The following is a 449594-nucleotide window of genomic DNA, read 5'->3' on the forward strand; positions in this document are numbered from 1 at the left end:
TGAGGCTCGATAATTCATAGTTTCGCTATGATTTCCCTCGAATATCCATGCATCCCGATCTGCCGCTTCGATGGTGAGGCGACCGATCTCGTCACGCGGCCGCATCACCCAGCCGGGCTGCCAATAGAGGGTGTCGATATGAACGACCGGTAAGCCGGTAATGTCGCCGAGCGCACGCGCAAGGCTTGATTTTCCGGAACCGGCACCGCCAATGATCATGATCCGCTTCATCACCTGTCTCGTTCCCGGATTTTAACTCTGTTCGAATAAAAATCGGACATGAGGAGCGAAGTACTATAATTTTACTTCATGGCACCCGAATGACCATAACGAGCAAAGAAAGTCCGTTAGAAAATTTGTATTGGAGTTGAGGGTAATATTGCCCAGATGATTGACAGTCAACTTTGCGAGGCGCAATGTTGACGTATAAACGGAACGGGTCAGAGCAACGATGACGTCTGCCGTTTTTCTATATTAGCAAGATCGCAAGGCATGAAACATGCCGGGTGATTGCAAGAGCTGCATTCGACAGGAGTGACACGATGTCTATTCGATCCATCACAGCTATGGCCGGCACAGCCATTATCATGAGTGCCGCCGCATTCGCTTTTTCTTCGCCTGCCAATGCGCTGACGATGAAGGAATGTAGCGCAAAGTATCAATCGGCCAAGGATGCCGGTACGCTTGGCAACATGAAGTGGAACGATTTCCGCAAGGCTCAGTGCGGTGACGCCGCGGATGCCGCCGCAGCTCCGGCTGCGCCCGCAGCTGCTGCTCCAGCCAAAAAGGCCGCCGCTGCACCTGCAGCAGACGATAGCGCCAAGGGCCTGACGATGAAGCAGTGCAGTGCCAAGTATCAGGCGGCGAAGGATGCCGGCACGGACAATGGCGCGAAGTGGAACGATTTCCGCAAGGCCGAGTGCGGCCCGGGCGCCGATCCGGTTGCGCTCAGCACGGACGGTAATTCCGAACCTGCGGCGCCGACGGTTGCTGCGCCGAAGGGCGTGAAGTTCCCGACCGCCGTATCGGCGAAGTTTTCCAGTGAATCCGCTGGCAAGGCTCGTATGCACACCTGCCTCGAACAGTACCACGCTTTGAAGGACGCCAATGCGCTGGGTGGCCTGAAGTGGGTGCAGAAGGGCGGCGGTTATTACAGCCTCTGCAATGCACGCCTGAAGGGTAATTCCTGATTTTCGGCGCATGAGAACGAGAAGGGGCCTTTCGGCCCCTTTTTATTTGGTTCTTGAGAACCAACTGGCGACTGCGACGACCAGCCAACCAAGAATCATCAATGATCCACCGGTCGGTGCGGCCATCGGAAAAAGCCGGTCACCCGTCATGTCGCGCATGAAGAGGTCACCGCAGAACAAGGCGAGGCCGAGAGCGAGCAATGCCCCGCCCAGATAAGCGACGCGGCTTGCCGGTACAATCAGCGACAGCGCGAGGAAGGCAGGCGCATGGCCGAGAAGCAGCGGAGCAATAGTGCCCAGGTGGTTCTCTCCTCCGTGTGCAGCACCTGCATAAGCGGCAATCGCAAATGCGCCGCACAAGCCGGCAAGCGTGCTGAAAAGAATACTCTGAGGCCAGCTATCGGATCGTTTCTGCAATTTGGACCTCCACCGTTCGGGCAGTTTCGCGAATGTCTGCGTGCTTGCGGGCATCTTCCAAAGCTGCAGGAAGGGCAGCCTCGAAGAGATCGAGCTGCTCTTCAACGCCGACACTCACGCGAATGCAGCGTTCCAGAATCGGAGCTCCGGGTTTGCGGACAAAAATGTCCCGCGCAATGAGCCCGTTGAGAACTGCCGTGGCAAACGCTCCATCCCTGCCGCAATCGACGGCGACAAAATTGGTGGCGGATGGAATGGCTGAAAGGCCATTGGCCTCGGCGATTTGAGCGATACGGTCCCGCCCGGCCTGTATTCTCGCAACCACGACGTTCAGGTAGGCCTGATCCTTGAGGGCAGCTATAGCTGCCGTCTGTGCAAGCCGGTTCACCGCGAAATGATCGCGAATCTTATCGAAGGATTTGATGGCTTCGGCACTGCCCACAACATAGCCGCACCGAATCCCGGCAAGGCCATAGGCTTTGGAGAAGGTGCGCATACGAAGGACGTTCTGGCGGTCGGTTTCGAAGGGCGGGAAAGCGGATGCAGGCCCTGTTTCACAATAGGCCTCATCGAGAATGAGCAGCGTGCTTTCCGGCACACGCTCGATGAAGGACTGGATATCCGAACCCTCATGCCAGGTCCCCATCGGGTTATCAGGGTTGGCGAGATACAAAATCGCTGCATCTTGCTTGCGCGCCGCATCAAGCAGGCCGTCAAGGTCGGACTTGTCATCGATATAGGGAACAGTGACCAATTTGCCGCCATAACCGGCAACGTGGTAGTTGAAAGTCGGGTAGCCACCAAGCGAGTTGATGACCCTGTCGCCTTCCCGAACATATTGCCTGACCACAAGGCCAAGCAGAGCATCCACGCCGGCTCCCGGCATGATATTTTCGGGCTTTACACCGTGATGTGCCGCAATTGCGTGACGCAGCTCATAATTTTCAGGATCGCCGTACTTCCATATCTCGCCTGCTTCAGCTTGAATGGCTTCGAGAACGGAAGGCGCAGGCCCAAAACTGCTCTCATTCGCGCCGATTCGCGCTTTGAATGGCTTTCCACGCTGCAACTCAAGCGTCTCGGGACCTGTAAATGGAACGGTAGACGGCAGGTTTGCAACGAGCGGTGTAAGGAGAGGCGATCCCATGACGATTTCCAGTCGATTCTCAGTCCTGTAAATGCGGACAAGTCGAGCGACCGATAATGCTGTCAGTCACCGCGCCTGTTCCGGTGAGAAAGGCATAGCAACTTGTATTGGCCGGTGCCATCACAATGATTCTGCGTCGACTGAATTATCAAGCAACGATCAGGCTGGCAGTCGTTCGAACGGAGTGAACTCGAGATCCACCCAAACTGAATGATCCGGACGTGAGTCCGAATATGGGCATCGCCATTATCACTGCCGCACCAACCCAGTTGGCCGTCAAATCCCCCACAGTGTTGAAGTCGCACCGGACGCATTTTGATCAGTTCGACGGAATGAATTCCAGCCGATAGCCGTCTCACATCTTCCGAAAACCGTTTCGCAGCTTTCCAAGGTGTTTCAATGGACTTCGAGCACTTTCACGCATGAATCGAGATCGTGTGTCGCCAAATGCGCATAACGCATGGTCATCTGCAGGGTCTGATGGCCCAGCCACATCTGAACGCGACGGATATCGATCCCGCCCCGGACCAGACGGGAGGCACAGGTATGACGCAGAATATGCGGAACGACCTGATCGTCGGTGCCCAGCCCAACCTCCATCTTTGCTTCATTCCAGATCTGGCGGAACCGGACCTGATTGAGCATCGAGAAGGGACCTTTGAGCTTCTCATGCGGGATATGTGCTGCTTTTCGTGCACGCCGGGTGAGGGGGACAGTGCGACTACGATTCGACTTGGTGAGCCAGAAGGTAACCCGCTGATCCTGAACATCGTTCCAGGTAACGCCGATTGCTTCACCGAGACGGCAACCCGTGTCGACAAGGAATAGGGAAAGCCGGTAGCTATCTTCGCATCGCGATTTGATCGCGGCGAACAGGCGCTTCTCTTCCTCATATTCAAGGAATCGGATGCGTCCGACCCGTTCTTTCTGCCGGACGAACTCCGGTAAATTGAAGATATCTCCCATCTTATGCGCCTTTCGCAGCAGCTTGCTCAGCGCAGCCATCTTTCTATTGATGGTTGCATTGCTGTTGCCGCGCTCACGGAGCGAACCGATGACGGAGTCAAGCATTTCCTGATCGAAACCTGAAAAACGCTCGCCTTTCAGAATCTCGTCAATTTCGCCGAGAAACGACTTCACATTATACTTGTGTGATCCATCATCCCACAGGATGTTGATGTATTTCCCCGTCAGTTCCGCCACCGAAAATTGTTCGACAAGCCGGTGGTTCGGACTTTTGCTGGATGTGTACTTTAAGTGGTAGTCGACTATCGGCGTAAACTTGTCGCCCATGTCGATCTTCGTTTCCCCAACGACGATCATTGCACGCCCCCCATAGCTTTATGAGACGCACAATTAATGAAATAATTCTCAGAGCACAAGATAAGTGAGCTAACTTTATGCGGAGACATGCTCGGACCTTTCTAAAAGACCGTATTTGCCCCCAACTTTTTGTCGTCCCCCGTCACTCCCCTCGGTTTTCGATCCTTTTCGAAATCTCCATTTCTGAAGGATCAAAATTCACGCGTTCGTGAGCATCGTTTCAAATGAATGTGCGCCAACGGTTTCCCGTTGGCGCTTTTCGCCTAAGCGTCGACCTGATTAGAACGAGCGCTGGAAGCGAAGCATGCCCTGGAACGCATCTTTGGTGACACGCAGCGGATGGTCATCATCCCAACGGGTGTAGGAAACTTCAGGCGTAATGGTGAAGCCTGGAACCAGCTGATAGGCAACGTTTGCTGTAACTGCGGTCTTGCCCCAGTCTTCATATGCAGCCTGAACGTTGATGACAGCCTTTTCAGTGGCCTTGTACTTCAAGCCACCCCAGACGGCCCAGTCACCGCCCCACTGACCATACATCTGATCGTTAGACTCTTCCGAGGAATATCCAGCCTGCACCCAGACAGAGAACTGGTCGGTGAGGTTTACGTCACCGCGAACCTTGGCTGCCCATTCTTCAATTACGGAGTCATAAGCTACCACAGCTGCGATCGCGCCCCAGCCACCGGCGTACTTCACGCCACCAACGACATGCGGAACATAATCATTGACGACATAGCCTTCGCCGCCTTCTTCCAGAGCAACAGTCGCTGAGAAACCGTTGCCGCCGGTGAAGGTGTAAGAAATCTTGCCCGTACGATAAGCACCCGCAGCTACAACGTCGTCGTTGATGACATCGCCAAGATAGCCGGTGAAGGTATGGAACGACGATTCGTCGAGACCTACGCGCAGGCCGCCCAGTTCGATATAAGCGAATTGCAACGTCGTCGACTGACGGTCAGCGCCATAGCCTTCAAAGCCGGTGTCACCGAGATTGCCGGGAACAGCGTCCCACTGAAAGCGGTTCTCGGTAAACGTACGAAGAGTACCCAGTTCCGTTTCAGTCGCAGTATGGGTGCGCAGCGCGAAACGTGCACGCTTTACCCAACCACCCAGTTCAACGCCGGAGTAGGCATCATCGCCACCCTTTACGTCGTAACGAACGTAACCGGAAATACGCAGGCAGGTTTCGGTGCCTGGGATGTAGAAGTAGCCGGCGCCGTAAGCATCGCAGACGCGGACATATTCAACGGCTTCTGGCTCTGGTGCGACGATTGCGTCGGCAGCCTGAGCGCCGGAAGCTGCAACCAGAGCTGCAGCGGAGCCAAGGAGAAGGCTCTTGATGTTCATTTCTGACCTCCAGTCAAAGTTAAAAATGGGTCTGGGCATTCTGATTTGGCTGAAGGACAACCTGTCCCCATCCCCTTTTGAAAAAGTCACCCCGAAGCGCTCCTTCTTCTGGATGTGAAGATACTCGCCCGCTTTCTCGTTTCAACATCGAATGCACTCTCCCAACCTTTCTGGTGCTTCTATGAGGGAGCTCTGTTGCAGAAAAGACACGAAATTGCCCGTTTCCGGGCAGGGAGTTTAGGGTTTATTAACATGAGTAAATGGGAATTAACGGGTCTTAACGCTTGAAAACACGCGTTTTTTGGCATCGCCCCCACTTCAGGGAAGCGAATCCACGACTTCTGGCGTTCCAGGCGGAGAATATGTCAGACTATCGTCATGGGCCGCCACATTGGTCGAAACCAGGGCGAATCTTTCCTTCTTATGCGAGGCAAAACGACAGCGCCGGGCCGGACGAAAGCCGATGATTCCACGCACATTCCTGATCGCGTATATATAAAGTGCGATAATTCGCAGGAAATTTTGCCAGTTGGCGCGCAATTCGCTTGAAATGACAAAGCGTACCGGCTATCTCGCCCTTACCGGAGAGGTGGCCGAGTGGTCGAAGGCGCTCCCCTGCTAAGGGAGTAGACCTCATAAGGGTCTCGTGGGTTCGAATCCCATCCTCTCCGCCAGTTGCTCCACGCACATTCCCTCACAAGATCAGATCCAGATTCGCTTCCTCGCGTGCGATTATGCGCCTTTTCGCACCGTATCAGCCGCGCGATCGACTGGCAGCCGATTTCCTGACTTTTTGCGCCTTGGTTTCCGAAATCCGACAACCGTTTGAAATATATAGTTTATTTCCAAAACCTCCGATTCTTGACTGGAGGTCAGAAATGAACATCAAGAGCCTTCTCCTTGGCTCCGCTGCAGCTCTGGTTGCAGCTTCCGGCGCTCAGGCTGCCGACGCAATCGTCGCGCCAGAGCCAGAAGCCGTTGAATATGTCCGCGTCTGCGATGCTTACGGCGCCGGCTACTTCTACATCCCAGGCACCGAAACCTGCCTGCGTATTCATGGCTATGTTCGTTACGACGCTACGGGCGGCGATCGCGTTTACGCTCGTTCGCTGGGCGACGTCGAGCGCGACACCTGGGGCAAGAACGCCCGTGCAACGCTTCGCTTCTCGACCGCTTCGGAAACCGAACTCGGCACCCTGAAGACCTTCACCGAACTGCGTTACAACTGGAACGGCGGCGGTGACGGCGAAGAATACGCTTACGGTTCGAACGAAAACAGCTCGCTGCGTTACGCTTACATCCAGCTCGGCGGCCTGCGCGTTGGTCTCGATGAATCGGCCTTCGTGACCTTCCCTGGTTACCTCGGCAACGTCATCAACGACGACGTGATCCTCGCTGGCGGCTACCGCACCAACCTCATCAGCTACACCTTCACCGGCGGCAACGGCTTCTCGGCCATCCTGTCGCTCGAAGAAGGCGGCAACGGCGACTCCGACGTTGACGTAACGCTCAAGGACTACACGCCGCACGTCGTTGGTGGCCTGAAGTACGCTGGCGGCTGGGGTTCGATCGCAGGTGTTGTCGCTTATGACGCCCGCAACGAAGAGTGGGCTGGTAAGGTCCGCGCTGACGTGAACATCACCGACCGTTTCTCGGTCTGGGTAATGGGTGGTTACAAGTCCAACGACGACAACTACTACGTCACGCAGGAATTTGCTGACGGCAGCTGGCGCGGTATTCGCCGCATCGACTCGTTCTACGGCACCTGGGGCGGCGATTGGGCCGTTTGGGGCGGCGCAGCGTTCAAGGCAACCGAAAAGGCTACCTTCAACGTTCAGGTCGCTTACGAAGATGCAGAAACCTTCGCTGCAACCGCAAACGTTGCTTACGAACTGGTTCCTGGCTTCACCATCACCCCGGAAGTTTCCTACACCAAGTGGAACGACAAGCACTCCGAACTCAAGGGTGAAGACGCCTGGCAGGGCATGGTTCGCTTCCAGCGCTCGTTCTAATCCTTCGGGATTGTTCAAAAAGAACCCGGCAGCATCGCTGCCGGGTTTTTTGTTTATTGATTTTCACGGTTGTGATCTTGCTTTCACCGAAAACTCGGTCTTTGTACGGAGAAGGAGACGATACGTGTTTCGTCGCTACACCTCCCATCATTCCCAGCGTGGAGATGCCCCGATATGTTCAAATGGTTTTGGCCCGGCATGACATGGACCGCAGCGCTGACAGCGCTTGCGCTCTGGTTCGGGGCCGACCGGGTCGAGACGGATATTGCGACGCGGACCGGCGCAGCACTTGCTCCATTCGTGTGGACGGGCTTGGATGTGGACGGCCGCGATGTGACGCTGAAGGGCATTGCTCCCGATCCAGAGGCTCAATCTGCGGCGCAGGATGCGCTGGCAAATGTATGGGGGATTCGCGAGATCACCGATCTGACGAGTGTTTTGCCGCTCGTGTCGCCCTATGCGTTGCAGATAAGGAAGAGTGCTGACGGAATAATCCTGTCCGGTTCAGTTCCAGATAATGATGTCAGAGACCGAATCATGACTGCCGCCGAAAGTGCGGCTCCGGGCATTCCGCTTGATGACCAAATGGCAATGGGTCGCGGCAGCCCACCGGACTTCGCTGATTCGGTGGAGTTTGCCTTGCAACTTCTGTCGGGATTGCGGGAAGGGGAGATCGGGATTTCTGATCGCAATATTTCGATCAAGGGCAGGGCAGCAGACACGGCGAGCTATCAAAAGCTCGAGTCCCGATTGAATTCGCCGCTCCCTTTCGGCCTGACGGCCGGACAGGTTGAGATTGGCGAAGCCGAGCTTCAGCAGTGAGGCAGGCTGATCTGATTTGGAGTTCATCTCCGCCAGTTTTCTGTTCGGAATTGACAGCTCGCCTGTTCGGGCCTTTCCTTTCGCACTATGAATAGACATAGCGGAGCATATGTTCCGTTTCCGGAATAGAAAGCGGACCTGACAATGCTTTATCTAGCTGTATCGTTTTGGCCGGTTCTCGTCGTGTCGGTTCTGATCGGCGCGGTCGTGGGCTGGCTGACCGGTTCGAAGTAATGGTTGCAAATTTGGGGCAGGGAAAATTGACGGCGACTATGTTCGTCGGGCTTGAGTAATTTGGAGTACGAGGAAACCATATGCCGTTGCTGATTGTTCAACTGGCTGTTCTTGTTGCCGTCGCTTTTATTATCGGGTGCCTTCTGGGCCGCTTTCTGAGGCGGAGAAACGCTGCTGTCCCGGATAGCGAACGCACAATCATTGCCGCAGCACGTGCTACATTGCCTGTCGACGAGAAGCCGGAAACGCCCAAGGAAGCTGCAGCACCGGCTGAAGCTGAAGAGCCCAAGGCTTCAACACAGCCGAGCGAGCCGGAGACGATTCCGGTCAAAGCTGTACCTGAGGCAGAAGTGGTTGGAAGTTGGCCCTTGGAGGCCGAAAGCCCTGACGCAGATGCGGAACCGGTTCTCGATCCGGGCCGTCCGGAGCTTCTTGAAGCTGCGCGTCGTGGAAAAGCCGACGATCTCACCGTCATAAAAGGTATCGGCAGGGCTGTTCAGGGTTTGCTCAACGGTATCGGCGTATTTCACTATGACCAGATTGCCAGCTGGAACGATGAAGAGTCGCGCTGGATTGAGCGAAATATTGGCTTCCCGCGCCGCGTGGAGCGCGAGGATTGGGTCGCGCAAGCTGCAAAACTGGCAAATGCAGCGAACAAAGCGAGCGCCAAGCAGGCGGACAAGCCCCGAAAGGCGCCGGCCAAACCCAGGCCGCGACGGACAAAAAAAGCAGGCGAATAGCCTGCTTTTTCTTTGTCTTGTATTTTCGCTTGGAGCATTTCCAGCAAAAGTGTGAAACGGTTTTGCGTTGGATAATGCGATACTTCCGGCGCTTCTGTTAAACAGGACCAACTCTAACGCCGACCGTGGATCAGGTCAGCCTGGATATCGGCGCTCCCGGTCAGGCGAGCCTTATATACCTCGTAGTTTTCCATCACGCGCTGAACATAGTTCCGCGTTTCCGAATAGGGAATGCGTTCAATCCAGTCCACGACCTGATCGATAGGCTTCCCACGCGGATCGCCATATTTCTCGACCCATTCCGATGCGCGGCGAGGGCCGGCATTGTAACCGGCGAAGGTGAGCACATAGGAACCGTTGAAGCGGTCGAGCTGTTCTCCGAGGAAGTGGGCGCCAAGCGTCGCGTTGTAGCCTGCATCCGTGGTTAGACGCGGCGCGGAGAAGCTCATACCGTTACGGGTCGCCACGCTTTTCGCTGTTGCGGGCATCAATTGCAGGAGGCCGCGTGCACCGGCCTTTGAAACGGCACCGACGTTGAATTCGCTTTCCTGTCGCGCGATTGCATAGGCGAGGGCCTTGCCGGACCCGCTTATATTGGCGGTAGCAGGAATTGCACCGAGCGGATGTGACAGAGCGCCGACATCGAGACCGCGCAATGCAGCGGTTTTGCCGACGCGCAGCGCCAGATAATGATTTTCGTTGCGTTCGGCCATGACCGCCAGCAGGGCCAGTTCGCCCACGCTGTCGAGTTCCTGCGAAAGCTGGTTAAAGAGCGCAGTTGCACGATTGCTGTAACCGACCTGTTCCAGCCGCTTGATTGCCTGCACAGCAGGGCGACCGGCAAAGCGCGTACGATCCGCGTCGGTCGGTTTCGGATAAATGAGTTCCGGTGCCCTTTCGTTCAGCTTGGCTGCTGAAAGTTGTCCGTAGAATGTCGTGCCGAAATGAGCGGAGCGACGATAAAAGTCGCGCGCATCGCCGCCGCTGCCCGCCTCAGCCGACCTTCCGAGCCAGTAGAAAGCCCGCGATGCGGAAATGGGACGCGAGGAAATTTCCGCGATCCTTGCGAAATGCGGTGCAGCAGTCTTTGGCTGGTTCAGGGCGCGGAGCGCATACCACCCGGCATGAAATTCAGCTTCTGCCGCCATTGTCGGGGATTCGGCTGCGTGGGTCGAAACCACCTTGTAGGCGAGTTGCGGCTTGCCCTGATCAAGCAGTTCCCGCGACAGGATACGCCGCTCCACCCACCAGGCATCCGGATCGACCAGTGCCGAGGCCTGACGCGGCGCTTTCAGCATGAGGTCCGTGGCTTCGTTGAAGCGTTCGGCGCGACGCAGATAGCGAATCTTCAGGAACTGGTAGGCGGCATTGCCCTGCCAGCTGCGGTCGACATCCGCTATCGCCTTGGCTGCGTTCGGAGATTTTTGTGCAACTGCCGCAAAGGCGTTGTAGAGCGATTGAGCCTGCGCCGGACCTGCAAGTAATTTTGCCGATTGCATACGGTCATTATAGAGCGAGCGCAGAATACGGCGCTGATGGTCCTCACGCGTCAGGACGCCCGAGAACTCTTTCAGGATCTTTTGCTCGTCATCGGCAGAAAGGCGCTGCGTAGCCCACCATGGTGAAAGTAGTTCACGCGCTTTGCCAGCATTGCCGGAGCCGACATAGGCGCGGGCGAGAACGATCATGCCTTCGGTCGTTTGTGGACGCCTGTTGCCAAACGTGGCGATGACCGTGGCGGGCGCCGGATTTTCCTTGAAGAGGGCCCGTTCCGAATTGCTGCGCAGAGCCGACATTCCGGGCCAGCCGCGAAGATCCGTCGCTGCTGCAGCGATTTCCGCACTCGGCACACCGTCGAGGCCCGAAGTGGCAATCGCCCAGGTCAGGATTTGACGGTCAAGCGACCCATGCGGCATGGCGTTGCGAAACGCGATCGCACTTGCTGCATCACGAGAAGAAAGAGCATCGAGCCCGCTTTTCAGCGTTCCGCCGATGGTGGCCGGATTTTCCATGCGTCCGACCGCCGATGTCACAACCGGGTCGGGCGTAGCCGGACGGGGTTTCGGCGTCACCAGATTCATCGGCGACTGATGTGTCGCGGTCGGTGCAAATGGGCGCGCGAGCGGGGTTGGAATATCCGACGGCAGCGACGATTGTGCAAGCGAAATCACCGGCTGCAAGGCAACCGCAATAAAGCAACTCGCGAGGAGTGCCTTTTTCGTCAGGGATATCGCTGCGGCTTGTTTTAACATTGGCTAACTAGAACAAAGACTTGGTTGATGCGCAATATGTTGTTGAAATCAGGCTTTTCTTAGCCGGGCTTTAGGCCGTCGATTTCTCCGTCGAGGTTAGGCTCAAGGAATGAATCTCTCCTTAACAAAGCGTTATCTACAACCTCTGCGGGGCGCGGCCACTGCGTGACGCTTGATGTTCCTTTAATCAATCCCGGCGTATCATTGGCAGCGCACGGAACCGGCAACAAATTTTGCCGCAAAACTGCCGCATTGCGCCTGTTTTGCCAGCATACCCCGCTTGCTCCACTCGTGCTGCAAGACTATTGTGCAACGCCTCGACCCGGTCACATGCCCAAGATGACTGCGGAATGAGGTCCCGTCTTTCTTTTTTCAGGAGTTCACTAATGCTGAAGGGCTCAATTACCGCGCTTGTCACGCCATTCGATTCCGAAGGAGCGTTCGACGAGAAAGCCTTTCGCGCATTTGTAAACTGGCAGATCGAAGAGGGTACCAAAGGACTGGTTCCGGTTGGCACGACCGGCGAAACGCCGACCCTTTCGCATGACGAGCACAAGCGCGTCATCGAGGTTTGCATCGAAGTTGCGGCTGGCCGCGTTCCGGTCATTGCCGGTGCCGGCTCCAACAATACGGTGGAAGCGATCGAACTGGCGCAGCATGCCGAAAAGGCCGGTGCCGATGCCGTTCTCGTCGTCACGCCTTATTACAACAAGCCGAACCAGCGGGGTCTTTACGAACATTTCTCGCGCGTGGCCCGCTCAATCTCTATTCCGCTCATCATCTACAACATTCCGGGGCGTTCGGTCATCGACATGACGCCGGAAACGATGGGCGCCCTTGTTCGCGACCACAAGAACATCGTGGGCGTCAAGGATGCTACCGGCAAGATTGAGCGCGTTTCGGAACAGCGCGCAGCCTGCGGCAAGGACTTCATCCAGCTTTCCGGCGAAGACGCCACTGCGCTCGGCTTCAACGCCCATGGTGGGGTAGGGTGCATTTCGGTGACGTCCAATATCGCGCCGCGTCTTTGCGCCGAATTTCAGGATGCATGTCAGGCGGGCGATTTCGCGAGGGCGCTTGAATTGCAGGATCGCCTCATGCCGTTGCACAAGGCGCTCTTCATCGAGCCGAATCCCTCGGGTCCGAAATATGCCCTGTCGCGACTTGGCCGCGTGGAAAATGCACTGCGCTCGCCGATGGTGACGGTGGAAGCCGCGACGGCAGAGAAGATCGATCAGGCCATGAAACATGCGGGTCTGGTCAACTGACCTGCAAACTTTGCCGCTTTCGCTGATTTTTACGCTCCCGTAGCTTCGGGAGCGTTTTCATTTCAGGCATTGCACATTATATGGTGCCATCATGAACAAGCCTAAGAATTCTCCCGTGCGCAAGATCATCGCGGAAAACCGCAAGGCGCGCTTCAATTTTGAAATCCTCGATACGCTCGAAGCCGGTCTCGTTTTGACAGGCACCGAGGTCAAGTCGTTGCGCGCCAATCAGTCCAACATAGCGGAAAGCTATGCGAGCTTTGAAAATGGCGAGTTCTGGCTCATCAATTCCTATATTCCGGAATATACGCAGGGCAATCGCTTCAATCATGAGCCGCGGCGCCTGCGCAAGCTGCTCATCAGCAAGCGTGAAATGTCCCGCCTCTTCAATTCCGTGTCCCGGGAGGGGATGACCGTGGTGCCGTTGAAGCTCTACTTCAATGATCGTGGCCGCGCGAAGCTGGAACTGGCGCTGGCGCGAGGCAAGAAGACTCACGACAAGCGCGAGACGGAAAAGAAGCGCGACTGGAATCGCGAAAAGGCTCGCTTGCTGCGGGACCGCGGTTGAGCACCGGAATGTAGAAAGAGCGCCTCAGGCGCTCTTTTGATTCAGATAATCCCGCACATTCCGGAACACGGTGCGGAACATGGCATCCGTCAGTCGCCCGGTATTCGTATTATAGCGTGAGCAGTGATAGCTGGAAAAAATACGCAAGGTGCCAATGTCGCTTGCCCTGTCGTGGCCGAAGGGGTGCCGCGCAACCGGCGCGCCGAGTGCACGAACGGTTGATTGATGCGCGATCGTTCCAAGCGTAACAACGGCTTGCAGATTGGGAAACCGGGTCAGCATTGGCGACAGGAACTGGCGGCAATTATTGATCTCGGAGCCGATTGGCTTGTTTTCCGGTGGGACGCAGCGTACCGCGTTGACGATGCTGGCATCCAGCAGCCGCAGGCTGTCGTCCGGACGCGCCTCGAACTTGCCGGTCGCAAATCCGAATTCGGACAGAGTGCTGTAGAGAAGATCGCCGGCATAATCGCCGGTAAAGGGACGCCCGGTCCGGTTGGCGCCGCGCAGGCCCGGTGCCAGTCCCACAATCAGGAGCCGGACATCGGTGTCATCTGCCGGAAGAAACGGAGGAACCGGGGCGTTGTGCCATGACGGCTCCTTGCGCCGCCATTCTTGCAGAAAGGCGTGCAGCCGCGGGCAGATGTGACAGTTGGGAGATGGTTCGGAAATCATGCCCTTGCATGAACCGGCTCGACGATGGCGTCAATAGCTCTCGTCGAGATCATCATCCTGGCGGCGCGGGGGACGTTCTGATGGATCGCGGCCGATCTCGGCCTTGAGCGAGACCAGATCGATGAAATGATCGGCCTGGCGGCGCAGCTCATCCGAAATCATGGCTGGCTGGGTGGTGAGGGTTGAGACGACCGAAACCTTGCGGCCCTTGCGCTGGAGAGCTTCAGCGAGCGACCGGAAATCGCCATCGCCGGAGAAAATAACGAAATGGTCGACTGTATCGGTGAGCTGCATGGCATCAACCGTCAGTTCGATATCCATGTTGCCCTTCACTTTGCGGCGTCCGGTGGAATCGGTGAATTCCTTGGCAGCCTTGGTGACGACCTTGTAGCCATTGTAATCCAGCCAGTCGATCAGCGGGCGGATCGAGGAATATTCCTGATCTTCAACAAGGGCAGTGTAATAATAAGCGCGGAGCAGATAGCCACGCTTTTGAAACGCCTTCAAAAGCTTCCGATAATCAATATCGAACCCCAAGGTCTTGGAGGCGGCGTATAAATTGGCGCCATCAATAAAAAGCGCAATCTTTTCACGAGAATCGAACATCGTGCAATATATCCACTCTACGGCCGGACGGGAGTGGACCGGCGACCGCTTATTCAGTTTGTTTTCTAAACGGCGGGTGGTATCGAAATTTACCAGTGCGTTTATTGCCTTCTAAGGACATATCACAGAAAAACAAGCAACCATTGGTTGTTATTTGCCCCCGCTAAATTACCAGTAAGGGAGTCTTGTCTCAGTAATCGCGTTCGAGATTATAAAATATTGTGCCGTTTTGACGCGCCGCCGTGTTTTATGAGGCGAATCCATGAAATTGACGTTGTTTTGGCAGATTTCATGCGGCGATGCACGAGCAATTCCGCTTTTGCTTGTAATTTGGCTCCACACGCGTTATGTGGGGAAAAATCCATTAAAGTTCGAGAAATGAAAGGGACCGCGCATGGCCCGCGTCACTGTTGAGGACTGCGTAGATAAGGTCGAGAACCGTTTTGAGCTGGTTCTGCTGGCTGGTCACCGTGCTCGCCAGATTTCCCAGGGTGCACAGATCACCATCGACCGCGACAACGACAAGAATCCCGTCGTTGCCCTGCGCGAAATCGCCGACGAAACCCTGTCGCCGGACGATCTGAAGGAAGACCTCATCCACTCGCTGCAGAAGCATGTGGAAGTCGATGAGCCGGAAGCGGCTGCACCTGCACAGATCGCCTCTTCGTCGGAAGACGTCGCGGAAGGCATTGCCGAAGCCGCTGAGGAAGATGTGGTTACTTTCGACCGCATGTCGGAAGAAGAGCTGCTCGCCGGTATCGAAGGCCTCGTTGCGCCAGAGAAGAACGACGATTTCTGATCGTCTTCTGGATTAATTCTTTTTGCATGCGCTGCGACTTTCCGGTCGTGGCGCATGTTTTTATGCGCCGGTGACAGCTTGAACTATCGGTTGCGATTTTCGGAAAGGCAGGCGCGCAGTTTCGGTGGGTGGAGGCATCCTTTGTGGGTCGAGTGGATGCGCACCCCTTTAATGACGGGCCATTTCCGCCGGAAATTAATATTGTCGGCAGAAAATCAAACCTGAATGTCGAGAATTGTTCGATTTTCGGCGATTTTGGGTCAGAATGCCCGATACGTTTGCCGCGTATGCATGCAAGTATCGGTTTCCAAAGGGAGTTTTCGTAGATGATGCGCCAATATGAGCTTGTGGAGCGTGTACAGCGATACAAGCCTGACGTGAATGAGGCGCTTCTTAATAAGGCATATGTCTATGCCATGCAAAAGCATGGCAGTCAGAAACGTGCTTCCGGCGATCCCTATTTTTCCCATCCTCTCGAAGTCGCCGCGATCCTCACCGATATGCATCTCGACGAAGCGACGATTGCGATCGCCCTTCTGCACGATACGATTGAAGACACGACAGCAACCCGACAGGAAATCGATCAGCTTTTCGGCCCCGAAATTGGCAAGCTCGTTGAAGGGCTGACCAAGCTCAAGAAGCTCGACCTCGTTTCAAAGAAGGCTGTGCAGGCGGAAAACCTCCGCAAGCTGCTTCTGGCGATTTCCGAAGATGTCCGCGTGCTTCTCGTCAAGCTGGCGGACCGTCTGCACAATATGCGCACGCTGGGCGTGATGCGGGAAGACAAGCGCCTGCGCATCGCCGAGGAAACGATGGATATCTATGCGCCGCTTGCTGGCCGCATGGGTATGCAGGACATGCGCGAAGAGCTTGAAGAACTTGCTTTCCGCTATATCAACCCGGATGCATGGCGCGCCGTTACGGATCGTCTGGCAGAACTTCTGGAAAAGAATCGCGGCCTGCTGCAGAAGATCGAGAAGGACCTGTCCGAGATTTTTGAAAAGCACGGCATCAAGGCCAGTGTGAAGAGCCGCCAGAAAAAGCCCTGGTCCGTCTTCCGCAAGATGGAAACAAAGGGGCTGTCGTTCGAGCAGCTTTCCGACATTTTCGGCTTCCGTGTCATGGTGGATACGGTGCAGGATTGCTATCGGACGCTTGGTCTTATCCATACGACCTGGTCGATGGTCCCGGGCCGGTTCAAGGATTATATCTCCACGCCAAAGCAGAACGATTACCGGTCGATCCACACCACTATCATCGGTCCGTCGCGCCAACGTGTCGAGTTGCAGATTCGCACGCGCGAAATGGATGAGATCGCCGAATTCGGTGTCGCCGCCCACTCGATCTACAAGGATCGCGGCAGCGCGAACAATCCGCACAAGATCTCCACCGAGACCAATGCTTATGCATGGTTGCGTCAGACGATCGAACAGCTTTCCGAAGGCGACAATCCGGAAGAATTTCTCGAACACACCAAGCTTGAGCTTTTTCAGGATCAGGTCTTCTGCTTCACGCCGAAAGGCCGTCTCATCGCCTTGCCGCGCGGCGCGACCCCGATCGATTTCGCCTATGCCGTTCATACCGACATTGGCGACAGTTGCGTCGGGGCGAAGGTCAATGGCCGCATCATGCCGCTGATGACCGAGCTGAAGAACGGTGACGAAGTGGATATCATCCGTTCCAAGGCACAGGTTCCTCCTGCCGCCTGGGAATCGCTTGTCGCGACCGGCAAGGCGCGCGCCGCCATCCGCCGCGCAACGCGCTCGGCAGTCCGCAAGCAATATTCGGGACTGGGCATGCGCATTCTCGAACGCGCCTTCGAGCGCGCCGGAAAGCCATTCAGCAAGGATATCCTGAAGCCGGGGCTGCCCCGTCTGGCCCGCAAGGATGTCGAGGACGTGCTGGCCGCAGTCGGCCGCGGTGAACTGCCGTCGACCGATGTCGTCAAGGCTGTTTATCCCGACTACCAGGATACACGCGTGACCTCCCAGAACAACCCGGCCAAGACCGGCGAGAAGGGTTGGTTCAACATTCAGAATGCAGCCGGCATGATATTCAAGGTGCCGGAGGGCAGTGAGGACGCGACAAAGTCCGATGCCGACACCGCGCCGAAACCGGGGAAAAAGGCATTGCCGATTCGCGGTACCAATTCGGACCTGCCGGTGCGCTTCGCCCCGGAAGGTGCTGTGCCCGGCGACCGTATCGTCGGTATTCTTCAGCCGGGCGCCGGCATCACGATCTATCCGATCCAGTCGCCCGCGCTGACAGCCTATGACGATCAGCCGGAGCGCTGGATCGATGTGCGCTGGGACATTGACGAGCAGATGAGCGAGCGTTTCCCTGCGCGCGTCAGCGTGTCGGCCATCAACTCGCCGGGCTCGCTGGCCGAGATCGCGCAGATTGTGGCGGCCAACGACGCGAATATTCACAATCTTTCCATGGTGCGCACCGCACCGGATTTCACCGAGATGATTATCGATGTCGAGGTTTGGGACCTCAAGCATCTCAACCGTATCATTTCCCAATTGAAAGAAAGCGCGAGCGTCAGCGGCGCGAAACGCGTGAACGGATAGGACTAAGATGAACACCGAAGATGTGCTTGCCGTCTTCCGCGAAGCGGGAGCGATCCTTGAAGGCCACTTTATTCTCACATCAGGCCTGCGCAGCCCCGTTTTTCTTCAAAAGGCGCGCGTTTTCATGCACGCCGACAAGACGGAAAAGCTCTGCAAGGCACTGGCGGCAAAAATCGAGGCGGCCAATCTCGGGGCCATCGATTACGTGGTCGGCCCGGCGATTGGCGGCCTGATTCCTTCCTATGAGACCTCGCGTCATCTGCGCGTCCCGTCGGTCTGGGTGGAGCGCGAGAACGGGGTGTTCCGCCTGCGGCGTTTCGATGTGCCGAAAGGCGCGCGCGTCGTCATCGTGGAAGATATCGTCACGACAGGGCTTTCCATTCGCGAAACCATCGACTGCATGAAGAACCTCGGTATCGAAGTCGTGGCTGCGGCCTGCATCGTCGACCGCTCGGCGGGAAAGGCCGATGTCGGCACGAGGTTGATTTCGCTCGCCGAATATGAAGTTCCAGCCTATCCCGCGGATAAATTGCCGCCGGAGCTTGCTGCAATACCGGCTGTGAAGCCCGGTAGCCGCAACATTTAAGCAGGCCAGCCGACGGCTTTCCACACGCTGCAGGGGAGGATACACCCCTGCGGCGAAATTCCGCTTTGCGGGACGCGTTCTAGTTACCTATTTAGGGGGTGTCGCGAAGACACCCTTCCGGCCCCGTAAACAGGATTCCATCGTGAGTGTAGCGCCTATCATATTCGATCCCAGGTCGCCTTATCGTGCGCCATGTGGGGTATGCGTGGATTGCGATGTTCGGCGGATGGCGGTTTGTGCTGCGCTGGACGATGGGGATCTCGGCGCTCTGGAAGCAATCATGACCTCCAAGCGGCTTGATGCCAATGAGCAGCTGGTGGAGGAGGGCGAGCCGAAGCGTCGTGTCTTCAGCCTGACTTCCGGTATGCTGCGCATCTATACGTCGCTTCCCGATGGGCGTCGGCAGATTGCGGGTTTCCTGTTCCCCGGCGATTATCTCGGTCTGGCTGACGACGAGACTTACTCCCAGTCGGTCGAGGCTGTGGTGCCATCGGTCCTGTGCGCCTTTTCCACCAGGGAAATGGACGACCTGATGGAGCGTTTTCCCAGGCTGAAGGAGCGCCTGCATCAGATGACGCGGGCCGCACTTCGCACGGCGCGCGACAACCAACTGGTTCTCGGTCGCCTTGCGCCGGTGGAAAAGCTCGCGAGCTTCCTACTGGTTCTTTCCGCCCGTGCGGAAAAGCGCGGTGAGAAGCCCAACCCCGTTCATCTTTCGATGAACCGTACCGACATTGCCGACTATCTAGGCTTGACGATCGAAACCGTCAGCCGCAGCTTCACAAAGCTGAAAACCCAGGGCCTGATTCAGTTGATAGACGCCAATACGGTGGAAATCCTGTCCCGCCGGTCGCTGGCGGCTGTTGCGGGAATGGACCCGGAGAGCCTTTAGGGCTTTCCAGCAAAATTTCTGAGAAAATACTCTGATTTCGAGCCATCGCCGGGCCTATTTGCGTTGATTCAAATCAATGCGGAGTCCGGCGGAACAGCCTATTCCTGACCATGGAAGTTGACGCGGCCTTGAGGGTCGCGCCGTTCAGAATGGGGAAAACAGGTGCTGTTGTGGCTGGGAATTGCAATATCGGCTGTCATGCATGCGGGCTTCCTTGCCGCATCATGCCGTCTTGCCCCGCAGAATGTCGCCCCGGTTCGGGTGTGCGTATCCCCGGACGGGCTTCGCCGGAGCGCCCAACGCTTAAGGTGGACGCGCTATGCATGAAGAAGCGATAAGACGCTACGCGGCGTTGGCGGTTCCCAGATATACATCCTTTCCAACGGCTGCGGATTTCATACCGGTAGGTGTCGAGACGACGCATCGCTGGCTGCGCCAGATCGGGCCGGAGGAAAGTGTCTCCCTTTACATCCATGTGCCTTATTGTCGGCAGTTGTGCCATTACTGCGGTTGCCACGCAAAAATGGCTGTCCGCAACGATGTGGTCGAGAATTTCTGTACCGCTCTGCTGAGCGAAATCGAGACCGTCAGCAAGAGCTTGACCGCGCGGCCGAACGTCGTCCATCTTCATTGGGGCGGGGGGACGCCCTCGATCTTGAACCCGCGCCAGTTTACCAGCATTCTGGCTGCACTGCGCGTGGCGTTCGACTTTTCGCCCGAGATGGAACATGCCATCGAGCTTGATCCGCGCACCGTCACGCCACAGCTCGCCCGTACGCTTTCGCTCATGGGCGTCAATCGCGCCAGCCTCGGCGTGCAGGATATCGACGCCGAGGTTCAGAAAGCCATCGGTCGCATCCAGCCGATAGAGACGGTTGCCAAGGCCGCGAGCCTTCTGCGCGAAGTCGGTATCGATCGGCTCAACTTCGATCTCATCTATGGCCTGCCGTTGCAGACGGTGGAGACATTGCGCGAGACCTGCGAAAAGGTTGCCGCGCTCAAGCCTGATCGCGTTGCCTGCTACGGCTATGCGCATCTTCCGCAGCGCCGCGCCAATCAGCGCCTCATCGATGCGAGCCTCCTGCCGGATGCCGATGAACGCTTCGCGCAGGCGCGCGTCGTCGCGGAAAGCTTCATCGGTTTCGGTTATGAACCTGTGGGGATCGACCATTATGCATTGCCGGACGACAGTTTGGCCGTTGCCGCGCGCAACGGCACGCTGCACCGCAATTTCCAGGGCTATACGGATGATCGCTGCCAGACTTTGATCGGCCTGGGTCCGTCATCGATTTCGCAGTTCCCCGGCGGCTATGCCCAGAATATCTCGGACGTGACGCAATATTCAAAACGCGTCCAAGCGGGTGAACTTGCAACGGTTCGCGGCTATGCCATGCGCGAAAGCGACCGTATCCGCGCCGGTATCATCACAGCGTTGATGTGCAATTTCCGGGTCGATCTGAACATGACGGCGCCGGGCGTGGAGTTTTCCGACGAAATGGCCCTGTTGCGCCCTCTGGTCGCGGACGGATTGGTGGAAATCCGTGGCGGGGTCATCAGCGCGACAAGCGACGGCAAGCCGCTGATCCGTCTGGTTGCTGCTGCTTTTGATGAATTTCGCAGGGAGACGATGCACGGCTTCAGTTTTGCCGTCTGAACTTGCGCTGGAACAAAGAGGTAGAGCGAAAGAAGCTCTATCAAAAGAATGCTGCTGCACCGGGCCGTCAAAAGGTCAGTGGCATGGGAGCACCGCCGTTGGGGGACGTGCGGTGCTCCACTATTTTAGAGCACAGCCCGGAAGCCGGAGGGCTTTCGGGCTGTGCGTTTAAGGGTCAGGCTTTGCGGTTCTTTTCGAGCTTTGGCAGGAAAATCGTCAGCAACCCAAGCAGGGGCAGATACGAGCAGATGTTGTAAACATACTCGATGCCCTTCTGGTCAGCCACGACGCCGAGGACGGCGGCTGCAATACCGGCCATGCCGAATGCGAAGCCGAAGAACAGGCCCGACACCATGCCGACGCGTCCCGGCAGCAATTCCTGTGCGAATACCACGATGGCCGGGAAGGCCGAGGCGAGGATCAGGCCGATGATGACCGTCAGGACAGCCGTCATTTCGAGGTTGGCATAGGGCAGGGCAAGCGTGAACGGCAGGACGCCGAGGATCGATGCCCAGATCACCTTGCGCGCACCGATCTTGTCACCGATGGGGCCGCCGATGATCGTTCCTGCGGCAACCGCGCCGAGGAATAGGAACAGAAGCAACTGCGATGACTGCACCGACACGCCGAAGTGGCTGATGGTGTAGAAGGTGTAATAGCTCGTCAGGCTGGCCATGTAGATGTACTTGGTGAAGACCAGCATCGCCAGAACGCCAATCGAGACGAGAACCTTGTTGCGCGGCAGCGGAAGGGTCTTGTCCGGCTTTGCCTTGCTGGCATTGGCAATCCGGTAGCGATTGTACCAGTTGCTCACATACCAGAGCAGCATCATGCCGATCAGCGCGGCAACGGAGAACCAGGACACGCTGATCTGGCCGAACGGCAGAACGATGAACGCTGCCAGAAGAGGGCCGATCGACGAGCCGAAATTACCGCCCACCTGGAACAGGGACTGCGCAAAGCCATGTCGTCCACCCGAGGCGAGACGTGCGACACGGGCCGCTTCGGGATGGAAAACAGATGAGCCGAAGCCGACGAAGGCCGCACCCAGAAGCAGGATCGAATAATGATGCGCGGTCGCCAGAAAGACGAGGCCGACAAGCGTGCAACCCATGCCGAAGGGCAGGGAATAAGGCATCGGCTTGCGGTCTGTGTAGATACCCACCAGTGGCTGCAGGATCGATGCCGTCATCTGGAAGGTGAACGTCAGAAGTCCGATCTGCCAGAATGACAGGCTGTAATTGTCCTTCAGCATCGGATAGATGGCCGGAAGGAGCGACTGCATCATGTCGTTCAGGAAGTGGCCCATGCTAGTGGCCAGAATAATGGCGAGGACAGTATTGTCCGCGCCGCTGTTTGATGGCTGCTGTGCAGCACTCATGCTCATACTGCTACTCCGAAGATGGAAGTCAGTCTTCTGGTGTATTTCCTGCCGATACTATCTGACAGCTGGAAACGAGACCTCAAGGAAATTGCGGGGCTTTGATGAGAAACCAGCGAAAATTTGCGAATTTGATGTCTGAACAGGCACGTGTCCTGCTCAAACGTCAAATTCATTCCGCCAGCGAATGTCGCGACCCATTCTCAGCACGCTATTAATAGGACTATTGCCTCTCGCCCGCTTTCGTGATTTGGTCCAATAGTTTCGAGAGTGGGCCAAACAAGGGGCAGAGCTGCAATGAAACCGAAGTCGCCGCCGGGCCTGCTGCTTCCGGGAAGCGAGGAACTGCAGAAGTTCCACGAGCAGCGCATTGCCATGCTGGAAGGCATGAGCGGGCCAGTGATTGCCCTGCCGACGCGCTATCCCGATGGCTATTTCGTGCCGCGCCACCGTCACAGCCGGGCGCAGCTTCTTTGCGCTTCCCAGGGGGTGGTGCTGGTGACGACCGACGCTGGACGCTGGATGATCCCGAGCGATCACGCCATGTGGATACCGGCGGGTGTGGAGCATTCGGTCGAAATCCTCGGCGAAGTCTTCATGCGGTCGATCTATATCTGCGTCGATGCCGTGTCCGGCGTGCCGGATTATCTTCATGTGGTCGGGCTGACCGACCTGATGCGGTGCCTCATAACCGATGCAACGGCGCAGGACAGCACGCCGGAACCGGACAGTCGCGATGCTCTAGTGATCGAGCTTATATTGCGGGACCTTCACACATTGCCGCAGCGCTCGTTGGGGCTGCCTTTTCCATCCGATCCGCGCTTGCAGAAACTATGCCGGGAATTCGTGAAAAAGCCTTCTTCACGCGCCACAATTGACGACTGGGCGGACAGAATGGCGATGAGCCGACGCTCGTTCACCCGGCATTTCCAGCGGGAAACCGGCGTAAGCCTTTCGGTCTGGCGCCAGCAGGCATGCCTCTTCGCTGCGGTCCCACGCCTCACGGAAGGGGAAGCGGTGACGAGCGTGGCGCTGGATCTGGGATATGACAGCGTTTCCGCTTTCACGACGATGTTCCGCAGGATGCTCGGAGTTTCGCCGCGGTTCTATCTGCCGCGGCTGGATACTGTTCCGTTTGAACGCAGCGATAGCGTCGCGGCGGAATAATAACAATTGTCTCTGCGATTGGAGCGCATTAATAGGGCCACATGCTTTTTCAACGCCGTAATCCCCCGACCAGAAAAGAGCGCCTGAGGCTTCTGGTCTGGCCGCGCCGCTCCTTCTCCCGTTCCCTCCGGTACGGTGGCAAGCGGATTCTGCGCATCACTGCCTCGCCCCATGCCGTGGCCGCCGGCCTGGCAGTCGGCGTGTTCTCGGCCTTTACGCCCTTCTTCGGCTTCCATCTCATCATCACAATCGTGCTGGCTTATGTCCTTGCCGGAAATATCGCGGCTGCGGCCCTTGGCACGACACTTGCCAACCCCCTGACGCTGCCGTTCATCTGGGGGAGCACGTTCGAGCTTGGCCGCTTCATCATGAATGGAAGCATCGATGATGCGCCGCCGATCCATCTGGGGCGGGCCCTGGAAACCATGCGTTTCGATGAAATCTGGACCCCGCTCCTGAAGCCCATGCTGTTCGGTTCCACCATTCTGGGTGCTGCATTCGCCGTCGTGGTCTATTTTGTCACCCGGTTTGCGGTTTCGGCTTTCCGTCGCCGCCGTATCGAACGTCTTGCGGAAAAGCACCGCCTGCACCGCGCACAGGAGCCCCAGAAAGTATGATTGTCGGGATTGGCAGCGACCTCATCGATATTCGCCGTGTCGAAAGTGCGCTTGAACGGCATGGCGACCGTTTCCGCAACCGGGTCTTTACAGAGGTCGAGCAGAAGAAATCGGATGGACGCAAGCAGCGCGCCGCATCTTATGCGAAGCGTTTCGCGGCGAAGGAAGCCTGCGCCAAGGCGCTGGGAACCGGAATAGCCCAGGGCGTGTTCTGGCGCGACATGGGCGTGGTCAACGCTCCTTCCGGAAAGCCCACGATGCATCTAACCGGCGGTGCGGCGAAACAGTTGCAAAAACTCTTGCCCGCTGGAACGCGCGCCGCCATACATCTGACAATTACCGATGATTTTCCTCTCGCTCAGGCCTTCGTTATCATCGAAGCCCTGCCTGAGACGGAATAATTGTGATTGTGGCAGATAACTCCTGCTCATAATCGTGCGATAAACCCGCGTTCTGCGGGCGGCGTGATTGCGTCATCCATTCATAGTCGTTATTAGATCGCGTTATCGGAAGCGGAGATACAATGAGCGTGTCCAGCAAGAGTGAGACAAAAAAATCCGGCGGCCTTGGCGAAACCATCAGCGTTATCGTGCAGGCGCTGCTGCTGGCACTGGTCATCCGCACCCTTCTTTTCCAGCCTTTCAGCATACCGTCCGGCTCGATGCGCCCAACGCTTCTGGAAGGCGATTATCTGTTCGTGTCGAAATATGCCTATGGCTATTCGCGCTATTCGCTTCCGTTCGGACTGGACCTGTTTTCGGGCCGTATCTGGAGCGCGGAGCCGAAGCGCGGCGACGTGGTGGTGTTCAAGCTGCCAAGCGACCCATCGGTCGATTATATCAAGCGCGTGATCGGCCTGCCGGGCGACCGCGTGCAGATGCGCGGCGGCGTGCTCTATATCAACGATCAGGCGGTCAAGCGCGAGCGGATCGGCGCGATCGATAATCCCGATGTGACCGAGCAGAACCGTCCGGTCGATGTCTATCGGGAAACCCTGCCGGAAGGCGTGACCTATGATACGCTTGATCTCGCACCGAATTCCATCGGTGACGATACGCGCGTCTTTGAAGTTCCCGCCGGTCATTTCTTCATGATGGGCGACAACCGCGACAACTCGCTCGACAGCCGCTTCAGCGTTGGCTACGTGCCGTTTGAAAATCTTGTCGGACGCGCGAACATCATCTTCTTCTCCATCGCCGACAAGGCGAGCCCGCTTGAAATCTGGAAATGGCCGACTGAAGTACGCTTTGGCCGACTGTTCAGTTCAGTTGCAGGCACACCGCATACAGCCGTAACCGGAAATTGAAATGGCTTCGGCAAATCAGGCAGCAGCAATTCTGGAAGAGCGCACTGGACACCGTTTTCTCAACGTGAAGCGGCTGGATCGTGCGCTCACCCACTCAAGTGTGCAAGCGCCCTCGCGGGCAAATTATGAACGTCTCGAATTTCTCGGCGACCGCGTTCTGGGACTGACGGTCGCGGAAATGCTGTACGACGAGTTTCCGGAAGCGTCCGAAGGCGAATTGTCGGTTCGTCTCAATGCGCTGGTGAACGCGGAAACCTGTGCGGCGATTGCCGACGAGATCGGGCTTGCCGATCTCATCCATACGGGTTCCGATATAAAATCATTGAATGACAAACGCCTTTTGAACGTGCGCGCCGATGTCGTGGAGGCGCTGATCGCCACGATCTATCTGGATGGCGGACTGGACGCCGTGCGTCCCTTCGTCAAGCGCTTCTGGAAGAAACGGTCTTTGCAAACCGGGGCCGCCCGCCGCGACGCCAAGACGGAATTGCAGGAATGGGCGCATCAGCAGGGCAATGTCCACCCTGCCTATTCGATCATCAGCCGCACCGGCCCGGACCATGATCCGCTGTTCATGGTAGAGGTGACGGTCAAGGGCTTTGCTGCGGAAACGGGCGAGGGCCGTTCAAAACGGATAGCCGAGCAGCACGCGGCGGAAGCGATGCTTTATCGTGAAGGCGTCTGGAAGCGTGACAATCCGGCTTGATGCAAGAATTGGCAAATTTTAAATCGTGATCGGTTATAATGGTCTGATACGGATAATGCCGCTTTCACGAGCAGTTTTGTCGTATCTGGGACGTCGTGCGCTGGAGGACGGCGGCGTTCCGCAAGGAAATATCGTCTGGAAGGATAAACAATGAATAATCGGACGACGCCGGCTGACGGCGAAAACGAAGCAGGACAAACCCGTTCCGGCTTCGTGGCGTTGATAGGGGCGCCGAATGCGGGGAAATCCACACTGGTCAATCAGCTTGTGGGAACAAAGGTTTCTATCGTCACGCATAAGGTGCAGACCACACGCGCGCTCGTGCGCGGCATATTCATCGAAGGTCCGGCGCAGATCGTTCTGGTGGACACGCCGGGGATTTTCCGCCCGAAGCGCAGGCTCGACCGCGCCATGGTCACCACGGCCTGGGGCGGCGCCAAGGATGCCGACATCATTCTGGTCCTTCTCGATTCGCAAGGCGGCTTGAACGAGAATGCCGAAGCGCTGCTTTCGAGCATGAAGGATGTGCGCCAGAAGAAGGTTCTGGTGCTCAACAAGGTAGATCGCGTCGATCCGCCGGTTCTGCTGGATCTCGCCCGCAAGGCCAACGAGCTTGTCGCATTCGACCAGACTTTCATGGTCTCGGCCTTGAACGGCTCCGGCTGCAAGGATCTGGCGAAATATCTGGCCGACAATGTTCCGAATGGTCCATGGTACTATCCGGAAGACCAGATCTCCGACATGCCGATGCGCCAGCTCGCAGCCGAGATCACCCGCGAAAAGCTTTACCTGCGCCTGCACGAGGAACTTCCCTATGCGTCGACCGTGGAAACGGAGCGCTGGGAAGAACGCAAGGACGGTTCCGTTCGCATCGAGCAGGTCATCTATGTCGAGCGCGAGAGCCAGAAGAAGATCGTGCTCGGTCACAAGGGCGAGACGATCAAGGCGATCGGACAATCCGCACGCAAGGAAATCTCCGAAATACTGGAACAGACGGTTCATCTCTTCCTTTTCGTAAAAGTGCGTGAGAACTGGGGTAACGACCCGGAACGCTATCGCGAGATGGGTCTTGATTTCCCAACCTAGATTATAACACTGGTGACCATGGAATGGCGCGATGAAGGCATAATTCTCGGGACACGACGCCATGGCGAGACAAGCGCCATCGTGGAAGTGATGACCCGTGAGCATGGCCGCCATATGGGAATGGTGCGCGGCGGGCGTTCCCGCCGCATGCAGCCTCTGCTGCAACCGGGCAATCATGTGGATGTGACATGGTGGGCGCGGCTGGATGAGCATATGGGCAGCTTTACCATCGAACCGCTGGAGTTTGCTGCCGCCCGCCTCATCGAAACGCCAGTGGCGCTTTACGGCATCCAGCTTGCGGCTTCACACCTGCGTCTTTTGCCCGAGCGCGACCCGCATCGCGGTCTTTATGAGACGCTTCGGCTCATCATCGAACATTTCGACGATCCGCTTGCGTCAGGCGAACTGGTATTGCGCTTTGAAGTTATGATGCTGGAAGAGCTGGGCTTCGGCCTAGATCTGAAGGAATGCGCCGCGACCGGCGTCAAGGAAGACCTGATCTATGTCTCGCCAAAATCGGGGCGTGCGGTCTGCCGCGAAGTGGGTGCGCCTTGGGCCGACAAGCTCCTGCTTTTGCCGGGTTTCGTCAACAATACTGCCGTTCGCGCAGCATCCTATGACGACATAGACCATGCCTTTACGATGACAGGCTATTTTCTGATGCGGCACGTCTGGGAACCACGGGCGATAACGCCACCCGATGCGCGGGGCGGGTTCCTGAACGCCCTCGGTCGGGCGATCAATGCCTAGAGCATTTCCAGCAAAAGTGTGAAACGGCTTTGCGTTGGATAATGCGATAAAACAAATAGTTAGAGCGGTTCCGGCGATTCTGTTAGAACAGGAACCGCTCTAGTCGCCTGATTCCGACATTTGCATCCCTCGAATATGAGCGCTGAGCAAATGCCGGAATCAAAAAGACCACTAGTAACTTTATGAATCTGGTGGATTTACAGGCAGGCTGAAAACCTCGCCTTCAAAGGCATCTGCTCCGCGCCCGATCGCGCGTATGGCTGCAACCATCCGCCCCTGACGCCCCAAAATTTCGTCTGCGAGCGCCACCAGCCGGATATTTGGCGTCGCGGAAGGAGAGAGGCTGCGAATAATCGCGGCAAGCTCGTTTTCACCCAGTTCCGGGTTCAAAGCGGAAGCTGCGATGTAAGCCGCCGCCGTGGAACGGGAAATACCAGCATAACAGTGGATGAGCAACGGCGCATCCATGGGCCAGACCTTTGCGAAGTCGAGAAGCGCACGCACATGGCTTTCATCGGGGGCAACCAGTCCCTCGCGCGGTTCAACAATATCGTTGAATGTCAGCGTGAGACGGTTGGCATCATGGCCATCAGGCAAGGCTGCCGGGGCCTCGCTTCCCAGCGTCACGACATGGCTTGGCCGGTGCAATGCGAGTTGCGCCGCCAGTTGCGACAAGGGCGTCACGACGATCAGACTCATCGGTTCTGCCGTGCTTCTTCCAGTGCCGCAAACCGTGCGAGGAAATCCGTCTGCACCTCCTGTGTGGGGCGGGGTGTTATGTCCAGCCCTGCCGGATCGAAACCGCGCGGACGGCCGAAATATTTGACGGCTTCCGCCTCGGTGAAACCTGCGAGCCGCGTGGCCTCAAAGAAGGCTGCGACCTGATCGGCGCGCTTGATGAGCGTCTTGAGTTGGGCGGGAACGGTTATGGGTAGAGAAAAACGCAGGTGAATGGCGTTTTCCAGCCGCGTTTCGATCATCTTGTAGTTGCCGCCCATCACCGCCTTGAAGGGTGAAATCATGTCGCCGATCACATATTCCGGCGCGTCGTGCAGAAGCGAGAGTAGCTGCCACTCGATGCTGGCGTCAGGCACCAGTCGGGTGAATATCTGGTTCACCAGCAGCGAATGCTGGGCAACGGAAAATGCGTGTTCACCGACAGTCTGCCCGTTCCACCGCGCCACGCGGGCGAGACCATGGGCTATATCCTCTATCTCGACATCGAGCGGCGACGGGTCTAGCAGGTCAAGGCGCCGCCCCGACAACATGCGTTGCCAGGCGCGCGTCTTGCCGGAAGATCGGTCGGCGCTTGCCATCAGGCGTTACCTGCTTCGGCTTCCGGAAACCCGAACCGCACATGCGGCGGCAAGGTGAGCGTTACGGGCGTCTCGCCCGCCAGAACGGTGCTGCCGGCATCCATTGCATCCTTGACGCGATCAATGCGCACAAGTGCGATGCCGACCATATCGGCCGAACTTCCCATCGTGCCGATCTCGCGCCCGTCCACAGTAATCGGTGTGCCCATTGGCGGAAGAGGGACTTCGGAACGTGCCACCAGAACGCGCCGTCTGGCCGTGCCGCGATGCTGCATCCGGGAAACGACTTCCTGTCCGATGAAACAGCCTTTCGGAAAGGAGACGCCGCCCGTCTGGTCGAAATTGACGTCATGCGGGAAGACGTCATTGTAAGCGAAATCCGTTTCACCTTCCGCTATGCCATGTTCCGCCCGCAGCTTTGTCCACGCGCTCTGGTCGGTCGTGCCATCTGCGCGGCCATAAATCCGGCGGACATTCAGTTCAGCCGGAAAGCGGCTGTCGCGCTTGATTGAATCATCTTGTGAAGGCGGTGAATCACCTTGCCAGGAAACGCTGACAAGTGATTCTGGCTGCTGGGTTATCTCGGCTTTCGCGCGCAGCCTGTAGAGGGTGATCCGCTTGATGAAATCGGCGGCAACGCTTGCCGGAAGATCGAAGCGCAAGCCGCCATCGATGCGTGAAACGAGAAAATCGAACAGGATTTTCCCTTGTGGAATGAGCAATGCTCCGGGTTTCAGGTCGTCCGGTCCGAGTTTGTCGAGATCGGTGGTGATCACCGCCTGCAGGAATTTTTCCGCTTCCTCGCCCGTGATATGAACCAACGCCCTGTTGGAAAGATTTACCGTTTCAGCTGCCGTCGTCATCGCTTCGTCCTTGCCTTTCGCGCCCTCGTTACGTAAGCCCCAATGGACAGGCTCGCAAGTCCCATCAATCTGGCAGGAGACAACCATGGCCGAAACATTCGATACGATTTTGAAGGGTGCAACCATCGTCAACCACGACGGTATAGGCCAGCGAGACATCGGGATTCGGAATGGTCGCATTGCTGCCATAGGCTCCCTTTCCACCCATGCGGCGGGTGAGGTGATCGATTGCACCGGCCTGCATATCCTGCCCGGTGTGGTCGACAGTCAGGTGCATTTCCGCGAGCCGGGCCTTGAGCATAAGGAAGATCTCGAAACCGGTTCCCTTGCCGCCGTGCTGGGTGGCGTGACCTCTGTCTTCGAGATGCCGAACACCAAGCCCCTCACCACTTCCGCCGAGACGCTGGAAGACAAGGTGAGACGTGGCCGCCATCGCATGCACTGCGATTTTGCCTTCTGGGTTGGTGGCACGCGCGATAATGCGAAGGACGTTGCCGAACTGGAACGCCTGCCGGGTGCTGCCGGCATCAAGGTTTTCATGGGGTCGTCCACCGGCGATCTGCTGGTCGAGGATGACGACGGCGTTCGCTCTATCCTCAAGAACACGCGCCGTCGTGCGGCTTTTCACTCCGAGGACGAGTTCCGGTTGGAGGAGCGCAAGGGTCTGCGCGTAGAGGGCGATCCGTCGAGCCATCCGGTCTGGCGTGATGAAATTGCAGCGCTTCAGTGCACGGAACGCCTTGTGCGCATCGCACGCGACACTGGCGCACGCATCCATGTGCTGCATATCTCGACTGCCGAGGAAATCGACTTCCTGAAAGATCATAAGGATGTCGCGACGTGCGAAGCAACACCGCATCATCTCACCTTGTCGGCCGATGACTACAAGACGCTCGGCAATCTCATTCAGATGAACCCGCCCGTTCGCGACAAGCGCCACCGCGATGGCGTGTGGAAAGGGATCGATCAGGGTATTGTCGATGTGCTCGGTTCAGACCATGCTCCGCATACGCTGGAAGAAAAGCAGAAGCCCTATCCGGCTTCCCCGTCCGGCATGACGGGCGTGCAGACGCTGGTGCCGATCATGCTCGATCACATCAATGCGGGCAGGCTGACACTGGAGCGCTTCGTCGAGCTTTCCAGCCATGGCCCGAACCGTATTTTCGGCATGGCCCGCAAGGGGCGCATCGCGATCGGCTACGATGCAGACCTGACCATCGTGGACATGAAGCGCCGCGAAACGATCACGCATGAACAGGCCGGTTCGAAAGCTGGCTGGACGCCCTATCACGGCAAGACCGTCACCGGATGGCCGGTAGGCACTTTCGTGCGCGGGATCAAGGTGATGTGGGAAGCGGAAATCGTGAACGCCAGCAAGGGCGAGCCGGTGGAGTTCCTCGAAGCGCTGCCGCATCGCTGAAGGTCGTCTCGTGTTCGTTGTCAACCTGACTTACAGCAAGCCTCTCGAAGAGATCGAGAGGCATCTCGAGGCGCATCGGGATTTTCTGAACCGGCAGTATGCGGAGGGTATTTTTCTCGCTTCCGGACCGAAAAATCCACGCGACGGCGGCGTGATCCTCGCAAGCGGCAAGATCAGCAGAAACGAGCTGGAAGCGATACTGAACCTGGATCCTTTCAGGCAGTACGGGCTGGCGACTTATGATGTTACCGAGTTCACCCCCGTGAAATATGCTCCGGCTCTGGCCGAGGGCTGCGGGCCCCGCGCGTTGGCGTGATCTGTCCGCTCTTTGTCCGCAAGGTGGCTTTCGGTCCGGGTTGCAAGGCGTATTTTCTCCCTATAGTCTTTTCATAGGGAGAACGAAAATGTCCGCTCACGATACAGCCCTGCTGGTTATCGACGCTCAGGAGTCATTCCGCCATCGGCCTTATTACCGGGACGAAGAGGTGGGTGCCTATATTGAACGCCAGCAGGCGCTTATAGACGGCGCGAAGCGTGCCGGCATTCCGGTGGTCCAGATTTTTCATGTCGAGAATGAAGGCCCGTTCTCAGAAGCCTCGGGTCTGGTGAAGCCGATTTCGCCGCTATCCATTGAACCCGATGCGGTTTTCCGCAAGCGTCGCCACAGCGCGCTGGTCGGAAGCGGGCTCGACGTCTGGCTGGTTGCCAATGGCATCCGCCGCGTGCTGGTTTCCGGCATTCGTACAGAACAGTGCTGCGAGACAACCACGCGGCAGGCATCGGATTTTGGATATCAGGTCGATTTCGTGAGCGAAGCGACGTTGACCTTCCCGATGACGGACGCAACTGGCCGGGAATGGAGCGCTGCGGAAATCAAGGCTCGTACCGAACTTGTGTTGGCCAATCGCTTTGCCCGTATCGTAACCGTGGAACAGGCGCTGGCCGCGCCCGGAGAACGGAAGGCGGCATGAGTGACCACGCGGACATTGCCCGGCTGATCCCGGTTTATGTCGTCATCCCGCCACGCGTGCTTCTGCTCGACGTGGCGGGACCGCTTGAGGTTCTGCGCAAGGCAAATCTTGAACAGAACAAGGTGCGGTTCGACGTTCATTATGTCGGGCCCGCACCGACTGCGATCAGTTCCATCGGCCTGTCGGTCGCGGGCGTGGAACCGTTGCCGCAGGCGCTGCCGGATGGCGCGCTGGTCATTGTTTCGGGTGCAGCCGATGTGCCGCTCGGAAATGCGGAGACTGACCGGTCTACCGATGCCGCGCTGGAAAAAGACATTGTTGTATGGCTTCGGCGGACGGTTCGTCCCGGCGTGCGGCTGGTGACGATCTGTTCCGGCGCGCTGCTTGCAGCGCGTGCGGGACTTCTCGACGGCTACTCATGCACCACCCACCACCTGACGATCGGCGAGCTTGAGAGGCTGGCGCCCGCCGCGCGGGTGCAGGAAAACAGGCTCTTCGTGGAAGACGGCGAGCGGCTGACGAGCGCCGGCATCACCGCCGGGATCGATCTGATGCTGCACATCGTTGCGGGGCTTGCCGATCACGCCACGGCGCTGGCGGTCGCGCGTTATCTGGTCGTCTATCTGCGCCGCAGCGGCAGTGATCCGCAGCTATCGCCCTGGCTTGAGGGGCGAAATCACATGAACCCCGTCGTGCACCGCGCACAGGATGCCATCGCCGATGATCCGGTGGCGGACTGGTCTGTGGAGCGGCTGGCGCATATCGGCGGGGCAAGCCCGCGCAACTTCTCGCGCCTGTTCAATGAATATGCCGGAATGACGGTGACGGATTACGTCAACAGGCTCAAGATCAGCCTCGCACGCGAGATGCTTCTGAATTCCGAACTCGATATCGAGAATGTGGCGACAAGGGCTGGCTTTGCCTCCGCGCGGCAATTTCGCCGGGTCTGGCAGCGCATCTACAACGAGCCGCCGAGCCGGGTCCGCCTTGCGGTCTGATTATTCGCCAGCGGTGAAAAAGCGCCAGCTCCCGTCCGGTCCGATGCCGATACTGTAGAAGATGTAGCCGCCCGCCTTCTTCATGTCCTCGAAATCGCCTGCGGTGACGATTTCGAACAGCTCGACGATCTGCGGCGGCGTCAGCCTGTCGAGCGGCATGGCGTAGAAATAGGGCCAGACATAGACCTCGTCGTCCTTGCCTGCATTCAGGTGCACATAGCCCGTATCCAGCAGATCGACAATGATCGCCAGCACCTCGCGGCCTGCCTCGTCGCCCGAAAGCGATTTGAGGAAATCGATGACATCTTCCTCGTGGTCTTCCAGCGACAGTTGTGTAGCCTTGTCCTCGATACCGAGAAGCGGACGCAATTGCTCTATGTCGCCGGAACGGGCGGCTTGCAACATGCGCTTGCGCATCAGCCTGACAGGCTCAGGTAGCTTGTCGAAGTCGCGGTGGATTTCCGGCATGGGCTTCGCGGATGCTGCCGGGGCAGGTGCGTTGTCCGGTGAAATTCTCGGCACAGCGCGGGGAAGCGCGCCGGGCAAGGGAATGGGGGAAGGGTTGTCGTCTTCATCCGCCGCAACGCGGGCGCCGGGACGTTGCAGGAAATCCGACTGATCCGCCAGCGCGACGTCGAATGCGTTTGCCGCCGCCGCGGGCAAGGCAATGCCGCAGGCAAGGAATATCCCTGCCAGTAGATTTCGGGGCGAGGCGGAGTTCCTGATCGAGAATGACATTTGGCGCTGGAATGGGGGACGCCGGAGGGAACCGCTGCGCCGGTCTGGTCCCGCGACCGGCGTTATATGGAATGTTTACTGAAGAACGCGCTGCGGCAGGAAGGTTCCCGCCACGATCTGTTCACGCATTTTCTCGATCAACTCCAGTGCACAGTCGTCACCGGCTTCGCGGATCAATTCGGTAAGCGCGGTCGTAAAGGCCGCTTCAGCAAGGATTTCCGGTTCGATACCTTCAGAGATACCGTCTGCCCAGGCCTCGTTATGATATTCGATTGCGACGAGCTTTTTCTCGCGCGCAATCATTTCGTCCAGATCGGCCGGTGCATGTTCCATAGACTTCATCCTGGCTTTCGCCTTTCTGTTGCGCTGTCGGTGTCTCACCGTTTTGCGGGAGCTCAACCACCTGGCAACGTGACTGCCTTCTTAAGACAGTGTTAACAGATTATCACGGATTTGAATGAACTAATCCTGTCAATCCGCACAAGAGTGAATGATTGGTTAATTTCCATAGCGTGAGATGATCTCGTTCGACAAGTCCCCGCCTTCCTTCATGTAGCGATCTATCGCCGCAAGCGCCGAGGGTGTGCAGCGGGTATAATTGTCGCTGAACACGCGATAGCCGTGGTTGAAGCTTGAAACGAGCCGCACCCGTTCGGCTTCGGAAGGCTTTTCCGCCGTCACTATCGCATCCATCCGATCGCGCCATTCACTGCCGGCTTCGCCGCACAGATTGCGCAGGTAATGAAGCGAACCGAGAATTTCGGCGAGCCGCAACATCTTCCCTTCATAGGGCGCGTCCTGAGCGAAGGCCGGAAATGCCGCCCCGACCCACAAAGCAATCGAGAAGCAGGCAGCCGGTCGAAAAAACGGAATGCTCTTCAATCGAAACCTCTCACCTGAAATGAGCTATTGCCACAAATAGGGGCCGCTTCAAGGCAGATCGCTAAACAGGATTAATATCCGGACATTTGTCTTCTGTCTCCGCCACCGACCGGGCGACATCGAGCGTGCTGTCCGTCACCTTCGCGACGGCCATTTCTTCTATCGTCAGCCAGTGGATGGAAGCGGCGTCGTCCCCCGCTATCTCCCGGCCCGACACGTGCAGGGCGCGGAAGACGGACAGGTAATAGCTCCTGGCATAGGCCTTGCCCTCAAGCGCCAGATCCACGGTTATGACATGCGACAGGGCCTTTGCATCGAGCGCGGTTTCTTCCTTCAGTTCACGAATTGCCGCTTGTTCCGGCGTTTCGCCTGCTTCGATACTGCCACCCGGAAAGGCGAGCCAGCCTTTCCACGGTTCTTTCCCGCGCTCGACCAGCAGGAAGCGCCCTTCGCGCCGGCAGATCAGCGACACACCATGAACCTTGGCGGGAATCGGAAATACGGGAACTGTTTTCATCATGCCCTAGCTATGATCGTGCAGACACTGGTTGGCAATGGCAAAGCGCCCCTTGACCGCTTACCAAAAAGCTTGAACATGCCCACTATGTGTGGACGTTTTTCATTGACTGCAAGCCGGGAAGAGCTGGAAGCCTTCGCGGCCGCATTGATCGCAGAGGATTTTCCTCCACGATATAATATCGCGCCAACGCAGCCCATATTGACAATTCTGGGCGGGGAAACGCCGCCCCCGGGCAGCAACAGGCCGGATCGCGTCGGGTTGCTGGTGCGTTGGGGATTTGTTCCGTCCTGGGTCAAGGACCCGAACGACTGGCCGCTCATGTTCAATATCCGCTCCGAGACCGCTGCGGAGAAGAATTCGTTTCGCGCAGCCCTGAACCACCGGCGCGTTTTGATCCCGGCATCGGGTTTCTACGAATGGCGTCGCGAGGGAAAGAACAAGGCGCAAGCCTATTGGGTGCGCCCGCGCGGGGGCGGTATGGTGGCTTTTGGGGGCCTGGTCGAGACGTGGAGCAGTGCGGACGGATCGCAGATCGATACCGGAGGCATATTGACCACGAGCGCAAACGGCCTGCTGCGACCGATCCATGAGAGGATGCCCGTTGTCGTGCAGCCCGAGGATTTTGCCCGCTGGCTGGACTGCAAGCGGTTCCTGCCGCGTGAAGTGGCGGATATAATGCGCCCGACTCAGGATGATTTCTTTGAAGCCATTCCCGTGTCGGACAGGGTCAACAAGGTGGCCAACACGACGCCCGATTTGCAGGATCGCGTAGAGGAACAGCTAGCTTTGGAGCGTGCAGTGCCAAAGCGAAAGAGCAAGCCCGATTCCGATAACGGCAATGACGGGCAGCTTTCGATGTTCTGACAGCATTCGCCAGTCTTTCCGGACTGGCGCCGTTTATTACGCATCCACCAACTCCGGGCGCCTCACTTAAGGGCGCTCCGGGCGCTGAACCGGACCAGCTTTCTCAGCCTGTCTTCTTGACGGCGAGAATAGAACGCCGGCGATTGTCGTTGCGACCGTCGCTGCTGCGCCGCGTTGCGTTCAGCAATGCTGCAACAAGCACGGCAGGCCCGATCTCGCGGTATTTGTCAACCAGTCGGTCTTGGCGGGGTTGCAGTTCACTCTTAGACATTTGTCCTTCCTTTCGATAATGCCTGATCACCATTTTGTGATGGATTGAGACCGAATGAAGGCTGTTTGGAGCCGGTTTTGGGGTTTTCCGGTTAACGCCGGAAAGGACAGTCGCGGGTTGCAAAAATACAACATTTCCGGCGCTGTGATTGGGACCTGCGAGGACCTGGCTCCAAAACTGCTTCTCGGCAGACGCTAAACTATCAGTCATCTCGTGAAAGTTCTTGACGACGGCACCTCCACTGAGGATAAGTGCTGGCATGAAAACGCCGACCACGATCATTTGTATTTGTGCGATTATTATTGGCTAGCAGCTTGCTGGTCCGGCCGTTTTCGTCTCCCTTCATAAAAATTGGATGATAACGCCCCGGCCAGTCGGCTGCAGTCAGTCGCGCACTGATTTCACAGGTCTTTTTGGGGAATATTTACAATGGCTTATGCGCCGCAACTGCGTCTGTACAACACGCTGACCCGCACGAAGGAGGATTTCTCCCCCATCGATGCCGACAATGTGCGCATGTATGTCTGCGGCCCCACGGTTTATGATTTCGCGCATATAGGCAACGCCCGTCCGGTGATCGTTTTCGACGTGCTGTTCCGTCTGCTGCGCCATGTCTATGGCGCAGATCATGTCACCTATGCGCGCAACATCACGGACGTCGATGACAAGATCAACGCCCGCGCGGCCCGCGATTACCCTGACCTGCCGTTCAATGAAGCAATTCGCCGGGTGACGGAAAGCACCAATGCGCAGTTTCAGGCCGATGTGACGGCGCTGGGCAATCTGGCGCCAAGCGTGCAGCCGCGGGCGACCGAGCATATGGACGAGATGCGCGCCATGATTGACCGTCTGGTGAAGCTTGGCGTAGCCTATGTCGCCGAGGATCACGTCCTCTTCTCGCCATCCGCCATGAACGAGCGGAAGGGGCCGCGCTATGGCGCGCTTGCCCGCCGCTCGCTGGATGAGATGCTGGCCGGTGCTCGCGTCGACGTGGCATCCTACAAGCGGGACGAAATGGATTTCGTCTTATGGAAACCGTCGAAGGAAGGGGAGCCAGGCTGGCCGTCTCCTGCTGGTATCGCGGTATTGGGCCGCCCGGGCTGGCATATCGAGTGCTCGGCCATGTCGATGGCCAAACTGCTTGAGCCGTTTGGCGGTGGCCTCAAATGCGATGATCCGCTGAAGAACCAGTTCGACATTCATGGCGGCGGTATCGATCTCGTCTTCCCGCATCATGAGAACGAAATTGCGCAATCATGCTGCGCATTTGGCACGGAGCGTATGGCGAGCATCTGGATGCATAACGGCTTCTTGCAGGTCGAAGGGCAGAAGATGTCGAAATCGCTTGGCAATTTCATCACCATTCGCGATGTGCTGAATGATGGCTTGCCGGAACTGGGTGTCTGGGACGATGTTGATGTGCGTGACCGCTGGGTCGGCCTGGCGGCGCGCCTGTCGATGTTGCAGACGCATTATCGCGAGCCGATCAACTGGACGGCGCAGCGGCTGGCGGAATCCGCCGAGGAGCTGCATCGCTGGTACGGCCTGCTGCGCGACAGGAATTTCACGGTGCCGGAAAAGCTGACGGCGGTCGGCGAAGTGGTCGAGGCTCTGTCTGACGACCTGAACAGCTGGACGGCTATCACGGCCTTGCGCAAGGCTTTCAAGGCGCGGGATGTCACCGGGTTGGGCGAGGGCATGGCGCTGCTGGGCTTTTTCGATCCGCATTTCGTGACGGCGGATGACGTTCCGGTCTTTGCAAAGGCAGAGGTGGATAGCGAAGCCGTCGAAGCACGTATCGCGGAGCGTTTGCGCTTCATAAATGAGAAGAACTGGGCCGAAGCTGACCGCATTCGCGATGAACTGCTCGGCGAAGGTATCCAGCTCAAGGATGGCAAGGACCCGGCAACGGGCGAACGCATAACCAGCTGGGATGTGGTAGGCTAATGCCTGGAGCGGTTCCCGCCATTCCGTCTTAACCGGAACCGCTCTGGCAGGCTTGTGGAACAGGGAGAATAATATGACGCTTGATAATAAACCGGTCTATACTGGCGGATGCCAGTGCGGTGCGGTTCGCTTTAGGGTCGACGGAGCGATGGGCTCCCCATCGATCTGTCACTGTCGCATGTGCCAGAAAGCGTTTGGCAATTTTTATGCGCCGCTGGTCTCCGTCAGCAAGGCGAAGCTCGAATGGACCCGCAACGAGCCGAAGCGCTTCCGTTCGTCCAATCACGTGCAGCGGGGTTTCTGCCCTGAATGCGGCACGCCGCTTACCTATGAAGCGCCCGACGGAATCGCGCTTGCCATCGGCGCTTTCGATGCCCCGGAGGAAATCGAGCCGACCATTCAATGGGGGATCGAGAAGCAACTGCCCTATGTGCCGAAGCTTGCGAGTCTTCCCGGCTATGTAACGGAACGCGATCCGGAGAGCATCGAGTTTGTGAGAACGATGGTTTCCTACCAGCATCCCGATCACGACACTGAAAGCTGGCCGCAACAGCAAGGTTGACCGGACCGCAGCATACCCACCGACAGGCAGGCACAATGGCACGCGAACGCATCTACATCTATGACACCACCCTGCGGGATGGGCAGCAAACACCCGGCGTTGATTTTTCCGTGGAGGACAAGAAGTCGATTGTCGTGCTGCTGGAAGAGCTGGGCGTCGACTATGTGGAAGGCGGCTATCCGGGTGCCAACCCGACCGATACGGCGTTTTTCAAGCGCCGCCAGACTGCTCGCGCCAAATTCGCCGCTTTTGGCATGACGAAGCGTGCAGGCGTTTCGGCGTCCAACGATCCCGGCCTGTCCAGCCTGCTACAGGCTTCCGCCGATGCCGTCTGCTTTGTTGCCAAGAGCTGGGACTATCATGTCCGGCTCGCGCTTGGCTGCACCAATGAGGAAAATCTCGATTCAATCACTGCCTCGGTCACTGCTGCGCGCATGGCGGGGCGGGAGGCGCTGGTCGATTGCGAGCATTTCTTCGATGGATACAAGGCCAATCCCGAATATGCGCTTGCCTGCGCAAAGGCCGCCTATTCGGCAGGCGCGCGCTGGGTCGTTCTTTGCGATACGAATGGCGGCACGCAGCCATCGGAGGTGGCCGAAATCATCGCTGCCGTGACGGCTGTGGTTCCCGGCGAGAGCCTTGGCATCCACGCTCATAACGATACGGAACAGGCGGTTGCCGTTTCGCTTGCTGCCATCGATGCGGGCGTGCGCCACGTGCAGGGGACGCTCAACGGCATCGGCGAGCGCTGCGGCAATGCCAATCTTGTTTCGCTGATCCCGACCCTTGCGCTGAAGTCCTATTGGGCGAAACGTTTTGAACTCGGTATCAAGCCCGCTGCACTGAAGAGCATCACGCGCATTTCGCGTGCCTTCGATGACATCCTGAATCGTCCCCCAACGGAGCAGGCGCCCTATACCGGCACTTCCGCTTTCGCGACCAAGGCCGGAATTCATGCCTCCGCGCTGCTCAAGGAGCCGCAGACTTATGAGCATGTGCCGCCGGAATCGGTTGGCAACAGCCGCCGCGTCATGGTGTCGGATCAGGGTGGAAAATCCAATTTCATCGCCGAACTCGAGCGCCGGGGCATTCGCGTCGCGAAGGACGATGTGCGCCTTGATACGCTGATCGCGCTGGTCAAGGAGCGCGAGGCGGAAGGCTATGCCTATGAAGGTGCTGATGCGAGTTTCGAGCTTCTGGCTCGCAACATGCTGACGCCGCAGCCGGAATTCTTCAAGGTCGACTCCTTCCGTTGCCTCGTCGAGCGGCGCTTCGATGCCAACGGCATGTTGAAGACCGTTTCGGAAGCGGTGGTCAAGGTGGAGGTCGATGGCGAGGTTCGCATGTCGGTGGCCGAAGGACACGGCCCCGTCAACGCGCTCGATATTGCATTGCGCAAGGATTTGGGGCGCTTTCAGGCCGAGATCGAGGATCTCGAGCTGGTGGACTTCAAGGTGCGCATCCTCAATGGCGGCACGGCGGCTATCACCCGCGTTCTGATAGAGTCCGGGGATGCCACAGGCGCGCGCTGGCGTACAGTGGGCGTGTCCGACAACATCATCGATGCGTCCTTCCAGGCGCTGATGGATTCGGTCAATTACAAGCTGATGAAGAACCGCTCGATGGCGGGGCTGGCCGCTGCCGAGTGAAGTCATCCGTTCACAACAATTGATGCTTCGATCAGTTTAATTGAATGGATTTTATGAATTGTTGGGCGCATAGCAGGTGAAGTTCGATGCTTCGCCTGCCTCATCCGGCGCGCGAACAATTGTGATTTCGCCGAGGAGAGAGGCATGTCCGACCAGACCATCACCGATATGCGCCTTTCTGACGGCGCGCGCGGATTCCTGATGGCGCTGGGAGCATACGGGCTCTGGGGCGCGCTGCCGTTCTATCTCAAGGCGCTCGGTCATATTCCGGCGATGGAAGTGGTTTCGCATCGCGTGATCTGGTCGGTTCCGGTCGCGCTTCTTCTTCTTCTGGCCCTTGGACAGTTCAGGGATATACTCAACGCCGTGCGCCAGCCGCGCATGCTGGCAATGGCTGCCCTGACAGCCGGGCTCATCACCATCAACTGGTCGATCTATGTCTGGGCCGTTGCCCATGATCAGGTGATGGGCGCCGCGCTTGGCTATTACATCAATCCGCTGTTCAACGTGGTTCTCGGTGGTCTTTTCCTCGGGGAAAGACTGACCAGGGTTCAATATGTCGCCGTCGGGTTTGCTTTCGCAGCGGTGCTGCTTCTGACCGTCAACGCTGGCGGTTTGCCCTGGGTATCGCTGGTGCTGCCGCTGACTTTCGGTCTCTATGGCTTCTTCCGCAAGTCACTGCCGATGCCGCCATTGCAGGGCTTCACGCTTGAAGTACTCATTCTGTGCATCCCGGCGCTGGGCTATGTGCTGTGGCTGGCGGCGACCGGTCAGGATCATTTCTTCACCGGCCCTGCATTCAACGTCTCAATGCTGCTTCTGGCGGGGCCTTTCACGGCCATCCCGCTGATCCTCTATGCTGGCGGCGCGAAGCTGCTGCGCTATACGACCCTGGGCCTCATGCAGTACATGACGCCGACGATGTTGTTTTTCTTTGCGATTTTCATCTTCAACGAACCGTTCTCGGCAGCACAGCTTGGTGCGTTCGCGCTGATCTGGGCAGGGCTTGCGCTCTATACCTGGTCGATGCTGGTCGAACATCGCCGGGGCCGGGCGAAGGCCTGATCTTCACAATTCGCTGAATGTGGTTCTCTTCCGGTGGATATCGCAACAGCGAGCCTTATTTTAGCCGCTCTCTCTCCCGCTTATCCGTCAATAATCCAGCGGTAGAGAAATATAAGAATGGTCTTCGGGTCAGCCCAACCAAGCGCCCCGGCAAGCGAAACGCAGTCTGCTGAAACGGCGGAGCGAGAACTTGCGGCCTTCGGCGTTGCCCTGAAGGGCGAACCGCTTTCCTCCAAAAGCCTCAAGCCATTCCGGCAGGTCCGTTTTTCCCTGCACACTCATCTGCGGTTTTGTCTGGCGCTGATGGCCGCTACCGCCATTGCCGGTGGGGGATTGCTGTTTGCGACAGGGCTTCTGGTACGTCACGGCCATGCCGCACAACCCGTCATGGTCAATCCGGCAACCCTGGTTCACACTCACGCCGCACCGAAAGAGGCGCGGCTGACGCCCGCAATGGGCGGTGATCCGGCGAGCAACGTATCGCGGCGTATCGATATCGCGGAAGGTGTCGAGGACGGCGACGCTCGCCTTTACACCTACCAGCATGTGGTTCTTGACCTGAAAGGCCAGAGCCGGGCCCAGATCGACGACACGCTTCGCGGTGCTGTTTCCACACAGAAATCTCTTCCAAAACGGCCCGAGGAAGAACTGGAGCGCGGCGTCCCAATCAATGTCAGCCTCGCCAAACCGGCTTCCGCTACCGGTGCAAAGGTTCACGAGATCATCGTCGCGCCGCAGTCACGTGAGCGGTTGGGCGCGTTGCTGCAAGCGGCCGGTATCGCAGTTGAAGACAGCAAGCGTCTGGAAGAAGCGCTGGCGCGGACGGAACTCGTGCCCGGCGACAATCTTGAACTGCTGGTCGATAAGTCCAGACAGCACACCAATGGAGAACAGCACATCGCTCTCGCCCGTTTCGAGCACGGTGATATCGGCAAGGCAATCTATGGACGGGCCGACGATGGCGTTTTTCGCGCCACGGGCGATGAACGTCTGTTTGCACGCCTCTCACGTGACGCCATGCTTACGGCCTATAGCCCGCAAGGTGCGCCGGACAGCAGCGGCTCCATTGCCTCGCGTCTGGGGCAAGCAGGAGCGCCGAAGGCGATCGTCGACGAAGTTGGGAAGCTGGCCGCGCAGAACGGCGTTTCGCTGGATGGCGCCGGAAAGCCGGATTTGATCGACCTGCTGTTCCGCAGGAGCGCCGAGACGGAACCGGAACTGGTTTTTGTCGAGTTCACGACCGGCGATAATAGTCGCCGCCTTTACCGTCATGAAAGCGAAAATGGCACCGGCTATTTCAATGAAGACGGTTCTTCCATGGCGAAATATCTCATGCCCAAGCCCCTGCCGAATGGCCGTCTCAACGATGGTTTCGGCTGGCGCGTTCATCCCGTTCTGCATGTGCGCAAGCACCACAATGGCGTCGACTACGACGCGCCAATCGGCTCGCCCATCGTGGCGGCGGGTGACGGTGTCGTGGAGCTGATTTCCTATCAAAAGGGATATGGAAAATATGTCCGCATACGCCATCAGGGCGGCTACAGCACGACCTATGCGCATCTTTCATCGGCACGAAAGGGCTTGAAGCCCGGCGAACATGTCAAGCAGGGGGATGTGATCGCCTATGTGGGATCGACGGGCTACTCGACCGGCCCGCATCTTTATTACGAACTCAAGGTCGGCGATCAGTATGTCAATCCGCTGACAGCGCGCCTCAATGCTGGCGAAAAACTGACGGGCTCGTCCCTGAACAGTTTCCGAGAGGAAATCGACCATGTTGGGCAGATCGTCAACGAAATGAAGCTGCCCGTCATTCCGAATGCGCCCGAATCCACGAAGCCAGCTCCAGGGAAGGGCAGCCGTCACCGCTGATTATCTTGGCGGGCGATAGGCATTTGCCAGGGCGACAAATTCTTCCACACTCAGCGTTTCAGCGCGGCGTGTCCCGTCGATGCCGGTCTTGGCCAGAAGCTCGGCACCGCCAACCGGTTTCAGGCTCTGGCGCAACATCTTGCGGCGCTGCCCGAAAGCGGCTTGCGTGATCTGACCAAGCGCATTTGCATCGCAGGGCAGCGGGTCTTCACGCGGGATGATATGGACGACCGACGACATGACTTTCGGCGGCGGCGTAAATGCCTGAGGCGGCACATCGAAGCTGATCTTTGAAACGGTTCTCCACCCGGCAAGCACGCCCAGGCGCCCGTAATGATCGGTGTCGGGCGTCGCGACGATACGTTCGGCGACCTCGCGCTGGAACATCAACGTCATGGACGAATAGAAGGGCGGCCAAGGCTCGACCAGAAGCCAGTTGAGCAGCAACTGCGTGCCGACATTGTAAGGCAGGTTGGCAACGATGCGCGGCTTCGGCCCGTCTGGAAACAAGGCCGAAAAATCCTGCTCAAGCGCGTCGCCGGAGATGATGCGCAGGCGACCCGGATAATGCGCCTCGATTTCCGCAAGCGCATCCAGGCATCGTTCGTCGCGTTCGATTGCGGTGACATAAGCGCCTTGTGCGAGGAGCGCGCGGGTCAGGCCACCGGGCCCCGGACCCACTTCGATCACGGGCTGCTCCTGCAAACTGCCGGCCTGTCGGGCAATCTTCGATGTCAGGTTGAGGTCGAAAAGGAAGTTCTGGCCGAGCGACTTCTTCGGCATCAGATCATGCCGCTCGATCACTTCGCGCAGTGGAGGAAGGTTGTCTATGCTCATGCGTTTCCGTTCGCTGCGTTTTCCGCCAGTCGCCGCGCCAGGCGAATCGCGGCCACGAGACTGTCTGGACGGGCAATGCCCTTGCCCGCAATATCGAAAGCCGTGCCGTGATCGGGCGATGTGCGAATGAAGGGCAGTCCGAGCGTCACATTCACCGTTTCGTCAAAAGCCAGCGCTTTGGCAGGAATAAGGGCCTGATCGTGATACATGCAGACCGCCGCGTCATAGGTTGCGCGGGCGGATGCATGAAACATCGTATCGGCGGGCAGGGGACCGCGAGCGTCAATCCCTGCGCGGCGCAGCACTTCGATTGCAGGCAGGATGATGGCGTCATCCTCCTGGCCCATTGCCCCGCCTTCACCCGCATGCGGGTTGAGGCCGGATATGGCTAGACGCGGTGCAGGAATGCCGAAGCGTTGCTTCAGTTCGGCGGCGGTGATCCGCGAAACTTCGATGATATCGGCAGTGCTCAGACGGACCGGCACTTCGGCTAGCGGGATATGGATAGTGACCGGAACGGCGCGGAGCTGCGGACCGGCCAGCATCATGACCGGCGTTACCGGTTTGCCCGTATGCTGGCTCGCGAGTTCCGCCAGAAATTCCGTATGGCCGGGATGCCGAAACCCGGCTTCATAAAGCGGCTTCTTCGAAATCGGGCAGGTAATGACCGCCGAAGCCTCACCTTTCAGCGTCAGTTCGACCGCTCGTTCTATAGCTTCGATGATGCCCGCAGCGTTTTCCGGCAAGGGCTTGCCGACGCTGTCCGTCAGTGTGTTATTGAGCGGAAGCACCGGCAAAGCATGCGCAAAGACGTCGTTTGCGGCAGAAATGGTTGGGATGACTTCGATCTGGACTTCAAGCCCCAGATGCCGCGCACGCGCGGCAAGCTGCTGTGGGTCCGCCAGCAGGGCGAAAGGCGGCAGTGAAAGCTCGTCCCGCCGCAGCCAGGCCGCAAGCGCAACATCGGGGCCGATACCGGACGGGTCGCCAATGCTGATGGCAAGAGGAGCAAGCGGTGCTGCGGACATCACTTCAATATTCCACTGAATACGGATGAGGGCGTCCAGAGCGCATCCCCAAAGCGGTAGCCCATTTTCGGGAAAAGATGCGCCCAAAACAAACAGTCAAAGCGGCAGTCAATCAGATCGAAAGATGCGCTGACTGTCAGCGATTGATGATTTTCGCCTTCTCGCGCAGTTCGCCCAGATATTTTTCGCTGAGCTGTTCGGCCTTCTTTTCCTGTCCGGCAGGGGAATCCGCCCCCTCCATGGAGAAAACCAGCTGCGCAACGCGATCGTCAGATACCTGTCGGGTCGAGCAGACAGCCAGGAATTCGACGCCCTTTTCGGTTTCCTGCGGGGGGGTGGTGCCGCCGACCGAAGTGGACTTGATCGCTTTCGACCATTCGTTCGGCAATTGCTGCTCGATGATGCGGCCGAGATCGCGAACGGTCACGTCAAGAATGCCCTTGGCCTGCTGGCGGGTAGCGTCGCAATTCTGGAAGCGCGAACGGAGCGCGTTGGCCTCCTGCTTGCGCTTGGCAAGCAAGGCAGGGGAGCGCTTCGAGGCAGGCACCACGAAAATGACCTGCTGCAGGCGATATTCGGTTGCGACAGGCTTCTTGCCGCCGTCCTTCAACATGCGCTGGACGGCTTCCTGCTCGCTGACCATGCCGGTTGCGCGGAAGCGTGCGCTGACGAGACGGCCCCAGCCCATCTGCACCATGATGTATTTCTTGAAATGATCCGGCGTCACGCCCGACTGATTCATCAACTGGTTCAGTTGCGCCAGGCTCATCTTGTTGCGGGTGGCAAATCCTGCATAGGCCTCGTCAACCTGCCGGTCGGAAATGTCGATGCCGCGCGACTTCATTTCGATGCGCTTAAGCATCTCGTCGGTCAGCTCTTGCTTGGCGACCTGAGCGAGATTGCCGCCCTTGCGCTGCAACTTCAAGAAGGCCACGCGGTGCTGGATATCGCTGTTGGTGATGGCATTGCCGGAAACGATGACCTTGACCTCAGAACCTGCGCCAGCCGCAAATGCGGGAGCTGCAACCGTCCCAAGCGTCGTCAGGCAGACTGCGGCGCTCAGCATGGAGGCGAAGAGAGGTCTTGCAATCATCATCTTTCTTTCCCGATTCCTTCCGGTCGACGAACGACAATCCTTACCGGACATATCCCATCATGGTCATTGCCGCTATCCAGCCGAGCAAAAATCATATCAGCGGCTGATCATAAGCTGCCTGTATAGATGAGCTAGTGCGGCGAAACAATGACCCAAAAGCTATTTTGCGAAGCTTGCATCCTCTGAATACTGCAAAAAGGACGCCGGATTAAGCTGTGAAGTGTAAAATTTCTTTGTCGAATGAAATGGAAAGACCGGAAGCATTTCCAACGCTTCCGGTCCCTCAAGTTTAGAATGTCTGGTTACCGCTGCCTATATCACCCAATGTGCGCAGCGAAATATTGAACCCGACGCCATGGGACGCCTTGTCATCGCCCGGGTTACGGGTCTGGACGTAATTCATCGAGTAAGTGAAGCACTCGTCATCATAGGCAAGGCCAGACGATGCGCGCACCAGCGTTTCGGAAACCAGATCATAGGTGCCCGAACCGAAAACGCGCCAGTTCGTGTTGATGCGCGCTGTGGCCGCACCCGTGACTTCCTGACGGAGATCGTTATATCCGTAAGCAGGCTGAGGCGCGATATAGGCATATTGCGCGGAGATCGTCAGCTTTTGCCAGCTCTGCTGGGCTTCAAGTTCGCCGCGACGAACCGAGAAGCTGTCCTTGTCGAAGCGTCCGCGGGCAGCGAGGGCGAGACCCGTCGAGTTGGACGTGCCGATCATGGCAACATAGTCGGAGCGTGCATCCTGCAAGCCGGAATCTGCGCCGACATTCAGGAAGTCGCTTGTGCCAAACGAATTGACGCCACCCAGCTGGAACGACTGGCCGCCGAGGGCGTAAAGAGCCCAGTCGCTATTGTTGAAATTGCCCGAATAGCGCAGACCGAGATTGGCGCGCGTGCCACCTTCAACACGGTCATAACCGGAGAACTTGTCGCGCGAGAACAGGTTGGTCGCGTCGAAGACGAAGCTCTGGGCGTCTTCATTCGGCAACTCACCCGCATAGCGTTCGTTGTTGCGAACATAAAGCTGCGCGATCGGCTCGATAATGTGGGTCGAGCTGGTGGACGAGAACAGGATCGGCCAGCGCAGTTCAAGCCCGGCTGTCGCCATGGCGCGAAGCGCTTCCGAACGCACGACCGCATCCGTATAGCCGGCATCCGTCAGGTTGAAGTTCGTGTTCGCGCCAATCGCATCACCGCGCAGTGCCAGCAGGGGCGTGATGACCAGACCGGCAGGCGTGATGAAAGTGCGCTTCCATTCCGCTTCAGTGGTCAGGCGCGCATTGGTACCGTCAAAGCCGGGAACGCGGGGATACGGATTGGGTCGCTGAACCCAACGGCCATCTTCCAGAACGTTAATAAACCTTCCGGCGTAATTCGCATTCTGCCGATAGAGAACCTGCAGATTGGTATTGAAGTTCAACTCGCCGCCATAGACCGGTTCCGGCAATGTGTAGGAGTAATCGAGGCTCGGGAATACCCACGGCTGCTTCGAGTGCATCTCATTAGGATTGTTCGACAGCAGCGATTCCTGCACATTGAAGCGATAGAAGTTCAGGTCGAAATAATTGCGATTGCTGATCCCCTGCAGATAAATCTTGGAGACCTGCGTGCCTGCATTATAACCGTCAATGCTGTAGGTACGGCTGAAGTTGCGGTCGGTCTGCGCCATCACATCCCAACCGAAGCGCCAGCGCGAATTCAGCTCGAAATCACCCTTCGAGGCGACCATGCCACGATTGTCTTCTTCGCGGTCAACGGTGTTGACATCAAACTCACCCGGCTTGTTCTGATGAATGCCCGCGATGCGAAGATTGTAGGTGCCGTTTTCCAGGCGGTGACGCCATTCGGCTTCCGTCAGGAAGCCCTGCTTGGTGTAGCCAGTCGTGGAAAGCGTCAGGTCGTAATTCGGGGCGAGCGCCCAGAAATATGAATTCTTGATGCCGACGCCCAGATCGTCCTTGTAGGAGAAGCCCGGAAACAGGAAGCCGCTCTTGCGCTTCACCGTTGGGTCGGCCATTTCGAATGCCGGGAAATAGGCAAGTGGCATGCCGAAGAATTCAAAGCGGCCATGTTCGAAGCGGACCGTCTTGGTCGTGCTGTTCCAGATGATCTTGCGCGCCTTGATCTGCCAGAGAACAGGCTTGTCAGGATTTTTCGCGCAGGGTTCGCAGGCCGTATAGACGCCGTTGTTGAACGTCGTGATTTCGCCATTGCTGCGTTCGGCACTTTCGGCGGCGAAACGGGTGTTATCCGTCGTCTCGACGCGCAGGCCGTTCACGAAGCCGTCGCGGAAACTGTCGGTGACGTCCATATGGTCGGAGTAGATCTTGTTGCCGTCGCGTTCGACGATCTCGACATTGCCCGTCGCGGTCATGCGCCGCGTCTGCTGGTTGTAGGTCACCTTGTCGGCGACAAGATGATTGCCGTCATATTCGATGCGCACCTTGCCCTGAGCCGTGACGGTATTAACGTCACGATCATAGACGAGTTCGTCGGCCTGCAGGAGCATGCGCGCATTCGGATCGCTCTGGTAATTGGCGCCGAGAGCGTCCTGTGCCAATGCGGGTGAGGGCAGGGCTGCGACAGAAATGAAAGGTAAAGCAAGGACGCACGCCAAGGCCGTCCCGCGCGTCAGGCGTGAGAGCGAATGGGGCAATACCATGCGGGCGTTACTCGAACCCACTAACCATCCTCCTTATGCAACAAAAAGGAGACACCAAAAAATGTCGCGATAATAACCGGTACCCAGGCAGCCACGAATGGCGGAACGAATCCCGCATTCCCGAATGCCTTCACCAGCACCGAAACGACATAAAGCATGAAGCCTGCGATAACGCCACCCAGAATCATAGCTCCTGACTGACCAAATCGCACAAATTTCAACGACACTGTTGCAGCAATGAGAGTCATCGCCATCAGCAATGCCGGCAAAGCCAGAAGTGACTGGTATTGCATGTCAAATGCGTTTGCGGAGTACCCGAAGGAACGCGCGACCTCGATCTTGTGGCGCAACTGCGTGAACGGGATCGTGTCGGGCGTCGCGAGCTTCTCTTCCACATATTCGGGACGCAGCTGCGTCTCGATCTGGAAACTCGCCATTTTCTGTGGCTCTTCGCCGCGCGCGAATCGCGTCACGTCGGTAAGTTCCCAGTGACCGTCCCTGAGCTGCGCCCTGCGCGCGTCGAAACGTTCCCTGATGTTCTTTTTCTCATCGAACTGGATGAAAGTCGCGTCGGCCAGCGTCGCGCCCTGATCCAGAATGCTTTTCGCGCCGATGATGGTCTCGCCTTCATCGGTCTTCTGGCGCAGCCACGGATCGCGCAGCGCGGAAACGTCGGTAGTCTTACCGGTCTTCCATGTCGATGCGATTTCATCGGCCTTGGCGAAGCCATAGGCGGCGAAGGGATTGAGAATGAAGATCGTGGCGAGGCCGAACAGGAACGCGCCGAAACAGGCGGGCAGAAGGAACTGCCAGGCCGACACGCCGACGGAGCGTGCGACGACCAGCTCATATTTTCTGTTGAGCGAAATGAGCGTCGCCATTGCCGAGAACAGGGCGACGAAGGGGATCATCTGCTGCATGATGAAGGGCACGCGCATGGCGGAAAGGCCAAGCGCCGCCCACACGGAATAGTCCGGCAGGTTTGAAAGCTTGCTCGCATTCTCGGTGAAATCGAGCAGCAGCGACAAGGCGAAAATGCCGAGCAGAAAATAGAAGGTGATCTGCACATAGCGGATGAAGAAATAGCGCCCAAGCGTCCAGCCGATCATGCCTTTCCTCCGGCATTATTGCGCGAACGTCCGGTGAGGCGGGCATAGAGCGCCGAGCCCCGGCGCCTCAAACTGTCGAAACCGTCGAGAATGCGGTCGTTCCATTTGTCCGGCAGGCCGATCCGCCGCCCGGTGGCGAGCGCGAAGCCCGTCACGAGAATGACGGCGGCCGGAACCAGATACATGAGGACGATATAGCCTGCATCCTTGTCGGCGCGGTCAGAGGCGAAATAGCCTGCCCAATAGACGAGAAGAGCGGTGCTGATCGCCGAGAAGGACGCCGACACGCGGGCTTCGCGATGCGAGCGGGAATCGCCTGCGAACGCCAGCGCAATCATCGCAAACACAACCGGATAGAGCCATTGCGTCAGCCGCCGGTGCAATTCGGCCTTGTAGCGCAGCGGCCGCGTCTGAAGAATCGGGTCGTTCGGGTCCGGGTTCAGCAGATAGGAAAGCGGACGGTCCTTGGCATAGATGACGAAATCATCCCCGGCCGAGGCAAACTGGCTGAGGTCGAACGCATAGGAATTGAACTTGATAATCGAAACCGTGCCATCCGACACGTCACGGCGCTGCACCTCGCCGTTTTGCATCAGCAGCATGTCGCCGGTCGGCGTCGAAGCAATCGCGCCATCGGCGGCATAATAGATGAGATCGAGCGCCGGATCGCGGGAATCGGCGATGAAAAGCCCGCCAATGCTGCCATCGGCGCGTCGTTCCGCCACCTGGATATAGAGATTGTCGGCAAGTTTGCGGAAATTGCCTTCCTGAACGATGACATTCATGAGGTCGGCGCTGGCATTGGCGATCATGGCGCGCATGTTCATGCGCGCATAGGGATCGACATAGTTGGCGACCAGAAACGACACGACGGAAATGACGGCGGCAAGAATCAGGATCGGGCGCATGACCGCGCTGCGCGGTGCGCCGGACGCATTGATGACGACCAGCTCGGAATCCTGGTTCATGGTAGACAGCGTTTGCGTGATCGCAATGATCAGCGCAAACGGCATCACGAGCGGAATAGCCGATGGAATCAACAGCGAACTGAACTGAACGATCGTCTGGAATGTCTGGCCGCTTGTGGTCAGGAAGTCGATGCGCTGGAGCACCTGCACGGTCCAGGTGATCCCGACCGCAGCGCCAAGCACTGCGAGGAACATGATCGCCACCCGGCGCAGGATGTACAACTCGATCAATCGCATAGGTGGAGTCTACATCCCGGTTCCGTTGAAGGAGCGCGCATCCGAAAAAGGCTGCGGCACTCGTGACAATGACTAAACTTAATGACGCTTGGCTAAGATTGACCCAATAAACGCGGTTAACAGACTACTAAAACCATCACGAAGATGCCAGCTCTCGTGTTCCTGTTGACGGTCCCGTTAATGAGCGATGAGTCGGCTCAAGGCAACCAGTTTTTGCATGGAGCGGGTAAGACAGGCTCGCAATTGTGTCTTGCACGGTTTTCCTCGGCCTAAAACTGGAACAATCTTGGTTCCACTCTTGCTGTTTCGCCATATTCGTCTCACATGAGTGGGGAAAAGTCGCGACACAATCGTGTCATTCTTAAATCGACATCAGGTTTGGAGTTGTCATGTCTAAACGTCCTTCGATCTCTTTCAGCGAATTTGCAGTGCCGGAAAGAGGCGTGTCCATCGTCCTCGTCGCCAAGGGCGGCGGCTTTGCGGACGAGGCGGCCGCGGCTGCTGGCGGTGCGGAAAAGATCAAGCGTATTGCTGAAATTTCCGGGTTCACCGGTGCTTTGGGCAAGACGGCGGAAGCGATCGAGACGACTTCCAGCGGTGTCGACAAGATCGTTCTGGTCGGCGTCGGCGAGCCGGGCAAGCTTGGCAATGACGACTGGCTGAAGATCGGCGGCGCGGCATTTTCACGAATCGGCAAGGCGGAGCGCGCAACCGTGACGCTGGCACTGCCTGAAACCACCATCGCCGGTGATGAAGCTGCCGATCTGGCGCTGGGCATGATGCTGCGCTCCTACAAGTTCGAACGCTACAAGACGCGCAAGAACGATGAGGAAAACGGCGATCCGAAACACGCCGCGAAGATCAACATCTGCGTTGCGGATGCCCACACTGCGAAGCGGGCCCTCGAAGTCGCCGAAGCGGTGGCGGACGGCGTTATCCAGGCGCGCAATCTCGTCAACGAGCCTGCCAATATTCTGGGGCCTGTGGAGTTCGCGCAGGAAGCCGAAAAGCTCGAAAAGCTTGGCGTCAAGGTCGAAGTCCTCGGCGAAAAGGAAATGAAGAAGCTCGGCATGGGCGCGCTTCTCGGCGTGGCGCAGGGCTCTGTCCGCCCGCCGCGTCTTGTCGTCATGGAATGGCAGGGCGCGAAGAGCAAGGAAAAGCCGGTCGCGTTCGTCGGCAAGGGCGTGGTGTTCGATACGGGCGGCATTTCCATCAAGCCTGCCGCTGGCATGGAGGACATGAAGGGCGACATGGGAGGCGCGGCAGCCGTCACCGGATTGATGCGCGCCCTGGCTGGCCGCAAGGCGAAGGTCAATGCAATCGGCGTTATCGGTCTTGTGGAAAACATGCCTGACGGCAACGCCCAGCGTCCGGGCGACATCGTTACCTCGATGTCCGGACAGACGATTGAAGTCATCAATACTGATGCGGAGGGCCGTCTCGTCCTCGCCGACGCACTGCACTATACGAACGACCGTTTCAAGCCGCGCTTCATCATCAATCTGGCCACCCTCACGGGTGCGGTCATGGTCGCGCTCGGCCAGTATCATGCCGGTCTCTTCTCCAACGACGACGAGCTTGCGGACCAGCTTTACGATGCGGGTCAGTCGACGGGTGAAAAGCTGTGGCGCCTGCCGCTCGGCACCGAATACGACAAGATGATCGATTCGAAGTTCGCCGATATGAAGAACAGCGCTGGACGTTACGGCGGATCGATCACGGCGGCACAGTTCCTCAAGCGCTTTGTCGGTGAGACCCCTTGGGCGCATCTCGACGTTGCCGGAACGGCCATGGGTTCGCCTGCAAACGAATACAGCCAGACATGGGCTTCCGGCTATGGCGTCCGCCTGCTGGACCGCCTTGTCCGGGATCATTTCGAAAGCTAAAATCTTTTCTGAACAAAGGGATGGGTGGAGAAGCGGAATCAGTTTCTCCACCCGTTCGCGAAACGGATAGTGCATGGCGGAAATCCTCTTCTATCACCTGACGGAATCGACACTTGATGAAGCCTTGCCCGGCCTGGTCGAGCGGTCGCTCGGACGCGGCTGGCGCGTCACGATCCAGACCGTCAGCGAGGAAAGACGCGATGCGCTTGACGGCTTGCTCTGGACCTTTTCCGACACGTCCTTCGTGGCGCATGGCACCGACAAGGAGCCTCATCCCGAACACCAGCCGGTATTGCTGACCACCAGTGAAGCCAATCCGAATGGCGCGACTGTGCGCTTTCTCGTCGAAGGCGCCGGGCTGGAACAGGCGGACGCCTATGAACGCCTTGTGGTCATGTTCGACGGGCACGATCAGGAGCAACTCGATATTGCCCGGGGGCAATGGAAAAGTTTCAAGGCGGAGAACCACGATTTGACTTACTGGCAGCAGACGCCGGACCGCCGCTGGGAGCGCAAGGCATAATGAGGACGCTATTCATCTTGATGGCCGTCGCCGGCTTTGGTCTTGCCATTGGCTATCCGTGGTATGTGCGCCATTTCACCGGCAGCGAAATTGGCCGCTGGACCATGCTGGAAAACCGGCAGAGCGGTTTTAAGATTCAGGAAGTCAGGCTGTCGGCGGCTGATGGGCCGGTGCGCGTGTTCATCGATGCCACGCCTCTGCCGGGTTATGTGCCTGCGGAACGGCGCTCGGCGGTGACGCTTGCCGTCAGCCGTGACGGACAGCCGGTTCTCTCGCAGGGGCTCGACTTTGCCTCGACCACCGGTTCCATCAACACGGACCGCCCGCAGGATGGCAGTGTTCTGCGCCAGAGTGCCGGGGACATCGATCCCATCATTCCGGGGCTTTATGCATTTCGTCTGGTGCAGGGAAATACAGACGGGCTTCAGATTTCAAAGGCCGATCTGGTGTTGCGGCGAGGGGCGGAAACGCCCAACGAGGTCTATACGACCATCGGCCTGATCCTCGGTGCCTTCGGGCTTTATGCATTGATGCGCACGCGCCTGCGTCCTCAAGGCTGAGGAAGCGCAGATGGGCGCTGCGATTTTCGACCGCATTCTGCTGTTGCTGCTGTCCGCACTTGCCGCCTTTGTCGCGCTCGTTCCGATGGCGGAATTGGGCTGGTTCGGTTCGTCCTTTGAGGGATCGAGCGGCTATCTGGCCATGTTCGTGGCTTTTCCGATTCTGACCGCCATTCTCGCAGTTCTTGCGGTGCGGTACGCACCGCGCCCGTTGCCGAAGGCACTGCGGATCGCTGGCGCGTCGATCATCGGTTTGGTCTATATAGTTTTCTTCGTGCTGTGATTGCCACTGCAGCGCAATGACTTGCCAGCGGTGGCGGATCAGTCCGCCATCGCTTCTTCATATTCGGTGGAGAGTTCCAGCCATTTGTCCTCTGCATCCGCAAGGGCGGAGCGTGCATCGCTCATCTTCTTGTTGATCCGGATCGCCTTTTGAGGCTCTTTCTCGTAAAGAGCCGGGTCTTCGAGCTGTGACGAGAAGACTTGAATCTGTTTCTGCAGCTTCTGGATCAAGGCTTCGGTTTCCTTGATCTTTTTTTGCAGCGGCGCCATGGCTTCGCGTTTCTGGGCGGCGAGTTTTCGCTGCTCGGCCTTGTTGACCCTGGCGTTGTCGTCGCGGTCGGAAACCGGTTCTCCCTTCGCGTCGGCCAGAACGATCTGCCGGTACTCGTCGAGATCGCCTTCAAACGTCTTCACGCCGCCCTCGCGGACCAGCCACAGCCGTTCCATTGTGGCTTCGATCAGATGGCGGTCGTGGGCGATCAGGATCACCGCGCCGTTGAAAGCGTTGAGCGCATGCACAAGCTCTTCGCGGCTGTCGATGTCGAGATGGTTGGTCGGTTCGTCGAGGATGAGCAGGTTCGGGCCGTGAAAGGTCGCAAGTCCCATCAGGAGGCGCGCTTTTTCACCACCGGAAAGATCCTTGGCTGGTGTCAGCATCTTTTCGGTCGAAAGGCCCATCTGCGCAACGCGCGCGCGGACCTTGGCCTCGGGTTCCGTCGGCATCAGCTTGCGCACATGCTCGATGGCGTTGTCCTCCGGAACCAGATCATCAAGCTGGTGCTGGGCGAAGAAGGCAACCTTCAGATTGGGCGAAACCGTGAGCGTGCCCTTTTCGGGCATCAGGCGACCGGCAATCAGCTTGGCCAGCGTCGACTTGCCGTTGCCGTTGGAACCGAGGAGCGCGATGCGGTCGTCATTGTCGATGCGCAGCGTCACATTGCGCAACACCGGCTTGCCCGGCACGTAGCCCACATCGGCATTGTCCAGCGCGATGATCGGGGAGGCGGCCTTCTTTTCCGCATCCGGGAAGCGGAACGGCTGCACATTGCTTTCGACATAAAGCTCGATTGGCTTGAGCTTTTCCAGCGCCTTCATGCGCGATTGCGCCTGACGGGCCTTGCTGGCCTTGGCGCGGAAACGCTCAACAAAGGATTCCATGTGCTTGCGGTGGGCTTCCTGCTTGGCATGGGCCTTCTGCTGCAATTCCAGCATCTCATGCCGCTGCCGCTCGAACTGGTCGTAATTGCCGCGCCAGAAGCTGATCTTCTTCTGGTCAAGATGCATGATCGACGACGTGGCCGAGTTCAGGAGATCGCGGTCATGGCTGATGATAATGACTGTGTACGGATAGCGCTTCACATAATCGACCAGCCAAAGCACGCCTTCAAGGTCGAGATAGTTGGTCGGTTCGTCGAGCAGCAACAGGTCCGGCTCGGCGAAGAGAACCGCAGCCAGTGCGACGCGCATGCGCCATCCGCCGGAAAAGGCCGATGCCGGCTGGCGTTGCGCTTCCGCGCTGAAACCGAGGCCGGACAGAATGGCGCCGGCGCGCGCTTCCGCGGAATGGGCATTGATATCGGCAAGGCGCGTATGAATTTCGGCGATGCGATGCGGATCGGTCGCGGTGGCCGCTTCCTCCAGAAGCGCCGCGCGCTCCTTGTCCGCCTTCATGACGATTTCGATCAGCGCTTCGTCGGTGCCGGGCGCTTCCTGCGCGACCTGGCCGATACGAGTGTTCTTCGGCAGGGAGATGCTGCCGGTTTCGGGTGCGAGATCGCCCGTGATGACGCGAAACAGCGTGGATTTGCCGGTGCCGTTACGGCCGACGAAACCCGTCTTCGATCCCGCCGGCAGCGTTACGCTGGCGTGGTCGATAAGGAGGCGTCCGGCAATTCTTACGGAGATGTCGTCAAGGATAAGCATGATGAAAGCGCTTTTGCACGGCTTGAAGCGTTTCCGCAAGTATCAACATCAGTCAGGCGAAACGCCGCCCGCCTTCCGTCCGCAGGAAATGCATGAGATCGAGCGACGGCGCTTCCGTTCCCAGTCTGGTAAACGCGGTATGGATCTGTCCGCGATGGTGTGTCTGGTGGTTGAACATATGGGCAAGTGACGGCATGAGCCGCTGGCTTATCGTGCGCATTTCATTGAGTTTAGTATAGCTGAAGCGACCGCCGAGCTTCTGTGTGTCGAGGCCGTCCGCATAGCGGCATATGCGCGCGTCTTCCGCCTGCCGCAGATCGCGCAGCATGATGAAATTGTCGGAAACGATCGCATCAAGCGTCTTCGGATGATCGCCTTCCGTGGTGAAGCGTTTCATCCAGATGCGGTCGGCGACGAGCAGATGATTGAGTGTGCGATGGATGGAGCCGAAGAAGAGACCGAGATCGAGCCTGTATTCCTCGTCGCTCAACTGGGCAGCGGCGGCATAGACCAGTTCATTTGCCCATCGGTTGTAATAGGCGAACATTTGAAAATGCTGTTCCACGAGAACCCCCTGACCACCCGTCGGCGCCGCTTCTGCGAGGCTGAATCGGCGCGGCATCATCTATGCAATCAATTTTCTGTCGTCTCAAGGTGCTAATCGGTTCGCCTCTTGGCAATCGGGCCTATCGACGGTATAGAGCCTCACTTTTCTGAAAATTCCAGCACAAGGTGTCATAATGGCAATCGAACGTACCTTCTCCATGATCAAGCCCGATGCGACCCGCCGCAACCTGACCGGCGCAATCACCGCCAAGCTCGAAGCAGCTGGCCTGCGCGTCGTCGCTTCGAAGCGCGTCTGGATGAGCCTGCGTGAAGCTGAAGGCTTCTATGCTGTTCACAAGGATCGCCCTTTCTTCGGCGAACTGACCGAATTCATGTCTTCCGGCCCGACGGTCGTTCAGGTTCTGGAAGGCGAAAACGCCATCGCCAAGAACCGCGAAGTCATGGGTGCGACCAACCCGGCAAACGCTGACGAAGGCACCATCCGCAAGGAATTCGCCCTGTCGATCGGCGAAAACTCCGTACACGGTTCGGACGCTCCGGAAACCGCTGCGGAAGAAATCGCATACTGGTTCTCGGGCACCGAAATCGTCGGCTGATCCCAACGAGAATATAAAGAAAAAGCCCGCCTTCCCGGCGGGCTTTTTTGTTGTCTGGGCGATGCGTGGAAACAGGTTTCAAAGGCTCTGCGCGAGCCTTGCCACTTCCTTCCCTTCGTCGTCGAAGAGAACGAGCTTGCCCATATCGATCTTGTAGGACCGGGTCTTGCCGAGCACGTCGAGGAACTTGCGTTCCTGGTTCATGAGGGCAGGCGGGCACTGGACATAGGTCGATCCGATCTCGGCGAAGGAAATATTTTCCCCGGTCACGGTCGCCTTGCTGAAATAGCGGTTGCAGCCGCCCGACCCGCTGACCGCGCCATCGGTCGAAACCGTCAGGGTTGTCTGGGCATTGTCGATCACGCCGCCGCCTTGAATGTCCTCCGCGAGCCAGTCCTTGCCCTCGATGCCGATGGCAGCGCCTTCGTCACCGCTCTTGCGCACCATCACAACCTTTATTTCCGCAGGTTCGCCGGGGTTTTCCGGATCGATCGCATAGCGTTCGTCATTGACGAACCACAGCGTGTCGCCCGCCGAAATGCGCGCCTGCAAGGCATAGCTATGGCCGGGCTGGATCTGGTCCATATCGAAATTGATGGCAAACGGGATCGGCGATCCCTGAACGGATTCGATCCGCGTTTCGCCGATGACCTTCGAGGGGGCGTCGGCCAGCGAGACGTCGGAAAGCTGGACCGTCAGGCTTGCTTCCGGCGGCAGCGCGATCCGCTCGCGATACACGACCTTGCCGCTGACGGTCTTTTCCGCCGCCAGGCTGCTTGTCGGCATCGAGGTGGTCAGGAACAAGGCAGCGCCGCCAAGCGCGCCAATGCCGACCACAAGTGCCGCCGCAATTGAAAGGGTTTTCGCCAATCCATTTCGCATCGTTAAAGCCCGAAACTTCCGTTCCCGCATGCGTTGTTTGTTGCAAGACAGATGGCGCTGATGCGGATTCCAGTCTGTCTGTCATCATCGCCTGTCGGCATCTGATTCATGATATCGACAATAGCGAAATCTTCGTGTGAAAATTGTGGCGGCGCAAGAACACGCCAGCTAAATTACCCACTATTCTAGGGGGTTAAATAGTTAATTCGCGATTAAAATGAAAAATTGAGATCAATAGCGAACCCCCTGATCGGAAGATCATGACTGTTTCCAGCGTTCGCGTATCTTCTCGTCTTCCTCTTTGGACGATACCCATCCGCCGACAGAACCGTCGGCGAGATGCTCCCTTTTCCAGAACGGAGCATCGGTTTTCATGTAATCCATCAGGAACGACGCGGCCTCGAAAGCCGCGTGGCGATGCGACGAGGCCGCAGCCACCAGAACGATGTTCTCGCCGGGCCTGATAAGCCCGTAACGGTGAATGATCGTAAGCGCGGTTATCGGCCAGCGCGCGATGGCCTGTCGGGCGATGCGGGTGATTTCCGCTTCGGCCATGCCGGGATAGTACTCCAGTTCCAGCGCGGAAAGCGTGCCGCTTTCATCGCGGCAAAGACCGGTAAAGGTGACAATGGCGCCTATATCCGTGCGCCCCTGTTCGAGCTTGCGCAGTTCCGCCGCCGTGTCGAAATCTTCGCTTCTTATGCCGACGAACAGTGGGCATGGAGCTTGCCCGCTCATCTCATCCTCCCGTCATGGGCGGAAAGAGCGCGACTTCGTCGCCGTCATTCACCAGTTCATCATGCTCGGCATGTTCCTGATTGATCGCGGCGCGAATGACATGCTCATGCTCGAAAGCGGCATCATATTCCGGCCCAAGCGATTTCAGATGGCCGATGAGATCACCGACGGTCGTTTTGGGTGAGGGGAGTTCGATAGTCTCCTCGCCCTTGCCAATTTTCTCGCGCACCCATGCGAAATAGACGAGTTTTACCGCCACTGGATCAATCCATCACGTGTTTCAGGCCCGCCTTGAAGTAATCCCAGCCCGTGTAAAGCGTCAAAAGGGCCGATACCCAAAGCAGGACAATGCCTGTTTCCGTTACATAGGGCATGATCTTGTCACCGGCAGGGCCTGCCAGCAGGAATGCAAGCGCGATCATCTGTGCGGTCGTCTTCCATTTGGCGAGGCGCGAAACGGGCACGCTGACCTTCAGCTCGGCAAGATATTCGCGCAGGCCCGAAACCAGGATTTCGCGGCAAAGGATGATGATGGCGGCCCAGAGCGTCCAGCCGGCAATCGTGCCGTCAGCGGCGAGCAGCAGCAGGATGGCCGATACGAGAAGCTTGTCGGCGATCGGGTCGAGCATGCGGCCGATGGTCGATGTCTGTTTCCATATGCGGGCGAGATAGCCGTCGAAAAAGTCGGTGATGCTGGCGACGGCGAACAATCCGAGAGCTGTCCAGCGGGCGAAATCGCTCGACTCCAGCCGTCCCTCGATAAAGAAACACAACACCACAAGAGGCACGGCGATGATCCGGCCATAAGTGAGGATATTGGGTAGGGAGAGGGTATGATTCTTCTGCATTCGTTCCGCCGCATGTTTGTCAGTCGCACATCAACAGGGATATGACATAAAATCAACTCCCGCTAACATGTTCGCCCGCGACTTAGAGCGCGTTTCGATCTGATTGGATCAGATCGGCGCTCTAATCCTTTGTTTTGACGCGCATCTTATCGGAAACCGTTCCACACTTTTCAGGATGCGCTCTAATGACGCTTGTAGATGATTCCCGGACAAGTTTGTGTCATCGATCCCGGAAATGGTCGTGGATCGTCCGCGCCATGGCTTCCGAAATGCCGTCGATCTGCATGAGGTCCTCGACCGCAGCACGCGAAACCGCCTTTGCGGTCCCGAAATGATGCAGGAGCGCACGCTTGCGCGACGGGCCGATTCCCGCGATTTCATCGAGCGGATTCTTGACCATTTCCTTCTTGCGCCGGGCGCGGTGCGTGCCGATGGCGAACCGGTGGGCCTCGTCGCGCAGACGCTGGATGAAATAGAGCACCGGATCGCGCGGCGGCAGCGTGAACGCCTGCTTGCCTTCCACGAAGAAGCGTTCACGTCCCGCTTCGCGGTCGACGCCCTTCGCGATGCCGATGGCATTGACAAGATGGCTGATGCCAAGCTCGCCAAGAATTTGCCGCACGGCGCCCACCTGGCCTTGCCCGCCGTCGATCAGGATGACATCGGGCCAGGCTGGAAACGTATCCGTTACTTCGGTGTCGGCGGGTTCTTCCGGCGTGCCGTGTTCCTTGACCAGCCGCGAGAAGCGACGCTCGATCACTTCTCGCATCATGCCGAAATCGTCGCCCGGCGTAATGTCGGTCGAGCGGATGTTGAACTTGCGGTACTGATTTTTGACGAAACCTTCCGGCCCGGCGACGATCATGCCGCCGACAGCGTTCGTGCCCATGATGTGGGAGTTATCATAGACCTCGATCCGGCGCGGCGGTTGCGACAGGCCGAAGGTCTCGGCCATACCCTGCAAAAGACGGGCCTGCGACGATGTTTCGGCAAGCCGCCGCCCAAGCGCCTCGCGCGCATTGGTGAGCGCGTGATCGACAAGGTCCTTCTTCTCGCCGCGTTGCGGCACGTTGACCTGTACCTTATGGCCCGCGCGCGTCGAGAGTGCTTCGGCAATAAGCGATTGCTCCTCAACCGTCTCGGACAAGAGAACCAGCCGCGGACTTGGCTTGTCGTCATAGAACTGGGACAGGAATGCCCCCAGAACCTCCGCCGGGCCGAGCGAACTGTCCGCCTTGGGGAAATAAGCGCGATTGCCCCAGTTCTGGCCGGTACGGAAGAAGAAGACCTGAATGCAGGTCATGCCGCCTTCCTGATGGATGGCGAAGACGTCAGCCTCTTCAACCGTCTGCGGATTGATGCCCTGATGGGATTGCACATGAGAAAGCGCCGCCAGACGATCCCGGTAAACGGCTGCATGCTCAAAATCGAGGTCCGCCGACGCGGCCTGCATTGCCGTTGCGAGGTGGTCCTTTACCGACTGGCTCTTGCCGGACAGAAACGCCTTGGCCTCATTGACGAGTTCGGCATAGTCCTCATCGCTGATCTCGCGCGTGCAGGGGCCGGAACAACGCTTGATCTGAAAGAGAAGGCAGGGACGGGTGCGCGTTTCAAAAACCGAATCCGTGCAGGTCCGCAGCAGGAAGGCACGCTGAAGCGCGTTGATCGTGCGACCGACAGCACCGGCAGAGGCGAAGGGACCGAAATAGTCTCCCTTGCGGGACCGCGCACCGCGATGCTTGAAAATGCCGGGTGCCCGATGGTCGCCGGTCAGCAGAATATAGGGAAATGACTTGTCGTCGCGCATCAGCACGTTGAAGCGCGGACGCAACCTCTTGATGAGATTGGCTTCCAGCAACAAGGCTTCGGTTTCCGTCCGGGTGACGACGAATTCCATCGTCACCGTTTCGCGGATCATCCGCGTGATGCGATTCGAATGGCCGATCCCGCGCGCATAGTTGGACACCCGCTTCTTGAGATTGCGCGCCTTGCCGACATAGAGCACGTCACCATCGCCGTTGAACATGCGATAGACGCCCGGATTGTTCGGCAGGCGCTTCACGAAAGCATTGATGATGTCCTGACCGCTCAGGCCTTCAATATCCGGCAGGCCATCCGAGGAATCCCATTGAATGGAATCGGCAGCGGACGGAGAGGCCGGAACATCGGCTATATCGTCGGTCTCGTCATCCTCTTCGGTCTCCGCGTCGCCAATGATGATACCGGCCACATCCTGCTCGTCATCGGACGGCAGGTTTGCAACGGCATCCTCATTGTTCTTGCGGTTTCCAGTCATTCCGTAATTCCTGCAATATCCGGGGTTTCCCATGCCAGGTGCTGTCCGCCGTCAAGGGCGATCATCTGGCCGGTGACGGAGCGGCTTTCCCAGAAATAGCGAACAGTACGCCCAAATTCCGACAATTCCGGCGCGCGCTGCAAAAGAAGTTGTTCGACCTGCTGTTCAAAATCGCCCGGCTTCTGCCGTTCGCTCGGCAATGTGGGGCCCGGCGCGATTGCATTGACCCGGATACGCGGCGCGAGCGCCTGCGCCATGGTTCGGGTGGCATTCCACAGCGCCGTCTTCGAAAGCGTATAGGAAAAGAAGTTCGGATTGAGCTTCCATACGCGCTGGTCGATTACATTGACGACAAGCGCGTCCTCGCCGTCGGGCAGGGCATTCGCCATTTCCTCGGCCAGCAGGACCGGCGCCTTAAGGTGGATCGCAAAGTGCTTGTCCCACAGTGCCATGTCCAGTTGCCCGATACGGTCGTCTTCAAACAGCGATGCATTGTTGACCAGAAGCCGGATCGGCCCGAGCTGCTTCGCTGCATCCCGGACAAGGTTGCGGACATCGGTTTCCGAGGCAAGGTCGGCGCGCACGACACAGGCTTTTCCGCCTTGTTCGTTTATGGCTGCGGCAAGGGCCGCGCCGTCATCGACGGAGTGATTGCAGTGTATGGCGACCGGGAAGCCATGGGCGGCAAGGTCTTCGACGATTGCCTTTCCAATGCGCCGTGCGCCGCCGGTTACCAGAACCGGACATTTGGCAAGCAGGCGAGGCTCGTGATCATTCAACACGGTAAACACTTTCTTATCGAGATTCTTCAATCGATTTCATGCCACTTCGGTCGGAAAATTGCAGCTAAAAATAGCATCCGCAACATTCATAGCTGACAAAATTGTAGGGATTTCAGCGACTTCGTTTCGTCTGGCCGGGCGGCGTGCGGCGCCACCGACACCATCCTCCCACTATATAGGTGCCAGCAACGGGCGTTGCGATAATGCAACATCGCAATTTTGCCACGTTCTCGTCAGGTTCTCTCCACAGAAGCGGGCATTTCGTGCCGCAATTACCGTCGATATGTCGGTCCTGTCAGCGCGGCATGGACGATTACTCCCAATGTCGCCCGCCCGATAAGGGACCGCGCAAAAGGTAATTTGTGTAAGGAGAATGCTATGCGCACTCTTAAGTCTCTCGTAATCGCCTCGGCTGCGCTGCTGCCGTTCTCTGCGACTGCTTTCGCTGCTGACGCCATCCAGGAACAGCCTCCTGTTCCGGCTCCGGTCGAAATGGCTCCGCAGTACAGCTGGGCTGGCGGCTACACCGGTCTGTACCTCGGCTACGGCTGGAACAAGGTCAAGACCAACACCGACGGCAGCATCAAGCCGGACGACATGAAGGCTGGCGCTTACGCTGGCTGGAACTTCCAGCAGGACCAGTTCGTATACGGTGTTGAAGGCGACGCCGGCTACTCCTGGGCCAAGAAGTCCAAGAACGGCCTGGAAGTCAAGGAAGGCTTCGAAGGCTCGCTGCGTGGCCGTCTCGGCTACGACCTGAACCCGGTCATGCCATACATCACCGCCGGTGTTGCTGGTAAGCAGGTCAAGCTCGACAATGGCTTTGACGACGAAAGCAAGTTCCGCGTTGGTTGGACTGCTGGTGCAGGTCTGGAAGCCAAGCTCACGGACAACATCCTGGGCCGCGTTGAATACCGTTACACCCAGTTCGGCAACAAGACCTATGATCTTGGCACCGAGTCGGTCCGTAACAAGCTCGACACCCACGACATCCGCGTCGGCGTTGGCTACAAGTTCTAATTATCTGATAATTGAACACGGAAAACCGGGCAGGCAACTGCCCGGTTTTTTGTTGCGCCGTTTTTGGGCTCAGTTGGTCGCGGCATCTGTCAGCCAGCCGCGAAAAGCCGACATCGCTTCGGTTCCCGCCCGCGATTGCAGCCGCGTCAGCCAGTAACTGCCCATCGTCACCGTCGTTTCGAATGGCTGGACGATGGTTTCCGACAGCAATTGCCGGGAAAACATCAGCGGCGGCGCAAGCGCAATACCCGCTCCCTGCATGGCGGCTTCCATCATCGCAAGCGACGAATCGAACATGATGCTTCGGGGCAGGGGCATGTCGCCCGTGACGCCTGCCGCCAGAAACCACTGCGTCCATTCATCGGCACGGTAGGAGCGCAGCAACGTGTGGCGCGCAAGATCGGCCGGTGTTCGCAATTCGCGCGCAAGTTCGGGAATGCAAAGCGGCGACAAGGGTGCTTCCAGCAATCGCGTTGCATCGATGCCGTGCCAGGCGCCGCTGCCGAACCGGATGGCGTAATCCAGCCCCTCCGCCGCAATATCCACCCGGTTGTTGTTGGTCGAAAGCCGCAGGTCGATGAACGGATAGCTTTTCTGGAAATCTGGCAGGCGTGGCAGCAGCCAGCCCACCGCAAGCGTCCCCACCGCGCCAACCCGCAATATTTCCCGGTAATGCCCCGCCTCGAAACGTTCGAGCGTTCCGGCAATCCTGTCGAATGCGTCCTTCAATGTGGGGAGCAGCGTTTCCCCTTCGCTGGTCAGCATCAACCCGCGCGGCAGGCGCTCGAACAGCGTCACATTCAGCCGGGTCTCAAGGCTTTTGACCTGATGGCTCACAGCGGCCTGCGTGACGCAAAGCTCGATCGCGGCCTTGGTGAAGCTGAGGTGGCGCGCCGACGCTTCGAAGGCGCGTAGCGAATTGAGCGGGAGATGCGGACGAACCATGGAGACCCAAATTTTTCTAACGTCAAATGCTAGATAACGTCGTTTGTCGCCGCAGCGCAAGCATCGTATATCAGCAGGGCCTGAAAGGCTTATATCCCGTGGGAAACGGGTTTCAGTATAATGGATCGCGCAGCGACGGCTATGTCTCGGTTGAGAGGCAGCCGAATGCATAATCATGAGGTTTATTCATCTGTCATGAGAAAATATACGACGCTTTTGATTGGTTTCCTTGCTGGTTCAGCCATCATCCCCGCCGGCGGCGCGCTGGCGGCAGGCACTATAAATGATGAGGAACTTCGCCGCATTGTCGATGAAACCGTGCGCCCGCTCATGGCCGGGCAGAAAATCCCCGGCATGGGCGTTGCCATAAGCATCGATGGCAAAAGCCACTTCTTCGGTTACGGGGTGGCGTCGAAGGAAAGCGGGCAGAAAGTCGATGAGGATACGATTTTCGAAATTGGCTCGATCAGCAAGACCTTCACCGCGACGCTTGGCGGCTATGGATTGGCGACCGGCGCATTTTCCCCGTCCGATCCCGCGACCAGATGGGCTCCCGAACTTGCGGGCAGCAGTTTCGACAAGATCACCATGCTGGATCTTGGAACCTATACGCCGGGAGGATTGCCCTTGCAGTTCCCCGATGCTGTCACCGACGACAGTTCCATGCTGGCCTATTTCAGAAAGTGGAAACCGGATTACCCGGCGGGCACCCAGCGCCGTTATTCGAACCCCAGCATCGGGCTGTTCGGTTATCTCGCAGCGCGCAGCATGGGCCAGCCGTTCGATGTGTTGATGGAGCAGAAGCTTCTGCCCGCATTGGGTCTGAAGAACACTTTCGTCCATGTGCCGGAAAGCCGGATGAAGGACTATGCCTATGGGTACGCCAAGGCCGACAAGCCGACCCGGGTGGCAAGCGGCACGCGGGATGCGGAGGCTTATGGCATCAAGACCACGGCGCCCGATCTCCTTCGCTTCGTGGAGCTGAATATCGACAGCGCCTCGCTTGCGCCCGACTTCCAGAAAGCCGTCGCCGCCACGCATACGGGTTATTACCGTGTCGGGGCGAACAATCAGGGCCTCGGCTGGGAAATCTATACCTATCCGGTCACGCTCAAGACGCTTCTCGCTGGCAATTCGTCGGATATGGCGTTGAAATCGCACAAGATCGAGAAATTCGATCCCCCACACGCGCCCTCGGCGGATATGTTCATCAACAAGACCGGCTCGACCAAGGGTTTTGGCGCCTATGCGGCCTTTGTCCCCGCGAAGAAGACCGGCATTGTTTTGCTCGCCAACCGGAATTATCCAAACGATGAGCGCATAAAGGCCGCTTACCGCATTTTGCAGGCGATCGATAAAAGCGAGTGATCCGCAAAAGAAAACCCCGGAAAATCCGGGGTTTTCTTCTTTTAAAACCAATCAGCCGCGCGGCAGAAGTTCGGTCAGTTCCGGGTGCAGTTCCTGAAAACGCTTCATCCAGCGCTTGAGCTTGGAGCGGTTGCGCTCCCACTTGCCTTCAAAGCGCAACGACAGATAGCCAAGCGCTGCGGCAACGGCGATATGTCCCACATGCAGCTTGCCCGCAAGGCGGGGCGGCGCTTCGTTCAGAAGGTCGAGCGCCCGCTCGGCCTTGCGCCATTGCAGGTCGAGCCAGGGCTGGTGGACCTTCTCTTCGGGGCGCATCCGCCGTTCATAGACATGGGCCAGCAGCACGTCGCAAAGACCATCGGCGATGGCTTCATAGCGCTCGGCATCGGTACGCTTTTCCGCATTGCGCGGGAAAAGCTTGTTGCCCGAAACCCGGTTCAGGTACTGGGTGATCGCGCGGCTGTCGAAGACGGCCTTGCCGTCATCCGTCAAAAGCGTCGGAATCTTTCCGAGCGGATTGGCCTGAATCAGATCCGCCGGTTCCGCCGAAGTGTTGACGATGACGCTTTCAAACGAAATGCCGGCGTGATGGGCGGCCATGCGAACCTTCGCGCTATAGGGCGAGGCGGGTGAATAGAGAATCTGTGTCATCGTAATTTCCTGAACAGGCTATGTAGGGTCTATTGCGTGGCGGGCATCATCACGGACCGGCTTGGGCAGGCATTGGCGTCCACCTCATCGCAGGAACGGAATTGCAGGTCCTTTGTCATGCAGATGCGGACTTCCTGCAGATAATTCCGCTTGCAGCTGATCGAAATACCGTCCGGCTTCATGCCGGGATTGGCTGCGATGAAGGCTTTTTCGACAAGGATAGGGTCCACGCGTCGCCCGCCCGCCGTCCCGCTGGCCAGACTGCGCAGGCTGGGCGGAATGTTGACCTGATCGAAAGCGTTGCGCAGCGTGGCGAAGTAATCATTCTGTGAAAGGCCCGAGCAACTGCCGTGCTTGCGCCATTGATAGGCGACGAGGCCCGCAGCAGGCATGATGTCCGACAGGCTGGAAATAATCCGCCGCGGCACATAACTGCCGCCGCTTCGGTTATTGTCCACCTGACAGTTCGCCGGATAACCCCATTCGTTCTGCGGCCAGAGGCCATGCACCACGAAACCGAATGGCCGGCTGGTGCCGCATTGCTGCTTGTTGGCGCGCGGACCTTCCGATGCGCAATAGCTTGGCGACCAGGAAAGGGCGAGGACGTAGAAATCGAACTCGCCCGGAATATCATCAGCGCGTGCAGGCAGAGCTGCCAGAACATTCGCCGTTGCCGCTGCAAGCAACGTAATCGCAGCAGCGCCAAACTTCCGCAGCATGTGCCCTCCACTCAATCGTTGCTCAAGGCGTCAGTGTCTGAATCAAAAAAGCGGGAGACCGGCATGGCGATTCCAAGAGCAGATACCAGTGGTCTTTTGGTTCCGACATTTGCTCAGCGCTCATATCCGAGGGATGCAAATGTCGGGATCAGACCACTAGCGAAGAACGCGGCACCGGGCGTCGTATACATACCAGCGGTCGAAACCGTCGACGCAGAACTCGACGTTGCGGCCCATGGAGGCAAAGCCCTGGCCTTCCTCGACCATATACCAGACCGAGCGATACTGACCGTCGCTCAGAACGGCGGTCGCCTTGCAATAGGTGCGCTCAATCTGGGCAGGGTTGGTCTTCGGCTCATACCGCGTCAGCTGAACGTCGCTCATGGCCGAAATGCCGACCTGCGGCAGGTTCGGGACGTGGCGCACCTGATAGCCGAAATCGGAAACCACGGAGCGCAGCACGCTCTGCTGGCTGCACGCACCCGCATCTGCAACACCTGCGGGTGCCGGGGCAAGATAGTCTGCGGCGCTCGCTGGCAGGGAAGCCAGCGTCAGGGGAAGGACGGCTGCGGCGAAAGCGGCTGCGCGTGAAAACTGTCCGATGCGATCCAGGGTTCGTTGCATATCTCTATCCTGTCCGAAATTGCGAGCCAGCTCGCTGAATTCTGTGATGACCGAAGCCTCGTCGAGGCGCAGTTTCTGCTAGCAATTTCTCCGGGTCAAGTGCGATCCGTCTCGCTGCGCACCCACTTGAGGCTGAAATTGCTCCCCTTTTCCTCGGCCAGAAGCTTGGTAAGGCAGGGAAGCAGGGTTTGCATCTCACTTTCGAGTGTAAAAGGCGGATTGACTACAATCATGCCCGTGCCATCGAGGCGCGGTTCTGCAGAAGGCGCGCGAATCGCAAGCTCGATCTGCATGATCTTGGGAATGCCGGTTTCACGCAGGCGTTTGGTGAACCGTTCGGTTTCCCTGCGGTCCTTCACCGGATACCACAGCGCATAGATGCCGCCGCCGAAACGCTTGTGCGCCTTGGCCAGCCCGTCGACCAGACGGTCGAATTCGCCTTCCTTTTCAAAAGGCGGATCAACCAGCACCATGCCGCGCTTTTCCTTCGGCGGAAGGTGCGCGCCAAGCGCCAGCCATCCGTCGAGTTCGGTCACGCGCACCTGATAGTCGCCATCGAAGAGTTTTGCCAGCCTGGCCGAATCCTGCGGATGCAGTTCCAGCGCGGACAAACGGTCCTGCTTGCGCAGAAGATGCCGCACGACAAGCGGCGAACCCGGATAATGACGAAGCTTTTCGCCTTCGTTGACGGCGCGGACGGCGGCGAGATAGGGCTCCAGCAATTCCAGCGCTGGCTGCTCGATCTGCCCTTTCTTCACCGCATCCACGATGCGGTCGATGCCACCTGTCCATTCGCCGGTCTTCCCAGCCTCGATACCTTTCAGGTCATAGAGGCCGATGCCCGCATGGGTGTCGATGACGCGAAAGGCCTGATCCTTGCGCTTCAGATATTCGACAAGACGGGTCAGGATGACGTGCTTGACGACATCCGCGAAATTTCCGGCGTGATAGGCGTGACGATAATTCATGGCTGCGCTTGTTTCATGTCGGCCTGTTTTCGGCAAGAGGCAGGGAATGGCAAAACGCCCCGGTGTCTCAATCAAAAAGCGGCAGGCCGGTTTGAAAATCGCGACTTCTGGAGCGGGTACTGCGTCGTTGCTGCAATATCTCTCCTGTCACAAATGTGACATACAACCTTCAACATCTGCTCCTTATCCTCTGAGTCGAGTCCCGAAATGTCTGGTGGCGTCCTTCTGATCGTCCTCTTTGGCGCGTTCCTCCACGCGAGCTGGAACGCAATCGTAAAGGGGAGCGGAGACAAGTTCTTCAGCGCCGCCAGCGTTACCGGCGCTGCCGGGCTGATCGCTCTTTTCATCGTGCCTTTTCTGCCGCTGCCGAACCCGGCAAGCTGGATTTACATGCTTCTGTCGACGGTAACGCAGACCTTTTATATGTCGCTGGTGGCAGCGGCCTATAAATCCGGCGACATGAGCGAAGCCTATCCGATCATGCGCGGCACGCCGCCCTTGCTGGTGGCGCTGGTGAGCGCGCCTCTGGTGGGCGAGATCATTGGCTGGCAAAGCTGGCTTGGCATCATCCTTATCTGTTCCGGCGTGCTGGCGATGGCGCTTGATGCCCGGCGCAGAAATCGCGGTGCTTCAAGCCGCACGGCCTTGCTGGCTCTCACCAATGCCGGTTTCATTGCCAGCTATACGATCATCGACGGCCTTGGCGTCCGCGTTTCGGGAGAGCCGATTTCCTATACGCTGTGGCTGTTCCTGATGAACGCCATACCGCTTGCCGGCTGGGCATTCTATCGCGAGCCGGACCGCTTCATCCATTACCTGCGCAATCACTGGCGACCGGCCATGATCGGCGGGGTGGGCACATTGGGGTCGTATGGCCTGGCGCTCTGGGCGATGACCATGGCCCCGATTGCCGTCGTGGCGGCACTGCGGGAGACGGCGATCCTCTTCGGCGTGCTCATTTCCTTCGTGGTACTGAAAGAAAAAGTCGGCCTGCCGCGCTTTGTAGCTGCCGGGCTTATTGTCTTCGGCGCGATTTCATTGCGCCTGTCGTGAAAATTTATTTCGTCACAGTTACAATCTTCCGGCAGAAATTCGTTTCTGCGGCAAGTGGCTTGAGCTAATAAAGTAGTATGAACCAGCACGCTCCCATTTCGAATATCAAGATCGGTCATTCGGCCTGTCCGCATGATTGCCCGTCAACCTGCGCACTCGACGTGGAAATTCTCGACGAGCGCACCATCGGGCGCGTGCGCGGCGCAAAGGACAACAGCTACACCGCTGGCGTCATCTGCGCCAAGGTGGCGCGCTATGCGGAGCGTGTGCATCACCCCGACCGCCTGAAGCACCCGCTGGTTCGCGCCGGTGCAAAAGGTGAGGGGCAGTGGAAGCAGGCTTCGTGGGAAGCAGCCCTTGATCTCATCGCAGAGCGTTTTTTGAAAGCCGAACAGGATTATGGCAGCGAAAGCGTCTGGCCCTATTATTATGCAGGCACGATGGGGCTGGTGCAGCGCGACTCGATCAATCGTCTGCGCTTTGCCAAGCGTTATTCCAACCAGTTCGACAGTTTCTGCACCAATATGGCTTGGACCGGCTATTTCGCCGGAACCGGCAGCCTGACCGGTCCCGATCCGCGTGAAATGGCCAAGGCCGATGTCGTGGTCATCTGGGGCACCAATGCCGCCGCAACGCAGGTCAATGTCATGACCCATGCGGTCCGCGCGCGCAAGGAACGCGGTGCCAAGATCGTCGTCATCGACGTTTATGCCAATGCGACAGTCCGGCAGGCGGATATGGGCATCGTGCTGAAGCCGGGAACCGATGGCGCCTTTGCCTGCGCGGTCATGCATGTGCTGTTCCGCGACGGTCTGGCTGACTGGGATTATCTGGAGCGTTATACCGACGATCCGAAGGGGCTTGAAAAGCATCTTCAGACCCGCACGCCGGAATGGGCGGCTGCGATCACCGGCCTGTCCGTTGAAGAGATTGAGGCATTTGCTCATCTCGTCGGCAAGACCAAACGAACCTATTTCCGCCTCGGCTATGGTTTCACCCGCCAGCGCAATGGCGCGGTCAACATGCATGCTGCCGCTTCGATCGCCTGCGTGACGGGCGCTTTCCTTCATGAAGGCGGCGGGGCGTTTCATTCCAATTCCGGCATCTTCAAGATGGACAAGCGCGAGATCGAAGGTCGCGCCATGCAGGATGTGAGCCTCCGCTTTCTCGACCAGTCGAAGATCGGACGCATCCTGACCGGTGACCCGGAAGCGCTTTATGGCGGGCCGCCCGTCATGGCCATGCTGATCCAGAACACCAATCCGATGAATGTGACGCCGGAACAGCGGCTGGTCCGCAAGGGCTTCGCGCGCGAGGATTTGTTCGTTGCCGTGCATGAGCAGTTCATGACGGATACGGCGAAGATGGCCGATGTCGTCCTGCCTGCGACCACATTCCTCGAACACGACGATATCTATCGCGGCGGCGGGCAGCAGCATGTCGTGCTCGGGCCGAAGCTGATCGAGCCGCTTGCCGATGCGCGTCCGAACATCTTCGTCATCAACGAACTGGCGAAACGGCTTGGCGTAGGGCATCTGCCGGGCTTCGACCTGGACGAGCGCACGCTGATCGACAACATGAATGCCAATAGCGATCTGCCGCATTTCGACGAATTGAAGGAAAAGCGGTTTGTCGATCTGCAACCGCCCTTCGAGGAAGCGCATTATATCAACGGTTTCAAATGGCCGGACGGCAAGTTCCGCTTCCGCCCGGACTGGACGGGAAGCCCTTCGCCCAACAAGCCGCCGGAAGTCATGGGACTTCAGGGGCCTCATCATTCCATTCCGGAATTTCCGGACCATTGGGAAGTGATTGAAACGGCGGATTCCGAACATCCATTCCGCATGACGACCTCACCGGCCCATAATTTCCTGAACTCGACCTTTGCCGAGACGCCGACATCGCTTGCCAAGGAAATCCGGCCCGAACTACTGATCCATCCCGACGATGCGGCAGAGCTTGGCATAGAGGACGGCGAGCGCATCGAGATCGGCAATCATCGCGGCGAGCTGGTGCTTTATGCCGTGCTGCGCGCGGGGCAAAAACGCGGTGTCGTTGTTTCCGAGGGCATTTTCCCCAATTCCACCTTCGAGCGCGGCGAGGGGATCAACATCCTGATCGGCGCCGAACCGGCAGCTCCCTATGGCGGGCTTGCGGTGCACGATACCAAGATCTGGATACGCAAAATAAATGCATAAATATTAATCCAACAACGCCGGGGCGCATATATAAACTATATATGCGCCCCGGCGTTGTTGTTTATTCGCGCTGCCCGTTAGCCGGCGTAACGCAGTTTCAGCTTGGAAACACCCACGGCGGCATTCAGGCCGCGCTGGCCCTGAAGCGAAATCGGCTGAAGCGAAATCGTCTTCCACGAACCGCCCGTCAGGATATTGGTGCCGAAGCCGACGCCGATGGCTGCATTGGCGGAAGCACCGACATAACGGCCCTGAAGCGCGCCTTCCGGACGAACGCTCGGAGCCCATACGGCCCAGGCGACACGGCCACCATTGATGAAGCCGACATCGACGCCGAGCTTGGTGATGGTGCCGGTGTAATGCTCAATCGGGCCGCGACCGCGGGCAGGCCGGAATACGCAATCCACATCCTGCTGGCTGCCGATGATTACGCCGATAGCCGGGGAGATGTCGCAGGACAGCATACCGACTTCCGAGCGTGGCTGGGTACGACCCGAAGCGGGAGGAGCTACGAAGTCGGCTGCGAGAGCTGGAGCCGTAACCGCAAGGCCGGAAACCACGGCCATTGCCGAAAGGAAGGAAGTCGAGAAACGGAGAGACATGTCTTTGTCCTCTTCTGAAAACATATTGAAAGAATCGCTTTCCACGACTCTTAACGGGGTTTGCCGAAGCAAGTTCCGTTACGAGGGGGAATTAGAGCTTTTTGCGGGAAATTAAAGTTTTGTTAACAAAAAACTTCGTGTGTGATGATTTTGCCGCGGATCAGACGCTGACAATTACGCTATCTGCCTGAATCTCTGCCCGATCCCCTGCCTCTCCGGCGGCGAATTTGCGAAGGGCGGCGGCATAAAGCTGGTGCTCGGCCTTGAGGACGCGCGCTGCAAGTGTTTCAGCATCATCTCCGGCGCGCACCGGCACTGCGGCCTGCGCCAGGATTGGACCCTCATCCATCCCCTCGGTCACCAGATGAACGGTGCAGCCTGCGACTTTCATGCCCGCATCCAGCGCCCGCTGATGGGTGTGCAGTCCGGGGAAGAGCGGCAGCAGGGAAGGGTGAATGTTGAGAATGCGGCCTTCATAGGGAGCGATGAAGCGGCCCGACAGAAGGCGCATGTAACCGGCAAGGCAGATGATGTCCGGCTGCAACGCGGCAAGGGCTTCCAGAATGGCATCTTCATGCTCATCCTTCGAGGCGTAATCCTTGCGCTTGAAGACCTGCGTCGCAACGCCTGCGCCTTGCGCCCTGGCAAGACCGCCAGCTTCTGCCTTGTCGGAGAATACGGCCACTATTTCGGCTGGAAAATCCGCAGGTTGCGCGGCGCGGATCAGCGCTTCCATGTTGGAGCCGCCGCCCGAAATGAAGATGACGACCCGCTTGCGGCTCATAGCGCAAGCTGGCCCTTGTAGACGACGCCATCCTTTTCGCGCTTGACCATCTGGCCCAGCGTGACGACCTTTTCGCCTTCGGTGGCAAGCGCTGCCACGACTTCATCGACCTTTTCAGGCTTCACGACAGCGATCATGCCGACGCCGCAATTGAAGGTGCGCAGCATTTCGTTCGGCGCGACGCCGCCGGTTTTGGCAAGCCATGAGAAGACTGGCGGAACGGAAATGGAGGCAAGGTCGATTTCGGCGGCAAGACCTTCCGGCAGGACGCGCGGAATATTGTCGGGAAAACCACCGCCAGTGATGTGCGCCAGCGCCTTGATGCCGTCCGAAGCGCGGATCGCGGCGAGAAGCGGCTTCACATAGATACGCGTCGGGGTGAGCAGCGCTTCACCGAGCGTCGCGCCCGGCTGGAACGGCGCATCGGACTTCCAGCCGAGGCCGGAAAGCTCGACGATGCGGCGCACCAGCGAAAATCCGTTGGAATGAACGCCGGACGAAGCCAGACCGAGAATGACGTCACCTTCGGCAATGTCGCCGCGCGGCAGCAGGCGGTCGCGCTCAGCCGCGCCAACCGCGAAACCGGCAAGATCGTAATCGCCGTCGCGGTACATGCCCGGCATTTCAGCGGTTTCACCGCCGATCAGCGCAGAACCGGCCTGACGGCATCCTTCGGCAATGCCCGCAACGATGTCCACGCCCTGGTCCGGCGAAAGCTTGCCGGTCGCAAAATAATCGAGGAAGAAAAGTGGCTCGGCACCCTGAACAACGAGATCGTTGACGCACATGGCAACCAGATCGATGCCCACCGTGTCGTGCTTGTCGGCGTCGATGGCGATCTTCAGCTTGGTGCCGACGCCGTCATTGGCGGCAACGAGCACCGGGTCCTTGAAGCCTGCGGCCTTGAGGTCGAACAGGCCGCCAAAGCCGCCGATCTCTCCGTCCGCACCGGGGCGCCGCGTGGAACGCACGAGCGGCTTGATCTTCTCGACCATCAGGTTGCCGGCATCGATGTCGACGCCAGCCTGCGCATAGGTCAGGCCATTATGGGCGGCAGACTTGTCGGCGGGCTTATTGGCGGGCTTGTTTTCCATGGTCATGGCCTGCTCCTGAAATGGGCGCTTATCCACGCAGTTGTCTAATGCATTTTCGGCAAAAGCGTATAACGGTTTTGCTCAGGAAAAATGCGATAAACAGAGAATGTGCGCGCAATGCCATGAGACGGCGCTGCCTGCAAGGCCACAAGGCCCGAAAAGAGTGAAACAGCGCAGAATTCCGACTAAAATTGTAAAGCGCTGCCCATCATCCGACAGAAAGGTTGTGTTTCGTCAGGCCTTTCGCACAGACATTGCAATCCTCGGCAACCGTTCTAACTTGTCCGCGACTGCAATAAGACATCCGTAACGCCGTTCTGCTATCAGGACTGGTTCTATCCAACAGTTTTCCTTTAAAATGGACGCACATGGTCAAGAAACCGACACCCACGCGCACCACCGCCAGCCGAACGATCCGTCAATCGGAAGCGAAGGTTCGCGACGGCGACATTCACGTCAATGTGGAAGTCGGTGCGCTGACCGGCTCTTCGGTGCGCCGTCAGGCGATGTTCTGGGTGGGCGCAGTCGCGGTCTTCGTCCTGTTTCTCGTCGTGTTCAGTTCCGTCCTGCTGCCTTTCGTGGCCGGGATGGCGCTGGCCTACTTCCTCGATCCCGTTGCGGACCGGCTGGAGCGCCTCGGCCTTTCGCGGCTTGCCGCCACGGTCGTCATCCTGCTCATCTTCTTGATGGCGCTGGTCCTCGGCCTGATGATCGTCGTGCCGATCCTCGCAACGCAGCTTGCGGATTTCATTTCCAAAATCCCCGAATACATCACCCAGCTGCAATCGCTTCTGGCGAATGAGGATTCGCAGTGGCTGAAGAAATATATCGGCATTGACAGTTCCGTCATTCAGCAGAATCTGAGCTCGCTGCTCCAGCAAGGCGCCGGTTTCCTCTCGACCTTGCTTCAGTCCCTGTGGAATTCGGGGAAATCGCTGATCGATATTGCGGGCCTTTTCGTCGTCACACCGGTGGTCGCATTCTACATGCTTCTGGACTGGGACCGCATGGTCTCGAGCATCGATTCATGGGTACCGCGCCGCCAGCTTCACACCGTGCGCCGCATCGCACGCGAGATGAACGCCGCCGTTGCCGGTTTCATTCGCGGGCAGGGAACGCTCTGCCTCATTCTTGGAACCTATTACGCCATCGGCCTTACGCTGACGGGGCTCAATTTCGGCCTGCTGATCGGCTTTTTCGCCGGTCTCATCAGCTTTATTCCCTATATCGGCTCCTTTGTCGGGCTGGCGCTCGCCATCGGCGTGGCGCTGGTCCAGTTCTGGCCCGACTGGATCATGATCTGCGCCGTCGCGGGCGTGTTTTTCCTTGGCCAGTTCGTGGAAGGCAACATCCTCCAGCCGAAGCTCGTCGGCTCGTCCGTGGGCCTGCATCCGGTCTGGCTCATGTTTGCGCTTTTCGCCTTCGGCTCGCTGTTCGGCTTCACCGGAATGCTGGTGGCGGTGCCTGCCGCGGCGGCGGTCGGGGTGCTTGTGCGGTTCGCATTGAATAGCTATCTCCACTCACCGATGTATGATCCTGCCTACCATCAGCCGGACCCGGATGCGGGGCCGCTGATCGAGGCGGGCGAGAGTGCGGGCAGAGAGAAATGAAATTGGGTCGTGACGGGCCGGGCGTTACAACAGGATGTGCAGGAGGCTGCGATGCGTGAGGCACCGCGCCAGATTCCGTTGAACCTTGAGCATCAGCCCGGTTACCACCGGGAGGACCTGATCGTCACGGGCTCCAACCGGGCCGCCGTCGACCTCATCGACCGCTGGCCGAACTGGCTGTCGCCCGTCACCATCCTTGCCGGACCGACCGGCTCGGGCAAGACGCATCTGGCGGAAATCTGGCGGGCCGGAACGGGCGCGCTTCTGGTCGACCCTTCCAGCATCACCGAAGAAGCCGTGAATGGCGCTGCCGAATATCCCGTGCTGATCGACGATATTGGCGCCACGCCTTTCGATGAAACGGGGCTTTTCCACCTCATCAACAGCGTCCGGCAGAATGCGGCGCAGGGAATTGGACCTTCCTTGCTCATGACCTCACGGCTGTGGCCCGCGAACTGGAACGTCAAGCTTCCCGATCTTGCGTCGCGCCTCAAGGCTGCGACCGTCGTGGAAATCGCCGAACCGGACGACTTGCTGCTTTCAGGCGTCATTCACAAGCTCTTTGCTGACCGGCAGGTGAGCGTGGAGCCCCATGTCGTCGCCTACCTGGTCAGCCGGATAGAGCGCTCGCTTCTGTCTGCAATCCGCATCGTCGACAAGCTCGACCGCGCGGCGTTGGAGCAGAAAAGCCGCATCACGCGCACGCTCGCCGCACAGGTTCTGGCCGACAGCGAACAGCCGGAACGCTGAGGATGAGGATAGCGGTCACAGGGGCAGGCGGTTTCATCGGAAGCGCACTGACGCAAATGTTGGCCGGTGAGGGGCACGAAGTGCTGCCTCTGTCCCGAAACGCGCTGTCCGGTCCGGACCTTTCAGGCGTGGAAACAGTCGTCCATTGTGCGGCACTCGCGCATCGGACGGGCGCGGAACGTCCCGATGCCGCAACATTCGATGCGGTCAATCATCGGCTGGCGGTGGAACTTGCCGCCAGGGCAAAGGCGGCCGGTGTAAAGCGCTTCGTTTTCGTATCCACGATCTATACGGTCGCGGGAAACCCGTCGCCCTTGACGCCGGACATGCCGCTGAAGCCGCGTGACGATTATGGGCGCGCCAAGGCCAGGGCCGAAACCGATCTGCGGGAACTAAGCGGGATAGAGATCGTCATCGCACGTCCGGTTCTGGTCTATGGCCCGAGAGCGCGGGCGAACCTGAAAGCGCTGATAAGGCTCTGCGACAGCGGATTGCCGCTGCCTTTCGGTCTGGCAAACAACCGGCGCAGCTTTGTGTCGCTGGAGAATGTCGCGCGCGCGCTGACATTTCTAAGCGTTGCGCCTGCGCAAAAGGTTGCCGGGCGCGTGTTTCACCTTGCTGAACCACAACCACGTTCCACGAAGGAACTGGTGACGAAGCTGCGGGCTGCCTTGGGAAAGCCTTCGCGGCTTGTGCCGGTTCCGCCGGTCGTCATGCGGCTCCTGCTTTCGGCAGCGGGCAAAAGCGGGCTTTACGACCAGCTTTATGGCGATCTGGTCGCGGACACTTCATCGCTGATTGAAGCAGGATTCGATTATCTGCCGGGTGACCGACAGCTTGAAGCAATGGCGCAGGCGGTCTGATCCAACATTCTGGATCAATTCTTCTGGCCGACAGCTTTTGGCGGCTCCATGCGGGAATGCGCTGGACGCGGAGCCTGTCTGGACGGCGCTACGGTCGCGGTTTGCTGCTTCTTGGCAATCGAGCCGGTTATCAGGCTGGCGCTGTCCGGCTTGTTGCGTCCGCCGATAAGCTGGTCCTCATGCACCCAGCCGATCATGTTCGTCTTCGGGACGATCACGCGATGCCAGCGTCCGGTCTTTCCATAAGAGCGCATCTCGCGGCCTTTTTCCACGACGCCGATGGATGGCGACTTGTCCCAGGCATTCTTGTGGATGGTGAGGCGCGCCTTGGCGTAGATCACCGAAGGCGAGCTTGCCGGTGTGTTGACGCCGCGCGGCGGCATTGAGCGCAACGCAGCCGCGGGCGGCTGGGGCGCAACGACCTGATTTGCGGGGCGCGGTGGGGTGGCGGTCTGGATTGCAGCCTGCTGCACCGGCTTTTGCGGAGCGGGCGCCGCAACGGGCGCGGACGGGCGTGGCACCGGGCCGACCGCAGCGCCATAATCCTTCGACGGTGACTTGCTTTCAGGGGCCTTGCTGGTGACGGTCGCCTTCGGTTCCGTTTTCGCGGCGGGCTGCGCAACCGGCCTGGACACAGGGCGCTGGAAGAGCGCTGTTATCGCAGCCTGTGGGCTCTTGTGCTGGGACGTCGCCCAGAGGCTGAAGGCACCGAGACCCAGAATGGCGGCCAGCGCGAGCAGGGGAGTGGACGAGCCCGAAGATTTGGCTGAACGCTTGGTGGAGCGCTTGGGCGAGCGGGTGGTGCGTTTGCGTGCAGCCATCGTCTGTCTCCTGTTCGAATCGCGATGGGGAGACGCTACCAATTGTTCCTTCGCATTTGGTTACCGGGGCTTGCCGCCGGTGCTGCCCGAGCGCTGCCCCAGCGCTGCCCGAGCGCTGAGACGGCAACAAAAAACGCCGCTTTCGCGGCGTTTCGAGGCAGGGTGGCAAGACTTACTGGTGGCCAGACGTCTTATGATCGCAGGAGGTCTGGCCGGAAGCCTTCTCCTGCTGCCGTTGGTTGGCTTCGCTTGCTTCAACCGCGTTGCGCAACTCCGCCCATTCGCGTTCATGACGACGATAAAGCTCATCGGAAACAGTCTGGATACCCATTTGGTCCTCCGTTTTATCTGGTGCCCCAAATAACATGGCGAGGGCGAAAACGTTGCATCACAAAGCGTAAGCGCTTGAAATCTTAATCGGTTTATATGTTTATAACTTGAATTCGATTTCAATTTTCCTGAATGGAAATGCCGCCTTCTCCGATTTTCATCTCGATCCCGGCGGGTTTGGTCTCTTCGCGATAGACATAGATCGCCAGACCTGCGGCCACGACGATCAGCGCGCCAATAATCAGATAAAGCCCGTTTCTGTTCACATTCAGTCTCCAGCTGGTTGGTAGTGAATTGAGAACGCCAGCGCGTGGGGTTTGGTTCCGGAAGGAACTTTCTCAAAACAAAACCCACGCAAGCGGGGCTCGCGTGGGTCTGCCTTCCGGTCGATCACGTCAATGCGTGATGGCCGGCAGTGTTTCTGTCGGGACCATGGAGGTAAATGGCGGCAGGTAGGCCTGTGCCATCACCAGAAGGCCGACGAGGGCGGCAAGCGCCACGGAATGGAAGAACACATAGCGCAGGATCTTCGCTTCATGCCCGTACCACTGCGTTGCGGTGGAGGCGACGACGATGGACTGCGCGTCGATCATCTTGCCCATCACGCCGCCGGACGAGTTTGCCGCAGCCATCAGGACGGGTGACAGGCCGAGCTGTTCCGCCGTGATCTTCTGCAAGCCGCCGAACAGCACATTCGATGCCGTGTCGGAGCCCGTCAGCGCCACGCCGAGCCAGCCGAGCATCGCACCGAAGAACGGATAGACCCAGCCGGTCTGCGCGAAGGCGAGCCCGAGCGTCGCGTCGGTTCCCGAAAAGCGCGTGACATAGCCGAGCGCGAGCATGGCCGAGATCGTGATCAGCGAGAAGCGGACCACATAGGCCGTCCTGCCATATTCCTTCAGCAGCCGGAGCGGGTTGAAGCCCAGCACCAGCCCGCCCACCACTGCCGAGAGAAGGATGCCGGTGCCGGTGGCCGAAAGCAGGTTGAGCGTATAGATCGCGGCCTCCGAATGCGCTTCGGCCACCACCGGCGGAACCTTGAACACCATGTTATGCAGATAGGGGATCGGCATTTTCCACACCCACAGCGAATCGAGCCATGTCCGGAACTGCGGCGTGCCCCAGAGGAACACGAACACCGAAAGGATAAGCCACGGGGTCCATGCCCGGAAAACGGTTCCGGTGGAATGTTTCGGCGGTGCGGGCATGGGGCCTGCATCCACTTCGCCTTCCTGTCCCGTCGACGTCCATATCCGCTTCGGCTGCCAGACCCGCAGGAACCCCGCCAGCGCTGCCATCGAACAGATCGCAGCCACCACATCCACCAGCCATGGCCCGTGGAAATTGGAGACCAGATATTGCGGAATGGCGAAGGCCACGCCCGCCACCAGCAGCGCAGGCCAGACTTCCAGCATGCCCTTGCGCCCGGCAAAGGCCCAGATCAGCCAGAAAGGCACGAGGACGGAGAAGAACGGGAGCTGACGCCCGATCATCCCCGACAGCTGCATCAAGTCTATCCCCGTCACCGCCGAAAGCGCGATGACCGGCGTTCCAAGCGCGCCATAGGCGACCGGCGCGGTGTTGGCGATGAGCGAAAGCCCTGCTGCGGGCAGGGGCGCAAAACCCAGTCCCATCAGCATCGCGGCAGTCACAGCGACAGGCGTGCCGAAACCCGCGGCACCTTCAAAAAAGGCGCCGAACGAAAAGGCGATAAAGAGAAGCTGGAGACGGCGGTCCGGCGTGATGCCCGCAATGGAATCGCGCAGGATGTTGAACTGGCCGGTCTGTTCTGTCAGCCGATAAAGAAAGATGACGTTGAGAATGATCCAGCCAATGGGCAGAAGTCCGTAGGCGGCACCGTAAACGGCAGTGGCGCCTGCCATGTCGGCGGGCATCCCGAAGCCGACAACTGCAATCACAAGCGCTGTAAGAAGACCAAGTATGGCTGCGGTATGCGCCTTGATGTGAAAGAAGCCGATACCGCCCAGCAGGACGACAATCGGCAAGGCGGCAAGCAATGTCGACAAGAACATGCTTCCCAAAGGGTCATAAACTTGATTCCAGGGCATCGGTCCTCCCTTCCTGGATATGCGTTCCTTTCCTTGACATGAAATACGCCGCCGCAATTTCGCCGACGGTTATGCAATGAACGGCCATTCTCTCCCCGAACGGCAGTCATGTGGTGCGTTGCTAATTTATGTAGGCAGATAATTGGTAAGCTTACTTTACCAGCGCTGTCAATTCGGTGATTCTGCTACTTTCGGACGGAGAATGGCTTTATCCGTTGCAAGCGACCCGGTTTCTGCTGCCGGAGGTTGCGCTCATGCTGGCGGGACGTCGAGGGCGGCGAGCGAAATACTGCGAAAACCCGCTCTTCCCGCCATCCTGTTCGGATTGAAGGGAAAAAGCGCAATCTGACAATTTTGCCTCTTGCTTTATCTCGTTTGATTATCTAGTGAAGCCGCACCCGCTTGAAAGCGACGGAGCGTAGCGCAGTCTGGTAGCGCACCTGATTTGGGATCAGGGGGTCGCAGGTTCGAATCCTGCCGCTCCGACCATCTTCCCCAAGGTTTAAATGGTCGACACTTTGGATGCCCCGGCAGAGGCTGTGGCGTGCGTCTTTATCGCGTTGACATGCATTCACGTGTAAACTATTGCCTTGGTGGATTTTCAGCTCCCCGGCGGAGCAAAGCAGTTCAGGGTTCTTCAAATGGTTGCACGTATTTACCGTCCAGCTAAGACTGCCATGCAGTCCGGTCAGGCCAAGACAGACCAGTGGCTTCTGGAATATGAGCCGGAAAGCCCGCGCATGGTCGAGCCTTTGATGGGCTACACGTCTTCCGGCGATATGAAGAGCCAGATTCGTCTTTTCTTCGCCACCCGGGAGGAAGCCGTCGATTATGCGAAGCGCAATGGCATCGCCTATCGCGTTTTCGAGCCGAACGAGCCGAAGCGCCGCAAGGTTTCCTATTCTGACAATTTCCGGTTCGACCGGACGATGCCCTGGACGCACTGATTGCCTGTATGGCCTGACAATTGCATCAGGCCCGGCAATAGGTTAGTTCGGCAGGGCTTTGCCATCAAAGCCTTGCATTCATTGAATATCTTCGATCTTAATCGAAAGATCAGGTCCCGTAGCTCAGCTGGATAGAGCACCGGCCTTCTAAGCCGTAGGTCGCAGGTTCGAATCCTGCCGGGATCGCCATCTTCGCCTCATCAATTATTTGCTTGATCGCTTCCCTGCGGCACCTGTCGAGGGCGACGCTTTCCGTAATCCGATAATGCAGGTTTTAGCGCGAAACTCGACAAAACTGCGCGCAGACGCCGCGAAGTGGTTCGCTTCGCGGCGTTTGCCGTCTCTACGTGAATTGTCAGTCACTGACCGTGCGGGCCGTCCGGTCCGCGCTGCCTCAGGTAGACGCGCGGCCCGTGATTGCCATGCCAGCGCGGGCGGTCACGCCAGTCGCGACGATCCCAATGTCTGTTCCGGTAATAGCGACGGTCGCGATACCAGTAATCGTCACGATCATTGAGGGCCGAGCCTATGGCAAGGCCGGCGATCAGCGGAATGCCGATCAACGCAGCGGTTCGACCGAAATCATCGGAATATCCGCCGGAAGTTCCTTCCCTGAACGCGAGATAGCGTGACGAGGCCCAGCCAAAGGTCGGGCCATAGCTCACCTGACACCAGCCGTAGCCGGCTGTGCAGCCGCGCACCGTCACGGGCGCTCCGCTCGGGATGGAGCCCAGCGTCGCATAGCGCGTGCCGGGGCCGGTGCGGATATTGAGATTGGTGGTGGAAATGGCGTTCGCCGCCTGCGCTGCGCCCGCCGCAAACACGCCCAGGGCAACAAGGGCGGCTTTGAGAGCAAGCTTCATCGGAGTTCTCCCTGTCGTTATTTCCAGTAAAACGCCATCGGCGCGGGAAGGTTCCAGCGAGGGCAGGCGGGCCGCAATCCCCGAAAGCAAAAGCGCCGGAGAACCGGCGCTTTCGACAACCTTGCACGGTTTGGGGATTATCGCCGGCAGCGCGCCACATAGATGCGGCCATGACGGTCGCGATACTGGCAATTGCCGTTGCGCAGTTCACGCACCAGCAGGCCGCCCAGCGCACCCGCACCGGCGCCGATCAAGGCGCCGCGTCCGCCACCGGCAATGCCGCCGATGATGGCCCCGGCGCCCGTGCCGATGGAAAGATCCTTTTCCGTAGTGGTGCAGCCCGTTATGGCCAGAAGGGCAACCAGCCCAAGTGCTACTTTCCGCATCCCCATCTCCTCCAGAAAAAATACCAGACCATGTATGAACGATCGATCTCAAATTCGGTTGCGTCGGACCGGCAAGGTCCAGGCAAAAATATAGCGGTGCGAACCGGCGTCAGTGGCGGCGATGGCGCAGGATGACCGCGATGGCCAATGCGGCCAGTCCGAACGCGATAACGCCTTGCAGAATGAAAACCCAGTTCATCATGATCCAGTCCTCTGAGCCTTGCCCTTGCGGGTGCGCATGTATTCGGGCTTTACCTAGCGCATTTTGCACGGATGGGAAATGCGGGGCTGCTGCTTTGTGCCAGGCCGATGAAATCATTAAATTAATTTAATGGGCGCATTCACTTGGCATTCACATTGGCGGGCGCATTGTCCTCCCATCGAATGTAACAAAGGAAAGCCGATATGAAGCGGATCGTTATTGCTCTCACTGCCCTTTCATTTCTCGCCGCGCCTGCTGCGATGGCACAGTCTTATCCGTCGCATCACGGCAAGCCGTCTCACGGCCAGATGCACAAGGGCGGCCCGAAATATGATGCGCGCAGATATGACGACCGCCGTCATCAGAGCTGGAGGAAGGGCAACCGCCTGCCGCCGAACTATCGCGGTCACGTCGTGAACAACTATTCGCGCTACAAGCTGCGCCAGCCGCCGCGTGGTTATCACTGGGTCAAGGTCAACAACGATTACCTGCTGATCGGCATCGCAACCGGCATCATTTCGTCGATCGTCGCGGGTCGGTAAATCACTGGCGGAAATGAAAAAGGCGGCCACTGGCCGCCTTTTTTGCGTCTGCGCATCAGTTCTCGGGGCCGAAATATTTGGCTTTCAGCTTGGGGATTTCCTCATTCTCATGGGCACTGATGATCGCCACGCTCGCCGGTTTGACAAGTTCGCTCTGGCGCGGGAAGGCGAAGCCATATTTGTCCGGACTGAACACATTGCCGACGAGATCGATAGGCTGGTCGGCATGCTGATGGGCATAATAGTCGAGGACCGGACCGTCGCCGACGATTGCCGCAATCTCGTCGTTCACGAGCGCGCCGACGGCTTCAGGCAGGTGATCGAAAGGCACGGTCGCGATGGAGCGTGATTTCAGGAACTGCTCCGCGACACTGCCCGCGCGCACGCCCACGGATTTCCCTTGCAGGTCCGACAGGCTGGAAATGCTGTTGTCGATATGGGCGACCGTCATGACGCTGGTAACCGATGAAGTCACATAGGCGATGATCGCAATGCCGAACACCATCCAGAATGTCTGCCAGACGCGTCCCACCCAGCCGAACAGGTTTTTGCGCGAGGTTTTGCCCGAAGTGGCAATGGAAACGACGTGGTAGAAGCTCTCCGCAAGCCCCTCGCGCCACCGCTTTGGAAAACCTTCATCAAAACGCCGGTCGAAAATCGTCAGCACCACCGTAGCGGCGAGGAGGATGAACAATATCCACGCATAGGTCGCCAGATGCCCGGCATCATCCAGGCGATTGATCAGATCGTCCCAGCCGCTGCCCGCCTGGGTGTGGATCATGATGCGCAGGCCCGCATCGAACCATGGATGCGTGAAATCGATGATTTCAGCCCGGCTCTCCGTGATTGTGAGATTGGTGACGGCTGCTTCAACCTTGCCTTCGGAAACAGCTTTCACCAGCTCCCCATAGTTGGGATATTCCACATATTGCGAAGCAAGATTCATCCGCGTGGCGATATCGTGCCAGATGTCGATGGCCATGCCGGAGTAGGAATCGCCTTCCTTGTTGACGAAAGGCTCGCTTACATACACACCCACCTGAACAGGCCTCGGCGTTTGCTGGGCGTGTGCGAATGAAGAAGCCGCTACCAATAGTAGAGTAAGCAGAGCTTTCCATAAGTTGCGACTGATTAAGCTCGTTGCTGCCTTTAACGACACGGTATCCCCCATAACTTCCTGCAGATGCTTCAATCTGGCCGATTTCTGTATTTGAATTATATTAATATTGACTTCCATTGCAGGCAATTTATTCCGCGTAATATTATTATTAGTACCCGCTAATTAAATTTATTATATGTTCCCTCGTTCTATGGAACCGAACGCGCCTTTTGCAGTTACCCGGCTGACAAGCCGAAAGTCATAAAGCGGCAAAAGAGGGGTTCATGGAAAATATCGACAATCCGGATTCTGCCGTGCGGCCGATCACGTCGGCGCCGCCGCGTCTGCCCACCCTGGCAGCAATGGCGGTCACCGTCGCCATCCTTTACTTTGCAAAGGATGTGTTTCTGCCGCTTGCCATCGCGGTGTTGCTGACATTCGCGCTGGCGCCGATCGTCGCCTTTCTGCGCCGGGCGGGCCTTCCGCGCCTGTTCGCGGTGATTACCAGCGTGGCGGGCGGCTTCCTGATCGTGGCCGTTTTCAGCGCCGTGGTTGCCTTCCAGGTTTCCGAAGTCGCGCAGAATGTTACATACTATCAGTACAACATCATCGAGAAGATCAGGACACTCAAGGAAGCGGGTTCCGACAACAGTTTCTTCGACAGGCTGAACAGCTTCGCCGAGCGCATAGGCACGGAAATCAACCGGCCGGAACAGAAAACGCAGGCGCTCCCTTCCGATGAGCCCGAGGAAAAGCCGCTCCTTGTCCAGATATTCGCACCACGCCATCCGGTGGAAACGCTTAGGAGCATCATCGAACCGCTTATCGGACCGCTGGCGACGACGGGTCTCGTCGTTGTCGTGGTGATTTTCATGCTGCTCGAAAGGGAGGAACTGCGCGACCGCTTCATAAGGCTGGTGGGTTACGGCGATCTTCATCGAACGACCGAAGCCTTGCAGGATGCGGGAAAGCGGGTCGGCCAATATCTGCTGACGCAGCTCGTGGTGAATATAACCTATGGTGTGCCTCTCGCCTTCGGTCTCTGGATTCTCGGCATCCCCAACGCGGCCCTGTGGGGAATGCTGGCAATCGTCTTGCGGTTCGTGCCCTATATCGGCCCGGTCATCGCGGCCATCTTGCCGCTGTTCCTTGCCTTTGCCGTGGCGCCCGGCTGGAACCTGCTTCTCTGGACGATCGGGCTGTTCGTCGTCATCGAGCTTCTTATAAACAACGTGATCGAGCCGTGGCTTTATGGTTCACGCACCGGCCTGTCGCCGCTTGCCATCATCGTGTCGGCCATTTTCTGGGCGTGGCTGTGGGGGCCGGTCGGGCTCGTTCTGTCGACGCCTCTGACGGTCTGCCTCGTGGTGCTGGGCCGCCATGTACCGAAATTCGAGTTCCTGGAAATCCTCTTCGGCAACGAGCCTGTGCTTGACCCGAAGGAACGCCTCTATCAACGCCTCCTTGCAGGCGACCCGGATGAAGCCACTGACAATGCCGAGGAAATGCTGGAACAGAAATATCTGGTCGAGTTCTACGGCTCGGTTGCTGTTCCCGCACTTCTGATGGCGGAGCGCGACCGGCTTCGCAGCGTGCTGACAGAGCAGCAGTTGCAGATCGTCACTGAAAGCACGAAGACGCTGGTGGCCAATCTGGAGCAGATTGCAACCGAGGAGGAGGGCGACGATGAAGAGATCGCGATTGAAAATCCTGATGGCGATGGCAGCAAAACCGATCTGGAGCTTCCTTCCGGCGAAGGTCGGTCGCTCCTGACCTTCGGCGGGCGAAGGGGGCTCGATGACACGGCGGCGGTCATGCTGGCGCAGGTGCTTGCCGTGCAGGGCGCCTCGGCAGAGGCGGTCGCGCATGATGCGCTCACTCCCGCCAGATTGAAGGCGCTGGATATTTCCGGCAGGGATACGCTGATGATCTGTTTTCTGGACCGGCAGGCGGCGCGTCACGCCCGGTTTGCGGTGCGCCGTCTGCGGCGGCTGCAACCCGCTGTGAGGGTAGGCGTGGTGCTGTGGCATGAGCCGAACGAAGCACGATCTGTCGACCGGGAGGCATTGCGGGAGGAGATGCAGGCGGATTTCGTCGCCTGCACCATGATTGAGGCCGTCGTTGAAGGGCTGTCGGAAACAAAGCCGAAGCCGCTGAAGGCAGCGGGCAAGACGGCGCGCGCACAGTCGCGCAAGGCAACCGCTGCAAAGCCCGCATAGACAAAACGCGATGAGCCTGACTCATCGCGCTTTTGTTAAGCCCCTGCGGCGATTGAGTATCTCAGTGCCTCGGTATCAAATTGCCGCGAAACCTTTTTCGAGATCGGCAATGAGATCCGGCACGTCTTCCAGACCGATCTGCAGGCGGATCACCGGTCCCGGATAGTCGCCCCTGGCGATGGTCCGGTCATTGAGGCGGACATGAACCGCGAGGCTTTCATAGCCGCCCCAGGAATAGCCAAGGCCGAAAATCTCCAGCGCATCGAGGAAGGCATGGGCTTCCTTCTGCCCGCCGCCGGCAAGCACGATGGAGAAAATGCCGGAGGAGCCGGAAAAGTCCCGTTTCCAGATTTCATGGCCGGGATGGCTTTCCAGCGCTGGATGCAGCACGCGGTCAACCGCCGGATGGCCTTCAAGCCAGCGCGCGATTTCCAGCGCGTTCTTGCGGTGCTGTTCCAGCCGCACGCCCATGGTGCGCATGCCGCGCAATATCTGGTAGGTGTCGTCAGCCGAAGTGCAAAGACCGAGCGTTCCGTGCGTTTCCAGAAGCTGCGGCCAGCATTTTTCGTTGGCCGATACCGTGCCGAACAGAATATCGGAATGGCCGGACGGATACTTGGTCGAGGCGTGGATGGAAATATCCACGCCGAAATCGAGCGCCTTGAAGTAGAGCGCGGTGGCCCATGTATTGTCCATCATGACGATGGCGCCGCCCTTGTGCGCCTCTTCGACGATAGCGGGGATATCCTGCATCTCGAACGTGTTCGAGGCGGGCGATTCCGTGAACACGACCTTGGTGTTCGCACGCATCAACTTCGCGATGCCGGACCCGATCTCCGGATCGTAATATTCGACATCCACGCCCAAGCGCTTGAGGATCGTATCGGCGAAATGGCGGGTCGGATTGTAGATCGAATCGACGAACAGCGCATGGTCGCCGGGCGACAGGAAAGCGAGAAGCGGAACCGTGACGGCGGCAAGGCCGGACGGGACGCAGATCGTGCCCGCCGAACCTTCCAGCGCGTTGATCGCGGCGCAAAGGGCATCGCTGGTCGGCGTGCCGCGCGTGCCGTAGGTGTATTTCTGGCCGCCGGTCGCCATTGTTTCCGCATCGGGGAAAAGCACGGTTGAGGCACGGACAACGGGTGGGTTCACGAAGCCATGATAGTCGCGCGGCTGATAACCGTCGTGGGCGAGACGCGTGTTTATACCCAGCTTCTCTGTCTTGACCTGCTGCTTAGTCACGAAAATGCCTCCAGACCATGTTGCATGCTATCCCGCTGATTCTCGCCTGCTGATTCTCGAAAGAGAGGATTCTGCCGGGTCGCATCAAGGTCGGCTGCGGCAAAAAGATCTGCGATTCCGTCTGCGGCGGAAATTTTGAATACTTGGATAGGATGCGCGCGTTCCGGATGCAACCTCGCGTGCCATTTGTTGCGTAATAAGCTTGTGAAAGGACATTTCAGTATGGCGGCGTCAGGCACGGGAAGCACTTTTCTTTATCCCTTTCGCGCAGCGCTGGAACTCCTTCAAGCTCTTCTGCGTCCGGCCTATAAGGGCGCGCCGTCCTCGTGGACGCTGGAAATGACAGCAATCGTCGTGCTTCTGCCCTTCATCATTCTCGTGCTGCATCTGTGGGATGCGGACATCATTCGCGTGACCGCGCAAAGCACCAATTTCATCATGCAGCTCCTGCGGACGGTAACGGATGCGATTCGCACCGTCGTATGGCTTGCAATCGGCATCGTCGTATGGCTCGCCACGGCGATACTGCTCTCACCGAAATTGCGTTCCGGCGCCAGAGCGTGGCTGGTGAAGCTCCACGGCTGGGCAACGCTCATCCTGACCTCGATCATCGTCGCAAGTGTGCCGGTCGAAATCGGCAAGCTCGCGATTGGCCGGGCACGCCCGTTCCTGCTCGATGACGTCGGCGCAGCCTATTTCTCGCCTTTCAAGGGCCAGTTCCTCTATGAAAGCTTCCCTTCCGGCCATTCCATGATGGCTGGCGTCATGATGGTTTCGCTCTGGATATTCCTGCCGCGCTGGCGCATCCTTACCGTTATGATCTGCATTCTCTTCGGAATAAGCAGGCTCGCAGCCGGGGCGCACTACCCCACGGATGTGGTCGCCGGTCTGACAATCGGATTCGTCACGACCTGGTGGGTGGCTCGCTATATGGCCACGCGAAATATTATTTTTTCTCTGGACGACGAAAGCACGATGCCGCGCGTCTGATTTCTACCGGAAATTGCCGGAATCGCGGCCCATCTGGTATGGTAGTACTGCCTAACAATCTGTGTTTATTTGAAAAAACCTGTGCTCCGTCCTCGCGTGCAATGTGGGCTGCACCCGACGACCTTCCTACCCAGAAATCGGGAAATCGTGTAAATTTTCGAATATTTCTCCCTCATCTTTTTTGAAAGCCTTTTCGCTCGCCTGCGTTAAAGCCTTGACCAAAGACAAAATTTCGCCTTCGATAAGACCCGTGAAGGCGACAGGTTTGTCACTGCGCTCAAAAGAAAAATTGAAGACCGGATAGCGGTCTCGGGCGAGGGCAAGCTGTTGTAGGGCATGGGCTTGGGAGGTCACGCGACTTATCCAACGGGTTTATGCAAAAAATAAAGCAACAAGAGACGCCATGGGCCATAGGTCCGGCGCTCTCCAGGGAACGAAAAAGGTTGCAGGCCAGATGAAAAAAACTCTTATGACGGGTGTATTGGGTGCGGCGGCGCTGTTTTGCGTAGCTTCGGGAGCATCCGCTGACACGCTTTCCGATGTGAAGGCGAAAGGTTTTCTACAGTGCGGCGTTAATACGGGTCTGCTTGGATTCTCTTCCCCCAACGACAAGGGTGAGTGGTCCGGCTTCGACGTAGATTATTGCCGTGCCGTGGCTTCTGCGATTTTCGGTGATCCGGCGAAGGTGAAGTTTACGCCGCTCAACGCCAAGGAGCGCTTCACGGCCCTGCAGTCAGGCGAAATCGACGTCCTGATCCGTAACACGACCTGGACCATCAGCCGCGACACTGCGCTCGGCCTCGATTTTGCCGGCATCAATTACTTCGATGGTCAGGGCTTCATGATCAATTCGAAGAAGCTGTCGGGCATCAATTCCGCATTGCAGCTTTCCGGCGCTTCCATCTGCGTTCAGGCCGGTACGACGACCGAAATGAACATGGCCGACTATTTCCGCGCCAACAAGATGGAATATAATCCGGTGGTCTTCGAAAAGATCGAAGAAGCGAACGCCGCTTACGATTCCGGCCGTTGCGACGCCTATACGACCGACCAGTCCAGCCTTTACGGCGTTCGTCTGGCGCTCGCCAATCCCGACGATCATGTCATCCTGCCGGAAATCATCTCCAAGGAGCCGTTCGGCCTGACCGTTCGTCAGGGCGATTCCAAGTGGACGGACGTCGTTCGCTGGGTGCACAACGCGCTGCTCAACGCCGAGGAATATGGCATCACGCAGGCCAATGTCGAAGAGATGAAGAAGTCTGACAACCCGGACATCAAGCGTCTTCTCGGCGTGGAAGCGGACACCAAGATCGGCACCGATCTCGGTCTCGAGAACGATTGGGTGGTGAAGATCATCAAGGGCGTCGGCAATTACGGCGAAATTTTCGAGCGTAACATCGGCTCCGGCAGCCCGCTCAAGATTGCACGCGGCATCAATGCCCAGTGGAATAAGGGCGGCCTGCAATATGGCATCCCCGTCCGCTGACGGGCATTACTCTCCGGACTGATCATCGGCGGGTGCAGCAGCGCCCGCCGGATTTGTCGGCTTTGCAGTTTGTCCGTTTGCTGTCGATCCCGCATCTGCCGGGCATAGGATGCTGACAAGCTGCTTTTTGGAATTCAACCGCGTCTTGCAGTCCTCGAAGGCTCGAACCGAGCCCGGACAGGAACGGCAGGACCGAACGGTTCGGCATTCGATATTCCGATTTCAGGCGTTGCCCGCAAAGGCGGCCAAGTCAATTTTTCGGGTTTGATGCTGTCAGCCGAGAGGCACAGGAAACATATGGCTTCCTATTCTGCAACTGAACGCCGCCAAGATAGCGGCGGAACCTCGCTCCTGTATGATCCGCGGGTTCGCGGCATCTTCTATCAGGTGATCGTCTTCGGGGTGGTCATCGGGGCAATCTACTGGATCGTGGGCAACACGGTCACCAATTTGCAGCGTGCGAACATCGCGTCCGGTTTCGGTTTCCTCAGTGGCCGCGCCGGTTTTGATATCAGTCAGACGCTCATTCAATACAGCAGCGACTCGAACTATGGCCGGGCCTTTCTGGTCGGCCTGATGAATACGCTTTACGTCGCCGCGCTCGGTGTCGTGACGGCTTCAATCATCGGATTTCTGGTCGGTATCGGGCGGCTTTCGCGCAACTGGCTGATCCGCAAGATCTGCACGGTCTATGTCGAAGTCTTCCGCAACATTCCTCCGCTGCTCGTCATCTTCTTCTGGTATTTCGGCGTGCTTTCGGTGCTGCCGCAGGCTCGCGACAGCATCGCCCTGCCGCTCGGCACATACATGAACAATCGCGGCTTCTTCATGCCCGCGCCGGTATGGGGCGAGGGGGCATGGCTTCTGCCCGTGGCGCTGCTCATCGGCATCGTGGCTTCGATCGTCATTGCGCGCTGGGCAAAGCGCCGCCAGATGGCGACGGGCCAGCCTTTCCACACGATACGCGTGGCGGCGGCGCTCATCATCGGCCTGCCCGTCCTGGCGCTGATCGCGACCGGCTTTCCGATCTCGTTCGATTTGCCGAAACTGGGGACCTTCAATCTGACCGGCGGTGCGCAGGTCAAGCCGGAGTTCCTCGCCCTGTTCCTGGCGCTGTCCTTCTACACCGCGTCCTTCATCGCTGAGACGGTCCGCGCCGGTGTTCTGGGCGTCAACAAGGGGCAGACGGAAGCGGCCTATGCCGTTGGCCTGCGTCCCGGCCAGACGATGCGCCTCATCATTGTGCCGCAGGCGCTGCGCATCATCATCCCGCCGCTGTCGAGCCAGTATCTGAACCTTATCAAGAACTCGTCGCTCGCAATCGCCATCGGCTATCCCGATCTTGTCGCCGTCGGCGGAACGATCCTCAACCAGACGGGTCAATCGGTCGAGGTCGTGGCGATCTGGATGGTGATCTATCTCGGCATCAGCCTGATTACCTCGGGCCTCATGAACTGGTTCAATGCCAAGATGGCGCTGGTGGAGAGATGACAATGGAAAACGCAGATCTCCAATATGTACGCACGCAGATGGTGGATGGCGAAGCGCCACCGCGCTCGGTGCAGGGGCTTTCCCACTGGCTGCGCGTCAACCTGTTCGCAACGCCCGTCGATGCGGCGCTGACCATTCTCGGCCTGCTGGTCGTGGCCTGGTTTCTTCCGCCGATCATCGAATGGCTGTTCGTCAAGGCCGTGTGGACCGGTGCGGATCGCACCGCCTGCCTCACCGTCGCGCAGGGCGGCGCACAGCCGGAAGGCTGGTCGGGCGCATGCTGGGCTTTCGTGAATGCGAAATACGAGCAGTTTCTCTATGGCCGCTATCCGATTTCGGAGCGCTGGCGCGTCAACCTGACGGCGCTGATCTTCGCCGTTCTTCTGGTGCCGCTCCTGATTCCGAAGGCGCCGAAGAAGGGGCTCAACGCGATCCTGTTCTTCTTCGTCTTTCCGATTGTCGCCTTCTTCCTGCTGGTCGGCGGCTGGTTCGGCCTTCCCTATGTGGAAACGCCGCTGTGGGGCGGGCTGCTGGTCACGCTTGTCCTGTCCTTTGTCGGCATCGCCGTGTCGCTGCCGCTGGGGATCGTGCTGGCGCTCGGACGGCGTTCAAAGCTGCCGGTCATCAGGGCGTTCTCGATCATCTTCATCGAAATGGTGCGCGGCGTTCCGCTGGTGACGGTGCTATTCATGGCCAGCGTCATGCTGCCCCTGTTCCTGCCGCCGGGCGTGACTTTCGACAAGTTGCTGCGTGCCTTGATCGGCGTGGCGCTTTTCGCTTCGGCCTATATGGCGGAAGTGGTGCGCGGCGGCCTCCAGGCCATTCCGCGCGGGCAGTATGAAGGCGCGGATGCGCTTGGCCTCAGCTACTGGCAGAAAACGGGACTGATCATCCTGCCGCAGGCGCTGAAGCTGGTCATTCCGGGAATCGTCAACACCTTCATCGGTCTCTTCAAGGATACGAGCCTTGTCTACATCATCGGCATGTTCGACCTGTTGGGCATCGTCCGTCAGAACTTCGCCGACGCTAACTGGGCTTCTCCACAGACGCCTGCTACTGGTCTGATCTTTGCGGGCTTCGTTTTCTGGATTTTCTGTTTCGCAATGTCGCGATACTCTATATTCATGGAACGACGCCTCGATACGGGTCATAAACGATAAGAATAAAGGGAATAATGGAAATGAGTGCACAAAGCGCCCTCCCGCAATCCGAGCTCGGAGTGGAAGTTGACCGTTCAAAGATGCAGGTTTCCAAAACCGATGTCGCCATCGAAATCACCAACATGCACAAGTGGTACGGGGAGTTCCACGTTCTGCGCGACATCAATCTGAAGGTCATGCGCGGCGAGCGCATCGTTGTGGCCGGCCCGTCGGGCTCGGGCAAGTCGACCATGATCCGCTGCATCAACCGTCTGGAAGAACACCAGAAGGGCAAGATCGTCGTCGACAACATCGAGCTGACCAATGACCTGAAGAAGATCGACGAAGTGCGCCGCGAAGTAGGCATGGTGTTCCAGCACTTCAACCTCTTCCCGCACCTGACGATTCTGGAAAACTGCACGCTGGCGCCGATCTGGGTGCGCAAGATGCCGAAGAAGCAGGCGGAAGAAATCGCCATGCATTATCTGGCGCGTGTAAAGATTCCCGAACAGGCCAACAAATATCCGGGCCAGCTTTCGGGCGGCCAGCAGCAGCGCGTCGCCATTGCGCGCGCACTGTGCATGAACCCGAAAGTCATGCTGTTCGACGAGCCGACATCGGCTCTCGACCCGGAAATGGTCAAGGAAGTGCTGGACACGATGGTGAGCCTTGCCGCCGAAGGCATGACGATGATCTGCGTGACGCACGAAATGGGCTTTGCCCGTCAGGTTGCCAACCGCGTGATCTTCATGGATCAGGGCCAGATCGTCGAGCAGAACTCACCGGACGAGTTCTTTGACAATCCGCAGCACGAACGCACCAAGCTGTTCCTCAGCCAGATACTGCACTGATCAGGCTTATCGCTCGAAATTAAAACACCCGCCGGTCCGACGGCGGGTTTTTTTACGAGAACGGTAAGGGGCATTGTGACGAATATTCAATGGATCGAAGAGCTTCCAGCCGAGCGCTATCAGGAGTTCCACAGATTCTATTGCAACGAATGGTGGACCAGGGAGCGCAGCCTGGAAGACGTCACCCATATGCTGGCCCATTGCCACCTGCTGTTGTTCTGTCTTGATGGCAATGACCGTATTGCCGGTTTTGCGCGGGTGCTGAGCGATTTCACCTTCAAGGCGATGATCTTCGATGTCATTGTGGCCGAAGAGCATCGCGGGCAGGGCCTCGGACAGGCTCTTGTGGAGCGTATACTCCACCATGAAAAGCTGAAGCGCGTGAAAAGCTTCGAGCTTTATTGCCCGGATCGGCTTGTGCCCTTCTACGAGAAGCTCGGCTTTGTGAAGGGCACTTCGTCGCTTCTGTTCAGGCAACCCTAATCTTCGGCAAACTGGCGCAGGCGCTGGAGTGCATCGTCCCACTGGCTGGAAACGCTTGCGAGATAGGCGCGGGCGTCGACAAGCGGGGCGGGATGCAGCCGAAACCGGCTCTCCCGGCCGACCTTTTCGCGTTCGACCAGATTTGCCTGCTCCAGCACGGACAGGTGCTTGGTGACGGCCTGCCGGGTGATGCTGCCATTCTGCGACAGCACCACGATCGAGCGGCTTTCGCCGTCGCTCAGGGTCTCGATGAGCGCCAGCCGGGTTGGATCGGCAAGCGCTGCGAAAACCATGGACATGTCCGTGCCGGTCATTTCTGGCCTATCGTCCATTTTCGGCGTGTCTCTTGATGTTGCCGACCTGTTCCTCCCAGCCGCCTTCGTTCATCCGCAGCGCCAGCGGGCGGCGTTCTGCGGGCAGGGCATCGAAACCGCTTTCGATCACCGTCAGCCGCGTTCCCGCCTCGATCGGTTCCAGCTTGAACTCCACCAGCGTCGGCGGCTCCTTGGAATAGTCGATGCTGTGGTCCACCGCGTAAGGATGCCATGTGAAGGCAAAATAGGACGGAGCCTTCATTTCTTTGATGAAGGATTCCCACGGTTCATGCTCGAAACCCGGATAGGTGATGTGTCCGGTCGACTTGGTGCCGACGATGAACGGGCCGTCGAGCTTGACCTGGAACCAGCTCCCGAATTCTTCATGGTCGGTGAGGGCGCGCCATACGCGGTCAATCCCCGCGCGGATGTCCACAGTCTTCACAATGCGGTCGGTATTGCTTTCAACGGTCATGATTGCATCCTCCGTAATTGGCAACTTGATGGTTGCCAATATAGGGGCGGGGGCAAAATAAGCAACCAAAAAGTTGCTTATCCTATTCAGGCAATGGGGCCTTGTCGGGAAGCGGGAACAGCGTCACGAATTTTTCTGCAAGCGCGCGGTCGCCCATGACCTTGAGAACACTGGCGCTTTCCAGCGCCGAAAGAGGTTGCCCGCCATAGATGGCAGCGGCGAGCATACGCGGTGAACTTTCGAAATGCAGGTCATATTCCTGCGCCGCGCCGCGTTCGATCCGAACCCCGGAATCGTCAAGATGAGCCGTGAAGTCTTCCCCCTCCAGACAAAGGCCGATCACCGCCCGCAGGCCCGCAGCCCTGTCATGATCGATCATGGTCCGCAGCGAAAGCAGGAAGGAAACGGTCGAAATCGGCAGGTTGGGATCATGTTTCGGCGAGCGCGCCGCCCATCGGCCCAGTGTCTGGAGAATAGGTTCGCTCTCATAACCCCACTCGGTCAACTCATAGACCTGGACCGAGGCGGGAGGGGGCAGTTTTTTCTTGCAAAGAATGCCTGCTTCTTCCAGCCCTTCAAGGCGTTGCGTGAGGACATTGGCGCTCACGCCCGGCAGGTCAGCCCGCAAATCACTGAAGCGTTTGGGGCCGAACATCAATTCGCGCATCACCAGAAGCGACCAGCGTTCCCCAATCAAATCAAGGGCATGGGCCGCCGCACAAGCATCGTCATAGCTGCGCTTCGCCGATGGTTTTTGCGAGTTGGTTATTTTTTCTAACTTCATGGTTGCTAATTATAACTTATATGCCATTATGTACAAGCGAACTTTGAGTTCTTCCGATGCCAATTGCGTGAGTTCTGCGCCGGAAGGCTCGACCTTGTTATCGCCGGGGAACCGGGCAGGCGATAGATAATCGAAAAAACAGGAGCGGGCCGCCGGCCCACCAACGGAGGAAATCCCATGCCGAAAATGATTTTCGTGAACCTGCCTGTGAAGAATGTCGCGAAGTCGACAAGCTTCTACGAAGCCATCGGCGCCACCCGGAACCCAATGTTCTCGGACGAAACGGCTTCCGGCATGGTCTTTTCGGATACGATCCACGTGATGATCCTCGATCACGACAAGTTCAGCCAGTTCACGCCGAAGAAGATCGCCGATGCCAACACGGTCAGCGAGGTGCTGGTCTGTCTGTCGGCGGAAAGCAAGGCCGAAGTGGATGCGACTGTGGAGAAGGCGGTCAACGCTGGCGGAAAGGCCGACCCCGGCCCGAAGCAGGATTACGGCTTCATGTATGGACGCAGCTTCGAGGATCTCGACGGCCATATCTGGGAGATCATGTGGATGGACATGGAAGAAGCCAAAAAGGTCATGGGCTAGCATTCGGGAGAATGACTACCCCGGACAATGGAGGAGAAAATGTCAGGTTTGACGATTTGTCTCTGGTTCGACGGAAATGCTGAAGAAGCCGCCAACCACTATGTTTCGGTCTTCCGCGCGTGCGGAAGACCGGCTTCGATCGACGGGGCCATCCGTTTCAGGCATGGCCATCAGCAAAACGAGAACCAGCCGGTTGTGGTGAACTTTACGCTCGACGGGCAAAAAATATGCGGCCTGAACGGCGGACCCCAGTTCAAGTTTTCACCGGCAAGTTCGCTGATCGTGCGATGCAGGGACCAGGCGGAAGTGGATGCGTTCTGGGAAAAGCTGCTGGAAGGCGGCTCGCCGATGGAATGCAGCTGGCTGACCGACAAATACGGGTTTTCGTGGCAGATCGTGCCGGACATGCTGCTGGATATCCTGCAGGACGGTCCGCCGGACGTGCGCCAGCGCGTCGCCGATGCCATGATGAAGATGGTCAAGATCGATGTTGCAGCGCTGGAAGCCGCACGCGACGCGGCCTAGGGTCAGGACCTGCCTTGGTCCCGCATGGCCGCAATAGCGTCATAGCCATAAAGCCAGTCCAGATCCTTGAGGAAGCTGTCCGGGCTGCGCAGGGCGAAGAGCGTGTTGCGGCCAAGCGCAAAAATACCGGTGGCGTGATAGGCAAACCTGTTGAGCTGGCCCCGTTTGGCGACCGCAGCGATCCGCTCCTTGCGGACCGCATCGAAGCGCCTCAGCCCGGCTTCGCGGTCGCTGCCGTCCAGCGCCTGCGCCAGCGCCGCCGCATCCTCGATCGCCATGGCAGCGCCCTGCGCCGCAAAAGGCGTGACCGCGTGCGATGCGTCGCCGAGAAAAATCGTCCGGTCCGGCCCGACGAATTGAGCATCCGGCATTTCAAAAAGCGGCCAGTAGGTCCACTCATCGGCAGCCGCCAGCACGTCGCGAACGGGCGCGCCCCAATCGGCGTAGATGGAGCGCAGACGCGCGAGGTCGCCGGTTCTGGACCAGACTTCACCGGGATTCTCGCCGGTCGTGATGGCAACGAAATTGAAGAAACTGCCGCCCTTGACCGGATAGGCGATGAAATGCGCCTTGTTGCCGAGCCAGGCTGAGACGGCTTTGCGTTCCGGCATGGCGTTGAGGAAGGAAGCGGGCAGGGCGCTGGCGGCAAGCGTCGTGCGCCACGCAATATGCCCGCTGAACCGCGCCTTGCTGAAACCTGCCTTGGATCGTTCAGCCGACCAGACCCCGTCGCAGGCGATCAGATAGGCAGCGTCGGCAGGCTCTTCGGAATTGCCAAGGCGGACGGTGGCCACAACGGTCCCGTTCTCGACGTGATGATCTGTGATTTCTGCGCCGAGGCTGATCTCGATGCCCGGCTGTTCGCGGCAGGCGTCGAGCAGTGCCAATTGCAGGTCGGCGCGATGGCACACGGCGTAGGGATGGTGCCAGCGCTGGCGGGCCTTGTCGCCGAGCTTCATTTCCATCAGTGCGCGCGCCTTGCGCCCGTCCATGAGGTAGAGCGCTTCCGGCGTGACAGCCTGGGTGGAAAGACGGTCGGCCACGCCGAGCCGTTGCAGGTGGCGCATTGCATTGGGGGCAAGTTGCAGGCCAGCGCCGACTTCCGAAAGGGTTTCTGCCTTTTCGACGAGCCGGACGTTCCAGCCGCGTGCTGCCAGTTCCAGCGCTGCCGACAGGCCGGCAACTCCGGCCCCGGCAATCAATATGCGCCCTCTGCTCATGTCGGTGAGACCATCCGGAGTTCGGCCCGGATCAACAGCCGTGATCAGGCTGCCTTATCGGCAGGTGCTTCGTAGGCGCAGCCAGCCGGAACGGTTTCGTCGGCATGGAGCTCTGCATTGTAGCGATAGAGCGTCGAGCAATACGGGCAAACGGCTTCGCTTTCATCGCCCATGTCGAGAAACACGTGCGGATGATCGAAAGGCGGGTTGGCACCGACGCACATGAATTCCTTCACGCCGATTTCGATGGCAGCATGGCCGGCGTCGTTCTGAAAGTGAGGAATGATGTGATCGGACATAACATGCTCCGGTTCTGGTCGATGGGCGGTATGGGCATGGTCTTGCGCCGGGTGCCGGACAGGATCATGCTGGACATTGGCATGCGTGTACCGCGAAAGTCTTGTTTCCGGAAGCGTTTTCATCAATTCTGAGGACATTTCAAGCTATTTGCTATCAAACTGTCATATGACAGCCATAGGCTTATCGAGCGTCCGGAAAAGTGCGAAGCAATTTTCGATCAGGATGCGCGGAGAAACAGACAGACGGAGCCGGAATGTTCCGGTGGCGGTCGGGACAGGAAACATGAGCGAAAACAGCGTTATGGCGAGCGAAACCCCCAGCGTAACCGAAGGCGGGAACCACGAGATGACAGCCGGACTGGCCCCCAACCCAACCGTCGTTCCCGATATGGAAGCGGACCCCGAGGTTCACAAAGCTTTGAACGGCGAACTGATGCAGAGCGCCGACCGCTTCGTGAACCGCGAGTTTTCCTGGTTGCAGTTCAACCGCCGCGTTCTCGAAGAAGCCGCAAACATGCGCCAGCCTCTGCTCGAACGCCTGCGCTTCCTGTCCATCTCCGCCGCCAATCTCGATGAGTTCTTCATGGTTCGCATCGCCGGACTTGCCGCACAGGTGCGTGCTGGCGTGGCGCTGCGCAGTGCCGATGGGCGCACGCCGCAGGAACAGCTCGATTTCGTTCTGGACGAAGTGGGGCGGCTGCAGGAAGAACAGCAGGGGCGTCTGCGCGCGCTACGCGAGGAACTGGAACAGGAAAGCATCGAGATCGTCCGCCCCTCCGCGCTTTCCCGGCCCGAAAAGGAATGGCTTGAAAACCACTTCCTCGAAACGATTTTCCCGGTCCTGACGCCGCTCTCCATCGATCCTGCGCACCCGTTCCCGTTCATTCCGAATCTTGGCTTCTCCATCGCGTTGCAGCTTGCGCGCCGCGCCGACAATCATCCGATGACCGCGCTCCTGCGCATTCCGGTCGCGCTGAAGCGCTTTATCCAACTGCCGACCGAGCAGACCAACGACTATCGTTTCATCACCATCGAGGATGCGGTGAGCCTGTTCATCGGGCGGCTTTTCCCCGGTTATGAAGTGCGTGGCGCCGGTACGTTCCGCATCATCCGCGACAGCGATATCGAAGTGGAAGAAGAGGCCGAGGATCTGGTTCGTCTCTTTGAAACGGCGTTGAAGCGCCGCCGCCGCGGTCAGGTGATCCGCATCGAGTTCGACGGCGAAATGCCCGAAGCGTTGCGCATATTCGTGGCGACGGAACTGGGCGTTTCGGAAAACCGGATCAGCGTGCACGAAGGCCTGCTGGCGTTGAACATGATTTCGGAGATCGTTTCGATCCCGCGTGAAGACCTGAAATTCGTGTCCTACAATCCGCGCTTCCCCGAGCGCATTCGCGAACATGGCGGCGATTGCTTCGCTGCGATTCGCGAAAAGGACATCGTGGTCCATCATCCCTATGAATCCTTCGACGTTGTGGTGCAGTTCCTGCGGCAGGCCGCAGCCGACCCGGACGTGCTGGCCATCAAGCAGACGCTTTACCGCACTTCCAACGACAGCCCGATCGTGCGCGCGCTGGTCGATGCAGCCGAGGCAGGCAAGTCGGTGACGGCGCTGGTGGAGCTGAAAGCCCGTTTCGATGAGGAAGCCAACATTCGCTGGGCGCGCGATCTGGAACGCGCGGGCGTTCAGGTGGTGTTCGGCTTCATCGAGTTGAAAACACACGCCAAAATGTCGCTCGTGGTGCGCCGTGAAGACCAGAAGCTGCGCTCCTATGTGCATCTGGGCACCGGCAATTATCATCCGATCACGGCGCGCATCTATACCGACCTGTCGTTCTTCACCTCGGATGCGGATATTGCGCGCGATGTGGCGCATATCTTCAATTTCATTACCGGCTATGCCCAGCCTGCCGAGGAAATGAAGATCGCGATTTCACCCTTCACGCTGCGCGCCCGAATCCTCAAGCACATCGAGGATGAGGTGGCGCATGCGAAGGCTGGACGTCCGGCTGCGATCTGGATGAAGATGAACGCGCTGGTCGATCCACAGATAATTGACGCGCTCTACATGGCGAGCCAGGCTGGCGTGCAGATCGATCTCGTCGTGCGCGGCATCTGCTGCCTGCGTCCCGGCGTTCCGGGGCTCTCGGACAATATCCGCGCCAAGTCGATTGTCGGGCGTTTTCTGGAGCATAGCCGCGTTTTCTGCTTCGGAAACGGCAACGACCTGCCCTCCGACAAGGCAATCGTCTATATCGGTTCCGCCGACATGATGCCGCGCAACCTTGATCGCCGCGTGGAGACCCTCGTTCCGATCACAAATGCCACAGTGCATCAGCAAATCCTGTCGCAAATCATGTTTGCCAACATAATTGATAACCAACAGAGCTATCAGCTACTTGCGGACGGCACCTCTCGCCGGATAGAAAAAGAGGCAGGAGAGGAAGCTTTCAACGCGCAGGAATATTTCATGACCAATCCTAGCCTGTCGGGTCGCGGAAAGTCGCTGAAGTCTTCGGCCCCCCGCCTTATCGCGCATCGCAAGCGTGCGCAGGCGGAAAGAAAAACGACTGCATGAGTCCAGCTGTAGCACAAGGCCGCCTCAAGGGGCTGAAACCCGTTGCGGTCATCGACATTGGCTCGAACTCGATCCGTGTCGTCATTTATGAAGGCATCGTCCGTTCGCCGACGGTGCTTTTCAACGAAAAGATTCTCTGCGGCCTTGGCAAAGGCCTCGCAAAGACCGGCAAGCTCAACGAGAAATCCGTTGAGGCGGCGCTTCGCGCGCTGAAACGTTTTCGCGCCCTGGCCGAACAGGCGGGCGCGGTTTCCATTCATGCGCTGGCGACTGCCGCCGCGCGTGAAGCGAAGAACGGCCCCGACTTCATCGCTCAGGCGGAAGCCATTCTTGGCCGGCACATCGAGGTATTGTCCGGCAAGGAAGAAGCCTATTATTCGGCGCTCGGCATCATTTCCGGCTTCTACAAGCCGAAGGGCGTGACGGGCGACCTTGGCGGCGGCAGCCTAGAACTGGTCGCCGTGGATGACCACGAGGTGGGCGAGGGGATCACCTTGCCGCTCGGCGGCCTGCGCTTGCAGGATATGTCCAACGAGAAACTGCCCGAGGCGACGAAGATTGCGCGCGCGGAACTGGCGAAGGCGACGCTTCTGAAAGCTCATCAGGGACAGGTTTTCTATGCCGTAGGCGGCACGTGGCGTAACCTTGCCAAGCTGCATATGACGGCGAAGAATTATCCGTTGCACGTCATGCACGGCTACGAGATGAACCCGGTGGAGGCACAAAGCTTCCTGAAGCGCGTCGCCAAGGGCAATCTCGACACGATGCGCGGCATCGAGGCAGTTTCGAAGAACCGCCGCCAGCTCTTGTCCTACGGCGCGACGGTGCTGCTTGAGACGATCCGCCTGATGAAGCCTTCCAAGATCGTTTTCTCGGCGCTCGGCGTGCGCGAAGGCTATCTTTATTCGCTATTGCCCAAGAACGAGCAGCTTCTCGATCCGCTCCTGGCCTCGGCGGAAGAGTTTTCCATTCTGCGCTCGCGCTCTCCGCGCCATGCCCGTGAGCTGGCGACGTGGACGACATTGTCCCTGCCGGTACTCGGTTTTGACGAAACCGATGACGAGGCGCGCTACAGGCAGGCCGCCTGTCTCGTGGCCGACATAAGCTGGCGCGCGCATCCCGATTATCGCGGCTCGCAGGCGCTGAACATCATCGCCCATGGCTCGTTCGGCGGCATCGACCATAAAGGACGTTCCTTCATGGCGCTTGCCAATTACTATCGTCACGAAGGGCTGATCGAGGACGAAATCGCACCGGAGATCATGCAGCTCGCCACACCGCGTCTGCGCGAACGGGCCAAACTGCTCGGGGCGCTTCTGCGCGTGGTCTACCTTCTGTCGGCTTCGATGCCGGGCGTCATCCCGCGTCTTTTCTGGCGCGAGGAAGAAAACGGGATTGCGCTGGTCGTCCCCGGCGATCTCGCCGATCTGATTTCAGACCGCCCCGAAGGCCGGTTGCAGCAACTGGCGAAACTGACGGGCAAGAACATCTATTTCGCGGTCGGCGACGGCGCGATTGAGGGGACAAGGGAATAAGGCAGTAAGCGAGTAGGGCAGGAAGGCAGTATGTTCAGCGCGAGCATTCACATACTGCCTTACTGCCTTACTGCCTTATTGCCCTAACTCCACCGCCCTTATCCGCCGGTTCTCGAACTTGATGCCGATCTTGCCGTCGATGAGATCGAGAGCTTTCTGACCGAAAACCTCGCGGCGCCAGCCATGCAGGGCAGGCACGTTTGCATTGTCGCCTTCCGCGGCGATCTTGTCGATGTCGTCGGAACTCGCCACGATCTTTGCCGCGACGCCGTGTTCCTCTGTCACAAGCTTGAGCAGGACCTTGAGGATATCGGCTGCCGCCGCGCTGCCTTCCGGCGAGTGCGACTGCTTTGGCAATTTCGGCAGGTCTTCCTTGGGGATTTCAAGCGCCGACTGGATCGCAGCGACCAGACCGGCAGCCTGCGCGGAACGCTCCCAGCCCTTGGGGATGGAACGAAGACGTCCAAGCGCTTCCGCGTCGCGCGGCTGCTGTTGGGCGATTTCGGCAATCGTGTCGTCCTTGATGATGCGTCCGCGCGGCACATTGCGTTCGCGGGCTTCGCGCTCGCGCCAGGCGGCAACGGCCTGCACGATTGCCTGCTCGATGGGCTTGCGAACGCGCGCCTTCACCCGCCGCCATGCGTCGTCGGGATGAAGGTCGTAGGTTTCGCGGGAAGTGAGCACCGCCATTTCCTCGTTCACCCACTCGCTGCGTCCCTCTTTCTCAAGTTCCTGCTTCAGATAGAGATAGATGTCGCGCAGATAGGTCACGTCCGCCAGCGCATAGTCGAGCTGCTTTTCGGAAAGGGGGCGGCGTCGCCAGTCGGTAAACCGCGATGACTTGTCGATGTGCTTGCCCGTAACCTTCTGGACGAGCTGGTCGTAGGAAATGGCGTCGCCAAACCCGCAGACCATTGCTGCCACCTGACTGTCGAAGACGGGAGAGGGGATCAGGTCGCCGAGGTGGAAGACGATTTCGATGTCCTGCCGCGCGGCATGGAAAACCTTGACCACCTTTTCGTCGGCCATCAGGCGGAAGAAGGGTGCGAGGTCCAGTCCGGGCGCGAGAGCGTCCACAAGCGCTGTGTGGTCGGGCGAGGCCATCTGGATAAGGCACAATTCCGGCCAGAACGTCGTTTCGCGGATGAACTCCGTATCGACTGTGACGAAATCGGATTTGGCAAGGGCGGATACGGCCTCTTCGAGGGCCTCTGTCGTCGTAATAAGATGCATGGTTACCTTTTAGAGAAAGCGCGGCCGCTTGTCGCGAAAGAATGCGCAAAACGCGCCGTATAACAAGTGCAAATAGTGTTTTTTGTCGATACTTTGCGTCAAGGCGCCCGAACCTCGACGCTTGCAGAGAGTGCAGACTTGACAAAACCTGGTCAAAATGCGCTTTTCCGCCAGAATTTGCAGCGCTTTGCCTGCACTGATTTATCTTACCAAAAGGCAGAAATCATGCACCGTTACCGCAGCCATACCTGCGCAGCCCTTCGCAAGACGGACGTTGGTTCCAACGTTCGCCTTTCCGGCTGGGTTCACCGCGTCCGTGACCATGGCGGCATTCTCTTCATCGATCTTCGCGACCATTACGGCATTACCCAGATCGTGGCGGATCCCGATTCGCCCGCCTTCAAGGTTGCCGAAACCGTTCGCGGCGAATGGGTTATCCGTGTCGATGGTGAAGTGAAGGCCCGCGCAGACGATGCGGTCAACGCCAACCTGCCGACCGGCGAAGTCGAAATCTTCGCAACGGAAATCGAAGTGCTGGCGGCTGCCAAGGAACTGCCGCTGCCGGTCTTCGGCGAACCGGACTATCCGGAAGACATTCGCCTGAAGTACCGCTTCCTCGACCTGCGCCGCGAAACGCTGCACAAGAACATCATGAGCCGCACGAAGATCATTGCCGCGATGCGCCGCCGCATGACCGAGATCGGTTTCAACGAGTTCACCACGCCGATCCTGACGGCTTCCTCGCCGGAAGGAGCGCGCGACTTCCTCGTGCCGAGCCGTATTCATCCGGGCAAGTTCTACGCGCTGCCGCAGGCGCCGCAGCAGTACAAGCAGCTTCTGATGGTTGCCGGTTTCGACCGCTACTTCCAGATTGCGCCCTGCTTCCGCGACGAAGACCCGCGTGCCGACCGCCTGCCGGGCGAGTTCTACCAGCTCGACCTCGAAATGAGCTTCGTGACCCAGGAAGAAGTCTGGGAAACGATGGAACCCGTCATGCGCGGCATCTTCGAAGAATTTGCCGAAGGCAAGCCGGTAACGCAGAAATTCCGCCGCATTGCCTATGACGATGCGATCCGCACCTATGGTTCGGACAAGCCGGACCTGCGCAACCCGATTGAAATGCAGGCCGTGACCGAACATTTTGCAGGTTCGGGCTTCAAGGTCTTCGCCAACATGATCGCCAACGACCCGAAGGTCGAAGTCTGGGCAATCCCGGCCAAGACCGGCGGAAGCCGCGCATTCTGCGACCGCATGAACTCATGGGCGCAGGGTGAGGGCCAGCCGGGTCTCGGCTATATCTTCTGGCGCAAGGAAGGCGACAAGCTTGAAGGCGCTGGCCCGATTGCCAAGAACATTGGCGAGGAACGCACTGAAGCGCTGCGCAACCAGCTCGGTCTGGGCGATGGCGACGCCTGCTTCTTCGTGGCTGGCCTGCCGTCCAAGTTCTACAAGTTCGCGGGCGACGCCCGCACGCGCGCCGGTGAAGAACTGAACCTCGTCGATCGTGACCGTTTCGAACTGGCATGGATCATCGACTTCCCGTTCTACGAATGGGACGAGGACAACAAGAAGCTCGACTTCGCGCACAACCCGTTCTCCATGCCGCAGGGCGGTATGGACGCGCTGGAAAATCAGGACCCGCTGGCGATCAAGGCCTACCAGTACGATCTCGTCTGCAACGGCTTTGAAATTGCTTCCGGCTCGATCCGTAACCAGCTGCCGGACGTCATGGTCAAGGCATTCGAGAAGGTCGGCCTCAGCCAGCAGGACGTGGAAGAGCGCTTCGGCGGTCTCTATCGCGCATTCCAGTACGGCGCGCCTCCGCATGGCGGCATGGCCGCCGGCATCGACCGTGTCATCATGCTTCTGGTCGGCGCGAAGAACCTGCGCGAAATCTCGCTGTTCCCGATGAACCAGCAGGCGCTCGACCTCCTGATGAACGCGCCTTCGGATGTGACGCCCGCGCAGCTGCGCGACCTGCATATCCGTCTGGCTCCGGTACAGAAGAGCTAAGCGGTTTTACAGAAAGAAAAAACCCGGCCTTGAGCCGGGTTTTTTATTAGGTGAGAGAAAAGCCCGGTGGAAATGCACCGGGCTTTTTTCATTCTGGGGCGCTTCCGACTGAAACGGAATCGTCGGAACCGCTCCAAGTATTTGTTTTGCCACATTATCCAGCGCAAAACCGCTTCGCGCTTTTTGCTGGAAATGCTCTAGTTGTTGGCGTCGACGCTGATTTTCAGAAGCTGGATGATCTTGGTCGGATCCAGCGATGCGGTCGCAACGATGGACGCGAAGGTCACCGGCTGATCCGGCGATGCGCTGATGGTCAGCGACTTCGGATCGGTGAAATACTTGTCGGCCGCGACCTTGAGCTGCTGGGCGAATTCCGGGTTCTTGAGCTGTGTCGCCATCAGCGGAACCATCATCTTCATCTGCTCGCCGAGCTGCTTGCCGTCCGCGCCCTGCTGCTTCGCATAATAATCCAGGACCTTCTGGGTCAGGGTATCGTTATCGAAGCGGATCGACAGGTTCTTGAGGTTGAGCTGTTCCGCCAGACCAAGAATGGCGAGACCGGCGGCGTCCTTGTCCGCATCGGCCTTGCTCATGTTTTCCTGCGTCTTCTGGACGGCTTCGAGGAATGCCAGATCGTACCCGCCGAGGCTGCCGGTGATGTTGATCTTGCCGAGTTCCTTCGCCTCAAGCTCCAGCTGGTCCAGCGACGTGTCGCCGGAAGTCGGCGACCAGCTGCCCTTCGAGGTTAGCGAGCCGTTGAACGTGTTCATGTCGAGCGGCGCCAGCGGGTTCTTGCCGCCCTTTTCAAAGGTCGCGTCTATATTGGCGATGGTCCAGACATAGCCGATCTTCTCGGCCTTGTTGGTGGTGTCGAGCGACAGGTCGAAGCCCTTCACCGTGGCGCCGTCCTTGCCCGGCGTGCCGAACTGGATTTCATCGATCTTCAGCTTGTCATACATGACGACGCTGTCGAGCGGGCCCTTGGCCTTTTCCGACGGAATGTGCACGTTCTGCAGGGCAAGGCCCTTCATTTCGGCCTTGTCGTTCTTGTCGGTCTCACCGGCAAGCGCCAGGTCGGGCACGGTGACCTGCTCGATGCTGTAGCCGCCGTCCGGTGCATCCTGAACGTTCTGCAGCGTCACGTCACCGATGGCGGTTTCCTTTTCGCCGATGGTCGGCAGCTTGATCTTGGTGCCCTGAAGCACGATGTCGGAGCCGCTCGCCTGGACATTGGCGAAGCTCAGTTCGCCACCCTGTTTGGCATAGAGCGCCTTGATGCGCTCGGCGACTGCATTGGCGTCTGCGGCCATGGCAGCACTGCCGAATACCAGCGAAAGCGCTGTTCCGGCAGCCAGAACACGTGCCGCTGGCCTGATATTGACGAAAACCTGCATTCGAAGCTCCTGCCTGATCTTTAGAGCGCATCCCGAAAAGCGTGAAACGGCTTTCGGATGAGATGCGCATCAAAACAAAGGATCAGAGCGCCGATCTGATCCAATCGGATCGGCGCTCTGATGTAGCGCGGCATTCATAGGCGGAAATCACTCGCAATAACAACATGATTTCCTCAGCCTGCGATTGCAGCGGGGGAAATTCACCCTGATAGCTCTATAGGACGCAAATGGCGGCAGGATTGCGACTATTGCACACTAATGTACTGGATTGGTTCTCCTGAACTCTTGCTGGCGAATCGCGCAGTTGGTACGAAGAGACATGGGAAAAAGTCTGATTCCGCCGGACGACGGCGAAGAACACATCGAGCGGGTCGATCTCAAATCGGCTCTCGAGGAACGTTACCTCGCTTATGCGCTGTCGACGATCATGCATCGCGCGCTGCCGGACGTGCGCGACGGCCTGAAGCCCGTGCATCGCCGCATCATGCATGCCATGCGCCTGCTGCGCCTCAATCCCGATCAGGCCTATGCGAAATGCGCCCGTATCGTCGGCGACGTGATGGGTAAGTTCCATCCGCATGGCGACGCATCGATTTATGATGCGCTGGTGCGTCTGGCGCAGGATTTCGCGGTGCGTTATCCGCTGGTGGACGGGCAGGGCAATTTCGGCAATATCGACGGCGATAATGCTGCCGCCATGCGTTACACAGAAGCGCGTATGACGGAAGTCGCGACGCTGCTGCTCGAAGGCATCAACGAAAACGCCATCGATTTCCGTCCGACCTATAATGAGGAAGACGAGGAACCCATCGTCCTTCCCGGCGCTTTCCCGAACCTGCTCGCCAACGGCTCCGCCGGTATCGCGGTCGGCATGGCGACCAACATTCCGCCGCACAATGTGGCGGAGCTTTGCTCATCGGCGCTCTATCTGATCAATCATCCCGAAGCGCCGGTGGAGGAACTTGTTACCTCGCCCGAACAATGGGAAGAACTGAAGCGCGAAGCCGAGACCGATCCGGCAGCTCTGCTGAAATGCAAGGTGCGAGGCCCGGATTTCCCGACCGGCGGCATTCTTGTCGAAGAGCACGGCAATATCCTCGATGCCTATCGCACGGGCCGCGGCGCGTTTCGTGTCCGCGCGCGTTGGGAAAAGGAAGAGGGCAATCGCGGCACCTGGGTGATCGTCATCACCGAAATTCCCTATCAGGTGCAGAAGTCGCGCCTCATCGAAAAGATCGCCGAACTGCTTCTGGCAAAGAAGCTTCCATTGCTTGACGATGTTCGCGACGAGTCGGCGGAAGACATTCGCATCGTTCTGGAGCCGAAGAACCGGACGGTCGATCCCGAACTGTTGATGGAATCGCTGTTCAAGCTGACCGAGCTGGAAAGCCGCGTTTCGCTCAACATGAACGTGCTGTCGCACGGCAAGGTGCCGAATGTCCTGTCGCTGGGAGCCGTCCTGCGCGAGTGGCTCGACCATCGCAAGGAAGTGCTCGTCCGCCGTTCGCAATTCCGGCTGGCGGAAATAGAACGGCGCCTGGAAATTCTCGGCGGCCTGCTGATCGCCTATCTCAACCTTGATGAGGTGATCCGCATCATCCGTGAGGAGGATGAGCCGAAACAGGACCTGATGCGCACCTTTGAACTGACCGACGTTCAGGCCGAGTCGATCCTCAACATGCGCCTGCGTTCGTTGCGCAAGCTTGAGGAATTCGAAATCCGCAAGGAGTTCGATGACCTCACGGTGGAGAAGACGGACCTTGAAGGGCTGCTCGCTTCCGGCACGCGCCAATGGAAGAAGATCAGCGCCGAAATCAAGTCGGTACGCGAAAAGTTCGGCCCGAAGACCGAACTTGGTGCGCGCCGCACGACCTTCGCCGACGCGCCAACCCACGATCTGGAAGATATCCATCAGGCAATGATCGAGCGCGAGCCGGTCACGATCGTTGTATCCGAAAAGGGCTGGCTGCGGGCGATGAAGGGGCATCTGGCCGATTTCTCGACGCTCGCCTTCAAGGAGGGCGACAAGCTCAAGCTCGCTTTCCATGCCGAGACGACCGACAAGCTCCTGTTCTTCACGACAGGCGGCAAGTTCTTCACCATCGGCGCGAATACGCTTCCGGGCGGTCGCGGACATGGAGAGCCGATCCGCATCCTTGTCGATATGGAAAACGATCAGGACATTCTGACAGCCTTCGTGCACGATCCGGCGGCGAAACTGCTTCTCGTCAGCCACGAGGGTAACGGTTTTATCGTTCCCGAAAGCGAGGCTGTGGCCAATACCCGCAAGGGCAAGCAGGTGATGAACGTGAAGGCGCCGGACGAGGCGAAGCTTTGCCAGCGTGTTTCCGGCGATCATATCGCAGTGGTCGGCGAGAACCGCAAGATGGTGGTCTTCCCGCTTTCCGACATTCCGGAAATGACCCGCGGCAAGGGCGTGCGCCTGCAAAAATACAAGGATGGCGGTGTGTCCGACGTCCGCACCTTTGCAATTGCCGAAGGACTTTCCTGGCAGGATTCGGCAGAGCGCACGTTCAATCGCAGCAAGGAAGAGCTTGTGGAATGGATCGGCGCGCGCGCCTCTGCGGGCCGTCTGGTGCCAAAGGGCTTCCCGCGTTCAGGCAAGTTTTAAACTTGCAGTTGGAGGCTGCTCGAGAGCCTACAAGTTGTGATCGATTTTCGAGCTGATTGCGGCTTTACTTACAACACGACCCAGCGGGTCGTGTTGTAAGGAGAAAATCATGCAGGTTCGTCCGGCCTTACTCAATGACGCTGTACTCATTGCGAGATTTTAAGGCGTTCGATCAGTGAACTGTGCGAGGCAGATCACCATAATCGCGATGATATCCTCGCGCCGTGGCTAGCCAACAAGACGCCTGAAAACGTGTTCAAGTGGATTGAAGCTCCATCTCAACTGATGCTCGTTGCTGAAATAGGGAATGCCATAGCCGGTGTGGGGCTGGCGACGGATGAGGGAGAGATCCTGCTGAATTATGTTGCGCCGGAATTTCGCTTTCATGGTGTCAGCAAGGCGCTCATTTCAAAACTCGAGGAATATCTTTTATTTCGAAAGGTGGCTGTTGCGCGTCTTGTCAGTACCGAAACAGCGCGCCGTTTTTATGCCGGACGAGGGTATGTAGCGGTAGGCGAAGCGGAGATAAGGCGCGGCGGAGAGCTCTCATATCCCATGGAAAAACCGCTGGTAGGCTAGCCCTCGAACCGCTGCCAGCCGCGGGGGCCAAGGTGCTCCTGCGGTGTGAAGCGGATTTTATACTGCATCTTGCGTGATCCCTCGACCCAATAGCCGAGATAGACATGCGGCAGACCGGCGGCATGCGCGCGCTGGATATGATCGAGGATCATATAGGTGCCAAGCGACCGATCATGCATATGCGGTGAGAAGAACGAATAGACCATCGACAGACCATCGGCCATCACGTCGGTAAGTGCTACCGCGACCAGCTCTCCATCGCCCTTGGCGCTGATGAAGCTTTCCGGGCCGCGCTTGCGATATTCGATGATCTGCGTGTTCACATGCGTATCCTCGATCATCATCGCATAATCGAGAACCGTCATGTCCGACATGCCGCCCGAGCGATGGCGCGCATCGAGATAATCGCGGAAAAGCGCATATTGCTCGGTGCTGGGCTGGGCCTTGTGCACGCGTCCGATCAGATCGTTATTCTGCGTCCAGACGCGCCGCATGTTGCGCGTCATCTTGAACTCTCCGGCAAGGATGCGAACGGATATGCAGGCCCGGCACAATTCGCAGGCCGGACGATAGGCTATGTTCTGGGATCGGCGGAAACCGCCCTGCGTCAGGAGATCGTTGATTTCGTTCGCCTTGTCGCCGACCAGATGCGTAAAGACTTTTCGCTCCATCTGGCCTTCGAGATACGGGCAGGGAGACGGAGCTGTCAGAAAGAACTGCGGAGACTGTTGCGGTTGATGGGTCATTCAATATCCACGAAATGGCAATACCGAAACCATCACGATACTTTTTGTAAGGATTGAGCCGACCGCACAAAACGTCAATAGGCATTTTGCGCAGCCGGCTCTGAATTTTTTTGATCTGAAGCGCACCCCGAAAAGTGGGAGCCGGTTTTCGCGCCAGGATGGCCGATAAAAAAGCAGAGCATTTCCGGTGTTTCATGAAGAAACAGGAAATGCTCTGTCGTTTATCGATCAGAACGAATGACAGCCGTGCCGAGCAGAAGATCGTGCACGGTGCGCTTGCGGTCGAGAACCAGCGTTGCAAGCAGGATCAGCGGCGTCAGGACGACATTCAGACCCCAAAACAGGACCGTATGGACGATTGCGAGCATGGGATCGACCGTGCCGCCTTCAAGCCGGACGAGCTTGATATTCATCATCTGCATGCCCTTGGTGGCCTGCTGCGGCCCGCCCAGGGTCCGCGCGACATAAAACAGCGCCACCATCGGGAACATGATGCCGTAGAGCATCCAGCCGAGGCTGAGCGTGATTATGCCCAGGATTGCGATGACGATTGCTGCCGGGATGCAGAGCAGGAAAACAATCAGGTAATCGATGAGAAAAGCCATAATGCGGCGCGTGCGCACGCCTTCAAAAAATGCGCGGCTTTCATAACGCGGGCCCATGACTTCGCCGTGCAGGATATGGTCGGACATTTTTCCTTCCAGTCGTTTCAAAAGAAGCGCCCGGGGGGATTTGACAACCGGCGCTGCCCCGCCACCTCGGCGGAACAGTCATCAACATGGGAACCAAAACCGGCGGATTCAAGGAAATGTGATGATTTCCCGAAAGGGTGCCTTGCCGGTCAGCCTTGCTGTTTAAGCTTTTGAGCTGCTTCGATTGCGAAATAGGTGAGAATTCCATCACAGCCGGCGCGCTTGAAGGCGAGCAGGCTTTCCATCATCACCTTTTCTTCGTCGATCCAGCCGTTGATCCCGGCGGCCTTGATCATCGCATACTCGCCCGACACCTGATAGGCATAGGTGGGAAGGCGGAATTCGCTCTTCAGGCGATGGATGATGTCGAGATAGGGCAGGCCCGGCTTGACCATCAGCATGTCCGCGCCTTCGGCAATGTCCTGCTCGGCTTCGCGCACGGCTTCTTCCGGATTGGCCGGATCGAGATAATAGGTCTTCTTATCGCCTTTCAGCAGGCCCTGCGTGCCGATGGCGTCGCGATATGGACCGTAAAAGGCGGAAGCGAACTTGGTTGCATAGGACATGATGGGAATGTGGCAGAAGCCATGTTCGTCCAGCGCTTGGCGCACGGCGCCGACGCGACCGTCCATCATGTCGGAAGGTGCGATGATGTCGGCACCGGCTTCGGCTTGCGAAAGCGCGCCCCGAACCACCATGGCGACCGATTCGTCGTTGATGATTTCGCCGTTGCGCAGGATGCCGTCATGGCCATGCGTGGTGAACGGGTCGAGCGCCGCATCGGTGATAATGCCGATTTCCGGCACTTCCTTCTTGATTGCGCGCACGGCGCGATTGATCAGATTGTCCGGGCTTGCGACGAAAGCGCCGTCCTCGGTCTTCACTTCCAGCTTCTCGCGCGGGAAGGGCGCGATGGCGGGGATGCCGAGCTTGGCGGCTTTCTCCGCCATGCGCACTGCCATGTCGACCGAATAGCGCTCGACGCCGGGCATGGCTTCCACGGGCTCGGCAACGCCGGTGCCATAGGTCAGGAAGAACGGCAGGATAAGATCATCGACCGTCAGCCGGGTTTCCTGCACGAGCCTGCGCGACCAGTCGGCCTTGCGCATGCGGCGCAGGCGTCTGCTGCCGGTGACGTCATCGACATGCTGGCTGATATTGGCGGGCAGATATTTGGACTGGCGATCGGTCATGAGGCTATTCCCGAGAATGGAGGCCCTGGAACATGAAATCGCAGGGCTGGTCAAAAAGACCACCGGTAACTTTATGGATCTAGTGGATTTTCGAATTTGACGTTTGAAACGGGATTAATATCGGACGGATATCAAACGTCAAATTCAATCCACTAGTATCGGATGCGCTTCGTTTATCATGGGAAAAGTGCCGAAACCAAGAACATTGACCTGTGCAGGATTGACGCGGGGCGTCTCACTTTCTACCCATTTACAGGAACGGGAGACACGATATGCAGATTGACTTCGGCGGTGGCAGCGAAATCAGCTTTGAACGCAAGGGAAAAGCGGGGCTTGTGAAGCTTACGCGGACCGAAGCCCTCAATGCGCTCACGCATAAGATGATTCTGGCGCTCGACCGCGCATTGCAGTCCTGGGAAGACGACCCTGAAGTGGCATGCGTCATTCTCGAAGGCGAGGGGCGGGCCTTCTGTGCCGGCGGCGATGTGGTCGCTGCCTACAAGTCCGGTCAGGCCGGAACACCAGCTTACGAATTCTTCCGCGACGAATATCGGCTCAATGCGCGCATTGGCCGTTTTCCAAAACCTTATATCTCCCTGATCAACGGCATCGTCATGGGCGGCGGCGCGGGCATCTCCGTTCATGGTTCGCATCGCATCGTGACGGAAAACACCATGTTTGCCATGCCGGAAACCGGCATTGGCTTCTTCCCCGATGTAGGGGGTAGCGCATTTCTCCCGCATCTGCATGATAATTTCGGGTATTATCTGGCGCTCACCGGCAACCGCATCCGCTGGGGCGACTGCCTGCAGAGCGGGATCGCAACCCATGCGGTCGCCGCAAGCGATCTGCATGACCTGCGCGAAGACATCATCGCTACCGCCGACATCGACGCGGCGCTGACGCGCAGCCAGTACCCCGATTTTGAAACCTCCGTCGAAACCCGCCAGATCATTGCGGAGTGTTTTTCGGGCGCAACGCTTGCCGACTGCATGGCCGCGCTGGAAAAAGAAGCGGAAGCCGGCAACAAGGCCGCAATGGACATTGTGAAGGTGATCGCCACGCGCTCCCCGACCAGTGTCGCTGTCACTTTCCGCCAGATTGCCGATGGGCGCGCGCTCGATCTCGACGATTGCATGCGCATGGAATACCGCATCGCCAACCGCATGCTGGAAGGGCATGATTTCTATGAGGGCGTTCGCGCATTGCTTATCGACAAGGACGGCGCGCCGACATGGAAGCCTGCAACGCTCGATGACGTGAAGCCCGAACAGGTCAACGCCTATTTTGCAAATCTCGGCGACGGGGAACTGACCTTGTGAGGATCTCCTGATGCATATGAACGAGCTGCGCCAGCATATCCAGCCCAGCGGAACCGAATGGGCCTTCACATGGTTCATCCGGATACTCGCGCTCGTGGCGCTGGCCAGCGGTGTGTTCTACTGGGTCAGGCTGATCGGTATTCATCCCGGGCTTCTGTGGCGGTTCGACCTGATGCCATGGACCTGGCAGACGGCGGTCGTCGCTCTGGCTGTTCTGATGCCGGTCGCGGCAACGGGACTATGGATGCGGGCGCCCTGGGGGCCTGTGCTATGGTTCGTGGCAGCACTCGGCGAAATCGCCATCTATTCCGTTTTTTCGCGACATTTCGAGTACAAGCCGCTCACGGTCGGGTTCAACGCGGCCTGCATCGTCATATTTATCGCATTTCGCATTCTGCTCTTCTTTGAGAAGAAACGGCAGGCCCGCGCGAGCCTGCCGATATAGATTCTATAGCGGCTGCGTTCCTTCATAGCGGGCGAAGGGCTTCGTCATCTGGCCTTTGAAAAGCAGCACATCATAGGTTTGGGCCTTGCTGCCCGGCATATCCATGCCGGGCGAGCCCATGGGCATTCCGGGGGCGGTCAGCCCCGTTGCCTGCGGACGTTCCGCCAGAAGCCGCTTGACCGCGCCAGCCGGAACATGCCCCTCAATGACATATCCATCGACGACCGCCGTGTGGCACGAGGCAAGATTGGCGGCGACACCATGTTTTGCCTTTACGCTGTCCATCGCTTCCTCGACCTTCACGGTCACATTGAACCCGGCGGCTTTCATATGTTCGGCCCAGCCGTCGCAGCAGCCGCAATAAGGGTCCTTGTACATGGTCATTTGCGGAGCGGCGGAAACGGGTTCGGCATGAGCGAAATTCGTGAAGCCGGTAAAGCTTAACAGTCCGCCGACCACAAAATACTGTGCGAAACGAAGCGTCATGGTCCCTCCAATGGAATGTTGATAGCCGGTAACTAGCTCCTGTCCACATACTTCTCAAATGACGAAAGTTTAATGTGACGCGCTTTCCAAGGCCCGGAAAACCGGCATTTTACGCCAAAACAGCGCATTGCGGAGCAGGCTCAAGGTCGCCGCGGAGTAAGCAAACATTAAGCCTGAATGGCCAATTTTGCCGGTAAGTTACTGTTAAGGCTGACTTTTAAGTCGAATTTTATGCATCTCCCCTAAATTGCTCTCAAGACGGTGAGAAACAATACACCGCGTAAAACAGGACAGAGAGCTGCATCATGGTTTCATGGAATGCGGCTCCGGCAGAGAGGCAAAAGAAATGATCAACGCACAGCGCAAGACGGAGTTGTCCGTTCCGCTCACGACACCGGAAACCGCACTTCGCTCGCTCTATCTGGAAGCCCTCCAGCTGGTCGAGCGCCTGCATCGCCGCCTGCTCGACGTCGTCAAGGACGAGTTCGACCGCAACGGCCAGAGCGACATCAATGCGACGCAGGCGCTTCTGCTTTTCAACATCGGCAATTCGGAACTGACGGCAGGCGAACTGCGCTCGCGCGGTTACTATCTCGGCTCCAACGTTTCGTACAATCTGAAGAAGCTGGTCGAGATGGGCTTCATCCATCATCAGCGCTCGCGTGTCGACCGCCGTTCGGTGCGCGTCAGCCTGACGGACAAGGGCAATGCCATCGCCGATCAGGTGGCCGCGCTCTACGAACGCCATATCTCTTCCATCGAGCAGATTGGCGGTATTCAGGTCGATGAATTCATGGCGATGAACAAGTCGCTGCAGCGTCTCGACCGCTTCTGGAACGACAGCATCGCATACCGCCTCTGATCTCGGCTCGCCGCCTCTGGCTGACTGATGGTTTGTTGCAGAACTGTCACAACAGGCTGCCATTGAGAAGAATAAGGCGCTGTGAAGCTCTCAATCGTAAGGCGCGTGGCTTGAAATTCCGGCCATGCGACATGATTAAGCCATAAAAAACGACATAAGCGTTTTACAATGGCACGGGCAATATTGTGCCTCCTTCATTCAGGAATGGGCTCGAAAGTCGAATTTCGGATAAGCGGGCATCGTCGCATCGCTTTCTGTCCGGATATCGCCTTGCTGAACTATTGCTGATATTCTCTGGGAAGATCCCGCGCGAGCGGTTAGCCTTTTGGGACTACGCAAGATGACCAAGACCGACAGACCAGCCGATGCTTTCAAAGTAGATCGCCGCAGTTTCCTGCGCGGCGCGGCAACCGCCGGCCTTTCCGTGGCAGCCTCCGCCATGGTTTCCTCGGCCTATGCCCAGCAGGTTCTGACTGATGTTATCGCAGCGCCGCGGCGCGGCAACTGGGACGACCAGTTCGATGCCCGTGCAACGGGCGGACAACGCGTCGCGACCAACCAGCCGGTTCTGAGCCCCCAGACGGTCGGCAATCTCCAGACTGCCATCGCGCAGTATACCGACATTGCCGGTCGCGGCGGCTGGCCGAGCGTGCCGGGCAATGCAAAGCTCCAGATCGGCGTGACCGATCCCGCCGTGCAGGCGCTGCGCAAGCGTCTCATGATTTCCGGCGACCTGCCGCAGGAAGCCGGTCTTTCCAGCTCGTTCGACACCTATGTCGATGCTGCCGTCAAGCGCTTCCAGTCCCGTCACGGCCTGCCTGCCGATGGCGTCATGGGGCAGTTCACCTATGCCGCGATGAACGTGGACGCGAATACGCGCCTCGGACAGCTCCAGACCAATCTCCAGCGGCTTTCGCCACTGGCCGATCAGGGCATGCAGGAACAGCGTTTCGTGATGGTCAACATTCCGGCCGCGCGCATCGAAGCCGTTGAAGGCGGCAGCGTCGTGCAGCGTCATACGGCGGTTGTCGGCAAGATCGATCGCCAGACGCCGATCCTGAACTCAAAGATTCACGAAGTCATTCTCAATCCTTACTGGACCGCGCCCAAGTCGATCATCCAGAAGGACATCATTCCGCTGATGCGGAAGGATCCGCAATATCTGGCGAAGAACAAAATCCGTCTCTACGACCAGTCCGGTCAGGAAGTTGCGCCTGAAACCGTGGACTGGAACACGGATGATGCAGTGAAGCTGATGTTCCGTCAGGACCCGGGCAAGATCAACGCCATGTCCTCGACCAAGATCAACTTCCACAATCAGCATCAGGTCTATATGCACGACACGCCGCAGAAGAGCTATTTCAACAAGCTCATGCGCTTCGACTCTTCCGGCTGCGTCCGCGTCCAGAATGTCCGCGATCTCGACGTATGGCTGTTGAAGAACACGGCCGGTTGGGATCGCCAGACCATCGAAAATACGATCAAGTCGGGTACGAACACGCCGATCCAGGTTGCCGATCCGGTTCCGCTGCACTTCGTCTACATTTCCGCATGGTCCACCGGCGACGGCGTGGTGCAGTTCCGCGACGACATTTACAAGATGGACGGTGCAACGGCCCTCGCGCTTGGCACCGACACCTGATTCTCATCTCGACTGCGCGTTTCAAGCCGTCCGGACCCGTTCCGGGCGGCTTTTTCGTCTTGGCTCAATTATCAAATCGGTTTGCCGCATTTTGGAATAAGCTTTTCGCTTTGCGGCCATTGGCCTTGTGCGCTCAAGTGTGATAATGCGCCTCATCCATATAGCTTTTACCGGCTAACCCGGAGGGTGTGAAACATGTCTCAAGCCAACGCCGCCGCCAAGAACGCGTCTTCCGACGTTTTCTTCAATGCAAGCCTCGAGGACATCGATTCCGAGATTTTCGGTGCAATTCGCAACGAACTCGGTCGTCAGCGTCATGAAATCGAGCTGATCGCCTCGGAAAACATCGTTTCGCGCGCTGTTCTGGAAGCACAGGGTTCCATCCTTACCAACAAATATGCCGAAGGCTATCCGGGCAAGCGCTATTACGGCGGCTGCCAGTATGTCGACGTTGTGGAAGAACTGGCCATCGAACGCGCCAAAAAGCTCTTCGGCGCAGAATTTGCCAACGTTCAGCCGAATTCCGGCAGCCAGATGAACCAGGCCGTGTTCCTCGCGCTGCTCCAGCCGGGCGACACGTTCATGGGCCTCGACCTGAATTCCGGTGGCCACCTGACGCATGGTTCGCCGGTCAACATGTCCGGCAAGTGGTTCAATGTCGTTTCCTACGGCGTCCGCAAGGACGACCACCTGCTCGACATGGACGAAGTTGCCCGCCTTGCACGCGAAAACAAGCCGAAGCTCATCCTTGCCGGTGGCACCGCCTATTCGCGTATCTGGGACTGGAAGCGCTTCCGCGAGATTGCCGACGAAGTCGGCGCCTATCTCATGGTCGACATGGCGCATATCGCCGGGCTGGTTGCCGGTGGCGTTCATCCTTCGCCGGTCCCGCATGCGCATGTCTGCACCACGACGACGCACAAGTCGCTTCGCGGTCCGCGTGGCGGCATGATCCTCACCAACGATGCCGACATCGCCAAGAAGATCAATTCGGCTGTCTTCCCCGGCCTTCAGGGTGGCCCGCTGATGCACGTCATCGCTGGCAAGGCTGTCGCCTTCGCGGAAGCACTGAAGCCGGAGTTCAAGCTCTATGCGAAGAACGTCGTCGACAATGCGCGCGCACTGGCCGAAGAGCTGAAGTCCCACGGCCTCGACATTGTTTCGGGCGGCACCGACAACCACCTGATGCTGGTTGACCTGCGCCCGAAGAACGCGACGGGCAAGCGTGCAGAAGCTGCTCTTGGCCGCGCCAACATCACCTGCAACAAGAACGGCATTCCGTTCGACCCTGAAAAGCCGTTCGTCACGTCCGGCGTTCGTCTTGGCACGCCTGCCGGCACGACGCGTGGTTTCGGCGTTGCTGAATTCAAGGAAATCGGTTCGCTGATCGCCGAAGTTCTCGACGGCCTGAAGGTTGCCAATTCCGACGAAGGCAATGCCGCTGTCGAACAGGCCGTGAAGGAAAAGGTCATCGCGCTTACCGACCGTTTCCCGATGTACGGTTATCAGGGATAAGCCGGTTTCCATGATCGAGAGAAAACCCCGTTCAACCCTGTTGAGCGGGGTTTTTTTCATTCTCCCATCCGGTAGGTGGATTGCCACTAATCGGCTATGATCGGCAGGAATCGGCTACGGAGAGCGCGCTCTTGAGTTTTCAAGGGGAGTGACCCCACATATGAGCGGTCCATTGCCAGTGTTAAGGTTGCCAGTTTTGAAGCTGCCGATATTGAAATTGAAAGAGTTCCATGCGTTGTCCCTATTGCCAGTCTGAAGATACGCAAGTGAAGGATTCCCGCCCGGCGGAAGACGGTGCTGTCATCCGCCGGCGTCGTGTCTGCTCGGTTTGCGGCGGGCGTTTCACGACCTTCGAGCGCGTGCAGTTGCGCGACCTGATGGTCGTGAAGAAAAGCGGGCGTCGCGTTCCTTTCGATCGCGACAAGCTCACGCGGTCCATCGAGGTGGCGTTGCGCAAGCGCGATGTCGATAATGACCGGGTTGAACGGGCTATTTCAGGCATTGTCCGCCAGCTTGAAAGTTCAGGCGAAGCGGAAGTCACCTCCGACGAGATCGGGCGGCTGGCCATGGATGCGCTGAAAGGCATCGACGATATCGCCTATATCCGCTTTGCGTCAGTCTATCGCAATTTCAGCAAGGCCGTCGATTTCCACAATGTCATCGACGAGCTGACGGTTCCTGAAACCGAGGACGATCTGGACGCTTGAGCATGAGTGGCAGCAAGTTTCCGCATTCGGACGTGACTTCGGATGATGTTCGCTTCATGGAGGCGACGATCCGTTATGCGCGCCGTCACAAGGGGCTGACCGGCACCAATCCGTCCGTCGGCACGATCATTGTCAAGGATGGCGTCATCGTCGGGCGCGGCGTGACCGCGCTGGGCGGCAGGCCCCATGCGGAACCGCAGGCGCTGGCGGAGGCGGGAGACGCCGCGCGTGGCGCGACGGCTTATGTGACGCTGGAGCCATGCGCCCATCACGGGCGCACGCCGCCCTGCGCCGAAACGCTGGTGCGGGCAGGGGTGGCGCGTGTCGTGGCGGCGGCGACCGATCCGGACGAGCGGGTCAGCGGAAAGGGCTTCGCCATCCTGCGTGAAGCAGGGATAGAGGTCGTACCCGGCATTCTCGCCGATCAGGCTGCCGACGATCTGGCGGGCTATCTGAATCGATCTGCGAAGAAGCGCCCGGAAGTGATTCTGAAACTTGCGCTTTCCGCTGATGGCATGATCGGCAGGCGCGGCGAGGGACAGGTCGCGATAACGGGACCGATTGCGCGTGCGCAGTCCCATATCCTCCGCGCGCAGACAGATGTTATCCTGATCGGTATTGAAACAGCGCTTGCGGATGATCCCGTTCTGAACTGCCGCCTTCGGGGGCTGGGACAGCGTTCGCCGGTCCGCGTGGTGCTCGATGGCGGATTGCGCCTGCCGCTTTCGTCAAGACTCGTACAGACCACCGATGCCCAGCCCTTGTGGATCGCCTGCGGCGAGGAGGCGTCGCCCGAACGGCGTTATGAGTTGACGGCTGCCGGTTGCCGCATCCTCGCGACCGAAGCCGACGATTGCCGCATCGCATTGCCCGAGTTGATGGACGATCTTGCCGCGCAGGGCATTTCCTCGGTTCTCGTTGAAGGCGGCGCGGGCGTTGCAAAGAGCTTTCTCGACGAGGGGCTGGTGGACCGGCTTGCCATCTTCCGTTCGCCGGTTGAAATCGGCTCGGAACATGGGGTTGCCGTGGACGGCCTTGAAACCCATATCGCAGACGAATTCAAAATTCTGAGGCAGGCGCGCTATGGCGACGATGCCTATGCAGAATATGTAAGGAAGATTTGATGTTTACAGGCATTATCACCGATATAGGCAAGGTTGACCGGATCAAGCCGCTGAATGAAGGCGTCCTTCTGCGTATCGAGACCGCCTATGACCCGGAAACGATTGAACTGGGCGCGTCGATTGCCTGTTCCGGGGTCTGCCTGACGGTGGTGGCGCTGCCGGAAAAAGGCACCAATGCCCGCTGGTTCGAGGTGGAGGCATGGGAAGAGGCGCTGCGCCTCACCACGATCTCCGCTTGGCAGAACGGACGCAACATCAATCTGGAGCGTTCGCTGAAGCTTGGCGACGAAATGGGCGGTCATCTGGTTTCCGGCCATGTGGACGGACAGGCTGAAATCATCGACCGCAAGGAAGAGGGCGACGCCGTGCGTTTCACCTTGCGCGCGCCGGAAGAACTGGCACCGTTCATCGCCCAGAAGGGTTCGGTTGCCCTTGATGGTACGTCGCTGACGGTCAATGGTGTCGATGGAAACGAGTTCGATGTGCTCCTGATCCGCCACTCGCTGGAAGTCACAACATGGGGCGAGCGGAAAGCGGGCGATAAGGTAAATATCGAGATCGACCAGCTGGCACGATACGCAGCAAGGCTTGCGCAATATCAGAAATAGGCTTAGAGCCTAAAACTCTAAAGCTGTAACAGCATTTCCCGATTTTAAGCGTTGACCGCAATCGTTGCGGTCCGCAAGATTTGTCATGGAGTCTCTCATGTCCAAGCACGAGGCGCATGCGCCGCATTTGCTTATTGTTGAAGCGCGTTTCTACGATGATCTCGCCGACGCGCTTCTGGATGGCGCAAAGGCAGCCTTGGATGAGGCAGGGGCGACCTATGATGTCGTGACGGTTCCCGGCGCTCTCGAAATTCCGGCGACGATTTCCTTTGCGCTCGACGGTGAAGAAAATGGCGGCACGGAATATGATGGCTATGTCGCGCTGGGCACGGTCATCCGTGGTGAAACCTATCACTTCGATATCGTTGCCAATGAATCCTGTCGCGCGCTCACCGACCTTTCGGTCGAGGAGAGCATCGCCATCGGCAACGGCATCCTGACCGTCGAGAACGAAGAGCAGGCATGGGTTCGCGCCCGCCGCGCTGACAAGGACAAGGGCGGTTTTGCTGCCCGGGCCGCACTGACCATGATCGACCTGCGCAAGAAGTTCGGAGTCTGATCGTTATGAGTTCTTCTACCGGAGGCCGCCCGACTCCCAATGCCCCGCGCATGGCCAACAAGCGCGGCGTCGCCCGTCTTGCTGCCGTGCAAGCGCTCTATCAGATGGATGTGGCCGGGACGGGCGTCCTGGAAGTGGTGGCCGAATACGAAGCTTTCCGCCTCGGCAAGGAAGTGGACGGCACGCAGTATCTCGATGCCGATCCGCAATGGTTCCGCGCAATCGTAGCCGGCGTCGTGGATGAGCAGCTGAAGCTCGACCCGATGATCCATCAGGCGCTGACGGAGGACTGGCCGCTGTCGCGTCTCGATTCGACGCTGCGCGCCATTCTCCGCGCCGGTGCATGGGAATTGCAGACGCGCAAGGACGTGCCGACGGCAGTCATCGTGTCGGAATATGTCGATATCGCCAAGGCCTTCTATACGGAGGAAGAGCCGAAGCTGGTCAATGCCGTGCTCGATCGTCTGGCGTTTGTCATTCGTGGCGAGAGCCGTGGCGTGAAGCCGCGCTGATCCGGCTTCGCCGACGATAATCCTGAAAGAAGGGCTGTGAGAAATCGCAGCCCTTCTTTCATTGTACGCTGGCAAAGAACGACTTGACGTTTGTTAAACCGTTTCGCATGTTGGTCGCGCGGCATTGAGAATGCTGAAATGCAGGGAATCGCGCCAATTCATTGAATCCAAGGCGTAAGTTTCCTGGCGAATATACCGAAGAAGCCCGGTATCTTGCATTGGCTTCAGGCACTTCCATGCCGCTCAGTCGGGTCCGGGGAGGGGTTTTCGGGCCTATCCTGCGCACGTGTCTGCCGACATCGCGGCTCGCGGTCAGACGGCAGCCAGCGCGAGCTATGGAGCGCGTTCCGATCTGTTGCGGCAGGCCGGCGCTCCAATTGTCTGGGTGGCCGCGCATATTTTCCGAAAATCGTTTCACATTTTTCGGGATGCGCTCAATGGGAGTTGGCCTTTATGCAAATGGGAGTGGCAGTCTTAGTTCTCGTCATTGCCTGCGGCGTGCTTTCCGTTCTTTTCGCCATATGGGCGATCCGTTCGGTTCTCGCAGCCGATCAGGGGACGCAGCGCATGCAGGAAATTGCTGAAGCCATCCGCGAGGGTGCCTCAGCCTATCTCACAAGACAATATTCAACGATTGCCATCGTTGGCGTCGTGGTTTTTCTCGCCGCCTGGTATCTGCTGTCGATCAGTGCGGCAATCGGCTTTTTGATCGGTGCAGTTCTGTCGGGCGTCACCGGCTTCATCGGAATGCACGTTTCGGTTCGCGCCAATGTGCGCACTGCGCAGGCGGCATCGCTCAGCCTTGCCGGGGGGCTGGAATTGGCCTTCAAGTCCGGGGCCATTACCGGTCTTCTGGTGGCCGGGCTCGCGCTGCTCGGCGTCTCCGTCTACTATTTCATTCTCACCGTCTGGCTTGGTTACGCGCCCTCTGATCGCACCGTTATCGATGCGCTGGTGTCGCTCGGCTTCGGCGCTTCGCTTATTTCCATCTTTGCGCGTCTTGGCGGCGGCATCTTCACCAAGGGCGCAGACGTTGGCGGAGATCTCGTCGGCAAGGTGGAAGCCGGTATCCCGGAGGATGACCCGCGCAACCCCGCGACCATTGCGGACAATGTCGGCGATAATGTCGGCGATTGCGCAGGCATGGCCGCCGACCTGTTTGAAACCTATGCGGTGACAGTTGTTGCCACCATGGTTCTCGGCGCGATCTTCTTCAACGGATCGGATGTTCTTTCAAGCGTCATGCTCTATCCGCTGATGATCTGCGGCGCCTGCGTGATTACGTCGATCGTGGGCACTTTCTTCGTCAAGCTCAGCGTCGATGGCTCCATCATGGGCGCGCTCTACAAGGGGCTGATCGCAACGGGCCTGCTTTCCATTGTCGGGCTTGCCGTCGCCAACACGCTGACGATCGGCTGGGGCGAGATCGGAACGGTCGCCGGAAAAAGCATCACTGGCACCAATCTCTTCATCTGCGGGCTGATCGGCCTCATCGTTACCGGTCTGATCGTGGTGATTACGGAATATTATACCGGCACCAACAAGCGCCCGGTCAATTCCATCGCGCAGGCCTCTGTGACGGGGCACGGCACCAACGTCATCCAGGGGCTGGCGGTTTCGCTGGAATCGACCGCGCTTCCGGCAATCGTGATCGTTGGCGGCATTATCTCGACCTACCAGCTTGCGGGCCTGTTCGGGACCGCTATCGCCGTTACCGCCATGCTCGGCATTGCGGGCATGATCGTAGCGCTCGATGCTTTCGGCCCGGTTACCGACAATGCCGGCGGCATCGCGGAAATGGCCGGTCTCGACCCGGAAGTCCGCAAGGCCACCGATGCACTGGATGCCGTGGGCAACACAACCAAGGCTGTCACCAAGGGCTACGCCATCGGTTCGGCGGGGCTTGGTGCGCTGGTGCTGTTTGCGGCTTATTCCAACGATCTGGCCTATTTTGCCGCCAACGGGCAGACCTATCCCTATTTCGCGGATATGGGGCCTGTCTCCTTCGATCTCTCCAACCCCTATGTAGTTGCGGGACTGATCTTTGGCGGCCTTATCCCTTATCTGTTCGGTGGCATGGCGATGACCGCCGTGGGCCGGGCCGGGGGCGCGGTGGTTCAGGAGGTGCGCCGCCAGTTCCGCGAGAAGCCGGGCATCATGACCGGCAAGGAACGCCCGGATTATGCCCGTGCGGTCGATCTTCTGACGAAGGCGGCAATCCGCGAAATGATCATCCCGTCGCTCCTGCCTGTGCTGGCGCCGATTGTCGTCTATTTCGGCGTTTTGCTTATTTCAGGCTCCAAGGCTGCGGCCTTTGCAGCCCTTGGTGCATCGCTTCTGGGCGTCATCATCAATGGCCTGTTCGTCGCAATTTCCATGACATCTGGTGGCGGTGCATGGGACAACGCCAAGAAGAGCTTCGAGGACGGGTTTACCGATGCCGATGGCGTGAAGCACCTGAAAGGTTCGGAAGCGCACAAGGCATCGGTGACGGGCGATACGGTCGGCGATCCCTACAAGGATACTGCCGGTCCAGCCGTCAATCCGGCGATCAAGATCACCAACATCGTGGCCCTGCTGCTGCTGGCTGTGCTGGCGCATATGTCCTGACGGACTGAGCTTCAAACAAAGAAAACCCGCCGTGAAGGCGGGTTTTTCGTTTTGGAGGTATCGGCAGGATCAGTTGCTGGGGCCGCCTGCGGCGCCCGGCAAGGATGTCGGGGCCTTGGACACGCCCTGAATGATCTGGCCGAGGAAGCTCTGGTCCTTGCCGCCGGTCGGCGTCGTGCGCGACACGAAATCGAACAGCTTGCCGTCCTTCAGGCCGTAATTGGCGATGTGCTCGACCTTGCCGTCCTTGTCGAAATAGATGGCGAGGATCTGTCGCTCGATGATCTTCGGCTTCATGAACTGCGCGGCGCGGTAACGCTTCTGCGAAATGTAATAGAACACTTCATTGTCGAAGGTCGCGGTGGTGGACGGCGTGCCGAGCGCCAGAAGCACCTGCTCGCGGCTGGAGCCGACAGGGACCGAATCAAGCGCGTTCTGATCGAGTACGTAACCCTCTGTCAGAGTTTCGGACGGATTAAGCGTGGATGCAGTATTGCACCCCGCAAGCGCCACTGAGACGAGAATTGCCGTGCCTGCGAGAAGAGCACGCTGCGTGCGCATGCTTGGAAAAATTCGCTGCAACAAAGACCTCTCCATACATTCTAAATCAGCGCGGCACTTTCGCCGTCGGGAGAACTTCGGTAAACCACCTTGCTTATTTATGCAACTGGAACGGTCGTACGGACATGATTCTCCAACTTTTCCGCCGCAAATCCAAAGCAAACGAGGCAATTATGCTTCGCGTTTACGAGGTGATCGTGGCGGCGGCGCGGCAAAAACGGTTCTATGCACAATTTCAGGTGCCTGACACGCCGCTGGGCCGTTATGAAATGCTTTCCCTTCATATTTTCCTCGCGCTTCACCGCATGAGGGGAGAAAACAGGGCGCTTGCCGATCTCGCGCAGGAAATCGCCGACGAGTTTTTCAAGGATGTCGACCATTCGCTTCGCGAACTGGGCATCGGCGACCAGGGCGTGCCGAAGCGCATGAAAAAGCTTGCGCGCATGTTCTATGGCCGCGTCGCGGCTTATGGCGAGGCGCTCGACGCGAATGATGGCGATGCGCTGGCGGCGGCCCTGACGCGAAACATCCGCCCGGATCTCGAATTCTGGCCGCATGCCCACCATTTGGCTGAATATGTGCTGGCGTGCCGCGACCGGCTGCAAAAAATTGCAGACGACGCTTTGGTGGCAGGCGACATTTCCTATATGGATGCAGACTAAAGCATGTCTCCGAAAAGTGGGAACCGGTTTTGGGAGACATGCATGGGAACAAAACTTAAGAGCGCATCCTGAAAAGTGTAAAACAGTTTTCGGATAAGATGCGCGCCAAAGGCGACTTTGCGCCAACGAACAATGCTGAAAAAGGCCAATGAGAATGACTGATAAACCGGCGCTCACCTATCCTGTTCCGGTTCTTCACCTGCCGCAAAAGGGCGTAACGGTGAAAATAGGCACGGATGAGAAAGAGCGCGCAGCGCTCGCGGCAGACCATGGGCTTGAGGCCGTGAATGCCTTTGCCGCAGAGTTTCTGATTACGCCTTGGAAAAAGGATGGTATCCGGGTGCGTGGCCGTATCGACGCGGAAATCGTTCAATCCTGCGTCGTGACGCTGGAACCGCTGACCAACAGCATTGCCGAGGAAGTCGATACGATTTTCGTGCCGAAAAATTCACGGCTGGCGCGAATTCAGCTTGATGATAGCGGCGAAATGCTGCTCGATGCGGAAGGCGCGGACAGTCCGGAAGTTTTTGTCGGCGACAAGATCGATGTCGGTGCGATTGCGGAGGAATTCTTCGATCTCGCCATCGATCCCTATCCCCGCAAGCCAGGCTTGCCGGACGATAGCGAGCCGAAGGTTTTCGGGGACGATGATGGGGAAGAGAAGCCCGTTTCGCCATTTGCGAAACTTTCGGAATGGCAAAAGAAGCCGTAATTCACAGTGAGTTTGTCAGAATTTGGTTGTGTGGAAACGCAAAAGCACTATTTTCGCCGAAAACCTGTCTGCTGCAAAAGGCAGAGCAGGAGCAGGGTCGCACAGGAATAATCAAGAGTGATCAAAATTTCGATTGACGCGATGGGCGGTGATTTTGGCCCTGAAGTGGTCATCCCCGGCGCAGCGAAGGCGCTTGAGCGTCATCCTGACATCCGCTTCATATTCTTCGGTCTCCCCGCGCAGGTGGAGCCGGTGCTGGCACGCTATCCGAAGCTGAAGGCCGCATCGGAGTTCCGCGCGAGCGAGGTTGCCATCAGCATGGACGACAAGCCAAGCCAGGCCCTGCGCGCCGGTCGTGGCAAATCGTCCATGTGGCAGGCCATTGAGGCCGTAAAGACCGGCGACGCCCAGGCATGTATCTCCGCCGGCAATACCGGCGCGCTTATGGCCATGTCCAAGTTTTGCCTGCGTATGATGTCGGATGTCGAGCGTCCGGCGATTGCGGGCATCTGGCCAACGCTGCGCGGTGAAAGCATCGTCCTCGATATAGGCGCCACCATTGGCGCCGATGCGCGCCAGCTCGTCGACTATGCCGTCATGGGCGCGGGTATGGCGCGTGCCCTGTTCGAGGTGCGCAAGCCGACCGTCGGGCTTCTCAATGTCGGCACGGAAGAGGTCAAGGGCCTCGACGAGATCAAGGAAGCAGGCCAGATTCTGCGCGATACGCCGCTTGAAGGACTTGCCTATTCCGGTTTTGTTGAAGGCAACGACATCGGCAAGGGTACGGTGGATGTGGTCGTGACCGAAGGTTTCACCGGCAATATCGCGCTCAAGGCCGCGGAAGGTACGGCCCGGCAGATGGCGGAGCTGCTGCGTCAGGCCATGAGCCGCACGCTGCTTGCCAAGATCGGCTATGTTTTCGCCAAGGGTGCGTTCGACCGCCTGCGTGAGAAAATGGACCCGAACAAGGTCAATGGCGGGGTTTTCCTTGGCTTGAGCGGAATTGTCATCAAAAGTCATGGCAGCGCGAATGCCGAAGGCTTCTGTTCGGCGGTGGAAGTCGGCTATGACATGGTGAGAAATCGCCTTCTGGAAAAGATCGAGGCCGATCTGGCGCATTTCCACCACAGTCATCCGCATGTTTCGAGTGAAGGTGACGAGGCTGCGAAGGCTTGAATTCCGCAACGCCATCCAGGAAGTGCATTTGAAAGACTTGCGGATTGCCGGATATCCTTCGGCGCCGAAGCGGTGAAGTAACTTTTGCCGGTTATGTGTAGGGCCAGAATTCTCGACTGCGCGCACGATGTTCGCCGCGCCGGTCGCATGTAAGGACAGGAAATAAGAGATGATAAGATCTGTCGTGCGGGGTATCGGTTCGGCATTGCCGAAGCGGGTCATGAAGAATACCGATTTCGAAGGTATCATCGAAACCTCGGACGAATGGATCGTGCAGCGCACGGGTATCCGTGAACGTCACATTGCAGGCGACGATGAAACTACGGTTTCGCTTGGCACCGCAGCAGCGCGCGCGGCGATCGAGAATGCAGGCTTGCAGCCGACCGATATCGATCTCGTCTTGCTGGCCACCTCTACACCCAACCATACGTTTCCGGCCAGTGCCGTGGAAATCCAGCGCGAGCTGGGAATCACCAGTGGTTTTGCATTCGACATGCAGGCCGTGTGCAGCGGCTTCATCTATGCCATCACCACGGCGGACCTCTATATCCGCGGCGGCATGGCGAAGCGGGTGCTGGTCATCGGCGCGGAAACCTTCTCGCGTATTCTCGACTGGAGTGACCGCACGACCTGCGTTCTTTTCGGCGATGGCGCTGGTGCGCTCGTGCTGGAAGCCGCCGAGGGCAATGGCCTGACCTCGGATCGCGGCGTTCTCGCCGCCAACCTGCGTTCGGACGGCAATCACAAGGAGAAGCTCTTTGTCGATGGCGGCCCGTCCACGACCCAGACCGTCGGCCACCTGCGCATGGAAGGCCGCGAAGTCTTCAAGCACGCAGTCGGCATGATCACCGATGTTATCGAGGCCTCTTTCGACGAAACCGGCCTTACTGCCGAGGATATCGACTGGTTCGTCCCGCACCAGGCCAACAAGCGCATTATCGACGCTTCCGCCAAGAAGCTGAATATTGCGGAAAACAAGGTGGTCATCACCGTTGACCGTCATGGCAACACCTCTGCCGCCTCGGTTCCGCTGGCGCTCGCAACCGCTGTTGCGGACGGTCGCATCAAGAAGGGCGACCTCGTTCTTCTGGAGGCAATGGGCGGCGGATTCACCTGGGGCGCGGTTCTGTTGCGTTGGTAAGCGATAAATTTGATCTGCCGTGAGGAAACTCGCTGCTTGACCGTTGCGCTTTTATTTGTGTAACGTCCTGTCACGTAAGGATATTATCTGTTCAAACGCTAACCAGGCAGGTTCGGTCATGGGAGGTAAAACGGTCACGCGAGCTGATCTGGCAGAGGCTGTTTACCGGAAGGTAGGCCTTTCCAGAACGGAGTCGGCGGCTCTTGTCGAGATGATCCTCGACGAAGTCTGTGACGCTATCGTCAACGGCGAAACGGTGAAATTGTCGTCCTTCGCGACATTTCAGGTTCGTGACAAGAACGAGCGCATTGGCCGTAATCCGAAAACAGGCGAGGAAGTTCCAATTCTTCCCCGCCGTGTGATGACTTTCAAAGCTTCCAACGTTCTCAAGCAGCGTATCCTGCAGGAACATCAGAAGCGCGAAGCCAAAAGCCAGAAATAATTCCTGAAATGCTGCCCAACGGGCGGCATTTTTGTTTTTGCGCCGTCATCTCAAACTGACATGGTTTCCTTCTGCGCCTGACCCCGGGCCAAGCGTAAGGACTGGCTTTTGTCTGATGCAGGTTGCCATTGCATGGCTAGCGCATTTCCAGCAAAAGTGTGAAACGTCTACGCGGTGAAATCAGTTCACTGGACTGATTTCTTAACCCGCTTCGATGCGTTGGATCATGCGATAAAACAAGTAGTCAGAGCGGTTCCGGCGATTCTGTTAGAATAGGAACCGCTCTAACTGTGCGCCGGTGCCAGCCGCGCTGCCTTCCGTTCTGCGTGAAGGGATGCTTATAAAGCTCTGATATTATATAATGGATTTTGCAGGGCGAATCGCTTTGCTAATATTGCACTCTGAAAAACGGCAGGTTTTTCAGAACGAGTTTGCGTTGAGCGCCGTCCGGTTTTGAATGACGTTGAGCCGTGCCTTTTTGCATGCTGGAGATTGTTAACTCCCGTCCTTTAAAATCCGATGCTGAAACGCCTTTTGTGTAGCAAGCGCGTTCGCGTTGGCGAGTTGAGCTATCTGGATCGGCGAGGTTGCGCCGCGACGGCGAAACCCGAACCTCTGGAAAGGGCAAGTGGAATGGACAAGAGCCCTGATGCATTCAGGACGATCAGCGAAGTAGCGGAGGACCTTGATCTTCCGCAGCATGTGCTGCGTTTCTGGGAAACACGCTTTACCCAGATCAAGCCAATGAAGCGTGGCGGTGGCCGCCGATATTATCGCCCGCTCGACGTGGAATTGCTGAAGGGCATTCGCCATCTGCTCTATGATCAGGGCTACACCATCAAGGGTGTGCAGCGTCTGCTCCGTGAAAACAATGCGCAGTTCATCATCGCGCTTGGCAATGGCGACGTGCAGGCCGTAGAGGCGATCACGCGCCAGAAGCAGGCCGCCGCCGACAAGCGTGCTGCCGAAGAGGCGGCGGATAATGAAATGGCCTTGCCAAGCGGCATCAAGGCGCCGCAACCGGCCCGCAAGCTTTTCGGTCTCCTGAAGGGCGAGGAAGATGGTCCCATCGGCGCCGATGGACGGCGTCCGTCGAAGGATAATCGCTCGCTGTTGCAGGAGGCATTATTCGACCTGCTCGAATGCAAGCGTCTTCTCGATCAGGTTCGCTGATCGACTCTAACCCATGAAAAAGGGAGGCTTTTGCCTCCCTTTTCTTTTGTAGGCGAACTATATCAACTGGATGAGAGTTTCAATCCGATGATACCGGCGAGGATCAGCGTCACGCTTGCGACGCGGAAGAAGGTGGCCGCTTCGCCGAGGATGACGATCCCCACCACGAAAGCGCCCACCGCGCCGATACCTGTCCATATTGCATAAGCCGTGCCGAGCGGCAGGCTGCGCATGGCTATCGACAACAGAGCGAAGCTGCCGATCATGGTCACGATGGTGATGATGCTCGGTGTGAGAAGGGAAAACCCTTCCGATTTTTTCATGAAGAAGGCCCAGACAACTTCGAGAATCCCGGCCACGGCCAGATAAATCCATGCCATTTTAATGCTCCCTGATGAGGGTTCTGAACGGGCCGTCCCGTTCGTTGATGAGGGCAGGAAGGCCGTCCCTCCCGCGAAGTCCTTGATCAGTGCGACGGATGCAGTGCATCGTTGAGATACATACAGGTCAGCATGGTGAAGACATAAGCCTGAATGATCGCCATCAGCAATTCGAGCGCCGTCAGCGCGACGGTCATGGCAAGCGGCAGTACGGCGGTCAATATACCGAGTGTTCCAAGACTGCCGAGCCCGATGACGAAGCCGGCAAAGACCTTCAGCGTGATGTGCCCCGCCAGCATGACGGCGAAGAGACGGACTGAATGACTGACCGGGCGCGAGATATAGGACATGATCTCTATCGGCACGATGATAGGTGCGAGCACGACCGGTACGCCCTCAGGCATGAACAGCCGGAAGAACCTGAAACCGTGACGCACAAGCCCGTAGATCGTCACTGTCAGAAAGACGAGCATGGCCAGCGCGAAGGTCACGATGATATGGCTGGTCACCGTGAATGCGTAGGGAAACATGCCGATCAGATTGGCGAACAGGATGAACAGAAACAGCGAGAAGACGAGGGGGAAGAAGGTCATGCCTTTCTCACCGGCATTCTCGCGCAATGTCTTCGACACGAATTCGTAGAGAATCTCGGCGGAGGACTGCCAGCGTCCCGGGACCACGCTGCCCCTTTTGGACGAGAGGAACATGAATGCAGCCGCGCCCAGCGCTGTCAGCACCATGAAAAGCGCGGAATTGGTGAAAGCAACCGGCTGTCCGCCGATTTCGCCAAGTTTAACGATGGGCTTGATTGCAAATTGTTCGATCGGTCCTGCCATAGGACTTCCTCCTATGGGGCCGTCCCCGATGCGAACACTGGCGCAGGTCGTCCCACGCGGCATTTTAAATAGTGATTCTTGCCGGGAGAGGCAAGAGAATTGACGCTTCTGGAAAGCCCAACAGAAACTTGATCACGCATCCCATGTATCAGGGAGCTTTTTCGCGTATTCTACCGTTCTTAACCACAGATTATGCCGGGAGATCGATCCATGACCATCTCAAGACGTAATTTCATTGTTACAGCATCTGCTGCCGGGGCCGGACTGGCCTTGTCGCCGCTGGAGCTTGCCAGGGCAGCAGCCGAAACAGGCGGTTCCAAAGTGCAAAATCCTTCACAGGTAGAAAATCCGGGCTTCCATCGTTTCCAGTTCGGTGATTTCGAAATCACCACGCTTTCCGATGGGCGCAGGGCAGGCGAGGCGCCCGAAAAGACTTATGCGGTGGGGCAGGACCCGAAGGCGGTCGCCGCACTTCTCGAGGAAAACCTTCTGCCCGCTGACCGTTTCGTCAACAGTTTCACACCGGTGCTCGTCAATACGGGCAAGGAGCTTGTGCTGTTCGACACAGGCATGGGGGCTGGCGCTCGCGAGGCGGGGCTGGGCAGGCTGGCCAGCGCGCTGGAAGCCTCTGGTTACAAGACGGATGATGTCTCGCTGGTTGTGCTGAGCCATTTCCACCCCGATCATATCGGTGGGTTGATGGAAGACGGCAAGCCAGCCTTCGCCAATGCCCGATACGCGGCCGGACAGAAGGAGTTCGATTTCTGGACAGACCCCGCGCGGCTCGACAGTCCCGCGAAGACAGTTGCCGAAATGGTGGCAAAAAACGTCAAGCCTCTGGCCGACAAGATGACGTTTCTGAGCGAGGACAGCGAGGTCGTATCCGGCATTCATTCCGTGGCGGCCTACGGCCACACGCCGGGTCACCTCGCTTTCCGGATCGAAACGGGCGGCAAATCACTCATGCTCATCTCGGACACGGCAAACCATTTCGTCATCACCTTGCAGCGGCCCGAATGGCACGTTTCCTTCGATATCGACAAGGAAGCCGCCGTCCAGACCCGCAAGCGCATGTTCGACATGATCGCGACGGACAGGCTGCCCTTCATCGGCTATCATATGCCGTTTCCCGCCTTGGCCTATCTCAAGCGGGAAGGTGAGGGCTATCGCTACGTCGCGGAAACCTATCAGCTGCGTGAGAAATAGTTTCGAGCGATGACCGCTCGTCCAGAGCATTTCCAGCAAAAGTGCGAAGCGGTTTTGCGTTGGAAAATGCGGCAAACAAATACTTGGAGCGCTTCCGGCGATTCCGTTTTAGTCGGAAGCGCTCTAGCGTCCGCCGGCAACGTCGATGAATGTGCCGGTGACATAAGCGGGAGCGTCGTTCAACAGCCAGAAAATGGCTTCGGCGACCTCCTCCGCCTTTCCGGCTCGCCCCACCGGCGTACCGGCGCCTAGTCGCGCCGCGCGGTCCGGATTACCTCCGCTTGCATGAATATCGGTATCGATCAGGCCCGGTCGCACCGCATTGACCCGGATGCCCTTTGGCGCCAGTTCCTTCGACAGGCCGATGGTCAGCGTATCGAGCGCGCCTTTCGCTCCGGCATAATCCACGTATTCAAAGGGCGATCCAAGACGTGACGCCATGGACGAAACGATGACGATGGCGCTGTCGGGCTGCAAGCGTCGCGCTGCCTCGCGGGCGCATAGATAGGTGCCGTAAACATTCACGTCGAACATGGTTTTCAGGCGCTCGGCGCTCATGTCCGCAAGCGGCATCGTCTGGGCCACGATGCCGGCGTTCAGGACCACGCCTTTCAGCGGACCAAGCTCCGCTTCGGCCTTGTCGAACATGGCGATCACGTCCTCTTCGCTGGATATGTCGCCCTGGACGGCCAGCGCTTTCGCACCAAGCCTCGCTGCCTCGGCCGCTGTTTGGTGCGCAGCCCGTTCGTTCCCGGCATAATTCAAGGCCACGGACCAACCCTGCGCCGCACTGCGCAGGATAGCAGCGCGACCGATGCCGCGACTTCCACCAGTGATCAGAACGTTCCTCATGCTCTCCTCCATGCCAACCATGGCAGAGGTAATCCGATTTGCACTTTATGTGCAAAGGAAAGATCGTACGAAAATATAGGTTTGGGGGAGGAAGGGGTTGAAGCGGCGGGATACGAACCCACGGAGTTCCACCCGGGACCGCCTCAGGGATGCGCAATCATTTCAATCACTTCATTTTGTTAGGCATCCGAAATCAAAAATGCAATCGTTGCAAGGCGTGCTATTGGCCTCCCGCTTGACTGGAACACGGGGGCACTCACAAGTTTTCCCCTTGGTTTTCTATCGTTCCGAATCTTTGTCTTAATTTACAATAGCCTGGCAGAGATTCTTCTGCGCTGTTTCGGATATCGGCATTCCGTTATTTCTAAGAAACTCCTCAATGGCGAATTCCGGCGTGTGACCAAGGCCGATTTGGGTATTAGCCATAACCTTGCCATTGGAGCGAACAGCTCCAGCAATATAAATGGTCTTGCCTTCGGATTTCTTGATCGGGTCAAGTTTATAACCGACCCACGCGCCAAATCTTTCTGACGCAAATTCGCTATACGTCCAATTGCGACGATTATTGTCACGCCTGGCGATCATTGGCCCCCTCCCAATAGTTCCCCAACGCGCTGCAAGTAACCGCAATTTTATAGTGTAGTCAAACTCCTCTTCACTCGTTCTGGACGAATTTCCGTGTTCGGGGATTGGCTCCCCACATTCCCCTTGCCGGGCTAATTACTGGTAGTGGATTTTTCTTTTGAAACAGCGGGGAGTAAGTCGGGAAACAGTACGGGATTTTTCGGTATTGTTCCGGACTTCTGGCGCTCTTTACGGGATCTGGATTCCGTTTCGTTCCCTTCAATGCCATTGCAGTCCCGATTGAAAGGAATTGCAAGGCATTAAATTTTAAGGGGAAAAATGGTCGGAGCGGCGGGATTCGAACCCACGACCCCTTGACCCCCAGTCAAGTGCGCTACCGGGCTGCGCTACGCTCCGAGCCGGGGAAAGCCGTAGAATATAACGACTTGGTGCGCAAGGGATAATTTCTCGAAACTGTTAAATTGCACACGGACTTTGCGTCATGCGCGAAATCGCAAACGTTGCTCCAATCCGGCAGGGGCGCATTGTGTCGGAATTGTGAAGAAATTGTGACAATCTGTCACCTTCGATAGCAGCTATGCCTCTCCTAATAAATTGGGGGAAGGAGGGTATCGTCGGATGAGAATCAGTCACCTTTTCAACACGCTTGATTTCTGGCGGGCGCATCTGGCGGTCAATCGCGAGCCGGTCTGGGAGAATATATTGCCATTGTTCTTCTTTCATCGCGACGGGGTGCTGGCGATCCAGAGATTGGCGCGCGAGTGGACCCGGCTTTACGGCCTTCGGCGGGTCGACGTGTTTCGGGGAAATGTCGTCCGTGAGAAATGGTCGAACCGCCGTATTGGTGAGCTTCTCGATCAGATGCAGAAAGTCAGCGATGCCCGATCAGCACAAAAGCAAGTGCGGACAGAGGAAGCGCCCCGTTATGTCGACGGGTGTCTCGTTGTGGTCCGCACGCAGGACACGGACATCCTGATTGACGGTCGTCGCCGGGCGAATGTCTGGTGTAACATGCCGGGCCAATATGCGGTCTGGGTAATCGAAGTGGAACCGCGTCCATCGCGTCTTTCGAAGCTGATAGGCGGCGGCGAGTTCGAGCCATCTCGCTTATAGGCGCAGCAGGCTAGGTTGGGGCTACGAAATCAGGAGCGCGGCGCGAACAGGATGATGCATGTACCGGCGAAGGCCGTGCATGCGCCGACCACATCCCAGCGATCGGGGCGGGCGCCCTCGGCGAACCAGATCCAAAGGATCGACGCGATGATATAGATGCCGCCATAAGCCGCGTAGGCGCGACCGGCGACATTGCTTTCAATCAGTGTCAGCAGATAGGCGAACAATGCGAGGCACACCATGCCGGGCGCCAGCCAGAGCGGTGACTTGTCGAGTTTCAACCATGCCCAGAAGGCGAAGCATCCGGCAATTTCAAAGAGGGCTGCGGCGGCGTATATCGCGAATTGCAAGGTTCTGCTCTCCTGAGCCTTCTTTGAATTTGAGTGAAGGCTGATACTTGTATTCCAGCCCCGCACAACCCCAGATTATTCCGAAAAGCAGATAAAAATGACGCCAGTGATCGGTATCGATGACATTGCCGATCAGGACATGCCCGAGATAGGTTGCATAGGCCACCAATAGAAACGGCTGCCAGGGGCGATTGCGAAACAGCAGCTTGAAGCCGATCGCGAGTGTCAGAAATGTCAGTGTCAGAAAAGCCATGAAGCCGACCCAGCCATAGTCGAGCACGGCCTTGAGCCAGATATTGTGGGTGTCTTCGCCGAACATCGGCCCGAATTCCAGCGGCCCGATACCCAGAGGATGCTGCGTGGCCAGAACCATTCCAAGCCAATGTCGCGCGAAACGTCCAAGCCTTGCGCTGTCGTAGCTTTGTTCAAGGCGTGCGCGCTCGCGAAAGAACTCGCCGACGCCGGGGATCTGCAGGATAATCAGGATCGCGAGAATGATCGCCACAACGGCAAGGAGACCGATTGCGATCAGGCGAAGGCGGAAGCGATTGCTGTTGCTCTGTAGAAACAGCACCCCAAACAATACGACGAAGGAGAGGGGAACCATCGCCCATGCCGCGCGCGAAAAGGACACCAGTACGCCAAGCGTGAGCAGGCAGCAGAGCGGCAGATAGACCGCCACATCGCGCAGGCTCCAGCGCATGATGCGATAAAGCGTCCAGGTCAGCGGCAATATCAGGAAGGGCCCATAGACATTGGGGTCCTGAAAAGCGCCCTGCGCACGTCCGTAACGCGTGAAGTTTTCCGCTCCCGGGAAGAGGCCGAAATAACCGGCAATGCCGAGGAGGGACGACAGCATGCCGACGAGAAGATAGGCGTTGAAGATGGTTCGCAAGCGCCGGTAGTCAGCTTCGATCACCGCCGCGAAGAATACCGACGTAAAAGCCAGAAACAGCGAAACGGCAATATAGAGCGGGGCTTTCTTGACGTCAGCCATCTGCATGACCGAGATCATACCGCCGAAATTGAACACCGCGAGGATCGCCAGCAACACCAGGCTGGTTCGCGTCAACCGCAGGCCGAACAGCAATGCCAGCGCGATAAGGCCAACCATGTAGAGTTCATACGGCGCAGGCTCGCTCATCACGAAGCCAAGCAGAAAGACGCCGAGGCCGATTGCGCTGTTGGCGATGAGGCGGTTGAGCGCGCGTTTGCGCGCCGCATCCGCCGGCAGCGTCAAAGCTGGACGCGGATTTCCGTCAAGCCTTTGCGCAATGCCGGTCAATAGGCGTTTTCCGTGTTAAGGAGCCGTATCGGCGTCAGGAACAGAATCTTCAGATCAAGCCAGAGCGACCAGTTTTCGATGTAATAAAGATCGAATTCCGTCCGCATACGGATCTTGTTTTCATTGTCGATTTCGCCGCGCCAGCCGTTTATCTGTGCCCATCCGGTGACGCCGGGCTTCACGCGGTGCCGTGCGAAATAGCCGTCGACCACTTCGTTATAGAGTACATTATGCGAATGGGCGGCGACCGCATGCGGGCGGGGACCTACGAGTGACAGGGAGCCTGCCAGAACATTGAAGAACTGCGGCAGCTCGTCTATGGAAGCCTTGCGAATGAAGCGCCCGACACGCGTGACGCGAGGATCGTTTTTGGTAACGGCCTGCTTCGCAGAGGGGTCGCACATCTCGGTGTACATCGACCGGAACTTCCAGACATTGATGATTTCATTGTTGAAGCCGTGCCGCTTCTGCTTGAAGATCACAGGACCCTTGCTGTCCAGCTTGATGGCAATCGCCGTGCCGATCATGATGGGCGACAGCAGAACGATGCCCAGAATGCTGAACACGACATCGAAGACGCGTTTGGCGACTGAGTCCCAATCGTTGATCGGCTTGTCGAAAATATCGAGCATTGGCACCGCGCCCACATAGGAATAGGCACGCGGGCGGAAACGCAGGTGATTGTTGAGGGCCGAAAGGCGAATATCGACCGGCAGAACCCAGAGCTTTTTCAGCAGGGCCAGCACGCGGGCTTCGGCGCTGATCGGGAGCGACACGATCAGCATGTCGATACGGGCAATGCGGGCGAACTCGATCAATTCATTGATATTGCCGAGTTTGGGATAACCCGCGACGATGGGCGGCGAGCGCTTGTCATCGCGATCATCGAAAATTCCGCAAATGCGGATGTCGTTGTCGGGCTGCTGTTCCAGCGATCGGATGAGCAGTTCTGCATTGGGCCCCCCGCCAACGATGACGGCACGGCGTTCCATCGTGCCGTTTCGTGCCCAGCGCTTGATTTTCCAGGCGATGAAGAGACGCGAGAGCACGAGCAGAACACAGGCGCTGAGCGCCCAGTAAAGGAACCAGCCGCGCGAGAAATCGGAGGAGGACTTCATCAGGAAGCCGGCGATGGCCAGCGTTCCCAGTACGGCAGCCCAGCTGATGAACAGCCGCCGCAGATAACGGCCTGGACTGCGCAGCACGTTGATCTGATAGCCGTCGTTGATCTCCATCATCAGGACAAAAAGTGCGCCCCCCGCGATGATTGTGAGTGGGTAATAGAAGATGAGATGCGTACCGAGACCGACATAAAGCAGAAAGCTCGCAATGCCGGACAGGAAGACAAGCCCGAATTCCACCATGCGCATGACGCCGCTCAGCATCAGCGGCGAAAATGTTTCGCGCTGATACTGCTCTGCCATCTGGCGCGCAAGGGGGCCGAGTTTCACGGGACCGTGTGTCCCGGCATCCTGCTTGCCGCTGGCTTCCAAGGCTTTTCGGCCAAAAGGAGAAAGCGCATCATTATCTCGCACAACATTGCCCCTGATCATAAAATGACGCGTAGTGATTAGCCCCAAAGTCCTAAGCAGAATATAAACGTTGCCGGACAAGCTTATGGCTTAGGTAAACACTCGATTAAATACATGACTGAAAGCCGTTACTGTTAGCAACGGCTAAAATAAAAAGATTTCTGCCCGCACTGTTACAGCATTGGCAGCCGCTGCTGGTATGCGCCAGTTGTCGCAACGCGAGCAGCCGCAAGGCTTGCCTTGTCGGATTATATTGCCTAGGACGGTGATATGGAACCGTTGGAAGATAAAGCAGCAAGCGGCATTTTGCCGTCGAACTGTTCGGCACATATTGCCGTCAACAGGCAGGCTCTCTTCCCACTCCTGATCGGCACCAGATCGGACGATGTCATGGGGTTGCTGCGCGCCTGACCGCACAGCGACCCAAAATCCTGATGAGAGCAATTCACGCTGCGACCTTTTGAGGTCGTATTAACTGTTTGTTTTGATGCGGTTTTGTCCGAGCCGTTAGCGGCATTCGGCAAGGCGCGCTAGGGTTGATCATGACTATCTGGGCCGAACTGGCGAGAGCGGGCAATCATGCCGGCGATGAAATTCTGTTGCGAAAACGCGATCACATCTATGAAATCCGTTATAACGGCCTGGAATTGATGTCGAACGTCAACTTCCAGTCCGAGACAGTATTGGCAGAGAGGTCGCTTCGCCTGCACGGGCGGGCGGTGTCGCATATGCTGATCGGGGGGCTCGGCATGGGCTTCACGCTTCGGGCCGCGCTTGACTTGCTTGGACCCGGTGCCAGGGTGACGGTGTGCGAGCTTGTTCCAGAGATCGTGGATTGGAACCGGACCCATATCGGCCATCTTGCCGATCATCCGCTGAACGATCCGCGGGTCGATGTCCGGATTGCCGACGTGATGGATGTCCTTCGCGCTGAGCAGGACCGGTACGATGCCATACTGATGGACACGGATAATGGACCGGATTTCACCGTCCGCGCTGCCAACGGAGCCATCTATGAGGACGATGGGCTCAGGGTGGTGAAACGGGCACTGAAGCCGAACGGCATCGCCGCGTTCTGGTCCGCAACCATATCCGACCCGTTTGAAGACAAGTTGGACATGCTGCCCTGGCAATGGCAACGCGAGGATATATCGTTGATCGGCGGGCGCGCCGACGCCTTCCACTACATCTATTTTGCGGCGCGGGGCGGATTTCGGTCACAGGTGGACAGAGCTGTGTCCGCCTCCGAACCCTTCGCCGCGATGGTTGGGTGAGGGGTATCCCTCAATCTTCCGGCACTGTCCGGTCGGGATGTGCCTCGTAATAGATCGTCTCGATCGAGTGGGCCATGGTTTGCAGGCTGAAACGCTCATGCAGCCGCGCCGCGTCCGGCATCGCGGAGCGAAACGCTGCGGGATCATCCGCAACGCCCAGCATCTTATGCGCAAGCGCCTCCTCCTCCGGCTCCACCAGTGCGGGGGAGCGAGGCCCAAACACTTCGGGAATGCCGCCAACATTGCTGGCGATGACGGACTTTCCGGCAGCGAGCGCCTCCAGAACGATATAGGGAAACGCTTCGGCGCGTGACGGAACCACCATTATACGCCCCAGGGCAAAGGCCTCGCGCGCAGCCATGCCGGGCAGAAAGCGGATTTGCCCGGAAAGGCCTAGTTCTTCGGCAAGGGCGATGAAGCCGGGCTTTTCCGCGCCGTCTCCCACCATGGTCGCGGTGAGGGCGCGCTGGTTCCGGTCGCGCAGGCGGGCAAGGGCGCGGATCATGACGTCCGGTCCCTTCAGTTCGCGCATCGTGCCCACGAACAGAAAATCGCTGGCACCGGCTGCGTCGGCGATGGGTATGAATTCATCTTCGGCCAGGCCGTTATAGATGACGGCATGAAGGCCATAGGGCCTCCCTACCTTTTCTTCGTAAATACGCTTTTCGAAGTTCGAGACGAACATCACCGCATCGGTCAGAGGGGCCAGCAACCTCTCGATCAGAAAGACGGCGCCGCCGCGGCGCGTCTTTCTGTCAAAATGCAGGCTTCCGCCATGCGGTGAATAGATACGGGCTACGCGAGACCTTAATACCCGTAAGACTGAGCCGAACAAACGCGCATAGACGCCGCCCTTGGCGCCATGTCCGTGCAATATGTCCGGCTGCAATTTCTTGATGATGCGATATGTTTTGTAGGCTGCCGCTGCATCGCCCAGTCCGACACGGCGCTGCATGGCAATGCGGTGAAGGCCGAGCGCGAGCTTTGGCCGCAATTCCTCCATAAGCGCGTCTTCGCGCGGACCGCCGGTCGTTGCGTCGCAGACAATGCCGACCGCGTGGCCTTTTTCCGCCTGCAGGCCCACCAGATCGCGGACGTGGCGGAAGAGCCCGCCGGTCGGTTCGCGGAAGCAGTGGAGGATGCGCAGCGGGGAGGCATTGGTATCATCAGCCATCAATCGCCATCAGAATAGACGTTCGCGCACATAGATCGTGTCGCCCGGCAGGATGGGATCGGAAATCAGCACGCGGCCCGTCAGGACCTTGCCGTTGAACTGGCGCGTGATATCGACATTCTCCTGATTGGCGCGCGGGCTGAAACCGCCCGCTGCGGCGATCGCTTTTTGCGCGGTCATACCCGGAACATAGGAATACTGGCCGGCAGCACCCACTTCGCCCATCACGAAAATCGGACGATAGCGGTCGATTTCAGCGCTGACGTCAGGGTCGCGCAGATAACCGCCACGCAGCTTGGATGCGATGACGCCCTCCAGTTGCTTGGATGTCTTGCCGCGTGCCGGAACGCTGCCCACGAGTGGGAAAGCGATATAGCCAGCCTGATCGACGCTATAGGTATTGGTAAGGCTCGGCTGCTCGAAAACCGTGATACGCACACGGTCGCCGGCATCCAGCATATAGGGCTGGTTCAGCGCCTCGTGGAAAGCGGGCGGGGCGGGGCGATAGCTGGAGCAGGCAGAAAGCGTCATGGCGGCAAGGCCGAGTGCCACGAGCAGAGTGTGGCCTTTGCGCTTGTTCTGAATTGTCTTCGCCGTCATTTTCCGCCTCGGTTCTTCCGAAAAGCAATATTTCTCAACGCACGCAATCGACGCGGTACTGACAGCGCGATTACGAATATCGGTTGCAAGCGTTATCGATTGATTAGGGTTAATGGCTGGTAAAGAAGACAGGGTCCGGTGCAAAATCTTTATGCTTCGTCACGGTGGCGAACTTACCCTGCTTAACCCTCTGGTTACCTTGTTCCTTTACCTTCCGCCCAGATTCGGGGGTGTTTCATCCCACGCGGGCGAGAGCGATCACGCGCGCAAGCGCACTCGCGAAGTCCATGGAGAATGGGGAATGGCAGAAGTCGATCCGTTATCAAGGGACGCAGATATTGATATCGGTGCGCTGTTCTCCAGCCTGCGCCGTCACTGGCTGTTCATTGTGGGCGGCGCGCTTCTCATGGCGGCGCTTGCCTGGGCCATTTGCCTTCTCCTGACACCGGATTACCGCGCCGAAGCACGCCTCATGATCGAGGCCCGTGAATCCATCTATACCCGCCCCAACGGCGAGACTTCTGCCGAGCGTCCGCTTTTCGATGCCGAAGGGGTGAAGAGCCAGGTCGAGGTGTTCTCCTCCGGCGATCTTCTCAAGAAAGTTTCCGAGGAGCTCAAGTTGACCAGCAATGAAGCCTTCACGACAACGGAAGTGAAGCCCTGGACCCGCGTTCTCATCATGCTTGGCATGCGGACCGATCCGGAGCGCCTGACCCCGGAAGAGCGCGTCTTGCAGAAACTGCGCAAGAACATGCAGGTTTTTGCCGTTACTGCTTCGCGCGTCATCGTGGTGCAATATACGTCGGCGAACCCGGAAACGGCAAAGAATGTCGCCAACGCGCTGGCCGATCAGTACATCCTGTTTCAACAGGCCGCGAAGCTTGAATCGAACGACGATGCGACCGGTTGGCTTGCCCCTGAAATTGACGACCTGCGCAACCGTGTCCGCGACGCGGAAAGGAAGGTTGCGGATTACCGTGCTTCGCGCGGGCTTCTGACCGGGCAGAGCAACAGCACCATCGCGACACAGCAGCTTTCTGAAGTCTCGACCGAACTCACCCGGGTTCGCACCAACCGCGCTTCTGCGGAAGCCAAGGCGGAAAGCATTCGCAAGGCGCTCGCCTCCGGTGCGCCCATCGACACGCTGCCGGATGTGTTGGCTTCCGGAATGATGCAGCGTCTTGCCGAAAGGCGCATCCAGCTCAATGCCCAGATTGCCGATCTTTCGACGACACTTCTCGATGGCCATCCGCGTATCAAGGCGCTGCGTTCGCAGCTCGCCGATCTCGACCAGCAGATCAGGAACGAAGGCCGCAAGCTCGTTGCCAGCCTCGACAATGAAGTCTCCGCAGCAAAGCTTCGCGAGGACGAACTCAATCGCGAACTGAACCGGGTGAAGGCACAGGCGGCACAGGCTGGCGATCAGGAAGTCGAGTTGCGCGCATTGGAGCGCGAAGCGGCGGCACAGCGCCAGCTTCTTGAAACCTATCTGACGCGCTATCGCGAAGCCGCGTCCCGTACCGACCGCAACTATGTGCCGGTCGATGCCCGCGTCTTTTCTTCGGCGGAAACCCCGGCGGTTCCCTATTATCCGATGATATTGCCGATCGTCGGTTCGACTTTCGTGGCGGGCCTGCTGCTGCTGTCTATTTTCGTTCTGCTGCGTGAATTGTTCAGCGGTCGGGCCTTCGTGACGACCGGTGGCCAGAGGGCTGCCGCAGTGGAGGAAATCGAGATGCCGGTTATTGCCGCTGCCGCCGAAGCTGCTGCTGTGCCGCCATCGAGAGCCGAAGGCGGCGATGCAGTTTCGAATGAAACAATTGTGGCACCGCGCCGTTCATGGAATATGCCGTTTGCGGTGAGGCCACCGGTTTCGGATGCACGGAAAACCGTGGAGGAGTTTCCCATGATCAGGCGGGACAAGACCAGCCAGCGCGAAACGCGCCAGCATAATCCCAATGGTGTGGAAGCTGTCGCCGATCTGCTTGCCAGCGGTAAGGAGAAGCGCATCGTGGTCGTTTCTCCCGAAGGTGACAAGGCATCGGCGGGGACGGTGCGTCTGTTGCGTGAATTCGCGGATCGCGGCAAGCGGGCGATTCTCGTGGATATGACTGCTCAGGGAACCGTAGGTCTGGCCATGCTGGATGGTACGCATCTGCCCGGCATTACCGAGCTTTTGTCCGGCGAGCGGCGTTTCAACGAGGTCATCCACAGCGACCGGTTCTCACAGGCTCACGTTGTGCCGCTGGGGGAGGCGGATCCCGAAATCGCCATGCGCTCCGCCGATCGCCTGCCGCTCATTCTCGACGCGCTGGAAACGGTCTATGATTTTGTCGTCGTAGAGTGCGGTCCGTCGTCTTCGGAACAGATCGGGCGCATTGCCGATGGACCTGCTTCGGTGGTGATGAGCATTGTCGATCCGGACGATAAGGGCGTCGCGCTCGCCGCGCTCGACCTCGACCAAGGTGGTTATGAAGACGTCGTCATTTTGATGGACGAACCGGCCTGATTGCCGGAATCTGATTCTGGAACAATGTCTTGCAACGGGTTCCTGAATCGGATCGCCAGCACGCTCTACCTTTTCGCGAACCTGCTGCGCAGCGCCTTGGCCATGCCCCAGAGACGCGGATTGCGCTTGAGGCTTCCGGCGACCGCGTTGCGGGCTGATTGCAGCGCCGTGAAAAACCTGCCCTTGGCTGATAGCGGCACCAGCGTGTCATAGATCGCAAGATCGATGTCGCACCATTCGCGCTTGTAGGGCTCGTCGCCAATGCCGAAACTGTAGACCGAATGGCCTTCACCGCAACTACGGCTGATATCCTCGAAGAAGAGGAATTCACCCGGACTTGCCGTCATCAGTTCATCTTGTGCGATTGCGCCGAACTCAACGGTCGGTCCTGCAACGCCGAACACCTTTCCGATGATCGAACGTATGGTCCCGCCCACCTCAAGAAAGCGCAATTCGTTCAACTGATGATCTTTCGTCAGGCCCGCGCAGAAAAAGACTTTGAAGAAATTGCGCACATTCTCGTCGGAGAATGGGTCGCTGATACCCATTTGCCGAAAACGCTGCGCCTTCATCGCGAAAAAGAGATCGAGAACCTTTTCTGACTCCGCAGGGCTTCGGGGTGCGTCAATTCTCCAGCCTCCGCTTTCCTCATAGCGGCGGTCGTGCTGGCGATGCTTTTTCAGCTTTCGCTTGCGATTGGCGCGATCAAGCACGGCATCGAAGCCGCCATTAAGAGAGACGGCGAGAACCGGATTTGGATTGGGCGCTTTTCCGAGAGCAAGCAGTGGGTTGACTGCACCCTGCATTTCAGAAAACTGGCGTGTCAGCGACAGTGCATCGATGTCCGGTCGCACCTTGCGGATGATGCCGAGTAGCTGATTGACTGCCTCGCGACCGGCAACGCCATCAAATTCCTTGCTGAGCCAGGGAAAATTGCAATTGGCGTGGCTTCCGCCGGGATAGCGCGCAATTTTTACACCCCTGTGGCTGACAGCTTCCAGCGGCACGAGCAGGATCGGCGTGGTTCCGTGAAAAAGCCCGACGACAAAACTGTCGGCATTGACGATGGCGCGCCAGTTATCGATCCATTCGAGCGATTGGGGCGCGCCGTGAACGGCCTCGGCATCTTTCCAGAGCCGCGCGATCTCGCTGAAATCCGTCAGAACGTGCGCTGCGACTTCACCCGCCATTGTCTGCAGCTTCCTCGGAGGGGATTAATGTTGTTTCTTGCGTGGTGGCTGCGCCATCCACCAGATGATGCCCATGGCTGGCAGAACCCACAGAATGCCGGTCACGAAGAAATAAAGGAGATGCACCCACGCGCTTGACTGGGCCAGATGCGCCACGGCGATAATGGTCGCGAATACCGCGTAGATGATAACCAGTGCAACCAGCAAAAAAGTGCCGATCAGTTTCTTCAGCCGAACGGGCATGGCGCAGTTCTCCTTTTCCCGTTTCTTCACTAACCGGTGAACGGTGACAGTGAAAGGGTAAAAACGCGGCGGCATGTCGCGTGACACCAACTTGTAACGGCTTCACCTATGCGGCATGTATCCTTCTCTTGTTATCGAAGGGTGAATGGCATGACGGCAGCAACGGCGCAGCGTGTAGGACAGGGCAGGTCATCGAAAGAGGACCGCGACCGTCGCCTCGTGCGTTATTGGCTTTATGCAGTTTTCGTCGTGCTGATTGCCATCGTCATGGTCGGCGGTGCCACACGCATGACGGGTTCTGGCCTTTCCATAACCGAATGGAAGCCCATTCACGGCGTCATTCCGCCGCTGAACCATGCCGAATGGGTGGAAGAGTTCGACAAGTATCGCCAGATTCCCCAGTATCAGCAGATCAACAAGGGCATGTCGCTGGAGGAATTCCAGTACATTTTCTGGTGGGAATGGGCGCATCGCCTGCTTGCGCGTTTTGTCGGGTTTCTGGTCGCCGTTCCGCTGGCCTTCTTCTGGGTGACGGGACGCCTCCGGGGTGGCCTCAAATACCGCATGCTGGGTCTGCTGGCGCTCGGCGGCCTGCAGGGCGCTATCGGCTGGTGGATGGTGGCCTCCGGCCTGAGCGAGCTGACGAGCGTCAGCCAGTATCGCCTGGCGATCCATCTGACGACGGCCTGCGTCATCATAACGGCGGTATTCTACATTGCGCGGGGCCTTGTCACCTATAGCGAACGACCGGCGGAACGGTCGGTCCAGCGCTTTGCGGGTTGGATCGTGTTCGCCGTGCTTGTGCAGATTTACCTGGGTGGGCTCGTGGCCGGGCTGCATGCCGGTCTGACCTATAACACATGGCCGCTGATGGATGGTGCTGTGGTGCCGTCGGATCTGTTCATCCAGTCGCCATGGTGGCGCAACCTGTTCGAGAACCCGAAAACGGTCCAGTTCGTGCACCGCGTGTTTGCCTATACGGTTCTTGTTCTGGCTGTGCTGCATTCGCTGCAGGTTTGGAATCAGGCTCCGGGCAGCACCCATGCGCGCCGCACCATTGTTCTCCTCGGTCTGATACTTGTGCAGGCTGTTATCGGTATTGCAACGCTTCTGATGAGCGTTCCGCTGCACCTGGGCCTGACGCATCAGTTCTTCGCGCTGATCGTTCTGGCGTTCGCGGTTGCGCACTGGCGCGCAACCAAGGGCGCTTACGAGGGGTAGCTGGTCCGACGCAATTGCCTGAGCGCGGAGGCGATCTTCAGTTCCCGCGCTTCATCCGCGTCGTTACCGTCTTCACGATGCCACGCGGCTGAGAGACAGCCATAGGCGAAGGCATAATCCAGAATATAGGCCGCATCTCGCCCGATGATCGGCGCGAAATGTTCGGCCATGCCCCGCGCACGTTCGAGATCCAGACAGAGATCGTCGCGATCGAGCGGATTGTAGAAGATGTTGGCCGCATCGAAGGCGGCGTCCCCAGCCACCCCGTGCGGATCGATGGCGAGCCAGCCGCGGGGTCCCTTGATGATGTTTTCATGGTGGATGTCGCCATGCAGCGGGATAGTTTCGTGTGGCGTGGCCAGCAAGCGCCTGGCGACCGCCGTGCCTTCTGCATAGAGCGGGCTTTCATCCGCCACCGCGAAAAGACCGGAAAAGTGTTTGTCGAGCGGTTGCAAGTCAACCGGTATCGGGGCGGGAGAGGGCGTATGCAGCGCGCTCAGCACCTCGCCGAAGATGAGCAGGCATTCGGCGTCGTTACCGCGCTTCAGGTGTTCATCGAGGTGGTAGTCGCCCGCATATTCGAGCAGCATCGACGCACCATCCAGGGCGTATAATCGCGCCGCACCATGCCCATTCTGCCAGGCAAGATAATGGGCTCCGCGCAATTCTTCCATTCCGGCCGGCTTCAATTGCTTGACGACAAAAACCTCGCCCGGATGATCGATGCGTTCGACCTTCCAGACGAGGCTTGAATGCTTATCCGCCAGTGGCTCGAACGAGCCGATATTCCATTCGACAGGAAACACCGGCTGCTTCGGCATCATGCCTTGCCGAGCATGAGGTTCATGTTCTGGACGGCGGCACCCGACGCGCCTTTGCCCAGATTGTCGAGCAGCGCCACGAGATTGACTTCTCCGTCGCCTTCGGTGCCGAAGACGAAAAGCTTCATGCCATCCTTGCCCGCAAGCTCTTCCGCATCGACACGCGGAAGCTTCGCGCTTTCCTCAAGCGGCACGACTTCGACAATATCCTGACCGGCATAATGATCGGTCAGCGCAGCATGAATCTTTGCAAGCGACGGTGATCCTTCAAGTTCGCTCAGGAACAGGGGAACCTGTACGATCATGCCTTGCGGGAAGCGTCCCACGCTGGGTGAAAAGATCGGGCGGCGTTCCAGACGGCCATGCATTTGCAGTTCCGGCACGTGCTTATGCTTGAGCGGCAGGCCGTAAAGGAAATTGTTTGCCGCCAGATAGTCCAGATGGTCCTTGTCTTCCATCTGGGCGATCAGCTGCTTGCCGCCGCCGGTATAGCCGGAAACAGCATTGACGCTCACCGGGTAGTCGGCAGGCAGCAGGCCCGCATCGCGAAGCGGGCGAACAAGCGCAATCGCGCCGGTCGGGTAGCAACCCGGATTGGCGACGAGGCGCGCCTCGCTGATGCGTTCGCGCTGGCCTTTCGCCAGCTCGGCAAAACCATAGGCCCAGTCGGGGTGCACGCGATAAGCGGTCGACGTATCGATGATGCGGGTCGAGTTGTGACCTTCGAGCAGGGAAACCGCTTCCTTGGAGGCATCGTCCGGCAGGCAAAGGATCGCAATATCGGCAGCGCGCAGATAGTCGGCGCGCAAATCCTTGTTGCGCCGCTCGGCTTCCGGGATCGAGATCACTTCCAGATCGTCGCGCTCGGCCAGACGGGCGCGGATCTGCAGGCCGGTGGTGCCGTGTTCGCCATCGATGAAGATTTTCGGTTTCATGCGTTTTGCCTTTGAATTCAGAAAGTTACGACATTACGTGGAATCAGCGTTTGAGCTGTTTGAATCACTTTGTGAACAAGCGCCTCATCGTCGTTCTTTCCGTTCGGCCAGAAGGCCCAGATAGTACATTGCAATCGTCGCTCCCGCGATGGCTGTTATATCGGCATGATCATAGGCTGGTGCAACCTCGACCACATCAGCGCCCACGAAGTCAAGAGCTGCGAGCTTGCGCAGGACGGACAAAATCTTTGCCGATGACGGGCCACCAGCGACCGGCGTACCGGTTCCCGGCGCGAAGGCCGGATCAAGGCAGTCGATGTCGAAGGTGAGATAGGCCTTGGTGCCATTGGTGCGCTTCAGGATTTCATCGGCGATCGCCGCCGCCGACATGTCCTCCACCTCGTGGCCATAGATGATCTTGATGCCACAATCTTCCGGCGCGTGGGTGCGGATGCCGATCTGAATCGAGTGGTCGGGATCGATGATGCCATCGCGCACCGCACGGGCCACGAATGAACCGTGGTCGATCCGCTTGCCATCGTCGAACCATGTGTCCTGATGGGCATCGAACTGCACCAGCGCCAGCGGGCCATATTTTGCTGCATGGGCCTTGAGAAGTGGCCATGTGATGAAATGATCGCCGCCAAGTGTCAGCAGGAACGCATCGGATTTCAGAATTTTTGCCGCTTCGCGCTCGATAGTGGCGGGGGTCTTGTAGTGATTGCCGTAATCCAGCAGGCAGTCGCCATAGTCGATGACAGCGAGATTCTCGAAGAGGTCACGCTCGAACGGATATTGCGGGTCATTGTCGAAGATGGCCGAGGCCCGGCGGATCGCCTGTGGACCGAAGCGTGCGCCGGGCCGGTTGGAAACGGCGGCATCGAAGGGAATGCCCCAGACAACCGCTTCGGCTCCCTTGAGCGACTTCGTGTATATCCGCCGCATGAACGATAGCACGCCCGCATGGGTCGGGTCCGTGGCTGCGCTGGTCAGGCTGCGGGCAGTGATCGCGTGGTCGATGGTCTTTGCAGGCATGTCTGTCGTCCGGGATGATGGTCTGGCTTCTATAGCGTTTTCATTCGCTCTTGGCATCAAATCCATAGGCGCGCTCCACGCGTCCGATACGCACGCGATAGGCTTCATACCATTTCTGGCGCCCGAGTCTCTGCGCAACCAGATGGTCCACGTCGCGCTTCCACGCGCGGATGCTTTCTTCGTCGGCCCAGAAAGAATTGGTGATACCAAAGCCTTCCGCGTCGCGCGCGCTTTCAATACCGAGATAGCCGGGCTGTTTCGCCGCAAGTTCACCCATCTGAACTGCCATGTCGCCATAGCCATCGTCCTCGCCGCTGACACGCTGCGAAGCAAAGGTGACAATCAGGTAGGGCGGCTCCGGCGTGGCCGCGAAACGGTTTGATGCTACAGGCAGGGACATGGGGTTTATCCGCTAGTGAGTAGGGTCAGAGGTTCTTGGAATAGTCATGACTGCTATCGAACCGGCTTGCAACTGTGGCGAAGGCGCACTGCTACCTAACATCTTGAGGGCAAATAACAGCAATTGAGGTGCGGGAACCGTTAAGCGCTAATGGCTCTCATTTATGGAGGGACATCATGCGAAAAACGCTTCTTGCGATCTCGGCCATTCTTGTTTGTTCCGCTTCACTTGCGGGCTGTGCAACGAACCAACGCTCCGCCAGCTATCAATTGGAGCAGCAGAATGTAAGCGCAATCAACTGGATGCAACTGTCAGGCGAATATGACGCGCTGGCTTATCAGGCATTCAATGGCGCGCGTCGGGCCTTCGACGCAGCAAAACCGGCAAAGGGAAGAAAGAAGGCCGTAATCGTCGATCTCGACGAGACGATGATCGACAATACCGCCTATGCCGGATGGCGCGTCAGGCAGGGCGTACCCTTTACGGAGGAGGCATGGGCGCGCTGGATGGCCGCCGGGCAGGCACGTCCAATTGCGGGCGCTGTGGAGTTTGCAAGGCATGTGAACGCGAACGGCGGCACGATGTTCTACGTCACGAACCGCGATGCCCGGTCGTTTCAGTCTACCGCAGCCAACATTGAAAGGCTTGGCTTTCCGGGCGTGTCCGCAAAAACGCTTCTGCTGAACAGCGGTCAGTCCAACAAGCAGGAGCGTTTCGATAGTATCAAGGCTGAGGGATATGATGTCGTCATCTATATGGGGGACAATCTCAACGACTTCGGAGCTGCAACCTATCACAAGAACAACCAGCAGCGACGCGCATTCGTCGAAGCCAACCGGGAAGCATTCGGCACGAAGTTTTTCATGCTGCCCAATCCGAGCTACGGCGACTGGGTTTCAGGCATGGCGCAGGACTATTACAAACAGTCTCCGCAAAGGCAGCTTGAGATCAAACGCAAGTCCATCCGCAGTTGGGCAGGCTGAAATGCGGTGTGGAACGAAAACAAAAAAGCGGACCCGAAGGCCCGCTTTTCTGTAAATCCGAAGCGAAAAGATTATTAGCGCTTGGAGAACTGGAACGAACGGCGAGCCTTGGCCTTACCGTACTTCTTACGTTCGACAACGCGGCTGTCGCGGGTCAGGAAGCCACCCTTCTTGAGAACCGTGCGCAGGCCCGGCTCGTAGTAGGTGAGGGCCTTGGAGATGCCGTGACGAACGGCGCCGGCCTGACCGGAGAGACCGCCACCGGCAACGGTGGCAACGATGTCGAACTGACCAGCGCGATTCGAAGCGACGATCGGCTGCTGCAGGATCATCTGCAGAACCGGACGTGCGAAATACTTTTCGAATTCCTTGTCGTTGACGGTGATCTTGCCAGTGCCCGGCTTGACCCATACGCGTGCAACGGCGTCCTTGCGCTTGCCGGTGGCATAGGCGCGGCCCTGTGCGTCCAGCTTCTGGACATGAACCGGAGCGGCAGCTTCGGTCTTGGCAACGGTGCCGAGTTCTTCGAGCGAGTTGAGCTGCTCAGCCATGATTATGCATTCCCTTTGTTCTTGCGGTTCAGCGCTGCGACGTCGAGGACTTCCGGCTGCTGAGCTTCATGCTGATGGTTCGGGCCTGCATAAACGCGCAGGTTCTTCATCTGGCGACGGCCGAGTGGACCACGCGGGATCATGCGCTCGATTGCCTTCTCAAGAACGCGTTCCGGGAAACGGCCTTCGAGGATCTGGCGAGCAGTGCGCTCCTTGATGCCGCCCGGATGGCCGGTGTGCCAGTAATATTTCTTGTCGGCATACTTGTTGCCGGTCAGAACAACCTTGTCGGCATTGATGATGATGACATTGTCGCCATCGTCAACATGCGGGGTGAAGGTTGCTTTGTGCTTGCCACGCAGGCGATTGGCGACGAGCGATGCGAGACGGCCGACGACGAGACCTTCGGCGTCGATCAGCACCCACTTCTTCACCACTTCAGCCGGCTTCTGAGAGAAAGTTGCCATTGAAGTCTTCCTTGACTTGATCCCTGTCCTTGCGAACCGGGCTTTTTTTGTTGCTTGTGTTGGACTGATCCAACCCGAACGAGCGGGCAAAAGATCACTTCTGCTCGCTTCCGGCGGGTCGATATACAATGTTGACGCTTCCGTCAAGCCCTTTAATCCGAGCGCCCGTTTAAAAATTAAACAAAATCAATAAGTTATAGATTTGGTATTATAATACCATATAATTTTCCATCATTTTCAGCGCGGCGGGATCGAATAAGTGGCCGTCGCGTGGGCAACGAGTTCGCCGTTTGCAGCGTCGGTCAGGCTGATTTCGAGCACAGCGAGACGCTTCCCGAGTTTCAGGAGATGCGCCACGGCATCGATCGCTCCGGGAGATGGCTTGCGCAGGAAATTGATGTTCAGGCTGGTCGTCACCGCCAGGGCAACCGGACCAATATGGGCGAGTATGGCGGCATAGGCGGTTACGTCGGCTAGGGCAAAAAGCGAAGGGCCGGACACGGTGCCGCCCGGTCGCAGATGCTGCTCGTCGGCATGAAGGCGCATCGTTGCAGAACCATCGTCGATTGCCGTGATCTCGAATGTGTCGCCAAGCTGTGGGAACTCGCGTTTCATGAAAGCTTGCAGATCCCCGATTGTCATCACGGGGCCGACGCCTGTGCGATGCGTGGTATTGATATTCATGCGTTCCTCCCAACTTAAATACTCAATAAGGGGTGCATGTGCCTCTATGCAAGCACCGGCTCCAGCCATTCGAAGGGAACAGAGATGCAAAATCCTTCCGACGACCAGATTCGCGAAATTCTCCTTTCCGTCAGAACCATAGCGCTTCTCGGCGCTTCGCCGAAGCCGGAGCGCCCGAGCAATGGCGTCATGGAGTTCCTGCTTTCCAAGGGTTACCGCGTGATTCCGGTCAATCCGGGGCAGGCGGGCAAGGATATTCACGGCCAGCGCGTGGTGGCCCGGCTGGCGGATATCGATGAGCCGGTGGACATGATCGATGTCTTCCGCGAACCCTATTCGCTGCCGGGAATCGTCGATGAGGTGCTGGCCATGCAGCCGAGGCCGAAAATCCTGTGGACGCAGCTTGGTGTGGTGCACGAAGAAGCGGGAAACCGCGCCCGCGAAGCAGGTCTGACCGTGGTCATGGACCGTTGTCCAGCCATCGAATACCCCCGCCTGATCGCTGAATAGAAAGTTTTGGATTTAAATTCTGCGATTCCGCCATTTCGCGGAAAATCCGCCTTTGCTTTCCTGGCGGCAACGCCTAACGTCCTGTCATCATTGGGGCTTAGACGCTGGAGGAAATCATGTCGAAACGTTCGCCCGGAATTGAAACGCTGGCTGTCCACGCAGGCGCAAAGCCCGATCCAACGACGGGGGCGCGTGCAACGCCGATCTACCAGACCACATCTTTCGTGTTCGAGGACGCCGACCACGCGGCATCCCTGTTCGGCCTTCAGGCTTTCGGCAATATCTATACGCGCATCACCAACCCGACCACGGCGGTTCTGGAAGAACGCATTGCCGCGCTTGAAGGCGGTACGGCGGCGGTCGCGACCGCATCGGGCCATGCGGCACAGCTGCTCGTGTTCCACACGCTTCTGCGGCCGGGCGACAATTTCATCGCAGCACGGCAGCTCTATGGCGGCTCGATCAACCAGTTCGGCCAGTCGTTCAAGTCTTTCGACTGGCATGTGCGCTGGGCCGATGCTACCAATCCTACCGATTTCGCCAAGCAGATTGACGATCGGACCCGCGCCATCTTCATCGAAAGCTTCGCCAATCCGGGCGGTATTGTCGTGGATATCGAGGCGATTGCCGAAATCGCTCACAAGCACGGCCTGCCGCTGATCGTGGACAACACGCTCGCATCGCCCTATCTGGTGCGCCCGATCGAGCATGGCGCGGATATTGTGGTCCATTCGCTGACCAAGTTTATCGGCGGTCACGGCAATTCGATGGGCGGCATTCTGGTCGATGGCGGAACATTCGACTGGGCGAAGTCCGGCAATTACCCGCTGCTCACAGAACCGCGCCCAGACTATGCCGGCCTGGAACTGCACAAGACTTTCGGAAATATTTCCTTTGCTATCGCTGCCCGTGTTCTGGGCTTGCGGGATTTCGGGCCTGCCATTTCACCGTTCAATGCGTTCCAGATCCTGACGGGCGTGGAAACGCTGCCGCTGCGCATTCAGCGCCACAGCGACAACGCGTTGAAGGTTGCTTCCTGGCTGCACGGTCACGACAAGGTATCATGGGTCAATTATGCCGGATTGCCGCATGATAAATTCCACGCGCTCCAGCAGAAATACGCACCGAAGGGGGCCGGCTCGGTGTTCACTTTCGGCCTCAAGGGCGGATACGACGCTGGCGTGAAATTCGTCGACAGCCTCGACCTCTTCTCACTGCTTGCCAATATTGGTGACACGCGCTCGCTGGTCATCCACCCGGCATCCACCACCCACCGTCAGCTGACCGACGAGCAGAAGGTGGCTGCGGGTGCGGGACCGGATGTGGTGCGCCTTTCCATCGGCATCGAGGATGCTGATGATATCATCGCCGATTTGGAACAGGCGCTGGCGAAGGTCTGATCGATGAGCCGGTTTCTCGATTTCAACCTTTCCGGCATCGAGCCGGAAGAAGGCGCTCCCTTACCGGAGCGCATTCTTTCAGGTAGCCCCGAATTCCGCACATGGAATTTGGAGGAGAACGCCGAAGGAACGCTTTTTGCAGGCATATGGGAGAGTACGCCGGGAAAATGGCGTATCGAATATGACGAATGGGAGTTCTGCCACATTCTTTCCGGCCGCTCCATCGTCAGCGAAGAAGGCGGGGGGAGCCGGGAAGTCGGGGTCGGGGACAGTTTTGTCATCCGACCCGGCTTCAAAGGCAGTTGGGAAGTCATCGAGACCACCCGCAAGGAATATGTGATCAGGCTCTGACGCAAATGCTGTGTGAAACAAAACACCCGCCGGGAGATCGGCGGGTGTTTTGTCTGGTGGCATGTTGTCAGTTATGCGACTCGCGCCTGATCGGTCGGAAAACCGGAACCGTATTCGGTCCGGGCCGCTCTACGGCAGGGGTACCGGACGACGGACGTTCGGGCCGCGGCGGACGAGGGCGATCCGGCCTGTTGTAGCTTGGACGGTTCCGATCCCTGTCCCGGTCGCGGTAACGATAACCGTCGCGATAGCGATAACCAGAATCCCGATAGTAACGCGGGTAACGACGATAATCGCGGTAATAGCCGCCGCTATCATAAATGACGCCGGTGCCGATATAGCTGCCGCGCGAATAATAGGGATCGTAACCGTCGCCGTAATAGCCTTCGGACACGCAGCCGCTAAGCGTCAGGCTGGCAGCGCCGATGCCAAGCGCAAGTAAAATGGATTTCAATGACATGTTCGCTACTCCCGAAAGGCCGGGGTCAGCGCTGGGAACGCAATAACCACGCGGCGAACCACTATTTAGAGGGATTATGCGCATTTCTATCGCTAACCCATAATCAATAAAGATTACAGAACGTTAGCTTGGTTGGCTTACTTCGTATCTCTACGTCAACGGCATTCATTTTCGAACTGATGCTGCATGCCTGTTGAATAACGCAATAACGTTTCAAAAGTTGCTTGGACAGGTAAAAAGCATTCCAAAAGACAAAACCGCCCCGGAGGGCGGTTGAGGTGTTCGGAGTCATTATCAGAGATTACTGAGACTTCGCAGCACCGATCTTAGTAGCGATTTCGGTGAACTTTTCGCTGATGTTGGTTCCCAGCTGGGTTGTTGCCGTGATGATGACGACAGCGATCAGGGCTGCGATGAGGCCGTATTCGATAGCGGTTGCGCCGGATTCATTTTTACGAAAGCGTGCGATAAGCTTGGTCATGTGTTGCTCCTGAGATCATTTTTGTTTGTTTAGCGGTCGTTGTGACCTGCGAGCAAACTATCCGGCAATTATGTTCACCCTCTTAAGTTGCATGGTAAACGGAAGGTGAGTATTGCATATGCTTAATAAAGTGCTGAATACAAAATGAAATTCGAAACTTCGCCATGAAGGACATTGGAGAATTGCTGAATGCAGGGTTGCAGATAGCAATGAGCCCCGCTTGCGCGAGGCTCCATTCTGATGTGGTTGTCGTCCAGCTTACTGCGGCAGCTGAGCGCCAGCCTGCTTAACGGCGTCTGCCATGGTCTGGCAGAGCTTTTCCTCAGAGATGTTCTGCGCTTTTGCGCTCGTGGCAATATCCTGCTCCATACCCATCGCGGAAACCTTGCCTTGCTTGCCGGTTGCTTCGGCAGCTTCGGCCTTGGACGTGTCGGCTGGGGCTGGGATAAGCGCGATCATTTTCGACTGGATTTCGATGGCGCCGCCATCGGTATAACCCTTTTCCTGGCAATACTGGAGAACGCCAAGCTGATTGCGGGCGGCATTATAGGCCATTTCCATCTGCTCCGGCGTTGCCTGAGCGAAAGCCGTGGCAAGATTTGCGCCGAGGAAAAGACCGGTCAAAGAAACACGTACCAGATTGCGCATGATAATTCATCTCCATGAGTCAAATACACGTTGTGATAGAGCGAAATTTTTCGGCGAAGGAAACTCAAGAAAAATTAAATAGTGAAATGAAAAATAAAGAAAAATAATTCCTCGCTGAAGGCGTGAGCGTCATGAATATTTCATGGGGGCGTCATACGCCAGTCATTCCGCAGGTTGCATAAGATTTGCGATCAAACGGAAAGCACCGGGGACAAGTTGGTCGAGCTGGTGGTGCAATACAAGACTCGTATGCGTATGACGGCCTTTGCCAATTCGGGCCGAAACAAGTGAGCCATAAAGCGGTTGTTCTCCATCATCATGCATTGAAAGCAGCGGCTGATAAGCATCGTCCCATGCGGAAGCGAAATAAAGCCCGCGCTCCTTGTGCCAGCCATCCCAATCCGCTTCAGTGATGACATTGGGGCCGACGAGCAGTGGGTGTTCAGGCTTAAGAACTGTAACCGCCGCATCGGGATTTGTAACGCGCCAGCGCAACGAGGGGGAGCCAATCGTCAGTTTTCGCGGCGGCGTTTGGTCGGGATGCCAACCATCGGATGGCCGATGATAGAGCGTCACGAGATGCCCGCCATCTTCTACGAAGCGGTGCAGCCTGGCTGTCGCTGCTGCGAGGTCGTCGCGTATGCCGAAGGCAAATATTCCGACCACGATTGTGGTGAATTGTGAAAGATCGCCCGCAAGATGGTGCGCTTCGAGGTCGGTCATGTCGAAACCCATGCGTTTCAACCAAAGGTCGACATTGTCGGCACCGCCGCCAATGTAGCCAATGCGTGCATTGGGCAGTTTCACATCAAGAACCAGCACCGGCAGCACTGCAGGCTCGCGCCACACGGTTCTGCCAATATGCGGATAGTCGGTAAACTGCATCTGCCAGGCGGGGTTTTCGTTGATCGCAGCTTGGAGGTTTGTCAGGCCCGGTTTCGGAGCGGAAGGCCCATGCAGCACGGCGCTCTGACCGTTCAGGCTTATATTCCAGCCGTTTTGCGATGTGAAAGCAATCCGGTCAGCCTTTCCGTCGACAGCAAGCCTGACCCGCAAATGTTCTTCCCCTCCGGATACAATGACGGCAGGCGGATCGAACTTCAGTGAAGCGGGGGGAACAATAGCGAATGGCTCTTCGAGATCGAAGCCGCACTCCGCCAGATGGTCGTCAAACTGCGCCCTTAGCCGGACAAAAGCTTGCCCGTTACCGCCCAGCGACCGCCATGCAGGCTCGAAAAGCGGGGAAGGTGGCGCGTCTTCCATGAGCGAAACGGTGAAAATCTTTCGTTCCGAGGTTTGCTGCTTGCAGGCGATAGAACAGGTTTCAGGCAGGACAGGTTCAGCCATTATTGCGATTTCTGCCGCTCCGGGACCATGCTCGATGACGAGCCTTGTCTCATCCCCCGACGCCAATATCGGTTTTTCCAGATAAGCACGCTCGAATAGCGAAGCCGCTTCCATCAGGGCAGCATCTATTTCCTGCCGCTTGCGCTCCAGCCTGTGGCCATGCAGCAGGAGAAAACCGTCAGGTGCGCTGGTCAGGACTGTTTTCAGACTTTTCGCCGCATCGGCAAGGTTTTTGATGATGGCTTCACGATCCGGAAACGCTGCAATGGCCTGTTCGACGGATTCATGAACATGAACAAGCTGCTTCCGATTTTCAAATGCCAGCCCATCGGCGAGAACGGCGAGGGTCTCCTGTAGTCCCTCAAGAATTGTCTTTTCCGAACGGCTATCCGGCAGTCTCAGATGCAGTGGCCATTCGACCTTTGGCTTTTCCGGCCATTGACCCATGCCTTGAGTGGCGTGGCAGGCACGCGACCACTCCCCAATGCGGTCAAAATCCGCGCCCGTTGCCTCTTCCCGGCCACTGGCATAAAGCGTCAATGTTGCGTCCGGCGGCGGAAGTTCGTCATCATATGTATCGCCACCGCCTGACCATGCAGGAAGATAGAATTTCGCTACCTGCCACGGCGTCAGCCCCTCAGCAAAATGTTCAGGAAAGGCATCGGGATCGGCGGCGAGCCGTATAGCCCGTTCGGCGGCCCGGGTCATGGCGCGATGGTGACCGTGCTGGCCGGGAACATCGAGAAAGGTAGGCAGCACGATATCCGGGCGCTCGGCGCGATAGGCGCGAACCAGCCGCTCGATGGTCTGCTCCTCTCCCCAATGGGCAAAGGTACCGTCACCATCCTTGGAAAAGCCGAAATCGTGGACGCAATCGTCAGGCCCGTGGCCAAGCCAATGCACGTCGCAATCGAGAATGCGCGCCGCTTCCTCAATCTCGCGGCCGCGGATGACGCCGAGCGCACCGCCGCGTTCAGGGCCGAGCGCGTTCTGTCCGCCTTCGCCCCGCGTCGAACAGGCGATCACCACCCGCACACCAAGTCCGAACCGCAAATAGGCCATGAGGCCGCTTTGCTCGTCGTCCGGATGCGCGCCCGTATGCATCAGCGTCACGGTGGAGCGGAGCCTGCCGAGCGCCCGATGCAGGCGGACGAGGGCGGGGGACGATTTCTGGCGCTCAATGCGCTGGTGGGCGGTCAGCATGATCAGACTTCCGAATTGGTATCGAGCTTCGGCGTCATGGCCTCGAACATCGGAAGGGACGCGGCACCCAGAGCAGCGGTAAACTGTCCCGTCTGTCCGCGAATGACGCGCGGCAATGCGCGGGCGCGGCGGCTCGCGACCGAAATCGGCAGGCCGCCCATATGCCAGATCAGGTCGTCGATAATCGCATCGGGCAACATGCCGCCCAATATGATCGTCTCGGGATCGAGGATATTTTCGATCATGGCGATCATTGGCGCCAGATGGTCGGCAGCCTCCTGCACCCAGCCCATCAGAACCGGATTGCGGGCTTCGTGCAGTTTCTGGAGTGCGTCGAAATCGGTTTCCCCGATGCCCGACGCATGAAGCTTTTCACGCAGGGCATGAAGCGAGGCATAGGTTTCAAGACAGCCCTTCTGGCCGCAGGCGCAGCCACGCCCATTGGGCGTAATGACGATATGGCCGATTTCGCCGGCATTGCCGAAAGCACCGCGAAATGGTGCACCTTCCTGGATCATGCCGAGCCCGATACCGGCCCCGAAATAGATCATGGCGAAGTTGGAAATGGCATGCCCCGCACCGAACAGGCGTTCGCCAACGGCGGCGGCATTGGCATCGTTTTCGACCAGGACGGATTCTCCGCAGGCTTCACTCAAAACCGCCGCCGCGTCGATTCCGGACCAGCCGGGCAGGGTGGTCGGTCCAACCGAACTCATGCCTTCAATGTCGAAAGGCCCCGGCATCACCACGCCTATGCCGAGGAGGCGCGCCGGAAACGAAGTCTTTACTGCATCGACTTCCTTTCGCAACTGCGCGGAAAGCTTGTCGGGGCTGACATCATGGATCGGGCGTACATGCTGCGTTCTTGGCTTGCCGGAAAGATCGAGGGCAGTCGTTACCATATGCGTCGATCCCATTTCGACGCCGATGGTCATCGCGCCTTCAGGATTGACCGCGAACTGGATCGGCGGCTGGCCGCGCCCTGTTTTCAGCCGCCCGAGCTGCATCAACAGGTTCTCTGAAACCAGTTCGTCGACGATATTGGCGATGGCCTGTGCGGTGAGGTGGGTCAGGCGGGCGATGTGCATACGGCCAAGCGGCCCATGCCGGCGCACGACGTCAAGCACCACGCGCCGGTTATGATCGCGGATTCGTTCGGGATTCTTGCCGAGGGTAACCGCAAGCGCCCCGTTTGCAGCGGTCGCAGATGCGGTGACCGGTTCGCCGTCCGATTTCGATGTCATGGTCCCTCCTGTCTCCCGTCAGAGAGATATCGCGGGCTGTTTCTAACAGCAATATATTAATTCAACTAAATTATCTTATTGACAAAACGCTCGCAACATTGAACCGTAAGAGAGGGTGGTGAAGACTGCTCTTGTTCATGTGGGGAAGTGGGTCCCTGCGTGAGGAAAATGGGCGCTGCGCACGACCTGCGCGGCATGTGGTGGAATAAGCGGATGATGCCAGGCATCTCCGTGGCCGTGCCTGGGACCGCATTCGTACCGGTGGGCGGGGCAATAGGGAGGTTTAAATGCGCAAGCTGTTATTGGCAGGTCTGGTTGCGGGGCTCAGCACCGTTGCAATCAATGCCGCACAGGCTGTCGAAATCGAATATTGGCAGTATGTCTTTGAGACACGCGTCAAGGCGATGGACAAGCTGATCGAGAATTTCGAAAAGGCCAATCCGGATATCAAGGTCAAGCAGGTCACGTTCCCTTACGACGATTATCAGACGCGCGTTATCGCAGCCAAGATGGCCGGTAAGAGCCCGGACGTGATGCAGCTCTTCTATGGCTGGCTCGACAAGTTCGTGGCTGGCGGCATTCTGCAGCCGCTGCCGCAGGATGCGTTCCCGCATGACAAGATCGAAAGCGAATTCTTCCCGATCGTTTCGGCGATGAAGCGCGGCGACGAATATTACGGTCTGCCGACCGCCGTGCGTTCGCTGGCGCTTTTCTACAACAAGAAGCTCTTCACCGAAGCTGGTCTCGATCCGAACAATCCGCCCAAGACGCTGGATGAAATGGTCGAAGCCGCCAAGAAGACGACGAAGCGCGACGCTTCCGGCAATCTTCTGGCCGAAGGCATCACGCTCGACATGCCGGGACAGGACCAGCATTGGTGGCGTGAGGTTCTGGTGCGCCAGTTCGGCGGTCAGCCTTACACCGACAACGACCGTAAGGTCGCCTATAATGACGCTGCCGGTGAAAAGGCGCTTGCCTTCTATACCGGTCTCCAGACCGAACATAAGGTCGGCGAAGTCAAGTTCATGGACGAAGGGCAGGCGGCTTTCCGTGCCGGCATGGCAGCCATGACCATCGACGGCACCTTCCGTCTCGGTTCGTTCCGCACCATCAAGGACTTCGAATGGGGTGTGACCGAGCTTCCGGCCAATGCGGAAGGCGTGCGCTCCAACTATGCCAGCTACTTCGCCAACGGCATCAGCGCCAAGGCAAGCGGTGAGAAACTCGAAGCTGCCAAGAAGTTCCTGAATTACATCTCCTCGCCGGAAGCCATGGAAATCTGGCTGAAGGACGTGGGTGAACTGCCTGCGCGCCGTTCGGCGGCCCTGACGGAAACGAACCTTGCCGATCCGATCTACGGTCCGTTCCTGAAAGGTCTGGAATATGCGCACACGACCATGTTCGTGGACGAACTGAAGCAGCGCCAGACTGCGGTCGACATGGCCAACCGCGTCATTCTGGAAAAGCAGCCGGTCAAGGAATCTCTCGAACAGGCCGCCAAGACCGAGCAGGAAGTGCTCGACGCAGCCAAGTAACAGGCTTTGAAATTGCGGCGAGGTACGGCCTCGCCGCAACCGAAGGATCTTGAAACATGACAACGACTGTAGCCGGGACGACTGCAACAGGCGGCACGGCGAAGGAGCCTTCGGGCAACCGCCTGACGGATCGCCTTTCCATGCGCACAAGACGGTTGATCTGGGTCTGGAGCTTTCTGGCTCTCCCGATCCTGTTCTATTCGGTCATCCGCTTTTACCCGACGATAGAGGCTTTCTGGCTGTCGCTTACCGATTGGGATCTGATGAACCCGCCAAAGTTCATCGGCTTCGCCAATTACCAGAAGCTTTTTGCCGATCCCGAATTCTGGAAAGTGTTCCGGAACACCTTCACCTATCTTCTGGTCGGCACACCGATCAGCCTCGTGGTGGCGTTTACGATCGCTTATTTTCTGGATCGTGTGCGCATCATGCACGGCTTTATCCGTGCTCTCTATTTCCTGCCTTATCTCACAACGGCGGCTGCCATGGCATGGGTCTGGCGCTGGTTCTACCAGCCTGCGCCTATCGGTTTCATCAATAATATCCTGAATGCACTGGGCCTTCCGCAGCAGGGTTTCCTGCGCTCGGTCGATCAGGGTCTCTATGCGATCATGGCGACGTCCATCTGGGCCGGCCTCGGTTTCCAGATCATCATCTTCATGGCGGGCCTGCGCGCTGTTCCTAACACTTTCTATGAAGCCGCACGCATCGACGGCCTCGGCGAATGGGCGATCCTGCGCAAGATCACGATCCCGCTTTTGAAGCCCACTACGGTATTCCTCGTCGTCTTCTCGTCCATCGGCTTCCTGCGCATCTTCGATCAGGTCTACAACATGACCACGAATGATCCAGGCGGGCCGCTCGGCTCCACCAAGCCGCTGGTGCTGATGATCTATCAGACCGCCTTCTCCTCCTATGCGATGGGCTATGCGGCTGCGCAAACCGTCGTTCTCTTCACCATCCTGCTTTGCGTCTCGCTGTTGCAGCTCTGGATCCTGAGGGAAAAGAAATGACAGCGTCCGCTCAAAACAAACCGCTCCCGTTCCAGAACCTGCGGCCCGGTCGCATCGTGACATGGACATTGCTGCTTATCGGCGGCCTCATCATGATCACGCCGCTGGCCTTCATGTTCTCCACCTCGCTCAAGACGGCAGGGCAGGTCTACGACCTGCGCCTGATACCGGCAGAGCCGACATTGCAGAACTATGTCACCATTCTCGCCGATGGCCGCTTCCTCCGCTGGTTCCTGAATTCGATGATCGTTGCAGTCGTGGTCACGCTGTCGAACGTGTTCTTCGACAGTCTCGTCGGCTATACGCTGGCGAAATTCCAGTTCCGCGGACGCTATTTCATCTTCCTCGCCATTTTGTCCACGCTGATGATCCCCACCGAAATGCTGGTGATCCCCTGGTATCTCATGTCGAGCAAGCTCGGCTGGCTGGACAGCTACTGGGGCATCATGTTCCCCGGCATGATGACGGCCTTCGGCACCTTCCTTATGAAGCAGTTCTTTGAAGGCGTTCCCAACGACTTTCTGGAAGCTGCCCGCGTCGATGGTCTCAACGAATTCCAGATATGGTGGAAAGTGGCCATGCCGCTTGTGACGCCTGCGCTCTCGGCGCTCGCAATCTTCACCTTCCTCGGCAACTGGACCGCATTCTTCTGGCCGCTGATCGTTGCCACCAGTCCGGAGCTTTACACGCTGCCGGTCGGGCTTTCGAGCTTCGCCGTCGAGCAGTCCATCCAATGGGAAATGATCATGACCGGCGCAGCCATCGCCACGCTTCCCACGCTCGTCGTCTTTCTTCTTCTCCAGCGTTACATCGTGCGCGGTGTCATGCTTGCTGGCCTCAAGGGTTGAACATGTCCGATCTTGATCCACGGCTGTCCGATAAAAGCGTCTTTCCCGATCCGGTTTACAAGAAAACCGTGCTTCGCCCGCTTTTTGACGGCGCCAAGACCCACCATGTCGATGGCTTTCGCCGCATCGACCGCGCCCATCTCGTCATGCTGGTTGAAACCGGCATTCTCGACCGCGAACAGGCTGCAGCCATTGCCGGTGCGCTGGAAGCAATCGACAGGGAAATCGATCCTGCGAAACTGACTTATACCGGTGAGGTGGAGGACTTTTTCTTCCTCATCGAGAAGGAGCTGAAAGCGCGGATCGGCGCCGATATTGCAGGCCGCCTTCACACGGCGCGTTCGCGCAACGATATCGACCATACGCTGTTCAAGCTCGGCCTGAAAGCCCGTATCGATACGTTGATGGCGCAGGCGCGCAACCTGCTGGATGCAATGATTGAAGCCGCGGAACGCGAAAAGCAGACACTGATCGTCGCCTATACGCACGGCCAGCCTGCGCAGCCATCGACTTTCGGCCATTATCTTTCGGCGGCAATCGAGGTTCTCATTCGCGATATGGAACGAATGGAAGCTGCGCGCGCCATCGTCAACATGTCGCCCATGGGGGCGGCGGCCATCACCACCTCAGGCTTCCCGATCGATCGCGCACAGGTCGCTGGCCTGCTGGGCTTTGCCGCCCCCTTGTCCAATTCCTATAGCTGCATCGCAGCGGTGGATTACATCACCTCGACCTACTCGGCGCTGGAACTGATGTTCGTCCATCTCGGGCGTCTCATTCAGGACTTCCAGTTCTGGACCAGTTTCGAGGTCGGCCAGATTTATGTGCCGAATGCCTTCGTGCAGATTTCATCGATCATGCCGCAGAAACGCAATCCGGTTCCGGTGGAACATATGCGCCATCTGGCAAGCCAGACCATGGGCCGCGCCCGCACTGTTCTGGATGTGATGCACAACACGCCCTTCACAGACATGAACGACAGTGAAGGCGAAACGCAGCAGATGGGCTATGAGGCATTCGCTTCCGCAGGCCGCGTGCTCGAACTTCTGGCCGCTTTCATCGGTGCGATCCGCATCGATCCGGCCCGTGTCGCGGAAAACATCCGCCGTTCCTGCATCACGATCACCGAACTGGCGGACTCACTGGTCCGTATCGAAAACCTCTCTTTCCGCCAGGCGCATGAAATCGCGGCCAAGGTTGCTCGCTCTGTCGTGTCGATGGGCGGCGGGCTGGAAAAGGATGGTTTCGAACCTTTCCTTGAAGCATTCCGCGAATCCGCCGGACGCGAGCCATCCTTCGGGCGTGAGAAGTTTGAAGAACTGGTGTCGCCGCAGCATTTCGTGGCTGTGCGTGATCGTCTCGGCGGTCCGGCACCGGCCGCGATGAATGCAGCGCTTGCGCGGCATAAGGCGGAAGCAGATCGCTTCAAGGCGGTGGCTTACGATCATGCAGCCGCAGAGGCCAAGGCTGCTCGCGAACTCAATGAAAAATTCAGTGCACTTGTGGAGGCACGCTGATGGCAACCATCGAACTTGAAAAGCTGGTCAAGCGTTATGGCAAGGTCGAGGCGGTCCGGGCAATCGATCTCCAGATCAAGGACGGCGAATTCGTCGTTTTTGTCGGGCCTTCAGGCTGTGGCAAGTCCACCACCTTGCGCATGATTGCAGGGCTTGAGGATATTTCTGGCGGTCATCTCAAGATCGGCGGTGAAGTCGTCAATGAACGTGACCCCAAACAACGCAACATCGCCATGGTGTTCCAGAACTATGCGATCTATCCGCATATGACCGTGCGCCAGAACATCGGTTTCGGGCTCTACACGTCGAAGCTGTCTAAAGCCGAGAAGGACAAGCGCATTGAGGAAACCGGCAAGGCGCTGGGGCTGGAACCCTATCTCGACCGTCGCCCGGCAGCGTTGTCCGGTGGCCAGCGCCAGCGCGTCGCCATCGGCCGCGCCATGGTGCGCAATCCGTCGGCCTTCCTGTTCGATGAGCCGCTGTCGAATCTCGATGCCCAGCTTCGCGCCCAAATGCGCATTGAAATCAAGCGCTTGCATCAGCGCCTCAAGACGACGACCGTTTATGTGACCCACGATCAGGTCGAGGCCATGACCATGGCCGACCGCATCGTCGTCATGCGGGATGGCCGTATTCTTCAGACCGGCACACCGACAGAGCTTTATGAAAACCCGACCGATGTGTTTACGGCACGCTTCATCGGCAGCCCGTCGATGAACCTGATTGCCGGCCGCCGAAGCGGTGCGGGCGTCGAACTTGCACCCGATGGCGACATTCTGATCGGCGTTCGCCCGCACGACCTCAAAGTCGAGGAGGGAACGGCCAATGGCCTGTCGCTTACCGGTACGGTGACGGCGGTTGAGCCGCTTGGTGCGGAAACGCTCGTGCATCTCGATGTCAACGGCGTTTCGGTCATTGCAACGGCGCCGGGCAAGGTCATTCCCGCAACGGGCGGCACGCTTTCCGTGTCTGCGCCAGCCGGAAGCCTTTATCTCTTCGATGCCAGGACCGAGAAGAGCCTGGGCCGCCTATGATGCCGCAACAGTTCAGGCGTCCGGCTGTCCTCAGCATCGGACGGATTTATTGCGACCTCATCTTCACCGGGCTGCAATCGCTGCCGCAGCCGGGACGCGAGGTCTTTGCAGAAAACATGAAGATGGCGGCGGGAGGCGGTGCTTTCATTTCCGCGGCGCATCTCGCCCATGCGGGAAGGGCGGTTGCGCTGGTTGCGCGGCTTGGCTTCGACGGACTGTCACGCGGGCTTGAGCCGGATCTGAAGATCGACGGTGTCGATCTGCGCTTTCTGGAGCGGGCCGACGATGCCGGGCCGCAGGTGACGGTGGCAAGCGTGATCGGCAATGACCGCGCATTTCTGTCGCGCCGCGCCGGTTCGGCGCTTCCCACAACCCTTTCTGCTGCCTTGCAATGGAAGGATGCAGGGCATTTGCATATTGCTGAATTTGCAACGCTGCACGAAATCCCTGACCTCGTGCGGCAGGCAAAGGCGGCGGGTCTGTCCGTCTCGCTCGACCCAAGTTGGGACGATGCGCGGATCCATGATCCAAGCCTGCTTGCCGCCTGTGAAGGCGTCGATATCTTCCTGCCAAACCGCGAGGAAGCGCAGGCCATCACCGGCTACGATGACCCCGCAAAGGCGCTCGATGCGCTGGCGGTCCATTTCCCGGTCGTCGCTCTCAAGGGGGGCGGCGAGGGCGCGTGGCTGCGCACTGCTGATTCCAATATTCATATGGCGGCAAAGGATGTGCCGGTTGTCGATACGACCGGGGCCGGCGATGCCTTCAATGCCGGTTTCATCGATTCCTGGCTCGAAGGTCACGATGTTCATCGTGCACTCGCTGCCGGTATCGAATATGGAAGCCTTGCAGTGCAGGCGGCGGGCGGCGCTTCCATCCTGCGTTCGCCTGACCGTCTGGCGGGATAAAATTCGGGGCGGCGGCTGAATGCTTGCCGCCCCCGACAATTTGTTTTCCTGCTTCGTTCAGCAATCATCAACACCGGGTGCCGACTTAGCCGACGCTTGGCTTGATGCGGTGTTTTTCGGGTGGCTGTCCTGCGTCTGACTGGTCCCTTGGCGGGAGGACGGAGGTGCTTGTAGAAAAATACAAGAAAGAAGCCAGATGCTGATTTTTGCACTTGCGCTCGTCGCGCGAATTGCCTAAACGGCTCTCACAACGACTGGCCAGACACTTGGCGAAGCAGTCGGGCGATTAGCTCAGTTGGTAGAGCGCTTCGTTTACACCGAAGATGTCGGGAGTTCGAGTCTCTCATCGCCCACCACTTACCCCCTTGAAATTGCTTGTAAATTTTGACTGAATAGATTGCGCGGTTGTTCGCGTTTTTCGCCTCGCAACAGCCTAGCAACAGCATTGCTGTAGCTACGGCAAACCCCTTGCGTGACGGCATGAGCATTCTTCCTCAAAACTCCCTAAAGTTCCCGCGGCATCATTCAATGAAATTTGGAATGATATCGGATATGCGCTCGAATATTGACACATGACGTCCTGGAAAATCCCGGTTCGCCCTAGTTGCCACGAATCAATGGATGAAGCGTCTTGGAGAACCGACCCTACGTTCGGGTCAGCATTTCGGGGAGCAACCTAAGCTGGTTTTCGAGTGCTGAAGGACCCGAGACCTGTCGAATGACAGCACAATGAAGAGTTCGTGATTTTCACGCGAAGCGAAGCAGAGGTACGGAGAGGGGCGGGAATGTTTGATATCCCGTCGTGCCGCGTGCCTCATGCGCCTGCTGCCCTTAGTGCTACAACTCGTGACGGGCTCCAAGCGCAGATTTCAAATCTCAGCGCTGAAAAAAACTCGGACGAAGCCAGAACAGCGGCGCGTTACGCATTGGCAATCGCTGAGGAAGGATATTGGGGCGGTGAGTTGAGAAGTTTCGCCAACAGCTATCTTGCCTATGATAGCCTGCAGAAGGGTTTACCGCAGCAGGCGCTGTATTATCTCGACGGTGCCACTGACCGGTATAATTTATGCCGTCAGATAAGGGCTTTGCGCGGAGCGACCTTGGAAGCTCTCGGTGAAAAGGAGCGCGCTTTGCGAGAGTTCCAGGCTTCCAGGCGGACATATGGTTGCTCATCCACGGAAAGCGGCTTCTCATACGACGACGCCGATATCGATAATAGGATTGAAACGCTGGCAACAGAAACAGAAGCCCCAAGGCCCCTGTGAGTTCAACCCGTTGCGCTTCACCACGGCGACCGCCCTTGGTGAGCGAAGTGACCGGGCCCGCGAAGGGTGCCGGAACAATTGGTGCCGTTCATGAGTTGTCCTCCCTAGCAATCAGATGCCGTGACTGGCATCGCCAGCCGAGAGCGCAGGAGGGCAAATTGGGTGGATTCTTGTTTTGGATCGTCTTGATCGGACTGCCAGCACTTCTCGCAGGCGGGTTCGCCTATGCGCACTATCTCAAGCGTACCGGGGGAACGACCCGCCATGAAGATGGCGCCTGAGGGAAGCGAGACAATCGATGGCACCCCGTGCAAATTGGAAAGGCCAACTGAAGATCGAGCAGCTTTTGTGCCCTGTCGCACTCTACACGGCAGCATCGACTTCAGAGCGCGTTTCGTTTCATCTGATCAATCGCAAGACCGGAAACCGGCTCAGCCGGGAGTTCGTGGACAGCGACACGGGCAAGCCTGTGTCGCGCGATAACCAGGTCAAGGGTTACGAGGTTTCGTCCGGCTCCTATTTGAGTTTCGACGAAGAGGAAATCGCCTCGGCCATTCCCGAAAGCAACAAGACACTCAATGTCACCCGTTTCGTCAAATGCGACGAGATCGACGATGTCTATCTTGACCGGCCATATTATCTCGCACCTGCGGGAGATGACGAAAGTTTCACGCTCGTGCGTGAGGGCATGAAAGCTGAAAAGGTGGCGGCGATTGCAGAGGCTGTCCTTTTTCGCCGTGCGCGACAGGTTCTCATCCGTCCCGACAATCAGGGCTTGATCGCCACTACGCTCAATTTCCAGTACGAGGTGCGCGCCGCGGCGGAGGCATTCGCCGATCTTGGCTCCTTCAAGTTCGATCGGGAAATGCTCGATCTGGCGAAACACATCATCGATACCAAGATGGGCAGCTTTGACCCGGCCAGCTTCGACGACCGTTACGATGCCGCCCTGGCAGATTTGATCAAGGCAAAGATTGAAGGCAAGCCGCTCAGGAAACCGGCTGCGCCGAAGACCGCAGACGTTATCGATCTGAAGGAGGCCCTTCGCAGGAGCGCGGGCCTCGACGGGGGCGGGCGAACGTCAGCCAAAGCAAAAAAAGGCAAGCCGAAGTCGCGAACTGAATCTGGCGTGAAGTCTCGCAAGAGGGCAGGGTGATCATGGGACAGCCACTCGAAACCTACCGCAAGAAACGCGATTTCACCCTGACCAGCGAGCCGAGGGGCAAGTCTGCACGGGCGAAAGGTGATCTTTTCGTCGTGCAGAAACATGATGCGCGCAGGCTGCATTATGACTTTCGCCTCGAAATGGACGGCGTCCTGAAAAGCTGGGCCGTGACGCGGGGCCCAAGCCTCGTTCCCGGCGAAAAGCGCCTTGCGGTGCATGTCGAGGATCATCCTCTCGAATATGCGGGCTTCGAAGGCACGATACCCAAGGGCGAATATGGCGGCGGCACGGTAATCGTCTGGGATACGGGGCGTTGGAAATCCACCGGCGATGCACATAAGCAATACAAGAAAGGGCATCTGGAGTTTGAACTCACCGGAGAAAAACTCAAAGGGCGATGGCATCTGGTCCGTATGCACGGAAAGCCGGGCGAGAAGCGGGAGAATTGGCTTCTCATCAAGGGAGAGGATGATTTCGCCCGCGAACCCGATGAACCTGACATTCTCGAGGAAAAGCCTGAATCGGTGAAGACCGGTCGCGTGATCGCCGATGTTGAGGACGAAGAGCCGGGGTGGTCATCGAAAACCGGTCGCATCAAGAAGAAGAAGCCAGCCCCCGCAAAGAAACCTGCAGCCTCACGTCCCACGAACAGCCAGAAGCGAGCGATGCCGGATTTTATCGAGCCGGAACTCGCTACGCTCGTACCGGCTGCACCTGAAGGAGACCGCTGGCTCCACGAGATAAAGTTCGATGGCTATCGTATCCAGGCCCATGTTGCGCAGGGCGAGGTCAAGCTTTATTCGCGCAGCGGGCTGGATTGGACCGAAAAATTCGGTCAGCAGATCGTCGCCGATCTTGTAGGAACAGGCGTGGACGAAGCCATTTTCGATGGCGAGATAGTTGTCGAAAATCAGTCGGGACTGTCCGATTTTTCTGCCCTGCAGGAAGATTTGAGCGAGGGGCGGTCAGATCGTTTCACCTACTATCTCTTTGATCTTCTTCATGTGGACGGCAATGACCTTCGCCAGACACCGCTGGTTGAGCGCAAAAAGCTGCTCGAAAAACTGCTTTCCAAAGCGTCGTCCACTCTGCGTTTCAGCGAGGCTTTCGATGCCGATGGTGCGGCGGTATGGGAGAATGCGTGCGGACTTGGTCTCGAGGGGATTGTGTCGAAGCTCAAGAATGCAGCCTACAAAAGCGGACGCAGCAACGACTGGCGCAAGTCCAAATGCATTGGACGGCAGGAATTTGTAATTGCGGGCTATGTTCCTTCAACGGCAACAAGAGGGGCGATTGGCTCGCTGCTCCTGGGCGTACAGGATAAAAAGGGGCTGGTTCCGGTAGGGCGGGTTGGAACGGGCTTTTCGGTCAAGGTCGCCAAGGAACTCTACAAACGACTGTACGCCATGCGGTTGGACGAAAGCCCTTTCGCAGTGCCGTTGACAGCAGATGAAAGGCGCGGCGCGAAGTTCGTCAAGCCGCAGCTGGTGGCCGAGATCGAGTTTCGCGCCTGGACCGCCGACAAGCGATTGCGCCACGCTTCCTTCAGGGGGCTGCGTGAGGATAAGGCCGCCAGCGATGTCAGATGGGAGGAGCAAAACGTGCCAGCTCGTGTTTCCGACAAGGATACCCAGAAGATCGATGTGAAGCTTACTCATCCCGACCGGGTCTACTGGCCGGGCGAAGGTGTCACCAAGCAGGGGCTCGCCGATTATTATGCCGAGGTCTGGCCTCGCATCGAACCTTTCATCGTCAATCGCCCTTTGGCGTTGCTGCGCTGCCCGACCGGTATCGAGGGAGAATTCTTCTTTCAGAAACATGCATGGAAAGGGCTGAACGAGCATATTGTCGAAGTTCAGGACCCGAAGGACAAGGACGAGGAACCCTATATCAGCATCCGGGACTTCAATGGGCTGATCGGTCTGGTACAAGCCGGGACACTGGAAATTCACCCTTGGGGATCAACGCTCAAGAACTGGGAGCTGCCCGATACGCTGACGATGGATCTCGATCCGGGCGAAGGGGTATCCTGGCCGCGCGTGATTGAAGCTGCTACCGAGACCAGGGAACGTATGGAAAAACTGGGATTGACGACCTTTGTCAAAACGTCCGGCGGGAAGGGCCTGCATGTGGTGGTGCCGCTGAAGCCGAAAGCTGACTGGGACACGCTGAAAAGCTTTACCAAGGCTATCGCCGACCAGATGGCTGCGGACAGCCCGGATCGTTATGTATCCACGATTTCCAAGGCCAAGCGCAAAGGCAAGATTCTTATCGATTATCTGCGCAATCAGCGCGGCATGACGGCCGTAGCCCCTTATTCTCCCCGCGCACGTCCCGGTGCCGGAGTTTCCATGCCGCTCGCCTGGGAGGAAGTCACTCCGGCAATTGGCCCTGCGCATTTTACCATTCTCAACACGCCGACCCGGCTGGCTGCGCTGAAAAGCGATCCCTGGCAGGATTTTCGCAGCGCGGAAACGCCGCTGCCGAAAATGAAGAAGCAAGGCGGGTGACGTCTAAGGGATGAAACGCGGCGGCCTTAGGATTTTTTGCCTACGATTTCTTGCCTTCCTTGGCGAGACTCTTGCGCAACGCGTCCATGATATTGATCACATTCCCCCCGCTTGCCGGTTCCGTCTTCCGGGATTTCGGACTTGTTGCCGGTTTCTTCTTCTTTTTGGCAGTGATCATGGACTGAAGGTTTTTCTGTACAGGGTCCTGAAGGAAGTCCGGGTTCCAGTCTTCCGTCTTGTCCTTGATGAGCTTGCGGACCATCGAAAGCAGCTTCGTGTCCAGTTTGCCTTCCTCAATCGCTGAAAAATAGTCGTCGGCATTGCGCACTTCATCGCCGAAACGCAATGTCCACAGGACAATTCCCGGACCCCGCGGTTCGAGCAGCACGGCTCTCTCACGCCGGTACATGACGAGGCGGGCGAGACCGGAGACCGAGCTTTTTTCCATCGCCTCCCGAATGACCGAAAAGGCTTCCTGGCCCACCTTGTCGGAAGGAGCGAGATAATGCGGCTTGTCGTACCAGATCCAGCCGATGCTGTCGCGCGGCACGAACTTGTCGATGTCGATCGTTCTGGTGCTCTCTAGCGCCACGGCCTCAAGCTCATCCTCCTCAAGGACGATATAGCTGCCATCCTCCTTCTCGAACCCCCTGACCTCGTCGTCGTCGCGCACGGGCTTGTGCGTGACCGAATCCACATATCGGCTTATCACCCGGTTCCCGGTCTCGGCATTGAGGGTGTGAAAGCGCACTTTCTCGCTTTCGCTGGTCGCAGGCGTCAGTTCCACCGCACAGGTGACGAGCGAAAGTTTGAGATAACCTTTCCAGAAACTGTGGGGCACGATCTGATCCTCCGGAGAACAGGATAACCGGCTGGCGGCCAGATGGTTCCGGACCGGATTTGTACAAGCCGGGAACCAGTCGAGGCTCATCGTGGTTATCCGGCTGGAAGAATAAGATCGGGGTTTCCCATTGCTTGAAAAATCTCCCACCATGCCGCGAGTTGAAACGGAGGTCGCTCGGAACGGGTTGCTTCATATCAGCGACGCCGCGCCGGGTATCAAACGCCTGCGTTGCGGGACGGGGTTTCGATACGTCCGCTTTGACAGAAAGACGATCACCGATGCGGATCGGGACAGGATCGTCCGGCTTGCCATTCCGCCGGCATGGACCGATGTCTGGATATGCTGCGATGAACGTGGACATATTCAGGCCACGGGCCGCGATGCGCGCGGAAGAAAGCAGTATCGTTATCATCCGTCATGGATGGCGATGCAGGACGAAACGAAATTCTCGAGCCTGCCGGATTTCGCTCGCGCCCTCAGCCGGCTGCGCAAGGCTGTCGATGCCGATATGCGACGGCGCTCGCTCTGTCGTGAAAAAGTTGTCGCCACCGTCATCTGGCTGATGGACCGGCTGCTGCTGCGTGTCGGAAATCCCGACTATGCGCGCAGCAACAACAGTTTCGGCGCAACCACGCTGCGCAACCGGCATCTGCGCGATGATGGCACGGGCCTGCGGCTGGTCTTCACCGGGAAGTCGGGCAAAATGTGGAGCCTGAAACTTTCCGACAAGCGGATCGCCCGTATTGTTCGCTCCATACAGGAACTGCCGGGACAGCAGCTGTTTCAATATGTCGATGATGCAGGAAACCGCTGTGCGGTTACTTCGCAGGATATCAACGACTACCTGCGAACGATCATGCAGGCTGACTTTACGTCCAAGCATTTCCGGACATGGGCTGCAACGGCAGCAGCGCTGGAGGCGCTTTGCTGCATTGAGCTGCCTGACAGTGAGAGTGGAAAAAAGCGGACGCTGAACGGTGAAATCGACAAGGTTGCGCAACGGCTCGGCAATACGAGGGCGGTGTGCAGGCAGTCCTATATCCATCCCGCCGTTCCCGAACACTGGCTGGCCGGTGGGTTGGCATCAGAGGTAGAGGCGGCTTCGGCCATCCGGCTGATGGCTCCCGAACTGAACAGTGCGGAACGACGCACCTTGAAGTGGCTGCTTTCCCTTGAGAAGGCACATCCATGACGCGCTCGGCCTGCCGCGTCGGGCTGGCGTCAAACCAGAATGCCGGACGTTGAAGCTGCCCGTTGGAAAGCGAGCCTTGCATCTTCTGTACTGGTAATGTCGTGCGAGCACAGAAGGCAGGCTTTGATAGCGGCCCCGAGGCTGTTCAGTTCAAACCGGTTCCATTGGGATAACAATATGTTCTCCGCATCCGCTACCGTTCGTACTGACTGCGTGATGCCGTCGGCAATTTCGATGATGACGGCGTCATCCCAGTGCACCTGTTCCATGGCGGGCTCCTTCATGCAATGAACCCGGCAGAAGTATGAAAGTTCCGTAATTTGCCGCTTTTATCGATATTGGCAGGGTTTTTCTCAAGGCGAACGGTACTTGATATTTTAAATAAGAGACTTGTTTATTTCTGCGATAAAGCTAATTTTCATCAGAGTTTCTTGGTTGCGGAAGAAGAAATTCAATCATTGCTATAAGGAGGGAATATTCATGACCTCGATAAAGCAGCGTATGATTCAATTCGCGTTGATGTTGGGGCTTGTTTCCCTTGGCTCCATTGATGTTTCAAATGCCCAGTTCCTGGACTCTTTCAGGCCGCGAAATACAGTAACGGCAGACGTCATTACCCGGACGCCGGTCGGCACCCGTGTCGAGCTTACGGGGTCGATCAAAAGCAATGTCCGAAGAGCCGAGTATGTTTTTCAGGACCGCACCGGAAGAACGAGGGTCCGGATTGAGCGGGAAGTCTGGCGCGGACGAGAAATAAGCACAAGGAATGTAATCGAAATCCGGGGCCGCGTCGAAAACGACGTCAGGGGCAGGTTCATCGACGTATATTATTTCAAGGTCATCAAATAGCTGCCTTCAACGGTGCCTCATGCAGGAGCTGCCATGTTTAGAATGGGTGGGAAGTATCAGCATTTTGTTCACGGCAACGGCTGCGGTTGCTCCAACCCGATATTGCAGCAGGTTTCCCGGCGGCTGGATCGGCTGTCCCGAAGGCATTTCCTGACGGGCGTGGCAGCGGCAGTCGGCGCAACGATGGTTGCGGATCGCTCCGTCGCGCAATCAGCGAAGGTTTTGCTGACGCGGGCAAGGCTTTTCGACGGCAAGGCGGATACGCTGAAGTCTGGGGTACAGGTTCTGGTCGAAGGCAATCGCATTGCGGCTGTCGATATGTCGAACAGCGCTCCGCCCGATGGAGCGACGGTCATCGATTGCGGCGACCGTGTGCTGATGCCGGGGCTGATCGATGCGCACTGGCATGCCATATATGCGGCGGTGCCGCTTCCGGTTCTGCTGGAAGGTGATCTTGGTATTATTTTCGCCGCATCGACGGCGGAGGCGGAAAGAACGCTTCTGCGCGGCTTCACGACGGTGCGCGATATGGGCGGGCCGACTTTCTCGTTCAAGCGCGCGATCGATACCGGCATTATCAGCGGGCCGCGTATCTTTCCGGCAGGCGCGATGATAACGACGACCGGTGGCCACGGCGATCTCCGGTTGCCCACGGAAATACCGCGTGATGGCGGCAAGCTCAGCACCAGCGAGTTGATGGGCGCTTCGGCCATAGTCGATGATGCAGGCAGCTTGAAACTTCGTGTGCGCGAACAATTGTTGCAGGGCGCATCGCAGATCAAGATCGTTGCTGGCGGCGGCGTGTCCTCGCCGCGCAGTCCGCTGGATATGTCCACATTCAGCGAAGACGAGATACGCGCTGCGGTCGATGTGGCAAGGGACTGGAACACCTATGTCACGGTTCATGCCTATGCGCCGAATACAGTCCAGCGATCCATACGTGCGGGTGTTTCCTGTGTTGAACACGCGCATCTGATGGACGAGGAAACCGCGCGGATGATTGCGGAAAAAAATGTCTGGTTGAGCACCCAGCCTTTCCTGACGATGGACGATGCTGCATCGCAGACAGGCCCCGGTGCCGAACGAATTCAGCAGCTTTTCGCAGGTACGCCGCGAATTTATGAATTTATCCGTAAATACGGGATCAAGACCGCCTGGGGTTCCGACGTTCTGTTTTCCCCCGAATTGACCCCGCGCCAGAATTTCATGCTGACTCACTTGAGCCGTTGGTACTCGAATGCAGAGGTGCTTCGTGCGGCCACATCGGTCAATGCCGAACTTCTCGCGCTTTCCAATCTGCGCAATCCCTATCCCGGCAAGCTCGGTCTTATAGAGCACGGTGCTTTTGCCGATCTTCTGGTGCTGAACGAGAATCCGCTCGACGACATTCATGTGCTGGAAAAGCCGGAAGAAACGCTGGCGATCATCATGAAGGATGGGCAGATTCACAAGAATACCCTGAAATCATAAGCTCGTTTCGTCCTCGGGTCAGGGAGGTCCTATGCTGAAAGCTGGCAATGCAGCCCTGATCCTGATCGCGGGATGCGTGCTGATTGCAATGCTCCATTATGGCAGCGCGGTCTTTGCGCCGGTCGTTTTCGCGCTGTTCATCATCATGCTCGTCTGGCCGATCCAGCGGGCACTTTCGTTGATCATGCCGCGCTATGTTGCATTGGCGATCACTTTTCTTCTGGTCGTCTGTCTTCTGCTCGGTTTTGGATGGCTGATCGCCTGGACAGTCGGGCAGGTGGGACGCCGGATAGTGATCGACGCAGTGCGATACCAGTTGCTCTATGAACAGCTCAGAACCTGGCTCGACGGGCATGGGATTGCCGCATCGGTCCTGTTGTCGGAGAATTTCAGCGTCAGCTGGACTTTGCGAACGCTCCAGACGATAGGAAGCCGCCTCAACAATACGTTCAGCTTCTGGATCGTGGCGCTGGTCTATGTACTGTTGGGGCTGGCGGAAACCGAGGAGTTCGGGGCGCGGATCAGGCAGTTGAAAGATCAGGCGGCTGCGACCGCGTTTCTGCGCGCCAGCCGGTCGGCAGCAGCCAAAATCCGGTTCTACATGGTGCTCAGGGCGCTGATGAGCATTGCGACGGGTTCCTTCGTCTGGCTCCTGACCTGGCTGGTCGGTCTGCCATTTGCCGAAACGTGGGGATTTGTAGCGTTCATTCTCAATTTCATCCCGTTTCTCGGGCCGCTGGTCGCCACCCTCTTGATTACCGCCTTTGCGTTCACGCATTTTGCCAACTGGCAGATGGCGCTCATGGTCTTTATCGGTCTGAACATCGTGCAGTCCGTCATTGGAAGCGTGATCGAGCCCCGGCTGACGGGAAAGACGATTTCCCTGTCCCCCTTCGCAACGCTCTTTTCCGTTTTCGCATGGGGTTCCCTGTGGGGCGTCTTCGGAGCGTTCATCGGCGTACCGATCACTATCGTTGCCCTGACTTTCTGCGCGCAATACTCCGCCACGAGCTGGTTTGCGGAAATATTCGGCTTTTCTCGCGAGCAGCTTTGAAAGTTGTGGGATAGAAATTGCTATCCGGCACCCGTCCCATATCTTGACCTTTCAAGATGCGGCCTATGTATTCTGCGGTAAAGCGCATCATCCAAATGGGAAGGATATTTCGATGAGAATGATCCTGTACAGCGTCGTGACGATGGCCGTAATAGGAGCCACCGCCAGCGGGTGCACGACAGATGAACGAAGAACAGCCGGCTATGGTCTCGGCGGCGCCGCTATTGGCGGTCTTGCCGGAGCGGCCATCGGTGGCGATACACGCGGCGCGCTGACCGGCGCAGCTATCGGTGCAGCAGCAGGCACGCTGGTGGGCGTCGCCCAGACCCGCAACGGTGTGCAGTACTGCCGTTATCGCGATCGCCACGGCCGCGTTTTTGAAGCACGCTGCCGCTAGAGCATATCTCCCGAAAGCGGGAACCGGAAATACTCCAGAACGCTATGAAACACTGATTTCCGGATCCGCCCTTGAGGGGACAAGGATGCTGCGCGGTCGCTCCGGCACCGTGCATCCGTTATGGAGCGCCTCTTGATCCGATTGCATCAAAAGGCGCTCCAAAAGACTGTTTGAATGGCATTTTTTCCCGAACCGTGTCGCCTGATCTTGTGGTGTCCGCATGGACCGCCAGACAGACATTGGCGAAGCGGTTTGGCTTGTGAGTTTGTGGTTCTTTGTTACTTGGAGGGAAACATGAAACTGCATTCATTAACCGCTATTCTTGCATTCACCGCCTTCTTTTCCGTCGCAACCGTTGCCGAGACTGTTCCCGCATTCAGCCAGAGCCGCTCGGCTACCGTAGGCGTGCGGATCAACAACGGTCACAGAATACGTTGCTCCGATGGCGTCAGACTCCTCAGGATGCGCGGCTTCCGCAATGTTCGCGCCCTGGATTGCCGCGGCAGCCACTTTCTTTACCGGGGTGACAGGCAGCGCAGAACCTACGACGTCACGGTTCGGGCCAGAGACGGCAGAATAACCAATGTTCGCCCTGTGAGATGGCGTCGCTGATCCTTGCGGCGTCATCATTTTTGGTTATCAAGAAAGGAACACTGCTGTGTCGGAACTGGTCGTTATTGGGTTTGATACCGTCGGAGAGGCGGACGCCGTGCTTTTGAAGCTCAACCAGCTTCAAAAGGAATATCTCGTCGATCTCGAAGACGCTGTGATCGTCGTTCGTGACGAACAAGGCAAGGTTCATCTCAAACAGAAGTACAATATGCTCGCCATGGGCGCAGGGTCGGGATTGCTTTCCGGTGCGATATGGGGCGGACTGGTCGGGCTTATATTCCTCAACCCGCTTGCCGGCATGGCTCTTGGCGGGGCGGTGGGAGCCGGGGCAGGAGCCTTGTCGGGTTCGCTCGCCGACTACGGGATCGATGACAAGTTCATCGTGTCGCTTGGTGAGACAATTCCGGAAAACTCGTCGGCCCTGTTTGTCCTCCTACGCAAGATTCAGTGGGACAGGGTCATGGCGGATTTCCCTGACCTGCGGGGCAGGGTGTTGAAAACATCCTTGTCTGTTGAGCAGGAAAAACGCCTGAAGGAAGCGCTGGAAGGAGCGTTGCCGGCAACCTCGTAACATGGCGCTGCCGAGACCCGTCTTGACAGCATTTTGCAGTCAGGTGGAAACGCCCGACGCGGAAGAAATGCGAAAAGACAATCAGGTAGAGCGGAAGGGCGAACCCATGTGAGCGCATTCGGTTCTATCGAGCGAGGGCGTGAATTGAAGCAGGTTTTCATCCTCGCACTTGTTTTGCTTGCCACCGCGGGATGCGCCGGTAACAGGGCTGTCACCGGGCTGGGAAGGGATGTGGCGGGCGAGACCCATTCCGGCGCGGTGGTTCCCTTCGCTGTTGCGACGGTTCGGGAGCGTATAGACGATCCAGCTATTGCCTATTCCCGCGACAGATCCCAAACGCTGAAACTCTCGACCATAGACGTCCATATTCCTGAAATGCACCGTCCGGGAAATGTTGAAACATCATCGGTGAACCCCGATCCCCGCCGACATTTCATGGCGTCAAACTATGTGCCGTTGCCGGACCGGCGCGCAATGGTCGCCGAGCTGAACCGGCGTCTGGCGAACCGCCCCGCCGCGCAACGCGAAATATTCATTTTCGTCCACGGCTATAACAACAACTTTGCCGAAGGACTGTTTCGCAATGCGCAGATTGTTCACAACTATGGCGTCACATCGGTGCCGGTTCATTTTTCGTGGGCATCCGCCGCGTCGTTTACGCGATACCTGTATGACCGGGACAGCGCCATCATTGCGCGCAGGGGATTGGCGGAAACGTTAGCGCTGGCGGCGCAGACCAAAGCCAACGGCATCGTCATCGTCGGCCATTCCATGGGCGCGGTGGCCGTCATGGAAGCCTTGCGAACGCTATCTGGCGACAAGCGCCGCGACGTGCTGAAACGCATCAAGGGGGTGCTTCTTGCTGCCCCCGATCTCGATCCCGATCTTTTCCGCAGCCAGATTGACGATATCGATTATCTGCCCCAGCCCTTTACGATCATCGTATCCCGGCGCGACCGGGCGCTGGACCTCTCCCGCAGGTTGGCCGGTGGAGCGCCGCGGGTCGGCAGTGGATTCGACATCGCTTTCCTGCAGAACAAGAATATTCAGGTTCTTGATATTTCCGAAGTCGACAGCGGCGGCCACAGCCTGTTTGCAAGTTCAAATACGCTGATCAAGTTTCTGGGCTCGGGCCATCTGCTGCGCAGGCTTATCACGGACGAATATGCAGGCATGGACGATACATTCCTCGCAGCGGGCCAGGGTACTTTCGAGCAGGCCTCGCTGGCTCTTCACCTGCCTGCACGTGTGATTGACCGATTGGCTACCCGCTAGAGAAGATAATGCGGGGAAACAAATAGTTAGAGCGTTCTATTGTCCAGCGAAAATGCGGATTGCTCAAAAAATGAACACGCTCGCATCCGTCATGACCCTTTATCCATATGAACTCGACTATGGGTTATTTTACGGTGTTCTATTGAATCAAGTTGACGGACGTATCAATCAAGTCTCTAATTAAGCTTGTCTATGGTGATGTGCGGGGTTATCCTGCCTCAATATTGCATTCTGCCTTCGTTTTATTGCTCGACATCGATAACGCATCGAAATCTACGGGAACGCAGAGGTGGCAAGCATTCATGAGCAAGGGTTGGCATGCCGAGCTTGAACTGGGGTTCGAGCATAGTCATGAAGTGACGCGCCTGATGCGGCGCCGTCACGTTGGGCCGCTCGCGGTGCAGCAACCCTTCTATCCCGAAAAAGACGGAAGCGCACATGTCTATCTTCTTCATCCGCCCGGTGGTGTTGCGGGTGAGGATGTCCTTGATATTTCCTGTTTTCTGGGGCCGGGCTCCAAAGCCGTCCTGACGACGCCGGGCGCTACCAAGTTCTATCGCAGCGACCGGGGCCGCAGCATCCAGACCACGCGGATCAATGTGGGCGAGGGTGGCGTATGCGAATATCTCCCGCAGGAAACAATCGTTTTTGATGGCGCGAAGGCTTCCATAAGCACGCATGTCTCCCTGAGTGGAGACGCAGTTTATCTTGGGTGGGACATTGTCAGTCTCGGACGGCCCGCCTGTCGGGAGAATTTCGATGCGGGCGAGCTTCGCCAGAGGGTCGAAGTATTTCGGGACGGAAGGCCGATTTGGTTCGAGCAGTTTCGCCTTCAAGGTGCCGACCAGGCAATGAATGCGGCCTTTGCATTCTGCGCCAGGCCCATCGTCGCAACGATGGTTTATGCCGGTCCCGCGCATGAAAACACACTTCAGCGCATTCGCGAAGCACTCGGCGATGCAGGAAAAAATCTCTTTTCGGTATCGCAGCTCGAGCGGGTGATCGTCTGTCGCTATCTCGGTGGACGCATGTCGGAAGCCAAAGCACTGTTTCGCAAAGCCTGGGAAGTCATCCGCGAAACCGGATTGGGAAAACCGGCGGCTGCACCACGCATATGGGCAACATAATGACTTTGAGAGGGCCTACAAATGGAACTATTGCCACGTGAAAAGGACAAACTTCTGATTTTCACCGCAGCACTGGTTGCGGAACGACGAAGGGCCAGAGGGCTGAAACTCAATTATCCCGAAGTCGTGGCTTTCATCTCCGCCGAAATTCTGGAGGGAGCCCGCGACGGCAAGACGGTTGCGGAACTCATGTCCTACGGAGCCACCCTGCTCACCCGCGATGAGGTGATGGAGGGCGTGCCCGAAATGATCCATGACATTCAGGTGGAAGCCACCTTTCCGGACGGTACCAAGCTTGTGACCGTTCACAATCCAATTCCGTAGAACATCTCCCGCACTGCCGGGAACGTTTGGGCTTTTGCTTTAACGCGCATCTTGAAAATATCGGGATGCGCTTGAGGAGACGATCATGATACCGGGTGAATATTTCATCGAAGACGGGACGATCGAACTCAATGACGGTCGTGAAACCCGCGTCATCGCCGTGGCGAACACTGGCGACAGGCCGATACAGGTCGGGTCGCATTATCATTTCTACGAGACGAACGAGGCTCTTGACTTCGACCGGGAACGGGCGAGGGGCTTCCGCCTCAATATTCCGGCTGGGACCGCCGTGCGGTTCGAGCCCGGGCAGGACCGTGAAGTCGAACTGGTCGCGCTGGCTGGTGACCGCGAGGTCTACGGCTTCAATGCAAAAATCAACGGGAAGCTGTAGGAGGGGGAGATGGGGACCATCTCAAGACAAGCCTATGCAGAACTCTATGGCCCGACAAAGGGCGACCGTCTGCGGCTGGCCGATACGGAACTTATCATCGAGATCGAGGACGACCGCTGCATCTATGGCGAGGAAGTGACCTTCGGCGGCGGCAAGGTTATCCGCGATGGCATGGGGCAGGGACAGAGACCTGCTGCCGAAACAGCCGATCTCGTCATCACCAATGTCATCATCCTCGACTATTGGGGCATCATCAAAGCCGATGTCGGCATCAAGAACGGCCGTATTTCGGGGATCGGCAAGGCCGGAAATCCCGATATCCAGCCGGGCGTCGATATAGTCGTCGGTCCCGCCACAGATGTCATCGCGGGCGAGGGCAAGATCCTCACCGCCGGCGGGATAGACACGCATATTCACTTCATTGCGCCGCAGCAGGCCGAGGAAGCTCTGGCCAGCGGCACCACGACGCTCGTCGGCGGCGGAACGGGGCCGACGGTCGGCACGCTCGCAACCACGGTTACACCGGGGCCATGGGCCATCCACCGCATGTTGGAAGCCGTGGAGGCGCTCCCCATCAATGTGGGACTGCTGGGCAAAGGCAATGCCAGCAAGCCCGAACCCCTCCGCGAGCAGATAAGGGCCGGAGCTGTCGGCCTGAAGCTCCACGAGGACTGGGGAACGACGCCCGCCGCCATCGATAATTGCCTGAACGTGGCCGACGAGGAGGATATCCAGGTCGCCATCCATACGGATACGCTGAACGAAAGCGGGTTCGTCAAGGATACCTTTGCCGCGATGAAGGGCAGGACCATCCATAGTTTCCATACGGAAGGCGCCGGTGGCGGTCACGCGCCCGATATCATCACGGCGGCGGGCGAAGAAAACATCCTGCCGTCTTCAACAAATCCGACGCGTCCCTACACCATCAATACAGTCGACGAACATCTCGACATGCTGATGGTCTGTCACCACCTCAGCCCGAAAATTCCCGAGGACGTGGCTTTCGCTGAATCCCGTATCCGGCGTGAAACCATCGCGGCGGAAGACATTCTCCATGATCTGGGGGTCTTCTCGATGATGTCGTCGGATTCGCAGGCCATGGGCCGCATCGGGGAAACCACTCTGCGCTGCTGGCAGACGGCCCACAAGATGAAAGTGCAGCGCGGCCCGCTCGGCGAAGACAGCAGCCGGAATGATAATTTCCGCGCCAAGCGCTATGTCGCCAAATATACGATCAACCCGGCGATCACGCACGGTTTTGCGCATGAGATAGGCTCGATTGAAGTTGGAAAGCGGGCCGATCTCGTATTGTGGAGAACCGAATTCTTCGGCGTGAAGCCAAGCCTCGTCATGATCGGCGGCATGATTGCAACGGCCCCGATGGGCGATCCCAATGCATCGATCTCAACGCCGCAGCCGGTCCATTACCGGCCGATGTATGGGGTCCTGGGGCGCGCGCTCGGTTCCACCGGCGTGACTTTCGTGTCGAAATCGGCGCTGGATGACGGCATCGGCGAAAAGCTGAAGCTCAACAAGCAGCTCGTTGCCGTGAAGGGTATCCGGAATATCCGCAAGAAAGACATGATCCACAACGGGCTGACGCCCAAACTGGAGGTCGATCCGCAGAACTATCAGGTGCGGGTGGACGGTGAATTGATCACGTGTGAACCGGCTGACGTCCTGCCGATGGCACAACGCTATTTCCTGTTCTAGAGCGCCCTCGTGTCCCTCGGGACTACGCAAGGAAGCTCTACCTGTCGAAGCTGCGCATCGTGCTTCCGAAAATCGATTTCGATTTCGGGAGCCGATGCCGTAGCGGAGGAAATAGAGCATGTCTCCCGAAGGTGGAAACCGGTCTCGGGGTAAGGACATGCGTAGAAACAAACGGATGGAGCATTTCCGACGCTTCGATTGAACGGGGAAATGCTCTGGATCAATATAGAAGGGAATACGTCCATGCAGCTCAATGCAATGCGGGATCATCCTTCTCTGGGATTTATCGACTGGACGCTGCGCGGCATCGGGCAAGTGGTGTTCCAGAACAACCCGCTATCCGGATTGGTCATTCTGTTCGCCATTCTGGTGAACTCCTGGATTTACGCGCTTGTCTGCCTGCTCGGGGTTGTGTCCAGCACGCTGACGGCAATCATCCTCAAGGCTGACAAGGGCCTCATCCGCGACGGCCTGTTCGGGTTCAACGGCGTTCTGGTCGCCCTTGCGCTGGTCGCCTTCACCAGTGAGGATTTCCGCAGCGGCGCAGTGCCGTCGCCCGCCATGACGATTTATGTCATTTGTGCCGCTGCCTTGACCACCATGGCCTTCACCAGCATCGCCGCATTGTTGGGACCGCACAAGGTCGCGCCCCTGACAATGCCCTTCGTGCTGGTCGGCTGGCTGTTTCTGTTCGCCATTCTCAAGTTCGATGCCATAGATGCGGGGCCGATGGCGAAGCCGGTTTCACCGGAGCAGTTTTCCTACGCCATCCCCTATGACCTTCCGACCTGGTACATGGGGATCGGCACGGCCATCGGGCAGATATTCTTTCAGGATAACTGGATCACCGGCTACATCATGCTTGTCGGCATCGCCATCCACTCCCGGATAAGCGCCTTCATGGGCCTTCTGGGGGCGATAATAGGAGCGGTGATCGCCGCCACCTTCGGCGGTCCGGAAGGGGCCATTCGTGACGGGCTTTTCGGCTATAACGCGGCGTTGACGGCAATGGCGCTGGGCGGCTTCTTCCTTGTTTTCAACTGGAGCAGCTTCCTCTACGCCGTCTTCGGCGCCGTCGTGTCCACCTGGGTCTGGGCCTCGGTCGCGATATTCCTGAAACCGATTGGAATGCCGGTGCTGACCTCGACATTCGTGATCGTCACCTGGATCATGCTGATCGGCCAGTATGCTTTCAAGGCTCTGGTGCCGGTTGCTCCGGCGGATGCGACCACGGCGGAAGAAAATCTCAAACGATACAGGCAAACGCTCCGGTCACGACCGGAATAGGCGGCTGTATTGTGTTTCGTGCCAGGCGCTGGCCATGGCCAGCGCGGGTGCCGTGTTGCCGATTTCATCGTCATTCAGCGTGCGGGCCTTTTCGACGGCGCGCTCGATCTTCGCTGCGCCGGCGATAAGTATCCTCTGGCCTGCCGTATGACCGAGCGGCACGAGACGGATTGCGGTCATGATCTGGCTTTCAACCACGCTCCACATAAGGCCGCGCAGGGCATCGACGGGCGCGATATTCCAGTGACACGCTGCAATCGCAAAGGCCGCCGGATAGGTCGCGCGCTGGTCCGAAGCGAAGCTGCGGGCCCGCTCGACACCGAGTTCCGACAGCAATGTGAGCAGGGACTCGCCCATCCGGCGGTCCTCCAGTTCAAGTTCACTGCTTTCGCGGCTTGCTCCAAGCCAGTCGTTCAGACGATGGAATTCGGCCTCATTGTCCTGCATCAACGCCGAAACCATTCGCCAGAAAATAGCGCCGTCAAGCGCGGCGTAGCTATGTTCCAGAAGGCCGAATACCCATCCGGCACAGCTTTCCTCATTCGTGACCGTTCCCGAATGGACGGCCCATTCGAGGCCGCGTGAATAGGAAAAAGCACCAACGGGCTGGCTGGGACTGACCAGCCGCATGAGGTGCAGCATGGGCAGCGCCGGAGAATGCACGGGCATTTCCGGCACCGGCCCATCGTTTGGCATTTCAGGTTCAGTATTTCTCTTCGAATGATCCAGCAAGATGACGCTCACATCATCCTGCCATCAGGTAAAGTCCGCTGAGGGCCGCAAAGCCGCCAGCCACTCGCATTGCCATCTGCCCGCCGGATCCCTGCAGCGCGCGTCCGGCTGCAAGCCCTACGCCAATGCCCGCCGCGTGAAGCAATGCGGTCGCAAGCGCAAAACCGGCACCATAGGAAAGAAACGCAGCGCCGCCGATTTCTCCGCCATGCGCATAGCCATGGAAAAATGCGAAGAACCCGACGATAAGTGCAGCAGCCGGGGTCGATGCACGGAATGCCACGGCCACGAGAAGGCCGAGCACGATAACGGATGCGAGGATGACGGGTTCCACATAGGGGATCGGCACGCCGCTGAGAGCGGCTACGAAGCCCAGCAGCATGACGCCCACGAAACTCAACGGAACGGCGATGAGCGCGCGCCCGCCAAGCATGGAGGCCCAAAGACCGACGGCGACCATGGCAAGTATGTGATCGGCGCCGGACAGGGGATGAGTAAAGCCCGCCGCAAACGAACCGTGTTCGGCGGGGTTGAGATGCGCGAATGCGGGGCTTGCCATCACTGAAAACAGTGCGGCGGCAAGAAGAAATGTCCTTTTCATTTTCGCTTCCTTTCAACAACAATGATTATGCTTAGAAGGAACCAAACACAGACCCGAGCACGAAGACGACAGCGAGCGATATGATCACACCGACAATCACGGTCATGACCATGTCGAAATAGCTTGATGCGTGGGTCTGCTTGCTGATCTGCAGGAGCAGAAGCACCGTACCGTTATGAGGCAGAGCGTCCAGCGTGCCAGCGCTGAGCACGGTGAGGCGGTGCATGAGGTCGGGGCTTATCCCATACTGGATCGCAAGTCGCATATATTCATCGCCCAGCGCGTTGAGCGCTATGGCCATGCCGCCGGATGCGGTCCCGGTGAGAGCCGCGAGAGCATTCATGGCGACAATCAATGAGACGAGAGGACCGCCCGGCACCTCAAGCGCCGCATCCCGAACCACGGTAAAGGCGGGCATGGCGGCCACGACCGCACCAAAGCCGACGAGGCTTGCTATGGTGAGGATCGGCAGGACCGAGGAGTTGGCCCCGGCGTCGAGGCTTTCCCGGATTGCCCGCAGCCGGTTGAAATTGACCACCAACAACGTCACGATGGCCGCTGCCAGCGCAATAAGGACAGCCCACAAGCCGATCGAAGAACCGACGTCGATATTCCATGGCTCCTGCTCGAGATACGAGAAATCGACACGGGGCAGGATAATCAGCGCCATCAGGAAATTCACGACGATGACAACGAGCAAGGGCAGGAGAGCAAAGAAGAAGGGTGGCAGCGCGGCCGCGCGCGCTCCGTGTTCGAACTCGGCCGGGTCGAAGTCGCCCGAGAGGGTCGATTGTTCCCTGACTTTCTCTGTGATTTCGACATCGCCCGTGTCATCGACATAGTTTTCGCCCGCAGCCCGCGCCTTGGCTTCCGCGCGCTGCAGCCACCACATGCCGAAGACCAGCGTAATGATGGAGGCTATGATGCCCAGTCCCGGCGCCGCGAATGTCGTGGTTTCGAAATAGGGCATCGGAATGGCGTTGTTCGTGGAGGGCGTGCCCGGCATTGCCGACATGGTGAAGGTAAAGGCGCCAAGCCCGATGGCCGCAGGCATCAGGCGCGCCGGTATGTTGGCTGCCTTGAACATTTCCCGCGCCATGGGCACGAGAACGAAGAAGGCGACGAACACGCTGACGCCGCCATAGGTGACGACTGCCGATGCAAGCACGACGGAAAGCATCGTGCGCTTCACACCCAGTTTCTCCGTCAGATATCTTGCAATGGATGTAATGGAGCCGCTGTCATCCATCAGCTTTCCGAAAATGCCGCCAAGCAGGAAAAGCGGAAACCATCGGCTGACGAAGCTTGCCGTTCCGCCCATGAAATTCGATGTCCAGTTGGCCAGAAGGGGCTCGCCGGAGAGAAGCGCGACAAGCAGCGCCGCCACCGGCGAAAGCAGAATGACGCTCCAGCCGCGATAGGCAAACCACATGAGCAGGGCTAGTCCGAGTAGTATTCCAAGCAAACCCATGCAATCTGACCCCTCAGTCGATTTTGGAAAGAATGCGTCCGGAATTTTTCGATGAAACTACTTTAGATGAAATAATTCAAGCACTATAATAAAAATATGATATCGCACAGATGACAAGTCTTCCTAATCTGCACAAAGAATGCCTATACTGCCTCCTGTTCAGTTGAGCGGCCCTGCCTGCGCACAATCAGCTGTAATGCGGGTGTCTGGCGCAAGGGCGGACATCTCTGCTTCATGGGGCAATTGCCTGCCTGATCGCCCGAGACATAAAGGACCTGCATGACGGAAGTCGTCGCAATCCCGTCTATCATGATCAATCTCGGGCTGGCGCTTCTGCTCGGCTGCGTGATTGGTCTGGAGCGCCAGATCAAACAACGCCATTCCGGCCTTGTGACGCACGGCCTGGTGGCGCTGGGCGCTGCGGCCTATGCTTCGCTGCCCTATTCGCTCGGCCTTGGTAGCGACCTCCGAATGGGGTCGCAGGTTGTGACAGGCATCGGTTTTCTCGGCGCGGGGCTGATTATCAAGGACGGCGCGAGCATCAAGGGGCTGAGTACCGCAGCCACGGTCTGGAGCACTGGCGCGGTTGGCGTTCTGACCGGTTACGGGATGTGGCCGCTCGCCATCGAAACGGCCTTTTTCATCGTCTGCCTGAACATTTCGCTGCCAAGGATCGCGGTGCTCGTGAACCGCTATTCCTTCGTCGAACCCGAGAACGAGCAGTTTTATCTCGTGAAATTCCGGTGTCCTTCGGAAAGCGAAATTCCGGTGAGGGCGCTGCTGATCCAGACGCTCGATCTGAAGAAACTCCGCTTCCACGCGATCCGGAGCCATCACATCGAAGGAAGCAATGAGACCGAAATAGAGGCGACGCTGTTCGCGGGCAAGGAAGATGACCGGCTGGTCGAAGCGCTGGTAGCGCAGATGAGCCTGCGTTCCGGCATTACCTCAACGAGCTGGCTGAAACTGGAAGACGGCGATTGGTGATCCGCCCTCTGGTTTTATTGCAAGCGGACTATACTATTATATCGAAACATGCACATACTTTCACATTCGCAGTAACGTCCTCCTGTTGACATTGAGGGGTCCGCAATGGACATCCAGCAACTGCAATTAATGGAACGAAAGACAGTCGAACAGAGAAAATGGAAAGGTTTTCTCGGTATCGGCATTCTGCTTTTTGCGGGTGGAATACTCTGCCTGTTCTTGCCCGCAATCTCGGACTTTGCAGCCAGCACCATGTTCGGGCTGGTGCTGATGGCCATCGGCGTCGTCAAGATAATCCAGTCGCTCTGGATCAAGAGCTGGGCAGGTTTCGTCTGGCAGGAACTGTCCGGCGTGGTGGAGCTTATAGGCGGGATCATGATCTATCTGAACCCGCTCAAGGGCGCGCTCGCCATCACCCTGCTGATTGCAATCGTCGTGTTCGTCCATGGTTTCCTTCAACTGGCGCTGTCCTGGAAAATCAGGCCCGCAGGCGGCTGGTGGTGGTTTACCCTGTCCGGCCTCATTGCCTGGTCCGCCAGTGCGGCACTGGTGGCGAAATGGCCTTTGACGCGTGACCTGCCGTCCGGATCAATCGCTGGAATTGCGCTGATGATCGCGGGCGTTGCCTATATCGGAATAGCCCTGAGTACCCGAAATGCGTGAGTGATCGACCGATGCCGTCCCGGAGGGAGGACACGCAATTGAAGAAGTCTCTCGTTCGTCGTTCTGTTACCGCTGCCCTTGTAACGATGCTCTGGACCTTGCCGGTGCTGCCCGGTCTCGCCCAGCAGCCTCCGGTTGGGGGAGCGCCTCCCGTGGTCGTGCGCAAAGTGGAATTGGCGCCCGCAACCGCGCCGTTTCGTTTCAACGGGCAGGTGGAGGCGATTGAAGCGGTCGATATTCAGGCCCGGATCACGGGTTTCCTGAAGGAAAAGGCGTTTGAACAGGGATCGGCGGTCAAGGCAGGCGATCTCCTTTTCGAAATCGAGCCGGATCAGATGCAGGCGGCGGTCATGTCCGCGGAAGCACAGGTCGCGCGGGCGGAAGCCGCCCAGAATGCCGCCCGGCAAACACTCGCCCGAACGCGGACCCTCGCCAACCGGAATACCGTTTCGCAAGCCGCTCTCGATGATGCGCAGGCCGCGTTCGACATTGCCACGGCGGATGTGCGCAACGCCGAAGCCGCGCTCAACAATGCCCGGCTCAATCTCTCTTACACGCAGGTCAGATCGCCGATCGACGGGACGATAGGACGTTCGCTCTTCACAGTGGGCAATCTGGTCGGCCCGAGCATGGGGTCGCTTGCACGCATCGTGCAGCTTGATCCCGTGCGGGTTGTGTTTTCCATCCCGGACCGCGCGCTGATCGCCATTCGCCAGAAGGAAGCGGGAGGTGGCACGGTCAGCCCGGAAAGCTTCAAGGTGAGCCTGACGCTTGCCAATGGTACGCAATATGGCGAACGCGGGACCATCCAGTTCATCGACAATGAAGTGAGCGCGCAGACCGGCACAGTGGCGGTGCGGGCGCTGTTTGCCAATCCGAACCATATTCTGGTTCCGGGGCAGGTGGTTGCCGTCAATCTCATGGATGAAACGGCCGGTGAATTGCCGGTGGTCCCCATGGCGTCCGTGTTGCAGGACCGGCAGGGCAAATATGTCTACGTTCTCAACGAAGGAAACACGGTTTCCCGGCGACCCATCGTGACGGGCACACGCATCGACAATGGGTGGTCGGTCACGGATGGCCTCAAGGCCGGTGAAACGATTGTCGTCGAGGGCTTGCAGCGCATCGCAGACGGGCAGGCCGTATCTCCCCTTGACCCGATCCCCGGCAGTGCAGGGGTGGGGCAATGATTTCAGAGCTGTTCATCAGGCGAACCCGCCTCGCAATCGTCATCTCGATCATCATTTCCATCGCTGGTGCGATTGCGATCTTTTCATTGCCTATCCAGCAATATCCGCAGATCACGCCGCCGACGGTCAATGTATCGGCCTCCTATCCGGGCGCGAGCGCGGAAGTGATCGCCGATGTCGTCGGCGGACCGCTGGAAACGGCAATCAACGGTGTCGATGGCATGATGTATATGTCGTCCACCAGTTCCAATGCCGGGCAGTATTCGCTGTCCGTCACTTTTGAAGTGGGAACCGACCCTGAACTGGCGCAGATCAATGTCCAGAACCGCGCGCAGCTGGCGATCTCCCGTCTGCCCGCAGCGGTGGCACAGCAAGGCGTGTCGGTCCGGTCCCGCTCACCGGATTTCGTGTTGGGCATAGCGTTCTACTCACCGGACGACAGCCTGAACGCCCTTGAAATCACCAATTTCGCCACGACCACGATTGTCGATGCGCTGGCCCGCGTACCCGGCGTCGGCGAGGCGAATGTCGTGGGCGCGTCCGAATATTCGATGCGCGTCTGGCTCAATCCGCAGCGAATGGACGCGCTCGGCATAACGGTCGATGAGGTTTCGGCGGCGATCCAGCGCCAGAATATCCAGGCGACGCTCGGTCAGGCTGGCGCGCCGCCCATGCGCGTGGGGACCGAGCTTCAATATACGCTGGTAGCCGAGGGACGGCTTCGCGATACGGAGGAGTTTGGAAACATCGTCGTTCGTACCGGGGCCGACGGTGCGAAAGTGTTCCTGCGCGACATCGCGCGTCTGGAACTGGGCGCACGCAACTATGCTTCGAGAGCAAGTTTTGCCGGTCATGAATCGGCTATGCTGCAAATCAACCAGTCGCCCGGCGCCAATGCGATCCAGACCGCGACAGCCGTGGAGGCGGAGCTTGAACGCCTGTCATCGAGATTTCCGGCGGGGCTGCAATATCATGTCGTCTATGATGCGACACGGTTCGTCGAGGCGAGCCTGCAACTGACCACCCGAACATTGTTCGAGGCTTTCGTGATCGTGCTCGCGGTCACATTCATCTTCCTTCAGGACTGGCGGGCGACGCTGATCTCGGCGCTGGCCATACCGGTCTCCATGCTGGGTGCGGTGGCGGTGCTGTTTGCGGTCGGCTATTCGCTGAACATGATTTCGCTGCTGGCTCTCGTCCTTGCCATCGGGCTTGTGGTGGACGATGCAATCCTGGTCGTGGAAAACGTCAAGCATGTGCTGGAAGACGAGCCGGACATTCCGGTCATCGATGCGACGCGCAAGGCGATGCACCAGATCACCGGGCCGATTATTTCCACGACGCTCGTCCTGCTGGCGGTGGTCACGCCCACCGCTTTTCTGGAGGGCATCGGCGGACAGCTTTACAGGCAGTTCGCAGTCACGATCTCGTCGGCGCTGGTACTTTCCTCATTCGTGGCCCTGACGCTCAGTCCAGCGCTTGCGGCGTTTCTGCTCAGGCACGGCCAGCGCGGTTACCGCAGGGGTCCACTGGCGTGGTTCTCAAGCTCCATGGAAAAAACCCGCGAAGGCTACGGCAAGATCGTCGGCATTCTGGTGAAGCACTGGGTCATACCGGTTGCAGGCGTCGTCGCCTGTTTTGCACTGGCCTATTTCGTCTTTGTCAATCTTCCCGCAACCTTCCTGCCTGATGAAGATCAGGGCGCGCTCTTTGTCGACATACAGCTGCCGAGCGCGGCTTCGCTCGACCGCACGAACCTGATCGTCGAGAATGTGCGCAAGACGCTGAGCGAGACCGAAGGCGTTCAGGATGTCATAACGGTGGCGGGGTTCAGCATCCTGCAGTCAACGAGCACGCCCAATAGCGCCATGGCCGTTGCCGCGCTTACGCCATGGGCGGACCGCGAGACGAAGGCTTTGCAGCTCAACAGTATCGTCAACGGCCTGCGCGCTAAGTTCTCGCAGGTTCCGGGCGCAAATGTTGCCGTATTCGCGCCGCCCGCAATCGCGGGTATGGGAGCGGTTGGCGGTCTCGATTTCCGGCTGCAAGCCTTGCAGGGCCAGCCTCCGCAGGAGATCGCGCAGGTGGTTGCCTCCTTGCTGGGCTCCATCAATCAGCGTCCCGAAATCGCTGGTGCGGCAACCACTTTTAACGCGAATGTCCCGCAGATCTATGTCGATGTCGACCGTTCCCGCGCCGAAGCCCTTGGCCTCAGCGTATCGGATATATATGCGGCGATCGGTGCGAATTTCGGCTCGCGCTACGTCAATGATTTCACTCTGAACGGGCGCGTTTTCCAGGTCAACCTGCAGGCCGATTCCGACTTCCGCGCGCATAGCGAGGATATCCTCAAGCTTCACGTCCGCAACCGCAGCGGAGCCATGGTCCCGCTGCGAAGCGTTGTGTCGCTGACCACGGTTTTGGCGCCCTTCGTCATCACCCGATACAATCTTGCAGCTTCGGCGCAGGTCAACGCCGTAACCGCACCGGGTTCCAGCAGCGGGCAGGCCATGGCGGCGATGGAACAGGTCGCTTCGGAAGTCCTGCCGGAAGGCTATGGCTATGAATGGTCGGGACTATCCTTCCAGGAAAGAAGAAGCAGCGGTCAGGAGACGCTCATCTTCGCGCTTGCCTTCCTCTTTGCTTATCTCTTCCTTGTCGCCCAATACGAAAGCTGGGCCTTGCCGGCAGTCGTGATCCTGTCGCTGGGCGCCGCGCTTTTGGGGGCCGTCGCGGGTCTCACTTTCTTCGGGCTGCAGAACAGCCTCTATGTGCAGATCGCCATGGTGTTGCTGATCGGGCTTGCCGCAAAGAACGCCATCCTGATTGTGGAGTTCGCCAAGGAACAACGCGAGGCCGGTCTGACGGCGGGGGAGGCTGCCCGTGCCGGTGCCGAACAGCGTTTTCGTGCCGTCATGATGACAGCCGTTTCCTTTATCCTCGGCATTCTGCCCCTCATCCTGTCGTCGGGCGCAGGCGCTGGCGCGAGACAGGCTGTCGGCGTCACGATCTTTGGCGGGATGGTGGCCGCCACCAGTCTGGGATTGCTTCTCACCCCCGGTCTCTACTTCGTCATTCAGCGACTGGCCGAGCATCTGCCCGAGCGCCTGGGCGGGCGACCCGATGAGAAAAAGGATTCAGTTTCTGAAACCGTGCAAGAGTGAAATTTCCCACAGCTTCCGCTCCATTATTGCGATAGTGGGAACGCAACAGAAAACGAGAGCATGACCATGAAAGCCAGACAATTCTTGCAGATAGGGCTGATCGCAGCCAGTTTCGCCGTTCCCCAGGTCGCGAGCGCCGAGGGAAAGACCGAATCTGAAAGGAACCTGCAGGCTTTTCCGGCCGCGCCGTCCGGTTCCTACCGCTATGTCATCCATCTTCCGCCGCTTGAAAAGGAACAGGATGCGAAAGTGGAAATCATCGCGGGGCGCAACGCAACCGTGGACTGCAATATAAGCTGGTTCGGCGGAAGTCTGACCCCGAGTACCGTTGAAGGCTGGGGCTTCGACTATTTCACCCTCACGGCAAGCGACCGCATGTCCGGCACCCTGATGGCCTGCCCGGAAGACAGCAAGCGAACCGATTTCGTGCCGGTGCGCGGCGAGAACTTCATGCTCCGCTATAATAGCCGCCTCCCGATTGTCATCTATGCGAAGGACGGTTTCGAAATCCGCTATAGAATCTGGAAACCTTCGGAAGAAACCCACAATGCGGAGCGGGGATAGGCGTCGCGCTATCGAGTAAGTCGATCGACCCCGCTATCCCGTCATCACCCGGTAGATCGCGGGCAGAGCGAATGGCAGTTTCGACAGTCTGGCCACGAGCGCATAGTTTCTGCGGCCGAAAAGTGCGGGGAGATAGCTGCTGGCCTCGCGGTCGACCGTCACGGCAAAGACGTTGACGCCTCTGGCGCGCGCTTCTTGGACTGCCCTGCGGCTGTCCTCAAGGGCGAACCGGCCTTCATAATGATCGACATCGTTCGGCTTGCCGTCCGTCAGCACCAGCAGGAGCTTCTTGCGGTTGGGCTGTTCGGCAAGCTTTGCCGTAGAATGGCGGATGGCTGCTCCCATTCGCGTATAGAAGCCGGGTTTCAGCGCAGCAATCCGGTGTTCGACCGCCGGTCCGAAAGCTTCGTCAAAATCTTTCACTGTCTCGACCCGCACCCATGAACGGCGGCGCGAGGTGAAGGTCTGGATGGAACAGCGGTCGCCGCAGGCTGCAATGCCATTGGCCAGAACCAGAAGCGCCTCCTTTTCCACATCCAGCACGCGCCGATTGTCGATCCAGGCATCGGTGGATAGCGACACGTCCACCAGAATGGTGACCGCAAGGTCGTTGGCCTTGGGGCGGTTCATCAGGTGCACACGGTCGCTCCCCTGACCACCGGCGGCAAAGTCGCATCGCGAACGGACCACGGCATCAAGATCGAGATCATTGCCATCGAGCTGCGCCCGCATCAATTCGCGGCCCGGACGCAGGATTTCGAACTGGCGCCGCACGCGTCGTACAAGGCTCATTGCTTCATCATCGAGTTCCATTGGCACGTCACGAGCTTGCGCGGGGGTAGCCAGAACGTGGCAATGATCCTGAAGATAGCTTGCCTTGCGGTAGTCCCATTCCGGATAGGTCAGTCCGGCGGTGAGAGCCGTTCGGTCGATGGCTTCCGGCGGCAGGTCGAGGTCGAACCGGAAACGGGCAGCAGGTCTGCCCTTGCGCTCACCCAGTGTCAGATCGTCAAGCTCGTCGGCGGATTTGGCGTTCTGCTCGTCGCTATCGTCGGTTGGCCGGTCGACGCTCACCATTTCGGCCATGGCCAGGATTTTTTCGAAGCGGTTGAGAATGAACGGGCTTCTGTCGGCCAGTCTGGGGTCCTGCTTCTCGCGATTGGCGATCTGCCGTCCGGTTTCGACGCCTTCGACCTTGCTGCCGGGCACCGGCTGGTCGTCACTGTCGCGCGGGGCGGTTTCCTCGCGCCTTATCAATTCCGGCCATAGTGGGGCGGGCAGGGCAGGCAGATAGCTCGCGGGCGCGCAATGCGGAAAGATCGTGGGGAGGCTGTCGTCGGGCAGTCCCGCGCCCTGTTTCAGAAGTGCCAGAATCCGCTCTTCCACCTGTCGCTCCAGCCCATGGAGCGGGCGTTTGGGGCGTGCAGCCAGCACTGCTTCGCACAACCGCGCATAACGTTTCTGCAAGCCGGGAAATACCCGGCAAGTCTTCGCAACCGTTTCCGATGCGACAGCAAGTGATGCAAGATTGCGGCGCAGCGGATCGGTGGGAAGCTCGTTCACCTCAACCGGCATCACCGCCATGTAACCGGCAAGCCAGACGTAAAGATCGTAATTGAGCGTGCGGTCGGGAAAAAGCGCGATCTCTGGCGGCAGCATCAATGTCGCTTCATCCCGCAACGGCTGGCTGAGTTTTTCTTCACCCAGGGCCATTCGCTGCCGCAGGCCCAGCCTGTGCCCGGAGGTTCGCGCGCGGGCGGGGGCAATCTGCACGGCTACGTCGCCGCCAAAACCGCGAAAGCAGATAGCGAGCTTCTGGCGAATATCGCCAAGCTGCACGGCTTGCTCGGGATAATGCGGCCATGATCCCGTCTTGCCGATCAGGCGATGCCACGCCCGACCGACGGTTTCCTCCAGTTCCAGAAAATCCAGCATGGTGCGCCCGCCTATTTCAGCATTGCATCGGCAACTTCAATCAGCGCGGCCTTCACGTCCGGCTCGTCGGTTAGAGGCTCGATCATTGCGGCGCGCGCCGCTTCGCGTTGCGGCATGCCCGCCTCGATCAGCGTGGCGCAGTAGACCAGCAGGCGGGTCGAAACACCTTCTTCCAGATCGTGGCCTTTCAACCCGCGCAGCCGGTGAGCCAGCGCCACCAGCGGCGCGACCTTCTGTGCGGCAAGTCCGCTTTCTTCACTCACCACCGCGATTTCCTGCTCTTTCGGCAGAAAGTCGAACTCGATGGCAACGAAGCGCTGTCGCGTACTGGGCTTCAGGGATTTCAGCAGGTTCTGGTAACCCGGATTGTAGGATACGACGAGCATGAAGCGGTCGGGCGCTTCGAGCAGCTCCCCGGTGCGCTCCAATGGCAGAAGGCGGCGGTCATCGGTCAGCGGATGCAGGACCACGGCCACGTCCTTGCGCGCTTCGACGATCTCGTCGAGATAGCAGATGCCGCCTTCGCGCACGGCGCGGGTCAGCGGGCCGTCAACCCATATGGTGTCGCCGCCCTTCAGCAGATAACGCCCGGTCAGGTCGGCGGCTGCCAGATCGTCATGGCAGGAAACCGTCGAGAGCGGCAGGCCGAGCTTTGCGGCCATATGGCTTACAAACCGCGTCTTGCCGCAGCCGGTCGGACCTTTCAGAAGCAATGGCAGCTTGCGCGTCCATGCCATTTCAAAAAGCGCGCATTCATTGCCCGATGGGCTGTAGGCAGGGATTGAGACACCGGTATTGTCGATATTTCTGAGAATGGAGTTCATGGCCGTTTTCCTTTGCATCAGGCGGTGAAGCCCCGCCTGATGGCGGGGCCTGGCGTCGATCATTCGGCGGGCTGTACGAAGCCGGAGGTGTTTTCGCGACGTTCCTTGCCCGGAACCAGCACGGCCCAGATGAACATGAAGGCCGAGATCACCACCACGACGCCGGAGCCGAGGCGTATCCAGTAGAATACGGCCAGCTGATCCTGCACGGTCATGAATGCTTCTCCGAGCACGCGCTGAAGGTGGGTCTGGACGACGCCCGCAAAGGTCAGGGCGAACGTCATCACGGACATGGCCGTGCACATCGCCCAGAAGCTCACCATGGAGAGCATCTGGTTGTATGGCGCCCGTCCACGCAGTTCAGGGATCGCATAGGCCATCACCGCAAGGTTGAGCATGACGTAGGCGCCGAAGAAGGCGAGGTGTCCGTGGGCGGCGGTAAGCTGCGTGCCGTGGGTGTAATAGTTGACCGACGACAGCGTGTGCAGGAACCCCCACACACCCGCTCCGAAGAAGGCCATCACCGAACAGCCGATGGACCAGAGAAGAGCCGCACGGTTTGGATGTTTGCGACCGGCTTTCCATGTCATCACGAAGGTGAAGATGACCATGGTGAAGAACGGGGCGACTTCGAGCGTCGAGAACAGCGAACCGATCCACTGCCAGTAACCGGGCGCGCCGATCCAGTAATAATGGTGACCGGTGCCGAGAATGCCGGAAAACAGGGCCAGCCCGACAATGACATAGAGCCATTTTTCGACGACCTCGCGGTCGATGCCGTTGAGCTTGATCATCAGGAAGGCGAGGATCGACGCCATGATCAGTTCCCACACGCCTTCAACCCACAGATGGATGACGTACCACCAGTAGAGCTTGTCGAGCGCGAGATTGATCGGGTTGTAAAAGGCGAAGAGGAAGAAAAGGGCAAGGCCCCACAGGCCGAACAGAAGGATGTTTGTTACGGTCGTCTTGCGGCCCTTGAGCGCCGTCAGTGTGATGTTGAACAGGAAGATCAGGCAGACGACGACAATGCCGACCTTGATGATGAATGGCTGTTCGAGAAATTCCCGCCCCTCATGAATATGGAACAGGTAACCGACAACGGCGATGCCTGCGGCGACGAAGAAAAGCCAGAACTGGATGACGGCGAGCCTGGTGCTGTAAAGCTCGGTTTCGGTCTCTTCCGGCAGCAGATAATAAGTCGAACCCATGAAGCCCATCAGCAGCCAGACCACCAGCGCATTGGTGTGGATCATGCGGACGATGTTGAAGGGCAGCAGCTCGGAGAGCGTGTTGGGCAGGACATAGATCGTACCGGCGAGAACGCCGAATGCGACCTGCGCGATGAACAGTACGAGCGCTCCATAAAAATAGAGCATCGCAACCTTTTGGCTTTCATATTTCATAATGTGTAACTCCGTTCATCCCGCGCTCAGCCTGCCTCGTTGGGCGGCCAGTCCTGCGTCTTGATGCGGCTGGTCCATTCAAGGAAATCAGCCAGATCGTTGAGTTCCTGTTCGCTCAGGTTGAACTGGGGCATCTGGCGACGCCCTTCGATCCCGGTGGGTTGTGCCTGCATCCACGCTTTCATTGTCTCGCGTGCGCCTTCGGGGTCTTCTTCCCCGCCCCAGCGCTTCCAGACATTGCCGAGCTCGGGCGCGAAATAGGCGCCTTCACCCAGCAGCGTGTGGCAGTTGATGCAGGAGTTTTTCTCCCAGATGTGCTTGCCGCGGGCGACGGATGCCGTCAGCGTCGATTCATCCGTGGACGTCGTTTTCATGTAGTAGTGGCTGTGCGCCGTCAGCCCCACGAAGATCGCGAAAAAGAAAATAGACCCGCCGTAGAAGACGTTTCGAGCGCCGGTCTTGGTTAGGCGTTCTGCCATCCCTTCGTCCTTTCATTGGCCGGGGTCAAAGCCCGGCAAATTCCCCCGTCGATAATGTGGCTGGTCATTTCCCCTCGCCAGCATCACGGGACAGGACCGTTCTATCGGTCGGGCAAAAGCCTTCTTTGCGATTTGGCAAAGACTGGAGCGTTTCCAGAAAAGCGCAGAACGGGAGATGGAACAGTTGTTTACAAGAGGATGCGGACAAGAATGGAACGTCCGAGCGCAAGCGCCAGCAGGAGCGCAGGCCAGGCCAGCAAGGCAGGCCTCAAAAGGCCGTCCGTCCCGCGCATCTCCATGAAGTCGAGGATGACGAACCAGCCCTTCGCGAAGGCGAGGATCAGAACGATGACGACGGCTGCGAGCATTCCTGCGCTGGTGGCTGCGATGAATGCGCCGCTCAGGGCAAGGAGAACGAGGACAATGAATGTTCGGGTGAGCGAAGAAGCGCGATCGGACACTGTGGGCCTCAGGCAAGGTAAAGGACAGGAAACATCACCAGCCATACGAGGTCGATGGCGTGCCAGAGCGTCGTGATCAGCAGGACATTGGATCGTGTCGGCCGCCATGCGACCAGCGCCAGCACCACCGACCCGAACAGCACATGCATCAGGTGAAAGCCGGTCAGCAGAAAATAAAGCTCGAAGAAGGAGCCCGCGGCATCATCGCCCGCGAACTCGATTTCATGCGAATATTCCACGAGCTTGATCGCCACGAAAACGAGACCGAAAAATGCGGCATATAAAAGCGGACGGCGAGCCTTGCTCAAATCGTTGCGCCTGCGCACGGCAATTGCCGCCTGCCAGCCGCTCATCAAAAGCACGACGGTGTTGGTTGCGGCGAGGGCTGGGCTCAGATGCGAACGCAGCTGCGTCACGCCTTCCACGTCGATGATCGACATCACCATGAAAGCGGTCAGCAGGATTGCGAAGGCGGCAAGCTCGCTCCACACCAGGATCCAGAGCAGGAGATCGTCTTCGGGGCGATCCTCCGAACCCGTTGCAACTATGGTCAAATCTTCGGTTCCAGACATGGAACATGCCTAGCGCCCGCAATCGGGAGCTTCTTTGCGTTTTGGCAAAGAACAAACGCACTGACCGGGCCAGTGTATCGCCACCATAGCAAAGGAAACTTCAATGACGGACGCACAGATCGGGCTCATCGTCGCGACACCGGCGATCATCGGTTTTTCACTGGTTCTCTATCGTATGGGAGCCTTGCAGGGCGCGGGCACCCTGTCCGCCGTTGCGGCTTCCATCGTAATTGCCGCCGTCCTTTTCCTCGGTCAGTAGGCGAGGGAGACGGGAGCCACGAATGCGCTGCCCGTCGTCCCGAATCTCTTTGAAAAGAAATATCTTTAAATATTTGTTTTGATTGAATTTTGCTTGGATTTCGGCGGCTGTTTTCGCTCGATTTTCAGGCGTTTTCCGCCGCCTTATCGCTCGCCATCGGCCAGCCGCCTGATGCCCGACATATTGAGAACGGTCAGTTTCTGGCGTCCGCCGCGAACAAATCCCTGTCCTTCCCAGCCGGTGAGAATGCGCGACACCGTATGCAGCGTCGTCCCGGTCATTTCGGCGATATCCTGCTTCGTGATCGGGAAATCGATGCGGATACCGTCTTCCTCTTTCCGTCCGGCCTGACGCGCGAGGCGCAGAACCGTGTGCGCGACACGCCGCTCGACTTCTTCCGTCGACATTTCGCGGATGCGCGTATGGGCTTCTTCCAGTCGCTTGCCGATGGTCTGGATCGCATTCATCGCCAGACCGGGATTCTGCTCGACGAAATAGTCCCAAAGCTCGGTTGGCCAGGCGAGAACGATGCTCTCCGCCACGGCGACCGCCGTGCCGGGATAATCGCTTCTCTGCAAGGCGCGCGCAAAGCCGAAAAGGTCGCCCGGATGCACCATGCGGACGATGATCTGCTGTCCGTCCGGCGTCACCTGATTGACCTTCAATCGCCCGTGCAGGAGCAGATAGAACAGGACGGCATCGTCGCCCTGTTCAAAAATCGCCTCTCCGGGCAGAACGCGCTTTGTGGTTGCATATGAAACAAGCTTGTCGAGTTCGCCATCACTCATTTTGGCGAACAGGGACAGTTTCCTGACAAGTCCGCGATCTATCATGGACATTGCATTTTCTCACACTCCAAGACCCATGTTCACCTTAGCACAGCACAGCGGGCTTGGAATTGTTTTCGCAGCCGGGGACCGGGCATTCACAGCTCATGCACCTATGTTCTGGATACGCTTCCACACCACGGCATACCAGCGGTTGTCACGCACCAGCCTGAAACCGAGATTGTCGGGCGGGACGCCGACGCTGCATCCTCCGGTTTTCGGGTTGCGGATAAACGAGCTCATCGCCGCGCGGTGCTTGCCATTGACCACGTAAACCCCGCACGACGGCACTTCCGCAACCTGCTTGCCATAGGCATCGATATTGACGCGGCGGTGGCAGGTCTGCGTCCATTCCCACACATTGCCTGCAATGTCGGCTACTCCCAGTTCGTTGACGCCGAAGGCACCGGCGGGGCGTCGCGCGGGGCTTCTGTCCAGCTTGCGGGCGCTCTGTTTCTCATAATCCCTCAGCCAGCGGATTGCAGGATTGCTTGCGGCATCGTCCTCGATGCCAAGCGCATCGTCGGGAAAGCGCGACCCTGCGGCGAAAGCCCACTGCTCGTCCGTCGGCAGGTGCCAGTTTTCGCCGGTCTTGCGCGACAGCCAGTCGGCATAGGCCAGTGCATCATCGTAACTCACGCCGACGACCGGCGCCTCGGCAGCCGATGCATCGTGATTGTGCGGCAGGGCCTCGGCAGGCTGGCATGCGCCATCCTCCACACAAAGCTCGTAGTCGGCCGTGCCGACCTGATATTTCATGATCTCGAATGGCCGTGACAGCCTGCGCGTCGTCAACGGGGCATCGACGGGGTAATTGTTCTTCTGGAAGTCGCCATCGGCCCGATAGGTCATGGTGCGGGGCGTAATGACAACCGTTTCGGGACGCAGCGCGGATGCGCCCGGCAGCGATTGACCCGGACGTCCTACGGCGTCAACGACGAACAGCCCCGCCACAACTGCCAGCAGAACCGCCGGAACGGCCACCGCAAGCTCTCGCAGGCACTTCTTTCCTTTGCATTTGTTCATCGGATAACAGGGGACCGCATCCATCCGGGAGGCAGGCGGATGCAGCCCCGAGCCTTTCTTTGCAAAGCAACAGTTGGGGAAGATTTGCCAAAGGCGCTCCGGGAGGCGAAGCGCCTTCGTGCATTGGCCTTATGTGCCCGACGGGGCCAGAACCGATGTCATCAGGTCGTCGTTCCATTCACCCGTGACCTTGAAGTGGGCTGCTGCGCCAAGTTCAAAGGCCTCGATCAGGTTGTGGTTCACATAGGCATAGATGCCGGGCTGCTGGAACGTATAGAAAGCTGCTCCGGCTGCACCGCCCGGAATGAACCAGGTTTCCTGATCAACATCGGGCGGCGTGTTGAACTTGCCGGTCGACCAGACATAATCTCCGTGACCTCCGATGAGGTGCGGTCTGGTATCGCGATTGGCCTGCGAATGGACGATCAGGACCTTCTCGCCAACCGCCGCCGTCATCGCCTTGTCGCCCGTCAGTGCGCCGACCGCGCCGTTGAACACGACATGGGTCGGGGTGAGGGTGCGCATGACCTTGACGGTGTCTTCATATGCGTCGCCCGGCGCGTCATACTTCTTGAATTTCCCGTTCTCGTCACGCGGCACATAGAAATCCTGCTCCCCGACATAATAAATCTTGTCGTAGGTCAGGGCCTTGCCCTTGCCGTCATGCAATCCCTCGCGCGGCAGCACCATGATCGCGCCGTTCATGCCCGAGACGACATGCCAGGGAACCATTCCGGGAGGTGCGCAGTGATAGACGAAGACGCCGGGCTTGGTCGCCTTGAAGCGCAGGATGGTCTTTTCCCCCGGATTGATTTCCGTCAGCCCGCCGCCGCCAAGCGCACCCGTTGCGGCGTGGAAATCGATATTGTGCATCAGCGTGTTGGTTTCGGGGTTGATGAGCGTCAGCTCGACATAATCGTCCTGATGCACCACCATCAGCGGTCCCGGAACCGTGCCGTTGAATGCCATGGCGTGAACTTCGGTTCCCGCGTCATCGATGACGATCTTCTTTTCCTCGATCACCATGGTGAATTCAATCACCTTTGGGCCACCCTCGGCAACCTGGGTGTGGGCGTGCACGAAGGGAGGGTCCACCAACTCCACCTTCTGGCGCGGCAGCGCCGCAATCTCCGCAGCACTTGCCTTTCTCACCGCGCCCTGTCCCCAGGCCGATGTTGTTGCCAGCACCGGCGCAAGCGCCCCTGCGAGGGCGGCTCCCGCCAATATGCTGCGGCGGCTGATTTGCATCTGGTCGACCATCGATACTCTCCTTTACGATAGGACCGAGCATTTCCTGCTCTGTCATGCCGACTATAGAAAAGGCCGTGTGGATGGTCCTTGACTGCGATCAAGGTGATGCAGAAAATCGGGTAATATTAACCACACAATATCAATAGCTTATCTTCAGTTCTTGATTTATGTTCCGCCTTGTTTGCGCTGGCGCAAAGGCTTTTTGACAAAGGGTTCCGCCCAAAGAGAAACCAGCGAACAGTCTGGCGCCATTCGCTGGTTTCGATGAGGGGTTTGCGTGACCTTGGATTACTCGCCAAATCGGGCCTGTACTTCAGGCGCTGCCATCTCGGGCATCCACTCCGGTTCATAGGTCAGCTCGACATTCACCGCCCGAATGCCTTCGACAGATTCGACGCTGGCGCGCACGGCATCGGTCAGAAAACCGGCTGCGGGGCAACCGGGCGTCGTTGTCGTCATGCTGATATCGACCTTGCCGCCATCATCTATGTCGATGCTGTAGATCATGCCGAGATCGATCAGGTTGAAACCGAGTTCGGGATCGAGCACCAGACGCAGACTGTCGATGATCTGCTGCTCCAGCCGGGCATGGGCTATGTGCTGCATGGCATCTACCCCGGCTCTCCGACGCGGATCATGATGCGATAGGCATTGCCGGTTTCATCGAAATTGCCGACCCATGCATGGCCGCGTTTTTCAAGCTCGGGAAACAGGAACAAAGGCTCCCGGTGCAGGAGGGCGAACAGAACCGCACCGGCGGGCATATCCTCCACTTCGGCCAGAATGCGCACCATGGGTTCCGGCGGCTGCATGTCTGAGCAGTCGAGATAGCGCGATGGCTCCGGCCAGACATCCGGCGAAACGACGTTCTCGGAAAACTGCAACTCCGGCGCAGCATCCGCCGCCGGGCTGAAAAGCACCTGCCAGTCGCCGTTTTCCAGAGGCTCGGCCTTTGCCGAAAAGCCTTTCCGCTCCATGACGCTGAAAAGCGGTGCCGGTTTGAACGGCGCGATCAGCAGGAGGCCTTGTCCCGGCGCAAGGCCATCGACTGCTTCCATGATGGCGTTGAACGGTTCCACGCCGCCCTTGATCAGCGGGCGCACGTCCAGCACATGGTGTGCGATGTCCTGAACTGAGAGTGTCATTTCGATCTCCTGAAGATTGGTTCACCGGCATAGATCAGATGCGGCAGGGTTGCCCCTTTTGGCAGACGCAGGCCGTGCGGTACATCAAGAAGCCGCCGGGCGCGAAAGAATTGCACGGTCAATGCGAGTATGGCGGCGAGACTTAAGGCTACGGCAAGGCGAAACACGGTCGGATAACCGGCGATCAGGGCCAGCGTCGCGACAGCAACGCCGCTATAATAAAGAGCGAACCATTGGCGGGCGCGCCCCTCGCTGACCATATCCTGCACGCGCGGCGTCGGTGCGCGTCCCATCACTGGGCCATAACATTCGAGCCAGGTCAGGAAGGGTATGATCTTGTAGAGCTGGGCAAGGCTCAGGCCGGAGAGCCAGCCAAAGGTGAACAGATAGACCAGACCGGCAATCATCCGGTCGGAGACCTCTGTCCAGAAAAGGGCGATAGCCAGCAGCAGCGAAAGCCCCAGCGCGATGAAGGCCGGAATGCTGGCCGCGCTGTTCAGCTCAATCGTCTTGCGTTTGCGCTGCCGGTAGATCGCGCGGATATCGACGATATAAAGCGCGATGCAGGCAATGCCGGGAACGAGAGCCGCCGTGACGGCAATTTCGGTCGATCCCGTTTCCAGCGCTGCGATGACGATCCCGGCTGCAAGGATGGTCAGGGCGGCAGCGCCTTCCCACCATATGATTCTGGTTGTTTGCCGCACGGCGTCGGGCGACAGCATGAACATTGTCAAAAGCCTGTAGCTGACGCCCATGGCGGTAAAGGTCATCCAGCCGCCAAGACCAAGCGCGGCGTGAACCGGCAATGCCGATCCCGTAATATCGAGCAGGACGGCCTGCTCAGTAAAGCCGGACAGCGCGAAGGTGAAAATACTGCCAAGCAGTGCCGTTATCAGAAGACAACAGATGCCTGCCGCGACGAACCGCGCAGGCAGGGCGATCGGGCGGGCAAGCCAGAGCGTCATGCCCAATATTGCGAAAATGAGGGAAAATCCGCAGGTCAGCAACATGCCCGAGACCGGCAGCAGCCATGCCGGGCTTTCCGTCAGCCCCGCCATGCCCGCAAAGCCGACAAGCAGGCCGGAAAGGCCCGTCACCAGCAGAAGCAAGGCGGGGAGGCTTGCACCGCTTCCCCATAAGGGGCGGTTCACCAGAACCGGGACGAATTGCAGCAGTGCGCCGCTCATCAGCAGGGCCAGCCAGCCGATGGAAACGGCATGCACGACGATGAGCGTTTCGGCGGCGCGAATCCCATGAACCGGAAAGCCGAAACCACCCGCCATCAATCCAAGCCCGAAGACGAGGAAAGCCAGCGAAGCGGTAAAATAGGACAGGGTCCAACGGGAAAGCGTCGCGCCGATCATCTCAATTCGTCCCGGACATGGGTCTGCAAGACTTCAGTGATTGCCGCAGCTGCATTCATGGTCTGCGCCATGATGGATTTTCCGGCGGCCGATCTCGACGCGCCATAGTGGGCCGGTTTCCTTGTAGACCCAGGAGAAGGCGCCCGGATTGCGGGTTTCGAGCTGACGGTGCAGCGGCACCGGATCGTGATCGTTGACGATTTCCAGCGCTTCGCCGGGCTCAAGCGCGTCGATCATCGCGAAGATCGTCGCATGCCGCGAAATCGGCGGTATGGTGCGGACATCGATTACGGGGGAGAGGGAGACAGGTTCTGCCGACATCTTGTTGTTCCGTGGCTGTCAGGCTTCGAAGCATGATGACGACAGCCGCATCATCATTGGAGCCATTCTAGAGTGACAGGCGAGAACCGGATTTGTTGTATCTCAAAGAAGACGGGAAATTTTCTGTCCGATATTTCATTCGTTCGGTGATGCGGGGCAGCGGCCTCTGCCGCTAGCCCCGCGCGTGATCCCCGAAACGGGATTACTGGGTGATTTCAGCCTCGACCAGCTTCTTCAGCTTTTCGAGGGATTCCTGCCAGCCGAGATAGCAGGCTTCAGCCGGAATTATATCCGGCACACCCTGCTGTTCGATATTGATTTCGGTGCCGACCGATACGGCTTTCAGCGAGATCGTGACTTTCATTTCGCCCGGCAGGTTCGGATCGTCGAAACTGTCCGTATAGACGAGCCTTTCTCCCGGAACGAGTTCGACATATGTGCCGCCGAATGAATGGCTTTCGCCCGTCGTAAAGTTCCGGAAAGACATTCTGTGCTTGCCGCCGACCTTTGCCTCCAGCTCATGGACGGTGCAGACAAAGCCATAGGGCGGCAGCCAGCTTGCCATGGCATCCGGCTCGATGAATGCGCGATAGACCTTTTCCGGCTTGGTGGCGAATACGCGGTGCAGGCGGATAGTGCTGGGCATGGTTTCCTCCCATTGTCGCTTTCAGCGGGTGTTGGCGGGGTGTTTGAAAAGCAGGCTTATATATCGCTTGAGATGATCGATGCTTTCGACCGCACGCTGCGGATCGCCGCTTGCCTTGGCGATGATGAAGGCACCCTGAATAACCGCCTGCGTATGAAGCGCGAGGCTTTCGGCGGTGAAATCACTGGCAACCGGATAGCGCTCCATCGCGGCTGCAATGTCGGGGACAAGCGTGTCCGCATGGCCTGAAATGCTGGCCCAGCAGGCATCCCTGATGACGGAGTTGGTCTCATAGACCTCCTGCGTCATGGTGCCGACGAGGCAGGTGAAGTCAGGCAGTTCGCCCTGAACGAGCTGCTTGCGCAACTCGACATAGGCCAGCACGCGCTCAAGCGGGTCTTCGGGAGCGTGATAGGCGGCATCCGCAAAAAGCGCGCCCGTTGTCTCCGACCAGTAGTTGGCGGCGGCAACGGCCAGATCTTCCTTGCTGGAGAAATGGTGAAAGAATGCGCCTTTCGACAGCGATGCCCTGGCGCAGATGTCATCGACCGACGTTGCGGCATAACCCTTGGTGCGAATAACGCCGAGCGCTGCATCAAGCAGATTGGACCGGGTCGATGGGTTCTGTTTGCGTGCCATTTTCGTACTCCCTGACTATATCATACCAACTGGTCGGTATTAAATCAAGGGGAGAACGAATCTGGTCCTTCGGGGCTCTGGAAGCGGGGAGGGTGTGGGAGGTGGAATGACTGCCGGTATTGCACCCATGGCGCAATACCGGCAGCGAATAGGCGCGGGCGGTCAGTCGATCTGGACGTTGGCATCCTTGACGACCGGCGTCCATTTGGCGATTTCGGCCTTCACATGCGCGGCGAGTTCTTCCGGTGTCGAGCCGACGATGGTGGCGCTGAATTCCTTCATGCGCTCCTTCACGGTTGGATCTTCCATGGCCTTGTTCGCGGCTTCATTGAGCTTGGCCACGACCTCGGGTGGGGTTCCAGCAGGTGCGAACAGCGCGTTCCATGTATAGGTCTCATAACCGGGGATCGTCTCTGCGATCGTCGGCACATCGGGGAAGGACGGCGCGCGCTCCTTGGTGGTGACGCCGAGGGCCTTCAATGTACCGCCCTTCATATGCGACGAGGAGGAGGGCAGGTTGTCGAACATGATCGGAACCTGATTGCCGATGACGTCATTGAGAGCGGGGCCGGACCCTTTGTAGGGTATGTGCTGCATCGAAACGCCGGCCATCTTCTTGAAAAGCTCGCCCGACAGATGCAGCGGCGTGCCGTTGCCGGACGAGGCATAGCTGTATTTTTCCGGCTCGGCTTTCAGCAGGTCGACAAGTTCCTTGACGGAGTTCACCGGAAGCTCCGGATTGACCACCAGCACATTGGGAACGATCACCAGAAGCGAGATCGGAGCGAAGTCCTTTTCCGCGTCATAAGGCTTGGTCTTCAGAATCAGCGGATTGAGCGCGTGCGTCGCCACGGTGCCCATCAGAATCGTATAGCCGTCCGGGTCGGCCCGCGCGACATTCGCAGCGCCAAGGCTGCCACCGCCGCCGCCGACATTCTGGATAATGACCTGCTGGCCGAGAATCTCCGACATTTTTGCCGCGATGACGCGGGCAACCACGTCCGTCGAGCCGCCAGCCGCAAACGGCACGACCATGGTCACCACCCGGTCTGGAAATGTCTGTGAACGGGCAGGGCTGCCAAGTGCGAATGCTGACAGGATGGAAAGGCCGAGCGCGAGGCCCGCGCGCCGTGTGATCCGATAAGCCGACATATATTCTCCTCCCAATGTCGAAACTCAATTGAAATGTCCGAAAGTAGAAACCTGCTTCGGAAAAATGCGATGCGTACAAACAGAGAGATAAAGCGCCCGTCGAAGTAGTTTCCGGGCCGGGCATCTGGATATGACCGGGATCGATTGTCGGTATGATTGTCTTTTATTGAACTCCGGTCCGGTTTCAGTGAACTACGTCACTTGCCTGAAAGCAAGCAACGAGATTCTAGCGCTTTAGTAGCGGAGAAACAGGCACTCTCCGTCGCGGGTGGCGATGATTCTGGAAACCGGACTGATTCCGGGGCCATGGCGGCGCTTGTGGATAAGTTTGATGTCATTGAAAATGCCCGGAAAACAGGCGTTCCGCAGCAAAATCGAAAATTCTTATCCTTTCTTCATGACCCTTGCTTGACACTTGTCCGAGAACCCCTTAAACGACCGCTCACACCGGACGGAAACGCCGGTGCGACGCAGCCGCAAGGTTGCCGAGAAATGCGCGGGTGTAGCTCAGTTGGTTAGAGTGCCGGCCTGTCACGCCGGAGGTCGCGGGTTCGAGCCCCGTCACTCGCGCCACTTTCCTCTCAACAAATCGATAGATTGAACGTTGACACGAAAGTGGCGCCCACCGCCGTTTCACTTCTTTTCATCCAGCATTTTCAGCAAAAGTGCGAAGCGGTTTTGCGTAGGATAATGCGCAGAAAAAGAGCAAGCATTTCCAGCAAAAGTGCGAAGCGGTTTTGCGCGGGATAATGCGCAAGAGCAAGCATTTCCAGAAAAAGTGCGAAGCGGTTTTGCGCGGGATAATGCGCAGAAAAAGAACAAGCATTTCCATTGATTCAATTTAACTGGGAATGCTCGAAATTGCTGACATTGCACGGGCGTTGAAACGTCCTGTGAATGATTTTTCCAATATCGCAAATCTTCTCCAAACACGCGCTTGACACTTGTTCGAGAACCCCTTAAACGACCGCTCACACCGGACGGAAACGCCGGTGCGACGCAGCCTCAGGGCTGCCGAGAAATGCGCGGGTGTAGCTCAGTTGGTTAGAGTGCCGGCCTGTCACGCCGGAGGTCGCGGGTTCGAGCCCCGTCACTCGCGCCACTTTCCTCTCAACAAATCGATAGATTGAACGTTGACACGAAAGTGGCGCCGGACCGCCTTCTTCAGGAAAATCGTGGAATTGCCGAACCGTGGGCCTGCTACTTGGAAAATTGTTTCCAGGACAGATAGGCAACCGACAGGATGATCGCCGCAATGACAAGAAGATCGCCGCTGGCGAGCAGATAGTGGCTCATGCGTGATCTCCTTTCGCTGCTATGGCCGACAATGCATCCATGATAGCCGGGCATCCATGATAGCCGGTGCGAATGCGATCTGAAGGCATTGCTTCGCAAACCCATTGCCATCCGGCATGTTTCCATTCCAACTTTCACCGCAAACGCGAACGGAATTTTCCATCATTCACGCAAGCCGTCCTCCGCCTTAAATCGCGGCGGCGGAAAACCTGCCACCTGACCATGCATTGCCAAGGACCCGATTTCCTGTTTTCAATCGCGCGGAACCGGATGACAGGAACGGATCGCTGCGACGATGACCCGACACGCTCTTCTTGGTGTGCTTGCAACGTTTTTGATTCTTGCCGGCTGTGACACGCCGCGCGCCGTGTTGTGGCACGGTCCCAATTCGAGCCCGCAATCGGTGGCGGCGGCGGAAGCCGCCATTATCAAACCGGCGAAACCGGCGGCTGTGGTTCCCATCTATGTTGCGACGAGCCGCCAGCGCTCCGACGATTTCTCGCAGCCCTACAATTCAAATCGCTCCAAGACGCTCAATTTCGCGCAGGTCGATGTCGGCATTCCGGCGGCCCATGTGAAAGGGCAGGTGGAGTCGACCGGCTACAAGCCCGACCCGGCCAAAAATTTCGCGGCAACCGCATTCCAGCCATACGAGGATGCGGAGCAGTTTCTCGCACAATTGAATGCCGCCCTTGCGAGGCAGGGGCCGAAGGACAGGGAAATCCTGATCTTCGTGCATGGCTACAACAATAATTTTGCCGACAGCACATTCCGCACCGCGCAGTTCGTCCATGATTACAAGATGAAGTCGGTGGCGGTCGAATATGCCTGGCCGTCCGGCGGCGATCTGGGCCTTTATGTCTATGATCGAGACAGCGCGGACTTTGCGCGGGATGGTCTGGCCCGGTTGCTCGAACTTGTCGCCCGCAGCAAGGCCGAGCGCGTTGTGCTCGTCGGCCACTCGATGGGCGGCTTCGTCACCATGGAGGCTTTGAGAACCCTGTCCCTGCGTGGCGAAAAGCATGTGCTGCGCCGCATCACCGCGCTGTTGCTCGCGGCACCGGATATCGATCTCGACGTCTTTGAAAAGCAGATAAGGGACATCGACCCAATGCCGCGTCCGACAGCGGTAATGACATCGCGCAGCGATCGGGCGCTGGGCGTCTCGTCCTTCATCACGGGCGGCCATGCGCGGGTAGGGGACGGCACCAGCATTCCGATACTTCAGAAATACGGGATCGCGGTGATCGACGCGACCGATCTGGATGGCGGCGCGCATAATGTCTTTGCATCCTCGCCGTCGCTCATGGCTCTGGTCAGCGACGGCACGCTCTCGCTTAACGCCCTGAACGGGCGCGAGAACCGGACGACGGGGCAGGCGGTGCTGGCGGACGGCGCTTCGGCGATCAAGGGAGCCGCATCGCTCGTGCTCTATCTGCCGGGCCGGCTGGTGGGGGCGGCGGGCTCCGCTGGTCCGTAAACGCATTTTCAGGCGGGGGACTGGATCGCCGGTTTCCACCCACGAAGTCGTGGGCAATTGATTCTCGCGGAGGATTGCCGGACGGCGCGGACCGGGCGACTTTTCCTCACGAAATTATGATCTTTTCATGTTATAGGGGTTTTAAGGGGGATAAGCGGGCCGGATGCATGGCTTGTTAAGCATCTTGGTTCGACTTTGCCCAATAGATCGTGCCGGAGGGGTTGCGCTTGCGCACGCGCTGCGATAACCGTCCCGGCGAAAAGCGCTTAGTTCGCACGGCATGCCTTTTGAAGCTGCTTGGGGCGACGGGGTTGCAACAGATGCAATGTGTCGCATGGTCGTCAGCTCCAAAAAGCTTATGACAGGCGGCGCAGCCTCGTATTCAAGCCGGATAAAGGACCATGAACGAGCTTTTAAGTTCCTACCTGCCGATCGTCATCTTCCTCGGCATCGCGATGGTAATTGGCGTAGCCCTTCTGGTTGCGCCGTTTCTTGTCGCTTACAGACAGCCCGACCCCGAAAAGCTTTCTGCTTACGAGTGCGGCTTCAATGCCTTCGATGACGCCCGTATGAAGTTCGACATCCGTTTCTATCTGGTGTCGATTCTCTTCATTATCTTCGATCTGGAAGTCGCCTTCCTTTTCCCGTGGGCCGTGTCCTTCGGTGAAATCGGCTGGTTCGGCTTCGCGTCGATGATGGTGTTCCTTGGCGTTCTGACCATCGGCTTCATTTATGAATGGAAGAAGGGAGCGCTGGAATGGGATTGACCTCAGCCAACACAACGCTCGTGGCTCCGCAGCCGAAGGGCATTCTTGACCCGCGCACGGGCAAGCCTGTCGGTTCCGACGATGCATTCTTCAACGATCTGAACAGCGAGCTTTCCGACAAGGGATTCATCGTCACCTCCGCTGACGCTCTGATTACCTGGGCGCGTACCGGCTCGCTGATGTGGATGACCTTCGGTCTGGCATGCTGCGCCGTGGAAATGATGCACATTTCCATGCCGCGCTACGACGCCGAACGCTTCGGTATCGCTCCGCGCGCTTCACCGCGTCAGTCCGACGTGATGATCGTCGCCGGCACGCTGACCAACAAGATGGCACCCGCCCTGCGCAAGGTCTACGACCAGATGCCGGAGCCGCGTTACGTTATCTCGATGGGTTCCTGCGCCAATGGCGGCGGCTACTACCACTATTCCTATTCGGTGGTGCGTGGCTGCGATCGCGTGGTTCCGGTCGATATCTACGTTCCGGGCTGCCCTCCGACCGCTGAGGCTCTGCTCTACGGCATTCTTATGCTGCAGAAGAAGATCCGCCGCACCGGCACCATTGAACGCTAAGGCCGAAGAAAAGGACATTTGATCATGAGCGAAGAAGCTCTCGGTGAACTTTCCGGCTACATCAAGGAACGTCTCGGCGATGCGATCGAAGAGGCGAAGCTTGCCTATGGCGAGCTGACCCTGTCGGTTCCGGTTGCCAGCATCATCAGCGTTCTGACCTTCCTGCGCGACGATGTGCAGTGCCAGTTCGTCAACCTGACGGATATTTCGGGCGTCGACTATCCGCAGCGCGCCAAGCGCTTCGATGTCGTCTACCAGCTCATGTCTCCGCGCCAGAACCAGCGCATCCGTGTCAAGGTTCAGGCTGATGAGGACACGCTGGTGCCGTCCGCGGTTCCGGTCTTCGTCGGCGCCGAATGGTTCGAGCGCGAAACCTACGACATGTACGGCGTCCTGTTCTCCGGCCATCCGGACCTGCGCCGCATCCTGACCGACTACGGTTTCGAAGGCCATCCGCTGCGCAAGGACTTCCCGCTCACCGGTTTCGTTGAAGTTCGTTACAACAACGAGCTGAAGCGCGTCGCCTACGAGCCTGTGCAGCTGCGTCAGGAGTTCCGCAACTTCGACTTCCTCTCGCCATGGGAAGGAACGGACTACGTTCTGCCGGGCGACGAGAAAGCCAAGGCGAACTGAGGACATACTCATGGGCGCAGGCGAGAGATTGAACGGTCAATGTCTTTGCGGAGCGGTGAAGTTCACCGCTGTTCCGGCAAAGATGGAAATGGATGTCTGCCATTGCAGCATGTGCCGGCGTTGGTCGGGCGGTGCTTTCATGGCCGTCAACTGCGGCACTTCGGTCGAAATCGAAGACGAAGCTGCCCTCTCGACCTATTCGTCTTCGGAATGGGGCGAACGCCGCTTCTGCTCGAAGTGCGGTTCGTCGCTGTTCTGGCGCGGTGTCCATGATGGAATGATGGTCGTTTCGATGCAGGCTTTTGCCGAACCGGAACGTTTTCATTTCGCCGAAGAAATCTTCATCGATAACAAGCCTGCGAATTACGATTTTGCCAACGACACCCACCGGATGACCGGCGAGGAGTTCTTGGCGGCTCTTGCAGCCAAACAGGAAGCTGAACATGGCTGAGACTCAGGTCCGCAATTTCAATATCAACTTCGGTCCGCAGCACCCTGCCGCGCACGGCGTGCTGCGTCTGGTGCTTGAGCTCGACGGCGAAGTGGTCGAGCGCGTCGATCCGCATATCGGTCTGCTGCATCGCGGCACCGAAAAGCTGATGGAAGCCAAGACCTATCTTCAGGCCCTGCCTTATCTCGACCGCCTCGACTACGTGGCGCCGATGAACCAGGAACACGCCTATGCGCTCGCCGTCGAACGCCTGCTGGGCATCGACGTGCCGAAGCGCGGCCAGCTCATCCGCGTTCTCTATTCGGAAATCGGCCGTATCCTGAACCACCTTCTCAACGTCACCACGCAGGCCATGGACGTTGGCGCGCTGACGCCGCCGCTCTGGGGCTTCGAGGAACGCGAAAAGCTGATGGTGTTCTACGAACGCGCCTGCGGCGCGCGCATGCACGCAGCCTATTTCCGTCCGGGCGGCGTCCATCAGGACCTGCCGGACCAGCTCGTCGAAGACATCGGCAAATGGATCGATCCATTCTTCAAGACGCTCAACAATCTCGACGACCTCATCACGCCGAACCGTATTTTCAAGCAGCGTAACGTCGATATCGGCGTCGTGAAGCTGGAAGACGCTTGGGCATGGGGCTTCTCGGGCGTCATGGTTCGCGGTTCGGGTGCAGCATGGGATCTGCGCAAGTCGCAGCCATATGAGTGCTACAACGAGATGGAATTCGACATTCCGGTCGGCAAGAACGGCGACTGCTATGACCGCTACCTGATCCGCATGGAAGAAATGCGCCAGTCGGCGAAGATCATGCGCCAGTGCGTTGACCTGCTCCTCGGCAAGGAACGCGTCGGTCCGGTTTCCAACGCCGACAACAAGATCGTGCCGCCGAAGCGCGGCGAGATGAAGCGCTCGATGGAAGCGCTCATCCATCACTTCAAGCTTTACACGGAAGGCTACCACGTGCCTGCCGGTGAAGTTTACGCAGCAGTTGAAGCGCCGAAGGGTGAATTTGGCGTCTTCCTCGTATCGGACGGCTCCAACAAGCCTTATCGCTGCAAGCTGCGCGCTCCGGGCTTTGCCCATCTTCAAGCCATGGATTTCCTGTGCCGCGGCCATATGCTGGCTGACGTGTCGGCAATTCTTGGCTCGCTCGATATCGTGTTTGGTGAGGTTGACCGCTGATGTCCGTTCGCCGTCTCGCAGATGATGCCGTCCAGCCAGCCGCTTTCGCGTTCAACGCGGAAAATCGGGCCTGGGCGCTCAAGACGATTGCAAAATTCCCCGAAGGCCGTCAGCAGTCGGCCGTCATTCCGTTGCTCATGCGTGCGCAGGAACAAGATGGCTGGGTCACGAAAGCTGCCATTGAACACGTTGCAGCCATGCTCGAAATGCCGCTGATCCGCGTTCTGGAAGTTGCGACCTTCTATACGCAGTTCCAGCTGAAGCCCGTCGGCACGCGCGCCCACATCCAGGTTTGCGGCACCACGCCTTGCATGCTGCGCGGTTCGGAAGCGCTGATGGATGTCTGCCGCCACAAGATCAACCACGACCCGTTCGAGCTCAACGCCGACGGCACGCTGTCGTGGGAAGAGGTGGAATGCCAGGGCGCCTGCGCCAATGCACCGATGGTCATGATCTTCAAGGACGCCTATGAAGACCTGACGCCGGAACGCCTTGCCGAAATCATCGACGCGTTTGAAGCCGGCAAGGGCGACACCGTCAAGCCGGGCCCGCAGATCGACCGTGAAACTTCCAATCCGCTCAATGGCCTGACGTCGCTGACGGAAGAGCTGGACTACAAGAAGATCGGCCTCGAAACCCGCAAGGCATCCGATGCCGCCGCTGCCAGGGCAAAGGCGGAGGCCGAAGCCAAGGCAAAGGCAGAAGCCGCGAATGTTCCGCCGTCCAACGCGGCAAAGCCCGTGACCAACGCGCCTGAAACCGCTCCGGCGCTCAAGTCGCCGTCGGAAGTCAAGGTTTCGAATGCAGCCGAAAAAGCCGCTTCTGCCGAAACCACGCAGGAATACAAGCTTGACGACAAGAACCGTCCGCAGCCCATGGAGCGGCCGGAAGTGGTCGACGACCTCAAGCTGATCTCTGGCGTCGGTCCGAAGATCGAGCAGACCCTGCACGAGCTTGGCATCTTCACCTTCAAGCAGGTCGCTGCATGGAAGAAGGCCGAGCGCGACTGGGTCGACGGCTATCTCAGCTTCCACGGTCGCATCGAGCGCGAAGACTGGATGAAGCAGGCCAAGGCTTTGGCCAAGGGCGGCGTCGAGGAATACATCAAGGTATTCGGAAAGAAGCCGGTATGATGACTTCGATATTGGCAAACACGAACGGAAACAGGTGAGACATGCTGGCTGATAAAGATCGCATCTTCACCAATATCTACGGCTTCAAGGATCGCTCCCTGAAGGGTGCAATGGCGCGCGGCCATTGGGACAACACCAGCGGGCTGATCGAAAAGGGCCGTGACTGGATCATCGAGGAGATGAAGGCGTCGGGCCTGCGCGGCCGCGGCGGCGCTGGCTTCCCGACGGGTCTCAAGTGGTCGTTCATGCCCAAGCAGAGCGACGGTCGCCCGCATTATCTGGTCGTCAACGCCGACGAATCCGAGCCCGGCACCTGCAAGGACCGCGAAATCCTGCGCCACGATCCGCATACGCTGATCGAAGGCTGCGTGATCGCCGGTTGCGCCATGGGCGCCCACACGGCCTATATCTATATCCGTGGCGAATTCATGCGCGAGCGTGAAGCCCTCCAGGCGGCAATTGACGAATGTTACGAAGCCGGTCTGCTGGGCAAGGGCAACAAGTGCGGCTGGGACATGGACATTTTCGTCACCCACGGCGCTGGCGCTTATATCTGCGGTGAAGAAACGGCTCTGCTCGAAAGCCTCGAAGGCAAGAAGGGCCAGCCGCGCCTCAAGCCGCCGTTTCCCGCGAATATGGGCCTCTATGGCTGCCCGACGACCGTGAACAACGTGGAATCGATCGCCGTTGCGCCGACGATCCTGCGTCGTGGCGCGGCATGGTTCTCGTCCATCGGACGCCCGAACAATGTCGGCACCAAGCTGTTCCAGATTTCCGGTCACGTGAACACGCCTTGCGTCGTGGAAGAAGGCCTCGGCATTCCGTTCCGCGAACTGATCGAAAAGCATGGCGGCGGCATTCGCGGCGGCTGGGACAATTTGCTGGCGGTCATTCCCGGCGGCGCGTCGTGCCCGGTCATCAAGGGCGAGGACATGATGGACGCCATCATGGATTTCGACGGCATGCGTGACAAGAAATCGTCGTTCGGCACCGGCGGCCTCATCGTCATGGACAAGTCCACCGACATCATCAAGGCGATTGCCCGTCTGGCGGCGTTCTTCAAGCATGAAAGCTGCGGCCAGTGCACGCCGTGCCGCGAAGGCACCGGCTGGATGTGGCGCGTGATGGAGCGCATGGTCAAGGGTAACGCGCAGAAGCGCGAGATCGACATGCTGTTCGACGTGACCAAGCAGATTGAAGGTCACACGATCTGCGCACTGGGTGATGCCGCTGCATGGCCTATTCAGGGCCTGATCCGCAATTTCCGTCCGGAAATTGAAAAGCGCATTGACGATTATACGCGCAACGCCGTTCAGAGCCGCAATATCCGTCTGGAAGCGGCTGAATAAGTTGTGTGAGCCTGCCCGGCAGGGCATGGCCCCGAAAAGTGCCTGGCGGTTTTCGGTAAAGGCCATGCCAAAAGTAAGGGCAGGGCAAGAGTTTGAGATCTGGAAGATGCGGCACAAGCCGCAGGTTTGGATAAGCGATGGCAAAGATCAAGGTTGACGGCACAGAGATCGAAGTACCCGATCACTATACGCTCCTTCAGGCTGCCGAAGCCGCGGGCGCGGAAGTCCCGCGTTTCTGTTTCCACGAACGGCTTTCCATCGCCGGAAACTGCCGTATGTGCCTGGTTGAAGTGAAGGGCGGACCGCCGAAGCCGGCGGCATCCTGCGCCATGGGCGTGCGCGATCTGCGTCCCGGCCCGAATGGCGAAGCGCCTGAAATCTTCACCAACACGCCGATGGTCAAGAAGGCCCGCGAAGGCGTGATGGAATTCCTGCTCATCAACCACCCGCTGGATTGCCCGATCTGCGATCAGGGCGGCGAGTGCGACCTGCAGGATCAGGCAATGGCGTTCGGCACCGACGGTTCCCGCTATCGCGAGAACAAGCGCGCTGTTGAAAACAAATATATCGGTCCGCTCGTCAAGACGGTGATGACGCGCTGCATTCACTGCACGCGCTGCGTCCGCTTCACGACGGAAGTGGCCGGCATTTCGGAACTGGGCCTCATCGGCCGCGGTGAAGACGCCGAGATCACCACCTATCTCGAACGCGCCATGACCTCGGAATTGCAGGGCAACGTCATTGATCTTTGCCCGGTCGGCGCTCTGACCTCGCGTCCTTATGCCTTCCAGGCCCGTCCGTGGGAACTGAGCAAGACCGAAACCATCGACGTGATGGATGCGGTCGGCTCGAACATCCGCGTCGATACCCGTGGTCGCGAAGTGATGCGCGTCATGCCGCGCGTCAATGAAGCGGTGAACGAGGAGTGGATTTCCGACAAGACCCGCTTCATCTGGGATGGCCTGCGCACCCAGCGCCTCGACCGCCCATATGTTCGCAAGGATGGCCGTCTGGTTGCAGCATCGTGGCCGGAAGCATTCGCTGCCATCGCCGCCAAGGTCTCCGCAACGTCGGCTGAAAAGATCGGCGCTGTCGCTGGCGATCTGGCTTCGGTTGAAGAACTCTACGCGCTGAAGGGCCTGATGGCTTCGCTCGGCACCGCCAATATCGACAGCCGCCAGGATGGCGCAGCTCTCGATCCGGCTCTGGGCCGCGCAACCTATCTCTTCAACTCGACCATCGAAGGCATTGAAAACGCTGATGCTTTGCTCATCATCGGTTCCAATCCGCGTGTTGAAGCCGCTGTTCTGAACGCCCGCATCCGCAAGCGTCAGCGCATGGGCCATTTCCCGGTCGCCCTGATCGGTGAAAAGGCTGAACTGCGTTACGATTACGAATATCTGGGTGCTGGCGCTGAAACGCTGGGCCAGCTTGCTGCCGGCCAGAACGCATTCCGCGACGTATTGGCCAAGGCTGAACGTCCGCTGATCATCATCGGTCAGGGCGCGCTCACCGGCGAAAACGGTCGTGCGGTTCTGTCGGCCGCCGCCAAACTCGCTCAGGACGTCGGCGCGATCAAGGACGAGTGGAACGGCTTCTCCGTTCTGCACACCGCCGCTTCGCGCGTTGGCGCTCTGGATCTCGGTTTCGTGCCGGGTGAGGGCGGCAAGGCTGCTGGCGACATGCTCGGCAATCTGGATGTCGTGTTCCTGCTCGGCGCAGACGAACTCGACATGACCCGCAAGGGATCGAGCTTCATCGTTTACATCGGCACGCATGGCGATGCCGGTGCCCATGCCGCCGACGTTATCCTGCCGGGCGCAGCCTATACGGAAAAGTCGGGCACCTGGGTCAACACCGAGGGCCGCGTGCAGCTTGGCAACCGCGCCGGTTTCGCGCCGGGCGAGGCAAAGGAAGACTGGGCGATCCTGCGCGCTCTTTCCGACAGCCTTGGCAAGCGCCTGCCGTTCGATTCGCTGCAGCAGCTTCGCGCCCGGCTCTATGCGGACTATCCGCATATGGCGGCTATCGACACCATCGCGCCTGCTTCCGCCGACGATCTCGTCGCGCTGGCGGCCAAGGCAACAAACCCGGGCGGCGGCGCTGCGTTCGTCTCCCCGGTCAAGGACTTCTACCTGACGAACCCAATCGCGCGCGCTTCCGCCGTCATGGCCGAATGCTCGGCGCTCGCGGCCGGCGGCTTCCAACAGGCAGCTGAGTAAGCGAGAGAGAGACGGAACAATGGAAGGAATTTTTGCAGCTTACGTCTTGCCCGCGCTTATCATAGCGCTGAAGTCGGTCGTTCTGCTCGTCGTATTGCTGATCGTCGTCGCTTACCTGCTTTACGCGGATCGCAAGATCTGGGCAGCGGTGCAGCTTCGTCGCGGCCCGAACGTTGTCGGTCCCTGGGGTCTGTTCCAGGCCTTCGCCGACTTGTTGAAGTTCGTCTTCAAGGAACCGATCATCCCGTCGGGCGCAAACAAGGGTGTCTTCCTCCTTGCGCCTTTCGTTTCCGCCGTTCTCGCAATGGCGACCTGGGCGGTCATTCCGGTCAATGAAGGCTGGGCCATCGCCAATATCAATGTCGGCATACTCTATATCTTCGCCATTTCTTCGCTCGAAGTTTACGGCGTGATCATGGGCGGCTGGGCATCGAACTCGAAATACCCGTTCCTCGGCGCGCTTCGTTCTGCCGCGCAGATGGTTTCCTACGAAGTTTCCATCGGCTTCGTGATTGTCACGGTCCTGCTGACGGTTGGCTCGCTCAACCTCACCGACATCGTGCTTTCGCAGAATACCGGCCTCGGCACCATGCTTGGCCTGCCGGCTTCGTTCCTCGACTGGAACTGGCTCTGCCTGTTCCCGATGTTCGTGATCTTCTTCATTTCGGCGCTGGCCGAAACGAACCGTCCGCCTTTCGACCTTGTCGAAGCTGAATCCGAACTCGTGGCCGGTCACATGATCGAATATTCGTCCACGCCGTTCCTTCTGTTCTTCCTCGGCGAATATGTGGCGATCACGCTGATGTGCGCCCTGATGACGACGCTCTTCCTCGGCGGCTGGCTGCCTCCGGTGGATGTGTGGTTCCTCAACTGGGTTCCGGGCATCATCTGGTTCATGCTGAAGCTCTGCTTCTGCTTCTTCCTCTTCGCAATGGTGAAGGCTTTCGTTCCGCGTTATCGCTACGATCAGCTGATGCGCCTTGGCTGGAAAGTGTTCCTGCCGATCTCGCTCTTCATGGTCGTCGCAACCGCGACCTTCCTCAAAGTCTTCGGTCTGGCGTAAGGAGTAATCATCATGGCTTCATTCGCTCAAGCAGCCAAATCGCTCCTTCTCAAGGAATTCGTAGGCGCGTTCTTTCTTTCCATGCGCCAGTTCTTCGCGCCCAAGGCGACGTTGAACTACCCGCATGAAAAGGGCCCGGTCTCTCCGCGCTTCCGTGGCGAGCACGCACTGCGCCGTTATCCAAACGGCGAGGAACGCTGCATCGCCTGCAAGCTTTGCGAAGCGATCTGCCCGGCGCAGGCCATCACCATCGAGGCCGGTCCGCGCCGCAACGACGGCACCCGCCGCACGGTGCGTTACGACATCGACATGGTGAAGTGCATCTATTGCGGTTTCTGCCAGGAAGCATGCCCGGTGGACGCCATCGTGGAAGGTCCGAATTTCGAATTCGCGACCGAAACCCGCGAAGAACTCTACTATGACAAGGAAAAGCTCCTTGCCAATGGCGACCGTTGGGAACGCGAAATCGCGCGCAATATCGCGATGGATGCGCCATATCGCTGATTGGTCCTGCTGAAACCTGGTTTCGGCATCCGGTTTGAAAAGCGGCAACAGGAAGGGGCGGCCCATCTTGTTGCTGGAATTTAAGTTTCGCGATTATTCGCGGCAAACAAAGACTAAAGAGGGCAAGGCAATAAGGCTTTGCTCACGGAAAGGTGTTGGGGGATCCCCATGCTGACAGGTATTGCGGCAGCGTTTTTCTATCTGTTCGCCTTCATCATGATCGCATCCGCGTTCATGGTGATCGCGGCACGCAACCCCGTGCATTCGGTGCTGTTTCTGATCCTCACATTCTTCAATGCGGCAGCCTTGTTCCTGCTGACGGGGGCCGAGTTCCTCGCCATGATCCTGCTCGTCGTTTACGTCGGGGCAGTGGCGGTTCTCTTCCTGTTCGTCGTCATGATGCTGGATGTGGATTTCTCCGAGCTGAAGCGCGGCGCGCTGCAATATGCGCCGGTTGGCGCGCTCGTCGGCCTCATCCTGCTCGGCGAGCTGATCTTCGTGTTTGCAAGCAACATGTTTGCACCGAAGCTCGGGCAGGGTGCCGTGCCGATCCCGAATATCGCCGAGCGGAGCAACACCGCTGCTCTGGGTGACATTCTCTACACCGACTTCGTCTTCTACTTCCAGGTTGCTGGTCTCGTCCTTCTGGTCGCGATGATCGGCGCCATCGTTCTGACGCTGCGGCACAAGCCGAATGTCAAGCGCCAGTCCATTCCGGCCCAGGTTGCTCGCACGCCCGAAACGGCGATTGAGATCAAACAAGTCGAAACGGGCAAAGGCATCTGAGGATAAGCATATGGAAATCGGTATCGCCCACTATCTGACCGTTTCGGCCATCCTGTTCACGCTTGGCGTCTTCGGCATCTTCCTGAACCGCAAGAACGTCATCGTCATCCTGATGTCGATCGAATTGATCCTTCTTTCGGTCAATCTCAACTTCGTGGCGTTCTCCAGCCAGCTCGGCGACATGGTCGGGCAGGTCTTCGCCCTTTTCGTTCTGACCGTCGCGGCTGCGGAAGCGGCCATCGGTCTGGCAATTCTCGTTGTTTTCTTCCGTAATCGCGGCTCCATCGCGGTGGAAGACGTCAATGTTATGAAAGGTTGACGGGCAAATGCTCTACTACGCGATCGTCTTCCTTCCGCTTCTCGGCTTCCTGATTGCCGGTCTCTTCGGCAATCAGATCGGAGCCAAGGCGAGCGAATACATCACTTCCGGTTTCATGGTCGTCGTCGCGGTCCTGTCGTGGGTCGTGTTCTTCCAGATTCCGCTCGGCCACGACGCGGAAACCGTCCGCATCCCGGTTCTGCACTGGGTAACCTCGGGCGCGCTTTCCTTCGACTGGGCATTGCGCATCGACACGCTCACCGGCGTCATGCTGGTGGTGGTGAACTCGGTGTCGGCTCTCGTGCACATCTATTCCATCGGATATATGCACCACGATCCGCACCGTCCGCGCTTCTTCGCCTATCTGTCGCTCTTCACTTTCGCCATGCTCATGCTGGTCACGTCGGACAATCTGGTCCAGATGTTCTTCGGTTGGGAAGGCGTGGGTCTGGCTTCGTACCTCCTGATCGGCTTCTGGTTCCAGAAGCCTTCGGCCAACGCCGCCGCCATGAAGGCCTTTGTCGTCAACCGCGTTGGTGACTTTGGCTTCCTGCTCGGCATCTTCGGCGTGTTCGCGCTGTTCCAGTCGGTCGACTACAACACGATCTTCGCTGCTGCCGCCAACTTCCTCCCCGCTGAAGGCGCTGCCGATGCCAATCAGGTCGTTCTGAACTTCCTCGGCTATCAGCTCGACAAGCAGGGCGCGATCACGATCACCTGCCTGCTGCTCTTCATGGGGGCGATGGGCAAGTCGGCGCAGTTCCTGCTGCACACCTGGCTTCCGGACGCCATGGAGGGCCCGACCCCGGTTTCGGCGCTCATTCACGCCGCTACCATGGTTACTGCGGGCGTGTTCATGGTCGCCCGCATGTCGCCGATCTTCGAACTGTCGCAGACCGCGCTTCTGGTCGTGACCATCATCGGCGCGACGACTGCCTTCTTCGCGGCAACGGTCGCCCTCGTGCAGAACGACATCAAGCGCGTCATCGCCTATTCGACCTGCTCGCAGCTCGGCTACATGTTCGCTGCACTCGGTGTCGGTGCCTATGGCGCCGCCGTGTTCCACCTGTTCACGCACGCTTTCTTCAAGGCGCTTCTGTTCCTTTGCGCCGGCTCGGTTATCCATGCCGTTTCGGAAGAGCAGGACATGCGCCGCATGGGCGGCCTGCGCAAGCTGATCCCGATCACCTACTGGATGATGGTCATCGGCACGGTCGCCATTACCGGCCTCGGCATTCCGGGCACGGTCATCGGCACCGCCGGTTTCTTCTCCAAGGATGCGATCATCGAATCCGTCTTCGCTTCGCACAGTGCTGCCAGCGGCTACGCTTCGACGCTTCTCATCATCGCCGCGCTCTTCACGAGCTTCTATTCCTGGCGCCTGATTTTCATGACCTTCCACGGCAAGCCGCGCGCTTCGGCGGAAGTCATGCATCACGTCCATGAATCGCCTGCCGTCATGTTCGTTCCGCTGCTGATCCTCGGCGTCGGCGCGCTCTTTGCCGGTGTCGTGTTCAAGGAACTCTTCTTCGGCCATGAATATGCCGAGTTCTGGAAGGGCGCTCTGTTCACCTCGGCTGCCAACCAGATCCTTGAGGAATATCACCATGTTCCTCTGTGGGTTAAGCTGTCGCCGTTCGTTTCGATGGTTCTCGGCTTCATCGTCGCCTGGATCTTCTACATCCGTTCGCCGGAAACGCCGAAGGAACTGGCTGCCCGCCATCGCGGCCTCTATCAGTTCCTCTTGAACAAGTGGTACTTCGACGAGCTGTACGATTTCCTCTTCGTGCGTCCGGCTCGCTGGCTTGGCCGCGTGTTCTGGAAGGGTGGCGACGGCTGGCTTATTGACGGCTTCGGCCCGGATGGCGTCTCGGCCCGCGTGCTCGACGTTACCAACCGCGTCGTCAAGATGCAGTCCGGATACCTTTATCACTACGCATTCGCGATGCTGATCGGCGTCGCCGCGCTCGTCATTTGGATGATGCTCGGGAGCTCTTTCTGATGACCGACTGGCCAATTCTTTCAACGGTCACGTTTCTGCCGCTCGTCGGCGCGTTACTGATCCTTCTGATCAAGGACGACAGCGAGGCATCGCGTCGCAATATCCGCAACGTCGCTTTGCTGACGACGATATTCGTCTTCGCCCTGTCGCTCGTCGTCTGGGCCGGTTTCGACAATTCGAACCCCGGCTTCCAGATGGTCGAGCAGGTCGACTGGATGGGCGGCGGCATCAGCTACCACATGGGCGTGGACGGCATCTCCGTCCTGTTCGTGGTGCTTTCCGCTTTCCTCATGCCCTTCTGCATTCTGGCAAGCTGGGTGTCGGTGGAAAAGCGCGTCAAGGAATACATGATCGCGTTCCTCATTCTGGAAACGCTGATGATCGGCGTGTTCTGCGCGCTCGACCTGTTCCTGTTCTACGTGTTCTTCGAGGCAAGCCTTATCCCGATGTTCATCATCATCGGCGTGTGGGGCGGCAAGCGCCGCGTCTATGCGAGCCTGAAGTTCTTCCTCTACACGCTTCTGGGCTCGGTCCTGATGCTCATCGCCATCATGGCCATGTACTGGCAGGCTGGCACGATGAACATCGTGGAGCTGCTGAAATATGACTTCCCGGCCGGTATGCAGACATGGCTATGGCTCGCTTTCTTCGCGTCCTTCGCGGTGAAGATGCCGATGTGGCCGGTCCACACCTGGTTGCCGGATGCGCACGTTGAAGCACCGACGGCGGGCTCGGTCATTCTGGCCGGTATCCTGCTGAAGCTCGGCGGCTACGGTTTCATCCGCTTCTCGCTGCCGATGTTCCCGCTGGCTTCCGCTGATTTCGCTCCGTTCATCTTCGCGCTGTCGGTGATCGCAATCATCTACACCTCGCTCGTCGCGATGGTGCAGGAAGACATGAAGAAGCTGATCGCCTATTCGTCGGTTGCGCACATGGCCTATGTGACCATGGGTATCTTCGCGGCAAACGAGCAGGGCCTGCAGGGCGCCATCTTCCAGATGCTCTCGCATGGTATCGTGTCGGGCGCGCTCTTCCTCTGCGTCGGCGTGATCTATGACCGCATGCATACCCGTGAGATCGCGGCGTTTGGCGGTCTGGTGAACAACATGCCGAAATATGCGGTGGCCTTCCTCATCTTCACGATGGCGAATGTCGGCCTGCCGGGTACTTCGGGCTTCATCGGCGAGTTCCTGACGCTGTTCGGCGTGTTCCGGGTCAACACCTGGGTGGCGCTGTTCGCAACCACGGGCGTCATCCTCTCGGCGGCCTATGCGCTCTGGCTCTACCGTCAGGTGATCTTCGGCGCGCTGACCAAGGAAAGCCTCAAGGCGCTCCTCGACCTCAGCCCGCGTGAGAAGCTCATCCTCTACCCGCTTGTGGTGCTCACCATCTTCTTCGGCGTCTATCCGACCCCGGTCTTCAATGTGACCGCCGGTGCCGTGAACGCCCTGGTCCAACATTACGACGCAGCACTCGCGGGCTCCGCGAGCGCCGTGCTGGCACAGTAAGAAATAAAGGCGTAGGTCATGCAGACTGATCTGATAGCTCATCTGACCCTTGCAGCACCGGAGGTTCTCCTTGCTGTAGGCGCCTTGGCACTGCTCATGATTGGCGTGTTCTCCGGCGAACGGGCGGCCACGCTCGTCAACGGATTATCCGTCGCGGTGCTTATTGCAGCGCTGGCTCTGGTCATCCTTTTCCCGGCGAACGGCGTTGTTTTCGGCGGCGCCATCGTAAATGACGGCTTTGGCCGCTTCATGAAGGTGCTGACACTGGTCGGCTCCATCGTGACGCTGATCATGTCGGTCGGCTTCGCCAAGGCGGAGAAGTTCGACAAGTTCGAATTCCCGGTCCTGATCGTGATTTCCACGCTCGGCATGCTGCTGATGGTTTCCGCCTCCAACATGCTGTCGCTCTATCTCGGCCTCGAACTGCAATCGCTGGCGCTCTACGTTCTGGCAGCGTTCAACCGCGATAGCGTCCGTTCGACGGAAGCTGGCCTGAAATACTTCGTCCTCGGCTCGCTGTCCTCGGGCATGCTGCTTTACGGCATCTCGCTCGTCTACGGTTACACCGGTCATATCGGCTTTGCCGAAATCGCGCAGGCCGTCTCCGGCGGACAGCGCGAACTGGGTCTGGTCTTCGGTCTGGTCTTCATTCTGGCCGGTCTGGCATTCAAGATTTCCGCCGTTCCGTTCCACATGTGGACACCGGACGTCTATGAAGGTGCACCGACCCCGGTAACGGCATTCTTTGCCGCCGCTCCGAAGATGGCCGCCATGGCGCTCATCATCCGCGTCGTCTCGGAAGCCTTTGCCCCGGTCACCCATGACTGGCAGCAGGTCGTCATCTTCATCGCGCTTGCCTCGATGATCCTCGGCGCCTTTGCCGCCATCGGCCAGCGCAACATCAAGCGCCTGATGGCTTATTCCTCGATCAGCCATATGGGTTATGCGCTTGTTGGTCTGGCCGCAGGCACGGTGATCGGCGTGAAGGGCGTGATGATCTACATGGCGATCTACCTTGCCATGACCCTCGGCACCTTCGCGTTCATTCTTGCAATGCGCACCAAGGACGGCAATGTCGAGAACATCGATGATCTGGCCGGTCTGTCCCGCACCAATCCGGTGCTGGCAACCATCATGACCATCTTCCTGTTCTCGCTCGCCGGCATTCCGCCCCTCGCAGGCTTCTTCGGCAAGTGGTACACCTTCCTTGCCGCTGTGCAGGCCGGTCTCCTGCCGCTCGCCATCATCGGTATCGTGGCTTCGGTCGTGGGCGCGTTCTACTACCTGCGCATGATCAAGATCATGTGGTTCGATGAGCCGACCGGCGGTTTCGTTCCCGTCGCGGGCGAGCTTCGCCTGGTTCTCGGTGTAACGGGTGCCTTCGTGCTCTTCTACGTCTTCATTGCGGGCCCGATCGGTGGTTTTGCCGAAGCCGCGGCCAAGACGTTCTTCTGACAAATGCACGAGGCGGAAGCATAGATGAGTTTTGCGCTTTCGCCTGTTGCGAAAAATGAGGGCTACCGTCTCGAAAGCTTCGAGACGGTAGGTTCCACCAACGCCGTTGCCCTGGAACGGGCAGCCGCGGGCGATCCGGGCAGGCTCTGGCTTGTCACGAAGAAACAGGAAAGCGGTCGCGGAAGACGCGGCCGTGCCTGGTCTACGCCGGAAGGCAATCTTGCCTCCACGCTGCTTCTCGTTGAATCCTACGAAATGAAAACGGCGGCAACGCTCGGGTTTGTCGCTGGCCTGTCGCTCGCAGACGCGCTTGACGCGGTGTTCGCCGCGACCGGGCCTGCCGTGCCGCCGACAATCGGCCTCAAATGGCCGAACGATGTTCTGCTGAATGGCGCGAAACTGTCCGGCATCCTGCTCGAATCTTCCATTATGGGAAAAGACCTGTTCGCCGTTGCCATTGGCATCGGAACCAATGTGGTCGCCTTTCCCGATGATCTGCCCTACGCGGCGACTTCCCTGCGCTCGCTTGGCAGCAAATGCGATGCCGAAACGTTGTTCGCGGCCCTGTCGGATGCATGGTCCGTCAATTACCGCGTCTGGAACGAGGGGCGCGGCCTTGATGACATTCGCAAGCGCTGGCTGGAGCGCGCCCATGGCCTCGGCCAGCGTGTGACGATGCAGGTCGAAGGCCGTATCGTCGAAGGTCATTTTGATACGATTGACGAGGCATGCCGTTTTGTTATTCGCGAAGACGATGGTTCGCGGGTTGCAGTAACGGCTGGCGATGTCTATTTCGGAACTGCTGCTACAATACGCAAATAATTTGCTTTGTTTTGTCTTGCCAGGGTTGCAACAGGACAACTTTGGGTTCAGTTGGTGCGGCAAGACCGCTCGATAGTCATAGAGGAAATTTCATGGCCCGATCCAATACTACGGAACTCGTCTTTCTGCCGCTTGGCGGCGTGGGCGAAATCGGCATGAATTTGGCCATGTACGGCTTCGGCCCGGCGGACAACCGCGAGTGGCTGGTGGTGGATATGGGTGTGAGCTTTGCGGGGCCGGAACAGCCGGGCGCCGACCTCATCCTGCCGGATATCCGCTATCTCGAAGCTGAAAAGCACAATCTGCGCGGCATCGTGATCACCCATGCGCATGAAGACCATTTCGGCGCCTTGCTCGACCTTTGGCCGCGCCTGAAGGTGCCGGTCTATGCGACGCCCTTTACCGCCGGTCTGCTTGAAGCCAAGCGGCAGTCGGAGGATGGCGCGCCCGACATTCCGATCACGATCTACAAGGCTGGCGAAAAGTTTGAAGTCGGGCCTTTCAAGATAGAAGCCGTGGCCGTCACCCACTCGATCCCGGAGCCGGTTTCGCTGGCCCTTACGACGCCGCTTGGCACGGTCGTGCATACGGGCGACTGGAAGATGGACCCGGAACCCTCGCTCGGCCCCGTCATCGACGAGGCGCGTTTCCGCGCCATCGGCGATGCTGGCGTGCTGGCGCTGATCTGCGACTCCACCAACGCCTTGCGCGAGGGTGAATCGCCTTCCGAGCGACAGGTGGGCGACAGCCTGCGTGAGCTGATCGAAAATGCGCGTGGCCGCGTGGCCATCACCACCTTCTCGTCGAATGTCGGTCGTATCCGGTCGATTACCGAGGCGGCGCGTGACGCGGGCCGTCAGGTGCTGGTGGTCGGGCGTTCGATGAAGCGCGCCATCTCCGTTGCGACCGAGCTTGGCTACATGGAAGGCCTGCCGGAATATCTCAGCGAAGAGGATTACGGCTATATTCCTCGCGAGAACGTGGTGATGATCCTGACCGGCAGTCAGGGCGAGCCGCGTGCCGCACTCGCCAAGCTTGCGCGTGACGAAATGCGCAGCCTCGCGCTGACGGCGGGCGATACGGTCATCTACTCCTCGCGCGCCATTCCGGGCAATGAAAAGGCCATTCTCGACATCAAGAACCGCCTGATCGATCGCGGCATCAAGATCATCGGCGACGAGGATGCACTGGTCCATGTGTCCGGCCATCCACGCCGCAGCGAATTGCGCCGCATGTATTCCTGGGTTCGCCCGCAGATTCTGGTGCCGGTGCACGGCGAAGCCGCGCATCTGGTCGCGCAAGGCTCGCTTGGCGCGATGGAAGGCATCGAGCAGGTCGCGCAGGTGCGCGATGGCGACATGCTGCGTCTGGCGCCCGGCAAGCCCGAGATCATCGATGAAGCGCCGGTTGGCCGCATCTACAAGGACGGCAAGCTGATCGGCGACGAGGAAGAAATCGGCATGGTCGAGCGCCGCAAGCTTGCCTATGTGGGCCACGTCGCCGTTTCGGTGCTCCTCGACCGCGAGCACAAGATCATCGATGAGCCCGACCTCGTGACTTTCGGCGTGCCGGAGGAAAATGCGCAGGGCGACCTGCTGGAAGATATCCTTCTGGACGCGGCGATCGAGGCCATCGACAGCATTCCGCGTGTTCGCCGCAAGGATATCGAGCTGGTGCGGGAGTCCGTGCGCCGTGCCGTTCGCGCTGCGGCAAATGAAGCATGGGGCAAAAAGCCCGTGGTGACCGTGTTCGTCAATAGGATACGGTAACCACATATATTTGCAGAATGACCGGCATGGGAGGTGCTGATGCTCGAACGCTTGAACCACGTGGCAATCGCCGTTCCGGATATTGACGCCGCCGCAGCGCTTTATCGCGGCCAGCTCGGTGCCAAAGTCACCGAGCCGCAGGCGCTGCCCGAACATGGCGTAACCGTGGTTTTCATCGACGTCGGCAACACCAAGATCGAATTGCTGGAACCTCTGGGCGAGGGGTCTCCCATCGCGGCCTTTCTGGAAAAGAACCCGTCCGGCGGCATGCACCATCTTTGCTACGAGGTTGCGGACATCATCGCCGCCCGTGATCGCCTGAAGGCGGAAGGCGCGCGCATCCTGGGTGACGGCGAGCCGAAGACCGGCGCGCATGGCAAGCCGGTCCTGTTCCTGCATCCCAAGGATTTCAACGGCACACTGATCGAACTGGAAGAGGTGTAATCATGTCTCTGGTTTCGGGAATCGCGATCTATTTCATCATCTGGTGGACCACGCTGTTCGCGCTGCTGCCGGTCGGCTTGCGTACACAGGCCGAAGAAAACGAAGTGACCCTGGGCACGGTCGCCAGCGCTCCGGCAAGGCCGCGCATCGGCCGGGCCTTCCTGCGCACGACGGTCGTCGCAACGCTCATCTTCCTGCTCTATTATTATCTGACGCAGGTCAGCGGTTACGGCCTCGACGATATCCCGCATTTCTTCCCGGATCTGACTTGACCCGACCGGGTTTCACGGGTCCGTTTTCGGCGTGAATTTTGAGGCTGCCTAAAAATTAGGCAGCCTCTTTTTTGTATAAAGAAAAGTGGATGACTCCACCAAAAGTTGTAGATTGTGGCGAGCCCCAAGCGTAACCCGTTGAATTTCCGACAGGGTACAACCCGCCGTCATTTGTGACGGCGAGGCCATTTCCTCGGCAATTGTGCATGAATAAATCGATTTATACTTAAGTGAAATTTAATACTTGGATGCGCAGAGGGCACCGGGATAAATCCCACAAAATCAATGTGTTATTCGCGCAAATAAAATAGCGAAACTGCGGAGACCATGGCTGTCCCGCAAGTGCAAAAAAAAAGCAAGGCTTTCGCCTTGCTAATCAAATACGCGTTCGATCCGTTTCCATTTGACTGGCGGCTGCGAAAGTCGCGCCTGGATCCATCCTCCCAAGACTTTGACCGCGTGAAACCAACGGTTTTATTCCGTTGTTGCTCTTATGATGAAAAAAATAGCGAACTGCACAGCTTTTGTCACGAAAAATCTTCTATCGCGTCATATTTCTTTCGCAAAATTTCCCCGGAGAGAGTGATATATCTGTAATATATTGAATTTGAATGTGAATCTGGATGCCCCATTTGGCGGAGGCAGTTCTTTCGGCAGGCGATCATGGCTGTGGATGGGGAAATCCGCCGCCGCGAAAGCTTTTCCAGGCGGGTTTCCAACCGATCTATAACCCGGTAAGAAACCGACGAATATGCTTAATTTTTGCCTGATTCTTGAAGCACTCAGGCAGTCCCTCTTGATTGGTGGTTACGATGCGTCTGTCGCGGTATTTTTTGCCTATTCTGAAGGAAAACCCCAAGGAGGCGGAAATCGTCTCCCACAGGCTGATGCTGCGTTCGGGCATGATCCGTCAACAGTCGGCCGGCATCTATGCCTGGCTGCCGATCGGCCTGAAGGTGCTCAACAAGGTCTGCGACATCATCCGCGAGGAGCAGAACCGCGCCGGCGCCAATGAAATCCTGATGCCGACCATCCAGTCCGCCGACCTGTGGCGCGAAAGCGGCCGCTACGACGCCTATGGCAAGGAAATGCTGCGCATCCAGGACCGTCAGGAGCGCGACATGCTCTTCGGCCCGACCAATGAGGAAATGGTCACCGACATTTTTCGGTCCTATGTGCGTTCCTACAAGGACCTGCCGCTCAATCTCTACCACATCCAGTGGAAGTTCCGCGACGAAGTGCGCCCGCGTTTCGGCGTCATGCGCTCACGCGAATTTCTGATGAAGGACGCCTATTCGTTCGACCTCGATTATGAGGGCGCGAAAATGGCTTACTACCGCATGTTCGTGTCCTATCTGCGCACTTTCGCCCGCGTCGGCCTGCAGGCGATCCCGATGCGCGCCGATACCGGCCCGATTGGCGGCGATCTTTCCCACGAATTCATCATTCTGGCCGAAACCGGCGAAAGCCAGGTTTTCTGCGACAAGGCCTATCTCGATCTGGCCGTGCCGGGCGCGGACACCGATTTTCGTAACGATGCGCAGCTGACCGACATCGTCCAGCGCTGGACGACGCCTTATGCCGCGACCGACGAAATGCACGACGAGGCCGACTGGGCCAAGGTCAAGCCTGAAGATCAGGTTTCCGCGCGCGGCATCGAAGTCGGCCACATCTTCCATTTCGGCACCAAATATTCCGAACCGATGGGCGCGAAGGTGCAGGGCCCGGATGGCAAGGAACATCTGGTTTCCATGGGTTCCTACGGCATCGGCCCGTCGCGCCTTGTCGCGGCTGCCATCGAGGCCTTCCACGACGATGCAGGCATTATCTGGCCGAAGGCCATCGCGCCGTTCGGCGCCGGCATCGTCAACATGAAGCCGGGCGACGAAGGCTGCGACGCCGTGAGCGAGAAGCTCTACGAAGCGCTGACCAATGCAGGCGTCGATCCGCTGCTTGACGACACGGACGACCGTCCGGGCGCAAAGTTCGCCACGATGGACCTGATCGGCCTGCCGACGCAGGTGATCGTCGGACCGCGCGGGGTTGCCGCCGGTGAAGTCGAAATCAAGGATCGCAAGACCGGCGAACGCCAGAACCTGAGCGTCGAAGCTGCGATCAACCTGTTGACGGCAGAAGCATGAGCAACGCGGCGGCAGCAAAATCCGGGGACAAGGCAAAGGTAGCCCAGAAGGCTCCGAAGTCAGGTCCATTCTCGGCCTTTGAGCGGATGATCGCATGGCGATATCTGCGTGCGCGCCGCCGCGAGACCTTTATCTCGGTCATTGCCGGGTTTTCCTTCACCGGCATCATGCTGGGCGTGGCGACGCTCATCATCGTCATGGCGGTGATGAACGGCTTCCGTGCCGAGCTTCTTTCGCGAATCCTCGGCATCAACGGCCATCTCATCATGCAGCCGATTGACCGCCCGCTGGATGATTATGCCGATCTCATCAAGCGGATCGACGGTATTTCCGGCATCAGGTTCGCCATTCCCGTGGTGGAAGGGCAGGCGCTTGTGCAGGGCAATATCGGCGCTGGCAACGGCGCGCTGATCCGTGGCTTGCGTGAGGAAGACCTCGAAAAGCTCAAGCTCGTTTCCGGCAATATCCGCCAGGGCACATTGAAGGGCTTCGATCAGGCGGGCGGCGTCGCCATCGGCACCCGCATGGCGGAAAATCTCGGCCTTTCCATCGGCGATACGCTGCGCGTGATCTCGCCGGACGGCGATGTGACCCCGTTCGGCGTCAATCCGCGCGTGAAAGCCTATCCGATCGTCGCCATCTTCGAGATCGGCATGTCGGAATATGACTCCTCCATCGTCATGATGCCGCTTTCCGAGGCGCAGCTTTTCTTCAATCAGGAAGGAAAGGTGCAATCGCTTGAAATCTTTGTCGATAATCCCGACAAGGTGGATGCGATGCGCGCCCCGGTGGAAGAGGCGGCGGGACGCCAGCTCTCGCTTGTCGACTGGCGCCAGCGCAACCAGACTTTCTTCTCGGCGCTGGAAGTCGAACGCAATGTCATGTTCATGATCCTGACGCTGATCGTGCTCGTGGCGGCGCTGAACATCATTTCCGGCCTCATCATGCTGGTGAAGGACAAGGGGCATGACATTGCGATCCTGCGCACCATGGGGGCAACCCGCGGCGCGGTGATGCGCATCTTCCTGATGACGGGCGCCGCCATCGGCGTCACCGGCACGGTGGCCGGTGTGGTTCTGGGCGTCGTCGTCTGCCTGAATGTCGAGCGAATCCGCGAGTTCTTCTCGTGGCTCTCCGGCACCACGCTCTTCAATCCGGAACTCTATTTCCTGAGCCAGCTGCCCGCGAAGATGGACCCCGGCGAGACGATCTCCGTCATCGTCATGGCTCTGGTGCTGTCGTTCATCGCCACCATTTTCCCGGCCTGGCGCGCTGCCAAGCTCGATCCGGTCGAAGCATTGAGGTACGAATAATGGCGGCTGAAATCATCATGCGGCTGCAACGCGTCGGCCGCGCCTACAAGGAAGCCGACCGCGAACTGGTGATCCTCAAGGATGCCGATTTCACGCTGCGTCGCGGCGAAATGGTTGCGCTTGTCGCGCCATCGGGTGCGGGCAAATCGACATTGCTGCACACGGCTGGCCTTCTGGAACGTCCCGATGAGGGAGAGGTTTTCCTGGACGGACGCTCCTGCAGCAAGCTTTCCGATGATGAGCGCACGGCGGTGCGCCGCAACGACATCGGCTTCGTCTATCAGTTCCATCACCTCCTGCCGGAATTTTCCGCGCTGGAAAACGTGATGATGCCGCAGATGATCCGCGGGCTGTCGAAGAAGCAGGCGGCGGAACGTGCGCAGCAGCTTCTTGAATATATGAAGATCGGCAAGCGCGCCTCCCATCGCCCCTCGGAGCTTTCCGGTGGTGAACAGCAGCGTGTCGCCATCGCGCGCGCCGTTGCCAACGCGCCGCTTGTTCTTCTGGCCGACGAACCGACGGGCAACCTCGACCCGACGACCTCGTCCTATGTCTTCGGTGCTCTGGAAGCGCTCGTGCGCCAGTCCGGGCTTGCAGCCCTGATCGCCACCCACAATCACGAACTGGCTGGCCGCATGGACCGCCGCGTGACGCTGAAGGACGGCAAGGTCGTCGACCTCTAAAACGTCCACATTATACAGTAGCACCTCATCCTGAGGAGCCGCCGCAGGCGGCGTCTCGAAGGGCGAGGTGCGGCACTGCCTGAACAGAGCCCGGCAGCGTCACCCTCACTCTCTTCTCGCGGTTCCTGCCTGCGGTTGTATATTCACTATTCGTAAACCCTAAAATGAATGCCGTTGCAAAACGGGTGTTGACTTTGGAACAAAAATAGAACAAAAAATAAACATACGTGAACACAGAGGAGTTTCCAACATGACCGATCTCGTCCACGACGTTCTGTCTTTCATTTCGGTAAGCCTGTTCATTGCAACTTTCGCCATCTGGGTGAGCGCTATTTGAAGGAAATAGCGGGTTCCTGTGAACCCGCGTCACGGGGGCGATAGTCTTACTGGACATCGCCACTTCATTCCCCGAAACTGATGCTTTCAGGCGACAGAGTCGCCAGCCGCGATGAATCACGAATGTGGTTCATGCTTGAAGCAATGTGCTATCAGGCGGCTACTGTATCGGCGCCAGGATCGAAATCGATTTTTGGAAAGTCCGATACATGGATTTGGAGCGCCGGATGTATGTCCATCCGGGTGGCTCGGCAGATGATCGGGGTCGATGGAATGAGTGATGTAGCAGCAGCCAATGCAGCAAATGACGGTGCTTTGACGCCACGTTTCGTGCATCTGCGGGTACACTCGGCCTATTCCTTGCTGGAAGGCGCATTGCCGCTCGGCAAGATCATCAAACAGGCGATTGCCGACGAGGCGCCGGCTATCGCAGTCACCGACACCAACAATCTGTTCGGTGCGCTTGAATTTGCGCAGAAGGCATCGAAGGACGGGTTGCAGCCGATTATCGGTTGCCAGATCGATGTTGCCTTTGGCGACCATGCCGACAATGGACGCAGCGCCAATCGCCGGGTTGCGCTGGACCTTGCCCCCATCGTGCTGCTCGCGACGACGGAAGCGGGCTATGCCAATATCGTGCGGCTTGTCAGCCGCGCGTTCCTGGACACTCCGGCGGGTGATCCGGTGCATGTCGAGGCGAGCTGGCTGCCGCCTCTGGCGAAAGATGTCATCGTGCTTTCAGGCGGCGCATTGGGGCCGATCGGCCGCGCCTTTGCCGCCGACCGTCCGGACAGGGCGGAGGCACGGCTTGCTTTCCTGCGGGAAGCCTTCGGCGACCGGCTCTACGTCGAACTGCAGCGTCAGGCTGGCTATGACCGTGCGCTGGAAGCAAAGACTGTGGCGCTTGCCTATGAGATGGACCTGCCTCTGGTGGCCACCAATGAGGCGTTCTTTCTCAAGGCGGAAGACTTCGAGGCCCATGATGCGCTTCTGGCCATCGCGGAAGGGCAGATATTGTCCAACGATGATCGCCGCCGCCTGACGCCGGATCATCATCTGAAAAGCCGTGCGGAAATGGCGGCACTCTTTGCCGACCTGCCGGAAGCGCTCGAAAACACGGTCGAGATTGCCCAGCGCTGCAGCTGGTACACGCAGACGCGCAAGCCGATCCTGCCGCGCTTCACGGGCGAATCGGACGATCCGGAAGCGGCCCTCCAGGCGGAGGCCGACGAGCTGGCGCGGCAGGCGCGCGAGGGCCTGAAGATGCGGCTCGAGACGGCGGGCCTGGCGGAAGGCTATACGGCGGAGCAATATGCCGAGCGTCTCCAATACGAGATCGGCATCATCACCCGCATGAAGTTCCCCGGCTACTTCCTGATCGTTGCCGACTTCATCAAATGGGCGAAGGCCCATGGCATTCCGGTCGGGCCGGGCCGCGGTTCGGGTGCCGGTTCGCTCGTCGCCTATGCGCTGACGATTACCGATGTCGATCCGCTGCGGTTCTCGCTGCTTTTCGAACGCTTCCTCAACCCGGACCGCGTTTCGATGCCCGACTTCGATATCGACTTCTGTCAGGATCGCCGTGAAGAGGTGATCCGCTATGTGCAGGAAAAATACGGGCGCGATCAGGTTGCGCAGATCATTACTTTCGGAACCTTGCAGGCCCGCGCCGTGCTGCGCGATGTGGGGCGCGTTCTGGAAATGCCCTACGGTCAGGTCGACCGTCTTTGCAAGCTGGTGCCGCAGAACCCGGCCAATCCCGTGTCGCTGGCGCAGGCCATCGAAACCGAACCCAAGATAAACGAAGAGCGCGAGAAGGAGCCGGTCGTCGGGCGGCTTCTCGATATGGCGCTCAAGCTGGAGGGGCTTTACCGCCACGCCTCTACCCACGCCGCCGGTATCGTGATCGGTGACCGTCCGCTGTCAGAACTGGTGCCCATGTATCGCGATCCGCGTTCCGACATGCCGGTCACCCAGTTCAACATGAAATGGGTCGAGCAGGCGGGACTGGTCAAGTTCGACTTTCTCGGCCTCAAGACGCTGACCGTTCTGGAAACGGCGGTCAAGCTTGTGGCGCGCAAGGGGATCGAGATCGACCTGTCCCATGTGCCGCTCGATGATCCGCTCACCTATGAAATGCTGTCGCGCGGTGAAACGGTCGGCGTATTCCAGGTTGAAAGTGCCGGCATGCGAAAGGCGCTGCTCGGCATGCGCCCGGACCGGATCGAGGATATCATTGCGCTTGTGGCGCTTTATCGTCCCGGGCCGATGGAGAACATCCCGACCTATAATGCGCGCAAGAACGGCGAGGAGGAGATCGCCTCCATTCACCCGAAGATCGATCACCTGATCAAGGAAACGCAGGGCGTTATCGTCTATCAGGAACAGGTGATGCAGATCGCGCAGGTGCTTTCCGGCTATTCGCTCGGTGAAGCTGACCTTCTGCGCCGCGCCATGGGCAAGAAGATCCGTGAGGAGATGGACAAGCAGCGCGTCCGTTTCGTGGATGGCGCCATCGAAGGCGGTGTCGACAAGGCGCAGGCCAACATGATCTTCGACCTGCTGGCCAAGTTCGCCGACTACGGCTTCAACAAGTCGCACGCCGCTGCCTATGCAATCGTCTCCTACCAGACGGCCTATATGAAGGCGCATTACCCGGTCGAGTTCCTCGCCGCGTCGATGACCTACGATATGTCGAACACCGACAAGCTCAACGATTTCCGCCGCGAGGCCAACCGTCTGGGCATCGAGGTCGTGCCGCCGTCGGTGATGACGTCGTTCCGTCCGTTTGAAGTGGGCGAGAAGCAGATTTTCTATTCGCTCGCCGCCATCAAGGGCGTGGGCGAGGCGGCGGTGGATCATATCGTCGAGGTGCGGGCCGAGAAGCCTTTTGAAAGCCTTGAGGATTTCTGCGAGCGGGTCGATCCGCGCATCGTCAACCGGCGGGTGCTGGAAAGCCTCATCAATGCCGGTGCGATGGATTGCTTCGGTCGCGAGCGCCCGGCCATGAGTGCGGGCATGGATCGCATCATGGGCTTTGCCCAGCGTACCCAGGAAAATGCCGCAAGCGGCCAGTCCGATATCTTCGGCCTGTCCGGCGCGCCCAAGGAAACGCTCATCCTGCCGCAGGCAGCGCCCTGGCTGCCGTCGGAAATGCTGCATCGAGAGTTTCAGGCGGTCGGCTTCTATCTGTCGGCCCACCCGCTCGATGAATATCGCGATGTGCTGAACCGGATGCGTGTTCAAAGCTGGGCGGATTTTTCCGCAGCCGTCAAGCGTGGCGCCAATGCCGGACGTCTGGCGGGCACCGTGACCGCCCGTCAGGAGCGCAAGACGCGAACCGGCAACAAGATGGGTATCGTGCAGCTGTCCGATGCCAGCGGCCAGTTCGAAGCAGTGCTGTTTTCGGAAGGGCTCGCGCATTATCGCGATCTTCTGGAAAGCGGCAAGTCGGTGGTGATTACTGTTCAGGCGGAAAACCGTCCCGAAGGCATCGGCCTGCGTATCCAGACGGTGCAGTCGCTCGAAGACGAAGCCTGCCGGATGCAGAAGGCGATGCGGCTTTACCTGCGCTCCGCCGATGCGGTCCGTCATATCGCGCCGCATTTCAATACGCGCGGCGACGGGCAGGTGAGCCTCATCGTCATCAAGGACAACGGCCAGCGCGAAGTCGAGATCGAACTGCCGCACCGTTATCGCGTCAGCCCGCAGATCGCGAGCGCCATGAAAGCCATTCACGGCGTCGTGGACGTGGAACTGGTTTGAGGTAATTAAGGCAGAGTGGCGGCAAGCCCGTTTTGCGGTCTTTTTGCGCGAAAAATCGGTGGTGATGTGTGTATTTCACCACCGATTTTGTGGCGAACGCCCGTCAAAAATGTGGCATTTCTGTGATTTGCCTCAGTAGGCGGCTGTGAAACGCTTGCGGATATACTGGCCTTTTTCAGCTTCATCCAGAATGGCGACCGCCAGATCGGCGACGGAAATCTTGCTTTCACCCTTGTCGTCGAACACCGGTTCGTCGCCGCCAAGACGGTATTTTCCGGTGCGCTCGCCCGGCTGGAGAATGATCGCCGGCGACACGAATGTCCATTCCAGTTGATCCTCGCCGCGCAGGTCTTCCAGTGCCTGACGGGCGCCGAGCGCGCCTTCCTTCCATTCGGCAGGAAACTCGGGCGAGTCGACCAGCTGCTTGCCATTGATCGAAAGACTGCCTGCGCCACCAATCGCTATAAGGCGCTTGACGCCGGCCTTTTTGGTGGCTTCCGTGATGGAACGGCTGCCATTGATGTGGTTTTCGCGGATATTTTCGTCGCTCCAGCCCGGATTGTAGGCCGAAATCACGATGTCGTGCCCCGCAAGCTGGCTTGCAAGCGCATCAGTATCGAATACGTCAGCCTTTAACGCTGTGACATTGGCGAGCTTTTCCACTTTTTCCGGATGGCGAACCAGTGCGGTCACCTGGTGGCCGCGTGCTGCGGCTTCCTTGAGAATGGCGGCGCCCACAAAACCCGTTGCGCCGATCAGTGCGATTCTGGTCATGGCATTTTCCTTTCCGAACTTCTCGTATCGAATGAATTGAGGTATGTTTCGTAATCAGGTTATTTCTGATAACTACTTAAGCGATGCTGCCATGCGTGTGAAGAACGCACTTTTACATGTTCAGGGTACATGGAAGTAACCGCGTCGAAGGCAAGTGTTCATGGCGGTTTCGATGAAGCCGAAAGGCAAGGACCGAGCTAACGAATTGTTTTACCGGGATTTTGCCGCTCCTATGGACCATGTGCGTTGGCAAGCGGCGGGGCTCGAAGAATAAAATGCGCGCCGGGCGGTGGTCCGCCTGTCCGAGGAGAAGCAGATGACGATATCGACACGGCCTGACGGCAAGACGCCCTTGCTGTCATCCACTCCGGCCTTCAAAACCGATGGGGACGGCGCCTGTCCGATCCGCGAAGTGCTGGATCGGGTGGGCGACACGTGGAGCATTCTCGTCGTCTTCAATCTTCAGAAAGGTTCGATGCGCTTCAATGCCTTGCGGCGATCCATCGAAGGCATTTCGCAGCGCATGTTGACGGTGACGCTGCGGTCGCTGGAGCGGGACGGGCTGGTTTCGCGGCATGTTCGCCCGACATCCCCGCCTGAAGTGGAATATTCACTGACCGAGCTTGGCCATTCTCTGGCCGTGCCGATCGATGTGCTGGGCCAATGGGCAGTCAACAACCGCGACCTGCTTCGCGATGCACGCGCACGTTTTGACGAAGGCAACGAATAAAAGGGGAACCGGGCCGTTTCGCCGTGCGTTTGTCTTGTCAAACAGGAGAGAAAGCCATGCCCGCTAAATCACAAGCCCAACAGAAGGCAGCCGGAGCTGCCCTTGCTGCCAAACGCGGCGAGATCAAGAAAAGCGAACTCATCGGCGCGTCGAAGGAAATGTATGAATCGATGACCGAAAAGGAACTGGAAGAGTTTGCCGAAACCAAGCGCAAAAGCCTGCCGGAGCACGTAGACGGCGACAAGAAGCACTGAACAGGACAGGCGAGCGCCGTCTGGCACTCGCCATGTGATCTTTACTTGTCGGCCTTGTTCGGGGCGAGTTCGATTGCTTTCAGCTTGCCGTCGGTGATGCCGCATCGCAGCGTGATGCTGTCCCACTTCGCGGAAACACCCTTGTTGCGCGCTTCACCGGGAACCGAAATCACCGCTGACACCTTGCGCGGGTCGCTGGAACTGAATTTCGATGATTTATCATCGGTTTGCGCGTCGGAAATATCGTCTTTGGTGAAGCCGAGACGATCATATTTCTTGCTCTTCTTCACATAGTCATAGCCGCTCGCGATACAGTCGGCGATCTGCGGCGCGACCCGCTGATCCTTGACGAGCGTCTGGTAATTTCCTGTAAAATCCTTCGAGCGCTTCGGAACGGCATCGGCATGAGCCGCAGCGCAAAAACCCAGTGTGAAAATTGCGGAAACTACAAGTTTGGTCGATTTCATGCCCATGTCCTTCTGGAGACCCGTCTTTCACTGGCGATCAGGCGGGGTTGAATCGATAATAGAACCGAGATTACAGGCGCAATTCTGATTTTTTTATGAATTTCCAACGCTTACGATAGCTTATTGGCAAATGCGTGCAAGACAGGATTTGCCGTGGCAGCCTTGGTCGAGGTGCATGTTGGTGCGATGCGCGGCGTCGCCGTCCGGACCGATCACTGTCATGAAAAGCTTGCAGCTTGCACCGTGCACGGCGCGCCAGAATGCCTTTTCCTTGTCGTTGCCGTTCCAGCCGCTTTCCAGTTGCGTTTTGCTGCCGTCCGCGAATGTGAACGACATGATATCGAGCGCGTTTGCAAAGGCGTGTTCCGAAACCCGCCCCGACGAGGCTCCGTTTACCTTTCGGCATTGATAGTCCGAGCCGACGCCGATCTGCGTGATTTTTGAATCCGGGCCGTAAACATCCTTCGCGGCTTTCGTCACTTCACTGCTCCACTGCGCCAGCGTGACGGCCATTGCGCAATTCGTGGTCACTGCATTGGCGAATTTCAACGGCTCGTCCTTGCCGATGGCGGTCAGGGACAGAGGGGAATGAACCCCGCATTGCCCACCGTCCTTGATCGGAGGCAGAAGCTTGCCCTCGACCTGACCGGAAATGAGCGCCGGGCAGGACACCTGATAGATTCGTTCTTCGATTTCCGGCCCGGCGTCCTGCCGTTTCTCATCAGCCTGTTTCGGGTTGTCTGCCGGTTCCGCAGGTCTTGTCGGAATCTCCGGAGATGGAGCCGGGGCCGGGCGGGGTTGTTCCTGTGGTTCGGAATCCGGCTTTTCCTCCGGAAGGGGCGTGGGTTCCGGCTCCGGTTTCTTGTTTGCTGTATCCTCCGGCCGCGGGATGGGAACGGGTATGGCGAAGCCGGGCGCCGGTTTTGCTTCAGCCGTCGGTGCGGGGCTCGCTTGTCTTGCCGTTTGTTGCTTTGCGGCGGGTTTTCTCTGGGTATGTCTTGCCACCGGACGTTTGCGATGCTGCCTTGCCTTCTGGGCGTCCTGTTTGAGGATGCGTTCGATGAAGGTTTGCGCCTGCGCCTCGCCGGAAAGAATGCCGGACAAGGACGGCATTGCAACGAGGCCAAGCGCGATCAGCGCGGTGAATGCACCCTTGCCGGACGGAAAAAAAGACAAAGCCATTGACGCCTCATGAGTAGCGGTTCCGTCAGGGCTAATGACGAAACAGGGAATGGCGTTCCTTCACGCTTGATGGCAGAGCGTAGCAAATGGTAGGAAACGCATGCCGAACACCGGTTTTTCCGGCTTTTTCGACCCTGCGCGCTTGACAAGATAAGAGCTGGATGACTAAAAGCCGCCATCGCTGGCGCGTCATCGCGCTGGCGTTTCATTTGACGTGTCCCGTGGATGAAGATTGCGCTCGCGCGCTTCATCCTGTCAGTCCTCGAAAACGGAGGGCAGAGGAGGGCGCGTTTCCTCCAGCGTCTTCGGGCGCTATAACCTTTGAAGGAAATGCGATGAGCAAGCGCGAATCCGCTAAGTACAAAATTGATCGCCGTCTTGGCGAAAACATCTGGGGCCGTCCGAAGTCCCCGGTAAACCGTCGTGAATATGGCCCGGGCCAGCACGGCCAGCGCCGCAAGGGCAAGCTGTCGGACTTCGGTGTGCAGCTGCGCGCCAAGCAGAAGCTCAAGGGCTTCTACGGCGACATCTCCGAAAAGCAGTTCCGCAAGACCTACGAAGAAGCCGCTCGCCGCAAGGGCGACACCGGTGAAAACCTGATCGGTCTGCTGGAATCGCGCCTCGACGCAGTCGTGTACCGCGCCAAGTTCGTTCCGACGATCTTCGCTGCCCGCCAGTTCATCAACCACGGCCACGTGAATGTGAACGGTCGCCGCGTCAACATCCAGTCCTACCGCCTGAAGGCCGGTGACGTTGTTGAAGTTCGCGAAAAGTCGAAGCAGCTGGTTATCGTTCTGGAAGCTGTTCAGCTCGCTGAACGTGATGTTCCGGACTACATCGAAGTCGACCACAACAAGCTTGTTGCGACCTACTCCCGCGTTCCGACCCTGACGGATGTGCCTTACGCCGTTCAGATGGAACCGAACCTGGTCGTCGAATTCTATTCGCGTTAATTCCATGCGCGCTCTGGCGCGCTGGATATTTGCCGAAATCGAAAAGCCGCGCTGTCCATCAGCGCGGCTTTTTCGTTAAGCATTTCCAGCAAAAGTGCGAAGCGGTTTTGCGCAGGACAATGCGTAGCTCGAATGAGCATTTCCAGCAAAAGTGCGAAGCGGTTTTGCGCAGGGCAATGCGTAGCTTGATTGAGCATTTCCAGCAAAAGTGCGAAGCGGTTTTGCGCAGGGCAATGCGTAGCTTGATTGAGCATTTCCAGCAAAAGTGCGAAGCGGTTTTGCGCGGGATAATGCGTAGTTTAAAAGAGCATTTCCAGCAAAAGTGCGAAGCGGTTTTGCGCGGGATAATGCGTAGTTTAAAAGAGCATTTCCAGCAAAAGTGCGAAGCGGTTTTGCGTCTTTCGCAAACAATTATGGTTTCCCGGTTTTCCCCGCGCCCGCTTTTCGGTATGAAGCCTGCAACATCCTCAATTTTCGGGAAGCACCATGAACGCTTTCGATCCAGATATTGCAGAAGATGCGGGCAGCGACGGCTGTCACCCGCTGTTCCGCGATGTGCCGACCACGGTTGAATTCAACAAGCTGCGCAAACGTCTGTTGCGCCTGACGCGGCAGGCCATCGAGGATTTCTCGATGGTCAAACCCGGCGAACGCTGGATGGTTTGCCTTTCGGGCGGCAAGGACTCTTATGGGCTTCTGGCGCTGCTGCTGGATCTCAAATGGCGCGGCCTGCTGCCGGTCGAGCTGCTGGCGGTCAATCTGGATCAGGGCCAGCCCAACTTTCCCAAGCACATTCTGCCGGATTTCCTGAACCGCTACGAAATCGAGCATCGCATCGAATATCAGGACACCTATTCGATCGTCACCGACAAGCTGCCGGAAACGAGCACCTATTGCTCGCTTTGCTCGCGCTTGCGCCGCGGCAACCTCTATCGGGTCGCGCGTGAGGAAGGCTGCTCGGCGGTGGTGCTCGGCCACCACAGGGAAGACATTCTCGAAACCTTCTTCATGAACCTGTTCCATGGCGGACGCCTTGCGGCAATGCCGCCGAAACTCGTCAATGACGAGGGCGACCTGATGGTGTTCCGTCCGCTGGCCTATGCGGCGGAGGATGATCTGGAGAAATTCGCGACCGCGATGCAGTTTCCGATCATTCCGTGCGACCTGTGCGGCAGTCAGGAAGGGCTGCAACGCAATGCGATGAAAGCCATGCTGACCGACATTGAGAAGCGCATGCCGGGCCGCAAGGACACGATGATCCGCGCCATGACGAATGTTCGTCCAAGCCACCTGCTGGATCGCAAGCTGTTCGATTTCGCGGGACTGACGCTGAACGATGCAGGAGAGGACGATCATGCGCTTTGATGAAGGACAGATGGACTGGCTGGCCGATTTGCTGGCCGATGCGGCGCGTGAGGAGATCATGCCGCGATTCCGCAGGCTGGATGCGGGCGATATCAAGCAGAAGACTTCTGCTGCCGATCTGGTCACGGAAGCCGATGTGAATGCGGAGCGCTACATCACAGCCAGGCTAAAGGAGCGGTTTGCCGACGCGGTGATCGTGGGCGAGGAAGCCTGCTCGGACAATCCGGCCTTGCTGGATGGTCTGAACGACGCGGAACTTGCATTCACAATCGATCCCGTTGACGGCACCTTCAACTTCGCATCAGGCGTTCCGCTTTTTGGCGTGATGCTGGCGGTGGTGTCGAAGGGGGAAACGGTCGCCGGTATCATTCACGATCCCGTCGGCAATGACTGGATCATGGCGTCCAGAGGCGGCGGGAGCCATATTCGCCATGCCAACGGCGATCTAAGCCGGGTAAGCGTTGCGAAGCCTGCTCCGATCGACCAGATGACCGGCTCGATTTCATGGCAATATACTGCCGAGCCAATACGGTCGCGGCTGGCGCGCAATCATACGAAATTCCTGTCGCAGATCGGCTATCGCTGCGCGGCGCACGAATATCGGATTATCGCGACCGGCGGGGCGCATTTCGCCGTCTACAACAAGCTTATGCCTTGGGACCATCTTCCCGGAGCGCTGATCCATCAGGAAGCGGGTGGGTACATCGCGCGCTGGGACGGCAGCGCGTACCTGCCTTCTCACACCGGCGGCGGGCTTATTGTTGCGCCGAGCAGGGAGAGCTGGCAGTCCATTCAGGCCGCGCTCTGGACAGAGTAATACCGCTTGAATAAAGCCCGATATGGAAAGGCCCGCTACATCGGCGGGCCTTTATTGTTTTGTATAGTGAAGTCGGTCAGATCACGTGTTCGGCGGGCGGGTTTTGTACCCTGAACAATCGCCCGCGTTCAGCGATCAGAACGCAGCCGAGCGCCACAAATCCGAGCACGCAATAGCCGGTTGCAACCGGCGTCGTGGTGCCGTCGAAGGCCTGACCGATAACCGCGCCCAACGCCGCACCGATCACCGTTTGCGCAAAGCCCAGAACGGAGGAGGCCGTGCCTGCGACTTCGCCGAGCGGCTCCATCGCCAGCGCGTTGAAGTTGGCGGTCACGAGGCTGAACGAGAACATGATGGTCATGTAGATCGCCATCAGGAGCGGGAAGGGCACAGGTCCTTCCATCGTGACCGAAAGGACCATCCACAACAGGCTGAAACCGGTGAAGACCAGCAGCATCGACTGCGAAATGCGGCGCATGCCGAAGCGGCCGACAAGGCGCGAATTCATGAACGAGGCAAGTGCCAGCGTCATGGCAACGGCTGCGAAAGCCAGCGGAAACAGCGCGCCAAGCTCATAAATGCCGACGAAAATCTGCTGGGCCGAGTTGATATAGCCGAACAGCGCGCCGAGAATGAACGAGGTGCCGAGCATATAGAACAGGGCGACGCGGTTCGACAGAACGATCCCGAAGCCGCCGATGACGCTCCTGACCGTCAGCGGACGCCGGTTGGATGCGGGAAGGGTCTCAGGCAGGCGAAAGAAGGCCCACATGCCGACGATAAGCGCCATCAGCGCCATCGACAGGAAGATCAGGTGCCATTCGCCGAGCAGCATGATGAGCTGGCCTGTTGCAGGCGCGACGACGGGCAGGATCATGAAAACCATCATGACGAGCGACATGACTTCCGCCATCTGGCGGCCGGCGAACTTGTCGCGGACCACCGAGACCGCGATCACGCGCGTACCGGCTGCGCCAAGGCCCTGAAGGACGCGCAGGACGATCAGCGTCGTGAAGTCGGTGACGACAGCCGACGTCAACGCGGCGAGAATGTAGATGACAAGCCCGCCGAACAGCGGCAGCCTGCGGCCGAAGCGGTCGCTCAACGGTCCGTAGAACAGCTGCGAAACGCCGAAGCCGAGCAGATAGGCGGTAATGACGAACTGGACGTGGTTTTCCGACTGCACGCCAAGGCTTGCGCCAATCTGCGGCAGGCCGGGCAGCATGATGTCGACCGCCAGCGCATTGATGGCCATGATGGCTGCGATGAGCGCGATGAATTCGCCGCGTCCGCGCATGGAGGTTTTCTGGTCCGGCGAACCGTTCTTGATGTCGAGCGGCATGACTGGCATTCCCTGGCAAAGTAGCGCATCGCGTCGGGGGACACGATACGAAAGACAAAATTTAGAAAGCAGAAGCAGACAGACGGAAATCCGTCGTTGAACATCTAGCAAAATGCAAAAGGCGCCGTGGAACGGCGCCTTCGGAAAAGGTGAGGCTGAAGCCGTATAACCGGCAATTAATCCTCAAGCCGCCTTGGTGGCAATACCTTTATCGGTAAAAAGTGCCTGCAATTCGTTCGATTGGAACATTTCACGCACGATATCGCAGCCGCCGACGAATTCGCCCTTCACATAAAGCTGAGGGATGGTTGGCCAGCTCGAATATTCCTTGATGCCCTGACGCAGTTCGTCCGAGGACAGAACGTTGACGCCCTTGTACTCAACACCGAGATAGTCGAGGATCTGGACGACCTGACCGGAGAAACCGCACTGCGGGAAACCCGGCGTGCCCTTCATGAAAAGCACGACGTCGTTGGTCTTCACTTCATTGTTGATGAAATCGTTGATGCCGGTCATTTGCGGTCCTTTCCAAGCATAACCCCGAAAAGTTGCCTGACTTTCCGGACAGGATCATGCGCTAAACAAATACGCCGAGGCAAATTCCGGCGTAAACTGGGAGGTCTTCCCGAATATAGTCGCTTTGAATGCTGGTAACCACCCGGTTCGGGCGAAAGCAAGTCAAATGCGCGAGAATTCCGTCTCCGGGGGAGCTGCATCTTGCCGCAGCAGGGCTTGCTCCCCCCGAAACGGCCGTCCGTTATTCCGGTACGCTTGTCTGCAAGGCGAGTGCATGCAGCACGCCGCCCATATTGCCCTTCAGCGCGTCATAGACCATCTGGTGCTGCTGCACGCGGGACTTGCCGCGGAAACTCTCCGCGACGACCTCGGCGGCATAATGGTCTCCGTCTCCGGCAAGGTCGCGGATCGTCACCTTTGCGTCGGGAATCCCCTCGCGTATCAGTTTTTCGATCTCATGTGCGTCCATAGCCATGCAAAATCTCCTGCCGTTTCCGGCCTTTTCTTATCGTTCGGTCGAATCGTAACGCACCATCGTGGAACGTCAACAACCATCTGTCTAACGCTTAAATCAAAGACAAGCAAACCGCCCGGACAGGGTTTCCATCCGGGCGGCAAAAGGTATCGACGATGCGGACCGAGGTCAGTTATCGGTTGCAGGCTCGCCGCTCATGAAGGCCGGGAACCAGCCTTCAAAAGCATCGGTCAGATCGACAACGCTGACATCGACCAGATCGCCGATCTTCAGGCGGTCGCCGCCGACAGTGCCGAGCACGCGGAACGGAACCCCAGCGCCTTCGGCATTGAGGGCGATGAGCTTTGCCATTTCAGCCGTGGCCGCGACGACATAACGCGCCTGATCTTCACCGAAAAGTGCGGCATGAGGCAGGCCGTCTCCGGCATCGATCACGGCGCCCTTGCCGGACTTGATTGCCATTTCCGCAACGGCAATCGCCAGGCCGCCATCGGAAAGGTCGTGACAGGCCGTGACCTGACCGTTGCGGATGGCTGAGCGGACAAATTCGCCATTGCGCTTTTCAAGCGCAAGATCGACCGTCGGGGCAGGACCATCGGCGCGGTCGAACAGATCGCGCAGATAAACCGACTGGCCGAGATGGGTGCCGTCGCCGCCAAGCAGCACCAGCGTGTCGCCATCCTGCATGCCGCCGATCTTCGCCATTTGCGACCAATCCGGGATGAGCCCCACACCGGCAATGGTCGGCGTCGGCAGAATGGCCTGACCGTTGGTCTCGTTGTAGAGCGAGACATTGCCGGAAACGATCGGGAAATCCAGCGCGCGGCAGGCTTCGCCGATGCCTTCGATGGCCTTGACGAGCTGGCCCATGATTTCCGGCTTTTCCGGATTGCCGAAGTTCAGATTGTCGGTCGATGCCAGCGGCTCGGCACCGGTCGCGGTGATGTTGCGCCAGCATTCGGCAACCGCCTGCTTGCCGCCTTCAAACGGATCGGCTTCGCAATAACGCGGCGTCACGTCGGAAGAGAAGGCGAGAGCCTTGGCGTCGTGGCCTTCCACGCGGATCACACCCGCGTCACCGCCCGGAACCTGCAGCGAGTTGCCCTGAATGAGCGTGTCGTACTGTTCGTAGACCCAGCGACGCGACGACAGGTCGGGCGAGCCGATAAGCTTGAGAAGGGCCGCGGAATAATCTTCCACCTGTGGCACATTGCTGGCAGGAAGCGGCGCGTGCTTGCCGGGTTCCATCCACGGACGATCATATTCCGGCGCTTCGTCGCCAAGATCCTTGATCGGCAGGTTGGCGACTTCCTCCCCCTGATGGATGACGCGGAAACGCAGATCGTCGGTCGTCTTGCCGACGATGGCGAAATCGAGGCCCCATTTGCGGAAAATGGCCTGCGCTTCAGCTTCCTTTTCCGGCTTCAGAACCATGAGCATGCGCTCCTGGCTTTCCGAAAGCATCATTTCATAGGCCGTCATGTTCTCTTCACGGACAGGAACATGATCGAGGATGAGTTCGATGCCGAGGTCGCCCTTGGCGCCCATTTCGACGGCGGAGCAGGTGAGGCCCGCCGCGCCCATGTCCTGGATCGCGATCACTGCGCCGGAAGCCATCAGTTCAAGGCAGGCTTCAAGCAGACATTTTTCGGTGAAGGGATCGCCAACCTGAACGGTCGGGCGCTTTTCTTCGATCGACTCGTCGAATTCAGCCGATGCCATCGTCGCGCCGCCGACGCCGTCGCGGCCCGTCTTCGCGCCGAGATAAACGACCGGCAGGCCGACGCCTTCCGCCTTGGAATAGAAAATGCCATCGGTTCTGGCGAGACCCGCCGCGAAAGCATTGACGAGGATATTGCCGTTATAGCGCTTGTCGAAATTCACTTCGCCGCCGACGGTCGGCACGCCGAAGGAATTGCCATAGCCGCCGACGCCGGAAACGACGCCCGAAACGAGGTGACGGGTCTTTGGATGATCCGGTTCGCCGAAGCGCAGCGCATTCATCGCCGCAACGGGACGCGCACCCATGGTGAAGACATCGCGCAGGATGCCGCCGACACCGGTCGCCGCACCCTGATAGGGTTCGATATAGGAGGGGTGATTGTGGCTTTCCATCTTGAAGACGATGCAATCGCCATCGCCAATATCCACGACGCCCGCATTTTCGCCCGGCCCCTGAATGACGCGCGGTCCACTGGTTGGCAGGGTGCGCAGCCATTTCTTGGACGACTTGTAGGAGCAATGCTCGTTCCACATGGCCGAGAAAATCCCCAGCTCTGTGAAGGTGGGCTCGCGTCCGATCAGACCGAGAATGCGCTGATACTCGTCCGGCTTAAGACCATGCGCTTCGATCAATTCAGGCGTGATGTCTCGCGTATTGGAAATAGTCATGGAAATGGGGAACCCCGTCGCAGGCTGCGGTACCCGAAAACCTTCTGCCGAAGGCTGGATACCTAAGGTTTCAAGGCGCCTCTTTAACCTAAGTTTCCATGAAGTGCGACAGGAAAATGCCGCTTTCCCGGCCTCAATCGTACATCAGTAACGATAAAGAGAGGCCGGGCGCTTCAGACACTCCCTTCATATCCGGCCTGTTCGTTTTCGAGCAGGCGACGGAGCGTCAGGAAACAGTTTTCAACGACATTGCGATCGGAGGGGGAGGAGAAGGCGACGCGGACCCTGTGATAAATCTGGTCGACGCGTCCGGCCTTGAACTCGTCCTCGTCGTCGATCAGGATTCCGCTTTCATAGGCCGCCGCCTTGAACGTTCCCGAAAGCCAGGGCTCGGGCAGACCCATCCACAGGAACGGAACGGATGGTTTCGATACGAAGTCGAACCCGTCGAAGATTCTGCGGGCCATTTCTTCGCGAATGACTGTTTCCTCGCGGCATTTGCGGTGAATGGCGTCTGCCTCGCCGGAAAGTACAAGCTGCGCGCCGGTTTCGGCGAGCAGGAAGGCTGCGCCGCCCGTGACCATCTTGTGCGTCACCTTCACGCGCTGCGCGCAATGGGCAGGGCAGGCGACCCAGCCGCTGCGTATCCCTGCCGCTACGGCTTTCGACAGGCCGGAAACGACGAATGTGCGTTCCGGCGCAAAACTCGCCAAGGGTGGAATCTGGCTGTCGCACATGACGCCGTAGATATCGTCTTCGATGAGCCAGACATTGTAACGCCGTGCAATGTCGGCAATGGCGCGGCGCCGTTCTTCCGGCATGACCGACAATGTGGGATTATGCAGCGTCGGCATCAGGAAGGCGAGGGTCGGGTGCTGCTGACGGCAGGCGCGTTCGAATTCTTCCGGAATGAGACCATATTCATCCAGACCGGCCTGAATGGTGCGCCGCCCGAGAAGGCGAACGGAACGGCTGATCTGCGCGTAAGTCAGGTTTTCAAACAGGATGCGGTCGCCGGGATTGGTGAAGGCCGTGATGATGGCAATGCTCGCAGCCTGCGCGCCGTTGGTGACGACGATACTGTCGAGGTCTGGCCGCCAGTCGGTCCGCGAAAGCCATCTTTGCCCGGCTTCCAGCCAGTGCTGCGGGAAATAGCGTGAATAGCTCGCTATATCCTGCGGAAAATCCCGATGAATGTCGGCATTTATCCGGGCCAGAACTTCGTGCTGGCCAACATCCGGCGCCGCCGTCGTGTCGAAGCGGATTTTACCGGACGGGACATCGGCGGGTTTGGTTCCGGCAATGCCTGAAGCGGTCAGCGCATTGTCGGCAGGTTCTTCACCGAGCACATAGGTTCCCCGACCGACTTCGCCTGTGACAAGGCCGCGCTCGTGGGCCAGGGCATAGGCGCGGCCGATTGTGCCGATTGTTACCTTGAGATCGAACGCGAGATTGCGCTGCGGCGGAAGCTTTGCGCCCGCGGGCAGTCCACCATTTCCGATTGCCTCTTCGATGGCATCGGCAAGTTGCAGGTAAAACGGGCCGGACTTGCCGGAAAGGTCTGGAATCCAATTTGTCATGGTGACAACTTATAAATTGTACCTATTGCCAAGTCAATTATAGAGTCAATTCATCGCTGCCGGTGAATTGTAAATAGGCGGCGATCAAACGAACTGCTTGGAGCATCGTGTGCCCGTTCGCGTGGTTGAAGAGCGCTCCGACCAGTTGAATCCGGGCATCGTTCCGCTGGAAGTCGACTTCGATTTTCAGGTCGATGCCGTAGCAGCACTGGGCTCCCAACCGGCTCTGCTTATGAGGAATGGACCGAGACAATGTTTTACTTCAGGCCGCAGACCGAGACAATAGATACAATTCTTCCTGTACCCGTGGCTGATACGGCGGCGGATTTGCCGAAAGGATTGCAAGCGCATCTGGCAACGGCCTCGCAACCGCGAGGCAGATATCTACGGCAGGTTTTGAATTGGCTGTCTTATCGAATGATGCTGCGGCGCACCCGGATTGCTTTGGACGAACTGACAGATGCGCAGTTGCGCGACATTGGACTGCGGCGCGGTGAAGCCGAGCGCGAAGCGCGGAAGGTGCGTTTTCACTTGCGTTGAAATGTGTCGCGGAAAGCCGGTTCCGGCGTTTCCGCGACACATCTGGTTGTTACTGGCAGCCGCTCTGGCCCGAAGCCCAGCGGTTGACGTCGGCGGCGATACGTCCGCCATGGCTTTCACCCATCATGGGGCCGAAAGTCTCGACGCGAGCCGGATTTCCCTGCGCCTGCACGACCAGCAGCGGACGAGACGCCGGGTTGCGGGCCGGCACCACCAGAATGCGCGGACGTCCGGTGAAGGAATTCAGTTCCGGTGCAAGCGAGTATCCGCGGAAATCCTTGTCCTTGGATTTGAACCAGCAGCTATTCGCGGCCAGCGCAATGCGCTCCATGGTAGGTAATGCAGCCTTGCTGGCATCGACGGCAACAGGCCGCGTCGGCTTGCTGGAGGTGCAGGCTGCAAGCAATGCAATGGCCGGGAGGGCCAGAAGAGCGAAAGTCTTGGTCTTCAAGGAGAGGCTCCGAAAGGGCGTGCCTTTGAAAAGCACGCTGGGGGTGAGGTAGATCGGCAGAATCAGGCGAGTTGCGGCATGAAGGACTTCAGTCCGTCGCTCATCTCGTTCCAGATGCGTTCAAAGACCGGGTGCTGTTTTGCCTTGGCCGCATATGCATCGAATTTCGGGAACGCGTCCAGCAAATCCGCTTTGCCGGATAGCTTCTTCAACGGTTCCATCAGAAAACGCACGGGCAGCAGCCAGCAATCCGCAAGCGTAGGTTCGTCTCCGGCGGCGAAAGCCTTGTCCGAGAGGCGGCTTTCGACCACTTTCAGTCCGGTATGCATCTTGTCGAACAGGCGCTCGATGCTTGCATCGTCACGCTCGGGTTTGCTCGACAGGATGAAGAGCTTCATCGTCGGTCCGAGCACGTCGAGTTCCGTCACGCGCGCCAGCAGGCGGATGAGCGCGCGCTCGCGCGGCGTGCCGGGCAATACGGGTGTTTCAGGAAAATGATCTTCCAGATATTCCGCGATGACGGCGGCTTCAAACAGCGTTTCTCCCGAACTGGTGATCAGCACCGGTATGCGGCGGAGCGGCGTGACATTGCCGAAATCGGCCGGAAACGGATAGGGCAGGTTCATCGGCTTGAAAGGCAGGTCCTTCAGGTAGAGGACGCCGCGCACGAAAGATGAGTAGGGGGAGAGAGGCCTGGAATAAAGCTGCATGAATGAATTCCCCTGATTCTTTATCGCTAAAATCTGTGAGGCATTTCCAGCAAAAATATGGACGATTTGTGCCGGGAAAAATGCACGGACAAAAATGAGGAGACCCCGACGGTTTGTCTCTTGTCAAAGTCCTCCCGGAGCCAAGCTGCCACGAAAACCGGCGCTTTGCCAGTGCAGTTTTGAGGCGAGGCAAGCGCAACAAAAAAGGCGGCTCGATGGGAGCCGCCTTTTCCGTTTATCTGTCTGCCAGCTTAGGCCGCGACGCCGAGTGCGCCTGCAAAAAGCGCCCGGCCATCGTCGCCGCCATGGGCTGCTTCGATCAGGTTTTCCGGGTGCGGCATCATGCCGAGCACATTGCCGCGTGCATTGACGATGCCTGCAATGTCGTTGACCGATCCGTTCGGATTGGTGCCTTCGGCATAGCGGAACACGACCTGGCCTTCGCCTTCGATGCGCTTCAGCGTTTCGGGATCGGCGAAATAATTGCCGTCATGATGCGCGACCGGGCAGCGGATGATCTGGCCCGGCTGGTAGCCGCGCGTGAACGAGGTGTTGGCGTTGGTCACTTCGAGCTTCACTTCGCGGCAGACGAATTTCAGCGAGGCATTGCGCATCAGCGCGCCCGGCAGAAGTCCGGCTTCGACGAGGATCTGGAAGCCGTTGCACACGCCCATGACCATCACGCCCTTTTCGGCCTTCTCGCGCACGGCCTGCATGACCGGCATGCGGGCGGCAATGGCGCCGCAACGCAGATAGTCGCCATAAGAGAAGCCGCCGGGTATGAGGATCAGGTCCACATCGTCGGGGATGCTGGTGTCAGTCTGCCAGACGGTCACCGGAGCCTGTCCGGTGATCTTGGTCAGCGCCGCGATCATGTCGCGATCGCGATTGAGACCGGGAAGGAGAATGACTGCGGATTTCATGGCGACTGCTTCCTTGTTGGGCTCAGGCGATGGCGATGGAATAATCTTCAATCACGGTGTTGGCGAGCAGCTTCTCGCACATGGCTTTCAGGTCTGCTTCGACCTTGGCCTTGTCCGAGCCTTCCAGTTCCAGATCGAACACCTTGCCCTGACGGGCCGAATTGACGCCGTCGAAACCGAGGCTGCCGAGCGCGCCGACGATTGCCTTGCCCTGCGGGTCGAGAACGCCGTTTTTCAGTGTAACGGTGACGCGTGCCTTGATCACTCTGTAGTTCCTGCAATTTTAGAACGAATGAAACAGCCCGGAAGGCTTGTCTGGCTCGATCCCGAAAACCGCTTCCACTTTTCGGGACCAGGCCCTTCCGGGCTGGGCGGATGATTACTTCACAAGCGTGGGGCCGGACGGACGCGGCGTGTCGTTCTCGTTCATGATGCCGAGACGGCGCGCAACTTCCTGATAGGCCTCGACCAGACCGCCCATATCGCGACGGAAACGGTCCTTGTCGAGCTTGTCATTGGTGGTGATGTCCCAAAGACGCGCAGAGTCCGGCGAAATTTCGTCGGCGACGACGATGCGCATCATGTCGCCTTCCCACAGGCGTCCGCATTCCATCTTGAAATCGACAAGCTGGATGCCGATGCCGAGGAACAGGCCGGTGAGGAAGTCGTTGACGCGGATGGCAAGCGCCATGATGTCGTCGATTTCCTGCGGGCTTGCCCAGCCGAAAGCCGTGATATGCTCTTCGGTGACCATCGGATCGTCGAGCGCATCGGCCTTGTAGTAGAACTCGATGATCGAGCGCGGCAGGATGGTGCCTTCTTCCAGGCCAAGGCGCTTGGCGAGCGAACCGGCTGCAACGTTGCGCACGACCACTTCAAGCGGAATGATTTCCACTTCCTTGATCAGCTGCTCACGCATGTTGAGGCGGCGGATGAAGTGCGTCGGAATGCCGATGCGGTTGAGCTGGGTGAAAATATGCTCGGAAATGCGGTTGTTCAGCACGCCTTTCCCGTCGATGACTTCATGCTTCTTTGCATTGAAGGCAGTTGCATCATCTTTGAAGAATTGGACAAGCGTACCGGGTTCAGGGCCTTCATAAAGAATCTTGGCCTTGCCCTCGTAAATACGGCGGCGACGGTTCATGGCTTTTCTCGGATTTCCATATTTATGGTGATCGGCTCTAAGCCGCTATTCTCGCGGGCTACCTATAGCAATTGTGGGCTTTTAACAATCCTGCTTTGTGCCCGTTCCCCCGTTTTCGGCGTTTCTGACGCAAGTTTATGTATGAGTCGCAAGAAAGTGGTCTTTAAGCCCTTGTATAATCTTGCGCCCCTTGCCAGCTTTAGGCAAGAGAACGGATGACGATCTCTTCTAACTTGTAAGTCTGGGAGCTTTATGAATGACCACTGGCATGGATGATCGCCGCGACGCTTTTGAAAAGAAATTCGCGCTTGATGCGGAACTGCGCTTCAAGGCGGAGGCACGCCGCAACAAGCTTCTGGGACTCTGGGCCGCAGACCAGCTTGGCAAGAAGGATGCGGAGGCGGAAGCCTATGCCAAGGAAGTCGTTGCCGCCGACTTCGAGGAAGCTGGCGACGAGGATGTTTTCCGCAAGATCCGCGCCGATCTCGATGCTGCGGGCGTGAGCGTTGCAGACGAGGTCATCCGCGAGAAGATGTTTGCTTTCCTCGAAGAGGCAATCCGCCAGGTAAAGCAGGATTGATGCAGGTTTCGGGGCGCAAGGGCAGCTAGTGGTTTGATTGCGGACGAGTATCGAACGTAAAATTCAATCCACCAGCACTTCCGCCCCGATGCTTTGAAATGAAGGAAATTCGAATGTCGTTGTCTTCGCGCCTTCGCGCCGGGGAAACAGTGCTCTCCGCATGGTCCTCGCTTCCTGAACCCCTGACGGTCGAAATTCTCGCCCATAGCGCTTTCGATGCCGTAACGCTCGACATGCAACATGGCGGCCACGATGAGGCGAGCGTGCTTCGCTCGCTGGGCCTTATCCTGAATGCCGGCAAGCCCCCCGTCGTGCGCGTTCCCGTCGGCCGTTTCGACATGGCAAGCCGTGCGCTTGATTTCGGCGCGCAGGCGGTCATCGCTCCGATGATCAATTCCGTCGAGGATGCCCGCCGGTTTGCAGCCGCCATGAAATATCCGCCGGTGGGCGAGCGCTCATGGGGCGTGTTCAGGGCCAATGCGGATTACGGCACGCCGGGTTCCAACGATTATCTGACGACCGCAAATCACGACACGCTCGCCTTCGCGATGATCGAGACGCGGGACGCCTATGATGCGCTCGATGCCATCCTCGACGTTCGCGGCATCGACGGCGTTTTCGTCGGCCCTGCGGATTTCTCCATAGCATGGAGCAACGGACGCGAGGCCAACCCGAATTCCGATGCGATTGTGGAGCCGATCGGCAACATTGCGCGCAAGGCAATTGCGGCTGGCAAGATTGCAGGCATCTATTCGCCGACCGCGGAATTCGCGCGGCGTTACATTCCGCTTGGCTTCCGCTTCCTGACGCTCAGCAATGATGGCGGTTACATCCGGCTGGCAGCCGAAACGCTGACGAAAGCGGTCCGCGATTAAGTCCGTTGCAAGGTATTGAACAAGAAAAGGCGGGCTCGTGACCCGCCTTTTCTTTTGCTTATGGTAGACCCGCCGGAATGTTTGGGCCCAAACAATTGCAACTGGCAGCCCGCTGGACGGATCGATAAGTTGGTTGAACTACTTCACTTTCACTACCCACGCGATTTCATCACAAATATCTCTTAGCCGAACGCTCGTTCGAGGGGTGTGCATGTCTGAACTTGATGACCTTCTCCGTCAGAAAGCGGAAATTGAAGCGCGAATTCTGGAAGTTAAAAGCCAGGATATAGAACGGAAGAAACTTGACTTTGCGATCCTCGCCTACGAGTTGAGGGAGTTGAACGCTCTCCCAAAATCTGTCGCGGATGCTTTTACCGACAAAGCCAACACCTTCAACTCCTTCCGCGTAATGAAGGTGAAGAAAAAATAGCCTGTCGGTTTGTGCAATGGACTTAAGATATCTATCGCGAAATGCAGATTCGGCGGAGCGTATACGCTCAAGGATACTCCGTTCCGGGTTCACGATCAGCGGGCATCGATTATGGACTGATGACGAAGACCGGGTATGTCGGTTTTTCTATCCCGATTATTTTGCGATTTGCCAAGTTCTGGATACCCGATCAAGAAAAGCAATACAGGCACGCTGCCAGAAACTGGGGCTTGTTCCCAAGAAGTTGTGTTGGGGATGGTCAGCGAAACAAAAACTGCGGAGATTTTATCCAGAAGCGACCAAGGAGGAAATATGCAGCGCCTTTCCCGGCGTCGAGTGGGGGAAAATTCAGGCCGCGGCCCGTTACTATAGTTACCGGCGCAAGAAAAAACCTTACAAAATCACGGGAGTCCTCTCACTCGATCAGTGTAGGAGCCGCTGCTACGAAATGAACTGGATTATGCGGGATTTGGATGATGAAGCCGGTACCGGGCGATATTTCCAAACACGCGGTTATCGTTGTGACTATCCTAACTTCAAGGCTATCAGCCGAGCAGTGCGAGCCTTGGGTGGGCGATTGGAAGTACGATGGGAGGAATGGTAGCAGACCCTACCATTCCGTTTCTTCTCAGATCAATGATGCTTGGGCGCCTGTAGCTGCGTCATGAACTCGGCGAACACCATCGAACCTTCCGGCCAGGGTCCATGCCCGGATTCCGAATTGATGTGTCCGGCTTCACCTGCATCGATGAGCATAGCGCCCCAATCCTTCACCACGTCCTCCGCAGCCTCGAAGCTGGAGAAGGGATCGTTGCGGCTGACGACGGTAATCGTCGGGAAAGGCAGGCGCTCGCGCGGATAGGGGCCAAACGTCATCAGGTGCTTGGGCCTGATCCTGTCGTTGGAAACATCCGGAGGCGCCACGAAAAAGGCTCCCGCGACCTTGTGCTGAATATGCGGCACGGCATGAACGGCTGTTGCAACGCCGAGCGAGTGCGCGACCAGAACGATTGGACGGGTGGCCGCATTGGCAGCCTTGACGACTTCGCCGATCCAGTCTTCGCGAACAGGTTTCGACCACTCCGCCTGCTGCACACGCCGCGCCGTGGAGAGTTTATTCTCCCAGCGGGTCTGCCAGTGGTCGGGGCCGGAATTGGTATAGCCGGGGATGATGAGGATATCTGCGTCTTTGACTTTCATGGCCTCCCATTTAGAGAGGCTTGCTCACTTCTTCAAGCGGTGCTTGCGGTATGCCCGGTCTGGAAGGCATGCGAATGATGAACAGCCTGTTCGCTGATCGCGATCTTGTGAAACATGTCGCAAATGGTGATGTTTAGGCAAGATTTGAAACGCGACGGAGATAACGACATGGCAATCAGCAGACGCAAGATGCTCGGCGCAGCCGGGACTGCTGTCATGGCCAACATTCTTCCTGTCCGCGCAGAAATGCCGTCGAAGGAGAGCGATATGACACAGAATTTGAAAGCGGCGGCAGCCGAAACCGGGCGTCCTGTCGCTCCGCTTCCTTTCGCGATGACCACGCCAATGCGAGTGGCGCGCGTCGGCCTCAAGGCGCGCGACGCCGAAACGCTGGCTGAATATTACCGTGATGTGGTGGGCTTGCGCGAGATGACCCGCCGTGGCGCGTCGATCGTTCTCGGCGCGGGCGACCGCGAACTGATGGAAATCGAGCAGTTTTCAGCAGCCCGTCCGGACGATCCGCGCAGTGCCGGTCTCTATCACACCGCATTCCTGCTGCCGACCCGTGGCGATCTGGCGCGCTGGTCGCGCCGCGCCATCGACAAGCAATTGCCGGTCAGCGGGGCGTCGGACCATAAGGTGAGCGAAGCGATCTATCTGACCGACCCCGAAGGCAACGGCATCGAAATCTATTCGGACCGTCCCAACAGCCAGTGGCAGTGGAATGGTGATCGTGTGGCCATGAGCACCGATCCGCTGGATGTCGGCAATCTGCTCGATGTCATCAAGCAGGAAGGCGGAGAATGGACCTTTGCGCCGCAGAACACGGTCGTCGGCCATGTTCACCTGCGCGTTGGTAATGCCCATGAAGCCGAAACCTTCTGGCACAATGAACTCGGCCTCGAAACCGTCCAGACCTATGGTGACCGGGCAGTCTTCATGTCCACCGGGCGCTACCATCACCATATCGCGGCCAATGCCTGGCAGAGTGCCGGTGCTGGCAAGCGCGACGAGGATCGCACCGGCCTCGCTTGGGTGGAGCTGGAAGATACGCGCGGTGGTAATGACAGCACGTTCGTCGATCCTTGGGGCAATGTGGTCAACACGATCAAGACCAAGGCCTAACCAGCGATCGTCAGAATGTAAAAAAAGCCCTATGTTTTCATAAACGTGGGGCTTTTTGTTGTCTCCGTGCTCTCTCCCTCATCCTGAGGTGCGAAGCGAAGCGAAGCCTCGAAGGACGAGGGCATGCGGAGTGTTTCCCTCAGCCCTTCGAGACGCCGTTTTCAACGGCTCCTAAGGGTGAGGGAGGGGTGGGCAGAGCCACTTCAACCAAAGACGCGCTTGAAAATCGTATCCACATGCTTGGTGTGGTAGCCGAGATCGAACTTTTCGCGGATCTGGTCTTCCGAAAGAGCGGCGCGCACTTCCGTGTCGGCCAGCAGTTCCTCAAGGAAATCGGCGCCCTGTTCCCAGACCTTCATGGCATTGCGCTGCACGAGACGATAGGCATCCTCACGCGACACGCCTGCCTGCGTCAGCGCCAGCAGAACGCGCTGCGAATGCACCAGACCGCGGAACTTGTTCATGTTTTTCAGCATGTTGTCCGGGTAGATCACCAGCTTTTCGATCACGCCGGCCAGACGGTTCAGCGCAAAGTCGAGCGTGATGGTGGTGTCCGGACCGATGGCGCGTTCGACGCTCGAATGCGAAATATCGCGTTCGTGCCAGAGAGCCACGTTTTCCATCGCAGGCGTTACCGACATGCGCACGAGACGGGCAAGGCCGGTCAGGTTCTCGGTCAGAACCGGGTTGCGCTTGTGCGGCATGGCGGACGAACCCTTCTGGCCCGGCGAGAAGAATTCTTCTGCTTCCAGAACTTCGGTGCGCTGCATGTGGCGGATTTCGATGGCGATGTTTTCCATCGACGAGGCGATGACGCCAAGCGTTGCAAAGAACATCGCATGGCGGTCGCGCGGGATGACCTGCGTCGAAACCGGCTCAGCCTCAAGGCCGAGCTTGGCGCAGACATATTCTTCCACACGCGGGTCGATATTGGCGAAAGTGCCGACAGCGCCGGAAATGGCGCCGGTTGCGATTTCCGCACGCGCCGCAACGAGACGGGCGCGGCCGCGCGCCATCTCGGCATAGAAACGCGCAAAGGTGAGGCCCATCGTCGTCGGTTCGGCATGGATGCCATGGCTGCGGCCGATGCGCACCGTGTCCTTGTGCTCGAAAGCACGCTTCTTCAGCGCTTCCAGAACGCGGTCCATGTCGGCGAGCAGCAGGTCGGCAGCGCGCACAAGCTGGACGTTGAGCGTGGTGTCGAGCACGTCCGAGGAGGTCATGCCCTGATGCACGAAACGGCTGTCCGGGCCGATGAATTCGGCCAGATGCGTCAGGAAGGCGATGACGTCATGCTTCGTTACGGCCTCGATCTCATCGATGCGGGCGACGTCGAACTTTGCCACGCTGCCTTTTTCCCAGATCGTCTTTGCCGCATCCTTTGGAATGACGCCCAGTTGCGCGAGCGCCTCGCAGGCATAGGCTTCGATCTCGAACCAGATGCAGAACTTCGTTTCGGGCGACCAGATGGCGACCATTTCAGGCCGGGAATAGCGCGGGATCATGGGTGCATCCTGTAGAAAGAGGGGTGTTTAATTTTTGCGGGCAGCTTCGGCAGCGGCGCGGATCGCCTGGATATTGGCGCGGTAGCTCTCGACCGAATTGCCCTTGTAGACGGCCGAACCGGCCACGAGAATGTTGGCGCCAGCGGCAACGACCGAGCCTGCGGTTTCCGGCGTGATGCCGCCATCCACTTCAATGTCGATAGGGCGGTCGCCGACCATTTCGCGAACGCGCTTGATCTTGTCGAGCATCGGGACGATGAATTTCTGCCCGCCAAAGCCCGGATTGACCGTCATGACGAGGACGAGATCGACATCTTCGATGACATTGGCCAGCGCTTCGGCAGGCGTTGCCGGGTTGAGCGCCAGACCGGCCTTCTTGCCGAGAGCGCGGATCGATTGCAGCGAACGGTGCGTATGCGGCCCGGCTTCGGCGTGAATTGTGATGAGATCGCAACCGGCATCGGCAAAAGGCGCCAGATAGGGATCGCATGGCGCAATCATCAGATGGGCATCGAAGAATGCCTTGGTGCGCGGACGGATCGCCTTCACCACCTGCGGGCCGAAAGTGATGTTGGGCACGAAATGCCCGTCCATGACGTCGATATGCACCCAGTCGGCACCGGCTTCCAGCACGGCGTCGACTTCTTCGCCCAGACGGGCGAAATCGGCGGAAAGGATGGACGGGGCGATGGCGATGGGGCGCATATGTGATCTCCGTAACTTTGGCCAGCCCCTAGCACATGAGGGGCGGGAATCCTATCCCCAGCGCTTGTGGAACCACATCCACTGGCCGGGATATTCGCGCACCCATGTCTCGACGGTATCGTTCATAAGCTGCGCAGTCGCCGCAACATCGATCTCGCCCTTGTCGTCGCGCGGCAGTTCCATGCGTTCATAAAGCTCAAGCCGGTAGCGCCCGCCGGGAAGGCGGATGCAGCGCGCCGGGTAGACGTCGCAATCATATTGCCGTGCAAGCTTGGCCAGAAGCGGGTTGGTCTTTACCGGGCGATTGAAGAAGGTTGAGGGCACGCCACGGCGGAATTTCTGGTCCACCAGCATGCCGACATTGCCGCCTTCATCGAGGATATGCGCAAGCGACCATGCAGCACCGGCTTTCGACGGCACCAGATGGCCCATATTGGTGCGGCGGGCCTTCAGCACCTTGTCGGCGATATAGGGATTGTTCGGCGGGCGGAACAGCGCCGTGACGTTCAGGCCGAAAGTGGCGGCGCAGATGGGCAGCAACTCGAAATTGCCGGTATGGGCGGTGAAGAAGATGTGCGGCTTCTTCTCGTCGCGCAGCCGTTCGAAAATCGGGATGCCTTCCACTTCGACCAGCCCCGGCTTGGTCGCATAGGGATCGAAATCGAAGACCGCGTCGAGGAAGATATATTCCGCGAAAAGGCGCGCCATCGAATCCCACATTTCGCGGGCGATGTCTTCGATTTCCGCGTCGCTTTTCTCTGGATAGGCTGCACGCAGATTATCGGTCGCCACCTTGTGGCGCGGCGTCAGCGGCCCGACCAGACGGGCCACCCTGGCCGAAAAGCTGATCGCTGCCTTCGCCGGGAACAGGCGCAGCAGGCCAAGCAGCAGAAACACGGCCTGTGCCCAGAGCCAGTAGTTGAACTGCTTCAGCTTGCGGGTCCAGCGGAAGAGCAGAAGTTTCAGCTTGAACATCATGGAATTACGGCTCAGTCGATCTCAAGAATGATCTTGCCGAACACGTCGCGGCCTTCCATGCGCTTCAGCGCCGTGTCGATATCGTTGAAGCCGACCACGGTGTCGATGACCGGATGCACGATGCCGCGCGCCATCTTCTGCATCGCATCGGCCATGTTTTCCATGCGGCAGCCGAAGGAACCGAAAATCTTGAGCTGCTGCTGGAAGAGCTGCATGAGGTTCATGTTGGTGGAAACGCCGGAGGTCGAGCCGCAGGTGACGAGACGCGCACCGCGCTTCATGCAGAGCATCGAGCCGGCCCAGGTGTCCGCGCCCACATGCTCGAACACCACATCCACGCCCTTCTTCTTGGTGAGCTTGCGCACCACGCCTTCAAAGCGGTCTTCGCGATAGTTGATGACGTGATCGGCCCCGAGCGCCTTGGCTTTCTCGATCTTGTCGTTGGAGCCGACGGTGGTGATGACCGTGCAGCCCATCTTCTTGGCAAGCTGGATCGCCGCCGTGCCGATGCCGGAACCGCCTGCCTGAACGAGCACGGTTTCGCCCGGCTCAAGCTTGGCATTGTCGAACAGCATGTGTTCGACAGTGCCGAAGGTGACGGGGGCGACGGCAGCGCCGATGGCGTCCACGCCGGGAGGGGCCGGAACGAGCAGGCGGGCAGGCAGGTTCACGGCTTCGCAGGCAAAGCCGTCGAGATGGAAACCATGCACGCCGCCGACATGCTCGCACAGATTGTCACGGCCTTCGCGGCAGGCGCGGCAAAGACCGCAGGTGCGCGCACCATAGATCGACACAAGCTGGCCGGGCAGGAGATTGGAAACGCCGGGGCCGACGGCATCGACGACACCGGAAGCTTCCGCGCCGATGACGAGTGGCATCTTGCGCTTGGCAAACGCCATGCCGCGCCAGCCCCATACATCGATGTGGTTGAGCGCGACGGCCTTGATGCGTACCGTCACCTCGCCGATGCCGGGGGCAGGTGGGGGTGTGATATCGGTGATTTCAAGGCGGCGATCATCAAGAAGCTGCAAGGCGCGCATGGGCTGTTCCTTTCATGGCATGATCCCGGAGAGCTTCCGCCTTCCGGGATCATCAGGAATTTAAGTTCGTTGCCGGACGGATTAATTCGGATTTGCCGCCAAAACAAGGCTCGTATTCTGTCCGCCGAAACCGAACGAGTTGGAAAGCACGGCAGAGACCTCCGCCTGACGCTTCACATTCGGCACGACATCGAGCGGGATAGCCGGGTCCGGATTGTCGTAATTGATGGTCGGCGGCAACGTGCCGGTCTGGATCGTCAGAAGCGAGAAGACGGCTTCGATGGCACCCGCTGCGGTCAGCGTATGGCCGATCATCGACTTGTTGGAAGAAACCGGGATGGAGGCAAGCCTTTCACCGAATACGGTCGAGAGCGCCAGATATTCCATCTTGTCGTTTTCCGGCGTCGAGGTGCCGTGGGCGTTGATATAGGAAATCTGATCTTCGGTCAGGCCCGCATCTGCCAGCGCGGCGCGCACCGTGCCGATGGCAGGCGAGGCGTCCGGCTTGGAGCGTGTGCGATGGAAATCATCGGCCTTTTCGCCGCACCCGGCCAGAATGCCCAGAACCCTGGCGCCCCGCGCAACGGCGCTTTCCAGCGACTCCATGACCAGTGCGCCGGAACCTTCCGACATGGCAAAGCCGTCGCGGTCCTTGGAGAAGGGCTTGGAAGCCTTTTCCGGCCTGTCGTTCTGCGTCGAAAGGGCTGACAGCAGCGAGAAGCGAATGAGCGCTTCGGCAGAGACGGAACCATCGGTCCCGATAGAGAGAACCCGGTCGCTTTCGCCGCGACGAATGGCTTCCACCCCGAGCTGGATCGCAGTCGCGCCCGAGGCACAGGCGGTCGAAAGGGTGATCGGCAGGCCGCGCGTGCCGAAAGCTTCCGACAGGCGTTCGGCGATATAGCCGAACTGGGTCGTGTTGAAGAGTTCGTCCTGACGCGCGCGACGGCAGGCTTCCAGCAGAAGCTGATAGCTTGCCGGGCCTTCATCCTTCACGGTTGCGTCGAGTGCAAAGCGGCTTTTCCAGTCGAGTTCGACCGGGGGCGCCGCCAGGAACAGCGGACCGCCGAAATCCGTCGACGAAAGCCCGGACTGGGCGAGGGCTTCCTCACCGGCGAGCCGGGCCAGCGCTTCGGAAAGCGCCGATGCGCCCACGTCGCTTTCAGGCAGGAAATCAACCGTTCCGGAAAAGCGCGTATTGAGATTGTCGGTCGGAAAGCGGGTGATGGTGTGGATGCCCGATTTGCCGCTGGTCAATGCAGCCCAGTTGTCTTCCTTGCCCTGACCGAGCGAGGAAACCACGCCAGCGCCGGTGATGGCGACAATGGGACGGCCGAGATGGTCTGTATATTTCGTCATCTTATACTCTCACCAGCTTTGCTGCGCCTTCGGCACGCGTTGCGCCGACGATGGTGACAATTGCCTCGCTGACAGGGCCACCGGCGTCCTTTTCGGAGGCATCGAGCGGCGCGAAAGCCTCGCCCTTCCAGACCGAAATGGCTGCAAGCGCCAGCGCCAGCGGGAACTGCGCCTCGCGCAAATGGCCGGTCAGGCCGGAAATGCCGCGATAGGATGCCGAGAGAGCGTCCAGCGCGGTTTTCTCCGCAGCGGTCGCCGCATGGGCTCCGGAAGCACCGGAGACGACATAGGACGGGTTCTTGCCGTCATTGGCGGCAAGCACGAGTTCGCGCACGGCGTTCGCAAGATCGGCATTGTCGCGACGGATCTGCGCGCTTTCAATTCCGGCCACTTCCGCATAGGCGCGGGCGCCGCGCTTTGCGGCATGTTCGGCGTTTTCGAGAACGAGGAAGACGCCACCGGAACCGGAGATCATGCCGCCGCCTGCTGAGCCGTCGCGCTCCCAGAGCGGCGCCCAGCCGTCATGCTTGAGCAGACCGCCAAGCTCATGGCCGAGAATCATGTCGAAATGTTCGGCATTGTACGAACCGCCAACCAGTGCATGGGTGCTCTGGCCGGTGCGGATGCGTGCGGCTGCGGTCTCAATGGCCGAAAGGCCGGAACCTTCCTCGCCCATGAAGGTGCGCGAGGAACCCGTGACCTTGTGCACGATGGAAATATTGCCCGCGAGCAGGTTGGAAAGCTGGGCCAGAAACAGCGTCGGGCGCAGTTCGGTCGAGAGCTTCTCGTTCAGCATGACGCCGCGGTCGTTGCGGACGCGGCCTTCGTCCAGAATCTGCATGTCGACGGTGATGTCGCGTTCGCCGCCACCTGCGCCCACGACCATGTCCATGGTCGCGCAGAGCGCTTCATCGTCCTTCATGCCTGCGTCCTGAAGCGCCAGCCCTGCGGCATAGGTGCCGAGGCGCTGCCAGGTTTCCATCTGGCGCTGGTCGCCGCGCTTTGGAATTTGCAGGCTCCAGTCCACTTCGCCCAACGGGTGAACGGTGTAGGGCGCAAAGGCGTGCTTTTCGAGACGCGGTTCGGAACCGGCCTTCGAGAAAGCGTTCCAATGCGCATCGACCCCTTCGCCGAGCGAGGAGATGATGCCGATGCCTGTGATGACGACTTTATTGTTCTGCATGGGTGCCGTTTGTCCGTCGGTGCTGAGACTGCTCCAGAAACGGAATCAGGGCGAACATTTCTGTCCACCCCTCAATACCGCCATATAATGTGCCGGATCAGCCTTTCTTGGCTGCGACCAGCTCGTCGATTTTCGCGCAGAGGTTCTTGAGAACGAAGTATTCTTCGGTCGGAACCTTGCCTTCGTTCACTTCCTGGGTCCACTGCTCAAGCGGAATCTTGATGCCGAAAGCCTTGTCGATTGCAAAGACGATGTCGAGGAAGTCGAGGCTGTCGATGCCCAGATCGTCGATGGTGTGGCTGTCTGGCGTGATGGTGTCACGGTCGATTTCACTGGTTTCGGCGATGATGTCGGCGACTTTGTCAAAAGTAGAGGACAAGTTTCGATTCCTTTATTCATGGCGGTGCCACAGTTGGCACGCATCTGACTGTTTGCGCGTGTCTAGCGTTTTTCCGGTGATAGGGAAAGTCATAATACTTTCATAAGCACCGGTCTGTCGAAAGCGCATATAAGGCGCGCAACATGCGAAGCGCAACATAAAGGCAAACTCTTGTTTTGGAAATATTCTCAAAACCGAGTTATTGCGATGCGGTCAGGGCTCGTTTCTGACCCGCCTGATAAAGTACCACAGACCGACGGCGGCGCAGGCTAACATGACGATCGCCAGCGCATATTGAACCGGTCCGTTCCCCGATACGATCGCCGCGAGGCCCGATGCCGCGCTTCCCATCGTACCCAGAGCTTCAGGGTGCATCAAAGCGGATGTGACCGCCGTATCGCCCTGACGTGCTTTCGTCGGCGCTACATCGTTCAGGGCGGAAACCGGGCGAGGGACCGGCGACTTGTCAGCCAGCGCCAGCGCGCGGGCCCGCACCCGCTCAACGCGCGCCAGCCAGCCTTTTCCGAAGATGGAAGCCGTCGACAGGCCTTTCAGCCAGGATGCACGGGCGTCGCATAATGCATTGATGATCTCGCCGGCAGGCCGGATGCTCGCAGCCGCAACCGTCTTCGCGCCAATCACGCCATCCTCCGGCACGCCCAGGACGCCTTGCAGCATCTTGGCCGCGCGCCCGGGGCCTGAATTGACTGCAAAGTCGAACACCGCATAGTCGATGCCGGAAGGCAGGTTGTCGCCGTCGATCTTGTTCCAGAACTGCGCCTGATAGATTTTCGTGGCGGTGGCCGCGGTCAGGTTCTGTACATCTTCCGGCGATACGCGATGCCCCTCCCATGCAGACAGGGTGGCGATGGTGATGCCCATATTGGTCGCGCCGCCGGGATCGGCGGGGTTGTTTGCGTAACCGCCTTCTTCACTGAAAATATAAGGCATGACTTTCTGGAAATTCGACTTCATTTGAAAAGCCTCTAAATTAGTCTTTAGCCATAATAATCAATAATTTACATGCCATGATAACATCAGTTTCCCGCGGGAAAACAGTCCGAAATTCATCTGTCATCCTGATCGATCAAGTTATGTTCAAAATCATTATTTGATCATCTTGCATCTTGCGTCCCGCGCATGGATGCGGATTCATGGGCAACTCAACGCTGCATCATTTACAGGCGGGCAAACGTGAATTCGGAAATCTTTGGGTATGCACCGGACGGGCAGGCGGTTCACCGGCTCACTATCTCCAACGGCCCGCTGACGGCCAGGATCATAAGCTGGGGCGCGGCCATCCAGGATTTGCGCATGGAGGGCCACGAAGCCCCGCTGGTGATCGGTTATCGCGACTTTGCCGATTATCCGGCGCATTCGCCGCATTTGGGGGCGATTGCGGGCCGTTCGGCCAACCGTATCCGCAATGCCCGCTTTGAACTGGACGGAACGACCTATGAGGTCGAGCCGAATTTTCAGGGCCGCCACAATCTGCATGGCGGCAGCAAGGGATTGGGCAATCGCGTCTGGAAGATAACAGGGACGGGGCCGGATTTCGTGACGCTGGCCACGGTGGCCGCCGACGGCGAAATGGGCTTTCCCGGCAACCTGAATGTAAGCTGCACCTACATGCTCAATGCGGACGGAACGCTCATCGTTCGGCTGGAGGCGGTGACCGACAAGACGACCGTCTGCAACCTGCTGCATCACAGCTACTTCAATCTCGATGATGGCGGCGAGGGCGATATTCTCGATCACCAGCTTAAAATCGAGGCGGATGCCTATATGCCGGTCGATGAAGCTCTCATTCCGGACGGGCGCGTGCTGCCGGTCAAAGGGACGCCATATGATTTCCGGGATTTCCGCCCGATTCGCTTCGAGGAGAACGGCGCCCAGGTCCAGTATGACAGCAATTTCTGTCTGGCTGCGACTCGCGGGCCATTGCGTCCCTGCGCGTCAGTGAAGGGCGCGCGCTCCGGCATTCGCCTCGATATATCGACGACGGAGCCGGGCGTTCAGTTCTATGCGGGAAACACCATGGCCAATGACTGCATCGGCCTTATGGGCAAGCCCTACGGAAAACATGCAGGCTTCTGCCTGGAGCCGCAGATATGGCCCGGATCGCTGGAATATCCGTATTTCCCGCAGGCAATATTGCGTCCGGGCGAGATTTACGCCCAGACCAGCCATTTCAGCTTTTCACGCGAAAGATAATTAAAGCGCATCCCGAAAAGTGTGAAACGGTTTTCGGAAAAGATGCGCGTCAAAACAAATGATTAGAGCGCCGATCTGATCCCAGTCCGATCGAAACGCGCCCTAATCGGCAAAGGCGGCGCGTGCGGTTTCCATCGGGGCAAGCGCGCCGCGTATCTCGACCACGCGGGCTGCTACCAGATGCGCCTTGCGGGCTGCCTCCACCGGGGTAAGCCCGTTCAGCCGCGCCGCGAGATAGGCGCCGTTGAAGCTGTCTCCTGCGCCCGTCGTGTCCACCGCTTGCGCAACGACGGAAGGCACCAGCACTCTTTCCTCGCCGGTGGCGACGAGCGCGGGTTCCGTGCCGTCCTTGACGACGATCTCTTTTACGCCAAGCCCGGCAAGGCGATCAGCGCAGGCGCTGGCGTCCTTGTCGCCGAAGAGCGCCTGTTCGTCCGGGAAGGTGGGCAGCGCAATATCGGCAATGCGCATTGCTTCGCTGATGATATCCTGCGCGGCCTTGCGGTCCGGCCACAGCTGGTGGCGGAAATTCGGGTCGAAGGCAATCCGCGAACCGGCGGCGCGGCATTGCCGCAGGACGTCGAAGAACGTGTCGCGATGCTCGGGCAGGATGATGGCGACCGAAATACCCGAAAAATAGATGATGTCGCGCCCGGTCAGGCTCTTTTCCAGCGCTTCGCGGTCACTGGCCAGACGCCTTGCGGCGGCGTCGCTGCGCCAATAGGTGAAGGAGCGTTCGGCGCCGTTGAGCGTGATTGCATAAAGGCCGGGATGCAGCCCGTCGATGATGGGGCTATGGGCGATACCGAGACCGTTTGAGGTCAGGAACACGCGCTGTTTCTGGGAGAAACTGTCCTCGCCGAAGGCGGTCACATATTCGACGGGATAGGATTTTTCCATCAGCGCCCGCATGTACCACGCAGTGTTGAGCGTATCGCCCGCAAAACCCATGCGCCACTGGTCGCCTTCATTGCCAGAAAGCTCGATCATGCATTCGCCGATAGACGCAAATCCGCCCATTTCAGTCTCCTCACTTCCAATGGGGCTAACGCCTATACTAATTTGCGGCTATGTAAAATTGGTTTGTCGGCATTTCGTCAGCTGTCATCCGGCCTTTATCGACTTGCCACATTCATTGTGTAAGCATCCGCCGACCGCATCGCTTCCCAAAGCGGGACAGCTTTTCAAAAGCGCGATGCATTGCCTGATATTCTGGAGTTCCGCTGACGTCGTGTCGCGAACCTCGCCTAAGGATTTGACATGCGTTATGCGATTTATTTCACGCCGCCATCCAACGATGCGCTTTTGAAGGTTGCCGCAAACTGGCTCGGACGCAATGCGTTCAGTGGCGAGCCGGTAAAGATGCCTGCGATTCGCTCGCTTGCCACCGATGAAATCGCCCAACTGACCGAAGAGCCGCGCCGCTACGGCTTTCATGCGACGATGAAGGCTCCCTTCCGTCTGGATGAGAAACACACGGAAAACGATCTGCTTTCCGCGTTGATGCATTTTGCTTCGTCGGCGTCGCCTGTCACGATTCCCCGCCTGAAACTTCACGCGATTGGGCCGTTCTTCGCGCTTGTGCCCGAAGAACCGGTGGCCGAGCTGAACCAGCTCGCCAACGATGTCGTGGTTGCCTTCGACCGGTTTCGCGCCCCGCTCACCGAGGCGGAAATAGCCCGGCGACGGCCGGAACGTCTCAGCGAGGCGCAGCGGCACAATATCGAGCGCTGGGGCTATCCTTATGTTTTTGAGGAATTCCGCTTTCACATGACCCTGACCGGACCGGTGGAGGAGAAAGACCGCGCTCGCGTGGAGCGGACGCTGGATGAATTCTTCACGCCGCTGCTGGATGACGCCGTGGAGGTTGCGAATCTCGCCCTGTTCGTGGAACCTGAGAAAGGGGCGCCTTTCCAGATTCATTCACTGCATCCACTGACAGGCGGCAAGGCAGCATCGGCTCGCGCCTCACGAGCGGTTGGGAGGCCATAACCAATGGGAAATGAAACGGTTCTGCGCAACGCACGCATCGTGCTGGCCGACGACGTTGTCCTCGGTTCCCTGAAGCTCGTGGATGGCAGGATAGCCGATATTTCCGCCGGTGCATCCAGTACCGGCGAGGATATGGAAGGCGACTTCCTGACGCCCGGTCTGGTCGAACTGCATACGGATCATCTCGAAGGGCACTATGCGCCGCGCCCGAAAGTGCGCTGGAACCCGATTGCCGCCGTGCAGGCGCACGACGCACAGATTGCCGCCTCGGGAATCACCACCGTTTTCGACGCCCTGCGCATCGGCTTCGATGACGACGCCGAAACGGGTATCGATGATATGCGCAAGCTTTCTTCGGCAATTGCCGAGGGCCGCGCGGCGGGGCGCTTGCGCGCCGACCATTTCCTGCATCTGCGCTGCGAGGTTTCAGCACCCGATTGCCTTCCGGCCTTTGAAAAATTCGGCAACCAGCCGCTGGTCAGGCTGGTGTCCCTGATGGATCACGCGCCGGGCCAGCGCCAGTTTACCGATATCGAAAGCTACAAGACCTATTTCCTCCGCAAGCTGAAATTCTCGGAAGAGGAGTTCAGGCTCTATTGCGAGCGCCGTATCGGCCAGTCGCAGCAATATTCCGCACCGACGCGCAAGGCGATTGCCGAACTGTGCCATCAGCGCGGGGTTATTCTCGCAAGCCATGACGACGCGACGGTCGAGCATGTGGCGGAGGCGCAGGCGCAGGGGATACGCGTTGCCGAATTTCCAACGACCCACACGGCTGCCAAGGCTTCAAAAGTTTCCGGTATGTCGGTTCTGATGGGCGCGCCGAACGTGGTGCGCGGCGGTTCGCATTCTGGAAATGTCTCCGCGCGTGAACTGGCCGAAGCCGGAAATCTCGACATCATATCGTCGGACTATATCCCGGCCAGCATGATGCAATCGGCCTTTTTCCTCGCCGATGTCGTGGAAAGCATCTCCTTGCCGCAGGCCATTCGTCTGGTTTCCGCCAATCCTGCGCGCGCCGTGGGGCTGGAGGATCGCGGCGAGATCGTTGCCGGCAAGCGGGCCGACCTCGTCCGCGTACAGATCGCCGATCACGTTCCCATCATCCGCACCGTCTGGCGCGAGGGGCGGCGGGTTATTTAGCCTACAGGGTCGGGCGCCGTCGGTTCCAGCCCCAGCCTGCCGTCGCTCAGGATATCGAGCTGCAGATTGCGATAGCTCTGGATGCTGAGATGGGAAGTCTGGGGCGAATGCGGATGCGTCGCGGTTACTACGACAACGCTCGCACCGGCAGTTTCTCCGGCAACGATACCGGCTGGCGCATCCTCGAACACAAGGCAGTTGTGCGGATCGAATCCAAGCCGTTTCGCGCCAAGCTGGAAGCATTCAGGGCTCGGCTTGCCGCGCTCGACATCTTCGGCTGACACGATGGTCTTGGGCATCGGCAATCCCGCGGCCGCGACGCGACGGCGCGCCAGTTCGAGCGGCGCAGAGGTTACAATCGCCCAGCGGTCTTCCGGCAGCGCGCTCAGAAACTCATGCGCGCCATCGATGGGCGCGATGCCTTCCAGATCGGCCATTTCGGCCTGAAGCAATATTTCCGCCTCGCGGATCGGGTCGACGCCGGGCAAGGCAAGGCGGCGGACGGTTTCCACTGCGCGAACACCGTGGATGGTCGGCAGGAATGTAACCGGATCGATGCCGTGGCGTATCGCCCATTCGCTCCACACCCGTTCGGTTGCCTCGATGGAGCTCAATATCGTGCCGTCCATGTCGAACAGAAACGCATCGAATGATTTGCCGAAAGGGGAAAAGGAGGTCACGCCGAATTTCCTTGAATTATGCAGATGAGAATCGGGAATGCTTCTGCACTCAATCATAGTGCGTCTTCGGCGAGAAGACAGTCGCGGAGGGACGAGAGTTTGTCTCTGGTGTGAATTTTTTCTGCGCCTCACTATATAAAGCGCTGGTGGCCGCGATGGCGGCGAAACTTGATCATTTCGATCAATTGTGGCTTTTGGCACCCTTCCGAACTTGAATAAATGTCGAAAGCGCCGACCGCGACTGAATCGCATTCTCAGGATTGTTGTATAAATGACTGAAACAAAATCAAAAAATCGCAACTATCCGAACGTTCGTTTTGCCGTTGCGCCCATGATCGACTGGTCGGACCGGCATTGCCGCTATTTTCACAGGCTCTTTTCCAGCCATGCATTGCTCTATACCGAAATGGTCGTGGCGGATGCCATCATCCATGGCCCGCGCGACCGGTTGCTGGGCTTCGACGCAGCCGAACACCCCGTGGCGCTGCAACTTGGCGGTTCCGATCCGGCAAAGCTGAAAGAGGCGGCGAAGATCGGCGCCGATTACGGCTATGATGAAATCAATCTCAATGTCGGCTGCCCATCGGATCGCGTGCAGTCCGGTACATTCGGAGCCTGCCTCATGCAGACCCCGGATGTGGTGGCGCGCTGCGTTTCAGCCATAAAGGAGGCGGTTTCCGTGCCTGTCACAGTCAAATGCCGCATCGGCGTTGACGATCAGGATGTGGAGGTTGCGCTCGACACTTTGGCCGATATGACGCTTGACGCGGGAGCGGATGCGCTTTGGGTGCATGCCCGCAAGGCCTGGCTGAAAGGGCTCTCGCCGAAGGAGAACCGCGAGATTCCGCCGCTCGACTATGATCGCGTCTATCGCCTCAAGGCGCGGCTCGGCGATGTCTTCGTCGGCATTAACGGCGGCATCAATACGCTTGATGAGGCAGAGCAACACTTGCAGATGGTCGACGCGGTGATGCTCGGTCGCGCCGCTTATCACAATCCTGAACTTCTGGCAGAGGTGGATGTGCGCCTTTATGGCGGCGAACAGCGCGATACCTCGATGGCAGACATCATCGACGAGATGTGCGCTTATATTGATCGCCATATCGCGGCGGGCGGCAGGCTGTCCCATGTGAGCCGCCATATGGTCGGGCTTTTTACCGGACAGCCGGGTGCACGGCGCTGGCGGCAAATCCTTTCGACGGATGCCACCAAGCCGGGGGCAACCAGCGATGTGCTGCGTCAGGCCCATGCCGTCGTGACCGAAGCGGCAGCAGAAGCAGCTTAATCGATCAGAATAAGCTGGTCGCCGCGGACGGTGAAACCGCCGAGCGTCTGCAGAAAATTCATGCCGAGCAGGCTGCCGGTCATCAGCCCTTCCTTCGTCACCATGGCGCGCACATTCTGGCGTTCGATATCGCCGATCTGCAAGTTGGCGATGGTGATGACTGCCGCGCTTGCCGTGCCATTGGCCGTCATGATCGGAACGGAATAGTTGAGCGAGGCGGTGTCTATGCCTGCGCGCTCCGCATCCTGCTGGGACAGGACGACCGAGGACGCGCCGGTATCGACCAGAAAATGAACGCGTGCGCCGTTCACACGTCCGTTCACCTCGAAATGGCCGTTGGCAGCCTTTGCAAGCGTTACAGTCAGCGCACCATCGGCATTGCGGCCCGAAATAGGGCTTCCCGGTACAAGCCCCGCCGTGACCCGGCTTGCAACGTCCTGCAACTCGTAACGGTACTGGTAGCCCGCAACGAGGGCGAGAATGATCACGGCCCAAACGGCCATGTTGCGCGCAAAGTCGGTCAGTTTGATACCGGAACCGAGCAGGCCGGCGGCAAGCACGACGCCCCAAATGCCCAGATAGGCGGCGCGGGCAAACACGTCATTGTCCATGCCCAGCGTTGAGCCGCCGTCATTGTTGGACATCAGCAGCAGGACAACAACCGCGACTGCCGCAATAATGAGCCAGAAAAAGCGCCCCATCAGCCAATTCTCTTTTCTACGATGATTTCGTGCCTGTCGGCGAGAAGCGACAGGACGGCTGTTCGCTCTTCCGCGCTCATGCTGGACCAGCATGCGATTTCGTCAAGCGTCCGCGCGCAGCCGAGGCAGAAACCGGTTTCCGTGTCGATCGTGCATATCAATATGCACGGGGATTCGATGGTTGACATATCCATGGATGCAATGTGGTTGCATCAAAGGGCCATGACAAGCCCGGCGAGCACGGCAATCGAACCGATCTGCTGTGCCGCGCCCAGAGTATCTCCCGTCTGTCCGCCTATTTTTGCCATGCAAAGTCGGGCGAAGCCGAAAAGCAGGACGGTCACCAACACCAGCGCATTAATGAGCGACAGGAAACCGCCGGAAGGTATCAGTGTAAGGACAAGAACGGCCAGCCCGATGCCGGAGCCGCAAACAACGGTCTCCCATTGTGGTTGGCCGACACTGTCGGAAAGCCCGCCCGGACGCGCCGAGGGCAGGGCATGCCAGAACGCAAGCATGCCAGCGCGGCTTGCCGATTCGCAGCCAATCAGCGCAAGCACTGCATATCCTGCGCCCGCACGGTCGATGACCGCGATCAGGAAAGACGCTTTCACACCGACAAGGACGATCAGGGCAAGCGCGGCGAAAGTCCCGATGCGGGAATCCTTCATGATGTCCAGCCTGAGATCAGCGGAAGAGGCGCCGAAAAAGCCATCGGCAGTATCGCCCAGCCCATCTTCGTGTAGCGCGCCGGTCATCGCCGCCAGCGCGCCAATCGCGAGCAGCGCACAGGCAAGGGGGGGAAGGTTCATTCCATGGGCCGCGTAAAGCACGATACCCGCCAACAGGCCCAGCACCGCTCCCGCGAGCGGAAATGCCCGTGCATTGCGCGGCAACGAATCATCGCCGTTTTCAAACCAGCGTTGCGGAAGCGGCAAGCGGCTCAGAAAGCCGAGGCTGCGGATCGTGTCGCCAAGGAGACTATTTCGCTGCAAGTCACTGTTCCACTTTGTTTCCGGCCCGGATTTTCGCGATAATTCGCCTCAATGTTGCTTCAACTCAAAGAGGTGATTTGAAAATTCGCGTCAGTGCTTATAGGACGAGCCCCACGAATTTACATCTCCCATCTTTGATTGGACTGAACCTATGAGCGCCAGCGGCCTACCTTTTGACGATTTCCGGGAACTGATCCGCAATCTGCCGGGGCCTGATCTGGGGGCGGAAAGGGCTGTTCGCGAGCGTGAGGCTACGCTGACGAAGCCCGCAGGTTCGCTGGGGCGCATGGAAGAGATCGCGGCATGGCTTGCCGCATGGACCGGAAAGCGCACCCCGCAGATCAATCGCCCGCTGGTTGCGGTGTTTGCCGGCAATCATGGCGTCACGGCCAAGAACATCACGCCGTTTCCGCCGAGCGTGACGGCACAGATGGTCGAAAATTTTGCCGCCGGGGGCGCTGCGATCAATCAGATCTGCATCGCTAACGATCTTGGGCTGAAAGTTTTCGATCTGGCGCTGGAACACCCGACAGGCGACATAACGGAAGAGCCAGCCATGGATGAGCGCACCTGCGCCGCAACCATGGCTTTCGGCATGGAAGCGATTGCCGGTGGAACCGACCTCCTGTGCATCGGCGAAATGGGCATCGGCAATACCACGATTGCGGCGGCCATCGCGCTGGCACTTTTCGGCGGAACGGCGGAAGACTGGGTTGGACCGGGCACCGGCTCGACGGGTGAGCTGCTTGAGCGCAAGCTTGCCGCCGTGCGCAAGGCGGTTGCGCTCCATCAGGCGCATCTGCAGGACCCGCTGGAGGTTTTGAGCCGCCTTGGTGGCCGTGAAGTCGCGGCCATGGCTGGCGCAATCCTCGCGGCGCGCATGGAAAAAATCCCGGTCATCGTCGATGGCTTCGTGGCAAGCGCTGCTGCGGCGGTGCTCTATGCCGCCAATCCGGAAGCCATCGATCATTGCCTGTTCGGGCATGTTTCCGCCGAGCCGGGCCATCGCAAGCTTCTCGCGAAGATGGGCAAGCAGCCGCTGCTCGACATGGGAATGCGCCTCGGAGAAGGAACGGGTGCTGCGCTCGCAGCCGGTATCGTCAAGGCGGCGGCACTGTGCCATGGCGGTATGGCGACGTTCGAACAGGCTGGAATATCCGGCTCGAAATAACGGTCGCCAGGTCATCAAAAAAGCCCGCTATCGAGCGGGCTTTTCTTTTAAACAAGTGCTTGAATGCGACGAAACAAATATTTGGAGCGGTTCCACGATTCCGTTTTTAACTGGAGCCGCTCTAGTTGTTGTCTTTGTCGAGCACCATGTAATCGAGCGGCAGTTCGGTCGTGTATTTGATCTGCTCCATGGCGAAGGACGACGACACGTCACGAATTTCGATCTTGCTGATCAGGCGCTTGTAGAAGGCGTCATAGGCGGCAATGTCCGGCACGGCCACGCGCAGCAGATAATCCACGTCACCGCTCATGCGATAGAATTCGATGACTTCAGGAAATTCCTGAACCACTTCGGAAAAGCGCTTCAGCCATTCGTGGCTGTGCGAGCTTGTGCGCACCGATACGAACACCGTCACCCGCGCATTGACGCGAACCGGATCGAGAATGGCCACGCGGCGCTTGATGACGCCATCTTCTTCCAGCTTCTGGATGCGGCGCCAGCACGGCGTCGTGGAAAGGCCAACTTTCTTGGCAACGTCTGCCACCGCAAGTGTCGCGTCTTCCTGCAATAAGCGCAGTATCTTCCTGTCGAGCCTGTCCATGCGTTTCCGTTCCCGGTTTTAGAAATCGTTTCCCGAACTTTGCGAATAGGTGAAACGTCATACCTTATGGTTTGCAATGACCGGAAGTTACAGGAAAAATATTCTGATGAAAACGCATGGAGTAAAAATTATTTATCGTCGCCGATGAGGTGTCGCACTTTTGCCTGAAGAACAGGCACCACTTCAGCGTCGAACCACGGATTTCGCTTGAGCCAGCCGGAGTTGCGCCAGGAAGGGTGAGGCAGGGGCAGCGCGATTCGCCCCGCCTGATTGGGCGTCTCCATGAAATGCCGCCAGTTCCTAACGGTCTCGGTCAGATTGCGGCCCCGATAGTCGGGCAGGTGATAGGCAAGGGCGTATTGCCCGACCACCAGAATGAATTCCAGCTGCGGCATCGCGGCGAAAACGCGGTCGTGCCACGTCTGGCGGCATTCGCGGCGCGGCGGAAGATCGCCGCCATGTTTGTCATAGCCCGGGAAGCAGAAGCCCATCGGTACGATGGCGAAGCGTGACGGATCATAAAACTCTTCGCGTGACACGCCGAGCCATTGCCGCAGGCGGTCCCCGGACGGGTCGTTGAACGGCAACGATGTGTTATGGACGCGAATGCCGGGAGCCTGGCTGCAAATGCCGATTTTCGCGGTATCCGAGACGATACAGACGGGATTGGGCTCGTGCGGCAGGGGCGGCGGAAACCGCGGTGTGTCGCGACAGATACGGCAGGCTCGGATCGAGTGTTTGAGCTCGTCCAGTTTTTCCATGAATTCCATCAGCTCCGTGGATAGTTCATTGGGGATAGATCATTTCAATGAAGGTGCGAATGTGGTCCCTTATATAGGTAAACGCATCGCGTATTACAGCCAGCGGCGGTCTGTGTTCGGTTGGCTGTCCAACGTTCGGGCTGTGGTGTTCCTTGCGCCACAGGGAGGGCTGCTCGAATTTTCCGGCCCAGATGCCGCGCTTGCCGCGGCGGGCGTCTCTTTCCTCTCGCTGATAATCGCCATAGGAAACGGCCCAGCCCTGTTCGACCATCCAGCCGTTGAGATCGGTTTCTCCAAGATAACAGCGCGCCAGCTCGCGGCCATACTGATCCCGTCCTTCCGTCTCGCAGCGAATCGAGGACTTGCCGATTCTGGATCGCAGCAGGTTACGGGCTTCCCTGCCGCAATCGTAAGACGTTCCAGCCCGGATACATTGCTGCTGCATCTCCGGCGCGTCGATACCCTTGAGGCGTATATGAATCTTGCCAAGGATTACCGTGTCGCCGTCAATCACATAGACCGGACCCGCCAATGCCTCTCTGGGCGCCGACCGGATCGGCAGATAGGCGATCAGCACGGCTAAAAAAGAAAAAAGCAATATAGTCAAAAGGATACTACAAAAACTTATGCCGTTGCTTTTGCGGGGCTGGCGATAGGGACGTCTGTAGGGACGGCGGTATCTGCTCATGGGTGCGCTTCCCGACTCCCTTGCATCCTTGATTGAGACAGACTGCGGGCTCGTGTCGATGGCGTCAACAGGAGCGGATTTTCGTCCGCAACAACAGCCGGTTTGTTGTCAATTAGCAACAGTCTTTACCGATGCTTTAGGCTAGAAAGAGCTATGGTAGATTTTGCCCATTTCCCGCCACAAACAGGCGTCACCGATCATTGGAAAGGCAGAAGCCACCAAAATATTGGGAGCCGCAAGCTCCAACAGGACAGGCAGGAATGACGAAGGGCGCGTTGTTGCACGGCAAACGGATTGGGAACAGGATGAACCCTGTTCACGCACCTTTTATTCTTTCCCATCATGGCAAGGCTTTTTTCGGCCAAGATCGGGTCTCAGTCTTGACGAAAACAGCGTGCATTCTGTCCTCCATGAATGTTTCCTCCACTGAGTGTGAAAGACCAGCGTTGTGATGCGTATCCGCAGTTTTTCATATAGCGCCCTTGCCATGGCTCTCGGCTTTGCCATTGCCTGCAACAGCGCCTTTGCTTTCGATCTCAATGACGATTCAGAAAAGTCGAGAAGCCCGTTTGAACTGTTCAAGTTCGGCTTCTCCGCTTACAAGAACGGTCATAAGGACGAAGCGATCAAGGCGCTGCGCTATGCTGCGGATCGCGGTCATCAGGGCGCCAAGTGGAAACTGGCCCGCATGTATGCCGATGGCGACGGCGTGCCTGAAAACGACTACGAAGCCTACAAGATTTTTGAAAAGATCGTTCGCGAAGGTTCGGAGCCGGGTTCGGAAAACGATTCCTATGTGGCTGACGCCCTCGTGGCGCTCGCAGGTTATGTAAAGCGCGGCATCCCGGGGTCGCCGGTTCATGCCAATCCGAGCATGGCGCGCGATCTTTATGTGCAGGCTGCATCGAATTTCGGTGATTCCGCAGCCCAGTTCGAGCTTGGCAAGATGCTGCTCGATGGAGACGGCGGAGAACGCAATTCCGTCCAGGCAGCCCGCTGGTTCCAGCTTGCAGCCAAGAAAGGCAATGCCGGTGCGCAGGCCATGCTTGGAAACATGCTGTTTCAGGCTGGGAAGACCGTTCGCGGCCTTGCCATGATGACGGCGGCTTTCGAACGCTGCCCCGCCGAGGATTGCCCGTGGATACGCGATATGCAGGAACAGGCGTTCTCGATTGCCGGTGAAGCGGACCGCCGCAACGCGATCGCTCTCTCTGGCGATTACAAGGGCGATTTCTGATCGTCTTCGATTTGGGTCTTCTCAGACCGCAAGCCTTATCGTAACCGGCACATGGTCGGATGGCTTTTCCCAGGCACGGACGTGCTTTTCCACGTCACTCGATATGAAGCGGTTGGCCGCTTCCGGCGAAAGCATCAGATGGTCGATGCGGATGCCGTTGTTCTTCTGCCATGCACCGGCCTGATAATCCCAGAACGAGTAAATCCCGGCTTCATCCGTTGACGCACGGATTGCATCGGTGAACCCCATATTCTCCAGCCTGCGGAATGCCTGGCGCGATTGCGGCTGGAAGAGCGCATCGCCAACCCACTGGCCCGGATTTCTGGCGTCTTCCGGTTCAGGAATGACGTTATAGTCACCGGCAAGCACAAGCGGCTCTTCAAGGGCGAGGCGGTCTCTGGCCCAAAGCTCCAGCCGCTGCATCCACGAAAGCTTGTAGGGAAACTTCTCGGTGTCCACCGGATTGCCATTCGGCAGGTAAAGTGAAACGACACGGACAATGCCCTTGTCGGTCGAATAGACACCCTCGATGAAGCGCGCCTGTTCATCACTGTCGTCGCCGGGAAGGCCGCGATTTATCTCATCCGGCGATTTTTTCGACAGAAGTGCTACGCCGTTGAAGCCTTTCTGGCCGTGTGTTTCCACATGATAGCCGAGCGCTTCGATCTCCAGTCGCGGAAACTGGTCATCGACCGATTTGATTTCCTGCAGGCAGACAATGTCGGGCGAGGACTCCTTCAGCCAGTGCAGGAGATTGTCGATGCGGGCTTTGACGCCGTTGATGTTCCAGGTCGCGATTTTCATACCGCTATGATTATGCGCTTGGGGAGGTGAGGGCAAGCAGCGTGCAATCGCGCGTCACAGCTTTTCATCGGCTGCAATTTCACTATCCGCTCATATTTCGGCGCGCGCCCCTTTGATTGGCGGTTTGGCATTCCTATCTGCTCTGGACAGGAGCCAAACAGGAGATATTCGAATGTTCGACGCCAAGAAACTTCTCGAACAGTTTCTGGGATCACAAATACCCGGTACGTCGGGAAGCGTCCGCGACAAGGCCGGGCAGGTGACCGATCTGGCAAAGAAGAACCCGCTTGCGACAGGCGCCATTGCCGCCGCCATTCTTGGCACGAAGACCGGGCGCAAGCTCGCGGGCAATGTGGCGACCGTGGGCGGTATCGCTGCCATCGCCGGTTTGGGATATCTTGCCTACAAGAATTACAAATCCGGTCAGGCGCCGCAGACGGCAGAACAGCCCGTTGCGAAGGAGCCTGAACTTCTTCCGCCGCCTCCGGCCGATTCTCCGTTTCACCCGCAATCTCCGGCAATGAGCAACAGTTTTGCGCTGACGCTTGTGCAGGCGATGATTGCCGCCGCCAAAGCCGACGGCCATATCGACGACGCCGAGCGCGCTCGCATCATGGAGAAGGTGAGGATTTCCGGTCTGGACGATGAGGCGGAAGCCTTCCTTGAAAAGGAACTTGCCGATCCGGTTAATCTCGATGTTCTGGTTTCAGCCGCGCAGACTGAGGAACAGAAGGTCGAGCTTTATACGGCTTCCCGCCTTGCAATAGACCCGGATAACCGGGCTGAACGCGGATATCTGGATATGCTGGCCGGTCGTCTCGGCCTGCCGGATGCACTGGTGGACCACATCGAGGCGACGGTCGCTTCGGTCAAGGTTTGAGGCCGGTTGTTTTCCCGCAGCCATGAAAAAACCGGCCGCCACACGGCAGCCGGTTTTAATTTTTTGGTGGGTTCCAGTTAGATGGCGAAGCTGGTTCCGCAGCCGCAGGCCGAAGTGGCGTTCGGATTGCGGATCTGGAACGACTGTCCCATCAGATCGTCGACGAAATCGATTTCCGAACCATCCATATAGGGAACCGAAATGGAATCGATCAGCACCTTCGCGCCGAGCTTTTCGATAACGATGTCGTCGTCGGTCTGCTCATCCACCAGATCGTACTTATAGGAGAACCCGGAACACCCGCCGCCTTCCACAGAAACGCGGAGGGCAGTCTTTCCCGGTTCCGATCCGAGAATCTTGGCGATCCGCTTTGCCGCGGAATCTGAAACGGTAATGCCTGTCATCTGCCTTGTTCCGTTTGCAAATGCGAATATCGAACCGGACGATTTCTCCAGAATTCCGATAGCCGCATACTTGCCTTCATGATTAGCTGATAGCTATGAACGCGAATAGCGGAAGTCAATGTCTGTACCGGGTCCGCACCGGTTTGTGTAATCATATTACAGTGAGGGATGCATCGCAATGTCGCTGGAAGGAATAGGCTTTGGTTATCGCGAACGCGCGCCCTATGCCTGTGATCCTGCGCGCAGCCGTGGCCGTCTGGTGCCGGAGCCGGAAAGCCCGACCCGCACGCCATTCCAGCGGGATCGCGACCGGATCATCCATTCCACCGCCTTTCGCCGCCTGAAGCACAAGACGCAGGTTTTTATCGCCCATGAGGGCGATCATTACCGCACGCGTCTCACGCACACGATAGAAGTTGCCCAGATTGCCCGCGCTTTGGCCCGCGCGTTGCGGCTCGATGAAGATCTGGCCGAAGCGGTGGCGCTTGTGCATGATTTCGGTCACACGCCATTCGGCCATACGGGCGAGGAGGCGCTCAACGAGCGCATGAAAGCCTTCGGCGGCTTTGATCACAATGCGCAGTCGCTCCGAATCGTGACCAAGCTTGAGCATCGCTACGCCGATTTCGATGGCCTTAATCTCTCATGGGAGACGCTGGAAGGGCTGGTCAAGCACAACGGCCCCTTGCTTGGCGCTCATGCGACGCATCCGGATATCCCGGTTCCGTTGCCGATTCTCGATTTCAACGAACGCTATGATCTGGAGTTGACGCGATTTGCCAGTCTGGAAGCGCAGTGCGCGGCCATTGCCGACGATATCGCCTATAACGCCCATGATATCGATGACGGCTTGCGGGCAGGGCTTTTGAGCCTCGATGCGCTGGACGAAGTGCCGTTGACGAAACGCCTGCTCGATCTGGTGCGGACGCGTTATCCCGATCTCGACCCCGTGCGAACCGGACATGAACTTGTGCGCCGGCAGATTACGATCATGGTGGAAGACGTGATTGAGGAAGCGCAGCGCCGTCTGGCTGCGGCAAAACCGAAGAGCGTGGATGACGTGCATGATCAATCGCGTGCGCTGGTGGCATTTTCCGACGCCATGCGAACCGATGAAAAGGTGCTGAAGCGCTTTCTCTTCAAGAATCTTTATTTCCACGACAGCGTCGTGGTGCGCAGGCACGCCGCCGACAAGATATTGCAGGACCTTTTTGATGTCTGTTTCGCCGATCCCTCAAACATGCCGCCCGAGTGGCAATCGGGCTGCGAGCGGCTGGATGAAGCGGCACGGGCGCGGCGGGTTGCCGACTATCTTGCCGGGATGACTGACAATTATGCCGTGCGAGAACACCGACGATTGTTTGACCGCACACCCGATTTAGCTTAATCGGGGCTAAACGAAGCGGCATTGTCGGCAAACCGGCTGGATTCCGCAGAAAATCAAGGCATTTTCGAGCCAAAAGTGCGAAGCGGTTTTGCATCGGACAATGCGACAAAACAAAGCCCGGCGTAAGCCTGACAGGACAGACCATGAATATCTTTGCAGATTTCGACGCACGTATCAAAAAGACGTTGCAAGATATTGATCTGAAACCGAAAGACGGTAGCGAACTGGACCTCTCGCGCATCGGTGTCGAGCCGCCGCGAGATGCATCCCACGGCGATATCGCCACCAATGCTGCAATGGTGCTTTCCAAGGCTGTCGGCCAGAACCCGCGTGAACTTGCCAGCCGCATCGCCGAAGCCCTCGCCTCGGACGAAGATGTGGAAACCGTCGATGTTGCCGGTCCGGGGTTCATCAATCTGCGTCTCAAGGCCAGCTACTGGCAGCGCGAACTCGCGGCGATGCTCAACGAAGGCACGGATTTCGGCCGTTCCAAGCTCGGCTCCGGCACGAAGGTCAATGTCGAATATGTTTCGGCGAACCCGACCGGCCCCATGCATGTGGGCCATTGCCGTGGCGCGGTCGTGGGCGACGTTCTGGCCAACCTGCTGAAATTTGCAGGCTATGATGTGGTCAAGGAATACTACATCAACGATGCGGGTGCGCAGATCGATGTGCTGGCGCGCTCCGTCATGGTGCGTTACCGCGAGGCGCTGGGCGAAGATATCGGCGAAATTCCGTCTGGCCTTTATCCCGGCGACTATCTCGTTCCGGTCGGCCAGGAACTTGCAAAGGAATTCGGCACCAGGCTTCTCGAAATGCCGGAAGCCGAAGCGCTCGCTCTGGTGAAGGATCGCACGATCGATGCCATGATGGCGATGATCCGCGCCGATCTCGATGCGCTCAACGTGCACCATGACGTGTTCTTCTCCGAACGCAAGCTGCATGTCGATCACGCCCGGGCGATTCGCAATGCAATCAACGACCTGACACTCAAGGGCCATGTCTACAAGGGCAAGCTGCCGCCGCCGAAGGGCCAGCTTCCCGAGGACTGGGAAGATCGCGAGCAGACCCTGTTCCGTTCGACCGAAGTGGGTGACGACATTGACCGTCCGCTGATGAAATCTGACGGTGCTTTCACTTACTTTGCCGGCGACGTTGCCTATTTCAAGGACAAATACGACCGCGGCTTCAACGAGATGATCTATGTGCTGGGCGCCGATCATGGTGGCTACGTCAAGCGTCTGGAAGCGGTTGCAAGGGCTGTTTCCGATGGCAAGGCGAAGCTGACGGTGCTGCTCTGCCAGCTGGTCAAGCTTTTCCGCGATGGCGAGCCTGTGCGCATGTCGAAGCGGGCAGGCGAGTTCATCACGCTGCGCGACGTGGTGGACGAAGTCGGCCGCGATCCGGTCCGTTTCATGATGCTTTACCGGAAGAACGACGCGCCGCTGGACTTCGATTTTGCCAAGGTGACGGAACAGTCGAAGGACAATCCGGTCTTCTACGTGCAGTATGCTTCCGCACGTTGCCATTCGGTTTTCCGTCAGGCAGCCGATCAGCTCGGGCTGGCCGATCTCGACCGGGTCGGCATGGCTGCGAATTTCAGCAAGCTTACCGATGAAAGCGAAATCGCGCTCGTTCGCAAGCTCGCGGAATATCCGCGCCTGATCGAGGCTGCGGCCATTCATCAGGAGCCGCACCGGCTTGCTTTCTACCTCTATGACCTCGCCAGCGCGTTCCATTCGCAATGGAATAGAGGCACGGAGAACCCGGACTTACGTTTTATTAAGGTTAACGATCCAGACTTGTCGCTAGCCAGGCTAGGGCTGGTACAGGTTGTTTCCGATGTGCTGACCTCCGGATTGACGATAATCGGTGCGGATGCTCCAACGGAAATGCGCTAGAGTATAGTTTGGAAGGTGAAGACCTTTTGAGACGGATTATACTCGAAGAATGGTCTCCGCAGTCTGCGGGCCGGTATATGCGGCTCGAGATGATTCCGGAGACCAGGCGACTGTCATGAAGCTTTTCAGGTCGAAAGACTGATTGAAGGCAAAAGTTGGCAAGTCGAACGGGTGGAAGGCCATAATGAACGCAAGTCATTGGTCTTCCTTCTGGCGCAGGAAACTTCCGTCAACTTTTGCCCACATTGCCTCGCTAAAAAAGCAATGTATGGAGACGTCTTGCGGCGTCCAGGGTTTGAGTTAGGAACACGCTATGACGGACAGCAGTGCAAATCCCCGTAATTACGGCGAGCGTCCGTTGCACGAAGACGACCCGCTGATGGAACTGTCGCGGATCATGGACTTCGGCACGCCTGCTGATGACAACGTCGCTTGGAATGAGCGCCGCCCCACTCAGTTTGGGAATACTCATTTCGAGGACAGAACCGATCCCGGCTTTGATCCCTCTCTGGATCTGGAACGCGAGCTGCTCGGCGATTTCAGCGATTATTCCCAGCCTGTGGACCAGTCGCAGTTCGCAGCCGCATCGGCGCAGGATGATTCCCATCAGTCTGGTGCACCTCTGATACATGAGGAAGAACTTGCTTCCGCTCTGGAAGACGAGCTCGATCTTCAGATGGATGAGGATGAGCTGGCTCCCGAAGTGGAAACGCCTTCCTTCGAGACGCTTGAGTTTGAGGAAGCCGATCGCACCGAGCCCGTGCCGCAATTCGACTATAACGACTATTCGGCTGCTCGCGATTCGAACGCGGACGACTTCACCGCATCGTCTTCCGTGTATGGTCGCAGGGAAACTATCGAGCCCCTTCATATCGATCATACCGATTACGATCCGACGATCTATCAGCCAGCCATTGAACCGCATGAAGAGGCTTACCAGTCGGCACGTCACCATGACTGGAATGTTCAGGCTGTCGAGCCCGAACAGCCGTCCTATGCTGCAGTTTCCGCGCCGGTTTCGCTTGAAGACGAACTGGAAAATCTCCTGTTTGGCGACGAGCCGCAGCCCGCATCCCCCGAGCTTGCATCGCATGACGAGACTTATTTCTCGCATGTGGCGCCCGCCGAATCGCCGGATGCCCATCACGATGTCGCACCGGTGCAGAATTCTGGATATCAGGATGCGCCCGAGCTGGACGACTTTCATTTCGATGATCTGCAGCTCGATGAGCCGGCCCATGACAGCGCAGCGGAAGCCGTCGCGCCGTCGGAGCAGGGATACGGCTACACGCCGCAGGCAACTCCTTCCGCATACCCGTATTATACGCGGAGCAATTTCGCTCCGGGAGTTGCAGGGCAGGATGCGGTAGCAAGGGCGCCGCAGGCCGACTACGCGCCCGCAGTGGAATCGGCATCATCTGTCGACAACGACGACGATTTCTCCTTCGACGACGATTTTTCTTTCGATGCCGAGGAAGGCGCGGCTCCAATTGCTGCCGAGGGAACGGACGACGATCTGTCGGAACTGGATGAAATCAGCCTCTCGGAAGATGATTTCGGCTTCGAGCCATCGGGCGACGTTTCCAGGCTGCCGGACGAGAACGCTTTCACCGAAGAGGATTTCTTCACGGAAGATGATCTTGATCTGAGCGCGGAACCCGAAGCAGAAGCAACGGCTTATGCGCATGCTGTGCGTTCGGATGATGATTACCGGGCTTCTCCGGCTCCGTTCTCGCCGTTCGGAATGGCTCACGGGACTGCAGTCAGCGCACCAGCGCCGGAAGTTGAAACGCTGAGCGTGGCCGAAGAAAAGGTCGAGCAGACCCATTCCCTCGATCTGCCGGAAATCAATTACGGCGAAGAAGAAAACAATGCCGGACTGACGGATCTCGAAGCGGAATTCGCAGAGGTCTTCAATACGGTTGGCGTCGATGAAGCGGCGAAATCCGATGCACAGAGCGAAGCTGACAGGGCTTTCGAGGACATATTCCGCGAAAGCGCCTCCAGCTATCTGCCGGACTCCGGCGCAGGCCTCGGTGCCGCTGTGGGGGCTGCCGCGTTGGGCGTTGGCGCTGCCACGGCTGCGGGGGCATATGGCCGCTCGCAGGCGACGACGCAGGCTCCGGCGCAGCCCTCCGGCCAATTGGGCAATGAGGACGATTTCTACAATCATTGGGCCGCTCAGGGCGCACAGCCGCTCGAAGCTGGCGACTATGGCGAACGCGCCGCGATGCAGGCGGAAGATGACCTTGGCAGCGCTGCCGAAGCCTATCGCAATCGCCCGGTTCGCGGTCGTCGGGGCCTTATCCTGGCAAGCGTGGCCGGTGTGGCCGTGCTGCTTGGCGGGATCGGCTACCATTTCCTCGGCGGCAGCGGTTCCGGTGAACCGGTCGTGATTCGCGCCGACAATCAGCCGATCAAGATGCAGCCGGAGAATCCGGGCGGTGCGACGGTTCCGAACCAGGACAAGGCGGTTTATGACCGCGTTGCCGGGACGCTGCCGAACAATCCGGAACAAAAGTCGCTGATCACGTCCGGCGAAGAGCCCGTCGATATTTCGGGCACGGATGACAGCGAGAACATGGTGGACAACACCCCTGACGAGCAGCCGGTGGCGAATAATGCTCCGGCCGTGAATCAGGACAGCAACCGCAATGCGCCGCTGGTTCAGCCGCGCGAAGTAGAAACCATGATCGTGCGGCCGGATGGTTCCATCGTTCAGCCTTCTTCGGCACCGGAAGAAACCGCTTCGCAAATGCCTCCGGCAAACAGCGCGCAGCCCGCAGCGCCTGCTGGTGGTGACGAAATCGCCGCGCTTGCAGCAGGCAACGCGCCTGTAACACCCGCCGCCCAGTCCCAGACACAGGCACCGGCTCCGCAGCCACAGCCTGCGGCGGAAGCTCCCCGTCTGCCCGTCCGTGCTCCGGTGGTACCGTCGCGTCCTGCTGAACAGCCGGTCAATATCGTCGGCAACGTGCCGCAGCGCACGCAGGCCCCGGCTGCTGCCAACCCGGCTCCTGCACCGGCTGCGCCGCAGGTTGCATCCGCGGCAGGTGCAGGCGGTTATTTCATCCAGATCGCTTCGCAGCCATCGGCTGAACTGGCCCAGAAGTCCTATGCGAACATGGCCCAGAAGTTTGGCAGCGTGATCGGCGGTCGCAGCGTGGACATCAAGCGGGCCGACATTCCGGGCAAGGGCACTTACTATCGTGTCCGCGTGCAGGGCGGCTCGAAGGAAGACGCATCCGCGCTGTGCGCACGCCTCAAATCCGCTGGCGGCAGCTGCTTCGTCACGCAGTGATCGATCAGGTACTGAGTATCGAAAGGGCGGCTCAGGTCGCCCTTTTTTATGGTCCACTACCAAGCCCCGATTTTTTCGGTTAAACTGGGGCAGGGTTGTTCGAGTACAGCATTTCCAGACAATTTTGGGGAAGAGCGCATGAAAGACTGCAAGGCATGGATTGCCGGTGTGTCGGAAACGAAACTGACGGAAGACGAGATCGCGTTCTTCCGTGATGAAAGGCCCTGGGGCTTCATTCTTTTTGCGCGCAATGTCGAAAGTCTGGAACAGGTTTCCGAGCTGACGGCGCATATGCGTGACTTGACGGGACGCGACCAGACCCCTGTTTTCATCGATCAGGAAGGTGGCCGCGTGCAGCGCCTTCGCCCGCCGCTTGTGCCGAACTACCCCTCAGCCTCGGAAGTGGGCGCGATTTACGCGCGCGACCGCGAGGCGGGCCTGCGTGCTGCATGGCTTCATGCCCGCCTGCATGCATTCGACTTGCTCAGGGTCGGCGTCAATGTGGACTGCCTGCCGGTGCTGGACGTGCCTGTGGAAGGCGCGCATGACGTCATCGGCGCACGCGCCTATTCCAAGAATCCGCATGCGGTAGCCGAGATGGGCCGGGCCGCTGCGGAAGGCTTGCTGGCTGGCGGCATGCTGCCGGTGGTCAAACATATGCCCGGACATGGCCGTGCATTTGCCGACACGCACAAGGAACTCGCCCGCGTCACCGTTCCTCTCAACGAACTGGTCGCGCATGATTTCGTGCCGTTCAAGGCGCTCAACGATCTGCCGATGGCAATGACGGCCCACGTCGTTTTCGATTGCATCGACCCGCAACGCCCATCGACACTGTCGCCAACCGTCATCAATACCATCATTCGCGATGTGATCCAGTTCGATGGACTTGTCATGAGCGACGACATCTCCATGAAGGCGCTCTCGGGCAGCCTCGGCGACATTGCGGATGGCATCATCGGGGCGGGCTGCGATGTAGTTCTCTATTGCGCAGGGGTGATGGAGGAACTGAAGGAAGTTGCAGCGCGTGTGCCGGTTCTTGAAGGCAAGGCAAAGCGCCGCGCCGACCTGGCTGAAGTCTACGCGGGCGACCCCGATCTTTCCGACGAGGAAGAATTGCGTGCGGAATTCAGCGCCATGTTCGAACTGATAGCGTAATCGTTAAAACTTGGTAAGCTGACTTCATCGGCGGATTGATCTGCCGGTGAATCTTATCGGCAGGGAAACGGGCTTGGCAGCATCGGGAGCAGACACAGACGGCAAAGACGGCACGCTCGTGCCGATGGATGCGCTGTGGCAGGGCGAAACCGAACGCAGCGAAAGCGAACCGTCGCTTCTCATCGATGTGCAGGGATTTGAAGGACCGCTCGATCTGCTGCTCCATCTCGCACGGAGCCAGCGTGTCGATCTCGCCCGTATTTCCGTTCTGGCGCTTGCCGAGCAGTATCTGGTGTTCGTGGAGCAGGCGCGTGCCTTGCGCCTTGAACTTGCTGCCGATTATCTCGTCATGGCCGCATGGCTCGCCTATCTCAAGTCGAAGCTGCTGATCCCGAAGCAACAGGGGGATGACGGAGCGACCGGTGAAGAACTGGCCGCTTCGCTGCATTATCGTTTGAAGCGGCTTGAAGCCATGCGCGACGCGGCGGCCAAGCTCGTCAACCGCAACCGGCTGGGGCGGGACGTCTTTGCGCGCGGCATGCCGGAAATGGTCATGGTCGACAGGACCAGCCAGTTTTCCGCGACCTTATATGATCTTCTTACCGCCTATGCTTCCCAACGGCAGCGGCAGGCGGTTTCACAGGTGCAGATCGCCAAGCGGGCTGTCTGGTCGCTGAAAGAAGCGCGCGTGGCACTTGTGCGCCTGATGGGATCGGTGGGGGACTGGATATCGCTGGATCGCTTCCTGATCGATTATGCCCTTTCACCGCGCGAAAGGGCTTCGGCACTTGCCAGTTCCTTCGCCGCCAGTCTCGAACTTGTGCGCGAAGGGAAGCTGGAAGTAAGGCAGAACGCTCCTTTCGAGCCGATCTATATAAGGGCGACGGGCGACCTGAGCGAATTGGATGAGGATGAGGATGTCTGAGGCGGAACGTCGAAATCTGGCTGAAATCGATAGCGACGACGATCAGATCGAAACGGATGTTTCTGTCTCGACGCAGGGGCTGGCCGAGCTTGCGCGCATTGTCGAGGCGATTGTCTTTGCGTCTTCGGAACCCGTTTCCGAACGCGCACTATCGGAACGTCTGCCCGCCAATGTGGACATTGCCCCGGTTTTGAAGCATCTGCAGAAGATATATGAAACGCGCGGCGTGCATCTGGTTCAGGTCGGCGGCGCATGGGCGTTTCGCACCGCCCCCGATCTCGCCTTTCTCATGAGCCGCGAAGCCGTGCAGCAGCGCAAGCTTTCGCGCGCTGCGATGGAAGTGCTGGCCATCATTGCCTATCATCAGCCCGTCACGCGGGCCGAGCTGGAGGACATTCGCGGTGTCGAAACCTCGAAGGGTACGCTTGACGTTCTGATGGAGACCGGCTGGATCAAGTTGCGCGGACGCCGCCGCACGCCCGGTCGCCCGGTCACCTATGGAACGACGGATGCGTTTCTCGACCATTTTGGCCTTCCGGAAATCCGCGATCTGCCCGGATTGGAAGAATTGCGCGGGGCAGGGCTCCTCTCTGCGCGCATGCCGTCGAGTTTCGCCGTCCCCGTGCCGAACATCGACCCGGATGAACTGACGGAAGACGAAGAGCCGCTTGAAGATATCGATCTGGAAAGCCTTGGCTTGCTCGCCCCACGCGGTGAATAGTCCCAGTCTGGCCTTTGCAGCCAATTTTATTTGTCGCAAAGCCGTTCACCGTCACACTTCTGTTTGAAAGATTTGTTGAAAGCGCTTAAATCGTAACTGGCATTGAAGGAACATGCCGCGCTCGCGGCAATGAGAGGAATAAAATGGGTAGCTTTTCCATCTGGCACTGGCTGATCGTCCTGGCGGTTGTGCTTCTTCTGTTCGGCCGCGGCAAGATTCCCGAGCTGATGGGCGATGTTGCCAAGGGCATCAAGAACTTCAAGCAGGGCATGTCCGACGAAGACGCCAAGGATGAAGCCAGGGATTCAGGTCGTACGATCGACGCCAAGGCTGATGAAACCGTCAACGACGTCAAGAAAACCACCAAGTCCTGATCTGACGGATAAAGCATGCTGCGTGCGGGAAAGCGCGCGCAGCATATTTTGCCATTTAAAAGTGCGGTTTTCCGCCGAAAGACGGGACGCGCGCGCGAATTGCGCGGGGTATCAAGAATATGTTCGACATCGGTTGGTCTGAACTTCTGATTATTGCGATCGTGATGATCGTGGTGGTCGGTCCCAAGGATTTGCCGAAGATGCTGAGGGCATTTGGCAAGGCAACCGCGCGCATGCGCGCTACCGCCAACGAGTTCAAGCAGCAGTTCGACGAAGCCTTGAAAGAGGCCGAGCTTGAGGACGTCAAGAACATCATCGACGAGACCCGCAAGCTGGACCCGCGCTCGAAGATCACGCAGGTGTTCGATCCGATTCGCAGCGCCGGAGAAGATTTGCGCGCTGGCCTTCAGTCCACGACTTCCATGTCTCCGGCTACACCTGAAAAAGTAGCTGAAGTGACGACGCCGGTTGATGTCGGTGGCGCACCGGTTCCGCCTGCTGTGGAGCCAGCCGCTGAAAAAGCCGTAGCGCCGAAGAAAACCACTCGCAAGGCTGCACCGAAGGCAGAGAACAAAGCGACCGAAACAGCCAAAGCGAAAGCGGCTCCGAAGGCGGTTTCCGCCGCAAAGCCTGCTGCCAAAAAGTCCGCAGCGGCGAAACCGGAAACTGCAAAGGCTGCTGCCGCACCTGCCAAGAAGACCACGAAGAAGACAGGAACCAAAGCGTGAAACGCGACGAGGACGAAATCGAACAGAGCGCAGCGCCTCTGCTTGAGCACCTGATCGAACTGCGCCGCCGCCTGATCTGGGCAATTCTGGCATTTTTCGTGGCATTTGTTTTCTGTTTCGCTTTCGCCAAACAGCTCTTCAACCTGCTTGTCGTGCCCTATCAGTGGGCGCTCGACTGGGCGGGCATGGACCGCTCGAAGGCAGAACTGATCTATACTGCGCCACAGGAATTCTTCTTCACACAGGTGAAGGTCGCAATGTTCGGCGGCATCGTGCTGGCGTTTCCGATCATTGCCGCGCAGATTTACAAGTTTGTTGCGCCGGGCCTCTACAAGCATGAACGCATGGCGTTCCTGCCATTCCTGATTGCTTCGCCGATCCTGTTTTTGATGGGCGGCGCACTCGTCTATTTCTTCTTCACGCCGATGGTGATGTGGTTCTTCCTCGCCATGCAGCAGACCGGCGGCAGCGGCGAAGTGCAGATTTCACTCCTGCCGAAAGTATCGGAATATCTGAGCCTCATCATGACGCTCATCTTTGCGTTTGGCCTGGTCTTCCAGCTGCCGGTCGTGACCAGTCTCATGGCGCGCGTCGGGTTGGTGACTTCGGCGGGTCTCAAAGACAAGCGCAAGTACGCAATCGTCATCGCTTTCATCGTCGCGGCTGTGCTGACGCCGCCTGATCCGGCGAGCCAGATCGGCCTTGCCTTGCCGACGATCCTTCTCTACGAGATTTCAATCATCGTGGCTCGCATGATCGAGAAGAAGCGGGATGAGGCACAGGAAGCTTCCGACGCCGAGAACAACGCTTCATCATCCTGATTTGTCACGTTGATTCTGTGAGGTCGCAGGTTGTGCGGCCTCGCTCCTGTTCAATTTCACGAAACGGCTTTTCCCATGCTCGACATCAAATGGATACGCGAAAACCCTGAAACCCTCGACAAAGCGCTCGCCAAGCGTGGGGCTCAGTCGCTGTCGTCCGAACTGATGGCGCTGGACGAGAAACGCCGCGAATATGTCGGCAAGGTTCAGGCCGCGCAGGAGCGTCGCAACGCCGCCTCGAAGGAAATCGGCAAGGCCATGGCTGCGAAGGATGCAGCAACGGCTGACAAGCTGAAGGCGGAAGTTGCCGAGTTGAAGGATTTTCTTGCTCAGGCCGAAGACGAGGAACGTCGCCTGACCAGGGAGTTGAACGACGCGCTGTCGTCCATCCCCAATGTTCCGCTCGAAGACGTGCCGCTCGGCAAGGATGAAAGCGACAATGTCGAAATCCGCCGCATCGGCAACCAGCGCAATTTCGCCTTTCAGCCGAAGGAACATTTCGAGTTGGGCGAGGCGCTCGGCTACATGGATTTCGAGCGCGCTGCGAAGCTCGCAGGTTCGCGCTTCACGGTGCTGAAAGGGCCGCTTGCGCGTCTGGAACGGGCGCTCGGTCAGTTCATGCTCGATCTCCACACGACAGAGCACGGCTACACCGAAACGATGCCGCCGCTGATGGTGCGCGACGAAGCTGTCTATGGAACCGGTCAGCTGCCGAAATTCTCGGAAGACCTTTTCCGCACCACGGATGGCCGCTGGCTCATTCCGACCGCCGAAGTTCCGCTGACCAATCTGGTCGCCGACGAAATCGTCGACGCGAAGTCGCTTCCCCAGCGTTATACGGCGCTGACGCCATGCTTCCGCTCGGAAGCGGGCTCCGCGGGCCGCGACACGCGCGGCATGCTGCGCCAGCATCAGTTCCTGAAAGTGGAAATGGTGTCGATCACCGATGCCGACAGCTCAATCGAAGAACACGAGCGCATGACTGCCTGTGCCGAGGAAGTGCTGAAGCGCCTCGGTCTGCCGTTCCGTACAGTCGTGCTCTGCACCGGCGACATGGGCTTCGGCGCGCAGAAGACCTATGACATCGAAGTGTGGCTGCCTGGCCAGAACACCTATCGCGAAATCTCCAGCTGCTCGGTCTGCGGCGATTTCCAGGGCCGTCGCATGAATGCCCGCTATCGTCCGGAAGGCGAAAAGTCGACCCGTTTCGTGCATACGCTGAACGGTTCGGGTGTCGCCGTCGGCCGTGCGCTTATCGCCGTGATGGAAAATTATCAGGAAGAAGACGGCAGCATTCATATTCCTGAAGCATTGCAGCCATACATGGGCGGCCTCACGCGGATCGAGAAAGCTGCGTGAATCAGAATCATTGATAAATGAAGGAGTGACGACGTGCGAATTCTGCTGACGAACGATGATGGTATCCACGCTGAAGGCCTCGCAGTTCTGGAGCGGATCGCACGCAAGCTCTCCGACGATGTTTGGGTCGTCGCTCCCGAAACCGATCAGAGCGGCCTCGCGCATTCGCTGACCCTGTCGGAGCCGCTCCGTCTCCGGCAGATCGATGATCGCCATTTCGCATTGCGCGGCACGCCGACCGATTGCGTCATCATGGGTGTGCGCCACGTGCTGCCGGGTGCGCCCGATCTCGTCCTCTCCGGCGTCAATTCCGGTGCGAACATGGCCGACGACGTAACCTATTCGGGTACGGTTGCCGGTGCGATGGAAGGAACCTTGCTGGGTGTACGCGCCATCGCACTGTCGCAGGAATATGAATATGAAGGCGATCGCCGTATCGTTCCGTGGGAAACGGCAGAAGCTCACGCGCCCGACCTTATCAAAAAGCTGATGGAGGCTGGCTGGCCGGAAGGGGTTCTCCTGAACCTGAATTTCCCCAATTGCGGGCCGGAGGAAGTGCAGGGCGTGCGCGTCACGGCGCAGGGCAAGCTCAGCCACGATGCGCGCCTCGATGAGCGCCGCGACGGACGCGGCTTCCCTTATTTCTGGCTGCATTTCGGCCGCGGCAAGGCACCGGTTGCCGACGACAGCGACATAGCGGCCATTCGTTCCGATTGCATTTCGGTCACCCCGTTGCACCTTGATCTGACCGCGCATAAGGTTCGGGCAGAATTGAGTGCAGCACTTGGGGTTGAAGCATGAGGCAGGCAGCGTCTGAGCGCCCACGGCTTTCGGACAGGGAAGGATTTGCATCCTTCGTCATGCGGATGCGCGGATACGGTATTGACGATCCGCGTCTCTTTGCAGCCATTGAGGCCACGCCCCGCCAGAGTTTTCTGGCCTCCGCATGGTCTCATCTCGCCTACAGCCCCCGCACTGCGCCGCTCGACTGCGGCGAGTACATGGAGGGCATCGATGAGCAGGCCCGCGCCATTGCTGCGCTGAAATTGGAGCCCGGTCATCGGGTTCTGGAAATCGGAACAGGCTCCGGTTTCACGGCGGCTGTCATGTCTTCGCTTTCCGGTCGTGTCACGACCGTCGAGCGCTACCGCAAGCTTTGCGACCACGCCTTGCAGCAATTCGTGTCGCTGAAGCGTGAAAACATCATGGTCAAGCATGCCGATGGTCGTCATGGAATGCCGGGCGGTCCGTTTGATCGTATCCTGATCTGGCTCGCTTTCGACGAGGTGCCGCGTCACTTCGTTGATCTGCTGGCGACGCATGGGGTGTTGATTGCCCCCATCGGTCCGGGCGATGGCCCGCAGGTCATGACGCGCATAGCCAAGGTTGGAAGCCGATTCGAGCAGGAGGACCTGATGGCGGTTCGCTACCAGCCTTTTATCGAAGGCGTCTCGTCGGTTCTGTGACCGACGCGCATTGATTCGTCAAAAAGAAGGCTCTTTGGCTCTGTCCGGCCTCGTCGGGGAGGGCCTCCGGCCGCTTTGTGCGCTTATGGTATTTAATTGGTGAATCTTTTTTCGAAGATTTGTCGTTCTTAACCAGAGAGTAACATTAACGCGTTTTAATCACCTTACTGAGTTTCGAGTATGGGCGAGTTGAACATGCGTTTACAAATTTTGCAGCACACGTCTGAACGTCTCCTGCGGAATGTCGCGATCGTTCTGATTGCCGGTTTTGGTGCCGGGTGCAGTGCCGATACGATGCGCTTCACTGATGGTATCAGTACGGGCTCTACGTCCAGTCAGCGTGTCGCGCAGCAGCCGGCTGGCGATCTTTATGCATCTGCGGCTCCTGTAGCTCCCGCTTCCAGCGGTTCGGTCCAGCGCAATTCGCTGCCGCCGGTGACATCGGCGCCGATGGCTGCGCCTGTCGCGGCAGCGCGCCAGTCCGTTCAGGCTCCGGTTGCAGCGGCATCCAATCACATCCAGAGCCAAGTCGGGCAGGCACAGGACATGGCCGCAAACCGTGTAAACAACACGGTCAACGCAGCCGAAACCAAGGTTGCCAGCGCAGCCACTGCTACGCGCAATACCGTGAACGGCGCGCAGGAAAAGGTTCTGGGCCAGCTTCCAGCTGCCCCGGCTGCGCCACGGCCGACGGATAACAATATCGCGGTCGTGCCGCAGGCGCCTGCCGTCAACGGCAAGAAGCCTTCGGCAACCGACATGGCCTCGGCGGGGGCAAATGCTACCACGCCGCCAGCACCGAACGGCACCTATACTGTCAAGAGCGGCGATTCACTCTTCTCCATCGCGCAGAAGCACAATGTGCCTGTCGAGCAGTTGAAGAAGGCCAACGGACTGTCGAACGGCGCCATCCGCGTCGGTCAGGCTCTCGTAATTCCATCTGCCGCAGCAGGAAACGCGACACAGGTTGCAGCTGTTTCGCAGCCGCCGGAAAACCCGGCCAAGGCTGCTGCTGCGCCCGCCGCCAATGCCGATGTCAAGCCTTACACGCCGCCGCAGGCGAGCAACAAGGTGATCGAGGATGCCGAAAAGGATCAGGCGGCAGCGCCTTCCTCAACCGGCATTTCCCAGATGCGCTGGCCGGTCCGTGGCCGTATTCTCGCGAGCTTTGGCCAGCGTGACGGCACCTCGGTGAGCGACGGCATCGATATCATGGTTCCGGAAGGAACTTCGGTGAAGGCTGCCGAAAACGGCGTCGTCATCTATGCCGGTGACGGCCTCAAGGAGTTCGGCCAGACGGTTCTGATCCGCCACGACAACGGCCTTGTCACCGTCTACGGTCACAACAGCCAGATACTGGTTCAGCGCGGGCAGAAAGTCCGTCGCGGCGAAGAAGTTGCAAAGTCAGGCATGAGCGGCAACGCGAAATCTCCGAAGCTGCACTTCGAGGTGCGCAAGAACTCCGCTCCGGTCAATCCGAGCAAATATCTGGAATCCTGATCGAGAAGACGGTTCCGGGAGCGCGGTGACAGTTCGACTTGAGAACCTCCAGCTCTATAAACCACCGAGATAAAAAAGAAGGCGGGCCCCAAGGCCCGCCTTTCTTGTCATGGTGGTATCGTGGTTTCACATCGCTATGCCGAGGCGACCCGCCAGATCTTGTATATATTGCCATGCAACACGGCCTGAGCGGTTTCCGCGTGTGGTGGACCATTCCAGCGCTTCGGCGTGCATCTTTTCGGAATCGTAAGCCAGCTTGAAATAGGCCGCATAGCCATCGACCATGGCGAGATAATCGTCCTGGCTGCATTTATGGAAACCGAGCCAGAGACCGAAGCGGTCTGACAGCGAAACCTTTTCCTCAATGGCCTCCGAAGGGTTGATCGCCGTCGAGCGCTCATTGTCGATCATGTCGCGCGGCATCAGGTGACGCCGGTTCGAGGTCGCATAGAAGATCACATTGGCTGGACGACCTTCCACGCCGCCTTCGAGCGCCGCCTTGAGCGACTTGTACGACGTGTCGTCGTGATCGAAGGAGAGGTCGTCGCAGAACAGGATGAAGCGATAGTCTGTATCCTTGATGAGATTCATCAAGGTAGGAAGGCTATCAATATCCTCGCGGTGGATTTCGATCAGCTTGAGCGGTACCCGCTCCGGCATTTCGGCGTTGACGCTTGCCTGCGCAGCCTTGACGAGCGAGGATTTGCCCATGCCGCGCGCGCCCCAGAGCAGCACATTGTTGGCCGGGAAACCTTTTGCAAAGCGCCGGGTATTGTCCACCAGCTGGTCACGCACCAAATCTACGCCACGGATCAGCGCGATATCCACTCGATTGACACGCTTGACCGGATCAAGGGTCAGTCGTTCCGGTGCCCAGACAAAGCAGTCTGCGGCATCGAGATCGGGTGTTTTGGCTTCCGGCGGCGCAATGCGTTCCAGAGTGGCGATCAAACGGTCCAGTTTCTGGCTGAGTATGTCTTCGGTCGTCATTTCTTGTCCCTGATGATAGGAATATGGACTTAACATGCCACAGCGGAGGCGAAAAGTGTGCGACCTTGGCACAGGCGGGGTTATCGCCGGTTGCATTTGGCGCGCTAACCATTGTAATGCCGATAATAATTTGTCTTCGAGACTTCAGAGGAGTTCCTAATGTTCGTAACACCGGCTTTCGCTCAGGCATCCGGCGGCGCTGCTGGGCCAGACATGCTCATGAGCATTCTGCCGTTCATCCTGATCTTCGTGATCATGTACTTCCTCATCATCCGCCCGCAGCGGACCCAGATGAAGAAGCGTCAGGAAATGCTGTCTCAGGTTCGTCGCGGCGATACCGTTGTCACCGGCGGCGGCATTGTCGGCAAGGTTCAGAAGGTCGTTGATGACAACGAACTCGAAGTCGAAATTGCTGAAGGCGTTCGCATCCGCGTCATGCGCAGCACCCTGATGGATGTTCGCGTGAAGGGCGAACCTGTCGCCGACAACAAGAACAAGTAATTCTTTTACGACAAGCAGGCCCCGGTAAGATTTCCATAACCGGGGCCTGTGCATTATTCGGCAAGCGCCAGAACGTGCGCGCCACGACGCCGGAGAGCGGTTCGCAACAGGTGAACTCCGGCCTGCTCTATCCAAGCTGATACGGAATTGCTGCTCTATGCTCTATTTTTCACGCTGGAAATCTGCCCTGATCTGGCTCGCGGTTCTCGTGAGCTTCATCATCGCTTCCCCCAACTTTTTCTCGCGTGAAACGCTGGCCAAACTGCCAGGCTTCCTGCCGAAGCAGCAGATCGCCCTCGGGCTGGATCTCTCCGGCGGCTCGCGCCTGGTCCTGCAAGTGCAGAATCCGGGACGAGGGGAACTCGAGCTCACGGCGAACATCATGCGCCAGCGCCTCGAGGAACTGGGATATGGCAAGCCCTTCGTCGAAGCGGAAAACCGCAATCAGATTCGGGTTGAAGTTCCTGGCGTCTACGACGCGCAGCTTCTGAAGGACATTCTCAGCGTTCGTGGCAATTTCTCCTTCCGTGCGGTCGACAGCACGATGGGGCCGGATGACGCCATTCGTGGAACGCCGCCGGCCGACAGCGAGGTCATCTACTCCTACGACGATCCGCCCGTCGGTTACCTCGTCAAGAAACAGCCGATCCTGACCGGCGCCAATGTGACCGACGCCAAGGCGACGCTGGCGGACGACGATACGGAACCGGTCATTACGCTGACGCTGGACGATGCGGGCCGAAAGAATCTCGCCGAAGCAACCTCGCAACTGGTTGGCGGAAGCTTCGCCATCGTTGTCGATAACCAGATCGTATCCGCGCCTGCCGTGGATGAAAAGCTCGACACGAATGAGCTGCAGATTTCCGGCGCCTTCGATCTTCAGGCGGCTAACAATATGGCAGTCGTGCTGCGTTCGGGCGCGCTGCCGCAGAACGTTACGGTTCTGGAAGAGCGCACGATTGCATCCGCTCTGGGCGAAGATTACGCCAGCGCCGCAGCATTGGCCGCTTTGCTGGCCGCGCTGCTCGTCGGCCTGTTCATGGTCTTGTCCTACGGCATCCTTGGTGTGATCGCCATGGTCGCGCTCGCCGTCAACATCATCATCCTTACAGCCATACTTTCGCTGATCGGTGCATCGATCAGCCTTGCAAGTATCGCCGGTCTGGTGCTGACCATAGGCCTGGCTGTTGACGCTCACATCCTCATTTATGAACGTGTGCGCGAAGATCGCCGCAAGGGTTATTCCGTCGTCCAGGCGATGGAATCCGGCTTTTATCGCGCTCTTTCAACCATCATCGATGCGAACCTTACCACGCTGATTGCGGCGCTCGTCCTTTTCCTGCTCGGCTCGGGAACGGTGCATGGTTTCGCGCTGACGGTCGCGGTCGGTATCGGCACGACGCTCTTCACCACGCTCACCTTCACGCGCCTGCTGATCGCGCAATGGGTGCGCACGGCCAAGCCGAAGGAAGTGCCGAAGCGTCGCCTGAAGCTGGTCCCGACGGTAACCCACATTCCCTTCATGCGTCTCCAATTCGTCACGCTTGGCATTTCGGTCCTTGCCTGCGCGATTGTTGTCGCCTTGTTCGTCAATATCGGCTTCAACTACGGCATCGATTTCCGTGGCGGCTCGATGGTCGAACTGCAGGCGCGCAGCGGCGACGCCAATCTGGAAGATATCACCGAGCGGCTTACCGAGCTCAACATCGACAGCGCCCGTGTCCTTCCGGCAAAATCTCCGCGCTCCGCGCTCGTCATCATCGGCAGTCAGGAAGTCGGCGACGATGCAGAACAAACCGTCGCTGTGAAGCTGCGCGGCGAGTTCGAGCAGGATTATTCATTCCAGCGCGTCGAAGTCGTTGGACCGACTGTTTCGGAACAGCTTTCCCGCGCCGGCATTCTGGCGGTCATTCTGTCGCTAATCGGCATCTTCATTTACGTGTGGGTCCGGTTCCGCTGGCAGCTTGCGCTTGGTGCGGTGCTGTCTACCCTGCACGACGTCATCATTCTGGCGGGCATGTTCATTGTGTTCCGCATGGAATTCAATCTGTGGAGCGTCGCGGCGATCCTGACCATCATCGGCTATTCGCTGAACGATACGGTGGTGATCTATGACCGCGTGCGCGAGAACCTGCGCGTCTATAAAAGCGCGCCGCTGCCTGCCATCATCGACGCCTCGATCAACCAGACGCTGTCGCGTACCTTGCTGACGTCCTTCGTGACATTCCTCGCGCATATCCCGCTTTATGCCTTTGGCGGCGCGGATATTCGCAGTTTCGCGCTGGCATTGAGCGTGGGTATTATAGTGGCGAGCTACTCGTCGATCTTCATCGCGGCTCCTTTGCTGGTCCAGTTCGGCCTCAAGCCGCGCGGACCGAATGAGTCCAGCGATTCCATGGACGACGAACTGGCGCAATCGCTGAATTTGGAAAGCTGACAATGGCCCATGGGATAGAGATAAGAGAGGCCCATTTTCCCGGCCGCGCGCCCATTGATGCCTATGGCAACGGGGGCTTTCGCTTTGCGGAAATGTCGCATCGCGGATCGATCCTGTGTCTGCCCTCGGGAATTCACGGCTGGGAACCCGCCACGCCGCCCTTGCTAGCAAAAGCCGATCTGGAAATAATCCTGGAACAGGCATCCGATATTGAAATCCTGCTGGTAGGTACGGGCATGGATCTGCGCCGGATTCCTGAAGACGTTCGCGCCATCTTGCGCGACCATCGCATTTCTTCCGATCCCATGAGCACGGGCGCTGCCGTTCGCACCTATAATGTGCTTTTGGCCGAAGATCGTGCGGTTGCGGCGGCGCTGATTGCTGTAGATTGATACCATGAACGAGAATGAGGCACATTGCCTGGCATTGCTTCGCGAAGCTGACCGGGATCGCTACCTTTCGGTACTTTACGCGCCGGAAGACCGCCGCGGCGGTCTGGCTGCACTATACGCGTTCAATGCGGAAATTGCGCGTATTCGCGAACTGGTCCACGAACCGCTGCCGGGAGAGGTGCGCCTGCAATGGTGGCGTGATCTGATCAACGGCGAGGCGAGGGGCAGCGCAGAAGCGCATCCCGTTGCCGCAGCCCTTATCGGAACAATCGACAAATATGAATTGCCGCGAGCAGCCTTCGACAATTACTGCGAAGCACGCATCTTTGATCTTTATGACGATCCGATGCCGAGCCGCAACGATCTGGAAGGTTATTGCGGGGAAACCGCTTCGGCGATCATCCAGCTGGCCGGTTTTATACTGGACCGGGATGCCGCGCAGGCACAGACCGAGACAACCGGCCATGCCGGCGTCGCGCAGGCCGTGACCGGTTTGCTTCGTCTCATGCCCATTCATCGGCGGCGTGGGCAACTCTATGTCCCTGCGGATATGTTGCAGGCGGTGGGTGTGACCCGCGAGGTCTTCCTCGCCGGTGAAGACAAAGCGGCCACCGGACGCGTCATCAGCATCATGCTGGCTTTCGCGCGGGAGCATCTGGCGATTTTCGAGAAAAACAAGTCGCAACTGCCGAAGAGCCTTGCTCCGGCATTTTTGCCTTTGGCGCTTGTCCCGGCCTATCTGCGAGCAATCGAGCGCCTTGGCACCGAGGCTGTGGAGAAGGTGGCGGACATTTCGGCTATTCGGAAACAATGGCTGATGTTCAGAGCCAGTTTCTAAGCATTCAAAAAGGAGAGGCTTCAGTCCATTCGAACTGAAGCCCATCGCAATATCACTCGGCCAACCCAAGCCATTGCCTACAATCAGCCAGAGCACGCGCGGAAAGCGCACGCTTCTTGGCAATTGTCTTTTCCTTGCCGCGCAGGCGCTTGCCTTCAGGCTTGGGAACATCGACAGGCGGGAACAGGCCGAAATTGACATTCATCGGCTGGAACGAACGTTTACCGGGTTCGTCATCCGCCACGATATGCCCACCCGTAATATGCCCGAGCAGGGCACCGAATGCGGTGGTTCCCGGAGGCGGCGTCAGTGTCTGTCCAAGCTTTTCCGCAGCAGTGAAACGGCCTGCCAGCAAGCCGATCGCTGACGATTCCACATAGCCTTCGCAGCCCGTAACCTGACCGGCAAAGCGCAGTGTCTCGCGTGATTTCAGTCGAAGCGTAGCGTCGAGCAGCACGGGAGAATTCAGATAAGTGTTGCGGTGAAGGCCGCCGAGACGCGCAAATTCCGCATTTTCCAGACCCGGAATCATTTTGAAGATGCCTGTCTGCGAGCCATATTTCAGCTTCGTCTGGAAGCCGACCATGTTGTAGAGCGTGCCGAGCGCATTGTCCTGGCGAAGCTGCACGACGGCATAGGGTTTAACCGTGGGATTATGCGCATTGGTGAGGCCCATAGGCTTCATCGGGCCGTGGCGCAAGGTTTCCGGCCCGCGTTCGGCCATGACCTCGATCGGCAGGCAGCCATCGAAATAGGGTGTGCCTTCCCACTCCTTGAAGTCGGTCTTGTCGCCTTCAACCAGTGCGGCAACGAAGGCCTCATACTGCTCCTTGTCCATCGGGCAGTTGATATAGTCCTTGCCGGTGCCGCCGGGGCCAACTTTGTCATAGCGGGACTGAAACCAGCACACATCCATATTGATCGAATCAAAATGGATGATCGGCGCAATGGCATCGAAGAAGGCCAGAGCATCCGCGCCGGTTTGCGCCTGAATGGCCTCCGCCAGTGAAGGCGCGGTCAGGGGGCCAGTGGCAACGATGGTCGTGCCCCATTCCGCCGGAGGCAGGCCGGTGACTTCTTCCCGAACAATGGTAATCAGCGGATGGGCTTCAAGCCTGGCCGTGACGGCTTGCGAAAAGCCTTCGCGGTCGACGGCCAGCGCACCGCCAGCCGGAACCTGATGTGCATCGGCGCAAGCCATGATGAGCGAACCGGCGAGGCGCATCTCGGCATGGAGAACGCCGACGGCATTGGTTTCAGCATCATCCGAGCGGAATGAATTGGAACAGACCAACTCGGCAAGCTGCTCGGTCTTGTGGGCATCGGTGCCGCGCACCGGGCGCATTTCGTGCAGTATGACGGGCACGCCCGCCTGCGCGAGCTGCCATGCAGCTTCAGAACCGGCAAGGCCGCCGCCGACGACGTGAACGGGAGTAAGATCGGGTGTGTTTGACATGGCCATTCCCATATCGCCTTTGCAGGGCGCCTTCAATGGAGAAGGCTGGCTAGGACGGGAAACGAGCCGCAAAAAGAAATGGCATCCGTCGCGGGAGGAGGAGCGACGAATGCCATTATGGTAAGACCGGTGTTGGGAGGAGGAGAACCGGTCTTGTTATCGCCAAACCTGGGAGGAGGATGGCTTGGCGATGAACGAAGTCTGGTGGGAGGAGGAGCCAGACTTGGAGAAATCCCTATCGGGAAAATTATGAGGCTCGTGGAATTAGCGAGCCTTGGTCTGGCGAGCCACGAACGGAATGTCCGCGCGGGAGATGCCAAGATCGTTCAGCTCACGGGTGGAAAGCTGGCTGAGTTCATTGACGGTGTCGCGGTAACGGCGCCAGTTGTTGTAAGAGCGAAGCAGGTTCATCGTGCTATTCCTTCATCGTTGAGGAACTGGAGTTCTGTTCAATTCATCTCGTTTGTTGCCCATGATATAAGCTATTGTTTTCGCAGGTTGCAGACCCGACTTTGCATAGCTGCCTTGCGGGCTCTGCACGTCACCCTAAATCGATTAGACTGGCCGGGCACAAAATTGCCGCAAAGCGATTTGATCCCACTCTTTGCCGGCTGCGCGGTTTCCTATATGTTCTCAACCGCTTACGGTTGCGACAGCAACAACTGACGGAATGAGCAGGAGCTAATTTGTCATTTTCCATTTCTGTTGAACGCCTGATAGAGCGATGGCAGCGGGACGGCCTGATCGATGCAGAGACTGCATCGAAACTGAATGCCGACCTTGAAAAGCGAGCTTCGGTCTTCAGTCTCGGTTCCGTTCTGGCCACCCTTGGCGGGCTGCTCCTTGGTGCAGCCGTTATCATGCTCGTCGCCGCCAACTGGCAGGAAATGCCGCGTCTTATGCGCATCGGCCTCATATTCGTTCTTATATGGGCAAGCTATCTTGGTGGTGCGTGGCGGCAAGCGCGGGGTGACAAGCTGTTTCCGCCAGTATGCTATATTGTGGGCGCTGCATCCTTCGGAGCGGGACTGGCGCTTGTGGGGCAAACGTATCATTTGTCCGGCGACATCCATTCCGCCGCAATCTACTGGTCTGTCGGTGTCCTGATTTCGGCCTTTCTTCTGCGCGCCCCGGTGCTGGCTGCATTTGGGGCAGGCGTCGCCTGCTTCTATCTTTCGACATATGTGTTTGACACGTCATCTTATGATGACCTGACCTATCGCTGGATCGGGCCGCTGCTATTGGCGTTCGGTGCCGCTGCGGCGTTATTCACGCGCTCGCGGCATGCGGCGCACCTGTGGGCGATGTTCTCCATAGGCTGGGCTTTGCTCATCTATGCCGAGCGCGAAAGCAATACCGTGCTGGTGCTTATGCTGATCGTGGGTATTGGTCTCATACTGGCCGACGGTTTTGCTCATGCAACAACGCAGAGACTGACCCGCTTCGCTCATCCGCTCGCGGCCTATGGCCTGCTTCTGGCGCTGCTGTCGCTCGTCACGCTTCAGCTCAACCAGATGTTCTCCTATTCCAGCATTTCCGCAGGTCTGGACCGGGATATAGTATATAGCATCTTCATTCTGGCGCTCGCGATCGGAGCGATTGCCGTAGCAGGGCGGAACAATGGCGGGTTGCGCTCCATCGCCTATGCCGCATTTTCGATCCAGGTTCTCTATCTGGCTTTCGAGACGGTCGGCACGATGATCGGCACCTCCGGCTTCTTCCTGACTGCGGGCATTCTGGTCCTGCTGCTGGCGGCATTCGTGCGGCGCATGGAGAACCGGTTCGGAAGGAAAAACAGCGTGGAGGTGCATCCATGACCACCCGGTTCAGATGGCTCTATGTGGGTGCGGCCATAACCGCATTGCTGCAAACGGGCATTCTTTATGCTGCCATTGAAAAGCGCGCCTCGATCCTGCGCTCCGGCGCGGAAGTGACGCTCCAGACGGAGCCTTTCGACCCGCGTGATCTGATGCGTGGTGATTATGTCGTTCTTGGCTACGAGATTTCCAGCCTCGCGCGGAAGGATATCGGCGGTACGCCATCCGCCGGTTCGCGAGCTGTCTATGTGGCGGTAAAGCGCGACGCCAACGGCATAGCGCGGTTTTCACGCGCTTCATTCGCTCCTCTTTCGGACCTTGCTGCGGACGAAGTGCAGATTCGCGGCGAAGCCGCCTATTCCATATCCGATGATCCGCAATCGAATGTTCGTCTCAATTTCGGCATCGAACGATATTATGTACCTGAAGGGCGGGGACGGGCGATTGAGGACAGCCAGCGAGAGCGTCGCATCACCGCGGTCGTTGCCGTCGATCCGAAAGGCGCGCCGGTCATCAAAGCCCTGCAAGAGGATGGAAGGCAGCTCTATCAGGAGCCGCTATATTGACCCTGACGGCACCTCCTTTTTGAAAAGGGTTGGCTGATGTCACAGGATCGCTATATAGAGGCGGAAAAGGGCAGCCAGATCGAACCCGGTAATTCTCTACGGGGAAGGTGGCTTTTTTCCTTTGAACCGGGAAAATTGGATGATATAGAGACGCGCGCTTTCGAGGGGCGGTTCAATATCTGAGACGAATAATGGTGTGTTCTGAGGAATGCGCTTCGGTTCAGAAGCGGATGTGGCGAAATTGGTAGACGCACCAGATTTAGGTTCTGGCGGGAGACCGTGGGGGTTCGAGTCCCTCCATCCGCACCAACTGCCATAAGGCAAAAGAATTTCTCTCCCGCGACAAGGCAAGAAAGCCGGTGACGGCGGGACAATGACAAGAAGTGAAGGTTTGAACATGCAGGTTACCGAAACGCTCAATGAAGGGCTGAAGCGCGAGATCAAAGTCGTGGTTCCGGCCAAGGACCTCGAAGCCAAGCTCTCGGAGCGGCTCGAAACTGCGCGCGGTCGCGCCAAGATCAACGGCTTCCGTCCGGGCAAGGTTCCTGCAGGTCATCTGCGCAAGATGTACGGCAAGTCCTTCATGGCCGAGATCGTCAACGAAATCCTCAACGATTCGTCGCGCTCGATTCTCGCTGACCGTAACGAAAAGTCGGCCACCCAGCCTGAAGTCATCATGTCTGAAGACGAAAAAGAGGCCGAAAAGGTTCTCGACGGCAAGGCCGATTTCGTTTTCTCGCTGAACTACGAAGTTCTGCCGGCGATCGAAGTCAAGGACTTCTCCAAGATCGCCGTTACCCGTGAAGTCGTCGATATTTCCGATGAGGAAGTCGACGAGCAGGTCAAGCGCATCGCTTCTTCGACCCGCACCTTCGAAACCAAGAAGGGCAAGGCAGAAAACGAAGATCGCGTTACCATCGATTACCTGGGCAAGCTCGACGGCGAGCCGTTCGAAGGCGGCGCCGACAACGACGCGCAGCTTGTTCTCGGTTCCGGCCAGTTCATTCCGGGCTTCGAAGAGCAGCTCGTTGGCCTCAAGGCTGGCGACGAGAAGGTCATCAACGTTACGTTCCCGGCTGAATACGGCGCCGCTCACCTGGCCGGCAAGGAAGCTACCTTTGACATCAAGGTCAAGGAAGTTGCCAAGCCGAACGAACTCGTTCTTGATGACGAAACCGCAAAGAAGCTCGGCATCGAATCGCTTGAGCGTCTGCGTCAGGTCGTTCGCGAACAGATCGAAAGCCAGTACGGCCAGATCACCCGCCAGAAGGTAAAGCGACAGATCCTCGACGCACTGGATGGCGACTACCAGTTCGAAACGCCGCAGAAGCTTGTTGACGCTGAGTTCAACAACATCTGGCAGCAGATCAATTTCGACCTGCAGCAGGCTGGCCGCACGTTCGAAGACGAAGAAACCACCGAAGAAGCTGCTCGCGAAGAATATCGCAAGCTCGCTGAACGTCGCGTTCGTCTTGGCCTCGTTCTCTCCGAAATCGGCGAGAAGGCAGGCGTGGAAGTCACGGAAGAAGAACTGCAGCGCGCTGTTTACGACCAGGTTCGTCGCTATCCGGGCCAGGAAAAGGAAATCTACGAATTCCTGCGCAAGACGCCGGATGCCGTTGCCAACCTGCGCGCCCCGATCTTCGAAGAAAAGGTCGTCGACCATCTGCTCGCTAACATCAGCGTGACCGACAAGAAGGTTTCGAAGGAAGAGCTGACGGCTGAAGACGAAGATGCAGCTTCGGAAGCAAAGCCTGCCAAGAAGGCTGCGGCGAAGAAGAAGGCTGCTCCCAAGAAGAAGGCCGACGAAGACAAGTCCGAAGAGGCTTAATTCTTTCTGGTTTGATCTATATGAAAGGCCGCGCACTGCGCGGCCTTTTCATTTCAAGTGCAATTCGCAGTCGAGGGTGTGACATGAATGGGGCTGCCATATCTCCATCTGGAACTGACGATGCACGAAGAGCCATGCCAACCTGCATGGCCAGCCGATGTCAGCATAGCCGCGTTCTCTCACGAATATGCACGCGCCACCCATGATTTGCTGGTTCGTGCCTATGCCGGTGGTGGCGGTTCGGTTGCCGGTTTCGACAACTGGTACAATGGGCTGATAACCGATAATGAGTACGATCCCGAGCTGGCCGTTCTGGTTCTCGATCAGGCCCATCGGTCTGTCGCATTTGTGCAGTGCTGGAATAGTGCTTTCATTAAGGATCTGGTTGTGGATCCAGGCAGGCGGCGGGAAGGTTTGGGGGAAGCGCTTTTGGTTCATGTGCTTCGCCTTTTATTCCACCGCGGTCAGACAAAGGTTAGTTTGAAAGTGGAGCGGAATAACCCTTCTGGCGCCGAAAGAATTTACAGGCGTCTAGGTTTTAGCGAAGTCCCGGCTGCGAAGCTGCATACGAAAGCTTGAGCAAATCACGCTGAAGGGCAGAGAAGGCTTGCCAGTCTTCGCCGTTTGTTTTAGCCAAAGTCAGATAGAATTTTTGCTGCGCATTGCGTCGCACAGGAAGAGATAGACGAGTTACTATGACCCTTATTGATACGCGCACGCCGGAACCGAAACGCTTCATTTCCGGCGCCACGGGCGACTGGGAAGTCGTCATCGGCATGGAAGTCCATGCGCAGGTCACGTCAGAATCCAAGCTTTTTTCCGGCGCCTCCACTTCGTTTGGTGCGGAGCCTAATTCCAATGTTTCTCTGGTTGATGCGGCCATGCCGGGCATGTTGCCGGTCATCAATCTGGAATGCGTCAAGCAGGCGGTTCGCACGGGCATCGGGCTCAATGCCCAGATCAATCTGAAGTCGGTTTTCGATCGCAAGAACTATTTCTATCCGGATTTGCCGCAGGGTTATCAGATTTCGCAGTTCAAGCAGCCGATCGTCGGCGAGGGCAAGATCATGATTTCGGTCGGCCCGGACAATAAGGGCCAGTTCGAAGACGTGGAAATCGGCATCGAGCGCCTGCATCTGGAGCAGGATGCGGGCAAGTCCATGCACGATCAGCATCCGACCATGTCCTATGTCGACTTGAACCGTTCAGGCGTGGCGCTGATGGAAATCGTGTCGAAACCGGACCTGCGCTCGTCGGATGAAGCGCGCGCCTATCTCACCAAGCTGCGCACGATTGTCCGTTATCTTGGCACCTGCGACGGCAATATGGACGAAGGCTCGATGCGCGCCGACGTGAACGTTTCCGTTCGTCGTCCCGGTGGCGAATTCGGCACGCGCTGCGAAATCAAGAACGTCAACTCGATCCGTTTCGTCGGCCAGGCCATCGAATATGAAGCACGCCGCCAGATAGCGATTCTTGAGGATGGCGGTTCCATCGATCAGGAAACACGCCTGTTCGATCCGGTTAAGGGTGAAACACGTTCGATGCGCTCCAAGGAAGAAGCGCATGATTACCGTTATTTCCCCGATCCCGATCTGCTGCCGCTCGAGTTCGATCAGGCCTTCGTTGACGCGTTGGCCGCAGAACTGCCGGAATTGCCGGACGTCAAGAAGCAGCGCCTCGTGGAAACGCAGGGCATTTCCGTTTACGATGCCTCCATCCTAGTGACTGAGAAGGCGATTGCTGACTACTATGAGGCAGTTGCTGCGGGTCGCGACGGGAAGGCTGCTGCAAACTGGGTCATCAACGATCTTCTTGGCGCGCTGAACCGGGCGGGCAACGACATCGAGGAATCGCCGATTACTCCTGATCAGCTCGGCGCGATCATCGATCTCATCAAGGAAGGCACGATCTCCGGCAAGATCGCGAAGGACCTTTTCGAGATCGTCTGGAATGAAGGCGGAGACCCGAAGAAGCTCGTTGAAGAACGCGGCATGAAGCAGGTCACGGATACCGGCGCCATCGAAAAGGCCGTGGACGATGTTATCGCCGCCAACCCGGAAAAGGTCGAGCAGGCGAAAGCCAAGCCAACACTGGCTGGCTGGTTCGTCGGTCAGGTCATGAAGGCAACGGGTGGCAAGGCCAACCCGCAATCAGTCAATGAACTGGTCAAGGCCAAGCTCGGGATCGAAGAGTAATGTGGGTCAGGAGCGCGACAGAAGCCGATCTCAAGGCAGTAAACGAGCTGCTCGTATCGACTTGGCACGCGACCTTCGATGATCTTCTCGGGCGGGAAATGGTGAATGCCGTTACCGCCCAGTGGCACAGCATCGCCGTGCTGAAGGCCAATCTCAAGAAGCCTTACTCGGAGTTCATTGTTGCCGATAATGGCAATGGCGGCATCGACGGAATGGCTTTTGCCAGTCAGTCGGAAGAAGGCAAGGCTTCGCTGCATCAGTTTTATGTTCGCCCCGATGTACAGGTTCAGGGTATCGGGACGATGCTTCTCGCTGAAATCGAGATGGCTTTTCCCGGTGTCCGGACGATGAAGCTCGAAGTGATCGAGAGAAACACCAAAGCGGTGAATTTCTATGAGCGCAAGGGCTACAGCAAGGTCGGCCGTAATGAGGATTGGGGCGATCCCAATTGCAAGGAACCTGTGCTGGTGATGGAAAAGTCACTCGAAGGCTGGAACATGTAAAGCATGTCTCTCCAAAGCGGGAACCGTTTTGGGGATCAGGACATGCGGAAATATAAAAGCCTGAAGCGCGCAGCGCTTTGGCTCTTCATACTCTTGTGACAGCGGCAACTTGACCCTTGCCATGGCCGGGCGATAGGGCCATAAGCAAGAAAACCCGGTGGTTCCGATCACCCGTGGCAATGATGGATCTGGAATAGGTCATGAAGAAATTTTTTACGCAAGTTTTCACCTGGTGGAACGGTCAGACGCTCGGCACGCGGTTTCATACGTGGCGCAAGGGCGAGCGCGTCGGTGAGGACGAGTTCGGCAATATCTATTATCAGGGCGGCAAGGATTCCGAAGGCCGCACGCGCCGCTGGGTAATCTTCAATGGCTATGCGGAAGCAAGCGCTATTCCTCCCGGCTGGCACGGCTGGATGCATCATCGGGTCGATACGCCGCCGTCCAAGGAAGACTATCGTCCGCGCGAATGGCAGAAGCCGCATCTGCAGAACCTCACCGGTTCTCCGCTGGCTTATCGCCCGAAGGGCGCCATTGCCCGTCCGGGTGCGGAGCCTGCGGAACGTCCGCGTGTGACCGGCGAGTACGATGCCTGGACGCCGGGCAACTGATAATCTGTTTCGGTTCTTGTCCGGCGCGTTAATCCGCGCCGGATTTCTTATGTCCGCCTTTTGACGCCATCGCGAAAAGGCCTGAGGATAGATGGTTTGCTTCACGCCCCGGGGCTGCATTGCGGCTTGCGACAGGGCAACGAATCGTCACAATTCATGCTTAGGAATTGTTCCAGCTTAATTTAACCCTTTGGATGCGGATCTCCGTTTTGACGAAGCAATCTCCCGGCAACGGAAAAAACTCGATCAAAAGGGCTGTTCAGCTTGCCCTGATCTCGTTCATGGCGACTGCCAGCTGCTTTCAGGCAGCGATGGCCGAACGCATTACCAATCCGGTTGCGGAGTTCTCGGGTCTCGACAAAATCACAGGCCGCATCACAACCTTTGATGTGTACATCAATGAGACCGTTCAGTTCGGCGCGCTCCAGGTGACGCCGAAAGTCTGTTATTCGCGTACGGAGAATGAAGCGCCACGCACGGACGGCTTCGTTCAGGTCGATGAGATTACGCTGGATCGGAAAATACGCCGTATCTTTACCGGCTGGATGTTTGCCGATAGCCCCGGCCTCAATGCTGTCGAGCACCCAATCTATGACGTCTGGCTGAAGGACTGCAAGCAGAAGTCGGAAGTGCCTCCGCCGGATCAGCGCAAATAAACCAGCCTTTTGTTGCGCATCATTCTCTGCAAGCCGTAGGCGGTGTGCTCTAGAAACGCGCGGTTCCGTCGAGCGCTGTTTCCAGCAGTTTCTCGTATTTCTTCCGTGGAACTTCCACGGCGCCGAATCTCTCAAGATGCGGCGTGGTGAACTGTGTGTCGAGAAGAACGAAGCCTCGGCTGACCAGATGCTGGACCAGATAGGCCAGGCAGACCTTGGACGCATCCCGCTTGCGCGTAAACATGCTCTCGCCAAAAAAGGCGCGCCCGAGCGTGACGCCGTAAAGTCCGCCGACAAGCTTGCCGTCATGCCACGCTTCGACCGTGTGGCAATGCCCGATTTCGAACAGTTTTCTGTAGGCTTCGCGAATTGGACCATTGATCCACGTGCGCGCGCGCTCGCCGGTGCCGCTGGCACAACCTTCGATCACGCCATCGAAATCGCTATCGAGCTTTATATCGAAAATGCCCTGTCGGATCGTTTTCTGGAGGCTTTTGGGAATATGGAAGCCATCGAGGGGGATCACGCCGCGCCGCTCGGGACGAACCCAGAAGACTTCCGGATCGTCGGCTTCTTCGGCCATGGGAAATATTCCCGTGGCGTAGGCTCGCAGGAGCAGCTCCGGTTCGATTGAATAGTCGTCCGGGGACACTCCTGCGGTCACCTTCGTCAGGCGCTTTCGCTCTTGGTTTTCTTGGCCAGATATTTTTCCAGCCAATGAATGTCGTAGTCGCCGTTGGCAATATCCTGATTGGCAATCAGGTCCTGGAAGAGAGGCAGGGTGGTTTTCACGCCATCCACCACGAACTCGTCCAGCGCACGACGCAGGCGCATCATGCATTCAACGCGGTTGCGACCATGCACGATGAGCTTGCCGATAAGGCTGTCGTAATATGGCGGAATGCGATAGCCGGAATAGACGCCCGAATCCACGCGGATGCCAAGGCCGCCCGGCGTGTGATAATGGGTGATCAGGCCCGGCGAGGGCGCAAATGTCAGCGGATCTTCCGCGTTGATACGGCACTCGATTGCATGGCCGGAGAAGCGGATATCCTTCTGCTTTACCGACAGGCCGAGACCGGCAGCAACGCGAATCTGTTCGTGAACAAGATCGATGCCGGTGATGGCTTCCGTGATCGGGTGCTCCACCTGCAGACGCGTGTTCATTTCAATGAAATAGAATTCGCCGTCTTCATAGAGGAACTCGATTGTTCCCGCACCGCGATAGCCCAGTTCCGCACAGGCATTGGCGCAGACCATGCCGATCTTGTCGCGTGCCTCGGCATTGAGCGCCGGTGAGTTGGCTTCTTCCCATACCTTTTGGTGGCGGCGCTGCAGCGAGCAGTCGCGTTCGCCCAGATGGATGGCATTGCCAGCCCCGTCACCCATGACCTGGACTTCGATGTGACGCGGCTTTTCGAGATATTTCTCGATGTAAACTGCGTCATCGCCGAAGGCTGCGCCGGCTTCGGAGCGGGCGGTTGCAAGAGCGATGGAAAGATCTTCCTCGCTGCGGGCAACCTTCATGCCGCGTCCGCCACCACCGGCCGAAGCCTTGATGATGACCGGATAGCCGATTTCCTTGGCGATGCGGGCAGCTTCCACGTCGTCCGTCACACCGCCATCGGAACCCGGAACAACCGGAATGCCGAGGCGCTTTGCAGTGCGCTTGGCTTCGATCTTGTCGCCCATGATACGGATATGCGAAGCGGTGGGGCCGATGAAGGTGATGCCGTGTGCTTCGAGGATTTCCGCAAACTTGGCGTTCTCCGACAGGAAGCCGTAACCCGGATGGATTGCGTCGGCGCCGGTGATCTCGCAGGCAGCAACAATCTGATGGATGTTCAGATAGCTGTCGCGCGATGGCGGCGGGCCGATGCACACACTTTCGTCTGCCAGGCGCACATGCATCGCGTCGGCGTCGGCCGTGGAGTGGACGGCGACGGTCTTGATGCCCAGTTCCTTGCAAGCCCTGAGCACGCGAAGAGCGATTTCACCACGATTGGCTATGAGTATCTTTTGAAACATTGCGCTTTGCTGCCCGTTCATTGAATAAGCCGTAATCTGCTATCTTATTCGATTACGACGAGCGGCTCACCGAATTCAACCGGCTGAGCGTCTTCGATGAGGATGGCCTTCACAGTGCCGGCGCGCGGGGCCGGAATCTGGTTCATCGTCTTCATGGCTTCGATGATGAGGAGCGTCTGGCCTTCCTTCACCTGCGCGCCAACCTCGATGAAGTTGCGGGCGCCCGGAGCCGGAGCGAGATAAGCGGTGCCAACCATCGGTGACGGAACGGCGTTCTTCGACAGATCAGCCTTTGTCGGTTCGGCGGCGGCTGCAACCGGCGCAGGAGCGGCTGCAACAGGTGCTGCGGCAGGCATAACAGTCGCTGCGGCCTGAACCGTAACCTTGCGTGAAACGCGGATACGCAGGTCGCCGTGCTCGACTTCGATGTCGGTCAGGTCGGTTTCATTGAGGATATCCGCCAGGTCGCGGATCGTTTCCTTGTCGATGACGGAGTTTTTGCTGGACATATCAGGCCCCTTTAACGCTTTGCCCGTTGTTTTCTTCTTCTTTGGCAATTGCCGCAAGCGCGCGCAGACCGAGCAGGTATCCTTCCGCGCCAAAGCCGCAAATAACGCCTTTGGCGACTGCGGATACATAGGAGTGATGCCGGAAAGCCTCACGCGCATGTATGTTCGAAAGATGCACTTCCACAGCCTTTACCTTGGCCGAGCGGATCGCATCGTGAATAGCAACCGAAGTGTGGCTATAGGCGGCCGGATTGATGAGGACATAGGCGTCTTTATCGCCCGCTTCCTGAATCCAGGTCACCAGATCGCCTTCGTAATTGGACTGACGGAAATCGACATCAAGTCCGAGTTGTTCAGCCTCACGCTTGCAACTCGCTTCGATATCCTCAAGCGTTGCAATACCGTATATCCCCGGTTCTCGTTTGCCGAGAAGGTTGAGATTGGGGCCGTTCAAAACAAAAACCGTTTTTGCCATATCCGTCCGCGACTGATAACGCACTACCACGAAATTTCGGTATACTTCGCATTCCATATAGAGGGCTTGGACGCAAGCCGAAACCCTCTAAATCATTGCAGATGTTTTGCCGAACCGGTTTTTCCCGCTATTCTTTGCAAAATAAGGCAGGCAACACGGCAATTCTCTTCATCTGATACAGCTGTCGAATGCCGCAGCTTAAACTGTTTCACAAATGTGATCCGTCAAGCCGCGAGCCCGCTGCCTACTTTTTCGCGCCGGCGCGCGCAGCGGCGATTCTCTCGACCAGTCCATCCACGCCGATTGCGCCGGGAACCAGTTCATCGCCGATGATGTAGGATGGCGTGCCGGTGATGTTCAACTGCTGAGCCAGCTGATAGGTCTGCTGGAATGCGCCGGTAATGGCCGGGTCCTTCATCTTTTCGCGCAGCTGTGTTTCATCGGCTCCCAGTTTCACGGCATCGGCGATGGCGGAATCTTCCGTAGCGCGCTCTTGCGCGCCCAACAGTACTTCGTGGAACTCAGCATATTTTTCCGGCATCAACGCTCTGAACGCCTGTGCCACGACATGCGCCTTGGCGGAATCCGGTCCGAGGATGGGGAATTCCTTCATGACGAACCGCACATTCTTGTCGGTTTTCAGGATCGCTTCCATGTCGGGCAGGGCCCGCTTGCAGTAACCGCAATTGTAGTCGAAGAACTCGTAGACAGTCACGTCGCCGTCCGGATTACCGAAAACCGCATCATGCTTCGGATCGTAAAGGGAGCTGCGATTGGCGGCCAATACCTGCTTGATCTGTTCCTGGGCTGCACGTGCCTGCTTGGTTTCAAGAGCACTTTGCACTTCCAGCATCAGTTCCGGTTTCTGGATCAGATAATTGCGCACGACATTCTCGATGGCCTGCTGGTTCATCGCCACAGGCGCCGCGGCAGGGGTTTCCACGGGGGCGGGCGCCGGAGCTTGCCGGGCGGTTCCCGCGTAATAACCTAATGCAAGGGCGGCAATGCCCGCAATGCCACTGGCAACTGTTATGGAAACTGCGTTCTTCATTCCAAATTCCAATCTGTCTTGAATATCGGCGTCAGGCGTAAATTGCCGCCTTACTTGCTTTTCTTGGCATTGATGATGTCCTGCGCACGAAGCCACTCCGGAGAGCGGGGCTTCATCTGCTTTTGCGCGCGGATGGCGAATATCTGGGCCTGCTGAAGCTTGCCAGAATAATAGTTCATGTCGGCTGTGGCGAGGTCTGCGAGCGCCATATCGCCCTGCTGGCCGTATGCCTGCGCGAGATAGGCATAGCCGCCCGGAAACTCCGGATCGGATGCGATGCCGGCCTTGATCTCCTTGATCGCCGTCGGCATGTTCGCCTTGGCGCCGGTGAGCATAAGGGCGCGCCCATAGCTCATGCGCAACAGCGGCGATTTACGGGGATCGAGCGAAACAGCCTTCTGGAAAGCCTTTGCCGCTCCCGAAGCATCGTTTGCTTTCAGCAGGACTTCGCCGCGCATTTCCTGGAAATATGGGCTCTTCGGCTGCTCCTTGACCAAGGCGTCGAACTTGGGCAGTGCGGCGCGGGCGGAGCCGTTCAGGAATGTCGTGATGGCATTGCCATAACGGGCAGGGAGGCCGCCGGGATTATTGCGGAACATGCGTTGAAGCGCGCCCATATTGCCCGAATAAGCGGCGATCTTCGCGCGCGCCATATCGTGGCGCAGCTGCAGAGCCGGTGAATCGGTCTTGTTGAAATAGGGGCTCTTTCTCGCAAGCTCTTCCAGATTGGCAATGCGCTCACGCGGCAACGGGTGGCTGATGCGGTACTGATCGATCTGTGTGCCGGTAAGCGACAAGGCCGATGCAAAGCGCTCGAAAGTGTCGAGCATTCCCTTGGTGGATTGCCCGGTGGCATTGAGATAGTTCACGGCGAGGCGATCGGCGGTCATTTCCTCGGTGCGCTGATAGTTCAGCACACTGCGCATGGCCATTTCGCCCGAACCCATTGCGATGCCCGCGCCGGCGCCTGCCGCGTTGCCGCTACCGCTTGCGGCACCGGCCACACCCGCGCCAACGCCAAGCAGCATGCCGATGATCGCCATATTGCGAGCCCGGCTCAATTGTTCGCGCAGGCGCTCCTGATGGCCGCCGGCCAAGTGGCCCGATTCGTGCGCGATCACACCGATGATTTCATTGGGTGTTTCCGCCTGCATGATTGCGCCTGTGTTGATGAAAATACGGCGTCCATCAACGAAGGCATTGAAACTTGGCGAATTGACCAGGATGACGCGAATACCGCGGCCGCCCAGTCCGGCCGCCTTGAGGATCGGCGCGGCATAATCGGCAACAAGGGCCTCGATTTCCGCGTCTCGAACGATGGGAACGCCACCCCCGCGCGACTGCGCGAATGCGGGCAGGGCACTGGTGACGGCTATGGACGCCGCGGCCATTACGGCGACCGAGCGTCTGATCATCTTATGGAAAGAAAATCTTCTGGCTGGGAAAGGTGAAGTCATCATCCCCATCGTGCTGCTCTTCCTTCTTCAAACCGGCGCGAATCTTATAGCCTTTGCTTTCAATCACCGATAGGCGGAGGTTGGGATAATCTATTTGGTCGTATTTTCTCGAAAGGTGCTGTTGCTTTAGCAATCCGGCGATTATACGGCGGGTTCAGAAAGCGACATTCGCAATTTTTTGGAGGTAATGGTGGTCACTCTTTCCAGCCGCAGCGCAGTTGAGCCCTTTCACGCCATGGACGTTCTGGCAGAGGCCAACCGCCGTCGTGCAGCCGGGCATCCGATCATTTCCATGGCGGTAGGCCAGCCAGCCGATCCCGCACCTGCCGCCGTCCGGCAAGCTGCCGAACGCGCCTTGAAGGACGGGCGCATCGGCTATACGGACGCTCTGGGGCTGATTGAACTGCGGGAGGCGATTGCTGCGCATTATGCCGATCACTACGGGATTTCGGTCTCGCCGGAACGCATTGCCGTAACCACTGGCTCATCGGCTGCCTTCAATCTGGCCTTTGTCGTCTATTTCGATCCGGGCGACCGGGTTGCCATTACACGCCCCGGCTATCCCGCTTACCGTAATATATTGACCGCGCTTGGCCTTGAGGTCGTGGAAATACCGACGGGCAATGGAACCTCGGCGTCATTGACCGCCGAAGCGCTTGCGGCGGCGCATGCCGAGAAACCTTTGAAGGGCGTTCTGTTTGCAAGCCCGGCCAATCCTACCGGCGCTGTCATCGACAAGCCGGAGCTCAAGGCGATCATTGAAACGGCTCGCGATCTGGGTATCCGGGTGATCTCGGATGAAATCTATCACCGGCTTTCCTATGAGACGGATGATGTCACCGCATTGGAGATTTCCAGCGATGTGACCGTCATCAACTCATTCTCAAAATATTACTGCATGACCGGCTGGCGGATCGGCTGGATGGTTTTGCCCGAAAGCGATACGCGCGCCATCGAGCGACTGAGCCAGAGCCTTTATATCTCCGCACCGGAGCTTTCGCAGCGCGCCGCCATCGAAGCCTTCCATGCAACGGCGGAACTTGAACGGGTGAAGGATCGCTATCGCCAGAACCGGCTGATCCTGCTGGATCATCTCCCACGTATCGGCCTCAGCCTTGCTGCGCCGATGGATGGGGCCTTCTATGCTTATTGCGATGTATCGCGTTTCACCAACGACAGTATGGAATTTGCCCGCCGGATGATCGCCGAAATCAACATTGCAGCAACCCCGGGACGCGATTTCGATCCGCTGGACGGCCATCGGACGATGCGCTTTTCCTATGCGGGCAAAATCGAGGAAATGGAAGAAGCTGTTCGCCGGTTAGAAGACTGGTTGCCACAGCAGAGAGCCTGAATCCCGGTTCGGGCCCTGGAAAACTAAGCTTCTGGAGCATTTCCAGCAAAAGTGTGAAACGATGCGTTGGATAATGCGATAAAACAAATAGTTAGAGCGGTTCCGGCGACTCTGTCAGAGCAGGAACCGCTCTAAAGCAAAGAAAAACCGGCGTTTCCGCCGGTTTTTTCATTTCAATCCTGAAGCGGTTCTCAGAAGAAGCCCTTCTTCTGCCACCAGCCGGCGCGCTTGGGCTTCTGCTCTTCGCTTTCGCTTGAGGTCACAACAGGCTCCGCGCTTTTCTCCGGTTCGGCAATCGTCGCCACGTCAGCTTCAACCGCCACCGTGTCTTCGACTTCGGCCGCTGGCTTTGCCGCTGCTCGCCGGGTACGCCGCTTGGGCTTTTCCGCTGCTGCTTCGGGTTCGCCGTTGGCTTCAACCGCCACCGGTTCGGCAGGAGCCTCTTCGACCGCCTTCTTGCGAGCACGGGTCTTGCGGGCGGGCTTCGCAGGCTTTTCTTCTGCCTCTGCTGCAACAACCTCCTCAGCCGCATCTTCAGTCTTAGCAGACTTGCGGGCGCGGGGCTTGCGTGCAGGCTTGGCTGGCTTCTCTTCGGCCACCGGTTCTACCGCTGGAGCAGGCGTTTCCGCGGCTTCTGCGGCTGGTTCGACCGCTACGGCTGCTATTTCTTCGACTACTGTTTCCTCGATCTTTACCGGCAGGACCGGCGTGTAACCGACAAACTCGGGATCAGGAACCTTGCGCGCACGCGGTTCATCGTCGCGACGATTCTTGCGACCGCCCCGGCGACCGCGGCGGCGCTTCTTGCGACGATCTTCCTCGCTCAACGAAGCATTGGAAGATGTCTGCTGAGACTCATCTGCATCATCGTCTTCGTCAGACGATTCTTCAGAGACGGAGTCGGACTTCGCGGACTGCTCCTGGCCCTCGCGATCACGACCGCCGCGACGACGGCGACGGCGACGGCGCTTGCGGTCACCTTCTTCACCGCGCTCTTCAGAAGCCTGAACATCAGCCTTCGTTTCTTCTTCGGCTTCTTCCTCATCGACCGGGATTTCCGGATCTTCGATATCGTCCTCGATATAGGCCATCGGCTGCACCGGCGGCTGGGTGATAGGCCGTGTGGATGGCGCACCCTTGTCGATGACGAAATGCTGGTGGCCGACGCTCTCATCGGCGTCAATGCTGATCGCTACACCAAAGCGTCCTTCCAGATCAGCCAGAAGCTGTCGCTTGTGGTTGAGGACATAAAGCGCCGACGAAGCCGGTGTGCGGACGTGAATGTCGAAACCGGAATGACGCAGCAGATAATCCTCGATGCCGCGAATGATGTGCAGCGCCATGGAGGAATCCGAGCGGATATGGCCGGTGCCGCCGCAATGCGGGCAGACCTGCATCGTGCTTTCAAGCACGGATGCACGGATACGCTGGCGCGACATTTCCAGAAGGCCGAAATGCGAGATGCGACCCACCTGAATGCGGGCGCGATCATCCTTCAGGCAGTCCTTCATCTTCTTTTCGACAGCGCGATTGTTACGCTTTTCTTCCATGTCGATGAAGTCGACGACGATCAGGCCGGCAAGGTCGCGCAGGCGCAGCTGGCGCGCAACCTCTTCGGCAGCTTCCAGGTTGGTCTGGAGCGCCGTGTCCTCGATGGAATGCTCTCGTGTCGAGCGACCCGAATTGACGTCGATGGCAACCAGCGCTTCCGTCTGGTTGATGATCAGGTAGCCGCCCGATTTGAGCGTGACCTGCGGCAGCAACATGCGGTCGAGCTGGGCTTCCACACCGTTGCGTGTGAAGATGGGCACCTGCTCACGGTAAGGCTGGACGACCTTGGCATGGCTCGGCATGAGCATGCGCATAAAGTCTTTGGCCTCGCGGTAGCCGTTTTCGCCGGAAACGAGGATTTCCGAAATGTCCTTGTTGTAAAGGTCACGGATCGAACGCTTGATCAGGCTGCCTTCCTCATAGACGAGGGCAGGCGCCGTCGATTGCAGCGTCAGCGTGCGCACATTTTCCCAAAGACGCATCAAATATTCGTAGTCGCGCTTGACTTCGGCCTTGGTCCGGTTTGCGCCAGCCGTGCGCAGGATCACACCCATGCCCTGCGGCACTTCGAGTTCCTTTACGATCTCCTTGAGGCGCTTGCGGTCCTGAGGGTTGGTGATCTTGCGCGAAATGCCGCCGCCGCGCGCAGTGTTCGGCATCAGAACCGAATAGCGTCCCGCAAGCGAGAGATAGGTGGTGAGAGCCGCGCCCTTGTTGCCGCGCTCTTCCTTGACGACCTGAACCAGAAGAATCTGGCGACGCTTGATCACTTCCTGAATGTTGTACTGGCGGCGATTGGTGCGCGCATGCGTCGGAAGCTCTTCAAGCGCGTCTTCCGAACCAACGGATTCGACCATGTCCTCTTCATGTTCTATGTCATCCTCATCCCCGTTATCGAGGGCTTCTGAGATCACATCGCTTTTCTGCGAGAGGGCCATGGCCGGTGTGCCGGGCACGTAATTTTCAAATGCCGGACCAACCGGCTCGGCCGCCGGCAATCCGTTGTCGGACGCATTGGCCTGCGCGTCGCCGTTCTGGCCGTCACGGCGTCCGCGACGCCGGTTACGGCGAGACCTGTCATTCCGATCATTTCGCTCGCTCCGCTCACTCTTGGCGCGCGGCTCGTCTTCGTCGTCTTCCGCACGTGCGGCTTTGGCTTCCGCCTCAAGCAGCGCAAGGCGATCAGCTACCGGGATCTGGTAGTAGTCGGGATGAATTTCCGAAAATGCGAGGAAGCCATGACGGTTGCCGCCATATTCCACGAACGCAGCCTGAAGCGAAGGTTCGACGCGAGTGACGCGTGCGAGGTAGATATTGCCTTTCAGCTGCTTCTTATGTTCCGACTCAAAGTCGAATTCTTCAATCTTGTTGCCCCGAGTAACGATGACCCGGGTCTCCTCCGGGTGGGAGGCATCTATAAGCATTTTGTTGGACATTATTGTCTTTCCTGCCGGCGCGAAGACGCAAAACGCGTGCGCCGGACGAAACCCTGCGGGCTGTCGTGCTCATTGCGTTGCATCTGCCGGATGGTTCTGGGTTCGTCGGAATAAAAGCTGCTGCCTCCGCGCGCGATGGCCTCGTGGCGATCACGGTCTTCAGGCTCGCAATGGTCAGTCTTGCTTGACCCATAGCTGTTCCGAACGAAACGACCTCATATATGACCCGGGAAAGCCGGGCCGACCTCTTTGCTCTTTTCGAGCGTTGGCGACAGCACGTAAAGATGCGCAGTCGGCCGATGGAAACGGAGGGCGGGGGAGCCACATCTCCGCTGAATTCTGTGCCGGTTATTGGGGGCGACGAATGAATATGCCGCTGTTTTCGCTACCATTCCTTGCGGTTCGTTTAGAGAACCGGCAAACGATTCTGATAGTTCACCCAAAACCTTCCATAGCTTTTATGGCGTCGTTTGAACGATGACAAGTGCGAATATCATTTGACTTTCGCATCGCAATTTCGCCGAAAGCTGAGTATAGGCCCGATTCAAGGTCGAAATACGGCTGGAAATCCTTCATTAACTGTAGTTCTGTACGAGTGTTTCAATGGGTATTCGAGCGAGAGGGTGCAGGACAAACGTGCCGGTATCGCGATTATTGATACCAGTCATCCAAATGATGTTCCTGATTGTGGCAGCCGATGCATTTTCGAAGCGCTGAAAACGCGATGACACGATTGCTGAATTTGCGATGCCTTCTGGCGTTGTTGGCCCTTTTGTCGGTTCTGCTGGTCCAGTCCGTCTCCGTCTATGCGGCCGATCGCGTGGCCTCGCCGCTGGCTGCGCTGACTTTCCGGATGGCGGGCGACGATTTGCGGACGCGCATCGTCGTCATGTTCGACAGGGAGCCCAAGCTGTCGACCCTGCTTCTCGATAATCCGCATCGGCTTGTCGTCGACCTGCCTGAAACACGCTTCGGTTTCGATGAAAAGAGTCTGGAGCCCCGGGGTCTCGTGTCTCGCGTTCGCTACGGCCTCGTGGGCAAGGGGCGTTCGCGCCTCATCCTGACACTCCGCGGTCCGTTCAAGGTTGAGGATTTGCGCGTTCTGAAAAATGAAAGCGCATCAGGCTATCGCCTTGTGGCGGATATTGTTGCGACCTCGGACCGGGAATTTGCGGATCAGTTGCAGGGCCGCAAGGAAATAACCAGTTCCACCGATCGCGATGAAAAGCCGGTCCAGGCCGCGTCGCAGAATGGGACGGCTCGCCCGTTCACGATCATGATCGACCCCGGCCACGGTGGAATTGACAGTGGCGCGGAAAGCCTTAGCGGCATCAAGGAAAAAGACCTGACGCTCGCTTTCGGGCAGGCTCTCAGAGATCGTCTGGCGCAGGACAAGAACATCAAGGTTCTCATGACGCGCGAGGACGACACTTTTCTGCGCCTTTCCGAAAGGGTGAGGATCGCCCGCCAGCACGAAGCGGATTTGTTCATCTCCATCCATGCCGATACGATCAACCAGCACGATATTCGCGGCGCGACGGTTTATACGATTTCCGACAAGGCATCGGACTCTGTAGCGCGCGCCATGGCTGAGCGGGAAAACAAGTCCGACACCCTTGCAGGTGCGGCGCCCGAGGAGCAGCCCGAGGTTACCGATATTCTTCTGGACCTGACCAGGCGTGAAACGCACACATTTTCGCTGAGCTTTGCCGAAAAGGTGATTCACTCCCTGCAAGGACAGGTGAACCTCATCAACAATCCGCATCGCTTTGCCGGTTTTCAGGTACTGCGCGCGCCGGACGTGCCATCCGTGCTGATCGAAATCGGATATTTGTCCAATGCCGAGGACGAAAAGCTTATCAGCAACCCCGAGTGGCGCAAGAAGCTCGCGGACAGGCTTGCGATTGCGATCAAGGCGTTTGAAGCGCTGAAACATCCCGCAAGCCTCAGCAAAGGGTAGGGACCCTGAAATATGGAGAACTGTGGCGATGTCTCTTAAATGCGCAACATCTTATAAGATGCAGGCTTGCAACAGTTTAACGGATTTTCGTCATGCAGGCGAAAGCAGCAGCGTTAAATTGGTAAAAACACGTAAACCATCTTGCCTTTGACTCATTTGCTGGTCACTAAGCCAGTGATTGCCTCATGGCATAATTGGGTTAAAGGGTTGGCTGTTCGTGCATTGACCCTTATCATGTGAATAATCTGAAGGCAGGATTCCGCATTTATGGTAAGGCTTATCGGATATTTCTTCGGGATCGGAACGGTGCTGATGCTCCTCGTGGCAGGTGGCGTCGCCCTTTACGTCGGAAGTCTCACGAAGGATCTGCCAGATTACGAGGTGCTCGCAAAATACGAGCCGCCTGTAATGACGCGCGTTCATGCCTCCGATGGTAGCCTCATGGCGGAGTTTGCCCGTGAGCGCCGTCTTTATATCCCTATTCAGGCGGTGCCGAACCGCGTGAAGGCCGCTTTCGTTTCGGCTGAAGACAAGACTTTCTATGAGCATCATGGTCTTGATTTCGCCGGCCTTGCCCGCGCCATGTTGACGAACGTCAAGAATATGGGGTCCGGTCGCCGTCCGGTAGGCGCGTCCACAATCACGCAGCAGGTTGCAAAGAACTTCCTCCTGACGTCGAAACAGACCTATGATCGCAAGATCAAGGAAGCCATCCTTGCAATGCGCATCGAGCAGGCCTATTCCAAGGACCGTATTCTCGAGCTTTACCTCAACGAAATCTTCTTCGGTCTTGGTTCCTATGGTATTGCCAGCGCGGCTCTGACTTATTTCGACAAATCGGTCGGCGAACTTTCCATCGCCGAAAGCGCATATCTTGCCGCCTTGCCGAAGGGCCCGAACAATTATCACCCGTTCCGCCAGCCAGAGCGCGCCATCGAGCGCCGCAACTGGGTCATCGACCGGATGAGTGAAAACGGCTACATCACCGCGGAAGAAGCGACCGAAGCCAAGAAGCAGCCGCTGGGCGTGAAGGAGCGTTCGGACGCCCATTACGTGTTTGCCTCGGAATATTTCACCGAAGAAGTTCGCCGCCAGATAATCCAGAAATATGGCGTCGATGCGCTTTACGAAGGTGGCCTTTCCGTTCGCACCACGCTGAACCCGACCCTTCAGGTCGAGGCGCGCAAGTCCTTGCAGGCTGCGCTGCTGCGCTATGACGAGGCTCGCGGCTGGCGTGGCCCCATGAAGAATGTCGAACTTGGCAACGACTGGGGTACGGCATTCGGCGACATGCAGTCCTATGCGGATGTGCCCGAGTGGCAGCTTGCGATCGTGCTCAATGTTTCCGCCGCTGGCGCAGATATCGGTCTGCAGCCGCCGCTTGAGGCATCGGGCTCGCGCAGCAAGGAGCGCAAGCGCGCATTTATCGCGGCCGATGATATGAAGTGGGCGATGCGCATCGTGAATATCGGTGGCAAGCGCACCAGCGCCAAATCACCGGAAGGCGTGCTGAAAGCGGGCGACATTATCTATGTCTCCAAGTCCGGCGAATCTCGTTTCCGTCTCCAGCAGCCGCCGAAACTCGAGGGCGCGCTTGTTGCCATGGACCCGCACACAGGCCGTGTTCTGGCCATGGTCGGCGGCTTTTCCTACGCGGAATCGGAGTTCAACCGCGCAACGCAGGCCTATCGCCAGCCCGGTTCGTCGTTCAAGCCGTTCGTCTATGCTGCGGCCCTCGATAATGGCTATACGCCGGCTTCCGTGGTTCTGGACGGCCCGCTGGAAGTCAATCAGGGCGGTACGCTGGGCGTCTGGGCGCCGAAGAACTATTCGGGCAAGTTCTCTGGCCCGTCCACGCTGCGCTACGGTATCGAACAGTCACGTAACGTCATGACCGTGCGTCTCGCGCAGGACATGGGCATGAAGCTCGTCGCTGAATATGCGGAACGCTTTGGCATCTACGACAAGATGCTGCCCGTTCTCTCCATGGCGCTTGGTGCCGGTGAAACGACCGTTCTGCGCATGGTGACGGCCTATTCCATCATGGCGAATGGCGGCCAGAGCATAACGCCGTCGATGATCGACCGCATTCAGGATCGTTATGGCAAGACCGTGTTCAAGCACGATGCGCGCCAGTGCGAAGGCTGCAATGCACAGGACTGGGCCAATCAGGACGAGCCGACGCTGATCGATAATCGGGATCAGGTACTCGATCCTATGACGGCTTATCAGATCACCTCGATGATGGAAGGCGTCGTTCAGCGCGGCACGGCGCAGATTTTGAAGAGCCTCGACCGCCCGATGGCTGGCAAGACCGGTACGACCAACGATGAGAAGGACGCCTGGTTCGTTGGTTTCACGCCCGATCTCGTAGTGGGCGTGTTCATGGGCTATGATACGCCCACACCGCTTGGCCGCGGCAATACGGGCGGCGGTCTCGCAGCGCCTGTGTTCAAGTCCTTCATGGAGCAGGCTTTGGCCGGAACGCCGAAAGTGGATTTCCGCGTACCTGAGGGCATGACGGTCATCGCTATCAACCGCAAGACCGGTATGCGTGCCAATCAGGGCGATCCGAATGTGATCATGGAAGCTTTCAAGCCGGGTACGGGACCATCCGACAGCTATTCTGTCATCGGCATGGATTCCTTCCGCGAAGGTTCTCCGGTTGCGCCGCAGTCGCCGCAGGCAACCCGCGCTATCAACTCAGGTTCGGGCGGACTTTACTGACCGGGAAAAACGGGGCTTTACCCTTTACACTGCGCCGCGTGCTCACTATGGTCCGCGGCGCCTGGACTGTCTGTCCATGCCCGAAAGTCTGGGCCTCGTAACGACCGGCTCAGCTTCTCAATTGAATAGAATGATATTGAAGGAACGATTTGCCCATGCGCGCGGAAATCGAGACGCTGGTTGACGAAATCCAGCAGGCCATAAGCCTGCTGAGGAGGCATCTTTGACTGGGATCAGGCGATAAAACGTCTCGGCTATCTCAACCAGAAAGCTGAAGATCCCACACTCTGGAATGATGCCCAGGAAGCCCAGAAGCTGATGCGCGAGCGCCAGCAGCTGGAAGACAGCATCAATGGCATCAATCATCTGACCCAGACGCTGAACGACAGCATCGAACTGATCGCCATGGGCGAGGAAGAAAATGACAAGTCGATCATTCAGGATGCGGAAAACACCATCCGCGAACTGAAGGAAGAGATCGACCGTCGCCAGATCGATATGCTCCTGTCGGGCGAAGCCGATGCGAACGACACCTATGTCGAAGTGCACGCCGGTGCCGGTGGCACCGAAAGCCAGGACTGGGCGTCGATGCTGCTGCGCATGTATACGCGCTGGGCGGAACGCAATGGCCGCAAGGTCGAAGTGATGGAAGTGCACGAAGGCGAAGAAGCGGGCATCAAGTCCGCGACCATTCTCGTCAAGGGGCACAACTCATATGGCATGATGAAGACCGAATCGGGCGTACATCGTCTGGTCCGTATTTCGCCGTATGACTCCAACGCCCGTCGCCATACGTCTTTCGCCAGCATCTGGGTATATCCAGTCATCGATGACAATATCGACGTGCAGGTCACGGAAGCAGATGTTCGCATCGATACCTACCGCGCTTCGGGTGCTGGCGGGCAGCACGTCAATACGACCGACTCGGCAGTGCGTATCACGCATATTGCGACCGGGATCGTGGTGCAGTGCCAGGCGGAACGCTCACAGCACAAAAACCGCGAAAAGGCATGGTCGATGCTGCGCGCTCGCCTTTATGAAGAGGAACTGAAAAAGCGCGAAGCGGCGACGGATGCAGCGAATGCCACCAAGACCGATATCGGTTGGGGACACCAGATTCGCTCCTACGTCCTGCAGCCCTATCAGCTGGTCAAGGATCTGCGCACCGGTGTGGAAAGCACCAACCCGCAGGAAGTGCTGGATGGTTCCGTCACGCCGTTCATGGAAGCCGCGCTCGCGCACCGTATTCAGGGCGGCGGTGAACTGATCGACGATATCGATTGATTGCTCACTATCTGCACGGCACAGAACAAAAAAACCCGGCTCCGGCCGGGTTTTCGTTTCAGAAACTCAGAGTAACGGCTCTATCTGTTTTCCGGCCTTGAGAAAATTGACCGGATTGACCGCACGTCCGTTTTCACGGACTTCATAATGCAGGTGGCTGCCGGTCGAACGTCCGGAGCTTCCCGCTTCGCCGACAACAACTCCGGCGGCAACCTGCTGCCCGTCGCGTACAAGGACCCGGCTTAGATGCGCAAAACGGGTCGAGAAGCCATTACCATGATCGATCTCGACCATATTGCCATACCCGCCGAAACGGCCTGCCTTCACGACCTTGCCCGCTGCGGTGGACTTTACGGTCTGGCCGTAGGCTGCACGAAAATCGATGCCGGAATGAAAAGCAACCGTACCGAGAAACGGATCACGGCGCACGCCGAACAGGCTGGTTAGGGGGTTCCCTGGAGCCGGATTGGCAAGGGGAAGGGCGCTCACACGCTTGCGGACCTGATCGAGCCGGTCAAGCGCGCTATCGAGATTACGCAACTGCATGTCGAAATCATTAACCACTGTGCCGGGCGACGAAACCGGGATAAGCGGTCCGCCCATCGCCACAGATGCGTTGCCGGGCGTTTCGATACGCAGTCCGGCGGCGTTCAAAGTGTCGAGAATGCTGTCTGCTTTTTCGTAGGCGGCATCGGCCAGCACACGCACCTTGCCATTCTGCTCGCTTTCGATGCGATGAAGGTTATGGGTGATGGTGGCAAGTATCTTGTCGGAAGTTTCAAGCGTTGATTCACCCGAAATCCCGCCAGAAAGGCGCAATCCCACCGAACCGGCATCCGCACGGCGATCAGGCTCTCCAGTCGGCAATTTTCCGGGCACAGGACCGGTGATGATTGGATCGATGCCGGGGAAATCGCGTCCGGCAAGGGCTTCATTGGGGATATACTGGCTGTGCTGCTCAATATCCGGCGCCGTTTCCGCAGGCATTTCCGGCATTGGCTGCAATTGCGAAGCCCGTTCCAGCAGTGGCGCAAGTTTGCCGTCACGTGCGCTCAATGTCTGCTGACGCTGCATCAGTTCAGCAACCTTGTTCTCCATCACCTGCTGATCCAGCATCTGTCGGCTGGTGATACGGTCAACTTCGGTGCGAAGCGCTGAAATGCGGTCTTCATAAAGCTGCTGGTTGCGGGCATGGCGCGCGATGCCGGCGCTCATGAGATCATCGCGAAGCACCAGGTAAGCCGTCGCGCCAAGATATCCTGCCGAGAGAGCGAGAAACACCGCGCCGCCAAGAACTGTCATCCAGGGGCGCAACGTGAAATGGCTGATCTTTTCGCCGCGCGCAATAATCAGGACAGGCGGTTCCTTGCGCTCTCCGAACACCTTTTTCGTGGATGTTTTCGCCTGATTCCCAGTCATGCCAGCCGCATGCCCCTTCTCGATTCCCTTACTTGATTACAACTTATTAGGGTTAACAGACCTTTACATTCGGAGCTTGCGCGGGCCGTGCGACGAGGTTTGTTTTTGCCGAAGGGGTCGGCGGGATAAGGGCTAGATGGATACCGGGGACAGCGAACGATAGAAGGACGGGGTCAAGCCCGCTTCGGCACGAGCCAGTTCGTTGAAGGGCGGCTTCAGGTCGCCGCGGAAATTTGCACGCACCAGCTCCTGAAATCTCGCGACCGGGTCGATTCTGTTCCGGGCACAGAAAAAACGAAACCATTTGGCGCCGACGGCGACATGCGTTTTCTCGTCATTGTAGATGACGTCCAGAATTGCAGCGGTCTCATGATCGCCAGTCTCGATCATTTTCTCCAGCAAGGATGGGGTCACATCGAGCCCACGAGCCTCGAGAATAAGCGGTACGACAGCGAGACGGGCTTCGAGATCGTTGCGGGTCTGGTGGGCGGATTGCCAGAGTCCATCATGGGCGGGCATGTCGCCGTAATCCGCACCCAACGACTTGAGGCGATCACGCAGCAGTGTGAAATGCCGGGCTTCATCATCGGCGACTTTCATCCAGCCGTCGAAGAAACTGCGTGGTATCGGTTTGGCGGCGAAACGGGCAACAATGTCCAGCGCAAGATCGATGGCGTTCAGCTCGATATGGGCGAGGGCGTGCATCAAGGCGATGCGCCCGTGTTCCGTGTTGAGCGATCGCTTCTTCAGCATCCGCGGAGGTACGAGTTCCGGCTTTTCAGGCCGTCCGGGACGCTCGGGCAAGGGCGGATCGAGCGGACTGCGAACCGACAATGTGCGGCCAAACCAGCGGGCCGCAGTTTCTCGTGTCAGCCGGACCTTTTCGTCAAGATCGCTGGCGGATATGGCGCGGATGGCATTGCCGCGCAGCGTCTGTTCGTAAGATGGCTTGTTTGTCATCGTTCAAAGCGCGCGTGCAGCCTCGAGAACCGCATCGGCATGACCGTCTACTTTCACCTTGTTCCAGACCTGAGCGATTTTTCCTTGCGCATCGATCAGGAACGTCGTGCGTTCCACGCCCATATATTTGCGGCCGTACATGCTTTTTTCCACCCATACGCCATAGGCTTCAAGCGCTACCCGGTCTTCATCCGCGGCAAGATCGACGGTCAGGTCGTGCTTCTTGCGAAATTTCGCGTGTTTCGTCGCGCTGTCGGGAGAAAGGCCGATGACGCGAACCCCTATCTTGTCGAATTCCGGCTTCAGTTGGGAGAAGGCAATCGCTTCCTTGGTGCAGCCGGAAGTGTCGTCTTTCGGATAAAAGTAGATGACCACCGGCTTGCCCCTAAGGGATGACAGGGAGATTTCGCCATTATCCGAAGGCAGAGTGAAATCGGGTGCCGGATCGCCAACTTGGGGATGAGCCATATCTGCGCCTTTCTTTTATGGATTAGGATGGAAACCACCTGTTACAGTCTGAGCTATCGCATTCGGGCAAGGCTTGTGCAACCATTCGCGGCGTCATCGTGACGGTAGTTGATAAGCGCAAGGCTGCCAGTTCATGCATGTCGCACAAGTGACGAACTGCTTATAAAACAGGTGATTACGATCACTTACGAAAGTAAATTCTAAGGGATCGTTTGGCATGGCACTCTTTTTCTGGCTGGGTTGTTGACAGAGAAACCGCAGAAGATCCGCTTCAGCAAGCGGGAGATGAAAAGAATCGAGCGTCTCGCCGCTGATGGCGAGGGAGGCTTTTTGCCCGGCCCGGCACGTTCGAGCCGCTCTTTTCTATCGCGCTGTTCCCATGCAGTTCTATCGGTCTGCATTCTTCTGGTTCTCATCACAGGTGCCGGTTTCGTCATCCTTCGCAGCGGCGTTGACAGCAATCTTTTGCGTGACGAAGCGCAGAAAAGCCTGACGCATATTCTCGGAGAAGGCGCATCGGCCTCCATCGGTAGTGCGGCGCTGTCGCTGGATCAGGACAGCCATGTTGCGCTCGAGGCCCGGGATGTGTCGATCGCCGATCCAAAGCAGGGTGTTGAAATCAGCGGAATCAAGTCGGTGCGTCTCGGATTGGCGCCGCTGCCGCTTTTGACCGGCAAGGTGCGCGTCGCCCAGCTTGAAGTGGACGGTGTGTCCTTTGAAATGCCGGAAACGGAGGGGCCGGGTTTCTGGAAGTCGCTGCCTTACGATGAAAACGGCATTCTCGATTTCGACGCGGTTTCAGGCGAGCTTTTTGCTGCCATGCGCCGCAGCCTGGAGCTTTTGCGCGCGCAGGACACGCATGTCATCGGCATTTTCAACAGTACCGTCGCATTCAAGGTTGGCGATGAGCAGCAGGTTCTGAATATCGAGGAGGCCCGCCTGATCGAAGAAGGCGGGAAGATCGGCATCACCGGCAGTGTCATCTGGAAGGGCAAGAAAATTGCGCTGGATGGCAAGATTGACCAGCATGCAGGCGATAACAGCCTGGCAGGCTTTGAGCTGAATATTCGCGACATTCCCATAGCACTGGGTTCTCCGCCGGAAGTTGCTCCCCTCATAAACGGCAACCGTGTCAATCCGGCCCATTTCGAACTTGAGGCATCGGCCCGCTTGTCCCTGATGGGGTCAGCCGCAGACGGTGACAAGCCCGAACGTCTCGCGACCGAACTCGCCATTGATGATCTGGATATGCAACTTGGCAAGGTCGAGGACGTGCGCGGGGGTGTTCGCCTTAATCTTGAGCATGCGGTCGGAAGCCGTAAAATCGAGATCAAGTCATCCCGCCTGCAGCTTGGCGGTTTGCAGGCACAGTTCAACGGTGCTTTTGGACCCGAGCCGGAAACCGAAAGCAATACGGGCGGGCCTACGTATCGCTTTGAGGTGCTCACCACTTCGGCGACGAGCATGCCGTCGGAATCGACCGATCCGCCGTTATCCTTCGCAACACGGATAGCGGGGCGCTACATGGCCGATCAGCAACGCATCCAGTTTGCAAATCTCGATGTGCAGACGGAGAACGGTCAGCTCTTTGGTCAGGGAAGCATGGCATTCGGGGCCGGTTCGCCGGAAATGATCTTCTTGCTGCGTATTCCCCAGATGCCTGTGGCCGACGCCAAGCATCTCTGGCCCATCGATGTTGCGGACGGTGCCCGAGAATGGGTGCTCAAAAACCTTTTCGGCGGAACGCTCAAGGATAGCCGCATCGATATTTCGCTTGCGGGCGGCCGTTTCAACGGGCCGGGCCTTCCGCCGCCATTGACGGGCGATGAAATCAAGGCGGATTTCAGGGTAGTCGACACACGCTTTGATGTGGTGGGAGAACTGCCCCCCGTGCGGGACGCCGAGGGTGAAATATCGGTCCGAGGGGCCTATACGACGATCAAGCTTTTGAAAGGCGTGGCCTATACGCCGAACAACCGCAAGGTTGATGTGTCGGACGGTACGCTCATCATTCCGTGGGGACCGCAACGCCCGGTTATCGCCGAATTGGATCTCGGTGTCTCCGGCGAAGCGGCGGCCATTGCCGAAATAGCTGGGAACAAGCCCATCGACGTCCTGAAGAGTGTGCCTTTTCAGCCCGGCGATGTGACTGGCGATGTGAAATCGCGCGTCAAAGTAAACTTTGCCGTGTCCAAGGACCCGCCGCCCGGCACGCTTCGCTGGAATGCCGATATTGGCTTTACTGGTCTCAATATTTCTAAGCCGATAGCGGGCTCGTCCGTCAGCGATGCGACGGGCAGCATCAAGGTCGATCAGTCAGCCGCCAATATCACCGCCGATGCGATGCTCGACGGTGTTCCTGCAAAGATCAATCTGGTCGAGCCGGTCGATCGGTCCGGTTCGGTCAAGCGCGAGCAGAAGGTCCGGCTGGATATTGACGACAAGACCCGCAACGCGGTCTTTCCGGGGCTGAACTCCATCTTTTCGGGCCCGATGTCGGTTGACCTCGGAATGGAGGACGGCGGGAAGCGCCATGTTTCGGCCGATCTCGGCAAGACCCAGATTGACCTTCCCTGGCTCGGATGGCGCAAGGGTGCGGGCATACCCGCGAAAGCCACCTTCGATTTGGTCCAGAGCCCTGACGACAAAAGCAAGATGGACATCCATAATCTTGTTTTTTCCGGGGATGCTTTCGGCGCCAAGGGCGATCTCTCGATCGCGAAAGGCGACTTCCAGTCCGCGAATTTCAGCGACATACGCCTGAACAGAAACGATAGCCTCGCGGTCAAGGCGACGAAGAGCGGCAACAGCTATCGTGTCAATGTGCGCGGCTCGCAATTCGATGCGCGCGCCCTGATCAAACAGGTCTCGGACCTTGGGGGAAAAAGCGGAAGCGGCAGCAAATCCAGCAATCCACGCGTGGTTGTAAGCGCCCAGATCGACGAGGTCGGGGGCTTTAACGGCGAAACGCTGCGCAATGTCAATGTTTCCTATGAAAGTGCTGGCAGCAAGGTTTCGGGCGTATCGGTCAACGCTGTTACATCATCCGGTGAGTCATTCGTGGCGACGAACAACGATCAGGGCGATGCGCGCTCCATTTCGCTTCAGTCGAACGATGCTGGCGCGGTTCTTCGCTTTTTCGACTTCTATGACAAGATGCGCGGCGGCAAGATCACAGTCGGGCTTGCAGCACAGGGCAACGGTCCTTTGCGCGGCCAGATCGACGCACGCAACTTTGCCATTATCAACGAACCGCGTCTGGCCAAGATCGTTTCCAGTCCACCCTCAGATGGGGGCACAAGTCTCAACCAGGCCGTAAAACGCGATATCGACGTATCACGTGTTGACGTGGAGCGCGGTTTCTCGCTGATCGAAAAGGGCAATGGCTACCTGAACCTGTCGAAGGGAGTTGTGCGAGGACCCGCCGTCGGTACGACCTTCCAGGGAACGCTCTATGACCAGCAAGGCAACATGTCCATCACCGGCACATTCATGCCCGCTTACGGCGTCAACCGGCTGTTCGGCGAGCTTCCTATCGTGGGTGCGTTGCTCGGCAACGGACGCGACCGTGGCTTGATTGGAATTACCTACAAGCTTGCTGGAAGCGCCAAGCAGCCCCAGGTGATCGTCAACCCGATTTCAGTCATCGCTCCCGGTATATTCCGCTCCATATTCGAGTTCTAATGCAAAACGACCGATCTGAACGAGGTTGCGCACGATGAAACGTCTCCTTCTGACACTGGCTTTCTTGCTGCCCGCGGTGCATGCGAATGCGGACTCTCTCTACGACAAATGCATTCAACAATCCGATGGCACAAACTCCGCTTGGGCGGAGTGTGGTGGCGCGTGGGTGAAGCGGGCCGACAGTGCGCTGAACGCGGCATGGAAGAAGACCTACGGTCAGGCTGATGGGCAGACAAAGACTGATTTGCTGGCCGAACAGCGCCTTTGGAACAGCTACAAGGAAGCGTCCTGCAAATTCTACGCGAATGGCGATTGGGGACGTGAAGGACAGGTGCTTTCGTTTCCGGCTTGCCGGGCGAAAGTCATAGAAGCACGTACCAAGCAATTGCTCGGATACAACGAACGGTGATCCGCCGACAAGCTTTCCCGCTTTAACGATGCCCCTCACAATAAAGCCGGGCGCAAGGCCCGGCTTTGTTCATTCCATGATCGTCCGGTTTATGCTGGACGGATCAGCACGTGACGCTTCTTGCCCAGCGACAGCTTGATGACGCCTTGATCGTTCAGAGCACCAGCGTCGACCATCATGCGGGGATCACTGACCGGCTCGTCATTGATGCGCACCGCGCCGCCTTCAACATGGCGACGGGCTTCGCCATTGGTCGTGCACAGTTCAGCGAGAACCATCAATGCCAGAACACCGATGCCACTGTTCAACGTTGCCTTGTGAACGCCGACCGTCGGGAGGTTTTCCGACAGTTCGCCATCCTCGAAGGTCTTGCGCGCCGTTTCCGCGGCTTCCTCGGCTGCGTCACGACCGTGCAGCATGGCCGTTACTTCCGTCGCGAGGATTTTCTTCGCCTCGTTGATTTCAACACCTTCAAGAGCGGCCAGCTTGGCGATCTCGTCCAGCGGAAGTGCCGTATAGAGCTTCAGGAACCGCTCCACGTCCGCATCTTCCGTGTTGCGCCAGTATTGCCAGAAATCATAGGCGCTCAGCATTTCGGCGTTCAGCCAGATGGCGCCGCCAAGCGACTTGCCCATCTTCTGGCCGGATGCCGTCGTCAACAGCGGCGAGGTGAGGGCGTAGAGCTGTGGGGTTCCCATACGGTGACCGAGATCGATACCGTTGATGATATTACCCCACTGATCCGAACCGCCCATCTGGAGGCGAATGTCATGGCGCTTGTTCAGTTCCACGAAATCGTAGGCCTGAAGGATCATGTAGTTGAATTCGAGGAATGAGAGCGACTGCTCACGATCGAGGCGCGTCTTCACCGAATCGAACGAAAGCATGCGATTGACCGAGAAATGACGGCCGACATCGCGCAGGAATTCCAGATAGTTGATGTTGCGCAGCCAGTCGGCATTGTTGACCATCAGGGCGTCGGTCGGGCCATCACCAAAGGTAAGGTAGTTGGCAAAGACACGCTTGATGCCGGCGATGTTCTCGGCAATCGTATCCTCGGTCATCAGCTTGCGGGCTTCGTCCTTGAAGGACGGGTCGCCAACCATGCCAGTCCCGCCGCCCATCAGCGCGACGGGCCTGTGGCCGGTCTGCTGGAGCCAGTGCAGCATCATGATCTGGATCAGTCCGCCTGCATGAAGGCTCGGAGCCGTGGGGTCGAAGCCGATATAGGCCGTCACGGTTTCCTTGGCCAACAATTCGTCGAGGCCACTTTCATCGGAAATCTGATGAATGAAGCCACGCTCGGAAAGCGTGCGAAGAAAATCGGATTTGAAACCGGACATTCCTTTTCCCTGACTGATAAGGCGAAGTTGAAACTGGTCGCAAGCGGCTGCTTACATCCATGTGATAAGTCCGCCTTTAGCACCAATCAACCGCCAATAACAAGGAAACTCCCGAATTGGCGGATTGCGAACCGGTAATTTGGCTTCATCTATTGGGGGGACTGGCGTTGGCCTCAGTGTTGTGCGGTGCTTGAAAACAGATTGAGCACAATGACACCGGCAATGATCAATCCCATGCCCAGCACGGCGGCGAGGTCGAGCTTCTGGCCGAACAATAGCCACCCGATCAAAGCAACGAGCGTCACGCCTATTCCAGACCATATCGCATAGGCGATGCCGACGGGGATGCTCTTCAGCGTCAGGGAAAGAAAATAGAAGGCCAGTCCATAAGCGACGATGACGATCATGGATGGTCCCAGCCGGGTAAAGCCTTCGGACGCCTTGAGGCTGAGCGTTCCGATGACTTCGGACACGATGGCGATAGCGAGGATAGCATAAACCGGCATGTCACGCTCGTGAGATGGAGATGAAAGGACGAATCATTTGACGGCGATGGTAACATCGCATGAAAAATCCGGCGGGAGACCCGCCGGATGAGACGCTGCAAATCGGGAAAACGACTTGCCGGATTGCTTGTTAGCGAAGGCGCTTCGGACGCGCTTCCACCAGTTCGCCAGCCAGACGGCGATCAAGATATTCGGCGCAATCCTCGATGAGTTCATCGCCCTGACCGGTGAAGAAGTGGTTTGCTCCCGGAATCGTGGTCTGGGTGATGGTGATGCCCTTCTGGGTCTTCAGCTTGTCGACCAGAGCCTGCACGTCCTTCGGCGGCGCGACCTTGTCGTTATCGCCATGGATGATGAGGCCGGATGACGGGCAGGGCGCCAGGAAGGAGAAATCATAGGTATTCGGCTGCGGGGCGACGGAAATGAAGCCTTCGATTTCCGGGCGGCGCATCAGAAGCTGCATGCCGATCCACGCACCGAACGAGTAACCGGCGACCCAGCACGTCTTGGAGTCGGGGTGAAGCGCCTGCACCCAGTCGAGAGCGCTTGCCGCGTCCGACAACTCGCCCGCACCGTGGTCGAATTCGCCCTGGCTGCGTCCAATACCGCGGAAGTTGAAGCGCAACGTCGTGAAGCCGCGCTGCTGGAACATGTAGAAAAGATCATAGACGATCTTGTTGTTCATCGTGCCGCCGAACTGCGGATGCGGATGAAGGATGAGCGCGATTGGAGCATTCTTTTCTTTGGAAGGCTGATAGCGACCTTCGAGGCGTCCGGCAGGGCCGTTGAAAATGACTTCTGGCATGTGTACTCCGCTCGTAACGGGAAGACCGGATCTGGACGGCGAAACTTGACGTTGTTGGACGCCGCTTCTAGAACCGGTTTGAAATTTCGACAGACTGAAAGCGAGTTTCAGTTCCTATGGGGGCTTAATAGGCTTTTCTTGATTGAAAATTCAAGAAAATTGCGCTTCCAGAATTTTGTTTAGGAGATAGGTACGGTGAACGGGAGCGGCAAGAGGCTCTATCTGGACTATAATGCCAGTGCTCCGTTGCTTGAAGAGGCGCGGGATGCGGTCGTCAACGCACTCGGCATTACCGGAAATCCATCCTCCGTGCATCGTGAAGGCCGCGCCGCACGCGCGCTCGTTGAAGCAGCGCGTCGCAGCGTTGCCGCGCTCGTCAATGCCAGGCCGGACCATGTTTTCTTTACATCAGGTGCAACAGAAGCCGCTTCGACGCTGCTGACACCGCACTACATGATGGGACGGTCGCCGGTCCGCCTGTCGCATCTCTATGTGAGCGGGACGGAACACCCATGCATGCTGTCCGGTGGCCAGTTTGCCCCGCAGGACGTCACGGTGCTGCCGGTCGACGCAAACGGCATCGTGGAGCTTGATTCCCTGAAGGCTGCCCTCGGCCGTCACGACAAAAGCGCCGGACTGCCACTCGTGGCGATACAGGCTGCCAATAATGAAACGGGGATCATTCAGCCGGTTGCCGAAATTGCCGCTATTGTGAAAGCTGCTGGCGGTATTTACATCGTCGATGCCGTGCAGGCTGCTGGACGCATTAAATTAGACATTTCAGATAATTGCGGTGATTATCTCATAATCTCCTCACACAAGATCGGCGGACCGAAAGGTGTCGGTGCCATCATTGCCATTTCCGATCTCATGATGCCGCGCGCGCTTGTTCGCGGCGGGGGGCAGGAGAAGGGGCATAGAGCGGGAACCGAAGCCCTGCCGCTGATCGCCGGTTTCGGGGCCGCGGCTGATGTCGCCAAAGCGCGGCTGGACGGAGATGGCTGGTCTCCGGCAATGCGGGACAGGCTGGAAGCAGGGCTGGCCGCAATTGCACCAGACGCGGTGATCTATGGCCAGTCGGTCAACAGACTGCCGAACACCACATTCTTTTCGCTTGAAGGACAGAAGGCCGAAACCGTGCAGATCGCATTTGATCTTGGCGGGGTCGCTCTTTCAGCAGGTTCGGCCTGCTCGTCTGGCAAAGTCGGTCCCAGTCATGTCCTGTCGGCAATGGGATACGGAGACAGTCTGGGGGCGATCCGCGTTTCACTGGAGCCGACCGCAACGCCCGATCAGGTCGATGCGTTTCTCGAAGTGTTTCGCAAAATTGTCGAGCGCCGCGCTAAAAGAGCCTGACCCAAGCCGAAATTGAAGTTCCGCCCCGGGGACGTATGTTACCTGCAAGCGCAGTTTCACGGGGGAGTTTTATAAGTTGATTGTTTTAATCGGCATTTTTTCGGGCAAATTTGCACCCGGCGCTTGAAATTCAGTTTAGAGAGGTTTTAAAGAAGGGCCACGCACACTATATCGAGACGGTAATCAAGACTATTATCGCCTTGACGTTTGCAACTGTCGGGCCTTGACCCCGACGAGGATGGAGAACGCCGATGCCTGCAGTGCAGGAGACCATTGATCAGGTCCGCGGCCTTGACGTGGACCAGTACAAGTATGGCTTCGAGACGACGATCGAAGCTGAGAAGGCCCCCAAGGGCCTTAACGAAGATATCATCCGCTTCATTTCCGCCAAGAAAAACGAGCCGGAATGGATGCTGGAATGGCGTTTGAAGGCCTATGAACGTTGGCTCACCATGGAAGAGCCGACCTGGGCTCGTGTCGATTATCCGAAGATCGATTTCCAGGACGCATATTACTATGCGGCGCCGAAAAACCAGTCCGGTCCGAAGTCGCTCGATGAAGTCGATCCGGAATTGCTGAAGACCTATGAAAAGCTTGGTATTCCGCTGCGCGAGCAGGAAATTCTTGCTGGCGTTCGCAAGCAGGGCGAGCCGAGCGAAATCGACGGCAACCCGTCCGATAATGTCTATGCGTCGGGCCGCGTGGCCGTTGATGCCGTGTTCGACAGCGTTTCGGTCGTCACGACCTTCAAGGAAGAACTCGCCAAAGCTGGCGTGATTTTCTGCTCGATTTCCGAAGCGATCCGCGAGCATCCCGAACTGGTGCAGAAGTATCTGGCTTCTGTGGTTCCCGTTTCGGACAACTATTATGCGACGCTGAATTCGGCTGTCTTCACGGACGGTTCGTTTGTCTATGTTCCGAAGGGCGTTCGCTGCCCGATGGAGCTTTCGACCTATTTCCGCATCAACGAAAAGAACACCGGTCAGTTCGAACGGACGCTCATCATCGCCGATGAAGGCGCGTATGTTTCTTATCTCGAAGGTTGCACCGCACCGCAGCGCGACGAAAACCAGCTGCACGCGGCTGTCGTTGAGCTGATTGCGCTCGAAAACGCCGAAATCAAGTACTCGACGGTCCAGAACTGGTTCCCCGGCGACAAGGATGGCAAGGGCGGCATCTATAACTTCGTTACCAAGCGTGGCGATTGCCGTGGCGATAATTCCAAGATTTCGTGGACCCAGGTAGAAACCGGTTCCGCAATCACGTGGAAATATCCGTCCTGCATTCTGCGTGGCGACAATTCCCGCGGCGAGTTCTATTCGATTGCCGTTTCCAACGGCCATCAGCAGATAGACTCCGGCACCAAGATGCTGCACCTCGGCAAGAACACGTCGAGCCGCATCATCTCCAAGGGTATTTCGGCCGGCAAGTCGAACAACACCTATCGCGGACAGGTTTCTGCCCATCGCAAGGCTGAGAATGCCCGTAACTTTACCCAGTGCGACTCGCTCCTGATCGGCAATGATTGCGGCGCGCATACGGTGCCGTATATCGAGGCGAAGAACGCCACGGCGCAGTTCGAACACGAGGCAACCACCTCCAAGATTTCGGAAGACCAGCTGTTCTATGTGATGCAGCGCGGGATTCCGGAAGAGGAGGCAATCGCTCTCATTGTCAATGGCTTCGTGAAGGAAGTCATTCAGGAACTGCCGATGGAATTCGCCGTCGAAGCCCAGAAGCTTATCGGCATTTCGCTTGAGGGCAGCGTCGGTTAACCGACGCGCCCATTCCATCTCGCATCAGATTTTCTGGCCAGCCTTTTCCTGGCATTAGAACAAGGTTTACATTCATGCTTGAGATCAAGAACCTCCATGCAAAGATCGCCGACACGGATACAGAGATCATCCGTGGCCTGAACCTCACCGTGAACAAGGGTGAAGTTGCTGCGATCATGGGTCCGAACGGTTCGGGCAAGTCCACGCTTTCCTATATCCTCGCGGGTCGCGAGGACTATGAAGTGACGGAAGGCGACATTCTCTATAACGGCGAGTCGATCCTCGAACTCGACCCGGCCGAACGCGCCGCCAAGGGCATCTTCCTGGCTTTCCAGTACCCGATGGAAATTCCGGGCGTTGCCACGATGGAATTCCTGAAGGTTGCGATGAACAGCCAGCGCAAGGCGCGTGGCGAGCCGGAACTGAAGATTCCTGAATTCATCAAGCGCGTGAAGGACGCCGCTGGCGGCCTCAACATCGACATGAACATGCTCAAGCGTCCGCTCAACGTTGGCTTCTCGGGCGGTGAAAAGAAGCGCGCTGAAATTCTGCAGATGCAGCTTCTGGAGCCAAGCCTTTGCGTCCTCGACGAAACCGATTCCGGTCTCGACATCGATGCGCTGAAGATCGTTTCGGAAGGCGTGAACGCGCTGCGTTCGCCAGATCGCGCCGTGGTCGTCATTACGCACTATCAGCGTCTGCTCGAGCATATCATTCCGGACAGCGTGCACGTTCTGTACAAGGGCCAGGTCATCAAGTCCGGTGACAAGAGCCTTGCGTTGCATCTTGAAGAAAATGGTTATGCCGACGTAATCGGCGAAGCTGCCTGAGGAGGGATGGATCATGAATATCCAGACCGCCCCGGCTGCCAAGCCGCGAACGCCGGCTGAAACTGCGCTGATCGACAGCTTTGCCGACCGCATGGGCGACCTGCCGGGCAATGGCGACGTTGTCGTTGCACGTGATGCGGCCCTTGAATCGCTCAAGGAAAACGGCATTCCGTCCCGTCGCGTTGAAAGCTGGCACTACACGGATTTCCGTACGCTTCTGAAAGGCGTGGCGCCCTTCGATACCTCCGCGGGAACGCAGGCATTGCCCGCGCTGATCGCCGGTTCGTCGATTGTCGCTGCGAGCAACGGCGTTGCTCTTGCTGCGAATGCACCCCAAGGCGTGTCGCTGACGCCGGTCCGCGAAGCGCTGGCTGACGGCTCGCTCGTCACCCAGCTCCGGTCACGGGGCTTCGACGATACGATTGGCCAGATCAACGCTGCCTATGTCAGCGATGGCTGGATGGTTTCGGTTGCAGATGGCACCGAACTGGAAGCTCCGCTGGAACTCCAGAATATCCAGAAGGCCGGACAGGGACACACACGTTTCCCGGTTCGCATTGGTGCCAATGTCAAGGCCACGATCGTGGAACGCCAGAATGGCGGCGAGGGCGATGCCTTCTCCACTTCTGTCAACCATGTAACCGTTGGCGATGGCGCCGAAATTCTCTGGGTTATCCTGCGAGATTTCGGCCAGGCAACGCAGCTCTCGCAGTTCAATGCGACCATGGGCAAGGGTTCCCGCCTGACGCTTTACATCATCAATGCGGGCGGCAAGCTCGTGCGTCAGGAAGTGCACGTCAACGTGGCCGGAGAAGATTCCGACTTCGAACTGCGCGGCCTCAACCTGCTGGCTGACGACAGCCATACCGACGTGACCATGACGGTCGGCCATCTTGTGGAGAACACCCGTTCGACCGAGATCGTCCGCAATGTGGTCAAGGACCGCGCGCGCGGCGTCTTCCAGGGGATGATCCGCGTTGCGCAGATCGCTCAGAAGACCGACGCCCGCATGGCCTGCAACACGCTGCTGCTGTCGGATGAAGGCGAGTTCGATGCCAAGCCGGAACTCGAAATCTTTGCCGATGACGTGGCCTGCGGCCATGGTGCGACGGTTACCGAATTGTCGAAGGACTATCTGTTTTACCTGATGGCCCGAGGCATTCCGGAAAACGAGGCTCGTGGCCTGCTGATCAAGGCTTTCATCGCCGAGATTATCGAAGAGCTGGAAGACGAAACGCTGGTTGAAGCACTGGAAGAAGTGCTGTCCAACTGGCTCGCCAGCCATGCCTGATTGATTGAGGCGGAGCGTGTGAATATGCGCTCCGCCTTTTCCTGCCGAAACGGCAAGAGGAACGATCATGGACCATAAGAATCCGCTTTTAGCGCGCTATGACGTCGAAGCGATCCGCCGGGATTTTCCGATCCTTTCGCGCGAAGTGCACGGCAAGCCGCTCGTCTATCTCGACAATGGCGCATCGGCGCAGAAGCCGCAGAGCGTCATCGACGCGGTTGCTCACGCTTATTCCAACGAATATGCCAATGTTCATCGCGGGCTGCATTTTTTGTCGAATGCGGCAACCGATGCCTATGAAAAATCGCGTGAGACGGTACGCCGTTTCCTGAACGCCGGTTCGGTTGACGAAATCGTCTTCACAAAAAATGCGACCGAGGCGATCAACACGGTCGCCTACGGCTATGGCATGCCGAATATCGGCGAGGGGGATGAAATCCTGCTGTCGATCATGGAGCATCACTCCAACATCGTTCCGTGGCATTTCATTCGCGAAAGACAGGGTGCGAAGCTCGTGTTCGCACCGGTGGACGACGAAGGCACCTTCCACATCGCAGAATTCGAGAAGCGCCTGACGGAACGCACCAAGCTCGTTGCGATCACGCATATGTCGAATGCGCTTGGAACGGTGACGCCGATCAAGAAGATCGTTGAACTTGCCCATGCGCGCGGTATTCCCGTTCTGGTCGATGGAAGCCAGGGCGCTGTGCACCTTCCTGTCGATGTGCAGGATCTCGGCTGCGATTGGTATGTCTTTACCGGCCATAAGGTTTACGGCCCATCCGGCATTGGTGTGCTCTATGGCCGGTCGGAAATGCTCGAGAAGATGCGTCCTTTCCAGGGCGGCGGTGAAATGATCGAAGAGGTGACGGAAGAATACGTCACCTATAATCATCCGCCGCACCGTTTCGAGGCAGGCACGCCTCCGATTGTTCAGGCTATCGGTCTTGGCGCAGCACTTGAATATATGGAAAAGATCGGCCGTCACGCGATCCTCGCTCACGAAGAGGACTTGCGTGATTACGCCCACGAACAGCTTGGACGCATCAACAGCTTGCGCATTTTTGGCAATGCGCCGGGCAAGGGAGCCATCATCTCATTTGCGCTTGAAGGAATTCACGCGCATGACGTGTCGATGGTGATTGATCGGGCAGGGGTTGCGGTGCGTGCAGGAACGCATTGCGCGCAGCCGCTCTTGAAACGCTTCGGCGTTACATCTACATGCCGTGCATCCTTCGCCCTGTACAATACCCGCGCTGAAGTGGATGCATTGGCGGAAGCCTTGGAAAAGGCAAGGAAGTTTTTCGGATGACCGACATGGAACAGAAAACTGAGGATCGAACCGTCTTTTCTGCCTCCGCCATCCCGCAGGAAGAACTCCTGCGCATGACGGATGACATCATTGCGGCCTTGAAAACGGTCTATGATCCGGAGATTCCAGCCGATATCTACGAGCTGGGCCTCGTCTACAAGATCGACATCGAAGATGATCGCACCGTGAAAATCGAGATGACGCTGACGGCTCCCGGCTGCCCGGTGGCGGGCGAGATGCCCGGCTGGGTCGAGAATGCCGTCGGCGCGGTCGAAGGTGTGTCAATGGTGGAAGTCACCATGACGTTCGATCCGCCATGGACCGCGGACCGTATGTCCGAAGAGGCACAGGTAGCCGTCGGCTGGTACTGAAATCAGTCTCTGCTCCTCCCGAAGTCGAGAGCCGGCCCCGGGAGGAACGCTTTCAAAATCCGGTTGTCTTCGAGTAATGCAGGGATTGCTTGCCCCAGCATGCCTGAAGCAGCCCGGCAACGCCTCCCAATGCCGTAGCGAATGAAACCAGTCCCTGTCCCCCCTTGAAGGGCAGGGTAAAGGTTGCGCTCAGCAGTTTCCATAATCGGCTAAGAAACCTGACTGGGAACTGCTTTATTGCCCGCCAGCGGTTCACTCTGTATTGGAGCGCGAATTCACTCGCATTATGATCCCGGTTCCTACGGAAATGGTAAGAAAAGCTTATTCTGCAACAAGGGACGGTTTCATAGACAATCGCGTCGGGCGCCCAGCCGGTCCTGGCGCCGAGTTTTTTGGCTTTAAGCCACAGGTTCCAGTCTTCTCCACCCGTCAGACCCAATTGCGAATCAAACCGTAACCCCGTTCTTCGAAAGAAGTCGAGCCTTCCCATCCAGCTGCCGGTTGCAACCTTGATGGCGTCGGCCTTGTTTTCCTGCCACTTCTGACGCGCACGCAGTTCAGCTTTGACGCTGTTCTTCTCAACGCCGGACCAGATCAGGTTTTGCCAGATATTCAGTTGCGGATTGAACGGCCTTGGCCGTACCGGCGAGCCAAGGATATCGAGATTCATGCGCTGCTGCTCGGCCAGCAGTTGCTTCAGCCAATCGGTTGCGACAGTCTCGTCATCGTCTACAAAAACAAGAAAGTCCGCTCCCGCCTGTTCAGCAAAATCAAGGGCGCGATTACGTGCAGACGAAATGCCGATGCGTGTTTCGAGCAAATAAAGCACCGGGTATGGGTAAATTTTCGGCCTCATTTCGGCAAGCCAGCCATCCAAGGTGTTGGCCGTATGATTCTCGACAACCAGAAATTCGATTCTTAAAGAATCCGGAAAGTCCAAATCGCATAAAGACAAATAAAGATTTGCAAGCATTCTTGGTCTATTGCGCGTAATAGTCGCAATAATAATACTAACTTTTTCCATTTATAAATCTCTATTATAGATATATCTAAATAATTTGAGGTATGGAAATATAATAAAGAAATATTCAGTATTACTATGGTTAAAGTTAGGCAGAATTAAGTAAGCGAAATTGCGGGGGAATCCTGCACCGAGACCCTGTGTAACCGGCAGTAATCAAGCTCGAAGCGGAGGCGCACTCGAATCCAGAAATCAAAAATGTGGCCAGTTGTGGAGAATGTTCCACAATGAACAATCCGCCTTGCGCAGCGCTGTAATAATAACGATGAGGATCTAGGTGGGAGGTGTTATTGCCAGCTTATGTCATTGTAACAAAAGCACAATCCTCCGATTATGAGGATATGTTGGTGCCCCCAGAGAGACTCGAACTCCCGACCCCCTGATTACAAATCAGGTGCTCTACCAACTGAGCTATAAGGGCACTTGCGCCCGATTAGCACAAATGCAGCGACTGTAAAACGAAAATTCGTCGCAAGCAGGTCATGGCAACCGGGTTTTTCATGTGATAGCCAATAGCGGGTTGGGAAAACAGTGGCAAACTTGTCAGAGTTGGGCCGGATTCGGGACTGTAAACATGGAAGATAAATCGCTCGCGCTGCATTTTCTGTCATCAGGAACCGAAGAATCACTGCTCGCACAAAAGGATCTGGTGGCTCGCTACGGCCATGTAGCGGCGGAAGATGCCGACATCATTGTCGCGCTTGGCGGTGATGGAACCATGTTGCAAGCCTTGCGCGACTTCATGAGCAGCGGCACGCCGATCTATGGCATGAATCGCGGGTCGGTTGGCTTTCTCATGAACGAGTTTAGCGTGGACGACCTGCCAGCCCGTATTTTGGCCGCTCAGATGGAAACCATTCGCCCGCTCGTCATGGTCGCAGAAACGGAATCCGGACAATCGTTCGAAGCATTGGCGATCAACGAAGTTTCCCTGTTCCGCCAGTCCTATCAGGCCGCCAAGATCAGGATAACGATCGATGGCAAGGTGCGGCTCGATGAACTTGTTTGTGATGGTGTGATGGTCGCGACGCCAGCAGGCTCCACCGCCTACAATCTCTCGGCGCAAGGGCCGATCCTGCCGCTTGAGGCGCCGCTTCTGGCGTTGACCCCGGTAAGCCCGTTTCGCCCGCGTCGGTGGGGTGGGGCGCTGTTGCCCAAGCATGTGACCGTTCGTATGGATCTGCTGGAAACCGAAAAGCGTCCCGTCAACGCAGTCGCGGACAATAATGAAGTCAAATCGGTTCGTTCCGTCACGGTGCGGGAAGCGCCGAACAGCCAGGTCGCCATTCTTTTCGATCGCAATCATTCATGGGATGAACGCATCCTGACGGAACAGTTCAGGCATTAGCTCTGGCAGGAAAAGGGCGCGCGACCTGAGCAGTGCCGATTGCTTTTTAGCTTTTGATAATTTGAATAAATTTGTTCATGTTCGACGTTGATTTCGATTGTTGCAGCATGATTGAAGCAATTTGATATCTTTCGATGGTATTTTAGTTGACTTTTGCACGCTGTAGACGTAGGCGATGCTGCAAGAAAACGCATATTGCGTTGCAGACGCCTTATTCTGCCTTGGTTCCTGCGCCCGATGACGCGGCTGCAATGACAGGATGGGTGGAAACCATTTCCAAACCAGAGAGCTGCGCCTCCATTGACGACATTTGCCGAACTCGGTCTTTCCCCGAAAGTGCTCGCCGCTGTTGAAGCGGCAGGATATACTGCGCCCACGCCCATCCAGGCCGGAGCCATTCCTCCAGCCCTTGAACGCAAGGATGTTCTGGGCATCGCGCAGACGGGAACCGGAAAGACGGCCTCTTTCGTGCTTCCCATGCTGACGCTTCTGGAAAAGGGCCGGGCGCGGGCGCGCATGCCTCGCACGCTCATTCTGGAGCCGACCCGTGAACTCGCCGCGCAGGTCGAGGAAAACTTCGCCAAATACGGCATCAATCAGCGGCTGAATGTGGCTCTTCTGATTGGTGGCGTTTCATTCGATGACCAGGAACGCAAGCTGGAGCGCGGTGCGGACGTCCTCATCGCGACGCCTGGCCGCTTGCTCGACCATTTCGAGCGCGGCAAGCTGCTCCTGACCGGTGTCGAAATTCTCGTCATCGATGAAGCCGACCGCATGCTCGACATGGGCTTCATTCCAGACATCGAGCGCATCTGCAAGCTCATCCCGTTCACGCGTCAGACGCTTTTCTTCTCGGCCACCATGCCGCCGGAAATCACCAAGCTGACCGAACAGTTCCTGCATTCTCCCACGCGCGTCGAGGTCGCAAAGGCCTCATCGACGGCCAAGACCGTCACCCAGCGCCTGGTGAAATCCACCAAGAAGGATTGGGACAAGCGCGCGGTGCTGCGCGATCTCATCCGCGCCGAAGGCGATACGCTCAAGAACGCAATTATCTTCTGCAACCGCAAGAAGGACGTATCGGAGTTGTTCCGCTCGCTGACGCGGCATGAATTCAACGCCGGAGCCCTGCATGGGGACATGGATCAGCGCGCACGCATGACCATGCTGTCCAATTTCAAGGACGGCAAACTGCAGTTGCTGGTCGCGTCCGACGTGGCTGCCCGTGGTCTCGATATTCCTGATGTGAGCCACGTTTTCAATTTTGATATTCCGATCCATTCGGAAGACTATGTTCACCGCATCGGCCGTACTGGTCGCGCGGGCCGTTCCGGCAAGGCCTTCACCATCGTGACGCCTTCGGATACGAAATATCTGGCTGCTATCGAAGACATGATCGGTGAAAAGATCGAATGGCTGGACGGTGATCTGTCCACCCTGCCGGCCTCCGACGAGGCGGACGATCAGCGCAAGGGCAAGAATGCGCGCGGCAAAGGCAAGGACGCCAAGGGCAAGGAAAAGCCGAAGGACAAGGCGAAGGCCAAGCCTGCGGAAATCGTTGATCCTGCCGAGCAGCCCCAGCCGGTCATTGAAACCAGTGACCGCCGCGATGCGATCCGCGCTTCCAATGACGAGCGCCGCGGCAAGCCGCAGCACGAACAGAAGCGCCGTCGTGATCGTGACGATGACGGCCCGTCGCCTGTTGGCTTCGGCAACGATATCCCGGCCTTCATGCTGATTCCGACCGGAATCTGATGGGAGAAAACTGAGAATGTTCAATCGGCTGCAAGCGAGCGCTTTGCAGCCGATTTCTTTTTGGGCTTGGTTTTTTCGCTTCGCAAGGCCGCGTCATAGGCGAGGCGGGCCCAGCGCGTCATCACTTCCGGATCATCGAAAGCTTCACTTGGCACGCTCCAGTAGGGCATGGCGACAGGTTCGCCGCCTTTGCGTCCTTCATAGGTCCATTGGGCCGCGCCAGCGTCAATAAATTGAGGAATGGTTGCTTCGTCAGCCTTGAAGAGCAGCTCGTCGCGAACAACGAGCGCAAAAATCATGCCCTGATGATAGATGCCCTTGCCGCCGAACATGCGGCGGATGGTGACGGGACCAAAGTCCTGCAACAGATCGCGGAGAACTTCGTCATCCATCGGCAGGCGGACCTTTGTCTGGCGTCAGGCTGCGCCCTGCATCTGGCGCAGGCTTTCCGGAGAGGCGGCTTTGATTTCAACAGACTCACCGCATCCGCAAGCCGAGGTCTGGTTCGGATTGTTGAAGACAAAACCCGTGCGCAGGGTCGTCACCTCGAAGTCCATCTGGGTGCCGAGCAGGAAAAGAACGGCCTCCGGTGCGATGTAAACCCTCGCACCATCCTTTTCGATGACATCGTCGCCAGCCTTGGCTTCGGTAACGAGATCGATGGTATATTCCATCCCGGCGCAGCCGCCCTTTTTCACGCCTACCCGGATACCCAGGGCGCCGTCCCGCGATGCGATGATCTCGCGTACGCGATCAGCTGCTTTGTCGGTTAGCGTCATGACTGCGAAACGGCCCATTTTCTCTCTTCCGGTATCGTGCTGGCTTATGGACGGAGAATCGTCCAGTCTTGTCGCAACAGGCTGAGTTTCCTCTGCGATTGCCACGTTTTCACTATAGTTAGTGTTGTAACATCATTACTGCAATACACCAAATCGGGAGCGTCCCGAAGCGCTCTGCAAAATATTGCTCGGAAGAGGAGAAGCGTATGTCGAATGACCGGATGAAACCTCTCATGCTCGCTGCCGTGATCGGCCTTCTGGGTGCAGGGGCAGCAGGCTTTGCAGCCGGAGGCGCCCTGGCGCAGAATCCGCCGAAGGGCGCGCCTGAAGAAACGCCGAGAAACGTCCAGGAAAAGCACGATAATGCTCCCGAGCCAGTTCAGGAAACCAAGCCTTCCGAACAGACGCAGGACGCCGCGGGAGGCGTGACGGTTCCGGATTATCGCGACGATCGTTCCACTCCACAGGCGCTCATCGAATCCTATTACAATGCGATCAACCGCAAGGAATATGCGCGGGCTTATGGCTATTATTCCGAAGAGGGGCGGGAACCGGACTTCAAGACCTTCCTGAAAGGTTATGAAAACACCAAGAGCGTGAAGGTGGCGTTGCGAAAGACCGATCCCGACCCGGGGGCGGGGCAGATTTACTGGAGCCAGCCGGTGGCCATCGAAGCGGAAACGGCGGATGGCAAGAAGGAAGTCTTCACAGGCTGCTATACGATTCACCTTACAAATCCTGCCATGCAGGAGGACCCGCCCTTCAAGCCGATGCAGATCATGACGGGCTCGCTCACCAAATCCCCGCTTGAACTGGAAAAAAGCGTGCCCGAGACCTGCGAAGCGCCTTGACTCGAAATGGCAAAAAGGCCCTTGACCTTACCACGATGGGAAGCTCCATCTTATGGCCATCCCTAGAAGGAGTGATTGATTTGATGAAGTTTTCCATTCCCAAGATGAAATGTGGCGGTTGCGCCGATAGCGTTACAGCCGCCTTGCGCGGACTTGATGCGACGGCTCCCATCGAAATCGACCTCGAAAAGAAGGAAGTCGAGTTCGGCGGCAACGTTCCCCAGGACAGAGTGCTCTCCGCCCTGGCTGCAGCCGGGTTTCCAGCGGCAAACGCTCAATAATGTGATTTCGGCTGCGCTTGTTTCAATGCGCTGCAGAAGATAGAGCCGTCCCCGGAAGCATGATGCAGTTCCGGCTAGGCTGTACGTCGAGAACAGATGCCGGGAAGCGAAGGGCTTTCCGGCATTTTCATGTCCCGACGCGCCGTAGCACTCAAATGGAGTGACCTCGGGCGCGCCCGGTGAACTCCGGCGCGGTGATCGGGGAACAGTGAGCATAAATGCCGCAAATGCTGTGTTTCATTGACTGGACCCGCGATTTTTGCCACATCAACGGCAAATCTCGTTTATGGTGCTCCGGCAGGATGCAGGGCGCTCCAATGGCATGAAACATCGCACTTCGCGATAAGGAAGGGTTTAGGGCTATGGCAGCCGATTTCCAGGATCTTCGCACAAAGATGGTCGACAACCAGATCCGCACGACGGACGTAACCGATCTGGCAGTGATCGATGCTTTCCTGACCGTCCCGCGTGAGGCGTTCGTTCCGGCGGCACGTCAGGTCCTTGCCTATATTGACGAAGACCAGCTTCTTGAAAGCGAAGGCAAGCAGCCTCGCTATCTGATGGAGCCTTCGCCTTTCGCCAAGCTGGTGCAGCTCGCAAGCATCAAGAACACGGACGTCGTTCTCGATGTCGGCTGCGGCACCGGATATTCCGCCGCCATCCTTTCCAAGCTGGCCGGTTCGGTCATCGGCCTCGAAAGTGATTCCGTATTGTCGGCTGCCGCCACTGCCCGTCTCGCAGAATTGGGCTATGACAATGTTGTGATCGTTTCAGGCGAACTGCAGGCAGGCTATCCTTCGGAAGCACCTTATGACGTGATCGTCATTGAGGGCGCCGTCGACTTCATCCCGGACGCACTTCTCGCCCAGTTGAGGGACGGCGGACGTCTCGTTGCCGTTGAAGGGCGCGGGAATGCCGGAGTTGCGCGGATTTACGTTAAAGAAAATGGTGTTGCATCAGGACGCGGTGTGTTCAACACTGCGGTTCGTCCGCTACCGGGCTTTGAACGGATTCCGCAGTTCGAGTTTTAATTTTAGCGGATGATACAATTCTGCAACGCTGTGGAATTTGTTTGTGCAAGCTCTGGCGGGGGCAATGGAAATAACCGAATTTAGAGGTTATTAGGATTTGCCCGAACCAATCGGTTCGATAGTTGGATTCGTTTGTTCTTATAATGAGGTACCCGGTGTTCAAAACGTGCAAAGGACTGGTAGCGGCCGCAGCATTGTTGTCTGGCACCATTTTAACGGGGCAGGCGGCGTTCTCGGAGACGTTGACCGGCGCTCTCGTCAAGGCCTACAAGAACAATGCTAACCTGAACTACTCCCGCGCAGGCGTCCGCGTTACGGATGAAGGCGTGGCGATTGCCAAGTCCGGTTATCGCCCACAGATTACGGGTTCTTATAACGTAGGGCGCGGCAAGACCCCTTCAAGCCGAGGATATCGTACGACAGGCACATTCGGCATTGAGCTGAATCAGATGCTGTTCGATGGATTTCAAACCAAGAACAACGTCGCCGCCGCCGAGACACAGGTCTTTGCCCAGCGCGAGAACCTCCGCAATGAAGAGCAGAACAGACTCTATGAGGCGGTGACCGCCTATATGGATGTCTATCGCGCTCGCCAGATCGCGGCCCTGCGTGAACGCAACCTTGCAGCCCTGAACGAACAGGTTCGTGCAGCCCGCGCTCGCCTCGACGTGGGCGAGGGTACGCGCACCGACGTTGCCCAGGCAGACGCCAGCCGCTCGAATGCGGTTGCTGCGCTCAATTCTGCGCGTGCGGATGTCAAGTCGGCAGAAGCAACCTACGTGCAGGTGATCGGCGTTCAGCCGGACAAGCTTGCAACGGCTGCGGCAGCCAAAAATCTGCCAGCCTCGCCGGATCAGGCATTCTCCATTGCGATTGCTGGCCATCCGGGCATCCTCGCGACGCAGTACGCCGTCAACGCTGCCGGATATAATGTAAAGGCTAAGGAAGGCGCTCTGCTTCCTTCCGTCGGGCTTACGGCAAGCGCCAGCCGCCTCGATACTTATGCCGGTGAGGGCGGTTCGCAGACCGACGGTAATTCGGCTTCCATCGGTGTTGGTGTGAGCATTCCGATCTATACCGGTGGCCGCACTTCGGCACAGGTCCGCCAGTCCAAGGAGCAGCTTGGTCAGGCGCGTATCGAAGTCGACGTGGTTCGCGATCAGGTTCGGCAAGCGATAGGCTCAGCTTGGTCGCAGCTTGAAGCTGCCCGTGCGTCGGTCAAGGCAAATCGGGACGGTATTTCTGCCGCACAGCTTGCTCTCGATGGCGTCATCGAGGAACGCAAGGTGGGGCAGCGCACCACGCTCGACGTGTTGAATGCGCAAAACGATCTCATCACGGCGCAGATCGCTCTGGTCGAATCCGAGCGTAACGTCATTGTTGCCAGCTATGCGCTCCTGAACGCGACCGGTCGCATGACCGCCAGCCAGATGGGGCTGCAGGTTGCCGAGTACAAGCCGGAAGAGCACTACAACGCCGTCAAGGACAAGTGGTTCGGCCTGCGCACACCGGACGGCCGCTGATCATTTGTGTGGAATGAGAATTGAAAGGCACCTTCGGGTGCCTTTTATTTTGCCGTCGATTCGGGATTCTCGCGGTATCGCAAATCCTTAACAAATCCATAAAGCTGTGAGTTTGAGAGCACGTTTCCTGCGTGGGGATTCTCAAACGGGGGATCGTCCGCTACCCTTAATCCATTGATTCTCTGTCTTTTGCAGACAATGTCGCAATACAGGAAAGCGGATTAGCCATGGCACAGACATCCAGCGCAACACGTGAACCGTCGATGGAAGAGATTCTCGCGTCCATCCGCAGGATCATTGAAGACAGCGATGTCACCCGCCAGCCCGCACCGATGGCATCTCAGGTTCGTGGAGAGGTTGCCGAGTTTCGTCGTCCGGTCACCGAGCAACCCGTTGCGCAGCCGGAGAGGCCCGCAATGATGCGCAATGTGTTCCAGGACGAACCGACATTGCGCGGCCCGATCAGCGAGCCGGTGCCGCCAGCGCCCGAACCGGCAATCGAGGCCGAGGATGAGGATGAAGTTGTTCTCAACGCCGAGAATGACGATCATTCCAACCCGGAGCCTCTGGCACATCCGCTACAGCCCGCGGCAACGGATATTTCGCTGGAAGAAATGGACCTTTCGGTTGAGGCGGAGATTGCAAAGGCGGTCGATACCTTGCTGGAACCGGAATCCGATGCGGAAATCGAGCAGGAAGTTCCTGTCCAGCCCAAGGCTGCCGCCCCGGTTACAGAAGCCGTTGCAAAGCCGCAGCCTTCTGCCCATATGTTGTCGCAGATCGCGGAACGTCAGGTAGCTGCTGCGTTTCAGGATTTGAATCATGCGGTTAGGGCTGAACCGCGCCGCTCGTTCGATGATATTGCTTCGGAACTGCTGCGCCCGATGCTGCAGGACTGGCTCGACAACAATTTGCCGACGCTCGTTGAGCGGCTTGTGCGGGAAGAGATCGAACGCGTGGTACGCGGCGAGCGATAAGCGTACCGGCCCGATCCGTTGAAATCTGACCCGTCTGTGCAGCAGGCGGGTTTTCACTTTTAGAATGACCGACGGCGGCGCTGTCACTTTTAAAGTGATTTGTCAGCTGTTAGTTGCTATTGAGCCTTCAATTCATTCATCGCGCATAAAGACCGGATAATTCCATGCTTGAGAAGACCTATGACGCCGCGGCGATAGAGCCGAAAATTGCTGAACGCTGGGAAGAAGCGGGTGCATTCAAGGCGGGTGCAGGCGCGAAGCCGGGAGCCGATCCGTTTGCCGTGGTTATTCCGCCGCCGAACGTCACCGGATCGCTGCATATGGGCCACGCGCTCAACAACACGATCCAGGACATCATGGTCCGCTTCGAACGCATGCGCGGCAAGAATGTGCTGTGGCAGCCCGGCATGGACCACGCAGGCATTGCCACCCAGATGGTGGTCGAGCGCCAGCTGGCTGAACGGCAGGAACCAAACCGTCATGCCATGGGCCGCGAGAAGTTCATCGAACGGATCTGGCAGTGGAAGGCTGAATCTGGCGGCATGATTTCCAACCAGCTGCGCCGTCTTGGTGCCTCGTGTGACTGGTCGCGCGAGCGCTTCACCATGGACGAAGGGCTTTCGCGCGCGGTTCTGGAAGTTTTCGTCTCGCTTTACAAGCAGGGCCTCATCTATCGTGACAAGCGCCTGGTCAACTGGGATCCGAAGCTGCTGACGGCGATTTCCGACATTGAGGTCGAGTCTCGCGAAACGAAAGGCCATCTGTGGCATTTCCGTTATCCGCTTGAGAACGTTCCGTTCGACCCGGAAAACCCGCACACTTACATCGTCGTGGCGACAACGCGGCCGGAAACCATGCTGGGCGACACCGGTGTCGCGGTCAACCCGAAGGACGGGCGTTACCATGCTCTGGTAGGAAACGACGTGGTGCTCCCGCTCGTCGGTCGCCACATTCCGATCGTTGCCGACGATTATGCCGATCCGGAAGCCGGTTCTGGCGCGGTCAAGATTACGCCTGCGCATGACTTCAACGATTTTGAGGTCGGCAAGCGCAACGATCTGCGCGCCATCAATATCCTGACGCCCGAGGCCGCAGTTACGCTCAAGGGCAACAATGACTTCCTGGAAGGCCTTGAGCTGACGCCCGAACTGAAGGCGCTCATCAACGAGCTGGATGGGCAGGATCGCTTTGCGGTTCGCAAGCGCATCGTCGAATTGATGGACGAGCGCGGCTATCTGGAAAAGATCGAGGACCACACGCACGCCGTTCCGCACGGTGACCGCGGTGGCGTGCCGATCGAACCCTACCTGACCGACCAGTGGTATGTGAACGCTGCCGAACTTGCCAAGCCTGCAATGGCGGCTGTTCGCGACGGCACCACGCAGATCGTTCCTAAGAACTGGGAAAAGACCTATTTCGACTGGATGGAAAACATCCAGCCGTGGTGCGTCTCGCGCCAGCTTTGGTGGGGACACCAGATTCCGGCCTGGTATGGCCCGGACGGCAAATGCTTTGTCGAAAAGAGCGAAGAAGAGGCAAAGGCCTCTGCGCGCGCCCACTATGGCGAAGATGTTGCGCTCGAGCGTGATACCGACGTTCTCGACACATGGTTTTCGTCTGCGCTGTGGCCGTTCTCCACACTCGGCTGGCCGGACAAGACGCCGGAACTCGCAACCTATTATCCAACCAGCGTTCTGGTGACCGGGTTCGATATCCTGTTCTTCTGGGTTGCCCGCATGATGATGATGGGTCTCCATTTCATGGAGGAAATCCCGTTCCATACGGTTTATCTGCACGCTCTGGTTCGCGACAAGCATGGCGCGAAGATGTCGAAGTCGAAGGGCAATGTCATCGATCCGCTGGAGTTGATGGACGAATACGGCGCCGACGCGCTGCGGTTCACCCTTGCGATCATGGCCGCTCAGGGGCGTGACGTTAAGCTCGATCCGGCTCGTATTGCAGGCTATCGCAATTTCGGCACCAAGCTCTGGAATGCGACGCGCTTTGCGCAGATGAATGGCGTGAAGCTCGACGCCGGCTTCAAGCCGGAAAACGCCAGCCTTGCCGTCAATCGCTGGATACTGACGGAGCTGACCAAGGCCACGCGCGCCGTGACCGAGGGCATCGACAACTATCGCTTCAATGAAGCGGCGGGCGCCGCCTATCGTTTTGTCTGGAACCAGTTCTGCGATTGGTATCTGGAACTGCTGAAGCCAATCTTCATGGGCGACGATGAAGCTGCGAAGGCTGAAGCCCAGGCTACTGCAGCCTATTGCCTCGATCAGATCTACAAGCTTCTGCACCCGTTCATGCCTTTCATGACGGAGGAACTCTGGACCCTGACCGCAGGCGAGGGGCAGAAGCGCGATACGGTGCTGGCGCTTGCAGCCTGGCCGGAACTGTCGTTCGAGGACGAGGAAGCAGCGGCTGACATCAACTGGCTGGTTGATCTCGTCACCGGGATTCGTTCGGTTCGCGCGGAAATGAATGTGCCAGCTGGGGCGATCGCTCCTGTTGTCGTTCTGGATGCGAATGCGGCAAGTATTGACCGCTTTGCCCGTCACGATGCTGCGATCAAGCGTCTTGCGCGTGTCGAGAATGTTTCGTTCGAGGCACAGGCTCCAAAAGGTTCGGCACAGATGCTGCTGGGTGAGGCGACAATCTGCATCCCGCTTGGCAATCTGATCGACCTGAAGGCGGAAGCCGCACGCCTCGCCAAAGAAGCTGGCAAGATTGCCGCCGAAATGGACCGCATCGAGAAAAAGCTCTCCAACGAGAAATTCGTTGCGAATGCGCGTGAAGAAGTCGTTGAAGCGGAGCGCGAGCGGCTTGCGGAACTGAAGGAAGCCGCGCAGCGTGTGGCAACGGCCGAGTCACGCATCCGTGATGCAGGCTGAATTGACCTGACGTAAGAAAACAGATTTCGGTCGAATCAAACGCCCGGCAGCCTCCGCTGTCGGGTGTTTTGTTGCGCGGTAGTCGCATTTCGGCGCGTTTCAAGCGGCAGAGGGAGTGATCGAACTGGCGTTTCGATTGTTTTTGAGCAATGTTGCGCTTTCGCAACAAGGCGAAAAAGCGGCCGAAAATTGGCCGATTCAGGCATGTTTTGCCATGTGCTTGGTCTAATTTTACTAATGAAACGACGATATGATCGGTGTTTTAGCCATTTTCCGCATATGTGTCGAAAGTTCCATAACGCTAATCCAAATTAATGCATCTTGCGGGCTGAATCCTTCCTGATTTACGTTTTCGTCAACGTTAATACCGTTGCTGTGTGGGAGGACATTTATGAGTGTACAGCGCGTGAAAATGGCAGGGATGGTCGCAGCTTTCCTCGGAAGCGCGGTCGCTGCCCATGCGGGCGGCTTCGAGCGCAGCTCGCAGGATTTCGATATTCTTTTCGAAAAAGGCAATGTCGTTGATACGACCGGCACTTATGTCGCTCCTCAGCGTAAACTGAAGAATATTCATGGTTCGCCTATTGGTGCAATGACGGGCGGGATCAATCCAATCACCAAGCGGGCTTACGAAACCGAGGTCGATGAAGCCAAGGGCTATTGGGTACCAAAGGCATCTGCGAAGTTTGATCTGACCGACGATTTTGCTTGTGCGGCACAGTATCGTCAGCCTTGGGGTATTCACACCGACGTCGGCGTTGATACGGTTCGCATGTATACGGCGATCGAGCAGAAGATTTCTTCGCACGATTACGGCGTGAACTGTTCGTACCGTTTTGCAGCGGGCGAAAAAAGCTACTTCCGTATTTTAGGCGGTGTGAGCTACCAAGAACTCAAGGGCGAACAAACCCGCATGATTCCGGGGATTGATCCAAGAAATAACCCGACGAATTTCCCATTCCCCGGCCCATTTCGTATTGCATCTCTGGATGTAGAGGATGAAGCTGTGGGCTGGCGTCTCGGTGCGGCCTACGAAATCCCTGAATATGCAATGCGCGCAACGCTCGTTTATCAGTCCAAGGTCAAGTACAACCTTGAAGGCACGATTGATAACCTGGCAATTGTCGGCGGACGCGCAGTGCCGATCAATGTTGAAAGCGATGTGGCGACACCTCAGTCGGTTGAATTCAAGTTCCAGACCGGTATCGCACCAGACTGGCTTGCTTTCGGCTCGGTCAAGTGGACCGATTGGTCATCCATCTCCCACGTGGATTTCAACGCGTCTGACAGCAGAGTTGCTCCCAAGGGCAGGACGATCACGAGCTTGAACCTGTATTACCAGGATGGCTGGACGGTAAGCGGTGGCGTTGGCCATAAGCTCAACGAACAATGGTCGGTGGCCGGTACCGTAACCTGGGATCGTGGCACCAGCACAGGCATGACGTCGCAGACTGACGTATGGCTGTTTGGCCTGGGTACCAACTACAAGCCGAACGATCAGTTCGAAGTTCGCCTGGCCGGTGCTGCTGGCTGGCTTTCTTCCGGTGAACTCGACGATACCGTTGTCGGCGGCAAGCCGAGCCTGACCGGTTCCAAAGGCGAGTTCGGTAACGACTTTGTCGGCGGTCTGTCACTCACTGCGAAGGTCAAGTTCTAAGCTCGACATTTAAGACACGAAAAAAGCCCGGCGTTGCCGGGCTTTTTGTTGGAAACCGCTTGGGCTCAGGACCGTTCAAGCCGCGCAAGCAGCGAAGACGTATCCCAGCGGTTGCCTCCGATCTTCTGCACTTCCTTGTAAAACTGGTCCACGAGAGCCGTAACCGGCAGAAGCGCGCCATTGCGGTCCGCTTCCTCAAGACAGATGCCAAGGTCCTTGCGCATCCAGTCGACCGCAAAGCCGAAATCGTATTTGCCCTGGTTCATGGTGCCGGAACGGTTCTCCATCTGCCAGGAACCCGCTGCCCCCTTGGAGATTACCGAGATCAGCTTTTCGATATCGAGACCAGCCTTCTTGCCGAAATGGATGCCTTCCGCCAGTCCTTGAACAAGGCCGGCAATACAGATCTGGTTGACCATCTTTGCAAGCTGGCCCGAGCCGACCGGGCCCATGAGGCCGACCATGCGCGCATAAGCATCGATTATTGGCCTGACGCGCTCAAAAACAGCTTCCGGCGCTCCAACCATGACCGTCAGCACACCGTTTTCGGCACCTGCCTGCCCGCCGGAGACAGGCGCATCGATGAAGTGAAAGCCGCGCTTCTGCGCTTCGGCGTCCAGTTCGCGGGCAACCTCCGCGGAGGCCGTGGTATTGTCGATGAAGATCGCATCCTTCCTCATGGTCGAGAATGCGCCATCCGGGCCGATGGTGATGGAACGAAGATCATCGTCATTGCCGACACAGGCGAAAACAAAATCCGCATCGCGAACGGCTTCGGCCGGCGTGGCAGCAAAGCTGCCGCCGAATTCTTTTGCCCATTTTTCGGCCTTGGCCGTCGTGCGGTTATAAACCGTGACGTCGTGACCGCCCTTGTTCTTGAGATGTCCGGCCATGGGATAGCCCATGACGCCCAAACCCAGAAAGGCGACTTTAGCGGGTGTCGTCATTCGTTCATTCCTCTGGATAGATGTAAGCAATCAGGTGAGAGGCGTCATAACGGCTGCCTGATAGGCCGGACGCTGTTTCAAACGGTCATACCAGTCTTCGAGCCGTGGGAGAGAGGGGCGCTCAATTGGGAACTCGAACCACGCATAGGCATAGCAACCGATGGGAATGTCGCCAATGCCGAAATTGTCGCCCGAAAACCAGGCGGCATCCTTGAGGCCGTCATTGGCAATCTGCATCGAATGAGCCAGCCCCTGAAGACCGCGTTCCAGAATGGCCGGATCGCGTTCCGCTTCCGGCAACCGGATCAGATGCTTGATGACATCGCTGAAATTGGAGGCGAGGGAGGTGGAGGCCCAATCCATCCACTTTTCAGCCTGCGCGCGCATGGCCGGGTCCTCGATCCAGAACGTTCCCTTGCCATAGACTGCCGCAAGGTAACGGGTGATGGTATTGGATTCCCACAACACAGTGTCGCCGTCTTCCAGTAGCGGAATCAGCCCGTTCGGATTGCGCGCAAGATATGTGGGGTCTTTCAGGCCACCAAACTGGCCGCCCACATCGATCTGCTCATAGTCGAGATTAAGTTCCCGCGCTATCCAGAGCGCCTTCTTCACATTTGTGGAATTGATACGACCCCAGATTTTCAGCATGACTCAGCCTGTTGCATTACTGTCGAAAAATGCATTCTAAACAGATCGTCCCCGAAAGTCGCAAGACTTCCGGGGACGATATTTTGCCTTATGCCTATTTAGTGATCTCTAGCGAACAAGATGACGTGTCAGTCGTCGTTCGAGAAAATCCCAAACGTGCCGCAGACACTCGACGATCACCAGATAGATGACCGCTGCCCAGAGATAGGTCTGGAAATCGAAGGTCCGCGAATAGGCGCGGCGCGTTTCGCCCATAAGGTCGAGCACGGTGATGATGGCGACAATGGCCGAACCCTTAATCATGAGGATGATTTCGTTGCCGTAAGGGCGCAGCGCTACGATAAGCGCCTGCGGAAGAATGACCTTCCAGAAGGTCACACGCTTTGAAATGCCAAGAGCCGCGGCGCCTTCCCATTGGCCGAGCGCCACGCTCTGGATGGCGCCGCGCAGGATTTCAGCCTGATAAGCCGCCGTATTGAGCGAAAACGCCAGAATCGCGCAATTCCATGCATCGCGGAAAAACACCCAAAGCCCGATGCTTTCGAGAAACGGACGGAAGGTGCCAAAACCGTAATAGATAAGGAATGTCTGCGCGAGCAGTGGTGTGCCCCGGAAGAAATAGACGTAGCCGAAGGCAAGTCCGCGAAGCCATCGATTGTTGGACATGCGCGCAGCCGTGATCGGCAGCGAGAGCAGGGCGCCTATGATGATAGAAACAGCGACCAGCTTCAGCGTGATAAGAAGACCGGACCAGTAGCGCGGCCCGTAGGTTTCAAACAGATCGACGCGCCATGCGTTGTAGAGATAGATCGCAAGGCCGGCGAAGAGAAGGAACCATAAGGCGACGATGACGTGGCCTGCGACGCGCATCCGCGTCCATTGCTTTACCACTGGCGGCGGGGCCATCACCGGGACTGTCGTGTTGGAAGCCGTCTGGCTCATATCATGCACCTCGCGAACGGTTGGCGCCTGCATCGGCCCAGCGGGCAATGCGGTCGATGAAGTAGGACGAGATGATTGCGAGAACCAGATAGAGCAGGCAGGCTATGCCGAAGAACAGAAACGGTTCCTTGGTCACGCGCGCCGCGATGGAGGTCTGCCGCAGGATATCCGACAGGGTGATGACGGAAACCAGCGATGTATCCTTGAGAAGCACCAGCCACAGATTGGCCAGACCGGGCAGGGCGATGCGGATCAGCTGCGGCAGGATGACCTTGCGCATGGTCTGCCAGTGCGACAGGCCGACGGCATAACCGCCTTCATATTGCCCGCGCGGGATGGCGCGGAATGCCGAGAGGAAGACTTCGCTCGAATAGGATGAGAAGACGAAGCCCAGCGCGACCATACCCGCGCCGAACGCATTGATTTCGACATTGGCTTCCACGCCGAACAGGCTCAAGAGCCGCTGCAGTCCCAGCGATGCGCCGAAATAGACGAGAAAGAGGGTCAGAAGTTCAGGCAAACCACGAAAGATCGTCGTGTAGATGTTTGCTGCCAGCCGTATCGAGGGTTCGCTGGATTGTTTGCCGACGGCAACCAGAAATCCAAGTGCGAGACCGACGGGAAGTGTTGCGAGGGCCAGCGAGACGGTAACCAGAAGGCCCCAGGCAATGCTTGCCCCCCAACCGTCCGGGCCGAAACTCAACAAAGTGGCGTAATGTTCCATGCGCCTATTCTTTTTCCTGAAGGCAACTGCCTGTGCTTTTTATCGCCTGCGGGCATCAACCCGGCGAGGCTTGTGCGGCATGCCCGTACAAATGTTTTGCGCCGGTTTGCCAAAACGCAAACCGGCGCATGTCTATCAATTTGGATTAGTTTTCGGCGCCATAAGCATCGAAGTCGAAGTACTTGTCGTTGACTTCCTTGTATTTGCCGTTCGCGCGGATGGCCTTGATGGCTGCGTTGAACTTTTCAACCAGTTCGGGGCGGCCCTTCTTGAAGGCCACGCCAGCGCCCGGACCATGGATTTCGATAACTGGCGGGAACGTACCGACCATCTTGCAGCAAGCCCCATCCGGGGACTTCAGCCACTGGGCCAGCGTGACGCTGTCGTCGTTGACGGCATCGAGACGGCCATTGGCGAGATCGAGGCGATATTCTTCCGCCGTCGGATAGGCCTTGATCGTGCTGTCGGTGAAGGTCTTTTCAGAGTAGTTGGAATGCGTGGTGGAAACCTGCACGCCGATGGTCTTGCCTGCGAGGTCTTCCTTGGTCACACCCTTGATGTCGGTGTCTTTAGGAGCCGCAATGCCGGGAGGCGTGTTGTAATATTTATTGGAGAAGTCGACCTGCTTCTTGCGCTCGTCCGTGATGGACATGGATGCGATGAAGGCGTCGAATTTGCCTGCCTGAAGCGCAGGAATAGCGCCGTCCCATTCCTGGGTAACGAATTCGCACTCGGCTTTCATCTCCTCGCAGAGCGCCTTGGCGATATCGACGTCGAAGCCCGAGAGGGTGCCGTCCGGATTGATGAAGTTGAAGGGAGGATAGGCGCCTTCGGTGCCGATCTTGAGCTTGAGTGGTTCTTCTGCATTGGCAACGCCAGCAGCCATGCTGCCGATTGTGATTGCCAGTGCTGCGACCGATGCTGCAGTGGCGATACGCTTCAATACGCGCATTTTCAGTCCTCTCGTTTGTTTTGGCTGGTTCCCTGATTATTTCTTCTGGTTCAGCCGCTTAAGGGGCACTCACGACCGTGTAACTTTAAATTGCACGTTTGGCAGCGGATTCCCCTTGTCCCTACCAATAGATGGTTGAGCCGATCATGCGCAATATTTTTTCGCGCTTCCATCTCCACCATCAGGTCTGTCGGCGATATTCCCACCATTTTTAGACGATTGGCAAGATGGTCCGTGTAATTAAATTGTGTCTCTTGAGAGTGAATTCGTCTGCATTTTCTGCATGTTTTTGTCTCGTTATAATGGAAATCGCTATTTTGACCATAAAATTTAGGGAGTTGCTCAGAACGCCATCTCGCGTTGGACAAAATCGGCTATTTTCTCGATATCATTGATGTCGAACACGGGCACTGCTTCGTCGGGTTGGGGCTGGTCGCTGGCGATGGCGACGATGGTCGGATCGTCGCGGGAAAGCGCGGGCCCCTCATGGCTCCCCTGCCGACGCAACTCGATTTTCTTGTGTGTTTCGCGCTTGTAGCCTTCGACCAGGACAAGATCGCAGGGCGCCAGTTTGGCGGCAATCTCACGCAGGGAAGGCTCTTCTTCGCCTGTGCTCTCATGCATGATCGCGTAGCGCTGCGACGAGACTATGGCGACTTCCACCGCTCCCGCATTTCGATGCCGCCAGGAATCAGTTCCTTCATGGTCGATATCGAAATTGTGATGGGCATGCTTGATCGTGGCGATACGGTATCCGCGGGCGGTAAGGCATGTCACCAGGCGTTCGGTCATTGTTGTCTTGCCGGAGTTTTTCCAGCCGGTAATGCCGAAAAGCTTCTGGTTCATTCCATCGACTCAGCCAGTTTTCGGGCCGCGACAAGATCGTCGGGCCGATTGATGTTGAAGAACGGATCATATGTTTCCGGACTATCGCCAGCGAAGGCAAGCGGAAAATCGACGGTCTCAAAACCTATATACTCAGCGAACGCAAGCACGCTCGCCCTGTTCGTTTCGGAGAGCCAGGCGGACAGTTCATGCGCCAGCCCCGTTTCCCACAGGCCGAAAATCGGATGCACCCGGTCAAGGGAACTGGCGAGAACGATACGCGCTCCGCTTTCATTTCGACGCGAAAGAAGGCGGCCGGCGAGATCGTGAGGCAGGAACGGCGTATCGGCTGCCGTTGTCAGTAAAAGGGAAGCCCCCCGCGCATGGATCAAAGCCGACAGGATGCCGACAAGTGGGCCGCCATGTTTTGAAGGCAGGTCTTTTATGATCGGTACGCCGAGATTGGCCAGATGGGGATCATCGCTGTTCGCATTGACAACGAGAGTTTCGACCTGCGGGCTGATGCGCGTGATGACGTGGGCGATGATCGAGCGCTCGCCGTTGAGTGGCTGAAGGAACTTGTCGCCCGCAACGCCACCTTCCTGCATGCGGCTGGAAAGCCCCCCGGCGATGATGGCCCCTGCTATCATGACGGTTCCACGCCCGTCGGGATCGTCGCGAGCGTGCTCTTGTTGCGTTCGCGCTTCTTCAATACGTTTTCGCGATAGACCATGTAGACGCCGCTTCCGACCACCAGAATAGATCCGATGATCGTATATATGTCAGGCGCTTCACCGAAGATCAAAGTGCTGAGGCCGATCGCCCAGAGCAGGCTCGAATAGCGGAACGGTGAAACGAACGAGACTTCGCCTTCGCGCATCGCCAGAATGATGAAGTGATAACCCACGAGAAGCAAAACGGCGGCAATGGCCATGGCGCCGACGGCGGTCATCCCGAGTGGCTGCCATCCGCCCATGGGAACTGTCAGCGCGCCGCCCGTCAATGTTATCGCGCCTGCGGTCAATGTCGACAGAAAGAGGGTCGGTACATGCGCCGGCACGCGGCGTGTCGCGATATCTCGTGTTGCGGCAAAGCACACGCTGGCGAGAAGCACGGCGACAGCGGCCAGGCTCGCCGCGCCATCCGTTCCAGGCCGGATGATGATGAGAACGCCTACCAACCCGACAAGGATACAGCACCAGCGACGCCAGCCCACTTTTTCCTTCAGGAAGAGCGCCGCCCCGAGCGTCACGACAAGCGGCGTTGCCTGAAAGACGGCGGAACAGAAGGCCTGCGAAAGATGACCGAGGGAGTAAATATAGGTGATCGTGGCGACGACTTCGCCCACAACACGCAGGATCGTCATCCTCTCCAGCGAAAGATTGCGCAACGCGCCGTGGCGCCATGCCAGCAAACCGATCAGCGCCGTCGCGAATATGCCGCGGACCAGCATATACTGCCCGCTGTTCATCTCGGTCAGGAGATATTTTGTGATCGTATCGCCGATGGTGAAGGTCCCCATGGCGAGAAGCATGAAAATACTTGCACGAAAATTCGCTGATTGCGGCACGATACAGAATCCGTTTTGGGCCTGAGCCTTGGATTGCATACCGTTTTAAAGTCGATCTCGCGACAACTATTTCAGGTGATTTGTGCTTTTCAAGTATAGGCGGCTCAACCGCCGGTAAGGCTCATGTGGCGCGCAACCGCCGGGCGATTATGATCGCGGTCGATGATGAAATCGTGCCCTTTCGGCTTGCGCGAAATGGCTTCGTCAATCGCCTGGCCGAGCAGCAGGTCGCTTTCGCTTTCCCGCAGCGCCTTGCGCAGATCGGCATCGTCGTTCTGGCCGAGGCACATATAGAGCATCCCCGTGCAGGTCAGCCGGACGCGATTGCAGCTTTCGCAGAAATTATGGGTCATCGGCGTGATGAAACCCAGCCGCCCGCCTGTCTCGGCAATCGTCACGTAGCGGGCAGGGCCGCCCGTGCGGTACGGGATGTCCGATAGCGTGAACTGACGCGACAGGTCTTCCCTTACCTGCGACAGCGGCAGATATTGGTCGGTGCGGTCGAACTCGATCTCGCCCATCGGCATTGTTTCGATAAGGGTCATGTCCATGCCGCGGCCATGCGCCCAGCGGATCAGTTCAGGAATTTCATGTTCGTTGAAATCCTTCAGTGCGACCGCATTGATCTTGACGCGGATACCCGCACGCTGTGCAGCCTCAATCCCCTCAAGAACGCGGGGCAGATCGCCCCAACGGGTGATCTGATGGAATTTTTCAGGGTCGAGCGTATCCAGCGAGACATTGATACGGCGTATCCCGCACTCCGCCAGTTCGTCGGCAAAGCGTGAAAGCTGCGATCCGTTCGTGGTGAGGGTCAGTTCATCCAGCGCACCTGATTTCAAATGGCGCGAAAGCTGCCGGATCAGGTGCATGATGTTCTTGCGCACCAATGGCTCGCCGCCGGTCAGGCGCAGTTTCCGCACTCCCTTGTCGATGAAGGCGGTGCAAAGCCGGTCCAGTTCCTCGAGCGTCAGCAAATCCTTCTTGGGCAGGAACGTCATATGTTCCGCCATGCAATAGGTGCACCGGAAATCGCAGCGATCTGTAACCGAAACGCGAAGATAGGTGACGGCGCGCCCGAAAGGATCGATCATGGGTCCAGTCGGGGAAACAAGTGGCTGGGCTTGGTTTGTGTGCATCATAAGCCGTTGTTTCCGCTTGTTGCGCAAGAATGTCCGCATCGTTTCTCTAGAGATAGGACCTACGGACTTCATTGTCCAGTTTCGCGCGCACGAAGCTCTTTCAATAATGATCGCGCCTATTGCGATATTTTAACGCGGGGCCTATCAAAGCTGGCGAATATCCAAGCTGGAGAATGGTTATGAGCGAAGTCTGGCCGACCGAATTGCGCGTTTCGCACGACCGCAGGCTGCTGACGGTGGCATTCGACGATGGCCAGAAATTCGAGCTGGCCGCCGAATTGCTGCGTGTGCTCTCGCCTTCGGCGGAAGTGCAGGGCCATTCGCCGGAACAGCGCGTGACGGTTGGCGGCAAGCGCAATGTCGAAATCATGAAGGTCGAGCCGGTCGGCAATTACGCCGTTCGAATAACTTTCGACGACATGCACGACACCGGCCTGTTTTCGTGGACCTATCTCCACAAGCTCGGCACCGAGAAGGAGACGCTGTGGCAAACCTATCTCGATGAGCTTGCCGGGAAGGGGCTCAAGCGGGACCGCTGACCTATTCCTTCTCCAGCATTTCGCAGATGCGGCGCATCACGTCGCCCATCGCGTTGCATTGCGCGGCTGTCGACTGCGCCATGACGCGGTCGATCAGTTCCGTATAGACCGTCAGCGCGTGTCCCAGCAGCTTTTCGCCCTTGGCAGTCAGGGTCAGGCGCATCACACGCTTGTCCGTCGGGTCGCCTTCGCGCACCAGCAAGCGACGCTTTTCCAGCTTTGGCAGCAGCATGGTGATGTTTGAGCGCCCGACAAGAATGCGGCGCGCAAGATCGTGCTGGGATTCGCCGGGATGGCGATAGATATTCATCAGTACATCGAGGTCCGCGATCTTCAGATCGAAGGTCGATAGCCCTTGGGCGAGGGCGCGTTCTACCGCCTTGCCGGCGCGCGCGACGGCAATCCAGTTCTTGAAGCGGGGATTATCCCACGGCAGTTTTTGAGTCTCGTCTTGCATTTTGTTCATTCTTGTACAATTATTTGTTCAGGATTGAACATAATTGAGGCCCTGTCATGACATCGTTCTCTTTGCAGGTTACGCGATTCGGCCTGGGTGTGCTCGGACGCATTGATGCCGAGAAGGCGGGCCGCGCGGCATTCAGGATTTTCTGTCGGACGCCAAGCCGCAAGCCGAAGACGAAGGCCTATGCGGCGCGCCTTCAAAAAGCGAACACGGAACTTGGCCAGGCAAAGCGGCTCGATCTGATTATCGATCGCGGGTTGATCGCGACTTATCTGTTCGAGCCGAAGGTTCCGGTGGGGCGCACCTCGCTCGTCGTCCACGGATGGGGATCGCGCACTGCCGACATGATGACGATCATTCGTGAGCTTGTCGCACGCGGCGAACGGGTCGTTTCCCTCGACCTGCCGGGACATGGTGCATCAGCGGGCCACACGCTCAACATGATACAGGCAATCGCCGCCGTTGATGTGGCATGGCGCCAGTACGGCCCGTTCGACGCGATGATCGGTCACTCATTTGGCGGCGCGGTCATCATCAATGCGGCGGCGGGGTCCGTCGGTTGCTACCGGTCACACCGCCCGGCAAAGCTGGTGACGATTGCCTCTCCGCACTCAATGGCGGGCGTTTTCGACGGTTTCGGCAAAGTGCTCGGGCTTGGCCGCGATGCGCGCAACGCCATGAAGGAGCAGGTCCGCTACATCGCGGCGCGTCCGATCACGGATTTCGATACCGATGTGCTCCTGCGCCGCATGACGATACCGACGCTGGTCGTTCATGCGCATGACGACAAGGAAGTTCCCGCCATTTGCGCGGAAATGGTTGGCAAAGCTGGTTCCCATGTCACGGTGCGCTGGGCCGACGGCCTTGGCCATCGCCGGATCATCGCAAGTGCGGAAGTAGCGTCCATCGTGGCGGATTATCTTGATGATGCTCCGGGGTTAAGGCTCGTCGCCTGATCGTGCTTCGCCGGGAACAAGTTTGTCCCATGCCGCCATGGCGCCCTGCGCCGCTGCAGTAAGGTCTGCTCGTGTTCCACCGTCGCGCGCAAGAATGGACATGCCGTTCTGTACCGTTGCGTAAAAGGTTGCCACCGCTTCGCAGTTGACCGACATGGCTATGTCGCCGTCGCGAATGCCGCGCTCGAGCCGCTTTTTCAAAATTTCGATATTGGCCTGGCGACAGTTGCGCAGCACGGTGCAGACCTTGTCGCTTGACTGTGTACGGTGCAGCGCATCCAGCGCGATCATGCATCCGCGAGGCACCGATTCCTGGCAATAAGCGTCGATAGTGGCGTAGAGAAACTGCTCGAATGCCCGGCGGACCTCCGGCGTCTTATCCAGCGTCGACCATATTTCTACCCCGACTTCACCGGAATAAAGGGTGAGGGCTTCAAGATAGAGCCCTTCCTTGCTGCCGAAAGCTGCATAGAGGCTGGGAGCATTGATGCCCATGGCGGCTGTCAGGTCGGCCAGCGACGCGCCATCAAAACCTTTTTCCCAGAATTTGAGCATTGCAGTACGCAGCGCTGTCTCGCGGTCGAAGCTGCGGGGGCGTCCTTTGTCTGCCATGCTCCCTCCTTTCTGTATCGATCAATAAATAAATCGCTTGACCGCTCAGCGCAAGCCTGTCAGCAATTATGTATCAATTGATACAGAAAGGAAATGACATGCCAGCAGAAGCTCTGAACGGGAAGGTTGCTTTCGTCACTGGCGGAAGCCGTGGCATCGGAGCCGCAATTGCGCGGCGGCTCGCGAAAGATGGGGCGGCAGTCGTAATCACCTATGTGAATGGTAAGGAAAAGGCCGATACAGTGGTCTCCGGGATATTGGCCGATGGCGGCAAGGCGCTGGCGCTGAAGGCCGACAATCGCGATGCCAGCGAGATTGCAGCGGCCATCGAAAATACCGTCAAGGAATTCGGCCGTCTGGATATATTGGTCAACAGCGCCGGCATCTGGCATGCTGCCCCGCTGGAACAGGTCAAGCTTGCCGATTTCGATGACGTAATGGCGGTAAACTTCCGCGCTGTCTTTGCGGCCGTTTCCGCAGCCGTTCCGCATCTCGGTACTGGCGGACGCGTGATCACCATCGGCTCCAATCTCGCCGAAAGCGTGCCTTGGCCGGGCATCAGCCTTTATGCGGCAAGCAAGGCGGCGCTGATCGGTCTGACGAAAGGGCTGGCGCGCGATCTCGGCCCCAAAGGCGTCACGGTCAATGTCGTTCACCCCGGCTCGACCGATACCGACATGAATCCGGCAGCAGGCGACCATGCGGAACAGCAGCGCGAACGCATCGCTACCGGCAGCTTCGGTTCGCCCGACGATATTGCAAGTCTGGTCGCCTGGCTTGCCAGCCCCGAAGGACGCTTCGTGTCGGGAGCCTCGCTCACCGTCGACGGTGGAGCCAACGCCTGAAACGAAAAGGGCGGCTCGCGCCGCCCTTGTTTTCTGTCTCTTGCTTGAACTGCCTAGCCCAGATTGAGCTCCTTGAAGAAATCGTTGCCCTTGTCATCGATGACGATGAAGGCCGGGAAATCTTCCACTTCGATGCGCCAGATCGCTTCCATGCCGAGTTCCGGATATTCGACGACCTCGACCTTCTTGATGCAATCCTGCGCCAGACGGGCAGCCGGGCCACCGATGGAACCCAGATAGAAGCCGCCGTGCTGGCCGCAGGCTTCGCGCACCTGGCGCGAACGGTTGCCCTTGGCGAGCATCACCATCGAACCGCCGAAGGACTGGAACTGGTCTACATAGGAATCCATGCGGCCAGCCGTGGTCGGGCCGAACGAGCCGGACGCGTACCCGGCAGGCGTCTTGGCCGGGCCTGCATAATAGATCGGGTGGTTCTTGAAATAATCCGGCATGGCTTCGCCGTTTTCAAGCCGCTCGCGAATCTTGGCATGCGCCAGATCGCGCGCCACGATGATCGGTCCGGAGAGTGACAGGCGCGTCTTGACCGGGTGCTTCGACAATTCCTTGAGAATGTCCTGCATCGGTTGATTGAGGTCGATCTTGACCACATGCGACGACAGTTTTTCCTCGTCAATGTCCGGCATGTACTTGGCGGGATTGGTTTCCAGCTTTTCCAGAAAGATGCCGTCTTTGGTGATCTTGCCCTTGGCCTGACGATCCGCAGAGCAGGAAACGCCAATGCCGATCGGCAGTGAAGCGCCGTGGCGAGGCAGGCGAATGACGCGCACGTCATGGCAGAAATATTTGCCGCCGAACTGCGCGCCGACACCGAGCGACTGCGTGAGTTTGTGGATTTCAGCTTCCATTTCGAGATCACGGAAGGCGTGCCCGGTTTCCGAACCCTTGGTCGGCAGGCTGTCCAGATAGCGCGTCGAGGCGAGCTTGACCGTCTTCAGGTTCATCTCGGCGGAAGTGCCGCCGATGACGATCGCCAGATGATAAGGCGGGCAGGCGGCTGTGCCGAGGCTCAGGATCTTGTCCTTGAGGAAATCGATCATGCGGTCGTGGGTGAGGAGCGATGGCGTTCCCTGATAGAGAAACGTCTTGTTCGCCGAACCGCCGCCCTTGGCGACGAAAAGGAACTTGTAGGCGTCTTCGCCTTCTTCATAGATATCGATCTGCGCGGGCAGGTTGTTCTTGGTGTTCTTTTCCTCGAACATCGACAGGGGTGCCAGCTGCGAATAACGCAGGTTCTTCTTGTTGTAGGCGTCGAGAACGCCTGCGCCCAGCGCATCGGCATCGCCGCCTTCGGTCCACACGCGGCGGCCCTTCTTGCCCATGATGATGGCCGTGCCGGTGTCCTGACACATGGGCAGCACGCCGCCAGCGGCGATGTTGGCGTTTTTCAGGAGGTCGTAGGCAACGAACCGGTCGTTGTCGGTCGCTTCCGGGTCTTCGAGAATCCTGGCAAGCTGCTGAAGATGGCCGGGGCGCAACAGATGGTTGATATCGGCAAAAGCCGCTTCCGAAAGCAGGCGAAGCCCTTCCGGGTCAACCGTCAGGATTTCCTGTCCCTTGAACGTATCGACAGAAACATGATCCGAAGTCAGCTTGCGGTAAGGGGTGTCGTCTTCGCCAAGAGGGAAAAGATCGGCGGCGCTTGCTTCTGCCATCGCGGTACCTCGCTTGCTTGCCAGCTGCGCCAGCCGGAAATGGTCACCGTTCCGGCTCGCGCGATAGGTTGATCGAAGCCCCGAAGACAGCTCCGGAACCAAAGTCTGAGGGGCTTTTAGCGCGATGCGGGATGGATGCCACTGCGTCACTTTGTTCATCAGGGCAATCCGGGTCGGTCTCCCAAGAAGGTGCCTCAAACAATTGTGATAGGTGTGGAACGCGAAATTGCTTCCCGAAGCATTAGCGTTAAAAGTTTCTATACGAGATTGGTAAATTCTACGTGCGAGATTCGGACGGATTCGCTTGTTCAGCGAACGCATCAATTTGGGCGGTTTGAAATGCAGTTTCCCAGACACTCGCAGACAGATGAGAAGAGCAGCGCTGGGCGCGGACTAACTATCCGTCGCGCAGCGGCGCTGGCTCTGGCAGCTTCGGTGTTTCTACCCACGGCGCAGGCTGAAGCCGCGAATTCGTTATTGGAGCTTTTTCAGCAGCGCCGCCAGCAGCAGGCGCCACAGATTGCGCCCCAGCCGGAGCTTCCAAAAGCTGCGACGCCAAAAGCAGTAGCGGCCCCGCGCCCGTCTACGCCGAACACGGCCGCGCGCAGCGTTCCGCCAGCCCAGCGCGTGACGGTGAAGGGCCCGCAGATTTACGATTACAAGCCCGATGCTCTGGTCAATGTCGATTTCAGCGCGCTCGACATGGGCGTCACGGCGGCCACTGAACCTGCTACGGTCGATCCGTTGACATCGGGCATGTCGCCGATCCGCCCGAAGATGCACGAGGAAACCCCTGGGCAGCGTGCATTCGATGCAGCGGTGGACTATCTGAAATCCGTCAACGTCAAAGCCGAAAAAAAGATAGCGCAGGCTATCGTCGATTATTATTCGAACAAGCGCAGCTTCATGTGGTCGGCCGATGACAAGGTGCTGGACCGCGCCAAGGACGTCGCTGCTTTCTTTGCCCGTGCCGATGAAGACGGGCTCAATCCCGACGAATATGCGGTCACGATTCCGGCTGATACTTTCGACGCTGCGGCCCAAGCCGAGCGCCAGCAGAAACTTGCAGAATTTGAAATCCGCATGTCGGCACGCGCTCTGCGCTATGCCATCGATGCAGGCGAGGGGCGGGTGATCGCCGACCGCCTCAGCGGTTTCCACGACCTGCCGCGCGATCGCGTCGATCCGAAAACCGTTCTCGAAAAACTGGCGTCGGAAAGCGATCCGGCTGCCTATCTCCATGGCTTCCAGCCGGACAACGAGCAATATGCGGCCTTGAAGCGCGAACTGGCGAATACCGAGCCGCCCTCTGCTGAACCGATCCGTATCTCGCTGAATGGCGTCATCAAGCCCGGCGATGCCAACCCGCAGCTTGGCAAGGTGGTCGCCCTCATTTCGAGACATGCGCCCGCCAGCTATCTGGCAGAGCACAGGCAGGTGCTGGACGCCCATGCAAACGGCGACGTTTACGATCCGGAACTGGTTGCGGCCATCAAGGACTACCAGAAGCTTTCCGGCAGCACGCCGGACGGCGTCATTGGCCGCAATACGCTTTCTGCCCTTCAGGGCGAGCAGTCCTCCGTCAAGCGCGACCGTATCCTTTATTCCATGGAACGCCTGCGCTGGCTCCCGCATGATTTCGGCACGCGCTACGTGATGGTCAATCAGCCGGCTTACCGTGCGGAATATTTCGAGGATGGAAAAGAAAAGCTGGCCATGAATGTGGTCATCGGCTCTCCGAGCCACCAGACCTATTTCTTCTACAACAAGGTGCAGACGGTCGTTTTCAACCCGTCATGGGGCGTGCCGCGCTCCATCATCCTGAACGAGATGCTGCCGAAGGTCATGCGGGACACGAGCTATCTCGACCGCAACGGCTATGAGGTTTATGCGGACGGCAAGAAGGTTTCGGCCAGCGCCGTCAACTGGAGCGCGGTTGCCGCAGGCAAGGCCCATGTCGGCATTCGTCAGAAGCCGAGCCTCGACAATGCGCTGGGCGAACTCAAGATTCTGTTTCCCAATTCGCATGACATCTACATGCACGACACTCCGGCCAAGTCCTATTTCAGTCGCGACATGCGGGCGCTCAGCCACGGCTGCATCCGTCTGGAACGCCCGCGCGACATGGCCGCTGCCGTCATGGGAACAACCGTGCAGGATCTGGACAAGTATTTCGGCAAGAACGAACGCGGCATCAAGGTGAAGGAACCGGTTCCTGTCTATATCTCCTACTTCACGGCATGGCCGGATGCGAGCGGCCAGATTCGCTATTATGGCGATGTCTATGACCGTGATTCCGGCTTGCAGAAGGCATTCGACAAGACGGCGGGTTCGCGTCTGGCAGCGCTCTGAAATCCTTTGCCATTCAAAACAGAACGGCAACCATTGCAGAATGGTTGCCGTTTTTGTTTGTCGCTCGGGACAGACAGGCAGAAGATAAAATCTCTTTGGGAAGTGGCACACCAGACGCTTGACTTATGCAGGCGCAGGCCAGTATATCCGCACCACCTTGATTGAGCACTGCTCATCGGGCGTGTAGCTCAGCGGGAGAGCACTCCCTTCACACGGGAGGGGTCACAGGTTCAATCCCTGTCACGCCCACCATTTCCTTACTTCCACGCCGAATGATCCGGCTCGCCGCACTTGCCGCGAGCGCGCACGAAAGAAGCCGGAAAATTCCGGCTTGTCGATTGCGAGTTTATCGCAAACCGGCGCGGATGGTCTATCGCGACAGGATGACATCCCATTTGCCGAACTCTACGAGGCCGCAGGTTTTGGCGAGCGCAACGGACGGCAAATTGTCGAGTTGGCATCGATACTGCGGTTCAAAGCCCCGTTTGATCGCAAAATGGCTAATCCCACGGAACAATCTGGATGCATATCCCTTGCCTCTTGCATGAGGCAAGGTCAGCACGCCCGTATCCGCGAGTTTCATGTCATCCCATGGATACATGCTTGCAGCGCTGACAAGCTCGCCGTTATCGAATGCGCCAGCGACAAGCCAGTGATCAAGTTCCACAGACGCGGCGTCGAGATCATCCTCGGTGGCCTTATCGCAGAATGCATTGAAGAGCGCGGCGTCTTCTTCCGTAAGCAGACGTATATCGGGAGAAACGTCCATTTCGGCGATGTTTTTCAGCTCCGCCGCGGGAAAATAGAACAGGTGGTCTGCCCCGTGGCATTTTATGCCAGCCCTATCAAGGCGGCGGTGAAATTCCGGTGCGCTTGACGGGGTGTCCGAAAGCAACTGCCTGGCCAGCGCCTCGCGCAGAACGACCAGCGTTCTATCCGCCATCTCAAGAATGGCGCCATCGGCTTCAATCTCGAGCGCCGGCGTGGTGGCGATCGAAAAGTCTTTGTCTTCAAACACGACGCCTTCCCCACGAAAGGTGTCACGCCAATAATTGTTCACGGTATCAGAAAACACGACAGCACCAATTCTTGCTCAGTTTTCCGGAGCATGGCCCTGCGTTTGTGAAGATCGTGTGAATTTTCTGTCGGGCTTACGTGAGTTTTCTGTCGAAAGGCGGCGGCAGCGCGTCAAACTTCATCGGTCTCAGGAACGTTCATATCTCCAAAGCATAATGCACGCTGCAATCACCACCGCAGACGTCAGAACGCCTATGACAATAGAGAATAAGACCATTGCATTATCCCTGTTCCGTTTGTTTTCTTTATCGGAGGGGAGAATGACCGAGGAAATTCACTTCGTCAGGTCCGCAATGACGAATCAACATTTTTGACAGTTGAATTGACGAGTCGCGGTTTTCGCGGAAGGCCGCAACAACGGCCCATTATCGGCGTTACGACGTATATTTCTTCATGCTGTTATAAAACCTTCACCGTCGCCGGTTAGGCGAGGGCGACCGCTTGTTGAGCGGATCGGACGGGCATTAAGGGGCAGACTAACAAAATCGCTGGAATGGTGGATTCGTTGCATGTTGCGGCGATGAAAAGAATTATTTTGTCTATTTCTGAATAGGTGAAGTACATATAATGCTATATGAAGTAGTTTTTATATCGCATATGAATAATTCACAAAACTTACATCGAATAAACATTGATCAAATTCTGGTGAATAAATATAGCGGTGGCGTCTAACTCTTCCACTGGAGACGCATTTTATGACTATCAGAAAAATTCTTCTTGGTTCGGCTGCATCGCTCGTAGCGATTTCCGGCGCGCAGGCAGCCGATGCAATCGTGGCGCCTGAACCCGAAGCAGTCGAATATGTTCGCGTATGCGATGCATATGGCGCTGGCTATTTCTACATTCCGGGAACGGAAACCTGCCTGCGCATTCATGGCTATGTTCGCTATGATGCAAGCGGCGGCGACAACAACTATGCTCGCACCCCGGCACAGCTGGAGCGCGACACCTGGAACAAGCTGGCCCGCGTCAGCCTGCGTTTCTCCACCGCTTCGGAAACGGAACTCGGCACGCTCAAGACCTATAGCGAACTGCGCTATGACTGGAACGGCGACGGAAACGGCAAGGCCGACAACTACAATGGCGGCTCCACCAGCACCTCGCTGCGTTATGCCTATATCCAGCTTGGCGGCCTGCGTGTCGGTCTGGATGAATCGGCATTCGTTACCTTCACCGGCTATCTCGGCAACGTCATCAGCGACGACGTGATCCTCGCCGGCGGTTATCGCACCAACCTCATCAGCTATACCTTCAAGGGCGGAAACGGCTTCTCGGCCATCGTCTCGCTCGAAGAAGGCGGCAATTCCGACTCCAACGTGGACGTCACCATCAAGGACTACATGCCCCATGTGGTTGGCGGTCTCAAATACGAGCAGAGCTGGGGCAAGATCGCAGGCGTCGTAGCCTATGACGCCCGCAATGAGGAATGGGCCGGAAAGGTCCGCGGCGATGTCAACATCACCGATCAGTTCTCGGTCTGGCTGCAGGGCGCCTATAAGTCCAACGACGATCATTACGGCACGTCGGGTGGTTATCGCGTGCGTATCGTCGACTCGTTCTACGGCACGTGGGGCGGTGACTGGGCAGTCTGGGGCGGTGCAGCGTTCAAGGCGACCAGCAAGGCGACCTTCAACGTGCAGGCCGCTTACGACGACAGCGAAACCTTCGCCGCAACCGCCAACGTCGCCTACCAGCTGGTTCCGGGCTTCACCATTACACCTGAAGTTTCCTACACCAAGTGGCAGGACAAGAACACCAGCATGGACGGCAAGGACGCCTGGCAGGGCAAGATCCGTTTCCAGCGCTCGTTCTGACAGACTGGCTGATAGTGCCGCCAACGGCACAAGCATTGTCGTAGAACTATGATGACCTCCAGTCCATGTTTCTAGCGACAGGGGCGGCGACCTGAGCGGTCGCCGCCTTTTTGTGTTTCAGTCCATGAATTTGCAGAAGAATACAAGAAAACAACAAGTTAGAAGTATATTCGAGATTCTGCTTTAACTAAAAAAGCCCGGACTGTTCGTTCCGGGCTTTTGGATGCTCATGGCTGGTTTTTAGTCGAGAACGTAGCAGGCCTTGGCCTTGCCGCGTGCCGGATCGCCGAAGGCGCGGTTGTCGCAGCGAACGCCATTCCGGAAGACGCCTTCCGTGAACCGGCCCTCAGCGCCGTAGCGGACGCGCTTGCGCCCGTAAAAATCACAGAAACCGCCTTCCTTCGCGCAACGGCTCCAGTCACGGTCACGGTCGCGATCTTCGTAGCGGTCATACGGGTCATACCGGCCCGGACGATCGCGGCGATCAGGACGGCCCGGACGATCTGGCCTGTCCCAGCGATCCTGAACGACGAAGGAGCAGCTCTTCTTCTGGCCCGGCGCGGGATCGCCGAAAACCCGGTTGGAGCAGTTGACCTGCGGGCGGTCGATGAAGCGCGAGGTATTCCGTCCGCCAGTGCCGTAAACCACTTCGGCCGGGTAGGGCAGCTGGCAAATTCCGTTCTCGCTTGCGCAACGCTGCAGCTGTGCTGCCGATGCCGGTGCAACAAGCGGGGCGAGGACGGTTACCAGGCCGCCAAGGCATATTGAAGCAATGGTCGTCTTGAGTGCAGGTATCATGATGTGTCCCTCTGATATCGGTGAAATATGCTTTAGTTCCGGTATCTTGAACAGAGGATGAATGTGCTGTGACCAATGGGAATTTTGCCGGGTGGTTAAGAATTCCATGAGGTGGGGTCGACAAACATTTTCCGCTCTGGTTTGCTGCGGCAAGAATGAGGTTCTGAAATGCACCGACTGCCTTTTCGTTTCACGTCGATCATCGTCGTGCTGGCGGGCATGATTGCCGTCGGGTTTTATGTCGGCCACAAAACGAAAGAGGCGCGCCAGACATCGCTTGTTCAACGTTCCGCGCCATCTGAAGCTGGAATAGTCCCGCTCTTTTGCTCGGAACGAGCTTCCTTTCCCGCAGGTTTCATGAAATGAGAGTGAAACACTCACCTTCACTCTTCGGAGGCTGCCCGCATGCATGGCGAATATAAAGTCCACGGTGGAAAACTTGTCGTTGTCGATCTGGATGTCCGCGACGGACGCCTGAGCGATGTGCAGGTTGCGGGAGATTTCTTCCTTGAGCCGGACGAGGCCCTGCAGGACATCTGCAATGCCATTGAGGGCCTTTCAGTCGATGCATCGTCGGAGCAAATCGCAGACGCGGTGAGGGCGGGCCTCCGCCCGGATGCCATGATGCTGGGTTTCAGCCCCGAAGCGGTGGCGATAGCCGTCAGGCGAGCACTGGGCGTTGCGCGCACATGGCGGGATTTCGAGTGGCAGATCGTTGAAATGCCTGCGGTTTCGCCCGCCATGCATCTCGCATTGGATGAAGTCCTGGCACAGGAAGTCGCCGCGGGGCGCCGCGCGCCTACACTCCGCTTCTGGGAATGGGAGCGCCCGGCCATCATCATCGGCGCGTTCCAGTCGCTGCGCAACGAAGTCGATATGGAAGCGACACGCGAATTCGGCGTCGAGACCGTCCGCCGCGTGACCGGCGGCGGCGCCATGTTCGTGGAACCTGGCAGCACCATCACCTATTCGCTTTATGCGCCGGGCGAACTCGTGCGTGATATGAGCTTTGCTGATTCCTATGCATTTCTGGACGACTGGGTGCTGAAAGCGCTCAATTCGCTTGGCATCGACGCTTTCTACAAGCCGCTCAACGATATTTCGAGTTCCAAAGGCAAGATCGGCGGCGCGGCGCAGAAGCGCTTTTCCAAGGGAACGGTCCTTCACCATGTAACCATGGCCTACGACATGGACGCCGAGAAGATGGTGAAGGTGCTGCGCATCGGGCGTGAGAAGCTGAGCGACAAGGGCACGGCAAGTGCCGTCAAGCGCGTCGATCCGGTGCGCAGTCAGACGGGCCTGCCGCGAGAGGAAGTCATCAAGCGCATGAAGGAAACCTTCGTGTCGCTCAATGGCGGCGTCAGCAGCACGATTACGCCGGAGGAATACGCGGCTGCGGAAAAGCTCGTGGTCGAGAAATTCTCGACCGAGCATTGGCTGCACAACATTCCCTGAACATTCTGTCACGCTCACAATCGCGAAGCAGGGTGACTTGACCGTGCCGTCATGGCATAGGGAGGCCGCAACGCGACCGCCTTACGTTCCATCCTCTTACAAAGTTCTTCCGTTTCATGATCCGCATCGACAATATCAGCAAGTCCAACAGCCATCGAATTCTCTATATCGAGGCGTCCGCCGCTTTGAACCGCGGCGAAAAGATCGGCCTTGTCGGTCCCAACGGGGCGGGAAAGACGACATTGTTCCGGATGATTACGGGTGACGAACAGCCCGACGAAGGACAGGTTTCCGTCGAAAAAGGCGTGACGGTTGGTTATTTCGACCAGAATGTCGGTGAAATGGGCGGACGGTCTGCCGTGGCGGAAGTCATGGAAGGTGCTGGCCCGGTCAGCGTGGTGGCAGCGGAACTCCGCGAGCTTGAAGCTGCTATGGTCGATCCGGACCGCATGGACGAGATGGATGCGATCATCGAGCGCTACGGTGAAGTGCAGGCGCGTTATGAGGAACTGGACGGCTATGGTCTGGACGGCCGCGCGCGCGAGGTTCTGGCGGGCCTGAGCTTCACGCAGGAAATGATGGATGGCGATGTCGGCAAGCTTTCCGGCGGCTGGAAAATGCGCGTTGCGCTGGCGCGCATCCTGCTGATGCGTCCGGACGTGATGCTGCTCGACGAACCGAGCAACCATCTCGATCTCGAAAGCCTCATCTGGCTGGAAGCGTTCCTGAAGAATTATGACGGCGCGCTGCTGATGACCTCGCACGACCGGGAATTCATGAACCGCATTGTCACCAAGATCATTGAAATCGACGGCGGCTCGCTGACCACCTATTCCGGCGACTATGCTTTCTATGAGGGGCAGAGGGCGCTGAACGAAAAGCAGCAGCAAGCCCAGTTCGAGCGTCAGCAGGCGATGCTTGCCAAGGAAATCAAGTTCATCGAGCGCTTCAAGGCGCGTGCTTCCCATGCATCGCAGGTCCAGAGCCGCGTGAAGAAACTGGAGAAGATCGATCGCGTGGAGCCGCCACGCCGTCGCCAGACCGTCGCCTTCGATTTCGCTCCGGCGCCGCGTTCGGGTGAGGACGTGGTGAGCCTCAAGGGCGTGCACAAGACCTATGGAAGCCGCACGATCTATGACGGCTTCGACTTCATGGTCCGCCGCCGCGAACGCTGGTGCATCATGGGCGTCAACGGTGCGGGAAAATCGACGCTGCTGAAACTGGTCGCGGGCGCTGCCGAGCCGGACAAAGGCAATGTCAATATCGGTGCCAGCGTCAAGCTTGGTTATTTCGCGCAGCATGCGATGGACGTGCTCGACGGGGACGCGACCATACTGGAATGGCTGGAAGAGCGCTTTCCCAAGGCTGGGCAGGCTCCGCTTCGTGCACTCGCCGGCTGCTTTGGATTTTCCGGCGACGATATCGAAAAGAAGTGCCGCGTGCTTTCAGGTGGGGAAAAGGCCCGCCTGGTCATGGCGGCAATGCTGTTCGATCCGCCGAATTTCCTGGTCCTGGACGAGCCGACCAACCACCTTGATCTCGATACCAAGGAAATGCTCATCAAGGCGCTTGCCGCCTATGAGGGTACGATGCTGTTCGTATCGCACGACCGGCATTTTCTCGGTGCCTTGTCGAACCGCGTTCTGGAACTGACGCCGGACGGCATTCATCAATATGGCGGCGGTTATACGGAATATGTCGAGCGGACGGGGCAGGAGGCCCCGGGCTTGCGTTCGTGACGCATGATTTACGACAAGATTTGCGTCGTTTAATCAAATAAGCCATTGATGCACATGCGCGGTTCGGTTAGAAACGCGCATGCAAAGGCTTCGAGCCTTCCGGCTATGCACCCGTAGCTCAGCTGGATAGAGTGCTGCCCTCCGAAGGCAGAGGTCACAGGTTCGAATCCTGTCGGGTGCGCCAAATATTTCTAGAATTCTCAGGCCCAAACGTCTTTAGCTTCTCAACGACCTCGGTGGGAAGGTCGTGCGCATGCCGCTGTCCACCCTTCTTCACCCCGATGCCTGGAGATGACGACGGGCAGGGAATAGAGATACGCGATTCCTCCCGGATATCTCCTACCCCACCCCAAAGCGATCACGATAAGAGCGGGGCGTAACTCCCAAGCGTTTTTGGAATGCGCGGTGCAAGGAATGGAGGCTGCCGAAACCTGAGCGCTCGGCGATGCGTGGCAGAGACCAGTCCGATGTCTCAAGAAGCGCCTTCGCACGCTCAATCCGTGCAGCTTCCACGAATTGTGCCGGTGTCGTGCCGGTTTCCCTGTGGAAGGAGCGCGAGAAGGTCCGCTCGCTCATTCCCGCGCGGTCCGCTAGAGCGGGACCGGAAAGATCTCCGGTCGGATTCTCGATGATTTCGTCCAATAGCCTGCGCAGGCGCGGCGTGGCGTCGACCTGGGTCGCCAGAACCGGACTGAATTGCGATTGCCCTCCCGGCCTGCGCATGAACAGCACCAACTGTCGAGCGACGGACAATGCTGTTTGCGCCCCGCAATCGGCTTCAACTAATGCCAGGCATAAATCGATACCTGTCGTGACGCCTGCCGAGGTATATGTCGGCGGCTCAGCGACGAATATAGCATCAGGTTCGACATTGACCTGCGGTCGAAGCTCCTTCAGGAGGCCGACGGAATTCCAGTGCGTGGTCGCACGCTTCCCGTCCAGGAACCCACCAGCAGCGAGCACGAACGCGCCGGTGCAAACACTGACAAGTCGACGCGTTGTGCTACTGCGTGACTTCAGCCATTCGACCAATGTCGTGCCGAAGATAACGCTGCGCAATGCTTCTTCGCTGCCGCCGGCCACGATGATCGTATCGATCTCATTCGGCAGCTTGTGCAACGCCACGGCATTTCCCAATTGCAATCCGCCGGCTGAATTGCATTTCACGCAGCCACCGGCCGAAGAAGCCAATGTAACAACATACTGCGGTGTGGGTTGTGAGAGGTAGAGGTTCGCCGCCGCGAAAACTTCCATAGGCCCGACCACGTCCATGGCCTGCACCCCGTCATACCCGATTACGACAATCAGCCTGGTCTTTTGCATCATTGGCGTAAAATGCGATAGAATTGACATTTCCGCCATAACTTTCAGCGGCTATTTGAGGCGTTTCTATCAAACACGGATAAACCTCATGTGCCGTCTTATGAAAATTCTCCTTGCGGTCTTTCTGGTCGCCTCCTGCATTTCGGGGGCGGGAAGTGCTGTGGCTGCCGATGCCAACTCCATTCATCTGCCGCCTGTGAAGCCCGGACGAGGACGGCCGCTCGTTGCGATTGTGGCTGATAATGGAGGCACGGAGACAACCGATCTCATTGTGCCTTATGGCGTATTGAAGGGGGCGGATGTTGCGGATGTCGCCATTGTCTCGCCTCACGCCGGTCCAGTCAGCTTGATGCCCGCGCTTAAAATCCAGCCGGATACGACCATACATGCATTTGACGTGGCCCATCCGGAGGGTGCTGACATCATTATCGTGCCGGCGATGCATGACAGCAGGAACGAAGCCGTGATCGGGTGGGTACGAGATCAGTCCGGCAAGGGAGCAGTCGTCGTGTCCATCTGCGAGGGTGCATGGATAGCCGCTCGCGCCGGCATCCTCGACGGAAGGGCGGCAACCACCCATTGGTACGCGTTCGACAAGATCGCAAGAAATTTTCCCAGGGCACGATGGGTTCGGGACCAGCGCTATGTTTTTGATGACAATGTCATGACCACCACCGGCGTCACCGCTTCGATTCCCACAAGCCTTGCCCTGGTTGAAGCCTTGGCGGGACGTGCAAAAGCGAAAGCGATGGCGGCCGAACTCGGTGCCGGAAATTGGACTTCGGCCCATGATTCCGCATCGTTTCATCTTACGGCGCGTCGCATGTGGCTCGTTGCTCGCAACTTTCTCTCGTTCTGGAACCGTGAGACCCTATCGATCCCGGTCACCGACGGCTTTGACGAAATTGCGCTTGCGCTCAGCGCCGACGCATGGTCGAGAACTTATCGTTCGCAAGCGGTCGCCACGTCCGGAAAGGCACTTGTCGAATCGCGTTACGGTCTTGCCCTGATACCGGATCAGAATGCGGATACAGGCAAAAGCCAGCTATCTCTCGATCAGACAATTGCCTCGGCGAAGGCTCTAGACCACACTCTTAAGGAGATTGCAGCACGCTATGGCGACGCAACCGCAGACCTGGTCGCACTGCAACTGGAATATGCCCGATAGAGCAAACTGGCAGCGACTACGGGTTCAATTGAGTCTGGAAGTTCGATGCCGATGCTGCTTTGAGCAGATAATCCGGTGAGAATCGGGCGCACGCCTTGACCGTGATTGCCGAGAAGAGCGCGCCAGATATTCGGAATCTCATCATTCGTCCGCGCGTACCTGCGCGTGTGAAATTAACCCGAATATGAATGTTCCGCCGACGACGTTCCCCAACAATGTGGGGAGGCCGAACTTAAAGATGCTGTCAAATGGTGAAACTTCCCCAATTATCAGCAGAAACAACACCTCGATCGAGCCAACGATGATGTGTGTCAGATCGCCGATCGCAATGAGGTAGGTGACGAGAAATATCAACGCTATGTGACCTTGTTTGGTGCTGTGGAGCATCCAGACCAGCGTCGCGATAAGCCACCCCGACATAATGCCCTTGCTGAACAACTCATTGCTGGTGTTGGCCATGAGGTGCCTTCCCATGCCGATGAAGGTCTTTGTCACCTCGTCTGAAAAAATAGGCATCGAGGCCATAACGTAGGCCGCAATGGCGCCTCCGATCAGGTTGCCGAAAAGGACTATTCCCCAGAGCCTGATCATCTTCAGAAAGTGGGACAAAGTAGGTTCAACCATGAACGGCAGAACCGGAGTGATCGTATTTTCGGTGAATAGTTGCTGATTGGCGATGATGACGATTATGAAACCGACGGTATAACCTGCGGAACTTATCAGGAAGAACAGGTCCCCATCGGGGAGATAGGTCTCCAGAATGCCGCGAGCGATCATCGAAGTGCTCATGGATATACCGCCCGCAATGGCAGACCAGAGCAGCGCCATAGCTTCGCGATTGATCTCCTTTTCTCCGTCGCGCCGGATCAGCTCGTGTATTGCCGCCGATTTCGACGGGAGAACTTCTTTTAGTCCATCCGCAGTCGGTTCTGTCTCTTCCGGATTGGACATGGCGATCCCCTCACTGTTTCGATTTCGGCAGATAGAGCGTCGCAGTTGTTTGTCGAGAGACGGAACTCGATCGCCGGAGGTTCGTTTCGTCTGTCGTGAACAGGAGAATTGAATGCGAAAGTCCTTATTGTTTTTTATTCTGGCCGTTGCCGTTATCCTGGGCTTCATTTTCGCAACGCCTTATTACTATGGCGTAAGTCCGCAAAACAGCGGCGAACAAGGCTCGTCTGACGGGCAGTAGCCTCCAAGCTTCAAAAAGCCCGGAACAGGTCAGGATCACTTCGCCGTCCGGCCAAAGCCGAGGCCAAGGGGAAGGGTTAGTCAAATAGCCAGCAAAGGCATCCCCTTGCGTTCGCCCTGCTTGTTCGGCAAAGTGCGCGCAAGTCGTAATCGTCCGAAATCGGACCGATTTATGGTGGAAGGGCAAGGCATGGGTTTCTCTTCGAATGAGCCCCCAAAAGGCTTTTACGTCTCGAACAGGAACCTTCCAGAAAAGGATCGCACCGAGAATTGGCGCGAGGCCGTCTCACCTCTCTATGAAGCGCTGGAAGCTCCCGTTGAAGGAGCAACTTCCATAGAAGGTGCGATTCATTCGCTCCTGTTGGGAGAGCGGGTGATTATGTTCGCGGCGTTTGGGGGGCATCGCTGCGTAAGAACCCGGGAATGGATCAAGCGAAGCACCTATGATTATTACTATGTCCAGCTTTGCGTCAGCGGTCTGTGCTTTGGATCATTTGAGGGACGTGAGATCAGTCTTTCCCCGGGAGATATTCATATCGGTTCGGTGACTGCCGTTTTTGATGCGGCCTGCAGCAACTCGACCGCAACTTTATCCTTAATGCTCGACAAGGACGAACTGGAGTATATCTGCGGGGTTTCGAATCTGAATGGGAAGGTTATCCGGGGCAACACTGCGCTGGGCGAGCTTCTTGGAATGCTGTTTCGGGGTTCATATCGCGAGGCAGGTGATCTTTCGTTCAAGGAGGGCGCTGCCTGTGGTGATGTCCTGTTACACTTGCTTGCCTCTGCCGTGAAATACGATCACGACAATATCCGAAGCGCTCCATCGGAACAGCTTCGAAATCAGGTGCTCCAGTTCATAAACAGGAACATCAACGATCCGAAACTGGACGTCGACCTCATATTGGAACGGTTCAGCATATCCCGTTCGCATCTTTACCGATTGCTGGAAGCAGACGGTGGTGCTGCCGGATTGATCAGGAAGAAACGGCTGCAACTGGCACGCAATGAATTGATCAGGCGCAAGGAGGATGAAGGGCTGCGCATCAAGGCAGTTGCTAACAAATACGGTTTCTCGAATACGGGCCGGTTTGCCAGAAGCTTCCAGCACCAGTTCTCCCTTTCACCCTCCGAGTTCTTGAAAAAACAGAGCGAGGACGAAGCCCTCGCGGGACAGATCATCAGACTGCACGGACATTACGGGAACCTCAAAGATCGATGGAATATGAACGCCGTCGGTTGAGAACTGAAATGGCTTGGAGGGCCCGGTGCGCGCAAGCGAAAAGACAGTGTGCAAGCCGCGCCGAACCATCTAATGATAGCGACGGGGGAGAAATTATGACGAGTCGGCAATTCGCATTGCCCGCGTGAATCTTCCCCCTTTGCAAGCGGCCGGACCGGAAGAACAATTCCGGAGCGAGCCGGTACGAAATGGGAGGAACTGGAATGCGCGTTTTAAAGCGTATCGCTGTGGCAGCTTCGATGGTGGGGATCGTGGCCACGACAGGTGGTTTTGCAATTGGCGCAGCAAGCGCCGAAGAACCGCTGAAACTGATTATCGGAACGGAAGGCGCGTATCCGCCGTTCAATTTCATCAATCCGGATGGCTCTCTTTCCGGCTTCGATGTCGATATCGCACGGGCGCTTTGCGAGGAGATGAAGGCCGAGTGCACATTCATCACACAGGAGTGGGATGGCACTATTCCGGCGCTTCAGGCCGGGAAGTTTGACGCTTATGTTTCCTCCATGTCGATCACGGAAGAGCGCAAGAAACAGGTCGATTTTTCCGATAAATACTACAACACGCCACCCGGCATTGCCGCGCCGAAGGACACCGACATCAAGGGCGTGACCAAGGAAGACTTGGCAGGCAAGACGATCGGCGTTCAGGTGTCCACGACGCATGCGAATTATGCCGAACACGCCTTCACCGAGAGCACCATCAAGGCCTATCCGACAGCGGAAGAATATCGCCTGGACATGGCCAATGGCCGCCTGGATGCCGTCAACGATGACAGCGTAACGCTGAGCGAGTGGCTGAAGACGCCGGATGGCGCCTGCTGCAAGATGGTCGGCACCTATCCGCCCGATGACAACATCCATGGTGTTGGCGTCGGCGTTGCCTTGAAGAAGGGACGCCCGGAACTGGTCGAAAAGTTCAACAAGGCGATCAAGGCCATCCGTGCCAACGGCAAGTACAAGGAAGTCAACGACAAATACTTTGATTTCGACGCCTACGGCCCTGAAAAATAAGTACAAAAGGACGTTGGTCCACCGATAATGGCAATGCCGTCACCGGCGGCATTGCTATTGGCAGCCATGATGGCGGCAAGACTGTGCCTCCATATAATCATGAGGCAGTTGTTGGAGTTGAGAATTCTCGTGCCGGCAAGGACAATGCCTGATCTTGCCGTGCACGGGAGTTCCAGATGTATCGAATACTGTGCCTGATGGTTTCCGGTTTCGCGCTTGCGCATATGTCTTCATACTATCGGCAGGATATGCCGGCCGTATCATATGCTGCAACAAAGGGCTGTATCTGTGACAAGAACCGCCAGCCGGTCTCTGCGTGTCTGGATGTTTGCCAGTGGACCAACTGAATTTAATGAGGAATTGAGAACATCCCGGAGAAATAATGCGACCTGAAAATCTCGTCATTCGCGCAGTGGAAGCTGCGGATGCGGAAGGACTCACCCATTTGCAGAACATGCCGGGATTTCGGTTCGGTACTTTGCGCACTCCGTTTCAACGCCTCGAGACGACACGCAAGTGGCTGGAAGCGCTCGGGCCGGAAGCCACGATTCTGGTTGCGACGATCAATGAAGAGATTGTCGGAAACGGCTTGCTCCGGCACGCAGGACGGCGTGGTCATAGCGCGGCAATCATCATGGGCATACATGACGACCATATCGGGAAGGGCATCGGCACGGCATTCATGGCCGAACTGATCGACATTGCCGACAACTGGCTCGACCTGAAACGGCTTGAACTCACCGTTTACGTCGACAATGCCCCTGCAATCCGCCTCTATGAAAAGTTCGGTTTTGTTTCGGAAGGCATACGCCGGAAAGATGCTTTCCGGGCCGGTGAGTTTGTCGATTCGCTCGCAATGGCCAGGCTCAACTTCTGACGCCGTTCTTTCGCGATTATCGCACCGCTATAACTGCGGCCCAGTCAGTGGAACGTTTGTCGTAGGCGCTGCCGGTCCAGCATTCAATTTCGATGCCGGACCATTGACCGTTATCGCTCCAGTATTCCTGCAATTCTTCCGGCGACAGATAGTTGTAATAGCGGCCAAGCGCGTCGTGGCCTTCAGCCGTGCCGGTCTTGAAGCTGGCCCACACGATCCCGCCTTTCACCAAGGCGCTGTGAACGCGTCTTATGATAGGACCAAGTGCGGTTCTGGGCACATGGGTGAGCGAGGCGCAGGCGTAAATCCCGTCATATTCCTCGACTGCGGAAAGTTCATCGAACATCATCGTGCGGACGGGCTGCCCCAGCCGTTTTGCAGCGATTGCCGCCAGTTCGGAGGAGCCATCCGTCGCATCGAGCTGAAATCCGGCCTTCAGAATGGCACTCGCATCGGTGCCCGAACCCGTTCCCAGTTCCAGGATTCGTCCCGCTGGCTTGCAGCGCTTCAGAAAGCTAAACAGTTTCGGGTTGGGCGTCTCGCCGTCGGCTGCATAGTCGATCGCATTAGAATTGTAGAAACCCAGCGTGTTGTCCTGCATGTCGGAGAATCCCCCATCCCGGTTTCGAAGAGCCCGGAAATCCCGGAATCGGCGCGCGCTCTTATGCAGCGAAATCGCACCATATTGAAGTCCTCAAAGTGTCGGAGAACCGACTTTCCGGATTCGCTTCGGGCACGCCAAAGTCCGATCCAGCAGAGCGCACAGAATAACGTTGCATTTTCGCCACAATGCGTTGCATAGATGCAACGCTATTGGGTAACATGGTTAATATGAACACGGCGAATCTGACGGCGAACATGAACGGCGAGGAACAATCATCGCAAAGCGGCGAGGGGCGCAGGCTTCTGGCCCTGCCGGGCATTATCACGGTCATTTCGGCGCTTGTCACCGCCTCGATTTCCTTTGCCATTTTGATCGGCATTACACCGATCACGCCTGACCGGACCGTCACGCTGGCCTTGGTCATCATCAATGTCGCGCTGATTCTGTTCCTCATCCTGCTGATCTGCCGCGAAGTTTACCGCATCGTGATGGCCCGGCGGCTCGGGAAGGCGGCTTCGCGCCTGCATGTCCGTATTGTGGCGCTGTTTTCGCTTATCGCGGCGGTGCCCGCCATCGTGGTTGCCATCGTTGCGTCGGTCACGCTCAACCTCGGTCTCGACCGCTGGTTCGATACCAACACCCGCGACATTGTCAGTTCATCGCAGAGCCTGACCACCGCCTATATCCGCGAAACCGCGCTCAACCTGCAAAGCACCTCCTATTCGATGCTGCAGGATCTCGATGCGCAGCGCACCATTTATAGTCTTGACCGTGGCGGCTTCATCCAGCTGATGACATTACAGACGCGTGGCCGCGCTCTGCTCGGTGCGTTTCTTGTGCGTGAGAATGGCGACGTCGTTGTCAAAAGCGATACTGGAGTTGAAGATCGTCTGCCGCCGCCAACCGAAGATGCGTTGAAAACGGCACCGGATGGCAAGCCGGTTATCATCCCGCCGGGCAACAGTAATTTCGTCGGCGCAATCATCAAGATGCGCGAGATACCGGACGTCTATCTCTACACGGTTCGCGCAGTCGATCCTCAGATTCTCGATGCCATGCGTCTGATGGAAGCCAATACCCAGCGCTATCAGGAAATGGATGCGAACCGGATTCCAACGCAGATTGCATTTGCGCTGCTCTATTTCGGCCTGACGCTGATCGTGCTGCTTTCGGCTATCTGGACCGGTATTGCCGTCGCCGACCGGCTGGTGCGTCCGATCCGGCTTTTGATCGGCGCATCCGACGATGTGGCAGCCGGCAATCTCGACGTGTCGGTTCCGGTGCGCACTTCGGATGGTGACGTGGGCGCGTTGTCCGGCACTTTCAACAACATGGTGGCGGAGCTGAAAAGCCAGCGCAACGAGCTGCTTTCCGCCAAGGACCAGATCGATGAGCGCCGTCGCTTCTCCGAAGCCGTGCTTTCCGGCGTGACGGCAGGCGTCATCGGCATCGAGACCGATGGCTGTATCTCTATCCTGAATCGTTCGGCGGAACATATGTTCGGCGTCACCTCGGAAGATGCTGTCGGCAAGAACCTCACAAGCATCGCGCCGGAGATCGGGCAGGCTTTTGAGGTCGCCCGCTCGACGGGGCGCGCGGTGCATCGCGAGCAGGTCAGCATGACCCGTGGCGGCGTGGCGCGCACCTTCAACGTGCAGGTTACTGTCGAGGACACGGAATCCGAAGATCATTCCTATGTGGTGACGGTGGACGACATCACCGATCTGGTGCAGGCACAGCGTTCGTCCGCCTGGGCGGATGTCGCGCGCCGCATCGCGCATGAAATCAAGAACCCGCTCACGCCGATCCAGCTTTCCGCCGAACGCATCCGCCGCCGTTACGGCAAGGTCATCACCGAGGACCGCGAGGTTTTCGATCAGTGCACGGATACGATCATCCGTCAGGTCGGCGACATTGGCCGCATGGTCGATGAATTCTCCGCCTTCGCCCGCATGCCGAAGCCGGAAATGCGGGTTATGGATATGCGCGAGGCATTGCGCGAAGCCTCCTTCCTGGTCGAAGTCAGCCGCAGCGATATTCGTTTCCAGAACGATTTCGGCTCGGAAAAGCTGGTCGGTTCCTTTGACAGCCGCCTGATCGGACAGGCCTTCGGCAATGTCATCAAGAATGCCAGCGAAGCCATTGACGGACTTCCGAAGGAAGATCGCGCCAGGGAAGGCGAGGGCGGGCATATCCTCATCCGTTCCTATCAGGCGGATGGACAATTGTTTGTCGATGTCATCGATAACGGCAAGGGCCTGCCGGGCGACGACCGCCAGAAGCTGCTCGAACCTTACATGACGACGCGCGAGAAGGGCACCGGCCTTGGTCTCGCGATTGTCCGCAAGATCGTCGAGGATCATGGCGGGCATCTGGAATTGCATGATGCGCCTTCGGATTTCCACGGAGGACGGGGCGCAATGATACGTATGGTCTTTCCGCAAGCGCCCACCAACGAAGCTGGCGTGAATGCCGGTTCTACCGGTGAGATCGAAGCAGATGCGGGAAATGACGAAAAGAACATAGCTGGACAGGTGATTTGATATGGCTGCCGATATTCTTGTGGTTGATGACGAAGCGGATATCCGGGAACTTGTTGCAGGCATTCTGAGCGATGAAGGCCACGAAACCCGCACGGCCTTCGATGCGGACAGCGCGCTCGCCGCCATCAACGATCGCGTTCCCCGGCTGGTCTTTCTGGATATATGGCTGCAGGGCAGCCGTCTGGACGGCCTCGCGCTGCTCGATGAAATCAAGAAGCAGCACCCCGAACTGCCGGTGGTGATGATCTCCGGTCACGGCAATATCGAAACGGCGGTGTCTGCGATCCGTCGCGGCGCCTACGACTTCATCGAAAAGCCGTTCAAGGCGGACCGCCTCATCCTCATCGCGGAACGGGCGCTTGAAACCTCGAAGCTGAAGCGCGAAGTCTCGAACCTGCGCAAGCGCAGCGGCGACCATCTGGAATTGATCGGTGCATCGCTGGCCATGAACCAGTTGCGCCAGACCATCGAGCGCGTCGCGCCGACCAACAGCCGCATCATGATTACCGGACCGTCGGGCGCTGGCAAGGAACTTGCCGCCCGCGCCATCCACGCGCAGTCGGGCCGCGCCAATGGGCCGTTCGTGACCGTCAACGCCGCGACCATCACGCCGGAGCGCATGGAGATCGAGCTTTTCGGCACCGAAATGGACGGCGGCGAGCGCAAGGTCGGGGCTCTGGAAGAAGCCCATGGCGGCATTCTCTATCTCGATGAAGTCGCCGACATGCCGCGCGAGACGCAGAACAAGATTTTGCGTGTGCTTGTCGACCAGCAGTTTGAACGCGTGGGCGGCACCAAGCGCGTGAAGGTGGATGTGCGCATCATCTCCTCCACGGCGCAGAACCTCGAAGGCATGATTGCGGAAGGCACGTTCCGCGAAGACCTGTTTCACCGCCTTTCGGTGGTTCCGGTGCAGGTGCCGCCGCTTGCCGCCCGACGCGAGGACATTCCGTCACTGGTCGAGTACTTCATGAAGCAGATCGCCGAACAGGCGGGCATCAAGCCGCGCAAGATTGGATCCGATGCAATGGCGGTTTTGCAGGCGCATAGCTGGCCGGGCAATCTTCGCCAGCTTCGCAACAATGTCGAGCGCCTGATGATTCTGGCGCGGGGCGATGATCCGGAGGCGCCAGTGACGGCCGACCTCCTGCCCGCTGAAATCGGCGACACGCTGCCGCGTGCACCGACGGAATCCGACCAGCACATCATGGCGCTTCCGTTGCGCGAGGCGCGCGAGCGTTTCGAGAAGGAATATCTGATCGCCCAGATCAACCGGTTCGGCGGCAATATTTCGCGCACGGCGGAGTTCGTCGGCATGGAGCGCTCGGCGCTGCATCGCAAGCTGAAATCTCTCGGCGTATAAATAGTCAAGTGTCTCGGGCGGATGTGTCATGCGGGTAATCGTTTGCGGAGCAGGGCAGGTCGGATACGGCATCGCTGAGCGGCTTGCCGCCGAGGAGAACGATGTTTCCGTCATCGACACCTCGGCCCGCCATATCGAGATCGTGCGCGACACGCTCGATGTCCGTGGTTTTGTCGGGCACGGTTCGCAACCGGACGTGCTTGCCGCCGCTGGCGCCGATGAAGCGGATATGATCATTGCCGTCACCTTGTCCGACGAGGTCAACATGGTGGCCTGTCAGGTGGCGCATTCGGTCTTCAACGTGCCGACCAAGATCGCCCGCATTCGCGCGCAGTCCTATCTCAAGGCAGAATATCAGGATCTTTTCCTGCGCGAAAACCTGCCGATCGACGTGATTATCTCGCCGGAGCTTGAAGTGGGTGAGGTGGTTCTGCGGCGCATCGCCTTGCAGGGCGCAACGGACGTGCTGCGTTTTGCCGACGACAAGATCATCGGCCTCGCCATCGAATGCCTGGAGGAATGCCCGGTCATCAATACGCCGCTGAAGCAGTTGACCGATCTGTTTCCCGATCTTGCGGCCACCGTCGTCGGCGTGGTGCGCAATGACAGCCTTTTCATCCCGCGATCTTCGGACGAGCTGAATGCCGGCGACCTCGCTTATGTCGTGACGACCCGCGAGCAGGTGCGCCGCACGCTCTCCTTGTTCGGCCACGAGAAACCGGAAGCCAGCCGCATCGTTATCGCGGGCGGCGGCAATATCGGCTTGTACGTGGCCAAGGCCATCGAGGACCGCAAATGGCATACGCGCGTCAAGATGATCGAAAGCGAGCACGAGCGTGCCTTCGCCATCGCCGACCAGCTCAAACGCACCATGGTGCTGCACGGCAGCGCGCTCGACCAGAACTTGCTTCAGGAAGCTGATATTCAGGACGCGGACCTGATGGTCGCGCTCACCAATCAGGATCAGGTCAATATCCTGTCGAGCATCATGGCAAAGCGGCTGGGCTGCAAGTCCAACATGGCACTGCTCAATACGGTTGCCTATCAGGACTTCACCCACATGGTGGGGATCGACGCCTATATTAACCCGAAGGCCGTGACGATTTCGAAAATCCTCCAGCATGTCCGGCGAGGCCGCATCCGGGCGGTCTATAGCGTTTATCGCGACATGGCCGAACTGATCGAAGCCGAAGCTCTGGAAACATCCTCGCTGGTTGGCGCGCCGTTGCGCGATCTCGACTTGCCGGAAGGTCTGCGAATCGGTGCGATCTACCGTGACGGACAAGTGATCCGTCCGAACGGCGATGTCCGCATCAAGCCGAAGGACCGCGTCGTCATCTTCGCGACATCTGACGCCGTAAAGCATGTGGAACAGATGTTCCGCGTCAGTCTTGAATTCTTCTGAATAGTAAAGGCACCAATAGGATACACTCGCAATAAGATTAAGCGGTGTTTGAAAAATGTGACGGGTGTTTCCTCCACCAGAATGACAAATCTGCCAGTCTTCGGTTTACAATACCGCACGTGAGATGATTGAGTTCATCGCCATCCGTGAGGGAGAGCGCCCATCCGGCGAGTGTCTTTGTTGAAAGGGGGAAATGGAACAATTTCCGTCTTTCCCGTCGCACCAAAGCGGATGGGCTTTTGACTTCCAATGAAGCCTTATTAGTTATGCTATAAAAACTGTTTAATCTTTAACTAAAAATACTTGTATTCCAATTAAATATGAAGCAGATACTTGAACAGAAACTGTGTTTCCACTCTTCTGCAGAGCAATCTGCGCAGATATTGCAGTCAATGACAGCTTTTCTTGGTATTCATCTTGCTTTATTGGAATGGTTTTTGTGCCGGAACTGTCGGTAAAAATTAGATAAGCTTTATTTGTGTGTCTAGGATTATCATCTAAAAAAGAAATCAACGCAAGGTTAGTTACGTGATCATATACTCCATCCTCTACGGATTCATTAACAACAACAGTATTCTCCATAATAAATATTCCTATTTAAGATTATCAATTGTTATTGAAAAAATATTGTGAAATCGGTGGATGCAGAAAATCAATTCTAAGAAGAAAACTGACTGGTAATTGCAGAAACTCACTTTAATTCTATTGGCATAAGACCAAGGGAGAACGTCGGGTTGTCCATCCCCCTTGGTTGTCCGTCAAGCCTATCCAACTGATCGATAGAATTTAAGAAACAATCCACTCAAGTAGATGAATCATCGATCAATTTCTATTCGTGTTATTTCCTATATATATAGTAATTATTGAAATTAGGAGTTCCAAACGGTAACTGTGTATAAGGTGCCGTCTTTTGTCGCAATATCGACGCGATACTTTTGCGTCAATGCGATTTGCGCCGACATTAGCGCGCTTATAATTTTGTCTTGATTTTCATTGTTTCTGATTTTGCATGTAAAAACGGAATTATCTGATGTAAAGTTAAAGTAAATTACATTTTCTCGCGGAGTTGCGTTAAAAATTGCCATTATATCGATTCTATCAATATTCGTATATATAGCATCTTCTGCAAGTTTTTCGGGTTCTGAAATGCCAGACATAATTTTTCCTTTATAACATTCTATAAATATACTTACGTATTACAGATTACGATATTTTTTACTAAAGTCAAATGCTCAAGAAAAAGTGACAGGTTTTGTTGGGATGCCTGTTTCATTTCAGTAGTATACAATCGAACGTGTACCCTTCAGATTTGGGTACGCTTTTCCGTCCAGTCGTTCACTGACGCATTGGGGAGCATGCCTGATGAAGGGGCACGCCTGAAATTTGCCGCGAGGCTAATGAAATTGACGGTTGCACAAAGATTCCCATCCTGTTAACCGAAGCTGAATAGCGAAGCAGTTGTCTTTCCACAGCAATTGCAGTCAGGTACCGGTTTTGCACGCTCCGGTGCTTGATTTATGTGCATGCGCGTGTTCGTTTAACACATCGCGAGCTGGCTGCTGATCGATTAAAGGAATAAAAACAATGGCTGAACGATCGCAAAATCTACAAGACCTTTTTCTGAATTCTGTACGCAAGCAGAAAATTTCGCTGACGATTTTCCTTATCAATGGCGTGAAACTGACCGGCATTGTGACGTCCTTCGATAATTTCTGCGTGCTTCTGCGTCGTGATGGTCATTCGCAGCTTGTCTACAAGCATGCGATTTCGACGATCATGCCGAGCCAGCCTGTGCAGATGTTCGAAGGCGAAGAAGCCTGACGCTTTCCCAATACCATTGGAGCGCACTGGCTTTGGTTGTCGCTCCAAATTTTGTTTCTGCTGATGATAACCGGACACGCATTGCCTGTCCGGTTCGTCATGTTTGAACGATCCGGGGCGTCTTTCATTTGAAACAGCTTTAGCGGTGACTTATCTGCAGCCGTAGATAACACGTTTCCGTGTCCCCGGAGTGAACATTGTCCAAATTCAAGGATAAGAAGCCGTCATCTGCCGATGCAGACAAGGGTTTCGGACTTTCAGAGCCAGAGCCCACACGGGCAGCCGTCATCGTTCCCGTCCTGCCGGAGCGGTATAGTGCAGGCACGACCGCCGAGGAAGGCGCGCGTCCGCAGTTCCAGCGTTCGAACGAAGCGCGGCTTGAGGAAGCAATGGGGCTTGCCCGGGCGATTGCGCTCGATATCGAACATGCCGAAATCGCGATTGTCGCCAATCCGCGTCCGGCGACCCTGCTGGGCGCGGGCAAGGTGGAATCCATTGCCGAAACCGTCCAGGAAAAGGCCATCGGGCTGGTCATCGTCGATCACGCCCTGACCCCGGTGCAGCAGCGCAACCTCGAAAAGGAATGGAACGTCAAGGTCATCGACCGCACGGGACTTATCCTCGAAATTTTCGGCGAGCGCGCGCGCACCAAGGAAGGTGCATTGCAGGTCGAGCTGGCGCATTTGAACTATCAGAAGGGCCGTCTGGTCAGAAGCTGGACTCACCTGGAGCGACAGCGCGGTGGTGGCGGCTTCCTCGGCGGTCCGGGTGAAACCCAGATCGAAGCCGACCGCCGTCTGCTGCAGGACAAGATCCTGAAGATCAAGCGCGAACTTGAAACGGTGGTGCGTACCCGCACGCTGCATCGCCAGAAACGGCGCAAGGTGCCGCATCCGATTGTAGCGCTCGTCGGCTATACCAATGCCGGAAAGTCCACGCTTTTCAATCGCATGACGGGCGCGGAAGTACTGGCCGAAGACATGCTCTTCGCCACGCTCGACCCGACATTGCGCCGCATCCGGCTTCCGCACGGCGAGACGGTCATCCTGTCGGATACGGTGGGTTTCATCTCCAACCTGCCGCACCATCTGGTCGCTGCCTTCCGCGCCACGCTTGAAGAAGTGGTCGAGGCCGACCTGATCCTGCATGTCCGCGACATTTCCGATCCGGACAATGCCGCGCAGGCCGAAGACGTGGAAAGCATTCTTGCCGGGCTGGGCATTGAGCCGCAGGACCGCAAGCGCGTCGTCGAAATCTGGAACAAGATCGACAATCTTGACGAAAGCGGACGCGAGGCCGCCCTGCGCCTTGCTGCTGCCGGCAGCGAGGAGGGACGTCCCATTCCGCTTTCGGCCATTACCGGTGAAGGCGTTGACAGGTTGCTTTCGCTTATCGAAACGCGGATAGCGGGTTCGCTCGGCGCGGTCGATGTCGTGCTGTCTCCTTTCGAGCTTCATCTGCTCGACTGGATTTACCAGCATGGCAGCAATGTGGAGCGTGAGAACCTGGAAGACGGCTCCGTTCGCATCAAGGCCCGGCTGACCGAAGTGGCCCGCAAATCGCTGGACGAGAAGCGCGGCATCCGTCCTGAAAAGCCGGAGTCCGATTGGGACTGAGGCGGGAAGTGCTGCGCCACTTGCGAAACAGGGGCGCAACGCCCTATGTATGAAACACCGACGATTCAAAACTATTCACTTCGCCATAAATATATCCAGAGGCCCATAATGAGAGATCCGATCGAAACCGTCATGAACCTCGTCCCGATGGTGGTTGAGCAGACCAACCGTGGCGAACGGGCCTATGATATTTTCTCGCGCCTTCTGAAGGAGCGCATCATCTTCGTGAACGGACCGGTTGAAGACGGAATGTCGATGCTGGTATGCGCGCAGCTTCTCTTTCTCGAAGCGGAAAATCCGAAGAAAGAGATCAACATGTACATCAATTCGCCCGGCGGCGTGGTGACGTCCGGCATGGCGATCTATGATACGATGCAGTTCATCCGTCCGCCGGTTTCCACGCTTTGCATGGGCCAGGCCGCCTCGATGGGCTCGCTGCTTCTGACGGCAGGCGCCACCGGCCAGCGTTATGCGCTGCCGAACGCGCGCATCATGGTCCACCAGCCATCGGGCGGTTTCCAGGGGCAGGCCTCGGACATCGAGCGCCATGCGCAGGACATCATCAAGATGAAGCGCCGCCTGAACGAAATCTACGTCAAGCACACGGGCCGCGATTACGAGACGATCGAACGCACGCTCGACCGCGACCATTTCATGACCGCGCAGGAAGCGCTCGAATTCGGCCTCATCGACAAGGTGGTCGAAGCGCGCGACGTGAGCGCGGACGAATCGAAGTAAGAGCCGGATTCTCCGGCTCGCACCTGTTTTTAGCGCCCTTTGCCACAAAAGGGGCCCAATTCTTGCACCTACGTGATGGTTAACGCGCCGCGTTAAGCATCTGTTGGGGTTCGGGGCGCTAAACTTGGTCAGATTATGCCGAATCTTTGCCGGGAACATATTTTTCATTTGTTCGGCGGTGCAGCTTCTGCAAAAGTCGCCAGATGGTTCCTTCGGTCGGGGAGCCATACGGTGACGAATCCTGAGACTACTGGCCCTTGATTACAGGTCCAGGACTATAGGCAGCGCGTATCTGCTGCTGTTGTGACCGGCGGGAGGCGCGTTTCTCCTCCAGCACTGGGTCCGAACCGGAAGAAACGATCGATCTGAAGCGCCCAAGGCTCATTTCGATCAACTGAAAGGAAACTGCAATGAGCAAAGTCAGCAACGGCGGCGGCGATTCCAAGAATACGCTCTATTGCTCGTTCTGCGGCAAAAGCCAGCATGAAGTGCGCAAGCTGATTGCAGGCCCGACCGTTTTCATCTGCGACGAGTGCGTCGAACTCTGCATGGACATCATCCGCGAGGAAAACAAATCCTCCATGGTGAAGTCGCGCGAGGGCGTGCCCACGCCGCAGGAAATCATGGCCGTCCTTGACGATTACGTCATCGGCCAGAAGGATGCCAAGCGCGTTCTGTCGGTTGCGGTACACAATCACTACAAGCGTCTCGCCCATCAGTCGAAGAACAGCGACATCGAGCTTGCGAAGTCGAACATTCTGCTCGTGGGCCCCACGGGCTGCGGCAAGACCTATCTTGCCCAGACGCTCGCCCGCATCATCGATGTGCCGTTCACCATGGCCGATGCGACGACGCTGACGGAAGCCGGCTATGTCGGTGAAGATGTCGAGAACATCATCCTGAAACTGCTTCAGGCTGCCGATTACAACGTGGAACGTGCACAGCGCGGCATCGTCTATATCGACGAAGTCGACAAGATCAGCCGCAAGTCGGATAACCCGTCCATCACGCGCGACGTGTCGGGCGAGGGCGTTCAGCAGGCGCTTCTGAAGATCATGGAAGGCACCGTCGCTTCCGTGCCGCCGCAAGGTGGCCGCAAGCATCCGCAGCAGGAATTCCTGCAGGTGGACACGACGAACATCCTCTTCATCTGCGGCGGCGCATTTGCCGGTCTGGACAAGATCATCTCCGCACGCGGCGAAAAGACCTCCATCGGCTTCGGCGCCACCGTCAAGTCGGTGGATGAACGCCGCATCGGTGACGTCTTCAGGGAACTGGAGCCGGAAGACCTTCTGAAATTCGGCCTCATTCCGGAATTCGTCGGTCGTCTGCCCGTGATCGCGACACTCGAAGACCTCGATGTCGATGCCCTGGTGCAGATCCTGACCGAGCCGAAGAACGCGCTCGTAAAGCAGTATCAGCGCCTGTTCGACATGGAAAATGTCGAGCTGAGCTTCCACGACGACGCCCTGCGGGCGATTGCCAACAAGGCGGTCGAGCGCAAGACGGGTGCACGCGGCCTGCGTTCGATCATGGAAAAGATCCTGCTCGACACGATGTTCGAACTTCCGACGCTGGAAGGCGTGCAGGAAGTGGTTATTTCCGGCGATGTGGTGGATGGCAGCGCCCGTCCGCTCTATATCTATGCCGAGCGGCAGGACGAAAAGGGTAATGTTTCCGCCTGAAGCATTTCCGGCAAAAGTGCGTAGCGGTTTTGCGTCGGATAATGCGCAATATTCGCGGCAGCAATTATTCAAGAAAGGCCGCGCAAGCGGCCTTTTTCATGTGCCGGGCCATATGCCAGCCATGTCACGGAAAAGTGCAGGCCGGGGAGATGACATGCTTCAGGCTTGCGTGGGGCTTAACCTGTCACTATTGCAGGGCAGCAATCGGGGTACAGGCCAAGCTGGATATTGTACTAATGCGCGGCACAGCGCAGGATAGATGACGATTCTATGAAAGCCGGCCCGATAAAGCCTATTGAATTGCCGGGGTCGGCTCTCCAAGTATGGACCGAAGCACATTCGTGACCTGCCTCATGACGAAAGGGGGCGCGGATGTGGCAGTCAGGTTGAAAGACCTGAGAAAGGACTTGAACTATGACGAGTACTGAACAGAAGACACCGCTGGGTGGCTCTGAAGCGGGCGGTGCAGACGGGCTCTATGCCGTTTTGCCGTTGCGTGACATCGTCGTTTTCCCCCATATGATCGTTCCGCTTTTTGTCGGCCGCGAAAAGTCCATTCGCGCGCTGGAGGAAGTGATGGGCGTGGACAAGCAGATCCTGCTTGCCACCCAGAAGAACGCCGCCGATGACGATCCGGCACCGGATGCGATTTATGAAATCGGCACGATTGCCAATGTGCTGCAGCTTCTCAAGCTGCCGGACGGCACCGTCAAGGTGCTGGTCGAGGGCACGGCGCGCGCCAGGGTTTCCAAGTTTACGGACCGCGAAGACTATCACGAGGCCTATGCTGCGGCTCTGCCGGAGCCTGACGAAGATGCCGTCGAGATCGAGGCGCTCGCCCGCTCGGTGGTTTCCGACTTCGAAAACTACGTCAAGCTGAACAAGAAGATTTCGCCGGAAGTGGTTGGCGCCGCCAGCCAGATCGACGACTATTCGAAGCTTGCCGACACGGTTGCCTCGCATCTCGCGATCAAGATTCCCGAGAAGCAGGAAATGCTGTCGATCCTCTCGGTGCGCGAGCGCCTCGAGAAGGCGCTTTCCTTCATGGAAGCCGAAATTTCGGTTCTCCAGGTTGAGAAGCGTATCCGCAGCCGCGTCAAGCGCCAGATGGAGAAGACGCAGCGCGAATACTATCTCAACGAGCAGATGAAGGCGATCCAGAAGGAGCTTGGCGATGGCGAGGACGGTCGCGATGAAGCGGCAGAACTCGAAGAACGCATCAACAAGACCAAGCTTTCCAAGGAAGCCCGCGAAAAGGCACAGGCCGAGCTGAAGAAGCTGCGCAGCATGAGCCCGATGTCGGCCGAGGCAACGGTCGTCCGCAACTATCTCGACTGGCTGCTGTCCATTCCATGGGGCAAGAAGTCGAAGATCAAGCAGGACCTGAACTTCGCCGAGGAAGTGCTCGATGACGAGCATTTCGGCCTCGACAAGGTCAAGGAACGCATCGTCGAATATCTCGCGGTGCAGGCTCGCTCGACCAAGATCAAGGGCCCGATCCTCTGCCTCGTCGGACCTCCCGGCGTCGGCAAGACCTCGCTCGCCCGCTCGATCGCCAAGGCTACCGGCCGTGAATATGTCCGTATGTCGCTCGGCGGCGTGCGTGACGAGGCCGAAATCCGCGGTCACCGCCGCACCTATATCGGCTCGATGCCCGGCAAGGTCATCCAGTCGATGAAGAAGGCGAAGAAGTCCAACCCGCTCTTCCTGCTCGATGAAATCGACAAGATGGGCCAGGATTTCCGCGGCGATCCGTCATCGGCAATGCTCGAGGTGCTGGACCCTGAACAGAACTCGACCTTCATGGATCACTACCTTGAAGTCGAATACGATCTGTCGAACGTCATGTTCGTGACGACGGCCAATACGCTCAACATTCCCGGCCCGCTTCTGGACCGTATGGAAGTCATCCGTATTGCCGGCTACACCGAGGATGAAAAGCTCGAGATCGCCAAGCGGCACCTGCTGCCGAAGGCGATCAAGGATCACGCCCTGCAGCCGAAGGAGTTTTCGGTCACGGACGATGCGTTGCGCAATGTTATCCGCCTCTACACGCGGGAAGCAGGTGTGCGTAGCCTCGAACGCGAACTGATGACGCTGGCGCGCAAGGCCGTGACCGACATTCTGAAGTCGAAGAAGAAGTCGGTGAAAGTCACCGAAAAGAACCTCTCCGACTATCTGGGTGTCGAGCGGTACCGCTTCGGCCAGATCGATGGCGAGGATCAGGTTGGCGTCGTGACAGGCCTTGCCTGGACGGAAGTCGGCGGTGAATTGCTGACCATCGAAGGCGTCATGATGCCCGGCAAGGGCCGCATGACCGTCACGGGTAACCTCCGCGACGTGATGAAGGAATCGATCTCGGCGGCGGCATCTTATGTCCGCAGCAGGGCAATCGATTTCGGCATCGAGCCTCCGCTGTTCGACAAGCGCGACATCCACGTGCACGTGCCGGAAGGTGCGACGCCGAAGGACGGTCCGTCCGCAGGCATCGCCATGGTCACGGCGATTGTCTCCGTGCTGACCGGCATCCCGGTTCGCAAGGACATCGCAATGACGGGCGAAGTCACGCTGCGCGGTCGGGTCCTGCCCATCGGCGGCCTCAAGGAAAAGCTCCTCGCGGCACTGCGCGGCGGCATCAAGAAGGTTCTGATCCCGGAAGAAAACGCCAAGGATCTGGCGGATATTCCGGACAATGTGAAGAACAGTCTTGAGATCGTTCCGGTGTCCCGTGTAGGTGAGGTGCTCAAGCACGCTCTGGTTCGCGAACCCGAGCCGATTGAATGGACGGAGCCCGCAAACGCGACACCCGTCCCTTCGGTCGAGGAAGAAGCTGGCGCCTCGATGGCCCATTAAGGCATTTCCGGCAAACGTTCGAAAGAGTTTGCTTATTGGCAATGCGCTGAAATGAACTTCCGGCAGGCGATTCTGATTCAGTCGGATAGTCCTGCCGGAAGCTGTCTATCAGGACCAACAATCGAAATGCCGGGCAATTTGCCCGGCATTTCTGTGTTTAACCCCGGTTTCCGGGGTTTTTTCACGTTGACAGGCTTGGTTTGTGAAACGATTTGAATAAACTCCGACCAATCCGGTCACGTTATCCGTTCCGGTAGATAAAGAAAGGAAATGCCAATGAACAAGAACGAATTGGTTGCCGCAGTTGCGGAAAAGGGCGGTTTGACGAAGGCTGACGCCGGTACTGCTGTTGACGCCGTACTCGCTGCTGTTACCGGCGCCCTGAAGGCTGGTGAAGAAGTCCGTCTGCCTGGCTTCGGCGTTTTCTCCGTTTCGCATCGCGCTGCCTCGACCGGCCGCAACCCGTCGACCGGCAAGGAAGTTGCTATCCCGGCTCGCAACGTGCCGAAGTTCTCGGCTGGCAAGGGCCTGAAGGACGCCGTAAACGGCTAATCATGATCTGGAGAGTGAAAGCTCTTCGAACGGATCGTGACATTAAATTTCCAGCCCATCGCGGCATGATTGCGATTGGCTGTCGAGAAGGCCCGGTTTATCCGGGCTTTTTTCGCTTTACAATACCTGGTAATAAGCACAGGAAATCGGATCACCACGAATCGTGCTCGATTACCTTCATCTATTTCACGAAGTCGCAGGGATAATCTCTTCTTTCCACGTGCTGAAACGCTTACGTTTTAATGCGAACTTCTTAGAAATTTCTTCGTCTAGCTCTAATGCTGTTTTGACACACACCTTTGTTAATTTCACCAAATCGTCGAAACGGAGATGAGCACGACTTCCTTCTTCAAAACTAAAAGGAACAGAGTTCTGGACTCGGCTTAAGAACACGCGATTGACGTAACCTCGATTGTGTACGTGGATATTCCTAACTTCTGCAAATAGCTGCATAAGCTGGCGATCCTCGTCCTTCGCAAAAAGTGAAACGCCCAAGGATTCTTCGATGAATTTTTCAATTCTGCTCATCCCACCGTATGATAAAGAATTGACCTTTTTGTCGATAAGATAGTTTATTATTTCTTTCCTGCTCCTAAACTTAAAAATATCTTCTATGCGAAGATTTTCGCTAGACTTTACCAATTCTGGTCGTTTACGCATCGCACTTTGAATAGATGCTGAAATAAACCAAAAAAAAGTATCAACCGTTGTCACTGTTAAGTTTCGTGAATTAACAGAAGCAAATTCATTCAGTTTCTTCACCACCTTACCTGGGTTAGTCATTAATCGTTCATATTTTTCTTTCTCCCTTTCACTGCTCGCTATTTCAAATAGAGCTGTGCTAGCGCGCAATGATACATTGTCTGCAGTGTGGGCTAAGTGAACTGTAAAAAAGAATAAATCCACGATAGAGTGATAATCAAAGAGGAATAAGCTCATATTTCTAGTTACTAACGTTTTGACTGGTGGAAAATAGAACGTTTCTCCGTCATTTTCTTCGCTTAAACTATTAGGGGCAACTTCTTCGTTCATTTTCGCTCTCGCCTGTACTATTTTTAAGAATCGAAACGATGATGGTTCGATTGAATCTATTAGTATGCATTGCCTTGGAAATAAAAAGCCGGACACTAGGTCCGGCTTACTTCCAATACTTCCCATAATCAATCTACTGCCTACTCAGCCGCCTCTGAACTGCGCTTGGGGCGGCGGTCCAGCAGTTCCTTGAGGAAGTGGCCGGTATAGGAGCGCTTCTCCTTCACAATGTCTTCCGGACGGCCCACTGCGACAATCTCACCGCCGCCATCGCCGCCTTCCGGTCCAAGGTCGATCACCCAGTCAGCCGTCTTGATGACTTCCAGATTGTGCTCGATCACCACGACCGTGTTGCCCTGTTCCACCAGCTCGTGCAGCACTTCCAAGAGCTTCGCCACATCGTGGAAATGCAGGCCGGTTGTCGGTTCGTCCAGAATATAGAGCGTGCGGCCCGTCGCGCGGCGCGACAGTTCCTTGGCCAGCTTCACGCGCTGCGCTTCGCCGCCGGAAAGCGTCGTCGCCTGCTGGCCGACCTTGATATAGCCGAGACCGACCTTGACGAGCGTTTGCAGCTTGTCGCGCACCGCAGGCACGGCGGAGAAGAACTCCGCACCTTCCTCGACAGTCATATCCAGTACATCGGCGATGGACTTGCCCTTGAACAGGACTTCCAGCGTTTCGCGGTTATAGCGCTTGCCGTGGCAGACATCACAAGTCACATACACATCCGGCAGGAAGTGCATCTCGATCTTGATGACGCCATCGCCCTGGCAGGCCTCGCAGCGCCCGCCCTTCACGTTGAACGAGAAGCGGCCCGGCTGATAGCCGCGTGCCTTGGCTTCCGGCAAGCCCGCGAACCAGTCGCGGATCGGGGTGAAGGCACCGGTATAGGTTGCCGGGTTGGAGCGCGGCGTGCGCCCAATCGGCGACTGGTCGATATCGATCACCTTGTCGAGGAATTCCAGCCCTTCGATACGGTCATGCTCTGCGGGATGCTCGCGCGAACCCATGATGCGGCGCGAAGCGGCCTTGAACAGCGTTTCGATCAGGAAGGTGGACTTGCCGCCGCCAGAAACGCCGGTAACGGCAGTGAAGGTGCCGAGCGGAATATCCGCCGAGACATTTTTCAGGTTGTTGCCGCGCGCGCCCACCACGCGAATGCGCTTGGACTTGGAAATCTTGCGGCGTTCCGCCGGGACGGCAACTTCCATCGCACCCGACAGATATTTGCCGGTCAGCGAGTTCGCATTGGACATCACGTCCTGCGGCGATCCTTGCGCGATGATCTTGCCGCCATGGACACCAGCCGCCGGGCCGATATCGACAACATAATCGGCGGTCAGGATAGCATCTTCATCGTGTTCGACCACGATGACCGTATTGCCGAGATCGCGCAGATGGCGCAGCGTGTCGAGAAGGCGGGCATTGTCGCGCTGATGCAGGCCAATGGACGGCTCATCCAGCACGTAGAGCACGCCGGTCAGTCCGGAGCCGATCTGCGAGGCAAGACGGATGCGCTGGCTTTCACCGCCCGAAAGCGTGCCGGAATTGCGCGCCAGCGTCAGGTAATCGAGCCCCACATCGTTGAGGAATTGCAGGCGCTCGCGGATTTCCTTGAGGATGCGGGCGGCAATTTCGCGCTGCTTGTCGTTGAAGCTGCTGTCGATATCGCGGAACCAGGCATCGGCCTTGCGGATCGACATTTCGGTGATTTCACCGATGTGCTTCATGCCGACCTTGACCGCTAGCGCCTCCGGCTTCAGGCGGAAACCGTTACAGGCCGGGCAGGGCGTCGAGGCCATGAAGCGCTCGATATCTTCACGCGACCAGGCGGAATCGGTCTCCTTCCAGCGGCGTTCCAGATTGGGGATCACACCTTCAAAAGCTTTCGTCGTCTGGTAGGAACGCAAGCCGTCATCATACTGAAAGGTGATTTCCTTGCCCTTGGTGCCGTAAAGAATGGCCTGCTGGGCCTCTTCCGGAATATCAGCCCATTTTGCGCCGATCTTGAAGCCATAAGCTTTGCCAAGCGCTTCCAGCGTCTGATTGTAGTAGGGCGACGAGGATCGCGCCCACGGGGCAATCGCGCCGTCCTTCAGCACTGCCGTTTCGTCGGGAACGATCAGGTTGGGATCGATGGCCTGCTGCGTGCCGAGGCCGTCGCAGGTCGGGCAGGCGCCGAAGGGATTGTTGAACGAGAACAGGCGCGGCTCGATTTCCGGGATAGTGAAGCCGGAGACCGGGCAGGCGAACTTTTCCGAAAACAGAATGCGTTCATGCGTTTCGTTGGCCGACTTGTTGGCAGCGCCGCCCTCAGCCGTTTCTTCAGGCGGCAGCGGCTTGTCGGCAAATTCGGCAACGGCCAGGCCTTCGGCAAGCTTGAGACAGGTTTCAAGGCTGTCGGCGAGGCGGGTCGAAAGGTCAGGCCGAACCACCACTCGGTCGACCACCACATCGATATCGTGCTTGTATTTCTTGTCGAGCGCCGGAACATCGGCGATTTCATAGAAGGTGCCGTCGACCTTGACGCGCTGAAAGCCCTTCTTCTGAAGCTCCGCCAGTTCCTTCTTGTACTCGCCCTTGCGGCCGCGAACGATGGGCGCGAGGATATAGAGGCGCGTGCCTTCCTCAACCGCCATGACGCGATCGACCATCTGGCTGACCGTCTGGCTTTCGATGGGAAGGCCGGTCGCCGGCGAATAGGGTACACCCACGCGCGCAAAGAGCAGGCGCATATAGTCGTAGATTTCGGTGACGGTGCCGACCGTCGAACGCGGATTGCGGCTCGTCGTCTTCTGCTCGATGGAAATGGCTGGCGACAGGCCGTCGATCTGGTCGACGTCCGGCTTCTGCATCATTTCCAGGAACTGGCGCGCATAGGCCGAAAGGCTTTCGACATAGCGGCGCTGGCCTTCCGCATAGATCGTATCGAAGGCAAGCGAGGATTTGCCCGAACCGGACAAGCCTGTCATCACGATCAGCTTGTCGCGAGGCAGATCGAGATCGACATTTTTCAAGTTGTGTTCGCGCGCGCCACGTATGGAAATGAATTTCTGATCGCTCATTCCGCGTCCTGCCTGCTCATGATGCCATGGATAAACGGGCGCCGAATGGTGAAACCCGTCGCGCCGGTTTCTAATATGGGGTGGAACCCTCCGATAAGAAGGGGTCTCGGGTCATTCATCGGTGCACTCTTATCACTGGAACAAATATCGAACAACCAGCCTTCTGATAGGCGATACGAAATGTGAACGCAAGAGCGTTGACTGTCACTCCTGACAGGAGCAGACTGGCCTTGCTCGCTGATGGCGGAGAGGTGTCGTGGTGGGATGACGCGGCATCGGCAAGAGGTCCGCAGGAGGCGGGAAACCCAGTAGGGAGGTAAGGAGCATGAGTCCACCTGACTACGTTGCCTAGCTTTCACAACGATGAAAGCACAATCCATTTCGGTCGCGGCAGCATCTTTTCGCAAGGAATGATGCCTCGTTGACTGAAACTGCGATTGCCGAAAATCTGAATTTGCGCGGAAGGCAAATGACCGCGCGTCATCGCCGTCCGAAAATATCTGCTGGCGAATTATTGTCGGCACAAGAGCATTGCTCAAAACCCAAGCCCTGCGCGCCAAAGATACAGTGAGCGGCAGGGCTTTTTCCTGGAGCCCGATCCTATTCACACAGCGCCTGTGGCCGTCGCTTCAGGAAGGGTGGAGGGAAGGCCGATTTCAAATTAAGGCAGATGCAGTTTTTGGGCCTGAAATGTGCAAAACTGCATTTTCTGCACGGGAAACGGTGCAAAAACCCATGAAAATTTGTGGCGAACGCATGTCTTTTTCGTGTCGAAGGTTGCATTTTGAACAAAACAAGAACATAAACTCTGTGGACATTGACAAATTCACCGCGCCGGACTGAGCGCTCATTGAGCCAGTCCTGTAAGGTGAGCATATGAGTTTCTGGTGATGGCGCATCGCTGCGCCTGAGCTTTCAATTGGAAAGCGCCTCTTGTCCGTGCGAAGCTGTGCGGAAAGAGTGTGCATGCGAGACCCGGAGTAATTTTTCGATGGCTGGTAGCGTCAACAAAGTCATTCTGGTCGGCAACCTTGGTGCCGATCCGGAAATTCGTCGTCTGAACTCGGGCGACGTGGTTGCCAATCTGCGCATTGCAACGTCTGAAAGCTGGCGTGACCGCCAGACCGGCGAACGCAAGGACCGCACCGAGTGGCACAGCGTCGTCATTTTCAACGAGAACCTTGCCAAGGTCGCGGAGCAATATCTGAAGAAGGGCGCCAAGGTCTATATCGAGGGCGCGCTCCAGACCCGCAAATGGCAGGACCAGAACGGCAATGACCGTTACTCGACGGAAGTCGTACTTCAGAAGTTCCGCGGCGAGTTGCAGATGCTCGACAGCCGTGGCGAAGGTGGCGGTGAGGGCCGTTCGTTCGGCGGTGGCGGCAATCGCAACCAGATGTCGGATTATTCCGGTGGCGGCGGCGACTTCGGTTCGTCCGGCCCGTCTTCGGGTGGCGGCAGCGGCGGCGGTTTCTCCCGCGACCTGGACGACGAAATTCCGTTCTGAGTGCGCGTATAACCCAATTTATTAGTGAAATGCGATAAGGCGCTGTTTTACAGCGCCTTTTCTGTTTTTTTAAACTGATGTTCTGGCGTCCAAAACGGCAGAAATACCTGCGCCCGAAATTGGAGCATGATTCCGAAAAGGTGAACCGCCTATGCAGCGAAATCAGTCTATCGAACTGAATTCTGATCCTGCTTCGGTCGGATGAAAATCACGCCCAAACAATAGCTTGCGGCGGAATGGCGATTCAACTTGAAGCATCCCGCTGCCCGAGCGCCAGACTGCCGGAATGTCAGATCGATTGCAGCGAGACCCGCTTTTCAAGCAGGGCAGCGGCTTCTTTCCGTTCGCTGTAACGGTTCGTCAGATGGTCTGAAATACCGCGCGTCAGCAAGGTGAACTTCATCAGTTCTTCCATGACGTCGACTACGCGATCATAGAATGACGAAGGTTTCATGCGGCCGGCATCATCGAATTCCTGCCAGGCCTTGGCGACCGATGACTGGTTGGGAATGGTAATCATCCGCATCCAGCGACCCAGAATGCGCATCTGGTTGACGGCGTTGAAGCTCTGCGAACCGCCGGAGACCTGCATCAGGGCCAGTGTTCGCCCTTGCGTGGGGCGGATCGCGCCACCGGGCAGGGGAATCCAGTCGATCTGCGCTTTCATGACGGCACTCATCGCGCCATGGCGTTCAGGACTTGTCCAGACCTGCCCCTCCGACCAGAGCATCGCCTCGCGCAGTTCCTGCACCTTGGGGTGATCCGGCGTCCCATGGTCCGGCAAAGGCAGGCCATCGGCATGGAAAACGCGGGTTTCCGCGCCCATTGCATCAAGCAGTTGCTGCGCTTCCAGCGTCAGGAAACGGCTATAGGAACGTTCGCGCAACGATCCGTAGAGCAGCAGGATACGAGGCTTATGTTCCGGGAAAGGTGCGCGAAGAGCATTCTCATCCGGCAGGAGAAAGGATTTCCGGTCGAGGTTGGGCAAGTCTGCGGCAGTCATTTCCTTTCTCCATAGGTGACCTGCTCGCCATCTTCCTTGGTGAAGGATGCAACCGGGTTTTCCAGAATATCCAGAACCAGCTCGGAAGGGCGGCAAAGCCGGGTGCCGCGCGGAGTTTCAACAATCGGCCGGTTGATCAGAATCGGATGGGCCATCATGAAGTCGATCAGTTCCTCATCAGTCCATTTCGGATCGGACAGGCCGAGCTCGGCATAGGGCGTACCTTTCTCGCGCAGCAGTTCGCGCGGCGTCAGATTCATCGCCGCAAGCAGGCCGACCAGACGTTCCCGCGTGGGCGGGTTCTGCACATATTCGACGATCACAGGCTCTTCGCCGCTCGCCCGGATCATAGCCAGCGTATTGCGCGAGGTGCCGCATTTCGGGTTGTGAAAAATAGTGACAGTCATCGGGAGTTTCCTGTTTGTGTTGCAGGCTTCTGATCGGCGCCGCGTTCATACCAGTCTTTGGAGCGGTTCACGATCCAGACGACCGACAGCATGACCGGCACCTCGACCAGAACGCCCACCACGGTTGCGAGCGCCGCGCCGGATGAAAAGCCGAAAAGGCTGATTGCAGCGGCGACGGCAAGTTCAAAGAAATTCGAAGCGCCGATCAGGGCCGACGGTCCGGCAACGCTGTGCTTTTCGCCGGACAGGCGGTTGAGAAGATAGGCCAGCCCCGAATTGAAATAGACCTGAATGAGGATCGGCACCGCCAGCATGGCGATGATGAGCGGCTGCGCGATGATCTGTTCGCCCTGAAAACCGAAGAGCAGGACGAGAGTGGCGAGCAGTGCCACAAGGGAGAGCGGTTGCAGTGTCTTCAGCAGCCTGTCGAGCGCGCTTTGTCCGCCACCCGCCAGCAGGTTTCGCCGGATGATCTGCGCAAGGATCACCGGAATGACGATATAGAGGACAACGGAAAGAACGAGCGTATCCCATGGAACCGTAATCGCCGAAAGCCCAAGCAGAAGCCCGACGATCGGAGCAAAGGCTATGACCATGATAGCGTCATTCAATGCGACCTGGGACAGGGTGAAGTGTGGCTCTCCTTTGGTCAGGCTGGACCATATGAAGACCATGGCCGTGCAGGGTGCCGCGGCAAGGATGATAAGGCCTGCAATGTAAGAATCGATCTGGTCGGCAGGCAGGTTCGGGCGGAAAAACCAGCCGATGAACAGCCATGCAAGAAGCGCCATCGAGAACGGCTTGACGGCCCAGTTGATGAACAGCGTGACGCCGATGCCCCGCCAGTGCCGACCGACTTGCCGAAGCGCGGCGAAGTCGATTTTCAAAAGCATGGGAATAATCATCAGCCAGATGAGAACGGCGACGGGAATATTGACCTTGGCAATCTCGGTGGAGCCGATAGCGTGGAACAGTGCCGGGAAAAGATGCCCCAGAGCGACGCCCGCGACAATGCAAAGGGCAACCCAGACAGTCAGATACCTTTCAAAGACAGACATCAGCGTTGCTCCACATGCCTTTCCATGTCGGCGTGAGGGTGTTTCTCATGGGCGACTGCCTGCCCGTGCGCGCGCCGGGCGCCAGTTGATACCGATTTGTCATTTTAACGTCCGTTGGGGTGAACTGGCGTCGCCAGAACATGGTTATTGAGCGGCGTCAGCCGTCTTGGGCTCGCAGCAAGGTGTCAGGCTTTGGAGCAGAGGCGCGCAGAGTTCGGCGCTGCCGCCGCAACAATCCTTGATCATGAAAAGCGTCAGTTCGCGAAACTGATCCAGATCCGCGCGATAGATGATCGAGCGGCTTTGCCGCTCACTCCTCACGAGACCAGCCCGTGACAGGGTGGCCAGATGGGCGGACATCGTATTTTGCGGAATGTCCAGCATACGGGCCAACTCGCCCGCCCTGATTCCGGCAGGTTCGTGTCGGACCAGCAATCGAAAGGTATCAAGCCTTGTCGATTGTGCGAGAGCGGCCAAAGCCAGGATTGCAGAGTCGTTTTCCATATATCCAGAATAATGGATATAACATGCACGTCAAGCTGCGATCTGGAGCGGCTATCCAGCAGTTAAGTCGTATGTCAGCGCGGTGATGCAAACGCAGCCCGGATAATGCCTAATCGGCCCAGAGGCTTAACCAAAATTGCATGGCGGACACCTCAGCTGTTTTCGTCATTCTCGATGGAGAACTCCATGCGATCCGCCGAAAATCGCGACAGGGAATATTGAATCGGTTTTCCGTCCGTATCGACGTTTACCGCACGCGCTGTCACGACGATGGCACCCGGAGAGAGTTTCAAGATTCTCAGGTCTTCCGGACCGGCATGACGGGCCGATATGACAGTTGATTTTCGCAGGTAATCGGCGATCCCCGCAGCCTTGAACGCAGCCGTTATCGAGCCGCTTTCAGCATAATCCTCTGCAAAGGAAGGAAAGCGCGCGGCATCGATCCAGTGAGTCGCAATCGAAATTGGATAACCATCGGCGTTGTGCATCGTTTCAAGCCGGATCACCTCGTCGCCCGCATGCAGTTCAAGCGCGTCCGCGACTTCCCGGGTTGCGATTTCCCTGCCTGAGGCCAGCAAAATCCCTTGCATTTCCCGCACTTGCGAAGCGAGCGACTGGGAAATGCGGGTGCGGCGTCCGATCTGGTAGGTGAGGCGCCTTGCGTTGGCGACGAAGGTGCCGCGTCCTTGCTCGGCTCGCAGTACGCCCTCCTGCGTCAGCGCTGCAATGGCGCTGCGCACCGTGTGGCGATTGACCCCGAACCTGTCGGCCAGTTCCATCTCGGCAGGCATGCGCGCGCCGGATTGAAGCTTACCCGCCATGATGTCGCCGCGTATCTCATCGGCAATCTGCCGCCAGATCGCAACGCCGCTGTTTCTCTCAATGTGTCTGGTCTTTGCCATCAACTGTCATCGTCCTGTCATTGGCAGGGTGTATTCATTCTGGTATTGTATAGTTGTCTATATAACTAGACAATTTAAAAGATCGCGTCAACAGGATTTGAAGGCAGGGAAGCTCATGTACGGTACGGAGCATGGTGCGAAGGGAGGCGGAGCCGGTTCCGCCACTGAAAGCAAAAAGGCACCGGATGCAGTGCAGCTCGCACGGCAGGCAAGCATGGCGGTTCTTGCGCGCGCCAGCGGCGAAGAATTGCAGGCCTTCTGGCAGGCATGGTCCGACAAGCCGGAATTTGAGGTTTTGCGCGGGCCGGAAACCGGCCTTGTGATGCTGCGCGGACGCATCGGCGGCGGCGGCGCTCCCTTCAATGTGGGCGAGGCGACCGTGACACGCGCCACTGTGCGGCTTTCCGATGGTTCGGTCGGTCACTCTTATGCGCTTGGCCGCGATCAGGAAAAGGCACGCCTTGCCGCTCTCTTCGATGCACTTTGGCTGGACGAAACCCGCCGCGACGCGGTGGAAACGCAGGTGCTGGGCGTCCTGCGCAAACGGCACGACGATGCCGACGCCACGCTGCGCGGCGAAGCGGCTGCTACCAAGGTCGATTTCTTTACAATGGTTCGGGGAGACAATTGATGCTTCCTTCTTCTCCAGCATTTGAAGGCGGTCTGGCTGATCCGGTGACGGATGCACAGTCGGTCTTTCATGCCGTCATGCACGCCATGGCCAATCCCGGCCGCATCTATCCGCTGGCCGCAGCGGCCACGCCACCGCAGCCATTGACGCCGGAACTGGGTGTTATCTCGGCAACCCTGCTCGACCATGATGCGACGGTGTGGTGCGATGCGGCGATAGCCGCCAATGAAGATGCAACCGCCTGGCTTACTTTCCACACCGGTGCGCCGCGTGTCGAAAATGCCGACGCCGCGCAATTTGCTCTCGTTAGCGATGTGTCGCGGCTGCCGTCCCTGGCCGATTTTTCGCAAGGCAATGCCGAGTTTCCTGATCGTTCCACAACCATCGTGCTGGCTGTCGCGTCGCTGAAAAGCGGGCAGGGCTTTGTGCTGAAAGGCCCCGGCATTGACGGCGAGCGCTCGCTCCACGTCGATGGTCTGCCCCAGGATTTCATCCAGCAATGGCGTGAAAACGGTGCGCAATATCCGCTTGGCGTTGATCTTGTTCTGGTCTGCGACGGCGCTGTTGCAGCACTTCCCCGCACAACCAGAATTTCTGCTCTGGAGGGCTGAAAATGTATGTTGCCGTAAAGGGTGGCGAAACGGCCATCCGCAATGCCCACCGTCTTCTCGATGACCGCCGTCGCGGCGACCGTTCGGTTCCAGCGCTTCGCCTAGACCAGATTGCCGAACAGCTGGCGCTGGCGGTCGATCGCGTCATGGCGGAAGGCTCGCTCTATGACCGTGAACTGTCAGCCCTTGCCGTGCGCCAGTCGCGTGGCGATCTGATCGAAGCAATCTTTCTGGTGCGCGCCTATCGCACCACCTTGCCGCGTTTCGGCTATTCCCGTCCGATGGAAACGGCGCAAATGCTGATCGAGCGCCGCATTTCGGCGACCTATAAGGATCTGCCGGGTGGTCAGCTTCTGGGGCCGACCTTCGATTATACCCATCGGCTGCTCGATCCCGATTTGGCTGGCGATGTGGCTGTGCCGGAACCGGAACTGCGCCCCGCAGAACCCGAAGAAACGCCGCGTGTGACCGATATTCTCGGTGTCAACGGCATGATCGAGGAAGACGGTTCGCTGCCAGATGGTCACGAACCGGGCGACCTGACCCGCGAGCCATGGACATTTCCCATGGAGCGCGACCTGCGCTTGCAGGCATTGGCGCGCGGCGACGAGGGCTTTCTGCTGGCGCTCGGCTATTCCACCCAGCGCGGCTACGGCAACAACCACCCATTCGTTGGCGAAATCCGCATTGGTGAAGTCGAGGTCGAGTTCGATGTGCCGGAGCTTGGCTTTGCCGTCTCGCTCGGTCGCGTACAGCTGACCGAATGCCAGATGGTCAACCAGTTCAAGGGTTCGGCCAAGCAGCCGCCGCAGTTTACACGCGGTTATGGGCTGGTGTTCGGCCAGAGTGAGCGCAAGGCCATGTCCATGTCGCTCTGCGACCGTGCGCTGCGCGTGCGCGAATTCGATACGGATGTGACCGCACCCGCACAGGATGAGGAATTCGTCATTTCCCATTCCGACAATGTGCAGGCGACCGGCTTCGTCGAGCATCTGAAACTGCCGCATTACGTGGATTTTCAGGCAGAACTCGAACTCATCCGCCGTATGCGCGCGGAATATGAGCAAGCGAACAACGGTACCGAAAGTTTGGCAAAGGAGGCCGCGGAATGAGCGATCTGGCCAATTACAACTTCGCCTATCTGGACGAGCAGACCAAGCGGATGATCCGCCGCGCCATTCTGAAGGCCATTGCCATTCCCGGCTATCAGGTGCCGTTTGCCAGCCGTGAAATGCCGATGCCTTATGGCTGGGGCACGGGCGGCGTGCAGGTGACGGCCTCGATCATCGGGCCGGATGATGTGCTGAAAGTCATCGACCAGGGTGCCGACGACACGACCAATGCGGTTTCCATCCGCGCCTTCTTCCAGAAGACGGCCGATGTCGCCGTCACCACCCATACGGGCGAAGCGACGATCATCCAGACCCGTCACCGCATTCCGGAATATCCGCTGACGGAAGGACAGGTGCTGGTCTATCAGGTGCCGATCCCGGAACCGCTGCGTTTTCTGGAGCCGCGTGAAACCGAAACCCGCAAGATGCACGCGCTTGCCGAATATGGCCTCATGCATGTGAAGCTCTACGAAGACATTGCGCGGCACGGCCATATCGCCAAGACCTACGATTATCCGGTGATGATCGAAGGGCGCTATGTGATGGCGCCTTCGCCGACGCCGAAATTCGACAATCCGAAAATGCATATGTCTCCGGCATTGCAACTGTTCGGCGCCGGGCGCGAAAAGCGCATCTATGCCGTCCCGCCCTATACGGATGTTGTGAGCCTCGATTTCGAAGACCACCCATTTGAGGTGCAGAAGTTCAAAGAACCGTGCGCGCTTTGCGGCGCAAAGGGCGTCTATCTCGATGAAGTCGTGCTGGATGATCGCGGCGGCTCGATGTTCGTCTGCTCCGACACCGATTTTTGCGAAGACCGTCAGGCAAACGGCCATTTCGGCCATCTGGCAGCGAACAAGGAGGCCGCACAATGAGCGAGCAACCTCTACTGAGAGTGAACAGCCTGTCGAAATTCTACGGCAATCGTCGTGGCTGCGCGGATATTTCCTTCAATCTGTGGCCGGGTGAAGTGCTGGCCATCGTCGGTGAATCCGGTTCCGGCAAGACGACGCTGCTGAACAGTCTGGCAACCCGTCTGGAACCAACCTCCGGCACCGTTGAATACCGGATGCGCGACGGTGAATTCCGCGATCTCTACAAGATCGGCGAGGCGGAACGCCGCTTCCTGATGCGGACGGACTGGGGTTTCGTGCACCAGAACCCGGCGGACGGATTGCGCATGACGGTTTCGGCTGGTGCCAATGTCGGCGAACGCCTTATGGCGGTCGGCGAACGCCATTACGGTAATATCCGCAACACAGCAACCGAATGGCTGGGACGCGTCGAAATCGCCGCTGACCGTATCGACGATCAGCCACGCGCCTTTTCCGGCGGCATGCGCCAGCGCCTGCAGATTGCCCGCAATCTGGTGACGGCGCCGCGTCTGGTCTTCATGGATGAGCCGACCGGCGGTCTTGATGTGTCGGTGCAGGCGCGCCTTCTCGACCTTCTGCGCGGTCTTGTCAGCGATCTCGGCCTTTCGGTGATTATCGTGACGCATGATCTCGCCGTGGCCCGGCTTCTGTCCCATCGCATCATGGTCATGAAAGACGGCCATATTGTCGAGCAGGGCCTGACCGACCGTGTGCTGGATGACCCGCAGGCGCCTTATACGCAGCTGCTTGTGTCGTCTATCCTGCAAGTTTAGTAAATTAAAACAGATGTTTATTGCATGTTGTTCCTAAATTAGCCGAACTTCATGCGTGAGGTGAAAAATGCCTATGTTGCAAACATCAGCCCCGCTTGCCGTCACCGGCGTTACCAAGACCTTCGTCATGCATTTGCAGGGCGGCATCGAACTTCCGGTCGTTCGCGGCGTGAATTTCGAACTGAATGCCGGTGAATGCGCCGTGCTGGGCGGGCCTTCGGGCGCGGGCAAAAGCTCGATCCTGAAGATGGTCTATGGCAATTACGCGGTCAATGGCGGCTCGATCATGATCCGCCATGCCGACAGGTTTGTCGATCTTGCCACTGCCGATCCGCGTGAAGTGCTGGCGGTGCGCCGCGATACGATCGGCTATGTCAGCCAGTTTCTGCGCACGCTGCCGCGGGTTGCGGCAATCGACGTGGTTGCCGAACCGCTGGTCGCGCGTGGCGTCGACCGTGAGACAGCGCTCAACCGCGCCCGCGAACTTCTGGCGCAGCTCAACCTTCCGGAAAGGCTGTGGGCCTTGCCGCCTGCGACCTTCTCCGGCGGCGAACAGCAGCGCGTGAATATCGCGCGCGGCTTCATCACCGATCATCCGGTATTGCTGCTCGATGAGCCGACAGCCTCGCTCGATGCGAAGAACCGCGCGGTCGTGGTCGACCTCATCAAGGCCAAGAAGGAGCAGGGCGTCGCCATGCTCGGCATCTTCCACGATGAAGACGTGCGTTCGGTCGTTGCCGACCGGATCGTCGACGTGACGGCTTTCTCTCCGCGGGGGCTGGCATGACCAAGCTCTCGGTGGAACCGCTGGTTCACGAAACGGCCATCGTCAACGGCTGCACGCTGGGGCGCTATACCGAGATTGGCGAGCGCAGCCGCGTTTCGGAAACCGTGCTGGGCGATTATTCCTATCTCGGCGTCGATTGCGAAATCTGGTGTGCGGAGATTGGCAGGTTTTCCAATATTGCCAGCCACGTGCGTATCAACGCCACCAACCATCCGACATGGCGTCCCACACTGCACCATTTCACCTATCGCGCCGGTGATTACTGGCCGGAAGAAAAGGATGAGACGGAGTTTTTCGAGTGGCGTCGCGGCAACGCGGTGAAGATCGGCCACGACACATGGCTCGGCCATGGCTCGACAATCCTGCCGGGCGTGACGGTCGGCAATGGTGCGGTTGTCGGTGCCGGAGCCGTGGTGAGCAGGGACGTCGCGCCCTATACGATCCTGGGCGGCGTGCCCGCACGTCTCATTCGCGAACGCTTCGACGCTGCAACCGGCAATCGCCTTGACCGGCTGGCCTGGTGGGACTGGAGCCATGATCGTCTGCGCCAGGCGCTCGATGATTTCCGCGCGCTCGATATCGAAGCCTTCCTCTCGAAATATGAAACAGCCGCGAACACAAATGCGGTCATGAAAGAGCTGTCCAATGGCTAATGAAATCGTTCTGAAAAACGCGCGGATCGTGCTCGCCGATGAGATTGTTTCCGGCTCCATCCTGATCCGGGACGGCAAGATCGCAGCAATCGACCACGGCGACAGCAATGGCGGCGACGACATGGATGGCGACTACGTCATTCCGGGCCTCATCGAGCTGCACACCGACCAGCTGGAAAGCCACTATGCGCCGCGTCCGAAGGTGCGCTGGAATGTCGATGCCGCCGTGCAGGCACACGATGCGCAGGTCGCGGCCTCGGGCATCACCACGGTATTCGATGCGATGCGCGTCGGCTCCGACTATGACCGCGATTTCGTCGGCAAGGATATGCGCATGCTTGCCGATGCGATTGAAAGCGGCGTGCGCGAAAATCGCCTGCGTGCAGACCACTTCCTGCATCTGCGCTGCGAAGTCTCCTCTGCCGATTGCCTCGAAACATTCGAGCTTTTCGCAGACGATGACCGCGTAAAACTCGCTTCCTTGATGGATCACGCACCGGGACAGCGGCAATTCGTTGATCTTGAGACCTATCGCACCTATTACATGCGCAAGATGAAGCTCACGGATGAGGAGTTCCGGGTGCATTGTGAAAAGCGCATGGCGGATTCGGACGCCTATTCGGCCAGGCACCGCCGCTCCATTGCCGAACTGGCGGCAACGCGTGGCATCGTTCTGGCCAGCCATGACGATGCAACCAGTGCGCATGTCGATGAATCGCTCGACCATGGGGTGCGGATCGCCGAATTCCCGACCACGATGGAAGCCGCCAATGCTTCAAAGGGCGCTGGCCTTTCGATCCTGATGGGCGCGCCGAATATCGTTCGCGGCGGCTCGCATTCCGGGAACATCGCCGCACGCGATCTGGTGGACAATGGCAGCCTGGATATCCTGTCGTCGGATTATATTCCGTTCAGTCTCATTCAGTCGGCATTCGGTCTGGCTTCCGGCGAACGCCCGATTGCGTTGCCGGATGCGATCCGGCTTGTGACCAAGAATCCCGCCGATGCCATGGCTATGGATGATCGCGGTGAGATTGCCATCGGCAAGCGGGCCGATCTGGTCCGTGTCCGTCCGAAGGGCGCAATCCCGGTTGTCCGCACCGTCTGGCGCGAAGGCGAACGGGTGCTCTGATGCAGATGCAATCCAACAGGCCGAAAGGCTGTTTCGTCGCCGTTGTCGGCCCCAGCGGGGCCGGCAAGGATACGATCATGGATGCGGCGCGTGTGGCTCTGGCGGGCGACACGCGCTTTCACTTTGTGCGTCGCATCATCACCCGCCCGCAAATGCCGGGAACGGAAGATCACGACAGTCTGGATGAAGCAGCATTTGCAAAATCGGCGGGCGAGGGCGCCTTCGCCCTGCACTGGCAGGCGCATGGCCTGAGCTACGGATTGCCGAAATCGCTGGAGGATGAAATCGCGGACGGAACGGTGGTGATCGCCAATGTTTCGCGCCGGGTTCTGGGTGATGTTCGCAGGCTCTACCCGTCGCGCTCGGTGGTCGTGATTACGGCCCGGCCGGAAGTTCTGGCGGAGCGGCTCGCATCGCGCGGCCGCGAAAGCCGGGAGGAAATCGTCGCGCGGCTTGCACGTGAAGTCAGCTTCGATGACGGGGCGGGCGATGTTGTCACAATAGACAATTCCGGCGAAGTCGGCCTGTCCACAAAAGCCTTCCTGCGTCACCTGGAGGAAGTCAGCGTCAAAACAGTCGCTTAGGTAAGGTTCTTGTAGCAATATCTAAATTTACACAAACGTCATGGGGCTTTCATTGCAGTGTCATGGAAGCCATTCAGAGTAAGCATGAATGGAGACGAATTCATGCTTCAACTGAAAAACATAACGCGCCGCTATAATGACAAGGTGGCGGTTTCGGGTGTGGATCTCGAAATCGAACCCGGCACGTTTGTGGGAATTATCGGGCGCTCGGGCGCAGGCAAGTCGACGCTTCTGCGCATGATCAATCGCCTTGTCGAGCCTTCAGAGGGAACCATTCACTGGGATGGCCGCGATGTTACCGGGCTAAAAGGCTCGGGCCTGCGGGACTGGCGCGCGCAATGCGCGATGATTTTCCAGCATTTCAATCTGGTCGACCGTCTGGATGTCCTGACTAACGTCCTGATGGGCCGTCTGAACTATGTTTCGACGCCGAAATCGCTCCTGCGTATCTGGAGCGATGAGGAGCGCCTGATCGCGCTTTCGGCCTTGCAGCAGTTCGACATTGCGCATCTTGCAGCGCATCGCGCGGACGAGCTTTCGGGTGGCCAGCAGCAGCGCGTGGCGATTGCCCGCGCGCTCGTGCAGCAGCCGCGCATCATCCTCGCCGACGAACCGATTGCATCGCTCGATCCGCGCAACACGCGCAGCGTCATGGACGCTTTGCGCCGCATCAATCGCGAATACGGCATCACGGTTCTCTGCAATCTGCACTCGCTCGATATTGCGCGCAGCTATTGCGACCGTCTCGTCGGCATGTCCGCCGGCAAGATCGTATTCCGCGGCACACCGTCGATGCTGACAGATATGGCATCACGCGACCTTTACGGCATGGAAGCCGCTGACGTCATCGATGCCGATGAGCAGTTGGACGCACCGATGCCGATGCCAGTTCCGCAGTCGGCCGAAGCCGTTCTGCGCCAGCTTTCCGCCTGAGCGCACAAAGCTCCGGAAAAGAAACACGCTCCAAACTCAGGATTAACAGGAGATACCCATGCTTAACCGTAGAACCTTTCTGGCGGCTGTTGCGCTCACCGCTACGATGACCTTCAATGCCCAGGCTGCCGACTGGAGCAAGGATTATCCGGAAATCGTTCTGGGCGTGATCCCGGCTGAAAACGCCTCGACCACTTCCGACCGTTATGCGCCTCTGGCTGCCTATCTCGGCAAGGAACTCGGCACCAAGGTAACGCTGCGCGTCGCCAACGACTATGCAGCCGTCATCGAAGGCCAGCGCGCCGGTAACATCCAGATCGCATTCTATGGCCCGGCTTCCTACGCCCGCGCCGTCATGACCGGCGTTGAAACCACGCCGCTCGTCAACCAGCGTCACGACACCGGCGTCAACGGCTATTATTCGGTCGTTTATGTTCGCGCCGACAGCCCGTACCAGAAGATGGACGACCTGAAGGGCAAGACCATTGCTCTCGTCGATCCGAACTCGACCTCGGGCAACAACGCACCGCGCTTCTTCCTCAACCGCGAAGGCTATAGCGTAGACACGTTCTTCGGTAAGAACTTCTTCGCCGGCAGCCACGAAAACGCAGTTCTCGCTCTGGCGCAGGGCACCGCCGATGCCGCTGCCAACTCCTGGAACTCGGAAAACGATTCCAACCTGACCCGCATGGTCAGCCGCGGCGTTCTGAAGGATGCCAACGGCAAGGAACTGACGAAGGACGACTTCCGCATCATCTTCAAGTCGGACTTCCTTCCTGAAGGCCCGTTCGCCGTTCTCAGCACCCTGCCGGATCAGCTGAAGGCCGATATCAAGCAGGCTTTCCTCGACATGCCGAAGAAGGACAAGGCTGGCTTTGACGCTCTTTCCGACGGCAAGGATCAGGAATTCGTAGCCACCGAAGCCAAGGACTATGAGCCGATCATCGAAATGCTCAAGTTCAACGACAAGGCTCGCAAGTCCTGATCCGTGAGAAATTGAAGTGCCCGGAACGCAACCCGTTCCGGGCATTTTTTTAGGGCATGATTCCGAAAGGTTCTCGGGATCAGGCTTGATCAAAGGAATTTCGCATGACGGTATCCTCACTCGACGGCAGTGGAGCAAAAAGCCTGCTCGCCGATTACCGCAGGGAAGTCGGCAAACGGCGGCTCTATGGTATCGCGCTTCTCCTTGCGCTTGTCCTTGTCGCCATTGCCGCCTCCGTCGTTGCCGATGTTCGGCCCGGCACCCTGGTCGAAAATCTTTTTCGCTTCACAAGCTATCTCGGCCGCATTCTGCCGGATCTGACCATCGCCAATTTCTGGGGCGACCTCGCTGCCTGGTACTGGAACCTCGGCGGCTGGCTCAAGATGCTGTTCGAGACGCTGCTGATCGCCTATCTGGCGACATTGATCGGGGCGGTCGTCGCTTTCGCTGCATCCTTCGCAGCCTCATCCAATATGGCCCCCAATTCCACGGTTCGCTTCATCGTCCGTCGCGGGCTGGAATTGTTGCGCACTGTTCCGGAAATCGTCTTCGCGCTGCTTTTCGTCATCGCCTTCGGCCTTGGGCCGATGGCCGGTGTTCTCGCGCTGATGCTGCACACCACAGGCGCGCTGGGCAAGCTGTTCTCCGAAGTCGTCGAGAATATCGACATGCGCCCGGTGGAAGGCATTCGCGCATCCGGCGGTTCCGGCCTGCAGGTCATCCGCTTTGCCGTATTGCCGCAAGTGGCCGCGAATTTTGCTTCCTATGGCCTGCTGCGCTTTGAAATCAACGTGCGCGGCGCTTCCGTCATGGGTTTTGTGGGGGCAGGCGGTATCGGGCAGGAACTGCTCACCTCCATCCGCCAGTTCTATTACAGCGATGTCAGCGCCATCCTGCTTCTGATCATCGTGACGATCTTCGTGATCGATCTTGTCACCCAGCGCGTGCGTCACGCACTGCTTGGCCGTATTGGTTGAGGAGAGAACTATGACCGATATTGCACAAAGTCTCTCCCGTGAGGCACACGCGCACGAAAAGGAACTGAGGGCCGAATATGCCGATCTGTTCGGCAATGGGCGCACATGGCGCAATCTGGCGATCTTGACCGTAGCTCTTATCGCCTCGGTCTGGTTCGCCTTTTACTGGCTCGATTTTTCGCTGCTGCGCATTCTGAACGGCCTTGGTCGCCTCGGCGATTTCGCGCTGATGATGATGCCGCCATCCTCCGGCGGGCGTTTCAGCCTTTATCTGTGGTCGATGATGGAAACGCTGGCGATTGCCTATCTCGGCACATTGCTGGCCGCGATCCTCGCCTTTCCGTTCGGCTTTCTGGCGGCGAAGAACATCATTCCCAATGTGTTCCTGCATTTCGGCATTCGCCGCTTCCTCGACACCATTCGCGGCGTCGACACGCTTATCTGGGCGCTGATCTGGGTGTCGGTCGTGGGGCTTGGACCGTTCGCCGGTATTCTTGCGATTGCCTGCTCGGACTTCGGTGCTTTCGGCAAGCTGTTCTCCGAAGCCATTGAAGGCGCCGACAAGAAGCCGGTCGAAGGCGTCGTCTCATCGGGCGGCGGCAGGCTGCACGGCTATCGCTTCGGCGTGTTGCCGCAGGTTCTGCCACTGATCGGCAGTCAGGTGCTTTACTTTTTCGAGTCAAACACGCGTTCGGCGACAATCATCGGCATTGTCGGGGCAGGCGGCATCGGCGCGCATCTGGCCGAACAGATCAAGGTTCTCAACCTTCAGGACGTCTCCTTCCTGATCATCATGATCCTGATCGCTGTTGCCCTCATCGACTGGTTCTCGTCGAAGCTCCGTCACGCCATGATCGGCAAGAAGGCGCAGAAATCGGCTTAACCACTGATAAGTGTCTTGATGCCGTCAGCCACGAACTGAACGGCAAGCGCTGCCAGAATGACGCCGAGAAGGCGAGTGAGGATGGAACGGCCGGTTTCGCCAAGAAACCGGTCGACGCGCTCTGCCAGCAGCAGCACAAGATAGGTGATGAACAGGCAGATGAAGATGACCCCGAGAAGGGCCGCTTTCGGCCCTACGCCTTCAAAGGAATTTGACGTCAGCACGATAGCCGAGATCGCACCCGGACCCGCAATCAGCGGAATGGCGAGCGGGAAGGCGGCAATATTGCGGATGTGATCCTTGGTGATCGCAACCTCGGCGCTCTTTTCCTTGCGCTCCGTCCGCTTCTCGAAAATCATTTCAAAGGCGATCCAGAAGAGGAGCAGGCCACCCGCGACGCGGAACGCGCCGATGGTGATGCCGAACATGCCGAGTATCTGCGCGCCCGCAATGGCAAAGAGCGCCATCACGATAAAACCGATGATGGAGGCGCGAAGCGCAACCTGTCCGCGATGGTGCCGCTCCATGCCCGGCGTCAGCGCCAGGAACAACGGCGCCAGTCCGGGCGGATCGATTGTAACAAGCAGGGTGACGAAGGCGCTGAAAACCGTATCGTAGAACCCCATACTGCACGCGCCCTTCCTGTTGGCATGTTATGCTCGATCGGATACATGGATTGTAGACGATCACGAGCACATGGTCGATGCAAAGCGCGAGGTCGGGCAACACCGTTGCTCAATCTTTATGTGAATATCTTTTAAGTCATTGAATTGACGTGCGGAAATAGCCCGCCGAAAAGGTCGTGAAATTGGCGTTTTTTGCTGGTTTCCGTTATAAAGTGACTTTATCGATTCTGTTGAGAAAGAAATCTGAATAGTGTCAGATCAAACGCCTCCACCCGGTTCCGACGATATGAATGGTGGCCCAAACGGCGGCCCTAGCGGTATCGAACCGATTTCCATCATCGAGGAGATGCAGCGCTCCTATCTCGATTACGCGATGAGCGTTATCGTGAGCCGTGCGCTGCCCGATGTGCGCGACGGCCTGAAGCCCGTGCATCGCCGCATTCTCCACGCCATGAATGAAATGAACCTCGCCTATAACCGCCCGTACCGCAAGTCGGCGGGTGTGGTCGGTGAGGTGATGGGTAAGTATCACCCGCATGGCGACGCCTCTATTTATGACGCCCTCGTGCGTATGGCGCAGGATTTTTCCATGCGCGATCCGCTGGTCGACGGGCAGGGCAATTTCGGCTCCATCGACGGCGATCCGCCGGCGGCGATGCGTTACACCGAATGCCGTCTGGAAAAGCTTTCCGAATCCATCCTGTCGGATATCGACAAGGACACGGTCGACTTCCAGGACAACTATGACGGTCGCGAGCAGGAACCTGTGGTCATGCCTGCGCGCTTCCCGAACCTGCTTGTCAATGGTTCGGGCGGTATCGCTGTCGGCATGGCGACCAACATTCCCCCGCACAATCTGGGCGAAGTGATCGACGGCTGCGTTGCGCTGATCGACAATCCGGCCATTGAACTGGCGGAACTGATGGAAATCATTCCGGGACCGGACTTCCCGACCGGCGGCATCATCCTTGGACGTTCCGGCATCAATTCCGCCTACACGACCGGACGCGGTTCGGTCGTCATGCGCGGGCGCGCCACGATCGAGCCGATGCGCGGCGACCGCGAAGCCATCATCATCACCGAGATACCTTATCAGGTGAACAAGGCTTCGATGATCGAGAAGATGGCCGAGCTGGTGCGCGACAAGCGCATCGAGGGCATTTCCGATCTGCGCGATGAGTCCGACCGCGAAGGCTATCGCGTCGTGGTGGAGCTCAAGCGTGACGCCGTTGCCGATGTCGTGCTGAACCAGCTTTATCGCTACACGCCGCTGCAAACCTCGTTCGGCTGCAACATGGTGGCGCTGAACGGCGGCAAGCCGGAACAGCTCAACCTGCTCGACATGCTGCGCGCCTTCGTCGTCTTCCGCGAGGAAGTCGTGACGCGCCGCACCAAGTTCCTGCTCAACAAGGCGCGTGACCGCGCGCATGTGTTGGTTGGTCTTGCAATCGCCGTCGCCAATATCGACGAGGTCATCGCGCTCATCCGCCGCGCTCCCGATCCGACGACGGCGCGTGAGCAGTTGATGGAACGCCGCTGGCCGGCGGCAGATGTCGCACCGTTGATCCGTTTGATCGACGATCCGCGCCACACCATCAATGAAGACAACACCTACAACCTCTCCGAAGAACAGGCTCGCGCCATTCTCGATCTGCGTCTGCAGCGCCTGACCGCGCTTGGTCGCGACGAAGTGGCGGACGAACTGAACAAGATCGGCGAGGAAATCCGCGATTATCTCGACATTCTTGGTTCGCGCCTGCGCGTGATGACCATCGTCAAGGAAGAGATGATTGCGGTTCGCGACGAGTTCGCAACCCCACGCCGCACCGAAATCGGTTTCGGCGGCGCCGAAATGGATGACGAAGACCTGATCGCCCGCGAGGATATGGTCGTCACCGTCAGCCATGCAGGCTACATCAAGCGCGTGCCGCTGACGACCTATCGTGCGCAGCGCCGCGGCGGCAAGGGCCGCTCCGGCATGGCCACGAAGGACGAGGATTTCGTTACCCGCCTGTTCGTGGCCAATACGCATACGCCGGTTCTGTTCTTCTCCTCGCGTGGCATCGTCTACAAGGAGAAGGTCTGGCGTCTGCCGGTCGGCACGCCGCAGTCGCGTGGTAAAGCGCTCATCAACATGCTGCCATTGCAGCAGGGCGAGCGCATTACCACCATCATGCCGCTGCCTGAGGATGAGGATTCCTGGGCAAATCTCGACGTCATGTTCTCGACCACGCGCGGTACGGTTCGCCGTAACAAGCTGTCGGACTTCGTTCAGGTCAACCGCAACGGCAAGATCGCGATGAAGCTCGAAGACGAGGGCGATGAAATCCTCTCGGTCGATACGTGTACGGAATTCGACGACGTGCTTCTGACCTGCGCCGGTGGCCAGTGCATTCGCTTCCCCGTCACCGATGTGCGCGTCTTTGCGGGCCGCAACTCCATCGGCGTGCGCGGCATCAATCTGGCCGATGGCGACAAGGTCATCTCCATGGCGATCCTGCATCACGTCGATGCGGACGCGGCTGAACGCTCGGCCTATCTGAAGCGTTCGATTGCCGAACGCCGTGCCCAGGGCGCGGATGACGCGGATGATATCGTGGTGGTTGGCGAGGAGGTCGGAAACGAAACCGAGCTCAACGAAGAACGCTATCAGGAGCTGAAAGCGCGCGAACAGACCGTGCTGACGGTTAGCGAATATGGTTACGGCAAGCGCTCCTCGTCCTACGAGTTCCGCGTTTCCGGTCGTGGCGGCAAGGGCATCCGCGCCACCGATACGTCGAAGACCGACGAAATCGGCAAGCTCGTCGCCCTGTTCCCGGTCGAGGCAAGCGACCAGATTCTGCTCGTTTCGGACGGCGGACAGCTTATCCGTGTGCCGGTTGACGGCATCCGCATTGCCGGACGTTCCACCAAGGGCGTCACGATCTTCAACACGGCGGACGGCGAAAAGGTCGTTTCGGTCGAACGCATTTCCGAAACGGACAGCGACGAAGAAAACGGCGGTGAGGGCGATGCGTTGCCGGAAGGTGAAGCACCGGTCGCGGGCAGCGAAGAATAAGCTGAAAGCCCGGGTCTGGCGGTTTTGCGGCGGATAATGCAACAAAACAACGGAACCGGGCTTTTGGTATAGATCAATGAAAAAGGCCGATGGCGGGAACCATCGGCCTTTTTCAGATGCCAAGACTGGAGGAATTGGCGATCACACAAACTCTTATCCAGCAAGCTCCAACACTATCGCGTGAGCTCAGCTAACTCCTAGCGCGAACGCATGTTGCGCAGAGTATTGATGTCGAATGCGACATGACGCACGCGCTGACGCTTGGCTTCATTCTCTTCGAGAAGCAGTATGATTGCCGAGGCAGCCATTGCGACCATCATGGATAATGCCAGAAGAAAGATCATCATCGTGTTATCCTTTCGACATACATACGCTTCAAAAGCGAAAAGGTTGCACCAAACTTGCGCCTATTTTGGTAAATCGGTTGTGAATTTGCCGTGAAATTGCGGTTCATATCGCGTTCATCTGTTTTCTTGGTTTCTGTTTCCTTAGCGCTGTGGTTCTTGTTGAAAATCCCGTCAGAAAAGGCTAGCTGGAAGAAATGACAATCGCGATTTATGCGGGTTCCTTCGACCCGGTGACCAACGGCCATATGGATGTCCTGAAAGGTGCCCTGCGCCTTGCCGATGAGGTTATTGTCGCGATTGGCGTTCACCCCGGAAAAAAGCCTCTCTTCACTTTTGAGGAGCGCGTGGCGCTCATTGATGAAAGCTGCAAGGCCGTGCTGGGGAAGGACGCAGGCCGGCTTTCCGTTATTTCCTTCGACGGTCTTGTTATCGACGCGGCCCGCATGCACAGTGCTCAATTGATGGTGCGCGGTTTGCGCGACGGCACCGATCTCGACTATGAAATGCAGATGGCAGGCATGAACGGCACCATGGCGCCGGAATTGCAGACCGTGTTTCTTCCGGCAGACCCGGCAGTGCGCACGATTACCGCCACATTGGTTCGACAGATTGCCTCCATGGGCGGTGATATAAAGCCTTTTGTTCCGGCGGCTGTCGCTGCCGCCCTGAACGCCAAATTCAAATCCTGACCACAGGGAGTTTTTCGATCATGTCTTTCGTTCGTTCAGCGCTAGCCGCTGCCGCCTTCTTCGCGCTCTCGCAAGGCGCAGTCCATACCGCTTCTGCCGCCGAAAACACCGTGGTTCTCAAGCTGAAGGATGGCGACGTGGCCATCGAGCTTCGTCCCGACCTTGCGCCAAAGCATGTTGCGCAGATCGAAAAGCTGGTCGGCGAGGGCGCTTACAACGGCGTCGCCTTCCACCGTGTCCTTCCGGGCTTCATGGCCCAGACCGGCGATGTAAAGTTCGGCAACATGGACAAGAACTTCGATGCATCACGCGTCGGCACCGGCGGCTCTGACTATCCGGATATTCCGGCAGAATTCTCCAAGGAACCTTTCGTTCGCGGCACGGTGGGCATGGCCCGCAGCCAGAATCCGAACTCGGCCAATTCGCAGTTCTTCATCATGTTTGCGGACGGCTCATTCCTCAACGGCCAGTATACGGTGGTCGGCAAGGTTGTCAGCGGCATGGATGTCGTCGACAAGATAAAGAAGGGCAGCGAAGCCGATAATGGCGCCGTGAAAAACCCCGACAAGATCATCAAGGCCACGCTTCAGGCCACCAAGAAGTAAATACAAGGAGAGGCCCAATGGCTTACAAAGACCCTGAAAACACGCTCGTTCTTGAAACCACCAAGGGCAATGTCGTTCTGGAGCTTTATCCGGATCTCGCGCCGGACCACGTTGCGCGTATCAAGGAACTGGCGCGCGAAGGCGCTTATGACGGCGTTGTGTTCCACCGCGTGATCGATGGCTTCATGGCCCAGACCGGCGACGTGAAGTTCGGCAAGACGGGCGGCGCTCATTTCAACGGCTCGCGCGCTGGCATGGGCGGTTCGGACAAGCCGGACCTGAAGGCGGAATTCTCCAACACGCCGCACAAGCGCGGCACCGCCTCGATGGCGCGTTCCGCCAATCCGAACTCGGCCAACTCTCAGTTCTTCATCTGCTTTGCCGATGCTCCGTGGCTCGACCGCCAGTACAGTGTCTGGGGTCAGGTCATCGAAGGCATGGACAATGTCGACAAGATCAAGCGCGGCGAACCGGTCTCCGATCCGGACCAGATCGTGACGGCGCGTATCGCTGCCGACATCTGATCCTGCCTGTTTCAAAGAAAAATTACGGCTCCGGTTCATGCCGGGGCCGTAATAATGAGGTCTATCATGCGTGTTGATCTTTTTGATTTCGATTTGCCGGAAGAGAGCATCGCTCTGCGCCCGGTCGAGCCGCGTGACCACGCCCGACTGTTGCGTGTCCGTCCCGGCCAGCCATTCGAGGATCGACAGGTATTCGAACTGCCTGATCTGCTGCAAGCCGGCGATGCGCTTGTCTTCAATGATACCAAAGTGATACCGGCACAGCTTGAAGGCATGCGCGAGCGCGACGGCAATATAAGCCAGGTCAGCGCCACGCTGCATATGCGTACCGGCGCCGATCGCTGGAAGGCTTTCCTCCGTCCGGCCAAGCGCGTGAAGGAAGGCGACCGCATCCGTTTCGGCCATTCCGGATCGAGCTGCTTCCTCGGCACGCTTGATGCCACCGTGGCGGAAAAGGGCGATGCGGGCGAGGCGCTTCTGGTGTTCGATCTTTCCGGCGCCATGCTGGACGAGGCGATTGCTTCGGTCGGGCACATTCCGCTGCCGCCTTACATCGCATCGAAGCGCGCCGAAGACGAGCGCGACCGCAAGGATTATCAAACGGTCTATGCGCGGGAAGAAGGCGCGGTCGCAGCCCCCACGGCCGGGTTGCATTTCACGCCGGAGCTTCTGGAAAAGATCAAGGCCAAGGGCGTTGAAGAACATTTCGTGACGCTGCATGTGGGGGCGGGGACTTTCCTGCCGGTCAAGGCCGATGACACGGCCGACCACAAGATGCATTCGGAAATCGGCCATGTGTCGCAGCGCACTGCCGATGCGCTCAATGCCGTTCACGAGCGGGGCGGCAGGATCGTCTGCGTCGGCACCACATCCCTGCGGCTGATCGAAAGCGCGGCGGGTGAGGATGGTATCATCCGTCCATGGTCGGGTGCGACCGATATTTTCATAACCCCCGGCTATAAGTTCCGGGCAGTTGATCTGCTGATGACCAACTTCCATTTGCCGCGCTCGACGCTGTTCATGCTCGTATCTGCCTTCAGCGGTCTCGACACGATGCGCGCCGCCTATGACCATGCCATCAGTAACGGTTATCGCTTCTACTCCTATGGCGACGGCAGCTTGCTAGAGCGAGCCGACAAAGCTAAAGACACCGCATGACTCTGGAAAACCTAAAGACAAGCGAAAACTTCGAATTCAAGGTGCTGGCAACCGACGGCGCCGCTCGTCAGGGCGAGATTTCCATGCCGCGCGGCGTGGTTCGCACACCTGCCTTCATGCCGGTCGGTACGGCGGGCACGGTCAAGGCCATGTATATGGACCAGGTGAAAGAGCTTGGCGCGGATATCATCCTTGGCAACACCTATCATCTGATGCTGCGGCCCGGCGCTGAACGTGTGGCCCGTCTGGGCGGCCTGCACGAGTTCGGCGGCTGGAAAGGCCCGATCCTCACCGATTCGGGCGGTTTTCAGGTCATGTCGCTCGCGCAATTGCGCAAGCTTGACGAAAATGGCGTGACATTCCGCTCGCATATCGACGGCAAGCCTTATGAGATGACGCCGGAACGGTCCATCGAGATACAGGGACTGCTCGATAGCGATATCCAGATGCAGCTCGATGAATGCGTGGCGCTGCCTTCGCCGGAAAAGAACACCGAGCGCGCAATGGAATTGTCGCTGCGCTGGGCCGAGCGCTGCAAGGTCGCTTTCGGCAATCAGCCGGGCAAGGCGATGTTCGGCATCGTGCAGGGCGGCGATGTTGCGCGTCTGCGCGAAAAATCGGCGGAAGCGCTGAAGGCCATGGACCTCAAGGGCTATTCGGTCGGCGGGCTTGCGGTCGGCGAACCGCAGCAGGTCATGCTCGACATGCTGGAAGTCGTATGTCCGATCCTGCCATCGGAAAAACCGCGCTACCTGATGGGCGTCGGTACGCCGGATGACATTCTGAAATCCGTGGCACGCGGGATCGATATGTTCGATTGTGTCATGCCGACGCGGGCAGGCCGCCACGGCCTTGCGTTTACGCGGTTCGGCAAGGTGAATTTGCGCAATGCACGCCATGCCGACGATCATCGCCCGCTCGATCCGGAATCGGATTGCCCGGCATCGCGCGACTACAGCCGCGCTTATCTGCATCATCTGGTGAAATCGGGGGAAGCGCTCGGCGCCATGCTCCTGACATGGAACAACCTGGCCTATTATCAGTATCTGATGAAAGGCATCCGCGCATCGATTGCCGGGGGACGCTTTGCCGATTTCTCCACCGAAACCTCGGAAGGATGGGCGAGGGGCGATATTCCGGCCCTTCTGTAATATCTCCATGCTACACAAGGAGGAGCATCCCGGTGTCCCGCTCTGAACGCCTCCTTGGGCTTTTGCAATTACTCCGCACCTATCGTCGCCCGGTAAGCGGGGCGACGCTGGCGCAGGAGCTCGGTATCAGTATTCGCACGCTGTATCGGGATATCGCGAGCCTTCAGGCGCAGGGCGCAGTTATCGAAGGGGAGCCGGGATTGGGTTATATCCTGCGTCCCGGCTTCATGTTGCCGCCTATCATGTTCAGCCAGGAAGAAATTGAAGCGTTGGTTCTGGGCGCGAGATGGGTTGCGGACAGGGGAGACGCCGAACTGGGCGCAGCTGCACGCAATGTTCTTGCCAAAGTGGCAGCAGTAATGCCGGAGGATTTACGCGTTACGCTCGAAGCGGTAAGCCTTCTTGTCGGCCCCAGCAAGAAAGATGCGGTCGATCAGGTGGATGCCGCCGCTCTTCGTAGCGCCATTCGCTCGGAAAGAAAAATCACCATATTCTATAACGATGCGGCCAGTACTTCGACCGAGCGCCTGATCTGGCCGTTCGCTCTGACTTTTTTCGATCAGGTGCGGGTAGTGCTCGCTTGGTGAGAAATGCGACAGGATTTCCGACATTTCCGTACTGATCGCATCGCCAGATTGAGCGTTGAGAGCGATCGCTACCCCAAACGACGTTCTGCGCTCCTTAAAGAGTGGAAGACCCGTCAGGGGATCGTCCGGAATTTCGATTGATACTGCCGGAAACTGACAGTGTGTCTTCGTAGTGTTGCTCGTATCCAACCAAGGAGCGACAACAATGAACCATCCGAATTTCACAATTCTATACGTAGAGAACCCTCTATCGAGCGGTCGCTTTTACACAGAACTGCTTGGGATTGAGCCTATCGAAGCCTCACCGACTTTTGTGCTCTTTCTGTTGAACAACGGTCTGCTGCTGGGACTGTGGTCCAGGCACACGGTAGAACCGGCTGCTGATTCCGGCGCGTTTGGTGGTGAGATCGCTTTCCGGTACGCGAGTTATGAAGAGATCGACAAGATATATGCAGACTGGACCGCGCGCGGGATTTCCAACTTGTCCAAGCCGCAAACATTGGAGTTTGGACGCTCGTTTGTGGCAATTGATCCAGACGGACATCGCCTGCGCGTATTTTCTCCGGCCGCAAGATGATACGAATCAGAGGAAGAAAAACCACCGGGACGCATCTCGCCGATGCGTCTCAGGCAAGCGGCCTATCCGACCGTCAACATGTTCTCCAGACGACAGAGAACGGCGCGCTGTTCTTCATCGTCCAGAATTTCACATTCCATCAATTTGGAGCATTCCAGCCCGGCGACGGCCAGATAGACGATCAGCGCCGTATCGGAATCGGTCGTGTCCTTGATCATGCGGTCGAGGAAAGCCCTGTGATATTGTCGGACAGGCACCATGAAACCGGGGTCTTCGGCAAGCGCGGCAAGAACGCCACAGGCAGGAGGTTCCTCATCGGCCTGCACCCGGTAAACATCCAGAAATGCCCGCGCCACACGGTTTTTATCGCCTTTCTGAAGTGTCTCATGAACCTCCATGGCGTGTTCATGCTCTTTCATGTATTCTTCGACCACCGCTTCGAGCAGTTTGGCCTTGGTCGGAAAAGTATAAAGCAATCCGCCTTTTGAAAGCCCCGCACGGGCTGCTACGGCATCGAGAGAGAGGTGAGCAGGGCCGATCTCACGGGCAAGCTCGATAGCAGCGCGCAAAATACGTTCGCGCGACGAGACTTTCTTTTTAGTTGGCAACTTACTGGTGTCTCCTGACAGTTCGAGTGTTGACAATACCGTCTGGACGGTACAGTTATTCGCCACTTTCATTCAAGTAAAATACGCGCGACCTTTGCGTGAATGCGAAAGAAGGCGCCGCGGCCAATCCCCCAACCCTGATCGATCAGGGAGCCATCTGGAGTGCATCCGCAATGATCAAGCGCCTTATACTGGCAATAATATTCCTCGTGATCGTCGTCGGAGGCCTCGTCGGCTTTAACCTGTTCCGATCACAGGCCATCAAGGACTTCTTCGCCAACATGCAGCAGCCCGCCCAGACGGTTTCGACCGTCACGGTGGAGCCAGGCGTCTGGAAGCCGGGTGTCGAGGCCATCGGCACGGCCAACGCGCTCAATGGTGTTGACCTGACCGTGCAGCTCGACGGCGTCGTGCAGAAGATCAACTTCAAGGCCAATCAGGAAGTCAAGGAAGGCGCCCTGCTGCTTCAGATGGAAGACAGCATTCAGAAGGCGGACCTCGCAGCCGCTGAAGCCGAAGCCGTTCTTGCCCAGCAGAACCTGAAGCGAGCTGATACGTTGCGCACCCGTGGCGTGGGTGCGGTATCGAATGTCGATACGACAGCTTCGGCCTCCGATGCTGCAAGCGCACGCGTTGAGAAAATGCGCGCAACGCTCGCGCAGAAGTCGGTCAAGGCTCCGTTTTCCGGCGTTATCGGCATCTCCAAAGTCGATCTCGGCCAGTATCTGACCCCCGGCACGGTCATCGCCACGCTGCAGAACACCGACGTGATGCGTATCGACTTCACGGTTCCTGAACAATCGCTGACGTCCATCAAGCTCGGGCAGACCGTCAAGGTCGGTTCGACGGCGGACGCGCTCGACTTTACGGGCAAGATTGTCGGCATCGATCCGAAGATCGACCCGACCACCCGTCTCGTTTCCGTGCGTGCCGAAGTGCAGAATCCGGATCACAAGCTGACGCCGGGCCAGTTCGTGCAGGTTCGTGTCGAACTGCCGGAAGAAGACAATGTCATCGCTCTTCCGCAGACCACGATCATCTCCAGCCTTTACGGCGATTATGTCTATGCTGTCCGTCCGGAACAGAAGCCGGAGGGCGCGAAGGCCGCCGAAGGCGACAGCACCGCCAAGGCTCCGGCAGCTGATGCCAAGCCGGAAGAGGGTGAAAAGCAGGTGGCGCAGCAGGTCTTCATCAAGCTTGGACGCCGTTATTCCGGTCTGGTCGAGGTAACGAGCGGTCTCAAGGCCGGCGATATCATCATCACGGCAGGCCAGAACCGGCTTTCGCCCGGTGTTCCGGTGAAAATCGACAACACCGTCAATCCGATTCCGGCCAGCCAGCCGGCCGACAAGCAATAGGCGAACCCGATGAGCTTCTCCGATATCTTCATCCGGCGCCCCGTGCTTGCCACGGTGGTCGCCCTCATGATCATTCTGTTGGGCCTTCAGGGGATCGCGCAGCTTACGGTGCGTGAATATCCGAAGGTCGACGAAACCGTCATTACGGTAACGACCACATATGCCGGTGCGAGCGCCGATCTCATTCAGGGCTTCATCACCGCTCCGATTGCAGAAGCGGTCGCGACCACCGAAAACATCGATTACGTGACCTCTTCGAGCCGTCCCTCGTCAAGCACCGTGACGGTGCAGATGAAGCTCGGCGCAAACCCTGACGCGGCGCTGACGGAAGTCATCGCCAAGGTCAATCAGGTTCGCGGCGACCTGCCGGACGAATCCGATGATCCGGTCATCGTCAAGGGCACGGGCCAGAACTTCGCCACCATGTATCTGGCGGCGCAGAACCCGAACATGACGAGCGAACAGATCACCGAATATCTGGAGCGCGTTATCCAGCCGCGCATGTCCACCATTCAGGGCGTTGCAAAGGCTGAAATCCTCGGCGGCCAGGTCTATTCGATGCGCGTCTGGCTGGACCCGATCCAGCTTGCGGCCCGCCAGATCACGGCGCCGGAAGTTCTGGCGGCCATCAAGGCCTCCAACTTCCTGTCGGCTCCTGGCACGACGAAGAACGAATATGTTGCGTCTTCGATCACGCTGAAGTCGACCTTGCAGACCCCGGAAGCCTTCGGCGCCATGCCGATCAAGGCATCGGGGGATGACGTCGTTCGCCTGCGTGATGTGGCGCGGGTCGAACTCGCGGCGAAAAGCACCGACACCATCGTTTCGTTCAACGGCTCAGCGGGTACATTCCTCGGCGTCTTCCCGACACCGGCGGCAAACCCCATCGACATGGCGGCGGCTGTCCGCAAGGAGCTTCCGTCCATCCAGGCATCGCTGCCGGAAGGCATGTCGCTCGTTCTGGTCTACGACGCAACCGAACAGATCAGCTCGTCGATCAAGGAAGTCTTCACGACCATCGGCGAAGCCGTGGCCATCGTCATTCTGGTCATCATCGTCTTCCTCGGATCGTTCCGTTCGGTGCTGATTCCGATTGTCACGATCCCGATTTCTCTGATCGGCGTGTGCTTCTTCCTTTATGTGCTCGGCTTCTCGATCAATCTCCTGTCGCTGCTTGCCATGGTTCTCGCCATCGGTCTTGTGGTCGACGACGCCATCGTGGTTCTGGAGAACATCCACCGGCATATCGAGGAGGGCCTGAGGCCCATTGACGCCGCGTTCAAGGGCATGAAGGAAATCACCGGCTCGATCATCGCCATGACGATCACGCTGGCGGCAGTGTTCGCACCGCTCGGTTTCACGGGCGGCCTGACGGGCGCTCTGTTCCGGGAATTTGCCTTCACGCTGGCCGGTGCCGTCATCATCTCCGGTATTGCCGCCTTGACGGTTTCGCCGATGATGTGCGCCCGCATGCTCAAGCACGGCGACCAGAGCCGGTTCCAGAAGTTCATCGACCGGACCTTCTCGCGTTTCGAGAAGTGGTATCACCGCCGCGTCTCCAACTCGCTCAACTATCGCGGCATCACGCTGATGATCGTTATTGCGCTGATGGGCCTGACGGGGTTCCTGTTCATGAACACGTCGAGCGAACTGGCACCGGAAGAAGATTCCGGCGCGCTGTTCTCGATGTTCCAGGCTCCGCAATATGCAACCTCGGCCTATACCAATCTCTACGCCGAACAGATCGACGAACTGACCAAGGATCTTCCTGAACTGAAGACCCGCTTCCAGATCGTCGGCATGGACGGCGGCACGACGTCCGGTATCGCGCTATGGGTTCTGAAGGACTGGAACGAGCGCACGCGTTCGCAGAAGCAGATCCAGGAAGACCTGACCGCACGTATCTCCAAGGTCGCAGGTGTCGAAGCCTTCATCTTCGCGCCTCCGTCCCTGCCGGGAACGGGTGGCGGTCTGCCGATCTCGATTGCGCTGCAATCGACCGGCCCGGCCGATCAGGTCTTCGAACTCGCCGAGGAAATCAAGAACGAAGCGCAGGCTTCGGGCCAGTACATCATCGTGCAGAACTCGCTCTCCTTCAACGCACCGCAGATCACGATCACCATCGACCGTGACCGTGCGGCGACGCTGGGCGTGCAGATCAGCGATATCGGCTCGACACTGGGTCTCCTGACCGGTGGCGCATCGGTGGCGAAATTCGACCGCGATTCGAACAGCTATGACATCATCACGCAGGTGCCTGATGTCTACCGTTCGAACCCGGAAAAGCTGGGCGACTTCTATGTGCGCAGCGTCTCCGGCTCGATGATCCCGCTGTCTTCGGTCATCAAGGTCAGCCAGAACGCATCGCCTGCCGCAATCGAACAGTTCAACCAGCTGAATTCGGCAACGATTTCGGCGCTGCCACTGCCGGGCGTCACCACCGGGCAGGGCCTGCAAACCCTGGTCGATCTGGCCAAGTCCAAGATGCCGGAAGGCTTCTTCCTGGATTATTCCGGCCAGTCGCGTCTGGAAGTGGAGCAGGGCAACACGATCCTGATCGCCTTCGGCCTCGCCGTGATCGTGATCTATCTCGTGCTTGCGGCGCAGTTCGAAAGCTTCCGCGATCCGTTCATCATCATGATGTCGGTTCCGCTGTCGATCTTCGGTGCCATCGTGCCGCTGAATATCGGCCTCGGTACCCTCAACATCTATACGCAAGTCGGTCTCATCACCCTTGTCGGGCTGATTACCAAGCACGGCATTCTGATGGTCGAATTCGCCAATCAGCAGCGCCGCCTGCATGGCCTGTCACGCCGGGATGCAATCATCGTCGCGGCTGAAACCCGCCTGCGTCCGATCCTGATGACCACCGCGGCCATGGCGCTCGGCGTCGTGCCGCTCATCATCGCGACCGGTGCCGGTGCGGCTGCTCGTTATTCGATGGGCCTCGTGATCTTCACCGGCATCGTGATCGGTACGATCTTCACGCTGTTCGTGGTGCCTATGTTCTACACCTTCATCGCGAAGAAGGATGTGGAAGGCGAGTATGTCGCGTCCTCCGAAGAGGGCGGCGAACCGGCTCCAGTGCAACATCACTGAAACTTGCGTTGAACCAACGACAAGGGGCGGCCTAGAAATAGGCCGCCCTTTTTTGTTCTGCTGACGTTGCGAATGCGGCGTTCCAACCCATATGAGCCAGTATGATACCTTTGTCCGTTCTTGATCTTTCGCCCGTTCCCGAAGGCAGTGATGCAGCGCAGTCGCTGCACAACACACTGGAACTTGCGCAACATGCCGAACGGCTCGGCTTTCACCGTTACTGGCTCGCCGAGCACCACAATATGCCGGGCATCGCCAGCGCGGCGACATCCGTGGTTATTGGTTACGTCGCGAACGGCACCTCGACCATCCGCGTCGGTGCAGGCGGCGTCATGCTGCCCAATCACGCACCCCTAGTGATTGCCGAACAGTTCGGCACGCTGGCGTCGCTGTTTCCGGGCCGCATCGATCTCGGTCTTGGACGCGCTCCCGGCACCGACCAGATCACCGCCCATGCCCTTCGACGCAATCTCGACAGCGATGCAAACGCCTTTCCGCAGGATGTGGTCGAGTTGCTCAACTATTTCAAACCTGCCGAACCGGGCCAGCGCGTGCGCGCCGTGCCGGGTGAGGGGCTGAATGTGCCTGTCTGGATTCTCGGTTCCAGCCTGTTCGGCGCGCAGCTTGCCGCCATGCTGGGATTGCCATACGCATTCGCCTCGCACTTTGCGCCTGCCGAGATGGAACGCGCCATTGCGCTTTATCGCGAGCGGTTCGAACCATCGGAATATATGCAGAAGCCTTATGTGATGCTGGGCCTCAACGTCATCGCTGCCGATACGGACGAAGAGGCGAAATATCTTTTCACCTCGCAGCTACAGGCTTTCGTGAACCTGCGCAGCGGCCGCCCCGGCAAGCTTCCGGCACCCGTCGAAGGCTATATGGAACGGCTTGATCCGGCAGCACAGGCGCTTGTGCGCCAGATGCTGTCATGCCGCGTGGTCGGTGGACCGGAGACAGTGGCGCAAGGCATCAAGGCCTTTGCGGAGAGCACCGGCGCCGACGAGCTGATGTTGACCGGCATGATCCACGATCACAAGAAACGCCTGCGTTCATACGAGATCGCAAGTCGATCAATCGCCTGACTTGCCAGTCTCCATGTCTGCATAGACCAGATAGCGAAGCGGGCCAGGAGTAATCGCATCGAACGGGTAACAGGTCGCCAGCACGAGGTGGCGGCCTTCGCGGTCCGGCGCGATCCTCGCCTCATCCCACCGCACCACGGCCATGTGGCTGACGCGATAGGAAACCGTCTTTCCGTCGCTGCGAGTGACGAGTATCTGGTCGTTCTCCTCGACATTCTTCAGAAATGCGAAATGCGTGTCGCGATGCGCGGCATAGACGGCCGTTCCCCGTTCGCCCGCCATCGGCGTGTTGTCCAGATGGCCGGGGCCAAAAGCCAATGCCTGCCCGCTGGCGCCTTTCAGGGCAATGGCTGATTCTTCAAGCCGCGGGACTTCGATACGGGCTACCGGCCAGGTATCCGCCCAGTTCCACGGTTTGACGGGAGCGCCTGTTTCAATGCTCTCCGCAAAAGCCCGTTCAAGCAGGATTTGTGCGACAAACGCTTTGGCATGTATCCAGATACCCTGACCGGAAAGTACCAACCCCATCGCGACAAGCATCATGCCAAGCGCGGGGAGAAGGGAGCGCCTCAGCGCGCTCCCCGTAACAAACTGACTGACAGCCATCACACATTCTCCCTGCGACGGAAGAACCAGAGGACGAAGAGCCCAACCAGCATCGAACCGAGGCCTTGCATGAGCATGAGCGTCGCCGGCGTTGCCGTCTGCGGCAGCGGAAGGGGCTGCGATGGCGATGAAGGTGAAGCAAGGCGCTCATGGCTGCGAACAGGGGCGCTCACGCCCTTCACATCCATACTTGCATGCTCCTCGACATTGCGTTCCGCACGGATGCCGAACAGCTTGTCATAATCCCAGCCAGCAGGCAGTTGCAGCGGAATATCGGCGCGGGTGAGCGGTGTGTTGGCCGGTCGCGACGGCGTCTTGTCGACCGCCACGAGGCTCGTCAGCCGGCTAACCAGATGATGTTCCAGTGCGAGGCGAAGAATGCGCGCATCGGCGGCGTCCTGAGAAATCTTGCCAAGGGTAAGTTCCACTTCGGCGTCATCAATCTTGCGGCGAGCCCACAATTTTGAAATGCCATCCGCATCCATTGCCTGATCGAGCGGCAGATTGACTGTCCATGGACGGCCATCAATCTGGCCTTCGATGACAAGGTTTCCGGCTGCCTTGCCCATCCGTGCAGCGATAACCAGTGGTTCGCCACGATAGAGGTCGGGCAGAATGGATGGGGTCATGCTTACATTCTTTTCCGAGAAATTGGCCTTCAGATCGGTAACAGCAGGGTTTTCAAGCTTGTCGAACAGAGCCCGCATGCGTTCGTCCACTTCCGCCGCCGACCCGATATGGGTGAAGGTTCCGCGTCCAAGCTCCGCCGCATGGTTCATCAGATAGGAGTTGGGGGCAGAGCCGATACCGACCATGAAGATACGAGAGCGCCCCCGACGTGCTGCAATGGCATCCAGCAATTGCTGCTCATTGCTGATTTCGCCGTCGGTCAGAAACACGATCTGGCGCAATCCGTTACCCCGATGGCTGTCATCAAGCGCTGCATGAAGGGCTGGCAGCATTGCCGTACCGCCTTGCGCTTCAAGGCTGGTCACGAAACGGCGGGCGGAGGCGATATTCTGCTGATTGGCCTCGACCGAATCCTCGAAGAACCTGGTCAGCGTGTCGTCGAAGCGGATCACGTTGAACCGGTCTCCGGGCTGAAGATGCGACAGTGCATAATCCAGGCTGGCCTTTGCCTGTTCGATGGAAGTACCGCCCATCGATCCGGAATTGTCGATCACGAAGACGACTTCACGCTGTGCCTTTTTTGCGCTGGCAACAGCCGGTGACGTGACATAGGCAAGCACATAGTCGTCCTTGCCGATATGTTCGCGGAACAGCCCGACCTGCGGTGCATCATTTGTAACAGCACTCCATTCCAGAACGAAATCGCGGTCTGCAGCAGCGGTGCCGTCCAGCGTAATCTCTCGCATGGCGTCATTCGCCGCATCGATCCTGACCTTGTGGTAAAGGCTTTCAACCTTGCCAAGCGGGAAGCCGGGCTTCAGTTCGACCGAGATGCTCACAGGATTGGTCGGCAGTTCAGCCGGGGGAGCTAGTGGCGTTACAATCGGCGCATTATAAGGATCGGGCTTGCCAGCGTCGCTCGACTTGCCCCAGCCATTCTGCATTTCGACTTGCTGGACAACGGGTGAGGCAATGTCCGGATTGTAGCGCGGTGCAACGACCAACGGCACACGCAGCGAAAAACGCTCATCGGCAAGCCGCACCGCCTGCTGATATTCGATCTGGATGACAACTTTTTCGTGCGGGCCGATGTTGGCAACCGCATTGGTGAACACGTTCGGCCGCTGCTGTTCGATCAGCGTGGCTTTCTTGCCTTCGCTTTTCGCCTTTTCATATATTTCACGGGCTGCCAGCTTCTCCTTGATGTCAGCGACAATCACGCGATCGCCGATAACCATCTTCAACGAATAGACTGCACTTTCTTCGGGCAACGGAAAAACATACAGGGCTTCGACGAAACTGTCGGTCGGGTTCTCGAATGCCTGCGTCAGCCGGGCTCGGGCTGTCGGCCCGCTCACATCGAGGTTGACGTCCGTCGCAAGCCGGGGTGCTTCGACATAACGCCCGGCTTCGCTTGTTTCCAGCAGAAGGCTGCCGGATTGAACCTCGTTCGGGGTGACCAGGGCGGCTGTCTCGGCGCGCGTCTGGACTATCTGCAACAGGCAGAAAATGACGGCCAGCGCGGGCAGCAACGCCATGTTGCATAACCAGACGAACGAACAGAAGCGGGAGAGTACCCCACCTCTAATGCTATGATTTGAAAGACTTGTCGCGGGTGACATGACATGCTCCTTGTTCACCTCGAAGAACTGGAGCCATTGTCGCCGGAGCGGCTGTTTCCACTCCAGCGTAAGCTTTGCCAAGTTTCAGCCGTCCCTTTCCGCAAACCGCCTTGCCCGTTACGCATATGTGTGGAATTGTGAAGAAAAGTACGCAGTTCAGGATAAGCCATGTCCGATCAGGACTCTCACCTTCCCGACCAGATCAATACCCGCGTTGCCGTTCGGGTTCGTGAGGAAATCGCAAGACGGCGAATTTCGCGCCAGCTTTTGGCCGATGAAGCGCGGATCAGTCTTTCGACATTGGAAAAGGCGCTGTCGGGCCACAGGCCCTTCACGCTCGCAACGATCATCCGGCTCGAACAGGCAATGGGCGTCGCCCTGCGCGAGCAGGCGGGTGAAGCTCCTCAACTGACCAGAAATGGCAACAGCCACGCAGCGGAAGAACTGGGGGCCTATTCGCGCGCCTCGGTTTCATGGCTCGAAGGCGATTACCTCACCTTGCGTCCGTCCTTCGGCGAGGACAAGGCGCTCTTCGCCTACATCACGGAGATCGGTTGGGATTTCGACGCCGGACATCTCAATTTTCGTGAGCGGGAACGTTCCGACGTTTCGTTCTCGCAACAGGGAGCGGTCTCCGTTCCGCACCTTTCGGGGCACATCTATCTGGTCACGAATACGTCCGGCCAATATCGCATGGCCGTCCTCTCCCGCCCCAGCATCACGGGTGAAATGTTTGGTATCCTGACGACGTTGCGGGCCGGGCAGGGCGCACATCTGACACCCGTTTCGACGCCGCTTGCGCTCGTGCCCATGCGGCAATTCACTAGCCCCTCATTCGGGCGTATACGCGCGGACGATCAGTCCTTCGCCGACTATGCGGCGATCCTGCGCAAGACCCTGAACGACGGCTATGCAGGTTTCGTGGCCGGGTGAGCCGCATTCTCGCTTTTGATTTCCGCCAGCAGCCAATCCCGGAAAGCAGATACAGCCGGAGTGCTCGAACGAGCCTTCGGCGTCACAAAGTAATAGCTGCTCGGGCTTCTGACCGTATGCTGGCAGGCGACCACAAGCTGTCCGTTCTCGATTTCAGCCCGTATGAGGAAAAGCGGCATCAGTGCCACGCCCAGACCGGCAATGCAGGCCTGCGAGACATTTGAAAACTGCTCGAAACGCATCCCCGGAGAAACCGGGGCGGCGATATCGAGGCTCTTGAACCAATGATCCCATGCGCCGGGGCGTGACGCCATGTTGAACAAAGGGAGCGGCAGAAGGTCGGTCGGCGCCTGCACGGGATGTTGCTGGAGAAAAGCGGGACTGCACACAGGCGCCACCGTTTCATCCATAAGGAAGACACTGTCGGCATTGGGCCAGTCCGGCTGGCCGATATGGATCGCCGCATCCAGCCCTTCGCGATCAAAGTCGAACTGGCCGATACGGGTCGCAAAATTCAGGATGATATCCGGATATTTTGCCACGAAACGCGGTATGCGCGGTATCAGCCAGCGTGTCCCGAATGTCGGCAGGAAGGCCAGATTGAGCGTAGTGCCGCGCATCTGCGACATGACTTGCAGTGAGGCGGCCCGAATGGACGCGAGCGCCGGCCCCACGGCCTTGAGATAGGCGCGTCCGGCATCCGACAACACCACATGGCGGCTGGTGCGGTCGAAAAGTGCTGTTCCGAGCTGTTCTTCAAGCGTTGCAATCTGTCGGCTCACCGCGCCTTGCGTCAACGACAACTCCTCGGCCGCAGCCGAAAAGCTCTCATGCCGCGCAACGGCATCGAAGGCGGCAAGCGCACTGGTGGAAGGAAGCAGGCGTCGGGAGATCGAAGTCATCATCCATTACTAAATGGAATAGATCGATGAGTAAACGTCGATTGCACCGAACTGCGGCACAGTCCATATTTCCTGCAAATTTTCATTGAGGAGAATACACTGATGTCACGTGCGGCTTTTAGCTGGGAAGACCCGTTTCTGCTGGATGACCAGCTGAACGAAGACGAGCGCATGATCCGCGACTCGGCCAAGGCTTTCGCAACGGATGTTCTGCTGCCTCGTGTCGAAAAGGCCTATCTGGATGAGACGACCGATCCTGAACTCTTCCGTCTCATGGGGCAGGCTGGACTTCTGGGCGTGACGCTTCCTGAAGAATACGGCGCGGCCAATGCAGGCTATGTGTCCTATGGTCTGGTAGCGCGTGAAGTCGAGCGGGTCGATTCCGGTTATCGCTCCATGATGAGCGTGCAATCGTCGCTCGTGATGTATCCGATTTACGCCTATGGCTCCGACGAACAGCGCAAGAAATATCTTCCGGGCCTCGTCTCCGGCGAACTGATCGGCTGCTTCGGTTTGACCGAACCTGATGCGGGCTCCGACCCGGCAGGCATGAAGACCCGGGCGGAAAAGATCGACGGCGGCTATCGTCTCAGCGGCTCCAAGATGTGGATTTCGAACTCGCCGATTGCCGACGTTTTCGTCGTCTGGGCCAAGTCTGCCGCGCACGACAACGCCATTCGCGGCTTCGTTCTCGAAAAGGGCATGAAGGGCCTTTCCGCGCCGAAGATCGGCGGCAAGCTTTCGCTGCGTGCATCGATCACCGGCGAAATCGTCATGGATGGCGTCGAAGTTTCGGAAGATGCACTTCTGCCGAATGTCTCCGGCCTCAAGGGCCCGTTCGGCTGCCTCAATCGCGCTCGTTATGGCATTTCCTGGGGCGTGCTCGGCGCGGCGGAGGATTGCTGGTTCCGTGCGCGTCAATACGGCCTTGATCGCAAGCAGTTCGACAAGCCGCTTGCAGGCACGCAGCTTTATCAGAAGAAGCTCGCCGACATGCAGACCGAGATTGCGCTTGGCCTTCAGGCATCCTTGCGCGTCGGTCGCCTGTTCGACGAAGGCAAGATGGCGCCGGAAATGATCTCCATCGTCAAGCGCAACAATTGCGGCAAGGCGCTGGATATCGCCCGTCAGGCACGCGACATGCACGGCGGCAACGGCATCCAGATCGAGTACCACGTCATGCGTCACGCGCAGAATCTGGAAACGGTAAATACCTATGAAGGCACGCATGACGTTCATGCGTTGATCCTGGGCCGCGCCCAGACCGGCATTCAGGCTTTCTTCTGATAGCTGTTAGAGCATTTCCTGTTTTTCATCAGTCGTTGGAAATGCTCTATCCATTTGTTTTTACGCATGTCTTTAACCCGAAACCGGTTCCCATTTTCGGGAGACATGCTCCAGTCAAGCCTTCCATTCGGGCCCGTTCGCAGTTCGCGGGCGGGCCTCTTTATTTTTGTATGGGATTGCAGAAAATGCAGAACACACCGCTTGACGGTCTCAAAGTGGTAGAACTGGCGCGCATTCTTGCCGGGCCATGGGTGGGGCAGACGCTCTCCGATCTGGGAGCCGATGTCATCAAAGTTGAAAGCCCCGAGGGCGACGATACGCGCAAATGGGGCCCGCCTTTCATCGATGTGGAAGGCGAACGGTCTGCTGCCTATTTCCACGCCTGCAACCGCGGCAAGCGCTCGATCACAGCCGACTTCCGCACTGAAGAGGGCAGGGAACTGGTCCGCCAGCTCGTGGCTGACGCCGACGTCGTCATCGAAAACTTCAAGCTGGGCGGCCTCGACAAATACGGCCTCGACTATGAGAGCCTGAAGGCCACCAATCCGCGCCTGATCTACTGCTCGATCACCGGTTTCGGCCATACAGGCCCTTATGCGGAACGCGCAGGCTACGATTTCATGATCCAGGGCATGGGCGGCATCATGGATCTGACCGGTGAACCGGACCGGGAGCCGCAGAAGATCGGTGTGGCTTTCGCCGACATTTTCACCGGCCTCTACAGCGTGATTGCAATTCAGTCAGCCCTCATCATGCGGGAGCGCACCGGCACCGGCCAGCATATCGATATGGCGCTGTTCGACTGCATGTCGGCGGTGCTTGCCAATCAGGCAATGAACTATCTGGCGTCCGGCGTATCGCCGAAGCGCATGGGCAATGCGCATCCCAACATCGCGCCCTATCAGACGCTACCCGTTTCCGATGGCTATTTCATCATCGCCTGCGGCAACGACGGACAGTTCGGAAAACTGACTTCACTGCTCGGTATCGGTGATATCGCTACCGACGAGCGCTTCGTCAGCAATTCGGCGCGCGTGGCCAACCGGGCGGCCCTGACGGCGTTTCTGGAAGAAAAGACCCGAGCGTGGAAGCGCGACGATCTTCTGGCCGAGCTTGCCAGAATCGGCGTGCCTGCC

440 protein-coding genes, 11 tRNA genes and 3 pseudogenes (2 of these 454 only partly in view) are annotated in these 449594 nt (G+C 58.0%); 260 read left to right on the top strand and 194 right to left on the bottom strand.

Annotated elements, in window-relative coordinates; genetic code table 11:
- Positions 1–231, bottom strand: the beginning of a protein-coding gene (locus ACOWVS_RS03440) for a DNA topology modulation protein FlaR (RefSeq protein ID WP_039852442.1). 288 nt of this gene lie to the left of the window's left edge; the window shows 231 of its 519 coding nt (coding positions 1–231); its start codon is at positions 229–231; the stop codon falls past the left edge of the window.
- A gap of 311 nt (positions 232–542) precedes the next feature.
- Between ACOWVS_RS03440 and ACOWVS_RS03445 the strand changes: the two genes are divergently transcribed.
- Entirely contained in the window at positions 543–1190 is a 648-nt protein-coding gene (locus ACOWVS_RS03445) for a hypothetical protein (protein WP_039852444.1), read from the top strand.
- 42 nt (positions 1191–1232) lie between these two features.
- Here ACOWVS_RS03445 and ACOWVS_RS03450 read toward each other — a convergent pair whose 3' ends face one another.
- From ACOWVS_RS03450 to ACOWVS_RS03465, 4 genes are all read right to left on the bottom strand, one after another.
- Positions 1233–1607 (bottom strand): DUF423 domain-containing protein, encoded by a 375-nt coding sequence (locus ACOWVS_RS03450; protein ID WP_006466366.1) that lies wholly within the window; start codon positions 1605–1607, stop codon positions 1233–1235.
- A complete protein-coding gene (locus tag ACOWVS_RS03455) occupies positions 1588–2754 on the bottom strand; it encodes a pyridoxal phosphate-dependent aminotransferase (protein ID WP_006466367.1) in 1167 nt (388 codons plus the stop codon). Before ACOWVS_RS03455 ends, ACOWVS_RS03450 begins: the two co-directional genes overlap by 20 nt.
- Before the next feature lie 396 nt (positions 2755–3150).
- Positions 3151–4077 carry a tyrosine-type recombinase/integrase gene (locus tag ACOWVS_RS03460; RefSeq protein ID WP_006466368.1) on the bottom strand — a complete coding sequence of 309 codons (927 nt, stop codon included), beginning with the start codon at positions 4075–4077 and terminating at the stop codon, positions 3151–3153.
- A 279-nt stretch (positions 4078–4356) separates the two neighbouring features.
- Positions 4357–5424, bottom strand: a complete 1068-nt coding sequence (locus tag ACOWVS_RS03465; RefSeq protein ID WP_021587881.1) for a porin — start codon at positions 5422–5424, stop codon at positions 4357–4359.
- A gap of 583 nt (positions 5425–6007) precedes the next feature.
- On the opposite strand from ACOWVS_RS03465, the gene ACOWVS_RS03470 reads away from it, so the two are divergent.
- The 4 genes from ACOWVS_RS03470 to ACOWVS_RS03485 all read left to right on the top strand — a co-directional run bounded on the left by ACOWVS_RS03470 (position 6008) and on the right by ACOWVS_RS03485 (position 9232).
- A tRNA-Ser gene (locus ACOWVS_RS03470) sits at positions 6008–6098 on the top strand.
- A 204-nt stretch (positions 6099–6302) separates the two neighbouring features.
- Positions 6303–7436: a porin gene (locus ACOWVS_RS03475; protein WP_006466371.1), complete on the top strand. Its 1134-nt coding sequence runs from the start codon at positions 6303–6305 to the stop codon at positions 7434–7436.
- A 174-nt stretch (positions 7437–7610) separates the two neighbouring features.
- Positions 7611–8258 (top strand): BON domain-containing protein, encoded by a 648-nt coding sequence (locus ACOWVS_RS03480; RefSeq protein WP_006466372.1) that lies wholly within the window; start codon positions 7611–7613, stop codon positions 8256–8258.
- A gap of 314 nt (positions 8259–8572) precedes the next feature.
- Positions 8573–9232 (top strand): hypothetical protein, encoded by a 660-nt coding sequence (locus ACOWVS_RS03485; RefSeq protein WP_006466373.1) that lies wholly within the window; start codon positions 8573–8575, stop codon positions 9230–9232.
- Between the two features lie 113 nt (positions 9233–9345).
- Here the strand turns inward: ACOWVS_RS03485 and ACOWVS_RS03490 are convergent, their stop codons facing one another.
- Positions 9346–11484, bottom strand: coding sequence for a lytic transglycosylase domain-containing protein (locus ACOWVS_RS03490; protein ID WP_006466374.1), 2139 nt, complete (start codon positions 11482–11484; stop codon positions 9346–9348).
- A 386-nt stretch (positions 11485–11870) separates the two neighbouring features.
- On the opposite strand from ACOWVS_RS03490, the gene dapA reads away from it, so the two are divergent.
- Both dapA and smpB read left to right on the top strand, forming a co-directional pair.
- A complete protein-coding gene (gene dapA / locus ACOWVS_RS03495) occupies positions 11871–12752 on the top strand; it encodes a 4-hydroxy-tetrahydrodipicolinate synthase (RefSeq protein WP_006472309.1) in 882 nt (293 codons plus the stop codon).
- Between the two features lie 91 nt (positions 12753–12843).
- Positions 12844–13320 (top strand): SsrA-binding protein SmpB, encoded by a 477-nt coding sequence (smpB, locus tag ACOWVS_RS03500; protein ID WP_006466376.1) that lies wholly within the window; start codon positions 12844–12846, stop codon positions 13318–13320.
- A gap of 24 nt (positions 13321–13344) precedes the next feature.
- On the opposite strand, the gene ACOWVS_RS03505 is transcribed toward smpB, so the two are convergent.
- Positions 13345–13995 (bottom strand): uracil-DNA glycosylase, encoded by a 651-nt coding sequence (locus tag ACOWVS_RS03505; RefSeq protein ID WP_006466377.1) that lies wholly within the window; start codon positions 13993–13995, stop codon positions 13345–13347.
- Positions 13996–14025: 30 nt separating this feature from the next.
- Positions 14026–14601: an NYN domain-containing protein gene (locus tag ACOWVS_RS03510; protein ID WP_006466378.1), complete on the bottom strand. Its 576-nt coding sequence runs from the start codon at positions 14599–14601 to the stop codon at positions 14026–14028.
- A gap of 394 nt (positions 14602–14995) precedes the next feature.
- On the opposite strand from ACOWVS_RS03510, the gene rpoZ reads away from it, so the two are divergent.
- The 5 genes from rpoZ to hemN all read left to right on the top strand — a co-directional run bounded on the left by rpoZ (position 14996) and on the right by hemN (position 21105).
- On the top strand, positions 14996–15400 hold the full coding sequence (rpoZ, locus tag ACOWVS_RS03515; protein WP_006466379.1) for a DNA-directed RNA polymerase subunit omega: 405 nt from the start codon (positions 14996–14998) through the stop codon (positions 15398–15400).
- A 326-nt stretch (positions 15401–15726) separates the two neighbouring features.
- Positions 15727–17973, top strand: coding sequence for a RelA/SpoT family protein (locus ACOWVS_RS03520; RefSeq protein WP_075041628.1), 2247 nt, complete (start codon positions 15727–15729; stop codon positions 17971–17973).
- Between the two features lie 7 nt (positions 17974–17980).
- Positions 17981–18559 carry an orotate phosphoribosyltransferase gene (pyrE, locus tag ACOWVS_RS03525; protein WP_006466381.1) on the top strand — a complete coding sequence of 193 codons (579 nt, stop codon included), beginning with the start codon at positions 17981–17983 and terminating at the stop codon, positions 18557–18559.
- 226 nt (positions 18560–18785) lie between these two features.
- Complete coding sequence (locus ACOWVS_RS03530; protein ID WP_210268934.1) at positions 18786–19451, top strand: helix-turn-helix domain-containing protein; 666 nt, start codon at positions 18786–18788, stop codon at positions 19449–19451.
- Positions 19452–19770: 319 nt separating this feature from the next.
- Entirely contained in the window at positions 19771–21105 is a 1335-nt protein-coding gene (hemN, locus tag ACOWVS_RS03535) for an oxygen-independent coproporphyrinogen III oxidase (RefSeq protein WP_006466383.1), read from the top strand.
- A 175-nt stretch (positions 21106–21280) separates the two neighbouring features.
- Here the strand turns inward: hemN and ACOWVS_RS03540 are convergent, their stop codons facing one another.
- Entirely contained in the window at positions 21281–22492 is a 1212-nt protein-coding gene (locus ACOWVS_RS03540; RefSeq protein ID WP_006466384.1) for an MFS transporter, read from the bottom strand.
- 291 nt (positions 22493–22783) lie between these two features.
- Between ACOWVS_RS03540 and ACOWVS_RS03545 the strand changes: the two genes are divergently transcribed.
- From ACOWVS_RS03545 to recO, 7 genes are all read left to right on the top strand, one after another.
- Positions 22784–23653 (top strand): AraC family transcriptional regulator, encoded by an 870-nt coding sequence (locus ACOWVS_RS03545; protein ID WP_006472322.1) that lies wholly within the window; start codon positions 22784–22786, stop codon positions 23651–23653.
- Between the two features lie 41 nt (positions 23654–23694).
- The gene (bspA, locus tag ACOWVS_RS03550) at positions 23695–24270 is read left to right on the top strand and encodes a type IV secretion system effector BspA (RefSeq protein WP_075041629.1); all 576 of its coding nucleotides are present in this window, start codon (positions 23695–23697) and stop codon (positions 24268–24270) included.
- Entirely contained in the window at positions 24267–24671 is a 405-nt protein-coding gene (acpS, locus tag ACOWVS_RS03555) for a holo-ACP synthase (RefSeq protein ID WP_006466387.1), read from the top strand. Before bspA ends, acpS begins: the two co-directional genes overlap by 4 nt.
- A gap of 122 nt (positions 24672–24793) precedes the next feature.
- The gene (gene lepB, locus ACOWVS_RS03560) at positions 24794–25576 is read left to right on the top strand and encodes a signal peptidase I (RefSeq protein ID WP_075041630.1); all 783 of its coding nucleotides are present in this window, start codon (positions 24794–24796) and stop codon (positions 25574–25576) included.
- A 1-nt stretch (position 25577) separates the two neighbouring features.
- Positions 25578–26282, top strand: a complete 705-nt coding sequence (gene rnc, locus ACOWVS_RS03565; protein WP_006466389.1) for a ribonuclease III — start codon at positions 25578–25580, stop codon at positions 26280–26282.
- Positions 26283–26432: 150 nt separating this feature from the next.
- A complete protein-coding gene (gene era / locus ACOWVS_RS03570; RefSeq protein ID WP_006466390.1) occupies positions 26433–27368 on the top strand; it encodes a GTPase Era in 936 nt (311 codons plus the stop codon).
- A gap of 18 nt (positions 27369–27386) precedes the next feature.
- Positions 27387–28118 carry a DNA repair protein RecO gene (gene recO, locus ACOWVS_RS03575; RefSeq protein WP_006472327.1) on the top strand — a complete coding sequence of 244 codons (732 nt, stop codon included), beginning with the start codon at positions 27387–27389 and terminating at the stop codon, positions 28116–28118.
- 180 nt (positions 28119–28298) lie between these two features.
- On the opposite strand, the gene ACOWVS_RS03580 is transcribed toward recO, so the two are convergent.
- Genes ACOWVS_RS03580 through ACOWVS_RS03590 form a run of 3 tightly spaced genes read right to left on the bottom strand, consistent with a single transcriptional unit; the run spans position 28299 to position 30297 of the window.
- Positions 28299–28817 carry a tyrosine phosphatase family protein gene (locus tag ACOWVS_RS03580; RefSeq protein ID WP_006466392.1) on the bottom strand — a complete coding sequence of 173 codons (519 nt, stop codon included), beginning with the start codon at positions 28815–28817 and terminating at the stop codon, positions 28299–28301.
- Complete coding sequence (locus tag ACOWVS_RS03585) at positions 28814–29434, bottom strand: YfbR-like 5'-deoxynucleotidase (protein ID WP_006466393.1); 621 nt, start codon at positions 29432–29434, stop codon at positions 28814–28816. Before ACOWVS_RS03585 ends, ACOWVS_RS03580 begins: the two co-directional genes overlap by 4 nt.
- The gene (locus tag ACOWVS_RS03590; protein ID WP_039852454.1) at positions 29434–30297 is read right to left on the bottom strand and encodes a YgfZ/GcvT domain-containing protein; all 864 of its coding nucleotides are present in this window, start codon (positions 30295–30297) and stop codon (positions 29434–29436) included. The genes ACOWVS_RS03585 and ACOWVS_RS03590 overlap by 1 nt, the downstream gene beginning before the upstream one ends.
- Before the next feature lie 85 nt (positions 30298–30382).
- Between ACOWVS_RS03590 and ACOWVS_RS03595 the strand changes: the two genes are divergently transcribed.
- The 4 genes from ACOWVS_RS03595 (at position 30383) to ACOWVS_RS03610 (ending at position 33686) form a co-directional block, all read left to right on the top strand.
- Complete coding sequence (locus tag ACOWVS_RS03595; protein ID WP_075041632.1) at positions 30383–31717, top strand: dihydroorotase; 1335 nt, start codon at positions 30383–30385, stop codon at positions 31715–31717.
- Between the two features lie 10 nt (positions 31718–31727).
- A complete protein-coding gene (locus ACOWVS_RS03600; protein ID WP_006466397.1) occupies positions 31728–32033 on the top strand; it encodes a YciI family protein in 306 nt (101 codons plus the stop codon).
- Between the two features lie 88 nt (positions 32034–32121).
- Complete coding sequence (locus ACOWVS_RS03605; protein WP_025091309.1) at positions 32122–32688, top strand: isochorismatase family protein; 567 nt, start codon at positions 32122–32124, stop codon at positions 32686–32688.
- Positions 32685–33686 carry a GlxA family transcriptional regulator gene (locus ACOWVS_RS03610; protein ID WP_006466399.1) on the top strand — a complete coding sequence of 334 codons (1002 nt, stop codon included), beginning with the start codon at positions 32685–32687 and terminating at the stop codon, positions 33684–33686. The genes ACOWVS_RS03605 and ACOWVS_RS03610 overlap by 4 nt, the downstream gene beginning before the upstream one ends.
- Here the strand turns inward: ACOWVS_RS03610 and ACOWVS_RS03615 are convergent, their stop codons facing one another.
- From ACOWVS_RS03615 to ACOWVS_RS03630, 4 genes are all read right to left on the bottom strand, one after another.
- The gene (locus tag ACOWVS_RS03615) at positions 33687–34424 is read right to left on the bottom strand and encodes a hypothetical protein (protein WP_006466400.1); all 738 of its coding nucleotides are present in this window, start codon (positions 34422–34424) and stop codon (positions 33687–33689) included.
- Positions 34425–34499: 75 nt separating this feature from the next.
- Positions 34500–34757: a hypothetical protein gene (locus tag ACOWVS_RS03620; protein ID WP_022568172.1), complete on the bottom strand. Its 258-nt coding sequence runs from the start codon at positions 34755–34757 to the stop codon at positions 34500–34502.
- A gap of 165 nt (positions 34758–34922) precedes the next feature.
- Complete coding sequence (locus tag ACOWVS_RS03625) at positions 34923–35297, bottom strand: TIGR02301 family protein (protein ID WP_374846156.1); 375 nt, start codon at positions 35295–35297, stop codon at positions 34923–34925.
- Positions 35298–35367: 70 nt separating this feature from the next.
- Positions 35368–35823: an NUDIX hydrolase gene (locus tag ACOWVS_RS03630; protein WP_036565537.1), complete on the bottom strand. Its 456-nt coding sequence runs from the start codon at positions 35821–35823 to the stop codon at positions 35368–35370.
- 87 nt (positions 35824–35910) lie between these two features.
- Between ACOWVS_RS03630 and ACOWVS_RS03635 the strand changes: the two genes are divergently transcribed.
- Positions 35911–36690: an SOS response-associated peptidase gene (locus tag ACOWVS_RS03635; protein ID WP_075041689.1), complete on the top strand. Its 780-nt coding sequence runs from the start codon at positions 35911–35913 to the stop codon at positions 36688–36690.
- Between the two features lie 103 nt (positions 36691–36793).
- Here the strand turns inward: ACOWVS_RS03635 and ACOWVS_RS03640 are convergent, their stop codons facing one another.
- Positions 36794–36961, bottom strand: coding sequence for a hypothetical protein (locus ACOWVS_RS03640; RefSeq protein WP_010661656.1), 168 nt, complete (start codon positions 36959–36961; stop codon positions 36794–36796).
- A 429-nt stretch (positions 36962–37390) separates the two neighbouring features.
- Here ACOWVS_RS03640 and cysS point away from each other — a divergent pair, with 429 nt between their 5' ends.
- The 5 genes from cysS to ACOWVS_RS03665 all read left to right on the top strand — a co-directional run bounded on the left by cysS (position 37391) and on the right by ACOWVS_RS03665 (position 44056).
- Positions 37391–38908: a cysteine--tRNA ligase gene (cysS, locus tag ACOWVS_RS03645; RefSeq protein ID WP_075041633.1), complete on the top strand. Its 1518-nt coding sequence runs from the start codon at positions 37391–37393 to the stop codon at positions 38906–38908.
- Between the two features lie 73 nt (positions 38909–38981).
- Positions 38982–39470: a GFA family protein gene (locus tag ACOWVS_RS03650; RefSeq protein ID WP_006472338.1), complete on the top strand. Its 489-nt coding sequence runs from the start codon at positions 38982–38984 to the stop codon at positions 39468–39470.
- Between the two features lie 35 nt (positions 39471–39505).
- Positions 39506–41119, top strand: coding sequence for a citramalate synthase (gene cimA, locus ACOWVS_RS03655; RefSeq protein ID WP_039852460.1), 1614 nt, complete (start codon positions 39506–39508; stop codon positions 41117–41119).
- A gap of 144 nt (positions 41120–41263) precedes the next feature.
- Entirely contained in the window at positions 41264–42184 is a 921-nt protein-coding gene (rarD, locus tag ACOWVS_RS03660; protein ID WP_006466408.1) for an EamA family transporter RarD, read from the top strand.
- 117 nt (positions 42185–42301) lie between these two features.
- On the top strand, positions 42302–44056 hold the full coding sequence (locus ACOWVS_RS03665) for a M23 family metallopeptidase (RefSeq protein WP_006466409.1): 1755 nt from the start codon (positions 42302–42304) through the stop codon (positions 44054–44056).
- On the opposite strand, the gene rsmA is transcribed toward ACOWVS_RS03665, so the two are convergent.
- From rsmA to lptF, 6 genes are all read right to left on the bottom strand, one after another.
- Positions 44057–44893, bottom strand: coding sequence for a 16S rRNA (adenine(1518)-N(6)/adenine(1519)-N(6))-dimethyltransferase RsmA (rsmA, locus tag ACOWVS_RS03670; protein ID WP_006466410.1), 837 nt, complete (start codon positions 44891–44893; stop codon positions 44057–44059).
- Positions 44890–45921, bottom strand: coding sequence for a 4-hydroxythreonine-4-phosphate dehydrogenase PdxA (gene pdxA / locus ACOWVS_RS03675; protein WP_039852462.1), 1032 nt, complete (start codon positions 45919–45921; stop codon positions 44890–44892). The genes rsmA and pdxA overlap by 4 nt, the downstream gene beginning before the upstream one ends.
- Before the next feature lie 136 nt (positions 45922–46057).
- A complete protein-coding gene (locus tag ACOWVS_RS03680; protein ID WP_039852464.1) occupies positions 46058–47017 on the bottom strand; it encodes a peptidylprolyl isomerase in 960 nt (319 codons plus the stop codon).
- Between the two features lie 289 nt (positions 47018–47306).
- Positions 47307–49685, bottom strand: coding sequence for an LPS-assembly protein LptD (locus ACOWVS_RS03685; protein WP_039852466.1), 2379 nt, complete (start codon positions 49683–49685; stop codon positions 47307–47309).
- Between the two features lie 20 nt (positions 49686–49705).
- The gene (gene lptG, locus ACOWVS_RS03690) at positions 49706–50794 is read right to left on the bottom strand and encodes an LPS export ABC transporter permease LptG (protein ID WP_006466414.1); all 1089 of its coding nucleotides are present in this window, start codon (positions 50792–50794) and stop codon (positions 49706–49708) included.
- Positions 50791–51999: an LPS export ABC transporter permease LptF gene (gene lptF / locus ACOWVS_RS03695; RefSeq protein ID WP_006466415.1), complete on the bottom strand. Its 1209-nt coding sequence runs from the start codon at positions 51997–51999 to the stop codon at positions 50791–50793. The genes lptG and lptF overlap by 4 nt, the downstream gene beginning before the upstream one ends.
- Before the next feature lie 389 nt (positions 52000–52388).
- Here lptF and ACOWVS_RS03700 point away from each other — a divergent pair, with 389 nt between their 5' ends.
- From ACOWVS_RS03700 to ACOWVS_RS03715, 4 genes are all read left to right on the top strand, one after another.
- Entirely contained in the window at positions 52389–53885 is a 1497-nt protein-coding gene (locus tag ACOWVS_RS03700) for a leucyl aminopeptidase (RefSeq protein ID WP_006466416.1), read from the top strand.
- A 73-nt stretch (positions 53886–53958) separates the two neighbouring features.
- Positions 53959–54408, top strand: coding sequence for a DNA polymerase III subunit chi (locus tag ACOWVS_RS03705; RefSeq protein ID WP_075041634.1), 450 nt, complete (start codon positions 53959–53961; stop codon positions 54406–54408).
- Positions 54408–54968, top strand: a complete 561-nt coding sequence (bspB, locus tag ACOWVS_RS03710) for a type IV secretion system effector BspB (RefSeq protein ID WP_075041635.1) — start codon at positions 54408–54410, stop codon at positions 54966–54968. Before ACOWVS_RS03705 ends, bspB begins: the two co-directional genes overlap by 1 nt.
- 10 nt (positions 54969–54978) lie before the next feature.
- Entirely contained in the window at positions 54979–55251 is a 273-nt protein-coding gene (locus tag ACOWVS_RS03715) for a hypothetical protein (protein ID WP_039852468.1), read from the top strand.
- 38 nt (positions 55252–55289) lie between these two features.
- Here ACOWVS_RS03715 and ACOWVS_RS03720 read toward each other — a convergent pair whose 3' ends face one another.
- On the bottom strand, positions 55290–57173 hold the full coding sequence (locus ACOWVS_RS03720) for an ABC-F family ATP-binding cassette domain-containing protein (RefSeq protein WP_039852910.1): 1884 nt from the start codon (positions 57171–57173) through the stop codon (positions 55290–55292).
- 52 nt (positions 57174–57225) lie between these two features.
- Positions 57226–57738 (bottom strand): DinB family protein, encoded by a 513-nt coding sequence (locus tag ACOWVS_RS03725; protein ID WP_075041690.1) that lies wholly within the window; start codon positions 57736–57738, stop codon positions 57226–57228.
- A 175-nt stretch (positions 57739–57913) separates the two neighbouring features.
- On the opposite strand from ACOWVS_RS03725, the gene ndk reads away from it, so the two are divergent.
- Positions 57914–58336: a nucleoside-diphosphate kinase gene (gene ndk / locus ACOWVS_RS03730; protein ID WP_006466421.1), complete on the top strand. Its 423-nt coding sequence runs from the start codon at positions 57914–57916 to the stop codon at positions 58334–58336.
- A gap of 78 nt (positions 58337–58414) precedes the next feature.
- Here the strand turns inward: ndk and ACOWVS_RS03735 are convergent, their stop codons facing one another.
- From ACOWVS_RS03735 to ACOWVS_RS03760, 6 genes are all read right to left on the bottom strand, one after another.
- Positions 58415–59218, bottom strand: a complete 804-nt coding sequence (locus tag ACOWVS_RS03735; RefSeq protein ID WP_021587839.1) for a YbaY family lipoprotein — start codon at positions 59216–59218, stop codon at positions 58415–58417.
- Positions 59219–59476: 258 nt separating this feature from the next.
- Entirely contained in the window at positions 59477–59956 is a 480-nt protein-coding gene (locus tag ACOWVS_RS03740; RefSeq protein ID WP_006466424.1) for a molybdenum cofactor biosynthesis protein MoaE, read from the bottom strand.
- A gap of 1 nt (position 59957) precedes the next feature.
- Positions 59958–60215, bottom strand: coding sequence for a molybdopterin converting factor subunit 1 (moaD, locus tag ACOWVS_RS03745; RefSeq protein WP_006466425.1), 258 nt, complete (start codon positions 60213–60215; stop codon positions 59958–59960).
- Positions 60216–60219: 4 nt separating this feature from the next.
- Positions 60220–60804, bottom strand: coding sequence for a CDP-diacylglycerol--glycerol-3-phosphate 3-phosphatidyltransferase (gene pgsA, locus ACOWVS_RS03750; protein ID WP_006466426.1), 585 nt, complete (start codon positions 60802–60804; stop codon positions 60220–60222).
- A 220-nt stretch (positions 60805–61024) separates the two neighbouring features.
- Positions 61025–63100: an excinuclease ABC subunit UvrC gene (gene uvrC, locus ACOWVS_RS03755; protein WP_039852471.1), complete on the bottom strand. Its 2076-nt coding sequence runs from the start codon at positions 63098–63100 to the stop codon at positions 61025–61027.
- Positions 63097–63912, bottom strand: a complete 816-nt coding sequence (locus ACOWVS_RS03760) for an SDR family oxidoreductase (RefSeq protein ID WP_006466428.1) — start codon at positions 63910–63912, stop codon at positions 63097–63099. The genes uvrC and ACOWVS_RS03760 overlap by 4 nt, the downstream gene beginning before the upstream one ends.
- 348 nt (positions 63913–64260) lie before the next feature.
- On the opposite strand from ACOWVS_RS03760, the gene omp25 reads away from it, so the two are divergent.
- A complete protein-coding gene (gene omp25, locus ACOWVS_RS03765) occupies positions 64261–64902 on the top strand; it encodes an outer membrane protein Omp25 (protein WP_006472445.1) in 642 nt (213 codons plus the stop codon).
- A 69-nt stretch (positions 64903–64971) separates the two neighbouring features.
- Here the strand turns inward: omp25 and ACOWVS_RS03770 are convergent, their stop codons facing one another.
- The gene (locus ACOWVS_RS03770; protein WP_006472444.1) at positions 64972–65847 is read right to left on the bottom strand and encodes a LysR substrate-binding domain-containing protein; all 876 of its coding nucleotides are present in this window, start codon (positions 65845–65847) and stop codon (positions 64972–64974) included.
- A 195-nt stretch (positions 65848–66042) separates the two neighbouring features.
- On the opposite strand from ACOWVS_RS03770, the gene blaOCH reads away from it, so the two are divergent.
- Positions 66043–67215, top strand: a complete 1173-nt coding sequence (blaOCH, locus tag ACOWVS_RS03775; protein WP_036565578.1) for an OCH family extended-spectrum class C beta-lactamase — start codon at positions 66043–66045, stop codon at positions 67213–67215.
- A 51-nt stretch (positions 67216–67266) separates the two neighbouring features.
- Here blaOCH and ACOWVS_RS03780 read toward each other — a convergent pair whose 3' ends face one another.
- The 4 genes from ACOWVS_RS03780 to ACOWVS_RS03795 form a co-directional block, all read right to left on the bottom strand.
- Positions 67267–67866, bottom strand: coding sequence for a glutathione S-transferase (locus ACOWVS_RS03780; protein ID WP_006466432.1), 600 nt, complete (start codon positions 67864–67866; stop codon positions 67267–67269).
- A 29-nt stretch (positions 67867–67895) separates the two neighbouring features.
- Positions 67896–68585, bottom strand: coding sequence for a ribonuclease T2 family protein (locus tag ACOWVS_RS03785; protein ID WP_006472442.1), 690 nt, complete (start codon positions 68583–68585; stop codon positions 67896–67898).
- Between the two features lie 156 nt (positions 68586–68741).
- A complete protein-coding gene (locus ACOWVS_RS03790) occupies positions 68742–69209 on the bottom strand; it encodes a phage portal protein (RefSeq protein WP_006466434.1) in 468 nt (155 codons plus the stop codon).
- Between the two features lie 95 nt (positions 69210–69304).
- On the bottom strand, positions 69305–70177 hold the full coding sequence (locus ACOWVS_RS03795; RefSeq protein WP_039852475.1) for a 23S rRNA (adenine(2030)-N(6))-methyltransferase RlmJ: 873 nt from the start codon (positions 70175–70177) through the stop codon (positions 69305–69307).
- 207 nt (positions 70178–70384) lie between these two features.
- On the opposite strand from ACOWVS_RS03795, the gene ACOWVS_RS03800 reads away from it, so the two are divergent.
- Together ACOWVS_RS03800 and ACOWVS_RS03805 are read left to right on the top strand one after the other, a co-directional pair.
- Positions 70385–71230 (top strand): DMT family transporter, encoded by an 846-nt coding sequence (locus ACOWVS_RS03800; RefSeq protein WP_075041636.1) that lies wholly within the window; start codon positions 70385–70387, stop codon positions 71228–71230.
- Positions 71231–71307: 77 nt separating this feature from the next.
- A complete protein-coding gene (locus tag ACOWVS_RS03805) occupies positions 71308–73428 on the top strand; it encodes a molybdopterin oxidoreductase family protein (protein WP_063882627.1) in 2121 nt (706 codons plus the stop codon).
- A gap of 77 nt (positions 73429–73505) precedes the next feature.
- Here ACOWVS_RS03805 and ACOWVS_RS03810 read toward each other — a convergent pair whose 3' ends face one another.
- The 3 genes from ACOWVS_RS03810 to purM all read right to left on the bottom strand — a co-directional run bounded on the left by ACOWVS_RS03810 (position 73506) and on the right by purM (position 75914).
- Positions 73506–74030 carry a DUF992 domain-containing protein gene (locus ACOWVS_RS03810; protein ID WP_039852914.1) on the bottom strand — a complete coding sequence of 175 codons (525 nt, stop codon included), beginning with the start codon at positions 74028–74030 and terminating at the stop codon, positions 73506–73508.
- A 160-nt stretch (positions 74031–74190) separates the two neighbouring features.
- Positions 74191–74814, bottom strand: a complete 624-nt coding sequence (purN, locus tag ACOWVS_RS03815) for a phosphoribosylglycinamide formyltransferase (protein WP_006466438.1) — start codon at positions 74812–74814, stop codon at positions 74191–74193.
- Positions 74811–75914, bottom strand: coding sequence for a phosphoribosylformylglycinamidine cyclo-ligase (gene purM / locus ACOWVS_RS03820; protein ID WP_050790995.1), 1104 nt, complete (start codon positions 75912–75914; stop codon positions 74811–74813). Before purM ends, purN begins: the two co-directional genes overlap by 4 nt.
- A gap of 362 nt (positions 75915–76276) precedes the next feature.
- Between purM and ACOWVS_RS03825 the strand changes: the two genes are divergently transcribed.
- From ACOWVS_RS03825 to ACOWVS_RS03835, 3 genes are read left to right on the top strand one after another with little or no spacing between them, the layout of a single operon-like run.
- On the top strand, positions 76277–77518 hold the full coding sequence (locus ACOWVS_RS03825; RefSeq protein WP_006466441.1) for an AI-2E family transporter: 1242 nt from the start codon (positions 76277–76279) through the stop codon (positions 77516–77518).
- A gap of 51 nt (positions 77519–77569) precedes the next feature.
- A complete protein-coding gene (hdaA, locus tag ACOWVS_RS03830; protein ID WP_006472435.1) occupies positions 77570–78268 on the top strand; it encodes a DnaA regulatory inactivator HdaA in 699 nt (232 codons plus the stop codon).
- A gap of 2 nt (positions 78269–78270) precedes the next feature.
- Entirely contained in the window at positions 78271–79131 is an 861-nt protein-coding gene (locus ACOWVS_RS03835) for an NAD-dependent epimerase/dehydratase family protein (protein WP_063882623.1), read from the top strand.
- A 14-nt stretch (positions 79132–79145) separates the two neighbouring features.
- On the opposite strand, the gene ACOWVS_RS03840 is transcribed toward ACOWVS_RS03835, so the two are convergent.
- From ACOWVS_RS03840 to ACOWVS_RS03855, 4 genes are all read right to left on the bottom strand, one after another.
- Positions 79146–79952 carry a hypothetical protein gene (locus ACOWVS_RS03840; RefSeq protein WP_039852477.1) on the bottom strand — a complete coding sequence of 269 codons (807 nt, stop codon included), beginning with the start codon at positions 79950–79952 and terminating at the stop codon, positions 79146–79148.
- A 172-nt stretch (positions 79953–80124) separates the two neighbouring features.
- The gene (locus tag ACOWVS_RS03845) at positions 80125–80283 is read right to left on the bottom strand and encodes a hypothetical protein (RefSeq protein WP_006472432.1); all 159 of its coding nucleotides are present in this window, start codon (positions 80281–80283) and stop codon (positions 80125–80127) included.
- Positions 80284–80401: 118 nt separating this feature from the next.
- The gene (locus ACOWVS_RS03850) at positions 80402–80548 is read right to left on the bottom strand and encodes a hypothetical protein (protein ID WP_006466447.1); all 147 of its coding nucleotides are present in this window, start codon (positions 80546–80548) and stop codon (positions 80402–80404) included.
- A 129-nt stretch (positions 80549–80677) separates the two neighbouring features.
- Entirely contained in the window at positions 80678–82351 is a 1674-nt protein-coding gene (locus ACOWVS_RS03855) for an L-lactate permease (protein ID WP_075041637.1), read from the bottom strand.
- A gap of 412 nt (positions 82352–82763) precedes the next feature.
- Between ACOWVS_RS03855 and ACOWVS_RS03860 the strand changes: the two genes are divergently transcribed.
- The 3 genes from ACOWVS_RS03860 to ACOWVS_RS03870 all read left to right on the top strand — a co-directional run bounded on the left by ACOWVS_RS03860 (position 82764) and on the right by ACOWVS_RS03870 (position 83487).
- Positions 82764–82840, top strand: a tRNA-Pro gene (locus ACOWVS_RS03860).
- A gap of 152 nt (positions 82841–82992) precedes the next feature.
- Entirely contained in the window at positions 82993–83298 is a 306-nt protein-coding gene (locus tag ACOWVS_RS03865; RefSeq protein ID WP_006472429.1) for an ETC complex I subunit, read from the top strand.
- A gap of 112 nt (positions 83299–83410) precedes the next feature.
- A tRNA-Arg gene (locus ACOWVS_RS03870) sits at positions 83411–83487 on the top strand.
- Positions 83488–83657: 170 nt separating this feature from the next.
- Here ACOWVS_RS03870 and ACOWVS_RS03875 read toward each other — a convergent pair.
- Together ACOWVS_RS03875 and ACOWVS_RS03880 are read right to left on the bottom strand one after the other, a co-directional pair.
- Positions 83658–84161, bottom strand: a complete 504-nt coding sequence (locus ACOWVS_RS03875) for an SH3 domain-containing protein (RefSeq protein ID WP_006472428.1) — start codon at positions 84159–84161, stop codon at positions 83658–83660.
- Positions 84162–84298: 137 nt separating this feature from the next.
- Positions 84299–84547 (bottom strand): YMGG-like glycine zipper-containing protein, encoded by a 249-nt coding sequence (locus ACOWVS_RS03880; RefSeq protein WP_021587819.1) that lies wholly within the window; start codon positions 84545–84547, stop codon positions 84299–84301.
- A 405-nt stretch (positions 84548–84952) separates the two neighbouring features.
- Here ACOWVS_RS03880 and ACOWVS_RS03885 point away from each other — a divergent pair, with 405 nt between their 5' ends.
- The gene (locus ACOWVS_RS03885) at positions 84953–85291 is read left to right on the top strand and encodes an RcnB family protein (RefSeq protein ID WP_006466452.1); all 339 of its coding nucleotides are present in this window, start codon (positions 84953–84955) and stop codon (positions 85289–85291) included.
- 55 nt (positions 85292–85346) lie between these two features.
- On the opposite strand, the gene ACOWVS_RS03890 is transcribed toward ACOWVS_RS03885, so the two are convergent.
- Positions 85347–86330, bottom strand: coding sequence for a transporter substrate-binding domain-containing protein (locus ACOWVS_RS03890; protein ID WP_050791011.1), 984 nt, complete (start codon positions 86328–86330; stop codon positions 85347–85349).
- Between the two features lie 344 nt (positions 86331–86674).
- Here ACOWVS_RS03890 and ACOWVS_RS03895 point away from each other — a divergent pair, with 344 nt between their 5' ends.
- Positions 86675–88609: an AI-2E family transporter gene (locus tag ACOWVS_RS03895; protein ID WP_006466454.1), complete on the top strand. Its 1935-nt coding sequence runs from the start codon at positions 86675–86677 to the stop codon at positions 88607–88609.
- A gap of 75 nt (positions 88610–88684) precedes the next feature.
- Here ACOWVS_RS03895 and ACOWVS_RS03900 read toward each other — a convergent pair whose 3' ends face one another.
- Entirely contained in the window at positions 88685–89854 is a 1170-nt protein-coding gene (locus ACOWVS_RS03900) for a cystathionine beta-lyase (protein WP_006466455.1), read from the bottom strand.
- A gap of 222 nt (positions 89855–90076) precedes the next feature.
- On the opposite strand from ACOWVS_RS03900, the gene lpxE reads away from it, so the two are divergent.
- Complete coding sequence (lpxE, locus tag ACOWVS_RS03905) at positions 90077–90844, top strand: lipid A 1-phosphatase LpxE (protein ID WP_039852485.1); 768 nt, start codon at positions 90077–90079, stop codon at positions 90842–90844.
- Positions 90845–90970: 126 nt separating this feature from the next.
- Here the strand turns inward: lpxE and ACOWVS_RS03910 are convergent, their stop codons facing one another.
- Positions 90971–91198: a hypothetical protein gene (locus ACOWVS_RS03910; protein WP_006466457.1), complete on the bottom strand. Its 228-nt coding sequence runs from the start codon at positions 91196–91198 to the stop codon at positions 90971–90973.
- Positions 91199–91298: 100 nt separating this feature from the next.
- Between ACOWVS_RS03910 and ACOWVS_RS03915 the strand changes: the two genes are divergently transcribed.
- The 5 genes from ACOWVS_RS03915 (at position 91299) to ACOWVS_RS03935 (ending at position 96294) form a co-directional block, all read left to right on the top strand.
- The gene (locus tag ACOWVS_RS03915; protein ID WP_006472421.1) at positions 91299–92330 is read left to right on the top strand and encodes an amino acid ABC transporter substrate-binding protein; all 1032 of its coding nucleotides are present in this window, start codon (positions 91299–91301) and stop codon (positions 92328–92330) included.
- A 297-nt stretch (positions 92331–92627) separates the two neighbouring features.
- Positions 92628–93821 (top strand): amino acid ABC transporter permease, encoded by a 1194-nt coding sequence (locus tag ACOWVS_RS03920; RefSeq protein ID WP_039852488.1) that lies wholly within the window; start codon positions 92628–92630, stop codon positions 93819–93821.
- A 2-nt stretch (positions 93822–93823) separates the two neighbouring features.
- On the top strand, positions 93824–94981 hold the full coding sequence (locus ACOWVS_RS03925; RefSeq protein ID WP_039852490.1) for an amino acid ABC transporter permease: 1158 nt from the start codon (positions 93824–93826) through the stop codon (positions 94979–94981).
- Between the two features lie 20 nt (positions 94982–95001).
- Positions 95002–95811, top strand: a complete 810-nt coding sequence (locus ACOWVS_RS03930) for an amino acid ABC transporter ATP-binding protein (protein WP_021587807.1) — start codon at positions 95002–95004, stop codon at positions 95809–95811.
- A gap of 75 nt (positions 95812–95886) precedes the next feature.
- On the top strand, positions 95887–96294 hold the full coding sequence (locus ACOWVS_RS03935) for a GNAT family N-acetyltransferase (protein ID WP_075041638.1): 408 nt from the start codon (positions 95887–95889) through the stop codon (positions 96292–96294).
- On the opposite strand, the gene ACOWVS_RS03940 is transcribed toward ACOWVS_RS03935, so the two are convergent.
- The 3 genes from ACOWVS_RS03940 to ACOWVS_RS03950 form a co-directional block, all read right to left on the bottom strand.
- Entirely contained in the window at positions 96291–96608 is a 318-nt protein-coding gene (locus tag ACOWVS_RS03940; RefSeq protein WP_075041691.1) for an ArsR/SmtB family transcription factor, read from the bottom strand. The two genes, ACOWVS_RS03935 and ACOWVS_RS03940, sit on opposite strands and share 4 nt — an antisense overlap.
- Positions 96609–96615: 7 nt before the next feature.
- Positions 96616–97083, bottom strand: coding sequence for an SRPBCC family protein (locus ACOWVS_RS03945; RefSeq protein WP_075041639.1), 468 nt, complete (start codon positions 97081–97083; stop codon positions 96616–96618).
- An 82-nt stretch (positions 97084–97165) separates the two neighbouring features.
- Positions 97166–97867, bottom strand: a complete 702-nt coding sequence (locus ACOWVS_RS03950) for a winged helix-turn-helix transcriptional regulator (protein ID WP_075041640.1) — start codon at positions 97865–97867, stop codon at positions 97166–97168.
- Between the two features lie 177 nt (positions 97868–98044).
- Between ACOWVS_RS03950 and ACOWVS_RS03955 the strand changes: the two genes are divergently transcribed.
- Positions 98045–98461, top strand: a complete 417-nt coding sequence (locus ACOWVS_RS03955; protein ID WP_006472413.1) for a VOC family protein — start codon at positions 98045–98047, stop codon at positions 98459–98461.
- A gap of 39 nt (positions 98462–98500) precedes the next feature.
- Entirely contained in the window at positions 98501–98986 is a 486-nt protein-coding gene (locus ACOWVS_RS03960) for a VOC family protein (protein ID WP_039852925.1), read from the top strand.
- 2 nt (positions 98987–98988) lie between these two features.
- On the opposite strand, the gene ACOWVS_RS03965 is transcribed toward ACOWVS_RS03960, so the two are convergent.
- Together ACOWVS_RS03965 and ACOWVS_RS03970 are read right to left on the bottom strand one after the other, a co-directional pair.
- Positions 98989–100206 (bottom strand): FAD-binding protein, encoded by a 1218-nt coding sequence (locus ACOWVS_RS03965; protein ID WP_006466468.1) that lies wholly within the window; start codon positions 100204–100206, stop codon positions 98989–98991.
- Between the two features lie 44 nt (positions 100207–100250).
- The gene (locus tag ACOWVS_RS03970) at positions 100251–100505 is read right to left on the bottom strand and encodes a zinc-finger domain-containing protein (RefSeq protein WP_021587801.1); all 255 of its coding nucleotides are present in this window, start codon (positions 100503–100505) and stop codon (positions 100251–100253) included.
- A 346-nt stretch (positions 100506–100851) separates the two neighbouring features.
- On the opposite strand from ACOWVS_RS03970, the gene ACOWVS_RS03975 reads away from it, so the two are divergent.
- Together ACOWVS_RS03975 and ppx are read left to right on the top strand one after the other, a co-directional pair.
- A complete protein-coding gene (locus ACOWVS_RS03975; RefSeq protein ID WP_050791012.1) occupies positions 100852–103083 on the top strand; it encodes an RNA degradosome polyphosphate kinase in 2232 nt (743 codons plus the stop codon).
- The gene (gene ppx / locus ACOWVS_RS03980; RefSeq protein WP_006466471.1) at positions 103080–104618 is read left to right on the top strand and encodes an exopolyphosphatase; all 1539 of its coding nucleotides are present in this window, start codon (positions 103080–103082) and stop codon (positions 104616–104618) included. The genes ACOWVS_RS03975 and ppx overlap by 4 nt, the downstream gene beginning before the upstream one ends.
- Before the next feature lie 75 nt (positions 104619–104693).
- Here ppx and rnd read toward each other — a convergent pair whose 3' ends face one another.
- Entirely contained in the window at positions 104694–105851 is a 1158-nt protein-coding gene (gene rnd / locus ACOWVS_RS03985; protein ID WP_006472406.1) for a ribonuclease D, read from the bottom strand.
- A 225-nt stretch (positions 105852–106076) separates the two neighbouring features.
- Here rnd and aspS point away from each other — a divergent pair, with 225 nt between their 5' ends.
- A complete protein-coding gene (gene aspS / locus ACOWVS_RS03990; protein ID WP_006472405.1) occupies positions 106077–107864 on the top strand; it encodes an aspartate--tRNA ligase in 1788 nt (595 codons plus the stop codon).
- Positions 107865–108061: 197 nt separating this feature from the next.
- On the opposite strand, the gene ACOWVS_RS03995 is transcribed toward aspS, so the two are convergent.
- Positions 108062–109258 (bottom strand): hypothetical protein, encoded by a 1197-nt coding sequence (locus tag ACOWVS_RS03995; protein ID WP_075041641.1) that lies wholly within the window; start codon positions 109256–109258, stop codon positions 108062–108064.
- Positions 109259–109577: 319 nt separating this feature from the next.
- On the opposite strand from ACOWVS_RS03995, the gene ACOWVS_RS04000 reads away from it, so the two are divergent.
- Entirely contained in the window at positions 109578–111890 is a 2313-nt protein-coding gene (locus ACOWVS_RS04000) for a DNA topoisomerase IV subunit A (RefSeq protein WP_039852494.1), read from the top strand.
- Between the two features lie 213 nt (positions 111891–112103).
- Entirely contained in the window at positions 112104–112469 is a 366-nt protein-coding gene (locus ACOWVS_RS04005) for a GNAT family N-acetyltransferase (protein WP_266035533.1), read from the top strand.
- On the opposite strand, the gene ACOWVS_RS04010 is transcribed toward ACOWVS_RS04005, so the two are convergent.
- From ACOWVS_RS04010 to hemB, 3 genes are all read right to left on the bottom strand, one after another.
- A complete protein-coding gene (locus ACOWVS_RS04010; RefSeq protein ID WP_006466476.1) occupies positions 112466–113215 on the bottom strand; it encodes an arginyltransferase in 750 nt (249 codons plus the stop codon). The genes ACOWVS_RS04005 and ACOWVS_RS04010 overlap by 4 nt on opposite strands.
- Before the next feature lie 221 nt (positions 113216–113436).
- On the bottom strand, positions 113437–113907 hold the full coding sequence (locus ACOWVS_RS04015) for an RDD family protein (RefSeq protein WP_006472776.1): 471 nt from the start codon (positions 113905–113907) through the stop codon (positions 113437–113439).
- A 149-nt stretch (positions 113908–114056) separates the two neighbouring features.
- Positions 114057–115100: a porphobilinogen synthase gene (gene hemB / locus ACOWVS_RS04020; RefSeq protein ID WP_025091367.1), complete on the bottom strand. Its 1044-nt coding sequence runs from the start codon at positions 115098–115100 to the stop codon at positions 114057–114059.
- A gap of 272 nt (positions 115101–115372) precedes the next feature.
- On the opposite strand from hemB, the gene ACOWVS_RS04025 reads away from it, so the two are divergent.
- Together ACOWVS_RS04025 and ACOWVS_RS04030 are read left to right on the top strand one after the other, a co-directional pair.
- Positions 115373–116422, top strand: a complete 1050-nt coding sequence (locus tag ACOWVS_RS04025; protein WP_006466479.1) for an enoyl-CoA hydratase/isomerase family protein — start codon at positions 115373–115375, stop codon at positions 116420–116422.
- 10 nt (positions 116423–116432) lie between these two features.
- Positions 116433–116867 (top strand): DUF6163 family protein, encoded by a 435-nt coding sequence (locus ACOWVS_RS04030; RefSeq protein ID WP_006466480.1) that lies wholly within the window; start codon positions 116433–116435, stop codon positions 116865–116867.
- Between the two features lie 3 nt (positions 116868–116870).
- On the opposite strand, the gene ACOWVS_RS04035 is transcribed toward ACOWVS_RS04030, so the two are convergent.
- Complete coding sequence (locus ACOWVS_RS04035) at positions 116871–117353, bottom strand: DUF411 domain-containing protein (RefSeq protein WP_006466481.1); 483 nt, start codon at positions 117351–117353, stop codon at positions 116871–116873.
- A 346-nt stretch (positions 117354–117699) separates the two neighbouring features.
- Here ACOWVS_RS04035 and ldtR point away from each other — a divergent pair, with 346 nt between their 5' ends.
- From ldtR to ACOWVS_RS04080, 9 genes are all read left to right on the top strand, one after another.
- The gene (ldtR, locus tag ACOWVS_RS04040) at positions 117700–118215 is read left to right on the top strand and encodes a transcriptional regulator LdtR (protein WP_025091369.1); all 516 of its coding nucleotides are present in this window, start codon (positions 117700–117702) and stop codon (positions 118213–118215) included.
- Positions 118216–118555: 340 nt separating this feature from the next.
- Positions 118556–119857: a L,D-transpeptidase family protein gene (locus tag ACOWVS_RS04045; RefSeq protein WP_025091370.1), complete on the top strand. Its 1302-nt coding sequence runs from the start codon at positions 118556–118558 to the stop codon at positions 119855–119857.
- Between the two features lie 195 nt (positions 119858–120052).
- On the top strand, positions 120053–121372 hold the full coding sequence (gene glyA, locus ACOWVS_RS04050; RefSeq protein WP_006466484.1) for a serine hydroxymethyltransferase: 1320 nt from the start codon (positions 120053–120055) through the stop codon (positions 121370–121372).
- Positions 121373–121602: 230 nt separating this feature from the next.
- Positions 121603–122079 (top strand): transcriptional regulator NrdR, encoded by a 477-nt coding sequence (gene nrdR / locus ACOWVS_RS04055; RefSeq protein WP_006466485.1) that lies wholly within the window; start codon positions 121603–121605, stop codon positions 122077–122079.
- A gap of 2 nt (positions 122080–122081) precedes the next feature.
- On the top strand, positions 122082–123203 hold the full coding sequence (gene ribD / locus ACOWVS_RS04060; RefSeq protein WP_025091371.1) for a bifunctional diaminohydroxyphosphoribosylaminopyrimidine deaminase/5-amino-6-(5-phosphoribosylamino)uracil reductase RibD: 1122 nt from the start codon (positions 122082–122084) through the stop codon (positions 123201–123203).
- The gene (locus tag ACOWVS_RS04065) at positions 123203–123811 is read left to right on the top strand and encodes a riboflavin synthase (RefSeq protein ID WP_006472784.1); all 609 of its coding nucleotides are present in this window, start codon (positions 123203–123205) and stop codon (positions 123809–123811) included. Before ribD ends, ACOWVS_RS04065 begins: the two co-directional genes overlap by 1 nt.
- A 97-nt stretch (positions 123812–123908) precedes the next feature.
- Entirely contained in the window at positions 123909–124370 is a 462-nt protein-coding gene (locus tag ACOWVS_RS04070; RefSeq protein ID WP_006472785.1) for a 6,7-dimethyl-8-ribityllumazine synthase, read from the top strand.
- 5 nt (positions 124371–124375) lie between these two features.
- The gene (gene nusB / locus ACOWVS_RS04075; RefSeq protein ID WP_006466489.1) at positions 124376–124882 is read left to right on the top strand and encodes a transcription antitermination factor NusB; all 507 of its coding nucleotides are present in this window, start codon (positions 124376–124378) and stop codon (positions 124880–124882) included.
- A 453-nt stretch (positions 124883–125335) separates the two neighbouring features.
- Positions 125336–127492 (top strand): sodium-translocating pyrophosphatase, encoded by a 2157-nt coding sequence (locus ACOWVS_RS04080; RefSeq protein ID WP_021587783.1) that lies wholly within the window; start codon positions 125336–125338, stop codon positions 127490–127492.
- Positions 127493–127561: 69 nt separating this feature from the next.
- Here ACOWVS_RS04080 and ACOWVS_RS04085 read toward each other — a convergent pair whose 3' ends face one another.
- Complete coding sequence (locus ACOWVS_RS04085) at positions 127562–128077, bottom strand: outer membrane protein assembly factor BamE (RefSeq protein ID WP_006466492.1); 516 nt, start codon at positions 128075–128077, stop codon at positions 127562–127564.
- Positions 128078–128178: 101 nt separating this feature from the next.
- Between ACOWVS_RS04085 and ACOWVS_RS04090 the strand changes: the two genes are divergently transcribed.
- From ACOWVS_RS04090 to ACOWVS_RS04115, 6 genes are all read left to right on the top strand, one after another.
- The gene (locus ACOWVS_RS04090) at positions 128179–128715 is read left to right on the top strand and encodes a ubiquinol-cytochrome C chaperone family protein (protein ID WP_025091372.1); all 537 of its coding nucleotides are present in this window, start codon (positions 128179–128181) and stop codon (positions 128713–128715) included.
- 154 nt (positions 128716–128869) lie between these two features.
- A complete protein-coding gene (locus ACOWVS_RS04095) occupies positions 128870–129427 on the top strand; it encodes a YceD family protein (protein WP_025091373.1) in 558 nt (185 codons plus the stop codon).
- A gap of 117 nt (positions 129428–129544) precedes the next feature.
- Complete coding sequence (plsX, locus tag ACOWVS_RS04100; protein ID WP_006466495.1) at positions 129545–130603, top strand: phosphate acyltransferase PlsX; 1059 nt, start codon at positions 129545–129547, stop codon at positions 130601–130603.
- Between the two features lie 169 nt (positions 130604–130772).
- Positions 130773–131744 (top strand): beta-ketoacyl-ACP synthase III, encoded by a 972-nt coding sequence (locus ACOWVS_RS04105; RefSeq protein ID WP_006472790.1) that lies wholly within the window; start codon positions 130773–130775, stop codon positions 131742–131744.
- A 118-nt stretch (positions 131745–131862) separates the two neighbouring features.
- Positions 131863–132186 (top strand): integration host factor subunit alpha, encoded by a 324-nt coding sequence (locus ACOWVS_RS04110; protein ID WP_006472791.1) that lies wholly within the window; start codon positions 131863–131865, stop codon positions 132184–132186.
- 633 nt (positions 132187–132819) lie between these two features.
- Entirely contained in the window at positions 132820–133359 is a 540-nt protein-coding gene (locus tag ACOWVS_RS04115; protein WP_006472792.1) for a MerR family transcriptional regulator, read from the top strand.
- Between the two features lie 62 nt (positions 133360–133421).
- On the opposite strand, the gene sugE is transcribed toward ACOWVS_RS04115, so the two are convergent.
- Positions 133422–133739 carry a quaternary ammonium compound efflux SMR transporter SugE gene (sugE, locus tag ACOWVS_RS04120; RefSeq protein WP_006472793.1) on the bottom strand — a complete coding sequence of 106 codons (318 nt, stop codon included), beginning with the start codon at positions 133737–133739 and terminating at the stop codon, positions 133422–133424.
- Between the two features lie 86 nt (positions 133740–133825).
- Complete coding sequence (locus ACOWVS_RS04125; RefSeq protein WP_006472794.1) at positions 133826–134575, bottom strand: F0F1 ATP synthase subunit A; 750 nt, start codon at positions 134573–134575, stop codon at positions 133826–133828.
- 210 nt (positions 134576–134785) lie between these two features.
- Here ACOWVS_RS04125 and ACOWVS_RS04130 point away from each other — a divergent pair, with 210 nt between their 5' ends.
- Positions 134786–135781 carry an MBL fold metallo-hydrolase gene (locus tag ACOWVS_RS04130; protein ID WP_006472795.1) on the top strand — a complete coding sequence of 332 codons (996 nt, stop codon included), beginning with the start codon at positions 134786–134788 and terminating at the stop codon, positions 135779–135781.
- Between the two features lie 123 nt (positions 135782–135904).
- On the opposite strand, the gene ACOWVS_RS04135 is transcribed toward ACOWVS_RS04130, so the two are convergent.
- From ACOWVS_RS04135 to ACOWVS_RS04145, 3 genes are all read right to left on the bottom strand, one after another.
- On the bottom strand, positions 135905–136633 hold the full coding sequence (locus ACOWVS_RS04135; RefSeq protein WP_006472796.1) for an SDR family oxidoreductase: 729 nt from the start codon (positions 136631–136633) through the stop codon (positions 135905–135907).
- 300 nt (positions 136634–136933) lie between these two features.
- A complete protein-coding gene (locus ACOWVS_RS04140) occupies positions 136934–137218 on the bottom strand; it encodes a hypothetical protein (protein WP_006472797.1) in 285 nt (94 codons plus the stop codon).
- Between the two features lie 319 nt (positions 137219–137537).
- Positions 137538–137614: transfer RNA gene (locus ACOWVS_RS04145), tRNA-Pro, on the bottom strand.
- A gap of 222 nt (positions 137615–137836) precedes the next feature.
- On the opposite strand from ACOWVS_RS04145, the gene ACOWVS_RS04150 reads away from it, so the two are divergent.
- Entirely contained in the window at positions 137837–138331 is a 495-nt protein-coding gene (locus ACOWVS_RS04150) for a hypothetical protein (protein WP_006472798.1), read from the top strand.
- Between the two features lie 29 nt (positions 138332–138360).
- On the opposite strand, the gene ACOWVS_RS04155 is transcribed toward ACOWVS_RS04150, so the two are convergent.
- From ACOWVS_RS04155 to ACOWVS_RS04165, 3 genes are read right to left on the bottom strand one after another with little or no spacing between them, the layout of a single operon-like run.
- Positions 138361–138681, bottom strand: a complete 321-nt coding sequence (locus tag ACOWVS_RS04155) for a YnfA family protein (RefSeq protein ID WP_006466505.1) — start codon at positions 138679–138681, stop codon at positions 138361–138363.
- Positions 138644–139966 carry an O-antigen ligase family protein gene (locus ACOWVS_RS04160; RefSeq protein WP_006472799.1) on the bottom strand — a complete coding sequence of 441 codons (1323 nt, stop codon included), beginning with the start codon at positions 139964–139966 and terminating at the stop codon, positions 138644–138646. Before ACOWVS_RS04160 ends, ACOWVS_RS04155 begins: the two co-directional genes overlap by 38 nt.
- Positions 139963–141519 carry an undecaprenyl-phosphate glucose phosphotransferase gene (locus ACOWVS_RS04165; RefSeq protein WP_210270149.1) on the bottom strand — a complete coding sequence of 519 codons (1557 nt, stop codon included), beginning with the start codon at positions 141517–141519 and terminating at the stop codon, positions 139963–139965. The genes ACOWVS_RS04160 and ACOWVS_RS04165 overlap by 4 nt, the downstream gene beginning before the upstream one ends.
- A gap of 249 nt (positions 141520–141768) precedes the next feature.
- On the opposite strand from ACOWVS_RS04165, the gene ACOWVS_RS04170 reads away from it, so the two are divergent.
- Positions 141769–141909, top strand: coding sequence for a hypothetical protein (locus ACOWVS_RS04170; RefSeq protein ID WP_021587771.1), 141 nt, complete (start codon positions 141769–141771; stop codon positions 141907–141909).
- Between the two features lie 131 nt (positions 141910–142040).
- The gene (locus ACOWVS_RS04175) at positions 142041–142772 is read left to right on the top strand and encodes a spermidine synthase (RefSeq protein ID WP_036565759.1); all 732 of its coding nucleotides are present in this window, start codon (positions 142041–142043) and stop codon (positions 142770–142772) included.
- A 10-nt stretch (positions 142773–142782) separates the two neighbouring features.
- Here ACOWVS_RS04175 and ACOWVS_RS04180 read toward each other — a convergent pair whose 3' ends face one another.
- Together ACOWVS_RS04180 and ACOWVS_RS04185 are read right to left on the bottom strand one after the other, a co-directional pair.
- Entirely contained in the window at positions 142783–143946 is a 1164-nt protein-coding gene (locus ACOWVS_RS04180; protein ID WP_075041642.1) for a glycosyltransferase family 4 protein, read from the bottom strand.
- Positions 143947–143955: 9 nt separating this feature from the next.
- The gene (locus ACOWVS_RS04185; protein WP_006472803.1) at positions 143956–144546 is read right to left on the bottom strand and encodes a polysaccharide biosynthesis/export family protein; all 591 of its coding nucleotides are present in this window, start codon (positions 144544–144546) and stop codon (positions 143956–143958) included.
- Positions 144547–144847: 301 nt separating this feature from the next.
- Here ACOWVS_RS04185 and ACOWVS_RS04190 point away from each other — a divergent pair, with 301 nt between their 5' ends.
- On the top strand, positions 144848–147055 hold the full coding sequence (locus ACOWVS_RS04190; RefSeq protein WP_075041643.1) for a GumC family protein: 2208 nt from the start codon (positions 144848–144850) through the stop codon (positions 147053–147055).
- 65 nt (positions 147056–147120) lie between these two features.
- Here ACOWVS_RS04190 and ACOWVS_RS04195 read toward each other — a convergent pair whose 3' ends face one another.
- Positions 147121–148245 (bottom strand): GNAT family N-acetyltransferase, encoded by a 1125-nt coding sequence (locus tag ACOWVS_RS04195; RefSeq protein ID WP_006466511.1) that lies wholly within the window; start codon positions 148243–148245, stop codon positions 147121–147123.
- A gap of 24 nt (positions 148246–148269) precedes the next feature.
- On the bottom strand, positions 148270–148488 hold the full coding sequence (locus ACOWVS_RS04200; protein WP_021587765.1) for a DUF2842 domain-containing protein: 219 nt from the start codon (positions 148486–148488) through the stop codon (positions 148270–148272).
- 150 nt (positions 148489–148638) lie between these two features.
- Between ACOWVS_RS04200 and ACOWVS_RS04205 the strand changes: the two genes are divergently transcribed.
- The gene (locus ACOWVS_RS04205; protein ID WP_025091385.1) at positions 148639–149709 is read left to right on the top strand and encodes a COX15/CtaA family protein; all 1071 of its coding nucleotides are present in this window, start codon (positions 148639–148641) and stop codon (positions 149707–149709) included.
- Here the strand turns inward: ACOWVS_RS04205 and ACOWVS_RS04210 are convergent.
- The 4 genes from ACOWVS_RS04210 to ACOWVS_RS04225 form a co-directional block, all read right to left on the bottom strand.
- Complete coding sequence (locus ACOWVS_RS04210; RefSeq protein WP_039852513.1) at positions 149697–150530, bottom strand: aminoglycoside phosphotransferase family protein; 834 nt, start codon at positions 150528–150530, stop codon at positions 149697–149699. The genes ACOWVS_RS04205 and ACOWVS_RS04210 overlap by 13 nt on opposite strands.
- Positions 150530–151465, bottom strand: a complete 936-nt coding sequence (argC, locus tag ACOWVS_RS04215) for an N-acetyl-gamma-glutamyl-phosphate reductase (protein WP_025091387.1) — start codon at positions 151463–151465, stop codon at positions 150530–150532. Before argC ends, ACOWVS_RS04210 begins: the two co-directional genes overlap by 1 nt.
- Positions 151466–151549: 84 nt before the next feature.
- Complete coding sequence (gene speB / locus ACOWVS_RS04220; RefSeq protein ID WP_006466516.1) at positions 151550–152500, bottom strand: agmatinase; 951 nt, start codon at positions 152498–152500, stop codon at positions 151550–151552.
- A 40-nt stretch (positions 152501–152540) separates the two neighbouring features.
- Entirely contained in the window at positions 152541–152900 is a 360-nt protein-coding gene (locus tag ACOWVS_RS04225) for an antibiotic biosynthesis monooxygenase family protein (protein WP_006466517.1), read from the bottom strand.
- 176 nt (positions 152901–153076) lie between these two features.
- On the opposite strand from ACOWVS_RS04225, the gene ACOWVS_RS04230 reads away from it, so the two are divergent.
- Positions 153077–153883, top strand: a complete 807-nt coding sequence (locus ACOWVS_RS04230; RefSeq protein WP_025091388.1) for a 5'-nucleotidase, lipoprotein e(P4) family — start codon at positions 153077–153079, stop codon at positions 153881–153883.
- 74 nt (positions 153884–153957) lie between these two features.
- Here ACOWVS_RS04230 and rpsI read toward each other — a convergent pair whose 3' ends face one another.
- From rpsI to ACOWVS_RS04245, 3 genes are all read right to left on the bottom strand, one after another.
- Entirely contained in the window at positions 153958–154434 is a 477-nt protein-coding gene (rpsI, locus tag ACOWVS_RS04235; RefSeq protein ID WP_006466519.1) for a 30S ribosomal protein S9, read from the bottom strand.
- Positions 154435–154436: 2 nt separating this feature from the next.
- A complete protein-coding gene (gene rplM, locus ACOWVS_RS04240) occupies positions 154437–154901 on the bottom strand; it encodes a 50S ribosomal protein L13 (protein WP_006472812.1) in 465 nt (154 codons plus the stop codon).
- 237 nt (positions 154902–155138) lie between these two features.
- The gene (locus tag ACOWVS_RS04245) at positions 155139–155585 is read right to left on the bottom strand and encodes a PaaI family thioesterase (protein ID WP_025091389.1); all 447 of its coding nucleotides are present in this window, start codon (positions 155583–155585) and stop codon (positions 155139–155141) included.
- Between the two features lie 84 nt (positions 155586–155669).
- On the opposite strand from ACOWVS_RS04245, the gene ACOWVS_RS04250 reads away from it, so the two are divergent.
- From ACOWVS_RS04250 to ACOWVS_RS04260, 3 genes are all read left to right on the top strand, one after another.
- Complete coding sequence (locus ACOWVS_RS04250; protein WP_025091390.1) at positions 155670–156095, top strand: CoA-binding protein; 426 nt, start codon at positions 155670–155672, stop codon at positions 156093–156095.
- A gap of 116 nt (positions 156096–156211) precedes the next feature.
- Positions 156212–157495 (top strand): O-acetylhomoserine aminocarboxypropyltransferase, encoded by a 1284-nt coding sequence (locus ACOWVS_RS04255; protein ID WP_006466523.1) that lies wholly within the window; start codon positions 156212–156214, stop codon positions 157493–157495.
- A 3-nt stretch (positions 157496–157498) separates the two neighbouring features.
- On the top strand, positions 157499–157846 hold the full coding sequence (locus tag ACOWVS_RS04260; protein ID WP_075041644.1) for a cupin domain-containing protein: 348 nt from the start codon (positions 157499–157501) through the stop codon (positions 157844–157846).
- A gap of 67 nt (positions 157847–157913) precedes the next feature.
- On the opposite strand, the gene ACOWVS_RS04265 is transcribed toward ACOWVS_RS04260, so the two are convergent.
- The 5 genes from ACOWVS_RS04265 to ACOWVS_RS04285 form a co-directional block, all read right to left on the bottom strand.
- The gene (locus tag ACOWVS_RS04265) at positions 157914–158306 is read right to left on the bottom strand and encodes a hypothetical protein (protein ID WP_075041645.1); all 393 of its coding nucleotides are present in this window, start codon (positions 158304–158306) and stop codon (positions 157914–157916) included.
- 301 nt (positions 158307–158607) lie between these two features.
- On the bottom strand, positions 158608–158787 hold the full coding sequence (locus ACOWVS_RS04270; RefSeq protein ID WP_022567407.1) for a Flp family type IVb pilin: 180 nt from the start codon (positions 158785–158787) through the stop codon (positions 158608–158610).
- Positions 158788–159045: 258 nt separating this feature from the next.
- Complete coding sequence (locus ACOWVS_RS04275; protein ID WP_006472819.1) at positions 159046–159435, bottom strand: pore-forming ESAT-6 family protein; 390 nt, start codon at positions 159433–159435, stop codon at positions 159046–159048.
- A 162-nt stretch (positions 159436–159597) separates the two neighbouring features.
- On the bottom strand, positions 159598–161985 hold the full coding sequence (locus ACOWVS_RS04280) for a PIG-L family deacetylase (protein ID WP_006466528.1): 2388 nt from the start codon (positions 161983–161985) through the stop codon (positions 159598–159600).
- A 2-nt stretch (positions 161986–161987) separates the two neighbouring features.
- Complete coding sequence (locus ACOWVS_RS04285; protein ID WP_006466529.1) at positions 161988–163229, bottom strand: ROK family protein; 1242 nt, start codon at positions 163227–163229, stop codon at positions 161988–161990.
- 287 nt (positions 163230–163516) lie between these two features.
- Between ACOWVS_RS04285 and ACOWVS_RS04290 the strand changes: the two genes are divergently transcribed.
- The 11 genes from ACOWVS_RS04290 (at position 163517) to ligD (ending at position 175024) form a co-directional block, all read left to right on the top strand.
- Complete coding sequence (locus tag ACOWVS_RS04290) at positions 163517–164764, top strand: extracellular solute-binding protein (RefSeq protein ID WP_006466530.1); 1248 nt, start codon at positions 163517–163519, stop codon at positions 164762–164764.
- Between the two features lie 140 nt (positions 164765–164904).
- Positions 164905–165777: a carbohydrate ABC transporter permease gene (locus ACOWVS_RS04295; RefSeq protein ID WP_036565766.1), complete on the top strand. Its 873-nt coding sequence runs from the start codon at positions 164905–164907 to the stop codon at positions 165775–165777.
- A complete protein-coding gene (locus ACOWVS_RS04300; protein ID WP_006472820.1) occupies positions 165774–166625 on the top strand; it encodes a carbohydrate ABC transporter permease in 852 nt (283 codons plus the stop codon). Before ACOWVS_RS04295 ends, ACOWVS_RS04300 begins: the two co-directional genes overlap by 4 nt.
- A 2-nt stretch (positions 166626–166627) precedes the next feature.
- Complete coding sequence (argH, locus tag ACOWVS_RS04305) at positions 166628–168142, top strand: argininosuccinate lyase (RefSeq protein ID WP_006472821.1); 1515 nt, start codon at positions 166628–166630, stop codon at positions 168140–168142.
- A complete protein-coding gene (locus ACOWVS_RS04310; RefSeq protein WP_006466534.1) occupies positions 168142–169176 on the top strand; it encodes an ABC transporter ATP-binding protein in 1035 nt (344 codons plus the stop codon). The genes argH and ACOWVS_RS04310 overlap by 1 nt, the downstream gene beginning before the upstream one ends.
- The gene (locus ACOWVS_RS04315; protein ID WP_006466535.1) at positions 169173–170084 is read left to right on the top strand and encodes a carbohydrate kinase family protein; all 912 of its coding nucleotides are present in this window, start codon (positions 169173–169175) and stop codon (positions 170082–170084) included. The genes ACOWVS_RS04310 and ACOWVS_RS04315 overlap by 4 nt, the downstream gene beginning before the upstream one ends.
- A gap of 280 nt (positions 170085–170364) precedes the next feature.
- A tRNA-Val gene (locus ACOWVS_RS04320) sits at positions 170365–170440 on the top strand.
- A gap of 429 nt (positions 170441–170869) precedes the next feature.
- Positions 170870–171349 (top strand): hypothetical protein, encoded by a 480-nt coding sequence (locus tag ACOWVS_RS04325; RefSeq protein WP_075041646.1) that lies wholly within the window; start codon positions 170870–170872, stop codon positions 171347–171349.
- A 158-nt stretch (positions 171350–171507) separates the two neighbouring features.
- Entirely contained in the window at positions 171508–171630 is a 123-nt protein-coding gene (locus ACOWVS_RS04330) for a hypothetical protein (protein WP_021584956.1), read from the top strand.
- Between the two features lie 17 nt (positions 171631–171647).
- Positions 171648–172505, top strand: coding sequence for a Ku protein (locus tag ACOWVS_RS04335; RefSeq protein WP_006466536.1), 858 nt, complete (start codon positions 171648–171650; stop codon positions 172503–172505).
- Positions 172506–172507: 2 nt separating this feature from the next.
- Positions 172508–175024 carry a DNA ligase D gene (gene ligD / locus ACOWVS_RS04340; RefSeq protein WP_075041647.1) on the top strand — a complete coding sequence of 839 codons (2517 nt, stop codon included), beginning with the start codon at positions 172508–172510 and terminating at the stop codon, positions 175022–175024.
- A 40-nt stretch (positions 175025–175064) separates the two neighbouring features.
- Here ligD and ACOWVS_RS04345 read toward each other — a convergent pair whose 3' ends face one another.
- A complete protein-coding gene (locus ACOWVS_RS04345; RefSeq protein WP_006472824.1) occupies positions 175065–175865 on the bottom strand; it encodes a Ku protein in 801 nt (266 codons plus the stop codon).
- Positions 175866–176052: 187 nt separating this feature from the next.
- Here ACOWVS_RS04345 and ACOWVS_RS04350 point away from each other — a divergent pair, with 187 nt between their 5' ends.
- Positions 176053–177060: a DNA topoisomerase IB gene (locus ACOWVS_RS04350; RefSeq protein WP_235691657.1), complete on the top strand. Its 1008-nt coding sequence runs from the start codon at positions 176053–176055 to the stop codon at positions 177058–177060.
- Positions 177061–177089: 29 nt separating this feature from the next.
- Here ACOWVS_RS04350 and ACOWVS_RS04355 read toward each other — a convergent pair whose 3' ends face one another.
- On the bottom strand, positions 177090–177329 hold the full coding sequence (locus ACOWVS_RS04355) for a DUF982 domain-containing protein (protein WP_006472826.1): 240 nt from the start codon (positions 177327–177329) through the stop codon (positions 177090–177092).
- Positions 177330–177540: 211 nt separating this feature from the next.
- Between ACOWVS_RS04355 and ACOWVS_RS04360 the strand changes: the two genes are divergently transcribed.
- From ACOWVS_RS04360 to ACOWVS_RS04415, 12 genes are all read left to right on the top strand, one after another.
- Positions 177541–177909: a NirD/YgiW/YdeI family stress tolerance protein gene (locus tag ACOWVS_RS04360; RefSeq protein ID WP_006472827.1), complete on the top strand. Its 369-nt coding sequence runs from the start codon at positions 177541–177543 to the stop codon at positions 177907–177909.
- 33 nt (positions 177910–177942) lie between these two features.
- Positions 177943–179379, top strand: a complete 1437-nt coding sequence (locus tag ACOWVS_RS04365; RefSeq protein ID WP_025091391.1) for a metal-dependent hydrolase family protein — start codon at positions 177943–177945, stop codon at positions 179377–179379.
- Between the two features lie 31 nt (positions 179380–179410).
- The gene (locus ACOWVS_RS04370; protein ID WP_006466543.1) at positions 179411–180433 is read left to right on the top strand and encodes an AI-2E family transporter; all 1023 of its coding nucleotides are present in this window, start codon (positions 179411–179413) and stop codon (positions 180431–180433) included.
- 112 nt (positions 180434–180545) lie between these two features.
- The gene (locus ACOWVS_RS04375; RefSeq protein WP_006472829.1) at positions 180546–180830 is read left to right on the top strand and encodes a glycine zipper 2TM domain-containing protein; all 285 of its coding nucleotides are present in this window, start codon (positions 180546–180548) and stop codon (positions 180828–180830) included.
- 294 nt (positions 180831–181124) lie between these two features.
- Positions 181125–181442, top strand: coding sequence for a hypothetical protein (locus ACOWVS_RS04380; RefSeq protein WP_075041648.1), 318 nt, complete (start codon positions 181125–181127; stop codon positions 181440–181442).
- 46 nt (positions 181443–181488) lie between these two features.
- The gene (locus ACOWVS_RS04385) at positions 181489–182013 is read left to right on the top strand and encodes a DUF1269 domain-containing protein (protein WP_006466545.1); all 525 of its coding nucleotides are present in this window, start codon (positions 181489–181491) and stop codon (positions 182011–182013) included.
- 108 nt (positions 182014–182121) lie between these two features.
- Positions 182122–183288: an alpha/beta hydrolase gene (locus ACOWVS_RS04390; protein WP_075041649.1), complete on the top strand. Its 1167-nt coding sequence runs from the start codon at positions 182122–182124 to the stop codon at positions 183286–183288.
- Positions 183289–183590: 302 nt separating this feature from the next.
- Complete coding sequence (locus tag ACOWVS_RS04395; protein WP_006472832.1) at positions 183591–184415, top strand: urease accessory protein UreD; 825 nt, start codon at positions 183591–183593, stop codon at positions 184413–184415.
- A gap of 21 nt (positions 184416–184436) precedes the next feature.
- On the top strand, positions 184437–184739 hold the full coding sequence (ureA, locus tag ACOWVS_RS04400) for an urease subunit gamma (RefSeq protein ID WP_006466548.1): 303 nt from the start codon (positions 184437–184439) through the stop codon (positions 184737–184739).
- Between the two features lie 85 nt (positions 184740–184824).
- Positions 184825–185130, top strand: a complete 306-nt coding sequence (locus ACOWVS_RS04405; protein WP_006466549.1) for an urease subunit beta — start codon at positions 184825–184827, stop codon at positions 185128–185130.
- Positions 185131–185139: 9 nt separating this feature from the next.
- On the top strand, positions 185140–186843 hold the full coding sequence (gene ureC / locus ACOWVS_RS04410) for an urease subunit alpha (protein WP_075041650.1): 1704 nt from the start codon (positions 185140–185142) through the stop codon (positions 186841–186843).
- A gap of 243 nt (positions 186844–187086) precedes the next feature.
- On the top strand, positions 187087–188130 hold the full coding sequence (locus ACOWVS_RS04415; protein WP_006472833.1) for an urea transporter: 1044 nt from the start codon (positions 187087–187089) through the stop codon (positions 188128–188130).
- Here the strand turns inward: ACOWVS_RS04415 and ACOWVS_RS04420 are convergent.
- Genes ACOWVS_RS04420 through ACOWVS_RS04430 form a run of 3 tightly spaced genes read right to left on the bottom strand, consistent with a single transcriptional unit; the run spans position 188116 to position 190934 of the window.
- A complete protein-coding gene (locus ACOWVS_RS04420) occupies positions 188116–188826 on the bottom strand; it encodes an urease accessory protein UreF (RefSeq protein ID WP_235693779.1) in 711 nt (236 codons plus the stop codon). The genes ACOWVS_RS04415 and ACOWVS_RS04420 overlap by 15 nt on opposite strands.
- A 49-nt stretch (positions 188827–188875) precedes the next feature.
- The gene (locus tag ACOWVS_RS04425; RefSeq protein ID WP_006466553.1) at positions 188876–189463 is read right to left on the bottom strand and encodes a HupE/UreJ family protein; all 588 of its coding nucleotides are present in this window, start codon (positions 189461–189463) and stop codon (positions 188876–188878) included.
- A 31-nt stretch (positions 189464–189494) separates the two neighbouring features.
- Positions 189495–190934, bottom strand: a complete 1440-nt coding sequence (locus ACOWVS_RS04430; protein ID WP_075041651.1) for a GntP family permease — start codon at positions 190932–190934, stop codon at positions 189495–189497.
- Positions 190935–191213: 279 nt separating this feature from the next.
- Here ACOWVS_RS04430 and ACOWVS_RS04435 point away from each other — a divergent pair, with 279 nt between their 5' ends.
- From ACOWVS_RS04435 to eco, 5 genes are all read left to right on the top strand, one after another.
- Positions 191214–191921, top strand: coding sequence for an MgtC/SapB family protein (locus tag ACOWVS_RS04435; protein ID WP_006466554.1), 708 nt, complete (start codon positions 191214–191216; stop codon positions 191919–191921).
- A 129-nt stretch (positions 191922–192050) separates the two neighbouring features.
- Positions 192051–192584: an HdeD family acid-resistance protein gene (locus ACOWVS_RS04440; protein WP_022568324.1), complete on the top strand. Its 534-nt coding sequence runs from the start codon at positions 192051–192053 to the stop codon at positions 192582–192584.
- A 38-nt stretch (positions 192585–192622) separates the two neighbouring features.
- Entirely contained in the window at positions 192623–193774 is a 1152-nt protein-coding gene (locus tag ACOWVS_RS04445) for an efflux RND transporter periplasmic adaptor subunit (protein ID WP_075041652.1), read from the top strand.
- Positions 193771–196938 (top strand): efflux RND transporter permease subunit, encoded by a 3168-nt coding sequence (locus ACOWVS_RS04450; protein ID WP_006466557.1) that lies wholly within the window; start codon positions 193771–193773, stop codon positions 196936–196938. The genes ACOWVS_RS04445 and ACOWVS_RS04450 overlap by 4 nt, the downstream gene beginning before the upstream one ends.
- A gap of 66 nt (positions 196939–197004) precedes the next feature.
- A complete protein-coding gene (eco, locus tag ACOWVS_RS04455) occupies positions 197005–197502 on the top strand; it encodes a serine protease inhibitor ecotin (RefSeq protein WP_235691658.1) in 498 nt (165 codons plus the stop codon).
- A gap of 33 nt (positions 197503–197535) precedes the next feature.
- On the opposite strand, the gene ACOWVS_RS04460 is transcribed toward eco, so the two are convergent.
- From ACOWVS_RS04460 to ACOWVS_RS04485, 6 genes are all read right to left on the bottom strand, one after another.
- Positions 197536–199437: a nitric oxide reductase activation protein NorD gene (locus tag ACOWVS_RS04460; protein ID WP_006466559.1), complete on the bottom strand. Its 1902-nt coding sequence runs from the start codon at positions 199435–199437 to the stop codon at positions 197536–197538.
- A gap of 11 nt (positions 199438–199448) precedes the next feature.
- Complete coding sequence (locus ACOWVS_RS04465) at positions 199449–200261, bottom strand: CbbQ/NirQ/NorQ/GpvN family protein (protein WP_025091395.1); 813 nt, start codon at positions 200259–200261, stop codon at positions 199449–199451.
- Positions 200262–200320: 59 nt separating this feature from the next.
- Positions 200321–201667, bottom strand: a complete 1347-nt coding sequence (locus ACOWVS_RS04470; RefSeq protein WP_006466560.1) for a nitric-oxide reductase large subunit — start codon at positions 201665–201667, stop codon at positions 200321–200323.
- Positions 201668–201693: 26 nt separating this feature from the next.
- A complete protein-coding gene (locus tag ACOWVS_RS04475) occupies positions 201694–202146 on the bottom strand; it encodes a c-type cytochrome (protein WP_006466562.1) in 453 nt (150 codons plus the stop codon).
- Between the two features lie 188 nt (positions 202147–202334).
- Positions 202335–202607, bottom strand: coding sequence for a cytochrome C oxidase subunit IV family protein (locus ACOWVS_RS04480; protein WP_006466564.1), 273 nt, complete (start codon positions 202605–202607; stop codon positions 202335–202337).
- An 8-nt stretch (positions 202608–202615) separates the two neighbouring features.
- On the bottom strand, positions 202616–203179 hold the full coding sequence (locus tag ACOWVS_RS04485; protein WP_006466565.1) for a cytochrome c oxidase subunit 3 family protein: 564 nt from the start codon (positions 203177–203179) through the stop codon (positions 202616–202618).
- Between the two features lie 103 nt (positions 203180–203282).
- Between ACOWVS_RS04485 and ACOWVS_RS04490 the strand changes: the two genes are divergently transcribed.
- Positions 203283–203438, top strand: a complete 156-nt coding sequence (locus ACOWVS_RS04490; RefSeq protein ID WP_006466567.1) for a hypothetical protein — start codon at positions 203283–203285, stop codon at positions 203436–203438.
- A gap of 143 nt (positions 203439–203581) precedes the next feature.
- On the opposite strand, the gene ACOWVS_RS04495 is transcribed toward ACOWVS_RS04490, so the two are convergent.
- The 10 genes from ACOWVS_RS04495 to ACOWVS_RS04540 all read right to left on the bottom strand — a co-directional run bounded on the left by ACOWVS_RS04495 (position 203582) and on the right by ACOWVS_RS04540 (position 211809).
- Complete coding sequence (locus ACOWVS_RS04495) at positions 203582–204277, bottom strand: Crp/Fnr family transcriptional regulator (protein ID WP_006466568.1); 696 nt, start codon at positions 204275–204277, stop codon at positions 203582–203584.
- A gap of 93 nt (positions 204278–204370) precedes the next feature.
- Positions 204371–205291 (bottom strand): SUMF1/EgtB/PvdO family nonheme iron enzyme, encoded by a 921-nt coding sequence (locus ACOWVS_RS04500; RefSeq protein ID WP_006471815.1) that lies wholly within the window; start codon positions 205289–205291, stop codon positions 204371–204373.
- Between the two features lie 129 nt (positions 205292–205420).
- A complete protein-coding gene (gene nirK, locus ACOWVS_RS04505; protein ID WP_006466572.1) occupies positions 205421–206551 on the bottom strand; it encodes a copper-containing nitrite reductase in 1131 nt (376 codons plus the stop codon).
- A gap of 279 nt (positions 206552–206830) precedes the next feature.
- Positions 206831–207148, bottom strand: a complete 318-nt coding sequence (locus tag ACOWVS_RS04510; RefSeq protein ID WP_006466574.1) for a metal-sulfur cluster assembly factor — start codon at positions 207146–207148, stop codon at positions 206831–206833.
- Positions 207149–207153: 5 nt separating this feature from the next.
- The gene (locus ACOWVS_RS04515; RefSeq protein ID WP_006466576.1) at positions 207154–207687 is read right to left on the bottom strand and encodes a DUF2249 domain-containing protein; all 534 of its coding nucleotides are present in this window, start codon (positions 207685–207687) and stop codon (positions 207154–207156) included.
- Positions 207684–209051 (bottom strand): hypothetical protein, encoded by a 1368-nt coding sequence (locus ACOWVS_RS04520; RefSeq protein WP_006466578.1) that lies wholly within the window; start codon positions 209049–209051, stop codon positions 207684–207686. The genes ACOWVS_RS04515 and ACOWVS_RS04520 overlap by 4 nt, the downstream gene beginning before the upstream one ends.
- A 33-nt stretch (positions 209052–209084) precedes the next feature.
- Entirely contained in the window at positions 209085–209372 is a 288-nt protein-coding gene (locus ACOWVS_RS04525; RefSeq protein WP_006466579.1) for a DUF2249 domain-containing protein, read from the bottom strand.
- A gap of 202 nt (positions 209373–209574) precedes the next feature.
- Positions 209575–210018, bottom strand: coding sequence for an SRPBCC family protein (locus ACOWVS_RS04530; protein WP_006466580.1), 444 nt, complete (start codon positions 210016–210018; stop codon positions 209575–209577).
- Positions 210019–210039: 21 nt separating this feature from the next.
- A complete protein-coding gene (locus ACOWVS_RS04535) occupies positions 210040–210657 on the bottom strand; it encodes a TetR/AcrR family transcriptional regulator (RefSeq protein ID WP_006466581.1) in 618 nt (205 codons plus the stop codon).
- 162 nt (positions 210658–210819) lie between these two features.
- Positions 210820–211809, bottom strand: coding sequence for a Bug family tripartite tricarboxylate transporter substrate binding protein (locus ACOWVS_RS04540; RefSeq protein ID WP_021584998.1), 990 nt, complete (start codon positions 211807–211809; stop codon positions 210820–210822).
- Between the two features lie 496 nt (positions 211810–212305).
- Between ACOWVS_RS04540 and ACOWVS_RS04545 the strand changes: the two genes are divergently transcribed.
- The 25 genes from ACOWVS_RS04545 (at position 212306) to ACOWVS_RS04665 (ending at position 237976) form a co-directional block, all read left to right on the top strand.
- Positions 212306–212382: transfer RNA gene (locus ACOWVS_RS04545), tRNA-Asp, on the top strand.
- A gap of 452 nt (positions 212383–212834) precedes the next feature.
- Positions 212835–212911 (top strand) — tRNA-Asp (locus ACOWVS_RS04550).
- A 489-nt stretch (positions 212912–213400) separates the two neighbouring features.
- Positions 213401–214585, top strand: coding sequence for an alpha/beta hydrolase (locus ACOWVS_RS04555; RefSeq protein ID WP_006466587.1), 1185 nt, complete (start codon positions 213401–213403; stop codon positions 214583–214585).
- 401 nt (positions 214586–214986) lie between these two features.
- Positions 214987–215352 carry an NADH-quinone oxidoreductase subunit A gene (locus tag ACOWVS_RS04560; protein WP_006466588.1) on the top strand — a complete coding sequence of 122 codons (366 nt, stop codon included), beginning with the start codon at positions 214987–214989 and terminating at the stop codon, positions 215350–215352.
- Positions 215343–215924: a NuoB/complex I 20 kDa subunit family protein gene (locus ACOWVS_RS04565; RefSeq protein WP_006466589.1), complete on the top strand. Its 582-nt coding sequence runs from the start codon at positions 215343–215345 to the stop codon at positions 215922–215924. The genes ACOWVS_RS04560 and ACOWVS_RS04565 overlap by 10 nt, the downstream gene beginning before the upstream one ends.
- Positions 215925–215948: 24 nt before the next feature.
- Complete coding sequence (locus ACOWVS_RS04570) at positions 215949–216557, top strand: NADH-quinone oxidoreductase subunit C (protein ID WP_006471810.1); 609 nt, start codon at positions 215949–215951, stop codon at positions 216555–216557.
- 10 nt (positions 216558–216567) lie between these two features.
- Complete coding sequence (locus ACOWVS_RS04575) at positions 216568–217008, top strand: GFA family protein (RefSeq protein WP_006471809.1); 441 nt, start codon at positions 216568–216570, stop codon at positions 217006–217008.
- Positions 217001–218191 (top strand): NADH-quinone oxidoreductase subunit D, encoded by a 1191-nt coding sequence (locus ACOWVS_RS04580; protein ID WP_006471808.1) that lies wholly within the window; start codon positions 217001–217003, stop codon positions 218189–218191. The genes ACOWVS_RS04575 and ACOWVS_RS04580 overlap by 8 nt, the downstream gene beginning before the upstream one ends.
- Positions 218191–219324: an NADH-quinone oxidoreductase subunit E gene (locus ACOWVS_RS04585; RefSeq protein WP_075041653.1), complete on the top strand. Its 1134-nt coding sequence runs from the start codon at positions 218191–218193 to the stop codon at positions 219322–219324. The genes ACOWVS_RS04580 and ACOWVS_RS04585 overlap by 1 nt, the downstream gene beginning before the upstream one ends.
- Positions 219325–219365: 41 nt before the next feature.
- On the top strand, positions 219366–220673 hold the full coding sequence (gene nuoF / locus ACOWVS_RS04590; protein ID WP_006466593.1) for an NADH-quinone oxidoreductase subunit NuoF: 1308 nt from the start codon (positions 219366–219368) through the stop codon (positions 220671–220673).
- Between the two features lie 137 nt (positions 220674–220810).
- Entirely contained in the window at positions 220811–222895 is a 2085-nt protein-coding gene (gene nuoG, locus ACOWVS_RS04595) for an NADH-quinone oxidoreductase subunit NuoG (RefSeq protein ID WP_006466594.1), read from the top strand.
- Positions 222896–222914: 19 nt separating this feature from the next.
- The gene (nuoH, locus tag ACOWVS_RS04600) at positions 222915–223958 is read left to right on the top strand and encodes an NADH-quinone oxidoreductase subunit NuoH (RefSeq protein WP_006466595.1); all 1044 of its coding nucleotides are present in this window, start codon (positions 222915–222917) and stop codon (positions 223956–223958) included.
- A gap of 12 nt (positions 223959–223970) precedes the next feature.
- Positions 223971–224462 (top strand): NADH-quinone oxidoreductase subunit NuoI, encoded by a 492-nt coding sequence (nuoI, locus tag ACOWVS_RS04605; RefSeq protein ID WP_006466596.1) that lies wholly within the window; start codon positions 223971–223973, stop codon positions 224460–224462.
- A gap of 168 nt (positions 224463–224630) precedes the next feature.
- Positions 224631–225248: an NADH-quinone oxidoreductase subunit J gene (locus ACOWVS_RS04610; protein WP_006471807.1), complete on the top strand. Its 618-nt coding sequence runs from the start codon at positions 224631–224633 to the stop codon at positions 225246–225248.
- A gap of 10 nt (positions 225249–225258) precedes the next feature.
- Entirely contained in the window at positions 225259–225567 is a 309-nt protein-coding gene (nuoK, locus tag ACOWVS_RS04615; RefSeq protein WP_006466598.1) for an NADH-quinone oxidoreductase subunit NuoK, read from the top strand.
- A gap of 7 nt (positions 225568–225574) precedes the next feature.
- A complete protein-coding gene (gene nuoL, locus ACOWVS_RS04620; protein ID WP_075041654.1) occupies positions 225575–227569 on the top strand; it encodes an NADH-quinone oxidoreductase subunit L in 1995 nt (664 codons plus the stop codon).
- Entirely contained in the window at positions 227569–229077 is a 1509-nt protein-coding gene (locus tag ACOWVS_RS04625; RefSeq protein WP_006471805.1) for an NADH-quinone oxidoreductase subunit M, read from the top strand. Before nuoL ends, ACOWVS_RS04625 begins: the two co-directional genes overlap by 1 nt.
- 18 nt (positions 229078–229095) lie before the next feature.
- Entirely contained in the window at positions 229096–230532 is a 1437-nt protein-coding gene (nuoN, locus tag ACOWVS_RS04630; protein WP_075041655.1) for an NADH-quinone oxidoreductase subunit NuoN, read from the top strand.
- 24 nt (positions 230533–230556) lie between these two features.
- Positions 230557–231354, top strand: coding sequence for a biotin--[acetyl-CoA-carboxylase] ligase (locus ACOWVS_RS04635; protein ID WP_075041656.1), 798 nt, complete (start codon positions 230557–230559; stop codon positions 231352–231354).
- 92 nt (positions 231355–231446) lie between these two features.
- The gene (locus ACOWVS_RS04640) at positions 231447–233123 is read left to right on the top strand and encodes a ribonuclease J (protein WP_075041657.1); all 1677 of its coding nucleotides are present in this window, start codon (positions 231447–231449) and stop codon (positions 233121–233123) included.
- A 39-nt stretch (positions 233124–233162) separates the two neighbouring features.
- The gene (mce, locus tag ACOWVS_RS04645; RefSeq protein ID WP_075041658.1) at positions 233163–233567 is read left to right on the top strand and encodes a methylmalonyl-CoA epimerase; all 405 of its coding nucleotides are present in this window, start codon (positions 233163–233165) and stop codon (positions 233565–233567) included.
- A gap of 2 nt (positions 233568–233569) precedes the next feature.
- Complete coding sequence (locus tag ACOWVS_RS04650; RefSeq protein ID WP_006466605.1) at positions 233570–233839, top strand: DUF1467 family protein; 270 nt, start codon at positions 233570–233572, stop codon at positions 233837–233839.
- A gap of 812 nt (positions 233840–234651) precedes the next feature.
- Positions 234652–235980 (top strand): proline--tRNA ligase, encoded by a 1329-nt coding sequence (gene proS, locus ACOWVS_RS04655; RefSeq protein ID WP_006471801.1) that lies wholly within the window; start codon positions 234652–234654, stop codon positions 235978–235980.
- Complete coding sequence (locus tag ACOWVS_RS04660; protein WP_075041659.1) at positions 235977–237293, top strand: lipoprotein-releasing ABC transporter permease subunit; 1317 nt, start codon at positions 235977–235979, stop codon at positions 237291–237293. Before proS ends, ACOWVS_RS04660 begins: the two co-directional genes overlap by 4 nt.
- Complete coding sequence (locus ACOWVS_RS04665) at positions 237293–237976, top strand: ABC transporter ATP-binding protein (RefSeq protein WP_006466608.1); 684 nt, start codon at positions 237293–237295, stop codon at positions 237974–237976. The genes ACOWVS_RS04660 and ACOWVS_RS04665 overlap by 1 nt, the downstream gene beginning before the upstream one ends.
- 25 nt (positions 237977–238001) lie before the next feature.
- Here ACOWVS_RS04665 and ACOWVS_RS04670 read toward each other — a convergent pair whose 3' ends face one another.
- Positions 238002–238370 carry a hypothetical protein gene (locus tag ACOWVS_RS04670; RefSeq protein WP_139309252.1) on the bottom strand — a complete coding sequence of 123 codons (369 nt, stop codon included), beginning with the start codon at positions 238368–238370 and terminating at the stop codon, positions 238002–238004.
- A 215-nt stretch (positions 238371–238585) separates the two neighbouring features.
- Between ACOWVS_RS04670 and dnaE the strand changes: the two genes are divergently transcribed.
- Positions 238586–242077: a DNA polymerase III subunit alpha gene (dnaE, locus tag ACOWVS_RS04675; RefSeq protein ID WP_075041692.1), complete on the top strand. Its 3492-nt coding sequence runs from the start codon at positions 238586–238588 to the stop codon at positions 242075–242077.
- A gap of 132 nt (positions 242078–242209) precedes the next feature.
- On the opposite strand, the gene ACOWVS_RS04680 is transcribed toward dnaE, so the two are convergent.
- Positions 242210–242851 carry an NAD(P)-dependent oxidoreductase gene (locus tag ACOWVS_RS04680; protein WP_075041660.1) on the bottom strand — a complete coding sequence of 214 codons (642 nt, stop codon included), beginning with the start codon at positions 242849–242851 and terminating at the stop codon, positions 242210–242212.
- 316 nt (positions 242852–243167) lie between these two features.
- On the opposite strand from ACOWVS_RS04680, the gene ACOWVS_RS04685 reads away from it, so the two are divergent.
- Both ACOWVS_RS04685 and ACOWVS_RS04690 read left to right on the top strand, forming a co-directional pair.
- Positions 243168–243581, top strand: coding sequence for a winged helix-turn-helix transcriptional regulator (locus ACOWVS_RS04685; protein ID WP_075041661.1), 414 nt, complete (start codon positions 243168–243170; stop codon positions 243579–243581).
- A gap of 56 nt (positions 243582–243637) precedes the next feature.
- On the top strand, positions 243638–243835 hold the full coding sequence (locus tag ACOWVS_RS04690) for a DUF3008 family protein (RefSeq protein WP_006471797.1): 198 nt from the start codon (positions 243638–243640) through the stop codon (positions 243833–243835).
- A 41-nt stretch (positions 243836–243876) separates the two neighbouring features.
- Here ACOWVS_RS04690 and bspC read toward each other — a convergent pair whose 3' ends face one another.
- Positions 243877–244302: a type IV secretion system effector BspC gene (bspC, locus tag ACOWVS_RS04695; protein WP_025091399.1), complete on the bottom strand. Its 426-nt coding sequence runs from the start codon at positions 244300–244302 to the stop codon at positions 243877–243879.
- A gap of 120 nt (positions 244303–244422) precedes the next feature.
- Positions 244423–245484, bottom strand: a complete 1062-nt coding sequence (locus ACOWVS_RS04700; RefSeq protein WP_075041662.1) for an extensin family protein — start codon at positions 245482–245484, stop codon at positions 244423–244425.
- A 335-nt stretch (positions 245485–245819) separates the two neighbouring features.
- On the opposite strand from ACOWVS_RS04700, the gene rpsD reads away from it, so the two are divergent.
- A complete protein-coding gene (gene rpsD / locus ACOWVS_RS04705) occupies positions 245820–246437 on the top strand; it encodes a 30S ribosomal protein S4 (RefSeq protein WP_031345968.1) in 618 nt (205 codons plus the stop codon).
- 75 nt (positions 246438–246512) lie between these two features.
- On the opposite strand, the gene ACOWVS_RS04710 is transcribed toward rpsD, so the two are convergent.
- A complete protein-coding gene (locus ACOWVS_RS04710; RefSeq protein ID WP_253177139.1) occupies positions 246513–246848 on the bottom strand; it encodes a hypothetical protein in 336 nt (111 codons plus the stop codon).
- A 75-nt stretch (positions 246849–246923) separates the two neighbouring features.
- Between ACOWVS_RS04710 and ttcA the strand changes: the two genes are divergently transcribed.
- Positions 246924–247802 carry a tRNA 2-thiocytidine(32) synthetase TtcA gene (ttcA, locus tag ACOWVS_RS04715; protein WP_006471793.1) on the top strand — a complete coding sequence of 293 codons (879 nt, stop codon included), beginning with the start codon at positions 246924–246926 and terminating at the stop codon, positions 247800–247802.
- Positions 247792–248619 (top strand): inositol monophosphatase family protein, encoded by an 828-nt coding sequence (locus tag ACOWVS_RS04720; protein ID WP_075041664.1) that lies wholly within the window; start codon positions 247792–247794, stop codon positions 248617–248619. Before ttcA ends, ACOWVS_RS04720 begins: the two co-directional genes overlap by 11 nt.
- Positions 248620–248695: 76 nt before the next feature.
- On the opposite strand, the gene ACOWVS_RS04725 is transcribed toward ACOWVS_RS04720, so the two are convergent.
- The 6 genes from ACOWVS_RS04725 to ACOWVS_RS04750 form a co-directional block, all read right to left on the bottom strand.
- Positions 248696–249961: a multidrug effflux MFS transporter gene (locus ACOWVS_RS04725; protein WP_075041665.1), complete on the bottom strand. Its 1266-nt coding sequence runs from the start codon at positions 249959–249961 to the stop codon at positions 248696–248698.
- 183 nt (positions 249962–250144) lie between these two features.
- Positions 250145–250477, bottom strand: coding sequence for a Grx4 family monothiol glutaredoxin (gene grxD, locus ACOWVS_RS04730; protein WP_006466619.1), 333 nt, complete (start codon positions 250475–250477; stop codon positions 250145–250147).
- Positions 250478–250718: 241 nt separating this feature from the next.
- Positions 250719–250952, bottom strand: coding sequence for a BolA/IbaG family iron-sulfur metabolism protein (locus ACOWVS_RS04735; protein WP_006466620.1), 234 nt, complete (start codon positions 250950–250952; stop codon positions 250719–250721).
- 168 nt (positions 250953–251120) lie between these two features.
- The gene (purL, locus tag ACOWVS_RS04740; RefSeq protein ID WP_075041666.1) at positions 251121–253343 is read right to left on the bottom strand and encodes a phosphoribosylformylglycinamidine synthase subunit PurL; all 2223 of its coding nucleotides are present in this window, start codon (positions 253341–253343) and stop codon (positions 251121–251123) included.
- A 173-nt stretch (positions 253344–253516) separates the two neighbouring features.
- Positions 253517–254923, bottom strand: coding sequence for a PLP-dependent aminotransferase family protein (locus tag ACOWVS_RS04745; protein ID WP_075041667.1), 1407 nt, complete (start codon positions 254921–254923; stop codon positions 253517–253519).
- A gap of 37 nt (positions 254924–254960) precedes the next feature.
- Positions 254961–255176, bottom strand: a complete 216-nt coding sequence (locus tag ACOWVS_RS04750; RefSeq protein ID WP_075041668.1) for a hypothetical protein — start codon at positions 255174–255176, stop codon at positions 254961–254963.
- Here ACOWVS_RS04750 and ACOWVS_RS04755 point away from each other — a divergent pair.
- On the top strand, positions 255176–255463 hold the full coding sequence (locus ACOWVS_RS04755) for a DUF1127 domain-containing protein (RefSeq protein ID WP_021585025.1): 288 nt from the start codon (positions 255176–255178) through the stop codon (positions 255461–255463). The two genes, ACOWVS_RS04750 and ACOWVS_RS04755, sit on opposite strands and share 1 nt — an antisense overlap.
- Positions 255464–255512: 49 nt before the next feature.
- Here the strand turns inward: ACOWVS_RS04755 and ACOWVS_RS04760 are convergent, their stop codons facing one another.
- The 5 genes from ACOWVS_RS04760 to purC all read right to left on the bottom strand — a co-directional run bounded on the left by ACOWVS_RS04760 (position 255513) and on the right by purC (position 258691).
- Complete coding sequence (locus ACOWVS_RS04760; RefSeq protein ID WP_021585026.1) at positions 255513–255914, bottom strand: hypothetical protein; 402 nt, start codon at positions 255912–255914, stop codon at positions 255513–255515.
- Between the two features lie 62 nt (positions 255915–255976).
- Positions 255977–256624, bottom strand: coding sequence for a glutathione S-transferase family protein (locus ACOWVS_RS04765; protein WP_021585027.1), 648 nt, complete (start codon positions 256622–256624; stop codon positions 255977–255979).
- Positions 256625–256875: 251 nt separating this feature from the next.
- Positions 256876–257547 carry a phosphoribosylformylglycinamidine synthase subunit PurQ gene (gene purQ / locus ACOWVS_RS04770; protein ID WP_021585028.1) on the bottom strand — a complete coding sequence of 224 codons (672 nt, stop codon included), beginning with the start codon at positions 257545–257547 and terminating at the stop codon, positions 256876–256878.
- A 22-nt stretch (positions 257548–257569) separates the two neighbouring features.
- The gene (gene purS / locus ACOWVS_RS04775) at positions 257570–257812 is read right to left on the bottom strand and encodes a phosphoribosylformylglycinamidine synthase subunit PurS (protein ID WP_021585029.1); all 243 of its coding nucleotides are present in this window, start codon (positions 257810–257812) and stop codon (positions 257570–257572) included.
- A 114-nt stretch (positions 257813–257926) separates the two neighbouring features.
- Complete coding sequence (purC, locus tag ACOWVS_RS04780; RefSeq protein ID WP_004688254.1) at positions 257927–258691, bottom strand: phosphoribosylaminoimidazolesuccinocarboxamide synthase; 765 nt, start codon at positions 258689–258691, stop codon at positions 257927–257929.
- A 256-nt stretch (positions 258692–258947) separates the two neighbouring features.
- Between purC and ACOWVS_RS04785 the strand changes: the two genes are divergently transcribed.
- From ACOWVS_RS04785 to ACOWVS_RS04795, 3 genes are all read left to right on the top strand, one after another.
- Positions 258948–259271 carry a DUF1476 domain-containing protein gene (locus ACOWVS_RS04785; protein ID WP_006466628.1) on the top strand — a complete coding sequence of 108 codons (324 nt, stop codon included), beginning with the start codon at positions 258948–258950 and terminating at the stop codon, positions 259269–259271.
- A 107-nt stretch (positions 259272–259378) separates the two neighbouring features.
- Positions 259379–260146, top strand: a complete 768-nt coding sequence (locus ACOWVS_RS04790) for an HpcH/HpaI aldolase family protein (protein ID WP_025091402.1) — start codon at positions 259379–259381, stop codon at positions 260144–260146.
- A 211-nt stretch (positions 260147–260357) separates the two neighbouring features.
- Positions 260358–260576: a hypothetical protein gene (locus ACOWVS_RS04795; RefSeq protein ID WP_006471782.1), complete on the top strand. Its 219-nt coding sequence runs from the start codon at positions 260358–260360 to the stop codon at positions 260574–260576.
- A 633-nt stretch (positions 260577–261209) separates the two neighbouring features.
- On the opposite strand, the gene ACOWVS_RS04800 is transcribed toward ACOWVS_RS04795, so the two are convergent.
- Positions 261210–261776, bottom strand: a complete 567-nt coding sequence (locus ACOWVS_RS04800; protein ID WP_006466630.1) for an alpha/beta hydrolase — start codon at positions 261774–261776, stop codon at positions 261210–261212.
- Positions 261777–261944: 168 nt separating this feature from the next.
- Between ACOWVS_RS04800 and ACOWVS_RS04805 the strand changes: the two genes are divergently transcribed.
- Complete coding sequence (locus ACOWVS_RS04805; protein WP_021585031.1) at positions 261945–262901, top strand: VOC family protein; 957 nt, start codon at positions 261945–261947, stop codon at positions 262899–262901.
- 203 nt (positions 262902–263104) lie between these two features.
- Here ACOWVS_RS04805 and purB read toward each other — a convergent pair whose 3' ends face one another.
- From purB to ACOWVS_RS04845, 8 genes are all read right to left on the bottom strand, one after another.
- Positions 263105–264406, bottom strand: coding sequence for an adenylosuccinate lyase (purB, locus tag ACOWVS_RS04810; protein WP_075041671.1), 1302 nt, complete (start codon positions 264404–264406; stop codon positions 263105–263107).
- 27 nt (positions 264407–264433) lie between these two features.
- Complete coding sequence (gene rpe, locus ACOWVS_RS04815; protein ID WP_021585032.1) at positions 264434–265111, bottom strand: ribulose-phosphate 3-epimerase; 678 nt, start codon at positions 265109–265111, stop codon at positions 264434–264436.
- Positions 265112–265162: 51 nt separating this feature from the next.
- Positions 265163–266089 carry a lipid A biosynthesis lauroyl acyltransferase gene (locus ACOWVS_RS04820; protein ID WP_021585033.1) on the bottom strand — a complete coding sequence of 309 codons (927 nt, stop codon included), beginning with the start codon at positions 266087–266089 and terminating at the stop codon, positions 265163–265165.
- An 11-nt stretch (positions 266090–266100) separates the two neighbouring features.
- Positions 266101–267129, bottom strand: coding sequence for a zinc-binding dehydrogenase (locus ACOWVS_RS04825; protein WP_006471776.1), 1029 nt, complete (start codon positions 267127–267129; stop codon positions 266101–266103).
- Between the two features lie 81 nt (positions 267130–267210).
- Complete coding sequence (locus tag ACOWVS_RS04830; RefSeq protein WP_021585034.1) at positions 267211–268488, bottom strand: beta-ketoacyl-ACP synthase; 1278 nt, start codon at positions 268486–268488, stop codon at positions 267211–267213.
- Between the two features lies 1 nt (position 268489).
- Positions 268490–269671, bottom strand: a complete 1182-nt coding sequence (locus tag ACOWVS_RS04835; RefSeq protein WP_021585035.1) for a beta-ketoacyl-ACP synthase — start codon at positions 269669–269671, stop codon at positions 268490–268492.
- Positions 269672–269768: 97 nt separating this feature from the next.
- On the bottom strand, positions 269769–270050 hold the full coding sequence (locus ACOWVS_RS04840; RefSeq protein ID WP_006466638.1) for an acyl carrier protein: 282 nt from the start codon (positions 270048–270050) through the stop codon (positions 269769–269771).
- A 213-nt stretch (positions 270051–270263) separates the two neighbouring features.
- Positions 270264–271025 (bottom strand): glycoside hydrolase family 108 protein, encoded by a 762-nt coding sequence (locus tag ACOWVS_RS04845; RefSeq protein WP_021585036.1) that lies wholly within the window; start codon positions 271023–271025, stop codon positions 270264–270266.
- A gap of 219 nt (positions 271026–271244) precedes the next feature.
- Between ACOWVS_RS04845 and ACOWVS_RS04850 the strand changes: the two genes are divergently transcribed.
- A complete protein-coding gene (locus tag ACOWVS_RS04850; protein ID WP_031345972.1) occupies positions 271245–272264 on the top strand; it encodes an aldose epimerase family protein in 1020 nt (339 codons plus the stop codon).
- A gap of 102 nt (positions 272265–272366) precedes the next feature.
- On the opposite strand, the gene ACOWVS_RS04855 is transcribed toward ACOWVS_RS04850, so the two are convergent.
- On the bottom strand, positions 272367–273284 hold the full coding sequence (locus ACOWVS_RS04855) for a sugar kinase (protein ID WP_021585038.1): 918 nt from the start codon (positions 273282–273284) through the stop codon (positions 272367–272369).
- 240 nt (positions 273285–273524) lie between these two features.
- Here ACOWVS_RS04855 and ACOWVS_RS04860 point away from each other — a divergent pair, with 240 nt between their 5' ends.
- Together ACOWVS_RS04860 and ACOWVS_RS04865 are read left to right on the top strand one after the other, a co-directional pair.
- A complete protein-coding gene (locus tag ACOWVS_RS04860) occupies positions 273525–274256 on the top strand; it encodes a DUF1045 domain-containing protein (RefSeq protein ID WP_006471770.1) in 732 nt (243 codons plus the stop codon).
- A 3-nt stretch (positions 274257–274259) separates the two neighbouring features.
- Positions 274260–275399 (top strand): alpha-D-ribose 1-methylphosphonate 5-triphosphate diphosphatase, encoded by a 1140-nt coding sequence (locus ACOWVS_RS04865; RefSeq protein WP_021585039.1) that lies wholly within the window; start codon positions 274260–274262, stop codon positions 275397–275399.
- Here ACOWVS_RS04865 and ACOWVS_RS04870 read toward each other — a convergent pair.
- Positions 275396–276079 carry an HAD family hydrolase gene (locus ACOWVS_RS04870; protein ID WP_021585040.1) on the bottom strand — a complete coding sequence of 228 codons (684 nt, stop codon included), beginning with the start codon at positions 276077–276079 and terminating at the stop codon, positions 275396–275398. The genes ACOWVS_RS04865 and ACOWVS_RS04870 overlap by 4 nt on opposite strands.
- 271 nt (positions 276080–276350) lie before the next feature.
- Here ACOWVS_RS04870 and dusA point away from each other — a divergent pair, with 271 nt between their 5' ends.
- Complete coding sequence (dusA, locus tag ACOWVS_RS04875) at positions 276351–277364, top strand: tRNA dihydrouridine(20/20a) synthase DusA (RefSeq protein WP_021585041.1); 1014 nt, start codon at positions 276351–276353, stop codon at positions 277362–277364.
- Here the strand turns inward: dusA and ACOWVS_RS04880 are convergent.
- From ACOWVS_RS04880 to ACOWVS_RS04890, 3 genes are read right to left on the bottom strand one after another with little or no spacing between them, the layout of a single operon-like run.
- Positions 277361–278065: a TIGR02281 family clan AA aspartic protease gene (locus ACOWVS_RS04880; RefSeq protein ID WP_021585042.1), complete on the bottom strand. Its 705-nt coding sequence runs from the start codon at positions 278063–278065 to the stop codon at positions 277361–277363. The two genes, dusA and ACOWVS_RS04880, sit on opposite strands and share 4 nt — an antisense overlap.
- On the bottom strand, positions 278065–278259 hold the full coding sequence (locus ACOWVS_RS04885) for a DUF1289 domain-containing protein (RefSeq protein WP_021585043.1): 195 nt from the start codon (positions 278257–278259) through the stop codon (positions 278065–278067). The genes ACOWVS_RS04880 and ACOWVS_RS04885 overlap by 1 nt, the downstream gene beginning before the upstream one ends.
- Before the next feature lie 18 nt (positions 278260–278277).
- Positions 278278–279060, bottom strand: coding sequence for an adenosylcobinamide-GDP ribazoletransferase (locus ACOWVS_RS04890; RefSeq protein ID WP_021585044.1), 783 nt, complete (start codon positions 279058–279060; stop codon positions 278278–278280).
- 151 nt (positions 279061–279211) lie between these two features.
- Here ACOWVS_RS04890 and cobT point away from each other — a divergent pair, with 151 nt between their 5' ends.
- Positions 279212–280231 carry a nicotinate-nucleotide--dimethylbenzimidazole phosphoribosyltransferase gene (gene cobT, locus ACOWVS_RS04895; protein ID WP_006466648.1) on the top strand — a complete coding sequence of 340 codons (1020 nt, stop codon included), beginning with the start codon at positions 279212–279214 and terminating at the stop codon, positions 280229–280231.
- 121 nt (positions 280232–280352) lie between these two features.
- Here the strand turns inward: cobT and ACOWVS_RS04900 are convergent, their stop codons facing one another.
- The 3 genes from ACOWVS_RS04900 to ACOWVS_RS04910 form a co-directional block, all read right to left on the bottom strand.
- Complete coding sequence (locus ACOWVS_RS04900; RefSeq protein ID WP_006466649.1) at positions 280353–280832, bottom strand: Lrp/AsnC family transcriptional regulator; 480 nt, start codon at positions 280830–280832, stop codon at positions 280353–280355.
- A gap of 128 nt (positions 280833–280960) precedes the next feature.
- The gene (locus tag ACOWVS_RS04905) at positions 280961–281602 is read right to left on the bottom strand and encodes a uracil-DNA glycosylase family protein (RefSeq protein WP_006466650.1); all 642 of its coding nucleotides are present in this window, start codon (positions 281600–281602) and stop codon (positions 280961–280963) included.
- Between the two features lie 16 nt (positions 281603–281618).
- Complete coding sequence (locus ACOWVS_RS04910; RefSeq protein WP_031345975.1) at positions 281619–282281, bottom strand: thermonuclease family protein; 663 nt, start codon at positions 282279–282281, stop codon at positions 281619–281621.
- Positions 282282–282732: 451 nt separating this feature from the next.
- Between ACOWVS_RS04910 and ACOWVS_RS04915 the strand changes: the two genes are divergently transcribed.
- Entirely contained in the window at positions 282733–283518 is a 786-nt protein-coding gene (locus tag ACOWVS_RS04915) for a tetratricopeptide repeat protein (protein WP_021585046.1), read from the top strand.
- A 21-nt stretch (positions 283519–283539) separates the two neighbouring features.
- Here ACOWVS_RS04915 and xth read toward each other — a convergent pair whose 3' ends face one another.
- Positions 283540–284322: an exodeoxyribonuclease III gene (xth, locus tag ACOWVS_RS04920; RefSeq protein ID WP_021585047.1), complete on the bottom strand. Its 783-nt coding sequence runs from the start codon at positions 284320–284322 to the stop codon at positions 283540–283542.
- A 172-nt stretch (positions 284323–284494) separates the two neighbouring features.
- Here xth and ACOWVS_RS04925 point away from each other — a divergent pair, with 172 nt between their 5' ends.
- Positions 284495–285202, top strand: coding sequence for a tellurite resistance TerB family protein (locus ACOWVS_RS04925; protein WP_021585048.1), 708 nt, complete (start codon positions 284495–284497; stop codon positions 285200–285202).
- Positions 285203–285279: 77 nt separating this feature from the next.
- Here the strand turns inward: ACOWVS_RS04925 and erpA are convergent, their stop codons facing one another.
- Positions 285280–285606 (bottom strand): iron-sulfur cluster insertion protein ErpA, encoded by a 327-nt coding sequence (erpA, locus tag ACOWVS_RS04930; protein WP_006471759.1) that lies wholly within the window; start codon positions 285604–285606, stop codon positions 285280–285282.
- Between the two features lie 178 nt (positions 285607–285784).
- Here erpA and ACOWVS_RS04935 point away from each other — a divergent pair, with 178 nt between their 5' ends.
- The 13 genes from ACOWVS_RS04935 (at position 285785) to dipM (ending at position 301247) form a co-directional block, all read left to right on the top strand.
- Complete coding sequence (locus ACOWVS_RS04935) at positions 285785–286993, top strand: deoxyguanosinetriphosphate triphosphohydrolase (protein WP_021585049.1); 1209 nt, start codon at positions 285785–285787, stop codon at positions 286991–286993.
- Between the two features lie 143 nt (positions 286994–287136).
- Positions 287137–288894 (top strand): arginine--tRNA ligase, encoded by a 1758-nt coding sequence (gene argS, locus ACOWVS_RS04940; RefSeq protein WP_021585050.1) that lies wholly within the window; start codon positions 287137–287139, stop codon positions 288892–288894.
- A gap of 313 nt (positions 288895–289207) precedes the next feature.
- Positions 289208–292195, top strand: a complete 2988-nt coding sequence (locus ACOWVS_RS04945) for an SPOR domain-containing protein (protein ID WP_021585051.1) — start codon at positions 289208–289210, stop codon at positions 292193–292195.
- Positions 292196–292333: 138 nt separating this feature from the next.
- Positions 292334–293353: a beta-N-acetylhexosaminidase gene (gene nagZ / locus ACOWVS_RS04950; protein ID WP_075041672.1), complete on the top strand. Its 1020-nt coding sequence runs from the start codon at positions 292334–292336 to the stop codon at positions 293351–293353.
- Positions 293354–293426: 73 nt separating this feature from the next.
- Positions 293427–294278: a segregation and condensation protein A gene (locus tag ACOWVS_RS04955; RefSeq protein WP_021585053.1), complete on the top strand. Its 852-nt coding sequence runs from the start codon at positions 293427–293429 to the stop codon at positions 294276–294278.
- Positions 294271–294999, top strand: a complete 729-nt coding sequence (gene scpB, locus ACOWVS_RS04960; RefSeq protein ID WP_021585054.1) for an SMC-Scp complex subunit ScpB — start codon at positions 294271–294273, stop codon at positions 294997–294999. The genes ACOWVS_RS04955 and scpB overlap by 8 nt, the downstream gene beginning before the upstream one ends.
- 143 nt (positions 295000–295142) lie before the next feature.
- Positions 295143–295373 carry a twin-arginine translocase TatA/TatE family subunit gene (locus ACOWVS_RS04965; protein WP_006466664.1) on the top strand — a complete coding sequence of 77 codons (231 nt, stop codon included), beginning with the start codon at positions 295143–295145 and terminating at the stop codon, positions 295371–295373.
- Positions 295374–295492: 119 nt separating this feature from the next.
- Positions 295493–296101 (top strand): Sec-independent protein translocase protein TatB, encoded by a 609-nt coding sequence (gene tatB, locus ACOWVS_RS04970; protein WP_021585055.1) that lies wholly within the window; start codon positions 295493–295495, stop codon positions 296099–296101.
- Positions 296098–296922: a twin-arginine translocase subunit TatC gene (gene tatC / locus ACOWVS_RS04975; protein WP_006466666.1), complete on the top strand. Its 825-nt coding sequence runs from the start codon at positions 296098–296100 to the stop codon at positions 296920–296922. Before tatB ends, tatC begins: the two co-directional genes overlap by 4 nt.
- A gap of 75 nt (positions 296923–296997) precedes the next feature.
- Positions 296998–298281 carry a serine--tRNA ligase gene (gene serS, locus ACOWVS_RS04980; RefSeq protein WP_021585056.1) on the top strand — a complete coding sequence of 428 codons (1284 nt, stop codon included), beginning with the start codon at positions 296998–297000 and terminating at the stop codon, positions 298279–298281.
- 33 nt (positions 298282–298314) lie between these two features.
- Complete coding sequence (gene surE, locus ACOWVS_RS04985; protein ID WP_006466668.1) at positions 298315–299082, top strand: 5'/3'-nucleotidase SurE; 768 nt, start codon at positions 298315–298317, stop codon at positions 299080–299082.
- Positions 299079–299747 carry a protein-L-isoaspartate(D-aspartate) O-methyltransferase gene (locus tag ACOWVS_RS04990; RefSeq protein ID WP_006466669.1) on the top strand — a complete coding sequence of 223 codons (669 nt, stop codon included), beginning with the start codon at positions 299079–299081 and terminating at the stop codon, positions 299745–299747. The genes surE and ACOWVS_RS04990 overlap by 4 nt, the downstream gene beginning before the upstream one ends.
- Positions 299748–299927: 180 nt before the next feature.
- A complete protein-coding gene (gene dipM / locus ACOWVS_RS04995; protein WP_021585058.1) occupies positions 299928–301247 on the top strand; it encodes a cell division endopeptidase DipM in 1320 nt (439 codons plus the stop codon).
- 126 nt (positions 301248–301373) lie between these two features.
- On the opposite strand, the gene ACOWVS_RS05000 is transcribed toward dipM, so the two are convergent.
- Entirely contained in the window at positions 301374–302237 is an 864-nt protein-coding gene (locus ACOWVS_RS05000) for an ATP-binding protein (RefSeq protein ID WP_021585059.1), read from the bottom strand.
- A 159-nt stretch (positions 302238–302396) separates the two neighbouring features.
- Between ACOWVS_RS05000 and yajC the strand changes: the two genes are divergently transcribed.
- The 4 genes from yajC to ACOWVS_RS05020 all read left to right on the top strand — a co-directional run bounded on the left by yajC (position 302397) and on the right by ACOWVS_RS05020 (position 306405).
- Positions 302397–302738 carry a preprotein translocase subunit YajC gene (yajC, locus tag ACOWVS_RS05005; RefSeq protein ID WP_006466672.1) on the top strand — a complete coding sequence of 114 codons (342 nt, stop codon included), beginning with the start codon at positions 302397–302399 and terminating at the stop codon, positions 302736–302738.
- Positions 302739–302895: 157 nt separating this feature from the next.
- The gene (secDF, locus tag ACOWVS_RS05010; protein WP_021585060.1) at positions 302896–305175 is read left to right on the top strand and encodes a protein translocase subunit SecDF; all 2280 of its coding nucleotides are present in this window, start codon (positions 302896–302898) and stop codon (positions 305173–305175) included.
- A 2-nt stretch (positions 305176–305177) separates the two neighbouring features.
- Complete coding sequence (locus ACOWVS_RS05015) at positions 305178–305567, top strand: Mth938-like domain-containing protein (RefSeq protein WP_021585061.1); 390 nt, start codon at positions 305178–305180, stop codon at positions 305565–305567.
- Between the two features lie 4 nt (positions 305568–305571).
- Entirely contained in the window at positions 305572–306405 is an 834-nt protein-coding gene (locus ACOWVS_RS05020; protein WP_021585062.1) for a phytoene/squalene synthase family protein, read from the top strand.
- Positions 306406–306457: 52 nt separating this feature from the next.
- On the opposite strand, the gene trmFO is transcribed toward ACOWVS_RS05020, so the two are convergent.
- Together trmFO and ACOWVS_RS05030 are read right to left on the bottom strand one after the other, a co-directional pair.
- Positions 306458–307861, bottom strand: coding sequence for a methylenetetrahydrofolate--tRNA-(uracil(54)-C(5))-methyltransferase (FADH(2)-oxidizing) TrmFO (trmFO, locus tag ACOWVS_RS05025; protein WP_031345980.1), 1404 nt, complete (start codon positions 307859–307861; stop codon positions 306458–306460).
- 264 nt (positions 307862–308125) lie between these two features.
- Positions 308126–308272: a DUF1127 domain-containing protein gene (locus ACOWVS_RS05030; RefSeq protein ID WP_006466676.1), complete on the bottom strand. Its 147-nt coding sequence runs from the start codon at positions 308270–308272 to the stop codon at positions 308126–308128.
- A gap of 275 nt (positions 308273–308547) precedes the next feature.
- Here ACOWVS_RS05030 and ACOWVS_RS05035 point away from each other — a divergent pair, with 275 nt between their 5' ends.
- From ACOWVS_RS05035 to tig, 4 genes are all read left to right on the top strand, one after another.
- Positions 308548–309678: a DUF2157 domain-containing protein gene (locus ACOWVS_RS05035; RefSeq protein WP_021585064.1), complete on the top strand. Its 1131-nt coding sequence runs from the start codon at positions 308548–308550 to the stop codon at positions 309676–309678.
- A complete protein-coding gene (locus ACOWVS_RS05040) occupies positions 309675–310244 on the top strand; it encodes a GDYXXLXY domain-containing protein (RefSeq protein WP_021585065.1) in 570 nt (189 codons plus the stop codon). The genes ACOWVS_RS05035 and ACOWVS_RS05040 overlap by 4 nt, the downstream gene beginning before the upstream one ends.
- A 226-nt stretch (positions 310245–310470) precedes the next feature.
- Positions 310471–310553, top strand: a tRNA-Leu gene (locus tag ACOWVS_RS05045).
- A gap of 88 nt (positions 310554–310641) precedes the next feature.
- On the top strand, positions 310642–312075 hold the full coding sequence (tig, locus tag ACOWVS_RS05050; RefSeq protein WP_021585067.1) for a trigger factor: 1434 nt from the start codon (positions 310642–310644) through the stop codon (positions 312073–312075).
- 48 nt (positions 312076–312123) lie between these two features.
- Here the strand turns inward: tig and ACOWVS_RS05055 are convergent, their stop codons facing one another.
- On the bottom strand, positions 312124–312513 hold the full coding sequence (locus ACOWVS_RS05055; protein ID WP_021585068.1) for a hypothetical protein: 390 nt from the start codon (positions 312511–312513) through the stop codon (positions 312124–312126).
- On the opposite strand from ACOWVS_RS05055, the gene ACOWVS_RS05060 reads away from it, so the two are divergent.
- The 5 genes from ACOWVS_RS05060 to ACOWVS_RS05080 all read left to right on the top strand — a co-directional run bounded on the left by ACOWVS_RS05060 (position 312424) and on the right by ACOWVS_RS05080 (position 316043).
- A complete protein-coding gene (locus ACOWVS_RS05060; RefSeq protein ID WP_244637656.1) occupies positions 312424–312654 on the top strand; it encodes a GNAT family N-acetyltransferase in 231 nt (76 codons plus the stop codon). The genes ACOWVS_RS05055 and ACOWVS_RS05060 overlap by 90 nt on opposite strands.
- Positions 312655–312770: 116 nt before the next feature.
- A complete protein-coding gene (gene gatB, locus ACOWVS_RS05065; protein WP_021585069.1) occupies positions 312771–314273 on the top strand; it encodes an Asp-tRNA(Asn)/Glu-tRNA(Gln) amidotransferase subunit GatB in 1503 nt (500 codons plus the stop codon).
- Positions 314273–314776, top strand: a complete 504-nt coding sequence (locus ACOWVS_RS05070) for a GNAT family N-acetyltransferase (RefSeq protein WP_075041674.1) — start codon at positions 314273–314275, stop codon at positions 314774–314776. Before gatB ends, ACOWVS_RS05070 begins: the two co-directional genes overlap by 1 nt.
- Positions 314777–314976: 200 nt before the next feature.
- Positions 314977–315387 carry an NADH:ubiquinone oxidoreductase subunit NDUFA12 gene (locus tag ACOWVS_RS05075; protein WP_021585072.1) on the top strand — a complete coding sequence of 137 codons (411 nt, stop codon included), beginning with the start codon at positions 314977–314979 and terminating at the stop codon, positions 315385–315387.
- A gap of 194 nt (positions 315388–315581) precedes the next feature.
- Positions 315582–316043, top strand: coding sequence for a DUF2155 domain-containing protein (locus ACOWVS_RS05080; protein WP_021585073.1), 462 nt, complete (start codon positions 315582–315584; stop codon positions 316041–316043).
- A gap of 49 nt (positions 316044–316092) precedes the next feature.
- Here ACOWVS_RS05080 and aat read toward each other — a convergent pair whose 3' ends face one another.
- The 6 genes from aat to ACOWVS_RS05110 form a co-directional block, all read right to left on the bottom strand.
- Positions 316093–316662: a leucyl/phenylalanyl-tRNA--protein transferase gene (aat, locus tag ACOWVS_RS05085; protein ID WP_031345981.1), complete on the bottom strand. Its 570-nt coding sequence runs from the start codon at positions 316660–316662 to the stop codon at positions 316093–316095.
- Positions 316663–316712: 50 nt separating this feature from the next.
- Positions 316713–318071, bottom strand: coding sequence for an acetyl-CoA carboxylase biotin carboxylase subunit (gene accC, locus ACOWVS_RS05090; RefSeq protein WP_006472125.1), 1359 nt, complete (start codon positions 318069–318071; stop codon positions 316713–316715).
- A gap of 44 nt (positions 318072–318115) precedes the next feature.
- Positions 318116–318580: an acetyl-CoA carboxylase biotin carboxyl carrier protein gene (gene accB / locus ACOWVS_RS05095; RefSeq protein ID WP_006466687.1), complete on the bottom strand. Its 465-nt coding sequence runs from the start codon at positions 318578–318580 to the stop codon at positions 318116–318118.
- Between the two features lies 1 nt (position 318581).
- Entirely contained in the window at positions 318582–319055 is a 474-nt protein-coding gene (aroQ, locus tag ACOWVS_RS05100) for a type II 3-dehydroquinate dehydratase (RefSeq protein ID WP_021585075.1), read from the bottom strand.
- Positions 319056–319299: 244 nt separating this feature from the next.
- Positions 319300–320106: a DsbA family protein gene (locus tag ACOWVS_RS05105; RefSeq protein ID WP_075041675.1), complete on the bottom strand. Its 807-nt coding sequence runs from the start codon at positions 320104–320106 to the stop codon at positions 319300–319302.
- A 50-nt stretch (positions 320107–320156) separates the two neighbouring features.
- The gene (locus ACOWVS_RS05110; RefSeq protein ID WP_244637652.1) at positions 320157–321521 is read right to left on the bottom strand and encodes a M48 family metalloprotease; all 1365 of its coding nucleotides are present in this window, start codon (positions 321519–321521) and stop codon (positions 320157–320159) included.
- On the opposite strand from ACOWVS_RS05110, the gene ACOWVS_RS05115 reads away from it, so the two are divergent.
- Together ACOWVS_RS05115 and ACOWVS_RS05120 are read left to right on the top strand one after the other, a co-directional pair.
- Positions 321481–321636, top strand: coding sequence for a hypothetical protein (locus ACOWVS_RS05115; RefSeq protein WP_244637662.1), 156 nt, complete (start codon positions 321481–321483; stop codon positions 321634–321636). The genes ACOWVS_RS05110 and ACOWVS_RS05115 overlap by 41 nt on opposite strands.
- A 117-nt stretch (positions 321637–321753) precedes the next feature.
- Complete coding sequence (locus ACOWVS_RS05120; protein WP_031345985.1) at positions 321754–322917, top strand: pyridoxal phosphate-dependent aminotransferase; 1164 nt, start codon at positions 321754–321756, stop codon at positions 322915–322917.
- A gap of 191 nt (positions 322918–323108) precedes the next feature.
- Here ACOWVS_RS05120 and ACOWVS_RS05125 read toward each other — a convergent pair whose 3' ends face one another.
- On the bottom strand, positions 323109–325904 hold the full coding sequence (locus tag ACOWVS_RS05125) for an Rne/Rng family ribonuclease (protein ID WP_021585079.1): 2796 nt from the start codon (positions 325902–325904) through the stop codon (positions 323109–323111).
- A 2-nt stretch (positions 325905–325906) separates the two neighbouring features.
- On the opposite strand from ACOWVS_RS05125, the gene ACOWVS_RS05130 reads away from it, so the two are divergent.
- From ACOWVS_RS05130 to prfB, 4 genes are all read left to right on the top strand, one after another.
- Positions 325907–326092: a hypothetical protein gene (locus ACOWVS_RS05130; RefSeq protein WP_006466695.1), complete on the top strand. Its 186-nt coding sequence runs from the start codon at positions 325907–325909 to the stop codon at positions 326090–326092.
- Positions 326093–326628: 536 nt separating this feature from the next.
- On the top strand, positions 326629–327864 hold the full coding sequence (locus tag ACOWVS_RS05135; RefSeq protein ID WP_021585080.1) for an N-acetylmuramoyl-L-alanine amidase: 1236 nt from the start codon (positions 326629–326631) through the stop codon (positions 327862–327864).
- A 267-nt stretch (positions 327865–328131) separates the two neighbouring features.
- Positions 328132–330591, top strand: a complete 2460-nt coding sequence (locus tag ACOWVS_RS05140) for a penicillin-binding protein 1A (protein WP_021585081.1) — start codon at positions 328132–328134, stop codon at positions 330589–330591.
- Positions 330592–330746: 155 nt separating this feature from the next.
- Positions 330747–331875, top strand: a protein-coding gene (prfB, locus tag ACOWVS_RS05145) for a peptide chain release factor 2 (protein ID WP_100647369.1) whose coding sequence is annotated in 2 segments (ribosomal slippage) — positions 330747–330815 and positions 330817–331875 — 1128 coding nt in all. Because the reading frame shifts where the segments join, the coding sequence is not laid out codon by codon here.
- Between the two features lie 66 nt (positions 331876–331941).
- Here prfB and ACOWVS_RS05150 read toward each other — a convergent pair.
- From ACOWVS_RS05150 to bcp, 3 genes are all read right to left on the bottom strand, one after another.
- On the bottom strand, positions 331942–333294 hold the full coding sequence (locus ACOWVS_RS05150; RefSeq protein ID WP_021585082.1) for a M23 family metallopeptidase: 1353 nt from the start codon (positions 333292–333294) through the stop codon (positions 331942–331944).
- Positions 333295–333426: 132 nt separating this feature from the next.
- On the bottom strand, positions 333427–334254 hold the full coding sequence (locus tag ACOWVS_RS05155; protein ID WP_021585083.1) for a ferritin-like domain-containing protein: 828 nt from the start codon (positions 334252–334254) through the stop codon (positions 333427–333429).
- Between the two features lie 3 nt (positions 334255–334257).
- Positions 334258–334722 carry a thioredoxin-dependent thiol peroxidase gene (bcp, locus tag ACOWVS_RS05160; RefSeq protein ID WP_021585084.1) on the bottom strand — a complete coding sequence of 155 codons (465 nt, stop codon included), beginning with the start codon at positions 334720–334722 and terminating at the stop codon, positions 334258–334260.
- Positions 334723–335007: 285 nt separating this feature from the next.
- Here bcp and ACOWVS_RS05165 point away from each other — a divergent pair, with 285 nt between their 5' ends.
- Both ACOWVS_RS05165 and ACOWVS_RS05170 read left to right on the top strand, forming a co-directional pair.
- On the top strand, positions 335008–338406 hold the full coding sequence (locus ACOWVS_RS05165) for a DUF3971 domain-containing protein (protein WP_031345990.1): 3399 nt from the start codon (positions 335008–335010) through the stop codon (positions 338404–338406).
- 34 nt (positions 338407–338440) lie between these two features.
- The gene (locus ACOWVS_RS05170) at positions 338441–338815 is read left to right on the top strand and encodes a lysozyme inhibitor LprI family protein (RefSeq protein WP_021585086.1); all 375 of its coding nucleotides are present in this window, start codon (positions 338441–338443) and stop codon (positions 338813–338815) included.
- A gap of 89 nt (positions 338816–338904) precedes the next feature.
- Here ACOWVS_RS05170 and tyrS read toward each other — a convergent pair whose 3' ends face one another.
- The 3 genes from tyrS to ACOWVS_RS05185 all read right to left on the bottom strand — a co-directional run bounded on the left by tyrS (position 338905) and on the right by ACOWVS_RS05185 (position 341469).
- Complete coding sequence (tyrS, locus tag ACOWVS_RS05175) at positions 338905–340158, bottom strand: tyrosine--tRNA ligase (protein WP_021585087.1); 1254 nt, start codon at positions 340156–340158, stop codon at positions 338905–338907.
- Positions 340159–340331: 173 nt separating this feature from the next.
- Entirely contained in the window at positions 340332–340664 is a 333-nt protein-coding gene (locus ACOWVS_RS05180; RefSeq protein WP_021585088.1) for a DMT family transporter, read from the bottom strand.
- A gap of 130 nt (positions 340665–340794) precedes the next feature.
- A complete protein-coding gene (locus tag ACOWVS_RS05185; protein WP_006472141.1) occupies positions 340795–341469 on the bottom strand; it encodes an alpha/beta hydrolase in 675 nt (224 codons plus the stop codon).
- A 195-nt stretch (positions 341470–341664) separates the two neighbouring features.
- Between ACOWVS_RS05185 and ACOWVS_RS05190 the strand changes: the two genes are divergently transcribed.
- The 6 genes from ACOWVS_RS05190 to ACOWVS_RS05215 all read left to right on the top strand — a co-directional run bounded on the left by ACOWVS_RS05190 (position 341665) and on the right by ACOWVS_RS05215 (position 348404).
- Entirely contained in the window at positions 341665–342825 is a 1161-nt protein-coding gene (locus ACOWVS_RS05190; RefSeq protein ID WP_021585089.1) for a cysteine desulfurase family protein, read from the top strand.
- Positions 342826–343076: 251 nt separating this feature from the next.
- On the top strand, positions 343077–344600 hold the full coding sequence (gene sufB, locus ACOWVS_RS05195) for a Fe-S cluster assembly protein SufB (RefSeq protein WP_006466708.1): 1524 nt from the start codon (positions 343077–343079) through the stop codon (positions 344598–344600).
- Positions 344601–344674: 74 nt separating this feature from the next.
- The gene (gene sufC / locus ACOWVS_RS05200; protein WP_021585091.1) at positions 344675–345430 is read left to right on the top strand and encodes a Fe-S cluster assembly ATPase SufC; all 756 of its coding nucleotides are present in this window, start codon (positions 344675–344677) and stop codon (positions 345428–345430) included.
- Positions 345431–345443: 13 nt separating this feature from the next.
- On the top strand, positions 345444–346721 hold the full coding sequence (sufD, locus tag ACOWVS_RS05205; protein WP_021585092.1) for a Fe-S cluster assembly protein SufD: 1278 nt from the start codon (positions 345444–345446) through the stop codon (positions 346719–346721).
- A 67-nt stretch (positions 346722–346788) separates the two neighbouring features.
- Positions 346789–348033 carry a cysteine desulfurase gene (locus ACOWVS_RS05210; RefSeq protein ID WP_021585093.1) on the top strand — a complete coding sequence of 415 codons (1245 nt, stop codon included), beginning with the start codon at positions 346789–346791 and terminating at the stop codon, positions 348031–348033.
- Positions 348030–348404 carry an SUF system Fe-S cluster assembly protein gene (locus ACOWVS_RS05215; protein WP_006472145.1) on the top strand — a complete coding sequence of 125 codons (375 nt, stop codon included), beginning with the start codon at positions 348030–348032 and terminating at the stop codon, positions 348402–348404. The genes ACOWVS_RS05210 and ACOWVS_RS05215 overlap by 4 nt, the downstream gene beginning before the upstream one ends.
- Before the next feature lie 52 nt (positions 348405–348456).
- On the opposite strand, the gene ACOWVS_RS05220 is transcribed toward ACOWVS_RS05215, so the two are convergent.
- Together ACOWVS_RS05220 and ACOWVS_RS05225 are read right to left on the bottom strand one after the other, a co-directional pair.
- Positions 348457–349428: a glycosyltransferase family 2 protein gene (locus ACOWVS_RS05220; protein WP_006472146.1), complete on the bottom strand. Its 972-nt coding sequence runs from the start codon at positions 349426–349428 to the stop codon at positions 348457–348459.
- Positions 349429–349770: 342 nt separating this feature from the next.
- A tRNA-Thr gene (locus ACOWVS_RS05225) sits at positions 349771–349846 on the bottom strand.
- 153 nt (positions 349847–349999) lie between these two features.
- On the opposite strand from ACOWVS_RS05225, the gene ACOWVS_RS05230 reads away from it, so the two are divergent.
- Both ACOWVS_RS05230 and ACOWVS_RS05235 read left to right on the top strand, forming a co-directional pair.
- Positions 350000–350773, top strand: a complete 774-nt coding sequence (locus ACOWVS_RS05230; RefSeq protein WP_021585095.1) for an NAD kinase — start codon at positions 350000–350002, stop codon at positions 350771–350773.
- A gap of 300 nt (positions 350774–351073) precedes the next feature.
- Positions 351074–352528, top strand: coding sequence for a DEAD/DEAH box helicase (locus ACOWVS_RS05235; protein WP_006472148.1), 1455 nt, complete (start codon positions 351074–351076; stop codon positions 352526–352528).
- A 20-nt stretch (positions 352529–352548) separates the two neighbouring features.
- Here the strand turns inward: ACOWVS_RS05235 and ACOWVS_RS05240 are convergent, their stop codons facing one another.
- Together ACOWVS_RS05240 and sufA are read right to left on the bottom strand one after the other, a co-directional pair.
- Positions 352549–352920: a TfoX/Sxy family protein gene (locus tag ACOWVS_RS05240; RefSeq protein ID WP_006472149.1), complete on the bottom strand. Its 372-nt coding sequence runs from the start codon at positions 352918–352920 to the stop codon at positions 352549–352551.
- A gap of 24 nt (positions 352921–352944) precedes the next feature.
- Positions 352945–353325: a Fe-S cluster assembly scaffold SufA gene (gene sufA / locus ACOWVS_RS05245; protein WP_006472150.1), complete on the bottom strand. Its 381-nt coding sequence runs from the start codon at positions 353323–353325 to the stop codon at positions 352945–352947.
- A gap of 188 nt (positions 353326–353513) precedes the next feature.
- Between sufA and ACOWVS_RS05250 the strand changes: the two genes are divergently transcribed.
- The 7 genes from ACOWVS_RS05250 to ACOWVS_RS05280 all read left to right on the top strand — a co-directional run bounded on the left by ACOWVS_RS05250 (position 353514) and on the right by ACOWVS_RS05280 (position 362524).
- A complete protein-coding gene (locus tag ACOWVS_RS05250) occupies positions 353514–354158 on the top strand; it encodes a hypothetical protein (protein WP_006472151.1) in 645 nt (214 codons plus the stop codon).
- Positions 354159–354238: 80 nt separating this feature from the next.
- On the top strand, positions 354239–354439 hold the full coding sequence (locus ACOWVS_RS05255; protein WP_006472152.1) for a heavy-metal-associated domain-containing protein: 201 nt from the start codon (positions 354239–354241) through the stop codon (positions 354437–354439).
- Between the two features lie 362 nt (positions 354440–354801).
- A complete protein-coding gene (locus ACOWVS_RS05260) occupies positions 354802–355470 on the top strand; it encodes a protein-L-isoaspartate O-methyltransferase family protein (RefSeq protein ID WP_006466725.1) in 669 nt (222 codons plus the stop codon).
- A 143-nt stretch (positions 355471–355613) separates the two neighbouring features.
- Entirely contained in the window at positions 355614–356993 is a 1380-nt protein-coding gene (locus tag ACOWVS_RS05265) for a TolC family outer membrane protein (RefSeq protein ID WP_006472153.1), read from the top strand.
- A gap of 227 nt (positions 356994–357220) precedes the next feature.
- Positions 357221–357970 carry a PopZ family protein gene (locus ACOWVS_RS05270; protein WP_006472154.1) on the top strand — a complete coding sequence of 250 codons (750 nt, stop codon included), beginning with the start codon at positions 357221–357223 and terminating at the stop codon, positions 357968–357970.
- A gap of 164 nt (positions 357971–358134) precedes the next feature.
- On the top strand, positions 358135–360867 hold the full coding sequence (locus tag ACOWVS_RS05275; protein ID WP_006472155.1) for a valine--tRNA ligase: 2733 nt from the start codon (positions 358135–358137) through the stop codon (positions 360865–360867).
- Positions 360868–361288: 421 nt separating this feature from the next.
- Positions 361289–362524, top strand: coding sequence for an OmpP1/FadL family transporter (locus tag ACOWVS_RS05280; protein WP_021585100.1), 1236 nt, complete (start codon positions 361289–361291; stop codon positions 362522–362524).
- Between the two features lie 65 nt (positions 362525–362589).
- Here the strand turns inward: ACOWVS_RS05280 and ACOWVS_RS05285 are convergent, their stop codons facing one another.
- From ACOWVS_RS05285 to moaA, 9 genes are all read right to left on the bottom strand, one after another.
- On the bottom strand, positions 362590–363471 hold the full coding sequence (locus tag ACOWVS_RS05285; RefSeq protein WP_006472157.1) for an NAD(P)-dependent oxidoreductase: 882 nt from the start codon (positions 363469–363471) through the stop codon (positions 362590–362592).
- 30 nt (positions 363472–363501) lie between these two features.
- Positions 363502–364122, bottom strand: a complete 621-nt coding sequence (locus ACOWVS_RS05290) for a glutathione S-transferase family protein (RefSeq protein ID WP_006472158.1) — start codon at positions 364120–364122, stop codon at positions 363502–363504.
- Positions 364123–364230: 108 nt separating this feature from the next.
- The gene (locus ACOWVS_RS05295; RefSeq protein WP_006472159.1) at positions 364231–365064 is read right to left on the bottom strand and encodes an ABC transporter permease; all 834 of its coding nucleotides are present in this window, start codon (positions 365062–365064) and stop codon (positions 364231–364233) included.
- A 1-nt stretch (position 365065) separates the two neighbouring features.
- Positions 365066–365788 carry an ABC transporter permease gene (locus ACOWVS_RS05300; protein WP_006466733.1) on the bottom strand — a complete coding sequence of 241 codons (723 nt, stop codon included), beginning with the start codon at positions 365786–365788 and terminating at the stop codon, positions 365066–365068.
- A 145-nt stretch (positions 365789–365933) separates the two neighbouring features.
- Positions 365934–366740: an ABC transporter substrate-binding protein gene (locus tag ACOWVS_RS05305; RefSeq protein WP_006466734.1), complete on the bottom strand. Its 807-nt coding sequence runs from the start codon at positions 366738–366740 to the stop codon at positions 365934–365936.
- A gap of 342 nt (positions 366741–367082) precedes the next feature.
- Entirely contained in the window at positions 367083–367586 is a 504-nt protein-coding gene (gene mobB, locus ACOWVS_RS05310) for a molybdopterin-guanine dinucleotide biosynthesis protein B (protein WP_006472160.1), read from the bottom strand.
- Complete coding sequence (gene mobA, locus ACOWVS_RS05315) at positions 367583–368215, bottom strand: molybdenum cofactor guanylyltransferase (protein ID WP_006472161.1); 633 nt, start codon at positions 368213–368215, stop codon at positions 367583–367585. Before mobA ends, mobB begins: the two co-directional genes overlap by 4 nt.
- Positions 368212–369099 (bottom strand): DMT family transporter, encoded by an 888-nt coding sequence (locus tag ACOWVS_RS05320; protein ID WP_031345994.1) that lies wholly within the window; start codon positions 369097–369099, stop codon positions 368212–368214. Before ACOWVS_RS05320 ends, mobA begins: the two co-directional genes overlap by 4 nt.
- 140 nt (positions 369100–369239) lie before the next feature.
- The gene (moaA, locus tag ACOWVS_RS05325; RefSeq protein ID WP_006472163.1) at positions 369240–370274 is read right to left on the bottom strand and encodes a GTP 3',8-cyclase MoaA; all 1035 of its coding nucleotides are present in this window, start codon (positions 370272–370274) and stop codon (positions 369240–369242) included.
- A 182-nt stretch (positions 370275–370456) separates the two neighbouring features.
- Between moaA and ACOWVS_RS05330 the strand changes: the two genes are divergently transcribed.
- Complete coding sequence (locus ACOWVS_RS05330; protein WP_006472164.1) at positions 370457–370816, top strand: gamma-butyrobetaine hydroxylase-like domain-containing protein; 360 nt, start codon at positions 370457–370459, stop codon at positions 370814–370816.
- A gap of 1 nt (position 370817) precedes the next feature.
- Here the strand turns inward: ACOWVS_RS05330 and ACOWVS_RS05335 are convergent, their stop codons facing one another.
- Positions 370818–371282, bottom strand: coding sequence for a MarR family winged helix-turn-helix transcriptional regulator (locus ACOWVS_RS05335; RefSeq protein ID WP_021585103.1), 465 nt, complete (start codon positions 371280–371282; stop codon positions 370818–370820).
- Between the two features lie 47 nt (positions 371283–371329).
- On the opposite strand from ACOWVS_RS05335, the gene ACOWVS_RS05340 reads away from it, so the two are divergent.
- Positions 371330–372235: an alpha/beta fold hydrolase gene (locus ACOWVS_RS05340; protein WP_006472166.1), complete on the top strand. Its 906-nt coding sequence runs from the start codon at positions 371330–371332 to the stop codon at positions 372233–372235.
- Here the strand turns inward: ACOWVS_RS05340 and ACOWVS_RS05345 are convergent.
- Entirely contained in the window at positions 372218–372847 is a 630-nt protein-coding gene (locus ACOWVS_RS05345; protein ID WP_006472167.1) for a TetR/AcrR family transcriptional regulator, read from the bottom strand. The two genes, ACOWVS_RS05340 and ACOWVS_RS05345, sit on opposite strands and share 18 nt — an antisense overlap.
- 98 nt (positions 372848–372945) lie before the next feature.
- On the opposite strand from ACOWVS_RS05345, the gene ACOWVS_RS05350 reads away from it, so the two are divergent.
- Positions 372946–373692, top strand: a complete 747-nt coding sequence (locus ACOWVS_RS05350; RefSeq protein WP_006472168.1) for a 3-oxoacyl-ACP reductase family protein — start codon at positions 372946–372948, stop codon at positions 373690–373692.
- A gap of 53 nt (positions 373693–373745) precedes the next feature.
- Here ACOWVS_RS05350 and ACOWVS_RS05355 read toward each other — a convergent pair whose 3' ends face one another.
- Positions 373746–375365 (bottom strand): fumarate hydratase, encoded by a 1620-nt coding sequence (locus ACOWVS_RS05355; protein WP_025091462.1) that lies wholly within the window; start codon positions 375363–375365, stop codon positions 373746–373748.
- 339 nt (positions 375366–375704) lie between these two features.
- Here ACOWVS_RS05355 and ACOWVS_RS05360 point away from each other — a divergent pair, with 339 nt between their 5' ends.
- Together ACOWVS_RS05360 and ACOWVS_RS05365 are read left to right on the top strand one after the other, a co-directional pair.
- Entirely contained in the window at positions 375705–377717 is a 2013-nt protein-coding gene (locus tag ACOWVS_RS05360) for a L,D-transpeptidase family protein (RefSeq protein WP_006472170.1), read from the top strand.
- Between the two features lie 177 nt (positions 377718–377894).
- Positions 377895–377969 (top strand) — tRNA-Val (locus ACOWVS_RS05365).
- A 118-nt stretch (positions 377970–378087) separates the two neighbouring features.
- Here the strand turns inward: ACOWVS_RS05365 and ACOWVS_RS05370 are convergent.
- The gene (locus ACOWVS_RS05370) at positions 378088–378735 is read right to left on the bottom strand and encodes a GNAT family N-acetyltransferase (protein WP_139309254.1); all 648 of its coding nucleotides are present in this window, start codon (positions 378733–378735) and stop codon (positions 378088–378090) included.
- A gap of 754 nt (positions 378736–379489) precedes the next feature.
- On the opposite strand from ACOWVS_RS05370, the gene ACOWVS_RS05375 reads away from it, so the two are divergent.
- A complete protein-coding gene (locus ACOWVS_RS05375) occupies positions 379490–380608 on the top strand; it encodes a porin (protein ID WP_006466749.1) in 1119 nt (372 codons plus the stop codon).
- Positions 380609–380848: 240 nt separating this feature from the next.
- Here ACOWVS_RS05375 and ACOWVS_RS05380 read toward each other — a convergent pair whose 3' ends face one another.
- On the bottom strand, positions 380849–381406 hold the full coding sequence (locus ACOWVS_RS05380) for a hypothetical protein (protein WP_006472740.1): 558 nt from the start codon (positions 381404–381406) through the stop codon (positions 380849–380851).
- 405 nt (positions 381407–381811) lie between these two features.
- On the opposite strand from ACOWVS_RS05380, the gene ACOWVS_RS05385 reads away from it, so the two are divergent.
- From ACOWVS_RS05385 to ACOWVS_RS05395, 3 genes are all read left to right on the top strand, one after another.
- Positions 381812–382861, top strand: a complete 1050-nt coding sequence (locus tag ACOWVS_RS05385) for a lipoate--protein ligase family protein (RefSeq protein WP_006472738.1) — start codon at positions 381812–381814, stop codon at positions 382859–382861.
- Between the two features lie 116 nt (positions 382862–382977).
- Positions 382978–384600, top strand: coding sequence for an ABC-F family ATP-binding cassette domain-containing protein (locus ACOWVS_RS05390; protein WP_006472737.1), 1623 nt, complete (start codon positions 382978–382980; stop codon positions 384598–384600).
- A 107-nt stretch (positions 384601–384707) separates the two neighbouring features.
- Positions 384708–384784 (top strand) — tRNA-Arg (locus tag ACOWVS_RS05395).
- A 155-nt stretch (positions 384785–384939) separates the two neighbouring features.
- Here the strand turns inward: ACOWVS_RS05395 and ACOWVS_RS05400 are convergent.
- Entirely contained in the window at positions 384940–385926 is a 987-nt protein-coding gene (locus tag ACOWVS_RS05400) for a GlxA family transcriptional regulator (protein WP_021585108.1), read from the bottom strand.
- Between the two features lie 97 nt (positions 385927–386023).
- Here ACOWVS_RS05400 and ACOWVS_RS05405 point away from each other — a divergent pair, with 97 nt between their 5' ends.
- A complete protein-coding gene (locus ACOWVS_RS05405) occupies positions 386024–387091 on the top strand; it encodes a DJ-1/PfpI family protein (protein WP_100229512.1) in 1068 nt (355 codons plus the stop codon).
- 141 nt (positions 387092–387232) lie between these two features.
- Here the strand turns inward: ACOWVS_RS05405 and ACOWVS_RS05410 are convergent, their stop codons facing one another.
- Positions 387233–388042, bottom strand: a complete 810-nt coding sequence (locus ACOWVS_RS05410; protein ID WP_021585109.1) for a formate/nitrite transporter family protein — start codon at positions 388040–388042, stop codon at positions 387233–387235.
- Between the two features lie 112 nt (positions 388043–388154).
- Here ACOWVS_RS05410 and ACOWVS_RS05415 point away from each other — a divergent pair, with 112 nt between their 5' ends.
- From ACOWVS_RS05415 to ACOWVS_RS05430, 4 genes are all read left to right on the top strand, one after another.
- On the top strand, positions 388155–388283 hold the full coding sequence (locus ACOWVS_RS05415) for a hypothetical protein (protein WP_021585110.1): 129 nt from the start codon (positions 388155–388157) through the stop codon (positions 388281–388283).
- A 189-nt stretch (positions 388284–388472) separates the two neighbouring features.
- The gene (locus ACOWVS_RS05420) at positions 388473–389525 is read left to right on the top strand and encodes a helix-turn-helix domain-containing protein (RefSeq protein ID WP_075041677.1); all 1053 of its coding nucleotides are present in this window, start codon (positions 388473–388475) and stop codon (positions 389523–389525) included.
- Positions 389526–389728: 203 nt separating this feature from the next.
- Positions 389729–390535 carry an ABC transporter substrate-binding protein gene (locus tag ACOWVS_RS05425; protein ID WP_006470415.1) on the top strand — a complete coding sequence of 269 codons (807 nt, stop codon included), beginning with the start codon at positions 389729–389731 and terminating at the stop codon, positions 390533–390535.
- Positions 390536–390917: 382 nt separating this feature from the next.
- Positions 390918–391412 carry a GNAT family N-acetyltransferase gene (locus ACOWVS_RS05430; protein WP_006470416.1) on the top strand — a complete coding sequence of 165 codons (495 nt, stop codon included), beginning with the start codon at positions 390918–390920 and terminating at the stop codon, positions 391410–391412.
- A gap of 16 nt (positions 391413–391428) precedes the next feature.
- Here the strand turns inward: ACOWVS_RS05430 and ACOWVS_RS05435 are convergent, their stop codons facing one another.
- Positions 391429–392013: a class I SAM-dependent methyltransferase gene (locus ACOWVS_RS05435; RefSeq protein WP_006470417.1), complete on the bottom strand. Its 585-nt coding sequence runs from the start codon at positions 392011–392013 to the stop codon at positions 391429–391431.
- Positions 392014–392201: 188 nt separating this feature from the next.
- Here ACOWVS_RS05435 and ACOWVS_RS05440 point away from each other — a divergent pair, with 188 nt between their 5' ends.
- From ACOWVS_RS05440 to trkA, 3 genes are read left to right on the top strand one after another with little or no spacing between them, the layout of a single operon-like run.
- Complete coding sequence (locus ACOWVS_RS05440; RefSeq protein ID WP_006470418.1) at positions 392202–394559, top strand: sensor histidine kinase NtrY-like; 2358 nt, start codon at positions 392202–392204, stop codon at positions 394557–394559.
- A gap of 1 nt (position 394560) precedes the next feature.
- The gene (locus ACOWVS_RS05445) at positions 394561–395922 is read left to right on the top strand and encodes a sigma-54-dependent transcriptional regulator (RefSeq protein ID WP_006466759.1); all 1362 of its coding nucleotides are present in this window, start codon (positions 394561–394563) and stop codon (positions 395920–395922) included.
- A gap of 28 nt (positions 395923–395950) precedes the next feature.
- A complete protein-coding gene (gene trkA, locus ACOWVS_RS05450; RefSeq protein ID WP_006466760.1) occupies positions 395951–397327 on the top strand; it encodes a Trk system potassium transporter TrkA in 1377 nt (458 codons plus the stop codon).
- A 282-nt stretch (positions 397328–397609) separates the two neighbouring features.
- On the opposite strand, the gene ACOWVS_RS05455 is transcribed toward trkA, so the two are convergent.
- Both ACOWVS_RS05455 and ACOWVS_RS05460 read right to left on the bottom strand, forming a co-directional pair.
- The gene (locus tag ACOWVS_RS05455) at positions 397610–397909 is read right to left on the bottom strand and encodes a hypothetical protein (protein ID WP_139309255.1); all 300 of its coding nucleotides are present in this window, start codon (positions 397907–397909) and stop codon (positions 397610–397612) included.
- A 287-nt stretch (positions 397910–398196) separates the two neighbouring features.
- The gene (locus tag ACOWVS_RS05460; RefSeq protein ID WP_006470419.1) at positions 398197–398484 is read right to left on the bottom strand and encodes a hypothetical protein; all 288 of its coding nucleotides are present in this window, start codon (positions 398482–398484) and stop codon (positions 398197–398199) included.
- Between the two features lie 224 nt (positions 398485–398708).
- On the opposite strand from ACOWVS_RS05460, the pseudogene ACOWVS_RS05465 reads away from it, so the two are divergent.
- The 7 genes and pseudogenes from ACOWVS_RS05465 (at position 398709) to ACOWVS_RS05495 (ending at position 406592) form a co-directional block, all read left to right on the top strand.
- Positions 398709–398906, top strand: a pseudogene (locus tag ACOWVS_RS05465) (hypothetical protein).
- A gap of 5 nt (positions 398907–398911) precedes the next feature.
- Positions 398912–399148, top strand: a complete 237-nt coding sequence (hfq, locus tag ACOWVS_RS05470) for an RNA chaperone Hfq (protein WP_002964239.1) — start codon at positions 398912–398914, stop codon at positions 399146–399148.
- Between the two features lie 197 nt (positions 399149–399345).
- Entirely contained in the window at positions 399346–400764 is a 1419-nt protein-coding gene (gene hflX / locus ACOWVS_RS05475; RefSeq protein ID WP_006470420.1) for a GTPase HflX, read from the top strand.
- Between the two features lie 108 nt (positions 400765–400872).
- Positions 400873–401502: an ATP-dependent Clp endopeptidase proteolytic subunit ClpP gene (clpP, locus tag ACOWVS_RS05480; protein WP_006470421.1), complete on the top strand. Its 630-nt coding sequence runs from the start codon at positions 400873–400875 to the stop codon at positions 401500–401502.
- Positions 401503–401912: 410 nt separating this feature from the next.
- Positions 401913–403187 carry an ATP-dependent Clp protease ATP-binding subunit ClpX gene (gene clpX, locus ACOWVS_RS05485; protein ID WP_006466764.1) on the top strand — a complete coding sequence of 425 codons (1275 nt, stop codon included), beginning with the start codon at positions 401913–401915 and terminating at the stop codon, positions 403185–403187.
- A gap of 414 nt (positions 403188–403601) precedes the next feature.
- The gene (gene lon / locus ACOWVS_RS05490; protein ID WP_006466765.1) at positions 403602–406040 is read left to right on the top strand and encodes an endopeptidase La; all 2439 of its coding nucleotides are present in this window, start codon (positions 403602–403604) and stop codon (positions 406038–406040) included.
- Between the two features lie 276 nt (positions 406041–406316).
- Positions 406317–406592, top strand: coding sequence for an HU family DNA-binding protein (locus tag ACOWVS_RS05495; protein WP_006470422.1), 276 nt, complete (start codon positions 406317–406319; stop codon positions 406590–406592).
- Between the two features lie 186 nt (positions 406593–406778).
- On the opposite strand, the gene ACOWVS_RS05500 is transcribed toward ACOWVS_RS05495, so the two are convergent.
- From ACOWVS_RS05500 to ACOWVS_RS05510, 3 genes and pseudogenes are all read right to left on the bottom strand, one after another.
- Positions 406779–407624, bottom strand: coding sequence for a hypothetical protein (locus ACOWVS_RS05500; protein ID WP_006470423.1), 846 nt, complete (start codon positions 407622–407624; stop codon positions 406779–406781).
- Positions 407625–407764: 140 nt separating this feature from the next.
- Positions 407765–410689, bottom strand: a complete 2925-nt coding sequence (gene uvrA / locus ACOWVS_RS05505; RefSeq protein ID WP_006470424.1) for an excinuclease ABC subunit UvrA — start codon at positions 410687–410689, stop codon at positions 407765–407767.
- 115 nt (positions 410690–410804) lie between these two features.
- Positions 410805–411016, bottom strand: a pseudogene (locus ACOWVS_RS05510) (hypothetical protein).
- A gap of 664 nt (positions 411017–411680) precedes the next feature.
- Between ACOWVS_RS05510 and ssb the strand changes: the two are divergent.
- Entirely contained in the window at positions 411681–412196 is a 516-nt protein-coding gene (gene ssb, locus ACOWVS_RS05515; RefSeq protein ID WP_006470425.1) for a single-stranded DNA-binding protein, read from the top strand.
- A 289-nt stretch (positions 412197–412485) separates the two neighbouring features.
- Here the strand turns inward: ssb and arsH are convergent, their stop codons facing one another.
- From arsH to phnF, 5 genes are all read right to left on the bottom strand, one after another.
- On the bottom strand, positions 412486–413199 hold the full coding sequence (gene arsH, locus ACOWVS_RS05520) for an arsenical resistance protein ArsH (protein ID WP_006470426.1): 714 nt from the start codon (positions 413197–413199) through the stop codon (positions 412486–412488).
- Entirely contained in the window at positions 413196–413606 is a 411-nt protein-coding gene (gene arsC / locus ACOWVS_RS05525) for an arsenate reductase (glutaredoxin) (RefSeq protein ID WP_006466773.1), read from the bottom strand. The genes arsH and arsC overlap by 4 nt, the downstream gene beginning before the upstream one ends.
- Positions 413603–414664 carry an ACR3 family arsenite efflux transporter gene (gene arsB, locus ACOWVS_RS05530; protein WP_006470427.1) on the bottom strand — a complete coding sequence of 354 codons (1062 nt, stop codon included), beginning with the start codon at positions 414662–414664 and terminating at the stop codon, positions 413603–413605. Before arsB ends, arsC begins: the two co-directional genes overlap by 4 nt.
- Before the next feature lie 144 nt (positions 414665–414808).
- Positions 414809–415168 (bottom strand): ArsR/SmtB family transcription factor, encoded by a 360-nt coding sequence (locus ACOWVS_RS05535; protein ID WP_021585114.1) that lies wholly within the window; start codon positions 415166–415168, stop codon positions 414809–414811.
- Between the two features lie 152 nt (positions 415169–415320).
- Entirely contained in the window at positions 415321–416073 is a 753-nt protein-coding gene (phnF, locus tag ACOWVS_RS05540) for a phosphonate metabolism transcriptional regulator PhnF (RefSeq protein WP_031346017.1), read from the bottom strand.
- 112 nt (positions 416074–416185) lie between these two features.
- Here phnF and phnG point away from each other — a divergent pair, with 112 nt between their 5' ends.
- From phnG to phnE (ACOWVS_RS05605), 13 genes are all read left to right on the top strand, one after another.
- On the top strand, positions 416186–416701 hold the full coding sequence (phnG, locus tag ACOWVS_RS05545) for a phosphonate C-P lyase system protein PhnG (protein WP_006470431.1): 516 nt from the start codon (positions 416186–416188) through the stop codon (positions 416699–416701).
- Positions 416701–417312, top strand: coding sequence for a phosphonate C-P lyase system protein PhnH (gene phnH, locus ACOWVS_RS05550; RefSeq protein ID WP_006470433.1), 612 nt, complete (start codon positions 416701–416703; stop codon positions 417310–417312). The genes phnG and phnH overlap by 1 nt, the downstream gene beginning before the upstream one ends.
- Before the next feature lie 2 nt (positions 417313–417314).
- A complete protein-coding gene (locus ACOWVS_RS05555) occupies positions 417315–418424 on the top strand; it encodes a carbon-phosphorus lyase complex subunit PhnI (protein ID WP_006470435.1) in 1110 nt (369 codons plus the stop codon).
- The gene (locus ACOWVS_RS05560; RefSeq protein WP_006470437.1) at positions 418421–419299 is read left to right on the top strand and encodes an alpha-D-ribose 1-methylphosphonate 5-phosphate C-P-lyase PhnJ; all 879 of its coding nucleotides are present in this window, start codon (positions 418421–418423) and stop codon (positions 419297–419299) included. Before ACOWVS_RS05555 ends, ACOWVS_RS05560 begins: the two co-directional genes overlap by 4 nt.
- Positions 419296–420072, top strand: coding sequence for a phosphonate C-P lyase system protein PhnK (phnK, locus tag ACOWVS_RS05565; protein ID WP_006470438.1), 777 nt, complete (start codon positions 419296–419298; stop codon positions 420070–420072). The genes ACOWVS_RS05560 and phnK overlap by 4 nt, the downstream gene beginning before the upstream one ends.
- Before the next feature lie 73 nt (positions 420073–420145).
- Positions 420146–420859 carry a phosphonate C-P lyase system protein PhnL gene (phnL, locus tag ACOWVS_RS05570; RefSeq protein WP_006470439.1) on the top strand — a complete coding sequence of 238 codons (714 nt, stop codon included), beginning with the start codon at positions 420146–420148 and terminating at the stop codon, positions 420857–420859.
- Complete coding sequence (locus ACOWVS_RS05575) at positions 420856–421512, top strand: DapH/DapD/GlmU-related protein (RefSeq protein ID WP_006470440.1); 657 nt, start codon at positions 420856–420858, stop codon at positions 421510–421512. Before phnL ends, ACOWVS_RS05575 begins: the two co-directional genes overlap by 4 nt.
- Complete coding sequence (locus ACOWVS_RS05580) at positions 421505–422644, top strand: alpha-D-ribose 1-methylphosphonate 5-triphosphate diphosphatase (protein WP_006470441.1); 1140 nt, start codon at positions 421505–421507, stop codon at positions 422642–422644. The genes ACOWVS_RS05575 and ACOWVS_RS05580 overlap by 8 nt, the downstream gene beginning before the upstream one ends.
- Positions 422645–422649: 5 nt before the next feature.
- A complete protein-coding gene (gene phnN / locus ACOWVS_RS05585) occupies positions 422650–423228 on the top strand; it encodes a phosphonate metabolism protein/1,5-bisphosphokinase (PRPP-forming) PhnN (RefSeq protein WP_031346025.1) in 579 nt (192 codons plus the stop codon).
- 102 nt (positions 423229–423330) lie between these two features.
- On the top strand, positions 423331–424161 hold the full coding sequence (gene phnC / locus ACOWVS_RS05590) for a phosphonate ABC transporter ATP-binding protein (protein WP_031346027.1): 831 nt from the start codon (positions 423331–423333) through the stop codon (positions 424159–424161).
- A gap of 58 nt (positions 424162–424219) precedes the next feature.
- A complete protein-coding gene (phnD, locus tag ACOWVS_RS05595) occupies positions 424220–425146 on the top strand; it encodes a phosphonate ABC transporter substrate-binding protein (RefSeq protein ID WP_006470444.1) in 927 nt (308 codons plus the stop codon).
- A gap of 104 nt (positions 425147–425250) precedes the next feature.
- Positions 425251–426123, top strand: a complete 873-nt coding sequence (gene phnE / locus ACOWVS_RS05600; RefSeq protein WP_006466788.1) for a phosphonate ABC transporter, permease protein PhnE — start codon at positions 425251–425253, stop codon at positions 426121–426123.
- A gap of 10 nt (positions 426124–426133) precedes the next feature.
- Positions 426134–427006: a phosphonate ABC transporter, permease protein PhnE gene (phnE, locus tag ACOWVS_RS05605; protein ID WP_006470445.1), complete on the top strand. Its 873-nt coding sequence runs from the start codon at positions 426134–426136 to the stop codon at positions 427004–427006.
- Here phnE (ACOWVS_RS05605) and ACOWVS_RS05610 read toward each other — a convergent pair.
- A complete protein-coding gene (locus tag ACOWVS_RS05610; protein WP_006466790.1) occupies positions 427003–427632 on the bottom strand; it encodes a MarC family protein in 630 nt (209 codons plus the stop codon). The genes phnE (ACOWVS_RS05605) and ACOWVS_RS05610 overlap by 4 nt on opposite strands.
- A gap of 286 nt (positions 427633–427918) precedes the next feature.
- Here ACOWVS_RS05610 and gyrA point away from each other — a divergent pair, with 286 nt between their 5' ends.
- Positions 427919–430690 (top strand): DNA gyrase subunit A, encoded by a 2772-nt coding sequence (gene gyrA, locus ACOWVS_RS05615; RefSeq protein ID WP_021585118.1) that lies wholly within the window; start codon positions 427919–427921, stop codon positions 430688–430690.
- 197 nt (positions 430691–430887) lie between these two features.
- On the opposite strand, the gene ACOWVS_RS05620 is transcribed toward gyrA, so the two are convergent.
- On the bottom strand, positions 430888–431037 hold the full coding sequence (locus ACOWVS_RS05620; RefSeq protein ID WP_006466792.1) for a hypothetical protein: 150 nt from the start codon (positions 431035–431037) through the stop codon (positions 430888–430890).
- Between the two features lie 194 nt (positions 431038–431231).
- Between ACOWVS_RS05620 and coaD the strand changes: the two genes are divergently transcribed.
- The 7 genes and pseudogenes from coaD (at position 431232) to ACOWVS_RS05655 (ending at position 436328) form a co-directional block, all read left to right on the top strand.
- Positions 431232–431726 (top strand): pantetheine-phosphate adenylyltransferase, encoded by a 495-nt coding sequence (gene coaD, locus ACOWVS_RS05625; RefSeq protein ID WP_006470447.1) that lies wholly within the window; start codon positions 431232–431234, stop codon positions 431724–431726.
- Between the two features lie 20 nt (positions 431727–431746).
- Entirely contained in the window at positions 431747–432331 is a 585-nt protein-coding gene (locus ACOWVS_RS05630; RefSeq protein ID WP_006470448.1) for a peptidylprolyl isomerase, read from the top strand.
- 17 nt (positions 432332–432348) lie between these two features.
- On the top strand, positions 432349–432855 hold the full coding sequence (locus ACOWVS_RS05635) for a peptidylprolyl isomerase (protein ID WP_006466795.1): 507 nt from the start codon (positions 432349–432351) through the stop codon (positions 432853–432855).
- Between the two features lie 66 nt (positions 432856–432921).
- Entirely contained in the window at positions 432922–434013 is a 1092-nt protein-coding gene (gene queA, locus ACOWVS_RS05640; protein ID WP_006470449.1) for a tRNA preQ1(34) S-adenosylmethionine ribosyltransferase-isomerase QueA, read from the top strand.
- Complete coding sequence (tgt, locus tag ACOWVS_RS05645) at positions 434010–435164, top strand: tRNA guanosine(34) transglycosylase Tgt (protein WP_006470450.1); 1155 nt, start codon at positions 434010–434012, stop codon at positions 435162–435164. The genes queA and tgt overlap by 4 nt, the downstream gene beginning before the upstream one ends.
- Before the next feature lie 32 nt (positions 435165–435196).
- Positions 435197–435892 (top strand): annotated as a pseudogene (locus tag ACOWVS_RS05650) (helix-turn-helix transcriptional regulator).
- 64 nt (positions 435893–435956) lie between these two features.
- Positions 435957–436328, top strand: coding sequence for a VOC family protein (locus tag ACOWVS_RS05655; protein WP_006470452.1), 372 nt, complete (start codon positions 435957–435959; stop codon positions 436326–436328).
- Positions 436329–436390: 62 nt separating this feature from the next.
- On the opposite strand, the gene ACOWVS_RS05660 is transcribed toward ACOWVS_RS05655, so the two are convergent.
- Positions 436391–436936 (bottom strand): TetR/AcrR family transcriptional regulator, encoded by a 546-nt coding sequence (locus tag ACOWVS_RS05660; RefSeq protein WP_006470453.1) that lies wholly within the window; start codon positions 436934–436936, stop codon positions 436391–436393.
- Between the two features lie 173 nt (positions 436937–437109).
- Here ACOWVS_RS05660 and ACOWVS_RS05665 point away from each other — a divergent pair, with 173 nt between their 5' ends.
- The 3 genes from ACOWVS_RS05665 to ACOWVS_RS05675 all read left to right on the top strand — a co-directional run bounded on the left by ACOWVS_RS05665 (position 437110) and on the right by ACOWVS_RS05675 (position 442478).
- Positions 437110–438294 carry an efflux RND transporter periplasmic adaptor subunit gene (locus ACOWVS_RS05665; RefSeq protein WP_021585120.1) on the top strand — a complete coding sequence of 395 codons (1185 nt, stop codon included), beginning with the start codon at positions 437110–437112 and terminating at the stop codon, positions 438292–438294.
- A 9-nt stretch (positions 438295–438303) separates the two neighbouring features.
- The gene (locus ACOWVS_RS05670; protein ID WP_021585121.1) at positions 438304–441393 is read left to right on the top strand and encodes an efflux RND transporter permease subunit; all 3090 of its coding nucleotides are present in this window, start codon (positions 438304–438306) and stop codon (positions 441391–441393) included.
- 101 nt (positions 441394–441494) lie between these two features.
- Entirely contained in the window at positions 441495–442478 is a 984-nt protein-coding gene (locus tag ACOWVS_RS05675) for an LLM class flavin-dependent oxidoreductase (RefSeq protein WP_021585122.1), read from the top strand.
- Here ACOWVS_RS05675 and ACOWVS_RS05680 read toward each other — a convergent pair.
- Both ACOWVS_RS05680 and ACOWVS_RS05685 read right to left on the bottom strand, forming a co-directional pair.
- A complete protein-coding gene (locus ACOWVS_RS05680; protein WP_021585123.1) occupies positions 442467–443084 on the bottom strand; it encodes a class GN sortase in 618 nt (205 codons plus the stop codon). The two genes, ACOWVS_RS05675 and ACOWVS_RS05680, sit on opposite strands and share 12 nt — an antisense overlap.
- Positions 443084–445336: a marine proteobacterial sortase target protein gene (locus ACOWVS_RS05685; protein WP_036592399.1), complete on the bottom strand. Its 2253-nt coding sequence runs from the start codon at positions 445334–445336 to the stop codon at positions 443084–443086. Before ACOWVS_RS05685 ends, ACOWVS_RS05680 begins: the two co-directional genes overlap by 1 nt.
- A gap of 168 nt (positions 445337–445504) precedes the next feature.
- Here ACOWVS_RS05685 and ACOWVS_RS05690 point away from each other — a divergent pair, with 168 nt between their 5' ends.
- Entirely contained in the window at positions 445505–446269 is a 765-nt protein-coding gene (locus ACOWVS_RS05690; RefSeq protein WP_021585125.1) for a helix-turn-helix domain-containing protein, read from the top strand.
- On the opposite strand, the gene ACOWVS_RS05695 is transcribed toward ACOWVS_RS05690, so the two are convergent.
- Positions 446245–447171 (bottom strand): LysR family transcriptional regulator, encoded by a 927-nt coding sequence (locus tag ACOWVS_RS05695; RefSeq protein ID WP_021585126.1) that lies wholly within the window; start codon positions 447169–447171, stop codon positions 446245–446247. The two genes, ACOWVS_RS05690 and ACOWVS_RS05695, sit on opposite strands and share 25 nt — an antisense overlap.
- Before the next feature lie 102 nt (positions 447172–447273).
- Between ACOWVS_RS05695 and ACOWVS_RS05700 the strand changes: the two genes are divergently transcribed.
- Positions 447274–448458, top strand: a complete 1185-nt coding sequence (locus ACOWVS_RS05700) for an acyl-CoA dehydrogenase (RefSeq protein WP_021585127.1) — start codon at positions 447274–447276, stop codon at positions 448456–448458.
- A 185-nt stretch (positions 448459–448643) separates the two neighbouring features.
- Positions 448644–449594, top strand: the 5' portion of a protein-coding gene (locus tag ACOWVS_RS05705) for a CaiB/BaiF CoA transferase family protein (RefSeq protein WP_075041678.1). It continues 195 nt past the right edge of the window; only the first 951 of its 1146 coding nucleotides appear in the window; the start codon lies at positions 448644–448646; the stop codon falls past the right edge of the window.

Source organism: Brucella sp. IR068, from assembly GCF_049065885.1.
GTDB classification, from domain to species: Bacteria; Pseudomonadota; Alphaproteobacteria; order Rhizobiales; family Rhizobiaceae; genus Brucella; species Brucella intermedia.

What these genes read in the sequence shown, in the direction of transcription:
- ACOWVS_RS03445 (WP_039852444.1), top strand. Translation starts at nt 543, where the DNA reads ATGTCTATTCGATCCATCACAGCTATGGCCGGCACAGCCATTATCATG.
- ACOWVS_RS03455 (WP_006466367.1), bottom strand. Translation starts at nt 2,754, where the DNA reads ATGGGATCGCCTCTCCTTACACCGCTCGTTGCAAACCTGCCGTCTACC.
- ACOWVS_RS03460 (WP_006466368.1), bottom strand. Translation starts at nt 4,077, where the DNA reads ATGATCGTCGTTGGGGAAACGAAGATCGACATGGGCGACAAGTTTACG.
- ACOWVS_RS03465 (WP_021587881.1), bottom strand. Translation starts at nt 5,424, where the DNA reads ATGAACATCAAGAGCCTTCTCCTTGGCTCCGCTGCAGCTCTGGTTGCA.
- ACOWVS_RS03475 (WP_006466371.1), top strand. Translation starts at nt 6,303, where the DNA reads ATGAACATCAAGAGCCTTCTCCTTGGCTCCGCTGCAGCTCTGGTTGCA.
- ACOWVS_RS03480 (WP_006466372.1), top strand. Translation starts at nt 7,611, where the DNA reads ATGTTCAAATGGTTTTGGCCCGGCATGACATGGACCGCAGCGCTGACA.
- ACOWVS_RS03485 (WP_006466373.1), top strand. Translation starts at nt 8,573, where the DNA reads ATGCCGTTGCTGATTGTTCAACTGGCTGTTCTTGTTGCCGTCGCTTTT.
- ACOWVS_RS03490 (WP_006466374.1), bottom strand. Translation starts at nt 11,484, where the DNA reads ATGTTAAAACAAGCCGCAGCGATATCCCTGACGAAAAAGGCACTCCTC.
- dapA (WP_006472309.1), top strand. Translation starts at nt 11,871, where the DNA reads ATGCTGAAGGGCTCAATTACCGCGCTTGTCACGCCATTCGATTCCGAA.
- smpB (WP_006466376.1), top strand. Translation starts at nt 12,844, where the DNA reads ATGAACAAGCCTAAGAATTCTCCCGTGCGCAAGATCATCGCGGAAAAC.
- ACOWVS_RS03505 (WP_006466377.1), bottom strand. Translation starts at nt 13,995, where the DNA reads ATGATTTCCGAACCATCTCCCAACTGTCACATCTGCCCGCGGCTGCAC.
- ACOWVS_RS03510 (WP_006466378.1), bottom strand. Translation starts at nt 14,601, where the DNA reads ATGTTCGATTCTCGTGAAAAGATTGCGCTTTTTATTGATGGCGCCAAT.
- rpoZ (WP_006466379.1), top strand. Translation starts at nt 14,996, where the DNA reads ATGGCCCGCGTCACTGTTGAGGACTGCGTAGATAAGGTCGAGAACCGT.
- ACOWVS_RS03520 (WP_075041628.1), top strand. Translation starts at nt 15,727, where the DNA reads ATGATGCGCCAATATGAGCTTGTGGAGCGTGTACAGCGATACAAGCCT.
- pyrE (WP_006466381.1), top strand. Translation starts at nt 17,981, where the DNA reads ATGAACACCGAAGATGTGCTTGCCGTCTTCCGCGAAGCGGGAGCGATC.
- ACOWVS_RS03530 (WP_210268934.1), top strand. Translation starts at nt 18,786, where the DNA reads ATGGCGGTTTGTGCTGCGCTGGACGATGGGGATCTCGGCGCTCTGGAA.
- hemN (WP_006466383.1), top strand. Translation starts at nt 19,771, where the DNA reads ATGCATGAAGAAGCGATAAGACGCTACGCGGCGTTGGCGGTTCCCAGA.
- ACOWVS_RS03540 (WP_006466384.1), bottom strand. Translation starts at nt 22,492, where the DNA reads ATGAGCATGAGTGCTGCACAGCAGCCATCAAACAGCGGCGCGGACAAT.
- ACOWVS_RS03545 (WP_006472322.1), top strand. Translation starts at nt 22,784, where the DNA reads ATGAAACCGAAGTCGCCGCCGGGCCTGCTGCTTCCGGGAAGCGAGGAA.
- bspA (WP_075041629.1), top strand. Translation starts at nt 23,695, where the DNA reads ATGCTTTTTCAACGCCGTAATCCCCCGACCAGAAAAGAGCGCCTGAGG.
- acpS (WP_006466387.1), top strand. Translation starts at nt 24,267, where the DNA reads ATGATTGTCGGGATTGGCAGCGACCTCATCGATATTCGCCGTGTCGAA.
- lepB (WP_075041630.1), top strand. Translation starts at nt 24,794, where the DNA reads ATGAGCGTGTCCAGCAAGAGTGAGACAAAAAAATCCGGCGGCCTTGGC.
- rnc (WP_006466389.1), top strand. Translation starts at nt 25,578, where the DNA reads ATGGCTTCGGCAAATCAGGCAGCAGCAATTCTGGAAGAGCGCACTGGA.
- era (WP_006466390.1), top strand. Translation starts at nt 26,433, where the DNA reads ATGAATAATCGGACGACGCCGGCTGACGGCGAAAACGAAGCAGGACAA.
- recO (WP_006472327.1), top strand. Translation starts at nt 27,387, where the DNA reads ATGGAATGGCGCGATGAAGGCATAATTCTCGGGACACGACGCCATGGC.
- ACOWVS_RS03580 (WP_006466392.1), bottom strand. Translation starts at nt 28,817, where the DNA reads ATGAGTCTGATCGTCGTGACGCCCTTGTCGCAACTGGCGGCGCAACTC.
- ACOWVS_RS03585 (WP_006466393.1), bottom strand. Translation starts at nt 29,434, where the DNA reads ATGGCAAGCGCCGACCGATCTTCCGGCAAGACGCGCGCCTGGCAACGC.
- ACOWVS_RS03590 (WP_039852454.1), bottom strand. Translation starts at nt 30,297, where the DNA reads ATGACGACGGCAGCTGAAACGGTAAATCTTTCCAACAGGGCGTTGGTT.
- ACOWVS_RS03595 (WP_075041632.1), top strand. Translation starts at nt 30,383, where the DNA reads ATGGCCGAAACATTCGATACGATTTTGAAGGGTGCAACCATCGTCAAC.
- ACOWVS_RS03605 (WP_025091309.1), top strand. Translation starts at nt 32,122, where the DNA reads ATGTCCGCTCACGATACAGCCCTGCTGGTTATCGACGCTCAGGAGTCA.
- ACOWVS_RS03610 (WP_006466399.1), top strand. Translation starts at nt 32,685, where the DNA reads ATGAGTGACCACGCGGACATTGCCCGGCTGATCCCGGTTTATGTCGTC.
- ACOWVS_RS03615 (WP_006466400.1), bottom strand. Translation starts at nt 34,424, where the DNA reads ATGTCATTCTCGATCAGGAACTCCGCCTCGCCCCGAAATCTACTGGCA.
- ACOWVS_RS03620 (WP_022568172.1), bottom strand. Translation starts at nt 34,757, where the DNA reads ATGGAACATGCACCGGCCGATCTGGACGAAATGATTGCGCGCGAGAAA.
- ACOWVS_RS03630 (WP_036565537.1), bottom strand. Translation starts at nt 35,823, where the DNA reads ATGAAAACAGTTCCCGTATTTCCGATTCCCGCCAAGGTTCATGGTGTG.
- ACOWVS_RS03635 (WP_075041689.1), top strand. Translation starts at nt 35,911, where the DNA reads ATGTGTGGACGTTTTTCATTGACTGCAAGCCGGGAAGAGCTGGAAGCC.
- ACOWVS_RS03640 (WP_010661656.1), bottom strand. Translation starts at nt 36,961, where the DNA reads ATGTCTAAGAGTGAACTGCAACCCCGCCAAGACCGACTGGTTGACAAA.
- cysS (WP_075041633.1), top strand. Translation starts at nt 37,391, where the DNA reads ATGGCTTATGCGCCGCAACTGCGTCTGTACAACACGCTGACCCGCACG.
- ACOWVS_RS03650 (WP_006472338.1), top strand. Translation starts at nt 38,982, where the DNA reads ATGACGCTTGATAATAAACCGGTCTATACTGGCGGATGCCAGTGCGGT.
- cimA (WP_039852460.1), top strand. Translation starts at nt 39,506, where the DNA reads ATGGCACGCGAACGCATCTACATCTATGACACCACCCTGCGGGATGGG.
- rarD (WP_006466408.1), top strand. Translation starts at nt 41,264, where the DNA reads ATGTCCGACCAGACCATCACCGATATGCGCCTTTCTGACGGCGCGCGC.
- ACOWVS_RS03665 (WP_006466409.1), top strand. Translation starts at nt 42,302, where the DNA reads ATGGTCTTCGGGTCAGCCCAACCAAGCGCCCCGGCAAGCGAAACGCAG.
- rsmA (WP_006466410.1), bottom strand. Translation starts at nt 44,893, where the DNA reads ATGAGCATAGACAACCTTCCTCCACTGCGCGAAGTGATCGAGCGGCAT.
- pdxA (WP_039852462.1), bottom strand. Translation starts at nt 45,921, where the DNA reads ATGTCCGCAGCACCGCTTGCTCCTCTTGCCATCAGCATTGGCGACCCG.
- ACOWVS_RS03680 (WP_039852464.1), bottom strand. Translation starts at nt 47,017, where the DNA reads ATGATGATTGCAAGACCTCTCTTCGCCTCCATGCTGAGCGCCGCAGTC.
- ACOWVS_RS03685 (WP_039852466.1), bottom strand. Translation starts at nt 49,685, where the DNA reads ATGGTATTGCCCCATTCGCTCTCACGCCTGACGCGCGGGACGGCCTTG.
- lptG (WP_006466414.1), bottom strand. Translation starts at nt 50,794, where the DNA reads ATGATCGGCTGGACGCTTGGGCGCTATTTCTTCATCCGCTATGTGCAG.
- lptF (WP_006466415.1), bottom strand. Translation starts at nt 51,999, where the DNA reads ATGCGATTGATCGAGTTGTACATCCTGCGCCGGGTGGCGATCATGTTC.
- ACOWVS_RS03700 (WP_006466416.1), top strand. Translation starts at nt 52,389, where the DNA reads ATGTCTAAACGTCCTTCGATCTCTTTCAGCGAATTTGCAGTGCCGGAA.
- ACOWVS_RS03705 (WP_075041634.1), top strand. Translation starts at nt 53,959, where the DNA reads ATGGCGGAAATCCTCTTCTATCACCTGACGGAATCGACACTTGATGAA.
- bspB (WP_075041635.1), top strand. Translation starts at nt 54,408, where the DNA reads ATGAGGACGCTATTCATCTTGATGGCCGTCGCCGGCTTTGGTCTTGCC.
- ACOWVS_RS03715 (WP_039852468.1), top strand. Translation starts at nt 54,979, where the DNA reads ATGGGCGCTGCGATTTTCGACCGCATTCTGCTGTTGCTGCTGTCCGCA.
- ACOWVS_RS03720 (WP_039852910.1), bottom strand. Translation starts at nt 57,173, where the DNA reads ATGCTTATCCTTGACGACATCTCCGTAAGAATTGCCGGACGCCTCCTT.
- ndk (WP_006466421.1), top strand. Translation starts at nt 57,914, where the DNA reads ATGGCAATCGAACGTACCTTCTCCATGATCAAGCCCGATGCGACCCGC.
- ACOWVS_RS03735 (WP_021587839.1), bottom strand. Translation starts at nt 59,218, where the DNA reads ATGCGAAATGGATTGGCGAAAACCCTTTCAATTGCGGCGGCACTTGTG.
- ACOWVS_RS03740 (WP_006466424.1), bottom strand. Translation starts at nt 59,956, where the DNA reads ATGAGCGGGCAAGCTCCATGCCCACTGTTCGTCGGCATAAGAAGCGAA.
- pgsA (WP_006466426.1), bottom strand. Translation starts at nt 60,804, where the DNA reads ATGCAGAAGAATCATACCCTCTCCCTACCCAATATCCTCACTTATGGC.
- uvrC (WP_039852471.1), bottom strand. Translation starts at nt 63,100, where the DNA reads ATGACTGGAAACCGCAAGAACAATGAGGATGCCGTTGCAAACCTGCCG.
- omp25 (WP_006472445.1), top strand. Translation starts at nt 64,261, where the DNA reads ATGCGCACTCTTAAGTCTCTCGTAATCGCCTCGGCTGCGCTGCTGCCG.
- ACOWVS_RS03770 (WP_006472444.1), bottom strand. Translation starts at nt 65,847, where the DNA reads ATGGTTCGTCCGCATCTCCCGCTCAATTCGCTACGCGCCTTCGAAGCG.
- blaOCH (WP_036565578.1), top strand. Translation starts at nt 66,043, where the DNA reads ATGAGAAAATATACGACGCTTTTGATTGGTTTCCTTGCTGGTTCAGCC.
- ACOWVS_RS03780 (WP_006466432.1), bottom strand. Translation starts at nt 67,866, where the DNA reads ATGACACAGATTCTCTATTCACCCGCCTCGCCCTATAGCGCGAAGGTT.
- ACOWVS_RS03785 (WP_006472442.1), bottom strand. Translation starts at nt 68,585, where the DNA reads ATGCTGCGGAAGTTTGGCGCTGCTGCGATTACGTTGCTTGCAGCGGCA.
- ACOWVS_RS03790 (WP_006466434.1), bottom strand. Translation starts at nt 69,209, where the DNA reads ATGCAACGAACCCTGGATCGCATCGGACAGTTTTCACGCGCAGCCGCT.
- ACOWVS_RS03795 (WP_039852475.1), bottom strand. Translation starts at nt 70,177, where the DNA reads ATGAATTATCGTCACGCCTATCACGCCGGAAATTTCGCGGATGTCGTC.
- ACOWVS_RS03800 (WP_075041636.1), top strand. Translation starts at nt 70,385, where the DNA reads ATGTCTGGTGGCGTCCTTCTGATCGTCCTCTTTGGCGCGTTCCTCCAC.
- ACOWVS_RS03805 (WP_063882627.1), top strand. Translation starts at nt 71,308, where the DNA reads ATGAACCAGCACGCTCCCATTTCGAATATCAAGATCGGTCATTCGGCC.
- ACOWVS_RS03810 (WP_039852914.1), bottom strand. Translation starts at nt 74,030, where the DNA reads ATGTCTCTCCGTTTCTCGACTTCCTTCCTTTCGGCAATGGCCGTGGTT.
- purN (WP_006466438.1), bottom strand. Translation starts at nt 74,814, where the DNA reads ATGAGCCGCAAGCGGGTCGTCATCTTCATTTCGGGCGGCGGCTCCAAC.
- purM (WP_050790995.1), bottom strand. Translation starts at nt 75,914, where the DNA reads ATGACCATGGAAAACAAGCCCGCCAATAAGCCCGCCGACAAGTCTGCC.
- ACOWVS_RS03825 (WP_006466441.1), top strand. Translation starts at nt 76,277, where the DNA reads ATGGTCAAGAAACCGACACCCACGCGCACCACCGCCAGCCGAACGATC.
- hdaA (WP_006472435.1), top strand. Translation starts at nt 77,570, where the DNA reads ATGCGTGAGGCACCGCGCCAGATTCCGTTGAACCTTGAGCATCAGCCC.
- ACOWVS_RS03835 (WP_063882623.1), top strand. Translation starts at nt 78,271, where the DNA reads ATGAGGATAGCGGTCACAGGGGCAGGCGGTTTCATCGGAAGCGCACTG.
- ACOWVS_RS03840 (WP_039852477.1), bottom strand. Translation starts at nt 79,952, where the DNA reads ATGGCTGCACGCAAACGCACCACCCGCTCGCCCAAGCGCTCCACCAAG.
- ACOWVS_RS03845 (WP_006472432.1), bottom strand. Translation starts at nt 80,283, where the DNA reads ATGGGTATCCAGACTGTTTCCGATGAGCTTTATCGTCGTCATGAACGC.
- ACOWVS_RS03855 (WP_075041637.1), bottom strand. Translation starts at nt 82,351, where the DNA reads ATGCCCTGGAATCAAGTTTATGACCCTTTGGGAAGCATGTTCTTGTCG.
- ACOWVS_RS03865 (WP_006472429.1), top strand. Translation starts at nt 82,993, where the DNA reads ATGGTTGCACGTATTTACCGTCCAGCTAAGACTGCCATGCAGTCCGGT.
- ACOWVS_RS03875 (WP_006472428.1), bottom strand. Translation starts at nt 84,161, where the DNA reads ATGAAGCTTGCTCTCAAAGCCGCCCTTGTTGCCCTGGGCGTGTTTGCG.
- ACOWVS_RS03880 (WP_021587819.1), bottom strand. Translation starts at nt 84,547, where the DNA reads ATGCGGAAAGTAGCACTTGGGCTGGTTGCCCTTCTGGCCATAACGGGC.
- ACOWVS_RS03885 (WP_006466452.1), top strand. Translation starts at nt 84,953, where the DNA reads ATGAAGCGGATCGTTATTGCTCTCACTGCCCTTTCATTTCTCGCCGCG.
- ACOWVS_RS03895 (WP_006466454.1), top strand. Translation starts at nt 86,675, where the DNA reads ATGGAAAATATCGACAATCCGGATTCTGCCGTGCGGCCGATCACGTCG.
- lpxE (WP_039852485.1), top strand. Translation starts at nt 90,077, where the DNA reads ATGGCGGCGTCAGGCACGGGAAGCACTTTTCTTTATCCCTTTCGCGCA.
- ACOWVS_RS03915 (WP_006472421.1), top strand. Translation starts at nt 91,299, where the DNA reads ATGAAAAAAACTCTTATGACGGGTGTATTGGGTGCGGCGGCGCTGTTT.
- ACOWVS_RS03920 (WP_039852488.1), top strand. Translation starts at nt 92,628, where the DNA reads ATGGCTTCCTATTCTGCAACTGAACGCCGCCAAGATAGCGGCGGAACC.
- ACOWVS_RS03925 (WP_039852490.1), top strand. Translation starts at nt 93,824, where the DNA reads ATGGAAAACGCAGATCTCCAATATGTACGCACGCAGATGGTGGATGGC.
- ACOWVS_RS03930 (WP_021587807.1), top strand. Translation starts at nt 95,002, where the DNA reads ATGAGTGCACAAAGCGCCCTCCCGCAATCCGAGCTCGGAGTGGAAGTT.
- ACOWVS_RS03940 (WP_075041691.1), bottom strand. Translation starts at nt 96,608, where the DNA reads ATGACCGGCACGGACATGTCCATGGTTTTCGCAGCGCTTGCCGATCCA.
- ACOWVS_RS03945 (WP_075041639.1), bottom strand. Translation starts at nt 97,083, where the DNA reads ATGACCGTTGAAAGCAATACCGACCGCATTGTGAAGACTGTGGACATC.
- ACOWVS_RS03950 (WP_075041640.1), bottom strand. Translation starts at nt 97,867, where the DNA reads ATGAAGTTAGAAAAAATAACCAACTCGCAAAAACCATCGGCGAAGCGC.
- ACOWVS_RS03955 (WP_006472413.1), top strand. Translation starts at nt 98,045, where the DNA reads ATGCCGAAAATGATTTTCGTGAACCTGCCTGTGAAGAATGTCGCGAAG.
- ACOWVS_RS03960 (WP_039852925.1), top strand. Translation starts at nt 98,501, where the DNA reads ATGTCAGGTTTGACGATTTGTCTCTGGTTCGACGGAAATGCTGAAGAA.
- ACOWVS_RS03965 (WP_006466468.1), bottom strand. Translation starts at nt 100,206, where the DNA reads ATGAGCAGAGGGCGCATATTGATTGCCGGGGCCGGAGTTGCCGGCCTG.
- ACOWVS_RS03970 (WP_021587801.1), bottom strand. Translation starts at nt 100,505, where the DNA reads ATGTCCGATCACATCATTCCTCACTTTCAGAACGACGCCGGCCATGCT.
- ACOWVS_RS03975 (WP_050791012.1), top strand. Translation starts at nt 100,852, where the DNA reads ATGACAGCCGGACTGGCCCCCAACCCAACCGTCGTTCCCGATATGGAA.
- ppx (WP_006466471.1), top strand. Translation starts at nt 103,080, where the DNA reads ATGAGTCCAGCTGTAGCACAAGGCCGCCTCAAGGGGCTGAAACCCGTT.
- rnd (WP_006472406.1), bottom strand. Translation starts at nt 105,851, where the DNA reads ATGCATCTTATTACGACGACAGAGGCCCTCGAAGAGGCCGTATCCGCC.
- aspS (WP_006472405.1), top strand. Translation starts at nt 106,077, where the DNA reads ATGCACCGTTACCGCAGCCATACCTGCGCAGCCCTTCGCAAGACGGAC.
- ACOWVS_RS03995 (WP_075041641.1), bottom strand. Translation starts at nt 109,258, where the DNA reads ATGCAGGTTTTCGTCAATATCAGGCCAGCGGCACGTGTTCTGGCTGCC.
- ACOWVS_RS04000 (WP_039852494.1), top strand. Translation starts at nt 109,578, where the DNA reads ATGGGAAAAAGTCTGATTCCGCCGGACGACGGCGAAGAACACATCGAG.
- ACOWVS_RS04010 (WP_006466476.1), bottom strand. Translation starts at nt 113,215, where the DNA reads ATGACCCATCAACCGCAACAGTCTCCGCAGTTCTTTCTGACAGCTCCG.
- ACOWVS_RS04015 (WP_006472776.1), bottom strand. Translation starts at nt 113,907, where the DNA reads ATGTCCGACCATATCCTGCACGGCGAAGTCATGGGCCCGCGTTATGAA.
- hemB (WP_025091367.1), bottom strand. Translation starts at nt 115,100, where the DNA reads ATGACCGATCGCCAGTCCAAATATCTGCCCGCCAATATCAGCCAGCAT.
- ACOWVS_RS04025 (WP_006466479.1), top strand. Translation starts at nt 115,373, where the DNA reads ATGCAGATTGACTTCGGCGGTGGCAGCGAAATCAGCTTTGAACGCAAG.
- ACOWVS_RS04030 (WP_006466480.1), top strand. Translation starts at nt 116,433, where the DNA reads ATGCATATGAACGAGCTGCGCCAGCATATCCAGCCCAGCGGAACCGAA.
- ACOWVS_RS04035 (WP_006466481.1), bottom strand. Translation starts at nt 117,353, where the DNA reads ATGACGCTTCGTTTCGCACAGTATTTTGTGGTCGGCGGACTGTTAAGC.
- ldtR (WP_025091369.1), top strand. Translation starts at nt 117,700, where the DNA reads ATGATCAACGCACAGCGCAAGACGGAGTTGTCCGTTCCGCTCACGACA.
- ACOWVS_RS04045 (WP_025091370.1), top strand. Translation starts at nt 118,556, where the DNA reads ATGACCAAGACCGACAGACCAGCCGATGCTTTCAAAGTAGATCGCCGC.
- glyA (WP_006466484.1), top strand. Translation starts at nt 120,053, where the DNA reads ATGTCTCAAGCCAACGCCGCCGCCAAGAACGCGTCTTCCGACGTTTTC.
- nrdR (WP_006466485.1), top strand. Translation starts at nt 121,603, where the DNA reads ATGCGTTGTCCCTATTGCCAGTCTGAAGATACGCAAGTGAAGGATTCC.
- ribD (WP_025091371.1), top strand. Translation starts at nt 122,082, where the DNA reads ATGAGTGGCAGCAAGTTTCCGCATTCGGACGTGACTTCGGATGATGTT.
- ACOWVS_RS04065 (WP_006472784.1), top strand. Translation starts at nt 123,203, where the DNA reads ATGTTTACAGGCATTATCACCGATATAGGCAAGGTTGACCGGATCAAG.
- ACOWVS_RS04070 (WP_006472785.1), top strand. Translation starts at nt 123,909, where the DNA reads ATGTCCAAGCACGAGGCGCATGCGCCGCATTTGCTTATTGTTGAAGCG.
- nusB (WP_006466489.1), top strand. Translation starts at nt 124,376, where the DNA reads ATGAGTTCTTCTACCGGAGGCCGCCCGACTCCCAATGCCCCGCGCATG.
- ACOWVS_RS04080 (WP_021587783.1), top strand. Translation starts at nt 125,336, where the DNA reads ATGCAAATGGGAGTGGCAGTCTTAGTTCTCGTCATTGCCTGCGGCGTG.
- ACOWVS_RS04090 (WP_025091372.1), top strand. Translation starts at nt 128,179, where the DNA reads ATGATTCTCCAACTTTTCCGCCGCAAATCCAAAGCAAACGAGGCAATT.
- ACOWVS_RS04095 (WP_025091373.1), top strand. Translation starts at nt 128,870, where the DNA reads ATGACTGATAAACCGGCGCTCACCTATCCTGTTCCGGTTCTTCACCTG.
- ACOWVS_RS04105 (WP_006472790.1), top strand. Translation starts at nt 130,773, where the DNA reads ATGATAAGATCTGTCGTGCGGGGTATCGGTTCGGCATTGCCGAAGCGG.
- ACOWVS_RS04110 (WP_006472791.1), top strand. Translation starts at nt 131,863, where the DNA reads ATGGGAGGTAAAACGGTCACGCGAGCTGATCTGGCAGAGGCTGTTTAC.
- ACOWVS_RS04115 (WP_006472792.1), top strand. Translation starts at nt 132,820, where the DNA reads ATGGACAAGAGCCCTGATGCATTCAGGACGATCAGCGAAGTAGCGGAG.
- sugE (WP_006472793.1), bottom strand. Translation starts at nt 133,739, where the DNA reads ATGGCATGGATTTATCTGGCCGTGGCCGGGATTCTCGAAGTTGTCTGG.
- ACOWVS_RS04125 (WP_006472794.1), bottom strand. Translation starts at nt 134,575, where the DNA reads ATGGCAGGACCGATCGAACAATTTGCAATCAAGCCCATCGTTAAACTT.
- ACOWVS_RS04130 (WP_006472795.1), top strand. Translation starts at nt 134,786, where the DNA reads ATGACCATCTCAAGACGTAATTTCATTGTTACAGCATCTGCTGCCGGG.
- ACOWVS_RS04135 (WP_006472796.1), bottom strand. Translation starts at nt 136,633, where the DNA reads ATGAGGAACGTTCTGATCACTGGTGGAAGTCGCGGCATCGGTCGCGCT.
- ACOWVS_RS04140 (WP_006472797.1), bottom strand. Translation starts at nt 137,218, where the DNA reads ATGATCGCCAGGCGTGACAATAATCGTCGCAATTGGACGTATAGCGAA.
- ACOWVS_RS04150 (WP_006472798.1), top strand. Translation starts at nt 137,837, where the DNA reads ATGAGAATCAGTCACCTTTTCAACACGCTTGATTTCTGGCGGGCGCAT.
- ACOWVS_RS04165 (WP_210270149.1), bottom strand. Translation starts at nt 141,519, where the DNA reads ATGATCAGGGGCAATGTTGTGCGAGATAATGATGCGCTTTCTCCTTTT.
- ACOWVS_RS04170 (WP_021587771.1), top strand. Translation starts at nt 141,769, where the DNA reads ATGGAACCGTTGGAAGATAAAGCAGCAAGCGGCATTTTGCCGTCGAAC.
- ACOWVS_RS04175 (WP_036565759.1), top strand. Translation starts at nt 142,041, where the DNA reads ATGACTATCTGGGCCGAACTGGCGAGAGCGGGCAATCATGCCGGCGAT.
- ACOWVS_RS04180 (WP_075041642.1), bottom strand. Translation starts at nt 143,946, where the DNA reads ATGGCTGATGATACCAATGCCTCCCCGCTGCGCATCCTCCACTGCTTC.
- ACOWVS_RS04185 (WP_006472803.1), bottom strand. Translation starts at nt 144,546, where the DNA reads ATGACGGCGAAGACAATTCAGAACAAGCGCAAAGGCCACACTCTGCTC.
- ACOWVS_RS04190 (WP_075041643.1), top strand. Translation starts at nt 144,848, where the DNA reads ATGGCAGAAGTCGATCCGTTATCAAGGGACGCAGATATTGATATCGGT.
- ACOWVS_RS04195 (WP_006466511.1), bottom strand. Translation starts at nt 148,245, where the DNA reads ATGGCGGGTGAAGTCGCAGCGCACGTTCTGACGGATTTCAGCGAGATC.
- ACOWVS_RS04200 (WP_021587765.1), bottom strand. Translation starts at nt 148,488, where the DNA reads ATGCCCGTTCGGCTGAAGAAACTGATCGGCACTTTTTTGCTGGTTGCA.
- ACOWVS_RS04205 (WP_025091385.1), top strand. Translation starts at nt 148,639, where the DNA reads ATGACGGCAGCAACGGCGCAGCGTGTAGGACAGGGCAGGTCATCGAAA.
- ACOWVS_RS04210 (WP_039852513.1), bottom strand. Translation starts at nt 150,530, where the DNA reads ATGCCGAAGCAGCCGGTGTTTCCTGTCGAATGGAATATCGGCTCGTTC.
- argC (WP_025091387.1), bottom strand. Translation starts at nt 151,465, where the DNA reads ATGAAACCGAAAATCTTCATCGATGGCGAACACGGCACCACCGGCCTG.
- speB (WP_006466516.1), bottom strand. Translation starts at nt 152,500, where the DNA reads ATGCCTGCAAAGACCATCGACCACGCGATCACTGCCCGCAGCCTGACC.
- ACOWVS_RS04225 (WP_006466517.1), bottom strand. Translation starts at nt 152,900, where the DNA reads ATGTCCCTGCCTGTAGCATCAAACCGTTTCGCGGCCACGCCGGAGCCG.
- ACOWVS_RS04230 (WP_025091388.1), top strand. Translation starts at nt 153,077, where the DNA reads ATGCGAAAAACGCTTCTTGCGATCTCGGCCATTCTTGTTTGTTCCGCT.
- rpsI (WP_006466519.1), bottom strand. Translation starts at nt 154,434, where the DNA reads ATGGCTGAGCAGCTCAACTCGCTCGAAGAACTCGGCACCGTTGCCAAG.
- rplM (WP_006472812.1), bottom strand. Translation starts at nt 154,901, where the DNA reads ATGGCAACTTTCTCTCAGAAGCCGGCTGAAGTGGTGAAGAAGTGGGTG.
- ACOWVS_RS04245 (WP_025091389.1), bottom strand. Translation starts at nt 155,585, where the DNA reads ATGAATATCAATACCACGCATCGCACAGGCGTCGGCCCCGTGATGACA.
- ACOWVS_RS04250 (WP_025091390.1), top strand. Translation starts at nt 155,670, where the DNA reads ATGCAAAATCCTTCCGACGACCAGATTCGCGAAATTCTCCTTTCCGTC.
- ACOWVS_RS04255 (WP_006466523.1), top strand. Translation starts at nt 156,212, where the DNA reads ATGTCGAAACGTTCGCCCGGAATTGAAACGCTGGCTGTCCACGCAGGC.
- ACOWVS_RS04260 (WP_075041644.1), top strand. Translation starts at nt 157,499, where the DNA reads ATGAGCCGGTTTCTCGATTTCAACCTTTCCGGCATCGAGCCGGAAGAA.
- ACOWVS_RS04265 (WP_075041645.1), bottom strand. Translation starts at nt 158,306, where the DNA reads ATGTCATTGAAATCCATTTTACTTGCGCTTGGCATCGGCGCTGCCAGC.
- ACOWVS_RS04270 (WP_022567407.1), bottom strand. Translation starts at nt 158,787, where the DNA reads ATGACCAAGCTTATCGCACGCTTTCGTAAAAATGAATCCGGCGCAACC.
- ACOWVS_RS04275 (WP_006472819.1), bottom strand. Translation starts at nt 159,435, where the DNA reads ATGCGCAATCTGGTACGTGTTTCTTTGACCGGTCTTTTCCTCGGCGCA.
- ACOWVS_RS04280 (WP_006466528.1), bottom strand. Translation starts at nt 161,985, where the DNA reads ATGCTGACCGCCCACCAGCGCATTGAGCGCCAGAAATCGTCCCCCGCC.
- ACOWVS_RS04285 (WP_006466529.1), bottom strand. Translation starts at nt 163,229, where the DNA reads ATGACATCGAAATCGGACGGCGAACCGGTCACCGCATCTGCGACCGCT.
- ACOWVS_RS04290 (WP_006466530.1), top strand. Translation starts at nt 163,517, where the DNA reads ATGCGCAAGCTGTTATTGGCAGGTCTGGTTGCGGGGCTCAGCACCGTT.
- ACOWVS_RS04295 (WP_036565766.1), top strand. Translation starts at nt 164,905, where the DNA reads ATGCGCACAAGACGGTTGATCTGGGTCTGGAGCTTTCTGGCTCTCCCG.
- ACOWVS_RS04300 (WP_006472820.1), top strand. Translation starts at nt 165,774, where the DNA reads ATGACAGCGTCCGCTCAAAACAAACCGCTCCCGTTCCAGAACCTGCGG.
- argH (WP_006472821.1), top strand. Translation starts at nt 166,628, where the DNA reads ATGTCCGATCTTGATCCACGGCTGTCCGATAAAAGCGTCTTTCCCGAT.
- ACOWVS_RS04310 (WP_006466534.1), top strand. Translation starts at nt 168,142, where the DNA reads ATGGCAACCATCGAACTTGAAAAGCTGGTCAAGCGTTATGGCAAGGTC.
- ACOWVS_RS04315 (WP_006466535.1), top strand. Translation starts at nt 169,173, where the DNA reads ATGATGCCGCAACAGTTCAGGCGTCCGGCTGTCCTCAGCATCGGACGG.
- ACOWVS_RS04325 (WP_075041646.1), top strand. Translation starts at nt 170,870, where the DNA reads ATGTTTGATATCCCGTCGTGCCGCGTGCCTCATGCGCCTGCTGCCCTT.
- ACOWVS_RS04335 (WP_006466536.1), top strand. Translation starts at nt 171,648, where the DNA reads ATGGCACCCCGTGCAAATTGGAAAGGCCAACTGAAGATCGAGCAGCTT.
- ligD (WP_075041647.1), top strand. Translation starts at nt 172,508, where the DNA reads ATGGGACAGCCACTCGAAACCTACCGCAAGAAACGCGATTTCACCCTG.
- ACOWVS_RS04355 (WP_006472826.1), bottom strand. Translation starts at nt 177,329, where the DNA reads ATGGAACAGGTGCACTGGGATGACGCCGTCATCATCGAAATTGCCGAC.
- ACOWVS_RS04360 (WP_006472827.1), top strand. Translation starts at nt 177,541, where the DNA reads ATGACCTCGATAAAGCAGCGTATGATTCAATTCGCGTTGATGTTGGGG.
- ACOWVS_RS04365 (WP_025091391.1), top strand. Translation starts at nt 177,943, where the DNA reads ATGTTTAGAATGGGTGGGAAGTATCAGCATTTTGTTCACGGCAACGGC.
- ACOWVS_RS04370 (WP_006466543.1), top strand. Translation starts at nt 179,411, where the DNA reads ATGCTGAAAGCTGGCAATGCAGCCCTGATCCTGATCGCGGGATGCGTG.
- ACOWVS_RS04375 (WP_006472829.1), top strand. Translation starts at nt 180,546, where the DNA reads ATGAGAATGATCCTGTACAGCGTCGTGACGATGGCCGTAATAGGAGCC.
- ACOWVS_RS04380 (WP_075041648.1), top strand. Translation starts at nt 181,125, where the DNA reads ATGAAACTGCATTCATTAACCGCTATTCTTGCATTCACCGCCTTCTTT.
- ACOWVS_RS04395 (WP_006472832.1), top strand. Translation starts at nt 183,591, where the DNA reads ATGAGCAAGGGTTGGCATGCCGAGCTTGAACTGGGGTTCGAGCATAGT.
- ureA (WP_006466548.1), top strand. Translation starts at nt 184,437, where the DNA reads ATGGAACTATTGCCACGTGAAAAGGACAAACTTCTGATTTTCACCGCA.
- ACOWVS_RS04405 (WP_006466549.1), top strand. Translation starts at nt 184,825, where the DNA reads ATGATACCGGGTGAATATTTCATCGAAGACGGGACGATCGAACTCAAT.
- ureC (WP_075041650.1), top strand. Translation starts at nt 185,140, where the DNA reads ATGGGGACCATCTCAAGACAAGCCTATGCAGAACTCTATGGCCCGACA.
- ACOWVS_RS04415 (WP_006472833.1), top strand. Translation starts at nt 187,087, where the DNA reads ATGCAGCTCAATGCAATGCGGGATCATCCTTCTCTGGGATTTATCGAC.
- ACOWVS_RS04420 (WP_235693779.1), bottom strand. Translation starts at nt 188,826, where the DNA reads ATGCCAAACGATGGGCCGGTGCCGGAAATGCCCGTGCATTCTCCGGCG.
- ACOWVS_RS04425 (WP_006466553.1), bottom strand. Translation starts at nt 189,463, where the DNA reads ATGAAAAGGACATTTCTTCTTGCCGCCGCACTGTTTTCAGTGATGGCA.
- ACOWVS_RS04430 (WP_075041651.1), bottom strand. Translation starts at nt 190,934, where the DNA reads ATGGGTTTGCTTGGAATACTACTCGGACTAGCCCTGCTCATGTGGTTT.
- ACOWVS_RS04435 (WP_006466554.1), top strand. Translation starts at nt 191,214, where the DNA reads ATGACGGAAGTCGTCGCAATCCCGTCTATCATGATCAATCTCGGGCTG.
- ACOWVS_RS04440 (WP_022568324.1), top strand. Translation starts at nt 192,051, where the DNA reads ATGGAACGAAAGACAGTCGAACAGAGAAAATGGAAAGGTTTTCTCGGT.
- ACOWVS_RS04450 (WP_006466557.1), top strand. Translation starts at nt 193,771, where the DNA reads ATGATTTCAGAGCTGTTCATCAGGCGAACCCGCCTCGCAATCGTCATC.
- eco (WP_235691658.1), top strand. Translation starts at nt 197,005, where the DNA reads ATGAAAGCCAGACAATTCTTGCAGATAGGGCTGATCGCAGCCAGTTTC.
- ACOWVS_RS04460 (WP_006466559.1), bottom strand. Translation starts at nt 199,437, where the DNA reads ATGCTGGATTTTCTGGAACTGGAGGAAACCGTCGGTCGGGCGTGGCAT.
- ACOWVS_RS04465 (WP_025091395.1), bottom strand. Translation starts at nt 200,261, where the DNA reads ATGAACTCCATTCTCAGAAATATCGACAATACCGGTGTCTCAATCCCT.
- ACOWVS_RS04470 (WP_006466560.1), bottom strand. Translation starts at nt 201,667, where the DNA reads ATGAAATATGAAAGCCAAAAGGTTGCGATGCTCTATTTTTATGGAGCG.
- ACOWVS_RS04475 (WP_006466562.1), bottom strand. Translation starts at nt 202,146, where the DNA reads ATGGCAGAACGCCTAACCAAGACCGGCGCTCGAAACGTCTTCTACGGC.
- ACOWVS_RS04485 (WP_006466565.1), bottom strand. Translation starts at nt 203,179, where the DNA reads ATGTCTGGAACCGAAGATTTGACCATAGTTGCAACGGGTTCGGAGGAT.
- ACOWVS_RS04490 (WP_006466567.1), top strand. Translation starts at nt 203,283, where the DNA reads ATGACGGACGCACAGATCGGGCTCATCGTCGCGACACCGGCGATCATC.
- ACOWVS_RS04495 (WP_006466568.1), bottom strand. Translation starts at nt 204,277, where the DNA reads ATGTCCATGATAGATCGCGGACTTGTCAGGAAACTGTCCCTGTTCGCC.
- ACOWVS_RS04500 (WP_006471815.1), bottom strand. Translation starts at nt 205,291, where the DNA reads ATGAACAAATGCAAAGGAAAGAAGTGCCTGCGAGAGCTTGCGGTGGCC.
- nirK (WP_006466572.1), bottom strand. Translation starts at nt 206,551, where the DNA reads ATGGTCGACCAGATGCAAATCAGCCGCCGCAGCATATTGGCGGGAGCC.
- ACOWVS_RS04510 (WP_006466574.1), bottom strand. Translation starts at nt 207,148, where the DNA reads ATGCAGCACATAGCCCATGCCCGGCTGGAGCAGCAGATCATCGACAGT.
- ACOWVS_RS04515 (WP_006466576.1), bottom strand. Translation starts at nt 207,687, where the DNA reads ATGACACTCTCAGTTCAGGACATCGCACACCATGTGCTGGACGTGCGC.
- ACOWVS_RS04520 (WP_006466578.1), bottom strand. Translation starts at nt 209,051, where the DNA reads ATGATCGGCGCGACGCTTTCCCGTTGGACCCTGTCCTATTTTACCGCT.
- ACOWVS_RS04525 (WP_006466579.1), bottom strand. Translation starts at nt 209,372, where the DNA reads ATGTCGGCAGAACCTGTCTCCCTCTCCCCCGTAATCGATGTCCGCACC.
- ACOWVS_RS04530 (WP_006466580.1), bottom strand. Translation starts at nt 210,018, where the DNA reads ATGCCCAGCACTATCCGCCTGCACCGCGTATTCGCCACCAAGCCGGAA.
- ACOWVS_RS04535 (WP_006466581.1), bottom strand. Translation starts at nt 210,657, where the DNA reads ATGGCACGCAAACAGAACCCATCGACCCGGTCCAATCTGCTTGATGCA.
- ACOWVS_RS04540 (WP_021584998.1), bottom strand. Translation starts at nt 211,809, where the DNA reads ATGTCGGCTTATCGGATCACACGGCGCGCGGGCCTCGCGCTCGGCCTT.
- ACOWVS_RS04555 (WP_006466587.1), top strand. Translation starts at nt 213,401, where the DNA reads ATGACCCGACACGCTCTTCTTGGTGTGCTTGCAACGTTTTTGATTCTT.
- ACOWVS_RS04560 (WP_006466588.1), top strand. Translation starts at nt 214,987, where the DNA reads ATGAACGAGCTTTTAAGTTCCTACCTGCCGATCGTCATCTTCCTCGGC.
- ACOWVS_RS04565 (WP_006466589.1), top strand. Translation starts at nt 215,343, where the DNA reads ATGGGATTGACCTCAGCCAACACAACGCTCGTGGCTCCGCAGCCGAAG.
- ACOWVS_RS04570 (WP_006471810.1), top strand. Translation starts at nt 215,949, where the DNA reads ATGAGCGAAGAAGCTCTCGGTGAACTTTCCGGCTACATCAAGGAACGT.
- ACOWVS_RS04575 (WP_006471809.1), top strand. Translation starts at nt 216,568, where the DNA reads ATGGGCGCAGGCGAGAGATTGAACGGTCAATGTCTTTGCGGAGCGGTG.
- ACOWVS_RS04580 (WP_006471808.1), top strand. Translation starts at nt 217,001, where the DNA reads ATGGCTGAGACTCAGGTCCGCAATTTCAATATCAACTTCGGTCCGCAG.
- ACOWVS_RS04585 (WP_075041653.1), top strand. Translation starts at nt 218,191, where the DNA reads ATGTCCGTTCGCCGTCTCGCAGATGATGCCGTCCAGCCAGCCGCTTTC.
- nuoF (WP_006466593.1), top strand. Translation starts at nt 219,366, where the DNA reads ATGCTGGCTGATAAAGATCGCATCTTCACCAATATCTACGGCTTCAAG.
- nuoG (WP_006466594.1), top strand. Translation starts at nt 220,811, where the DNA reads ATGGCAAAGATCAAGGTTGACGGCACAGAGATCGAAGTACCCGATCAC.
- nuoH (WP_006466595.1), top strand. Translation starts at nt 222,915, where the DNA reads ATGGAAGGAATTTTTGCAGCTTACGTCTTGCCCGCGCTTATCATAGCG.
- nuoI (WP_006466596.1), top strand. Translation starts at nt 223,971, where the DNA reads ATGGCTTCATTCGCTCAAGCAGCCAAATCGCTCCTTCTCAAGGAATTC.
- ACOWVS_RS04610 (WP_006471807.1), top strand. Translation starts at nt 224,631, where the DNA reads ATGCTGACAGGTATTGCGGCAGCGTTTTTCTATCTGTTCGCCTTCATC.
- nuoK (WP_006466598.1), top strand. Translation starts at nt 225,259, where the DNA reads ATGGAAATCGGTATCGCCCACTATCTGACCGTTTCGGCCATCCTGTTC.
- nuoL (WP_075041654.1), top strand. Translation starts at nt 225,575, where the DNA reads ATGCTCTACTACGCGATCGTCTTCCTTCCGCTTCTCGGCTTCCTGATT.
- ACOWVS_RS04625 (WP_006471805.1), top strand. Translation starts at nt 227,569, where the DNA reads ATGACCGACTGGCCAATTCTTTCAACGGTCACGTTTCTGCCGCTCGTC.
- nuoN (WP_075041655.1), top strand. Translation starts at nt 229,096, where the DNA reads ATGCAGACTGATCTGATAGCTCATCTGACCCTTGCAGCACCGGAGGTT.
- ACOWVS_RS04635 (WP_075041656.1), top strand. Translation starts at nt 230,557, where the DNA reads ATGAGTTTTGCGCTTTCGCCTGTTGCGAAAAATGAGGGCTACCGTCTC.
- ACOWVS_RS04640 (WP_075041657.1), top strand. Translation starts at nt 231,447, where the DNA reads ATGGCCCGATCCAATACTACGGAACTCGTCTTTCTGCCGCTTGGCGGC.
- mce (WP_075041658.1), top strand. Translation starts at nt 233,163, where the DNA reads ATGCTCGAACGCTTGAACCACGTGGCAATCGCCGTTCCGGATATTGAC.
- ACOWVS_RS04650 (WP_006466605.1), top strand. Translation starts at nt 233,570, where the DNA reads ATGTCTCTGGTTTCGGGAATCGCGATCTATTTCATCATCTGGTGGACC.
- proS (WP_006471801.1), top strand. Translation starts at nt 234,652, where the DNA reads ATGCGTCTGTCGCGGTATTTTTTGCCTATTCTGAAGGAAAACCCCAAG.
- ACOWVS_RS04660 (WP_075041659.1), top strand. Translation starts at nt 235,977, where the DNA reads ATGAGCAACGCGGCGGCAGCAAAATCCGGGGACAAGGCAAAGGTAGCC.
- ACOWVS_RS04665 (WP_006466608.1), top strand. Translation starts at nt 237,293, where the DNA reads ATGGCGGCTGAAATCATCATGCGGCTGCAACGCGTCGGCCGCGCCTAC.
- ACOWVS_RS04670 (WP_139309252.1), bottom strand. Translation starts at nt 238,370, where the DNA reads ATGTCCAGTAAGACTATCGCCCCCGTGACGCGGGTTCACAGGAACCCG.
- dnaE (WP_075041692.1), top strand. Translation starts at nt 238,586, where the DNA reads ATGAGTGATGTAGCAGCAGCCAATGCAGCAAATGACGGTGCTTTGACG.
- ACOWVS_RS04680 (WP_075041660.1), bottom strand. Translation starts at nt 242,851, where the DNA reads ATGACCAGAATCGCACTGATCGGCGCAACGGGTTTTGTGGGCGCCGCC.
- ACOWVS_RS04685 (WP_075041661.1), top strand. Translation starts at nt 243,168, where the DNA reads ATGACGATATCGACACGGCCTGACGGCAAGACGCCCTTGCTGTCATCC.
- ACOWVS_RS04690 (WP_006471797.1), top strand. Translation starts at nt 243,638, where the DNA reads ATGCCCGCTAAATCACAAGCCCAACAGAAGGCAGCCGGAGCTGCCCTT.
- bspC (WP_025091399.1), bottom strand. Translation starts at nt 244,302, where the DNA reads ATGAAATCGACCAAACTTGTAGTTTCCGCAATTTTCACACTGGGTTTT.
- ACOWVS_RS04700 (WP_075041662.1), bottom strand. Translation starts at nt 245,484, where the DNA reads ATGGCTTTGTCTTTTTTTCCGTCCGGCAAGGGTGCATTCACCGCGCTG.
- rpsD (WP_031345968.1), top strand. Translation starts at nt 245,820, where the DNA reads ATGAGCAAGCGCGAATCCGCTAAGTACAAAATTGATCGCCGTCTTGGC.
- ttcA (WP_006471793.1), top strand. Translation starts at nt 246,924, where the DNA reads ATGAACGCTTTCGATCCAGATATTGCAGAAGATGCGGGCAGCGACGGC.
- ACOWVS_RS04720 (WP_075041664.1), top strand. Translation starts at nt 247,792, where the DNA reads ATGCGCTTTGATGAAGGACAGATGGACTGGCTGGCCGATTTGCTGGCC.
- ACOWVS_RS04725 (WP_075041665.1), bottom strand. Translation starts at nt 249,961, where the DNA reads ATGCCGCTCGACATCAAGAACGGTTCGCCGGACCAGAAAACCTCCATG.
- grxD (WP_006466619.1), bottom strand. Translation starts at nt 250,477, where the DNA reads ATGACCGGCATCAACGATTTCATCAACAATGAAGTGAAGACCAACGAC.
- ACOWVS_RS04735 (WP_006466620.1), bottom strand. Translation starts at nt 250,952, where the DNA reads ATGGCTATGGACGCACATGAGATCGAAAAACTGATACGCGAGGGGATT.
- purL (WP_075041666.1), bottom strand. Translation starts at nt 253,343, where the DNA reads ATGACTATTTCCAATACGCGAGACATCACGCCTGAATTGATCGAAGCG.
- ACOWVS_RS04745 (WP_075041667.1), bottom strand. Translation starts at nt 254,923, where the DNA reads ATGACAAATTGGATTCCAGACCTTTCCGGCAAGTCCGGCCCGTTTTAC.
- ACOWVS_RS04755 (WP_021585025.1), top strand. Translation starts at nt 255,176, where the DNA reads ATGTTTTACTTCAGGCCGCAGACCGAGACAATAGATACAATTCTTCCT.
- ACOWVS_RS04765 (WP_021585027.1), bottom strand. Translation starts at nt 256,624, where the DNA reads ATGCAGCTTTATTCCAGGCCTCTCTCCCCCTACTCATCTTTCGTGCGC.
- purQ (WP_021585028.1), bottom strand. Translation starts at nt 257,547, where the DNA reads ATGAAATCCGCAGTCATTCTCCTTCCCGGTCTCAATCGCGATCGCGAC.
- purC (WP_004688254.1), bottom strand. Translation starts at nt 258,691, where the DNA reads ATGAACCGTCGCCGCCGTATTTACGAGGGCAAGGCCAAGATTCTTTAT.
- ACOWVS_RS04785 (WP_006466628.1), top strand. Translation starts at nt 258,948, where the DNA reads ATGACCACTGGCATGGATGATCGCCGCGACGCTTTTGAAAAGAAATTC.
- ACOWVS_RS04795 (WP_006471782.1), top strand. Translation starts at nt 260,358, where the DNA reads ATGTCTGAACTTGATGACCTTCTCCGTCAGAAAGCGGAAATTGAAGCG.
- ACOWVS_RS04800 (WP_006466630.1), bottom strand. Translation starts at nt 261,776, where the DNA reads ATGAAAGTCAAAGACGCAGATATCCTCATCATCCCCGGCTATACCAAT.
- ACOWVS_RS04805 (WP_021585031.1), top strand. Translation starts at nt 261,945, where the DNA reads ATGGCAATCAGCAGACGCAAGATGCTCGGCGCAGCCGGGACTGCTGTC.
- purB (WP_075041671.1), bottom strand. Translation starts at nt 264,406, where the DNA reads ATGATCCCGCGCTATTCCCGGCCTGAAATGGTCGCCATCTGGTCGCCC.
- rpe (WP_021585032.1), bottom strand. Translation starts at nt 265,111, where the DNA reads ATGCGCCCCATCGCCATCGCCCCGTCCATCCTTTCCGCCGATTTCGCC.
- ACOWVS_RS04820 (WP_021585033.1), bottom strand. Translation starts at nt 266,089, where the DNA reads ATGATGTTCAAGCTGAAACTTCTGCTCTTCCGCTGGACCCGCAAGCTG.
- ACOWVS_RS04825 (WP_006471776.1), bottom strand. Translation starts at nt 267,129, where the DNA reads ATGCGCGCCTTGCAGCTTCTTGATGATCGCCGCCTTGAAATCACCGAT.
- ACOWVS_RS04830 (WP_021585034.1), bottom strand. Translation starts at nt 268,488, where the DNA reads ATGACGAAATATACAGACCATCTCGGCCGTCCCATTGTCGCCATCACC.
- ACOWVS_RS04835 (WP_021585035.1), bottom strand. Translation starts at nt 269,671, where the DNA reads ATGCAGAACAATAAAGTCGTCATCACAGGCATCGGCATCATCTCCTCG.
- ACOWVS_RS04845 (WP_021585036.1), bottom strand. Translation starts at nt 271,025, where the DNA reads ATGAAGTCGAATTTCCAGAAAGTCATGCCTTATATTTTCAGTGAAGAA.
- ACOWVS_RS04855 (WP_021585038.1), bottom strand. Translation starts at nt 273,284, where the DNA reads ATGGGCGGATTTGCGTCTATCGGCGAATGCATGATCGAGCTTTCTGGC.
- ACOWVS_RS04860 (WP_006471770.1), top strand. Translation starts at nt 273,525, where the DNA reads ATGCGTTATGCGATTTATTTCACGCCGCCATCCAACGATGCGCTTTTG.
- ACOWVS_RS04865 (WP_021585039.1), top strand. Translation starts at nt 274,260, where the DNA reads ATGGGAAATGAAACGGTTCTGCGCAACGCACGCATCGTGCTGGCCGAC.
- dusA (WP_021585041.1), top strand. Translation starts at nt 276,351, where the DNA reads ATGACTGAAACAAAATCAAAAAATCGCAACTATCCGAACGTTCGTTTT.
- ACOWVS_RS04880 (WP_021585042.1), bottom strand. Translation starts at nt 278,065, where the DNA reads ATGGGGCGCTTTTTCTGGCTCATTATTGCGGCAGTCGCGGTTGTTGTC.
- ACOWVS_RS04885 (WP_021585043.1), bottom strand. Translation starts at nt 278,259, where the DNA reads ATGGATATGTCAACCATCGAATCCCCGTGCATATTGATATGCACGATC.
- cobT (WP_006466648.1), top strand. Translation starts at nt 279,212, where the DNA reads ATGAGCGCCAGCGGCCTACCTTTTGACGATTTCCGGGAACTGATCCGC.
- ACOWVS_RS04900 (WP_006466649.1), bottom strand. Translation starts at nt 280,832, where the DNA reads ATGGACAGGCTCGACAGGAAGATACTGCGCTTATTGCAGGAAGACGCG.
- ACOWVS_RS04905 (WP_006466650.1), bottom strand. Translation starts at nt 281,602, where the DNA reads ATGGAATTCATGGAAAAACTGGACGAGCTCAAACACTCGATCCGAGCC.
- ACOWVS_RS04910 (WP_031345975.1), bottom strand. Translation starts at nt 282,281, where the DNA reads ATGAGCAGATACCGCCGTCCCTACAGACGTCCCTATCGCCAGCCCCGC.
- ACOWVS_RS04915 (WP_021585046.1), top strand. Translation starts at nt 282,733, where the DNA reads ATGCGTATCCGCAGTTTTTCATATAGCGCCCTTGCCATGGCTCTCGGC.
- xth (WP_021585047.1), bottom strand. Translation starts at nt 284,322, where the DNA reads ATGAAAATCGCGACCTGGAACATCAACGGCGTCAAAGCCCGCATCGAC.
- ACOWVS_RS04925 (WP_021585048.1), top strand. Translation starts at nt 284,495, where the DNA reads ATGTTCGACGCCAAGAAACTTCTCGAACAGTTTCTGGGATCACAAATA.
- erpA (WP_006471759.1), bottom strand. Translation starts at nt 285,606, where the DNA reads ATGACAGGCATTACCGTTTCAGATTCCGCGGCAAAGCGGATCGCCAAG.
- ACOWVS_RS04935 (WP_021585049.1), top strand. Translation starts at nt 285,785, where the DNA reads ATGTCGCTGGAAGGAATAGGCTTTGGTTATCGCGAACGCGCGCCCTAT.
- argS (WP_021585050.1), top strand. Translation starts at nt 287,137, where the DNA reads ATGAATATCTTTGCAGATTTCGACGCACGTATCAAAAAGACGTTGCAA.
- ACOWVS_RS04945 (WP_021585051.1), top strand. Translation starts at nt 289,208, where the DNA reads ATGACGGACAGCAGTGCAAATCCCCGTAATTACGGCGAGCGTCCGTTG.
- nagZ (WP_075041672.1), top strand. Translation starts at nt 292,334, where the DNA reads ATGAAAGACTGCAAGGCATGGATTGCCGGTGTGTCGGAAACGAAACTG.
- scpB (WP_021585054.1), top strand. Translation starts at nt 294,271, where the DNA reads ATGTCTGAGGCGGAACGTCGAAATCTGGCTGAAATCGATAGCGACGAC.
- ACOWVS_RS04965 (WP_006466664.1), top strand. Translation starts at nt 295,143, where the DNA reads ATGGGTAGCTTTTCCATCTGGCACTGGCTGATCGTCCTGGCGGTTGTG.
- tatB (WP_021585055.1), top strand. Translation starts at nt 295,493, where the DNA reads ATGTTCGACATCGGTTGGTCTGAACTTCTGATTATTGCGATCGTGATG.
- serS (WP_021585056.1), top strand. Translation starts at nt 296,998, where the DNA reads ATGCTCGACATCAAATGGATACGCGAAAACCCTGAAACCCTCGACAAA.
- ACOWVS_RS04990 (WP_006466669.1), top strand. Translation starts at nt 299,079, where the DNA reads ATGAGGCAGGCAGCGTCTGAGCGCCCACGGCTTTCGGACAGGGAAGGA.
- dipM (WP_021585058.1), top strand. Translation starts at nt 299,928, where the DNA reads ATGGGCGAGTTGAACATGCGTTTACAAATTTTGCAGCACACGTCTGAA.
- ACOWVS_RS05000 (WP_021585059.1), bottom strand. Translation starts at nt 302,237, where the DNA reads ATGACGACCGAAGACATACTCAGCCAGAAACTGGACCGTTTGATCGCC.
- yajC (WP_006466672.1), top strand. Translation starts at nt 302,397, where the DNA reads ATGTTCGTAACACCGGCTTTCGCTCAGGCATCCGGCGGCGCTGCTGGG.
- secDF (WP_021585060.1), top strand. Translation starts at nt 302,896, where the DNA reads ATGCTCTATTTTTCACGCTGGAAATCTGCCCTGATCTGGCTCGCGGTT.
- ACOWVS_RS05015 (WP_021585061.1), top strand. Translation starts at nt 305,178, where the DNA reads ATGGCCCATGGGATAGAGATAAGAGAGGCCCATTTTCCCGGCCGCGCG.
- ACOWVS_RS05020 (WP_021585062.1), top strand. Translation starts at nt 305,572, where the DNA reads ATGAACGAGAATGAGGCACATTGCCTGGCATTGCTTCGCGAAGCTGAC.
- trmFO (WP_031345980.1), bottom strand. Translation starts at nt 307,861, where the DNA reads ATGTCAAACACACCCGATCTTACTCCCGTTCACGTCGTCGGCGGCGGC.
- ACOWVS_RS05030 (WP_006466676.1), bottom strand. Translation starts at nt 308,272, where the DNA reads ATGAACCTGCTTCGCTCTTACAACAACTGGCGCCGTTACCGCGACACC.
- ACOWVS_RS05040 (WP_021585065.1), top strand. Translation starts at nt 309,675, where the DNA reads ATGACCACCCGGTTCAGATGGCTCTATGTGGGTGCGGCCATAACCGCA.
- tig (WP_021585067.1), top strand. Translation starts at nt 310,642, where the DNA reads ATGCAGGTTACCGAAACGCTCAATGAAGGGCTGAAGCGCGAGATCAAA.
- ACOWVS_RS05055 (WP_021585068.1), bottom strand. Translation starts at nt 312,513, where the DNA reads ATGAACCAAAAGCGCTTCCCCCAAACCTTCCCGCCGCCTGCCTGGATC.
- gatB (WP_021585069.1), top strand. Translation starts at nt 312,771, where the DNA reads ATGACCCTTATTGATACGCGCACGCCGGAACCGAAACGCTTCATTTCC.
- ACOWVS_RS05070 (WP_075041674.1), top strand. Translation starts at nt 314,273, where the DNA reads ATGTGGGTCAGGAGCGCGACAGAAGCCGATCTCAAGGCAGTAAACGAG.
- ACOWVS_RS05075 (WP_021585072.1), top strand. Translation starts at nt 314,977, where the DNA reads ATGAAGAAATTTTTTACGCAAGTTTTCACCTGGTGGAACGGTCAGACG.
- ACOWVS_RS05080 (WP_021585073.1), top strand. Translation starts at nt 315,582, where the DNA reads ATGCGGATCTCCGTTTTGACGAAGCAATCTCCCGGCAACGGAAAAAAC.
- accC (WP_006472125.1), bottom strand. Translation starts at nt 318,071, where the DNA reads ATGTTTCAAAAGATACTCATAGCCAATCGTGGTGAAATCGCTCTTCGC.
- accB (WP_006466687.1), bottom strand. Translation starts at nt 318,580, where the DNA reads ATGTCCAGCAAAAACTCCGTCATCGACAAGGAAACGATCCGCGACCTG.
- aroQ (WP_021585075.1), bottom strand. Translation starts at nt 319,055, where the DNA reads ATGGCAAAAACGGTTTTTGTTTTGAACGGCCCCAATCTCAACCTTCTC.
- ACOWVS_RS05105 (WP_075041675.1), bottom strand. Translation starts at nt 320,106, where the DNA reads ATGAAGAACGCAGTTTCCATAACAGTTGCCAGTGGCATTGCGGGCATT.
- ACOWVS_RS05115 (WP_244637662.1), top strand. Translation starts at nt 321,481, where the DNA reads ATGGACGCCGCGGCCATTACGGCGACCGAGCGTCTGATCATCTTATGG.
- ACOWVS_RS05110 (WP_244637652.1), bottom strand. Translation starts at nt 321,521, where the DNA reads ATGATCAGACGCTCGGTCGCCGTAATGGCCGCGGCGTCCATAGCCGTC.
- ACOWVS_RS05125 (WP_021585079.1), bottom strand. Translation starts at nt 325,904, where the DNA reads ATGTCCAACAAAATGCTTATAGATGCCTCCCACCCGGAGGAGACCCGG.
- ACOWVS_RS05135 (WP_021585080.1), top strand. Translation starts at nt 326,629, where the DNA reads ATGACACGATTGCTGAATTTGCGATGCCTTCTGGCGTTGTTGGCCCTT.
- ACOWVS_RS05140 (WP_021585081.1), top strand. Translation starts at nt 328,132, where the DNA reads ATGGTAAGGCTTATCGGATATTTCTTCGGGATCGGAACGGTGCTGATG.
- ACOWVS_RS05150 (WP_021585082.1), bottom strand. Translation starts at nt 333,294, where the DNA reads ATGACTGGGAATCAGGCGAAAACATCCACGAAAAAGGTGTTCGGAGAG.
- ACOWVS_RS05155 (WP_021585083.1), bottom strand. Translation starts at nt 334,254, where the DNA reads ATGACAAACAAGCCATCTTACGAACAGACGCTGCGCGGCAATGCCATC.
- bcp (WP_021585084.1), bottom strand. Translation starts at nt 334,722, where the DNA reads ATGGCTCATCCCCAAGTTGGCGATCCGGCACCCGATTTCACTCTGCCT.
- ACOWVS_RS05165 (WP_031345990.1), top strand. Translation starts at nt 335,008, where the DNA reads ATGAAAAGAATCGAGCGTCTCGCCGCTGATGGCGAGGGAGGCTTTTTG.
- ACOWVS_RS05170 (WP_021585086.1), top strand. Translation starts at nt 338,441, where the DNA reads ATGAAACGTCTCCTTCTGACACTGGCTTTCTTGCTGCCCGCGGTGCAT.
- tyrS (WP_021585087.1), bottom strand. Translation starts at nt 340,158, where the DNA reads ATGTCCGGTTTCAAATCCGATTTTCTTCGCACGCTTTCCGAGCGTGGC.
- ACOWVS_RS05180 (WP_021585088.1), bottom strand. Translation starts at nt 340,664, where the DNA reads ATGCCGGTTTATGCTATCCTCGCTATCGCCATCGTGTCCGAAGTCATC.
- ACOWVS_RS05185 (WP_006472141.1), bottom strand. Translation starts at nt 341,469, where the DNA reads ATGCCAGAAGTCATTTTCAACGGCCCTGCCGGACGCCTCGAAGGTCGC.
- sufB (WP_006466708.1), top strand. Translation starts at nt 343,077, where the DNA reads ATGCCTGCAGTGCAGGAGACCATTGATCAGGTCCGCGGCCTTGACGTG.
- sufC (WP_021585091.1), top strand. Translation starts at nt 344,675, where the DNA reads ATGCTTGAGATCAAGAACCTCCATGCAAAGATCGCCGACACGGATACA.
- sufD (WP_021585092.1), top strand. Translation starts at nt 345,444, where the DNA reads ATGAATATCCAGACCGCCCCGGCTGCCAAGCCGCGAACGCCGGCTGAA.
- ACOWVS_RS05210 (WP_021585093.1), top strand. Translation starts at nt 346,789, where the DNA reads ATGGACCATAAGAATCCGCTTTTAGCGCGCTATGACGTCGAAGCGATC.
- ACOWVS_RS05215 (WP_006472145.1), top strand. Translation starts at nt 348,030, where the DNA reads ATGACCGACATGGAACAGAAAACTGAGGATCGAACCGTCTTTTCTGCC.
- ACOWVS_RS05220 (WP_006472146.1), bottom strand. Translation starts at nt 349,428, where the DNA reads ATGGAAAAAGTTAGTATTATTATTGCGACTATTACGCGCAATAGACCA.
- ACOWVS_RS05230 (WP_021585095.1), top strand. Translation starts at nt 350,000, where the DNA reads ATGGAAGATAAATCGCTCGCGCTGCATTTTCTGTCATCAGGAACCGAA.
- ACOWVS_RS05240 (WP_006472149.1), bottom strand. Translation starts at nt 352,920, where the DNA reads ATGGATGACGAAGTTCTCCGCGATCTGTTGCAGGACTTTGGTCCCGTC.
- sufA (WP_006472150.1), bottom strand. Translation starts at nt 353,325, where the DNA reads ATGGGCCGTTTCGCAGTCATGACGCTAACCGACAAAGCAGCTGATCGC.
- ACOWVS_RS05250 (WP_006472151.1), top strand. Translation starts at nt 353,514, where the DNA reads ATGTCGAATGACCGGATGAAACCTCTCATGCTCGCTGCCGTGATCGGC.
- ACOWVS_RS05260 (WP_006466725.1), top strand. Translation starts at nt 354,802, where the DNA reads ATGGCAGCCGATTTCCAGGATCTTCGCACAAAGATGGTCGACAACCAG.
- ACOWVS_RS05265 (WP_006472153.1), top strand. Translation starts at nt 355,614, where the DNA reads ATGAGGTACCCGGTGTTCAAAACGTGCAAAGGACTGGTAGCGGCCGCA.
- ACOWVS_RS05270 (WP_006472154.1), top strand. Translation starts at nt 357,221, where the DNA reads ATGGCACAGACATCCAGCGCAACACGTGAACCGTCGATGGAAGAGATT.
- ACOWVS_RS05275 (WP_006472155.1), top strand. Translation starts at nt 358,135, where the DNA reads ATGCTTGAGAAGACCTATGACGCCGCGGCGATAGAGCCGAAAATTGCT.
- ACOWVS_RS05280 (WP_021585100.1), top strand. Translation starts at nt 361,289, where the DNA reads ATGGTCGCAGCTTTCCTCGGAAGCGCGGTCGCTGCCCATGCGGGCGGC.
- ACOWVS_RS05285 (WP_006472157.1), bottom strand. Translation starts at nt 363,471, where the DNA reads ATGACGACACCCGCTAAAGTCGCCTTTCTGGGTTTGGGCGTCATGGGC.
- ACOWVS_RS05290 (WP_006472158.1), bottom strand. Translation starts at nt 364,122, where the DNA reads ATGCTGAAAATCTGGGGTCGTATCAATTCCACAAATGTGAAGAAGGCG.
- ACOWVS_RS05295 (WP_006472159.1), bottom strand. Translation starts at nt 365,064, where the DNA reads ATGAGCCAGACGGCTTCCAACACGACAGTCCCGGTGATGGCCCCGCCG.
- ACOWVS_RS05300 (WP_006466733.1), bottom strand. Translation starts at nt 365,788, where the DNA reads ATGGAACATTACGCCACTTTGTTGAGTTTCGGCCCGGACGGTTGGGGG.
- ACOWVS_RS05305 (WP_006466734.1), bottom strand. Translation starts at nt 366,740, where the DNA reads ATGCGCGTATTGAAGCGTATCGCCACTGCAGCATCGGTCGCAGCACTG.
- mobB (WP_006472160.1), bottom strand. Translation starts at nt 367,586, where the DNA reads ATGAACCAGAAGCTTTTCGGCATTACCGGCTGGAAAAACTCCGGCAAG.
- mobA (WP_006472161.1), bottom strand. Translation starts at nt 368,215, where the DNA reads ATGATAGCAGGGGCCATCATCGCCGGGGGGCTTTCCAGCCGCATGCAG.
- ACOWVS_RS05320 (WP_031345994.1), bottom strand. Translation starts at nt 369,099, where the DNA reads ATGCTTCTCGCCATGGGGACCTTCACCATCGGCGATACGATCACAAAA.
- moaA (WP_006472163.1), bottom strand. Translation starts at nt 370,274, where the DNA reads ATGCACACAAACCAAGCCCAGCCACTTGTTTCCCCGACTGGACCCATG.
- ACOWVS_RS05330 (WP_006472164.1), top strand. Translation starts at nt 370,457, where the DNA reads ATGAGCGAAGTCTGGCCGACCGAATTGCGCGTTTCGCACGACCGCAGG.
- ACOWVS_RS05335 (WP_021585103.1), bottom strand. Translation starts at nt 371,282, where the DNA reads ATGAACAAAATGCAAGACGAGACTCAAAAACTGCCGTGGGATAATCCC.
- ACOWVS_RS05340 (WP_006472166.1), top strand. Translation starts at nt 371,330, where the DNA reads ATGACATCGTTCTCTTTGCAGGTTACGCGATTCGGCCTGGGTGTGCTC.
- ACOWVS_RS05345 (WP_006472167.1), bottom strand. Translation starts at nt 372,847, where the DNA reads ATGGCAGACAAAGGACGCCCCCGCAGCTTCGACCGCGAGACAGCGCTG.
- ACOWVS_RS05350 (WP_006472168.1), top strand. Translation starts at nt 372,946, where the DNA reads ATGCCAGCAGAAGCTCTGAACGGGAAGGTTGCTTTCGTCACTGGCGGA.
- ACOWVS_RS05355 (WP_025091462.1), bottom strand. Translation starts at nt 375,365, where the DNA reads ATGGCAGAAGCAAGCGCCGCCGATCTTTTCCCTCTTGGCGAAGACGAC.
- ACOWVS_RS05360 (WP_006472170.1), top strand. Translation starts at nt 375,705, where the DNA reads ATGCAGTTTCCCAGACACTCGCAGACAGATGAGAAGAGCAGCGCTGGG.
- ACOWVS_RS05375 (WP_006466749.1), top strand. Translation starts at nt 379,490, where the DNA reads ATGACTATCAGAAAAATTCTTCTTGGTTCGGCTGCATCGCTCGTAGCG.
- ACOWVS_RS05380 (WP_006472740.1), bottom strand. Translation starts at nt 381,406, where the DNA reads ATGATACCTGCACTCAAGACGACCATTGCTTCAATATGCCTTGGCGGC.
- ACOWVS_RS05385 (WP_006472738.1), top strand. Translation starts at nt 381,812, where the DNA reads ATGCATGGCGAATATAAAGTCCACGGTGGAAAACTTGTCGTTGTCGAT.
- ACOWVS_RS05390 (WP_006472737.1), top strand. Translation starts at nt 382,978, where the DNA reads ATGATCCGCATCGACAATATCAGCAAGTCCAACAGCCATCGAATTCTC.
- ACOWVS_RS05400 (WP_021585108.1), bottom strand. Translation starts at nt 385,926, where the DNA reads ATGATGCAAAAGACCAGGCTGATTGTCGTAATCGGGTATGACGGGGTG.
- ACOWVS_RS05405 (WP_100229512.1), top strand. Translation starts at nt 386,024, where the DNA reads ATGAAAATTCTCCTTGCGGTCTTTCTGGTCGCCTCCTGCATTTCGGGG.
- ACOWVS_RS05410 (WP_021585109.1), bottom strand. Translation starts at nt 388,042, where the DNA reads ATGTCCAATCCGGAAGAGACAGAACCGACTGCGGATGGACTAAAAGAA.
- ACOWVS_RS05415 (WP_021585110.1), top strand. Translation starts at nt 388,155, where the DNA reads ATGCGAAAGTCCTTATTGTTTTTTATTCTGGCCGTTGCCGTTATCCTG.
- ACOWVS_RS05420 (WP_075041677.1), top strand. Translation starts at nt 388,473, where the DNA reads ATGGGTTTCTCTTCGAATGAGCCCCCAAAAGGCTTTTACGTCTCGAAC.
- ACOWVS_RS05425 (WP_006470415.1), top strand. Translation starts at nt 389,729, where the DNA reads ATGCGCGTTTTAAAGCGTATCGCTGTGGCAGCTTCGATGGTGGGGATC.
- ACOWVS_RS05430 (WP_006470416.1), top strand. Translation starts at nt 390,918, where the DNA reads ATGCGACCTGAAAATCTCGTCATTCGCGCAGTGGAAGCTGCGGATGCG.
- ACOWVS_RS05435 (WP_006470417.1), bottom strand. Translation starts at nt 392,013, where the DNA reads ATGCAGGACAACACGCTGGGTTTCTACAATTCTAATGCGATCGACTAT.
- ACOWVS_RS05440 (WP_006470418.1), top strand. Translation starts at nt 392,202, where the DNA reads ATGCGTTGCATAGATGCAACGCTATTGGGTAACATGGTTAATATGAAC.
- ACOWVS_RS05445 (WP_006466759.1), top strand. Translation starts at nt 394,561, where the DNA reads ATGGCTGCCGATATTCTTGTGGTTGATGACGAAGCGGATATCCGGGAA.
- trkA (WP_006466760.1), top strand. Translation starts at nt 395,951, where the DNA reads ATGCGGGTAATCGTTTGCGGAGCAGGGCAGGTCGGATACGGCATCGCT.
- ACOWVS_RS05455 (WP_139309255.1), bottom strand. Translation starts at nt 397,909, where the DNA reads ATGGAGAATACTGTTGTTGTTAATGAATCCGTAGAGGATGGAGTATAT.
- ACOWVS_RS05460 (WP_006470419.1), bottom strand. Translation starts at nt 398,484, where the DNA reads ATGTCTGGCATTTCAGAACCCGAAAAACTTGCAGAAGATGCTATATAT.
- hfq (WP_002964239.1), top strand. Translation starts at nt 398,912, where the DNA reads ATGGCTGAACGATCGCAAAATCTACAAGACCTTTTTCTGAATTCTGTA.
- clpP (WP_006470421.1), top strand. Translation starts at nt 400,873, where the DNA reads ATGAGAGATCCGATCGAAACCGTCATGAACCTCGTCCCGATGGTGGTT.
- clpX (WP_006466764.1), top strand. Translation starts at nt 401,913, where the DNA reads ATGAGCAAAGTCAGCAACGGCGGCGGCGATTCCAAGAATACGCTCTAT.
- lon (WP_006466765.1), top strand. Translation starts at nt 403,602, where the DNA reads ATGACGAGTACTGAACAGAAGACACCGCTGGGTGGCTCTGAAGCGGGC.
- ACOWVS_RS05495 (WP_006470422.1), top strand. Translation starts at nt 406,317, where the DNA reads ATGAACAAGAACGAATTGGTTGCCGCAGTTGCGGAAAAGGGCGGTTTG.
- ACOWVS_RS05500 (WP_006470423.1), bottom strand. Translation starts at nt 407,624, where the DNA reads ATGAACGAAGAAGTTGCCCCTAATAGTTTAAGCGAAGAAAATGACGGA.
- uvrA (WP_006470424.1), bottom strand. Translation starts at nt 410,689, where the DNA reads ATGAGCGATCAGAAATTCATTTCCATACGTGGCGCGCGCGAACACAAC.
- ssb (WP_006470425.1), top strand. Translation starts at nt 411,681, where the DNA reads ATGGCTGGTAGCGTCAACAAAGTCATTCTGGTCGGCAACCTTGGTGCC.
- arsH (WP_006470426.1), bottom strand. Translation starts at nt 413,199, where the DNA reads ATGACTGCCGCAGACTTGCCCAACCTCGACCGGAAATCCTTTCTCCTG.
- arsC (WP_006466773.1), bottom strand. Translation starts at nt 413,606, where the DNA reads ATGACTGTCACTATTTTTCACAACCCGAAATGCGGCACCTCGCGCAAT.
- arsB (WP_006470427.1), bottom strand. Translation starts at nt 414,664, where the DNA reads ATGTCTGTCTTTGAAAGGTATCTGACTGTCTGGGTTGCCCTTTGCATT.
- ACOWVS_RS05535 (WP_021585114.1), bottom strand. Translation starts at nt 415,168, where the DNA reads ATGGAAAACGACTCTGCAATCCTGGCTTTGGCCGCTCTCGCACAATCG.
- phnG (WP_006470431.1), top strand. Translation starts at nt 416,186, where the DNA reads ATGTACGGTACGGAGCATGGTGCGAAGGGAGGCGGAGCCGGTTCCGCC.
- phnH (WP_006470433.1), top strand. Translation starts at nt 416,701, where the DNA reads ATGCTTCCTTCTTCTCCAGCATTTGAAGGCGGTCTGGCTGATCCGGTG.
- ACOWVS_RS05555 (WP_006470435.1), top strand. Translation starts at nt 417,315, where the DNA reads ATGTATGTTGCCGTAAAGGGTGGCGAAACGGCCATCCGCAATGCCCAC.
- ACOWVS_RS05560 (WP_006470437.1), top strand. Translation starts at nt 418,421, where the DNA reads ATGAGCGATCTGGCCAATTACAACTTCGCCTATCTGGACGAGCAGACC.
- phnK (WP_006470438.1), top strand. Translation starts at nt 419,296, where the DNA reads ATGAGCGAGCAACCTCTACTGAGAGTGAACAGCCTGTCGAAATTCTAC.
- phnL (WP_006470439.1), top strand. Translation starts at nt 420,146, where the DNA reads ATGTTGCAAACATCAGCCCCGCTTGCCGTCACCGGCGTTACCAAGACC.
- ACOWVS_RS05575 (WP_006470440.1), top strand. Translation starts at nt 420,856, where the DNA reads ATGACCAAGCTCTCGGTGGAACCGCTGGTTCACGAAACGGCCATCGTC.
- ACOWVS_RS05580 (WP_006470441.1), top strand. Translation starts at nt 421,505, where the DNA reads ATGGCTAATGAAATCGTTCTGAAAAACGCGCGGATCGTGCTCGCCGAT.
- phnN (WP_031346025.1), top strand. Translation starts at nt 422,650, where the DNA reads ATGCAATCCAACAGGCCGAAAGGCTGTTTCGTCGCCGTTGTCGGCCCC.
- phnC (WP_031346027.1), top strand. Translation starts at nt 423,331, where the DNA reads ATGCTTCAACTGAAAAACATAACGCGCCGCTATAATGACAAGGTGGCG.
- phnD (WP_006470444.1), top strand. Translation starts at nt 424,220, where the DNA reads ATGCTTAACCGTAGAACCTTTCTGGCGGCTGTTGCGCTCACCGCTACG.
- phnE (WP_006466788.1), top strand. Translation starts at nt 425,251, where the DNA reads ATGACGGTATCCTCACTCGACGGCAGTGGAGCAAAAAGCCTGCTCGCC.
- phnE (WP_006470445.1), top strand. Translation starts at nt 426,134, where the DNA reads ATGACCGATATTGCACAAAGTCTCTCCCGTGAGGCACACGCGCACGAA.
- ACOWVS_RS05610 (WP_006466790.1), bottom strand. Translation starts at nt 427,632, where the DNA reads ATGGGGTTCTACGATACGGTTTTCAGCGCCTTCGTCACCCTGCTTGTT.
- gyrA (WP_021585118.1), top strand. Translation starts at nt 427,919, where the DNA reads ATGAATGGTGGCCCAAACGGCGGCCCTAGCGGTATCGAACCGATTTCC.
- ACOWVS_RS05620 (WP_006466792.1), bottom strand. Translation starts at nt 431,037, where the DNA reads ATGATGATCTTTCTTCTGGCATTATCCATGATGGTCGCAATGGCTGCC.
- coaD (WP_006470447.1), top strand. Translation starts at nt 431,232, where the DNA reads ATGACAATCGCGATTTATGCGGGTTCCTTCGACCCGGTGACCAACGGC.
- ACOWVS_RS05630 (WP_006470448.1), top strand. Translation starts at nt 431,747, where the DNA reads ATGTCTTTCGTTCGTTCAGCGCTAGCCGCTGCCGCCTTCTTCGCGCTC.
- ACOWVS_RS05635 (WP_006466795.1), top strand. Translation starts at nt 432,349, where the DNA reads ATGGCTTACAAAGACCCTGAAAACACGCTCGTTCTTGAAACCACCAAG.
- queA (WP_006470449.1), top strand. Translation starts at nt 432,922, where the DNA reads ATGCGTGTTGATCTTTTTGATTTCGATTTGCCGGAAGAGAGCATCGCT.
- tgt (WP_006470450.1), top strand. Translation starts at nt 434,010, where the DNA reads ATGACTCTGGAAAACCTAAAGACAAGCGAAAACTTCGAATTCAAGGTG.
- ACOWVS_RS05655 (WP_006470452.1), top strand. Translation starts at nt 435,957, where the DNA reads ATGAACCATCCGAATTTCACAATTCTATACGTAGAGAACCCTCTATCG.
- ACOWVS_RS05665 (WP_021585120.1), top strand. Translation starts at nt 437,110, where the DNA reads ATGATCAAGCGCCTTATACTGGCAATAATATTCCTCGTGATCGTCGTC.
- ACOWVS_RS05670 (WP_021585121.1), top strand. Translation starts at nt 438,304, where the DNA reads ATGAGCTTCTCCGATATCTTCATCCGGCGCCCCGTGCTTGCCACGGTG.
- ACOWVS_RS05675 (WP_021585122.1), top strand. Translation starts at nt 441,495, where the DNA reads ATGATACCTTTGTCCGTTCTTGATCTTTCGCCCGTTCCCGAAGGCAGT.
- ACOWVS_RS05680 (WP_021585123.1), bottom strand. Translation starts at nt 443,084, where the DNA reads ATGGCTGTCAGTCAGTTTGTTACGGGGAGCGCGCTGAGGCGCTCCCTT.
- ACOWVS_RS05685 (WP_036592399.1), bottom strand. Translation starts at nt 445,336, where the DNA reads ATGTCACCCGCGACAAGTCTTTCAAATCATAGCATTAGAGGTGGGGTA.
- ACOWVS_RS05690 (WP_021585125.1), top strand. Translation starts at nt 445,505, where the DNA reads ATGTCCGATCAGGACTCTCACCTTCCCGACCAGATCAATACCCGCGTT.
- ACOWVS_RS05695 (WP_021585126.1), bottom strand. Translation starts at nt 447,171, where the DNA reads ATGACTTCGATCTCCCGACGCCTGCTTCCTTCCACCAGTGCGCTTGCC.
- ACOWVS_RS05700 (WP_021585127.1), top strand. Translation starts at nt 447,274, where the DNA reads ATGTCACGTGCGGCTTTTAGCTGGGAAGACCCGTTTCTGCTGGATGAC.